Source organism: Burkholderia sp. B21-005, assembly GCF_020843965.1.
Taxonomy (GTDB): Bacteria; Pseudomonadota; Gammaproteobacteria; order Burkholderiales; family Burkholderiaceae; genus Burkholderia; species Burkholderia ambifaria.
In genome coordinates this window covers 2,405,319-2,866,691 of record NZ_CP086302.1, presented here as the reverse complement: position 1 = coordinate 2,866,691, position 461,373 = coordinate 2,405,319, and the positions used below count along the sequence as shown (strand labels likewise).

Annotated in this window: 390 protein-coding genes, 2 tRNA genes, 3 rRNA genes, 10 pseudogenes and 1 riboswitch (2 of these 406 running past the window's edge); of the genes and pseudogenes, 208 read left to right on the top strand and 197 right to left on the bottom strand. The window is 66.7% G+C overall.

Annotated features, from left to right (window positions below):
• Positions 1–1,269: the 3' portion of a DUF1254 domain-containing protein gene (locus LMA02_RS29355; RefSeq protein WP_228908570.1), read on the top strand. The gene continues 171 nt to the left of window position 1, outside the view; only the last 1,269 of its 1,440 coding nucleotides appear in the window; its start codon lies off the left edge, out of view; it ends in the stop codon at positions 1,267–1,269.
• 152 nt (positions 1,270–1,421) lie between these two features.
• Positions 1,422–5,216, top strand: a complete 3,795-nt coding sequence (locus LMA02_RS29350; protein WP_228908569.1) for a DUF748 domain-containing protein — start codon at positions 1,422–1,424, stop codon at positions 5,214–5,216.
• A 68-nt stretch (positions 5,217–5,284) separates the two neighbouring features.
• Here the strand turns inward: LMA02_RS29350 and LMA02_RS29345 are convergent, their stop codons facing one another.
• On the bottom strand, positions 5,285–5,506 hold the full coding sequence (locus LMA02_RS29345) for a hypothetical protein (protein WP_175708443.1): 222 nt from the start codon (positions 5,504–5,506) through the stop codon (positions 5,285–5,287).
• A 250-nt stretch (positions 5,507–5,756) separates the two neighbouring features.
• Here LMA02_RS29345 and LMA02_RS29340 point away from each other — a divergent pair, with 250 nt between their 5' ends.
• Complete coding sequence (locus LMA02_RS29340) at positions 5,757–7,433, top strand: alkaline phosphatase family protein (RefSeq protein ID WP_228908568.1); 1,677 nt, start codon at positions 5,757–5,759, stop codon at positions 7,431–7,433.
• Between the two features lie 108 nt (positions 7,434–7,541).
• On the opposite strand, the gene LMA02_RS29335 is transcribed toward LMA02_RS29340, so the two are convergent.
• Positions 7,542–8,438, bottom strand: coding sequence for a LysR substrate-binding domain-containing protein (locus LMA02_RS29335; protein ID WP_228908567.1), 897 nt, complete (start codon positions 8,436–8,438; stop codon positions 7,542–7,544).
• A 162-nt stretch (positions 8,439–8,600) separates the two neighbouring features.
• Here LMA02_RS29335 and LMA02_RS29330 point away from each other — a divergent pair, with 162 nt between their 5' ends.
• The 6 genes from LMA02_RS29330 to LMA02_RS29305 all read left to right on the top strand — a co-directional run bounded on the left by LMA02_RS29330 (position 8,601) and on the right by LMA02_RS29305 (position 13,309).
• Positions 8,601–9,452, top strand: a complete 852-nt coding sequence (locus tag LMA02_RS29330) for an ABC transporter permease (protein ID WP_228908566.1) — start codon at positions 8,601–8,603, stop codon at positions 9,450–9,452.
• 7 nt (positions 9,453–9,459) lie between these two features.
• Positions 9,460–10,503 (top strand): ABC transporter ATP-binding protein, encoded by a 1,044-nt coding sequence (locus tag LMA02_RS29325; protein WP_228908565.1) that lies wholly within the window; start codon positions 9,460–9,462, stop codon positions 10,501–10,503.
• 26 nt (positions 10,504–10,529) lie between these two features.
• The gene (locus LMA02_RS29320; RefSeq protein ID WP_228908564.1) at positions 10,530–11,618 is read left to right on the top strand and encodes an extracellular solute-binding protein; all 1,089 of its coding nucleotides are present in this window, start codon (positions 10,530–10,532) and stop codon (positions 11,616–11,618) included.
• A gap of 10 nt (positions 11,619–11,628) precedes the next feature.
• On the top strand, positions 11,629–12,459 hold the full coding sequence (locus LMA02_RS29315) for an ABC transporter permease (protein ID WP_228908563.1): 831 nt from the start codon (positions 11,629–11,631) through the stop codon (positions 12,457–12,459).
• Positions 12,460–12,529: 70 nt separating this feature from the next.
• Positions 12,530–12,985 carry a TIGR00725 family protein gene (locus LMA02_RS29310; protein ID WP_416378692.1) on the top strand — a complete coding sequence of 152 codons (456 nt, stop codon included), beginning with the start codon at positions 12,530–12,532 and terminating at the stop codon, positions 12,983–12,985.
• 129 nt (positions 12,986–13,114) lie between these two features.
• Positions 13,115–13,309 (top strand): YqaE/Pmp3 family membrane protein, encoded by a 195-nt coding sequence (locus LMA02_RS29305; protein ID WP_175708444.1) that lies wholly within the window; start codon positions 13,115–13,117, stop codon positions 13,307–13,309.
• Positions 13,310–13,441: 132 nt separating this feature from the next.
• On the opposite strand, the gene LMA02_RS29300 is transcribed toward LMA02_RS29305, so the two are convergent.
• The 3 genes from LMA02_RS29300 to LMA02_RS29290 are packed head-to-tail and all read right to left on the bottom strand — an operon-like array spanning position 13,442 to position 16,051.
• Positions 13,442–13,621: a hypothetical protein gene (locus LMA02_RS29300; RefSeq protein WP_175762225.1), complete on the bottom strand. Its 180-nt coding sequence runs from the start codon at positions 13,619–13,621 to the stop codon at positions 13,442–13,444.
• Entirely contained in the window at positions 13,593–14,600 is a 1,008-nt protein-coding gene (cydB, locus tag LMA02_RS29295; protein ID WP_006750654.1) for a cytochrome d ubiquinol oxidase subunit II, read from the bottom strand. Before cydB ends, LMA02_RS29300 begins: the two co-directional genes overlap by 29 nt.
• A 29-nt stretch (positions 14,601–14,629) precedes the next feature.
• The gene (locus LMA02_RS29290; protein WP_228908562.1) at positions 14,630–16,051 is read right to left on the bottom strand and encodes a cytochrome ubiquinol oxidase subunit I; all 1,422 of its coding nucleotides are present in this window, start codon (positions 16,049–16,051) and stop codon (positions 14,630–14,632) included.
• A 384-nt stretch (positions 16,052–16,435) separates the two neighbouring features.
• On the opposite strand from LMA02_RS29290, the gene ltaE reads away from it, so the two are divergent.
• Entirely contained in the window at positions 16,436–17,449 is a 1,014-nt protein-coding gene (gene ltaE, locus LMA02_RS29285) for a low-specificity L-threonine aldolase (protein ID WP_228908561.1), read from the top strand.
• Between the two features lie 101 nt (positions 17,450–17,550).
• Here the strand turns inward: ltaE and LMA02_RS29280 are convergent, their stop codons facing one another.
• The 3 genes from LMA02_RS29280 to LMA02_RS29270 form a co-directional block, all read right to left on the bottom strand.
• Positions 17,551–17,763 (bottom strand): DUF1059 domain-containing protein, encoded by a 213-nt coding sequence (locus tag LMA02_RS29280; protein ID WP_228908560.1) that lies wholly within the window; start codon positions 17,761–17,763, stop codon positions 17,551–17,553.
• A gap of 159 nt (positions 17,764–17,922) precedes the next feature.
• Positions 17,923–18,828: an HTH-type transcriptional regulator ArgP gene (locus LMA02_RS29275; protein WP_228908559.1), complete on the bottom strand. Its 906-nt coding sequence runs from the start codon at positions 18,826–18,828 to the stop codon at positions 17,923–17,925.
• Positions 18,829–19,033: 205 nt separating this feature from the next.
• Positions 19,034–20,002 carry a YopT-type cysteine protease domain-containing protein gene (locus tag LMA02_RS29270; RefSeq protein ID WP_228908558.1) on the bottom strand — a complete coding sequence of 323 codons (969 nt, stop codon included), beginning with the start codon at positions 20,000–20,002 and terminating at the stop codon, positions 19,034–19,036.
• Between the two features lie 220 nt (positions 20,003–20,222).
• On the opposite strand from LMA02_RS29270, the gene LMA02_RS29265 reads away from it, so the two are divergent.
• The 4 genes from LMA02_RS29265 to LMA02_RS29250 all read left to right on the top strand — a co-directional run bounded on the left by LMA02_RS29265 (position 20,223) and on the right by LMA02_RS29250 (position 23,417).
• Entirely contained in the window at positions 20,223–20,426 is a 204-nt protein-coding gene (locus LMA02_RS29265) for a transposase (protein ID WP_416378674.1), read from the top strand.
• Between the two features lie 370 nt (positions 20,427–20,796).
• Positions 20,797–21,450 (top strand): peroxiredoxin, encoded by a 654-nt coding sequence (locus tag LMA02_RS29260; RefSeq protein ID WP_228908557.1) that lies wholly within the window; start codon positions 20,797–20,799, stop codon positions 21,448–21,450.
• 108 nt (positions 21,451–21,558) lie between these two features.
• On the top strand, positions 21,559–22,629 hold the full coding sequence (locus LMA02_RS29255; RefSeq protein WP_228910026.1) for a rhodanese-like domain-containing protein: 1,071 nt from the start codon (positions 21,559–21,561) through the stop codon (positions 22,627–22,629).
• Positions 22,630–22,757: 128 nt separating this feature from the next.
• Positions 22,758–23,417, top strand: coding sequence for a glutathione S-transferase family protein (locus LMA02_RS29250; protein WP_228908556.1), 660 nt, complete (start codon positions 22,758–22,760; stop codon positions 23,415–23,417).
• A gap of 136 nt (positions 23,418–23,553) precedes the next feature.
• Here the strand turns inward: LMA02_RS29250 and LMA02_RS29245 are convergent, their stop codons facing one another.
• From LMA02_RS29245 to LMA02_RS29235, 3 genes are all read right to left on the bottom strand, one after another.
• Complete coding sequence (locus LMA02_RS29245) at positions 23,554–24,249, bottom strand: phosphatase PAP2 family protein (protein ID WP_228908555.1); 696 nt, start codon at positions 24,247–24,249, stop codon at positions 23,554–23,556.
• A 93-nt stretch (positions 24,250–24,342) separates the two neighbouring features.
• Positions 24,343–24,660 (bottom strand): hypothetical protein, encoded by a 318-nt coding sequence (locus tag LMA02_RS29240; RefSeq protein WP_228908554.1) that lies wholly within the window; start codon positions 24,658–24,660, stop codon positions 24,343–24,345.
• 14 nt (positions 24,661–24,674) lie between these two features.
• On the bottom strand, positions 24,675–25,907 hold the full coding sequence (locus LMA02_RS29235) for an MFS transporter (protein ID WP_228908553.1): 1,233 nt from the start codon (positions 25,905–25,907) through the stop codon (positions 24,675–24,677).
• Positions 25,908–26,007: 100 nt separating this feature from the next.
• Here LMA02_RS29235 and LMA02_RS29230 point away from each other — a divergent pair, with 100 nt between their 5' ends.
• The gene (locus tag LMA02_RS29230; protein ID WP_228908552.1) at positions 26,008–26,991 is read left to right on the top strand and encodes a LysR family transcriptional regulator; all 984 of its coding nucleotides are present in this window, start codon (positions 26,008–26,010) and stop codon (positions 26,989–26,991) included.
• Between the two features lie 18 nt (positions 26,992–27,009).
• Here the strand turns inward: LMA02_RS29230 and LMA02_RS29225 are convergent, their stop codons facing one another.
• Together LMA02_RS29225 and LMA02_RS29220 are read right to left on the bottom strand one after the other, a co-directional pair.
• Positions 27,010–27,648 (bottom strand): 2-hydroxychromene-2-carboxylate isomerase, encoded by a 639-nt coding sequence (locus LMA02_RS29225; RefSeq protein ID WP_165753954.1) that lies wholly within the window; start codon positions 27,646–27,648, stop codon positions 27,010–27,012.
• A gap of 152 nt (positions 27,649–27,800) precedes the next feature.
• Positions 27,801–28,625, bottom strand: a complete 825-nt coding sequence (locus LMA02_RS29220) for an IclR family transcriptional regulator (RefSeq protein ID WP_228908551.1) — start codon at positions 28,623–28,625, stop codon at positions 27,801–27,803.
• Between the two features lie 174 nt (positions 28,626–28,799).
• Here LMA02_RS29220 and LMA02_RS29215 point away from each other — a divergent pair, with 174 nt between their 5' ends.
• The 4 genes from LMA02_RS29215 (at position 28,800) to LMA02_RS29200 (ending at position 33,607) form a co-directional block, all read left to right on the top strand.
• Positions 28,800–29,786, top strand: a complete 987-nt coding sequence (locus tag LMA02_RS29215; protein WP_228908550.1) for a hydroxymethylglutaryl-CoA lyase — start codon at positions 28,800–28,802, stop codon at positions 29,784–29,786.
• Entirely contained in the window at positions 29,783–31,087 is a 1,305-nt protein-coding gene (locus LMA02_RS29210) for a CaiB/BaiF CoA transferase family protein (protein ID WP_228908549.1), read from the top strand. The genes LMA02_RS29215 and LMA02_RS29210 overlap by 4 nt, the downstream gene beginning before the upstream one ends.
• A gap of 86 nt (positions 31,088–31,173) precedes the next feature.
• Positions 31,174–32,481: an MFS transporter gene (locus LMA02_RS29205; RefSeq protein ID WP_228908548.1), complete on the top strand. Its 1,308-nt coding sequence runs from the start codon at positions 31,174–31,176 to the stop codon at positions 32,479–32,481.
• A gap of 1 nt (position 32,482) precedes the next feature.
• Entirely contained in the window at positions 32,483–33,607 is a 1,125-nt protein-coding gene (locus LMA02_RS29200; protein ID WP_228908547.1) for an amidohydrolase family protein, read from the top strand.
• Between the two features lie 27 nt (positions 33,608–33,634).
• On the opposite strand, the gene LMA02_RS29195 is transcribed toward LMA02_RS29200, so the two are convergent.
• From LMA02_RS29195 to LMA02_RS29185, 3 genes are all read right to left on the bottom strand, one after another.
• Positions 33,635–34,111 (bottom strand): SRPBCC family protein, encoded by a 477-nt coding sequence (locus tag LMA02_RS29195; protein WP_011659750.1) that lies wholly within the window; start codon positions 34,109–34,111, stop codon positions 33,635–33,637.
• 121 nt (positions 34,112–34,232) lie between these two features.
• Positions 34,233–34,718, bottom strand: coding sequence for an SRPBCC family protein (locus tag LMA02_RS29190; RefSeq protein ID WP_228908546.1), 486 nt, complete (start codon positions 34,716–34,718; stop codon positions 34,233–34,235).
• The gene (locus tag LMA02_RS29185) at positions 34,681–35,058 is read right to left on the bottom strand and encodes an ArsR/SmtB family transcription factor (RefSeq protein ID WP_228910025.1); all 378 of its coding nucleotides are present in this window, start codon (positions 35,056–35,058) and stop codon (positions 34,681–34,683) included. The genes LMA02_RS29190 and LMA02_RS29185 overlap by 38 nt, the downstream gene beginning before the upstream one ends.
• A gap of 189 nt (positions 35,059–35,247) precedes the next feature.
• Here LMA02_RS29185 and LMA02_RS29180 point away from each other — a divergent pair, with 189 nt between their 5' ends.
• A complete protein-coding gene (locus tag LMA02_RS29180) occupies positions 35,248–35,778 on the top strand; it encodes a GNAT family N-acetyltransferase (protein WP_228908545.1) in 531 nt (176 codons plus the stop codon).
• A gap of 164 nt (positions 35,779–35,942) precedes the next feature.
• Positions 35,943–36,521, top strand: coding sequence for a hypothetical protein (locus LMA02_RS29175; protein WP_228908544.1), 579 nt, complete (start codon positions 35,943–35,945; stop codon positions 36,519–36,521).
• Positions 36,522–36,551: 30 nt separating this feature from the next.
• Here LMA02_RS29175 and LMA02_RS29170 read toward each other — a convergent pair whose 3' ends face one another.
• A complete protein-coding gene (locus tag LMA02_RS29170; RefSeq protein ID WP_228908543.1) occupies positions 36,552–37,136 on the bottom strand; it encodes a TetR/AcrR family transcriptional regulator in 585 nt (194 codons plus the stop codon).
• A gap of 299 nt (positions 37,137–37,435) precedes the next feature.
• On the opposite strand from LMA02_RS29170, the gene LMA02_RS29165 reads away from it, so the two are divergent.
• Complete coding sequence (locus LMA02_RS29165; protein ID WP_175656731.1) at positions 37,436–38,140, top strand: SDR family oxidoreductase; 705 nt, start codon at positions 37,436–37,438, stop codon at positions 38,138–38,140.
• Positions 38,141–38,195: 55 nt separating this feature from the next.
• On the opposite strand, the gene fabV is transcribed toward LMA02_RS29165, so the two are convergent.
• Complete coding sequence (gene fabV, locus LMA02_RS29160) at positions 38,196–39,398, bottom strand: enoyl-ACP reductase FabV (protein ID WP_228908542.1); 1,203 nt, start codon at positions 39,396–39,398, stop codon at positions 38,196–38,198.
• A gap of 205 nt (positions 39,399–39,603) precedes the next feature.
• Between fabV and LMA02_RS29155 the strand changes: the two genes are divergently transcribed.
• The 4 genes from LMA02_RS29155 (at position 39,604) to LMA02_RS29140 (ending at position 42,764) form a co-directional block, all read left to right on the top strand.
• Complete coding sequence (locus LMA02_RS29155) at positions 39,604–40,137, top strand: GbsR/MarR family transcriptional regulator (protein WP_006760784.1); 534 nt, start codon at positions 39,604–39,606, stop codon at positions 40,135–40,137.
• A 141-nt stretch (positions 40,138–40,278) separates the two neighbouring features.
• Complete coding sequence (locus tag LMA02_RS29150; RefSeq protein WP_228908541.1) at positions 40,279–41,532, top strand: SDR family oxidoreductase; 1,254 nt, start codon at positions 40,279–40,281, stop codon at positions 41,530–41,532.
• Positions 41,529–41,999 carry a DUF2269 family protein gene (locus tag LMA02_RS29145; RefSeq protein ID WP_006750625.1) on the top strand — a complete coding sequence of 157 codons (471 nt, stop codon included), beginning with the start codon at positions 41,529–41,531 and terminating at the stop codon, positions 41,997–41,999. Before LMA02_RS29150 ends, LMA02_RS29145 begins: the two co-directional genes overlap by 4 nt.
• Before the next feature lie 141 nt (positions 42,000–42,140).
• Entirely contained in the window at positions 42,141–42,764 is a 624-nt protein-coding gene (locus tag LMA02_RS29140; protein WP_006760787.1) for a glutathione S-transferase family protein, read from the top strand.
• 60 nt (positions 42,765–42,824) lie between these two features.
• Here the strand turns inward: LMA02_RS29140 and LMA02_RS29135 are convergent, their stop codons facing one another.
• Positions 42,825–44,228: a serine hydrolase domain-containing protein gene (locus tag LMA02_RS29135; RefSeq protein ID WP_228908540.1), complete on the bottom strand. Its 1,404-nt coding sequence runs from the start codon at positions 44,226–44,228 to the stop codon at positions 42,825–42,827.
• A 194-nt stretch (positions 44,229–44,422) separates the two neighbouring features.
• The gene (locus tag LMA02_RS29130) at positions 44,423–45,601 is read right to left on the bottom strand and encodes a hypothetical protein (RefSeq protein ID WP_228908539.1); all 1,179 of its coding nucleotides are present in this window, start codon (positions 45,599–45,601) and stop codon (positions 44,423–44,425) included.
• Positions 45,602–45,890: 289 nt separating this feature from the next.
• Between LMA02_RS29130 and LMA02_RS29125 the strand changes: the two genes are divergently transcribed.
• The 5 genes from LMA02_RS29125 (at position 45,891) to LMA02_RS29105 (ending at position 49,880) form a co-directional block, all read left to right on the top strand.
• Complete coding sequence (locus tag LMA02_RS29125; protein ID WP_166726493.1) at positions 45,891–46,310, top strand: HIT family protein; 420 nt, start codon at positions 45,891–45,893, stop codon at positions 46,308–46,310.
• 232 nt (positions 46,311–46,542) lie between these two features.
• Positions 46,543–46,707: a hypothetical protein gene (locus tag LMA02_RS29120; RefSeq protein ID WP_006760791.1), complete on the top strand. Its 165-nt coding sequence runs from the start codon at positions 46,543–46,545 to the stop codon at positions 46,705–46,707.
• Positions 46,708–46,881: 174 nt separating this feature from the next.
• Positions 46,882–47,541: a methyltransferase family protein gene (locus LMA02_RS29115; protein ID WP_228908538.1), complete on the top strand. Its 660-nt coding sequence runs from the start codon at positions 46,882–46,884 to the stop codon at positions 47,539–47,541.
• Positions 47,542–47,909: 368 nt separating this feature from the next.
• The gene (locus LMA02_RS29110; protein ID WP_011659738.1) at positions 47,910–48,347 is read left to right on the top strand and encodes a hypothetical protein; all 438 of its coding nucleotides are present in this window, start codon (positions 47,910–47,912) and stop codon (positions 48,345–48,347) included.
• A gap of 696 nt (positions 48,348–49,043) precedes the next feature.
• Positions 49,044–49,880: a bifunctional allantoicase/(S)-ureidoglycine aminohydrolase gene (locus LMA02_RS29105; protein ID WP_175660039.1), complete on the top strand. Its 837-nt coding sequence runs from the start codon at positions 49,044–49,046 to the stop codon at positions 49,878–49,880.
• Positions 49,881–50,048: 168 nt separating this feature from the next.
• Here LMA02_RS29105 and LMA02_RS29100 read toward each other — a convergent pair whose 3' ends face one another.
• On the bottom strand, positions 50,049–51,104 hold the full coding sequence (locus LMA02_RS29100) for a hypothetical protein (RefSeq protein WP_228908537.1): 1,056 nt from the start codon (positions 51,102–51,104) through the stop codon (positions 50,049–50,051).
• Between the two features lie 292 nt (positions 51,105–51,396).
• Here LMA02_RS29100 and LMA02_RS29095 point away from each other — a divergent pair, with 292 nt between their 5' ends.
• On the top strand, positions 51,397–51,705 hold the full coding sequence (locus tag LMA02_RS29095) for a hypothetical protein (protein ID WP_228908536.1): 309 nt from the start codon (positions 51,397–51,399) through the stop codon (positions 51,703–51,705).
• Positions 51,706–51,761: 56 nt separating this feature from the next.
• Here the strand turns inward: LMA02_RS29095 and LMA02_RS29090 are convergent.
• The 3 genes and pseudogenes from LMA02_RS29090 to LMA02_RS29080 form a co-directional block, all read right to left on the bottom strand.
• Positions 51,762–51,969 (bottom strand): annotated as a pseudogene (locus LMA02_RS29090) (GGDEF domain-containing protein); the annotation flags it as partial.
• 624 nt (positions 51,970–52,593) lie between these two features.
• The gene (locus tag LMA02_RS29085) at positions 52,594–53,202 is read right to left on the bottom strand and encodes a hypothetical protein (RefSeq protein WP_228908535.1); all 609 of its coding nucleotides are present in this window, start codon (positions 53,200–53,202) and stop codon (positions 52,594–52,596) included.
• A gap of 579 nt (positions 53,203–53,781) precedes the next feature.
• A complete protein-coding gene (locus LMA02_RS29080; protein ID WP_228908534.1) occupies positions 53,782–54,576 on the bottom strand; it encodes an aminoglycoside phosphotransferase family protein in 795 nt (264 codons plus the stop codon).
• Positions 54,577–54,791: 215 nt separating this feature from the next.
• On the opposite strand from LMA02_RS29080, the gene LMA02_RS29075 reads away from it, so the two are divergent.
• Together LMA02_RS29075 and LMA02_RS29070 are read left to right on the top strand one after the other, a co-directional pair.
• On the top strand, positions 54,792–56,900 hold the full coding sequence (locus LMA02_RS29075; protein WP_228908533.1) for a penicillin-binding protein 1A: 2,109 nt from the start codon (positions 54,792–54,794) through the stop codon (positions 56,898–56,900).
• A gap of 8 nt (positions 56,901–56,908) precedes the next feature.
• Positions 56,909–57,520 carry a trimeric intracellular cation channel family protein gene (locus tag LMA02_RS29070; protein ID WP_228908532.1) on the top strand — a complete coding sequence of 204 codons (612 nt, stop codon included), beginning with the start codon at positions 56,909–56,911 and terminating at the stop codon, positions 57,518–57,520.
• A 40-nt stretch (positions 57,521–57,560) separates the two neighbouring features.
• On the opposite strand, the gene LMA02_RS29065 is transcribed toward LMA02_RS29070, so the two are convergent.
• The 9 genes from LMA02_RS29065 to LMA02_RS29025 all read right to left on the bottom strand — a co-directional run bounded on the left by LMA02_RS29065 (position 57,561) and on the right by LMA02_RS29025 (position 66,510).
• The gene (locus LMA02_RS29065; RefSeq protein WP_228908531.1) at positions 57,561–58,382 is read right to left on the bottom strand and encodes a heme ABC transporter ATP-binding protein; all 822 of its coding nucleotides are present in this window, start codon (positions 58,380–58,382) and stop codon (positions 57,561–57,563) included.
• A 19-nt stretch (positions 58,383–58,401) separates the two neighbouring features.
• Positions 58,402–59,499 carry a FecCD family ABC transporter permease gene (locus LMA02_RS29060; protein ID WP_228908530.1) on the bottom strand — a complete coding sequence of 366 codons (1,098 nt, stop codon included), beginning with the start codon at positions 59,497–59,499 and terminating at the stop codon, positions 58,402–58,404.
• Between the two features lie 15 nt (positions 59,500–59,514).
• A complete protein-coding gene (locus tag LMA02_RS29055; RefSeq protein WP_228908529.1) occupies positions 59,515–60,423 on the bottom strand; it encodes a heme/hemin ABC transporter substrate-binding protein in 909 nt (302 codons plus the stop codon).
• Positions 60,420–61,511 (bottom strand): hemin-degrading factor, encoded by a 1,092-nt coding sequence (locus tag LMA02_RS29050; protein WP_228908528.1) that lies wholly within the window; start codon positions 61,509–61,511, stop codon positions 60,420–60,422. The genes LMA02_RS29055 and LMA02_RS29050 overlap by 4 nt, the downstream gene beginning before the upstream one ends.
• 49 nt (positions 61,512–61,560) lie before the next feature.
• Positions 61,561–63,843 (bottom strand): TonB-dependent hemoglobin/transferrin/lactoferrin family receptor, encoded by a 2,283-nt coding sequence (locus LMA02_RS29045; protein WP_228908527.1) that lies wholly within the window; start codon positions 63,841–63,843, stop codon positions 61,561–61,563.
• Positions 63,844–64,079: 236 nt separating this feature from the next.
• The gene (locus tag LMA02_RS29040) at positions 64,080–64,307 is read right to left on the bottom strand and encodes a hypothetical protein (RefSeq protein ID WP_006754285.1); all 228 of its coding nucleotides are present in this window, start codon (positions 64,305–64,307) and stop codon (positions 64,080–64,082) included.
• Between the two features lie 71 nt (positions 64,308–64,378).
• Complete coding sequence (locus LMA02_RS29035; RefSeq protein WP_228908526.1) at positions 64,379–64,762, bottom strand: DUF6232 family protein; 384 nt, start codon at positions 64,760–64,762, stop codon at positions 64,379–64,381.
• Positions 64,763–64,886: 124 nt separating this feature from the next.
• Positions 64,887–65,147, bottom strand: a complete 261-nt coding sequence (locus LMA02_RS29030) for a DUF2866 domain-containing protein (protein ID WP_228908525.1) — start codon at positions 65,145–65,147, stop codon at positions 64,887–64,889.
• 208 nt (positions 65,148–65,355) lie between these two features.
• Entirely contained in the window at positions 65,356–66,510 is a 1,155-nt protein-coding gene (locus tag LMA02_RS29025) for a porin (protein WP_228908524.1), read from the bottom strand.
• Between the two features lie 307 nt (positions 66,511–66,817).
• Here LMA02_RS29025 and LMA02_RS29020 point away from each other — a divergent pair, with 307 nt between their 5' ends.
• Entirely contained in the window at positions 66,818–67,624 is an 807-nt protein-coding gene (locus tag LMA02_RS29020; RefSeq protein ID WP_228908523.1) for a MetQ/NlpA family ABC transporter substrate-binding protein, read from the top strand.
• Between the two features lie 136 nt (positions 67,625–67,760).
• Here the strand turns inward: LMA02_RS29020 and LMA02_RS29015 are convergent, their stop codons facing one another.
• From LMA02_RS29015 to LMA02_RS29000, 4 genes are all read right to left on the bottom strand, one after another.
• Complete coding sequence (locus LMA02_RS29015) at positions 67,761–68,876, bottom strand: succinylglutamate desuccinylase/aspartoacylase family protein (protein WP_006754280.1); 1,116 nt, start codon at positions 68,874–68,876, stop codon at positions 67,761–67,763.
• Positions 68,877–69,135: 259 nt separating this feature from the next.
• Positions 69,136–69,918: an ABC transporter substrate-binding protein gene (locus tag LMA02_RS29010; protein WP_228908522.1), complete on the bottom strand. Its 783-nt coding sequence runs from the start codon at positions 69,916–69,918 to the stop codon at positions 69,136–69,138.
• 226 nt (positions 69,919–70,144) lie between these two features.
• A complete protein-coding gene (locus tag LMA02_RS29005; protein ID WP_228908521.1) occupies positions 70,145–71,065 on the bottom strand; it encodes a LysR family transcriptional regulator in 921 nt (306 codons plus the stop codon).
• Between the two features lie 57 nt (positions 71,066–71,122).
• Entirely contained in the window at positions 71,123–72,070 is a 948-nt protein-coding gene (locus LMA02_RS29000) for a GlxA family transcriptional regulator (RefSeq protein WP_228908520.1), read from the bottom strand.
• A 108-nt stretch (positions 72,071–72,178) separates the two neighbouring features.
• On the opposite strand from LMA02_RS29000, the gene LMA02_RS28995 reads away from it, so the two are divergent.
• Both LMA02_RS28995 and LMA02_RS28990 read left to right on the top strand, forming a co-directional pair.
• Complete coding sequence (locus LMA02_RS28995) at positions 72,179–72,487, top strand: DUF3817 domain-containing protein (protein ID WP_228908519.1); 309 nt, start codon at positions 72,179–72,181, stop codon at positions 72,485–72,487.
• On the top strand, positions 72,484–72,885 hold the full coding sequence (locus tag LMA02_RS28990) for a CopD family protein (RefSeq protein WP_228908518.1): 402 nt from the start codon (positions 72,484–72,486) through the stop codon (positions 72,883–72,885). The genes LMA02_RS28995 and LMA02_RS28990 overlap by 4 nt, the downstream gene beginning before the upstream one ends.
• A gap of 10 nt (positions 72,886–72,895) precedes the next feature.
• Here the strand turns inward: LMA02_RS28990 and LMA02_RS28985 are convergent.
• Positions 72,896–73,186, bottom strand: a pseudogene (locus LMA02_RS28985) (hypothetical protein); the annotation flags it as partial.
• Between LMA02_RS28985 and LMA02_RS28980 the strand changes: the two are divergent.
• Positions 73,183–73,395: pseudogene (locus tag LMA02_RS28980) on the top strand (zinc ribbon domain-containing protein); the annotation flags it as partial. The pseudogenes LMA02_RS28985 and LMA02_RS28980 sit on opposite strands and share 4 nt — an antisense overlap.
• Before the next feature lie 255 nt (positions 73,396–73,650).
• On the opposite strand, the gene LMA02_RS28975 reads toward LMA02_RS28980, so the two are convergent.
• Positions 73,651–75,039, bottom strand: coding sequence for an NCS2 family permease (locus LMA02_RS28975; protein WP_228908517.1), 1,389 nt, complete (start codon positions 75,037–75,039; stop codon positions 73,651–73,653).
• Between the two features lie 498 nt (positions 75,040–75,537).
• Positions 75,538–76,215 (bottom strand): TetR family transcriptional regulator, encoded by a 678-nt coding sequence (locus tag LMA02_RS28970; protein ID WP_228908516.1) that lies wholly within the window; start codon positions 76,213–76,215, stop codon positions 75,538–75,540.
• Positions 76,216–76,263: 48 nt separating this feature from the next.
• On the opposite strand from LMA02_RS28970, the gene LMA02_RS28965 reads away from it, so the two are divergent.
• The gene (locus tag LMA02_RS28965; protein WP_166721311.1) at positions 76,264–76,929 is read left to right on the top strand and encodes an O-methyltransferase; all 666 of its coding nucleotides are present in this window, start codon (positions 76,264–76,266) and stop codon (positions 76,927–76,929) included.
• A gap of 106 nt (positions 76,930–77,035) precedes the next feature.
• Here the strand turns inward: LMA02_RS28965 and LMA02_RS28960 are convergent, their stop codons facing one another.
• From LMA02_RS28960 to LMA02_RS28930, 7 genes are all read right to left on the bottom strand, one after another.
• Positions 77,036–77,572: a DUF3455 domain-containing protein gene (locus tag LMA02_RS28960; RefSeq protein ID WP_228908515.1), complete on the bottom strand. Its 537-nt coding sequence runs from the start codon at positions 77,570–77,572 to the stop codon at positions 77,036–77,038.
• Between the two features lie 169 nt (positions 77,573–77,741).
• Positions 77,742–78,746, bottom strand: a complete 1,005-nt coding sequence (locus LMA02_RS28955) for an aldo/keto reductase (protein WP_228908514.1) — start codon at positions 78,744–78,746, stop codon at positions 77,742–77,744.
• Positions 78,747–78,777: 31 nt separating this feature from the next.
• Positions 78,778–79,893, bottom strand: coding sequence for an alkene reductase (locus LMA02_RS28950; RefSeq protein ID WP_228908513.1), 1,116 nt, complete (start codon positions 79,891–79,893; stop codon positions 78,778–78,780).
• A gap of 64 nt (positions 79,894–79,957) precedes the next feature.
• Positions 79,958–80,764 carry a 2,5-didehydrogluconate reductase DkgB gene (gene dkgB, locus LMA02_RS28945; protein WP_166721307.1) on the bottom strand — a complete coding sequence of 269 codons (807 nt, stop codon included), beginning with the start codon at positions 80,762–80,764 and terminating at the stop codon, positions 79,958–79,960.
• A 151-nt stretch (positions 80,765–80,915) separates the two neighbouring features.
• A complete protein-coding gene (locus tag LMA02_RS28940; RefSeq protein ID WP_175709577.1) occupies positions 80,916–81,866 on the bottom strand; it encodes an LLM class oxidoreductase in 951 nt (316 codons plus the stop codon).
• Positions 81,867–81,882: 16 nt separating this feature from the next.
• Positions 81,883–82,206, bottom strand: a complete 324-nt coding sequence (locus LMA02_RS28935) for a MoaF-related domain-containing protein (RefSeq protein WP_228908512.1) — start codon at positions 82,204–82,206, stop codon at positions 81,883–81,885.
• Between the two features lie 29 nt (positions 82,207–82,235).
• A complete protein-coding gene (locus tag LMA02_RS28930) occupies positions 82,236–83,438 on the bottom strand; it encodes an MFS transporter (RefSeq protein WP_228908511.1) in 1,203 nt (400 codons plus the stop codon).
• Between the two features lie 110 nt (positions 83,439–83,548).
• Here LMA02_RS28930 and LMA02_RS28925 point away from each other — a divergent pair, with 110 nt between their 5' ends.
• The gene (locus LMA02_RS28925; protein WP_228908510.1) at positions 83,549–84,493 is read left to right on the top strand and encodes a LysR family transcriptional regulator; all 945 of its coding nucleotides are present in this window, start codon (positions 83,549–83,551) and stop codon (positions 84,491–84,493) included.
• Positions 84,494–84,614: 121 nt separating this feature from the next.
• Here LMA02_RS28925 and zwf read toward each other — a convergent pair whose 3' ends face one another.
• Positions 84,615–86,090 (bottom strand): glucose-6-phosphate dehydrogenase, encoded by a 1,476-nt coding sequence (gene zwf, locus LMA02_RS28920; protein ID WP_126226152.1) that lies wholly within the window; start codon positions 86,088–86,090, stop codon positions 84,615–84,617.
• A gap of 204 nt (positions 86,091–86,294) precedes the next feature.
• On the opposite strand from zwf, the gene LMA02_RS28915 reads away from it, so the two are divergent.
• A complete protein-coding gene (locus LMA02_RS28915) occupies positions 86,295–86,873 on the top strand; it encodes a TetR/AcrR family transcriptional regulator (RefSeq protein WP_228908509.1) in 579 nt (192 codons plus the stop codon).
• A gap of 173 nt (positions 86,874–87,046) precedes the next feature.
• Positions 87,047–87,928 carry an SDR family NAD(P)-dependent oxidoreductase gene (locus LMA02_RS28910; protein ID WP_228908508.1) on the top strand — a complete coding sequence of 294 codons (882 nt, stop codon included), beginning with the start codon at positions 87,047–87,049 and terminating at the stop codon, positions 87,926–87,928.
• 113 nt (positions 87,929–88,041) lie between these two features.
• Here the strand turns inward: LMA02_RS28910 and LMA02_RS28905 are convergent, their stop codons facing one another.
• The 9 genes from LMA02_RS28905 to LMA02_RS28865 all read right to left on the bottom strand — a co-directional run bounded on the left by LMA02_RS28905 (position 88,042) and on the right by LMA02_RS28865 (position 99,260).
• Positions 88,042–88,620, bottom strand: a complete 579-nt coding sequence (locus LMA02_RS28905; protein WP_228908507.1) for a peroxidase-related enzyme — start codon at positions 88,618–88,620, stop codon at positions 88,042–88,044.
• Positions 88,621–88,699: 79 nt separating this feature from the next.
• On the bottom strand, positions 88,700–89,683 hold the full coding sequence (locus LMA02_RS28900) for an MDR family oxidoreductase (RefSeq protein WP_228908506.1): 984 nt from the start codon (positions 89,681–89,683) through the stop codon (positions 88,700–88,702).
• A 45-nt stretch (positions 89,684–89,728) separates the two neighbouring features.
• Complete coding sequence (locus LMA02_RS28895; protein WP_228908505.1) at positions 89,729–90,367, bottom strand: TetR/AcrR family transcriptional regulator; 639 nt, start codon at positions 90,365–90,367, stop codon at positions 89,729–89,731.
• Between the two features lie 74 nt (positions 90,368–90,441).
• Entirely contained in the window at positions 90,442–91,308 is an 867-nt protein-coding gene (locus LMA02_RS28890; protein WP_228908504.1) for a 4Fe-4S dicluster domain-containing protein, read from the bottom strand.
• Between the two features lie 10 nt (positions 91,309–91,318).
• The gene (locus LMA02_RS28885; protein ID WP_228908503.1) at positions 91,319–94,297 is read right to left on the bottom strand and encodes a molybdopterin-dependent oxidoreductase; all 2,979 of its coding nucleotides are present in this window, start codon (positions 94,295–94,297) and stop codon (positions 91,319–91,321) included.
• Between the two features lie 54 nt (positions 94,298–94,351).
• A complete protein-coding gene (locus tag LMA02_RS28880; RefSeq protein WP_228908502.1) occupies positions 94,352–95,089 on the bottom strand; it encodes an OmpW/AlkL family protein in 738 nt (245 codons plus the stop codon).
• A 140-nt stretch (positions 95,090–95,229) separates the two neighbouring features.
• The gene (locus LMA02_RS28875; RefSeq protein ID WP_228908501.1) at positions 95,230–97,200 is read right to left on the bottom strand and encodes an acyl-CoA synthetase; all 1,971 of its coding nucleotides are present in this window, start codon (positions 97,198–97,200) and stop codon (positions 95,230–95,232) included.
• Positions 97,197–98,153 carry a fumarylacetoacetate hydrolase family protein gene (locus tag LMA02_RS28870; protein ID WP_228908500.1) on the bottom strand — a complete coding sequence of 319 codons (957 nt, stop codon included), beginning with the start codon at positions 98,151–98,153 and terminating at the stop codon, positions 97,197–97,199. The genes LMA02_RS28875 and LMA02_RS28870 overlap by 4 nt, the downstream gene beginning before the upstream one ends.
• Before the next feature lie 36 nt (positions 98,154–98,189).
• On the bottom strand, positions 98,190–99,260 hold the full coding sequence (locus LMA02_RS28865) for a 2,4,5-trihydroxytoluene oxygenase (protein ID WP_228908499.1): 1,071 nt from the start codon (positions 99,258–99,260) through the stop codon (positions 98,190–98,192).
• Positions 99,261–99,730: 470 nt separating this feature from the next.
• Here LMA02_RS28865 and LMA02_RS28860 point away from each other — a divergent pair, with 470 nt between their 5' ends.
• Complete coding sequence (locus LMA02_RS28860; protein ID WP_228908498.1) at positions 99,731–100,504, top strand: TetR/AcrR family transcriptional regulator; 774 nt, start codon at positions 99,731–99,733, stop codon at positions 100,502–100,504.
• A gap of 123 nt (positions 100,505–100,627) precedes the next feature.
• On the opposite strand, the gene LMA02_RS28855 is transcribed toward LMA02_RS28860, so the two are convergent.
• The 7 genes from LMA02_RS28855 to LMA02_RS28825 all read right to left on the bottom strand — a co-directional run bounded on the left by LMA02_RS28855 (position 100,628) and on the right by LMA02_RS28825 (position 110,941).
• Positions 100,628–101,155, bottom strand: coding sequence for a TetR/AcrR family transcriptional regulator (locus LMA02_RS28855; RefSeq protein ID WP_228908497.1), 528 nt, complete (start codon positions 101,153–101,155; stop codon positions 100,628–100,630).
• A gap of 204 nt (positions 101,156–101,359) precedes the next feature.
• The gene (locus LMA02_RS28850; RefSeq protein ID WP_228908496.1) at positions 101,360–102,061 is read right to left on the bottom strand and encodes a PqiC family protein; all 702 of its coding nucleotides are present in this window, start codon (positions 102,059–102,061) and stop codon (positions 101,360–101,362) included.
• Positions 102,058–103,653: an intermembrane transport protein PqiB gene (locus tag LMA02_RS28845; protein ID WP_228908495.1), complete on the bottom strand. Its 1,596-nt coding sequence runs from the start codon at positions 103,651–103,653 to the stop codon at positions 102,058–102,060. Before LMA02_RS28845 ends, LMA02_RS28850 begins: the two co-directional genes overlap by 4 nt.
• A gap of 40 nt (positions 103,654–103,693) precedes the next feature.
• A complete protein-coding gene (locus LMA02_RS28840) occupies positions 103,694–105,064 on the bottom strand; it encodes a paraquat-inducible protein A (protein WP_228908494.1) in 1,371 nt (456 codons plus the stop codon).
• Positions 105,065–105,186: 122 nt separating this feature from the next.
• Positions 105,187–106,653: an efflux transporter outer membrane subunit gene (locus tag LMA02_RS28835; protein ID WP_228908493.1), complete on the bottom strand. Its 1,467-nt coding sequence runs from the start codon at positions 106,651–106,653 to the stop codon at positions 105,187–105,189.
• Positions 106,650–109,811: an efflux RND transporter permease subunit gene (locus LMA02_RS28830; protein WP_228908492.1), complete on the bottom strand. Its 3,162-nt coding sequence runs from the start codon at positions 109,809–109,811 to the stop codon at positions 106,650–106,652. The genes LMA02_RS28835 and LMA02_RS28830 overlap by 4 nt, the downstream gene beginning before the upstream one ends.
• Positions 109,808–110,941, bottom strand: a complete 1,134-nt coding sequence (locus LMA02_RS28825; RefSeq protein ID WP_228910024.1) for an efflux RND transporter periplasmic adaptor subunit — start codon at positions 110,939–110,941, stop codon at positions 109,808–109,810. The genes LMA02_RS28830 and LMA02_RS28825 overlap by 4 nt, the downstream gene beginning before the upstream one ends.
• A gap of 415 nt (positions 110,942–111,356) precedes the next feature.
• Between LMA02_RS28825 and LMA02_RS28820 the strand changes: the two genes are divergently transcribed.
• Entirely contained in the window at positions 111,357–112,082 is a 726-nt protein-coding gene (locus LMA02_RS28820) for a TetR/AcrR family transcriptional regulator (RefSeq protein WP_228908491.1), read from the top strand.
• A gap of 52 nt (positions 112,083–112,134) precedes the next feature.
• Here LMA02_RS28820 and LMA02_RS28815 read toward each other — a convergent pair whose 3' ends face one another.
• Positions 112,135–112,764, bottom strand: a complete 630-nt coding sequence (locus LMA02_RS28815; protein ID WP_228908490.1) for a TetR/AcrR family transcriptional regulator — start codon at positions 112,762–112,764, stop codon at positions 112,135–112,137.
• Positions 112,765–112,896: 132 nt separating this feature from the next.
• Between LMA02_RS28815 and LMA02_RS28810 the strand changes: the two genes are divergently transcribed.
• The 7 genes from LMA02_RS28810 (at position 112,897) to LMA02_RS28780 (ending at position 119,603) form a co-directional block, all read left to right on the top strand.
• A complete protein-coding gene (locus tag LMA02_RS28810; RefSeq protein WP_228908489.1) occupies positions 112,897–113,979 on the top strand; it encodes an alkene reductase in 1,083 nt (360 codons plus the stop codon).
• A 57-nt stretch (positions 113,980–114,036) separates the two neighbouring features.
• Complete coding sequence (locus LMA02_RS28805; protein WP_228908488.1) at positions 114,037–114,825, top strand: SDR family NAD(P)-dependent oxidoreductase; 789 nt, start codon at positions 114,037–114,039, stop codon at positions 114,823–114,825.
• A 40-nt stretch (positions 114,826–114,865) separates the two neighbouring features.
• The gene (locus LMA02_RS28800; RefSeq protein WP_228908487.1) at positions 114,866–115,711 is read left to right on the top strand and encodes an alpha/beta fold hydrolase; all 846 of its coding nucleotides are present in this window, start codon (positions 114,866–114,868) and stop codon (positions 115,709–115,711) included.
• 55 nt (positions 115,712–115,766) lie between these two features.
• A complete protein-coding gene (locus LMA02_RS28795) occupies positions 115,767–116,165 on the top strand; it encodes a helicase (RefSeq protein ID WP_175746531.1) in 399 nt (132 codons plus the stop codon).
• Positions 116,166–116,171: 6 nt separating this feature from the next.
• Entirely contained in the window at positions 116,172–117,422 is a 1,251-nt protein-coding gene (locus LMA02_RS28790) for an NADH:flavin oxidoreductase/NADH oxidase family protein (protein WP_228908486.1), read from the top strand.
• A 249-nt stretch (positions 117,423–117,671) separates the two neighbouring features.
• Positions 117,672–118,535, top strand: coding sequence for an alpha/beta fold hydrolase (locus LMA02_RS28785; protein ID WP_228908485.1), 864 nt, complete (start codon positions 117,672–117,674; stop codon positions 118,533–118,535).
• A 66-nt stretch (positions 118,536–118,601) separates the two neighbouring features.
• The gene (locus tag LMA02_RS28780; protein WP_228908484.1) at positions 118,602–119,603 is read left to right on the top strand and encodes an NADP-dependent oxidoreductase; all 1,002 of its coding nucleotides are present in this window, start codon (positions 118,602–118,604) and stop codon (positions 119,601–119,603) included.
• A 103-nt stretch (positions 119,604–119,706) separates the two neighbouring features.
• Here the strand turns inward: LMA02_RS28780 and LMA02_RS28775 are convergent, their stop codons facing one another.
• The 4 genes from LMA02_RS28775 to LMA02_RS28760 are packed head-to-tail and all read right to left on the bottom strand — an operon-like array spanning position 119,707 to position 125,290.
• A complete protein-coding gene (locus LMA02_RS28775) occupies positions 119,707–120,819 on the bottom strand; it encodes a Rieske 2Fe-2S domain-containing protein (protein ID WP_228908483.1) in 1,113 nt (370 codons plus the stop codon).
• Positions 120,820–120,843: 24 nt separating this feature from the next.
• Positions 120,844–122,544 (bottom strand): NAD(P)/FAD-dependent oxidoreductase, encoded by a 1,701-nt coding sequence (locus tag LMA02_RS28770; protein ID WP_228908482.1) that lies wholly within the window; start codon positions 122,542–122,544, stop codon positions 120,844–120,846.
• A gap of 44 nt (positions 122,545–122,588) precedes the next feature.
• On the bottom strand, positions 122,589–123,674 hold the full coding sequence (locus tag LMA02_RS28765) for a monodechloroaminopyrrolnitrin synthase PrnB family protein (RefSeq protein WP_228908481.1): 1,086 nt from the start codon (positions 123,672–123,674) through the stop codon (positions 122,589–122,591).
• The gene (locus LMA02_RS28760; protein WP_228908480.1) at positions 123,674–125,290 is read right to left on the bottom strand and encodes a tryptophan halogenase family protein; all 1,617 of its coding nucleotides are present in this window, start codon (positions 125,288–125,290) and stop codon (positions 123,674–123,676) included. The genes LMA02_RS28765 and LMA02_RS28760 overlap by 1 nt, the downstream gene beginning before the upstream one ends.
• Positions 125,291–126,820: 1,530 nt before the next feature.
• Between LMA02_RS28760 and LMA02_RS28755 the strand changes: the two genes are divergently transcribed.
• The 5 genes from LMA02_RS28755 to LMA02_RS28735 all read left to right on the top strand — a co-directional run bounded on the left by LMA02_RS28755 (position 126,821) and on the right by LMA02_RS28735 (position 135,927).
• Positions 126,821–129,094, top strand: coding sequence for a LamG-like jellyroll fold domain-containing protein (locus tag LMA02_RS28755; RefSeq protein ID WP_228908479.1), 2,274 nt, complete (start codon positions 126,821–126,823; stop codon positions 129,092–129,094).
• A gap of 58 nt (positions 129,095–129,152) precedes the next feature.
• On the top strand, positions 129,153–131,489 hold the full coding sequence (locus tag LMA02_RS28750; RefSeq protein WP_228908478.1) for a WD40/YVTN/BNR-like repeat-containing protein: 2,337 nt from the start codon (positions 129,153–129,155) through the stop codon (positions 131,487–131,489).
• Between the two features lie 557 nt (positions 131,490–132,046).
• The gene (locus LMA02_RS28745; RefSeq protein WP_228908477.1) at positions 132,047–133,237 is read left to right on the top strand and encodes a M20 aminoacylase family protein; all 1,191 of its coding nucleotides are present in this window, start codon (positions 132,047–132,049) and stop codon (positions 133,235–133,237) included.
• 56 nt (positions 133,238–133,293) lie between these two features.
• Positions 133,294–134,625 (top strand): MFS transporter, encoded by a 1,332-nt coding sequence (locus LMA02_RS28740; RefSeq protein WP_228908476.1) that lies wholly within the window; start codon positions 133,294–133,296, stop codon positions 134,623–134,625.
• A 186-nt stretch (positions 134,626–134,811) separates the two neighbouring features.
• Positions 134,812–135,927 carry a succinylglutamate desuccinylase/aspartoacylase family protein gene (locus tag LMA02_RS28735; protein ID WP_228908475.1) on the top strand — a complete coding sequence of 372 codons (1,116 nt, stop codon included), beginning with the start codon at positions 134,812–134,814 and terminating at the stop codon, positions 135,925–135,927.
• Positions 135,928–136,206: 279 nt separating this feature from the next.
• Here the strand turns inward: LMA02_RS28735 and LMA02_RS28730 are convergent, their stop codons facing one another.
• Entirely contained in the window at positions 136,207–136,995 is a 789-nt protein-coding gene (locus tag LMA02_RS28730) for an IclR family transcriptional regulator (RefSeq protein WP_165753879.1), read from the bottom strand.
• A gap of 249 nt (positions 136,996–137,244) precedes the next feature.
• On the opposite strand from LMA02_RS28730, the pseudogene pcaF reads away from it, so the two are divergent.
• Positions 137,245–138,459, top strand: a pseudogene (pcaF, locus tag LMA02_RS28725) (3-oxoadipyl-CoA thiolase).
• Between the two features lie 99 nt (positions 138,460–138,558).
• Here the strand turns inward: pcaF and LMA02_RS28720 are convergent.
• The gene (locus tag LMA02_RS28720) at positions 138,559–139,038 is read right to left on the bottom strand and encodes a DUF523 domain-containing protein (RefSeq protein WP_416378693.1); all 480 of its coding nucleotides are present in this window, start codon (positions 139,036–139,038) and stop codon (positions 138,559–138,561) included.
• Positions 139,039–139,466: 428 nt separating this feature from the next.
• Here LMA02_RS28720 and LMA02_RS28715 point away from each other — a divergent pair, with 428 nt between their 5' ends.
• Positions 139,467–141,011: a PAS domain-containing methyl-accepting chemotaxis protein gene (locus LMA02_RS28715; RefSeq protein ID WP_228908473.1), complete on the top strand. Its 1,545-nt coding sequence runs from the start codon at positions 139,467–139,469 to the stop codon at positions 141,009–141,011.
• A gap of 273 nt (positions 141,012–141,284) precedes the next feature.
• Positions 141,285–142,829: a PAS domain-containing methyl-accepting chemotaxis protein gene (locus LMA02_RS28710; protein WP_228908472.1), complete on the top strand. Its 1,545-nt coding sequence runs from the start codon at positions 141,285–141,287 to the stop codon at positions 142,827–142,829.
• Positions 142,830–142,889: 60 nt separating this feature from the next.
• On the opposite strand, the gene LMA02_RS28705 is transcribed toward LMA02_RS28710, so the two are convergent.
• From LMA02_RS28705 to LMA02_RS28695, 3 genes are all read right to left on the bottom strand, one after another.
• Positions 142,890–143,822, bottom strand: coding sequence for a hypothetical protein (locus tag LMA02_RS28705; protein ID WP_228908471.1), 933 nt, complete (start codon positions 143,820–143,822; stop codon positions 142,890–142,892).
• 353 nt (positions 143,823–144,175) lie between these two features.
• Positions 144,176–145,645 carry an NADP-dependent succinate-semialdehyde dehydrogenase gene (gene gabD / locus LMA02_RS28700; RefSeq protein WP_228908470.1) on the bottom strand — a complete coding sequence of 490 codons (1,470 nt, stop codon included), beginning with the start codon at positions 145,643–145,645 and terminating at the stop codon, positions 144,176–144,178.
• A gap of 90 nt (positions 145,646–145,735) precedes the next feature.
• Positions 145,736–147,025 (bottom strand): 4-aminobutyrate--2-oxoglutarate transaminase, encoded by a 1,290-nt coding sequence (locus LMA02_RS28695; protein WP_228908469.1) that lies wholly within the window; start codon positions 147,023–147,025, stop codon positions 145,736–145,738.
• A gap of 119 nt (positions 147,026–147,144) precedes the next feature.
• Between LMA02_RS28695 and LMA02_RS28690 the strand changes: the two genes are divergently transcribed.
• Complete coding sequence (locus LMA02_RS28690) at positions 147,145–148,653, top strand: PLP-dependent aminotransferase family protein (RefSeq protein WP_228908468.1); 1,509 nt, start codon at positions 147,145–147,147, stop codon at positions 148,651–148,653.
• An 88-nt stretch (positions 148,654–148,741) separates the two neighbouring features.
• Here the strand turns inward: LMA02_RS28690 and LMA02_RS28685 are convergent, their stop codons facing one another.
• Entirely contained in the window at positions 148,742–149,578 is an 837-nt protein-coding gene (locus LMA02_RS28685) for a DMT family transporter (RefSeq protein ID WP_228908467.1), read from the bottom strand.
• Between the two features lie 108 nt (positions 149,579–149,686).
• Between LMA02_RS28685 and selD the strand changes: the two genes are divergently transcribed.
• The gene (gene selD, locus LMA02_RS28680) at positions 149,687–150,751 is read left to right on the top strand and encodes a selenide, water dikinase SelD (RefSeq protein ID WP_012366916.1); all 1,065 of its coding nucleotides are present in this window, start codon (positions 149,687–149,689) and stop codon (positions 150,749–150,751) included.
• Positions 150,752–151,147: 396 nt separating this feature from the next.
• Positions 151,148–152,227 (top strand): purine-nucleoside phosphorylase, encoded by a 1,080-nt coding sequence (locus tag LMA02_RS28675; protein WP_228908466.1) that lies wholly within the window; start codon positions 151,148–151,150, stop codon positions 152,225–152,227.
• A 243-nt stretch (positions 152,228–152,470) separates the two neighbouring features.
• On the opposite strand, the gene LMA02_RS28670 is transcribed toward LMA02_RS28675, so the two are convergent.
• Together LMA02_RS28670 and LMA02_RS28665 are read right to left on the bottom strand one after the other, a co-directional pair.
• Positions 152,471–152,767 carry a DUF4148 domain-containing protein gene (locus LMA02_RS28670; RefSeq protein WP_166721244.1) on the bottom strand — a complete coding sequence of 99 codons (297 nt, stop codon included), beginning with the start codon at positions 152,765–152,767 and terminating at the stop codon, positions 152,471–152,473.
• Positions 152,768–153,088: 321 nt separating this feature from the next.
• Positions 153,089–153,946 carry a response regulator transcription factor gene (locus LMA02_RS28665; protein WP_228908465.1) on the bottom strand — a complete coding sequence of 286 codons (858 nt, stop codon included), beginning with the start codon at positions 153,944–153,946 and terminating at the stop codon, positions 153,089–153,091.
• Positions 153,947–154,027: 81 nt separating this feature from the next.
• Here LMA02_RS28665 and LMA02_RS28660 point away from each other — a divergent pair, with 81 nt between their 5' ends.
• Together LMA02_RS28660 and LMA02_RS28655 are read left to right on the top strand one after the other, a co-directional pair.
• Entirely contained in the window at positions 154,028–154,345 is a 318-nt protein-coding gene (locus tag LMA02_RS28660) for an H-NS family nucleoid-associated regulatory protein (RefSeq protein WP_228908464.1), read from the top strand.
• Positions 154,317–155,273 (top strand): hypothetical protein, encoded by a 957-nt coding sequence (locus tag LMA02_RS28655; RefSeq protein ID WP_228908463.1) that lies wholly within the window; start codon positions 154,317–154,319, stop codon positions 155,271–155,273. Before LMA02_RS28660 ends, LMA02_RS28655 begins: the two co-directional genes overlap by 29 nt.
• A gap of 41 nt (positions 155,274–155,314) precedes the next feature.
• Here the strand turns inward: LMA02_RS28655 and ceoR are convergent, their stop codons facing one another.
• On the bottom strand, positions 155,315–156,319 hold the full coding sequence (gene ceoR / locus LMA02_RS28650) for a putative multidrug efflux transcriptional regulator CeoR (protein WP_228908462.1): 1,005 nt from the start codon (positions 156,317–156,319) through the stop codon (positions 155,315–155,317).
• A 174-nt stretch (positions 156,320–156,493) separates the two neighbouring features.
• On the opposite strand from ceoR, the gene LMA02_RS28645 reads away from it, so the two are divergent.
• Genes LMA02_RS28645 through opcM form a run of 4 tightly spaced genes read left to right on the top strand, consistent with a single transcriptional unit; the run spans position 156,494 to position 163,431 of the window.
• The gene (locus LMA02_RS28645) at positions 156,494–157,354 is read left to right on the top strand and encodes an alpha/beta hydrolase (RefSeq protein WP_166721242.1); all 861 of its coding nucleotides are present in this window, start codon (positions 156,494–156,496) and stop codon (positions 157,352–157,354) included.
• A 31-nt stretch (positions 157,355–157,385) separates the two neighbouring features.
• The gene (gene ceoA, locus LMA02_RS28640) at positions 157,386–158,603 is read left to right on the top strand and encodes a multidrug efflux RND transporter periplasmic adaptor subunit CeoA (protein WP_006750354.1); all 1,218 of its coding nucleotides are present in this window, start codon (positions 157,386–157,388) and stop codon (positions 158,601–158,603) included.
• 45 nt (positions 158,604–158,648) lie between these two features.
• Positions 158,649–161,879 carry a multidrug efflux RND transporter permease subunit CeoB gene (ceoB, locus tag LMA02_RS28635; protein ID WP_228908461.1) on the top strand — a complete coding sequence of 1,077 codons (3,231 nt, stop codon included), beginning with the start codon at positions 158,649–158,651 and terminating at the stop codon, positions 161,877–161,879.
• A gap of 10 nt (positions 161,880–161,889) precedes the next feature.
• Positions 161,890–163,431, top strand: coding sequence for a multidrug efflux transporter outer membrane subunit OpcM (gene opcM, locus LMA02_RS28630; protein WP_228908460.1), 1,542 nt, complete (start codon positions 161,890–161,892; stop codon positions 163,429–163,431).
• 180 nt (positions 163,432–163,611) lie between these two features.
• On the opposite strand, the gene LMA02_RS28625 is transcribed toward opcM, so the two are convergent.
• A complete protein-coding gene (locus LMA02_RS28625) occupies positions 163,612–164,502 on the bottom strand; it encodes a LysR family transcriptional regulator (protein ID WP_228908459.1) in 891 nt (296 codons plus the stop codon).
• A 98-nt stretch (positions 164,503–164,600) separates the two neighbouring features.
• On the opposite strand from LMA02_RS28625, the gene LMA02_RS28620 reads away from it, so the two are divergent.
• Positions 164,601–165,041 (top strand): PACE efflux transporter, encoded by a 441-nt coding sequence (locus tag LMA02_RS28620; protein ID WP_228908458.1) that lies wholly within the window; start codon positions 164,601–164,603, stop codon positions 165,039–165,041.
• Positions 165,042–165,135: 94 nt separating this feature from the next.
• Here the strand turns inward: LMA02_RS28620 and LMA02_RS28615 are convergent, their stop codons facing one another.
• The 5 genes from LMA02_RS28615 to LMA02_RS28595 all read right to left on the bottom strand — a co-directional run bounded on the left by LMA02_RS28615 (position 165,136) and on the right by LMA02_RS28595 (position 171,367).
• Positions 165,136–165,987 carry an alpha/beta fold hydrolase gene (locus tag LMA02_RS28615; protein ID WP_228908457.1) on the bottom strand — a complete coding sequence of 284 codons (852 nt, stop codon included), beginning with the start codon at positions 165,985–165,987 and terminating at the stop codon, positions 165,136–165,138.
• A gap of 261 nt (positions 165,988–166,248) precedes the next feature.
• A complete protein-coding gene (locus tag LMA02_RS28610) occupies positions 166,249–166,590 on the bottom strand; it encodes a DUF3579 domain-containing protein (protein WP_228908456.1) in 342 nt (113 codons plus the stop codon).
• A 25-nt stretch (positions 166,591–166,615) separates the two neighbouring features.
• Entirely contained in the window at positions 166,616–167,977 is a 1,362-nt protein-coding gene (locus LMA02_RS28605) for a sigma-54-dependent transcriptional regulator (RefSeq protein ID WP_228908455.1), read from the bottom strand.
• Positions 167,967–169,871: a sensor histidine kinase gene (locus LMA02_RS28600; protein WP_228908454.1), complete on the bottom strand. Its 1,905-nt coding sequence runs from the start codon at positions 169,869–169,871 to the stop codon at positions 167,967–167,969. Before LMA02_RS28600 ends, LMA02_RS28605 begins: the two co-directional genes overlap by 11 nt.
• 131 nt (positions 169,872–170,002) lie before the next feature.
• On the bottom strand, positions 170,003–171,367 hold the full coding sequence (locus LMA02_RS28595) for a 2-hydroxycarboxylate transporter family protein (protein ID WP_228908453.1): 1,365 nt from the start codon (positions 171,365–171,367) through the stop codon (positions 170,003–170,005).
• Positions 171,368–171,786: 419 nt separating this feature from the next.
• On the opposite strand from LMA02_RS28595, the gene LMA02_RS28590 reads away from it, so the two are divergent.
• The 6 genes from LMA02_RS28590 to LMA02_RS28565 are packed head-to-tail and all read left to right on the top strand — an operon-like array spanning position 171,787 to position 178,041.
• Positions 171,787–172,647, top strand: coding sequence for a MetQ/NlpA family ABC transporter substrate-binding protein (locus tag LMA02_RS28590; RefSeq protein WP_228908452.1), 861 nt, complete (start codon positions 171,787–171,789; stop codon positions 172,645–172,647).
• Positions 172,648–172,657: 10 nt separating this feature from the next.
• Complete coding sequence (locus LMA02_RS28585) at positions 172,658–174,076, top strand: LLM class flavin-dependent oxidoreductase (protein WP_228908451.1); 1,419 nt, start codon at positions 172,658–172,660, stop codon at positions 174,074–174,076.
• 18 nt (positions 174,077–174,094) lie between these two features.
• The gene (locus LMA02_RS28580; protein ID WP_228908450.1) at positions 174,095–175,270 is read left to right on the top strand and encodes a methionine ABC transporter ATP-binding protein; all 1,176 of its coding nucleotides are present in this window, start codon (positions 174,095–174,097) and stop codon (positions 175,268–175,270) included.
• Positions 175,263–175,919 carry a methionine ABC transporter permease gene (locus tag LMA02_RS28575; RefSeq protein WP_006752338.1) on the top strand — a complete coding sequence of 219 codons (657 nt, stop codon included), beginning with the start codon at positions 175,263–175,265 and terminating at the stop codon, positions 175,917–175,919. Before LMA02_RS28580 ends, LMA02_RS28575 begins: the two co-directional genes overlap by 8 nt.
• A 56-nt stretch (positions 175,920–175,975) precedes the next feature.
• Positions 175,976–176,833 carry a hypothetical protein gene (locus LMA02_RS28570; protein ID WP_228908449.1) on the top strand — a complete coding sequence of 286 codons (858 nt, stop codon included), beginning with the start codon at positions 175,976–175,978 and terminating at the stop codon, positions 176,831–176,833.
• Positions 176,830–178,041 (top strand): acyl-CoA dehydrogenase family protein, encoded by a 1,212-nt coding sequence (locus tag LMA02_RS28565; RefSeq protein WP_228908448.1) that lies wholly within the window; start codon positions 176,830–176,832, stop codon positions 178,039–178,041. Before LMA02_RS28570 ends, LMA02_RS28565 begins: the two co-directional genes overlap by 4 nt.
• A gap of 18 nt (positions 178,042–178,059) precedes the next feature.
• Here the strand turns inward: LMA02_RS28565 and LMA02_RS28560 are convergent, their stop codons facing one another.
• Entirely contained in the window at positions 178,060–178,908 is an 849-nt protein-coding gene (locus LMA02_RS28560) for a helix-turn-helix domain-containing protein (protein ID WP_228908447.1), read from the bottom strand.
• Positions 178,909–179,162: 254 nt separating this feature from the next.
• On the opposite strand from LMA02_RS28560, the gene LMA02_RS28555 reads away from it, so the two are divergent.
• Entirely contained in the window at positions 179,163–180,116 is a 954-nt protein-coding gene (locus LMA02_RS28555; RefSeq protein WP_228908446.1) for a DUF2167 domain-containing protein, read from the top strand.
• Positions 180,113–180,838, top strand: coding sequence for a site-2 protease family protein (locus LMA02_RS28550; RefSeq protein WP_228908445.1), 726 nt, complete (start codon positions 180,113–180,115; stop codon positions 180,836–180,838). Before LMA02_RS28555 ends, LMA02_RS28550 begins: the two co-directional genes overlap by 4 nt.
• Positions 180,839–180,899: 61 nt before the next feature.
• On the opposite strand, the gene LMA02_RS28545 is transcribed toward LMA02_RS28550, so the two are convergent.
• On the bottom strand, positions 180,900–182,303 hold the full coding sequence (locus LMA02_RS28545) for an MFS transporter (RefSeq protein WP_324251304.1): 1,404 nt from the start codon (positions 182,301–182,303) through the stop codon (positions 180,900–180,902).
• A gap of 248 nt (positions 182,304–182,551) precedes the next feature.
• Between LMA02_RS28545 and LMA02_RS28540 the strand changes: the two genes are divergently transcribed.
• Positions 182,552–184,129: an aldehyde dehydrogenase (NADP(+)) gene (locus tag LMA02_RS28540; protein ID WP_228908444.1), complete on the top strand. Its 1,578-nt coding sequence runs from the start codon at positions 182,552–182,554 to the stop codon at positions 184,127–184,129.
• Between the two features lie 159 nt (positions 184,130–184,288).
• Here LMA02_RS28540 and LMA02_RS28535 read toward each other — a convergent pair whose 3' ends face one another.
• Positions 184,289–184,486, bottom strand: a complete 198-nt coding sequence (locus LMA02_RS28535; protein ID WP_175708530.1) for a type II toxin-antitoxin system VapB family antitoxin — start codon at positions 184,484–184,486, stop codon at positions 184,289–184,291.
• 175 nt (positions 184,487–184,661) lie between these two features.
• Here LMA02_RS28535 and LMA02_RS28530 point away from each other — a divergent pair, with 175 nt between their 5' ends.
• A complete protein-coding gene (locus tag LMA02_RS28530) occupies positions 184,662–185,213 on the top strand; it encodes a hypothetical protein (protein WP_228908443.1) in 552 nt (183 codons plus the stop codon).
• A gap of 135 nt (positions 185,214–185,348) precedes the next feature.
• Here the strand turns inward: LMA02_RS28530 and kdgD are convergent, their stop codons facing one another.
• The gene (gene kdgD, locus LMA02_RS28525; protein WP_006752326.1) at positions 185,349–186,263 is read right to left on the bottom strand and encodes a 5-dehydro-4-deoxyglucarate dehydratase; all 915 of its coding nucleotides are present in this window, start codon (positions 186,261–186,263) and stop codon (positions 185,349–185,351) included.
• 227 nt (positions 186,264–186,490) lie between these two features.
• Between kdgD and garD the strand changes: the two genes are divergently transcribed.
• On the top strand, positions 186,491–188,044 hold the full coding sequence (garD, locus tag LMA02_RS28520; protein WP_228908442.1) for a galactarate dehydratase: 1,554 nt from the start codon (positions 186,491–186,493) through the stop codon (positions 188,042–188,044).
• A gap of 68 nt (positions 188,045–188,112) precedes the next feature.
• Here garD and LMA02_RS28515 read toward each other — a convergent pair whose 3' ends face one another.
• The gene (locus tag LMA02_RS28515) at positions 188,113–188,598 is read right to left on the bottom strand and encodes a cysteine hydrolase family protein (RefSeq protein ID WP_228908441.1); all 486 of its coding nucleotides are present in this window, start codon (positions 188,596–188,598) and stop codon (positions 188,113–188,115) included.
• 172 nt (positions 188,599–188,770) lie between these two features.
• Here LMA02_RS28515 and LMA02_RS28510 point away from each other — a divergent pair, with 172 nt between their 5' ends.
• The 3 genes from LMA02_RS28510 to LMA02_RS28500 all read left to right on the top strand — a co-directional run bounded on the left by LMA02_RS28510 (position 188,771) and on the right by LMA02_RS28500 (position 190,361).
• Positions 188,771–189,163, top strand: a complete 393-nt coding sequence (locus LMA02_RS28510; RefSeq protein WP_175671801.1) for a nuclear transport factor 2 family protein — start codon at positions 188,771–188,773, stop codon at positions 189,161–189,163.
• 79 nt (positions 189,164–189,242) lie between these two features.
• Positions 189,243–189,698 carry an RbsD/FucU family protein gene (locus LMA02_RS28505; RefSeq protein WP_006752322.1) on the top strand — a complete coding sequence of 152 codons (456 nt, stop codon included), beginning with the start codon at positions 189,243–189,245 and terminating at the stop codon, positions 189,696–189,698.
• A gap of 225 nt (positions 189,699–189,923) precedes the next feature.
• Positions 189,924–190,361 (top strand): DoxX family protein, encoded by a 438-nt coding sequence (locus LMA02_RS28500; protein WP_105830465.1) that lies wholly within the window; start codon positions 189,924–189,926, stop codon positions 190,359–190,361.
• Between the two features lie 120 nt (positions 190,362–190,481).
• Here the strand turns inward: LMA02_RS28500 and LMA02_RS28495 are convergent, their stop codons facing one another.
• Together LMA02_RS28495 and LMA02_RS28490 are read right to left on the bottom strand one after the other, a co-directional pair.
• The gene (locus tag LMA02_RS28495; RefSeq protein WP_228908440.1) at positions 190,482–191,792 is read right to left on the bottom strand and encodes an MFS transporter; all 1,311 of its coding nucleotides are present in this window, start codon (positions 191,790–191,792) and stop codon (positions 190,482–190,484) included.
• A gap of 320 nt (positions 191,793–192,112) precedes the next feature.
• On the bottom strand, positions 192,113–193,249 hold the full coding sequence (locus LMA02_RS28490) for a branched-chain amino acid ABC transporter substrate-binding protein (protein WP_166721216.1): 1,137 nt from the start codon (positions 193,247–193,249) through the stop codon (positions 192,113–192,115).
• A gap of 645 nt (positions 193,250–193,894) precedes the next feature.
• Here LMA02_RS28490 and LMA02_RS28485 point away from each other — a divergent pair.
• Positions 193,895–194,689 (top strand): AraC family transcriptional regulator, encoded by a 795-nt coding sequence (locus LMA02_RS28485; protein ID WP_006756355.1) that lies wholly within the window; start codon positions 193,895–193,897, stop codon positions 194,687–194,689.
• A gap of 75 nt (positions 194,690–194,764) precedes the next feature.
• Here LMA02_RS28485 and LMA02_RS28480 read toward each other — a convergent pair whose 3' ends face one another.
• On the bottom strand, positions 194,765–195,028 hold the full coding sequence (locus tag LMA02_RS28480; RefSeq protein WP_175694035.1) for a hypothetical protein: 264 nt from the start codon (positions 195,026–195,028) through the stop codon (positions 194,765–194,767).
• A gap of 285 nt (positions 195,029–195,313) precedes the next feature.
• Entirely contained in the window at positions 195,314–197,206 is a 1,893-nt protein-coding gene (locus LMA02_RS28475) for a bifunctional sugar phosphate isomerase/epimerase/4-hydroxyphenylpyruvate dioxygenase family protein (RefSeq protein WP_228908439.1), read from the bottom strand.
• A 257-nt stretch (positions 197,207–197,463) separates the two neighbouring features.
• Between LMA02_RS28475 and aroQ the strand changes: the two genes are divergently transcribed.
• From aroQ to LMA02_RS28460, 3 genes are read left to right on the top strand one after another with little or no spacing between them, the layout of a single operon-like run.
• Positions 197,464–197,919, top strand: coding sequence for a type II 3-dehydroquinate dehydratase (aroQ, locus tag LMA02_RS28470; protein WP_138849552.1), 456 nt, complete (start codon positions 197,464–197,466; stop codon positions 197,917–197,919).
• On the top strand, positions 197,916–198,770 hold the full coding sequence (locus tag LMA02_RS28465) for a shikimate dehydrogenase (protein WP_228908438.1): 855 nt from the start codon (positions 197,916–197,918) through the stop codon (positions 198,768–198,770). Before aroQ ends, LMA02_RS28465 begins: the two co-directional genes overlap by 4 nt.
• 34 nt (positions 198,771–198,804) lie before the next feature.
• The gene (locus LMA02_RS28460; protein ID WP_228908437.1) at positions 198,805–200,145 is read left to right on the top strand and encodes an MFS transporter; all 1,341 of its coding nucleotides are present in this window, start codon (positions 198,805–198,807) and stop codon (positions 200,143–200,145) included.
• 102 nt (positions 200,146–200,247) lie between these two features.
• Here LMA02_RS28460 and LMA02_RS28455 read toward each other — a convergent pair whose 3' ends face one another.
• On the bottom strand, positions 200,248–201,357 hold the full coding sequence (locus LMA02_RS28455) for a 2-aminoethylphosphonate--pyruvate transaminase (RefSeq protein WP_228908436.1): 1,110 nt from the start codon (positions 201,355–201,357) through the stop codon (positions 200,248–200,250).
• A gap of 254 nt (positions 201,358–201,611) precedes the next feature.
• Here LMA02_RS28455 and phnS point away from each other — a divergent pair, with 254 nt between their 5' ends.
• The 12 genes from phnS to rrf all read left to right on the top strand — a co-directional run bounded on the left by phnS (position 201,612) and on the right by rrf (position 214,652).
• Positions 201,612–202,700, top strand: a complete 1,089-nt coding sequence (phnS, locus tag LMA02_RS28450; protein WP_228908435.1) for a 2-aminoethylphosphonate ABC transporter substrate-binding protein — start codon at positions 201,612–201,614, stop codon at positions 202,698–202,700.
• Positions 202,701–202,734: 34 nt separating this feature from the next.
• Entirely contained in the window at positions 202,735–203,838 is a 1,104-nt protein-coding gene (gene phnT, locus LMA02_RS28445) for a 2-aminoethylphosphonate ABC transport system ATP-binding subunit PhnT (RefSeq protein WP_175660131.1), read from the top strand.
• The gene (locus LMA02_RS28440) at positions 203,816–204,736 is read left to right on the top strand and encodes a 2-aminoethylphosphonate ABC transporter permease subunit (protein WP_228908434.1); all 921 of its coding nucleotides are present in this window, start codon (positions 203,816–203,818) and stop codon (positions 204,734–204,736) included. The genes phnT and LMA02_RS28440 overlap by 23 nt, the downstream gene beginning before the upstream one ends.
• Positions 204,726–205,586 carry a 2-aminoethylphosphonate ABC transport system, membrane component PhnV gene (gene phnV, locus LMA02_RS28435; RefSeq protein WP_006754424.1) on the top strand — a complete coding sequence of 287 codons (861 nt, stop codon included), beginning with the start codon at positions 204,726–204,728 and terminating at the stop codon, positions 205,584–205,586. The genes LMA02_RS28440 and phnV overlap by 11 nt, the downstream gene beginning before the upstream one ends.
• Positions 205,583–206,893 carry a phosphonoacetate hydrolase gene (gene phnA, locus LMA02_RS28430; RefSeq protein ID WP_228908433.1) on the top strand — a complete coding sequence of 437 codons (1,311 nt, stop codon included), beginning with the start codon at positions 205,583–205,585 and terminating at the stop codon, positions 206,891–206,893. Before phnV ends, phnA begins: the two co-directional genes overlap by 4 nt.
• The gene (phnY, locus tag LMA02_RS28425; protein ID WP_228908432.1) at positions 206,890–208,344 is read left to right on the top strand and encodes a phosphonoacetaldehyde dehydrogenase; all 1,455 of its coding nucleotides are present in this window, start codon (positions 206,890–206,892) and stop codon (positions 208,342–208,344) included. The genes phnA and phnY overlap by 4 nt, the downstream gene beginning before the upstream one ends.
• A gap of 4 nt (positions 208,345–208,348) precedes the next feature.
• Complete coding sequence (locus LMA02_RS28420) at positions 208,349–208,900, top strand: phosphonate degradation HD-domain oxygenase (RefSeq protein ID WP_228908431.1); 552 nt, start codon at positions 208,349–208,351, stop codon at positions 208,898–208,900.
• Between the two features lie 510 nt (positions 208,901–209,410).
• Positions 209,411–210,943: ribosomal RNA gene (locus tag LMA02_RS28415) — 16S ribosomal RNA — on the top strand.
• A 62-nt stretch (positions 210,944–211,005) separates the two neighbouring features.
• Positions 211,006–211,082, top strand: a tRNA-Ile gene (locus LMA02_RS28410).
• Between the two features lie 86 nt (positions 211,083–211,168).
• A tRNA-Ala gene (locus LMA02_RS28405) sits at positions 211,169–211,244 on the top strand.
• 284 nt (positions 211,245–211,528) lie between these two features.
• Positions 211,529–214,410: ribosomal RNA gene (locus LMA02_RS28400) — 23S ribosomal RNA — on the top strand.
• A 129-nt stretch (positions 214,411–214,539) separates the two neighbouring features.
• Positions 214,540–214,652, top strand: a 5S ribosomal RNA gene (gene rrf / locus LMA02_RS28395).
• Together the 16S, 23S and 5S rRNA genes with 2 tRNA genes alongside form the textbook arrangement of a ribosomal RNA operon.
• A 96-nt stretch (positions 214,653–214,748) precedes the next feature.
• Here rrf and LMA02_RS28390 read toward each other — a convergent pair.
• Positions 214,749–215,096 carry a hypothetical protein gene (locus LMA02_RS28390; RefSeq protein WP_228908430.1) on the bottom strand — a complete coding sequence of 116 codons (348 nt, stop codon included), beginning with the start codon at positions 215,094–215,096 and terminating at the stop codon, positions 214,749–214,751.
• A gap of 215 nt (positions 215,097–215,311) precedes the next feature.
• Here LMA02_RS28390 and LMA02_RS28385 point away from each other — a divergent pair, with 215 nt between their 5' ends.
• The gene (locus LMA02_RS28385; RefSeq protein WP_228908429.1) at positions 215,312–216,736 is read left to right on the top strand and encodes a DHA2 family efflux MFS transporter permease subunit; all 1,425 of its coding nucleotides are present in this window, start codon (positions 215,312–215,314) and stop codon (positions 216,734–216,736) included.
• Positions 216,737–216,959: 223 nt separating this feature from the next.
• Here the strand turns inward: LMA02_RS28385 and LMA02_RS28380 are convergent, their stop codons facing one another.
• From LMA02_RS28380 to LMA02_RS28370, 3 genes are all read right to left on the bottom strand, one after another.
• Entirely contained in the window at positions 216,960–217,703 is a 744-nt protein-coding gene (locus LMA02_RS28380) for a 2OG-Fe(II) oxygenase (protein WP_228908428.1), read from the bottom strand.
• Between the two features lie 563 nt (positions 217,704–218,266).
• A complete protein-coding gene (locus tag LMA02_RS28375; protein ID WP_228908427.1) occupies positions 218,267–219,859 on the bottom strand; it encodes an inorganic phosphate transporter in 1,593 nt (530 codons plus the stop codon).
• A 140-nt stretch (positions 219,860–219,999) separates the two neighbouring features.
• A complete protein-coding gene (locus LMA02_RS28370) occupies positions 220,000–220,599 on the bottom strand; it encodes a histidine phosphatase family protein (RefSeq protein ID WP_228908426.1) in 600 nt (199 codons plus the stop codon).
• 43 nt (positions 220,600–220,642) lie between these two features.
• A riboswitch (cobalamin riboswitch) is annotated at positions 220,643–220,785 on the top strand.
• Positions 220,786–220,818: 33 nt separating this feature from the next.
• On the opposite strand from LMA02_RS28370, the gene LMA02_RS28365 reads away from it, so the two are divergent.
• Entirely contained in the window at positions 220,819–221,028 is a 210-nt protein-coding gene (locus tag LMA02_RS28365) for a CbtB domain-containing protein (RefSeq protein ID WP_006752367.1), read from the top strand.
• Positions 221,029–221,041: 13 nt separating this feature from the next.
• Positions 221,042–221,764: a CbtA family protein gene (locus tag LMA02_RS28360; RefSeq protein ID WP_228908425.1), complete on the top strand. Its 723-nt coding sequence runs from the start codon at positions 221,042–221,044 to the stop codon at positions 221,762–221,764.
• A 22-nt stretch (positions 221,765–221,786) separates the two neighbouring features.
• Here the strand turns inward: LMA02_RS28360 and LMA02_RS28355 are convergent, their stop codons facing one another.
• On the bottom strand, positions 221,787–222,695 hold the full coding sequence (locus LMA02_RS28355; RefSeq protein ID WP_228908424.1) for a LysR family transcriptional regulator: 909 nt from the start codon (positions 222,693–222,695) through the stop codon (positions 221,787–221,789).
• 128 nt (positions 222,696–222,823) lie between these two features.
• Here LMA02_RS28355 and metE point away from each other — a divergent pair, with 128 nt between their 5' ends.
• Positions 222,824–225,118: a 5-methyltetrahydropteroyltriglutamate--homocysteine S-methyltransferase gene (gene metE, locus LMA02_RS28350; RefSeq protein ID WP_228908423.1), complete on the top strand. Its 2,295-nt coding sequence runs from the start codon at positions 222,824–222,826 to the stop codon at positions 225,116–225,118.
• Positions 225,119–225,194: 76 nt separating this feature from the next.
• On the opposite strand, the gene LMA02_RS28345 is transcribed toward metE, so the two are convergent.
• The 4 genes from LMA02_RS28345 to speB form a co-directional block, all read right to left on the bottom strand.
• Entirely contained in the window at positions 225,195–225,992 is a 798-nt protein-coding gene (locus LMA02_RS28345) for a carbon-nitrogen hydrolase family protein (protein WP_228908422.1), read from the bottom strand.
• Positions 225,989–227,488, bottom strand: coding sequence for a purine-cytosine permease family protein (locus tag LMA02_RS28340; protein WP_228908421.1), 1,500 nt, complete (start codon positions 227,486–227,488; stop codon positions 225,989–225,991). The genes LMA02_RS28345 and LMA02_RS28340 overlap by 4 nt, the downstream gene beginning before the upstream one ends.
• A gap of 131 nt (positions 227,489–227,619) precedes the next feature.
• Complete coding sequence (locus LMA02_RS28335) at positions 227,620–228,936, bottom strand: MFS transporter (RefSeq protein ID WP_228908420.1); 1,317 nt, start codon at positions 228,934–228,936, stop codon at positions 227,620–227,622.
• Between the two features lie 54 nt (positions 228,937–228,990).
• Positions 228,991–229,947, bottom strand: coding sequence for an agmatinase (gene speB / locus LMA02_RS28330; RefSeq protein WP_228908419.1), 957 nt, complete (start codon positions 229,945–229,947; stop codon positions 228,991–228,993).
• 136 nt (positions 229,948–230,083) lie between these two features.
• Between speB and LMA02_RS28325 the strand changes: the two genes are divergently transcribed.
• Positions 230,084–230,995, top strand: coding sequence for a LysR family transcriptional regulator (locus tag LMA02_RS28325; protein ID WP_228908418.1), 912 nt, complete (start codon positions 230,084–230,086; stop codon positions 230,993–230,995).
• A gap of 125 nt (positions 230,996–231,120) precedes the next feature.
• On the opposite strand, the gene LMA02_RS28320 is transcribed toward LMA02_RS28325, so the two are convergent.
• Positions 231,121–231,585 (bottom strand): Lrp/AsnC family transcriptional regulator, encoded by a 465-nt coding sequence (locus LMA02_RS28320; protein WP_175732528.1) that lies wholly within the window; start codon positions 231,583–231,585, stop codon positions 231,121–231,123.
• 134 nt (positions 231,586–231,719) lie between these two features.
• On the opposite strand from LMA02_RS28320, the gene LMA02_RS28315 reads away from it, so the two are divergent.
• The 3 genes from LMA02_RS28315 to LMA02_RS28305 all read left to right on the top strand — a co-directional run bounded on the left by LMA02_RS28315 (position 231,720) and on the right by LMA02_RS28305 (position 235,940).
• Positions 231,720–232,343, top strand: a complete 624-nt coding sequence (locus tag LMA02_RS28315) for a LysE family translocator (protein ID WP_006758659.1) — start codon at positions 231,720–231,722, stop codon at positions 232,341–232,343.
• Positions 232,344–232,600: 257 nt separating this feature from the next.
• Positions 232,601–234,190 carry a S53 family peptidase gene (locus LMA02_RS28310; protein WP_228908417.1) on the top strand — a complete coding sequence of 530 codons (1,590 nt, stop codon included), beginning with the start codon at positions 232,601–232,603 and terminating at the stop codon, positions 234,188–234,190.
• 73 nt (positions 234,191–234,263) lie between these two features.
• Positions 234,264–235,940 carry a S10 family peptidase gene (locus LMA02_RS28305; protein WP_228908416.1) on the top strand — a complete coding sequence of 559 codons (1,677 nt, stop codon included), beginning with the start codon at positions 234,264–234,266 and terminating at the stop codon, positions 235,938–235,940.
• A gap of 72 nt (positions 235,941–236,012) precedes the next feature.
• On the opposite strand, the gene nadE is transcribed toward LMA02_RS28305, so the two are convergent.
• From nadE to LMA02_RS28290, 3 genes are all read right to left on the bottom strand, one after another.
• Positions 236,013–236,861 (bottom strand): ammonia-dependent NAD(+) synthetase, encoded by an 849-nt coding sequence (gene nadE / locus LMA02_RS28300; RefSeq protein ID WP_175658704.1) that lies wholly within the window; start codon positions 236,859–236,861, stop codon positions 236,013–236,015.
• Between the two features lie 243 nt (positions 236,862–237,104).
• Positions 237,105–237,974: a DMT family transporter gene (locus LMA02_RS28295; RefSeq protein WP_012366856.1), complete on the bottom strand. Its 870-nt coding sequence runs from the start codon at positions 237,972–237,974 to the stop codon at positions 237,105–237,107.
• A 362-nt stretch (positions 237,975–238,336) separates the two neighbouring features.
• The gene (locus tag LMA02_RS28290) at positions 238,337–238,522 is read right to left on the bottom strand and encodes a hypothetical protein (protein ID WP_006752380.1); all 186 of its coding nucleotides are present in this window, start codon (positions 238,520–238,522) and stop codon (positions 238,337–238,339) included.
• A gap of 205 nt (positions 238,523–238,727) precedes the next feature.
• Here LMA02_RS28290 and LMA02_RS28285 point away from each other — a divergent pair, with 205 nt between their 5' ends.
• The 4 genes and pseudogenes from LMA02_RS28285 to LMA02_RS28270 all read left to right on the top strand — a co-directional run.
• Complete coding sequence (locus tag LMA02_RS28285; protein ID WP_166725027.1) at positions 238,728–239,486, top strand: DeoR/GlpR family DNA-binding transcription regulator; 759 nt, start codon at positions 238,728–238,730, stop codon at positions 239,484–239,486.
• A gap of 103 nt (positions 239,487–239,589) precedes the next feature.
• Positions 239,590–239,835: pseudogene (locus LMA02_RS28280) on the top strand (phospholipase); the annotation flags it as partial.
• 113 nt (positions 239,836–239,948) lie between these two features.
• A complete protein-coding gene (locus tag LMA02_RS28275) occupies positions 239,949–241,001 on the top strand; it encodes an RNA-guided endonuclease InsQ/TnpB family protein (RefSeq protein WP_228908415.1) in 1,053 nt (350 codons plus the stop codon).
• A 76-nt stretch (positions 241,002–241,077) separates the two neighbouring features.
• Positions 241,078–241,431, top strand: a pseudogene (locus LMA02_RS28270) (phospholipase D-like domain-containing protein); the annotation flags it as partial.
• 128 nt (positions 241,432–241,559) lie between these two features.
• Here the strand turns inward: LMA02_RS28270 and LMA02_RS28265 are convergent.
• The 3 genes from LMA02_RS28265 to LMA02_RS28255 all read right to left on the bottom strand — a co-directional run bounded on the left by LMA02_RS28265 (position 241,560) and on the right by LMA02_RS28255 (position 245,355).
• Positions 241,560–242,234 (bottom strand): TetR family transcriptional regulator, encoded by a 675-nt coding sequence (locus tag LMA02_RS28265; RefSeq protein ID WP_228908414.1) that lies wholly within the window; start codon positions 242,232–242,234, stop codon positions 241,560–241,562.
• A 118-nt stretch (positions 242,235–242,352) separates the two neighbouring features.
• A complete protein-coding gene (locus tag LMA02_RS28260) occupies positions 242,353–243,621 on the bottom strand; it encodes an NAD(P)/FAD-dependent oxidoreductase (RefSeq protein ID WP_228908413.1) in 1,269 nt (422 codons plus the stop codon).
• A gap of 153 nt (positions 243,622–243,774) precedes the next feature.
• On the bottom strand, positions 243,775–245,355 hold the full coding sequence (locus LMA02_RS28255; protein ID WP_228908412.1) for an amino acid permease: 1,581 nt from the start codon (positions 245,353–245,355) through the stop codon (positions 243,775–243,777).
• A 635-nt stretch (positions 245,356–245,990) separates the two neighbouring features.
• Between LMA02_RS28255 and LMA02_RS28250 the strand changes: the two genes are divergently transcribed.
• A complete protein-coding gene (locus LMA02_RS28250; RefSeq protein ID WP_126226063.1) occupies positions 245,991–247,502 on the top strand; it encodes an aldehyde dehydrogenase family protein in 1,512 nt (503 codons plus the stop codon).
• 97 nt (positions 247,503–247,599) lie between these two features.
• On the opposite strand, the gene LMA02_RS28245 is transcribed toward LMA02_RS28250, so the two are convergent.
• The gene (locus tag LMA02_RS28245; RefSeq protein WP_228908411.1) at positions 247,600–250,104 is read right to left on the bottom strand and encodes a DUF3772 domain-containing protein; all 2,505 of its coding nucleotides are present in this window, start codon (positions 250,102–250,104) and stop codon (positions 247,600–247,602) included.
• Between the two features lie 484 nt (positions 250,105–250,588).
• Between LMA02_RS28245 and LMA02_RS28240 the strand changes: the two genes are divergently transcribed.
• The 4 genes from LMA02_RS28240 (at position 250,589) to LMA02_RS28225 (ending at position 256,198) form a co-directional block, all read left to right on the top strand.
• Complete coding sequence (locus LMA02_RS28240) at positions 250,589–252,016, top strand: MFS transporter (protein WP_228908410.1); 1,428 nt, start codon at positions 250,589–250,591, stop codon at positions 252,014–252,016.
• Positions 252,017–252,310: 294 nt separating this feature from the next.
• Entirely contained in the window at positions 252,311–253,858 is a 1,548-nt protein-coding gene (locus LMA02_RS28235) for a hypothetical protein (RefSeq protein ID WP_228908409.1), read from the top strand.
• A gap of 164 nt (positions 253,859–254,022) precedes the next feature.
• The gene (locus LMA02_RS28230; RefSeq protein WP_228908408.1) at positions 254,023–255,135 is read left to right on the top strand and encodes a porin; all 1,113 of its coding nucleotides are present in this window, start codon (positions 254,023–254,025) and stop codon (positions 255,133–255,135) included.
• Between the two features lie 10 nt (positions 255,136–255,145).
• Complete coding sequence (locus LMA02_RS28225; protein ID WP_228908407.1) at positions 255,146–256,198, top strand: nucleoside hydrolase; 1,053 nt, start codon at positions 255,146–255,148, stop codon at positions 256,196–256,198.
• Positions 256,199–256,240: 42 nt separating this feature from the next.
• On the opposite strand, the gene LMA02_RS28220 is transcribed toward LMA02_RS28225, so the two are convergent.
• Entirely contained in the window at positions 256,241–257,152 is a 912-nt protein-coding gene (locus LMA02_RS28220) for a LysR family transcriptional regulator (RefSeq protein WP_175666582.1), read from the bottom strand.
• 93 nt (positions 257,153–257,245) lie between these two features.
• On the opposite strand from LMA02_RS28220, the gene LMA02_RS28215 reads away from it, so the two are divergent.
• Positions 257,246–258,595: an NCS2 family permease gene (locus LMA02_RS28215; RefSeq protein ID WP_228908406.1), complete on the top strand. Its 1,350-nt coding sequence runs from the start codon at positions 257,246–257,248 to the stop codon at positions 258,593–258,595.
• Positions 258,596–258,641: 46 nt separating this feature from the next.
• Positions 258,642–259,742: an adenosine deaminase gene (add, locus tag LMA02_RS28210; protein ID WP_228908405.1), complete on the top strand. Its 1,101-nt coding sequence runs from the start codon at positions 258,642–258,644 to the stop codon at positions 259,740–259,742.
• Between the two features lie 98 nt (positions 259,743–259,840).
• Here add and LMA02_RS28205 read toward each other — a convergent pair whose 3' ends face one another.
• Positions 259,841–262,039 carry a penicillin-binding protein 1A gene (locus tag LMA02_RS28205; RefSeq protein WP_228908404.1) on the bottom strand — a complete coding sequence of 733 codons (2,199 nt, stop codon included), beginning with the start codon at positions 262,037–262,039 and terminating at the stop codon, positions 259,841–259,843.
• Between the two features lie 135 nt (positions 262,040–262,174).
• Positions 262,175–263,686, bottom strand: a complete 1,512-nt coding sequence (locus LMA02_RS28200) for a PLP-dependent aminotransferase family protein (protein WP_228908403.1) — start codon at positions 263,684–263,686, stop codon at positions 262,175–262,177.
• Positions 263,687–263,814: 128 nt separating this feature from the next.
• Here LMA02_RS28200 and LMA02_RS28195 point away from each other — a divergent pair, with 128 nt between their 5' ends.
• Complete coding sequence (locus tag LMA02_RS28195) at positions 263,815–264,453, top strand: FMN-binding negative transcriptional regulator (RefSeq protein WP_228908402.1); 639 nt, start codon at positions 263,815–263,817, stop codon at positions 264,451–264,453.
• Between the two features lie 49 nt (positions 264,454–264,502).
• Here the strand turns inward: LMA02_RS28195 and LMA02_RS28190 are convergent, their stop codons facing one another.
• Complete coding sequence (locus LMA02_RS28190) at positions 264,503–265,090, bottom strand: thioredoxin family protein (protein WP_006750895.1); 588 nt, start codon at positions 265,088–265,090, stop codon at positions 264,503–264,505.
• A gap of 228 nt (positions 265,091–265,318) precedes the next feature.
• On the opposite strand from LMA02_RS28190, the gene LMA02_RS28185 reads away from it, so the two are divergent.
• Complete coding sequence (locus LMA02_RS28185; protein ID WP_006750896.1) at positions 265,319–266,059, top strand: response regulator; 741 nt, start codon at positions 265,319–265,321, stop codon at positions 266,057–266,059.
• A complete protein-coding gene (locus LMA02_RS28180) occupies positions 266,056–267,378 on the top strand; it encodes an ATP-binding protein (RefSeq protein WP_228908401.1) in 1,323 nt (440 codons plus the stop codon). The genes LMA02_RS28185 and LMA02_RS28180 overlap by 4 nt, the downstream gene beginning before the upstream one ends.
• Before the next feature lie 34 nt (positions 267,379–267,412).
• Here the strand turns inward: LMA02_RS28180 and LMA02_RS28175 are convergent, their stop codons facing one another.
• Together LMA02_RS28175 and LMA02_RS28170 are read right to left on the bottom strand one after the other, a co-directional pair.
• Positions 267,413–268,147, bottom strand: coding sequence for a metallophosphoesterase family protein (locus LMA02_RS28175; protein ID WP_228908400.1), 735 nt, complete (start codon positions 268,145–268,147; stop codon positions 267,413–267,415).
• A 116-nt stretch (positions 268,148–268,263) separates the two neighbouring features.
• Positions 268,264–268,800: a GNAT family N-acetyltransferase gene (locus LMA02_RS28170; RefSeq protein WP_228908399.1), complete on the bottom strand. Its 537-nt coding sequence runs from the start codon at positions 268,798–268,800 to the stop codon at positions 268,264–268,266.
• Positions 268,801–269,237: 437 nt separating this feature from the next.
• On the opposite strand from LMA02_RS28170, the gene LMA02_RS28165 reads away from it, so the two are divergent.
• Entirely contained in the window at positions 269,238–270,431 is a 1,194-nt protein-coding gene (locus tag LMA02_RS28165; protein ID WP_228908398.1) for a porin, read from the top strand.
• Between the two features lie 560 nt (positions 270,432–270,991).
• A complete protein-coding gene (locus tag LMA02_RS28160; protein WP_228908397.1) occupies positions 270,992–272,914 on the top strand; it encodes an SMP-30/gluconolactonase/LRE family protein in 1,923 nt (640 codons plus the stop codon).
• A gap of 25 nt (positions 272,915–272,939) precedes the next feature.
• Here the strand turns inward: LMA02_RS28160 and LMA02_RS28155 are convergent, their stop codons facing one another.
• The 6 genes from LMA02_RS28155 to LMA02_RS28130 form a co-directional block, all read right to left on the bottom strand.
• Positions 272,940–273,875: a c-type cytochrome gene (locus tag LMA02_RS28155; RefSeq protein WP_228908396.1), complete on the bottom strand. Its 936-nt coding sequence runs from the start codon at positions 273,873–273,875 to the stop codon at positions 272,940–272,942.
• The gene (locus LMA02_RS28150; protein ID WP_228908395.1) at positions 273,872–274,558 is read right to left on the bottom strand and encodes a c-type cytochrome; all 687 of its coding nucleotides are present in this window, start codon (positions 274,556–274,558) and stop codon (positions 273,872–273,874) included. Before LMA02_RS28150 ends, LMA02_RS28155 begins: the two co-directional genes overlap by 4 nt.
• Before the next feature lie 46 nt (positions 274,559–274,604).
• A complete protein-coding gene (locus LMA02_RS28145; RefSeq protein ID WP_228908394.1) occupies positions 274,605–275,678 on the bottom strand; it encodes a molybdate ABC transporter substrate-binding protein in 1,074 nt (357 codons plus the stop codon).
• Between the two features lie 8 nt (positions 275,679–275,686).
• Positions 275,687–276,478: a transcriptional initiation protein Tat gene (locus LMA02_RS28140; RefSeq protein WP_228908393.1), complete on the bottom strand. Its 792-nt coding sequence runs from the start codon at positions 276,476–276,478 to the stop codon at positions 275,687–275,689.
• Positions 276,479–276,693: 215 nt separating this feature from the next.
• Positions 276,694–277,986: an MFS transporter gene (locus LMA02_RS28135; protein ID WP_228908392.1), complete on the bottom strand. Its 1,293-nt coding sequence runs from the start codon at positions 277,984–277,986 to the stop codon at positions 276,694–276,696.
• 131 nt (positions 277,987–278,117) lie between these two features.
• A complete protein-coding gene (locus LMA02_RS28130) occupies positions 278,118–279,581 on the bottom strand; it encodes a mannitol dehydrogenase family protein (RefSeq protein ID WP_228908391.1) in 1,464 nt (487 codons plus the stop codon).
• 157 nt (positions 279,582–279,738) lie between these two features.
• On the opposite strand from LMA02_RS28130, the gene LMA02_RS28125 reads away from it, so the two are divergent.
• From LMA02_RS28125 to LMA02_RS28105, 5 genes are all read left to right on the top strand, one after another.
• Positions 279,739–280,470 (top strand): GntR family transcriptional regulator, encoded by a 732-nt coding sequence (locus LMA02_RS28125; protein WP_228908390.1) that lies wholly within the window; start codon positions 279,739–279,741, stop codon positions 280,468–280,470.
• 28 nt (positions 280,471–280,498) lie between these two features.
• Positions 280,499–281,707, top strand: a complete 1,209-nt coding sequence (manD, locus tag LMA02_RS28120) for a D-mannonate dehydratase ManD (protein WP_228908389.1) — start codon at positions 280,499–280,501, stop codon at positions 281,705–281,707.
• A 29-nt stretch (positions 281,708–281,736) separates the two neighbouring features.
• On the top strand, positions 281,737–282,768 hold the full coding sequence (locus LMA02_RS28115; RefSeq protein ID WP_228908388.1) for a Zn-dependent oxidoreductase: 1,032 nt from the start codon (positions 281,737–281,739) through the stop codon (positions 282,766–282,768).
• A 178-nt stretch (positions 282,769–282,946) separates the two neighbouring features.
• Complete coding sequence (gene yiaK, locus LMA02_RS28110) at positions 282,947–283,981, top strand: 3-dehydro-L-gulonate 2-dehydrogenase (RefSeq protein WP_228908387.1); 1,035 nt, start codon at positions 282,947–282,949, stop codon at positions 283,979–283,981.
• Positions 283,982–284,063: 82 nt separating this feature from the next.
• Entirely contained in the window at positions 284,064–285,353 is a 1,290-nt protein-coding gene (locus LMA02_RS28105) for an MFS transporter (protein WP_228908386.1), read from the top strand.
• A gap of 36 nt (positions 285,354–285,389) precedes the next feature.
• On the opposite strand, the gene LMA02_RS28100 is transcribed toward LMA02_RS28105, so the two are convergent.
• Positions 285,390–287,573 (bottom strand): TonB-dependent siderophore receptor, encoded by a 2,184-nt coding sequence (locus tag LMA02_RS28100; RefSeq protein ID WP_228908385.1) that lies wholly within the window; start codon positions 287,571–287,573, stop codon positions 285,390–285,392.
• Between the two features lie 408 nt (positions 287,574–287,981).
• Between LMA02_RS28100 and LMA02_RS28095 the strand changes: the two genes are divergently transcribed.
• Entirely contained in the window at positions 287,982–288,428 is a 447-nt protein-coding gene (locus LMA02_RS28095) for a hypothetical protein (protein WP_228908384.1), read from the top strand.
• Positions 288,429–288,489: 61 nt separating this feature from the next.
• Here LMA02_RS28095 and LMA02_RS28090 read toward each other — a convergent pair whose 3' ends face one another.
• The 5 genes from LMA02_RS28090 to LMA02_RS28070 form a co-directional block, all read right to left on the bottom strand.
• A complete protein-coding gene (locus tag LMA02_RS28090; RefSeq protein WP_228908383.1) occupies positions 288,490–289,584 on the bottom strand; it encodes a porin in 1,095 nt (364 codons plus the stop codon).
• Between the two features lie 103 nt (positions 289,585–289,687).
• Complete coding sequence (locus LMA02_RS28085; protein ID WP_228908382.1) at positions 289,688–291,031, bottom strand: MFS transporter; 1,344 nt, start codon at positions 291,029–291,031, stop codon at positions 289,688–289,690.
• Positions 291,032–291,161: 130 nt separating this feature from the next.
• Positions 291,162–292,223: an aromatic ring-hydroxylating dioxygenase subunit alpha gene (locus LMA02_RS28080; protein ID WP_228908381.1), complete on the bottom strand. Its 1,062-nt coding sequence runs from the start codon at positions 292,221–292,223 to the stop codon at positions 291,162–291,164.
• Between the two features lie 48 nt (positions 292,224–292,271).
• The gene (locus LMA02_RS28075; RefSeq protein ID WP_228908380.1) at positions 292,272–293,237 is read right to left on the bottom strand and encodes a PDR/VanB family oxidoreductase; all 966 of its coding nucleotides are present in this window, start codon (positions 293,235–293,237) and stop codon (positions 292,272–292,274) included.
• Positions 293,234–294,313, bottom strand: coding sequence for an aromatic ring-hydroxylating oxygenase subunit alpha (locus LMA02_RS28070; protein WP_228910022.1), 1,080 nt, complete (start codon positions 294,311–294,313; stop codon positions 293,234–293,236). The genes LMA02_RS28075 and LMA02_RS28070 overlap by 4 nt, the downstream gene beginning before the upstream one ends.
• Positions 294,314–294,511: 198 nt before the next feature.
• Here LMA02_RS28070 and LMA02_RS28065 point away from each other — a divergent pair, with 198 nt between their 5' ends.
• Positions 294,512–295,000: a MarR family winged helix-turn-helix transcriptional regulator gene (locus tag LMA02_RS28065; protein WP_166723434.1), complete on the top strand. Its 489-nt coding sequence runs from the start codon at positions 294,512–294,514 to the stop codon at positions 294,998–295,000.
• Between the two features lie 69 nt (positions 295,001–295,069).
• Here the strand turns inward: LMA02_RS28065 and LMA02_RS28060 are convergent, their stop codons facing one another.
• The gene (locus tag LMA02_RS28060; protein ID WP_228908379.1) at positions 295,070–295,816 is read right to left on the bottom strand and encodes a TetR/AcrR family transcriptional regulator; all 747 of its coding nucleotides are present in this window, start codon (positions 295,814–295,816) and stop codon (positions 295,070–295,072) included.
• A gap of 171 nt (positions 295,817–295,987) precedes the next feature.
• Between LMA02_RS28060 and LMA02_RS28055 the strand changes: the two genes are divergently transcribed.
• The 7 genes from LMA02_RS28055 to LMA02_RS28025 all read left to right on the top strand — a co-directional run bounded on the left by LMA02_RS28055 (position 295,988) and on the right by LMA02_RS28025 (position 305,067).
• A complete protein-coding gene (locus LMA02_RS28055; protein WP_059532493.1) occupies positions 295,988–297,169 on the top strand; it encodes an isovaleryl-CoA dehydrogenase in 1,182 nt (393 codons plus the stop codon).
• Between the two features lie 31 nt (positions 297,170–297,200).
• On the top strand, positions 297,201–298,808 hold the full coding sequence (locus tag LMA02_RS28050) for a carboxyl transferase domain-containing protein (RefSeq protein ID WP_228908378.1): 1,608 nt from the start codon (positions 297,201–297,203) through the stop codon (positions 298,806–298,808).
• A gap of 19 nt (positions 298,809–298,827) precedes the next feature.
• Entirely contained in the window at positions 298,828–299,613 is a 786-nt protein-coding gene (locus LMA02_RS28045) for an enoyl-CoA hydratase/isomerase family protein (RefSeq protein WP_228908377.1), read from the top strand.
• A 36-nt stretch (positions 299,614–299,649) separates the two neighbouring features.
• Positions 299,650–301,650 (top strand): acetyl/propionyl/methylcrotonyl-CoA carboxylase subunit alpha, encoded by a 2,001-nt coding sequence (locus LMA02_RS28040; RefSeq protein ID WP_228908376.1) that lies wholly within the window; start codon positions 299,650–299,652, stop codon positions 301,648–301,650.
• 239 nt (positions 301,651–301,889) lie between these two features.
• Positions 301,890–303,032, top strand: a complete 1,143-nt coding sequence (locus LMA02_RS28035; RefSeq protein WP_228908375.1) for a DUF2827 domain-containing protein — start codon at positions 301,890–301,892, stop codon at positions 303,030–303,032.
• 725 nt (positions 303,033–303,757) lie between these two features.
• The gene (locus LMA02_RS28030; protein ID WP_228908374.1) at positions 303,758–304,561 is read left to right on the top strand and encodes an EAL domain-containing protein; all 804 of its coding nucleotides are present in this window, start codon (positions 303,758–303,760) and stop codon (positions 304,559–304,561) included.
• A gap of 62 nt (positions 304,562–304,623) precedes the next feature.
• Complete coding sequence (locus LMA02_RS28025) at positions 304,624–305,067, top strand: hypothetical protein (protein ID WP_228910021.1); 444 nt, start codon at positions 304,624–304,626, stop codon at positions 305,065–305,067.
• 202 nt (positions 305,068–305,269) lie between these two features.
• Here LMA02_RS28025 and LMA02_RS28020 read toward each other — a convergent pair whose 3' ends face one another.
• From LMA02_RS28020 to LMA02_RS28005, 4 genes are all read right to left on the bottom strand, one after another.
• Positions 305,270–305,737 carry a DUF4019 domain-containing protein gene (locus LMA02_RS28020; protein WP_228908373.1) on the bottom strand — a complete coding sequence of 156 codons (468 nt, stop codon included), beginning with the start codon at positions 305,735–305,737 and terminating at the stop codon, positions 305,270–305,272.
• Between the two features lie 25 nt (positions 305,738–305,762).
• On the bottom strand, positions 305,763–306,917 hold the full coding sequence (locus tag LMA02_RS28015) for a DUF2827 domain-containing protein (RefSeq protein ID WP_006754840.1): 1,155 nt from the start codon (positions 306,915–306,917) through the stop codon (positions 305,763–305,765).
• 14 nt (positions 306,918–306,931) lie between these two features.
• Positions 306,932–308,077: a DUF2827 domain-containing protein gene (locus tag LMA02_RS28010; protein ID WP_228908372.1), complete on the bottom strand. Its 1,146-nt coding sequence runs from the start codon at positions 308,075–308,077 to the stop codon at positions 306,932–306,934.
• Positions 308,078–308,451: 374 nt separating this feature from the next.
• Positions 308,452–309,120 carry an OmpA family protein gene (locus tag LMA02_RS28005; protein ID WP_228908371.1) on the bottom strand — a complete coding sequence of 223 codons (669 nt, stop codon included), beginning with the start codon at positions 309,118–309,120 and terminating at the stop codon, positions 308,452–308,454.
• Positions 309,121–309,142: 22 nt separating this feature from the next.
• Between LMA02_RS28005 and LMA02_RS28000 the strand changes: the two genes are divergently transcribed.
• Positions 309,143–309,286 carry a hypothetical protein gene (locus tag LMA02_RS28000; protein ID WP_228908370.1) on the top strand — a complete coding sequence of 48 codons (144 nt, stop codon included), beginning with the start codon at positions 309,143–309,145 and terminating at the stop codon, positions 309,284–309,286.
• Here LMA02_RS28000 and LMA02_RS27995 read toward each other — a convergent pair.
• On the bottom strand, positions 309,244–317,511 hold the full coding sequence (locus tag LMA02_RS27995; RefSeq protein ID WP_228910020.1) for a YadA-like family protein: 8,268 nt from the start codon (positions 317,509–317,511) through the stop codon (positions 309,244–309,246). The genes LMA02_RS28000 and LMA02_RS27995 overlap by 43 nt on opposite strands.
• A 1,092-nt stretch (positions 317,512–318,603) precedes the next feature.
• Complete coding sequence (locus tag LMA02_RS27990; RefSeq protein ID WP_228908369.1) at positions 318,604–319,506, bottom strand: ferritin-like domain-containing protein; 903 nt, start codon at positions 319,504–319,506, stop codon at positions 318,604–318,606.
• A gap of 555 nt (positions 319,507–320,061) precedes the next feature.
• Between LMA02_RS27990 and LMA02_RS27985 the strand changes: the two genes are divergently transcribed.
• The 4 genes from LMA02_RS27985 (at position 320,062) to LMA02_RS27970 (ending at position 323,290) form a co-directional block, all read left to right on the top strand.
• Positions 320,062–320,547: a helix-turn-helix domain-containing protein gene (locus LMA02_RS27985; protein ID WP_228908368.1), complete on the top strand. Its 486-nt coding sequence runs from the start codon at positions 320,062–320,064 to the stop codon at positions 320,545–320,547.
• A gap of 479 nt (positions 320,548–321,026) precedes the next feature.
• A complete protein-coding gene (locus LMA02_RS27980) occupies positions 321,027–321,437 on the top strand; it encodes a zinc-binding dehydrogenase (protein WP_228908367.1) in 411 nt (136 codons plus the stop codon).
• Positions 321,438–321,557: 120 nt separating this feature from the next.
• Complete coding sequence (locus tag LMA02_RS27975; RefSeq protein ID WP_071336339.1) at positions 321,558–321,977, top strand: GFA family protein; 420 nt, start codon at positions 321,558–321,560, stop codon at positions 321,975–321,977.
• A 29-nt stretch (positions 321,978–322,006) separates the two neighbouring features.
• Positions 322,007–323,290 (top strand): acyl-CoA dehydrogenase family protein, encoded by a 1,284-nt coding sequence (locus LMA02_RS27970; RefSeq protein WP_085042831.1) that lies wholly within the window; start codon positions 322,007–322,009, stop codon positions 323,288–323,290.
• 639 nt (positions 323,291–323,929) lie between these two features.
• Here LMA02_RS27970 and LMA02_RS27965 read toward each other — a convergent pair.
• Positions 323,930–324,883: a carbohydrate porin gene (locus tag LMA02_RS27965; protein ID WP_267478984.1), complete on the bottom strand. Its 954-nt coding sequence runs from the start codon at positions 324,881–324,883 to the stop codon at positions 323,930–323,932.
• 32 nt (positions 324,884–324,915) lie between these two features.
• On the opposite strand from LMA02_RS27965, the pseudogene LMA02_RS27960 reads away from it, so the two are divergent.
• From LMA02_RS27960 to cynR, 3 genes and pseudogenes are all read left to right on the top strand, one after another.
• Positions 324,916–325,023 (top strand): annotated as a pseudogene (locus tag LMA02_RS27960) (DUF1348 domain-containing protein); the annotation flags it as partial.
• Positions 325,024–325,464: 441 nt separating this feature from the next.
• Positions 325,465–326,166, top strand: a complete 702-nt coding sequence (locus tag LMA02_RS27955; protein ID WP_228908365.1) for a hypothetical protein — start codon at positions 325,465–325,467, stop codon at positions 326,164–326,166.
• Positions 326,167–326,589: 423 nt separating this feature from the next.
• Positions 326,590–327,477: a transcriptional regulator CynR gene (gene cynR / locus LMA02_RS27950; protein ID WP_228908364.1), complete on the top strand. Its 888-nt coding sequence runs from the start codon at positions 326,590–326,592 to the stop codon at positions 327,475–327,477.
• An 86-nt stretch (positions 327,478–327,563) separates the two neighbouring features.
• Here the strand turns inward: cynR and LMA02_RS35630 are convergent.
• The 5 genes and pseudogenes from LMA02_RS35630 to LMA02_RS27930 all read right to left on the bottom strand — a co-directional run.
• Positions 327,564–327,854, bottom strand: a pseudogene (locus tag LMA02_RS35630) (SDR family oxidoreductase); the annotation flags it as partial.
• Between the two features lie 72 nt (positions 327,855–327,926).
• The gene (locus LMA02_RS27945; protein WP_228908363.1) at positions 327,927–328,184 is read right to left on the bottom strand and encodes a DUF4148 domain-containing protein; all 258 of its coding nucleotides are present in this window, start codon (positions 328,182–328,184) and stop codon (positions 327,927–327,929) included.
• Positions 328,185–328,404: 220 nt separating this feature from the next.
• A complete protein-coding gene (locus tag LMA02_RS27940) occupies positions 328,405–328,884 on the bottom strand; it encodes a DUF1348 family protein (protein WP_028362915.1) in 480 nt (159 codons plus the stop codon).
• A gap of 145 nt (positions 328,885–329,029) precedes the next feature.
• Complete coding sequence (gene cynS / locus LMA02_RS27935; protein WP_085042838.1) at positions 329,030–329,500, bottom strand: cyanase; 471 nt, start codon at positions 329,498–329,500, stop codon at positions 329,030–329,032.
• A 61-nt stretch (positions 329,501–329,561) separates the two neighbouring features.
• A complete protein-coding gene (locus LMA02_RS27930; protein WP_012372075.1) occupies positions 329,562–330,221 on the bottom strand; it encodes a carbonic anhydrase in 660 nt (219 codons plus the stop codon).
• Between the two features lie 152 nt (positions 330,222–330,373).
• Between LMA02_RS27930 and LMA02_RS27925 the strand changes: the two are divergent.
• Positions 330,374–330,460: pseudogene (locus LMA02_RS27925) on the top strand (LysR family transcriptional regulator); the annotation flags it as partial.
• 611 nt (positions 330,461–331,071) lie between these two features.
• Here the strand turns inward: LMA02_RS27925 and LMA02_RS27920 are convergent.
• From LMA02_RS27920 to LMA02_RS27910, 3 genes are all read right to left on the bottom strand, one after another.
• A complete protein-coding gene (locus tag LMA02_RS27920; RefSeq protein WP_006749916.1) occupies positions 331,072–331,290 on the bottom strand; it encodes a hypothetical protein in 219 nt (72 codons plus the stop codon).
• A 223-nt stretch (positions 331,291–331,513) separates the two neighbouring features.
• Positions 331,514–332,164: an NADPH-dependent FMN reductase gene (locus LMA02_RS27915; RefSeq protein WP_006749915.1), complete on the bottom strand. Its 651-nt coding sequence runs from the start codon at positions 332,162–332,164 to the stop codon at positions 331,514–331,516.
• Between the two features lie 300 nt (positions 332,165–332,464).
• Positions 332,465–332,770 carry an NIPSNAP family protein gene (locus LMA02_RS27910; RefSeq protein WP_228908362.1) on the bottom strand — a complete coding sequence of 102 codons (306 nt, stop codon included), beginning with the start codon at positions 332,768–332,770 and terminating at the stop codon, positions 332,465–332,467.
• 257 nt (positions 332,771–333,027) lie between these two features.
• Between LMA02_RS27910 and LMA02_RS27905 the strand changes: the two genes are divergently transcribed.
• Positions 333,028–333,825 (top strand): GNAT family N-acetyltransferase, encoded by a 798-nt coding sequence (locus tag LMA02_RS27905; protein ID WP_228908361.1) that lies wholly within the window; start codon positions 333,028–333,030, stop codon positions 333,823–333,825.
• A gap of 141 nt (positions 333,826–333,966) precedes the next feature.
• Here the strand turns inward: LMA02_RS27905 and LMA02_RS27900 are convergent, their stop codons facing one another.
• Both LMA02_RS27900 and LMA02_RS27895 read right to left on the bottom strand, forming a co-directional pair.
• Complete coding sequence (locus tag LMA02_RS27900) at positions 333,967–335,304, bottom strand: DUF3999 domain-containing protein (RefSeq protein ID WP_228908360.1); 1,338 nt, start codon at positions 335,302–335,304, stop codon at positions 333,967–333,969.
• Positions 335,301–338,705 (bottom strand): DUF2339 domain-containing protein, encoded by a 3,405-nt coding sequence (locus tag LMA02_RS27895; RefSeq protein WP_228908359.1) that lies wholly within the window; start codon positions 338,703–338,705, stop codon positions 335,301–335,303. Before LMA02_RS27895 ends, LMA02_RS27900 begins: the two co-directional genes overlap by 4 nt.
• Positions 338,706–339,034: 329 nt before the next feature.
• Here LMA02_RS27895 and LMA02_RS27890 point away from each other — a divergent pair.
• The 4 genes and pseudogenes from LMA02_RS27890 to LMA02_RS27875 form a co-directional block, all read left to right on the top strand.
• Positions 339,035–340,488, top strand: a pseudogene (locus tag LMA02_RS27890) (quaternary amine ABC transporter ATP-binding protein); the annotation flags it as partial.
• The gene (gene choW, locus LMA02_RS27885; protein ID WP_006749909.1) at positions 340,481–341,377 is read left to right on the top strand and encodes a choline ABC transporter permease subunit; all 897 of its coding nucleotides are present in this window, start codon (positions 340,481–340,483) and stop codon (positions 341,375–341,377) included. The pseudogene LMA02_RS27890 and the gene choW, both read left to right, overlap by 8 nt.
• Positions 341,378–341,494: 117 nt before the next feature.
• On the top strand, positions 341,495–342,493 hold the full coding sequence (locus tag LMA02_RS27880; protein WP_228908358.1) for a GlxA family transcriptional regulator: 999 nt from the start codon (positions 341,495–341,497) through the stop codon (positions 342,491–342,493).
• Positions 342,494–342,603: 110 nt separating this feature from the next.
• Positions 342,604–343,551: a choline ABC transporter substrate-binding protein gene (locus LMA02_RS27875; RefSeq protein ID WP_006757406.1), complete on the top strand. Its 948-nt coding sequence runs from the start codon at positions 342,604–342,606 to the stop codon at positions 343,549–343,551.
• 101 nt (positions 343,552–343,652) lie between these two features.
• On the opposite strand, the gene LMA02_RS27870 is transcribed toward LMA02_RS27875, so the two are convergent.
• From LMA02_RS27870 to LMA02_RS27860, 3 genes are all read right to left on the bottom strand, one after another.
• On the bottom strand, positions 343,653–344,801 hold the full coding sequence (locus tag LMA02_RS27870) for a WD40/YVTN/BNR-like repeat-containing protein (protein ID WP_228908357.1): 1,149 nt from the start codon (positions 344,799–344,801) through the stop codon (positions 343,653–343,655).
• Positions 344,802–344,857: 56 nt separating this feature from the next.
• On the bottom strand, positions 344,858–345,127 hold the full coding sequence (locus LMA02_RS27865; protein ID WP_006749905.1) for a MoaD/ThiS family protein: 270 nt from the start codon (positions 345,125–345,127) through the stop codon (positions 344,858–344,860).
• Between the two features lie 141 nt (positions 345,128–345,268).
• Positions 345,269–345,667 (bottom strand): nuclear transport factor 2 family protein, encoded by a 399-nt coding sequence (locus LMA02_RS27860; RefSeq protein WP_011659528.1) that lies wholly within the window; start codon positions 345,665–345,667, stop codon positions 345,269–345,271.
• A gap of 78 nt (positions 345,668–345,745) precedes the next feature.
• Between LMA02_RS27860 and LMA02_RS27855 the strand changes: the two genes are divergently transcribed.
• Positions 345,746–346,687 carry a LysR substrate-binding domain-containing protein gene (locus tag LMA02_RS27855; RefSeq protein ID WP_228908356.1) on the top strand — a complete coding sequence of 314 codons (942 nt, stop codon included), beginning with the start codon at positions 345,746–345,748 and terminating at the stop codon, positions 346,685–346,687.
• A gap of 28 nt (positions 346,688–346,715) precedes the next feature.
• Here the strand turns inward: LMA02_RS27855 and LMA02_RS27850 are convergent, their stop codons facing one another.
• On the bottom strand, positions 346,716–347,405 hold the full coding sequence (locus tag LMA02_RS27850; protein ID WP_228908355.1) for an aspartyl/asparaginyl beta-hydroxylase domain-containing protein: 690 nt from the start codon (positions 347,403–347,405) through the stop codon (positions 346,716–346,718).
• Between the two features lie 205 nt (positions 347,406–347,610).
• On the opposite strand from LMA02_RS27850, the gene LMA02_RS27845 reads away from it, so the two are divergent.
• Both LMA02_RS27845 and LMA02_RS27840 read left to right on the top strand, forming a co-directional pair.
• The gene (locus LMA02_RS27845; RefSeq protein WP_228908354.1) at positions 347,611–347,955 is read left to right on the top strand and encodes a DUF4148 domain-containing protein; all 345 of its coding nucleotides are present in this window, start codon (positions 347,611–347,613) and stop codon (positions 347,953–347,955) included.
• A gap of 71 nt (positions 347,956–348,026) precedes the next feature.
• Positions 348,027–348,305: a DUF4148 domain-containing protein gene (locus LMA02_RS27840; protein WP_228908353.1), complete on the top strand. Its 279-nt coding sequence runs from the start codon at positions 348,027–348,029 to the stop codon at positions 348,303–348,305.
• A 209-nt stretch (positions 348,306–348,514) separates the two neighbouring features.
• On the opposite strand, the gene LMA02_RS27835 is transcribed toward LMA02_RS27840, so the two are convergent.
• On the bottom strand, positions 348,515–349,042 hold the full coding sequence (locus LMA02_RS27835; RefSeq protein ID WP_228908352.1) for a cytochrome b: 528 nt from the start codon (positions 349,040–349,042) through the stop codon (positions 348,515–348,517).
• Positions 349,043–349,451: 409 nt separating this feature from the next.
• Between LMA02_RS27835 and hpnI the strand changes: the two genes are divergently transcribed.
• Both hpnI and LMA02_RS27825 read left to right on the top strand, forming a co-directional pair.
• A complete protein-coding gene (gene hpnI / locus LMA02_RS27830; protein WP_228908351.1) occupies positions 349,452–350,621 on the top strand; it encodes a bacteriohopanetetrol glucosamine biosynthesis glycosyltransferase HpnI in 1,170 nt (389 codons plus the stop codon).
• Positions 350,618–351,706 (top strand): lysylphosphatidylglycerol synthase domain-containing protein, encoded by a 1,089-nt coding sequence (locus tag LMA02_RS27825; protein ID WP_228908350.1) that lies wholly within the window; start codon positions 350,618–350,620, stop codon positions 351,704–351,706. The genes hpnI and LMA02_RS27825 overlap by 4 nt, the downstream gene beginning before the upstream one ends.
• Positions 351,707–351,781: 75 nt before the next feature.
• Here the strand turns inward: LMA02_RS27825 and denD are convergent, their stop codons facing one another.
• The 8 genes from denD to LMA02_RS27785 form a co-directional block, all read right to left on the bottom strand.
• Positions 351,782–352,753 (bottom strand): D-erythronate dehydrogenase, encoded by a 972-nt coding sequence (gene denD / locus LMA02_RS27820; RefSeq protein ID WP_228908349.1) that lies wholly within the window; start codon positions 352,751–352,753, stop codon positions 351,782–351,784.
• Positions 352,754–352,781: 28 nt separating this feature from the next.
• Positions 352,782–353,558, bottom strand: a complete 777-nt coding sequence (otnI, locus tag LMA02_RS27815) for a 2-oxo-tetronate isomerase (protein ID WP_228908348.1) — start codon at positions 353,556–353,558, stop codon at positions 352,782–352,784.
• Positions 353,559–353,622: 64 nt separating this feature from the next.
• Positions 353,623–354,948, bottom strand: a complete 1,326-nt coding sequence (locus tag LMA02_RS27810) for an MFS transporter (protein ID WP_228908347.1) — start codon at positions 354,946–354,948, stop codon at positions 353,623–353,625.
• A 137-nt stretch (positions 354,949–355,085) separates the two neighbouring features.
• Positions 355,086–355,724: an aldolase gene (locus LMA02_RS27805; protein WP_175726642.1), complete on the bottom strand. Its 639-nt coding sequence runs from the start codon at positions 355,722–355,724 to the stop codon at positions 355,086–355,088.
• The gene (gene otnK, locus LMA02_RS27800) at positions 355,724–357,022 is read right to left on the bottom strand and encodes a 3-oxo-tetronate kinase (protein ID WP_228908346.1); all 1,299 of its coding nucleotides are present in this window, start codon (positions 357,020–357,022) and stop codon (positions 355,724–355,726) included. The genes LMA02_RS27805 and otnK overlap by 1 nt, the downstream gene beginning before the upstream one ends.
• Before the next feature lie 19 nt (positions 357,023–357,041).
• On the bottom strand, positions 357,042–357,932 hold the full coding sequence (gene ltnD, locus LMA02_RS27795) for an L-threonate dehydrogenase (RefSeq protein ID WP_228908345.1): 891 nt from the start codon (positions 357,930–357,932) through the stop codon (positions 357,042–357,044).
• A 70-nt stretch (positions 357,933–358,002) separates the two neighbouring features.
• A complete protein-coding gene (locus LMA02_RS27790; RefSeq protein WP_228908344.1) occupies positions 358,003–358,707 on the bottom strand; it encodes a FadR/GntR family transcriptional regulator in 705 nt (234 codons plus the stop codon).
• A 204-nt stretch (positions 358,708–358,911) separates the two neighbouring features.
• Complete coding sequence (locus LMA02_RS27785) at positions 358,912–359,979, bottom strand: GlxA family transcriptional regulator (protein WP_228908343.1); 1,068 nt, start codon at positions 359,977–359,979, stop codon at positions 358,912–358,914.
• 262 nt (positions 359,980–360,241) lie between these two features.
• On the opposite strand from LMA02_RS27785, the gene LMA02_RS27780 reads away from it, so the two are divergent.
• From LMA02_RS27780 to LMA02_RS27755, 6 genes are read left to right on the top strand one after another with little or no spacing between them, the layout of a single operon-like run.
• Complete coding sequence (locus LMA02_RS27780) at positions 360,242–361,627, top strand: L-serine ammonia-lyase (RefSeq protein WP_228908342.1); 1,386 nt, start codon at positions 360,242–360,244, stop codon at positions 361,625–361,627.
• Positions 361,628–361,642: 15 nt separating this feature from the next.
• On the top strand, positions 361,643–362,887 hold the full coding sequence (locus LMA02_RS27775) for a sarcosine oxidase subunit beta family protein (protein ID WP_006480591.1): 1,245 nt from the start codon (positions 361,643–361,645) through the stop codon (positions 362,885–362,887).
• Positions 362,888–362,912: 25 nt separating this feature from the next.
• Positions 362,913–363,227: a sarcosine oxidase subunit delta gene (locus tag LMA02_RS27770; RefSeq protein WP_166722563.1), complete on the top strand. Its 315-nt coding sequence runs from the start codon at positions 362,913–362,915 to the stop codon at positions 363,225–363,227.
• Positions 363,224–366,235, top strand: a complete 3,012-nt coding sequence (locus LMA02_RS27765; protein WP_228908341.1) for a sarcosine oxidase subunit alpha family protein — start codon at positions 363,224–363,226, stop codon at positions 366,233–366,235. The genes LMA02_RS27770 and LMA02_RS27765 overlap by 4 nt, the downstream gene beginning before the upstream one ends.
• Positions 366,225–366,854 carry a sarcosine oxidase subunit gamma gene (locus LMA02_RS27760; protein ID WP_228908340.1) on the top strand — a complete coding sequence of 210 codons (630 nt, stop codon included), beginning with the start codon at positions 366,225–366,227 and terminating at the stop codon, positions 366,852–366,854. The genes LMA02_RS27765 and LMA02_RS27760 overlap by 11 nt, the downstream gene beginning before the upstream one ends.
• Positions 366,851–367,291, top strand: coding sequence for a dihydroneopterin aldolase (locus tag LMA02_RS27755; RefSeq protein ID WP_006749884.1), 441 nt, complete (start codon positions 366,851–366,853; stop codon positions 367,289–367,291). The genes LMA02_RS27760 and LMA02_RS27755 overlap by 4 nt, the downstream gene beginning before the upstream one ends.
• 295 nt (positions 367,292–367,586) lie before the next feature.
• Here LMA02_RS27755 and LMA02_RS27750 read toward each other — a convergent pair whose 3' ends face one another.
• Positions 367,587–368,699 (bottom strand): alkene reductase, encoded by a 1,113-nt coding sequence (locus tag LMA02_RS27750; RefSeq protein WP_228908339.1) that lies wholly within the window; start codon positions 368,697–368,699, stop codon positions 367,587–367,589.
• A gap of 169 nt (positions 368,700–368,868) precedes the next feature.
• On the opposite strand from LMA02_RS27750, the gene LMA02_RS27745 reads away from it, so the two are divergent.
• On the top strand, positions 368,869–369,744 hold the full coding sequence (locus LMA02_RS27745; protein ID WP_228908338.1) for a LysR family transcriptional regulator: 876 nt from the start codon (positions 368,869–368,871) through the stop codon (positions 369,742–369,744).
• A gap of 31 nt (positions 369,745–369,775) precedes the next feature.
• Here the strand turns inward: LMA02_RS27745 and LMA02_RS27740 are convergent, their stop codons facing one another.
• The 6 genes from LMA02_RS27740 to LMA02_RS27715 form a co-directional block, all read right to left on the bottom strand.
• Positions 369,776–370,174, bottom strand: coding sequence for a lysozyme inhibitor LprI family protein (locus LMA02_RS27740; RefSeq protein WP_228908337.1), 399 nt, complete (start codon positions 370,172–370,174; stop codon positions 369,776–369,778).
• A gap of 33 nt (positions 370,175–370,207) precedes the next feature.
• Positions 370,208–370,888, bottom strand: a complete 681-nt coding sequence (locus tag LMA02_RS27735; protein ID WP_228908336.1) for a lytic transglycosylase domain-containing protein — start codon at positions 370,886–370,888, stop codon at positions 370,208–370,210.
• 219 nt (positions 370,889–371,107) lie between these two features.
• Positions 371,108–371,875, bottom strand: a complete 768-nt coding sequence (locus tag LMA02_RS27730) for an ABC transporter permease (RefSeq protein WP_228908335.1) — start codon at positions 371,873–371,875, stop codon at positions 371,108–371,110.
• On the bottom strand, positions 371,872–372,810 hold the full coding sequence (locus tag LMA02_RS27725) for an ABC transporter ATP-binding protein (RefSeq protein ID WP_228908334.1): 939 nt from the start codon (positions 372,808–372,810) through the stop codon (positions 371,872–371,874). The genes LMA02_RS27730 and LMA02_RS27725 overlap by 4 nt, the downstream gene beginning before the upstream one ends.
• Positions 372,807–373,985, bottom strand: a complete 1,179-nt coding sequence (locus tag LMA02_RS27720) for an ABC transporter permease (protein WP_228908333.1) — start codon at positions 373,983–373,985, stop codon at positions 372,807–372,809. The genes LMA02_RS27725 and LMA02_RS27720 overlap by 4 nt, the downstream gene beginning before the upstream one ends.
• Positions 373,982–374,905 carry an ABC transporter substrate-binding protein gene (locus LMA02_RS27715; protein ID WP_228908332.1) on the bottom strand — a complete coding sequence of 308 codons (924 nt, stop codon included), beginning with the start codon at positions 374,903–374,905 and terminating at the stop codon, positions 373,982–373,984. Before LMA02_RS27715 ends, LMA02_RS27720 begins: the two co-directional genes overlap by 4 nt.
• 166 nt (positions 374,906–375,071) lie before the next feature.
• Between LMA02_RS27715 and LMA02_RS27710 the strand changes: the two genes are divergently transcribed.
• Positions 375,072–376,004, top strand: a complete 933-nt coding sequence (locus LMA02_RS27710) for a 2-hydroxyacid dehydrogenase (protein WP_228908331.1) — start codon at positions 375,072–375,074, stop codon at positions 376,002–376,004.
• A 16-nt stretch (positions 376,005–376,020) separates the two neighbouring features.
• Here the strand turns inward: LMA02_RS27710 and LMA02_RS27705 are convergent, their stop codons facing one another.
• The 3 genes from LMA02_RS27705 to LMA02_RS27695 all read right to left on the bottom strand — a co-directional run bounded on the left by LMA02_RS27705 (position 376,021) and on the right by LMA02_RS27695 (position 379,301).
• Complete coding sequence (locus tag LMA02_RS27705) at positions 376,021–376,320, bottom strand: hypothetical protein (protein ID WP_228908330.1); 300 nt, start codon at positions 376,318–376,320, stop codon at positions 376,021–376,023.
• Between the two features lie 83 nt (positions 376,321–376,403).
• Positions 376,404–378,359 carry a Xaa-Pro dipeptidyl-peptidase gene (locus LMA02_RS27700; protein ID WP_228908329.1) on the bottom strand — a complete coding sequence of 652 codons (1,956 nt, stop codon included), beginning with the start codon at positions 378,357–378,359 and terminating at the stop codon, positions 376,404–376,406.
• A gap of 603 nt (positions 378,360–378,962) precedes the next feature.
• Positions 378,963–379,301: a helix-turn-helix domain-containing protein gene (locus LMA02_RS27695; RefSeq protein WP_034176340.1), complete on the bottom strand. Its 339-nt coding sequence runs from the start codon at positions 379,299–379,301 to the stop codon at positions 378,963–378,965.
• A 78-nt stretch (positions 379,302–379,379) separates the two neighbouring features.
• On the opposite strand from LMA02_RS27695, the gene LMA02_RS27690 reads away from it, so the two are divergent.
• A complete protein-coding gene (locus LMA02_RS27690; RefSeq protein ID WP_166722550.1) occupies positions 379,380–380,285 on the top strand; it encodes a hypothetical protein in 906 nt (301 codons plus the stop codon).
• A gap of 278 nt (positions 380,286–380,563) precedes the next feature.
• Positions 380,564–380,794 carry a hypothetical protein gene (locus LMA02_RS27685; protein ID WP_006749871.1) on the top strand — a complete coding sequence of 77 codons (231 nt, stop codon included), beginning with the start codon at positions 380,564–380,566 and terminating at the stop codon, positions 380,792–380,794.
• 113 nt (positions 380,795–380,907) lie between these two features.
• Here LMA02_RS27685 and LMA02_RS27680 read toward each other — a convergent pair whose 3' ends face one another.
• The 4 genes from LMA02_RS27680 to LMA02_RS27665 form a co-directional block, all read right to left on the bottom strand.
• The gene (locus tag LMA02_RS27680) at positions 380,908–381,915 is read right to left on the bottom strand and encodes an aldo/keto reductase (RefSeq protein ID WP_228908328.1); all 1,008 of its coding nucleotides are present in this window, start codon (positions 381,913–381,915) and stop codon (positions 380,908–380,910) included.
• A 62-nt stretch (positions 381,916–381,977) separates the two neighbouring features.
• A complete protein-coding gene (locus tag LMA02_RS27675; protein ID WP_228908327.1) occupies positions 381,978–382,310 on the bottom strand; it encodes a carboxymuconolactone decarboxylase family protein in 333 nt (110 codons plus the stop codon).
• Between the two features lie 95 nt (positions 382,311–382,405).
• Positions 382,406–383,305, bottom strand: a complete 900-nt coding sequence (locus LMA02_RS27670; protein WP_228908326.1) for a LysR family transcriptional regulator — start codon at positions 383,303–383,305, stop codon at positions 382,406–382,408.
• Between the two features lie 69 nt (positions 383,306–383,374).
• On the bottom strand, positions 383,375–384,277 hold the full coding sequence (locus LMA02_RS27665; protein WP_166722546.1) for an alpha/beta hydrolase: 903 nt from the start codon (positions 384,275–384,277) through the stop codon (positions 383,375–383,377).
• A gap of 119 nt (positions 384,278–384,396) precedes the next feature.
• Here LMA02_RS27665 and LMA02_RS27660 point away from each other — a divergent pair, with 119 nt between their 5' ends.
• On the top strand, positions 384,397–385,449 hold the full coding sequence (locus tag LMA02_RS27660; protein WP_228908325.1) for an RNA-guided endonuclease InsQ/TnpB family protein: 1,053 nt from the start codon (positions 384,397–384,399) through the stop codon (positions 385,447–385,449).
• A gap of 143 nt (positions 385,450–385,592) precedes the next feature.
• On the opposite strand, the gene LMA02_RS27655 is transcribed toward LMA02_RS27660, so the two are convergent.
• From LMA02_RS27655 to LMA02_RS27640, 4 genes are all read right to left on the bottom strand, one after another.
• On the bottom strand, positions 385,593–386,324 hold the full coding sequence (locus LMA02_RS27655) for an alpha/beta fold hydrolase (protein ID WP_228908324.1): 732 nt from the start codon (positions 386,322–386,324) through the stop codon (positions 385,593–385,595).
• Positions 386,321–387,127 carry a DinB family protein gene (locus LMA02_RS27650; protein WP_228908323.1) on the bottom strand — a complete coding sequence of 269 codons (807 nt, stop codon included), beginning with the start codon at positions 387,125–387,127 and terminating at the stop codon, positions 386,321–386,323. Before LMA02_RS27650 ends, LMA02_RS27655 begins: the two co-directional genes overlap by 4 nt.
• Before the next feature lie 135 nt (positions 387,128–387,262).
• Positions 387,263–387,694, bottom strand: coding sequence for a YciI family protein (locus tag LMA02_RS27645; RefSeq protein ID WP_228908322.1), 432 nt, complete (start codon positions 387,692–387,694; stop codon positions 387,263–387,265).
• Positions 387,695–387,972: 278 nt separating this feature from the next.
• On the bottom strand, positions 387,973–389,742 hold the full coding sequence (locus LMA02_RS27640; protein WP_228908321.1) for an ATP-binding protein: 1,770 nt from the start codon (positions 389,740–389,742) through the stop codon (positions 387,973–387,975).
• Positions 389,743–389,896: 154 nt separating this feature from the next.
• Between LMA02_RS27640 and LMA02_RS27635 the strand changes: the two genes are divergently transcribed.
• The gene (locus tag LMA02_RS27635) at positions 389,897–390,127 is read left to right on the top strand and encodes a hypothetical protein (protein WP_228908320.1); all 231 of its coding nucleotides are present in this window, start codon (positions 389,897–389,899) and stop codon (positions 390,125–390,127) included.
• A gap of 37 nt (positions 390,128–390,164) precedes the next feature.
• On the opposite strand, the gene LMA02_RS27630 is transcribed toward LMA02_RS27635, so the two are convergent.
• The 3 genes from LMA02_RS27630 to LMA02_RS27620 form a co-directional block, all read right to left on the bottom strand.
• The gene (locus LMA02_RS27630) at positions 390,165–390,869 is read right to left on the bottom strand and encodes an MBL fold metallo-hydrolase (protein ID WP_228908319.1); all 705 of its coding nucleotides are present in this window, start codon (positions 390,867–390,869) and stop codon (positions 390,165–390,167) included.
• 169 nt (positions 390,870–391,038) lie between these two features.
• Positions 391,039–391,809: an ABC transporter permease gene (locus LMA02_RS27625; protein ID WP_166722539.1), complete on the bottom strand. Its 771-nt coding sequence runs from the start codon at positions 391,807–391,809 to the stop codon at positions 391,039–391,041.
• Positions 391,810–391,814: 5 nt separating this feature from the next.
• On the bottom strand, positions 391,815–392,759 hold the full coding sequence (locus tag LMA02_RS27620) for an ABC transporter ATP-binding protein (protein ID WP_228908318.1): 945 nt from the start codon (positions 392,757–392,759) through the stop codon (positions 391,815–391,817).
• Between the two features lie 862 nt (positions 392,760–393,621).
• Here LMA02_RS27620 and LMA02_RS27615 point away from each other — a divergent pair.
• The 5 genes from LMA02_RS27615 to LMA02_RS27595 all read left to right on the top strand — a co-directional run bounded on the left by LMA02_RS27615 (position 393,622) and on the right by LMA02_RS27595 (position 399,402).
• Positions 393,622–395,220: a DUF2957 domain-containing protein gene (locus LMA02_RS27615; protein WP_228908317.1), complete on the top strand. Its 1,599-nt coding sequence runs from the start codon at positions 393,622–393,624 to the stop codon at positions 395,218–395,220.
• 71 nt (positions 395,221–395,291) lie between these two features.
• Complete coding sequence (locus LMA02_RS27610; protein WP_228908316.1) at positions 395,292–396,545, top strand: DUF2957 domain-containing protein; 1,254 nt, start codon at positions 395,292–395,294, stop codon at positions 396,543–396,545.
• Between the two features lie 74 nt (positions 396,546–396,619).
• The gene (locus tag LMA02_RS27605; protein ID WP_228908315.1) at positions 396,620–397,444 is read left to right on the top strand and encodes an OmpW/AlkL family protein; all 825 of its coding nucleotides are present in this window, start codon (positions 396,620–396,622) and stop codon (positions 397,442–397,444) included.
• Between the two features lie 123 nt (positions 397,445–397,567).
• Positions 397,568–398,071: an activator protein gene (locus tag LMA02_RS27600; protein WP_228908314.1), complete on the top strand. Its 504-nt coding sequence runs from the start codon at positions 397,568–397,570 to the stop codon at positions 398,069–398,071.
• Positions 398,072–398,301: 230 nt separating this feature from the next.
• On the top strand, positions 398,302–399,402 hold the full coding sequence (locus tag LMA02_RS27595) for a hypothetical protein (RefSeq protein WP_228908313.1): 1,101 nt from the start codon (positions 398,302–398,304) through the stop codon (positions 399,400–399,402).
• Positions 399,403–399,478: 76 nt separating this feature from the next.
• Here the strand turns inward: LMA02_RS27595 and betA are convergent, their stop codons facing one another.
• From betA to betI, 3 genes are read right to left on the bottom strand one after another with little or no spacing between them, the layout of a single operon-like run.
• Entirely contained in the window at positions 399,479–401,179 is a 1,701-nt protein-coding gene (gene betA, locus LMA02_RS27590; RefSeq protein ID WP_228908312.1) for a choline dehydrogenase, read from the bottom strand.
• Between the two features lie 22 nt (positions 401,180–401,201).
• Entirely contained in the window at positions 401,202–402,671 is a 1,470-nt protein-coding gene (betB, locus tag LMA02_RS27585; protein WP_006752712.1) for a betaine-aldehyde dehydrogenase, read from the bottom strand.
• A gap of 31 nt (positions 402,672–402,702) precedes the next feature.
• Positions 402,703–403,287, bottom strand: a complete 585-nt coding sequence (betI, locus tag LMA02_RS27580; protein ID WP_166722530.1) for a transcriptional regulator BetI — start codon at positions 403,285–403,287, stop codon at positions 402,703–402,705.
• Positions 403,288–404,010: 723 nt separating this feature from the next.
• Here betI and LMA02_RS27575 point away from each other — a divergent pair.
• From LMA02_RS27575 to fdhA, 8 genes are all read left to right on the top strand, one after another.
• Positions 404,011–404,913: an alpha/beta fold hydrolase gene (locus LMA02_RS27575; protein ID WP_166722529.1), complete on the top strand. Its 903-nt coding sequence runs from the start codon at positions 404,011–404,013 to the stop codon at positions 404,911–404,913.
• Positions 404,914–404,980: 67 nt separating this feature from the next.
• The gene (locus LMA02_RS27570; RefSeq protein ID WP_212084828.1) at positions 404,981–405,550 is read left to right on the top strand and encodes a methyltransferase family protein; all 570 of its coding nucleotides are present in this window, start codon (positions 404,981–404,983) and stop codon (positions 405,548–405,550) included.
• Between the two features lie 19 nt (positions 405,551–405,569).
• Entirely contained in the window at positions 405,570–406,853 is a 1,284-nt protein-coding gene (locus LMA02_RS27565; protein WP_228908311.1) for a glycosyltransferase, read from the top strand.
• A complete protein-coding gene (locus LMA02_RS27560; RefSeq protein ID WP_228908310.1) occupies positions 406,850–408,442 on the top strand; it encodes a DHA2 family efflux MFS transporter permease subunit in 1,593 nt (530 codons plus the stop codon). The genes LMA02_RS27565 and LMA02_RS27560 overlap by 4 nt, the downstream gene beginning before the upstream one ends.
• Positions 408,443–408,452: 10 nt before the next feature.
• A complete protein-coding gene (locus LMA02_RS27555; protein WP_228908309.1) occupies positions 408,453–409,391 on the top strand; it encodes a glycosyltransferase family 2 protein in 939 nt (312 codons plus the stop codon).
• 8 nt (positions 409,392–409,399) lie between these two features.
• Positions 409,400–411,205, top strand: a complete 1,806-nt coding sequence (locus LMA02_RS27550) for an efflux transporter outer membrane subunit (protein ID WP_228908308.1) — start codon at positions 409,400–409,402, stop codon at positions 411,203–411,205.
• Entirely contained in the window at positions 411,205–412,395 is a 1,191-nt protein-coding gene (locus LMA02_RS27545; protein ID WP_228908307.1) for an HlyD family efflux transporter periplasmic adaptor subunit, read from the top strand. The genes LMA02_RS27550 and LMA02_RS27545 overlap by 1 nt, the downstream gene beginning before the upstream one ends.
• Before the next feature lie 274 nt (positions 412,396–412,669).
• Positions 412,670–413,866, top strand: a complete 1,197-nt coding sequence (gene fdhA / locus LMA02_RS27540; RefSeq protein WP_006755768.1) for a formaldehyde dehydrogenase, glutathione-independent — start codon at positions 412,670–412,672, stop codon at positions 413,864–413,866.
• Between the two features lie 78 nt (positions 413,867–413,944).
• On the opposite strand, the gene LMA02_RS27535 is transcribed toward fdhA, so the two are convergent.
• Positions 413,945–414,772, bottom strand: coding sequence for an ATP-dependent serine protease (locus tag LMA02_RS27535; protein WP_228908306.1), 828 nt, complete (start codon positions 414,770–414,772; stop codon positions 413,945–413,947).
• A gap of 7 nt (positions 414,773–414,779) precedes the next feature.
• Positions 414,780–416,198, bottom strand: a complete 1,419-nt coding sequence (locus LMA02_RS27530) for a PLP-dependent aminotransferase family protein (RefSeq protein ID WP_228908305.1) — start codon at positions 416,196–416,198, stop codon at positions 414,780–414,782.
• Positions 416,199–416,484: 286 nt separating this feature from the next.
• On the opposite strand from LMA02_RS27530, the gene LMA02_RS27525 reads away from it, so the two are divergent.
• Complete coding sequence (locus tag LMA02_RS27525) at positions 416,485–417,897, top strand: discoidin domain-containing protein (RefSeq protein WP_228908304.1); 1,413 nt, start codon at positions 416,485–416,487, stop codon at positions 417,895–417,897.
• A gap of 57 nt (positions 417,898–417,954) precedes the next feature.
• Here the strand turns inward: LMA02_RS27525 and LMA02_RS27520 are convergent, their stop codons facing one another.
• Entirely contained in the window at positions 417,955–418,980 is a 1,026-nt protein-coding gene (locus LMA02_RS27520; RefSeq protein WP_228908303.1) for a GlxA family transcriptional regulator, read from the bottom strand.
• A gap of 448 nt (positions 418,981–419,428) precedes the next feature.
• Here LMA02_RS27520 and LMA02_RS27515 point away from each other — a divergent pair, with 448 nt between their 5' ends.
• The 11 genes from LMA02_RS27515 (at position 419,429) to LMA02_RS27465 (ending at position 433,794) form a co-directional block, all read left to right on the top strand.
• Entirely contained in the window at positions 419,429–420,703 is a 1,275-nt protein-coding gene (locus LMA02_RS27515) for a serine hydroxymethyltransferase (protein WP_228908302.1), read from the top strand.
• A 43-nt stretch (positions 420,704–420,746) separates the two neighbouring features.
• Positions 420,747–421,718: a dipeptidase gene (locus LMA02_RS27510; protein ID WP_006756079.1), complete on the top strand. Its 972-nt coding sequence runs from the start codon at positions 420,747–420,749 to the stop codon at positions 421,716–421,718.
• 133 nt (positions 421,719–421,851) lie between these two features.
• On the top strand, positions 421,852–422,385 hold the full coding sequence (locus LMA02_RS27505) for a DUF5943 domain-containing protein (RefSeq protein ID WP_175726595.1): 534 nt from the start codon (positions 421,852–421,854) through the stop codon (positions 422,383–422,385).
• A gap of 74 nt (positions 422,386–422,459) precedes the next feature.
• Positions 422,460–424,523 (top strand): NADH:flavin oxidoreductase, encoded by a 2,064-nt coding sequence (locus tag LMA02_RS27500; RefSeq protein WP_228908301.1) that lies wholly within the window; start codon positions 422,460–422,462, stop codon positions 424,521–424,523.
• Between the two features lie 2 nt (positions 424,524–424,525).
• Positions 424,526–426,451, top strand: coding sequence for a (Fe-S)-binding protein (locus LMA02_RS27495; RefSeq protein WP_228908300.1), 1,926 nt, complete (start codon positions 424,526–424,528; stop codon positions 426,449–426,451).
• A gap of 4 nt (positions 426,452–426,455) precedes the next feature.
• Positions 426,456–427,625 (top strand): electron transfer flavoprotein subunit alpha/FixB family protein, encoded by a 1,170-nt coding sequence (locus tag LMA02_RS27490; protein WP_228908299.1) that lies wholly within the window; start codon positions 426,456–426,458, stop codon positions 427,623–427,625.
• Positions 427,622–428,407, top strand: coding sequence for an electron transfer flavoprotein subunit beta/FixA family protein (locus tag LMA02_RS27485; protein WP_228908298.1), 786 nt, complete (start codon positions 427,622–427,624; stop codon positions 428,405–428,407). The genes LMA02_RS27490 and LMA02_RS27485 overlap by 4 nt, the downstream gene beginning before the upstream one ends.
• 53 nt (positions 428,408–428,460) lie before the next feature.
• Complete coding sequence (locus LMA02_RS27480; RefSeq protein ID WP_228908297.1) at positions 428,461–429,702, top strand: aromatic ring-hydroxylating oxygenase subunit alpha; 1,242 nt, start codon at positions 428,461–428,463, stop codon at positions 429,700–429,702.
• 112 nt (positions 429,703–429,814) lie between these two features.
• Positions 429,815–430,963, top strand: a complete 1,149-nt coding sequence (locus LMA02_RS27475; RefSeq protein WP_228908296.1) for a hybrid-cluster NAD(P)-dependent oxidoreductase — start codon at positions 429,815–429,817, stop codon at positions 430,961–430,963.
• A 133-nt stretch (positions 430,964–431,096) separates the two neighbouring features.
• On the top strand, positions 431,097–431,960 hold the full coding sequence (locus tag LMA02_RS27470; protein ID WP_228908295.1) for a glycine betaine ABC transporter substrate-binding protein: 864 nt from the start codon (positions 431,097–431,099) through the stop codon (positions 431,958–431,960).
• A 178-nt stretch (positions 431,961–432,138) separates the two neighbouring features.
• Positions 432,139–433,794: an APC family permease gene (locus LMA02_RS27465; RefSeq protein WP_228908294.1), complete on the top strand. Its 1,656-nt coding sequence runs from the start codon at positions 432,139–432,141 to the stop codon at positions 433,792–433,794.
• A gap of 160 nt (positions 433,795–433,954) precedes the next feature.
• Here the strand turns inward: LMA02_RS27465 and purU are convergent, their stop codons facing one another.
• Positions 433,955–434,839 (bottom strand): formyltetrahydrofolate deformylase, encoded by an 885-nt coding sequence (purU, locus tag LMA02_RS27460; RefSeq protein ID WP_165753627.1) that lies wholly within the window; start codon positions 434,837–434,839, stop codon positions 433,955–433,957.
• 214 nt (positions 434,840–435,053) lie between these two features.
• Positions 435,054–435,980 carry a choline sulfate utilization transcriptional regulator gene (locus tag LMA02_RS27455; RefSeq protein WP_166721842.1) on the bottom strand — a complete coding sequence of 309 codons (927 nt, stop codon included), beginning with the start codon at positions 435,978–435,980 and terminating at the stop codon, positions 435,054–435,056.
• A 212-nt stretch (positions 435,981–436,192) separates the two neighbouring features.
• Here LMA02_RS27455 and betC point away from each other — a divergent pair, with 212 nt between their 5' ends.
• The 7 genes from betC (at position 436,193) to LMA02_RS27420 (ending at position 445,788) form a co-directional block, all read left to right on the top strand.
• Positions 436,193–437,743 (top strand): choline-sulfatase, encoded by a 1,551-nt coding sequence (betC, locus tag LMA02_RS27450; protein ID WP_228908293.1) that lies wholly within the window; start codon positions 436,193–436,195, stop codon positions 437,741–437,743.
• A 44-nt stretch (positions 437,744–437,787) separates the two neighbouring features.
• On the top strand, positions 437,788–438,756 hold the full coding sequence (choX, locus tag LMA02_RS27445; RefSeq protein ID WP_011659458.1) for a choline ABC transporter substrate-binding protein: 969 nt from the start codon (positions 437,788–437,790) through the stop codon (positions 438,754–438,756).
• Positions 438,757–439,012: 256 nt separating this feature from the next.
• Positions 439,013–440,152, top strand: coding sequence for a porin (locus LMA02_RS27440; protein WP_228908292.1), 1,140 nt, complete (start codon positions 439,013–439,015; stop codon positions 440,150–440,152).
• A 227-nt stretch (positions 440,153–440,379) separates the two neighbouring features.
• Positions 440,380–441,630 carry an MFS transporter gene (locus LMA02_RS27435; RefSeq protein WP_228908291.1) on the top strand — a complete coding sequence of 417 codons (1,251 nt, stop codon included), beginning with the start codon at positions 440,380–440,382 and terminating at the stop codon, positions 441,628–441,630.
• Positions 441,631–442,148: 518 nt separating this feature from the next.
• Positions 442,149–444,353 carry a TonB-dependent receptor gene (locus LMA02_RS27430; protein ID WP_228908290.1) on the top strand — a complete coding sequence of 735 codons (2,205 nt, stop codon included), beginning with the start codon at positions 442,149–442,151 and terminating at the stop codon, positions 444,351–444,353.
• A 44-nt stretch (positions 444,354–444,397) separates the two neighbouring features.
• Positions 444,398–445,081 carry a Fe2+-dependent dioxygenase gene (locus LMA02_RS27425; RefSeq protein ID WP_166721837.1) on the top strand — a complete coding sequence of 228 codons (684 nt, stop codon included), beginning with the start codon at positions 444,398–444,400 and terminating at the stop codon, positions 445,079–445,081.
• A complete protein-coding gene (locus LMA02_RS27420; protein ID WP_228908289.1) occupies positions 445,078–445,788 on the top strand; it encodes a PepSY-associated TM helix domain-containing protein in 711 nt (236 codons plus the stop codon). Before LMA02_RS27425 ends, LMA02_RS27420 begins: the two co-directional genes overlap by 4 nt.
• Before the next feature lie 32 nt (positions 445,789–445,820).
• On the opposite strand, the gene LMA02_RS27415 is transcribed toward LMA02_RS27420, so the two are convergent.
• From LMA02_RS27415 to LMA02_RS27395, 5 genes are all read right to left on the bottom strand, one after another.
• Positions 445,821–446,189, bottom strand: a complete 369-nt coding sequence (locus tag LMA02_RS27415; RefSeq protein WP_228908288.1) for a YbjQ family protein — start codon at positions 446,187–446,189, stop codon at positions 445,821–445,823.
• Positions 446,190–446,306: 117 nt separating this feature from the next.
• The gene (locus LMA02_RS27410) at positions 446,307–447,560 is read right to left on the bottom strand and encodes a M20/M25/M40 family metallo-hydrolase (RefSeq protein WP_228908287.1); all 1,254 of its coding nucleotides are present in this window, start codon (positions 447,558–447,560) and stop codon (positions 446,307–446,309) included.
• A gap of 77 nt (positions 447,561–447,637) precedes the next feature.
• Entirely contained in the window at positions 447,638–449,356 is a 1,719-nt protein-coding gene (locus LMA02_RS27405; protein WP_228908286.1) for a M36 family metallopeptidase, read from the bottom strand.
• Between the two features lie 478 nt (positions 449,357–449,834).
• On the bottom strand, positions 449,835–450,779 hold the full coding sequence (locus LMA02_RS27400) for a GlxA family transcriptional regulator (protein WP_011659450.1): 945 nt from the start codon (positions 450,777–450,779) through the stop codon (positions 449,835–449,837).
• Positions 450,780–450,915: 136 nt separating this feature from the next.
• Positions 450,916–451,878, bottom strand: a complete 963-nt coding sequence (locus LMA02_RS27395; protein ID WP_228908285.1) for a helix-turn-helix domain-containing protein — start codon at positions 451,876–451,878, stop codon at positions 450,916–450,918.
• Positions 451,879–452,119: 241 nt separating this feature from the next.
• On the opposite strand from LMA02_RS27395, the gene LMA02_RS27390 reads away from it, so the two are divergent.
• The 6 genes from LMA02_RS27390 to LMA02_RS27365 are packed head-to-tail and all read left to right on the top strand — an operon-like array spanning position 452,120 to position 456,098.
• Positions 452,120–453,277 carry an amine dehydrogenase large subunit gene (locus tag LMA02_RS27390; protein ID WP_228908284.1) on the top strand — a complete coding sequence of 386 codons (1,158 nt, stop codon included), beginning with the start codon at positions 452,120–452,122 and terminating at the stop codon, positions 453,275–453,277.
• Positions 453,278–453,284: 7 nt separating this feature from the next.
• On the top strand, positions 453,285–453,839 hold the full coding sequence (locus tag LMA02_RS27385; RefSeq protein WP_228908283.1) for a MauE/DoxX family redox-associated membrane protein: 555 nt from the start codon (positions 453,285–453,287) through the stop codon (positions 453,837–453,839).
• Entirely contained in the window at positions 453,836–454,471 is a 636-nt protein-coding gene (gene mauD, locus LMA02_RS27380) for a methylamine dehydrogenase accessory protein MauD (protein ID WP_165753618.1), read from the top strand. The genes LMA02_RS27385 and mauD overlap by 4 nt, the downstream gene beginning before the upstream one ends.
• 39 nt (positions 454,472–454,510) lie before the next feature.
• Positions 454,511–455,056, top strand: coding sequence for a methylamine dehydrogenase light chain (locus LMA02_RS27375; protein WP_006749522.1), 546 nt, complete (start codon positions 454,511–454,513; stop codon positions 455,054–455,056).
• Positions 455,053–455,553: a c-type cytochrome gene (locus tag LMA02_RS27370; protein ID WP_228908282.1), complete on the top strand. Its 501-nt coding sequence runs from the start codon at positions 455,053–455,055 to the stop codon at positions 455,551–455,553. Before LMA02_RS27375 ends, LMA02_RS27370 begins: the two co-directional genes overlap by 4 nt.
• Entirely contained in the window at positions 455,550–456,098 is a 549-nt protein-coding gene (locus LMA02_RS27365) for a c-type cytochrome (RefSeq protein ID WP_416378676.1), read from the top strand. The genes LMA02_RS27370 and LMA02_RS27365 overlap by 4 nt, the downstream gene beginning before the upstream one ends.
• Positions 456,099–456,126: 28 nt before the next feature.
• Here LMA02_RS27365 and LMA02_RS27360 read toward each other — a convergent pair whose 3' ends face one another.
• Positions 456,127–457,653, bottom strand: a complete 1,527-nt coding sequence (locus tag LMA02_RS27360; protein WP_228908280.1) for a CYTH and CHAD domain-containing protein — start codon at positions 457,651–457,653, stop codon at positions 456,127–456,129.
• 220 nt (positions 457,654–457,873) lie between these two features.
• A complete protein-coding gene (locus LMA02_RS27355) occupies positions 457,874–459,652 on the bottom strand; it encodes a SulP family inorganic anion transporter (protein WP_228908279.1) in 1,779 nt (592 codons plus the stop codon).
• Between LMA02_RS27355 and LMA02_RS27350 the strand changes: the two genes are divergently transcribed.
• Both LMA02_RS27350 and LMA02_RS27345 read left to right on the top strand, forming a co-directional pair.
• A complete protein-coding gene (locus LMA02_RS27350; protein WP_228908278.1) occupies positions 459,645–459,833 on the top strand; it encodes a hypothetical protein in 189 nt (62 codons plus the stop codon). The two genes, LMA02_RS27355 and LMA02_RS27350, sit on opposite strands and share 8 nt — an antisense overlap.
• A 155-nt stretch (positions 459,834–459,988) precedes the next feature.
• Positions 459,989–461,116, top strand: coding sequence for an aminotransferase class V-fold PLP-dependent enzyme (locus LMA02_RS27345; protein ID WP_228908277.1), 1,128 nt, complete (start codon positions 459,989–459,991; stop codon positions 461,114–461,116).
• A gap of 112 nt (positions 461,117–461,228) precedes the next feature.
• Here LMA02_RS27345 and LMA02_RS27340 read toward each other — a convergent pair whose 3' ends face one another.
• Positions 461,229–461,373, bottom strand: the 3' portion of a protein-coding gene (locus LMA02_RS27340; RefSeq protein ID WP_228908276.1) for an NADP-dependent malic enzyme. The gene runs 2,156 nt beyond the window's last position; the window shows 145 of its 2,301 coding nt (coding positions 2,157–2,301); the start codon falls outside the window, past its right edge — the gene reads right to left on this strand; its stop codon occupies positions 461,229–461,231.

Sequence of the window (461,373 nt, the reverse complement as noted above, 5' to 3'; positions counted from 1 at the left end):
CTGATGGACGTCGCGAAGGAAGCCGCGACGGGCGGCGACGGCGCGCAGCCGGGCCAGGCGCCGCTCAACACGCTGCGTCACGCGCAGGCGCTGCCGCCCGTCGGCGCGCTCAACCCGCCGCTGCCGGGCGTCGACACGCTCGACTCGACCGGCTGGCTCGACGTCGGCGCCGAGCCGGTGATCGTCACGCTGCCCGACACCCGCGGCCGCTACTGGGATGCCCGCGCGCTCGACATGTGGACGAACGTGCTGTGGTCGTCGTCGAGTGTCGCGGCGCGTGGCGCACGCGGCGCCGCGCGATCGCAAACGATTGCCTTTGCCGCGAAGGACTGGCAAGGCACGCTGCCGAAGGGCGCATTGCGTATCGACGTGCCGTCGGCCAACGCCTGGCTCGAAGTGCGCCTGCAGACGAGCGGCGGGCGCGACCTCACGAACGTGAAGAAACTGCAGCGGGCGATCCGCGTGGTGCCGCTGTCCGTCTATACGGGCAGCGCGCGCGGCGCGTCGGTCGCGGTCCATGCGGGCAGCGCGCCGTCGGAAGCGGCGAGCGGCGGCACGCCGGCCGAGCAGGTCGCGGCGCTCGACCCGAAGGCGTTCTTCACGCGTTTCGCGCAGGCGCTGCAGGACAACCCGGCACCCGCCGACGATGCGCACGCGCAGGAACTCCTGAACGACATCGGCGTGTCGGCCGGCTACCCGGTGCCGTGGACGGGCGATCGCCTGAGCGCCGCGACGGCCGGCGTCGCCGAAGCGCGCGCGCGGCTCGCGGCGCCGCCGCCGAACCTGCTGAACGCGAACGGCTGGAGCTGGATCGGCGACGCGGCCGGCAAGTACGGCCAGGACTACGCGCTGCGCGCGTACGCGGCCTACACGCAGTTCGGCACCGCGACGCGCGACGACGAGACGCTCGCGCTCGTGCGCGTCGACAGCGACGGCCATCCGCTGAACGGCGCGAACCGCTACGTGCTGCACTTCGCGCCGGGCGCGCTGCCGCCGGTGCGCGGATTCTGGACGCTGACACCGTACGCGACCAACGGCGCGCTGCCCGACGTCGGCTCGGCGCGCCGCTCGCTCGGCGACCGCGACCGGCTGCGCCGCAATCACGACGGCTCGATCGACGTGGTCGTGTCGGCGTCGTCGGGCGGCGCGCATGCGGCCAACTGGCTGCCGGCGCCGCGTACCGATTTCGCGCTCGCGTTGCGCCTCTACGCACCGAAGCCGCAAGCGAGCGATGGCTCGTGGATGCCGCCCGTCGTCGTCCGGAAATGAACGGATAGGCGCCGCCGCTGTCCGATCCGCGGGCGCGGCGCTCGCGCCCGAACGCCGTTCCGTCACCTCCTGAGCCTATACTTTCGGGATAGCGTGCACGGCCGCGCCGGTTTTCCGGCGCGGCCCGGCATCCCATTCCGAGGCATTCAAGCATGGCAAGCGCAGAGAAACAAACCCTATCCTCCACCCTCCATACCCTCGGCGGCGTTGCACGCTCGCGCCGGGCCCGCCGTATCGGCCTCGGCGTGCTGATCTTCATCGTTTTGTTCGGACTGCTCGGGTTCTTCGCGGCGCCGCCGCTGATCCGCCACATCGCCGAACAGCAACTGAGCCAGCAGCTCGACCGGCCGTCCACGATCCAGCGCATCGCGCTGAACCCGTACACGCTGAATCTCGAAGCCGACGGCGTGCACGTCGGCGAGCGCGGCGGCCAGGGCGACTTCATCGATATCGACAAGCTCGTCGTGCGGCCGTCGTGGTCGTCGCTGTTTCGCGGCGCGCCGATCGTCAACGAAGTGCGCGTCGACTCGCCGCGCTTCCATATCGTCCGCTACGACGCGCAGCGCTTCAACTTCACCGACCTGATCGAGAAGTTCTCGAAGCCGTCGCCCAAGCCCGAAAGCAAGCCGACGCAGTTCTCGGTGTCGAACATCCAGGTCAACGGCGGCCGGATCGACTTCGACGACCGCCTGCTGAACGAAAAGCACGTGGTCGACAACTGGACGCTCGGCATTCCGTTCATCGCGACGCTGGCGTCGAAGACCGACATCTTCGTGCAGCCGAAGCTGCGCGCGCGGTTCGACGGCAGCCCGATCGCGATCGACGGCAAGACGAAGCCGTTCGCGCAGTCGCGTGAGTCGGAAGTCGCGCTGAAGTTCGACCGGCTCGACGTGCCGAAGCTGATTTCGTACGCGCCGGCGAAGCTGCCGGTGATCGTCACGAGCGGCCTGTTGAGCAGCGACCTCACGCTGAACTTCGTGATGAGCGGCGACACGCCCACGCTGCGCGTGTCGGGTAGCGTCGACCTGAACGACGCGAAGGTCACCGGCCGCGCGTCCGAGCCGCTGTTCGCCGCGCGCGGCGTGCATGTGGCGGCCGCCGGCCTCGAGCCGCTGCGCAACGTGCTGCATTTCGACGAGATCCGGCTCGACCAGCCGGTCGTCGACCTGGCGCGCGACAAGCAGGGCGTGCTGAACGTCGAGAAGCTCGCCGGCCAGCCGGCCGCCGCGCCGAAGGCTGCCGCGGGCAAGCCGGCCGCGTCGGGCGCCGCCGCATCGACGGCCACCGCCACCGCCGCCACCGCCGCGAGCGGTGCAAAGGCCGAAGCCGCCGCGAAGGAAGCACCGCCGCTCGACCTGACGATCCGTCATTTCGCGATCGACGGCGGCACGATCAACGTCGACGACCGCGTGCCGGCGACGCCGACCGCGATGTCGCTGACGAAGCTCGCCGCGACGCTCGACGGCTTCACGCTGCAGGGCAAGACGCCGGCAAAGTACACGCTGTCGACGTCGCTGTCGCGCGGCGGCGACGTGAAGGCCGAGGGCGCGTTCAGCGTCGCGGCGAAGCAGGCCGACACGAAGCTGACGGTCGACGCACTCGCGCTGCCGGCGCTGCAGCCGTATCTCGGCGAGGCGACCCGTGCGCGCGTGCTCGACGGCACGCTCGGCGCGACCGTCAACGCGAAGGCCGACTGGGGCAAGACGCCGCTCGATGCGCAGATCGCCGACAGCACGGTGAGCCTGAAGTCGCTGAAGCTCGCGACGCCGGACGCGAAGGCGCCCGCGATCGTGTTGCCCGACGCAAGCGCGAAGATCGCGAAGGTCGATGTCGCCGCGCGCACCGCGGAAATCGCGAGCGTCGACGCGACCGGGCTCGCGCTCGACGTGACACGCCTGAAGGACGGCAAGATCGATCTCGCGGCGCTGGCCGAACCCGCGCAGGCGGCGGTGCCCAAGCGCACGGTCGCGCGCAAGGCCGAGGCGGCCGCGCCGTCGTGGCATTACCGGATCGACGCGCTGAACGTGAAGGACTCTGCCGCCAACTTCACGGACCTGTCGACGCCGCGTCCGGTGAAGCTCGCGATCAAGCCGCTCGACCTGTCGGTGCAGAAGATCAGCGACGACATGACGAAGCCGCTGCCGGTGCAGCTGAAGGCGACGCTGAACCGCAAGGGCGCGCTGAGCGTGTCGGGCGACGTGACCGCGCAGCCGCTGAAGCTCGGCCTGAAGATCAACGGCAACCGCCTCGACGCGGCCGCGTTCGAGCCGTACTTCGGCAGCGCGCTGAACGCGACCATCGCGAGCGCGCTGCTCAACGCGCAAGGCAACCTGACGTTCGCGCAGGTGAAGGACGCGCCGCGCGCGACCTATCGCGGCGATGCCGCGCTGGTCGACGTGCGGATGCTCGACAAGGCGACGTCCGATCCGTTCGCGGGCTGGCGCTCGCTCGCGTTGTCGAACCTGAAGGTGAACTACGACGAGAAGGGCACCGACGTCGACGCCGCGCGCGTGACGTTCTCGAACTTCTACGGTCGCGTGCTGCTCGATGCGCAGGGGCGGCTGAACCTGAAGGACGTCGTCGCGAAGGAGACGGGCCCCGCGCAGTCGCTCACGCGCGATGCGAGCAAGGGCGAGCCCGTGCCGCTGTCGCCGGGCGCCGCACCGGCCGCATCGGCCGCGGTCGCGCAGCAGGCGTCCGCGCCGGCCGCTGCATCGGCGACGGTCGTCGTGAAGGCCGCGCCGCCGCCGCAGAACCCGGTGCGGATGCATTTCGGCGAGCTGCTGCTGCAGAACGGCCGCGTCACGTACACGGACAACTTCATCAAGCCGAACTACACGGCGCACCTCGTCGCGATCAAGGGCACGGTCGGCGCGTTCGGCACGGATTCGACGACGTCCGCACCGGTCGACGTCGCCGCGAACCTCGAGGGCAACGGGCCGATCTCGATCAAGGGTTCGGTGAATCCGCTGATCGAGAAGCCGGCGCTGGACCTGACGGCGACCGCGCATGACATCGAGCTGACCAACCTGACGCCGTATTCGGCGAAGTACGCGGGCTATCCGATCACGAAGGGCAAGCTCAACGTCGATCTGCACTACCAGCTCGCGAACGACCAGTTGCAGGCGAACAACCACATCTTCATCGACCAGCTCACGTTCGGCGACCACGTCGACAACGACACGGCGACGAAGCTGCCGGTGAAGCTCGCGATCTCGCTCCTGAAGAACACGCGCGGCCAGATCGACGTGAACCTGCCGGTGTCGGGTTCGCTGTCGAATCCGGAATTCAGCGTCGGCGGGCTGATCTGGCGCGCGGTGCTGAACCTGATCGCGAAGGCCGTCACGTCGCCGTTCTCGCTGCTGGCGAATGCGTTCGGCGGCAGCGGCGAGGATCTCGGCTACGTCGAGTTCGCGCCGGGCTCGTACCAGCTGACCGACGCGCAGCAGAAGAAGCTCGACACCGTCGTGAAGATGCTGACCGAGAAGCCGTCGATCCGCCTCGACCTGATCGGCCGCGTCGATCCGGCGAAGGACACGCCGGGGCTGCGCGACGCGTACGTCGACCGGCTGGTGCGCCAGCAGAAGCTGAAGGACGTGATCGGCCAGGGCGAGAGCGTCGATCCGATGTCGGTGAAGGTCGACCCGGCCGAGTACGAGAAGTACCTGACGCGTGCGTACAAGGCCGCCGACTTCAAGAAGCCGCGCAACCTGGTCGGCCTGCAGAAGACGCTGCCCGAGGCGGACATGAAGCAGGCGCTGGCCGATCATGCGCCGGCCGACGACAACGCGCTGCGTGCGCTCGCGCAGCAGCGCGCGCAGGCCGTGCGCCAGTATCTCGACGGCAAGATCGATTCGAGCCGGATGTTCGTCGTGGCGTCGAAGCTCGATGCGAAGGGCATCGAGGACAAGGGCGCGACGACGCGCGTCGACTTCGGCCTGCAGTAACGCGCGTTATTCCCTCATCCGCCGCCGCCGCGTCCGACCGGCAATCGGGCGCGGCGGCGCGCTTCCCGTCAGCGCACGGCGATCGCCGGTTCGCGCTTGTCCAGTTCCTTCTTCGCGGCCAGCGGCAGGCGGGCATCGTCCCATTGCGTGAGCCATTCGATTTCCTTCGCGGTAAACACCTGTCCGTAGTTGCGCAGCGCGTACTGCAGCGCGTCAACGACGTGGTGGCGAATGATTTCGGGGGTACGTGCATCGTCCAGCACGAACCGGAGAGCTTCCAGGGTCGACATACGCGTGCTCCGGGCTAGGGGAAAACCCTTTATCGCACGCCAATAGTCCTGCGCCAACCGGGAAAAAAATACGGTCCATGCGGCCGCGCCGGGCACGCACCGCATTGCGACTGCGCGATGTCAATTGCGATTGGTTACGTTTGATAGAAAACAGAAAGCCCCGCTTCATGCGACCGCCGCACGACGCGCCGATATTTGGCGCGCCTGTTGGCAAGTCATGCGGTTCAACGTCAATCGATGAGGTGGGGTGATGATTTCCAGGTTCGCTAAGCAACGAAACATGGCGGTGATGGTGGCGGGCGCGCTGGCGCTCGCAAGCGCGGGCGCCTACGCGGCGCAGCAGGACGGCAACGGCCAGGGCGAGAACGGCGGCAACGCGCGCCGTGTCGTGAAGCACGTGCTGCTGATCAGCGTCGACGGCCTGCACGAGCAGGATCTCGCGCGCTGCGTCGGCGCGAATACGTGCCCGAACATCGCGGTGCTCGCGCAAAGCGGCGTCACGTACACGAACGCATATACGCCGGGCCTGTCGGACTCGTTCCCGGGCCTCGCGGCGCTCGTGACGGGCGGCTCGCCGAAGACGGCCGGCCTGTTCTACGACGTGTCGTACGACCGCAACCTGTACGCGCCGAGCGACACGACCTGCTCGGGCAAGCAGGGCTGGAACGTCGTGTTCGACGAGACGACCGGCATCGATGCATTCAACGGCGGCGCGCTCGTGCACCTCGACGGCGGCGGCGCGTTCAACCCGCAGGCGATCCCGAATGCGAAGGTCAACGGCAAGTGCGTGCCGGTGTACCCGCACGACTACGTGAAGACCAACACGGTGTTCGAAGCCGTGAAGGCTGGCGTGCCGAACGCGTACACCGCGTGGGCCGACAAGCATGCGTGGGGCTACGACTGGGTGAACGGCCCGTCGGGCAAGGGCGTCGACGATCTGATGCGCACCGAGATCAACTCGATCGATCCGGCGACGCAAACGGCCTATACGGACGTCTATTCGCATACCGCGCAATTCGACAACCTGCACGTGCAGGCGCTGATCAACCAGATCAACGGCCGTGACTCGACGGGCACCAAGAGCACGCCGGTGCCGACGCTGTTCGGCGCCGACTTCCAGACGCTGAGCGTCGCGCAGAAGGCGGCGGTGACGAAGGGCGGTGGCTACCTCGATGCGAACTTCACGCCGAACGGGCAGGTCGCGAACGCCATCACGTACGTCGACAACTCGATCGGCCATATCGTCGCGGCGCTGAAGCAGGCGAACCTGTATTCGTCGACGGCCGTGATCGTCACGGCGAAGCACGGCCAGTCGCCGAGCGATCACACCAAGCTCGTGAAGAACGGTGACACGCTGACGAAGCTGCTCGAAGCGAACAACTACATCGACCCGAACGGCAACTTCGGCCAGAACAACACGGCGACGGGTAACCTGAACGACGGTTCGGGCCTGGTCGGCACGGGCCTGGTGCAGACCGACGACGTCGGCCTGATCTGGCTGCGCGACCGCAGCCAGCGCACGGCCGTGGTGCAGACGCTGAAGGCGAACCTCGGCTGCAACGCGCCGGGGATCTGCGCGGACGGCTCGCAGGCCTACATCCTGTACGGCGCGGCGCTGGCCGAGCGCTTCGGCGATCCGGCCAACGGCCGCACGCCGGACATCATCGTCCAGCCGAATCCGGGCGTGATCTACACGTCGAGCACGAAGAAGGACGAGGAGCACGGCGGCAACGCGCCGGACGACAGCCACCTCGGCCTGCTCGTGTCGTATCCGGGCCTCCATCGCGCGCGCACCGTGAGCGATCTCGTCGGCACGAAGCAGGTCGCGCCGACGATCCTCGGGCTGCTCGGCGCCGAACCGCGTCTGCTGAACGCAGTCGTGGCCGAGAACACGCACGTGCTGCCGGGGCTGGGCATCGGGCGTTGATGCTGGATGCCGGATGCCGCCCGAAGGCGGCGTCCGGCGCGGAGCGCGCCTGCCGTGCGGTGGCGCGCGGCGTCTTCCCCATGGCGATCCGCGTAGTCGCGGCCCGCGTCACCCGCGCGCGGATTCGTCCAGCATCCATTCCCTGAAGCGCCGCAACGCATCGCTCGTTTCGAGGCGCTCCGGCGCGTAGCACAGGTAGTGGCCCTGCACGTGCACGTCGACCGGTGCGTCGAACGGCTCGATCAGCGTGCCGGCCGCGAGATTGTCGAGAATCAGGAAACGCGGCACGAGGGCGATCCCGAGCCCGGCCTGCGCCGCCTGAATCAGCACCGAATACTGTTCGAAGCGCGGTCCGGCCAGCGCGTTCATCTGCGTCGCGCGATACCGCTCGGCCCATTCGGACCACGCAATCTCGGCCTGCTCGTGCACGAGACGCGGCGCCGCCACCGCGTCGGCGGGCACGTGCAGCGCATGCCGATCGGCGAATTCGCGCGAGCAGACCGGCACGAAGGTCCGCCCGCCCAGATAGTCGCTTCGTACGCCTTCCCATGCGCCGTCGCCGTAGCGGATCGCCGCGTCGAGTCCGAACGGAAACACGTCGCCGGGCGCGAGATGGCGGCGAAAGCTCAGCGTGACGCTCGGCGCGGTGGCGAGAAAGCGCGTGAGCCGCGGCAAGAGCCACTTGGTCGTGAACGTCGGCACGCTCGCGATCGTCAGCAGGTCGCTGTTCTCGCGCGCGCTCAGCAGTTCGATCGACGCGTTGCCGATTTCGCGCAGCGGCCCGACGACGCGGGCGTGGTAGACCTGGCCCGCGCGGGTGAGCGCGAGGCCGCGCCCCTCGCGCACGAACAGCTTCACGCCGAACAGTGCCTCGAGGTTCGCGATCTGCCGGCTGACCGCGCTCGGCGTCAGGCCCAGTTCCCGGGCCGCGTAGGAGAAATTCAGGTACTTCGCGGAAGTGGCGAATGCGTGCAGCTCCGCCACGTTCGGATACAGGTGTTTCATCGGCGGCTGTTCCGTCCTTGCACAGATCGATGCGCGCTTTGTACGTTTTTTTCATGACGATGCCATGTCGGCGCCGCACACTGCAGCCGTTCGGAAAACGCGTGACAGCCCCGCCTGGCGGGCGTCGTGCGGTGTCCTTGTCTCTTGCTCGCGAGTCTTTCCATGCCTGCGTCTCCTGCCCCGGCACTGGCCGATGGTGTTCCGGTTCCGCGTAACCGGCCCGTGCGTCCGAGCGCCGGACGCCTGCTGCTGCACGCGCTCGTCGCCGTGTTCGGACTCTATCTGCTGTTGCCGATCGCCCTGCTGCTGATCGGTTCGGTGGGCCAGTCGTGGACGAACACGCTGCTGCCCACCGGCTTCACCGGGCACTGGTTCGCCGACCTGGCCGAGAACCGCAGCTTCACCCGCGCATTCGGCGTGAGCCTGACGGTCGCGCTGGCGTGCTGCGCGCTCAACGCGGTGGTCGGCCTGCCGCTCGCCTATGCGCTGCATCACCGCGCACAGGCCGGGCGCGGGATGGCGACGCGCATCGTGATGCTGATGCCGGTCGGCGTGCCCGCGCTGACGCTCGGCTTCGGCTACATCGCGATCTTCAGCGGCGACACGCTGCCGTGGCTCGGCACGCTGCCGCTGATGATCGCGGCGCACGCGGTGCTGACGCTGCCCTACCTGCTGCAGACGCTGCTCAGCGATCTGCGCCACCTCGGCCTCGCGCGTCTCGAGGCCTGCGCGGCGACGCTCGGCGCGACGCCGCTGCGCCAGTTCTTCACGATCGTGCTGCCGAACCTGCGGCACAGCCTGTTTTCCGGGCTCGTGATGGTGGCCGCGCTGTCGATCGGCGAATTCCAGATTTCGAACCTGATCGCCGGCTTTCGCTACCGCAACTATCCGATCGTGCTGCTGCAGGCGTTCTATGGCGCGTCGGGGATGGCGTGCGCGGCCACCGTCGTGCTGCTCGTCCTCGCCGTGATCGCGACGCTCGTGTCGGTCGGCACCGTACAACGCATGAAATGAGTCCGTCATGAGCCTCGAGTTCGAACACGTCAGTTTCCAGTATCCCGGCGCGCGGCATGGCGTCGACGACGTCACGCTGGCCGCCGCGCAGGGCGAACTGCTCGCGGTGATGGGCCGCAGCGGGTCCGGCAAGTCCACGCTGCTGCGGCTCGCGGCCGGCCTGCTCGAAGGCGGCAGCGGCCGTATCGCGATCGGCGGCGACGACATGGCGGGCGTGCCCGTGTGGCGGCGCGAGGTGGGCATGGTGTTCCAGCACTACGCGCTGTTTCCGAACCTGTCGGTAGCCGACAACGTCGGGTACGGGCTGCGGATGCGCGGCGTCGCGGCGGGCGACAGGCGTCGGCGCGCGCACGCGATGCTCGAGCGCGTCGGGCTGGCGGCGCATGCGGAGCGTGGCATCGCGATGCTGTCCGGCGGGCAGCAGCAGCGTGTCGCGCTGGCGCGCGCGCTCGTGATCGAGCCCAGGCTGCTGCTGCTCGACGAGCCGCTGGCGGCGCTCGATGCCGGCATCCGCCATCAGCTGCGCGACGAGATCCGTGCGCTGCAGCGCGCATGCGGTGCGACGACGCTGCTCGTCACGCACGACCAGGACGAGGCGCTGAGCATGGCCGATCGCGTCGCGATCGTCGACGCGGGGCGCGTGCTGCAGGTGGGCACGCCGCGCGAGCTGTACGAGCGTCCGGCCAGCGCGCAGGTCGCGCGCTTCGTCGGGCACTCGACGCTGCTGCGCGGGCGCGTGCTCGCGCACGGCACGGTCGACGTGCGTTTCGCGACGCTGAACGTCGCGACCGACGGGCACCGGCCGGGCAGCGAGATCGACGTGCTGGTACGGCCCGAGCATGTGCAGGCCGACCCGCCGGCGCACAGCATGAATCGCATCGAAGGCCGTCGCGGGGAAGTGCGTTACTTCGGCGCGACGCAGCGCTACGACTTCATTCCGGACGGCTCGGCCGACGCGCTGCTGTGCGAGGGGCGCGAGCCCGCCGCACGCAGTATCGCCGTCGAGCCGCGCCATCTGCTCGTGCTGCCGGCGTCGCCGGACGCGCGATGACCCCTTTCGTTCAACGGAGATTCACGATGCTTGCAGGCTCCCCTGTCATGAAAGCCATGCGCAACCGCGTGCTGGCGCTGTGTGCGCTCGTGGCGCTTTCCTGCGCCGCGGCGCATGCCGCGCCGCTGTATCCGGGCGAAGACGCGCTGTACGCAAAGGCCGCCGACGAAGGGCTCGTCGTGTCGTTCGATACCGGCCCCGAATGGGCGAACTGGAAGGCGCTGTTCGCCGAATTCCGCAAGCGCTATCCGAAGGTCGAGATCACCTACAACGACATCGGCTCGGCGGCGACCGTCGTCGCGCTCGACAAGTCGCGCCGCCGTCCGCAGGCCGATACCGCGTACTACTTCGCCGCGTCGGCGCTCGATGCGGAGAGCAAGGACGTCGTCGCGCCGTTCAAGCCGGTCAACTTCGACAAGCTGCCGAACGTGTTCCGCTCGGCGGACGGCCGCTGGTTCGCGGTGCACTCGCTGAACATCGCGTTCCTCGTCAACCGGAAGCTCGTGAAGAACGTGCCGCAGCGGTGGTCCGACCTGCTGAAGCCGGAATATCGCAATGCGGTCGTCTACCTCGACCCGCGTTCGACCGGACAGGGGCAGGTCGCCGTGTTCGCGGCCGCGTATGCGAACGGCGGGAGCGTCGAGAATCCGAAGCCCGGCGCGGACTTCTTCGGCAAGCTGAAGAGTGCGGGCAACGTGCTGCGCGTCGAGGGCACGACGCCGTATGCGAAGTTCGTGAAGGGCGAGATTCCGATCCTGATCGGCTACGAGAACGACGGCCTGAAGGCGAAGTACGTCGACGGCATGGGGGACGCGGCCGACGTCGTGATTCCGCAGGACGGCAGCGTGTCGGCGCCGTATGCGATGAGCCTCGTGAAGAACGGCCCGAACCCGGCCGCCGCGCAGCTCTGGCTGAACCTGGTGATGAGCGACGTCGGGCAGGCGCTGTTCGCGCAGGGCTTCGTGCGGCCGGCCGTGCCCGGCACGCCGGTCGCGCCGGACGTCGCGGCGAAGCTGCCGAAGGCGCCGCAGGTGCGCCCGCTGGACGTGGCGAAGGCGGCGACGCGCAAGGCCGAGGTCGACCAGCTCTGGTCGCAGGCGACGCTCGGCCAGTAAGGAGCGCGCGATGCAGACCTCCCTGGCCGAACGCGGCGCGCTGCGCCGCTTCGGCGCGGTTCCGGCGGCGCTCCTGCTGGCCGTGTGCTTCGTGTTGCCGCTCGCCGCGCTCGTCGGCTCGGCATTCACGGACGGCGGCCGCGCGTTCGCCGCGGTGCTGCGCGATCCGCTCGTCGCCGATGCCATCGCGCGGTCGCTGGCGCTGTCGGTCGGCGCCGGCACGCTGTCGGTCGGCGTGGGCGTGCCCGTCGCGTTCGCGCTGGCCGGGCAGTCGCCCACCCGCCGCCACTGGACGCTGGCGCTGCTCGGCGTGCCGCTCGCGTTCTCCGGGCTGGTGATCGCGTACGGCTTCATCCTCGCGTTCGGCCGCGCCGGCTTCGTCACCACGCTGGCGGCGTCGCTGGGCGCCGACCCCAACGTGCTCGGCGGCGCGATCTACACGATGCCGGGGCTGGCGGTCGCGTATGCGTATTACCTGATCCCGCGGGTCGCGCTGATGATCTATCCGGCGCTCGCGAACCTCGACCGGCGACCGCTCGAGGCGGCGCTGACGCTCGGCGCACGGCCCTGGCGCGCGTGGCTCGACGTCGCATGGCGCGAACTGTGGCCGTCGGTCGCGTCCGCGTGGTGCCTCGTGACCGCGATCGCGCTCGGTACGTACGGCACCGCGCTCGCGCTGGCCGGTACGCAGATCAACATCCTGCCGCTGCTGATGTATCTGAAGCTGTCGGACGGGCAAACCGATTTCTCGCAGGCGGCCGTGCTGTCGATCGTGCTGACGGCGATCTGCACCTGCGTTCTTGCATTGGGGGAAGGCCTTGTTCGGCAACGACGTCATTGAGTGGTCGGAAGCGGCGCGCGACGCGCTCGCGCAACTCGCGCAACGGCAACGCGGCGCGCGCCGGCACCGGATGCCGGTCGGCGTGATCGGCCCGCGCGACGCGACGGATGAACAGATGCGGGCTGCCGAGCGGATCGCGCATGCCCTGGCGGCGGCGGGCATCGCCATCGTCGGCGGCGGCAAGCAGGGCGTGATGGAGGCGGCCGCGCGCGGCGCGCACGCGGCCGGCGGATGCGCGATCGGGCTGTTGCCCGAGGACGATGCGCGTGAAGCGAACGCGTATCTGACGGTCGCGCTGCCGACCGGGCTCGGCATCACGCGCAACGCGTTGATCGCGCGTGCGTCGCTGTGCCTGGTCGCGGTGGGCGGCGGGCTCGGCACGCTGTCCGAGATCGCGCTCGGGCTGCAGTGGGGCAAACCGGTGTTCACGATGTGCGGCGCGCCGCCGGTGGCGGGCGTCGAGTGCTTCGATGAAACGGACCGGCTCGTCGCGCGGGTTGCGGGGTGGCTGGCCGACGCGGCGTAGGTCGCATGGCGCGCGCACCGATCGCCGGCTGCGTCGGCAGGCGAGTGCCGGTTCGGACTTGAAATGGGGCGCGCGGCCCGTCATATTGTCTGCGCCTGAACTTTCAACGACGCCCCCGGAGGATTCCCGATGCGCCTTTTGCTTGCCCTGCTGTTGCCGTGGTTCCAGTTCTTCACGATCGGCCGCCCGATCGCCGGAATCATCTGTCTCCTTCTGCAGATCACGATCATCGGCTGGCTGCCCGCCGCGATCTGGTCGGTGTATGCGTTGAGCCAGTACAAGACCGACCGCAAGATCGAAGCGGCGTTGGGCGAGCGGCGGTAGGCCGGGGGGAGGGCCGCGGCGCCGCATGCCGGGCGGATGCGGCGAAATCGGACGGGTCGGCAAATCGGCAAATCGGCCGACGAAATGAAAACGGCCGCCTCGATCATCGTTCGATCGAAGCGGCCGGCCGGCCTACTTCACCGCAAACAGCGTCAGGTTCATGAAGATCTTGAACGCATAGCCGAGCGTGACGGCGCCGATCACGCCGCCCGCCCACAGAACGACGAACCACATCCAGCCGCGCATCCGCGGACGCGGCGCGTCGGGCTGGTGAGCGGCGGAATCAGTGGTGGTAGTAATGCTGGTCTTCATGGCGCACCTTGCCTCGGAATACCCAATAACCCATCGTCGTGTAGGCGATGATGATCGGGAGGATAACCGCTGCGCCGACCAGCGTGAAGGTCTGGCTCGAACGCGGCGCGGCCGCTTCCCAGATCGTCATCGTCTGAGGAATCGCATACGGGAACATCGTGACGAGCAGGCCGACATAGCCGAGCAGCACGAGCGCCAGCGCGAGCATGAACGGCGTCATGTCGTGCCGCGCGCGCACCGCGCGACGCATCCACACCGCGCACCCGGCGACCAGGAACGGCACCGGCAGCAGGCGCCAGAACAGCCCCGAATCGAACCAGCGCTGCGCGATGGCCGGATCCTGCAGCGGCGTCCACAGGCTGACAACGGCGATGAAGCCGAGCAGCACGACGGTCAGCGGCCACACCACGCGATGCAGGCGCCGTTGCAGATCGCCCTCCGTTTTCGCGACGAGCCAGCAGCAGCCGAGCAGCGCGTACGTCACGATCAGGCCGAGGCCCGTCAGCAGGCTGAACGGCGTGAGCCAGTCGAATGCGTCGCCCGCGAACACGCCGTCTTTCACGTTGATGCCCTGCAGGAACGCGCCGAGCGCGATCCCCTGGAACAGCGTCGCGCCGGCCGAGCCGCCGATGAACGCGAGATCCCATAGCTGCTTCGTGCGCCGCGCCTTCGCGCGGATCTCGAACGACACGCCGCGGAAGATCAGGCACACCAGCATGAAGATCAGCGGCAGGTACAGCGCCGACAGCACCGTCGAATAGACGATCGGAAACACCGCGAACAGGCCGGCGCCGCCGAGCACGAGCCACGTCTCGTTGCCGTCCCACACGGGCGCGACGGTGTTCATCATCAGGTCGCGTTCCTTCTCGTCCGGGAAGAACGGGAAGACGATGCCGATGCCGAGGTCGAAGCCGTCGAGCACGACGTACATGAAGAGTCCCAACGCGATGATCGCGGCCCAGATTACGGTGACGTCCATAGGTTTTCTCGTTTGCGAAAGGGGTGGGCTCAGACGGTCTCGATCAGCTCGTCGACAGCCGACATCGGGCGGCGCGCGGTGTGATCGAGGCGCGTGTCGGGCCTGTCGTGATCCGCGTCATGCGGGGCGTCGGGCAGCGCGGGGCCGGTCTTCATCAGCTTCAGCATGTAGTACACGCCGGTGCCGAACACGAGGAAGTACACGATCACGAACGTCATCATCGACAGGCTGACCTGCTGCACCGACAGCGGCGACACGGCCTTCGCGGTGCGCATCACGCCATACACGACCCACGGCTGGCGGCCGGCTTCGGTCGTCACCCAGCCCGCGAGCAGCGACACGAAACCGGTCGGGCCCATCACGAGCGCGAAGCGCTGGAACCACTTCGATTCATACAGGTTGCCGCGGCGGCGCAGCAGCCACGCGAGCGCGGCGAGGCCGATCATCGCGAAGCCGAGGCCGACCATGATCCGGAAGCTCCAGAACACGACCGTCGAATTCGGGCGGTCTTCAGGCGGGAAGTCCTTCAGCCCGCGGATCTCGCCGTCCCAGCTGTGCGTGAGGATCAGGCTGCCGAGGTGCGGCACCTTCACCGCGTAGCGGGTCGTTTCGGCCTTCATGTCCGGAATGCCGAACAGGTTGAGCGCGGTACCGCCCTTTTCGGTATCCCACAGCCCTTCGATCGCGGCGATCTTCGCGGGCTGGTGCTTCAGCGTGTTGATGCCGTGCTGGTCGCCGATCACGGCCTGCAGCGGCGCGAGCACCAGCAGCAGCCACAGCGCCATCGAGAACATCTTCTTCACGCCCTTGTCGCGGCGACCCTTCAGCAGGTGCCATGCACCCGTCGCGGCGACGACCAGCGCGGCGACGATGAACGCGGCGATCGCCATGTGGAACAGGCGGTACGGGAACGACGGGTTGAAGATGATCGCGAACCAGTCGGTCGGCACGACGCGGCCGTCGACGATCTCGAAGCCCTGCGGCGTCTGCATCCAGCTGTTCGACGCGAGGATCCAGAACGTCGAGATCAGCGTGCCGATCGCGACCATCAGCGTCGCGCCGAAGTGCGCGCGCGGGCTCACGCGATTCCAGCCGAACAGCATGATGCCGAGGAAGCCGGCTTCGAGGAAGAACGCGGTCATCACCTCGTACATCAGCAGCGGGCCGGTGACGGCGCCGGCGAAGCTCGAGAAGCCCGACCAGTTGGTGCCGAACTGATAGCTCATGACGACGCCGGAGACGACGCCCATCCCGAACGCGACCGCGAAGATCTTCGACCAGAACAGGCAGAGTGTCTTGTAGTACTGCTTGCCGGTCCTGAGCCAGCGATATTCGAGCACGGCGATGAAGCTGGCGAGGCCGATGCTCAGCGCCGGGAAGACGATGTGAAAGGAGACGGTGAACGCGAATTGCAGGCGGGCCAGATCGAGGGCCGAAAGAGCGGTGTCCATACCAGTTGACCGAGGCTGACGATACCCGCCGGCGGGTGCCGGCGGACCCCGGCCGAACCGGCGTCGGGGTTGGCTGGAGTATGGATCGCGATGTTGCGCCGCGAAATGTGCCAACTCGTCGCAGATGTCCAGCCCGCCGCGCGCGAATTCGGCATAAATCGTTGATTCGTATCAAGAACGTCGTTCGCACCGCGGGCGGTCGCGGCGTGGCGGTCTGCCGCACGTGCGTCAATATGGCGCGTCGCATCATTGGAACGACTGTGTGCATGAGGGATCGCGATGTCGCGGGGTGTCGGCGGGCGCTGCGTGAATTGCGTACACTCTGAGTCTCGTTTCGGCAGGCCGGACGCATCGGTTCCGGTCCGCGTTCACTAGGGCACGAAGATGATCGATTTACGCAGCGATACCGTGACACGTCCGAGCCAGGCGATGCTGGCCGCGATGACTGCCGCCGAAGTGGGCGATGACGTATGGGGCGACGACCCGACCGTGCTGCGCCTGCAGGCGGTCACGGCCGAGCGGGCCGGCAAGGAAGCCGGCCTGTTCTTCCCGAGCGGCACGCAGAGCAACCTTGCCGCGCTGATGGCCCATTGCGAACGCGGCGACGAATACATCGTCGGCCAGCTCGCGCACACCTACAAGTACGAAGGCGGCGGCGCGGCCGTGCTCGGCAGCATCCAGCCGCAGCCGATCGAGAACGCACCGGACGGCACGCTGCCGCTCGCGAAGATCGCCGCGGCGATCAAGCCGCTCGACAATCACTTCGCCCGCACGCGCTTGCTCGCGCTCGAAAACACGATCGGCGGCCTCGTGTTGCCGGAAGGCTATGTCCAGGAAGCCGTCGCGTTCGCGCGCAGCCGCGGGCTGGCCGCGCACCTCGACGGTGCGCGAGTGTGCAATGCCGCCGTCGCATCGGGTCGTCCGATCGCGGAACTGTGCGCGCCGTTCGATACCGTGTCGATCTGCTTCTCGAAAGGGCTCGGCGCGCCGGTCGGTTCGGTGCTGGTCGGCAATCGCGCGCTGATCGAGCGCGCGCAGCGCTGGCGCAAGGTGCTCGGTGGCGGGATGCGGCAGTCGGGCATCCTCGCGGCGGCCTGCCTGTATGCGCTCGAGCACAACGTCGAACGGCTGGCCGACGATCACGCGAACGCCGCGCATCTCGCGGCAGGGCTCGCGCGCATCGAGCAAGTGAAGGTGCTGTCGCACGCGACGAACATGGTGTTCGCGCAATTTCCCGAAGCCGATTGCGCGCCGCTCGAGGCGTGGCTCAAGGCGCGCGGGATCCTCACGCAGATGCTGTACGCGTCACGCTTCGTCACGCACCGCGACGTGTCGCGCGCGGATATCGACACCTTCATCGACACGGTTGGCGCGTATTTCGCGCAGCGTCGCGCGTAAAGCGGAATGCGCCGGCCGGCGGGGAGCGCCGGCGCGATGTGGCGCGAAGCAGGGGGAGGGTGACGCTGCAACCCGTCTGTCGAATGTGTCGTGCCGCCGGATTACGCGTGCCGGGGCGCATCGACGGGCGGCGTGCCGTCGCGGAACAGCGCTTTCAACTGCGTGCGCAGTTCGGCGCTGTCGGTGTGCTGGTGCACCGAGACCGCATGTTGGACGGCGGCCTCCAGCAGTTCGTTGTCGGAGTCGGCGGAAATCGCGACCGAGCAGTTCATCGCGCTGGGAAAGTCGCGGCAATCGATATAGCGGCGGGACATGATGTTCTCCTCACGGGAAAGGGAGCGGCCGGAGTGGCCTGATCGGCCGCGCGGCGCGTTCGCGAGGCCGATGGAAAAAGTATAGGCGGCGCGGCGGGGTTCCTCGCCGCCGTGTGTCCCGCACCACGTGCCGCGCCGACGCTGTCGATTACCCGCTCGTCACGGCAGCGGCGCGAGCAACCGGCGCGCCGCTTCGACCACCCGTGCGGACAGCGACGCCATCGTCGGCGACTGCACCGTCCATGCGTGCCAGTACAGCGTGACGTCGGTCGGATGCACGGGCGCGAGATCGACGAGCCCCTGTGCATCGAGCGGTGCGCCGCCGATCAGCGGCTCCGGCACCATCGCGTAGCCGAGCCCGTGCCGCACCGCCGCGAAATGCGCGTGCGTGCCCGGCACGTAGTGGCACGGATACGCGCCTTCGGGCAACCCGAACTTCTCCTTCAGGAACGTGGACTGCAGCGTGTCGCGCCGCGAATACGCGACGACCGGCGCATCGCGCGCGCTCGTGCGGTTCAGGCCGCGCGGAAACCAGCGCCCCGCGAACGCGGCGGCCGCGAGCAGCCGGTAGCGCATCGTGCCCAGCGGCGTCGCGACGCAGCCGCGCATCGGCTTCGGCTCGGTCGTCACGCAGCCGACAGCCATCCCGCTTTCGAGCAGCGCGAACGTGTGGTCCTGGTCCTCGACGATCAGCTCGAACAGGATGCGCTCGCCCGCGAGCACCGAAGTCAGCGCGGGGAGGAACCAGGTGCCGAGGCTGTCGGAGTTCAGCGCGATCGTGACGGAGATCGGCGATTCGCGCTCGGCCGCGAGCGTGCTTTGCAGGTCGGCCTGCAGCAGCGCGACGCGGCGCAGGTGCTGCAGCACGCGCTGCCCGGCCACCGTCGGCCGGCACGGCCGCGTGCGCAGCACGAGCGGCGTGCCGAGGCTCGCCTCCAGCGCGCGGACCCGCTGCGTGACGGCGGACGCGGTCACGTGCAGGCGCACGGCGGCCTGCTCGAAGCTGCCGGTGTCGGCGACGGCCAGCAGCGCGGCGGCTTGCTTCGGATCGATCGTCAGAGACATGTATCGGATGGATCGAGCCAAGTTGTAATGTAGTAGTTTGCCTCAGCATCAGCGGGTGGGATATAGCAGCGGTTCCCTCAGAACAACAACAGCAAAATTTTTGTCTTCGACTTCGACGCCGTATGACCTGCCATCCCGCGCGGCAGGAATGGCAGCCCGAGTTGATGCGTGTGTCCTGCGTGACTCTTTAGCGCCCGCCCGTTGATTATTTCCTGGCGAACATCTTGATATCATCGGGATAAGTTCCATCAGTTAAAATTTCCAGCCTCCATCCTCTCCCGTTGGCGGTGGCGTTTTCCCATGATTCAAAAAACGATTTCGGATCTTTGACTTTATATTCTCCTATGTTGGGGTCAAAGAAATGAATATTTGAGTCGCTGTCGCGATAAATCGAGATGCTATGTCGTCCTGCCAAGTCGAAATTTTTATTAATATCAAGAATGCTGAAATTGATGTTGAAACCCGTTCCGGGAGGAAGCTGGGCGCATGCTAGTTCCAATGCGGTATGCGCCTGAATCTGTTTCTCGTCGGGCCCGCCGTGCTTTACTTCTATAATCCCGATTTCCGGCTTCAGGAAATCGGCCCCTGCAAGTCCCGTGAGTTTGATGCTGTCAAAATACTCATGCGTGGAAGTGTCGTTTCGGCTACTTTCGATCTCCGCGCGAGCCATTTCCAATTGAATTCCCCCGTTTATAACGTGGATGTTGGCGTCAGAATTCGGTGGAGATGCATTCCCGGTTTGGCTCGGTACACCGTGATGATGCGGCGCCCATGATTGCAATTTATCGCTAAGGCCATGACCGGCCTGCAGCTTGCTCGCAAGCCAGCCCAACGCGAGTGACTCACACGTACCCTCTTTAAGGGATTCCAACTCTTTTTCATCAATTGACAAGCCAATTTTCGAAAAATTGGAACGTGACAATGCGGAGATGGATTTTCTTTGCTGAAACTTAAACGTTTTGTCTCCAAATTCTTTAAGCGAGGAAAACATTTTTCGAGGGCGCGTGCCAGTCCGGTCGGTCTCGCGGCCCTGTGTGATGTTCTCCAATTCAGACAGCATCCCTGACGAACCGACCCTTTTGGAGTGAACGTTTGGTTTCTGGGCTTCCGGCCTCGGCTGAGAAAATTCTGCTATGGGTGCCGATGCTTCGCCGTTGCTAATGACCTTCGACATGGATGTCCCTTAGACGGTTTTGGCCGCCGCCTCGGTTGCCCTTGGTGGCGGTATTTTGCTGTCGATTGCGCGAGGGTTGGATGATATGGATTTCACGGCAGATGCTGATTGGGAGAATGAATTCGAAATTAGCGAACTGCCACCGACCGTGAACGGCGAAATACGAAAAAACGCGATGAGGCGCGAAGCGGGACTTCCCATTTGAAGTGGAAGACATGGGATGAAGGCAAGCGAGTTCACCGAAGCGCAGACAGCGTTCGCGCTCAAGCAAGCGGAGCTGGGCGCAAAGGTCGAAGTGGTGTGCCGCACGCTTGGCATCAGCAAAGCGACGTTCCACAACCGGAAGACGGCTCTTCGGACCTGCGTCGGATGCGGCAACTCGAGGAAGAGAACGCGAAGCTCGGCGACTGATGGTGGGCCTTAGCCTCGACAAGACCATATGCGGGACGTGCCGTCAAAAAAGCTCCGAAGCCTTCCCGCGAGCGCATGCTGGTTGACGAGTTACGTGACCGCCATTGCGCGAGCCCGACCAAGGCTTGCGCGCTGTTTCCCACGTCGATATATCGATGGCATTCCTGTGAACGTAAGACGAGAGGTCGTAGTGTGAGGCAGCATGCGCCGCCGGCCCGGCCAATCATCCTGCCGTCCACCGGTGCCGCGCGCATTTTGACCTACCCTATAGAAACGCGGCGCCCGTCTGGTGCCGGGCCGGCTTGCCGCGTGCTGACGATCGTGCGCCGCGCGGATGCCGCGGCGCGGGCGTTGTGACGATTCCCATTTGACGGAGGACGAACATGTCGATTCGACTAGGCGAGGACGCGCCCGATTTCACCGCGGAGACCACCGAGGGCACGATCCGTTTTCATGAGTGGATCGGCGATCACTGGGCGATCCTGTTTTCCCATCCTAAGGATTTCACGCCGGTATGCACGACCGAACTCGGCTACATGGCCAGGCTCAAGCCGGAATTCGACAAGCGCGACACGAAGATCATCGGGCTGTCGATCGATCCTGTCAGCGACCACCGGAAGTGGGTGGCGGACATCGCGGAAACGCAGGGCCATGCGGTCAACTATCCGCTGATCGGCGACGACGAACTGAAGGTCGCGAAGCTGTACGACATGATCCATCCGAGCGCGAGCGGTGGCCCGCGCACCGCGGTCGACAATGCGACCGTGCGCTCGGTGTTCGTCATCGGGCCGGACAAGAAGGTCAAGGCAATGCTCGTCTATCCGATGAGCGCCGGCCGCAACTTCGACGAGGTCCTGCGCCTGCTCGACGCGCTGCAGCTCAACGCGCGACATACGGTGGCGACGCCGGTCAACTGGAAGCCGGGCGACGATGTCATCATTCCGACCTCGGTGTCGGACGATGCGGCGAAGCAAAAATATCCGCAGGGCTTTCGGACGCTGAAGCCGTACCTGCGGTTCGTGCCGCAGCCGCACTGACGGCTCGGCACGCATGCAACGGGGCGACCCGCACGCCCGCGCGCCGGCGATGCGCGGTGCGCGGGCCGAACAACAATAGGCATGACTACGCGACGGAGCGACTTCGCAATGATCTTCCGGCAACTTTTCGACCCGCAATCGTCGACCTACACCTATCTGCTCGCCGATCTCGCGTCGCGCGAAGCGCTGCTGATCGATCCCGTGTTCGAGCAGGTGCGCCGCGATGCCGCGCTGCTCGACGAGCTCGGGCTGCGGCTCGTCGCGACCGTCGACACCCACGTGCACGCCGATCACGTGACGGGCGCATGGCTGCTGAAGCAGCGTACAGGCAGCACGATCGCGATTTCGGCCGCGAGCGGCGCGCAGGGCGCCGACCGCTACTTGAACGACGGTGACCGCTGCGCATTCGGCACGCGCTACCTGACCGTGCGCGCGACGCCGGGCCATACGAGCGGCTGCATCAGCCTCGTGCTCGACGACGAAACGATGGCGTTCACCGGCGACTGCCTGCTGATTCGCGGCACCGGCCGCACCGACTTCCAGCAAGGCGACCCGCGCGCGTTGTATCGCGCGGTGCACGGCCGGCTCTTCACGCTGCCGGCCGCATGCCTGCTGTATCCCGCGCACGACTATCGCGGGCTGACGGTGACGAGCGTCGGCGAGGAGCGGCGCTTCAATCCACGCCTCGGCGGCGATCTCAGCGAAGACGATTTCGCCGGCTACATGCGCAACCTCGGGCTCGCCCACCCGCGCCAGATCGACGTCGCGGTGCCCGCGAACCTGCAGTGCGGCGTCGCCGCAAATGCGCCCGACGCGCTGGCGGCGGCCGACTGGGCGCCGCTCGTCTACACGTTCGCCGGTTTCTGGGAAATCGATCCGCAGTGGCTCGAGGATCACCTGCCGGCGGTGCAGGTCGTCGACGTGCGCGAGCCCGACGAATTCACCGGTCCGCTCGGCCACCTGCCCGGCGCGACCCCGATCCCGCTCGGCGAACTGGCCGCGCGCACCGGCGAACTCACGCGCGACCGGCCGATCGTGACCGTGTGCCGCGCCGGCGGCCGCTCCGCGCAGGCGACGGTGATTCTGCTGAAGGCCGGGTTCGACGCCGTCGCGAACCTCGGCGGCGGGATGCTGCGCTGGCGGGGCGAAGGCCGCGTCGTGATGGACGGCCGGTCGTAGCGGCGCGAAGCCGCGCAACGAAAAAAATGTTCGGGTCGATGTCGAATCGGCGTGGCGCCGTTCGTCGTCCAGTTATCCGATCCCGTGGCGCCGCACGACGCGGCGCCGACATCCTGAGAGACCCCGCGATGACACCGACGCTTTACGCCCATCCCTTTTCGTCCTACTGCCAGAAGGTGCTGACCGCGCTGTACGAGAACGGCACGCCGTTCGACTATCGCGTGCTCGCGCACGACGATCCGAAGCCGATGCAGGAACTGGCTGCGCTGTGGCCGCTGAAGCGGTTCCCTGTGCTCGTGGACGCGGGCCGCACCGTGATCGAGGCAACGATCATCATCGAGTACCTCGACCTCTACCATCCGGGCCCCGTGCGGCTGGTGCCCGACGATCGGCGCGCGGCGCTGGAAGTGCGGACGATGGATCGTTTCTTCGACAACTATGTATCGACGCCGCAGCAGAAGGTCGTGTACGACGCGCTGCGGCCGGAGCACGAGCGCGATGCACGGGGTGTCGCGGATGCGCGTGCGATGCTCGAAACGTCGTACGCGTGGCTGGATCGCACGATGGCCGATCGCGAATGGGCGGCCGGCGACCGCTTCAGCCTCGCCGACTGCGGCGCGGCGCCGTTCCTGTTCTACGCGGACTGGACGCACCGGATCGATCCGTCGTTCGCGAACGTGATCGCGTATCGCAAGCGGCTGCTGGCACGGCCGTCGTTCGCGCGTGCGGTCGACGAAGCCCGGCCGTACCGCCCGTTCTTCCCGCTCGGCGCGCCCGATCGCGACTGACGTTCGCGGCGGCGATCGCTGCGGCGGAGGTGACGCGGGCGGCGGCATGCGCACGACGCGATGCCGCCGCGCAGGGCCGGCAGCGCGTGCCCGGACGTCGTGACGACAGCAGCGGATGCATCGCGGCGCCGTCCCGTTACATCGTCGTATGCTTGACCGACTGCGCGAGCGTCAGCAGTTCGTCGAACTGCGTGATCAGCTCGAAGCACAGCAGGAACGCGAGCGTATAGGCCGGCGCGGGGAAGCGCCGGATCGCCTCCAGCACCTGCGGCGCGAAGCGCGCTCGAATCGCGTCGCGCGTCAGCAGCCACGCGATCGCGATGCCGATCGCCGCGCCGGCGATCAGGTCGGTCGGGTAGTGAAAGCCGAGATACGCACGCGGCACGCAGATGAACACGACCGCATACAGCAGCGCGAGCACGCCGACGCGGCGCGCGATGATGAAGATCCCGGTCGCGATCGCCATCCACAGCATCGCGTGGTCGCTCGGAAACGAGCTCCATGCCTGCAGCGTGGCCGCGCGCAGTTCCTCTGACGGGAAGTGCAGGTGCAGGTCGGGGTTGTAGATCGGTCGCACGCGGAACGGCAGGGTTTTCGCGAGCAATCGGCCGAACGCGAGCGCGACGAGCCCGCTCGTGACGGTCGCGATGACCAGCTCGCGTTGCCGTTCGCGTTGGGGGCCCGGCTGGAACCATAGCCAGCACAGCACGGGGATGAGCACGAAGCCCTTGAACGTATAGAGGCCGGCGATCACGCGGATCGCGTGGTTCATCAGCGGTCCGAACGTAATGTGGGTGAGGAAGGTCTGGATCGTGGTGTCGAAATTGTTCATGTTCTGCGGCCCCGGCGGACGCACGACACATGACGGGCGGCCGGCAGGATCAGGAAGCGCGCTCGCACCGGAGCGCAACGGGGGGCAAGTATGTCATCGGTAATTTCGAAGAAAATGGGAAAAAATACCGGGAATCCCCTGAGAAAACGCGAATTCCGGGTGGGGCCGGATTGGAGCGGGCCGTGCGGCGCGGTGATGCAGAATCATCTGACGGTTGCGCGCGGATCCCTGGGCGCAGGCGAAAAATAATCGGTTGAACTGGATAATTTGATGAGCCGTCGCAGAACTTGCACCGGATGACCGAAAGCGTTCCGCGTCCGGCACGGATCTGCCGCGCTGCGCCCGGCCGCGCAGCACCGAAAGAAAATAAAAGAAAAGACGGGCAAGCCCTGCGGCGTGCCCGTCCCCCATTCACGACACCGGGATTACCGGCGCCACATGCGCACGGCCAGCGCAGCCAGCGACGTCGCCACGGCCAGCACGATCACCGCATTCCAGCCCAGTTGCGCGAGCAACGAACTGCCGAGCGCGGCACCGGTCGCCATCCCGATGAACATGCCGACGAACAGCACCGCGTTGAGACGGCTGCGCGACGCCGGGTCGATTCGGTAGACGATTGACTGGTGCGCGATCAGCGTGGCCTGCACGCCGAGATCGAAGCCGATCGTCGCGGCGGCGAGCAGCGCCAGTTGCGCATGCGGCGTCAGCAGCGGCGCGGCGGCCATCGCGGCGAACGACACGGTCGCGATCCCGATGCCGAGCCGCGTGACACGCTCGGGACCGTGGTGATCGGCCAGGCGTCCGGCCACGGGCGCAGCCAGCGCGCCGGCGGCGCCCGCGAGGCCGAATGCGCCGGCGGCTGCGCTGCCGAGATGGAACGGCGCGCCGTGCAGCATCACCGCGAGCGTCGACCAGAACGCGCTGAACCCGACGGCCAGCAGCCCTTGCGCGAGCGCGGCGCGACGCAGCGCGGGATGACGGCGCCACAGTTCGCCGAGCGACCCGATCAGCGCGCGGTACGACAGCTGCGTGGTGGGTTCGAAGCGCGGCAGCCCGCGTGCGGCCACGATGCCGATGGCGGCGACGCTGGCGGCCGCGAGCGCGAACATCGCGCGCCAGCCGGCCGTTTCCGCCACGAATCCGGCGACGACGCGCGACAGCAGGATGCCGAGCAGCAGCCCCGTCATCACCGTGCCGACGATGCGGCCGCGATGCGCGTCGTGCGCGAGCGTCGCGGCGGCCGGCACGACGTCCTGCGCCATCGTCGCGGTCAGGCCGATCGCGAAGCTCGCGGCCAGCAGCAGCCCGAGCGACGGCGCGACCGCCGCGAGCAGCAGTGCGACGACCAGCGCGGCGGCTTTCGTGACGATCACGCGGCGCCGATCGAAGCGGTCGCCGAGCGGCGCGAGCAGCAGGATGCCGAGCGCATAGCCGAGCTGCGTGAGCGTCGGCACGAAGCCGATCGCGCGTGCCGACGCGCCGAGATCGGGCCCCAGCGCGGCGAGCATCGGCTGCGCATAGTAGAGCGGCGCGACGCCGAGGCCGGCGGCCGCGGCCAGCAGCAGCACGAGCCGGCGATCGAGCGTCGAGGAGGCGGCCGCGGGGGCCGATGCATGCGCCGCGCGGGGCACGGCGTCGAGACGGGTCGGAGTGGACATCGCGTACATCCTTGTTCGGGTATCGGATGGACGCGAGTGTGCCGGCCGGAGGCCGGCCACGGTAGTGCCGTCCGGCGCAGATTTGTTATACGCTTGACGAATGACCGACAAAATCCCCGATTTGCCCGCCACAGGTGGGTCTGCGCGCATTCAGGTCGTGCCCGTCGACGGTGCCGGCTATCGTTTCGAGCTGATGGAAACCTTCGTGCGCATAGTCGAGGCCGGCAGCCTGTCGGCCGCCGCCGCGCAACTCCACACGACGCAGCCGACCATCAGCCGGCGGCTGCAGGCGCTCGAACGCTCGCTCGGGATGCGGCTGCTGCAGCGGACCACCCATGCGATGCGGCTGACCGTCGACGGCGAGCGCTGCTTCACGCGCGCGAAGGAGCTGCTGACGAACTGGGCGGCGTTCGAGGCCGACCTGCGCGGCGCGCAGGAGGAGCCCGACGGCCTGCTGCGGGTCGCGGTCCCGCATGCGTTCGGGCAGGAGCGCTTCGTCGAGCCGCTCGCGCGGTTCCTGCGTGACTACCCGCGTGTCTCGGTGGAATGGCTGCTGCAGGACGAGGTGCGCGATTTTGTCGGCAGCGGGATCGACTGCGCGATCCAGGTCGGCGAGCCGACCGATCCGTCCGTCGTCGCGATCCGGCTGAGCAAGGTGCCGCGCTTCGTGGTGGCCGCGCCGTCCGTGCTGAACGGCGCCGACGTGCCCGCCGATCCCGACGCGCTCGCCGCATTGCCGTGGCTCGCGCTGCGCACGTATTACCGGACCGAGCTGACGCTGACGCACACCGTCACGGGCGACACGCGCCGCATCGCGATGCGCCCGCGCATCACGACCGCGAACCTCTACGCGCTGCGCAGCGCGGCGCTGCTCGGTGTCGGCGCGTGCGTCGGTTCCTCCTGGATGCTCGCGGACCATCTCGCGCGCGGCGAGCTCGTGCATCTCGCGCCCGACTGGTACGCCGCGCCGTTGCCGGTCTACATGACCTACCCGCACGCGCAGTTCTATCCGTCGCGGCTCGTGCGCTTCGTCGCGATGATGCGCGAGGCCGTGCCGCTGCTCGTCGAAGGGCGCGACGGGTAGACGCCGTCGCGCGTGCCGTCAGCCGCGCCGGATGCCTTCGGGCAGCGCGCTGATGCGGCGCACTTCGGGCGAGTCGAGCCACGCACGGGACGTCGCGCAGTCGACGAACATGTCGGTCGCATCCTCGCCCCAGAACAGGTCGCCGTCGAGTTCGAAGGTCGGCACGCCGAACACGCCGTGCGCGATCGCTTGATCGGTGTTCGCGCGCAGGGCGTCCTTCACCGGTTGCGCGTCGACGGCCGTCACGCCTTCGGGAAAGCCGACCGCCTCGCACAGCGCAGCGAAGCCCTCGGGCGTCGACACGTCCTGGCCGTCGCGCCAGATGTGCCGGAAGATCCGCCGGATCGCATCGGGCGAGTTGCCCATCGCGATCGCGAGCCGCAGCGGCCGGATCGGGTTGAACGGATGCGCGGGCGGCATCCGGAACGGAATGCCGAGCTTGTCCGCGCGGTATTGCGCGTGGCGATAGGTGAAGATGCGCTTCGCCGCGATCTCGGCCGGCGCTTTCTGGCCCCAGTGCGCGAGCAGCGCGCCGAGCACGATCGGCTTCGGCTCGTATGCGGCGGCAGGCGGCAGTTGGTCGAACCGTTCCTGCTGCAGGTACGCGAACGGCGAAACGAAATCGAAATACCAGGTGGCGGTGCGCGCGGCGTTCATGGTTGGGGCCCTTGTACGTGTCCGGACGGCAGTTGCGTGCACCGCGCCGACGGGCGACGCGGTGCATGGGTGGGCGGCCAGTGTCGCATGCGGCCGCCGTTTGCGCAGTCGCGGCGCCGCACGCGCGTGGCCCGCTACAGCTGCGGCTACGGCTACGGCTGCGCGGTGTCGTGCGCCGCCGCCGCCGCGAACCGCGCGAGACTGTCGCGCACGGTTTGCGCGTCGTAGCGCGCGCCTGCGCCGCCGAGCGCGACGGTCGCCTTCTGCGCGAGCGGCAACAACATCGCGAGCGCCCCGGCCATGGCCGGCGCGGCGGCAAGCCGCGATTTCGGACCGGACACCGTCAGCGCGCCGACGCAATCGCCGGCCGCGCCGAATACCGGCACGGACGCCGACGCCGTCTCCGGGTCGCGCTCGCCGTACGACGCGGCCCACAACTGTTCGCGCACGTCGTTCCACTGTGCATCGTTCGGGTCGGTGAACGCGAGCAGCACTTTCCCGGACGCCCCCTGGCGAACCGGAAACTCCTCGCCGACCCGGATCGACACACGCACCGTGCGCGCGGGTTCGACGCGGTAGAGCACCGAGCGCATGTCGCCATGTCGCACGTAGAACGATGCCGTTTCACCGAGTTCGCGGCTCAGCGTCTCGAGCAAGGGTTCGACGACCGGACCGACCCGGAACGAGCGTTGATACAGCGCGGCCAGCCGCAACGGCTCGTGTCCGACCGCGTACTGGCCGTCGTCGAGCTTGCGCACGAAGCCGCCGTGCTCGAGCGCGGCGAGCAGGCGCAGGATCGTGCTCTTGTACAGCCCGGTGCGGCGCGACAGTTTCGCGAGCGACAGCCGGTCGTCGGTGGGTCCGAACGCGTGGAGGATCGCGAACGCGCGATCGAGGACGGCGACGCCGCTGGAGGCTTCGGCCGACGCATCAGGCGCGTCGCCGGTGGGGTCTGCGGGAGTCGAGGTCGGGGGCACGGCTTGCTGTTCCTTTGGGTGACGGTCGATCGACTATAGCGTTCTGTCTGGCAGAACTCAAGTTCCAAAAAATTGCGTTTTCACGGGTATACCCCGCTTACAGCCGATTCGGTGCGCCTCTAAAGTTCCGTCAAACAGAACGATGTTCTTTCAGATAGAACTTTGAGGTGTCGAATGAGTGTTTCCGAAGATCCGCAGGTGCTGGTCAGCGAGGTCGGGCCGCGTGACGGCCTGCAGAGCATCAAGGCCGTGATGGCGACGGCCGACAAGTTGCGCTGGATCACCGCGCTCGCCGCGGCCGGCCTGCGCGAAATCGAGGTCGGATCGTTCGTGCCCGTGCGGCTGTTGCCGCAGATGGCCGACGTCCGGGAAGTCGTCGCGCATGCGCTGGCGATTCCGGGGCTGCGCGTCGCCGCGCTTGCGCCGAACCTGCGCGGCGCCGAAAGCGCGTTCGAGGCGGGCGTCCACAAGCTGACGTTGCCGGTATCGGTGACCGAAGCGCACTCGCTGGCGAACATCCGCAAGACGCCGGCGCAGATGATCGACGAGGTGCGCGCGATCGTCGCGCTGCGCGATGCGCGGTTTCCGTCGGTGCAGATCGAGGCGGGCGTCTCGGTGGCGTTCGGTTGCACGCTCGCCGGCGCGGTCTCCGACGACGAGACGATCGCGATGGCGGCCGCGATGGCCGAATGCGGCGTCGACGAGATCGGGCTCTCCGATACGAGCGGCTACGCGAACCCGGCGCAGGTGCGCCGGCTGTTCATGCGCCTGCGGCGCGAAGTCGGCGACAAAGCCGGCGGCGCGCACTTCCACAACACGCGCGGGCAGGGGCTCGCCAACGTCGTCGCGGCGCTCGATGCCGGCGTGACGACGCTCGACGCGAGCCAGGGCGGCCTGGGCGGCTGCCCGTACGCGCCGGGTGCGACCGGCAACATCGTCACCGAGGATCTCGTCTTCCTGCTGGAGGCGATGGGGTACGACACGGGCGTCGACGTGGACGCGCTGCTCGCCGCGCGCGCGATCCTGCACGCGGCACTGCCTGCCGAGGCGCTGTACGGCCACGTGCCGGACGCGGGGCTGCCGAAGGGGTTTCGGTACGCGGACGGCCGCGCGCCGAGCGCGACCCAGCCGGAAGGATGCCTGACGGGAGTCGCGCAATGAACGATCGCCAACCAGCTTCGGCGCTGCCGTACGAAGGCGTGCGCGTGATCGAGATGACGCACATGGTCATGGGCCCGACCTGCGGGATGCTGCTCGCGGATCTCGGTGCGGAAGTCATCAAGATCGAACCGATCGCGGGGGACAGCACGCGTGCGCTGCGCGGTTCCGGCGCGGGCTTCTTCGGGATGTTCAACCGCAACAAGAAGAGCCTGGCGGTCGACGTGAAGGATCCGCGCGGGCTCGAGATCGTGCGGCGGCTCGTCGCGACGGCGGATGTGTTCAGCGAGAACTTCAAGAGCGGCACGATGGACCGGCTCGGCCTCGGTCATGCCGCGCTGTCCTCGCTGAATCCCCGCCTGGTGTACGTGTCGCACAAGGGCTTCCTGCCGGGGCCGTACGAACATCGCACCGCGCTCGACGAAGTCGTGCAGATGATGGGCGGCCTCGCGTACATGACGGGCCCCGAAGGCCGGCCGTTGCGTGCGGGCTCGAGCGTCAACGACATCATGGGCGGGATGTTCGGCGCGATCGGCGCAATGGCCGCGCTCGCGCAGCGCGAACGCACCGGGTGCGGCCAGCAGGTGCAGAGCTCGCTGTTCGAGAACAACGTGTTCCTGGTCGCGCAGCACATGATGCAGTTCGCGGTGACGGGGCAGGCCGCGTCGCCGATGCCGAGTCGCATTTCCGCATGGGCGGTCTACGACGTGTTTTCGGTGAGGGACGGCGAGCAGATCTTTCTCGCGGTCGTGTCGGACACGCAGTGGGCGCTGTTCTGCGACGCGTTCGGCCTGGCCGCGCTGAAGGACGATGCGCGCCTGGCGACGAACAACCTCCGCGTGCAGGCCCGCGAGTGGCTGCTGCCCGAGCTGCGCGCGCGGCTCGCCGCGCATTCGGCCGCGGAGATCGGCGCGATCTTCGAATCGATCGGCCTGCCGTATGCGCCGATCACGAAGCCGCAGGACCTGTTCGACGATCCGCATCTGCTCGCGACCGGAGGCCTCGAAGCCGTGACGCTGCCGGCCGACGCGAGCAGCGCCGGCCGGCCGGTCGACACGCGCACCGCGCTGCTGCCGCTCACGCTCGCGGGCGAGCGCCTGCGGCTGCGCTCGGCGCCGCCCGCGCTCGGCCAGGACACGTGCGTGCTGCTCGGCGAGCTGGGTTATACGCCGGACGAGGCGCGCGCGCTGATCGACGCGGGTGTCGTCGCGGGGCGGCACGGACACGGTGCGAACGGGCTGCCGCCGGACGTAGCGGGCGTACCGAGCGATATGCGTTCGCCGAACGAAGCGGCGAGCGCGTAGCGCCGCTGCAATCCATCGAACCAACAAAAGGGCATCCCGGCCGCGCGCTCGCGCGGGCGCGGACCGCCGCATCCACGGAGACAACCATGACATCCGCTTCCCCGGCGCTGGCCGCCGATCGCGAGACCGACGCGTCGATCGAGCAACGGGCCGTGCGCAAGGCAGCATGGCGCTTCATTCCGCTGCTCGCGCTCGCGTACTTCTTCAACTATCTCGACCGCACGAGCGTCGGGTTCGCGGCGCTGACGATGAACCGCGATCTCGGCCTGACCGCGACGCAGTTCGGCTGGGGCGCGGGGATCATGTTCGCGGGCTATTGCGTGTTCGAAGTGCCGAGCAATCTCGCGCTGTACCGCTTCGGTGCGCGGCGCTGGCTCGCGCGCATCATGATCACGTGGGGGCTCATGGCGGCGGCGACCGCCCTCGCGACGGGGCCGACCAGCTTCTATGCGATCCGGCTGCTGCTCGGCATCGGCGAGGCCGGCTTTTTCCCCGGCGTGATCTTCTTCCTCGCCGTGTGGTTTCCCGCGAGCTACCGCACGCGCGTGCTCGCCTGGTTCACCGTGTCGACACCGCTGTCGTCGCTGATCGGCGGTCCGCTGTCGACGTGGCTGCTGCAGCTCGACGGCGCGCTCGGCCTGGCCGGCTGGAAGTGGATGTTCATCGTCGAAGGGCTGCCCGCGTGCGCGCTCGGCTTTCTCGTCCTGAAGCGCCTGTCCGACTCCCCGGCCACGGCGGCGTGGCTGTCGGACGACGAGCGTACCGCGCTGCAGCGCGCGTTCGAGCGCGAAGGCGCCGCCGCCGGCCGCAAGAAGGGCTTCGGCGTCGCGCTGCGCGACGTGCGCGTGTACCTGCTCGCGCTGATCTCGTTCGGCTTCACGATGGGCTCGTACGGAATCGGCATCTGGCTGCCGCAAATGCTGAAGGCGCACGGGATGTCGACGATGCAGACCGGCTGGCTGTCCGCGCTGCCGTACTTCTTCGCGACGATCGCACTGCTGTGGTGGGCGAAGCGGGTGGACCGGCGCGGCGCACCGATCGCGAACCTCGCGATCGGGCTGTTCATCGGCGCGGTGGCGCTTGGCGTGTCGACCCATTTCCTGACGCTCGGGCCCGCGCTCGTCGGCATCACGCTTGCGCTGATCGGCACGATTGCCGGACGCACGATCTTCTATACGCTGCCTTCGCGCTTCCTGTCGGGTCAGGCGGCGGCCGGCGGCCTGGCGCTGATCAATTCGATCGGCGCGCTCGGCGGATTCGCGGGCCCGTATCTCGTCGGCTACCTGAAGGACAGCTTCGGCACCTTCACGGCCGGGATGCTCGGCCTCGCGATCGTCCTGGCGATCACGACGCTGCTGACGCTGTCGCTGTACGCGTTCGACCGGAGCGAATGACATGACCATTTCGATCAAACGACGCCGGCTGCTCGGCGCGGCTGCTGCCTCGCTCGCCCTCCCTGCATGGGCCGATACGCGCACGCCGGCTGAAAACGGAGTTCCCCGCATGACGACGCAAGGCAACTATCTCGCGGTACGAAACGACTGGCTCGCATCCGCGCTCGAACCCGCACTCGAACCGGATCTGCCGATCGTCGATGCGCATCACCACTTCTACGAGCGGCCGGGCTGGATCTATATGCTCGACGACTATCTGCAGGATGCGCGCTCCGGCCACAACATCCAGGCATCCGTCTACATGCAGGCACTGACGCGCTATCGCGATGCGGGGCCGGCCGAACTGAAGCCTGTGGGCGAGACGGCTTACATCGCCGGCGTGACCGAGCCGCTTCAGCACAGCGGCCCGGCCGTCGCGAAAGGCATCGTCGGACATGCGGACCTGCGGCTCGGCGAGCGCGTGCGCGACGTGCTCGACGCGCATCTCGACGCGGGGCGCGGACGCTTTCGCGGCGTTCGACACCTGAGCACCTGGGATGCCGATCCATCGCTCGCGAACCCGTTGTCGGCGGTGCCGCGCGGGTTGCTGCTCGATCCCGCGTACCGGGCCGGCGTCGCGCAGCTCGCGCCGCTCGGGCTGTCGTACGACGCGTGGCTGTTCTTTCCTCAATTGCCGGAACTGTTCGATCTGGCGAAGGCGAATCCCGACACGCGCATCATCGTCAATCACTGCGGCGGCGTCGTGCGGATCGCGAGCTATGCGGACAAGCGGCCGGAAGTCTTCCAGCGCTGGTCGGCATCGATGCGCGAACTCGCGCGGTTGCCGAACGTATTCGTGAAGGTGGGCGGCCTCGGGATGCGGATCAACGGTTTCGATTTCGAAAAGGGTGCGCGGCCGCCGTCGTCCGAACAGCTCGCGGATGCCTGGAAGCCGTGGATGCTCACCTGCATCGAAGCGTTCGGCGCCGAGCGCTGCATGTTCGAGAGCAATTTCCCGGTCGACAAGGGCTCGTATTCCTACGTGAACGGCTGGAATGCGTTCAAGCGGCTGACCGCGCACGCGAGCCCGAACGAGCGCGACGCGCTGTTCCGCGGGACCGTTTCGCACGTCTACCGGCTCGGCTGACGCGTTTCGCGCGCGCCGCCTTGGCGCTCAGCCCGTCTCGACCAGCGCCGCGAGCCGCGCGAGCGCCATGCGCCAGCCGGCTTCGTTGTCGGTGACCGGCACACCGGGCGGCACACCGTCGTGCACCGCCTCGACGCGCGTGCCGCCTGCTTCGTCGGACAGCGTGATCGTGATCGTCATGGCGCCGCGCAGCATCGGATCGTCGGTTTCGAACACGTCGATTTCGACGATCCGCTCGTCGGGCACGAGCGTCACGAAGCGGCCGTGATAGGTGTCGGTGTGCGCGGTGGTCTTGCCGGGGCTGTCCGACGGTTCGTCGTAGCTCAGCGACACGCGCAGCGCGCCGCCTTCGCGTGCGTCATAGGCGTGGACGCGGCATGTCATGCCGTCGGGCACCTTCCATTGTTCGACCGCGTGCGGGTCGAGCAGCGCGCGGTAGACGCGCCCGCGCGGTGCGTTCAGGTGCCGGCTGACCCGGGTCGAATGCGTGTGCATGTGCAGCATGTCGCCTCCCGCGGAATGCGCGCGACGGTGCACGCCGGATGCCGGCGTGTCGTCATGCTTCCTTCAGGAATCCTAGGCGCGCGCGCGACGGCATGCAATCGGACCGTACGCTCACCCGCATTCAGCGCAACGCGGCCGCGAATTCGTCGAGCTGCGTGATGCAGATGTTCCAGCCTTCGAAGAACCCGAGCGCCTCGTGGCGCTCGCGCGTCGCGGCGTCGGGATGCATCACGCGCGCCTCGTAGCGGCAGCCGGCGTCGTCGTCGGCCATCGTGATGATGGCCGTGAAGCCCAGCCACGGCACCTGCGGCCGCCAGCCGCCGGCGAGCATCGACGTGAACGCGATCCGCGCTTCCGGCACGATTTCGAGGAAGCAGCCGGGGTTGTCGCTCGTGCCGCCGTCGGGGCCGCGCATGAACGTGTGGAAGGCGCCGCCCGGGCGCAGGTCGAACGCGCGCACTTCGGTGGTCCACGGTTTCGGGCACCACCACTCCTTCAGCAGTTCGGGGTCGGTCCAGGCGCGCCAGAGCGCCTGGCGCGGCGCGCGCAGCGTGCGGGTGATGACGAGGTCAAGGGTTTCGGCGGGGTCGACGGGGCTGGTTGACATGCGCTTGCTCCTCCTGGTGGCGGCGTTCGACGAATTCCACGAGACGATCGGAGCGCGCTTCCCACAGCGCGCGCTGCGCGGCGAGCCACTGCTCGGCTTCCGCCAGCCGGCTGCCGACCAGCTCGCAGGTGCGTGAGCGGCCGGCTTTCCGGGTCTGGACGAGGCCGCTACGCTCGAGCACCGCGACATGCTTCATGAACGACGGCAGCGCCATGTCGAACGGCGCGGCCAGTTCCGAAACGGTTCGCCCGCCGTCCCCGAGCGCGCTGACGATCGCGCAGCGCGTCGGATCGGCGAGTGCGTGGAATACGTCGCTGATACCGGGTTGAAAGTTAGCCATGTGGCTAAGCATAAGCGATGCAACGGGAATTTGCATCGCTTAGCATGATGGGGCGGTAACACGCGCCCCCCGCGCCGTGTTGCCGGGCACCGGCCGCCGTTGCACACGCATCGGGCGTATGCCGGCGTTCCTTTGGATCCGGGCGCATGCCGCCGAATGCGTGTCGCGTGCCCGATTGCCGGAGAGGGTATGACCGAATCCGTTACCGTTCGCCGCGTCGACGCGAGCGAAGCGCGTGCCTGCGTCGACGCGCTCGCCGACGTGCTGATCGATTGCGTCGAAGGCGGCGCGTCCGTCAGCTTCAAGTTGCCGATCGAGCGCTCGACGGCCGTCGCGTTCTGGACCCGCGTCGCCGATGGCGTCGCGAACGGCGAGCGCATCCTGCTCGTCGCCGAGGACGCCGCCGACCGGATCGTGGGCACCGTGCAACTGGTGACCGCGCAGCCGGAGAACCAGCCGCATCGCGCGGACGTCGCGAAGATGCTGGTGTCTCGGCATGCACGCCGGCAGGGTGTCGCCGCGCGGCTGATGGCGGCCGCCGACGAAGCCGCGCGCGACGCCGGCAAGACCGTGCTCGTGCTCGACACCGTGACGGGCGGCGACGCCGAGCGCTTGTACGAGCGGGCCGGCTGGCAGCGCGTCGGCGTCGTGCCGAACTATGCGCTGATGCCCGACGGCGCGTTGTGCGCGACGACGTATTTTCACAAGCAGCTCGTGTAACGGGGCGGGATGCAATCGCGGCGAGGTTCGCGATCGACGTGCGTGCGACGGCACGCGGCCGTGGGCCGGACGCCGGGCGGAACGGAAAAGCCGGCCGGCGGCGTCGCGGCTCCGATATATTCGTGCAGGAAAACCCACCAGCACATCCACGGAATCGTCGCTCGATGAAACGCTCCCACGTCGCCTTCACCCTCACGGGCCTGCTCGTCGCGCTGCCGATCGCCGCCTACGCGCTCGTCAAGCCGCTGCGCGTCGTCGCGCCCGCGCTGCTTCCCGGCGTGTCATGCCCGAGCGCGGAGATCTGCACGGACGATGCCGCGCAGCTCGGCGCCGCGCAGCAGCTCTATCGCGACGGCTACGCGCGCGCGGCGGCGGCCGTGGGGCCGTTTCGCGACGCACCGCGCGTCGTGTTCTGCTCGACGCGCGAATGTGCGGACAAGTTCGGCCTCGGCGAACGCGCGGCCCTGACGCTCGGGGATTTCGGCGTGGTCGTCGCGCCGCGCGGCTGGCAGACCTACTTTCTCGCGCATGAACTGATCCACCACCGGCAGGCCGAAGTGCTCGGCAACCTCGCGGTCGTGACCAAGCCGCGCTGGCTGATCGAAGGGATGGCGTATGCACTCAGTGACGATCCGCGTCATCCGCTGAAGGAGCCGTTCGAGTCGTGGCGCACGCGATTCGCTGCGTGGCATGCTGCGCTGGGCGGGCAGCCGCTGTGGGACGCCGCACGGGCCGTGGAATAGCGCTTTGCGCGGCTTGCGCCCGCCGTGCCGCTACGCCGGCACGGCCGGATCGTCGGGCTGGCCGGCGAGCGTGCGTCGCCCCGCGTCGAGGATCTCATCGGCCAGCGCCGGATCGGTGCCGGCGATCGCGCGCGACAGCACGAGCGCGCCGACCATCTGGCTGAACACCGCGATCGCGTCGCGGCGCGTGTCCGCCGCGGCCGCGCCTTCCATAGCCACCAACCGTTCCAGCCGGTCGAGATAGCCGGCGACGCCGTGCGCGTAGCAGGCGCGTGCCGCGTCGGTCAGGCGTGGCGCGTCGCCCGCGAAGCCGGACAGCGGGCAACCGGCTTCGACGTTGTCGCGATGCGCGGTCGACAGGTACGACGTCACCTGTTGCGCGATGCTGCCGGCGCGCGGCGACTCCGCGCGGTCCTGCATGGCCTTTTCCATCACCGCGGCGACCAGCGCATCCTTCGATTTGAAGTGGTTGTAGAAGCCGCCCTGCGTGAAACCGGCTTCCTTCATCAGTTCCGTCAAACCGACCGCGTCGACACCGCGCACCCGGAACAGCCGCTCGGCGGCCGCGACGATCGCGTTGCGGTTGTCGGCAGCCTGTTGTCTCGAGACGCCCATCGATCCCTCCCTCATTCCGGCAATTGCGTCGATTGAAAAACACAATGGTGATCACCATTGACGTGGCCAAGGCGTGCTGGCAGACTGCATCGCAAAGACAATGGTGATCGACATTGACATCCAGTGTAGCCGACTTCGCTCACGAAACGAAGCGACTCGCGCGGCACGGATGGAGGTCGGTCCGGGTCTGGGTGCAGCGGGCGCGGGTAGCGGGACGAGCCTGCGATCCAGTACCGGCCGTGCAACGGCTCGGTACGCGATGGCGGCATGGTTTCATTCACACGATGAAAGGAAGGGTCATGAAGATCGAAGGTGCAGTCGTTTTCGTCACGGGCGCGAACCGTGGGCTTGGGCTCGAATTCGCGAAGCAGGCGCTCGAACGCGGGGCGCGGAAGGTCTATGCGGGCGCGCGCGATCCGGCCAGCGTGACGCTGCCGGGCGTGGTGCCTGTGAAGCTCGACGTGACCGATCCGGCGGCGGTCGCCGCGGCCGCCGACGCCGCGCGCGACGTCACGCTGCTGATCAACAATGCGGGCATCGCGCGGCTCGGCAGCCTGACCGACGACGGCGCGGTCGACGCGCTGCGCGATCACCTCGAAACCAACGTGTTCGGGATGCTGGCGATGTCGCGCGCATTCGCGGCCACGCTCGCCGGCCACGGCGGCGGCGCGATCCTGAACGTGCTGTCCGTCGCGAGCTGGGTGAACCGGCCGATCCTGTCGGGCTACGGCGTGTCGAAGTCGGCCGCGTGGGCGGTGACCAACGGGCTGCGGCATTCGCTGCGCGAGCAGCGCACGCAGGTGGTCGGGCTGCATGCCGGCTTCATCGATACGGACCTGACACGCGGCCTGGACGTGCCGAAGGCAACGCCGGCCGACGTCGTGCGCCAGGCATACGACGCGATCGAATCCGGAGCGGAGGAGGTGGCCACCGACGACTTCACGCGGCAGGTGAAGGCCACGCTATCGGCCGGTGTTTATCTGGACGAGGCGACGCCGGTCTGACGTCGCCTGCAAAAGACAGCCCGCCGTGCGCCCATGCGCGCGGCGGGCGCGGTCGTCAGACCGTGGTGTCGATGATGCCGGGGATCTTCACGTCCGGGTTCACGTCCGCGTCGTAGTCGACGCCGGCGATCTCGAAGCCGAACAGACGCAGGAATTCGGTCTTGTAGCCGGCGAAGTCGGTCATCTCGTACAGGTTCTCGTTCGTAACCTTGTCCCACATCGCGACGACCTTGCCCTGCACTTGCGGATCGAGCTCCTTGTAGTCCGCGCGCAGACGGCCTTCTTCGTCGACGTGCGGCGTCGCGCCGTACAGGCTGTCTTTCAGGAGCCCGTACACCTGCTCGATGCAGCCTTCGTGCGTGCCCTGTTCCTTCATCACCTTGAACAGCAGCGACAGGTAGAGCGGCATCATCGGAATCGCCGAGCTCGCCTGCGTGACGACGGCCTTCAGCACCGACACGCGCGCGTCGCCGCCGTGCGCGGCCAGCTTGTCGCGGATCGACAGCACCTTCTTGTCGAGATCCTTCTTCGCTTCGCCGATCGAGCCGTTCCAGTAGATGTCGTGCGTGATCTGTTCGCCGAGATACGTGAACGCGGTCGTTTTCGCGCCGTCGGCCAGCACGCCGGCCTCATCGAGCGCGTCGATCCACATCTGCCAGTCCTCGCCGCCCATCACGGCGACGGTGCCGTCGATCTCTTCCTGCGTCGCCGGCTCGAGCGAGACTTCGCGGATCACTTCCTTGTCGGTGTCGAGGCCGCGGAACGTGACCGCTTTGCCGACCGGCTTCAGCGTCGAGCTGATCGTCTCGCCCGTCTTCGGATGCGTGCGGCGCGGCGCGGCGAGGCTGTAGACGACCAGGTCGACCTTGCCGAGATCCTGCTTGATGGTGTCGATCGTGACCTGCTTCACCTTGTCGGAGAAGGCGTCGCCGTTGATGCTGCGGGCATAAAGCCCCTTTTCTGCGGCGAATTTCTCGAACGCGGCGCTGTTGTACCAGCCGGCGGTGCCCGGCTTCGTTTCGCTGCCGGCGCGCTCGAAGAACACGCCCAGCGTGTCCGCGCCCGAGCCGAGTGCGGCCGAGATCCGGGCGGCGAGGCCGTAGCCGGTCGACGCGCCGATCACGAGCACCTTCTTCGGGCCGTTGGCGATCGGGCCATGCGAAGTCACGTAGTCGATCTGTTCCTTGACGTTGGCTTCGCAGCCGACCGGATGAGTCGTCACGCAGATGAAGCCACGCACGCGCGGTTTGATGATCATGGGAACCTCTAGTCAGAAAGGCGCGGACGGCCTGAAATCGGAAAAATCCCGCGCATTGTAATGGAAGCGGGCGGGCACGGCGGGAAAGGCGGGCGGTGACGGCAGTCGCGATCGTCCGGCGGGCGAGCCGCCGGCACGGCGATTCGCGTCGCCGTCCGTTATTTCTCTCTTGACAGAAATAACTGAAAAAACTAAATTTCCCGACATGGAACTCACACCGATTGCCGAACGATTCATTCTCCACTGGGGCGAAATGGGCTCGCGATGGGGCGTCAACCGCACTGTCTCGCAGATTCACGCGCTGCTGTACCTGGCCGGGCGGCCGGTCGCCGCCGACGAGATCGCCGAGACGCTCAACGTCGCGCGCTCCAACGTCAGCACGAGCCTGAAGGAGCTGCAGGCGTGGCGGCTCGCGAAGGTCGTGCATGTGCTGGGCGATCGCCGCGACCATTTCGAGACGTCGACCGACATCTGGGAACTGTTCAAGCTGATCGTCGAAGGGCGGCGGCAGCGCGAGATCGAACCGACGCTCACGGTGCTGCGCGATTGCCTGACGAGTCCCGAGATCGCCGACGAAAGCCGCGAGACCGAACAGCGCATCCGCGACACGCTGCAGTTCGTCGAGACGCTCACGACCTGGTCGGACGAGATGCTGCGGCTCAAGCCCGACACGCTGATGAAGGCGCTCGGGATCGGCGCGAAGATCAGCCAGACGGTCAGGCGCAAGTCGTCGAAGTAAGCGGTATCGGAAGTGCGGGCGCGCAGCCCGCTTTTTTCGAAGTCAATATTTCTGTCATTACAGAAATAACTGTAAATAGAGGATGAAAATGAACGAGGCCCTGCTGTCGATCCGCCCGCATGCCGCACCGCGGAGTGCGACATGAACATCCTCGTCTGCGGCGCGAACGGGTTCATCGGGCAGGCGTTGTGCGCGCGGCTGGAAGCCGGCGGCCATCGCGTGCTGCACGGCGTGCGGCATGCGGTCGGCCCGCACGATGTCGCGATCGATTTCGCGACGGACATCGATCCCGACGCGTGGCGGGCCCGGCTGGCGGGCGTCGACGTCGTGATCAACGCGGTCGGGATCCTCACCGACCGGCGCGATGCGACGCTCGACACCGTGCATTGCGCGGCGCCCTGCGCGCTCTTCACCGCATGCTGCCGCGCCCGCGTGCGGCGCGTGATCCAGATCTCGGCGTTGGGCGTCGAGCGCGGCGACACGCCGTATTTCGCCAGCAAGTACGCAGCCGACACCTTCCTGCAGACGCTGCCGCTCGATTACCGGATCGTGCGGCCCGCGCTCGTCTACGGCGCGGCCGGCACGTCGGCACGGTTCTTCCGGATGCTCGCGAGCCTGCCCGTGCACGCGTTGCCGGCGGGCGGCCATCAACGGCTGCGCCCCGTGCACGTCGACGATCTCGCCGAACTCGTCGCGCGGCTCGTCGTTTCGCCGGCGGCCGGCAATTCGGTCATCGACGCGGTCGGCGGTGATGAAGTCGAATACCGCGAGATGCTGAGCGGCTATCGCGCCGCGCTGGGCTTCCCGCCGGCAGCCCGCATTGCGCTGCCGGGCCCGCTGGTCGGTGCGGCGGCCGCGCTGTTCGGCACGTTGCCGGGCGCGATGCTGACCCGCGATACGTGGACGATGCTGCGCGGCGGCAATACCGGCGATCCCGCGGCGTTGGCGGCCGTGCTCGGCCGGCCGCCGCGCGGGCTGCGCAGTTTCATCGGCGCCGACGCGCTCGCGCTGCGCCGCGACGCGCTCGCGATGTGGCGGCGGCCGCTGCTGCTCGGCGCGCTTGCGATCGTCTGGCTCTGGACGGCCATCGTGAGCGCTTTCGTCCACCCGCAGAGCGACAGCCTTGCGATGCTCGCCCGCGCACACCTGACCGGGCTGCCCGCGCTGATCGCCCTCTACGCCGCCTGCGCGCTGGACTTCGCGCTAGGGGTGGCGACCGTCGCCGCGCCGTCCCGCCGTCTGTGGGCTGCGCAAGCCGTGCTGATCGTCGCGTATTCGGCCGTCATCGCGGTCACGATGCCTGGCCTGCTGGCCGAACCGTTCGGCCCCGTGCTCAAGAACGTACCGATTCTCGCGATCCTGTTGATCCTGTTTTCAGAAGAAGAACAACCATGAATACCTATCTCGTCATCAAGGCGCTTCACATCCTGTCCTCGGTGCTGATGGTCGGCACGGGCTTCGGCACCGCGTTTTACCTGTTCTTCGCGAACCGCACGCGGTCGGTGCCCGCGATCGCGGCCGTGTCGCGGCTCGTGGTGCGCGCGGACTGGTGGTTCACGACACCGGCCGTGATCTTCCAGCCGGCGTCCGGGCTGTGGCTCGCGCATACGGCCGGCTGGCCGTGGCATACGCCGTGGCTCGTCGCGTCGATCGTGCTGTATGCGATCGCGGGCGCGTGCTGGCTGCCGGTCGTGTGGCTGCAGATCGAGCTGGCCGCGTTGGCGAACCTCGCGCATGCGAACGGCGAGGCTACGCTGCCGGCGCGCTACTGGCGCTATGCGAAGCGCTGGGAGCTGCTCGGCTACCCGGCGTTCTTCGCGATGCTGACGGTCTATTTCCTGATGGTGCTCAAGCCGATGTAAGCGGGGCGGCGGGCCGCAACCGCCGATTTCGCGTGCGGGCCCTGTCGATTTCCACGCGCTCGTGTATAAATTCGACGGGAGCGCGTTCGAGCCGTTTCGGGCATCCCGAACGCTTCGCATCCGACCTCACAAGGAGCCTGCATGCTGCACATCCTCGGCAAGATTCCGTCCATCAACGTGCGCAAGGTGCTGTGGCTGTGCACCGAACTCAACCTGCCGTTCGAGCAGGAAGACTGGGGCGCGGGCTTTCGCACGACCAACGACCCGACCTATCTCGCGCTGAATCCGAACGGCCTCGTGCCCGTCATCAAGGACGACGGCTTCGTGCTGTGGGAGTCGAACACGATCATCCGCTATCTCGCGAACCGCTACGGCGGCGACGCGCTCTATCCGGCCGAGCCGCAGGCGCGCGCGCGGGTCGATCAGTGGATCGACTGGCAGGGCTCGGACCTGAACCGTTCGTGGGTCGGCGCGTTCCTCGGCCTCGTGCGCAAGTCGCCCGATCACCAGGACCCGGCGGCGATCGCGCAGTCGATCGCGGGCTGGACGAAGCATATGCAGGTGCTGAACGCGCAGCTCGAAGCGACCGGCGCGTTCGTGGCCGGCGACCACTTCACGCTCGCCGACATTCCGATCGGCCTGTCGGTGAACCGCTGGTTCGGCACGCCGTTCGAGCATCCGGACTTCCCGGCGGCGAAGCGCTACATCGAGCGTCTGGCGACGCGCGACGGCTTCAAGCAGTACGCGGGCAGCGCGAACCCCTAACGCATCGCAAGTCGCGCGCGGGGCGGTGCGACTGCGGCCGCCGCGCCGCGGCACGTCACCTCACGTGCCGGATGCCGGTACGGCGTCGAGCACGCGCGCGAGAAACGCCTCGTGGTTCCACGCCGATTCCGGCCGCGACAACCCGAGCCGCACGACCACCAGCTCGCGGCTCGGCACCACGCTCACGAACTGGCCTTCATGACCGACCGCATGAAACGCGTCGGCGGGCATCGCGCTCGCATGCGGATCGCGATCGTTGAACGGCTCCGGCACCTTGACCCACAGATGCGCGCCGAATTCCTGGTGCGTCGATTGCGGCGTCGCTCGCGTCAGGTAGCGCACCCAGCCTTCCGGCAGCAGCCGCTGCCCGTTCCACACCCCGTCCTGCAGCAGAAGCTGCCCGAAGCGCGCCCAGTCGTGCGCACTCGCATACAGGTAAGACGGGCTGCCGAGCGTGCCGGCCGCATCGGGCTCGAACACGGCGCTGCGCATCCCGAGCGGCTCGAACAGCGCACGGCGCGGAAACGCGAGGTAGTCGGCCTCGGTGCCGCCCAGCGCTTCGCGCATCACGCGCGCGACGATCGCGCTCGTGCCGCTCGAGTAGGACCACTGCGTGCCGGGCTGCGCGGCGAGCGGCTTGGTCGACGCGAAGCGCGCGGTGTCGGGTTGCGTGAACAGCATCACGGCGACGTCGGACAGCGGGTCGTCGTAGTCTTCGTTGAATTGCAGGCCGCTCGTCATCCGCAGCAGTTCGTCGAGCGTGATCGCCGCGCGTGAATCGCCGCTGGCGCGCCATTCGGGCAGCAGCGCCGACGCATCCGGCGACAGCTTGTGCTGCGCGACCAGCACGCCGGCCAGCGCGGCCGTCACGGTCTTCGTCATCGACCAGCCGGGCAGCGGCGTGTCGGCCGTGAAGCCGGGCGCATAGCGTTCGGCGATCACGTGGCCGCGCCACATCACGACGACCGCACGGGTGCGCCGCGGCCGCGCCGGATCGGGTTCGTCGAACGAGCGGTCGAGCGCGATGTGCAGCTTGCGTGAGTCGATGCCGGCGGGCGGTGCGGGCGCCGCCGCATCGTTCGCGGGCGGTGGATCGGCGACGGGCGGCAGCGCGGCCGGCAGCATGCCGGGCGACGGCCCGAGCGCGAGCGTGCAGCCGAGCCCGGGCCGGAAATCCGCTTCGCGTCGCGCGAAACCGGCGAACGTCGCGACCGCGCGATGATGCTCGGGATCGAGCGACGGGCGCACCAGTTTCAGCAGCGGATGCACGCCGGCCATGATGTCGACGTCGATCACCGACGCGGCCGGACGGCCTGACACGAACACGCCGGAACACAGCGCCTTCGCGGCATAGCCCGTCGCGATCGGGGCGAGCCGCGACAGCATGTAGCCGGTGTAGCCGAGCGCGGCGACGAGCGCGATTGCGACGCCGCGCAGGATCAGCGATTTGAAGGGGATCGTCATGCGCGAGCGTCCTCGGTGGCGTGCCGGCCGGCAACGATCCGGCAGTGTCGCAGGTTCGGGCAAGCGGTGGCAATCGCGGGAAGTGACGACGCCGGGCGGCGTCGCTCAGGCGACATGCTGCCCGGCGTGTGCGAATCGCATGTGTCGATCGCGCGGGTTCGAACGGGCCGGATGCGGCCCGTTCACGCGGTGCGTCATTGTGCGTTGTCGTTGTCCGAGCGCAGTGTCCAGATCGTCGCGGTATTCGTGTTGTCGTCGACGGCCGCGAATTGCGGCTGGCCCTTGCTGCCTCGCCCGAACGCGAGGCCGAAGGCCGCACCCGGCACGGTATCGACCTGCATCTGCGCGACGAAGCGCCCGTGCACCGTGAATTCGACGATTTCGCTCGGTTGCTGCGGATCGGGATTGACCGCGTCGCCGTTCGCGGTCACGAGATGGCCGTTCGGCGCGAGCGCCAGGGCGAGCGGGCCGTGCAGGTGCGCCGCGTCGAAGTAGATCATCCGTCCGACACCGCCGTTGCGGTTCGTCGACGCGGCGTTCTGGATCGCGAACACCGCGTTGTCGCCGGTGGAGGCGACATACAGGACGTCGACGTCAGGATCGTACGCCAGGCCGGTCGGGCCAACGACGAGCGCATTGGGATCGGTCCGGTTCACGTAGCCCGACGCGATGATGCGCGAGCTCGGCAGCATCGCGACGCCGTCGGCGCCGATCGTCAGGTCGATCCGTGCGACCGTCCCGTTCAGCACGTTCGACACGAACGCGGTCACGCGCGCGCCGCGATCGATCACGGTCATGTCCCACGGCCCGTCGAGCAGCGTGGCGCTGACCAGTTGTTTGACGAGATTGCCTTGCGGGCCGATGACGAGCAGCGAGCCCGGTGCGACCACGTTCTTGCCGTCCGGCGCGGGGACGTTGCCGACCAGCACGAAGCCGCTGCGCAGTACCGTGAGCGCGGTCGTCAGGCCGAGATTGCTGCCCTGGAAGAATGTCGCCGGCGTTTTGCCGGGTGACAGCTTCACGATCGTCGTGCCGGTGCCTTGCGTGTTCGACGCCGCGTTGAAGTTGGACACGACGACGTCGCCCGGTTTCAGCGTGCTCCAGCTCGGCACGCCGCGCGGCACGAACGCGATGCCGTACGGATTGAGGTCGCCGTTGGCGGGCACGGTCGACGCGGTGACCGACGAGACGACCGGCAGGATGATGTCGTTGCCGCCGGCCCACGCGAACGCCGACGACAAGGCGACCAGCCCGGCGCCGCAAGCCACCTGGCATAGCCTGCGCGCCAACGTGCGACGGGCGTGGGCAAGGCGGGGCGGGTGAAGGGCAAGGACGGGCGGGGCGGGCGAACGACAGGAGGGGAGAGGGTCCATGGCATGCTCCGGTTGATGAGCGCGAGCAGTCATCCCGGCTGCCGGCCTGCGCAGCCTGCGGATGTCCGGCGCAAGTTCGCGGTGTTTGCAACCCGAACCCGCGCGCGGAGTAAACGAATCGCGCCGGGCGGATATTCCATTCGTCGACGGACATCGCATGCGCGCCGGCGTGCATTGTTCACCGCCATGGCGACACGTGCCGACAAGTTGAAATCCGACCGCCCGTCGGCCGATAATCGTCCGGCATCGTTCCCAGTCAAACCGCCCATCGGAAAAATCGGAAAACGCCATGTCCTACGACAACAACAACCCGTTCGCCAGGATCCTGCGCGGCGAACTGCCGTGCGTGAAGGTCGCCGAAGACGACGCAACCCTCGCGATCATGGATCTCATGCCGCAGGCCGACGGTCACGTGCTCGTGATCCCGAAGGAGCCGGCCGCGCAGATCTTCGAGCTGTCCGGCGATGCGGCCGCGGCCGGTATCCGCATGACGCAGCGCGTCGCGGCGGCCGTGCGCGCGGCGCTCGGGCCGGACGGCGTGTTCATCGGCCAGTTCAACGGCGCGGCGGCGGGCCAGACGGTCCCGCACGTGCATTTCCACGTGATCCCGCGCTGGGAAGGCGTCGAGTTGCGGCTGCACGCGCGCGACATCGCTGACGCGGCTGCGCTCGAATCGGTCGCGCAGCGCATCCGCGCACGTTTCGTGTAACGCGTGCCCGGCTCGTCATGCGGGGCGGCGCCAGCGCCGGTGCGCTGTCGCGCCGCACGCACCTGTTTCAGCGGTCACGCGACGTAACACGTGTAACCGCTCGCGAAACTCGTCCCGCCGGCTCCGGCGCTAGACTCCGCGCATTGCCGCATCGAGCGACAGCAAGGTCGGATCGCGCCGTCGTGCCGGCCGTCGCGAGATGCAATGTGTCCTCTTCGCCGGGAATCGAGCCATGTACAAAGTTCTCATCACGTTTGCGCTGATCGGCGGCCTGTCCGGCTGCTACGTCGCGCCGCCTTACGGCTACGCACCCGCGCCGGCCTATTACGGCTACGCGCCGGCGTATTACGCACCGCCGGTCAGTGTCGGGATCGGCGGCAACTTCCGCATTCGCTGACCAAGCGGCGGGCGCGGGGCTGCCGCGCACGTCGGCCGCGTCGATCGACTGCGTCGGTCGACGCTGCGCCGCCGCTTCTCGCAACAACGCTCCGCGCGCCGCATGACGGCGCGCGTGCGCATCGGCCGCCCGGGTTCCTATACTTCACAGGAAACCCACTCCGGCGAGGCAGCCATGGCCGTTACGCGCAAGGTCGCAATCGTGTCGAGCGTCTCCACGCTCGTCTACCTTGGGCTCGCCGTGCTCGGCAGCGGCGGGTTCGCCGCCTTCTTTTCGCATCCGCAACTGACCGTCATCGCCGTCGCGACGCTCGCGCTGGCCGTCGCGGCGTTGTTGACCGAAGGCAACCTGAGCACCGGCGAACGCGAGGACCGCGACAACCGCTGGGTGCTTCCGGCCTTCGCGGCCAGCGGGTTCCTGCTTGCCTATCTGCCCGCGCTGACCGACCGGCTCGACGTGTGGACCTTCGGCGGCGATACGGTGCGCTGGATCGGCGTCGTGCTGTATGTCGCGGGCGGCGTGCTGCGCATCTGGCCCGTGTTCGTGCTCGGCAAGCGCTTCAGCGGGCTCGTCGCGATCCAGCCGGGCCATACGCTGGTCACGGACGGCATCTATCGCAGGATCCGCAACCCAAGCTATCTCGGCCTGCTCGTCAATGCGCTCGGCTGGGCATTCGCGTTCCGCTCGGGCGTCGGGCTGCTGCTCGTCGCGCTCACGATGGTGCCGCTCGTCGCGCGCATCCGTTCCGAGGAAGCGCTGCTGCACGCGCAGTTCGGCGCCGAATACGACGCGTACTGCGCGCATACCTGGCGGCTGCTTCCGGGTGTGTATTGACCCTCGTTCGCCCTCGGAAAGCCGGTCCGCGACCGCCGGCGCTCGCCGATGTGTTGCCACCTGTGTCCGAACCCGCGACGCCGACGCTTCCCGCACCGTCACCCCGGCCGGCCGAGCCTCGTCGGAGCCTTTGCCGGCGGGCCTTGCCGGGGATTTCGGCAAGCCTTTCCGAGTCCTGTTTCGGTAAACAACTTGTTACCAGAATGTCGACTGCAACGGGGCACGAGCGGTGCTATTCTTCGCCGCAAGCTCATTGAAATGAATTGGTCCGAGATTCGGCACAATGCCGGTCTCGACGTCGATCGATTCAGATCGTCGTATCGAGCGGACCTTCAATAACCAGATTGCGAACAAGGAAGAATACGGGAATGTGGAAGAAAATTGCCCCCACTCTCGTCGTCGCCGTGCTGACCGGCGCGACCGCATTGCCGGCAATGGCCGGTGACCTGAACAATGCGCTTGGCGGCGCGCTCGGCGGGGTTGCCGGCGCAGCGGTCGGCGGCGCGGTCGGTGGCAGCACCGGCTCCGTCATCGGCGGCGCGATCGGCGGCGGCGCAGGCGGCGCAGTGACGTCGAACCGTCGCGAGCGCACCGGCGCAATCATCGGCGGCGCCCTCGGCGGCGGCGCGGGTACCGCAGCTGGCAACGCAATGGGCGGCCGCACGGGCGGCCTGCTGGGCGCGGCCGTCGGCGGTGGCGCGGGCGCGGCGCTGGGCGGCAACATGTCGCGCAGCTCGTACGAGCGCGATCACGGCGATCGCGGCTATCGTCACCGCAAGCATCGCCATCACCGCGACTGGGACTGATCGCCGCGGGCGCGGCACGGTGCGCGACTTGCGCACCGGCACGCCCGATGCGTCGGCACCCGATCCGACAGCCGGCCCGGCGGCCTCAGCCGGGCCGTCGTCGCCGGCAAGACCGGCCCTTCACCCCCTCCGCAGTTCATGCCCAGCCCCGCTCGACGGGTTGGCACATTCCCTCCCGCTGTACCTTTCCCGCTGATAGACGACATCGCCAATTGCATTGACATGCAACCGGCCAGGTTCGGCCAACGTCATTCGATAGCGCTGATCGACGCGTTGCCGTCCGTCGTCAGGATTTCCCTGACGCACCGAACGTGCGCGACACGCGCGCACCGGCCCTTGCGGGCGCTGGCGGGTAGTGCGAAATCGAATGGATGTCATCGCAACATTTAATTGGTCGATCGGAATCGACTTCGCTATCGTCAACGCTGCCCGCGTACGGAATCGAACCGTGCCGTCCCCCGTGCCCCGCCGCGTGACCCCGAGTGTCCGCGGCCCGGCCGCCGGACCCACAAGCATGGGTCGCCCCGCCCGCTGAACCGGACGGACCCGTCGCGAAGCGTGGCCGACCGAACGAAGGCGCCCGCGCTTTCAAGCCACCCCGGCAACGATGTCCCGCCGCCGCATGCGTGCCCCACGCGCGTGCCGCGCTTGGCCGTTGCGACCCGGGGCCGGACCAACCCATTGCCTGGATGCTTTATGTCTAAGACAACGTATTACGCGCCGCATGGCGGCCATCCGCCGCAGACCGATCTGCTGACCGATCGCGCGATGTTCACCGAGGCGTACGCGGTCATTCCGAAGGGAGTGATGCGCGACATCGTCACGAGCTGGCTGCCGTTCTGGACGAACACGCGCCTGTGGGTGATCGCGCGTCCGCTGTCGGGTTTCGCCGAAACCTTCTCGCAGTACATCGTCGAAGTGAACCCGGGCGGCGGCAGCGACAAGCCCGAGCAGGACAAGAATGCCGAAGCCGTGCTGTTCGTCGTCGAAGGCGAGGCGGAGCTGACGCTGCAGGGCACTAAGCACACGCTGAAGCCGGGCGGCTACGCGTTCATTCCGCCGGGCGCCGACTGGACGCTGCACAACGTCAGCGATGCCGCCGTGCGTTTCCACTGGGTGCGCAAGCACTACCAGGCCGTCGACGGCATTGCGCTGCCCGACGCGTTCGTGACCAACGAGCAGGACGTCGAGCCGATCCCGATGCCGGGCACCAACGGCGCATGGGTGACGACGCGCTTCGTCGACATGAGCGACATGCGTCACGACATGCACGTGAACATCGTGACGTTCGAGCCGGGCGGCGTGATTCCGTTCGCCGAGACGCACGTGATGGAGCACGGCCTGTACGTGCTCGAAGGCAAGGCCGTCTATCGCCTGAACCAGGACTGGGTCGAGGTGGAAGCGGGCGACTTCATGTGGCTGCGCGCGTTCTGCCCGCAGGCGTGCTATTCGGGCGGCCCTGGGCGCTTCCGATATCTGCTGTACAAGGATGTGAACCGTCACATGAACCTGACGCTGAATCCGGCGCGCTGAGCGTCGCGTAAAGTCGGATAGGAAAGCCCGCCGGTGGAAGCCGGCGGGTTTTTTTCGTTTCGGGTGTTTGTGGATTTCCGGGGAGGTTGTTTGTCGAGCCATAGTCGCCGTTCAGTTCTCTCGCTTAGCGGTCATTCGTCGAGCGGAAGTACGCCCAGAACTATTGCGCTATCCGAGTTTCTCAGGCCTTCGAGGCATGAAGACTGGAACAACATTCGCGTTCAATAGTGGTTCTTTAAAAATAAATTTGAGAGTGCTGCTGACGACCCCTTGCCGCTCTTTTCGAATGATGACTGTATGGCGTTTCAGCCCGATTCCTTGGACGGCGAGCCATGTCAAGACCCTATTGCAATGCTCGGTGATCGTGAATCGTTCGCCGAAAATCTTTCTACGTGACATGTAGTGTTCGACAGAACCCGCCACAATATCCGGCGCACTCAGCAAATCCAACCACATCGGCAGCCGCTCTACAAATGGCAGTGCTCCACCAATCATCGAAAATCCATGTTTGCTGTAGTGAGCGAGATGACTATTGAATACGGACAACGTCTGCATGTGTCGTTCGCTATTCGGCGCGATGCTGTCATGGTCTGTCATCCAGAAGATTTTCTGGCCATCCCTTGAGAGCAACGCCACGAGATAAGCGGAGAAATGCACAATCCGCATCATCTTCTCCGCAACTGCTGGCTTCAATTCACCAAAACCATGGTCGGATAATGTCCTTACAATGGATTGCTGGGAATTCTTTTTATCGGTGCCGTATACCGATCCAACGTCTTTGTCGACCACGACAGTTAGAAGAAGCCCATTTACCAAGTTACTCAGATGGTTTAGATAACCGTTTAATGCTCGTTGAACTGGCCCGTAGTGCAGGTCCTTGTAAGCGATCTCCTTCAACGGATTGTCTAGGCCAGTTTGCTTTCTCAGTTGACTCATTGCCGTGAGAAAGGGGCCCAACTGATCCCACGCACAGATCAGGAAGCTGTACGTATGATATTTTGCGTCTTTGCTTTCTCCGTCGTAATCCGAAAATATGGCGATTGATTCGTTGTCGTTTTGTAAATTCGGAAGAAGAAGCTCACTTCTTGAATCGAGCGCTTTCAATTGCCTCTGCAACTCAACGACGAACCACGGATAGTCCTCACTGTCAGGTATAAGTTCCAAATTGGGATTTTTCAAAACCCACCTGTTCGCGAGGTGAGCCAGCGTGTGGGATATTTCCATGTGTTTTTTTCAGTGTATTTTAAAAGACCGTGTTGGTTTTCTGCGAATCGAATTTTCTGTCAGCGTTTTAGCTTATTTTAATCGTCCGCGATGTCTTCGGCGCTAGTCCCCGGGCACTCATTGTCAACGATTTAGGCCGCTTGGCAGAGTGTCTGTTTGTGGCATCCGCCGGTCGCGATCTCCGGCAACTGGCCGAACGGCGAACTTCGAGCGGTCCCGTGCGGCCCGCTGGTAAACTCGGGCAGCGACTCATGCCCGACACAGCTTCGAAGCCTTCAAAAGGAATTGAAACGTGGAGAAATTGGCGACCGATCGAACCAAGGTCCTAGCTGGCCTACTCATTCTCCACGTCATCTTTGCGCTTGGGAGTCTGCTGGCGATCATCTCCTTCAGGCTGGTGCCCATATTAATCGCCAGCCTACTGACATTGGGCTACACCGTATTCCTTGGCCGCATCATGCGCAATAGCGATGCCGCACGTAAGATATCCAAGAGTTTCGGAGGCAAGGTGTATGTCGTCTGCATGCGAACCATCGTGGCATGCGGAATATTCGCGATCGTTGCGGTAAATTACCTTGCCATTTTCAGGCATCCCCATTGAACAAGAGCCCTGCCAGTGGCCGACTGAGGCGCGGCTCGCGCGACTCGCACACCCTTCAGGCGCGAGGTCGGCCCGGACAGTAGGAACAACCCAGATATTGTGATGCGCCATGCCAGTGAAGGCGCCGTCCAGCACATATATGACGGAAAAGCCGAGCGTGAGCCGGCACAGTAGCGGCTCGCCCGACAGGTGATAGCACCGCCAGCAGACGTAGGTGACGAACACACCTTCGAGCGTGGCGGCCGCGATCGCCAGCTCGTGAAAATCCGCCGTCGAAATTACAACTCAACCCCACACAGTGAGGAGAGGACGCTACTGCCCGCATAAGCGGGCAATCCGGCGCCGGGATGCGGCAATGAAGTCTGCGGGCAATGGGCGACCCTGTGCAGCTGCCATACGCGTATTCTCCTGCAGGTGCCATTTCGCATCGTCACACGTCTGCGATGGCTGAACTATTTGGTATGTCTGCCCAGTTTGCGGGTTCAGTGCCAGCGCGCCACGCTTGGTTTGGACGATAGGGTATGCCTGACCTGTCTGGGGGTCGATTGCGTACTGCTGCGCGTATACCAGACTTGCAACGAATGCAAGCGCCGCAACAACTCCGATTGACTTCATCACTGGCCTCCGAGGTTCATAGCACTTTTGAGCTGCTATTGCAATTGCTCGATTAACCACACCCGTCGACTGCCAAAATCGGCAACATCTCGTCACTACAATAATATTCATCGACCGAGTCCTGTTTTTGCACTCAAAATGCAGGGCAGTGCGCCGACGCACGATTTCACGCAATCGTCGGCAGCACATTATTGACATTCTTCCTGAATGCATCTGATGGCCGCGCGTACACCATTAACTGATGAAAAGCGTCTCGCCTTTCAATTTAATTCATCATTGATTGGTGTGCGTGCATATTGTGCCGCCGAAGCCTTGCACGCAATGCATTCCCCCGGCATTTGGATCGCCCGTCGCTGAACCTGTTTGAACCGCCTTTTTCAGTTCGGTGTTGCGTTTAATGCGGTAAGAAATTTCGCTAAATACTCGTTTTTCGAAATTGCCATTCGAAAATGCTTCTTCCGTTTGATATCTGTAGGGAAAAAGATTGGATCCATTTCCCATGCGCACTCGCATTGCGAATCTAGTGTTTACTTTGACGGTCGTCTTTCCGCCTTCCTGTGACGTCGCGAAAATATTAAATCTTGCGGCGCGGGCAGTTACCTGATCGGGAATCCCCATTACCGCACCGCGATACCCCTCGTCTGCGTCATTTGGAGAATAAGAAACACCGCTTATGGCTATTAGGCCGCTTACCTTTTCCAGTGTGGTGATCGGTAAATTTTGCTCTGCGATGCTATCGATTATGGCTGGCCATACCACGTCGAAAGGGGCGTCGAATGTTCGACTCTTTTCCACACGCATAGCAGTGGGAGCCTGGCCCTGCGTGACACAACCAAATAATCCGACTAGAGCGAGTGCTGCCAGAGCGGTCTTGATATTCATAGTTCACCCCGATTGCGTCATATATTGATTTTCCGTTCCTGCGCGTGGTGGAGACCTCGCGGGAGACCGGATTACTTGCTTCGGATACGCACCGAATAATTCGGCTTAGGGATGCCAAGCACGGATTGCGCCAACCCTGAAGATCTGAGGAACTGCTCAACGCATACGCGCGGATTCTTGTGCTCTCCGCATTTATTCGGTATGAATTGTTTCAGGCACGCAACGTCACCGCACGGAAAGCTTCGGGCGCATTGCAGAGCAAGTGATTGATTCGCCTAAATTTTTGTGATCTATGAAGCTTGCTCAGCCCAAGACAATGCCGTTCGACGATGTTGCATTTCCGTAACATTCCGCTTGGACATTTCCCGGAGAGCGTTCCAAAACGAGTCGCGAATGGAATTTGATGGCTGATTCAAGCTGCGCCATCTTCGCCAACCAACCGGCGGTTTTACTGGGCCGAGCCGACGTCCGACTGCCGAGATGACAGCATAGATGTCGCCTCCTGGCCGAGCGCCGCCAGTCTTCGCCGCGTTCGCCAGAAATCCACGATGAACCTGTTCTCATGGGCGATACGTATCGCTATCGGTCGAGCACGGCCGCCGCAAGCCTCGCGACCTGCAGCCGCGTATCCGCCGGCAGCGCATCTTCCATCATCCAGACAGCCGACAAGCCGGCCCATGCGAGGATCCACTGCAGCAGCCGGCGCCGGTCGATCCGCGCCACTTCGGCGACGAGCATGACGCGCCGCGCGAAGCGCGCGGGATCGACCGCGATGTTGTGCGTGGGATTGCAGAACAGGTTCGCGTAGTCGAACGCGCGATCGCCGCGCAAACCCTTCGGGTCGATCGCGAGCCAGCCGCGATCGCCGAAGTGCAGCACGTTGCCGTGATGGATGTCGCCGTGCAGCACCACTTCGTCGACAGATTGCACGGCCAGCAGCCGATGCGCCGTCGCGGCTGAACGGCGCAGCACGTCGTCGTCCGTATCGTGCGACAGCAGCGCGTAGAACCAGTCGTGCAGCGGCACGACCGCGGGCGGCGCCGGGGCGCGATGCGCATGCAGCCGCGCGACGGCAGCGCACGCGATCCGGATCGCATCGTCGTCGTGGCCCGCGGCGGACAGGCCGGCGAGCGTCGGCGCCGGCTGCGCGCGCTCGAGCAGCACCGCGTCGCTGTCGTGCAGCCACACGCGTGCGGCGCCGTCCCCGTTCCACCAGGTCATCAGCGCATTGCCGCGGCGCTCTTCGTCGCAAGTGGCGACTTTCAGCATCGCGGGCCGCGCGTGCCAGATGACGGGCAGCACGCCGCTACTCGCGGTCAGGATCGGGCCGCCGTCGGGAACGAGGTCCCACGGGCGCAGGTACGTGTCGAACATGCGGACGATGGTACAGGCGAACCGGCTCATCCGCAGCGGGGTTCGACCGGCACCGCCGCCGGCCTTGCGCATCCTTTCCTAAATAAAATTTAGCCAGCCAAACTTTGGCTAAAGAATGTTCCGGTATTCCGGCATCCCTTCGACAATGCGCGCCTTCCGTGACCGACGGGCGCCACACGAGCGCCTGCGGTCGCCGCATCGAAGAAGGAGCCCGCATGACCGACCACACCGCCAACACACCGCCGCCTCCGCCTCCTGCATCGCCGCGCCGCCGTGCATGGCGCATCCTCGCAGGCGCGCTGCTCGGCCTGACGCTCGCGTGCGCGGGCATCGGCGCATGGACGATCGACCGCATCTGGACGCAATTGCCGTCCGTCGAACATCTGGCCGCCTACCGTCCCGCGTTGCCGCTGCGGATTTTCTCGCGTGACGGCGAGCTGCTGGCCGAGTACGGCGTCGAGCGCCGCGAGTTCGTGCCGCTCGAGCGCATTCCGCCGCTGATGCGGCACGCGCTGCTCGCGGCTGAGGACGCGAAGTTCTATCAGCACGGCGCGATCGATGTCGGCGGCCTCGCGCGCGCGACGTTCGCGAACCTCGTGACGGGGCAGCCGGGGCAGGGCGGCAGCACGATCACGATGCAGGTCGCGCGCAACTTCTACCTGACGCGCGACAAGGTGCTGAGCCGCAAGCTCGCCGAGATCCTGATGGCGATCAAGCTCGAGCGCGAATACGGCAAGGACAAGCTGCTCGAGCTGTACATGAACCAGATCTATCTCGGCGAGCGCGCGTACGGTTTCGCGGCGGCCGCGAACGTCTATTTCGGCAAGCCGCTCGACGCGCTGAGCGCGGGCGAGGCGGCCGTGCTCGCCGGGCTGCCGAAGGCGCCGTCTGCGTTCAATCCGGTCGTCAATCCGGCACGCGCGACCGCGCGGCGCAACTACGTGCTCGGCCGCATGCATGCGCTCGGCGAGCTCGACGATGCGACCTATCGCGAGGCGGTCGCCGCGCCGATCGCGCTCGCGACCACGCCGCCGCCCGGCATCATCGCGGCGCCGTACGTCGCGGAGCGCGCGCGCCGGATGATGGTCGAGCGCTTTCACGACGATGCTTACACGCTCGGCCTCGACGTGACCACGACGATCTCGATGGGCGATCAGCGCGCGGCCGAAGCCGCACTCGCGCGCACGCTGCGCCGCCAGCCCGGCAAGCGCGAGGCGCGCAACGGGCTCGAGGGCGCGCTCGTATCGCTGGATACGGCGACGGGCGACATGCTGGCGCTCGTCGGCGGCGCGGATTTCAACGGCAACGTGTTCGACCACGCATTGCAGGCGTATCGCCAACCGGGTTCGAGCTTCAAGCCGTTCGTCTATTCGGCGGCGCTGGAGAAGGGCTATTTTCCCGGCGTGCTGGTCGACGATACGCAGCGCACGCTCACGCATGCGGAAACCGGTGCGCGGCCGTGGCGTCCGCGCAATTTCGGCAACCGCTACGAGGGCTTCATTCCGGTGCGGCGCGGGCTCGTGCGCTCGAAGAACCTCGTCGCGGTCAACCTGATGCAGGCCGCCGACGCGCGCTACGTGCAGCAGCACGCGGTGGGCTTCGGTTTCGACGCGCAGCGCAATCCGGCGTCGCTGCCGCTCGCGCTCGGCGCGGGCGCCGTGACGCCGCTCGAACTCGCGAGCGCGTACGGCGTGTTCGCGAACGGCGGGATGCGGATGGTGCCGCGGCTGATCCTGTCGGTGAAGCAGCGTCATGGCGGCGCGCTGTACGACGCGCCGGCGCCGGACGGCACGCGCGTCGTGTCTGCGCGCAATGCGTTCGTGATGGACAGCATGCTGCGCGACGTCGTGCGGGCCGGCACCGCGCGCGGCGCGCTCGCGCTGCGCCGCGACGACGCGGCCGGCAAGACCGGCACGTCGAACGGCTCGAAGGACGTGTGGTTCGCGGGCTATTCGTCGGGCATCGTCGCGGTCGCGTGGCTCGGCTACGACACCCCGCGGCCGATGGGGCGCGCGACCGGCGCGACGCTCGCGCTGCCGGTCTGGCTCGACTACATGAAGACGGCGGTTGCCGGGCGTACGCCGGTCGACGCCACGCCGCCGCAGGACCTCGCGCTCGTCGACGGCGATTTCGTGTACGCCGAATACACGCGCGGCACCTGCACCGCCGACGTGCCGCCGTACATCCGCAGCCGCTTCGCGTGCGGCGGCGCGCCGGCATCCGATGCGCCGGACGCGCCCGGCAAGCGCGACGAGCCGATGCCCGCGGCCGTCGATGCGGCCGAGCGCGAACGCGTGCTCGACCTGTTCCGTACCGAGGACTGAGGCGCGCGATGCATACGCTTTATCTGATTGCGATCGTCGCGGAAGCGATGTCGGGCGCGCTGATGGGGATGCGCCGCGGGATGGACCGCTTCGGGCTCGCGCTCGTCGGCGCGGTGACCGCGCTCGGCGGCGGCACCGTGCGCGACGTGCTGCTCGGCCACTATCCGCTCGGCTGGATTGCTCATCCCGAGTACCTCGTGATCACGCTCGCCGCGGCGACCGTCGCGTCGTGGGCCGCGCGGCACGTCGCGCGCATGAAGGCGCTGTTCGTCACCGTCGACGCGATCGGCCTCGCGGCGTTCACGATCATCGGCTGCGACATCGGCGCATCGACGGGCACCGCGCCGATCATCGTCGTGCTGGCCGGTGCAATTACCGGCGTGTGCGGCGGGATGCTGCGCGACCTGCTGTGCAACGAGATGCCGCTGATTTTGCGCGAGGAGCTGTATGCGAGCGTCGCGTTCTTCACGGGCACGCTGTATGTCGGGATGCAGCATTTCGGCATCGATGCGGGCTTCGCGACGGTGGTCGCGCTGGCGGCCGGATTCTCGATGCGGATGCTTGCCGTGCGGCTCGGATGGAAGATGCGGACCTTCGGCGCGGCGGACGTCGGGCATTGAGCGACAGGGCGGCCAGCGACCGCACGGCACGCAGCGTGCTTTACGCCGGCACCATGACGGGCGGCGACCCGTCTCCGGTTTCCACCATCTTCACCGCGAATCCGTAGCACTGCGCGATATGGGCGGGTGTCATCACGTCACGCGGTGCGCCATGCGCGACGATCGTCCCGTCGGCGAGCAGTGCGATCGTATCCGCGTGCCGCGCGGCGAGATTTGGATCGTGCACGATCGCGAGCACGCCGAGTTGCCATTCGCGCGCGACCGCGCGCACGGTATCGAGCAGCCGGTGCTGATGCGCGAGGTCGAGCGCGGCGGTCGGCTCGTCGAGCAGCAGGTAGCGCGGGCCGCTGTCCGTCGCATCGTCGTCCGGCCACAGCTGCGCGAGCACGCGCGCGAACTGCACGCGGGCAAGTTCGCCTCCGGACAAGGTCGTGACGTCGCGACCGACGAGCGCATCGGCGCCCGCGCGTTCGAGCGCCTGCCACGCGATGTCGCGATCGCGGTGTGATGTAGCGCCGCCGCGCCGCGCATGCGGATAGCGGCCGAGCAACACGATTTCGTCGACGCTGAACGGAAACGCCGGCTGCGCGGCCTGCGGCAGCACCGCGCGCAGGCACGCGAGACGCGGCGCGTCGATGCGCGCAAGTGGTTCGCCGTTCAGCGTGATGTCGCCGGTCACACGCACGCCGTTCGGCGCGATACTGCCGGTCAGTTCGCCGGCGAAGGTTTTCAGCAGCGTGCTCTTGCCCGCGCCGTTGCGGCCGAGCAGCGCGGTCACGCGGCCGGGTTCGATCGACAGCGACAGGTCGCGCAGAATGACGTTGTGTCGGCGGGCGACGTCGAGGCGGTGGGCAGTCAGCATGATCGTCGTGAAGAAAGGATTACCCGCCGAGCGCACCGCGGTTCTTCCACAGCAGCACGAGGAAGAGCGGCGCGCCGAGCAGCGCAGTCAGCACGCCGAGCGGAATTTCTGCGGGCGCGGCAATCGTGCGCGCGGCAAGATCGGCGGCGAGCGTCAGCAATGCGCCGAGCAATGCGGCGCCGGGCAGCACGACGCGCTGGTCGGGGCCGCACGCGAGGCGCACGCAATGCGGCGCGACGAGCCCGATGAAGCCGATGATGCCCGCGCACGATACGAGTGCACCGACCGCGAGCGCGACCGCTACGAGCACGCGCCGCTTGAGCCGTTGCACGGGTACCCCGAGATGCAGCGCTTCGGTTTCGCCGAGCTGCAGCGCATTCAGCGCATCGCGTTCGCGCGCGAGCAGCACGCAGCCGATTGCGACGCACGGCGTGACAGCCGCCAGCGCGGACCATTGCGCGCCGCCGAGGCTGCCGAGGCTCCAGAACGTCAGCGAGCGCAACTGCGCATCGTCGGCGACGAACGTGAGCAGCCCGATCGCCGCGCCGACCAGCGCGTTGATCGCGATGCCGGCGAGCAGCAGCAGCGGCAGCGCGAGCCGGCCGCGCGACGCGGCGAGCCGGTAGACGAGCGCCGCGACGGCAAGCGCGCCCGCGAACGCGGCGACGGGCAGCACGGCGGCGCTCGCGTGCGCGGCGAACAGCGCGGGGCCGAGGACGATCGTCGTCGTCGCGCCGAGCGCCGCGCCGCTCGACACGCCGACGAGGCCCGGATCGGCGAGCGGATTGCGGAACAGCGCCTGCATAGCGGCGCCGGCTGCACCGAAGCCGCCGCCGACCAGCAGCGCGAGCACGACGCGCGGCGCGCGGATGTCGAACAGCACCGCGCGCGCCTGCTGCGCGGCTGCATCGCCGGTCAGCGCGGCCCATGCTTCCGCGAGCGGAATGCGATAGGCGCCGACGCACAGCGCGACGACGGACATCGCGCACACGAGACAAGCGAGCGCGGCCAGCGCGAACGGCGCGAAGCGGCGCGACGTGCCGACGCGCGCGGCGCCGGAGCGCGAGGTGGGCGAGGTGGGTGACCGCGCGGGGAAAGGCGAAGCATGAACGGGCATCGGGACGATCCGGAATCAGGCGAGCGCATCCGACAGGCGTCGGTGCAGGGTCGTGACGGCGAGCGGCAGGCGCGGGCCGAAGCCGAGCAGGAACAGCGCATCGAGCGACACGACGCGCTGTGCGCGGCCGGCCGGCGTCGCGCCGAAGCCGGGCGCGGCAAGCAGCGCGGCGCGGCCGCCGACCGCCGCGAGCCCTTCGTCGGAGATCAGCACGATGTCGGGTGCGGCGGCGGCGAGCGCTTCGCTCGTCAGCGGCTTGTAGCGATCGAAGCCCTGCATGGCATTGCGCGCGCCCGCGTAGCGGATCATCGCGTCGGCGGCCGTGCGCTGGCCGGCGGCGAGCGCCTGGGTGCCGGTATGGTTCAGCACGAACAGCACGCGCGGCGGCTGCGCGCCGCCGGGCACGCGCGCAGAGACTGCATCGCGCGCGGCCTGCCAGTCGCGATCGAAGCGTTGCAGCAGCGCGCTGCCCGCATCGCGCACGTCAAGCGCCTGCGCGACGCCGGTGATCTTCGCGCGCACCGAGTCGACGTCGTGGCGCTCGTCGAACGTCGTCACCGCGACGCCCGCGCTTTTCACCTGCGCGATCGCGGTGGGCGGGCCGGCTTCCGCCGACGCGAGCACGAGATCGGGGCGCAGCGACAGCAGCCCCTCGGCCGACAGCGCGCGCTGATAGCCGACCTTCGGCAGGTGCTTCGCGGCGTCCGGGTACGTGCAGGTCGTGTCGGCGCCGACGAGCCGGTAGCCGCGCGCGTCGGCGCCGCCGAGCGCGAATGCGGTTTCCGCGAGCGCGCCGCCGATCACGACGACGCGCTTCTGCGCGGCCTGCGGCAGCGCGCGGCCGGGCAGCGCGCCCGCGAGCGCGCCGGCAACCGCGCTCGCGAGCACGACGCGACGTCGCGGCAAGAAGGCTCGCGCGCTCACCGCGCGTCCCCGCGTGCCGCCGACGGCAGCGTCGCGACGAGCGTGCGCCAGTCGTCGCGTTCGACCTTGCCCGGCTTGCGCTCGCCGAACAGCAGCGCGACGTGATCGCCCTGCCGGTCGAACAGCTCGAGCGACGTGACGATGCCGTCGCTCGTCGGCTTCTTCACGACCCAGGCGGCGGCGATCAGGCGCTCGCGCACGTGCAGGTTGAAGCCCGGGTCGAGCACGTTGATCCACGAGCCGACCTCGCGCACGTTCGCGACGGGGCCCGTGTGGATCTGGATCATTCCCGCGTTGCCGACGAACACCATGATCGGCTGACCGCTCAGCGTGGCCCGTTCGAGCACGTGACGCAGCGCGCGCGCCGTTTCGACCGGATACGCGTAGTGCGGATCGGCGAGGCGCAGCGCCTGCATGCGGCTCACGCCGAAACGCTGCGTGATGCCGAAGAACTGGTGCGTGTCGGTCATCGCGTCCCACGCGGCGCGAAAACCTGCGACGTCGATCTCGGTGTCGGCGCGCTCGGGCGTTTTCGGCACGGCGGGTACGACGTCGAGCCCCGGCTCCTGCGTCGCCGCGCGCCAACGTTCGACGAACGCGTCGTACGCCGCGTGATCGCTGTGCGCGCGCAGGTAGACCTTGTGAATCGCGTGACCTTGCGCGTCGAAGAACTGCAGGCTCTTCAGCGGACCGTGCGCGGTCTGGTCGCGCACCGCGAACGCCGACGCCCAGTGACGGTAGAAGATGCGCAGGTCGATGTCGCCGAGCGCGAGTCCGACCGGGCCGTCGTGGCTCATCTGCGCATATTCGCCGTCCTTCTCGTGGACGGCCGTGTCGTTGCGCGTGAGCGCCATCACGCGGCCGAGGCGCGGCATTTCCTCGAACATCGCCGGAAAACGCGCGTCGAGCCGCACCACGTGCTCGCCGACGAACGCGGCGAGCGCCTCGCCTTCGCTGACGCCGAGCGCCTGTGCGACGTCGCGGTTGCGCAGCTGGCGCTCGGTCTTGAGCTTGACGAACGCATCGCGCAATGCGGCGACCGCGCGGGCCGGCGTGGCCGGCTGACCGGGAAGGGTGGAATGCATCATGTCGGACTCCTTCAAGTAACGGTTGGGTAGGAACGCGCGGTGGCGCGCTTCAGAAATCCACCTTCATGCTGACGGCGACGGTGCGTCCGGACGACGTGTACGCGTCGAGCACCTGCGCATCGGACGCGAGGCCGCGCACGTCCGACCAGTTCCAGTACTTGCGGTCGAACAGGTTGCGAATGCCGATGGTGGCGCTCACGTGCTTGTTGAAGCGGTAGCCGCCGCGCAGGTCGACGACGAATGACGACGGCGGCGCGAAGCACGACGTTCTGGCCCCCGGGCACGCGCCTGCCGGGATGTCCTTGTCGCGCTTCGCGGCCTGGAACAGCAGGTCGGTCTGCACGAACCAGCGCTCGCCCGGTTCGTAGCGCACACCGAACACGGCTGAGAACGGAGTGACCGTATCGAGCGGCTGACTGGCCGCGCCGTTGTTCTGCGTCGAGCCCTTCGTGAACGCCATCGCCGTCTTCAGCGTGATGCCGTTCGGCATCGCCCATTCGGCGCGGCCTTCGAGGCCGTGGATGCGCGCGTCGGCGAAGTTCACGTACTGGAACACGAACGGGTCGGCCGGCCGGCCGCTGCCCGCGATCGTCGTGCGCGAGATGAAGTTGCGGTAGCGGCCGGTGAACGCGGCCGCGCTGTAGCGCACGACGCCGTAGCCGGTGCCGGCCTTGCCGCGCAGGCCCGCTTCGAACGTGTCGCTGGTCTCCGGCTTCAGGTTCGGGTTGCCGATCGATGTGTAGCCGTACACCGGGTTCGAGAAGCTGCTGTTCACCTGGTCGGGCGTCGGCGCGCGGAAGCCGTGCGCGTACTGCACGTACGGAATGGCCGCGGGTGTGATTTCGTAGAGCACGGTGACGCGCGGCGACAGTTCGTTCGCGCTCGTCGACACGGCCTTGCCGGTGAACAGCGGATCGTTTTCGGTCGGGCTCAGCCGGTACGTATCGAAGCGCAGGCCCGGCGTGACGAGCAGGCGGCCGTAGCCGATCCGGTCCTGCACGAACGCGCCGAACAGCGTGTAGTCGGTGTCGGGAAATGCCTTGTTCGGGAATGCTTCGCCGACACCGGGCACCGTGCCGTCGCGCAGGTTCGTCACGCGCGACAGGCTGCCGTCGACGCCATACAGCAGCTTGTGCGCGAACGGGCCGGTCGCGAAGCCGCTTTCGGCGAACGCGGAGCCGCCGAACGTGCGCTCCTTGTACTGGTTGTCCCGCGAACGCGAAGGCGTCCTGCCACGCGTCTCGAACGCGTACTGGTCCTGCTTCGCGTCCTGGTAGTAGAACTGCACGTGCGCGGTCTGGAACCAGCGGAACGCATCGTCGCGGAAGTCGTAGTCGACGCTGAAGCGGTTGCGCTCGAGCCGGTCGTTCGTCGTGAGGCCGAGCGTGGTCGGCGGGTTGATCGCGGACAGCACGTCGGTGCTCACGCGCCGCTGCACCGTCTCGGCGGTGAACTTGATCGTGTCGCGCGTGGTGGGCGTCAGCGTCAGCTTGCCGAGCAGCGATTCCGAATAGACGTCCTGCGGGTTCGACGTCGTGCGCAGCGTGCTCGCCGAATTGTTGTTGCCGCGCGTGTCGACTTCGTGGCCGCGCCGGCCGTCGGCGATGATCATCCCCTGCACGCGGTCGTTGCCGCCCGCGGCCGACACCGTCGCGCCGATGCTGCGATCGGCCGAGTCGTAGCTCGGCCGGAACGAGAAGTAGGTGGGCTTGCCGTAGATCGACAGCAGGTCGCGCGGATCCTTCGTGATGAAGTTCACCGCGCCGGTCAGCCCGTCGCTGCCGTACAGCGCCGATGCCGGCCCGCGCAGGATCTCGATGCGCTTGAGCGTGTCGAGATCCGCGTAGTCGCCGCGCCCGGCTTCGAGCGGCCCGAACGAGAACGCGTTCGGCAGGCGGATGCCGTCTTCCATCAGCAGCACGCGATTGCCTTCGAGGCCGCGGATGTTGATGCTCGAATCGCCGTCGCGGCCGCCGCCGAGCGCGGCGCTGCCGGGGCGATACGCGGTGCGACGCACCGTGACGCCCGGCTCGTAGCGCAGCGCGTCCTTGATGTTGGTGGCCTGCTGTTCCTCGAGATCGTCGTCGGTGATTACCGACACGGACGCGGCCGTGCGGCTTTCGGCGGTGGCGGTACGGGTGGCCGTGACGGTGACGGGGTCGAGCAGCGCCGCATCGCCGCGCGTGGATGCGGCGACGCGGGCGACAGGTGGCGGGTTGGCGCCTTGCGGCGACGAATCGGCGGAATCGGCGTAAGCGGGGGCGGCGGACAGGCCGAACACGCCGAACAGCGCGGCACAAATCGGCCGCCGCGCCAGCGGATAGCAATGCACAGGTGGTCTCCCATTGACGATAACGAGCCCGAAGGCTGGCTGGGTGACGCGTTCACCTGGCTGGCCCGTTCGCGCGCGACAGGCGGCGAACGGCGAATTGAAAGGAACGAATGATTCTGTCAGTGTAAATGAGAATCATTATCAATACAAGAACGGAAAACGGCGAGTGCGGACACGCGCCGTCGGCGCGGGTCGGGCGAGCCGCGCGGGGATAAATTCGGGAAAGACGGCCGGCTCTAGGCCAGCGCTTCGATGCGAATCAGCAGGTTGCGCGCATGCGCAATGAACGCATCGTGCGTCGCGCGATCGCCGTGGCCTTCGAAGCCGGTTTGTTCGGCGAACGCGAGCTGTTCGGCGTAGAGGTCGACGAGTGCGCGGCGTGTGTCGGGCGGCAGCGTGCGAATCATCGAGACGAGCAGCAACTCCTGCGCGCGCAGCATGCCGGACAGCGATTGGGGGTTCATGCCCACCTCCTCGAACGATGCGGCGGCGTGCCGCTCATTTCATAGTAGGTGGTGGGCGCGCGCAGCGGAAATCAGCCGGCGGCCGTCGCAGCGCGTGCATCGCGCACGATCTGCGCAACGCGCTCGACGAACTCGGGGTCGACGCTCGACAGCGCTTCGCGCTTGCCGTCGGGCATCTCGACCATCAGCCGGTACGTGATGTCCTGCGTGGTCCAGGCGAGATAGCCGACGACGGCGAGCATCACGCCGACGACCAGCGCGCCGCTCGATCCGCCGATGCCGCCGGCAATGGCGGCGGCCACGCCGATCAGCGAGATCAGCCACGGCACGAGGCGATTCTTCGGGATCTTGACGACGTCGACGTTGCGGATGTCACGCAGCGGAAAGACTTGCCCGGCGGCCGACAGGCCGTTGCGCGTGATCGTCACGCCGCGTTCGTTGAATGCGTTTTCCATCGTGTGTTGCGTGGACGAAAACGCGCAGCGTAGCAGACTTCGTTGCCGCGTCAAACGAGACCGAGTGCCGCACGATGCGTGCGGGCCGGTTGCGACGCGGGCAGCGACGCGCGTAGAGAGGGAATCAGAACTGCAGGCGGCCGTCGCCGTACAGGCGGCCCGGCACGTGCGACGCGACGACCTCGGCGATCTCTTCGTCGGTCGATTCGGCCGGCACGATCTGGCGCCGCGCGGGCGCGTCGAGATGCATCGTCCATTCGACGAGCCGGTACGGGCGGCCCCACGGGCGCTGCATTTCCACCGACACGCGGCAACTCTGGACCGGTAGCGAATGCTGGCGCGTCAGAATCGCGTGCAGATGGCAGTAAACGGTATCTTCGATCATCTTGGCCTCCGATCCTGTCTTGTGGGCAGTTGATGGCGGTGCCGTAGCGGGTCTCAAAAAAAAAGCCGCCGATGCTCAGGCGGCCAACAGGGGGGGTGGAAGCATCCTCTCAGCCCAGAATTAAGCGAAACTTAAAAGCCCATAAAAAAGCGCCCCGCTTGGAGCGGGGCGCTTCTTGCCGTCGTGATCCGCGAGTTAAGCGGATGCTTTAGAACTTGTGACGGATACCGACGCGAGCGGCCAGCTGGTTCGACGCACCCGTGCCCGACGTGTTGAAGTAGCTCGTGCTCGAGCCGATCTGCGCTTGCACGTTGTTGCCCGACGCCTTCTGGTAGACCACCAGGCCGTACACGTCCGTACGCTTGCTGAGCGCGTAGTCCAGCCCCAGGTTGCCCTGGTTCCAGTGTGCCGAGCCGCCGTTTTGCGTGGCGTTCGTGTACGTATAGCCCGCTGCTGCCGACAGGGCCGGCGTGAACGCGTACTTCAGGCCAGCTTCGTATGCGTTGTAGAACGTGCCCGATGCGCCGGCCGCGACCGGGGTGAACTGCGTGCGCGTCCACAGGGCCCATGCCGTTGCCGGGCCGAAGATGTAGCGGCCGCCGACGCCGTACGTGCGCAGGTCGCGGATGTTACCCGTGCTGATGTTCGCGATCGTCGTCGAGAATGCCGGCGACGACTGGCTCGGGAAGCGGATGTCCGTGTAAGCCGCGCCGAGTGCGAACGGGCCGTTCGCGTAGTTCACGCCGAAGCTGTATGCACGCGACGAGCCGCCCGTGTTCGTGGTGCCCGTGCCCGCGGTGCCAGCGAAGTCGGTCGAGTTCGAGAAGCCGTACAACGCGCCGAACGTGAAGCCGGCGTAGTTCGCGCTCTGGAACTTCACTGCGTTGTTGATGCGGCTCGACGTGAGCTGGTCGACGTCGTTCACGTGGTACGCGTAGTTGCCCGCGACCGTGTTGCCGCCCGTCGAGTAGTTCGAACCGAGGATGTCGGTCGAGAACGAGTACTGACGACCCAGCGTCACCGTGCCGAATTGCGACTGGCTCAGGCCGACGTAAGCCTGGCGGCCGAAGATCGCGCCACCCTGGCCGATCGAGCCGTTGCCGCTGTTGAAGCCGTTTTCGAGCACGAAGATCGCCTTCAGGCCGCCACCGAGATCTTCGGTGCCACGCAGGCCCCAACGGCTGCCCTGGGCCACGCCGTCGTCGTACTTGAACAGCTTGCCGCTGCCGCCGTTTGCGGTCTTGCTGTGGTTCACATAGCTGATACCGGCGTCGATCACGCCGTACAGGGTCACGCTGCTTTGCGCGTGTGCCGTGCCGGCCGTTGCTGCGAGGATGGCGATGGTCAACAGTTTCTTGTTCAAAGGATTCTCCGAGCGAATGAATGGCGTGTCCAGTTGCGGTTCCGGCGCTCTCTGCGGGCGCTTTCACGGACCGGCGGCAACTTTATCGGCGGGCCACGTAATGAATATGACAGCGACTGTCATATGACCAATGTGTGGTGCCGATGCGACACTGGATTCTGCCCGGTTGTACAGCAGGGAGTTATACCGATTCCGCCTGAGATTCCATCGGGATCCGGAATATGCACATGAAATAAGCTTGGTTGGTGCTGTTCCGGCCCCGTGCCACGATGCGCGCTTCAACAACCACACGGGACAAGAGGACACCATGCGACGTTCGATCCTGACCGGCCTCGGCGCGCTTGCCGCCGCGCTGGCCTTTGCCGCGCCCGGCGCGCACGCCGACCCGCAGACGCTGAAGATCGGCACGATGAGCGGCCCCGACGCGCAGATCTGGACCGAGGTGACGAAAGTCGCCGCACGCGAAGGCCTCGCGATCAAGGTCATCGAATTCAACGATTACGTGCAGCCGAACGCGGCGCTCGACGCGGGCGACCTCGATGCGAACGGCTTTCAGCACCAGCCGTTTCTCGACAGCCAGATCAAGCAGCGCGGCTACCGGATCGTCAATGTCGGGCTGACCTACACGGCGCCGATGGGCTTCTATTCGAAGAAGCTCAAGTCGCTGAAGGACTTGCCGGCCGGCGCGAAGGTCGGGATCCAGAACGATCCGTCGAACGGCAACCGCGCGCTGCTGTTGCTGCAGAAATACGGGGTGATCAAGCTGAAGGCGGGCGCCGGCACGAACGGCGTGAACGCGACGCCGCTCGACGTCGCGGAGAATCCGAAGAAGATCAGGATCGTCGAGCTCGACGCCGCGCAACTGCCGCGCGCGCTGCCCGACCTCGATGTCGCGTCGATCAACACCGACTACGCGGTGAAGGCCGGGCTCACGCCGGCGAAGGATGCGATCGCGATCGAGGATCTGCGCGGGCCGTACGCGAACCTGATCGCGGTGCGCGCGCAGGACAAGGACAAGCCGTGGGTGAAGAAGCTCGTCGCGGCCTATGAGTCGGACGACGTGCGCAAGTTCATCGACCAGAAGTTCGGCGGCGCGATCGTGCCGGCGTTCTGAACGCCGACGCGAGCAAGCCGCGGCCCGGCTGCTGCGCCGGGCCTCCCGCCAGGCCGAAAAGCACATCGCCCGCGCAAGCGGGCGATGTCGTTGGCGCGCGCCGCGAGGCGGCGCGCGGGCTCGCGGCCCAGGCCGCTCAGGCCGACAGCAGCGACCCGGTGCGGATCGGCGTCGCGCCGGCGATGCGCGCGACTTCCATCCCGGCCGTCGCGAAGCGCACGATCTGGCGCGCGTACAGCACGCCCGACACGCTGCTCTTCAGCGTGATCACGCGATCGGTCAGCGGATCGACGATGTCGGCCACTTCCTGGCCGGCCTCGATCCACGCGCCGACCGGCGTGCGGAACACGATCACGCCCGACACCGGCGCGACGAGCGGATCGGTGCCCGCGAGCGGCGTGGCCGGATGCGAGAGCGGCGGCAGCGGCGCGGGCGTGCCGTCGATGACGCCGCGTTCCGTCAGGTATTCGACGATCCCCTGCGCGTCCTTCTCGGCGAATTCGTACGACACGTCGCGCTCGCTGCGCAGTTCGACCGTGACGGAAATCGCGCCGTTCGGGATCGGGAAGCGATCGCCGAAGCGGTTGCGCAGATCCGACCAGCAGAAGCTGTGGATCTCGTCGAACGGATTGCCGACCGAATTCAGTGCGAGCAGCGACGCCTGCGCATCCAGATAGCGCGCCAGCGGCTCGACGTCTTCCCACAGATCGGGGTTCGTGTAGAGGTGCAGCACCGCGTCGCTGTCGCAATGCAGGTCGAGCACGATGTCGGCGTCGAACGACAGCTTCTGCAGCGCGAGGCGCTGCGAGTCCAGCTCGGTGCGCGGCTTCTGCTCGTCGAGCGCCTCGCGCATCGCGGCGCGTACCGCGGCGAGGTTGCGCTGCGCGTCGTTCGTCAGGCGGCCTTCGATGCGCGGCAGCACGAGCGCCGCGAGATCGTAGAAATTGCGGTTGAAGTTCTGCATCGAGCCGAGCTCGAAGCGGCCGAGGTGATCGCCGAACACGTGCTGCGACAGGCCGATCGGGTTCGGCACCGGGACGATGACCACTTCGCCGCGCAGCTTGCCGGCCGTCTCGAGCGCGGCGATCTTGCGGCGCAGCAACGCGGCGACCAGCATGCCGGGCAGTTCGTCCGCGTGCAGCGACGACTGGATGTAGACCTTCTTGCCGCCGCGCGGGCCGTAGTGGAAGCTCGTGATCTGGCGCTCGGTGCCGACGGCGGGGGAAATCAGCGGATGGGTCTGCGTTTGCATGATGAGGGGAGGGCGGCGCAGCCGCGAGTGATCCGTATGCGTGGAAGATCGATTGTACGTTGCCTTCCGCGAACCTATCAAACCACGCGCCCGGCGCGTCGTTTCCCTTTGCGAATCAGCGGGTTGGCGCGTAAAAAAATAACGGTCCGGCGGCCCTGCGCGCCCGCGTTGTCCGCAGCGTTTGATCGCACGCGCGCAAAAAAAACGGGCCCCTTGCGGAGCCCGTCTGCGCGGATGAGAAGCGCGCTTTTACGCGGTATTACTTGCCGTACACGTCGAAATCGAAGTACTTCTTCGCGATCTTCTGGTACGTGCCGTCCTTGCGCATGCCGGTGATCGCGCCGTCGATCTTCGCCTTCAGGTCGGTGTCTTCCTTGCGCAGGCCGATACCCGCGCCGTTGCCGAGCGTCTTCGGATCGTCGATGTCCTTGCCGGCGAAATCGAAGTTCGCGCCGCGCGGCGTCTTCAGGAAGCCGATCTCGGCCTGCACCGCGTCCTGCAGCGCGCCGTCCAGACGGCCCGCGATCAGGTCGGCGTAGACCTGGTCCTGGTTCTGGTAAGGCACGACGTTCACGCCCTTCGCGGCCCAGTACGTCTTCGCATAGGTTTCCTGGATCGTGCCCTGCTCGACGCCGACCGACTTGCCCTTCAGCGATTCGGCGGTCGGCATCAGGCCCGAGCCCTTCTTCGTGACGAGGCGCGTCGGCGTGTTGAACAGCTTCTCGGAGAACGCGATCTGTTCCTGGCGCGCCGGCGTCATCGACATCGACGACAGGACGCCGTCGAACTTGCGTGCCTTCAGTGCCGGGATCATCCCGTCGAAGTCGTTTTCGATCCACACGCACTTCGCGTTCATGCGGCGGCAGATCTCGTTGCCGAGATCGACGTCGAAACCGACCACCTTGCCGCTCGCGTCTTTCGATTCGAAAGGCGGGTAGCTTGCGTCGACGCCGAAGCGCACGGTCGTCCAGTCCTTCGCGTATGCAGTGCCGGCCGAAACGGCGAGCACGGCCACGGTCACAGCCGCAAGAATCTTTTTCACTCGGTCACTCCTCGTTTTGTTCGATGGGTGCGCGGTTGTGCCGCGCCGTAAGCCTTCGGTCCGGCGCGGTTTCGCATCGGACTGTCCGTTTCGCCTGCCCGATGCGGGCGCGCGACGTGCGCAAGATTATCAAGACAAAATACCCGGAGGGCGCCTAGGACAAGCCCCGATACCGGACCCGACGCCCGCGCATGCGGCGCGCGACCGTTTCAGACCAAGGAACGGTTCAACCGAGCGTTTCGTTGACCGCGCGCTGCAGGCAACTGACGAATTCCGAGACGGCGGGCGTCGGCAGCAGGTCGCGGCGCGCGATGATCGACAGGTCGAAGCGCGGCATGCTTTCGTCGAGCTCGGCCGTGCGGATGCCGAGCGGCGCCACCATTGCGGCCAGCGGGCGCGTGAAACAGCCGATCACGTCGGAGCGCGCGACCAGCCCGAGCGTCACCGCGAACGACATCGGCGAGCGCAGCAGGCGCTTCGGCAGCGGCAGCCCGCGCGCGTCGAACATCGCGCTCATCACGCTGTGCGGGAACTGCTCGGCGCCGACCGTGACGATCCACTCGGCGTCGAGCAATTCCTCTAACCGGCGCGCGTGCGCGAGCGGGTGGCCTTCGCGCATCACGACGGTGAATTCGGTCGACAGCAGCGGCACCTGCGTGAAATCGCGGTCGAGCGCGGGCACATGGTGCATCGCAGCGATGTCGAGCGTGCCGTTGCGCAGCTGCGCGAGCGCGTCGGGCACCGTCACTTCCTCGAGATGCAGGCTGACGTTCGGCATCGACTGGCGGAATGCGGTGACCGCGTGCGGCAGCGCGGTCAGTGCGATCGACGGCATCGTGCCGACCGCGACGCGCCCGGACATTTCCCCTTTCACCTGCTCGACGGCCTCGACGGTGCGGCGCATGTCGCCGAGCAACTGCTCGGCACGCGGCAGCAGCGCTTGGCCGCACGCGGTCAGCTCGACGCCGCGCACGCTGCGCACGAGCAGTTCCGCGTTCAGCGCCGTTTCGAGTTCGCGGATCGTATGCGTGATCGCGGGCTGCGTGACGCCGAGCTCGCGCGCGGCGGCGCGCAGGCTCTTGTGATGCGCGGCGGAGACGAACGCGTGGAGCTGCGCGGTGTTCAGGTGGTTGCGGATGCGGGTCATCGAGCGGGTCCGGTTGGCGCGAAAGGGGGCGGCGTCAGGTCGCGTTCCTGATGAACGTCACGCGCCGGCGCGCGCGCGGAACGCCTGCCGATAGCGCTGCGGCGACGTGCCGACGATGCGGGCGAAGCGCTCGCGAAACGCGGTGACCGAACCGAACCCGGCTTCCGTCGCCACGTGCTCGATCGACAGCTCCGTCATCTCCAGCAACTGCTGCGCATGCCTGACGCGTGCGGTCTGCAGCCATTGCCGCGGCGACGTGCCCGTGTGCGCCTGAAAGCGCCGCGTCAGCGTGCGCACGCTCGTCGATGCCTGGCGGGCCATCGCGTCGAGCGTCAGCGGCTTGCGCAGGTTCGCCTGCAGCCAGTCCATCAGGCCCTGCAGCCCGTCGCTGCCGGCCGGCCATTCGGGCGCGATGAACTGCGCCTGCCCGCCTTCGCGCACGCGCGGCGCCACCGCGCAGCGCGCGGCATCGACGGCGACCGCCGCGCCGTAGTCGGCCTGGATCATGTGCAGGCACAGATCGAGGCCGGCCGCGGCGCCTGCCGACGTCAGGATCTGCCCGTTGTCGACGAACAGCACGTTCGGGTCGACCTCGACGTTCGGGTAGCGGCGCGCGAGTTCGGCGGCCGCGAGCCAGTGCGTCGTCGCGCGCAGGCCGTCGAGCAGCCCGGCTTCCGCGAGCACGAACGCGCCGCTGCAGATCGACGCGATCCGGCAACCGCGCGCGGCGGCCGCGCGCAGTGCCGCGATCGCGCGGCGCGACGTGGGCGCGAGCGGCACGGACGTGCCGGGGACGACGATCGTGTCGGCATCGGCAAGCGCGTCGAGACGAAACGGCGGGCGCAGTTCGAACAGATCGCCCGCGACGCGCGGATGCTCGCTGCACACGCGCACGCGGTATGCCTGCGCGACGTCGGGCGAGCGCACGCGCGCGAACGTGTCGCATGCCACGCCCAGATCGAACGGGACGACATCGGGCAAAGCGAGCACGGCGAGCGTATGCATGGCGTTCGCGGCCCGTGGCCAGAATCCGTTGAAAGATGTCATTCTAGCCAATGGCTCGAACCCGCGCCACGCGCGACAATCGCGGCGGACCAACCTGGAGGCCTGTCGATGAAACAAGACGATCGCAACGCGTTGCGCAACCTGCAATACCTGTCGTTGCTGGAAGCGACCACGCTCGTCGTGCTGGTATGCGTGGCCGTGCCGCTCAAGCATCTGGCCGGGTATCCGGTCGCGGTATCGGTCATGGGCCCGGTTCACGGCATCGCGTTCGCGATGTACGTGTGGGCGGTCGTCGGCACCGCGTCGACCGGGCTGTGGAGCAAGGGCGAGGTCGCGCGGCTCGTGCTGTCGGCCGTCGTGCCGTTTGCGGGGCTGGCGAGCGCCGGATGGATCGCGCGCAGGAGGCATGCGCAATGATCTACCTGGTGCTGAAGGCCGTGCATGTCGCCGCCGTCGTCACGTTCGTCGGCGGGCTGCTGATGCTGTCCGTCGGCGTTCGTATCGCCAACCTGGCCGTGCATCGTGCGGTGCGGCGCTGGGATCGTACGGTGACGGCACCCGCGCTCGCGCTCGTCTGGATCACGGGGATCGCGATCGCGCTGAACGGTCACTGGTTCGGCGCCGCGTGGCTGTCGGTGAAACTGGTCGTCGTCACCGCGCTGTCGGCGCTGCACGGGATTCTGGCCGGCACGCTGCGGCGCATGGAGCGCGACGATCTCGTCGTCGCGCCCGCGCGATGGCTCGGGCAGGCGGCGGGCGCGGTCGTGGTCGCCGCGGGGATCGTCGTCGGGCTGGTCGTGATCAAGCCGTTCTGACGCGTCGGGTCTACGCCAGCGCCATCTCGACCGCCGCCAGCGTGCGCCGCCGGATCCAGCCGCTCCCCAGCCGGATCGCGAGCCAGTAGGGCAGGAACAGCAGCCGCGTGCGCGCGCTCGGACAATGCACGAAGGTTTCGGTGCGCAGCAGGCGCATGCCGGAGCGCAGTCCGATCACCTCGAAGCGCAGCACCAGCTTGGCGTCGTGCGGATCGTCGTGCCGCACGAAGGCCGCGGCGTCGGCGATCGTTCGCACGTCGGGCGTCGGGTGCCAGAAGCGCCCGACGAGGCCGAGCGACAGCGGAAGTCGACGAAAGCGGTTCTACCCAGTCCTGTTCGTCGTGCGGATCGAAAGACAGCACGACGCGGCCGAAAGGTATCGCGGGACTGCGAATGAGAGAGTGGGCCTGTAGTGAATGTGGTGTCGAGCATGATCGAGATATCAACGCTGCGCTGAACATTCTCCGATGCGGACGTGCATCGCCAGGTGTGGGAATCACCTGCCTTTAGGCGGGTGAGGACGTCAAGACGGTTCCGGAGGACAAAGCGCGATCGTAGCACCGCGTGCGGATTCGTGAACGGACGCGACGCATGCCGCCCCGTGCCGGCCGAGCGGGGCGCCGGAGCCCCGTGGCTCACCCGCAAAAAAAACCTGGAAACATGTGTTTCCAGGCCGGGAGACCATCAACGACGATGGTGGGAGGAGACGGTGTCGTCCCGCTGCGCGCCGCCCTTTTCGCAAGCGACGTCGCGCATGAGCCGCGCTCAGATCGCCCAGCCGCCGAGATAGAACGTGACGAGCACGGCCGCGATGAGCACGGTGCCGACGTTGAGCTTGCGGAATTCGCCGCTGGCGATGCGGCCGATCACGAGCGTCGAGAAGCCGAGCATGATGCCCGTCACGATGTTCGCGGTCAGCACGATGAACACCGCGCACACGAGGCCCGACATCGCGTCGACCATGTCGTCCATGTGCAGCTTGCTCACGCTCCCGAGCATCAGCAGGCCGACGTACATCAGCGCGGGTGCGGTGGCGTACGACGGCACGAGGCCCGCGAGCGGCGAGAAGAACATCACGACCAGGAACAGCAGGCCGACCACGGCGGCCGCGAGGCCCGTCTTCGCGCCGGCGGCCACGCCCACGCTCGACTCGATGTAGGCCGCGGCCGGCGCACCGCCGAGGAAGCCGGAGAAGATCGAGCTGAGCGAATCGGCGGTCAGCGCGCGGCCGCCGTTGATGATGCGGCCGTTCTCGTCGAGCTGGCCCGCCTGGCCGGCGACCGCGCGGATCGTGCCGGTCGCGTCGAACACGGCGGTCATCACGAGTGCCAGCACGCTCGGCAGCACGGCCATCGACAACGCGCCCTTGATGTCCATCGCGCCGATCAGCGAGGCGTGGCCCGGCGCGCTCAGCGACGGCAGCGCAAAGACGCCGCGGTATTTCACGGTCGGGTCGAACACGAGGCCGATCAGCGAGATCGCGACCACGACGAGCAGGATGCCGCCCGGCACGCGGCGCTTCTCGAGCCCGAAGATCGCGGCGAGGCCGACGACCGACATGATCACCGGAAACGCGGTGATCTGGCCGAGCGAGACCGGCAGGCCGGCGCCCGGGTTCTTGATCACGAGGCCGACGTCGTTCGACGCGATCAGCAGCAGGAACAGGCCGATGCCGATCCCGGTGCCGTGCGCGACGCCCGCGGGCAGGTTGCGCAGGATCCACGAGCGCACGCCGGTGACCGAGATGCCCGTGAACACGAGGCCCATCAGGAACACGGCGCCGAGCGCGACGGTCGGGGGCAGGCCCTTGCCGAGCACGAGACCGAACGCGGTGAACGCCGTCAGCGAAATCGCGCAGCCGATCGCGATCGGCAGCTTCGCCCACAGGCCCATCAGCAGCGAACCGAAGGCGGTGGTGAGACAGACCGCGACGAATACCGCGCTGGTGTCGAAGCCGGCCTTGCCGAACATCCCGGGCACGACGAACACGGAATAGACCATCGCGAGGAAGGTGGTCACGCCCGCGACGATTTCGCGACGCTGCGTGCTGCCGCGCGACGAAATGTCGAAGTACCGGTCGATGACTCCCTTGGTGCCGAAGTTCGTTTCTTCCGCACCGACGCCGACCGTCGGCTGCACCGGGGTATCACTCATGAGCTTGCTCCTTTATCAGCATGCTGAAACGGCCTGTAGCGGACCGTCGTCAGGGTGTCTCGTATCTGGTTGAAATTGTCGGCAACGTCGTGGGGACGCATGACGCGTGAGCCGTGTCGTCGTACGCGCTTCGAAGCGAGCGCGAGTGTGTCGCGTCGTACGACGCGTGGTGTGGTCGACCCCGTCACGTGTGCTTTGCCGTAGCGAAGGTTAGGCGAACGGCCCATCACGTCCCATTGGGGGAAGAGCATGCAGCGCATGTCGCAGCGCTTATATCGGCGTGCAACGGGGCTTCGTCGTCGCGGAACGCGTGTATACGCCTAGTTCGAATCCGTTAAGGCGATTATTTGAATGCGGGGGCGGGTGATGCATCGAGGCTTACGGATGTCTTTCGTTGAGGCCGGGAAGGCGCGTCAAAGCGGCCGCGCGCAACCTGCATCCGGATGATACCGGCGCCGCGCGCATGCCGCGCTGGCGCGGGTCCTCGCCCGTTGTCCGTCAATCCTGCGCGAGATGCGCGAGGTACACACAGAACATGTCGGCCATCGCGTTCGAATAGGCATCGATTTCCGCGGGCGTGCGCTTGGTTTCGGAGAACGCCTTGCCGCCCGTCGTGAGCGTCGTCTTGATCAGCTCGCAGGCGAGCGCATGCGTGGCGTCGGGCACGTTGGGCAGCACTTCGCGCATGAACGCGCTGAAGGCCCGGTTGCCTTCGGCCTTCACTTCCCGCGCCTCGGGGGCGTCGCGATAGAGGGGCGCGGCGTCGTCGAGTGCGATGCGCATGGATGCCTCGTCGCACTCCGAACGGATGAACGCATGGACGGCAGTGCGCAGCCGCTCGGGCGGTGTCTTGCGCGTGTCCTGCAGCATCCCGCACAGCATCTCGGAGGTCTGCCGCCATTCGTCGTGCTGGAGCCGGAACAGCACGGCCGCCTTGTTCGGGAAGTACTGGTACAGCGAGCCGACACTCACGCCGGCGCGCTCGGCCACGCGCGCCATCGTGAAGCGCTGCGCGCCTTCGGTCGCCAAAACCTGAATAGCGGCCTGCAGCACGTCGTCGACGAGACGGGCCGAGCGGGCCTGCTTAGGCTGTTTGCGCGAGGCGATCGGGGCGTTGCGGCGGTCGGTCATGACGGGTCTGCCAATGCGAATAGTAAAACCTGAATGATTCGTCATATTCTAGTCGGGCGTACTGACGCACTCAACCTGACACCGGAGATTCGCATGACCACCCTGATTCACGACCCGTTGGCGTCGCTGCTCGCGCGCCTGTTCGACGAAGCCGACGCCTCGTCGCCCGCATCGAACCCGGACTTCGCCGACGTGTCGCACGACGAGCAAATGCGGCTGATGCGCAGCAAGACCGATTACGCCGATTTCTATGCACGCCTGAAGGACTATCCGCTCGCGGTGTCGCGCGAGACGGGCACGCTGCTGTACATGCTCGCGCGCGGCTGCGGTGCACGTTCGATCGTCGAGTTCGGCACCTCGTTCGGCATCTCGACGCTGCACCTGGCGGCCGCGCTGCGCGACAACGGCGGCGGCCGGGTGATCACGAGCGAGTTCGAAGCGTCGAAGGTCGTGCGGGCGCGTGCCAATCTGGCGGCGGCCGGGCTGGCCGATCTGGTGGAGATTCGGGAAGGCGATGCGTTGCGCACGCTGGCCAGCGATCTGCCGGATACGGTCGACCTGCTGCTGCTCGACGGTGCGAAGGCGTTGTATCCGGAGATTCTCGAACGGGTCGAGCCGCGGCTGCGGGCCGGCGCGTTCGTCGTCGCGGACAATGCCGAATACAGCCCCGACTACCTCGCCTACGTGCGTGCGCCGCGGAACGGCTATCTGTCGGTGCCGTTCGGCGGCGATGTCGAACTGTCGATGCGGATTCGCTGAGACCGAGTCATCGCGCAGCAGCCGGAGCGATATCGTAAAAATGCAGGATAACTGATCAAGTGGATGTGGCGGCGGGGCCCTGGGTTCGGGCGGCCGCCGTCGTGCGTTACTTCAGGAACACGTAGCGCGCGAAATACGGAAAGCGGCCGACCGCATGCTCGGTCGAACACGCGGGCTCCGGCGGCGTGCCGCCCGCGGTGTCGAGCCGCTGCACGAAGCGCACGCCGGCGAGCGTGCCGGTCGTGGCCTTCGTGCTCGTTGCGGCCGGCGTCGCGGCGAGCAGCAATTGCGCAACGCTTCCGGCGCGCGCGCTCGGCGCTTCCGCGAGCTTCTTGCCGGTAATGCGGCTGCCGTCGAGCGCTTCCCACGACGGCCCCGTGCCGTGCCGGACGACGAGCGTGCCGCCGGCATCGAACAGCATCGCTTCCGGGCGCTGGAATGCCCACGCGAGCCGGTGGTCGGCATCGTATTCGCATGCGTAGATCTGCACGCCGGTCGCGGTCGTCGACAGCACGGGTGTCGCGGGGGCGGGCGGCGCGAGGCCGGCTGCATCGTCGGCGTAGGCCGGCGCGGCGCAGGCCGCGAATGAAAGACCGGCCGCGAAGGCCAGCAACATGTCGCGTGTCAGGGAGGGGCTTGGCATGGCGGCGCGTCCTTTCAGGTCGGGTGACGATCGTGCGGAGTCGAACCCGTAAACGCTAGACGCCGATTGCGCAGGCTGCAAATCGGAAATGGCAATCGCGACGATAACCGCCGCGATTGCCGGCGCGCGATCGCCACGGCCGCGCGCCGCAGCGGCCGCGTCTGCCGCTTCAAACCGCGCCGGCCGGCGTCGGTGCGTGCTCGGCGATCAGGCGCTCGGCCTTCAGCGCCGCCCACAGTGCCGCCGGGATCGGCGCCGCCGCGAGACGCAGGTTCTCGTCGATGCGCTCGGGCCGGCTCGCGCCCGGGATCGCGGCCGCGACGGCCGGATGGGCGAGCGAGAACTGCAAGGCCACCGCGCGAACGTCGACACCGAACCGTTCGCAGAGCCCGCGGATCCGCGCGACGCGCTCGAGCATCGCCTGCGTGGCCGGCTGGTACTCGAAATGCGTGCCGCCCGCCAGCACGCCCGAGTTGTACGGGCCGCCGACGATGATCCCGAGCCCGCGCGCGGCGCTTTCCGGCATCAGCCGTTCGAGCGCGCCCGCGTGATCGAGCAGCGTATAGCGCCCGGCGAGCAGGAAGCCGTCGGGATCCGAACGCTCGAGTGCGAGTTCGCACGGCTCGACGCGGTTCACGCCGAGCCCCCAGCCCTTGATGACCTTCTCGTCGCGCAGCCGCGTGAGCGCCTTCGCCGCGCCCGACATCGCGACGTCGAACACGTCGCGCCATGCGTCGCCGTGAAAATCGACGGCCGGATCATGAATCCACACGGTGTCGAGCCGGTCGGTGCGCAGCCGTGCGAGGCTGGCCTCGATCGATCGCAGCGTGCCGTCCGCGGTGTAGTCGTAGACGATCCGGTTCGGCAGGCCGTGACGGAACAGCCCGCCTTTTTCGCCGAGATCGCGTTGCGACGCGTCCTCGTGTTCGTCGAGGACGAGCCGGCCGACCTTCGTGCCGAGCGAATATTCGTCGCGCGGCCGTCCGGCGAGCGCTTCACCGAGACGCAGCTCGGCGAGGCCGGCGCCATACAGCGGCGCGGCGTCGAAGTAGCGGATGCCGCCACGCCACGCCGCATCGACGGTGGCCAGCGCTTCGTCGTGCGGGATGTCCCGGTACATGTTGCCCAGCGGCGCGGTGCCGAAACCCAGGCGGGAAGGAAGCGTGATTCTCATGAGCAGTCTCGGAGTCGTTGCGGCCGCCCGCTCAGGCCGCGGCCTGCGTGAGCGTCGGATAGTCGGTCAGGCCTTTCGCACCGCCGCCGAACAGCGTGTTGCGATCGTGCGGCGCGAGCACGGCGCCGGTGCGCAGACGCTCGGGCAGGTCGGGGTTCGCGACGAACGGGCGGCCGAATGCGATCAGGTCGGCCCAGCCGGCGGCGATCGCTTCGCGGGCGCGTTCGGCCGTGTACGCGCCGGCGTAGATCAGCACGCCCGGGAACGCGGCGCGCAATTGCCGCTTGAATTCGACGGGCATCAGCGGCGCGTCGTCCCAGTCGGCTTCCGCGATGTGCAGGTAGCCGATGCCGAGTTCGCCGAGCAGCTTCGCGGCGGCGAGGTAGGTCGTTTCCGGATCGTCGTCGACGCAGCCGTTCAGCGTGGTCAGCGGTGCGAGGCGGATGCCGACGCGCGACGCGTCGCCGGTGCCTTCGATCAGCGCCTGCGCGACTTCGCGCAGGAAGCGCAGCCGGTTTTCCAGCGAGCCGCCGTAGGCGTCGGTGCGGGTGTTCGCGTTCGAGTCGATGAACTGGTTCACGAGATAGCCGTTCGCGCCGTGCAGCTCGACGCCGTCGAAGCCGGCCTCGATCGCGTTGCGGGCGGCGGCGCGGTATTGATCGACGATCTCGCGGATCTCGTCGACGGACAGCGCGCGCGGCTCGGACGCCTGCACGAAGCCCGGCGTGCTGCCGTCCTCGCCGGCGATGAACACGTTCACGCCTTTCGCCTGGATCGGCGACGACGACACCGGTTGCTCGCCGCCGAGCAGGCTCGTATGGCTCAGCCGGCCGACGTGCCACAGCTGCGCGAAGATGCGGCCTTGCGCGGCGTGCACGGCGTCCGTCACCCGGCGCCAGCCGGCGACCTGCGACGGCGTGTGGATGCCGGGCGTCCACGCGTAGCCCTTGCCGAGCGGCGCGATGTAGGTGCCTTCGCTGACGATCAGGCCGGCGCTCGCGCGCTGCGCGTAATACGCGGCCATCAGTTCGTTGGCTTCGTCGCCGGGCTGGCTGGCGCGCGAACGCGTCATCGGCGGCATCACGATACGGTTCGGCAGCGTCAGCGCGCCGAATCGCAGCGGTTGAAAAAGCGGGTCGTGGGTCATGGTGAGGTCCTGTCGGTGCCGCGGCCGGCTGGCCGCGGACGAATCGATTACGGGTGCGGCGCGCTTAGTCCCACTTCGGCGCGAGGCCGGCCGGGTCGACTTCGCGGCCGTTGCGCTCGAGCGCGGCGATCTGCGCCATGTCTTCGTCGGTCAGGCGCAGCGTCTGCGCGAGCAGGTTGCTCGCGAGGTTCTCGCGCTTCGTCGACGACGGGATCACCGAGTAGCCGAGCTGCAGCGCCCACGCGAGCGCGACTTGCGCCGGCGTCGCGTCGTGACGTTGCGCGATCGCGCCGATCACCGGGTCGCCGAGCACCTTGCCGTAGGCGAGCGTCATGTACGACGTCACGTGGATGCCTTCGCCGTTCAGGAACTCGACCAGCTTGCGGTTCTGCAGGTACGGGCTCAGTTCGATCTGGTTGGTCGCGATCGCATCCTTGCCGACGGCCGCGATCGCTTCCTTCGTCAGTTCGATGTTGAAGTTCGAGATGCCGATCTGGCGCGTGAGGCCCTTCGCCTTCGCGTCGGCGAGCGCGGTCATGAACGCCTGGATCGACACGCCGTTGTCCGGCGCCGGCCAGTGGATCAGCGTCAGGTCGACGGTGTCGGTGCGCAGCTTGCGCAGGCTTTCCTCGAGGCTGGCTGCCAGTTTTTCCGGCGCGTAGTTGTCGACCCAGATCTTGGTCGTGAGGAACAGGTCTTCGCGGCGCACGCCCGATGCGGCGATCGCTTCGCCGACTTCGGCTTCGTTGCCGTAGATCTGCGCGGTGTCGATCGCGCGGTAGCCGACGTCGAGGCCATTGCGGACCGAGTCGATGACGACCTGGCCCTGCAGGCGGAAGGTGCCGAGGCCGAATGCGGGAACGTTGCTCATCGTGGGCTCCTGGGAAAGTGGAACGGGTTCGGTATGGAAGTCATTCTGGCGTTCTGGACTGATGAGATAAACGCCTTCAGAGGTCAAAAATATTTGATTCAAATTCAAGGATCGGTTGCCCGCCGTGGCGCGCGACGGGCCGTGGCCGGCCTCATGCGACGCACGTGTGCGGGTTGCTAGCCGGATGGAACGCCGGCAGCACGTCCGCGGCAATCTCGGCCATCGTCTCGTCGAGCGGCCGGCGATTGCGGCGCAAATGCAGGCCGATGTGCCGCACGCCCGCGTCGCGCATCGCCGCGAGCTCTTCCGTCAGCGCGACGCGCCCGGCGCGCGCGCCGAAGCGGTGCCGTTGAAGCGGTTCGTGCGGATCTTCCGCGAGGTCGAGGTGGATGAAGCTCACGTACGGCTTGTCGCCGGCCACCGCGCGCCAGTTCGCGGCGCGCTGCAGGTGATCGGCCGGCGTGCCCGGATAGGCGAGGCAGCCGTCCATGTGTTCGCCGATCCATGCGGGCGTCTGCTGCGCGAGACCCGCGACGAGCAGCGGCACCGGCGAACGCGCGGCCGGCAGCACGTCCAGGCCCGGCGGCAGGTGCCCACGTGCGCCGTCGCGCAGCAGCGCGATCTGGTCGCGGAAATTCGCGCCGCGTGACGCGAAGTCGCGGCCGAACAGCGGATATTCGACCGGCCGGTCGCCGCTCGCGACGCCGAGCAGCAGGCGTCCGTCGCTCAGCTCCTGGATCGTCGCGGCCGATTTCAGCGTCAGCAGCGGTTCGCGCAGCGGCAGCACGACGGCCGCCGTGCCGAGCAGGATGTCGCGCGTGATGCCGGCGAGGTAGCCGAGATACGAGAAGGTCTCGAACACTTGCGCGGCATCGCCGAACGACGGGTCGTACACCGGCACGTCGCGCACCCAGAGCGCGCGGAAGCCGAGCGTGTCGGCCAGTCGCGCGAGCGTCGCATGAAGTTCGAGGTCGGGCACGCCGGGGCGGCGGCCGTCATGCTGGCGCTTCGCGGCGCCGGCCAGCGACCAGTCGTTGTCGAGCGGCAGTTCGATGCCGATGCTGAAGCCGCCGCTGGCGAGCTTGTCGAGTGAAGTGGGCATGGTCGGGTTGCTCCGTTCAGCGCGCGCGCAGGCTGCCTTCGAGCCGGTGGAAGTCGAGCGAAGCCGCGGTGAAGAACGCGCGCGACGTGCCGGCGGCGAAATCGTCGATGTGCACGACCGTCGCGCGGTCGGCTTCCTGCCACGAGATCGCGTAGGTCTCGCCGGCGACGTGCCGCCACGTGTACGCGACTTCGCCCTTCGCGCCGGCGTATGCGCCTTCGGTGATCTCGTAGCGCATGTGGAGACCGTCCTCGTCATACGCGTTCAGGGCGGTGAGGCCGTCGTAACGGACTTCGAAAGTCCTGCCGGCGAACGGCGGACGTTGGGTCGATGCGTTCATGCTGATGCGCTCCTGCGGGAAAGTGACGTTCAATGGGCGAGTTCGACGGGTTCGGCCGTGCGTTCGGGCAGGCCCTGGCCGCGGTCGAGGCGGCCGCTCAATGCGGTCAGCGCGAAGGCGCCGAGCGTGACGGCGGCGCCGATCCACGGCGTATGGCCGAGGCCGACGTTCGCGACGATCAGGCCGCCGAGCGACGAGCCGCCCGCGACGCCGAGGTTGAACGCGGCGATGTTGAAGCCCGACGCGACGTCGGTGGCGTCCGGCGCGAAGTGGCGCGCCTGCTTGACGACGTACACCTGCAGGCCCGGCACGTTGCCGAACGCGACGGCGCCCCATGCGAGCATCGTCAGCACCGCAAGCCACTTCACGTGCACCGTGAAGGTCAGCGCGAGCAGCACGATCGCGAGCAACAGGAAGATCCGCTTGAGCGCCTTGACCGGGCCGACGGCATCCGCGAGCTTGCCGCCCCACACGTTGCCGAACGCGACCGACACGCCGTAGCCGACCAGCACGAGACTGACCTGCGACGGCGTGAAGCCGGCGATCTGTTCGAGCAGCGGCGCCATGTAGGTGAACGCGATCAGCGAGCCGCCGTAGCCGACCGCCGTCATCGCATAGACGAGCAGCAGGCGCGGCTGGGCGAGCACGCGGAACTGGCGGGCGAGCGGCGCCGGCGGCGTCCGCGGGAGGCCGCGCGGCACGAACGCGACCGCGCCGACGAATGCGACGAGGCCGAACAGCGCGACGACCAGGAACGTCGCGCGCCAGCCGAAGTGCTGGCCGATGAAGGTGCCGAGCGGAATGCCGGCGACGAACGCGACGGTCATCCCGCTGAACATCGTGGCGATCGCGCTGGCAGCCTTGTCCTTCGGCACGAGCGTGGTTGCGATGATCGAGCCGACCGAGAAGAACACGCCGTGGGCGAGGCCGGTGAGCACGCGCGCGACGATCAGCGATTCGTAGCCCGGCGCCTGCCAGGCCACGAGGTTGCCGACGGTGAACAGCGCCATCAGCGCGGCGAGCAGCGTCTTGCGCGGCACGCGGCCGGTGAGCGCGGTGAGGAGCGGCGCGCCGATCGCGACGCTCAGTGCATAGAGGCTGACGAGCAGGCCGGCCGACGGCAGGCTGACGCCGAGGTCGGCGCCGATCGTCGGGATCAGCCCGACGATCACGAATTCGGTGGTGCCGATGGCAAATGCGCTGATGGTCAGCGCAAGCAGGGCGAGTGGCATGACGGGGCTCCAGGGTCCGGTGACGATGGAGCGCAGTGTGCCGTCTTTACTTTTGCGGAAAAATGGGTCTATAAACCAAATTGTTTTGATTTTGGATCAATAATCCAGCAATGAAGATCACGCTCGACGAACTCCAGGCCTTTGCCGCCGTGGTCGACTCCGGTTCGATCACCGCTGCCGCGCAGCAGCTCGACCTCACCGTGTCGGCCACGAGCCGCACGCTCGCGCGACTCGAGGAGAAGCTGAAGACCACGCTGCTGCGCCGGACCACGCGCCGGCTCGAATTGACCGAAGAAGGACGTGCGTTCCTGCAGGATGCGCGCGCCATCATCGAATCGGTCGAGAACGCCGAGGAGCAGATGCTCGCGCGGCGCGAGATGCCGTCGGGGCGCTTGCGCGTCGATGCCGCGACGCCGTTCATGCTGCACGTGATCGTGCCGCTCGTGCACGGCTACCGCGAACGGTTCCCGAAGGTCGAACTGGAGCTGAACAGCAACGAGGGGATCATCGACCTGCTGGAGCGGCGCACCGACGTCGCGATCCGCATCGGCCGGCTCAAGGATTCGACGCTGCACAGCCGGCGCATCGGCAACAGCCGCCTGCGCATCCTCGCGAGCCCTGCATACATCGAAGCGCACGGCCAGCCGCGCAAGGTCGAGGATCTCGCCAAGCACACACTGCTCGGCTTCACGCAACCCGAATCGCTGAACGTCTGGCCGATCCTCGGCGCGGACGGCGAGCCGTGCCGCATCGAGCCCGGCATCTGGTCGTCGAGCGGCGAGACGCTGCGGCAGCTCGCGCTGGAGGGCGCGGGCGTCGTGTGCCTGTCGGATTTCATGACCGCGCAGGATCGCGAGGCCGGGCGGCTCGTGCAGGTGCTCGCGCGGCAGACGCTCGACGTCGAACAGCCGATCAATGCGGTCTATTACCGGAACACCGCGATTTCGTCGCGGATCGCGTCGTTCGTCGATTACGTGGTCGAGGTGCTGGGCGGCGGCAGCGGCGGCAGCGGGGCGCCGGCGCGGCGCAAGGCTGCGTGGCTGGAGCCGCTGTAACGGCGGAGCGCTGGAAGGGTGATCGGCGGCGGGGGGCTGGGGGCGGGCACCCGATCGGGCGCCCGGTGTGATCCGGCGTGCCGCGCGGCGCGTGCGCCGCGGGCCTGCCGTCATGCCGTGGTCAGGCTTCCTCGGACCACGACATGTTGTCGCGTGCCAGCAGCGCCGACGATGCCGCCGGCCCGAACGTGCCGGCCGTGTAGAGACGCGGACGGTCGCCCAGCTGCTTCCAGCCGTTGAGGATCGGCTCGACCCACGACCACGCGGCTTCGAGCTCGTCGCGGCGCATGAAGTGCGTGAGACGCCCGCGGATCACGTCGATCAGCAGCCGCTCGTAGGCTTCCGCGCGCCGTTCCGGAATCGCCTGCTGCAGGTCGAGGTTCAGGCTCACGGGCACCATCTTCATCCCGCTGCCCGGCTCCTTCGCGAGCATCTGCAGCTGGATCGATTCTTCCGGCTGCAACTGGATCACGAGGCGGTTGCTGTAGTGGCGCGGGCCGGTCGGGATGATCGAGAACGGCATGTCCGCGAACTCGATCACGATTTCCGACTGGCGGCGCTGCAGCCGCTTGCCGGTGCGCAGGAAGAACGGCACGTTCGCCCAGCGCCAGTTGTTGATGTGCGCGCGCAGCGCGACGAAGGTTTCCGCGTGGCTGTCCGCCGGCACGTTGTCTTCCTCGAGATAGCCCTTGACCGGCTGGCCGTCGACCGCGCCGGCCGTGTACTGGCCGCGCACGGTATCGCGCGCGACGTCCGACAGCGCCATCGGCCGCAGCGAGCGCAGCACCTTCAGCTTCTCGTCGCGCACCGCGTCCGGGTCGAGCGACACCGGCGGCTCCATCGCGACGATGCACAGCAGTTGCAGCAGGTGATTCTGCACCATGTCGCGCAGCGCGCCGGTATGGTCGTAGAAGCCCGCGCGGCTGCCGACGCCGACCGTCTCCGCCACCGTGATCTGCACGCTGCGGATGCTCGGCGCCTGCCACAGCGGCCCGAAGATCGGGTTGCCGAAGCGCAGCACCATCAGGTTCTGCACGGTTTCCTTGCCGAGGTAATGGTCGATCCGGTAGATCTGCGATTCCGCGAAATGCCGGCCGACCGCATTGTTGATCGCCTGCGCCGACGCGAGATCGTGGCCGAGCGGCTTTTCGAGCACGACGCGCGAGCGCGCATCGACGAGGTGCGCGGCCGACAGGTTGTCGCAGATCGTCGTGAACAGCTCCGGCGACGTCGACAGGTAGAACACGTGGATCGCGTCGGGGCGCGCCGCTTCGGCGAGCCGCGCATAGTCTTCCGGCGCGTTCACGTCGATCAGCACGTACTTGAACAGGTCGAGGAAACGGGCCCACGCGTCGGCGTCGAACGCCTTCTCGTCGATGAACGGGCGCGACTGCTCGTCCATGAACTTGCGGTAGCCGTCGATGCCCCAGTCGCGCCGGCCGACCGCGATGATGCGCGTCTGCGGCGGCAGGTTGCAGTGCAGGTGCGCCATGTACAGCGCGGGCAACAGCTTGCGGGCGGCCAGGTCGCCGCCGCCGCCGAAGATGATCATGTCGACGGGCTGGTCGGCTTCGGTCTGGTTGGGCTGATTCGTCATGAGTGGTTCGCGGTCTGAAACGGGTGAGCGTGGAACGAACTTCAAAGCGCCGGCCGCCGGTGTGTTGGCGTGCCAGTACGTGGAAACGCTAATAGTGCACGCTTTTGACCGATTGCGGATCGGTTCCCCCCATCTGTAACAGGGCTTGCCGTCCAGCCATCGGCGCGATTATGATTGAGCGCTCACTCATTAAAGGAATCGAACGTGGCCCGACCGCGCAGTCCCGACAAGCACGACGCCATCCTCGCCGCGGCCGCCCGGGCGCTCGCGGAGGACGGCGCGAGTGCGACCACCGCGCGCATCGCGCGGCTCGCCGGTGTCGCGGAAGGCACGGTGTTCACCTATTTCGAGACCAAGGATGCGCTGCTGAACGCGCTGTACCTGAGCCTGAAGGCCGACCTGCGCGACGCGATGATCACCGGGTTTCCGGAGCACGCGCCGGCCGAGCAGGCCATGCGGCATGTGTGGAACAGCTATGTGTCGTGGGGTATCGCGGATCCGCACGGGCAGCGCGCGCTGCGGCAGCTCGACGTGAGCGGCCGCATCGACGACGCGCATCGCGCGGCCGGCACCGAAGGCTTCGGCGCGATCACCGCGCTGCTGCGCGCGCAAAGTGCCGCCGCGGGCGGGCTCGACGCCGACGACGCGCATGCGTTCTGCACGGCGCTGTTCACGTCGATCGCGGAAACGGCGATGGAGTCGATCGCACGTGATCCGGCGCGGGCCGATGCGTACCGGGAAGCCGGGTTTCGCGCGCTGTGGGCCGTGCTGCACGCGGTGTGATAGCGGCAAGTTGTAGAGAGATGAGCGGCGGCGCGTTCGGTTCGGGCGTCGCCGCGACGATGGAAGGCGGTTTCAGGCAGGGCGATGCACGGTGAAAACGATCGTGTCAGCGCCCACGTTAATGAGTGAGTAATCATTCATTTTAGTGGTTTCAACTTTGTCGAGGAATGGAAATGTCGAAAGTCTGGCTGGTGACAGGGGCCGCACGCGGCCTGGGGCGTGCAATCTCGGAAGCGGTGCTGGCGGCGGGTGACCGGCTGGTGGCCGGTGCGCGCGATCCGGCGCGGCTCGCGGATCTGGAAGCGCGGTACGGCGACCGGCTGCTGCCGATGGAGCTCGACGTGACCGACGCAGCGGCGGCCGCGCATGCCGTGGCCGCCGCCCGCGACGCGTTCGGACGCATCGACGTGCTGGTGAACAACGCGGGCTACGGTCATACGGCGCCGTTCGAGCAGATGGGCGCCGACGACTTCCGCGACCAGATCGAAACGAACCTGTTCGGCGTGGTCAACCTGACGCGCGCGGTGCTGCCGACGATGCGAGCGCAGCGCGCGGGCCACATCTTCCAGGTGTCGTCGGTCGGCGGGCGCACGGCGACGGCCGGCCTGTCCGCGTATCAGGCCGCGAAGTGGGCGGTCGGCGGGTTCAGCGACGTGCTGTCGAAGGAAGTCGCGCCGTTCGGCGTGCGCGTGTGCACGCTCGAGCCGGGCGGGATGCGCACCGAATGGGCCGCGCAGGCGAAGCGCCACGTCGACGGCCTGCTGCCCGACTACCAGCCGTCGGTCGGGAAGATTCTCGAACTGCTCGGTGCGTATGGCGGCCACGAGGTCGGCGATCCCGCACGGATCGCGGCGCTGATCGTCGAGCTGTCGCGTCGCGACGACGTGCCGATGCGCCTGCTGCTCGGCAGCGATGCGCTGTTCGTGTGCGAGCAGGCGGAAACGCAGCGCGCGGAGGAGGCGGCACGGTGGCGGGACGCGACGCTGTCGACGATGTTCCCGGACGCGACGCTGCCGGACGGGTTGGACGCGTTGAAGGAGTGGACCGAGCGCTGACCGGCTCCTGCTTGCCGTGAGCCGGCCCGTCGGAACCGCGACATCCAGTTCGGTGTCGCGCTGTTCCAGCGTCCGGCTCGGCGGAGCGCGCCGACCGAGGCCGGCGCGCGTGCTCAGCGCCCCAGCGCGTAGAACTCCGCATTGGGTCGCATGTTCGTCACGTTCGCGATGCGATTGGACATGCCGAAGAATGCCGAGATCGCCGCGATGTCCCAGACGTCCTCTTCGGTGAAGCCATGCGACTTCAGCGTGTCGAAGTCCGCTTCGCCCACCAGGTGTGCGCTTTGCGACACCTTCATCGCGAAGTCGAGCATCGCCTTCTGCCGGACGGTGAGGTCGGCCTTGCGGTAGTTGGTCGCGACCTGGTCGGCGATCAGCGGATCCTTCGCGCGAATGCGCAGGATCGCGCCGTGCGCGATGACGCAGTACTGGCACTGGTTCACGGCGCTGGTGGCCACGACGATCATTTCCCGTTCGGCCTTGGTGAGGTTGCCCGGCTTGTCCATCAGCGCGTCGTGGTACGCCATGAACGCGCGAAACTCGTCCGGGCGATGCGCGAGCGTGAGGAATACGTTCGGGATGAAGCCCGACTTTTCCTGGACGGCAGCGATCCGTGCGCGAATGTCGTCGGGCAGGTCGTCGAGCGCCGGCACCGGAAAGCGGCTGACGGGCGCGTGGTTGGCAGCGGTCATGAGGTCTCCTGGATAAATTGGCACGGGCGAACGCGACGCGCGAGCCGCGGGCCGGACATGAAACGACGGGTTGCCGGCGTCATGCGTTGACGTCCACGACGATGCGGCCGCGTATCTTGCCGGCGATCAGTTGCTCGGCAAGCGGTATGGCGTTGCCGAGGCCGACCTGATGACTGATCGCGCCCAGCTTCTCGACATCGAGATCGGACGCGAGCCGGCGCCATGCCTCCAGCCGCTCGGCGCGCGGGCACATCACGCTGTCGATGCCGACGAGCGTCACGCCACGCAGGATGAACGGCGCGACGGTGGCGGGAAAGTCCATGCCGGCGGCGAGGCCGCAGGCCGTCACCACGCCACGATAGCGCGTGGTCGCGCACACGTTGGCGAGCACGTGACTGCCCGCGACGTCGACCGCGCCGGCCCAGCGTTCCTTGCCGAGCGGTTTGCCCGGTGCGCCGAATTGCGACCGGTCGAGGATCTCCGACGCGCCGAGCTGCCGCAGGTAGTCGGCATCGGCCGGGCGGCCGGTCACGGCGACGACGCGATAGCCGAGCCGCGCGAGCAGGGCGATGGCGACGCTGCCGACGCCACCTGCCGCGCCGGTCACGACGATCTCGCCATCGTCCGGGCGCACGCCATGCCGCTCCAGCGCCATCACGCACAGCATCGCGGTGTAGCCCGCCGTGCCGATGGCCATCGCCTGTTGCGGCGAAAACGCGGACGGCAGCGGCACCAGCCAGTCGCCGTCGACGCGTGCCTTCTGGGCCAGGCCGCCCCAGTGCGTTTCGCCGACGCCCCAGCCGTTGAGCACGACGCGATCGCCCGCGCGGTAATCCGGATGCGTGCTGTGCTCGACTTCGCCGACCAGATCGATGCCCGGCACCATCGGGAATTTGCGGACCACCGGGCTCTTGCCGGTGATCGCCAGCCCGTCCTTGTAGTTCAACGTCGAATAGCCGACCCGGATCGTCACGTTGCCCGCGGGCAACTGCGCGTCGTCCAGCGTCTGCAGCCGCGCGTGCTGGCCGGTGTCGTCCTTGTCGATCACGATGCCCTGGAACATGCGTCCTCCTTTTTAGACCGATCGTCTAGTTAATGGCAAAAAAATTCAGCGGCGAGGTAATGCATTGAAGAAAAACTGCGCGAACAGCGCAAGCGGCACGTCGCTGCGTTCGAGCTTCGCGCGCAGCACGGCGCCTTCCCAGCCGATCCAGAAGCACGCGGCCAGCTCGGCGGGGTTTGCCGAATCGGCGAGCTCGCCGGCTTGCTGGGCCGCGGCCAGGCAGGCGGCCAGCCGGCGTTGCCAGTCCTCGAACGTCGCGCGCAGACGCGCACGGAAACTCTCCGGCAGTGCGCCCATTTCCTGGCCGAGGTTGCCGATCAGGCAGCCGCGGCTGTATTCATGGCGCGCCATGCCGTCGCGTGCATCGTCGACGAACGCGCGCACGCGTGCCAGCGGCGACGGCTCGGGCTGGCTGAAATGACGGTCCAGCTTGCGGGCGAAGAAGTCCGCGTAGCGATCGATCAGTTCGAGGCCGAACGCCTCCTTGCTGTCGAAGTAGTGATAGAACGAGCCCTTGGGCACACCGGCGCGCCCGAGGATCTCGTCGAGCCCGGTGGCCGAAAAGCCCTTCTCGGTGAGCACTTCCAGCCCGGTGCGCAACAGCATGTCGCGCGTCGCGACAAGGTCTTCGTGCTGCTTCGGTGGCCTGCCGCGGCGGCGAGGCGGATCAGTTCGAACGTCCATGGGCGAATAATAGACCGTTCGTCTCAAAAATCAATCGGTGCGAGCGAGTACCGCGTTCAGCCTTCCCCGGATCATCAGCACTCGATCGCCACGGCGCTTTTCGACCGACTGAGCCTGATTTCTCCGAGGTACACGCTCTCGCCCAATTCGCACTCGCGCCACGCGGTGCCGAGCGCATGCCGGATTTTGACTTTGTAGGGGCCGCTGCCTTTGGCGAGGCCATCGAAGCGGAAATCACCGAAACCGTCCGACACGGTTTCGGCGACCTGCAGATTAGCGTAGTACAACGCGACGACCGCATCCGTGACGCACTCGACCACGTCTCCTGCCTGGACACTGACACTTCCGCCGACGAAGCATGTTTCCCAGCGCTCGAGGCCGCTGTACCACACGCGGGGCTTCGTGCTCAGGTCGGGTCGCAATACCTTGAGTCCCTCCCGTCGAGCCTTCTCGGCCATCGCCGTATCGTCGAGCTTGACCGTCTCGAAGACATCGGTGGGGCACGACTGCTGACAACGCGGGCGCGGCCAACCCTGGTCGAGCAAATGCGCATCGAAGATCCAGATCTGGGGCAGTTGCAGCGCTTCGTTCCAGACGATTGCCTTGTAAGGGCAGGCTTTGACGATGTCCTTGCGGCCTCGTGCCTTGTCCGGATCGATGATGACGATGCCGTCGGCACGCTTGCGAATGGCGCCGCCGCCGACACGCATGCAGGGCGCGTCGTCACAGTGATTGCACATCACCGGCAAATAAGTGGTCTGGACCATATGCGAGGCACCCTGTACGCGACGCAGGATGCGGATGGGGCTCTCGGCGTTGGCCGAGGCGGGCGCGGCGTAGCCGGGAAAGTCGTTGCCGACGTGTTCGTCCCGCGTGGCGATCACGCAGTTCTGGCAGTTCTCGCAACGCCCGACCTTGATAATCAGGTTCCACTTGCTCATTTGACATTCCTCACGCTGCGCGACCGAGCATGAACGCTTCGGCACCGCGCCATTTCTCGACCTGCACCAGGCAGGAATTCGGGCTCATGCTGCTGGTGCCGGCGGTCTGCGGCCGGTCAGGGGTGAGCATGTTCATGCAACCGCCAATCTCGACTTGCTCGCCGTCGATTTCGATCAACTGAAATTCGGCGCTCGCCTCGTAGGACTTCACCACGCCGGCGTTCACGAGCGGCGAGACATCGGCCGCACAGATCACGGCGCCGCGGTCGTTGTGTACCTTGACGAGATCGCGATGGGCAATGCGTCGAGCGGCGGCGTCGGCCGGATTGAGCCTCAGCAGCCAGAAGCGGTGCCCCGCGATCAGCGCGCGATGATCGTCGATGCCGTTCACCGCGGAGTTCTTGCCGTCACAATGGGTATGAAAGCTGTAGCGGCTGTGGGTGGCGATCAATTGCAGCGGATAGCGCCGAGCCAGATCCGAGCGCAGACCCTCCCAGGAGGGGATATATCGGTTGAGCGGCGGCCGCTCGGGGTTGTCCGCCGTGTGCCGCTTCAGCAACTCGGGCACGAACTCCAGCTTGCCGCTTGGCGTCTGCAGGCCCTTGCCGAACTTTTCCGAGAACTGTGACGGAAGCGGATGAGGCTCCGGCAGGTCCTTCTTCCGGTCTTCCGCATACCAACGCATGTCCACGGGATGGCGAAGCTCGGGCTTTTCGGGCGGCACGACGAAGTAGCCCTTGCGGCAGAATTCGCGCCACGAAATGTGATCGGGCAGATCCGACGAGTCGAAGACGCGCTTGACCCAGTCGAGATCGCTGCAGCCTTCGGTGAAGATGCCACCCAGGCCCAACCGGATCAGGATGGCGGTGAAGATGTCGTAGTCGGAGCGGGACTCGCCCAAAGGCTCGATGCACTTGTGCTGCATCGTCAGCACGCGATGGTTGACCGTGCCATACCCGTGGTGCGCGTAGCCGCCCGAATTCGCCCATTCCCCGATGTCCCAGCGCTCCAGCGACGTGCACGCGGGCAGGATGATGTCGGCGAACTGCGCCTCGCCTTCCATCCAGATCGACTGATTGACCACGAACTCGATGCTCGAGTGCCGGTAGGCCTCGGTCCACCGTCCGGAATTCGTCACGGTACTGAACGACGATCCGCCATAGCGATAGATCATGTGGATCGGCGAATAGCCGGGCATCGGGTAGGTGAACGGCGCGAACTGCGCTTCCTGGGACATGCCGTCCCACAGATAACCGGTGGCGTGACCGTTGAGAATCGCATCGGGCAGCTGCTGGCGCGGCACCATCTGTTTGACCGGATTCATGGTGAGGATGTGCGGCATGCGCTGGTAGTTGTCCACCGCATTGGCGGTCCACGCCAGGTCGCCTGAAATGCCGCCGTCCGCGTAGCCGGGGAAGTAGAACTGGAGATCGTGCGGGACGCCGATTTCGAGGCAGCCGAAATTCACCCCAGGCTTGCCCCAGCCCTGCATCGCCATCATCATGATCATGCAGCGCGCCCATTGCGCGCCGGTCGCCCCGCGGCCCGCGCCACCGAATCCCGCGCCGGTCATCCCGACGGCGAGATGAACCTTCTTGTTTCCCCACAGGCGCGCCAGCGCGCGGACGTCCTTGGCCGGCACGCCGGTCTCGCTCTCCTGCCACTCGGGCGTCTTGGGCGTACCGTCGGTTTCGCCCAGCAAGTAGGCCTTCCAATCGTCGAAACCGGTCGTGCGCGCCGCGACGTAGTCCTTGTCGTACAGGCCCTCCACGGCCCATACGTACATGATCGCGGTAGCCAGCGCGGCATCGGTTTGCGGCCGAACCGGGATCCAGCGGCCGCCCAGCAGCTGTGCGGTCGGATTGCAGTGCGGGTCGATATGAACGAACTCGATGCCGAGCTCCTTGGCCCACAGACGGCGCGGCGTTCCCTCGAATCCCGCGTAGGCGCCGTTGGTACTTTCGGGGTCGCAGGACCAGAAGACGATCATTTCGGCATCCTTAAGAGCGTCCTCTAGGCCGCCATAGCCGGAGGGCACGCCGACGCGCATCGAGTTGCCGAAATGGTGCATGGCGCCCCAGTACCAGCCCTCCCAGCTGTCCGGATTCGCGGCGACTCGCGTGAAGCCGATCAGGTTGGCGAAGCGCGTCAGCGCGCTGAGGTAGTAGCCCACGTTGCCCCACTGATGGTGGGACGACATCGGGAACGTGATGGAACCGGGGCCGTGAACGCGCTTCTGCCGGTTGATCTCCTTGGCGACGATGTCCAGGGCCTCGTCCCAGCTGATACGCACATAGCCGGACTTGCCGCGGTTCTGCGGATTGCGCTCGCCGTCGGGGTCGAAGTCGACCCGTTTCATCGGGTGAAGGATGCGCTTGTCGGAGTAGACCAGCGACTTGAGGGTCAGCGCGTGCGGCGCGACCAAGCCACGCCGTGGCGGGCTGAAGCGGCGTCCACGTGCGTCGATTACCCAGCTCGACGCATCCGTATCGTCCAGCTCGATGGGGGTCACGCGGACGATGCGGTCATCCTTGACGTAGACGAACAGCGGCCCGCCATTGGTACAGGTGGTGTAGCGTCGGGTGCCATCGCGCATGGGCGTGCCCATCGGCAGGCCGACGGTGCGCATCATGCTCAGCGTTTGCATGAGCCAGACCAGCAGTTCGTCCTCGCCCTCCGTGACGACCTTGAAGTTCTTGGCGGCGTGGATGATTTCGCCCTGGTCCGGGCTGGGGGAAAGAAACTTCAGTGCGGTGGCGACATCCTTGAAGGCCATGCGCACGTCGGGCCGCGGGTGCTTGCCGGCGCGCGACCGAATGCGGCCATTCCTGAACTCGATGACGCGACCCATGCTTTGATCCATGAGCCCGATCCACGCGACGAGATTGCGCTCCTTGAGACGTTCCCGGTAGGCGGGGAAGCGGCGCGCCGTCAGGTCCAGAACCTTGGGCAATGCAAACAGAATGGTCTTGAGAACCTGTCGTTTCATCGTTCGATCCTATGTGTTGCTTTGATGCGGGGGGCTGGCATCCGGGCGTGCTCGTCAGAACGTATAGGCGACGTTCAGGAAAACGCTGACGGGATTGAGCCGGAGCGTCGATTTGGAAACGATCTGCGTCCCGGTCGCGGTCTGTCCGTATAACGTGAGGTGGGTCTTCACCGGCATGTAGCCGACGGAGGTTCCGACAGACCAGTGTCTGGTCACCGCGTAATTCGCCCCGATCTCGAACACGGGGTTCCACGAAGCGCTGAGCGTCGCGCGCGCCGAGCCGCCCGGCCCGAAGCTGTCGGAGACGAACCGGCTGTTGGTGGCTCGAACCTGGGTGAACCACGTATAGTTCGCGCCAATGCCCAGGAACGGCCGGAATTTCGATGTGGCAGAAAACAGGTGGTATCGAAGTTCGATCGCGGGCGGCATCGGCCTTGTCGTGCCGAGCGTGCCGTACTTCTGCAACGTCCCATCGCCAATCAGATTGACTTTCAGCGGCATTCCAAAAAGCATCGCGACGCCGAAGTGGTCGGTGACGTAGTACTCGTTGGTAATGCCGAGCGTATCCGTCGAACTGGCATGTGCGCTGCTACCGGTCAGTTCGTGATTCACCGTTACGCCGCCGACACTTTGCACGGTCAGGGGCGTTGCGCTGCCCTGAGGGGCGATGTGTAGCCATCCTACCGATGTCGTGATGCTTCCGGCCGTCTGTGCCTGCACATTGTCGGCAAGCAAAGCCGAGCCGATACAAACCGCCACGCCTGCGAAACGCGTCGTCTGCCTGAAATTCATCTTGTGTCTCCTCTGTCTCGATCCATATCTATGAATAACAACTAATTTGGATACCTTATTGAGTGCGGCGATCTGCTTCCGATGTTGGTGCTATCCAGGCTAGCCGCGCGCCTCCATCGCCGCAGATTTGTTGCTGTCGGTCACGATGACCGTGTCGGCTGCGCGGCGATCGAGATCGAGAACGCAAACGGAAAACGCCCCAGCACCACGCGCGCCGCAGGCTCGAGCGCGGGGTCGCTCAGCTCGACCGACACGGACATTCCGCCCGATTGATCGGTCGTGACGTCGATCGATGCACCGGGGGCGCCGCCCTGGGCCAATGCCGCGCGCAGCGCGTCACGCGTCTCGCGGCGCTTGAGTTCCGGTTTGAAGATCTTGCCGACGCCCGTGAGCGGGATCGCTTCCACGATTCGGACGTGCTTGGGCAGCGCGGCGCGCTCAGCGATCTCCTGTTGCATGAACGCCGTCAGATCGTGCTCGGTCGCGCTCATCCCCGGCTTGAGCTGCACATACGCGACCGGCAGCTCACCGGCGTGCGCATCGGGACGCCCGATAGCCGCGGCGAGCTGGACCGCCGGATGTCGATGAAGCGGTTCCTCGATCGCAGCAGGGTCGATGTTGTGCCCGCCCCGAATGATCAGTTCCTTCTTGCGGCCGGTCAGCCAAAAGTAACCGTCGACGTCGCAGCGGCCGAGGTCGCCGGTGTTGAGCCAGTGCTTGCGGTCGCCGAGATCGAGCCACAGCGCCCTGTTCTGATCGGCACGCAGGTAGCCGGTGAAGACGTTCGGCCCGGAGATGACGAGCAGCCCCTCTTCGTTCACCGCGCAATCGCGCAGATACCGTCCCGCGTCGTCCACGACGACAGCTTTCATCGCCTGGAAGGGGATGCGAAGCCCGATCGATCCCAGCCGGCGCTCGCCGGTCGGCGGGTTGACGCTGCTCACGCAGGTTCCCTCGGTCAGACCGTAGCCTTCGAGAATCCGGATGCCGGTTTTTTCCTGGAAGGCCCTGAAAACGCCGACCGGCATCGGCGCCGCACCGCACAGGCCGTATTCGAGCGAGTCGATAGCATGACCGTCGACAGGAATGTCGAGCAGCGACGCGTAGAGTGTCGGGACGCCACTGAAGAAATTGATGTGATGATGTTCGACGATTTCCCAGAAACGTTTGACGACACCGTCACCTCGGTAGCCTTGCGGTGTGCCGAGCACGACATGGGCGCCGCGGGAAAAAGGCAGCAGGCCGGTCACCATCGCGGCATTGACGTGAAAGAGCGGCAATCCGCAGAAAGTCGTTTTGCCGGGGCCGATGCTGTCGCCGAAGAACCGGCCGGCGCTCCATGCATTTGCCACTTCGTTGCCGTGGCTGCGCATCGCGATTTTCGGCAACCCGGTGGTTCCCCCGGTACAGAAGAACGACGACATGTCGCCCGGTTGAATGCGGCGCACGTTGTCGAGCGCCGTACCGGATTCCCGCGCCATTTCCGTCCCGAAGTCGTGGATCTGGATAGGCGCGGGCACCGCGCCGCGCAAACCACCCTCGCCGTGCAGCTTATGGCACGCGTGACGCTGGAGCATGCGGGCCGCTGCTTGCGCGGTGCCCCGCACACGATCGGCCGGATCGACCAGCACGAGATGCTGCAGCGACTCGACCTGGTGAAGGATCGCCGCGACTTTCTGCCAGAGATCGGTCCCGGGAAATGGCGCGAGCGTCACGAGTACGCTGGCGCCGGCCGATTTGAGCAGATTGCCGATCGCTTCGCCTTCGAGCAACGGATTGATCGCACAGACGATGCCGGCCGCCTGCCCGCCCCAGATCACGAAATGGGTTTCGGGAAGATTGGGCAGCACATAAGCGATCACCGAACGCGAGCTCACGCCGAGGCGCGTGAACAGGTTGGCCGTGCGCGTGATGTCACGAACCAGCTCGCGATAGGTCCAGCGCTCGGCGTCGCGGTGCGCGTCGGCGGTCAGAAAAAAGGACAGCGCGGGGGCGGACGGGTCGATGGCCGCGCCGGCGCAAATCATCTCGTAGGTGCTGGCAGGGAGGTCCGGCGGAAGGCCCTGCGCTTCGATCGCCAGCACGTCGTACCGGGTCGCGATGCCGTTCATGCTGCTTCGTCCACGATCTTGTTACGCTGCACGCCCAGATCGATCGTTCCGTCGCGGCTCGCGATCCGGGCTTCGACGATATCTCCGGCCTTCAGGTACTGCGCGCGTCCCGCCTGCACCTTCATGAACATCTTCCATTTGACGGATTCGGGAAATAGCGCCACGGCCCGCTGCTTGAGCGGCGACGGGATGCTGAGTGCGCAGCCGGCCGGCGTGCCGGTCGCGAGCAGGTCGCCGGCGCGAAGGTCGTGCACGCCCGACAACTCGGTCAGTGTTTCGGCCGGACCATAGACGAGGTTCGAGGTCGAGTCCCGCTGACGCACCGCGCCGTTGACGGTCAACGTCAGGTCGAGCGCCTTCAGCTTCGGGAAGTCACGCCGCTCGAGCAGGCACAGATACGGGCCGACCGGGCCAAACGTCCGGAAACTCTTGCCCTTGTAGAACTGCATCTGCGGGATCTGGACATCGCGCGCGGAATAGTCGTTGACGATCACGGTGCCGGCGACGTAGTCGTGCAGGTTCTCGTCCGTGATCTGCCGGTGGGACGTGATGTCGCGTTTGAGGATGAGGCCGAGCTCGATTTCGTAGTCGAGAAACCGGACGTGTCGCGGTTTCACCACCGGTGAGTCGGCGGCGACGATGCAACTCGTCGCCTTCGTGAAGATCATGTTGAACTTTTTCGCGTCCGGATCCATGCCGGATTCGATCATGTGCTGACGATAATTCGCGCCCTGGCAAACGAATTGCTGGTTGGCTGTCACCGGGGGCAGCCACTCCACCTCTGTCTCCGGAATCGTCGATCCGTCGAGCGCGGCGAGTCGTTCGACCGGATTCGCCGCGAGAAAGCTCGCGGTGGTTTCGAAGTCGCCGGGAATCGGCGTGACGGCGCCGTTGGCGGCCACCCCCCATTGGGCGCGGCCGTTGTGCCGGAAATGCAGGACAAGCAGTGACATGGATGGATCTCTCGTGAATCGAATAGGCGGTTGGGGTCAGGCGAACAGCTTCGCCAAGGTCAGCAGCTTGCTCAGCGTCAGATCGGGGCTGCGGCGCAGGTTGCGAAACAACGCCGCGAGACTCGACGGCGTGAACCGTGGCTTCGTGAAGCTGCGCGGCATCGTCGGGCCCCACTGCGCCATCGCTTCGCGGCTGACCGGGTGCACGCCTGTCGGCTCGTTAGCCGTGAACAAGTCGCCGTCGCAATAGTGTTCGTGCTTGTCGCCCCAAGGGTCCTGCCAGTAGTCGAAGATCTGGCTGCCGAGAATGTGTCGGCCGATACCCCACGCATGCGTCCATCCGCTGTCGCGGAGCATGCGCTGGCCCATGCCGACGGCATCGGCGTCGACCAGTTCGTACGCGCTATGGCTATACGTCGGCAGGAACCCCTGGGCGAGCGCGAGCGTATGGTGATCGGCCGGCTTGTCGCCCAGATCGAGCCGCATGAATGCCACCGCCGGGGAGCCGTCCGGCAGCACCTGGACATCGCTGGGGATGAACCCGAAATGCTGCGTGTACCACGCGCAGGTTTCCTGGAAGTCGGCAAGCTCGAGCACGACGTGCCCGAGCCGAATGACTTCAGGGGTGCTCGCCGGTGGCCGCTGCGTCCCGTTGATTCGCACGGGCGCGTCGACCGAGTTGAACGGGAGCGCAGCGCGATGCGGCAGCGTGTCGGCGCGTGTCTGGCCCGCAATCGCGTCGACCCGAAAACCTGACGGATCGGTGAGGCGCACCCGCTGGCCGCCACCGGGCCAATCCGATGCCTCGACCTTCGACGCGCCGGGGACGCCGGCGAGCGCCTCCAGATCGGCCCGACTGTCGACCCGCAAGCCGAAGCCGACGAAGCGAGCCTTCGGCGCGTGGCGAACGACATAACAGAAGTGTGCGGTGCCCGTTCCGCGCAGCAGCAATTGCGTGTCGTCCCGCCGCACCGTTTGAAGACCGAAGTCGTTGAGAAAGTGCTCGGCCTCGTCGAGGTCCGGGCGATCGAAGATCAGATAGGCGAGCGCCGATGCCTTCGTCGTGGGGTGGGGGTGTCGGGCCGGCTGGGTGGTGGTCAGTTTCATGGCGGATGGCAGTCAGGCAGGTCGAACGGCAATCGCGAAGGCAGGCGCCGTCGCATCGAGGGGCTGTCCGCGCCACGGCAGGCACGCAATCGCACCGTCGCGCGACACGTCTGGCCGGCACGTGAATGTCGCGAGGTCGATCGTCGATTGCGCAGGGGGGCGAGGCGCGTCGTCGCGGCTACCGTGACTGGCCGGCACATGGCCCGTTGCGGCGCCGACTGGCCCGAATTCTTCGATCAGTCCATCGTGCGTCGCCGGCAACCCGCCCACCGGCGAGGAGCGCGAATTGATGTGGATGGACGCGCTGGCGCCCGTGTGCAGATGTGTCTCCACCGTTTCTCCATTCGTTTGTCGATCGGTTCCCGAGGCCTCGTTCAGCCGCCTTTTGTGACATTAAAGTCATGAATGATAACTTTGTCAATGTAGACATTTGAATCTATACTTGGGCACGAACAAGGATCGGAAACGTCATGCCGAATACACCGAATCGCCGGACACCGAAGCGCTCCGCTCCGGAAGCCGCCAACGCGCCGGAACCAGCCAATCCCGCGGTCGCGGTCGCCGAAGAGCGCGAGCCGCGCGGCGCGCGCCGCAAGCGCGAGACCCGTGCCCGCCTGCTGGACGCCGCGCTCAGGCTGATGGCGGAAAAGGGCATGGAAGGCGTCGCCATCAACGAGATCACCGAGGCCGCCGACGTCGGCTTCGGCTCGTTCTACAACCACTTCGAATCGAAGGAGGCGATCTACGCGACCCTCGTGGAATCAGTATTCGAGGAGTTCGCGGATTCGCTCGATCGCCTGGCCAGCGGCTTGTCCGACCCGGCGGAAATCATTTCCGTGTCGGTGCGGCATACGCTGATGCGCGCGCGGCGCGAGCCGGTGTGGGGACACTTCCTGATACGCGAGGGTTTTTCGGCGCGGGTCCTGACGCTTGGCCTGGGCCAGCGCCTGCTGCGGGACATCGAGCGCGGCATCGCCGAAAAACGCTTCGTGGTCGCCGACCCGTTCATCGGCTTCCTTTCGGTAGGCGGTACGGTGCTGACCTCAATTGCGGCCGAGCTCAACTTCGTCGCGCCGGGCGCGCCGGCGGCCGGTGTGCTGCAGGAACTCGGTTTCAGCGGAGAGCATTTCCCGGAACGCACGGCGGCAACGCTGCTGCATACGCTGGGGCTCAAGCGCGCGGAAGCCGAGAAGATCGCAAGCCGGCCGCTGCCGGTGGTGGAAGCGGCCGAGACGGCGCAGTGATGTAGCGCCGTCGCTCGCTGCCAGGCCTCGGGTGGGTCAATTGGGGATGAGCGGCGACACGGCAGCTTGGGCCGAGATGTGGAGGATGTTTGGCGAATCCCGGCCGGGTGGCCCTTTCTTGCGCTACGCGGGATCGTCGCGCCGCGCATCCCGCGCGCTGACACTCAGCAGTGCGACGCCGAGCGCGGCCGCCCAGCCGGTCGCGGACGGCATCCGATCGGCGGCGCCCGCCGCGCCGCTGGCCGTCTCCGCTAGCGCAGCCGATTCGGTGTGCAGGCCGTCGACGATGTGCCGAAACGCGGTATCGCGCAGCGCGTACAGATGAACCTCGACCCACAGCGGGAAACATTCCCAGCCGGCGGCAATCTCCGCGTAGTCGGCTGCGCTGCAGGCGCCGCCGCTCTCCGGCGCCGCCAGCCGAACCTTCGTGATCATTCGATCATGGTCGCGACGAAGGATCTCGATCAACAGCTCGCGCTTGTGTTCGAAGTGCGCATAGAACGCGCCGCGCGTGTACCCGGCGCCCTCGGCGATATGTTCGACGCTCGTATCGGCAAAGCCTTTCGCGATGAATAGCGCGCGAGCGGTGGCGATGAGCCGTTCGCGGGTGTCGAGCCTGCGTTGCTCGCGCGTGAGTCGGGCGGGTTTCATCCTGGGTTGTCCATGCAGGTGGAAATGATCGAAGTGGTACAACACCGCGCCGCGCGAAACGCCGGATCGACGCGGGAACGGTGCAGCGCCGATTCGTTTTTCGTCGGGATGATTTCGCCTGACGATGTCGCTTGATCGTGCAAGGCACCGGCGCGATGCCGATCGCCCAACCCGACCCGACCGGGCGCTTGTTCGCGGCCCGATTCAATCGTCGAGCGGATCCGGCGCGCCGCGCTCGGCGACGGGTGGCGCGATCCGTCGGTCGAGTGTTCCCGCGCGGCATCCGGCCGGCGGCGGCGCGTGCGTGGCCGCCGCGCGAATGCCCGCGGCGATGCCGAGCGCGAGCGTGTCGAGCGCATGGCGATGCGCTTCGACGAGCGCGTCGTAGCCCGCCGACGCGCCGGCCCGAACGATGCTGCGGCACGTTAGTGCCGGCTGTCCGGAGCCGGCGTCCACGGTCCATGTCGCATCGAGCAGCACGTGCGACGCCGGCCACGATTCGACCCGCTGGACGTCCACGGCGACCCGATAGACCGGCGTGCCATCCGGATGGGCGACGCGGTGAACGTCGATCGTGTTCAGCCGGGACGAGACGCGCGTCGACAGCCCGCCGCGCATCTCGTCGCCGAGCGGCGAAACCCAGCGCTCCTGTTCCAGAATGTCGACCCGTTCGGGGCCGCGCTGCACCGCGAGCCGGTTGCCGTCCGCCGGCGCCGCGACGTGCACGCGCTGCATGTCGATCAGCCATGCGGGACGTGACGCGCCGGTGTCGCCGCCCGCGCCATCCGCCATCCCGAGCGTATGGAATCGTACGGGCGGCGACGCACAGGCGCTGAGCACGGCCAGCGCGGCGCACGTTGCGATGCGGATCGGCATCCTGATCGTGCGAAACGAATGCGGCGTCATTTCGGTTCTCCTTTCTTGCCGAAGAGCAGCGCTTCCGGATGCCGCTCGAGATAGTCGGCCAGCGTATTGAGCGACTGGAGCGTATGCGTGAGCGATTGCATCGCGTCATGAACGTCCGATTGCATCGGCGAATCCTGCCGCAGCGTCGCCTGCGCGGCGTCGAACGTGCGTTGCGCCGCCGCCAGCGTGTCGCGCGCCTGCGGCACGACCTGCTCGTCGAGGTGTCCGAACAGCTGGTTCGCATGCTCGAGCGCACCGTTCAGACTGTTGCCGATCTGGTCGAATGGAACCTTGTCGAGCTTCCGTGCGATGTCGGCGAGCTGAACCTGCAGTTCGTCGAGCGTGTTCGGAACGGTCGGCAGCTCGACCGGCGTGCGGCGCACGTCCACGCTCGCGCGCGGTGCCTTCGGGAACATGTCGAGCGCCACGTACAACTGGCCCGTGAGCAGGCTGCCGGTGCGCAGCTGCCCGCGCAGCCCCTGCAGCACCAGGTGCTCGAGGAGGTCGTGGCCGCCGGCCGTATCGGGGGCTGGCAGCGCGGTGTCGCTGTGCCGGCTCAGTCTCGATGGATACAGCGCCATCGTGACCTTCATGCTGAACGTGCGCGAGTGCTCGTTGTATTCGATTCCGATGTTCGTGACCTGACCGAGCGCGATGCCGCGCAAATCGACCGGCGCGCCGACGGACAGTCCGCGCAGCGACTGGTCGAAGCGCATGACGACCATCAGCGGCGTGCCGTCGGGGTCGCGCATCGCCTCGGCTTCGTCCGGCGTGAGCCGGAACGACGCGTTGTCGGCCGCCGGCGGGGCATCGGCTTGCTCGGGCGGCGACTGAAACGCGAGACCGCCGACGACCACCGTCGCGAGCGACTGCGTGTTCAGCTTCAGGCCGTTCGAATCGAGCCGCAGATCCACGCCGCTTGCGTGCCACCAGCGCGTGTTGGTGCCGACGTATTTGTCGTATGGCGCCTTCACGAACGCCTGCACGTCGACGCCCGTGCCATCCTTGTCGAGCGAGAAGCCGACCACCTGGCCGACCTGCAGGTGCCGGTAGAACACCGGCGAGCCGATGTCGATCGAGCCGAGCGAATCGCCGTGCAGCAGGTAGCGGCGGCCTTGTTGGTCCGCGGTGACGGCGGGCGGCGTCTCGAGGCCGGCGAAGTCGGTCTGCTCGTGCGGCGAGCGGCCGAGGTCCGCGCCGATGTACGCGCCGGAGAGCAGCGTGCCGAGCCCGGAGATTCCGGTGGCGCCGACACGCGGCCGAACGACCCAGAATCGCGTATCGCGGTTCGCGAACCGCGCAGCTTCCTTGGTGAGCTGGATGCGCACGACCACGCGCTTGAAGTCGGGCGTGAGCGTGATGGCCTGCACCGAGCCGATATCGACGTCCTTGTAACGGACCTTGGTCTTTCCGGCTTCGAGGCCTTCTGCGTTCGCGAACGTGACGGTGATCGTCGGGCCGGTCGCGGCAATGCTGCGGTACACGAGCGACAGCCCGATCAACGCGCACACGAGCGGAACGATCCAGACGAGGGACGGGATCCAGCGGCTGCGCGGCCGGATCTCGGGTTCAGGCAAATCGAGGGGAAGCATCGTATGAAGAGTCGTAGAGTTGCGACGGGCTTGCGCTCGTTCAGGATCGAGGGCGGGCGGCGCAGCGCTGCACGCCGTCCCAGATGAGTCGCGGATCGAACTGCATCGACGCGCACATGGTGAGTACGACCACGGCGCCGAACGCCAGCGCGCCGGGGCCGGGCGTGATCTCGGCGAACGACCCGAAATGCACGAGCGCGATCGTCAGCGCGACGACGAACACGTCGAGCATCGACCAGCGGCCCACGCGTTCCACCAGTCGATGGAGCCGCGTGCGTTCCAGCGGGCGCCATGGCGTGCCGCGATGCGCGGCAATGGCCTGCAACGCAAGAATCGCGAGCTTGAGCATCGGCACGAGCACGCTCGCGACGAACACGACGACGGCGAGCGGCCAGTCGCCGGACGTCCAGAAGTACGCGACGCCGGCGAGAATGGTGTCGTCCTCGGTGCGGCCGAGCGAGGTCGCGTGCATGATGGGCAGCAGGTTCGCCGGAATGTAGAGAAGCGCGGCCGCGATCACGAGCGCGCCCGTGCGTGCGGCGCTGCGCGGGCGGCGTTCGTGCAGCGTCGACCCGCAGCGCGTGCAGCGCGCGCCGGCGGCCTCGGTATGCGGTTGCACGCGTCCGCAGGTATGACATGCGAGCAGCCCCGCGGCGCGGGCTGTGACGCTTGCCGGGCGGTGGTGCCCGGTCGCGTCCGTAGCGTCCATTGCGTCCGCTGTGTCGGGCGCCACCGGTGCAGCGCGTCGCGGCGTGTGCCGCCGGCGCGACACCGCGGCGGGCGTACCGCCGTCGCGCAGCGCGATGATTTCGTCGCGAGCCTCCCACAGGCCGCCCGGGTCGAACGACGCGAGAACGCCGAGCATCACGGTGAGGGCGCCGAACGCAAACAGCGCGGGGCCCGGTATCACGTGCGCGACGCTCGTCATCTTGACGATCGTGACCAGGATGCCGAGCAGGAACACCTCGACCATGCTCCACGGGCGCAGCCGCTGCATGTTGCGCAGGATCGGCGCGAAGCAGGGCGGTACGCGGCCCGCGCGCAACGGCACGAGCACGTAGAGCCACGCGGCGATTTCCAGCAGCGGGAACAACATCGTCGTGCCGAACACGATCGCCGCCACGGCCGGCTGCCCGTGCAAGCGCAACGCGGCCACCGCGTCGGCCAGCGTCGCATGCGATGCGATGCCGGCTGCGTCGAGCGCGACGATGGGAAAGGCCTGCGCGATGAACAACGTGAACAGCGCGGCGAGCGCGATCGCGCACCGCCGGTCCAGCGCCGGACGGCCGTGCGCGCTGCCGCCCACGCGGGCACGGCACCTCGGGCAGTGCGCAGCCAGCGCGCGCAGGCGCGGCGGCCGCCAAAACAGCAGGTCGCATTCGTGGCAGGCGACCAGGTTTTCGGGTTTCATCGGGAATCGATCATGCGGAGTAAAGGAGTGCTCGGCGCCGCGGTACTCGCGGTGCATCGGGCGTCGGGCGTCGATGTCCGGGCCGGCGGCACGCGCGGCCGACCCGTCGACGCAAGCAGCCGTTATTGCTGGGCCGCGACTGCCGTGCGGGCGTCGGGCGGCAACTCGCCCATTGCTTGCAGGAGTGCCGCCGTATCGGTCATTCGCCGGCTCGCGGCACGGACCGCGTCGAGCTCCGCGGTCAGATATTGCCGCTCGCTCGCCTGCTGCGCGGACACCGGAACGGCGCCCAGTGTGCGGCGCTGCACCGTTTCGTCGAAGGCCGTGCCCGCCGCCCGCGCCGCGATTTCGTTCGCGGCCAGCGTTTGCGCGTCGTTGTCCAGCGCGGCGAGCGAATCCGCGACGTCACCGAACGCGGACAGCACCGCCGACTTGTACTGAAGCACCGCCGCGTCGTACGAATCGAGCGTCGCACGCCGGTGGGCCAGCAGCGCGCCGCCATGGAAGAGCGGCTGCGACAGGCCTGCGCCGACTGCCCACAGCCCGCCCGCCCCCGACAACAGCGCCGGCCAGCTGAAGCCGCCGCGTCCCAACGTCGCCGTGAGCGACAAACTCGGGAACAGCTGCGCGGTCGCTTCGCCCGCATCCGCCGCGGCGGCTTTTACCGCGGCTTCGGCCGCGCGGATGTCGGGGCGCGCCTTCAGCAGGTCGGACGGTACGACGACGGGCACGTGCTCCGGCAGCGACAGGCTGTCGAATGTGGGGATCGGCGGCACGGCGTCGGGCGTGCGGCCGAGCAGGATCGCGAGCGCGTGAACGGTTGTCGCGCGCTGCTGACGTAGCGCCGGCAGCGTCGCGGCGAGCGATGCCGCACTCTGCGTCGACGCCAGTGCCTGCGCGTGCGAAATCGCGCCGAGCGCGTAGCGCTGCGCATCGTCGTGCGCGGACGATGCCGCGATGGTGACGAGCCGCTCGGTCAGCAGGATCTGTCGGTCGAGCGCCGCAGCGGAGAGGGCGGTGCCGACGATGTTGGCTGCCAGCGCGCGCCGCGCCGCCTCGAGCTCGCAAGCGCGCACGTCGACGCGCGCGGCGCTTGCCGCGTTCGCGTAGCGCGTGGCGCCGAACAGATCGAACGTGTAATGCGCCTGCAACTGACCGACGAACACGTTGTAGCGCAGGGTCTGCGCGCCCGTGCCGGAGATGTCCGGCGTGCGGGTGCGGGCCACCTGCGCATTTGCGTCGAGCGACGGCAGCGTCGATGCGCCGACCTGCGCACGCAGTTCCTGCTGCGCGGCGGCGAGCGTCTTTTCGGTCGCGGCAAGCGTCGGATTCGCGCTCAGCCCTTCGTCGACCAGCGCGTCGAGCGCGCCGGAGCGATAGAGCCGCCACCACTGCGGAACCGGCGCGGCGCCGACGTCGAATTGCTGCGCGACGCCCGCCGCTTCGGCGGTCCGCGGCGGCTGCGGCGTCTCGCCGTAGTGAGCCGGCGACGGCATCGCGGGCGGCGTGCTGCTCGGGGCCATCGCGCAGCCGGACAGGCCGAGCGCCGCGCTCGCGGCGAGCGCCGCGGTCATACGGGTAAGTTTCATTGACATGTCTCCGGGGACGCGACGGCCGTGGCGGTCGACTCGCGTTCGTCGCCTCGCACCTTGAAGCACGTCGCATAAAGGGCGGGCAGGAAGAAGATGGTCAGTCCCGTCGCGATCGTGATGCCGCCCATCAGCGCCGTTGCCATCGGGCCGAAGAAGCCCGAGCGCAGCAGCGGGATCAGGGCGAGCACGGCGGCGGCGGCGGTCAGCATGATCGGCCGGAAGCGCCGCACCGTCGCGCTGACGATCGCCGTGAAGCGCGGCTGTCCGGCTGCGATGTCCTGGTCGATCTGATCGACCAGGATCACGGAGTTGCGCATGATGATCCCGAACATCGCGATCACGCCGAGCAGCGCGACGAAGCCGAACGGCTTGCCGAACAGCAGCAGCGCGGCGACCACGCCGATCAGGCCGAGCGGCGCGGTCAGCACGACGATGAAGGTGCGCGAGAAGCGCTTGAGCTGAATCATCAGCAGCGTCAGCACCGCGATGATCATCAGCGGCATCTGTGCATTGATGGACGTCTGGCCCTTCATGCTTTCCTCCGCCGCGCCGCCGATGTCGATCCGGTAGCCGGTGGGGAGCGTCGCGCGCAGCGTCGCCAGCGCACCGTCGATGTCGCGCGTGACGCCGATGCTCGCTGCGTCGCCGCGCACGTCGGCCTGCACGGTGATCGTCGGCTGGCGGTCGCGTTCCCAGATCACGCCGTATTCGAGCGTGTCGCGCACGTGGCCGATCGCGCCGAGCGGCACCGGGCCGTGCGGCGTCGGAATCGCGATGCCGGCGAGCTTCGACGGGTCGACGCGCTCGCTCTTCGGCGCGCGCAGGTCGACGTTGATCAGCTTGTCGCGCTCGCGATATTGCGTGACCGTATAGCCCGACAGCGTCATCGCGAGGAAGCCCGACACGTCTTCCGACGTGACGCCCAACTGGCGCGCCTTGAGTTGATCGATTTCGAACGACACCGAGCGCTCGGCCGGCTCGTCCCAGTCGAACTGCACGTTGCGCGTGCGCGGGTCGGCGCGCACCTTGTCCGCCACCTTCTCGGCGATGGCGCGCGCGGTCGCGATGTCGTCGCCGCTCACGCGGAACTTGATCGGGAAGCCGACCGGCGGCCCGTTTTCAAGCCGCGCCACACGCGTGCGCACGGTCGGGAAACGGGTTGCGAGCGTCGACTCCAACCAGTGCGACAGCCGGTCGCGCGCTTCGACGTCCTTCGCCGCGATGACGAACTGTGCGAAGTTCGGCTGCTGAAGCTGTTGATCGAGCGGCAGATAGAAGCGCGGCGCACCGGTGCCGACGAAGTCGACGACGTGATCGATTTCGGGGCGGCCAGAGAGCGTCTTCTCGAGCCGCGTGGCCTCGCGCAGCGTCGCGTCGAACGACGCGCCTTCCGGCAAGCGCAAGTCGACCAGCAGTTCGGGGCGCTCCGAGTTCGGGAAGAACTGCTGCGGCACGCGCGTGAAGGCGGCCATCGCGATCGCGAACAGCACCGCGGTCACGCCGAGCACGACCCAGCGGCGTTCGATGCAGGCCGAGATCCAGCCGGACAGGCGCCGGTAGAAGCCCGTGTCGTACACGTCCTGCCCGTGCGCATGCCCGTCGTGATGCTTGAGCTCGGGCAGCATGTGGTAGCCGAGCAGCGGCACCAGCACGACGGCGGCAAACCACGACACGATCAGTGAAATGGCCGACACCTCGAAGATCGAGCGCGTGTATTCGCCGGTGCTCGACTTCGCGAGCGCGATCGGCAGGAAGCCCGATACCGTCACGAGCGTTCCCGTGAGCATCGGGAACGCCGTGCTCGTGTACGCGAACGCCGCCGCACGCGTTCGCGTCCAGCCTTGCTCGAGCTTCACCGCCATCATTTCGACGGCGATGATCGCGTCGTCCACCAGCAGCCCGAGCGCGAGCACCAGCGTGCCCAGCGACACCTTGTCGAGCCCGATGCCGAACACATGCATGCACAGCGCGGTCACGGCCAGCACGATCGGAATCGTGATGACGACCACCATCCCGGTGCGCAAGCCGAGCGACACGAGGCTGACCACGAGCACGATGGCGACAGCTTCACCCACCGCCTCGACGAAGTCGTCCACCGAGTGCTTGACCGCGTGCGGCATGCTCGACACCGCGCTCAGCTTCACGCCGGCCGGCAGGCCTGCCTGGAGTTCGGTGGTCCTGGCGTCGAGCGCCTTGCCGAGATCGATCACGTCGCCGCCCTTTTGCATCGTCACGCCGATGCCGAGCACGGCGTGGCCGTTCGTCCGCATCTGCGTGACGGGCGGATCGTCGTAGCCGCGCGTGATCTTTGCGACGTCGCCGAGCCGGAACGTGCGGTTGTTCACGGTGATCGGCATGTCCGCAAGCGCCTGCATGTCCTTGAACGCGCCGGTGGGACGCACGAACACGCGATCGTCCGCCGTCGTGATCGTGCCGACCGGCGCGACGGCATTCTGCGCGTCGATCGCCTGCGCGAGCTGTTGCGGCGTGATCGCGAGCCGGGTCAGTTGCGCGTTCGAGATCTCGACGAACACGTGCTGATCGGGGTCGCCGAAGTAGTCGACCTTGGCGACGCCGGGCACGCGCAGCAGCACCGCGCGCAGCTTGTCCGCGTAATCGTGCAGTTGCGCGGGCGAGTAGCCGTCGCCTTCGAGCGCATAAATGTTCGTATAGACGTCGCCGAATTCGTCGTTGAAGAACGGGCCGACCGTGCCCTTCGGCAGCGTCGCGCGGATGTCGCCGACCTTCTTGCGCACCTGATACCAGGTTTCCGGCACCTGATTGACGGGCGCCGAATCCTTCATCGCGAAGAAGATCATCGACTCGCCGGGGCGAGAGTAGCTCTTGATGTTGTCGACGTACGGCGCGGCCTGAAGCTGGCGGCCGATCCGGTCGGTGACCTGCTCCTGGACTTCGCGGGCGGTGGCGCCCGGCCAGTAGGTCTGGATCACCATCGTGCGGAACGTGAACGGCGGATCCTCGGATTGCGCGAGGCGCGTATAGCCGATCACGCCGAAGATCGTCGCAAGGCCGATCAGGAAGATCACCAGTTGCTGATGCTTGAGCGCCCATGAGGACAGATTGAAGCGACGGTCGTCGGCCGGGCCGGCGTCGGTTCGCGCGCCGTCCGGCAGATGATGTTCGGGGGCGTTCATGACGGGAAGTCCTCCGGATGCAGAGGCGGCACGACGCGCACGCGTTCGCCGGCGGTGACGGTATGGACACCTTGCATCACGACGCGCTCGTCGCTCGCGAGCCCCGACGTGATGGACACCGTGCGTTCGTCGTAGCGTCCGATCGACACCGTGCGCAGTTCCAGCGTGTCGCTGCCCTTGCGGACGACCCACACCGCCGGCGCCTCGCCGCGGTGAAAGAGGGCGGTGGCCGGCAGCGTGATCGTATGGTCCGCGGCGGCGTCGGTGCTGCCGTCGAACGCGACGTTGGCCGTCATCCCGGAGCGCACGTCCGGGCTCGGCGCGATCAGCGTCAGTTTGACCCGCCACGTGCGGCTTTGCGGATCCGCGGCGGCCGCGACCTCGCGCACGCGCGCATCGAACACTTTGCCCGGCAGCGCCGTCAGGCTGACGCGCGCGCCGCGGCCGATCGCGAGATCGCGCAGGTCGCGCTCCGAGGCGTCGCACACGATGTCGAGCTCGCCGCTCCAGTCCAGATGAAACACCGCTTGCCCGGCCTCGACGTTCTGCCCGGTATCGGCATCCTCGGACGTCACGACGCCGTCGTGATCCGCGACGAGCGTCGCGTAGCGCAGGTGATCTCCGGCGAGCCCCATCTGCGCGAGGGCGGCATCGCGCTGTGCGACTGCCGACGTATAGGCATCCTGCGTTGTCTCGAGCTGCGCGGGGGCGATCAGCGCCGCCTGTGCTTGCGCGCGATCGCGCTCCAGCTGCTGCTTCGCGTAGACGACCCGATGCTCGGCGGCGTCGAGCTGCGCGCGGGCATTGAGCAGCGTGTTGTGCAGATCGGCGGGATCCAGGGCCGCGAGCGTCTGTCCTGCCTTGACGGTGTCGCCGATGCGCACGCGCCGCTCGACGATCTTGCCGCCGACCCGGAACGACAGCGCCGTCGAATAGCGCGCCTGGACCTGCGCCGGCAGCACGCGCTGCGATGCACCGCTGTCTGCGTGAGCCGGCAGCGCGACCACCGACCGCAGTTCGGGCGCGGGGGCCTCATGCGAATGACAAGCCGTCAGAAGAATTGCACAGCATGCGAGCGCGATCGGCGCCCGCTGAACCGGCGGCGCGATGCGTGTCAGGAGCCGGCGCATCGAAGTGCGCGCATCAAGACCTGGTGATTTCACGATGTTTCCAAGACGAATGAAGGGCCAACTAAAAAAATCCGGCGACCTCGGCGGGCCGGCCGACTGGGGCGGGGCGCGATCCGGCTTCGCTGCCGACGGCGCATCCACGTGTTAAATCAGGACTCCGATGTTTGCGTGGCAGCGTCCTATGCCGGCACGCTAGATCACGCAGCCTGCGCCCGCCGCACGGAGCGGCGGGGCTGGCTACCGCACGGGCATCGGATGCCCGTGCTGGCGGTTACCGCACGTCGAGGACCCTTCCGGCAGACACGCTCGGCGCAGCGATTTCCGAGATTAGACTCATAACTGATAATATTGTCAAGTATGAGCCAATAATCTAGAATTGCGGAAATGCAGAAATTTCGAAAGGGGAGACGCTGTCATGGAACAAACCTCCGAGCCGCCGCGGCCCATCGGGGCCGCCGTCGCGACCGAGCACCGGCTGCCGCGGGGCGCGCGGCGCAAGCAGGCGACGCGCATGCGTCTGCTGCGGGCGGCGTTCATGCTGATGGCGGAAAAGGGGATGGATAACGTGGCGATCAGCGAGATCACCGAGGCGGCCGACGTCGGGTTTGGCTCGTTCTACAACCACTTCGCATCGAAGGACGGACTTTTTGCCGCGTTGATCGAGTGGGTGTTCGACGATTTCGCGGATCGGCTCGAGCGTGTGACCGGCGGTTTGTCAGATCCGGCGGAGGTCGTGGCGGTCTGCGTGCGCCATACGCTGATGCACGCGCATCGGGAGTGGATGTGGGGTCAGTTCTTGATGCGCGAAGGTGTTTCAGTGCGCGCGCTCGACCGCGGGCTCGGGCAGCGCTTGCGGCGGGACAGCGCGCGCGGCATCGCAGCGCGCCGCTTCGTCGTCGGCGATCCATTCGTCAGCGTTCTGGCGTCGACAGGGACGATTCTCGCGGCAATCGCCGCGCAGCTTCACATCGCCAGGACGGTCGAGGGCGGGGCGCGGCGACGGGTGGCCGGCGTCGGCGGTTTCCCGGAACGGACCGCCGCGACCGTGCTGCAGACGCTCGGCATCGCGCGCGCCGAGGCGCACGCCATCGCGAATCGCCCGCTACCGCCAGGCGATTTCACTGTAACGGGTGGGGGGTGAGAGGGGCGGGGATCGTCGTCGACCCCTTCCTGGCGGCCATCGGCGCCCGGTGTCAATTTGACTTGGCGGAGCTGTCGTTACCCTGATTGCGACCCGGTTCGCACGCTGTCGCCGATTGGCCCAGTGTCGCGAGAATCTTGTCGCGGCATACCGTCAGGATTTCGTCGGCCAGTGGAGAATCATCCGGGCACGCGCGCGACAACACAACGGCGCCGACCGCATGCGCCATGATGTCGAGGCAGTTGGCTCGCGCGTCCGCCGAGTCTGCACCGTCTGACGAATCACGTTCTTGGACTAACGCCGCCAGCAGTCTTTCGATGCCGTCCGCGAAGGTGGCCCGGACCGCTTCGGGTTGACGCGCGGCATCCCCACCCAGCGCGGCCATCGTGCAGCCGGTTGCGCGCGCGTCGCGGTGCTCGCGCGCGAGATACTGTCGCACGAACTCCGCTGCGTCCACCCCAGCCGACAGCGCAACGGTCTGCGCCATGCCGCAGGCCGCCGATTCCGCCATCAGATCGGCCTTTGAGCGGAAGTGCTTGTAGAAGCCGCCGTGGGTGAACCCGGCTGCGCTCATCAGATCAGCAACTCCGACCCCATCAAAACCGCGCTCCCTGAACAGCGTCGACGCTGTCTCAACAACGTGGGCCCGATTGGCCTGGGCCTGTGCCTTGGTGACTTTCACTTTTCCTCTCCGTGGGCGCGTTCCTGTCTGATGGCCTGACTATACATTGATGTTGGTCATCATCAAAGTATTGACATGTTAGATTATGATCGTCATCATTAAGCCATTCCCACCACCCGACGCTGGAACGACATGTCAGAGAAAACGCTTTTCGAGCCGTACGCCCTCGGTGGCCTGACGCTCACCAATCGCATCGTCATGGCACCGCTGACCCGCAACCGTGCCGGCGCCGGGCTGGTGCCGAGCGAGCTTGCCGCGACCTACTACGCCCAGCGCGCGTCGGCCGGCCTGATCATCACCGAGGCCACTCAGGTTTCGGCCCAGGCCCAGGGCTATCAGGACACGCCCGGCCTGTACACGCCCGAGCAGATTGCTGGCTGGCGGAAGGTCACGGACGCCGTCCACGCCAAGGGCGGACGCATCTTCGTGCAGCTCTGGCATGTGGGCCGCGTCTCGCACACCGACCTGCAACCTGGCGGTACGGCGCCGGTCGCGCCTTCCGCCATCCGCGCCGAGACGAAAACGTTCGTCAACAACGGATTTGCCGACGTGTCCGAGCCGCGCGCGCTGGAACTCGCCGAGCTGCCGGGCATCGTGAACGACTTTCGACAGGCTGCGGCCAACGCGATTGCCGCCGGTTTCGACGGCGTGGAAATTCACGGCGCGAACGGATATCTGCTGGAGCAGTTCATCAAGGACGGAGCCAACCAGCGCACCGACGACTACGGCGGCTCGATCGAGAACCGTGCGCGGCTGCTGCTCGAAGTCGTCGCCGCGGTGGTCAAGGAAATCGGCGCAGAGCGCACGGGCGTGCGCATCTCGCCGGTTTCGCCGGCAAACGGCATTTCCTGCAGCGATCCGCAAGCGCAGTACGACTACATCGCCGAACAGCTCAACGCGCAGGGCGTCGTCTATCTGCACGTGGTCGAAGGTGCGACTGGCGGCCCACGCGATGTCGCCGCGTTCGACTACGACGCGCTGCGCCGCCGTTTCAAGCAGACCTATCTGGCGAACAACGGCTACGACGTGGAATTCGCCACCACTCAACTCAATGAGGGCAGAGCCGACTTGTTCGCGTTCGGCCGTCCGTTTATCAGCAACCCGGACCTGGTCGAACGCCTGAAGCACGGCGCACCCCTGACGCAACTCAACCCGGCGACGCTCTATGGCGGCGGCGCGGTGGGCTACATCGATTACCCGACGATTTCCGGCTAAGGCTTCGTGCCCTTGACTGAGCCTCCGCCAGAAGAACCCTTGCAAAGGAAAGTACCCATGACCACGCTTCCGACCGTCCTCATCACCGGCGCCTCCAGCGGCATCGGTGCCACCTACGCCGAGCGCTTCGCTCGGCGTGGCCATGACCTCGTCCTTGTCGCCCGTGACAAGGCGCGACTCGATGCCCTGGCAGCGCGCCTGCGTGAGGAAAGCGGGGTGGCCGTGGAAGTGCTGCAGGCCGACCTGACCCAGTCCACCGATCTGTCCGCGCTCGAGGCTCGTCTGCGCGATGACAATCGAATAGGAATTCTGATCAACAATGCCGGCGTGGCTCAGTCGGGCGGCTTCCTGCAGCAAACCCCTGACAGCATCGAACGCCTGATCACGCTCAACACGACGGCGCTGACGAGGCTTGCAGCCGCGGTCGCGCCACGCTTTGTGCAGTCCGGTAACGGCTCGATCGTCAACATTGGCTCGGTGGTGGGTTTCGCGCCCGAGTTCGGCATGTCGATCTACGGCGCGACCAAGGCATTCGTCCTGTTCCTGTCGCAGGGCCTGAACCTCGAGCTGTCGCCCAAGGGTGTCTACGTGCAAGCGGTATTGCCGGCGGCGACGCGCACGGAGATCTGGGAGCGCGCCGGCGTCGACGTGAACACGCTGCCCGAGGTGATGGAAGTAGGGGAGTTGGTCGATGCGGCACTGATCGGGTTCGACCGTCGCGAACTGGTCACGATCCCGCCGCTGCACGTAGCCGGGCGGTGGGACGCGCTGGATGGCGCTCGCCAGGGACTGTTGTCGGACATTCGACAAGCACACGCGGCCGAGCGTTATCAGCTCAACGCCTGACTATTCAATTGCAGCAAACGGCGGAACGATGGATACCACGATGACCGACAACCATATCACTACACCCACGCGCTTCGTGGATGTCCACGGTACCCGATTCGCCTACCGCCGCTGGGGTAACGCAGACTCTTCGCAGCCGCCGTTACTGTTCCTGCAGCACTTCCGCGGCGGCATGGACAACTGGGATCCACTGATGACGGATGGGCTTGCCCAAAGCCGCGAAGTCATTCTCTACAACGGCCGCGGCGTCGCTTCCTCCGGCGGGCAACCACGAACTCGCATTGAGGACATGGCCGATGACGCAGCGGCCTTCGTTCGCGCACTCGGCTTGCAGCAAATCGACGTTCTGGGCTTTTCGCTGGGCGGGTTTCAGGCGCTCGACCTGACCTGGCGCCATCCCGAGCTCGTGCGCAAGCTGATGCTGCTGGGCACCGGGCCGCGCGGGGGGAGTCCGGAAATGGAGCAGCGCGTATTGACCACCGCGGTCAATCCGGTCCCGGCGTTCGAAGACTTCCTCTACCTGTTCTTCGGACGATCAGCAGAAGCCGAGCAGGCGGCAAGGGCGTTCTGGGAGCGGCGCCATATGCGAGCCGACCAGGATCCGCCATCCTCGCCGGAGGTCTCGATCGCACAGATCGAGGCCAACGTGCTGTATATGCCGAGGCTCTCGGAAGACGATCCTTTCGCGTATCTGCGCGGTATCCGGCAGCCTACGTTCATCCTCAATGGCGTGAACGACGTGATGGTCCCGACGGTTAACTCCTTCTACATGGCGCGCAACCTGCCCAATGCGCAGTTGTTCATTTACCCGGATGCCGGCCACGCCGCGCAGTTTCAGTACCCGCAACGCTTCCTGGGTCACGCAGTTCAGTTCCTGAGCGAGTGACGCGACGGTCGTCATGGTCCGAACGCACTTTTCTCAGGTCAAAAGGATGCCCGAAATGCTTAAGTTCAAGTTCCTGTTGTGGGCATTCGCCCAGTTGCTGAGACGCAAGATCCGGCGCGACGCCAACGCCGCGCGCTACGTTGCGTCCAAGAACCTGGTATGCCAGATTCGTACGGTTTCGGGTGCCGGGCGCTACTTTGTGATCAAAGATGGCACCGTCCGATCGTTTGCAGGACTGACAGCGACGCCTCGATTCACGCTCACCTTTACGAGTGCCGCCAAAGGCTTCGAGATTCTGTCGGCCAAGGATGCCCAGGCGGCTTTCCTCAGGGGGGTGGGCAGTAAAGACTTAACCATCAGTGGCGACTTCCGGGAAGTGTTGTGGTTCCAGGGCCTGACGGCGTTCCTGCAGCCTCCGAAAATCGTCTCGCCTTACGACCGCACCGTCTTCTGAGTTGCCATGAAACCCGATCTGCTGAACCAGCCACTGCACCTGCCCAATGGCAGCGCTCTGCGTAACCGGCTCGCCAAGGCCGCCATGAGCGAGACCCTGGGCACCTACGATAATCGCCCGACACCGGACCTGGTGCAGTTGTACCGACGCTGGGCCGCGTCGGGGCTCGGACTGATCATGACAGGGAACGTGATGATCGACCGCCGCGCGTTGGGCGAGCCCGGGAATGTCGTGATCGAAGACGACGCAGACTTGCCCGTGCTGCGCCAGTGGGCGGAGGCTGCAACCGCGCAAGGGGCGTCGATCTGGGTGCAGCTCAACCATCCTGGAAAGCAATCGACCAAGGGTTTGAACGCCTTCAACCTGGCGCCCTCCGCGGTTCCTTTCCGCGAGGACATGGCGGCATTCTTCGAGACACCGCGCGAAGCGACCACGTCCGAGATTCAGGACATCATCGAACGCTTCGGGCGCAGCGCGGCTATTTGCAAGAAGGCCGGGTTCAGTGGCGTCGAGATCCATGGCGCACATGGTTATCTGATCAGCCAATTTCTTTCTCCGCACCACAACCGCCGCAGCGACGAATGGGGCGGCAGTCCCGAGAAGCGGCGCCGCTTCGTACTGGCCGTCTATGCGGAAATCCGCCGGCGAGTCGGCCCGGACTTCCCGGTGGGAATCAAGCTCAATTCGGCCGACTTCCAGCGCGGCGGTTTTACGGAAGAGGAATCGATCGAGACAATCCGCGCGTTGAGCGATGCGGGGATCGACCTGATCGAGATTTCCGGCGGTACCTATGAGGCGCCTGCCATGAGCGGGGCGATGCAAGAACCGAAGAAGGCATCCACCGCGGCCCGGGAAGCTTACTTCCTTGATTTTGCACACAAGGTGCGCGCGACAGTCAAAGTGCCGCTCATGGTGACCGGTGGTTTTCGCACCGCCGCCGGCATGAACGCGGCGCTGCACTCCAGCGCGCTGGATGTGGTGGGCCTGGCGCGGCTGCTCGCGATCGATCCCGATGCCCCCGCCGCCTTGCTTCAAGGGCGCGACAGCCCGCAGCAGGTGCAACCAATCAGTACCGGCCTCAAGGCGGTCGATCGCCTCGGAATCATGGAGGTGCTGTGGTACACGCGCCAGCTCAAGCGTATTGCGAGAGGTAGAGAACCGCGCCCTGACGAGGGCGGACTTGCAGCATTCCTGAAGTCTGCTTTCAGCAGCGGCTGGGGAACGTTTCGCACGCGGCGTCTGCGGGCGCGCATTTGAGTGCCGAGGGCTTGCGATCAGAAATTCATCGCTGATGAACGTCATATGAAACGGTCCACTACCCGATCCAGGGAAGCCACGCACGAGCGTATCGTCGACGCCCGCGCGCGCAATCGACGAAGCGCCGTTGTCCGAATCGATGCTTGAGACCACACTCGAGCATCTGGTTTGCGGCGCGGATTGAAGTCCTACCTTTTTCCCGGTCAGCATGATGCTCGACATTTGAAAGCGGCACCCAAGGAGTCAATGATGCAGAGCATCAACCCGGACACCCAATCGACGACGTCGTATGCACGGGCACCGAACAAGTTCGTCAACGCGGCAGGAACCCGCTTCGCCTACCGTGAACTGGGTCCGCACGGCGGCATTCCTTTGGTTTTGCTGAACCATTGGGGCGCGGTGCTGGACAACTTCGACCCGCGCATCGTCGATGGCTTGGCGCAAAAACATCGCGTTATCGCGATCGACTATCGAGGCATTGGCTTATCCGGTGGCATCGCGCCCGTGACCGTGGACGCGATGGCGCGCGACACCATCGCGCTGATTCGCGCAATGGGTTTCGATCAAGTCGATCTGCTCGGCTTCTCGCTTGGCGGCTTCGTCGCGCAGGACGTGGCGCTCAAGGCGCCAGGCCTGGTGCGCAAGCTCATCCTCACTGGCACGGGCCCCGCCGGCGGTCACGGTATCGATCGAGTGGGTGTCGTGTCCTGGCCACTCATGCTCAAAGGCCTGCTAACGCTGCGCGATCCGAAGGCGTATCTGTTCTTCACCTCGACAACCAACGGCCAGCAGGCGGCAAGCGCCTTCTTGAAACGGTTGAAGGAACGCAAGGCTGGCCGCGACAGGGGGCCGACACCTCGCGCCTTCCTTCGTCAACTCAAGGCGATCAAGGCTTGGGGCCAGCAGGCGCCGCAGGACCTCGCGAGTCTGCCCATGCCAGTCCTGATCGCCAATGGGGATAACGACATCATGGTGCCCACCGCACTCAGCCACGATATGACCCGCCGCATCCCCCAGGCGCAACTCGTCATTTATCAGGACGCTGGCCACGGTGGAATCTTCCAGCATTACGCCAACTTCGTACCCACGGCACTGGAATTTCTATCGCAATGAATACTTTGTGGACTAGGCGTATGAAGTATTCTCGCGAATACAACGCAGCATCGGAGTAAGCGCAACATGAAAGCACTCACATTCAAACGCTATGGCAAATCACCCGAGATCGGGTTTGCCGAAGTGCCGCGCCCCACGCTCAAGCCCGACGAACTGCTGGTTGAGGTGCATGCCGCGGGGGTGAACCCGATCGACAACATGATTCCAACGGGAATGTTCAAACCCGTCTTGAAGGTCCAGCTGCCCGCGATCATGGGTAGCGATCTGGCCGGCATCGTGATCGATGTTGGCAGCCGCGTCACTCGCTTCAAGAAAGGCGACGCCATCTTTGCAAGTCTGTTCGACCTTGGAAGAGGATCTATCGCCGAATATGCCGTGGTACCGGAGAGCGCTGCAGCCCCGAAACCGGTTAATCTGGACTTCGTGCAGGCCGCCTCGGTTCCAATGGTCGGGCTCACTTCATGGCAAGCACTGAAGGAGCGTGCCAATCTTGAGCCCGGTCAGAAGGTGTTCATTCCCGCGGGGTCCGGCGGTATTGGAACATTCGCGATCCAACTGGCCCAATATTTTGGCGCCAAGGTGGGAACCAATACCAGCACGGGCAATATCCCGTTGGTGAAAAGCCTCGGCGCCGACGAAGTAATCGACTACAAGCAGCAAGCGTTCGAGAAAGTGCTGCGCGACTACGATGTGGTGCTTGGTACGATCAGGGGCGACGCGGTTGAAAAGTCGGTAGGAATCCTCAAGCGGGGAGGGAAGATCGTCTCTCTTATCGGGCCGCTGGACGCAGCGTTCGCCCGTGCTCGCGGTCTGAACTTCGTCCTGAAGTTCGTATTCAGCCTGATGAGCCGCAAGATCATGCGTCTTGCGAAAAAGCGACGCGTCACCTACTCATTTCTCTTCGTACGCCCCGACGGTGCTCAACTCGCCGAGATCGGCAAACTGCTCGAATTCGAACGTATCCATCCTGTCATTGACAAGGTATTTCCGTTTGAACAAGCAAAGGATGCACTGGAATACCTGGCCCAAGGACGCGCCAAGGGCAAGGTCGTCGTCAGGATCAAGTGAAGGATCGCGAGGAACGCCGTCCAAGACCTCGACCAGCGCATGTCTCGGCGTTCATCGGTGGTGAAGCGTGGCCAGCGCCAACGACTGACTCACGCATCGCCGCTCACTCGCGGCGGCGCGGTCGAGCGATCGGCTCCGCGACGCGGTCGACCCAGCCCCGGTAGAACGCACGGTACTTGAGCACGAGCTTGTCGTACTTGCTGTACGCGCCGCCGCCGTCCGGCTTCATCCCGTTCCAGATCTTGACGTCGTACCCCGCGGCCTGTCTGGTCTGCAGCCCGAACAGCACGAAGTCGGTCGCGCGGCGCAGGATGCCGCCCACCTTCTTGATCGAGATGAGCATGTGCATGACGTTCTTGCCGTCGCTCACCGGCGTCACACACTGGAGCAGCTTGTATTTGACGTCGCCGTCCAGCGCGACCGTCATGACGCACCCGCCGGGGTAGCCATCGAAGTGCAGGTTCATCTGCGACATGTCCATGCCGAGCGCGCGCGACAGCATGCCGAGGGGCCCGAAGTACCGGTTCACGGTGAAGTCGATCCCGGCACCGAACCACGCGCCCGCCCGGGCCAGCGACTCGACCTCCGGCCACGGGCGCCAATCGTCGAAGAGCTTGAGCTCGAAGGCCGAGATCGGGAGCGCGTGCACGGGTGTCGCGTGCTGCGCGTCGTAGAAGTTCTCGACGATCCGCAACACCGCCGTCTTCGTCTCGAACGCGAAGTGCACATGCATGAAGTCGCTGTTGTCGACGTCGGCCGCGGCGATTTCGGGCAGCGGGTGCAGCGGCTGCGGGGAGCCGTACCAGACCCACACGTAGCCGTATCGCTCGGCGGTGACCAGCGTCGGCTGGCGCGCCCCGCGCGGGACGGGCTCCAGCCGGCTCACCGCCTGGCTGTGGCCGGGGATGTGAACGCACTGGCCCTGTTCGTCGTACCGCCAGTGGTGAAACGGGCACTGGATGCACCCGTCCTTGACCTGCCCGTCGGCCAGGTTCGCGCCGAGGTGCGCGCAGTGGCGGTCCATCACCACGGCCCGCCCCGTCGTGCCGCGCCACGCCACGCACGGACGGCCGAAGAGCGTCAACTCCGTGGGCTTGTCCTTGAGGTCGTCCGAGCGCATCGCGACGTACCAGCTCGCGGCCACGCGCGTGGTCGCGTCGTACGCCGCCTGGGGTTGCGCCTTGACGCTCGCTTCATCGAATTGAATGTCGTCCATCGTTTTTGTGTCGTCGTTGGTCGATTACTTCAGCGCCAGGCCGATGCGGGTCGTGATGTACGCCCTGAGCAGCGCGAACATCGGGTTGTAGTCGAAGTACTTTTTCACCTCTGCCGGCGCGCTGGTTTGCGTCCAGTACATCAGCTTCATCGCCGGCAGCAGGCTGTACTTCGAGTTGTTGAGCTGCGGCTTTTCCCCCGTGATGCAGTACCCGAAGCCGAACATCGGCTTGGCGAACTCTCGTTCGTCGATGAGGGCGTGAATCCGCGCCGCGGCTTCCTCGGCCGGCTTGCGCCCGGCGCTCACGGCCTCGACCTCGGCTTTGGCGTCGTTGAACAACTGGTAGTACTCCTCCATGTCCGCGCACAGGTAGCCGAGGTACGGCGGGTCGTTGTCGAGGTGATCGAGGTCGCCCTCGTCGCGTGACGCGCGGAACCTCGCGTGGGCTTGCACGAGCCGGAACTGCCCCAGGATCGTGCCGACCGCCCACAGCCTGTGGAACGCGTCCCACAGGCGGAAGTCCTTGAACGCCGTGTAGCAGCAGCTGACGAAGTCGTCGTTGTGGTCCAACAGCTTCTGCTGTAGGCGCTCGATGTACTCGAAGCGCTCGGGGGAGAAGTCGTCGTCGCGCAGCGCCTTGATGAGGCGCGCCGCGAGCGCGTGGATGGTCACCGCGGTGTTCTCGAGCCCCCGCGAGAAGAGCGGGTCGATGAACCCGTTCGCGTGCAGCATCAGGCAGTAGCGGTCGCCGACGCAGGCGCTCGACGAGAATTGCAGGCGGTCGGTCTTGACCCAGTCGCGCACCGGCACGGCGTCCCGGAACTGCGCGCCGATGCTCGGGAACCGCGCGAGGAACTCGTCGAATTCCTGCTGCGCGGGGATGTCCGTTTTCGGGTAGACACGCGGGTCGAGCTGCAGGCCGACGCTCACCAGGTTGTTGGTCGACCGCGGGTGGTTGTTGAACGGAATCACCCACAGCCAGCCGCCCTCGAACATGTGGTGCAAGGTCCCTTCGTGCCAGCGCCAGCGCTGCCCCTTGACCTTGAAGATGTCGTCGAACGGCTTGACCCCGAGCATGTGCGTGTAGAGGCTGCGCGAGTGCGTCTTGAAGCGACACGGTTCTTCGCGGAGCCCGAACTTGGTCGCGAGCGGCGCGCGGGGCCCGCCGCAGTCGATCATGTACCGGCCGGTGAACCGATCGCCCTGGGCAGTAGTCACCGCGACGCCGTCTTTGTCGGCGTGGTGTTCGGTCACGCTCGTCTTCTGGCGGACCGTACAGCCGTATTTGATGGCGGCTTGCAACAGGTAGGCGTCGACGTCTTGCCGGTAATAATGGCTCTCCGGACCCCACGGCAGCTCGGGAATCACGCACTGCGTGAACTCCTTCGGGTCGTGCTCCTGGCCGGGCTTGTGGAACACGAAGCCGAAGTTGCGCTTGATGCCCGTGCTCGACGCGACGTAACGCTGCGTCGAGTAGAACGACGTGATGTGGTCGAGCTCCGGAATTCCGTAGCGATCGGCGATGATCCGGTTCATGAGAGACGTCTCGGGAATCGACGATTCGCCGATCGTGAACCGCGGGTGCGACGACTCCTCGATGATCAGCACCCGAAACTGTTGTTTGGCCAGGATGGCGCCCATCTGGGTGCCGGACATGCCCGAGCCGAGGATGATCACGTCGAAGTGGTTGCTATCGCGCCCGTTCGCGGGGCTCATCTGAGTCATGGGGGCAAACTCTCCTTGTGAGATGGAACACATCGCCGCGTGCGTCAGGATTCGTCGAGCGCGGCGCGGATGCGGGACCGCGCGGCGCGCGTGAGCGTGAGTAGATCGCCGAGCATGCTGGGCGCGTACCCCCCGCTGCCGATGCTTGGGCCGCTTCGACCGACTTCGTACGCCCGCTCGGCCAATTTGACGTGAGGCGCCCGGAAGCGCAGCAGGACCTCGAAGACCCGGTCGAGGGCCGCCAGCCCGGCCCGGACGGGCTCGCTCCGCGTGCCGATCGCATGCGCCTCGCCGAGCGCGCGGTCGACGAGCGCAGGCTCGCCGGCGAACCGCGCGTAGACCGCCCTGAATGCGGGAAGCACGTAGGGCAGGTACGTCTCCTTGAATTCTCGATAGGCCTGGTGGTCCGATTGCGAGCCCCACAGCACGTGCTCCAGCACGAAGAGGGGCATTTCCACGGCACCGGGGCCGAGGTAGCTCTGGCCTCCGATTCGAATCGGTTCGTAGAAGGGGCGCAGCTCGTCGTAGAAGACCTGCAGCGAGATGAAGCGGTAGGCGTACACGATCGATTCGACCATTTTCTGCAGATAGGCGGCCAGCTCGTCGCACCCTTGCGCGAACGCGGGTGAGCGCAGGGACACGTCGGACAGCTCGACGGTCACCGCGATGGCCGCCTCGAGCGCCGCCATCGAGATGCGCACGCTCTCGAGCAGGTGCGCTTCGTCGGGGAGCCCGGTGTAGCTGCGCTGCGCGTCGGCGGCCGCGGGGTTCCAGACCGTCACATGCAGGAGCGTCTCGCGCGGCGGCAGGTCGGTCGCGCGCGCCAGGTCGAGCAGCACCGGCTCGAGCCCGGGCACCGCGTCCGCGGGCTCGTGTCCGTGCCGCTTGAGCGACCCCAGGAAGAAGCCGATGTCCCGCATCGCGGCGGCGGCTTCGACGAAGTCCCAGCCGGCGGGCACGCCGCGCGCCGGGAGGAACGCGCGCAACAGGCCGACGATGCCGGGCACGTCCTTTTTACGGTTCAGGCCCGGCAACTGCAGAACGAGCGCGCGCGCCTGCAGCGGATCGCAGGCCGCCACGGCGGCGTGCGTGGCCGCGAATGCGCCTACCCGGTCCAGGGTGCGCTCCACTACAGGATTTCCTGCGCCGCCAGCGTCGACCCGCGCTGGCTGCGAGACACCCCCGCGTCGCCGTCACGCAGCGACCGCAGGTAGTCGTAGTTCGTCGGCAGGCTCGTGCGCAGACGCTCGGCCTCGCGCCGGATGCTGGCGAACATCGCCTCGGCCTTCTCGATCGACTCCGGTCGGTGCTGCAAGAGCGGCAGCGACCGGTCGGGCAGCAGCCCCAAGCCGGCAAAGATGCAGTAGTAGTTGCCGTTCAACCAGAAGTTCTTGAATTCGTAGTCGAAGGTTTCGTAGTACGTCGAATCGTCGAACGACGTGGTGGTCAGCGGCAGCCCCGCCTTGTAGCGCTGAACCTTCTCTTTGATCGCGTCCGAGAGCCGCAGGTCGTGCCGGTTCGCGAGCCAGAACGGCGTGTCTTCGCGCGACGTGGTGAAGTAGTGCGCCTGGACGAAATCCCGGCAGTCGTCGAACATGTAGACGATCTCGGCGTTGAATGCGTCGCTCAGCCGCGGGTCGAACGCGGTGTCGGGGAAGTGCTTCACGAGCTGGTAAAGCGCCGCGTAGATGAAGTAGATTCCCGTCGATTCCAGCGGCTCCAGAAAGCACGACGACAGCCCGATCGACACGCAGTTGTTGACCCACGCCCGCTTGTTGCGCCCGACCCGGAACTTGATCTGGTTGAGCGGCTGATTGTCCGAGAGGCTCCAGAGGTTGAGGAAGTCGGCGGTGGCCTGGTCGCGCGAGGTGAACTTGCTCGAGAAGACGTAGCCGCTGCCGAACCGGCCCAGCATCGGAATCTTCCAGGTCCATCCCGAGTTCATGGCGATCGCGGAGGTGTACGGCTCGATCCCTTCGCGCGCGTCGTCGTGGGGCACGGCGCTGGCGACCGCGCTGTCGCACAGCAGGTAGTCGGACATGTCAATGAAGGGTTCCTTCAGGGCCTGGTTGATCAGGAGCCCCCGCATGCCGGAGCAATCGATGAACAGGTCCGCCTCCAGCGTCCGTCCCTCCTTGGTGGACAGGCTGGAGATGTAGCCGCGGTCGTTCAGGTGAACGTCCACGACCTCGTCGACCACGCGCTTCACCCCGCGTTCGACGGCCCAGCGCTTCAGGAAGTCGGCCACCAGGTGCGCGTCGAAGTGCCACGCGTGGGACATCTGGCGCGTGCCGTCGGCCAGGCACGGTGCCAGCTTGCTGTCGAGCGCCCCGGGCTGCGGGTAGCAGGCGTACGCCATCGGCTGCTGGAAGCCCTGTTCGCGCTTGCGCAGCCAGTAGTGGGTAAGCGGCACGCCGTCGCAGTTCGGCACGTTGCCGAACAAATGGTAGAAGTAGTCTTCGCGCGAGGGGTCGGGAGACTTCCTCCAGTTCACGAACTTGATGGCGGACTTGAACGCGCCGTTCACCTGGGGCATCCACTCCCGCTCGGGTATCCCGAGGAAGTCGAAGAACACCTTCTGCAAACTCGGGATGGTTGCCTCGCCCACGCCGATCCGGGGGATCGCCGCAGACTCGATCAGCGTAATGGTCGCCTGCTGCTGGAGCGCCCGGACGAGGTACGAGGCGGTCATCCACCCCGCGGTGCCGCCGCCCACGATAACGATATTCTTGATCGGATTGCTCATGCCACCTTTCCCATAGGATTTAAAACCTCAATGGATAGTGACGCCTTATCGAGTTGAACGCGCAACTCGTCCGGTAACGCGTCATAACGTGTGTGGCTCATTACCGATAAATGACACCGGGAAGGCGTAGTGAATCGCAGCAAAGGACGTCCCTCCGCGCAATATCCGGACATCCTTGGCCGCAGCCCCAGCGTTTGATCTGAGGCTGTTCCGCTCTCAATTCAAATAGAGAAGCACAATCGAATAATGCTAGGCGCCCATTGCAGCGGCGGCACACCGCGCAAGGGCTTGTCGAGGCTCGCCGGATCATGCGCGTAGCCGCACCGACGCACCATAGCAGTGTTCACGATGGCACGTCTCGCAAAATTTCGTATCAATCTCGGTTAATCCAGAGAAATACTCAATATCGGCGAAGCATCCGATAACAAACGATTTAATTTTTTAAAAAGTAGAAATTTACTTTTTCGTTGATGGTGTGTGCGCCAGCGGATTTATTGTATAAAAATGCGAAATTAAAGTCTTAATTGACGAGGGGAAATAACGGCGTCGCCATTTGCGAAACAAAGGTGTCAATTGGCCCTGGCCCAAGAAATAGTCCGGTTTAAAAATGGAGAAATTCGGAGGGCTGGCGAGCCCTTGTTCCCGTGCCATCCCGCAGCATTGAATCGAATAAATTGAAGGGGAACACAGTAAGGGCTTTGTTCCCATTCATTTCGGGACACAAGCGAAGCCCCCGTGTGTGCGGCACCCTGCAGAGGGGAATTGAGCGCTCCCGCCCCGCGCCAAGCGAGAAGCGGGACCGTCACCGTTTCGGCACCCCTGCATTTCTAGCGCTGGCGACGCCGGCGGGCGGGTTAATTGGGCATTGCGTCACAGACGGGCCTGGAGGTTCTTCGATCCGCCGGCACTGCGGATCGAGCCAACTTCGTCTCAGGGGTGCGGAAGCTCAGTTGCGAGCGCCCACACTTTCCACGGGGAGAGGCGAGCGGAAGGCTGAATTCTCTCCGCGGTGCGGGGAAAATTGGGTGGTCGCCGTGGTTTCACCGTTGCCGAGATTCCGGTAACGTGGCCCGTGCGGGCACGCAGCGCTGCCGATTTCTGCTATCCGGACCAGATGACCGAACTTGTCCCGTATCCGATTGGCCGACATCTGCCGGATGATTGATCCGGCGCGTGCACCGGCGGCCGCAGCCGTCAACGCCGAACTTCTATTGGCAGGTTGGTCGTCGGATTCGAGATGGCGTGCTCCGCAGTGAGCGCGCTACGGACAACAGATCATGCCCAAGCTCAACTCTGTTTTGTTCTACGGCGGTGCCCAGCCGCTTCGCGCATTCCTCAATCCCTGCATCATCGATGTGACAAGTGCGTGTCATTGGTGAATTTGTTTTTTTTCGCTTGATTGAATCCCTGTCGCACTGGATAGAATGCTACGCGTTCCTGATGAATACGGAACGGTTCGTACATTTTTGTCGCTTCGACTATAGCTAAAAAACTGGGGATCCAGACATGCGAGACAACGGAGCACCGACGATGCTACCCGAGGAAATCGTCCCACTCGGCGACATCGAAAATATTGCACGACGCCATTTCGTGATGGGGCTCGGTGCAACGCTTCTGGCCGGATGCGGCGGCGACGGAAGCAACGCGGTTACAGGCGGTGAGCGTACATCGGCAAACGGCACCGGCCAGGCGTCCGGAGTTGCTCCAGCTTCGGACGGTATCGACGCAGGGGCGATGTCGGCAGGCACTGCCCAAACCCGCGCCTTCACGCATCCCGGTTTGCTGCATACCGAGGCGGATTTCGAACGCATGCGCGCCAAAGTCGGCGCGCACGCTTCCCCGTGGATCGATAGCTGGAACGTGCTGGTCGCCAACGGTCACACGCGCCTGACGAACAAGCCGAACCCGCAGGTCGGCATCTATCGCGGCAACGATCCCACGCATGGTCAGAACTACGGCGCTCTCTACAACGACATCGCCGCCGCCTATGGCGACGCGCTGCGCTGGAAGGTGTCGGACGACAAACGCTATGCCGACAAAGCCGTGGAGTATCTGGACCAATGGGCCTCGACGCTGACGACGCTTGGCGGCAGCGATGTGGCGCTCGCCGCTGGCATCTACGGCTACGAGTTCGCCAACGCAGCCGAAATCATGCGCGGCTACAGCGGCTGGAGTCCGGCCGGACTCGCCGCATTCCAGGCGATGATGCGCAATGTCTTCTACCCGGTCAGTCACGCTTTCCTGACCCGTATCGACACCGCGATGGACACGCACTACTGGGCCAACTGGGGCCTGGCCAACATCGCGTGCGTCCTGGCCATTGGCGTGTTGTGCGACGATGCCGAGCTCGTCAACGAGGCCATCACCCATTTCAGGACCGGTGGCAGTAACGGTTGTATCCGGCAAGCCGTGTACTACCTGCACCCCGGCAACCTCGGGCAATGGCAGGAAGCCGGCCGGGACCAGGGCCACAGCACGCTCGGCATTGCATTGACGGGCGCCATTTGCGAGATGGCGTGGAATCAGGGCATCGACCTGTACGGCTATGACAACAATCGCTTTCTGGCGGGCGCGGAATACGTGGCCAAGGCCAACCTGAAGCAGGCAGGCGGCGCGTTCTACACGGTGCCTTTCGTCACGTACCAGAACAGCGCCGGCGTCATCCAGACGCAGTTCGCCGCCGGCGGGCAAGGCGACGCCCTGGGGCGGCCCTGCTGGGCGCTGGTGGCCAACCATTACATCAACCGCAAAGGTCTGGCGGCGCCTTACACCCAGCGCGCTGCCGAGCTTGTGGCACCGGAAGGCGGCGGCGGCAACTACGGCCCCAACAGTGGCGGCTTCGACCAGCTTGGCTACGGCACGCTCACCTGCACGCTCGACCCCGGCACCCCTGCCGCAACGCCGACCGGCCTGTCCGGCTACGCCAACGCGGGCAAGGTGGTGCTGTCGTGGTGGGGCAGCAGCAACGCCGTCAGCTACAACGTCAAGCGCGCCACCATTGCCGGCGGACCGTACAGCACCATCCGGAGCGGTATCACCGATCTGCTGACCTATACCGATATGCCAGCCGCTGCCGGCACGTATTTTTATGTCGTAACAGCGCAAACGATTGCGGGCGAATCGGCGCCCTCCAACGAAGTGAAAGTGATCACGGCGCAGCAGCTGCTTGCGCACCTCACCTTCGATGAAGGCAGCGGCATCACGGCCGCCGATAGCTCGGGCAACGGGCGCAATGGCACGCTCAACGGCGCAACGTGGGCAGCGGGGCACAGCGGTAACGCGGTCTCGCTCAACGGCTCGGGCGCGTATGTGGCGTTGCCCGACGATCTGCTGGCCGATGTGTCGGACTTCACCATCGCCTCCTGGGTGTTCTGGAACGGCGCGCAAACGTGGGCACGCCTGTTCGACTTCGGCACGGGCTTCCACCGCTACATGATGTTCACGCCGCGCGGGCAGTTGCGCAACGGCTGGGCCGGCATGCGCTTCGCCATGACGGCCAACGGCCCCGGCGACGGCCCTCCGGAACAGATCATCGACGCCCCCACCGAGCTGCCGAGCAAGCGATGGGTGCATGTGGCCGTCACGCTATCGGGTTCGACCGGCACGATGTACGTGGACGGCATGCCCGTCAGCACCAACACGGCGATGTTCCAGGCGCCGTTCCGCTTGGGCAGCACCACGCAGAACTGGCTGGGCAAATCGCAATACAGTGCCGACGCCACGTTCAACGGCCTGATCGACGATTTCCGCATCTATCGCGGTGCGCTCAGCGCTGCGCAGATCGCATCGCTCCTGGCGAATTGATTGCGCTGGGCCCGATGGCGGGCCCAGCGATGGACCTCTTCCTTTAAGGATTTCTTCGATGACCGCGTTTTCTCAACGATGGATTGCCGCTGCGGCGATGGCGTGTGCGTTATGGGGCTGTGGCGGCGGATCCGATAGCGCGACAGGTGTGACCAATGCGGGTGCCAATGTAGCCGCTAATCGTAGTCAGATCGGCGGAAATGGCAGCGGCAGCAACCTGCCGGCGGCCAGTTGGACCAGTGTCAAGTGGGGCGGGGGCGGCTATGTCACCGGCCTCATCTACCATCCAGCCAACCCGAGCCTGCTGTACGCACGCACCGACGTTGGCGGCGCGTACCGCTGGAACGCGACCAACTCGACGTGGACGCCTATCACCGACGGCATCGGTTTCGGTGCAGGCGAGGGCGATTTCCACGGCGTCGAAAGCTTCGCGCTCGACCCGAACAACGATCAGCTCGTCTACATGATGACCGGCATTACCGTGACGCAGGGTCACAACGGCCGCATCTACATCTCGAGTGACCGTGGCAACACCTGGACGCACTACGACCTGCCGTTCCCGGTGGGCGGCAACGACAACGGCCGGGCCACGGGCGAGCGCCTGCAGGTCGACCCCAACAATCCCTCGACGCTGTTCTACGGATCGCGCACGGCCGGCCTGTGGAAGAGTGCCGATTCCGGCCGTACCTGGACGCAGGTCACGGGTCTGTCCTCCACTACGATCAGCGGCGGCGGCTCCCCGCTGGGCGTCGAGCAGGTCATCTTCGACACGTCGGGCACGGGCGGCGGCCAGCCGACCTGGATCATGTGGGCCACCGTCGCCCCGGATTACGCCAACGCGGCGGGCCTGACGTCGACCCTGTACAAGTCCACCAACGGCGGCTTCTCGTGGACGCCGGTGCCCGTCCCGCCGACGGTGTCCGGCTACTACATCCCGCACGTCGTGCGCACGTCCGACGGCAACTTCTACGTGGTGTTCAACGCGGGCGTCGGCCAGGGCATCGGCGGACCGAGCTATCTCTACAAGTTCGGCGGAAGTAACAACAGCAACTGGACGCTGCTCAACAGCTCCAACAGCAACGGCTTTGGCGGCCTGTCCGTCTCAGGTCTGGGCTCGTCCGCCCGCATCGCACTGGGCATGACCGGCTGGAGCGACACCAGCAAGACCATCCAGCTATCCGACGACGGCGGCAGTACGTGGCGCGAAATCGAGGCCGGCATGCCGCATACCGGCACTGCCTCGGGTGGCTGCGCCGGCTGGGTCGAGGGCGTCACCATCGACCCAGCCAATCGCGATCACGTCATGCACGTCCACGGCGGCGGCATCTGCGAAACCATGAACGCCTCGTCGCCCACGCCAACCTGGAGCCCCAAGGTCGACAACCTCGAGGAAACCGTGACGCTGGCGCTCGTTACGGCGCCGCCCGGCGCGTCGTACAACTTCATCAACAGCGCCGGCGACATCGGTACATGGGTCAATACGGACCTCTCGACGAGGCCGACGAAAGGCCCGTTGAACACGTGGAGCAGCGGCAATTCGGCCGATATGTCGTGGTTCGATCCGACGTACATCGCCGCCGCGGGCGTCGACAACGCCAACGGCCATGCCACCAAGGGCTTCTGGTCGGGCGACAGCGGCAATACCTGGGCGACGTTCGCGTCGCTGCCCAACGGCGCCGCGGCAAGCCAGAGCAACGTGGGCAACCTGGTCGTCCCATCCCGCAACAACGTGACGTGGGCACCGCCGGACTCGGTGCCGTCGTATACGACAAACAATGGCGCCAGCTGGACGGCGACCAACCTGCCGGCGTTCAGTGCCAAATGGAACGGCTTCCCGCGCGCCTACCGCCTGGCCGCGGACCGCAAGAACCCTAACAAGGTCTATGCCTACGACTCCGGCGGCGCACCGTGGAGCTGGCAGCGCGGCAAGATCTACGTCTCGAACGACGGCGGCCACACGTTCGCGCTGAGCCAGGGCTCCGTGAACGCGAACCTGGCCTGGAATTCGTGGCGGGATACGTCGATGGCGGTCAATCCGAACGCCGAGGGTGACCTCTGGCTGGCCGACGGCACGGCCGTGTACCACTCGGTGGACTCGGGGGCAACCTGGACGAAGCTCAGCGTCTTTGCGTCGACCAACGACACACCGGGCGCCACCGTGATCGCGTTGGGCAGGGCACCGACCGGTTCGTCGTACTCGGCCGCGGTCTACGTGGAAGGCACATTGAACGGCGTCTGGGGCATTTACCATTCCGACGACGGTGGTGCAACGTGGGCGCGCTTCAACGATGACGCGCACCAATTCGGCGACTCCGGCGTGATGGCCGGCGACTGGAACACGTATGGCAGGATTTACGTCAACGGCGCCGCTCGCGGTCTGATCTATAGCAATTGAGGTTGATCGACCGTAAGGGGTCCATTCTCGACGTCTACGTCACGGCGCTCTGACCGAGGAGCATAGGTGTCCACCGATTGGGAAGGTGGGCACCTATGGCCGACAAAGACTCTGAGTCGATCTTTTACCACTACGGTACGATCGCCTGCTCAAACTCTTGTTTCGTACAACGCGCGACAGGGGCTGCCGGCGCTGCTCGGGAGTTGACGCTGGTCTTCGCAAGGCTATGGTCAGTGCCAGCTTTGATTCGCGACGTGTACCTTCTGAGTCGCCGCGACGAGCGACGTCATTCGACACGGGGCGGTTCGAATAATTCGAACTGCCGCACATGGATTTCGCCAGGTGAACGCATGACCGGATCTGGCGCTATCTGCAAGCGGGCAGCCCAGCGATTCTCCCAGCGCCCGTGTCCACATCTAATCGAAGGCTACAAGTAGCGCCCCGCATCCGCATTAACCCTGATTAAAAAATCTTATCGCGGTGAAAAATTCCGCATCTTATTGAGCGGATATCGGCTCGCTATAGTGGCTCGCTTTCCCATCAGCAGGAGCCGCTTGATGACCACCGACGTCCGATTCACCGAAATCGACGATCTCATGCCCGCCGCCGGCGGCCTGCGCGAGATCCGCCATCACATTCACCATCACCCGGAACTCGCCTACGAGGAGCACGAGACGGCCGCGCTCGTCGCGGACAAGCTCGAGCAATGGGGCTGGCAGGTGACGCGCGGGGTCGGGCAGACGGGTGTGGTCGGCACGCTGCGGGTCGGCGACGGCACGCGCAGCATCGGCATCCGCGCGGACATGGATGCGCTGCCGATCCTCGAGGCAACCGGCCTGCCGTATGCGAGCGGCACGCACGGCAAGATGCACGCATGCGGCCACGACGGCCACACGACGATGCTGCTCGGCGCCGCGCAGCACCTCGCGAAGACGCGCAACTTCTCCGGCACCGTGCACCTGTATTTCCAGCCGGCCGAAGAGCACGGCGTCGACAGCGGCGCGAAGAAGATGATCGACGACGGCCTGTTCGAGCGCTTTCCGTGCGATGCGGTGTTCGGCATGCACAACCATCCGGGCGCGGCGCCCGGCGTGTTCCTCACGCGGCGCGGCCCGTTCATGTCGGCCGGCGACAAGGCGATCATCTCGATCGAGGGTGTCGGCGGCCACGCGGCGCGGCCGCACCTGACGGTCGACCCGGTGGTCGTCGCGGCGAGCATCGTGATGGCGCTGCAGACGATCGTCGCGCGCAACGTCGACCCGTCGCAGCCGGCGGTCGTCACGGTCGGCTCGATGCACGCGGGCACCGCGAACAACGTGATCCCGAACGGCGCGCGTCTCGAACTCAGCGTGCGTTCGTTCAGCCCCGCAGTACGCGCGCTGCTGAAGCGCCGCATCGTCGAACTCGCCGAATCGCAGGCCGCGAGCTACGGCGCGACCGCGCACGTCGAGTACATCGAAGGCTATCCGGTCGTCGTCAATACGGATGCCGAAACGGATTTCGCCGCGCAGGTCGCGCGCGAGCTGGTCGGCGACGCGCACGTCGTCGAGCAGGCCGACCTGCTGATGGGCAGCGAGGATTTCGCGTTCATGCTGCAGCAGCGGCCCGGCTCGTTCGTGCGGCTCGGCAACGGCGAAGGGGAAGACGGCTGCATGGTGCACAACCCGAAGTACGACTTCAACGATCGCAATCTGCCGATCGGCGCGGCGTTCTGGACACGCCTCGTGGAGCGTTACCTCGGGCAGTAATCCCGGCGGCGGCGCGTGGCCGGCGCTTCCGGCCGCATTGAGAGGAGAGACGAACGATGCAGAAAGACCATCTCGCGCTGCACCCCGCGTCGACGGGCGCCGCCGCAACCGATACGCGCGACGCACCGGCCGTCACGAAGCGCGGCGCGATCGCGGCGGCCGTGATCGGCAACTGGCTGGAGTTCTTCGATTTCACCGTGTACGGCTTTTTCGCAGTCCTGATCGGCAAGCTGTTCTTCCCGTCGAGCGACCCGACCACGTCGCTGCTGCTGTCGGTCGCGACGTTTGCCGCCGGCTTCTTCACGCGGCCGCTCGGCAGCGTCGTGCTCGGCGTCTATGCGGACCGCAAGGGCCGCAAGGCCGCGCTGAACCTGACGATCATGCTGATGGCGCTCGGCACCGGCCTGATCGCGATCGCGCCGACCTACGCACAGGCCGGCGTGGCCGCGCCGCTGCTGGTCGTCTGCGCGCGGCTGATGCAGGGCTTCTCGCAGGGCGGCGAGTTCGGCGCCGCGACGTCCACGCTGATCGAGCAGGGCGGCACGTCGCACCGGGCGTTCCGCGCGAGCTGGCAGCTCGCGACGCAGGGCGGTGCCGCGCTGATGGGTTCGGGTTTCGCGGCGCTGCTGTCGAACACGCTGACGAAGGATGCGCTCGAGGGCTGGGGCTGGCGCCTGCCGTTCTTCGTGGGCGTGCTGATCGCACCGGTCGGCATGTATCTGCGCCGCCGGCTCGCGGACGATGCGCCCGGCGACAGCCACCACGGAATCGAACGCGGCGTGCTGCGCGAGCTGTTCTCGCAGCACACGCGCACGGTGCTGCTGTTGATGCTGACGGTGATGGGCGGCACGGTGTCGACCTACATCCTGACCTTTTACATGCCGACCTACGCGATCCATACGCTCGGGCTGCCGATGAAGCTGTCGATGTTCGTCGGCGTTGCGTCGGGCTGCGTGATGCTGGTGACGTGTCCGCTGTTCGGCTGGCTGTCGGACCGTCTCGGCAGCCGGCGCATGCCGATCTTCGTCGGGCGCGGCGTGCTCGTCCTGCTGCTGTTCCCGGCGTTCTGGCTGATGAACCATCATCCGACGCTGTCCGTGATCCTGCCGCTGACCGCGCTGATGCTGTTGTTCTATTCGCTCGGGTCGGCATCCGAAATGGCGCTGATGTGCGAATCGCTGCCGCGCCATGTGCGCGCGACGGGGATCTCGATCGCGTATGCGCTCGCGGTGACGATTTTCGGCGGCACCGCGCAGCTGATCGCGACCTGGCTCGTGAAGACGACCGGCAGCACGCTCGCGCCGGCCGGCTATGTGGCCGCATGCGTGGTGCTGTCGCTGATCGCGGTCGCGATGCTGCGCGAGACCGCGCGCGAGTCGATGGACTGACGTGCCGCGCCGCGGGCGGTGAGCGGGGCCAGCCGAAGGGCCGAGAGTTTCGCGTTCGCCGGCGCGGTCGCCGAGGCTTTAGGACGGCACGTGCGACCGGATTGGGAAGATGTACTTCGATTTCTACCGGTACGGCGACTGACCCGCGCGCGCCGTTTTCCCCGCATTTTTCATTCGAGACCCTCGATGCAGATTCGCAACACGCCGCTCCTGTCGCCTTCGATCGGCACGCAGCGCACGCTGACGAGCTTTCATTTCGGGCCGGCCGACGCCGGCCGCAAGATCTACCTGCAGGCCGCGCTGCACGCGGACGAAACGCCCGCGATGCTCGCGGCGGTCGCGCTCAAGCAGCGTCTCGCGCAGCTCGACGCCGACAGCCGGCTCGCGGCCGAGATCGTGCTGGTGCCGGTCGCGAACCCGGTCGGGCTCAATCAGCATCTGCTCGGGCAATTCATCGGCCGGTTCGATCTCGCGAGCGGGCGCAACTTCAATCGCGGTTTCCTGCCGCTCGCGGACATCGCCGCACGCGCGCGCGACCGGCTCGGCGCGGATCCCGAACGCAATCGCGCGATCGTGCGCGAATGCGTCGGCGCGGCGCTCGACGAGATCGTGCCGCGCACCGAATTCGACGCGTTGCAGCTGGCGCTGCTGAAGCTGTCGCATGACGCCGATGTCGTGATCGACCTGCATTGCTCGCTCGAAGCCGTGATGCACGTGTACACGAGCGACACCGCGTGGCCGCAGGTCGAGCCGCTCGCGCGCTATCTCGGCGCGGCGGTGTCGCTGCTGGCCGAGGACTCGGGCGGCCACGCGTTCGACGATGCGCATCACCTGCTGTGGTCGCAGTTGCGGCAGCACCTGCCGGCGCGCACGCCGATGGCGGCGGGCGCGGTGGCCGTGACCGTCGAATGCCGCGGCCAGCGCGACGTGACGTATGAATACGCGGCGCGCGACGCCGACGCGCTCGTCGACTATCTGGTGTGGTGCGGCGCCGTGCGCGGCGAGCGCACGCCGTTGCCACCGCTTGTCGCGCCGGCCACGCCGCTCGCGGGCAGCGAGCAGTTCTACGCGCCGGTGAGCGGAATTCTCGTGCACCGCGCGGCGATCGGCACGACGATTCGCGCGGGCGATCCGCTGTTCGACATCGTCGATCCGCTGACCGACGCGATCACGACGGTATCGAGCAGCACCGACGGCGTGTTCTACATGCGGCGCGCGATCCGCTTCGTGACGGCCGGTGCGCCGCTCGGCCGCGTGACGGGGGTGGTGCCGATGCGCACGGGGATGTTGCTTGGCGCGTGACTGGCCGGGCGGCACGGTGACCGAGAGGCGCCACGCAATTTCGTTCTCGTCAAATTGACCCGGCTTTGCCGCGTCACTAAATTGGCGGTGCGGAGTTCGCTCCGCCCTCCGTGAGAAGGATGTTGCAATAGAGTCAGAGAGTTGAGCGGGCGGCGCATGCCGCCCGTCTTTTTATGTGCGAATTGTCGTATCGCCGACACGACAATCGAGGCAGCACACCGCGGCGCCCCGGCTGCGGGGGAAACGTCCCGCACGCGCCTGCCGGTCCGCCAGGCCCACTCACCCGCGCCGTGCCACCAGCTCCGACACCGTCTGCGCGGCCTGCTGCAGCGGCCCGAGAAACTCCTTCACCATCTGCTTCGCGGTATGCCGCTGCGCGTTACCGCTGATGTTCATCGCGGCGATCACCTGCCCGCGCCGGTTACGGATCGGCGCGGAAATCGACATCAGGCCCACTTCCAGTTCCTGGTCGACCACGGCCCAGCCTTGCTGGCGCGCCTGCGCGATCGTCGCCTTCAACTCGCCGATGTCGGTGATCGTGCGGGGTGTGTGCGCACGGATGTTGCTCTGCGCGAGCGTTTCGTCGAGCGCCGCGTCGTCGAGCGCGGACAGCAGCACGCGGCCCATCGACGTGCAGTACGCGGGCAGGCGGCTGCCGATCGACAGGTTGATCGTCATGATCTTGCGGGTCGGCACGCGCAGCACGTAGACGATCTCGGTGCGGTCGAGCACGGCGGCCGAGCAGCTTTCGTGGATCTGCGCGGACAATTGCTCCATCACCGGATCGGCGAGATTCCAGAACGGCATCGACGTGAGATACGCGAAGCCGAGCTCGAGGATCTTCGGCGTGAGCCGGAACAGCCGGCCGTCGGCCTCGACGTAGCCGAGCGTCTGCAGCGTCAGCAGGATCCGGCGCGCGCCCGCGCGGGTGAGCCCGGTGGCCGAGGCGACCTCGGTGAGCGTCTGCTCCGGGCGCTGGGCGTCGAACGCGCGGATCACCGCGAGGCCCCGCGCGAACGACTGCACATAGGAGTCGCCGGGTTTCGTCTGGATGTCTTCGGTTGTCATGAACGGTCGGATTGTCGTGCAGCCGAGAAGATAGCGCATGGGGCCTGACACGCCAACCGCCCCGCTGACCGGGCGCTTGACAGGTCGTCCCCGCACTCCCTATGATGCGTTGAACGTTCGATACACGATCTTATGTTCGTATATAGAAACATTTTAAGCGCATCCCGGCGGGCAATGCAAGGGGGCGCGTTTTTCTTTCACTTCCCCAGCCTTGCATGAGACCGGAGACACTGATGACCGAAGCTTTTTCTGTGTGATGCGATTTCGTACCCCGATCGGCCGTTACGGCGGTTGCGCTGTCCGGCGTGGCGCGCCGACGACCTCGGCGCGGTGCCGCTCAAGGCGCTCGTCGAGCGCAAACCGCGACGTCGACTGGGACGGCGATCGACGACGTGATCTATGGCTGCGCGAACCAGGCCGGCGAGGACAACCGCAAACGTCGCGCGCATGTCCGCGCTGCTCGCGGGGCCTGCCGGAGGGGCGTGGCCGGGTTTCGACGATCAACCGCCTGTGCGGTTTCCGGGATGGACGCGGTCGGCGTGGCAGCACGCGCGATCAAGTCGGGCGAGGGCCGCGCTGATGGTGGCCGGCGGCGTCCGAAAAGCATGACGCGCGCGCGCCGTTTCGTGATGGGCAAGGCCGCCAGCGCGTTTCGCGCGCCAGGCCGACATCTACGACACGACGATCGGCTGGCGTTTCGTCAATCCGCTGATGAAACAGCTGCATGGCGTGGATTCGATGCCGGAGACGGGCGAGAACGTCGCGGTCGACTACAACATCAGCCGCGCCGATCAGGATCTGTTTCGCGCTGCGCAGCCAGCAGAAGGCCCGCGCGTGCGCAGCAGGACGGCACGCTCGCCGAGGAAATCGTGTCGGTCCACGATTCCGCAGAAGAAGGGCGATCCGGTTGTCTTTTCGCGTGACGAGCATCCGCGCGAAAACGTCGCTCGAGACGCTCGCGAAGCTGAAGGGCGTCGTGCGTCCGGACGGCTCGGTGACGGCCGGCAAACGCGTCGGGTGTCAACGACGGCGCCGCTGCGCTGCTCCTCGCGAACGAGGCTACCGCGAAGCGCTTCGGCCTGACGCCCGCGCGCCCCGCGTGCTCGGCATCGCGACGGCCGGCGTCCGCGCCGCGCGTGATGGGCATCGGCCCCCGCGCCGGCCACGCAGAAGCTGCTCGCGCGGCTCGGGATGACGATCGACCAGTTCGACGTGATCGAGCTGAACGAAGCGTTCGCATCGCAGGGTCTTGCGGTGCTGCGCATGCTCGGCGTCGCCGACGATGATCCTCGCGTGAACCCCAACGGCGGCGCGATCGCGCTCGGCCATCCGCTCGGCGCGTCGGGCGCGCGTCTGGTCACGACCGCGATGTACCAGCTGCATCGCACCAACGGCCGCTTCGCGCTGTGCACGATGTGCATCGGCGTCGGCCAGGGCATCGCGATCGCGATCGAACGCGTGTGATCGCGTGATGCGGTGAAGCGCGCGCGGCATGCGCGCCGCTTCACCGTGTTCCCTTTTCGGACGATGTGGCCGCGCGCGATCTTCGTGCCGGCCACATCGTCATTCAGCGGGCGATTGTCGCGCGAGGCGCGCGGCGAGCGCGTCGATCTCGGTGTCCGCGAATACCTCGACGCCATGCTGGCGCAGCAGCGCCGCCGTCACACCGGCGCCGGCATGCCGCCGACCCGCAAAACTCCCGTCGTAAATGAAACGGCTTCCGCACGAAGGACTCCCGTCCGCCAGGATCGCGAAGCGGCAATCGTGCGCGCGTGCCAGCGCGAGCGCGGTCTGCGCACCGTCGACGAACTGCGCTGTCACGTCGGTACCGTGCACGTCGACGATGCGCGCGGCACCTGCCAGAACGCGTTGCCCCGATTCGCCGTTCGCGATTTCGGCGGGCGGACGCGGCACGCTCATGCCCCCTGCGAGTTCCGGACACACGGGCACCAGACGCCCTTCGCGCTGCCACCGTGCGAGCGTTTCGTGCGCGGCGGTCTTCGCCGAGCCGTTGTATCGGACGGGGTGTCCGAGCACGCACATGCTGACGAGGATCTTCGGCGTGGCCGGCGGCTGCGGCGCGTTCTGCAATGTCGTTCTCCGTGTTGGCGGTGTTGAGCGAATGGAAATACGTTCGAATGCCGGTTGAATGAAGCCGATCAGGCTGAATCGTTTTGCCGCGTGCAACGGCTGCCTGGATTGGTGCGTCGTTTGACGTTATCGCGTAACGCAGTCGGACTGCATCCGCCAAGCGCCGGACGCGATTAGCGCGGGATTTCGCGGGATTATTTGATCGAAATCATCCTGAAGACCGAATTCGATATTTTACGCGCATCCAGATTAAGGTTTTTCCGGAAATTGCCGACAGTTAGATCGAGACCGTCGTGAAGCGATAAACCGTTTTTCGGCTACTGAGCGTGATTTTCGCGCCGCGCGGGTCCTGCGTCCGGATCCGCTTTTCGGAGCCCTGCATGCGCAACAACCAGCCTGTCACCCAACAAGAATTCGAATTCCCCGACGACGTCACGCTGATGTCGACCACCGATGCCGACAGCATCATCACGTACGCGAACACCACGTTCGCGCATGTGAGCGGCTTCTCGACCGACGAACTCGTCGGCCAGCCGCACAACGTCGTGCGGCACCCGGACATGCCGAAGGAGGCGTTCGCCGACATGTGGGCGACGCTGAAGAACGGTGAACCGTGGACCGCGCTCGTGAAGAACCGCCGCAAGAACGGCGACCATTACTGGGTGCGCGCGAACGCGGTGCCCGTGATGCGCAACGGCGCGCCGCATGGCTATATGTCGGTGCGCACCCGGGCGCCGCGCGACGAGATCGCGGCAGCCGACGCGCTGTATCGCGCGTTCCGCGAAGGCAAGGCGGGCCAGCGCCGCTTCCACAAGGGCTTGATCGTCCGGACCGGGCTGCTGCGCATCGCGTCGCTGCCGCAGACGATGTCGGTGCGCGCGCGCGTTCATGCGGCGCTGTGCGTGCTGGCGCCGGCCGTCGTCGGCGCGGGCTGGGCCTGCGGGCTGACCGGTGGCGGGCTCGCGGCGTTTGCGGCCGCGACGGCCGGTGTGTCGGTGGCGGCCGGGCTGTGGCTCGATGCGCAGATCGTGCGTCCGCTGAAGCAGCTGCATGACCAGGCGCTGAACGTCGCGACCGGCGAAAGCCGGCGCGGCGTGCGGATGAACCGGGTCGATGAGATCGGCATGACGCTGCGCACGATCAATCAGCTCGGGCTGATGTTCCGCTGGCTCGTCGACGACGTCAGCGAGCAGGTGCACAACGTGCAGCGCGCGAGCAACGAGATCGCCCAGGGCAACAACGACCTGAGCGCGCGCACCGAACAGGCCGCGTCGAGCGTGCAGCAGACGGCCGCATCGATGGCCGAGATGACCGCCACCGTCGACAGCAATGCGGAGACCGCGCTGCAGGCGAACCGCTTTGCGGTGTCCGCGAGCGACGCGGCCGAGCGCGGCGGGCAGGCGGTGAGCGAGGTCGTCACGACGATGCGCGACATCACCGACAGCTCGCGCAAGATCGCCGACATCATCGGCGTGATCGACGGGATCGCGTTCCAGACCAACATCCTTGCGCTGAACGCGGCCGTCGAAGCGGCACGCGCGGGCGAACAGGGGCGCGGTTTCGCGGTGGTTGCCGGCGAGGTGAGGGCGCTCGCGCAGCGCAGCGCGAACGCGGCGAAGGAAATCAAGACGTTGATCGGCGCGAGCGTCGACCGGGTCGAGTCGGGTGCCCGGCGGGTCGACGATGCGGGCAGGACGATGGAGGACATCGTCACGCAGGTGAAGCGGGTGTCGGATCTGATCGCGGAAATCAGTTCGTCGACGGCCGAGCAGAGCACCGGCGTCGCGCAGGTCGACCAGGCGGTCGTGCATCTGGACAACATCACGCAGCAGAACGCGGCACTCGTCGAACAAAGCGCGGCGGCGTCGGAAAACCTCAAGCAGCAGGCGACGCGGCTGGTGGATGCGGTGAACGTGTTTCGGTAATCGTCGGCGGCGAATCTCCGGGTTTCCGATTTGACGAGATTCGAATGGGTATCGGATAAAAACGGATTTTTTGATTCACGTATAAACAAAGTGTTCGGCTGAATCAAGATGATGCAAATCTAATGCATATTTACCCGTGCCCGGCATAATGTTTTCGTCAGATTTGCCGAAAGCGCAGGAGTGTGATCGAACGCATGCGGGCCGACCGCGCTGCGTACGGTCTCGATCCCATCCACAAGCGGACGCAAGATCCGCAACCCGGAACTCCACACCATGCGCAATAACCAGCCTGTCACGCAACGCGAATTCGAATTTCCCGACGACGCGACACTGATGTCGACCACCGACGCGGACAGTTACATCAAGTACGCGAACGCCGCGTTCATCCAGGTCAGCGGATTTTCCCCGGAGGAGATCGAAGGTCAGCCGCACAACGTCGTGCGGCACCCGGACATGCCGAAGGAGGCGTTCGCCGACATGTGGGCGACGCTGCAGAACGGTGAACCGTGGACCGCACTCGTGAAGAACCGCCGCAAGAACGGCGATCACTACTGGGTGCGCTCGAATACGGTGCCGGTGATGCGCAACGGGCAGCCGACGGGTTACATGTCGGTGCGCACGAAGGCGTCGCGCGACGAGATCGCGGCGGCCGACGCGCTGTATCGCGCGTTCCGCGAAGGCAAGGCCGGCAACCGCCGTTTCCACAAGGGGCTGATCGTCCGGACCGGGCTGATGCGCGTCGCGTCGCTGTTCCAGACGATGTCGGTACGGGCGCGGCTGCATTCGACGCTGTGCATGCTGGCGCCGGCCGTCGTCGGCGCAGGCTGGGCCTGCGGGCTGACTGGCGGCGGGCTGGCCGTGTTTGCGGCGGCGACGGCCGGCGTATCGGTTGCGGCCGGGCTGTGGCTCGACGCGCAGATCGCGCGACCGCTGATGCAGTTGCGCGATCAGGCGTTGCGCGTCGCGACCGGCGAGAGCCGCACCGGCGTCGCGATGAACCGCGTCGACGAGATCGGCATGACGCTGCGCACGATCAACCAGCTCGGGCTGATGTTCCGCTGGCTCGTCGACGACGTCAGCGAGCAGGTGCACAACGTGCAGCGCGCGAGCAACGAGATCGCGCAAGGCAACAACGACCTGAGCGCGCGTACCGAACAGGCGTCGACCAGCGTGCAGCAGACGGCCGCGTCGATGGCCGAGATGACGGCCACGGTGTCGAGCAATGCGGAGACGGCGCTGCAGGCGAACCAGTTGTCGGTGTCCGCGAGCGATGCAGCCGAGCGCGGCGGGCAGGCGGTGAGCGAAGTCGTCGCGACGATGAACGACATCACGGCGAGCTCGCGCAAGATTTCCGACATCATCGGCGTGATCGACGGGATCGCGTTCCAGACCAACATTCTCGCGCTGAACGCGGCGGTCGAAGCGGCGCGCGCGGGCGATCAGGGGCGCGGTTTCGCGGTGGTCGCGGGCGAGGTACGGGCGCTCGCGCAGCGCAGCGCGAACGCGGCGAAGGAAATCAAGACGTTGATCGGCGCGAGCGTCGACCGGGTCGAATCCGGCGCACGCATCGTTGATGGCGCCGGCAAGACGATGGAGGACATCGTCACGCAGGTGAAGCGGGTGTCGGACCTGATCGCGGAAATCAGCTCGTCGACGGCCGAGCAGAGCACCGGCGTCGCGCAGGTCGATCAGGCGGTCGTGCATCTGGACAACATCACGCAGCAGAACGCGGCGCTGGTCGAGCAAAGCACGGCGGCGTCGGAAAGCCTCAAGCAGCAGGCGACGCGGCTGGTGGATGCGGTGAACGTGTTTCGTTGAAAGCGGGGCGCGGGCTCGTCGCAGGAGCTGCCCGCGCATCGCCTCCTACCACGGCAAGGATCAAATCAGCGCCGGTTGCAGCGGCGCCCGGTGCTCGCGAACCTTGACGATCCGGTATTCGTTGCGAAGCCCCTCGTCGGTGATGATCTGCGTTTGACGCAGATCGACGATCAGCACGTCGCCCTTTCCGAAGCGCTCGCCGGCATCGACCTTCGCGATGAACTGCTCGTCGTCCAGTGCGGCAAAGAACGCCGACGTGCCGTCGTGCACGCGCCATTTGTTGCCGTCCTTGAACACGACGGATTCGAGCTTCAGCATCTTGAGCGCGACGGTGTCGGTGACCACTTCGCCGGGATCGTCGCTGCTCGTGAACGTATCGAGTTCGTCGCACTCGATCGAGAGTTCGACGGTGTCGTCGCGCACGATGCCGAAGCGGTCGATGCCGTCGCGTTCGAGCGGCGACAGCACTTTCTGCAGGTTCACGCGAATGGCCCGGTTCCGGTACAGCCGGACGATGGGTTCATCGACGACGAAGCATTCGTGCTCCGAGATCCAGATCCGGACGTTCGTTCCCTCCGGCTCGGTGCGATGCGGTTTGCGTCCGCGCAGCGTGCGGATGAGGCCGATCAGGCCGCCGCCTCCGACGATCCCCAGTGCGGCGAGGATCGCCAGCGCGTTGCTGAACGCATTGGCGTTCGGCCCCGCGAACAGATCGCGGATCTGGCTCGCGAGCGACTGCACGAAGATCAGTTCGGCGTGGAACGAGCCGGCCTTGAAGCTGCCCCTGACCTCGAGACGCACCTCGGAGTGCTCGCCATTGAGTTCCTTGTTCGCGCACGAGAACAGGTCGGCGATCGCGAGCAGCACCGGCGCGAGGTCGCGCACGTCCATCCGGTGCTCGCCGAGCGCGGGCCCGTCGTAGACGATGTTGAACGGCTGGTGATTGCTCGTGCCGCCGGGCTTTCCCGCCGAACCCGATGTTCTCGCGATCATGCGCGGGCTCCATGCATGCAAGGAGCGACGCCCGGGCGAGCGGGAGGACGCAGTGCGGTGAGGACGCGGGGCGGGCGGACGGGAGAAGGGTTCATGCGCGGGCAAACCGGAGCGGGGTAGAACGCTCAATCTAGCGGGTGGCAGCGCAACGAGAAATCAGACTGGGACGAAATTGCCGAACGGTATGACGTTCGGCCGACGCGGGATCGACATCGCGCACATGAAGCATGCCGACATCGCACGCGGGAAGGAGGCGACGCGGACACGGCGGAGAGGGGCACCGGCCCGCGTCGTGACCGCCCGGTTCCGGCCGGGCGGTCAGGCCTGTCACGAACGCGACAGGCCTCGAACCATCAGACGGCCAGGCAGAGGTACTTGATCACGACGTAGTCGTCGATGCCGTAGTGCGAGCCTTCGCGGCCGAGGCCCGACTGCTTGACGCCGCCGAACGGCGCGACTTCGTTCGAGATCAGGCCCGTGTTCACGCCGACCATCCCGTATTCGAGCGCTTCGGCGACCTTCCACACGCGGCCGATGTCGCGACTGAAGAAGTAGGCGGCCAGGCCGAACTCGGTGTCGTTCGCGAGGCGGATCACCTGGTCGTCGCTGCTGAACTTGAACAGCGGCGCGAGCGGCCCGAACGTCTCTTCCTTCGCGACCTTCATCGCCGGCGTGACGCCCGTCAGCACGGTCGGCTCGAAGAAGCCGTGGCCGAGCGCATGGCGCTTGCCGCCCGTCACGACGGTCGCGCCCTTCGCGAGCGCGTCCTCGATGTGCGCCTCGACCTTCAGCACGGCCGCTTCGTTGATCAGCGGACCCTGCGTGACGCCCGGCTCCGTGCCGCGCCCGACCTTCAACTGGCCGACCGCCGCCGCGAGCTTCTGCGCGAACTGGTCGTACACGGCTTCGTGCACGTAGAAGCGGTTCGTGCACACGCACGTCTGGCCGCTGTTGCGGTACTTCGATGCGATCGCGCCCTGCACGGCCGCATCGAGATCGGCATCGTCGAACACGATGAACGGCGCGTTGCCGCCGAGCTCCAGCGACACCTTCTTGACCGTCGCCGCGCATTGCGCCATCAGCAGGCGGCCGACCGGCGTCGAGCCGGTGAACGACAGCTTGCGCACGATCGGGTTCGACGTCAGCTCGCCGCCGATCGCCTTCGGGTCGCCCGTGACGACGCTGAACACGCCGGCCGGCACGCCCGCGCGCTCGGCCAGCACGGCCATCGCGAGCGCGGAGAACGGCGTCGCTTCGGCCGGCTTCACGACGATCGGGCAGCCTGCCGCGAGCGCGGGGCCGACCTTGCGGGTGATCATCGCCGCCGGGAAGTTCCACGGCGTGATCGCCGCGCACACGCCGATCGCTTCCTTCGTCACGACGATGCGCTTGTCGCTCGCCGGCGTCGGGATCGTGTCGCCGTACACGCGCTTGCCTTCTTCCGCGAACCACTCGAGGAACGATGCCGCGTAGCCGATCTCGCCCTTCGCCTCGGCCAGCGACTTGCCCTGCTCGGTGGTCAGGATCAGCGCGAGGTCGTCGGCGTTTTCCATCATCAGGTCATGCCACTTGCGCAGGATCGCCGCGCGCTCCTTCGCGGTCTTCTTGCGCCACGCCGGCCATGCGGCGTTCGCGGCTTCGATCGCATGACGCGTCTCGGCCGTGCCCATCGCCGGCACGGTGCCGAGCAGGCCGCCGGTCGCCGGGTTGCGGACTTCGAACGACTCGCCGTTCGCCGCGCCTTGCCATTCGCCGTTGACGTACGCCTGCTGGCGGAACAGCGACGGGTCTTTCAGTGCCAGGGTTTCCTGAACCGTGCTCATATGAATAGCCTGCTTTGAAAAAGGACGGATGAAACGGCCGCCGCCGTCGTGAAGACGGCGGCGGCGCAATCAGTTGAAGTCGGCGGGAACTCAGGCCGGCACGCCGACCGTCTCCTTCAGCACTTCCTCGAGGATCACGAGCGCTTCGTCGAACACGGCCTGCGGAATCGTCAGCGGGAACAGGAAGCGCACGACGTTCGAGTACACGCCGCACACGAGCAGCAGCAGCCCGCGCTCGAGCGCACGCGCCTGCACGCGCTTCGTGAAGTCGGCGTCCGGCTCGCCCGAACCCGGCTTCAGGAACTCGACCGCGATCATCGCGCCCGGGCCGCGCACGTCGGCGATCTGCGGCACGTCGGCCTGCAGCGAATTCAGCTTCGCCTTCAGCACGTCGCCGAGTTGCGTCGCACGCTCGCACAGCTGCTCTTCGTCGATGATTTCGAGCACCGCGTGCGCCGATGCGACCGCCAGCGGGTTGCCCGCGTAGGTGCCGCCGAGGCCGCCGGGAGCCGCCGCATCCATCACGTCGGCACGGCCGACGACGCCCGACAGCGGCATGCCGCCCGCGAGGCTCTTCGCCATCGTGATCAGGTCGGCCAGCACGTCGTAGTGCTGCATCGCGAACAGCTTGCCGGTGCGGGCGAAGCCCGTTTGCACTTCGTCGGCGATCAGCAGGATGCCGTGTTCGTTACAGATCTTGCGCAGCGCGCGCACGAACTCGACCGGCGCCGCGTAGAAGCCGCCTTCGCCCTGGACCGGTTCGAAGATGATCGCGGCGACGCGCTTCGGATCGATGTCGGCCTTGAACAGCATCTCGATCGCCTTGATCGAGTCGGCCGTCGTCACGCCGTGCAGCGCGTTCGGGTACGGGGCGTGGAACACGTCGCCCGGGAACGGGCCGAAGTTCAGCTTGTACGGGGCGACCTTGCCGGTCAGCGCCATGCCCATCATCGTGCGGCCGTGGAAGCCGCCCGAGAACGCGATGACACCCGGACGGCCGGTCGCGGCGCGTGCGATCTTGATCGCGTTCTCGACGGCTTCGGCGCCGGTCGTGAAGAAGGCAGTCTTTTTCGGGAAGTCGCCCGGCGCGCGTTCGTTGATCTTCTCGGCCAGCTCAACGTACGACGCGTACGGGACGATCTGGTAAGCGGTGTGCGTGAAGCTGTTCAGTTGCTCCGCGATCGCCTTGACGATCTTCGGGTGGCGATGGCCCGTGTTCAGCACCGCGATGCCGGCGGCGAAATCGATGAAGCGGCGGCCTTCGACATCCCACAGCTCCGCATTCTCGGCGCGGGCTGCGTAGAAATCACACATCACGCCGACGCCGCGCGGGGTGGCGGCGTTCTTGCGGGCCTGCAGGTCGGCATTCTTCACGGTCATCTCCTTGATGTCTGTCCGGTGGGATAAAAATCGGCCGCGTTGGCAGCCCATGGAGGCGACTATAATCACATTTGGCTCTGACAATCAGAGCCATTTCAATAAATAATCAGGAGCCAATCATGCGCGCAAGCGTGTTGTCGGACTGGCTGGCGCAGCGCCTCGTGCGCGGCGGCGAACAGCCGATCTACCGACAGCTGCATCGGCTGCTGCAGCAGGCGATCCTGTCGCGCGAACTGCCGGCCGGCACGCGCGTGCCGTCGTCGCGGCTGCTCGCGGCCGAGCTCGGGATCGCCCGCAACACGGTCACGCAGGTTTACGAACAGCTTGCGCTCGAAGGCTATGTGAACTCGGCCACGGGGCGCGGCACCTTCGTCGCCGACAGCGCGCCGGACGAGATCGTCGGCGCACCGCCCGATCCGGCCGCCGGCCCGGCGGTGGTGCCATCGTCCGCGCGGCGGCTGTCCGTGCGCGGCACGCGGCTCGTCGAAGGCGCGGGTGTGTCGAAGCGCCAGGGCGGCGCGTTCATGCCGGGCGTGCCCGATGTGTCGCGCTTTCCGGCGCGCGTGTGGACGCGGCTGCACAACAAGTACTGGCGGCGCCTGCGCCCGGACCTGCTGACCTACGCGCCGGGCGGCGGACTCGCGCTGTTGCGCGAGGCGCTGGCCGACTACCTGCGCACGTCGCGCTCGGTGCGCTGCACGCCCGAGCAGATCGTGATCACGACCGGCATCCACCAGTCGATCGACCTCGCGGTGCGGCTCCTGACCGATCCGGGCGACGCCATCTGGACCGAGGATCCGTGCTACTGGGGCGTGCGCAGCGTGCTGAACGTGTCGGGGCTGACCACGCGGCCGATTCCGGTCGACGACGAGGGGATCGCGCCATCGGCCGTCGATCTTGCCGAGCCGCCGAAGCTGATGCTCGTCACGCCGTCGCACCAGTATCCGCTCGGGATGGTGATGAGCCTCGCGCGGCGGCGGATGCTGCTCGAATACGCGCGCCAGCACGGCTGCTGGATCATCGAGGACGACTACGACAGCGAATTCCGCTACGGCAGCCGGCCGCTCGCGTCGCTGCAGGGGCTCGATACGGCCGGGCAGGTGATCTACGTCGGCAGTTTCGGCAAGACGCTGTTCCCGGGGCTGCGGGTCGGCTATCTGGTCGCGCCGGAGCCGCTCGCGGAAAGCTTCGCGACCGCGAGCGCCGAGTTGTACCGCGAGGGTCAGCTGCTGCAGCAGGCCGTGCTCGCCGAGTTCATCGCGGAAGGGCACTTCGTGTCGCATATCCGCAAGATGCGCACGCTGTACGGGCAGCGCCGCGAAGTGCTGCTCGATGCGGTCGCGCGCCGCTACGGCGATACGCTGCACGCACTCGGCAGCGACGCCGGGCTGCATCTCGTCACGCGGCTGCCGGACGGGGTCGACGATCGCGCGGTCGCGCAGGCCGCGCTCGAACGCAATATCGTCGTGCGGCCGCTGTCCGGCTACTACGCGGAGCGCGAACGCGCGGCGTCGGGGTTGCTGCTCGGCTATGCGTGCGTGCCGGAAGACGAAATCGCGACGGCGTTCGCGACGCTCGCCGAGGCGATCGACGAGCGGGCGTTCGGCGAGATCGTTGCGCCAGCTTGACGGGGGCGTTGCGACGGCACTGTCGCGGCGTGGTGCGGGTTGTCGAGGCGAGGCCGGCGCTTGCGCCGCGCGGCGCGCCTCCGCTGGCTCAAAGCCGGATCAGCGCCGCGCCTGCGACCACCAGCGCGCATGCGGCGAGCCGCTGCGCGCCGGGCCGCTCGCGCATCACGAACCAGCCGATCGCGACCGCGAAGATCGAGCTCGTCTCGCGCAGCGCCGAAACCGTCGCGACCGGCAGGTGCCGGTACGCGAGGATCACGATTCCGTACGCGGCGAGCGAGATCGTGCCGGCGATCGCACCCTGCGTGAGCGCGGTGCGCGAACCGAGCACCGCGCGCGGGCCGCCGCGCAGCGCGCAGACCAGCACGAGCTGCGGCACGCTCCACAGCAGGTACACCCACGCGATGTAGCCGAGCGCGCTGCCGGACACGCGCGAACCGATCCCGTCGCAGATCGAATACGCGGCAATGAACACGCCGGTGAGCAGCGCATACGGCACGCCTTCCCCGGAGAACCTGAAGCCGCGCCGCAGCGCGAGCGACATGATGCCGAACGACACCAGCGCGATACCCGCGAAGCCGAACGGGGTTGGTTGCTCGTGCAGCGCCGCCAGCGCGAGCATCGACACGAGCAGCGGCGAGATCCCGCGCGCGATCGGATAGATCTGGCCGAACTCGCCGTGGCGGTACGCACGCGCGAGCGTGAAACAGTAGGCGACCTCGAGCGCGGCTGACGCGGCGATGTACGGCCACGCGGCCGGCGCCGGCGCGGGCAGCAGCGCGGCGCCGGCCGCGCCGAATGCGAGATACGGCAACGACATCGTGCCGAGCTGCACGAGCCGGTCCTCGCTGACATGGAGGAAGGCATTCCAGATGGCGTGCAGCAGCGCGGAGCACAGCACGAAGCCGATGAAGAGGTGATCCATGAGCGAAGATAGGGGCGGGAGCGGTGGGCGCCGTCAATTATGTGGGTATCGGGCGCGCTCGCGCGGAATTGTCGATAATGGAACGTTGTTATTCACCGGATGCCGACGATGACCGAAGCCACCCTTACCCCGCCCGCCGTTCCGCGCCTCACGAGCCTGTCGCACGGGGGCGGCTGCGGCTGCAAGATCGCACCGGGCGTGCTGTCCGAGCTGCTGAAGCGGGCGACGCCGCCGGCGTTGTTCCCGGATTTGCTGGTCGGCACCGAGACCTCCGACGACGCGGCCGTCTACCGGCTGAACGACGAGCAGGCGATCGTCGCGACGACCGACTTCTTCATGCCGATCGTCGACGATCCGTTCGACTTCGGCCGCATCGCGGCGACCAACGCGCTGTCGGACGTCTACGCGATGGGCGGCAAGCCGATTCTCGCGCTCGCGCTGGTCGGGATGCCGATCAACGTGCTGCCGCACGAGACGATCGCGGCGATCCTGCGCGGCGGTGAATCGGTGTGCGCGGAGGCCGGCATTCCGGTCGCGGGCGGCCATTCGATCGATTCGGTCGAGCCGATCTACGGACTCGCGGCGATCGGCGTCGTGCATCCGTCGCGCGTGAAGCGCAACGCGGCCGCGCGCGCGGGCGACGTGCTCGTGCTCGGCAAGCCGCTCGGCGTCGGCGTGCTGTCGGCCGCGCTGAAGAAGAACCAGCTCGATGCCGCGGGCTACGCGCAGATGGTCGCGACGACCACCAAGCTGAACCGGCCGGGCGCCGAGCTCGCCGCGCTGCCCGGCGTGCATGCGCTGACCGACGTCACGGGCTTCGGGCTGCTCGGCCACACGCTGGAGCTCGCGCGCGGCGCGAACCTCACCGCCCGCGTGCATTACGCGTCGCTGCCGTGGCTCGCGGGCGTCGAGGCGTTCGTCGCCGACGGCGTGTTTACCGGTGCGTCGGGCCGCAACTGGGCCGCGTACGGCACCGACGTCCGGCTCGCCGACGGGCTGCCGCCCGTCGCGCAGGCGCTGCTGACCGATCCGCAGACGTCGGGCGGGCTGCTGGTCGCGTGTGCGCCGGAAGCGGTCGACGACGTGCTCGCCTGCTTCCGCGCCGACGGTTTCGACCGCGCGGCCGTGATCGGCGAGATGGTGGACGGGCCTTCGCGCGTCGACGTTGCCTGACGCCGCATTCATACCGCGGATCATTTTGACGTGGTTAGAATCGATGCCTTCCGTCGAAGGCATCGAGGACCGGTGAACGACTTCCTGTTCGGGCTGACGATCGCGTTGTCGGTCGGGCCCGTTGCGCTGCTTGGCGTGGCGGTTGTGCGAGCACGGCCGGCGTGTCGATAGATCGCATAGTATTCCTGATGTTCTTTCGTGCAGCGGACGCCGACGCAGCGCAATTGCGCGCGAATTCCGACGATGCCGTCATGCGTTGCACGCGCATCGCACCGACACCACAGCACCGCCCGCCGTTTCGTAGTCGGGTTCCGCATCGCGCAGGCGCGTTCTATACTCCCTCGCGCAGTCTCCGAGAGCCGTTCTCACCCAACATCCCCGAAACAAGGAACGCCGATGCTGACTCGCTCCATCCTTTCCGCCGCCGCATTCTCGCTCGCGGCCTGTGCGACCGCGCCGTCGATCGCGCAGGACAACCAGGGCAACAACGCGGGCAACGCCGCATTCGCCGAGACCGGTGCACAGGGCCGCCCGGTCAAGGTCATGATCATCACGATGTTCGGTCCGGAGGGCCAGGCGTGGCTCGACCGTATCGGCCCATGGCGCGACATCGCCGTGCCGGGCCTGTCGCCCGACTACCCGAACGTCCACTGCAACAAGCAGGACGTGTGCGTGGTCACGACCGGCATGGGCTATGCGAACGCGTCGGCGACGATCATGGCGCTCACGTTCTCGCAGCGCTTCGACCTGCGCCACACGTATTTCCTGATCTCGGGCATCGCGGGCGTCGACCCCGCGCAAGGCACGGTCGGCTCCGCCGCATGGTCGAAGTACCTGGTGGATTTCAGCTTGCAGTGGGAGCTCGATGCGCGTGAGATTCCGGCCGGCTGGAACACGGGCTTTCTCGGCATCAACACGAAGAGTCCGAACGACAAGCCGCCGCTCGACTACCGCACCGAAGTGTTCCAGCTCAACCCGCAGCTGACCGATGCCGCGTATGCGCTGTCGCGCAACGTCGTGCTCGCCGACAGCGCGCAGGCCCAGGCCGCGCGCGCGAAGTTCACGTATGCGCCGGCGAACCGGCCGCCGACGGTGATCCAGTGCGACACGTCATCGGGCAACACGTGGTTCTCGGGCACGCTGATCGGCGAGCGCGCGCGCCAGTGGACGAAGATTCTGACCGACGGCAAGGGCACCTACTGCATGACGGCGCAGGAAGACAACGCGACGTATGAAGCGCTCAAGCGCGCGGCGAGCGTGAAGCGGGTCGACCTGTCGCGCGTCGCGGTGCTGCGCACGGGGTCCGACTTCGACCGGCCGTATGCGGGGCAGACGAGCGCGGACAACCTGCTGAACTACGCGGACCAGGGCGGCTTCGCCCCGGCGACCGAGAACCTGTACCGCGCGGGCAATCCGCTCGTCCAGGATATCGTCACGCACTGGGGCGAATGGCGTGACGGCGTGCCGCGCCGTTGAAGGCAGTACGACGGCATCAGCGGGACGTCGACGTGGCGGTCAGTGCGACGACTGCGGCGCCGAACGGAACGGTGTCCAGACCGGCGTGGTGTCGTCCCAATGATCGAGCGGCGAAGGAAGTTGATCGTTCATCACAGGCTCCTGCACTAACTAACTGACTAACTGACTGACTGACTCATCGCGTGTTCGACAGCGATGTCATGACGCCGCGCACCGGATCATCCGCTGCGCGGCGTTGCACGTTTACCGGCCCCCGCCTGCGAGCTGGTTGCTTTCCGGCATGGAGCGATACGGGCCTTGCGCGAGTTCGAGCCCTTGCGGATACGAATTCGCCTTGCGCAGCCAGGCCAGCGTGCCGTCGCGGCGGGCCTGCGCGACTTCCGCGCTGACTTCGGCGCGGGTGCGCGGACCGTTGTTGTGTTGCGTGTACCACGACGCGTTGCCGTAGTCGCCGGCTTGCGGGGTGTTCGTATCGGCGAAGGCCGGTGCGGACACGGCGAGTGCGAGGGCGACGGCGGAGAGAAGGTGGCGGCGGTTCATGACGTAACTCCTGTGTTGGTCGGAGTTGGCGCGTGAGCGCTGGCTCCGGTCCCGTCAAACGGGGCTGTTCGATGCGCAACGAGGTGCGCGACAGGGTTTACTCTAGGTGCCCGCCCGGCTGCGATAAATGGCACTGCCGCGAATTGAATTGTCGTCAGCGCGGAACAATCGCATTCCACACGACCGTCAGGGTGGCGAACCGCGCCGCGCCCCCATGCCGCAAGGGCGACAGCGGCGCGACGCGTATCGCGCGTTGGCTGATGCGATTGTCTTCGCCGGCGCAAAGGTCTCTTCTGCGCCGCGCATCGAATGGCTCGCCCGTCAGACCGCTTCGATCCGGTAGCCGAGCGTGTAGACGGCACTGAGACGCACGCCGTTCGACGGCTGAAGCGTGAGTTTCGTGCGCAGTCGGTAGATGTGCGTGTCGAGGCTGCGGGACGCGCCGGCCATGTCGCGTCCCCATAGCGAACGGATCAGCGCTTCGCGCGGCATGATGCGGCCGAAATGGCGAAACAGCAGGACGGCGAGTTCGAATTCGCGCGGCGTCAGCTTGACCGGGGTGCCGTGCACCCATATCTCACGCGCCTTCGTATCGATCCGGTAGATGCCGATGTCCAGCACGTCCTGCTGGATATCGCGGCCCTGATAGGCCCGGCGCAGCAATGCGTTGATGCGCGCCAGCAATTCGAAATGATTGATCGGCTTGATCATGTAGTCGTCGGCGCCCGCATTGATTGCGGAAAAAATCTCGTTTTCGTGCGCGCGGATCGTCAGGAACAGGATCGGCAGCGTGCCGCCGATCCGTTCGCGTGCCCATTTGAGCACTTCGAAGCCGGACAGGCCCGGTACCTCCCAGTCCAGGATCAGCAGATCGACGACCGTGCGCTCGAGATGGCGGATCGCCTCATGACCGTTGCCGACGGAATGCACGCTGTGTCCCGCCTCTCCCAGTATCGAATTGATGAGTTCGACATACGTCGTGTCGTCCTCGAGATATAGAACGTGCATGGTGGGTGCACCTATTTGTCGCGTGTGGTGATATCGAGCCGGACGCAACGCGGATAAGGCGGATTCGCGCCCAGCTTGGAGCCGGATGTCGGCCGGCGATCCGCGGCGCATGTTCGCATGGGTCCCATTCGGGAAATTGTCAACAATTCTGAACGCGGCAGCCATGAACATGGAAGCTGCGGATTGAGTGTCGTAGCATTTTAGTAATCCAAATCAATGGGATTTTGGGGGAAGCGATCGGGGAGGAAGGTCATGCTGGTGTACAAGTCGTTCATGGAAAAGAAGGCGCTGCTCGAGGAGCAACTGGTTCGGGAGCGACTCGCGATTGCGACCATGGTGTTGCTCGAAATCCGGCAGTGCATCGAGGAATTCGGATTCGGCGTCAAGGACGTGTTTCCCGCGCATGGCGGTGCGTCGGGGAAGCGGCGACGGGTGAAATACTTCAACCCGGAAACGGGGCAGGCCTGGTCGGGAGTGGGGCGGGAACCGGTATGGTTGCGGGGTCAGGATCGAGACCGGTTTCTGATCGACGCGGAATCGCATGAACAACCTGAAGATGAGGAATCCTGATCGTGAAGTCGATAAAAAATCGTCGAATTGCCATCGAGGGTGCCCCCGCCGCGTGCCGTTTCGATGCGGCCGCAAATCGTTGGCAATTCAACGCCCGGGGGCGGAGATCGGCCGCACGATCGACGGAACCCGGCCGAAAATGGAACCGGTTCCATTCGAGATTACAATTTCATTATATCAGTTCTCGCAACGGTTCCCCGATCTGCCGCTCGTGGCGTTCAGGAAGGGGGCGTCCATGATCGGGGACGTGAACCAGCCGGACGGCGGGGACCTCGTGCCCGAGCGCATTTGCGTCGGCGTCGGCGTGACGCGCGAGATCATCGAAGTGTGTGCTTCGTCGATGCGACTCGTCTTCGGCTACCGGAACGAGACGTTCGGCATCGAATCGTTGACCGATGCGATTGCCGAGTGGTCACCGGCGCTCGTGGTGGTGGAATCGGCCGGTGGCTACGAGTGTGCAGCGGCGTGCGCGCTGCTGGCGGCACGCTTGCCCGTGGCGGTCGTCCATCTGCATCAGGCCCGCGCGTTCATCGCGCGATCGCTCGACTTGCCGCTCGAGGGGAAAGGGGCCCATGCGCGAATGATGACGGAACTGGCGTGCATACTCGATGACGCGCCGTCAAGCGCCCGGTTTGCCGAGCCGCTTGCCGATCCGCAACTGCAGCATGTCCAGGCGCTGGTGCAGCGCCGGCGGCAACTCGCGCGCACGCTGATGGCGGAATACCAGCTTCTGGCTCGATGCCACCCGAGCGTACGCGGCGGGATCGAGCAGACCATTGCGTTCCTCAGCAACCAGATCGGCGTGGTCGAACGTCACTGTGGACGGCAGGTGCGCGGGCAACGCGTCGGCGCGGCGAGGGCGCTCGCGCGGGTGGTGAGGCGCTCCGGCCGCGCCGCGCGCTCGTCAGGCCGGGGAGCGTGCGGATGAAGCGCCACGGGCGAGCGGAGCGCTTGCCCCGCCGTTGCCCTTTACGCGACCCACTCGTTGATGACCGGCGTGTCGAGCACCGGCGCGCGCTCGGCTTCCTCGAACGTGCGCTTGCTGCACGTCGCGTCGAGGCTGCCCTTGCCGCTCAGCAGCGGGCAGCGGTCGAACACTTCGGCGATCCAGTCGACGAACACGCGCACCTTCGGCGACAGGTGCCGGCTGTGCGGATACACGACCGAGATCGGCATCGGCAGCGGCTTCAGGCCGGGCAGCACTTCCTTGAGCCGGCCGTCGCGCAGGTGCGGCAGCACCATGAACAGCGGCGGCTGGACCAGCCCGAAGCCTTCGAGCCCGCACGTCACGTACGCGTCGGCGTCGTTGACCGACACGATCGCGTTCATCTTGACCTCGACTTCCTTGCCGTCGGTCAGGAACGCCCAGTCGATCGTGCGGCCGGTGCGGCTCGAGAAGTAATTGACGGCCTTGTGATCGCTCAGGTCCTCGATCGTCTGCGGTTCGCCGTACTTCTCCAGATACGCGGGTGCCGCGACCGAAACGCATTCGAACAGGCCGACGCGGCGCGCGACGAGCGACGAGTCCTGCAGCGCACCGACGCGGATCACGCAGTCGACGCCTTCCTGCAGCAGGTCGACCGGCCGGTCGGACAGGCCGAGCTGCAGATCGATGTCCGGGTAGCGCGTATGGAATTCGCACAGTGACGGGATCACGAGCAGCCGCCCGATCGAGCCCGGCATGTCGATACGCAACTTTCCGTGCGGCTTGCGGTTGTTCGCCTGGAAGCTTGCTTCGGTTTCCTCGACATCGGCGAGGATCCGCACGCACCTTTCGTAGTACGCGGCGCCGTCCGGCGTGAGCGACAGCCGGCGTGTGGTCCGGTGCATCAGGCGCACGCCGAGGAAAGCTTCGAGATTCTGGATGATCGTCGTGACGGACGCCCGCGGCAGGCTGAGCGTTTCTGCTGCCTTGGTGAAGCTGCTTGTATCGACGACGCGAGTAAACACCTGCATGGCCTGAAGCCGGTCCATCACAACCTCCGCAATCTAATGAGCCACCGGAACAACAAGGCTGCGCTACCTCGTGGGTAAACGCAGCCTGGGATTGTTCGGGGGTGTTGAATTGTGTTGCCGGATTATAGGCATTTATCCCAATGTCTGCCGGACCCAGAATTCGTTCCATCTCGAAATGGATCCTGCATCGTCATGGACGCTTCTGAATTCAGCAAATTCCTGAAAGCCGCATTGCCCGCCGAAGCCAGAGCCGGCGCGGCACTGACGGTCGCGGAGGTGGAAATCCCCGGCTACGCGCAGGACATCGTGCTGCGCCTCTATCGGCGCGCGGACAAGACCGGACTGCCGGTAGTGCTTTACTTCCACGGCGGCGGTTTCGTGCGCGGCTCGCTCGACGACGCCGACTTCGCCGCGCGCTTTTTAGCAGAACGCTTACCAGCTCTCGTAGTGTCGGTCGATTATTCGCTCGCGCCGGCCTTTCCTTTTCCGGCCGCGCCGGAGGATGCGTATCGCGCCGCCGTGTGGGCCGCGACGCGCGCCCGCGCGTTCGGCGGCAATCCGAAGAAGATCGGCGTCGCGGGGCACGACGCGGGCGGCCAGCTCGCGAACTGTCTCGCGTTCATCGCGCGCGATCGCGGCGAAGTGTCGATCGCCGCGCAGGCGCTGTTCGGGCCGATGCTCGACCCGAGCATGACGCGCATCGGCGACGCCGAACGCCTGTCATCCGACATCACCGCGCGCGAATGCGCGGCCTGTTATCGCGCCTATCTGCCGCAGGCGGCGCAGCGCATGCACCCGTATGCGGCGCCGCTCGAATCGGTGCGCCTCGCGGGCCTGCCGCCGACGCTCGTCGTCACCGCGCAGAACGACGTGCTGCACGTCGAAGCGGAGAAATATGCGGGCTGCCTGATTTCATCGGGCGTGCTCACGCAGGTGATCCGCTACCCGGACGTCACGCACGCGGCGCTCGCGACGCACGAAGCCGCGCTCGAGGAAGCCGTGCGCTTCTTCCAGTGCCGCTTCCAGGCGCGCCAGCCGAACCGTTCCGAATAACCAGACCAATCCACGCTTACTGGAGATCCACATGGCCATCCTACGCACCTCCCGTTCCCGAATCGCCACCGCGGCGATCGTGACGCTCGCTGTCGTCGGCCTCGGCACGTTCGGCGCGATGCGCGTGAGCGCGAACGCGCCCGAAAAAGCGGCGGCGCCGCTGCCCGAAGTCGACGTCGCGACCGTCGTGCCGCAGACCGTCACCGACTGGCAAAGCTATTCGGGCCGCCTCGAGGCGGTCGAGAAAGTCGACGTGCGCCCGCAGGTGTCGGGCACGATCGTCGCGGTGAACTTCAAGGACGGCGCGCTCGTGAAGAAAGGCGACGTGCTGTTCGTGATCGATCCGCGTCCGTACCAGGCGGAAGTCGACCGTGCCGCGGCACAGCTCGCCGGCGCGCAGGCACGCAACGGCTACGCGCAGAGCGACTGGCAGCGCGCGCAGCGGCTGATCGGCGACAACGCGATCGCCAAGCGCGACTACGACGAGAAGCAGAACGCCGCGCGCGAGGCGAGCGCGAACCTGAAGGCCGCTGAAGCCGCGCTGGAAACGGCACGCATCAACCTCGGCTATACGCGGATCACGGCGCCGGTCTCGGGCCGCGTGTCGCGCGCGGAAATCACGCTCGGCAACGTCGTGTCGGCCGGCGCGTCGGCCGCCCCGCTGACGACGCTGGTGTCGGTGTCGCCGATCTACGCATCATTCGACGCGGACGAGCAGACCTACCTGCAATACATCAACGGCGCGCGTAACGGCCGCAAGGTGCCGGTCGAGCTCGGTCTCGCGAACGAAACCGGCTACTCGCGCAGCGGCGAGATCGATTCGGTCGACAACCGGCTCGACACGTCGTCCGGGACGATCCGCGTGCGCGCACGCTTCGACAATGCGGACGGCGCACTCGTGCCAGGCCTTTACGCGCGCGTGAAGGTGGGCGGCAGCGCGCCGCACCAGGCACTGCTCGTGGACGACGCGGCGATCAACACGGACCAGGACAAGAAGTTCGTGTTCGTCGTCGACCAGCAGGGCCGCGTGTCGTATCGCGAAGTGCAGCAGGGGATGCAGCACGGCAATCGTCGCGTCATCGTGAGCGGACTTTCCGCCGGCGACCGCGTGGTCGTGAACGGCACGCAGCGTGTCCGACCCGGCGAGCAGGTGAAGCCGCACATGGTCCCGATGACGGGCGGCGATGCGCCGTCCGCGCCGCTCGCGAGCACCGCGAAGCCGGCCGCACCGGCGAAGGCGGATTCGTAAGCGGCCCGCCGCTTCGTTTCCGCGTTCAACCAGACAGAGCAACCCATGAACATTTCCAAATTCTTTATCGACCGGCCGATCTTTGCAGGAGTCCTATCGGTGATCATCCTGCTCGGCGGGGTGATCGCGATGTTCCTGCTGCCGATTTCGGAATATCCGGAAGTCGTGCCGCCTTCCGTGATCGTGAAGGCGCAATACCCGGGCGCGAACCCGAAAGTGATCGCCGAGACGGTCGCGTCGCCGCTGGAAGAGCAGATCAACGGCGTCGAGGACATGCTCTACATGCAGTCGCAGGCGAACAGCGACGGCAACATGACGATCACCGTCACGTTCAAGCTCGGCACCGATCCGGACAAGGCCACGCAGCTCGTGCAGAACCGCGTGAACCAGGCGCTGCCGCGCCTGCCGGAAGACGTGCAGCGGCTCGGCATCACCACGGTGAAGAGCTCGCCGACGTTGACCATGGTGGTCCACCTGATCTCGCCGGACAACCGCTATGACATGACCTACCTGCGCAACTACGCGCTGATCAACGTGAAGGATCGCCTGTCGCGGATCCAGGGCGTCGGCCAGGTGCAGCTGTGGGGTTCGGGCGACTACGCGATGCGCGTGTGGCTCGATCCGCAGAAGGTCGCGCAGCGCGGGCTGTCCGCCGAGGACGTCGTGCAGTCGATCCGCGAGCAGAACGTGCAGGTCGCGGCCGGCGTGATCGGCGCGTCGCCGTCGTTGCCGGGCACGCCGCTGCAGCTGTCGGTGAACGCGCGCGGCCGTCTGCAGACGGAAGACGAGTTCGGCGACATCGTCGTGAAGACGACGCCGGACGGCGGCGTCACGCACCTGCGCGACATCGCGCGCATCGAACTCGACGCGTCCGAGTACGGGCTGCGCTCGCTGCTCGACAACAAGCCGGCCGTCGCGATGGCGATCAATCAGTCGCCGGGCGCGAACTCGCTGCAGATCTCCGACGAAGTGCGCAAGACGATGGCCGAGCTGAAGCAGGACATGCCGGCCGGCATCGACTACAAGATCGTCTATGACCCGACGCAGTTCGTGCGTTCGTCGATCAAGGCCGTCGTGCATACGCTGCTCGAAGCGATCGCGCTGGTCGTGATCGTCGTGATCGTGTTCCTGCAGACCTGGCGCGCGTCGCTGATTCCGCTGATCGCGGTGCCGGTGTCGATCATCGGCACGTTCTCGCTGCTGCTCGGCTTCGGCTATTCGATCAACGCGTTGTCGCTGTTCGGGATGGTGCTCGCGATCGGTATCGTGGTCGACGATGCGATCGTGGTGGTCGAGAACGTCGAGCGCAACATCGAAAGCGGGATGAACGCGCGGCAGGCGACCTACAAGGCGATGCAGGAAGTGAGCGGGCCGATCATCGCGATCGCGCTGACGCTCGTCGCCGTGTTCGTGCCGCTCGCGTTCATGTCGGGCCTGACCGGCCAGTTCTACAAGCAGTTCGCGATGACGATCGCGATCTCGACGGTGATCTCGGCGTTCAACTCGCTGACGCTGTCGCCGGCGCTGTCCGCGATCCTGCTGAAGGGGCATGGCGACAAGGAGGACTGGCTCACGCGCGTGATGAACCGCGTGCTCGGCGGTTTCTTCAAGCGCTTCAACAAGGTGTTCCATCGCGGCGCGGAGAACTACGGCCGCGGCGTGCGCGGCGTGCTGTCGCGCAAGACGCTGATGCTCGGCGTGTACCTCGTGCTGGTGGGCGCGACCGTGCTGGTGTCGAAGATCGTGCCGGGCGGTTTCGTGCCCGCGCAGGACAAGGAATACCTGATCGCGTTCGCGCAGCTGCCGAACGGCGCGTCGCTCGACCGCACCGAGAAGGTGATCCGCGACATGGGTTCGATCGCGCTGAAGCAGCCGGGCGTCGAGAGCGCGGTCGCGTTCCCGGGGCTGTCGGTGAACGGCTTCACGAACAGCTCGAGCGCGGGCATCGTGTTCGTCACGCTCAAGCCGTTCTCGGAACGGCACGGCAAGGCGCTGTCGGCCGGCGCGATCGCGGGTGCGCTGAACCAGCAATACAGCGCGATGAAAGACTCGTTCGTCGCGGTGTTCCCGCCGCCGCCGGTGCTCGGCCTCGGTACGCTCGGCGGGTTCAAGATGCAGATCGAGGATCGTGGCGCGGTCGGCTACGCGAAGCTGTCGGACGCAACCAACGACTTCATCAAGCGCGCGCAGCAGGCGCCGGAACTGGGCCCGTTGTTTACGAGCTACCAGATCAACGTGCCGCAGCTCAACGTCGATCTCGACCGCGTGAAGGCGAAGCAGCTCGGCGTGCCGGTCACCGACGTGTTCAACACGATGCAGGTGTATCTCGGCTCGCTGTACGTGAACGACTTCAACCGCTTCGGGCGCGTGTACCAGGTGCGCGTGCAGGCCGATGCGCCGTTCCGTCAGCGCGCGGACGACATCCTGCAGCTGAAGACGCGCAACGACAAGGGCGAGATGGTGCCGCTGTCGTCGCTCGTCACGGTGACGCCGACGTTCGGCCCGGAAATGGTCGTGCGCTACAACGGCTACACGGCAGCCGACATCAACGGCGGCCCGGCGCCGGGCTTCTCGTCGGGTCAGGCGCAGGCCGCGGTCGAGCGCATCGCGCATGAAACGCTGCCGCGCGGCGTGCGGTTCGAGTGGACCGACCTCACGTACCAGCAGATTCTTGCGGGCGATTCGGCGATGTGGGTGTTCCCGATCAGCGTGCTGCTCGTGTTCCTGGTGCTCGCCGCGCTGTATGAAAGCCTGACGCTGCCGCTCGCGGTGATCCTGATCGTGCCGATGAGCATTCTGTCGGCACTCACGGGCGTGTGGCTCACGCAGGGCGACAACAACATCTTCACGCAGATCGGCTTGATGGTGCTGGTGGGGCTGTCGGCGAAGAACGCGATCCTGATCGTCGAATTCGCACGCGAACTGGAGCATGACGGCAGGACGCCGCTCGAGGCCGCGATCGAGGCGAGCCGGCTGCGGCTGCGCCCGATCCTGATGACGTCGATCGCATTCATCATGGGCGTCGTGCCGCTCGTCACGTCGACGGGTGCGGGCTCGGAGATGCGGCATGCGATGGGTATCGCGGTGTTCTTCGGGATGCTCGGCGTGACGCTGTTCGGCCTGATGCTGACGCCGGTGTTCTACGTGGTGCTGCGCACGCTCGCGGGCGGCAAGATCCACGTCGCCGGCAAGGACTCGGCCGGCTATGGCGTGTCGCCGTCGGGCGCGTCGGGTTCGGGCGTGCCGGCTACGGGCGTGCCGGCTACGGATGCTTGAGGACAACAAGATGGATAACATGTACAACTCGAATGGCCTGATGCGCTTCGCGAAGGTGGCGGCCGCGAGCACCCTGCTCGCGACGCTGCTCGCCGCGTGCGCGGTGGGCCCGGACTACAAGCGCCCGGACGTGTCGACGCCCGCGGCGTTCAAGGAAGCGCCGACGCTCGCGGCCGGCGAACAGGCCGGCACGTGGAAGACCGCCGAACCGGCGGACGGCGAGCATCGCGGCGAATGGTGGAAGGTGTTCGGCGATCCGGTGCTCGACTCGCTCGAGTCGCAGGCGCTCGCTGCGAACCAGAACCTGAAGGCCGCGGCGGCGCGCGTCGAGGAAGCGCGTGCGGCGACCCGCACCGCGCGCTCGCAGTGGTTCCCGCAGGTCGGCGCCGGGTTCGGGCCGACGCGCGAGGGGCTGTCGTCGGCATCGCAGCTTCAGCCGCAGGGCACGGGCCCGACCAACGCGACGCTGTGGCGCGCACAGGGCACGGTGTCCTACGAGGCCGACCTGTTCGGCCGAGTGAGCCGCAACGTCGAGGCGTCGCGTGCCGACCAGGCACAGAGCGAAGCGCTGTTCCGCTCGGTGCAGCTCGCGCTGCAGGCGGACGTCGCGCAGAACTACTTCGAACTGCGCCAGCTCGACTCGGATCAGGACCTGTACCGCCGCACGGTCGAGTTGCGCGACCAGGCGCTGAAGCTCGTGCAGCGTCGCTTCAACGAAGGCGACATCAGCGAGCTCGACGTGTCGCGCGCGAAGAACGAACTGGCGACCGCGCAGGCCGATGCGGTCGGCGTCGCGCGCCGGCGTGCGGCGTCCGAGCATGCGCTCGCGATCCTGCTCGGCAAGGCGCCCGCGGACTTCGCGTTCAAGGAAACGCCGATCGTGCCGGTCGCGGTGAAGGTCCCGGCGGGACTGCCGTCCGCGCTGCTCGAACGGCGCCCGGACGTGTCGGCGGCCGAGCGCGCGATGGCGGCGGCGAACGCGCGGATCGGCCTGGCGAAGTCGGCGTATTTCCCGAAGCTCGATATCACGGGCGCGTTCGGGTATGAGGCGTCGACGCTCGGCAACCTGTTCCTGTGGTCGAGCCGCACGTTCCTGCTCGGCCCCTTCGCCGGTACCGCGCTGACGCTGCCGCTGTTCGACGGCGGGCGGCGTGCGGCCGGCGTGCAGCAGGCGCGCGCGCAATACGATGAGCAGGTCGCGAACTACCGGCAGCAGGTGCTCGTCGCGTTCCGCGAGGTCGAGGACAATCTCGCCGATCTGCGTCTGCTCGACGACCAGATTCGCGCGCAGGATGCGGCCGTCAACGCGTCGCGCCGTGCGGCGACGCTGTCGCGGACGCAGTATCAGGAAGGCGAAGTCGCCTATCTCGACGTGATCGACAGCGAGCGGTCGGTGCTGCAGTCGCAATTGCAGGCGAACCAGCTGACCGGTGCGCAGGCCGTGTCGACCGTGAACCTGATTCGCGCGCTGGGCGGCGGGTGGGGTGCGGCGCCGGCACCGGCCGCCGTTGGCGATGCGGCGACGGGCAAGGCGAAGGTGGCGGCGCGCTGAGCGTGAACGGCGGGCGATTCGTCGCTCGTCGGCCGCGAATCGAAAAACCCCGGCATGCAGGCTCAGGCCTGCGTGACCGGGGTTTTTTCATGGTGCGCCGGCTTATACCGCAACTAACGGTCGAGCCCATCCAGCACCTCCGAACGGGGGCGCCCGGCGGCGTCCCGCCGTACGCCCCGGTCAGGCTGCGTGGCCTTCAGCCCGCAACGCCCGCACCAGCTCGCTCGCCGCCTTGCCAAGCCCCGTGTGCTTCGGCCGACGCAGATACACCGGCAGCAGTAGCCCGTTGCGGATATTCGCGAACACGAGCGGCGCAAGCTCGCCGTCGTCGACGTATCGGCCGATCGTCGATTCGGGCAGGTTGGCCCAGCCGTGGCCGGCCTTGACCAACGCGATCGCGGTCGCCATGTCGGTCACTTTCCACGTGCGATTGCCGATCACCGGCCGCACGTCGGTGAGCGGCCGTTCCGGATCGGCGATCACGATCTGCCGGAAACCGGACAACCGCTCGATCGCCTCCGGCTGCGCGGCTTCTGCGATCGCCGGATGTCCCGGCGCCGCGACGGCGATCAGCGTCTCGGTCCACAGCGCGTGGATCTGTTCCTGCGGATGAAGATCGAGCCCGCCGTACGCGACGCACAGATCGACGGCGCCGCGATGCAGCGCGTCGACGATCGCGTCCTGCGGCGCGGTGACGATGCTGATCGCGAGCGCCGGATACTTCGCGGCGACGGCGGTCAGCGCGCGCGCAACGGGTGCGCCGTCGAGTTCCGCCGCGAGCCCGAGCCGCAGCGTGTCCTCGACGCCTTCCGACAGATGCTGCGCATGCGCGCGCAGCGCCTGCAGCCGTTCGGCGATCGACCGCGCATCGGGCAGCAGCGCGGCCATCGCGGCGGTCGGCGTCGGCTCGCGCGTGCCGCGATCGAACAGCACGAGGTCCAGCTCGGCCTCGAGATTCGCGATCGCCATGCTGACGGCCGACGGCGTGCGACCGAGCGCACGCGCGGCTGCCGAGAACGAGCCCTTGTCGATGACGGTCAGCAGCATGTCGATGTGGTCGCTGGTCAGCACGTGCGGCCTCCTGTCAGAAAAATTGAAAGGACCTGACTTTTGCGGGCGAAGTGCCCGCTGTAGTCTCGCCACCTGGTTCGATACGAAGGTGATGGGTCATGCAAGGATGGAAGAGACGCATAGTCTACGTCGTGATGTTCGAGGTGCTCGGCATCCTCGTCGCGTCGTCGGTGCTCGGCATGCTGAGCGGCGCGAGCGCGACGACGAGCGGCCTGCTCGGCGTGATGATCTCGACGACGGGCGTCACCGTCAATTTCCTCTACAACTTCGGGTTCGAGGCGTGGGAGCGGCGGCGTGCGGAAACCACGCGCAGCGTCGGGCGGCGCGTCGTGCATGCGATCGGATTCCAGATCGCGCTCGTGACGTTCCTGATTCCGCTGATCGCGTGGTGGCTCGACGTGTCGCTGCTGCAGGCGTTCCTGTACGACGCGGTGCTGATCGTGTTCTTCCCGATCTTCACGTTCGCGTACAACTGGTCGTTCGACAGCGTGTTCGGATTGCCGGATGCGGTGACGCGCAAACCTGAAGCGGTCGCGTGACGCACGGGATGACGTAGCGACGCGGGGCGGCCCGCGTCGTTTCGCGTCGAAAGAGAAGGGGAGCAGTGGGCGGAACGAATGCCGCCCGAGCGCGTTACGCGGCGACGAACTCGTGCACGAAACGGTTGAACACCGCGGGGCTTGCCGCGTTCATCCCGTGCGACGCACCGGCGACGGTCTGCCGTTGCGCATCGCCGATCCACTGCGACAGCGTGTCGACGTTGTTGCGGAACATCTTCGGGCTGCGCTGGCCATCGATCAGCAGCGTGCGGCACGCGATATCCGACGCCGCATGCTGCGAATACGCAGGCAGCGGATCGCGCAGCTGCTTCGGCAGCGTGCTTGCGTTGTCGATCGCCATCGTGCGAAAGCGCGACGTGCTCTTCTTCCATGCGCCCGGCAGGCTCACCGAGTCGACGAACATCTCGAGGCCGGCTTCCACTTCACCTTGACCGATCAGGTTCACGGCCTTCGTGCGCAGCGCGATCGCGGTGGCCGGCAGCGCGGCTTCGCGCACGCCCGGCTGTTGCAGCGGACCGCCCGGATCGGCGAGCGTGAGCGACTCGACGAGGTGCGGATGCTGGCGCGCGACGTTGAACGCGACGCTGCCGCCACGCGAATGGCCGACGAGATGCACGGGGCCGAGATCGAGTGCGTCGATGAATTCGGCGAGCTCGTCGACGTGGTTCTGCCAGCTGAACTCGTCCTGGATGCCCGCTTCGACGGCCGGCCAGTAGTGGCTCAGGCTCGGCGCGATGCAGCGGTAGTGTGCCGACAGCGATGCGAGTTGCGGATCCCAGTAGCGGTAGTCGCACAACGATCCGTGCACGAACACCATCGGCGCGCCGCTGCCCCGCTCGACATACGGCAGGCTGATGCCCGACGAAAGCGTCGCAAATTGCAGGTCGGGGTTCGCGAGCACCGAAGGCTCGATTCGCATGTTCATGGCTGAAAGACTCAAAGGTGCGTCAACACGACGCAACTATGCATCACGGCGACCTGCAAGGAAAACGCATAATTTTCATCGTGACGATCAATTTTATTGATGGCTGCGCTGGAAACCCTTGTCGCAGCGTGGGGAGGTGTCGAGGCTTTCAATCATCTGACGATTCGTTTCGCCGCCGAACTCGCGTGCGAACGTCTGCGCACACGTGCATCGGCGGGGGAGAAGGAAAAAGGGGAAAGGCCGCCGAACGCGGCCCCCACATCACCGCACCGCCAGCGCGGGCGCGGTCTGAAGCTCGACGGGCAGATCGTTGTCGGCGGCGAACTGCATCGCGAAGTCGAATGCATCGGCACAGACGGTGCGCAATTCGTCGGACACGAACAGGCATTTGGCGCCGCCGTCGACGACCGGCATCGCGAGCCGCGACAACGCGCACGGATAGCCGGGTCGCCGCTCGCCGACGAACAGCGTGATGACGCCCGCGAGCCGTTCGGGCCAGTCGCTCGGGCGGAAGGTTTTCTGCGCGCGGGTGATGCCGCGGATCAGGTGGCCGCGGGTTTGGCCAATGATGCGGCCGCGTTCGGTGATGTCGATGCAATCCATGCCGTTGTGCGTTTCCTCGTTCGCGTCATTCGCCGCCGTCGGCCGCCGCGTCGCCGCGCGCGGGAATCCGCAGGTTGCGCAGCTTGTGATAAAGCGTCTTCTTCGGCATGCCGAGTGCAACGCTGGCGTCCGCGACGTTGCCGTTGTGACGCCGCAGCATGTCCTCGATCAGCATCCGCTCGAAATACGCGAGCTGCTCCGCGAGCGTGCCGCCCGCCGTGGGCGCGCTGCCGGACGACAGCAGGCTGTCGCCGGTCAGGCCGAGCACGAAGCGGTCGGCCACGTTCTGCAGTTCGCGCACGTTGCCGGGCCACGCATGCGTCATCAGTTCGGACACCTGCGCACCCGTGACGACGGGTGCCGGCTGCCCGAAGCGACGCGCGGCCGCGAGCACGAAATGCTCGAACAGCAGCGGCACGTCCTCGCGCCGTTCGCGCAGCGGCGGCAGCTCGATCTGCGCGACGTTGAGCCGATACAGCAAGTCCGCGCGAAAGCGTCCGTCGGCCGCGAGCTCGGCGAGATCGGCCTTCGACGCGGCGACGACGCGGCAGTCGACCGGAATCAGCTCGTTCGCGCCGAGCCGTTCCACCACGCGCTCCTGCAGCACGCGCAGCATCTTGATCTGCAGCGGAATCGGCATCGTCTCGATCTCGTCGAGGAACAGCGTGCCGCCGTGCGCCCATTCGATCTTGCCGATGCGCTTCTTGATCGCGCCGGTGAATGCGCCGGCCTCATGGCCGAACAGCTCGCTCTCGAAGATCTGCTCGGGCAGCCCGCCGCAGTTCAGCGCGACGAAATGCGCGTCGCGCCGACCGCCGAAGTCGTGCAGGCTGCGCGCGATCAGTTCCTTGCCGGTGCCCGTCTCGCCGGTGATCAGCACCGACACCGACGTATCGGCGAGGCGCAGGATCTTCTTGCGCACGTCGGCCATCGCGGGCGACTTGCCGAGCACGAATGCCTCGATGCCTTGCCAGTTGTTGAGCGCCGCGCGCAGCCCCTGCACCTCCAGCGTGAGCCGGCGCTTCTCGACCGCGCGCGCGACGCGGCCGGCGATCACGTCCGACGAGAACGGCTTCTCGATGAAGTCGTACGCGCCGTCGTGCATCGCGCCGACGGCCGTCGAAATGTCGGCGTGGCCGCTGATCAGCACGACCGGGATCTGCGCATCGACGGCCATCACGCGTTCGAGCAGCTGCAGCCCGTCGATGCCCGGCATCCGCACGTCCGACACGATCACGAGGGGCGCGCCGGGCGCGACGTGCGCGAGCGCGTCGGCGGCCGACGCGAAGGCGTCGACCGGGAACCCGGCGAGCGCGACGGCCTGCTCGACGCCGATCCGGACGTTTTCATCGTCCTCGACGACCAGCACGCGAATCTCATCTTCCATGCTCTGTCCTTTGTTGCGGCGTCGCCGCCGCGAATTCGATGGTGAACTGCGCGCCGCCTGCGTCGCGGTTCGTCGCGGCGATCTTCGCGCCGAACGCCTCGACGATGCGCGACGTGATCGCGAGGCCGAGCCCGAGGCCCTGGCCGCGCGGCTTGGTGGTGACGAACGGCTCGAACAGGTGCGGCAGCACGTCGGGCGCGATGCCGGCACCGCTGTCGGCGACGGTGAAGCGCACGCGGCCGGCTTCGTCCTCATCGTTCGCATCGTCCACTTTGGCGGCTTCGATGACGATCCGCCGCACGGGCGCGTCGTGCACCGCATCGAGTGCGTTGCCGAGCAGGTTCACGATCACCTGCTGCAACTGGCTCGATTCGGCGGACACCGTCGTGCCGGGCGCGATGTTCACGTCGAGCTGCACGCCTTCGTCGCGGATCCGCGCATCGTAGATGAACCGCGCATGCGCGACGGCCTCGGTCAGCGACACGGCGACGCGCTCGACGTCGGGCTTGCGCGCGAAGGTCTTAAGCTCGCCGGTGAGCACCGCCATGCTGTCGACCAGCTTGCCGATCCGTTCGAGATTGGCATATGCCGGCGCCGGCTGGCCGCGCTCGAAGAACGTGCGCGCGTTGTCGCACAGCGTGCGGATTGCCACGAGCGGCTGGTTCAGCTCGTGCGTGAGGCCGGCGGCCATCTGCCCGAGCACCGCGAGCTTGCCCGCGTGCACGACTTCCTGCTGCGAATCGCGCAGCCGCTGCTCGGTGCGTTCGCGTTCGACGATCTCGCGCTGCATCCGCTCGTTCGCGGCCGTCAGCGCGGCGGTGCGTTGCGCGACGGTCAGCTCGAGCCGGTCGTTCGCGCGGCGCAGCGCGTCCTGCGCGTTCAGCCGCGCGACGATCGCCCGGCGGCGCTGGATCGCGTAGCCGACCAGCAGCGCGGCGATCAGGAACACGCCGGTGACGAACACGAACGCGGTCTGCTGCTGGCGCCGCGCGCTGGCGATGTCCAGCAGCACCATCAGCGAATCGCCGGCCTGCGGGGCGGGGCGCGACATCACGAGATAGCGCGTGTTGCGGCCGGCGTGACGCGGATCGGGAAACGTGCCGAACCACGCGGCGGCGCTGCGGTCGCCGATGTGGCGGTACGGCAGCACGTCGACCGTGCGGCCCGCGTATTGCCGCGACGCCTGGATGTCGCGCTGCTGCTGCGCGGTGATCGGGCGCAGCGCGGTGAATTTCCACGCCGGCTCGGTCGAGATCACGACCACGCCGTTGCCGTCGACCACCAGCGCCGCGACGCCCGGCGCGCGCCATGCGGATTCGAGCGTGTCGACGCTGATCTTCACGGCCGCCGCGCCGATCGGCACGCCGTCGTCGCGCACCGCGCTCGCGAAGTAGACGCCCGGCACGCCGGTGTTGGTGCCGATCCCGAAGAAGCGGCCGCTGCCGTGCGCGAGGGCGTCCTTGAAGTACGGCCGGTACGACACGTTCGTGCCGACGAAGCTGATCGTCTCGTTCCAGTTGCTGGCGGCGATCACTTCGCCGCGCAGGTCGATCACGTCGACGGCGCCGCTGCCCGCGTCGCGGTTCACGGCTTCGAGGTACGTGTTCACCGTGTGGGCGAGCGCGGGCCGGTCTTGCGGCGCGGCCTTCAGCAGCGCGCGCACGCCGTCCTGGCGGGCAACCAGGCCGGGCAGGATCTCGAAGCGGCCGAGTTCGCTCTTCAGGCTCGACGCATACAGGTCGAGCCGGTGCGCGCCGGTTTCCTCCAGCGCGTCGATCGCGCGTTCCCACGCGAAATCGACGGCCGCGCCCGCCACGCCGACATACAGTACGGCGGCCGACGCCCACCCCCACCACGGGATTCCCTTGAAGCTCTTCTGCACGTTCGCCCTCATCGAAGCCTGCAACCGGTCACGCGCAACCGGCCCTCCGCGACCGGCCCTTCGCAATGACGCGCGCCGCGCGCCGGCAGAGCCGGCGGCGGCGCGTGCGAAGCAGCCTGCGCGACGGTGCGCGCGGCCGTGCATTATCCGAAGTGCGCGACCAGGATCAGCGTCACCGTGACGACGATTGCGCCGCCGATGCGCGTCGCGATCTGCGCGAACGGCATCAGCTGCATCCGGTTCGCGGCGGTCAGGATCGCGACGTCGCCGGTGCCGCCTTGTCCGCTGTGGCAGGCGTTCACGATTGCGGTGTCGATAGGGTACATCTTCAGCAGGCGGCCGACCACGAAACCGGTGCCCATCAGCGTCGCGACGGTCGACACGATCGTGACGACGTTGACGATCGTGAAGGCGGCGGTCAGCTTGTCCCACGGCGTCATCGCGACGCCGATCGCGAACAGCAGCGGATACGTGACGGCGGTCGAGAAGAATTTGTAGACGACGAACGCGCCTTCCTGCAGCGGCGGCGACACCGCGCGCGCGAGCTTCACCAGCACCGCGAGGAACAGCATCGCGACCGGCGCGGGCAGGCCGAACAGCTTGTGCGCCATCAGGCCCACGAGATACAGCGTGATCGCCGTGATGCCGGCGCCGGCGATGTGCGTGACGTCGACGTGACCGCGGATCTCTTCGTTTTCCGGCGCCATGTCGCCGCTTTCGCCGACCTGCAGACGACCGTTGCCGGTCAGGTGCGGCAGGCGCTTGCCGAGCATGTCGAGCGCGCCCGACAGGATGATCGCGGTCAGGCTGCCGAGCATCACCGGCGGCAGCACCATCGCGAACATCTCGCCCTGCGGCAGGTGCATCAGTTCCGAATAGCCGATCGACAGCGGAATCGCGCCTTCGCCGACACCGCCCGCCATGATCGGCACGACGATGTACAGCAGCGTGTGGCGCGCGCCGAGGCCGAGCGCGGTACCGACCGCCGTGCCGACGATCGCGGCCGCGACCGAACCGGCGGCGAGCGGGATGAAGATCTTCACGAAGCCCTGGATCAGCACGCGCCGGTCCATGCTCAGGATGCTGCCGACGATGATCGACGCGATGAACAGGTACAGGAAGTTCGTCGACTTCGTGAACTCGACCGTCAGGTTCAGCACCGGCTTGGGCAGCACGTGATAGTAGGTGAGCGCCGACGGCACGAAGGTCGCGAAGATCGCGGCCGCGCCGATGTTGCGCAAGAGCGGCAGGCGCTTGCCGAGTTCCGCGCACGTGAAGCCGAAGAACGCGAGCACGGCGATCGCCATCGAGATCTCGCCCGGCACCTTGCCCGTGACCGAGAAACCGACGATCAGCGCGAACAGGATCACGTAGACCGGCAGCGGGATGATGCCGATGCGGATTTCCATCAGCTTCCACCAGCCTTCCGGCCAGAAGCGTGCGCGCGTGGCGGCGCCGGCTTCGGCAATCGGTTCCGGGTGGGACGGGGTATGGATAGAGGTCTGCAAGACGTGTCTCCTGATTGTTGGATGCCTGCATTGCTTCGCGGCATCGTGTGCCGTCTATTACGCAACCCCCGTGCCAGAAATTCGGCCTGCCTGAATATTTTTAATGCATTGATTCATAAGGGATTTGTTTCGTCTGTGGAAAGGGTTTCCGCCCCAGGCCGGCCGAGATTTCGGAATTCGTCCGGCGGGGAGGCCGAGATTTCGGCCAGTCGGCCGGCCGGGCGCGAGGTCGACCCCGATTGCGCGCCATATCGCCGCGCGCGATTTTCTTCGCACAATCGCTTCGTAGACCGCCTTCCTGCCGCTCTCTATCATCGGCTGATCCTTTTCCGATGCGACGACTGTCCGGAGAACGCCCGCGCGTTCGCCGCGGCGTCGCTCATCCGTCGATACCGTCTTTGGACAGGAGAGTGGTTCCCATGCCGCATGCCGTTTTTTCCGCCCGCTCGTGCGCCGTCCGCGTCGCACGGCTCATCCTGCCGGCCCGCCTGACGGCGGCCGCGCTGCTCGCGGCGTGGCTCGCCGTCGCGCTGCCGGGCGGCGCGCGCGCCGACACGGCGCCGCTGAAGGTCGGCATCTCGACGAGCCCGCAGATCGAAGCGCTGAAGATCGCCGCGAAGGAGGCGAAGGAGCAGGGCCTCGACGTGCGGATCGTCGAGTTCACCGATTGGAATACGCCGAACGCGGCGCTCGCGAACAAGGACATCGACGTCAACTACTTCCAGCACATCCCGTTTCTCGAGAACGCGAAGAAGCAGGGTGGCTACAACTTCGTGTCGATCGCGCCGGGCACGATCATGAAGATCGGCCTCTATTCGAAGAAGGTGAAAAGCTTTGCCGAGCTGAAGGACGGCGCGCGCGTCGCGATCGCGAACGATCCGGTCAACGGCGGGCGCGGGCTGTTGCTGCTGCAGCGCGCGGGCCTCATCACGCTGAAGCCGGGCAGCGACTACCGGGCGACGACGCACGACATCGTGTCCAACCCGAAGCACCTGAAGATCATCGCGCTCGAGGCGTCGCAGCTCGCGCGCTCGCTCGACGACGTCGACCTCGCGCAGGGCTACCCGAGCTTCATCAAGCTCGCCGGCACGACCGACCCGAACAGCGCGCTGCTGTTCGACGGCACCGAGAACAAGAGCTTCGCGATCCAGTGGGTCGTGCGGCCCGACAGCGTGAACGATCCGCGCATCCGCAAGTTCATCGCGATCTACCAGCACTCACCGGCGGTGCGCCGTGCGCTCGACAACGCGTTCGGCTCGCTTTACGCGATCGCGTGGTGACGGAGGGAAAATGACGACGCCGAACCGCAAGAAGATCCTGCTCAACGCGTTCAACATGAATTGCGTCGGGCACATCAACCACGGGCTGTGGACGCATCCGCGCGACCGCTCCGCGCACTACACCGATCTCGACTACTGGGCCGATCTCGCGAGGACGCTCGAGCGCGGCAAGTTCGACGGGATCTTTCTGGCGGACATCGTCGGCGTGTACGACGTGTTCGGCGGCGGGCCGGACGCCGCGCTGCGCGAGTCGGTGCAGGTGCCCGTCAACGATCCGCTGCTGCTCGTGCCGGCGATGGCGCAGGTCACGCGGCATCTCGGCTTCGGCGTGACCGCGAACCTGACCTACGAGCCGCCGTACCTGTTCGCGCGCCGGATGTCGACGCTCGACCATCTGACGAAGGGGCGCATCGGCTGGAACATCGTGACCGGCTATCTCGACAGCGCCGCGCGCGGAATGGGCCTCGCGCAGCAGATCGGCCACGACGACCGCTACGAACGCGCGGACGACTACATGGACGTCGTCTACAAGCTGTGGGAACAAAGCTGGGACGACGATGCGGTGATCCGCGACGCGCAGGCGCGCGTGTTCGCGCAGCCGGGCAAGGTGCGGCGCGTCAAGCACGACGGGCCGTTCTATTCGGTCGACGCGATCCACCTGAGCGAGCCGTCGCTGCAGCGCACGCCGGTGCTGTACCAGGCCGGCTCGTCCGCGCGCGGCGTCGAGTTCGCGGGGCGGCACGCGGAGTGCGTGTTCGTGAACGGGCAGAGCAAGGCCGCCGCGCGCGCGGCGGCGCTCGATATCCGCGCGGCCGCCGCACGGCAGGGCCGCGATCCGGCATCGATCAGGATTTTCGCCGGCGTGAGCGTCGTGACCGCCGAGACCGAACTTCTCGCACGCGAGAAGTTCGACGAATACCGGCGCTTCGCGAGCCCCGAAGCCGGCCTCGCGCATTTCGCGAGTTCGACCGGCATCGACTTCGCGAAGTACGGGCTCGACGAGCCGATCTCGTACGTGAAGACCGATTCGATCCAGTCGGCCGTCGACGCGATCTCGCGCAAGAGCACGACCGGCACGTGGACCGTGCGCCGGATGCTCGAACAGATGTCGCTCGGCGGCCGCTACGCGCCGATCGTCGGTTCGCCGTCGCAGGTCGCGGACGAACTGCAGTCGTGGATCCACGAGACGGGCATCGACGGTTTCAACCTGACGCGCACCGTGATGCCCGAGTCGTTCGAGGATTTCGTCGACTGGGTCGTGCCTGAACTGCAGAACCGCGGCATCTACAAGGAAGACTACGATCCCGCGCCGACGCTGCGCGAGAAGCTGTTCGGCGCCGGCCCGCGGCTGCCGGCGTGGCATACGGGCGCGCAGCACCGGCCGGCCGCCGTGCCGGCAACGGAACCCGCGCATCCCGCGCATGCATGAACGTGATGGAGCGAAGCGATGACGCAACTGTTCGATACGCTGGGTTTCATCGAGACATCGGCCGTGCGGGCCGGCGCAGCGGCACGCGACGCGCATGGCGCGCATCGGGAAGCGGCCATGCGGGCTGACGTCGCCGCCGTGTCGCTCGTCCACGTCGGCAAGGTGTTCGCGACGCCGCGCGGCCACGCCGCTGCGCTGCGCGACGTGACGCTCGACGTGCGGCGCGGCGAAGTGTTCGGGATCATCGGCCGCAGCGGCGCCGGCAAGTCGACGCTGCTGCGGCTCGTGAACGGCCTCGAACGTCCGAGTTCGGGCAGCGTGCGCGTGCAGGGCGTCGACGTCGGCGCGCTCGACGAGGACGGCCTCGTTGCGCTGCGCCGCCGCACCGGGATGGTGTTCCAGCATTTCAACCTGCTGTCGGCGAAGACGGTGTTCGAGAACGTCGCGCTGCCGCTGAAGATCGCCGGCGTGCCGAAAGCGGAGCGCACGCGCAAGGTCGATGCATTGCTCGATCTCGTCGGGCTCGGCGCGAAGCGCGACGCGTATCCGGCGAGCCTGTCGGGCGGCCAGAAGCAGCGTGTCGGCATCGCGCGGGCGCTGGTGCACGATCCGGAGGTGCTGCTGTGCGACGAGGCGACGTCGGCGCTCGATCCCGAGACGACGCAGTCGATCCTCGCGCTGCTCGCCGACATCAATCGCCGCCTCGGGCTGACGATCGTGCTGATCACGCACGAGATGGAAGTGATCCGCGCGGTGTGCGACACGGTCGCGGTGATCGAGCAAGGCGAGCTCGTCGAAACGGGCCCGGTATGGCGCGTGTTCGGCGATCCGCGCCACGGCGCGACGCGCGCGCTGCTCAGCACGCTCGTGCATGACCTGCCGGCCGAACTGGCCGCGCGCGTGCAGCCGTTGCCCGAGCAGGCTGCGCTGCCGGACGGCGCGCAGGTCGTGCTCGACGTCCGCTATACGGGCGAAAGTGGCGGCGAGCCGGACGTCGGCGCGCTCGCGGCGGCGCTCGGTGGCTCGGTGCGTTTCCTGCATGGCGGGATCGAGCGGATCCAGGGGCATGCGCAGGGGCGCCTCGTGATCGCCGCGTCGCCCGGGCAGTCGCTGGCACACGGCGGCGCGGTCGCCGCGTTGCTGGAGCGCGCGCGCCGTCATGCGAATCACGCGGAGGTGCTCGGTTATGTTTGAACTCTGGTGGCCCGAACTGCTCGACGCGATCCGCGACACGCTGTCGATGGTCGCCGCGTCGGCCGCCGTCGCCGCGCTGATCGGCATTCCGCTCGCGGTGATCCTCGTGACGACCGCGCCCGGCGGCATCTACGAGCGGCGCGGCGTGAACGCCGTGCTCGGCGCGCTCGTCAACGTGTTCCGCTCGACGCCGTTCATCATCCTGCTCGTCGCGCTGCTGCCGTTCACGCGCGTGCTGATCGGCACGACGATCGGTGTCTGGGCGGCCGTCGTGCCCTTGTCGATCGCCGCGATTCCGTTTTTCGCGCGCATTGCCGAGGTGAGTCTGCGCGAAGTCGATCGCGGGCTGATCGAGGCCGCGCTCGCGATGGGCGCGAAACGCCGCCACATCGTGTGGCACGTGCTGCTGCCCGAGGCGCTGCCCGGCATGCTCGGCGGCTTCACGATCACCGTCGTCGCGCTGATCGGCTCGACCGCGATGGCGGGCGCGGTCGGCGCGGGCGGGCTCGGCGATCTCGCGATCCGCTACGGTTACCAGCGTTTCGACACCACCGTGATGGCGACCGTGATCGTGATCCTGATCGCACTCGTATCGGCCGTGCAGATCACGGGCGACCGCCTGGTCCGACACGTGACCCGGCGTACCTGAGCGGCGCCACGAGCGCGGCTCATTTCATTTTTCCAGACCCTGAGAGAACGATACCCATGACCTTGCCCATCGGCGCACCGCGCGAATGGAACGGACAATTCGAGGAAGCGCTGTTCCTGGACGTCGCGCGACGCCATCGTCCCGGCTTTCCCGACAAGCTCGCGACGCCGCCGCGCGAGCCGCGCAGCGAAGACGAGCTGGCCGCCGTCGCCGACTACTACACGAAGATGGCGTCGCACGACCTGTTCATCGTGCAGGTCGTCGCGAAGGCGATCGACACGCTGTTCCGCGACAACCCGCATTTCCAGCTGATCCTGTCGCGCCAGCTCGGCGACGACGGCGCGCATGCGGTGATCGGCCGCGAGCGCGTGACCGAACTGACGGGCCGCGATCCGCTGCCGGAAGTCGAGCGGCTCGTCGCCGCGCACTGGGCGCGCATCGGCGATATCGCGGTGCGCGACGTCGCGGGTTTCCTCGCGTTCGAATGGCATTACGAGCTGCACATCCTCGCGAAGCTGTGGATCCAGCGCAAGACCGGCCGCATCGCGGATGGCGCGATGCGCGAGCACGGCGAAAACCGGATTCGCCCGGACGAGGAGTGGCATCGCGTGCAGATCGTCCAGTGGTGGTTCGACACGTTGAAGGCGCTGCCGACCGCCGAGCGCGATGCGCTGATCGACCGCGTGATCGCGGCCGACGAGGAAACGCAGGCGCGGCTCGACGGGTATCTGCATGACGAGTACGCGCATACCGCGCATGTGTTCGGTGCGGATATCGCCGAGTACCGCGCGATCTACGACGACTGGCGGCGCGAGATCCTGTCGCGGCTGACCGGCCGCCCGCTCGGCGCGCTGGTGCCGCTGTCCGGCAAAGTCGTGGCGCATGAACCCCTTGCACGGGAAGCCGTCGCATGAACGATCCCCGCAGCCCGGCGACGTTTGCGCCGGATCCCGATGCACGTGCGATCGACGCCGATGCGCTGGCGCGCGCGATCGACTCGCTGCATGCGACGGCGGCTGCGCGCGACCGCGCGGGCGGTCATGCGGCCGACGAGAAGCAGTGGCTCGCCGACGCCGGCCTGCTGACGCTCGCGGTGCCGCGCGAATTCGGCGGACAGGAATCCGCTTGGCCGGCGATCTACGACACGATCCGGCAGATCGCGCGCGTCGACAGTGCGCTCGCGCATCTGGTCGGGTTCCAGATCCTGCAGATCGTGAGCGTCGACGTGTGGGGCAGCGCGGCCCAGCGGGAGCGCTATCTGCGCGGCACGGTCGAGCATCGCTGGTGGTGGGGCAATGCGGTCAACCCGCTCGACACGCGGCTGGTGGCGACCGCGACGCCGGACGGCGGCTACCGGCTCGACGGCGTGAAGGGTTTCTGCTCGGGCACGCGCGGCTCGCAGCGGATGACCGTGTCCGCGCACGATCCGGAAACGGGCCGCACTGTGTTCGGCGTGGTGCCGACCGATCGTGACGGGATCACGGTCAACGACGACTGGGATCCGATCGGCCAGCGTCAGACCGACAGCGGCAGCGTGCGCTTCGACGGCGTGACGCTCGCGCCGGACGACGTGCTGCACCGGTCCGAAACGCCGCCGACGCCGCGCGCGACGCTGCGCACGCTGGTGTCACAGCTGGTGCTGACGAACCTGTTCGTCGGGCTTGCCGAAGGCGCGCTCGCCGAGGCGCGCGATTACGTGCTCAAGCATGGCCGGCCGTGGATCCATTCGGGCGTCGCGCAGGCGAGCGACGATCCTTATACGCTGCAGCGTTTCGGCGACATGCGCGTGCGGGCGGTGGCGGCGGGATCGCTGGCCGACCGCGCGGCGGTCGAGTTGCAGCGCGCATGGGCGCGGCGCGACGCGCTGACGGCCGACGAACGTGCCGAAGTGGCGCTCGCCGTGTCGGAGGCGAAGATCGTCGCGCAGCGCGCGGCGCTCGACAACGGCGAGGCGCTGTTCGATGCGTGCGGCGCACGCGCGACGGCCGCGTCGCTCGGCCTCGATCGCTTCTGGCGCAACGCGCGCACGCATACGCTGCACGATCCGCTCGACTATCGGCTGCGCGACGTCGGCCGGTTTGCGCTGACGGGAGAGTTGCCGCAGGCGTCGCTCTATACGTGACGGCGGTCAGCCATCGCGTCACTGCGCCGGTAACGTCTCCGCCAGTGCCCGCATCGCATCCACCGTCTCCGGATTCGCCGGAAAAAATGCCTCGATCGCGAGCTCCGACAGCGTGACGTCGACCGGCGTGCCGAACACCGTCGTCGTGCTGAAGAACGTCAACTCGCCGGCCGCCGTGCGCAGCCGCAGCGGCACCGCGATGTCCGCGTAGTCGGTGCGTGCATGCGTGTCGTCGGGCTGGCCGGCTGGTGCCGGATAGGCGGCCAGTTCGTCGCGCAGCGCATGCAGTGCGCGGTCGCCGCTCGCGTCGATCTGCCGTTGCAGCCGGTGCAGGATATGCGCGCGCCATTCGTGCCAGTTGACGATCTGCGACGCGAGGCCGTCCGGATGCAGGCTCAGGCGCAGCACGTTGACGGGCGGCTGCAGCAGCGCCGGATCGGCCTGTGCGACCAGCGCGCCGAGCATCCGGTTCGCGGCGAGCAGCGTCCAGTGGCGATCCACCGCGAGCGCCGGGTAGGGCTCGTGACCGCGCAGCACAGCCTCGACCGCGTGGCGCGCAGCATCGAGCTGCGGATCGGAGAACGGCCGCTCGCGAAACAGCGGCGCATAGCCGGCCGCGACGAGCAGCGCATTGCGCTCGCGCAGCGGCACGTCGAGGCGCTCCGCGAGATGCAGCACCATGTCGCGGCTCGGCTGCGCGCGGCCCGATTCGACGAAGCTCAGGTGTCGCGCGGACACCTCCGCCTCGAGCGCGAGCGCCATCTGGCTCAGGCGCCGGCGTTGACGCCAGGTGCGCAGCAGCGGGCCGATGCCGGACGCGCGGCCGGCGGACGGGGGGAGCGAATGGAGGGCGGCGGTCGAGTTCATGGTGAAGATGATAGGCAATCCCGTACGCGCCGGGCATTACCCGACAGGTAAGCATTCCCGACCGGCGTGCGCCGCCGCTTCCGCCGGCTGCCGCCCGGGCTCTCTTCCGCCCCCGCATTTCGTCCCCTGACGCGCCGCGACGCTGCGTTACCATAGCCTCCGTGCCACTGAGAGGCGGCGCCGGACCCGCGACCACAACGCTCGGGCCGGACGCCGTGCACATTCACAACAAGGCAGTCCAGGGGAATCCAACAATGAAAAAACTCGCCGTCCGCGTCGCCTGCGTGGCGATGCTCGCATTCGCCGCGACCCGCGGCCACGCGCAAACCGAAGCCGCGCAGGTCGAAATGAGGGCCGCCGCCGCGGCCGCCAACAAGGCCGTCGTCAGCGGGCCGGCCGATATCGACATCAAGCACGAAGCCGTGCTGAAGCTGAAAGCGGGCGAATCGTTCGTGCCGGCTGCCGAAGCCGGCCGCTACCTGCGCTCGATGGGCAACTCGATCGACGAATCGAAGCTGGTCGGGCTCGTGCTGCCGGAGGATCCGGACGCCGACTGGATCTCGGTCGTGTCGTTCGAGCCGAGCGGCTATATCCGCGACGACGACGCGAAGGACTGGAAACCCGACGAATTGCTGAAGAGCCTGCAGGCCGGCACCGAGGAAGGCAACCCCGCGCGCAAGGAGCGCGGCCTGCCGGAAACCGAGGTGGTCGGCTGGGCGAAGGCGCCGGCATACGACGCGGCCACGCACCGGCTCGTGTGGTCCGCGATCATCCGCCACAAGGGCGCGGCCGCGAACGCGGAGAACGACGGTGTGAACTACCGCACGCTCGTGCTCGGCCGCGACGGCTACCTGTCGCTGACGATGGCGTCGACGCTCGCCGATCTGCCGAAGTACAAGCCCTCGGCCGACGACCTGCTCGCGAACATCCGCTTCGACGACGGCAAGCGCTATGCCGATTTCAACAAGTCGACCGACCACGTCGCCGAGTACGGTCTCGCGGCGCTGATCGTCGGCGTCGGCGCGAAGAAGCTCGGCCTGCTCGCGCTGATCGGCGCGTTCGCGCTGAAGTTCTTCAAGATCGGCGCGATCGCGCTGCTGGCGGGCGGGGCGGCACTGAAACGCTTCTTCGGCCGCAAACCGAAGGCAGCCGCGGTACCCGTCATCGCCGATGCGTCCGGCGCGCCGGAGACGGAGCGCAAGGAATGACGAAGCTGCTGCTGCTGATCTTCGGCGGCCTGAAGCTCGGCAAGGTGCTCGTGTCGGCGGGCACCATGCTCGCGTCGATCGCGGTCTACGCGCTGTTCTACGGCTGGCGCTTCGCGGCAGGCTTCGTCGCGCTGCTGTTCGTGCACGAGGCCGGCCACTACCTGGCCGCGCAGCGGCGCGGGCTCGACGTCGGGCTGCCGACGTTCATTCCGTTCGTCGGCGCGTGGATCCAGTTGAAGGAGATGCCGCACGATGCCGAAACCGAGGCGTACGTCGGGCTGGCCGGGCCGTTCGTCGGCACGCTCGGCGCGCTGGCCTGCTACGCGGCCGCGCGCCACTACGACAGCAACCTGCTGCTCGCGCTGTCGTACACGGGCTTCTTCCTGAACCTGTTCAACATGATTCCGCTGTCGCCGTTCGACGGCGGGCGCATCACCGCGGTGCTGTCGCCGCGTATCTGGTTCGCGGGCGTGCCCGTGCTGATCGCGCTGTTCGTGTATCGGCCGAGCCCGCTCCTGATCGTGATGGCGATCCTCGCGCTGCCGCAGCTGAAGCGCGCGTGGCGCTACGATCCCGCCGCGCCGGAGAACCGCGCGTACTACGCGACGTCGATCGAGACGAAGGCGACCTACGCGCTCTGCTACATCGGCCTGCTCGCGTTTCTCGCGCTGATGACGTCCGGCGTGCACGACATGCTGCGCGTCGCGCATTCGGCGGCCTGACGCAAAAACGGCGGCCGTTTGCACGCGGCCGCCGTCATCTTCCTTTCATTCCCGCCGAAGCTCACGCGTCGCGATGACGCAGTTCGACGCGCTTGATGTCCTTCACGATCACCAGATAGCTGAACACCGTGACGAGCGCGTTCAGCCCGACGAACACGAGCGCGCCGTTGAACGAGCCGCTCGCGCCGACCAGGTAGCCGATCGCGATCGGCGCGACGATGCCGGCCGTGTTGCCGAACATGTTGAACAGGCTGCCCGACAGGCCGATCGCTTCCTTCGGCGCGGTATCCGCGACGACGGCCCAGCCGAGCGAGCCGATTCCCTTGCCGAAGAACGACGCGGCCATCAGCACGATCACCAGCACTTCGCTGTCGACGTAGTTGCAGCCGATGATCACCATCGACAGCAGCATCCCGCTGACGATCGGGATCTTGCGCGCGAGCGTCAGCGACACGCCGCGACGGATCAGCAGGTCCGACAGCATCCCGCCGAGCACACCGCCGAGGAACCCGCAGATCGCCGGCAGCGACGTCATGAAGCCGGCCTTCAGCAGCGAAATCCCGCGCGCCTGCACGAGGTAGATCGGGAACCACGTCAGGAAGAAGTACGTGAGCACGTTCACGCAGTACTGGCCGAGATAGACGCCGAGCAGCATCCGGTTCGACAGCAGCTGGCGCACGTAGTACCAGCCCGCGACGCGGCTGCCTTCAGACGCCGCGGACGCCGCGCCGCTACCGCGCGCCGCGCTCGGCTGTGCCGTCGCGCGCACGAGGCCGCCGCCTTGCTCGATATGCTCGAGTTCCGCGCGGTTCACCGCCGGATGGTCGACCGGGTCCTTCATCACGCGCAGCCACAGGAACGCGAGCGCGATGCCGGCGAGGCCGAGCCACAGGTACACGTGGTGCCAGCCGTACGCATGCGTGAGCCACGCCATCAGCGGCGAGAACACCACCGCCGCGAAATACTGCGCGGCGTTGAAGATGGCCGACGCCGTGCCGCGCTCGGCGGTCGGGAACCAGCTCGCGACGACCTTCGCGTTCGCGGGAAACGCGGGCGCCTCGGCGATGCCGACCGCGAAGCGCATCACGAACAGCGCGGTCACCGCGAACGCGGCGCTGCCGCCGAGGCCGATCGTGCTTTGCAGCAGCGTGAACGCCGACCACAGGAAGATGCTCGCCGCATACACGCGGCGCGCGCCGAAGCGGTCGAGCAGCCAGCCGCTCGGCAACTGCGCGAGCACGTACGCCCAGCTGAACGCCGAGAAGATGTAGCCCATCGTCACCGGATCGATGCCGAAGGCCTTGCGGATCGGCGTGCCGGTGATCGACAGCGTCGCGCGGTCCGCATAGTTGAGCGTCGTGACGACGAACAGCATCGCCAGGATCCAGTAGCGCACGGCGGTCCGGCGCGCGCTGCCGGCGAGTTCGATCGGAAGATCGCGAGAGGTGGTCTGATTGTTGGGCACGTTAAGGTACGTCGTCGTATAACATGACCGCGAGTTTATGAGCAACGCCGCCACGCAGAAACCTCGGGTTTTCCCTTTGCCGGGTGACGCGAAAGGGTCAGAAAATCGTGCTTAGGCCGAACGGATAAGGATTTGAGGTACGCGGCCGCGCTGCCGACGCACGACGCAAATATCGAAATGTCGTCGGCAGACATCATATCTGTTGAGCTACAATGAGCGAATCATTCCCGAACCACGGAGCACACCCCATGCAACTGACTGGAGAGATGCTGATCGGCGCCGAAGCGGTGGCCGGCTCGGCCGGTACCTTGCACGCGTTCGACCCGTCGAAGGGCGCGCCGATCGACGCGCCGGCCTTCGGCGTCGCGACGCAGGCCGACGTCGAGCGCGCGTGCGAACTCGCGCGCGACGCCTTCGACGCGTACCGCGCACAGCCGCTCGCGGCCCGCGCGGCGTTTCTCGAAGCGATCGCCGACGAAATCGTCGCGCTCGGCGACGCGCTGATCGAACGCGCGCACGCCGAAACGGGCCTGCCCGTCGCACGGCTGCAGGGCGAGCGCGGCCGCACCGTCGGCCAGCTCCGCTTGTTCGCGCGGGTCGTGCGCGACGGGCGCTTCCTCGCCGCGTCGATCGATCCCGCGCAGCCTGAGCGCACGCCGCTGCCGCGTTCGGACCTGCGGCTGCAGAAGGTCGGGCTCGGGCCCGTCGTCGTGTTCGGCGCGAGCAACTTCCCGCTCGCGTTCTCCGTGGCCGGCGGCGATACCGCGTCGGCACTGGCGGCCGGCTGCCCGGTGATCGTGAAGGCCCATGAGGCGCACCTCGGCACGTCCGAGCTGGTCGGTCGCGCGATCCGCGCGGCGGTGGCGAAATGCGGGATGCCGGCCGGCGTGTTCTCGCTGCTGGTCGGCCCGGGCCGCGTGACCGGCGCGGCGCTCGTCAGTCATCCGGCGATCCAGGCCGTCGGCTTCACCGGGTCGCGGCAGGGCGGCATGGCGCTCGTGCAGCTCGCGAACGCGCGTCCGCAGCCGATTCCCGTCTATGCGGAAATGAGCAGCATCAACCCGGTCGTGCTGTTCCCGGCCGCGCTGGCCGCGCGCGGCGACGCGATCGCGACCGGCTTCGTCGATTCGCTGACGCTCGGCGTTGGCCAGTTCTGTACGAACCCGGGCCTCGTGCTGGCGATCGACGGTCCCGATCTCGACCGCTTCGAGTCGGTCGCCGCGCAGGCGCTCGCGAAGAAGCCGGCCGGCGTGATGCTGACGCGCGGCATCGCGGACGCGTATCGCAACGGTCGCGGCAAGCTGGCCGAATTGCCGGGCGTGCGTGAAATCGGCGCGGGCGAGACGGCGCAGACCGAATGTCAGGCAGGCGGCGCGCTGTACGACGTCGCCGCGCAGGCGTTCCTGGCGGAGCCGGCATTCAGCCACGAGGTGTTCGGGCCGGCATCGCTGATCGTGCGCTGCCGCGATCTCGACGAAGTCGCGCACGTGCTCGACGCGCTGGAGGGCCAGCTGACCGCCACGCTGCAGATGGACGCCGACGACAAGCCGCTCGCGCGCCGGCTGCTGCCGATCCTCGAACGCAAGGCCGGGCGTCTGCTCGTCAACGGCTATCCGACCGGCGTCGAGGTGTGCGACGCGATGGTGCACGGCGGCCCGTTCCCGGCGACGTCGAATCCGGCCGTCACGTCGGTCGGCGCGACGGCGATCGAGCGTTTCCTGCGGCCCGTGTGCTACCAGGACTTCCCGGACGATCTGCTGCCCGAAGGGCTGCGGGAAAGCAATCCGCTCGCGATTCCGCGGCTGCGGGACGGCAAGGCGGAGTGAGGGGGCTGAACGTGACCGACTGAAGGCCGCGTCCCGGGAGGGGCGCGATCCGGTACGTTGATGGATGGCGGCGGACGGTGCCCACGGGCGCGTCCGCCGTTTTCATTTATGGCGGGGTTTCGTGCCGCGGGGTTGCGCGATCTGAAGTGTCGACAAGAATCATGCGGGCTCTGACGGCCGGCGTGGAACGGATTCAAGATCCGGCTCGGTGCCGACGAGGCGGGCAAGTCGTCGTGCGCTTTCGCGCGCGATCAAAGCGCGCAGCGCTTCTCTCACCAGCGCCGATTTTTCGGTGACGCCGGTTAATTGCTGCGCTTTGGCGAGCAGTGCGTCGTCGAGGGACAAGGTGGTGCGCATGAACGGCTCGCGAGTAAGTCGACGCGTCAATTGTCGCATCAGATGATGTGTTGCCGTGACGTGCCGGCCCCACCTTCCGCGCCGCCTGAATTTCTCCTACAGTAGCGAGGCCTCGGGCCGTCCGGCCCGCTGGCGAGCCTGAGAGACCGACACAAGACCAACAAGGAACCATCCGATGAACATCAGCAAGCGTGGCGACCACCTGTTCGCCGCCGGACTGTGGAAGGCGATCGGCGACGTCGCGCATTCCGTGCGCAGCCGCATCGGCCAGTACAGCGAAGGGCGCGTGCTCGCGAATGCGCTGCTGGAATTCCAGCGCGACCTGGGCGGCAGCGAATTCGACGTGACCATCAACCAGGGGCGGCCCGTGACCGGCTCCGATGCGCATTCGCTCATGTTCGGCCTCGCCGTGCGCCGTTTCAGGCAGGACATGGAAGCGCTGGTGTTCGCGCTCGAGCAGCGCCGTGGCATCGACGAACGCGACCAGAACCTGCGTACCGACGCGCTGATGCAGGCCAACAGCGCGCTCCTGACCGCGAAGCAGTCGGCGACGATCACGGTCGGCCGGTTCTTCGATGCGGTCGTCGACCGCGACGTGCTGGGGCAGATTCTCGGCGGCGAGTCGAACGCACGCGTGCGTTCGGGCGCACAGGGACAGATCGAGACGACCCGGATCAAGCTCGGCAACGTGCGTCACCGGATCATCGGCGTCATCGCGCAGATGTGACGGCACGCGTCGCGGCGGGATGCAGCGCGTTGCCGCCGCCGCAAACGACCGCGGCCGGCAAGGGCCGGCCGCGACGCAACACTGGCGACAAGCCGGCCGCGGTGCCGCTGAGCGCACCGCGCCGGCCGTCCCCGCTTACTGCGGGCCCATCTTCTTGATCAGCACGTCCAGTTCGGCGACTTCGGCGTCGTTGAGGTCGACGAGCGGCGCGCGCACCGGGCCCGCGTCGTGGCCGACGAGCTTCGCGCCCGCCTTCACGATGCTGACCGCGTAGCCCGCGCGACGGTTGCGGATCTGCAGGTACGGCAGGAAGAACTCGTCGATCAGGCGGCCGACCGTTGCGTGGTCGTCCTTCGCGATCGCTTCGTAGAATTCCATCGCCGTCTTCGGGATGAAGTTGAACACGGCCGACGAGTACACCGGCACGCCGAGCGCCTTGTACGCGGCTGCGTAGACTTCGGCCGTCGGCAGGCCGCCGAGGTACGCGAAGCGGTCGCCGAGGCGGCGGCGGATCGTGACCATGCTCTCGATTTCGCCGACGCCGTCCTTGAAGCCGATCAGGTTCGGGCAACGATCGGCGAGGCGCTCGAGCATGTCGGCGTTCAGCTTCGAATTCGCGCGGTTGTACACCACGACGCCGATCTTCAGCGCGCGGCACACCTGCTCGACGTGTTCGGCGATGCCTTCCTGGCTGGCTTCGGTCAGGTAGTGCGGCATCAGCAGCACGCCGCTCGCGCCGAGGCGCTCGGCTTCCTGCGCATATTCGATCGCGACGCGCGTCGCGCCGCCGGCGCCGGCCAGAATCGGCACCTTGCCCTTGCAGGTTTCAGTCGCGACGCGGATCACGTCCGAATACTCGCGCTGCGTGAGCGAGAAGAATTCACCGGTGCCGCCGGCCGCAAACAGCGCGGTCGCGCCATACGGCGCCAGCCATTCCAGGCGCTCCGCATAGGTGGTCGGGCGGAAGCTGCCGTCTGCGTCGAAGTCCGTCAGCGGAAACGACAGCAGGCCGTGGGAGATGATCTGTTTGAGTTCTTGCGGTGAAGTCATGGTTGGGTCGTCCGTCTAGCGCGAGTGCTGGTTTGTCGGGCACGGCATCCGAGCCGTATTGGCGATGTCGTTGTATGTCATCGTACAACGAGGGAAGAGGTGACGCAAGCGGTTTGCTGGCGGGCGGGGGTTAGGGTCTTTCCGGATAAGGGTTTACTCAGCATCCCGGTTAGTGTTGAATGTCGTATGATGACTAACGATTTGACCGGTAGCCTCCAGGAATTCCGATGACTGCTTCCCCTCTCTACATCCGCGTGCACCCGGACGACAACGTCGCGATCGTCGTCAACGACGGCGGCCTGCCCGAGGGCGCGACGTTCGCCGATGGCCTGACGCTGCGCGAAGGCGTTCCGCAAGGGCACAAGGTCGCGCTGGCCGACCTCGCGGCCGGCGACCCGATCGTCCGCTACAACGTCGTGATCGGCTACGCGCTCACGGAACTGCGCCGTGGCAGCTGGGTCAACGAGCGCACCATGCGCATGCCCGAGCCGCCGGGGCTCGACAACCTGCCGCTCGCCACGCGTGCCGCGCCGCCGCTGGCGCCGCTCGAAGGCTATACGTTCGAGGGCTTCCGCAATGCCGACGGCTCCGTCGGCACGCGCAACATCCTCGCGATCACGACGACCGTGCAGTGCGTGTCCGGCGTCGTCGAGCATGCGGTGAAGCGGATCAAGGAAGAACTGCTGCCGCGTTACCCGAACGTCGACGACGTGGTCGGGCTCGAGCACACGTACGGCTGCGGCGTCGCGATCGATGCGCCCGACGCCGACATTCCGATCCGCACGCTGCGCAACATCAGTCTGAACCCGAACTTCGGCGGGGAGGTGATGACGGTGAGCCTCGGCTGCGAGAAGCTGCAGCCCGAGCGCCTGTTGCCGCCCGGCGCGATTCCGGTGACGGCCGACGGCGCAACCGACAACGGCGGCGTGGTGTGCCTGCAGGACGCCGCGCACGTCGGCTTCAACTCGATGATCGATTCGATCATGAAGATGGCCGAATCGCACCTCGAGCGGCTGAACCGCCGTCGCCGCGAAACCTGTCCGGCGTCGGATCTCGTCGTCGGCGTGCAGTGCGGCGGCAGCGACGCGTTCTCGGGGCTGACCGCGAACCCGGCGGTCGGTTTCGCGGCCGACCTGCTGGTGCGTGCCGGCGCGACGATCATGTTCTCGGAAGTGACCGAAGTGCGCGACGGCGTCGCGCAACTCACGTCGCGCGCCGCGAACGAGGACGTCGCCCGCGAGATCATCCGCGAGATGGACTGGTACGACCATTACCTGGAGCGCGGCCGCGTCGACCGCAGCGCGAACACGACACCCGGCAACAAGGAGGGCGGCCTGTCGAACATCGTCGAGAAGGCGATGGGCTCGATCGTGAAGTCGGGCAGCGCGCCGATCGCCGGCGTCGTGCGTCCCGGCGATCGTGCTCGGCAAAAGGGGCTGCTGTACGCGGCGACGCCCGCGAGCGACTTCATCTGCGGCACGCTGCAGCTCGCGGCGGGGATGAACCTGCACATTTTCACGACCGGCCGCGGCACGCCGTACGGCCTGGCGCAGGTACCGGTGATCAAGGTCGCGACGCGCAGCGATCTCGCGCGCCGCTGGCACGACCTGATGGATCTCGACGCGGGGCAGATCGCGACCGGCGCGGCGTCGATCGAGGACGTGGGCTGGGAGCTGTTCCGGCTGATGCTCGACGTCGCGAGCGGCAAGCGCCGCACGTGGGCCGAGCAGTGGAAGCTCGCGAATGCGCTGACGCTGTTCAATCCGGCGCCGGTGACCTGAAGCACGGTTGCGACGGCCGACGATGCGGGCGCCTTCGGGCGCCCGTTTTCGTTGCGGCGGCGGGCGCGCTACGCGTCGTCGTTCGGCAGGTCGAACATGGTATGCGCGTACTCGACGCGGCCGAAATGATGTTGCCACAGCCGCACGCCGAGTTCGCCGCTGCGATCGAGTGACGAACCGGCCGTGAGATCCGCGAGCAGCGTCGGATGCAGGCCCGCGTCGAACAGCGCGAAGCCGGCCGCGAGCACGCACGTGTCGGTCTGGATGCCGCAGACGAGCACGCGTTCCGGCGCGAGCGCGCGCAAGTGCTCGACGACTTCGACGGGCAGCCCGTAGCCGTGCTTGACGAACACGCGATCGGCGGCGATCAGGCTGTCGTCGTCGCGGGACGGGCGCCAGCCGAGCTGCCGCTCGAACGGCACGCGCGCTTCGTCGTGACGCTCGACCGTCGCGACGGTCGGCAGGCGCCCGACGAGCGCGCGCACGCGGGTGACGAGCCATTCGGGCGGCGCGAACGTCGGCTGGATGTCGACGATCAGGAGGGCTTGCTGCATGGCGGATGACGTCCGGAGTACCAGGCAGGCCGATTCTAGCGCGTGCGCCGGCGGCGCGATTTCCTTACCTCGAACGTAATCGACCGCCCGCGCGGGGCCGGCGACGATAGCGGCACGCGAACCCGACAGGTTCGCGGCGCTGTCCTCCCTTCATCCACACCAGGAGCCTCGCATGAACACCGCCCAAACCGCCCAGTCCGCTCACGCCGACCTGATCGACCGCTATTTCGATGCATGGAACGAACCCGACGCCGCGCGCCGGCGCGCGCTGATCGATGCGACCTACGCGAGCGACGCGGCCTATCGCGATCCGCTGATGGCCGGCGACGGCCACGCGGGCATCGACACGATGATCGCGGCGGTGCAGGAACGCTTCCCCGCGTTCCGTTTCCGCCGCACGACCGACGTCGACGGGTTCGGCCAGCACCTGCGCTTCTCGTGGGCGCTCGTGTCGCCCGACGGCGCGGCGATCGTGAAGGGTTCGGATTTTGGCACCGTCGACGCATCGGGCCGCCTGAAGTCGGTCACGGGTTTCATCGACGAAATGCCGGCCGCAGCGTCGTGACGCGAACCGCGCATGCCCGGCGGCGTCCGGGATCGGGTAACGTTATGCGGTTCGTTCCTGATCCCGGAGACTTGCCGACATGCTGAAGAATCTCGATCCGCTGCTGCACGCCGACATCCTGCACGCACTGCGCGCGATGGGCCACGGAGATGAAGTGGCGATCTGCGATGCGAATTTCCCGGCGGAATCCGTCGCCGAGCACACGGTGGTCGGCCGCGCGCTGCGCATCGACGGCGCCGATTCGGCGCGCGTCGCGCGCGCGGTGCTGTCGGTGCTGCCGCTCGACACGTTCGTCGACACGCCCGCGTGGCGGATGGAAGTCGTCGGCGATCCGGCCGCGGTGCCGCCCGTGCAGCGCGAGGTGCAGGCCGAGATCGATCGTGCGGAAGGGCGCGCGGTGCCGCTCGCGGGCATCGACCGTTTCGCGTTCTACGAGCGCGCGCAGCAGGCCTACGCGGTGATCGTCACCGGCGAGCTGCGCGGCTACGGCTGCTTTCTGTTCAAGAAAGGCGTGCTGCTGAGCGACGCGGCTTAGGGCCGCATCCCTTTATTTGCGGCACAGGCCGAACGCCGTTTTTTGCGGCGCCGCCGGGCCTGCGCCGCCGCCGCAATGTAAAGATTTGCTACAACCTTTTCCTTGGACACCGCGGAAAGACCCTCTATGCTGGCCCATTTGCCGCGGGCCCCGCAGGGCCGCGCGGCCCCGAACCGCATGGGTGTGCCCCGTGCGGACGGCCGAATTGCATACGAGGAGAGAGGCATGACGCGTTCCGTCGATTCCGGCGTCATTTTTTTCGCGCGCCTGGCGCTGGCGGCGTTGTTCTTGTGGGGCGGAGTGATGAAGCTGCTCGGCTACAGTGATTTCATCGGCTATCTGCACGCGCTGAACGTGCCCTATCCGCAGGTGATGGGCCCGATCGTCGTCACGATCGAAGCGCTCGGCGGCCTGCTGCTGATCGTCGGCTACAAGGTGAGGCCGCTCGCGTTGCTGCTGGCGTTCTATACGATCGCGACCGCGATGGTCGGGCACAATTTCTGGGACGCGACGGACGCCGCGGTCCAGCACGACATGGTGATCCACTTCTGGAAGAACGTCGCGATCGCCGGCGGCTTCCTGCTGCTGTTCGTGACCGGCGCCGGCGGCGCGAGCATCGACGCGCTGCGCCGGCCGAGTTCGTCGTATGGCGCGCTGCGCTGAGTCGAGCTGAAGCGGGCAACGCGCGCACGTCGTCGCACTGAAGCAAAACAGAAGGGCCGAATCCCGCACGCCGCGGGATTCGGCCCTTCGTTCATGGAGCCGGCGCGTGCGCGCCGACGTTCAGCGTGCGTCCTTCGGATCCGGCGCATCCTTCGAGAACTGCACGGCGATCGCGCCGAGCACGCAGATCGCCGCGACGTATACGACCGGCGCGAGCGGATTCGACTTCATCATCAGCGACACGATCACCGGCGTGAGGCCGCCGAAGATCGCATACGCGACGTTGTACGAGAACGAGATGCCCGAGAAGCGCACGACGGCCGGGAAGCTGCGGACCATCACGAACGGCACCGCGCCGATCGTGCCGACCGCGAAGCCGGCGATCCCGTAGTACAGCGGCAGCGTCGACGCGTCGGCCGCGACCTGCACGAACAGCAGGTAGTAGCACGCGGCCAGCACCAAGCCGCCGATGCCGAGCACGCGCTTCGCGCCGATCCAGCCCGCGAGCGAGCCGGCGGTGACGCAGCCTGCCGTCAGGCACAGCGTCGCGACGCTGTTCGCGAACAGCGTGGTCGCGGGCGTCAGGTGAAACTGCTTCTGCAGCAGCGCGGGCGTCATCAGGATCACGACGACGATCGCCGCCGACAGCATCCACGTGAGCAGCATCGACACGATCACCGCGCGGCCGTGGTCGCGCAGCACGGCCTTCAGCGGAATCTCGGCCGCGAGCGCCTTCTTCGCCTTCATCTCGGCGAACACCGGCGTCTCGTGCAGCCAGCGGCGCAGGTACACGGAGAACAGGCCGAACACGCCGCCGAGCAGGAACGGAATGCGCCACGCGAACGCGGTGACTTCGGCGCCCGAGTAACGGCTGTTGATGCCGGCGGCGACCAGCGAGCCGAGCAGGATGCCGGCCGTGAGGCCCGCGGTCAGCGTGCCGCACGCATAGCCGATGTGGCGCGACGGCACGTGCTCTGACACGAACACCCATGCGCCCGGCACTTCGCCGCCGACCGCCGCGCCTTGCAGCACGCGGAACAGCAGCAGCAACACCGGCGCGAGGATGCCGACCGAGTCGAAGGTCGGCAGCAGGCCCATCAGCAGCGTCGGCACCGACATCATCAGCACGCTCAGCGTAAACATCCGCTTGCGGCCGAACAGGTCGCCGAAGTGCGCCATGATCACGCCGCCGAGCGGGCGCGCGAGATAGCCGGCCGCGAAGATGCCGAACGTCTGCAACTGGCGCAGCCAGTCGGGAATGTCGTGCGGGAAGAACAGCTGCCCGATCGCCGGCGCGAAGAACACGAAGATGATGAAGTCGTAGAACTCGAGGGCGCCGCCGAGTGCGGCAAGGCCAAGGGTTTTGTAGTCGCTGCGCGTGAGCGCGCGTTCGGCGGCGCGAGGCACGCCGCTCAATTCGGAAGCTTGCATGGTCAGGACGATCGGTTTTCGAATGTAGTTGTCGGTGCTGCGTCTCCAGGGCCCGCTATCGGCATGGACTGACAAGGCGCGGCTTGCATCGTCGAAGCGTGCCGGGTGCCGGATGGGGCACGAAACACGCGGCGTCGCACCGGGATGGGGCGCGACGCAGACGAAGCGTCAAAGCGGGTGGGGGGATTCTACAGGAGCGCGAAATGCGCGAGCGCGGGGGCGCGCCGAGGGATGTTTCGGACTTCGTCGAGCCGAAACGCATGCGGCGCGGCAGGCGGGGTGAACCGCTTGCCGCGCCGCGCGGGGCAGGCGCCCCGCGATCAGTTGCCGGCGATCGTGTCGACCGGCTTGAACGCGCCGTGCTCGACCTTGTAGATCGTCACCGGCGCATCCTTCAGGTCGCCCTTCGCGTCGTACGCGATGCTCGGCGCCGACACGCCCTTGACCGACACCTTGCCGAGATACGGCGTGTAGACCTTCGGGTCGGTCGAGTTCGCGTCCTTCATCGCGGTGAGCAGCGCGATCGTGCCGTCGTACGCGTAGGGCGAGTAGGTGATCACGTCTTCATTGAAGCGTGCCTTGTAGCGCGATGCGTAGCCGGCGAAGCCCGGCATCTTTTCCTTCGGCAGCCCGCCCATGTAGACGATCGCGCCTTCGGCCGCTTCGCCGCCGACCTTCAGGAACGTCGGCGAGCGCGACATCTCGCCGGTCACGAATGCCGACTTCATGCCGAGCTGGCGCATCTTGCGGATCATCGGCGAAGACTGCGCATCGCCGCCGCCGTAGAAGATCGCGTCGGGGTTGATGCCCTTCAGATTGGTCAGGATCGCGGAGAAGTCGAGCGCCTTGTCGTTCGTGAAGTCGCGTTTGACGATCGTGCCGCCCGCGGCCTGCACGGCCTTCGCGAATTCGTCGGCGATGCCCTGGCCGTAGGCCGTGCGGTCGTCGATGATCGCGATGCGCTTGAAGTGCATCGACTTCACCGCATAGGTGCCGACGATGCGGCCGGCCTGCGCGTCGCTCGTCAGCAGCCGGTAGGTCGTCTTGTAGCCGCGCGCCGTGTATTGCGGCGACGTCGCCATCGAGATCTGCGGCAGCCCCGCGCGATCGTACAGGTCGGACGCCGGAATGCTCGTGCCCGAGTTGAAGTGGCCGATGACCCCGCGGACATTGTCATCGATCAGCCGCTGCGCGACGGTCGTGCCGGTGCGCGGGTCGGCCTGATCGTCCTGCGAGTCGAGCTGGAACGTGACGGGCTTGCCGCCGATCGTCGGATGCGTTGCGTTGAAATCGGCGATCGCGAGTTGCACGCCCTTCTGCATGTCCGCGCCGTAGTTCGACTGCGGCCCCGTCAGCGGTGCGGCGAAACCGATCTTGACGACGTCGGCGGCGATGGCGTGTGCGCCCGACAGTGCGCAGGCAGCAGCCAGCGCGACGTGCGATACCTTCAGCTTCACTTTCACTTCCCCTTGATGGCGTGGTTGGGCCGCCGCCGGCCAGCGGGCCGGTGCGGTAAACCGGGCGAGACGTATCGGTTTGCACGCCGATGCGACGGCGGTGCGGTGCGCCGGGCGCCGCGCGGATTGTGCCGGAATCGGCGTGCACGGTGGCGGCGGGATGTCGTCTCGTAACCGTTGAGCGAAGTCTAGGTAGCGAAAATGCGCGCGTCTTGCGCGTTCGGTGCGCGGCCGGCGACGATTTCGGCATATCGTCGATAACCCTGATATATGCCGAAATCGTCATTCAGAATGCGCAAACGCGCCAAGACGCGACACGCCGGCATTTCTAGGATGGCGGGTCGGGCGTGCGTTGTCGCGGCGCCGGCGGAGTGCGCTGCATGTCGCCGCCCGCGCCGATCGACGCGCGGCGACATGCAGCGGGCCGACGCGAAATCGTCGCCGCCGGACACGCGAGCGGCGCGGTGGTTGTGCACACAACCGCACGGCGCACTACGGGCCAACGTATGCGATCCGATCGGCGGCGCATTGCGCGTCCCACCGTTCGCCGAGCCGCCCCGCTCGCCTGCCCGCGATCGCCATGACGCGTTCGAGAGGGCACTCCTATAATCGACGCCATCAGCCACTCCCTTCGCAGATGCCGGGATGACGACCTTCCTTGCCGCACCACCCATGAGCCTGTCCGATACGTTGCGCTACCAGCCCGACAACGCCGATCTCGGCGCGATGCTCGCGCACTTCCGCCTGCTCGAGCCGGTGTTCGACGCGCTGCCCGACGTCGCGTTCTTCGTGAAGGACGCGAACGGCCGCTACGCGCTCGTCAACCGCACGCTGGCCATGCGCTGCGGCTACAAGGACAAGCGCGACCTGCTCGGCAAGACGACCGACGAAGTGTTTCCGCGCCGCTTCGGCCGCACCTATTTCGAGCAGGACATGGCGACGATCAACGCCGGCCAGCAACTGATGGACCAGCTCGAGCTGCATCTGTATCCGGGCCGTCAGCCGGGCTGGTGCCTGACCTGCAAGGAGCCGCTGCGCGACGCGGCCGGCAAGGTGGTCGGCCTCGCCGGCATCTCGCGCGACCTGAAGGCGCAAGAGGGCTCGCATCCGGCCTACAGCAAGCTCGCCGACGTGGTCCAGCACATCCAGGATCACTATGTGCAGCCGCTGAACCTCAAGCAGCTCGCGCAGATGGCCGGGATGTCGGTCGCGCAGCTCGAACGCTACTTCCACAAGGTGTTTCACCTGACGCCGCGCCAGGTGCTGCTGAAGACGCGGCTCGACGCGGCCACCGCGCTGCTCGTCACGCACGACAAGGTGACCGACGTGGCGGCGCTATGCGGTTATACGGATCACAGCGCGTTCACGCGCCAGTTCAAGGCGACCGTCGGCGTGACGCCGACGGAATACCGGCTGATGCTGCAGGACCGGGCAGGGTGAAGTGACGCGCCGGCCGGGCCGGCGGTTCGGGATGATCGGGGTGAGGCGGGAACGGGGAGCGGGGAAAGCGTCGGCTCAGCGGTAGCCGAGCCCTTTCAGGACGGCCGTGCCGTCTTCGGTCAGCCGGAAGCGCGGTGACGTGTCGGCGTCGAGCTTGATCATCTCGACGAGACCGGCTTCTTGCAGCGCGGGCAATTCGGGTTTGGCATTCGCGCCGATCGGCGCGTGCAGCAGCACGAGCAGCGTCGCGATTTCGTGATGGCTGAGCAAACGGCGCAGCATCGTCTTTTTCGCAGGGGGGGCGGCCGGGCGGCCCGCGGGTGCATCTACGGCGCTCATCGCTGTCCTCCTTTTCGGGATATCCATCGGGTACTGGTTGCGGATGGTGCCGAGAAAGACTTAAGCGATTCTTAAAATTGCGGCGACCGAGCGGATGTTGCGGCGCGGCAAGCATTACCGGATGTAACGCGCGCCGGCCGGCCGTGCCGGATGCGCAAGCGTCAGCCTTGCCGGGCGGGGCGCCGCCGCGACATTCACCACGATGGTGCGTGCGCACGGCTGGCGCCGTGGGAGCCCGCGGTTTTCCCACGTGCTCCGACCCGGAACGAACTTCCCGTTGCTTCCTTATTTCCTGCGCTGGGCCTGCGCGGCGAGCCGCACGGCCGCGTTTGTCGCCCCGTAGCCGTCGTAGCCGCCGCGCCGCTCGACGATCTCCAGCGAGAAGCGGTTGTCGACCAGTTCCGTATACGCATGCAGGAATTCGCCGCCGTTTTCGTCGCGGTCGTACAGCAGATGGTGGGCGCTCAGCGTGTCGATCAGGTCGTCCGGCAGCGCGTAGCGCGCGGCGAGATCGTCGTAGTAGTTCGGTGGGATCCGCAGGAACGGCACGCCGTCGGCTGCAAACGCGGCGACCGTCTTCACGATGTCGTCGGTCCGGAACGCGACGTGATTCAGCCCGGTGCCGTGATAGCGGTCCAGCGATTCGGCGACGGCCGTATGGCGGTCGACCGACGCATTCAGCGCGATCCGCACCGAGCCGTCCGCGCTGCGCACCGCCCGGCTGCGCATCAGGCCGTACGGATCGGGCACGAGCCAGCTGCGCTCGGCCTCGAAGCCGAATGCGGTCTTGAAGAACAGGATCCACGTATCGAGCGCGTCGGCCGGCAGCGCGAGGCAGACATGGTCGATGCCCGTCAGCGGGCCGACCTCGCTGGGCCCGTCGATGTCGGTCAGCACGAAATCCGATTCATACAGCGTTGGCGCGTTCGGCGTCTCGTCGACGAAGTATTCGAGGCTGCCGTCCGGCGCCTGCACGCTCGGCAGCACGCGCTCGTTCGGGCCGACGCGCCCGGAAAACGGCGCGTAGCCGAAGCCGGCCGCGCGTTCGAACGCCACCTTCGCATCGTCGACGCGAAACGCCGACGCACAGAGCGACAACCCGTGCTGCTGGAAGAACGCATCGGCGAACGAGTCGCGTTCGGCGTTCAGCACGATCGAGGCGGCGCCGTGCTGGAACAGTGTCACGTCCTTCGACCGATGGCGGCCCGCGAGCCGGAACCGCATCCGGCCGAGCCATGCGCCGACGGTGGCCGCCGCCTGCGCGTCGACCGCGAATTCGATGAACTGGAACCCGACGTGCGCGGGCGGCGCCGGCGGCGCGAACAGCGGCTGGTCGGCGGCCGGCGCGCGGCCGTCCTGCGCGAGCCGCGCGCGCGTCAGTTCTTCCAGATAGAGCAGCGAGCGATGGCCGTCGGCGGCCGTGATCGCGGTCGGCGCGGCGCGGAAGCCGTCGTTGAAGATCTCGAGCGACAGCGGCCCCGTATAGCCGGACTCGATCACGCGAGCCGTGAAGCGCGCGAGGTCGAAGTCGCCCTGGCCGGGGAACGAGCGGAAGTGGCGGCTCCATTCGAGCACGTCCATCGCGAGCTTCGGCGCATCGGCGATCTGCACGAACGCGATCCGGTCACCGGGGATGTCGGCGATCGCGTCCGGCGAATCGTCGAGCGACAGCGTATGGAAGCTGTCGAGTGCGAGGCCGAGGTGCGGGCTGTTCACCGCGTTCACGAGCTGCCACGCATGGCCGTACCGCTTCACGACGCGGCCCCACGCGAGCGCCTCGTACGCGGCGACCACGCCGGCCTGCCGCGCGGCTTCGGCGAGCGCGCCGAGCTGGTCGACCAGCAGCGCGTCGTCCGCGATCGTGTCGGGCGACACGTTGCTGCACACCAGGATGCGGTCGGTGCCGAGCGCGTGCATCACGTCGAACTTGCGCCGGATGCGGTCGAGATTGCGGGCGAGCTGGGCCGGGCTCACGCCCTCGAAGTCGCGAAACGGCTGGAACAGCACGATGTCGAGGCCGAGATCGGCGGCCATGCGGCGCACGTCGGCGGGCGATCCGTCGAAGTAGACGAGGTCGTTCTCGAAGATTTCGACACCGTCGAAGCCGGCGGCCTGGACGGCGGCGAGCTTCTCGGCGAGTGTGCCGGACAGTGACACGGTGGCGATCGAGCGCTGCATGGGCGAATCCTGCGGATGAGCGGGGTGGGGCGTCGGCCGATCGGACCCGAATGAACCAGTCGTTGAATTCACGGCGAACGCCATATCCCGAATTTACTAGGGAAGTGAGACGAATTATACAAACTAACTAGGTGGTACAAATAAGCGAAAACCCGAAAAGACAGCGCGTGCATGCCGGCGCACACTAGCGCCAACTTCCTGATACCCGGGCGCATCCGGCAGGGTTCCGCCCCCTTTTTTTTAGAGCAGAAATCGTCATGAGCAAGCACAAGGTACTGGTACTGAACGGCCCGAACCTGAATCTGCTGGGGACCCGCGAGCCCCATATCTACGGCGCGGAAACCCTCGCCGACCTCGAGCAGCGTTGCCGCACGGCGGCCGAGGGGCTCGGGCTGGAGATCGACTTCCGCCAGTCGAACGCCGAGCACCAGCTGATCGACTGGCTGCATGCCGCGCGTCACGACACGCACGGCATCGTGATCAACCCGGCTGCCTATACGCACACGTCGGTCGCGCTGGCCGACGCGCTTTCCGCGATCGCGAAGCCGGTGATCGAGGTGCATATCTCCAACGTGCATCGCCGCGAGGCGTTCCGTCACCACTCGTATGTGTCGGCGGTGGCCGAAGCCGTGATCTGCGGCTGCGGCACCGAAGGCTACGTATTCGCGCTGCAGCGCCTGTCGACCCTTTTTGCCCAGGGAGCCGCACGATGAGCCGCCCGTCTTTTCTGATCGGCCTGATCGGCCAGGGCATCGCCGGTTCGCTGTCGCCCGCGATGCATGAGGAAGAAGGATTCCGCCAGGGATTCGGCTACGTGTACCGGCGCATCGATCTCGACGCGCTCGGCCTGACCGTCGACGCGCTGCCGCAACTGCTCGAGGCCGCGCAGCGGATGGGCTTCAACGGGCTGAACATCACGCACCCGTGCAAGCAGCGCGTGATCGAGCACCTCGACGCGCTGTCGGACGACGCGCGCGCGCTCGGCGCGGTGAACACCGTGCTGTTCAAGGACGGCAAGCGGATCGGCCACAACACCGACTGGTCGGGTTTCGCGAAGTCGTTCCGCCGCGGGCTTCCCGACGCGTCGCTCGAGCGCGTCGTCCAGCTCGGTGCGGGTGGCGCAGGCGCGGCCGTCGCGCATGCGGCGCTGCAGATGGGCGCCGCCGAATTGACGATTTTCGACGTCGACAGCACGCGTGCCACCACGCTCGCGGGCGAACTGCAGCAGCGCTTCCCGGCCGCCCGGGTCACGCCGGGCAGCGATCTCGCGGCCGCGATGCGCGCCGCGACGGGCCTGATCCATGCAACGCCGACCGGCATGACCAAGCATCCGGGCCTGCCGCTGCCGGCCGAACTGCTCCACGCGGGAATGTGGGTGGCCGACATCGTGTATTTCCCGCTCGAAACCGAACTGATCCGAGCGGCGCGCGCGGCCGGCTGCGCGACGCTGCCGGGCGGCGGGATGGCCGTGTACCAGGCCGTCGATGCGTTCGAGATCTTCACCGGACGTACGCCGGACGACGAGCGGATGTTCGAACACTTTCAGTCGCTCGTCGCGCGCTGATCCTTCGATCCAAAAGAGAAACCAGGAGACAACCATGCAGCACACCACCCACACGAACGCCGCGCCAGCGCAGGCGGCCGGCACGGTCCGGCGGACATCGGCGCGCTACAAGATTCTCGCGCTGCTCGCGATCGGCACGATGATCAACTATCTCGACCGTACCGTGCTGGGGGTGGCTGCGCCGCAGCTCACCAAGGAGCTCGGCATCAACGCGGCGGTGATGGGCATCATGTTCTCCGCGTTCTCGTGGACGTACGTCGCGATGCAGGTGCCCGGCGGTCTGTTCCTCGACCGCTTCGGCAGTAAGGTCACTTATTACTGGTCGATGACGCTGTGGTCGCTGTGCACGCTCCTCCAAGGCTTCGTGCCGGGTATCGCGACGCTGCTCGCATGCCGGCTCGGCCTCGGCGTGACGGAGGCGCCGTGCTTCCCGACCAACAGCCGCGTCGTCGCGACGTGGTTCCCGCAGAACGAGCGCGCGATGGCGACCGGTACCTATACCGTCGGCGAATACATCGGCCTCGCGTTCTTCAGCCCGGTGCTGTTCGCGCTGATGGGTGCGTTCGGCTGGCGCTCGCTGTTCTGGGTCGTCGGCGCGGTCGGTATCGCGTTCGGCCTGATCTGGTGGAAGTTCTATCACGAGCCGCGTGATCATCCGGGCGCGAACTCGGAGGAACTCGCCTACATCGAGGCGGGCGGCGGCCTCGTGCACGCTGTGCGCAAGGGCGACAACGGCGGCAAGGGCGAGCAGAAGAAGTTCAGCTGGTCGATGGCCGGCCAGCTGCTGAAGAAGCGCCAGCTCGCGGGTATCTGCCTCGGCCAGTTCGCCGGCAACTCGACGCTCGTGTTCTTCCTGACCTGGTTCCCGACCTATCTCGCGACCGAGCGCCACATGGGCTGGCTGAAGATCGGCTTCTTCGCGGTGATGCCGTTCATCGCCGCATCGGTCGGCGTGATGTTCGGCGGGATCTTCTCCGACTGGCTGCTGCGTCGCGGCAAGTCGGCGAACCTCGCGCGCAAGCTGCCGATCATCGCGGGCCTGCTGCTCGCGTCGACGATCATTCTCGCGAACTACGTGAAGAGCAACGAAGCCGTGATCGCGATCATGTCGGTCGCCTTCTTCGCGCAGGGGATGGCCGCGCTCGGCTGGACGCTCGTGTCCGACATCGCGCCGGACGGCCTGCTCGGCGTGACGGGCGGCATCTTCAACTTCGCGGCGAACCTCGCGGGGATCGTCACGCCGCTCGTCGTCGGCTTCATCGTGGCGTCGACCGGTTCGTTCGTCGGTGCGCTGGTGTTCATCGGCGTGATCGCGCTGATCGGTGCGCTGTCCTATATCTTCGTCGTCGGCGACATCAAGCGGATCGAATTGTAAGTACCGGCTCCACGCACGCTCGGTGCATTCGCCCGGCGACCTTGGGTCGCCGGGCGTTTTTATTTCTGCCGCCGGATTGCGGGCCGGCTCACGCATCCGCGCTCACGCGCGCTGCATGGCAATCCCGAGCGACTCGAGCGCCTGCGCGATCGCCGCGACCGCGCGCCGGATGTCACCGGCATCGATCGCGCCGATGCAGCCGACACGGAACGTCTCGAGTTGCGTCAGCTTGCCCGGATACAGGATGAAGCCCGCGTCGCGCACCGCGTCGTAAAAGCGGCGGAAATCGTAGGCCGGATGGTCGGGCGCATGGAACGTGACGATCACGGGCGCCTGCACGCTGGCGTCGAGGAACGGCGCGAAGCCGAGCGCGCGCATCGATTCGACCAGCGTCCGGCAGTTCTCCGCATAGCGCGCGCCACGCGCGGGCTGGCCGCCTTCGGCGAGATACTGGTCGAGCGCGGCGCGCAGCGCGGCGATCACGTGGGTCGGCGGCGTGAAGCGCCACTGGCCCGTCTTGCGCAGGTACGCGTGCTGATCCTGAAGGTCGAGCGCGAGCGACGGCGAGTTGCCTTCGCTTGCATCGAGCGCGTCGCGCCGCACGATCGCGAACCCCATCCCCGGCACGCCTTCCAGGCATTTGCCGCTCGCCGACACCAATGCGTCGATCCCGCTGTCCGCCAGCGCGATCGGCAGCGCGCCGAACGAACTCATCGCGTCGACGATCAGCCGCCTGCCGTGCCGCCGGCACACGGCCGCGATCGCGTCGAGCGGATTCAGGATGCCGGCGCTCGTTTCCAGGTGCACCAGCGCGACATGCGTGATGCGCGGCTCGCGCGCGAACGCGGCTTCCACCACTGCCGGGTCGACCGCTGCGTCCTCGCCGAACGGCAACGCGATCGCTTCGATGCCGAGCCGGCCGAGGATCTTCAGGATGCGCGCGCAATAGGCGCCGTTGTCGGGCACCAGCACGACGCCGTCGCGCGGCACCAGCGTGCCGAGCGCGGCCTCGACCGAAAAGGTGCCGCTGCCCTGCATCGGCACGCACACGTATTCGCCGCCGCCGCGCGCGATCGCGACGAGGTCCGCGCAGACGCTGGCCGTCAACTGATTGAAAGCGGCGTCCCACGAGCCCCAGTCATGTTGCATTGCGTGGCGTGTTGTGGCGGACGTGGTGAGCGGGCCGGGCGTGAGCAGAATGGGATTGGGCATGGTTTTCTCCAGCAAAGGTTGGATGAAACGCGAGGGCGGCATTTCTGAATGACTTGCATGATATTGGCGAAATGTGTCATTTTGTGGAAATTGTGGCGCGCGTCACGGCTTTGTCATCGAACGCTGTGATCCTTCGGTTGCCGCGCGAAACCACCTGCAGCGCGGCAGCGAGGCCGGCCGGTTGTCGGTCTGCCCGACTGAAACGAGCCGGATCGTGCCCCGGCCGCCTGGTGTTCCGCCTACGGAGAAGTGAGATGACACTGCAGAATTCCTCGCGCGCCGCTGCCGGCGCGTTCCGCAAGCTCGCGCTGGCTGCCGGCATCGCCGGCCTGATGGGCGTCGCATTGCCCGCGCATGCGGCGAACGCGGTCGTGCTGTATACGGCGGACGGTCTCGAGAACCTCTATCGCGATGTGCTGCCGGCCTTCGAGAAGAAGGAAGGTGTCAAGGTCAATATCGTGACGGCGGGCAGCGGCGAGGTCGTCAACCGCGCGAACATCGAGAAGAACTCGCCGAAGGCGGACGTGATCGTCACGCTGCCGCCGTTCATCCAGCAAGCCGGCCAGATGGGCCTGCTGCAGCCGTACCAGAGCGTGAACTACAAGAACGTGCCGTCGATCGCGAAGGCGGAAGACGGTACGTGGGCGACGTTCGTGAACAACTACTTCTCGTTCGCGATCAACCCGGACGTCGTGAAGAACCAGCCGAAGACGTTCGCCGACCTGCTGTCGCCGAGCTATGCCGGCAAGGTTGCGTACTCGAACCCGGCAACCGCCGGCGACGGGATGGCCGTGCTGATCCTGACGACCTCGCTGATGGGCGAGGACAAGGCGTTCGACTACCTCGCGAAGCTGTCGCAGAGCGTGAAGTTCCATACCAAGGGCACCGGCTACCTGAACGTGCTGCTGTCGCGCAACGAGATCAGCGTCGCGAACGGCGACCTGCAGATGGACCTCGACGACGCCGAACACGGCGCGCTGTCCGTCAAGCCGATCTTCCTGGCCGCGAAGGACGGCGACCAGCCGACCACGTTCCAGCTGCCGTACGGCATCGGTCTGATCAAGAGCGGCCCGAACCAGGACGTCGGCAAGAAGCTGATCGACTACCTGATGTCGACGGAAGTGCAGTCGAAGGTGCCGGACATGTACGGCATCCCGGGCCGCACCGACGTTCCGCTGGCCGGCAAGAACGGCGAAGCGGTCAAGAAGGCGATCGCGGGCGTGAAGCTGATCTCGGTCGACTGGACCCAGGTGATGGCGAAGAAGCCGGTGTGGATCGAGCGCTGGAAGAAGGACGTGATCGGCAGCTCGGGCAAGCAGCTCGACGTCGTCAAGCCGAAGTGATCGGCGCACGCCGCCTGTATTAGTGAGCAAGAGGATGAACCCGGTGGAAACCACCCTGACCCATCCCGGCGCATTCGGCGCCGCCGAACCGCAAGCGACGCTGCGGTCCGGCGCGCCGGGTGGCGTGCGGATCGAGCACCTGAGCGTGCGCTACGGCGCACGCACGGTGCTGGAAGATCTGTCGCTGTCGATCGGCGCCGGTGAATTTCTGACCGTGCTCGGCAAGAGCGGCTGCGGCAAGACCACGCTGCTGCGCTTCATCGCCGGGTTCGTGAAGGCCGACGGCCTGACCGGCACGCTGACCGTGGCCGGACGCGACCTGACCTATGCGCCGCCGCACAAGCGCAATCTCGGTCTGCTGTTCCAGAATTACGCGCTGTTCCCGCACCTGTCGGTGTTCGAGAACGTCGCATTCGGGCTGCGCGCCCGCGGCATGGCCTCGTCGGACGTGACGCGCCGCGTCGCCGACGCGCTGAAGCTCGTGCAACTCGGCGATGCGGGCCATCATCTGCCCGCGCAACTGTCGGGCGGGATGCAGCAGCGCGTCGCACTGGCGCGTGCGCTCGTGATCGAACCGGACGTGCTGCTGCTCGACGAGCCGCTGTCGGCGCTCGACGCCAACCTGCGCGCATCGGTGCGCAGCGAACTGAAGGCGCTGCACGAGCGCCTGCCGAACCTGACCGTCGTCTGCGTGACGCACGACCGCGACGACGCGCTGGTGCTGTCCGACCGCGCCCTGCTGATGCGCGACGGCCACATCGCGCAGCTTGGCACGCCGCAGCAGCTGTACGACACGCCGCGGGACGGCTACGTCGCGCGCTATCTCGGCCCCGCCAACCTGCTGCCCCCGCACGTGATCTTCCCGCTCGGCGATCCGCGTCACGACGTGCGTGACAAGGTCGCCTGCGTGCGCCCCGAGCGCCTGACCGTGATGCCGCTCGCGGCGGGCGGCCTGCACGGCACGGTGTCGTCCGTCGAATGGCAGGGCGCGGACCTGTCGATCGCGGTCGTGATCGACGCGGCGCCCGACGAGCCCGTGCGCGTCACGATGCAACGCGGCCGCGGCGCGGCTCCCGAGCGCGGTGCGCGCGTTTCCCTGCATTGCGAGGCAGACGATGTCGTCCTTATCGAGCCCTGAAGCCGGCCTGCCGCCGCAGGCGCTCGCGTCGGCCGCCGCGCATGCCGCCGCCGCGCGGCGCTGCAAGCGCATGGGCGACCTGCATCTCGCCGCGCTCGCGCTCGTCGTGCTGGGCCCGCTCGTCATCTATCCGCTGGTGCGGCTCGTGCTGCTGAGCGTGTCCGGCGATCACGGGCTGAGCTTCGCCGCGTACCGGACGTTCTTCGGCAACCCCGACACGCGCAGCGTGCTGCTGACGAGCGTCGGCGTGCTGTTCGCGAGCGCCGGCACCGCGTCGGTGCTCGGCGTGCTGCTGGCCGCGCTGCTGTTCTTCAGGCCGTTCCCCGGCGCATCGCTCGTCACGCGCTTCCTGGAGCTGTACGTCGCGTTCCCGTCGTTCCTCGTCGCGTTCACGCTGATCTTCCTGTACGGCTCGCAAGGCTCGATCAGCATCGCGCTGCAGCAGCTGTTCCATCTCGAGAACCCGCCGCTCGACTTCCTGTTCGGCATCGGCGGCGTGATTCTCGCGCAGACTGTCTTCTATACGCCGTTCGTCGTGCGGCCGACGCTCGCGTCGTTCGCGACGCTCGACCTGCGCCTGATCGAAGCGGCGCGCAGTCTCGGCGCGTCTGGCTGGATGCTCGCGCGCCGCGTCGTGCTGCCGATCGCGTGGCCGGGCATCGCCGCCGGCACCGTGCTGTGTTTCCTGCTGACGCTGAACGAGTTCGGGATTCTGCTCGTGCTCGGCAGCGCGCGGCTCGTGACGCTGCCGGTCGCGATCTACAGCAGCGCGACCGTCGACCTCGACCTGCCGACCGCATCGGCCGGCGCGGTCGTGATGCTCGCGCTGTCGCTGGCGCTCTATGCGGTTTATCGTCGGGTGAACCGGCGTGCGACGGGAGGAAACGATGTCCGCTGAATTCCGTATCGGGCCAGCCGTGCCGCGCCACCAGATCGGCTGGGGCGACACGCTGCTCAAGCATGCGTCGCGCGCCGCGCTCGCGCTGGCCGCGTTCGCCTGCTTCTGGCTGTTCGTGCTGCCGGTCGTGGTCGTCGCGCTGTCGAGCGTGTCGACGCAGTGGTCGGGCACGATTTTGCCGGCCGGCTACAGCCTGCGCTGGTTCGAACGGCTCGGGTCGCCGGAATACGACGCGCTGCTGACGAGCCTCGAAATCGGCTTCGGTGTGTCGGCGCTCGGCACGATCCTCGGGCTGTGGCTCGCGCTCGCACTCGAAGGGCGCGACCGGCGCGGCCTCGGCGCGCTCGTCGACGCGCTCGTGATGGTGCCGAATGGCGTGCCGAGCGTCGTGCTCGGGCTCGCGGTGCTGATCGCGTATCACCAGAAGCCGCTCGACCTGTCGAGCTCCGCGGCGATCGTCGTGCTCGTGCAGCTCGCGCTGATTCTGCCGTTCTGCTATCGCTGCGCGGCCGCCGCGCTGCGGCCGGAACTGACCGTGCTGCGCGAAGCGGCGGCGAGCCTCGGTGCGCCGCCCGCGATGGTGCTGCGCCGCGTGCTGCTGCCGCAGCTCGTGCCGGCGCTGCGTGCGAGCCTCGCGCTCGGCTTCGCGCTGTCGCTCGGCGAACTCGGCGCGACGCTGACCGTCTACCCGCCGGGTTTCGCGACCGTGCCGATCGTCGTGATCGGCCAGGTGGAGCGTGGTTATTACCTTCCGGCATCGGCGCTGTCGTTGTTGATGCTCGGGGCGTCGCTCGCGGCGCTGCTGCTGATCGCCGCGCGCGTGCCGCGCGGCACGCGGGCGGCATCATGAACGCCGCGTTCGCGTTGCGGCTGCCCGGCGAGCAAGCGGCCGCGGGCAAGGTATCGACGGGTCTCGCGGGACGTTCCGTCGACGTGAACGGCCGGCGCTACCGGCTGCCGGTCGAACCGACTGTCGTGGTCTGCGTCGACGGCTGCGAGTACGACTATCTCGAGCGTGCGGTGGAGGCGGGCGTCGCGCCGTTCATCGGCCGGATGATCGCGGCAGGCACCGCGTGGCGCGCCGACTGCGTCGTGCCGACCTTCACCAACCCGAACAACCTGTCGATCGTTTGCGGCGTGCCGCCGTCGGTCCACGGGATCTGCGGCAACTACTTCTGGGATCCGGCCGCCGACGGCGGTCGCGGCGCCGAAGTAATGATGAACGACCCGGCCTACCTGCGGGCCGGCACGTTGCTCGCGGCGGCGTCCGACGCCGGCGCGCGGGTGGCCGTCGTCACGGCGAAGGACAAGCTGCGCCGGCTGCTCGGCTGGCAGATGAACGGCATCTGTTTTTCCGCGGAGAAGGCCGCGCAGGCGAATCTCGCGGAAAACGGGATCGTCGACGTGCTCGACTGGGTCGGCCTGCCGTCGCCCGACGTATACAGCGCGGCGCTGTCCGAATTCGTGTTCGCGGCCGGCGTGCGGCTCGCGCAGACGCGCCAGGTCGACCTGATGTACCTGTCGACCACCGACTACGTGCAGCACAAGTGCGAGCCGGGTAGCGCCGGCGCGAACGCGTTCTACGCAATGATGGACGGCTATCTCGCGCAGCTCGACGCGCTCGGCTGGGCGATCGGACTCACGGCCGACCACGGGATGAACGCGAAGCACGATCCGGCAACCGGCCGCCCGAACGTGATCTATCTGCAGGACGCGTTCGACGGCTGGTTCGGTGCGCGGGCCGCGCGCGTGATCCTGCCGATCACCGATCCGTACGTCGTGCACCACGGCGCGCTCGGCTCGTTCGCGACCGTGTACCTGGCGCCGGGTGTCGACCGGACCGATGCGATGTGGCGCGTCGGCGGGCTCGACGGCGTCGAACTCGTGCTCGACAACGCGGAAGCCGCCGCGCGCTTCGAGCTGCCGGCCGACCGGATCGGCGATCTCGTCGTGATCGCGCGGCGCGACATGACGCTCGGCACGCGCGAGCGCGAACACGACCTGTCCGGCCTGACCGTGCCGCTGCGTTCGCACGGCGGCGTGTCCGAGCAGGAGGTGCCGTTGCTGTTCAACCGTCGGATCGAGCGGGACGACCCGGAACGTCGGCCGCGCAACTTCGACGTTTTCGATTTCGTGCTGAACCGGGTCGCGTCATGATGGCTCATCCCCGACAGGATCACCCCGCGTTTCGCGCCGAGACCCTGCGCTGGTGCGGCACGCGTGCGACGCGCGACCGTGTTTTCGACGTCACCGATCCGTACACCGGCACGCGTGTCGGTACGGCGCCGCTGGCGAGCGTCGACGACGTGCGTGCCGCATTCGAATACGCGATGGCGTACCGGCCCGCGCTCACGCGTTACGAGCGTTCGCAGATCCTCGAGCGTGCGGCCGCGCTGCTGCGCGAGCGTACCGAGGCGGCATCCGACCTGATCACGCTCGAAGCGGGATTGTCGAAACAGGATTCCCGCTACGAGATCGGTCGCGTCGCCGACGTGCTGAAGTTCGCGTCGGTCGAGGCGTTGCGCGACGACGCGCAGACCTTCTCGTGTGACCTGACACCCCACGGCAAGGCGCGACGCGTGTTCTCGCAGCGGCAGCCGCTCGACGGCGTGATCGTCGCGATCACGCCGTTCAATCACCCGATGAATCAGGTCGCGCACAAGATCGCGCCGGCGATCGCGACCAACAACCGCGTGATCGTGAAGCCGTCGGAGAAGGTGCCGCTGTCGGCGTTCTATCTGGCGGACCTGCTCTACGAGGCCGGCTTGCCCGAGCCGATGCTGCAGGTGCTGACCGGCGACCCGCGCGAGATCGCGGACGAACTCGTCACGCATCCGCATGCATCGCTGATTACCTTCACGGGCGGCGTGTCGATCGGCAAGGCGATCGCCGCGCGGGCCGGCTACCGGCGCATCGTGCTGGAGCTGGGCGGCAACGATCCGCTGATCGTGCTCGACGATGCCGATCTGGAACGTGCGGCGTCGCTGGCCGTGCTCGGTTCGTACCGCAATTCGGGGCAGCGCTGCACGGCCGTCAAGCGAATCCTGGTGCAGCGCTCGATCGCGCCGGCGTTCACCGAGCTGCTCGTCGAGAAGACGCGCGCATGGAATTACGGCGATCCGTTCGATCCCGCGAACGAAATGGGCACGGTGATCGACGACGCGGCGGCGCGGCTGTTCGAGGCGCGGGTCGGCGAGGCGCTTGCGCAGGGTGCGCGCCTGCTGACCGGCAACGTGCGGCGCGGTGCGCTGTATTCGCCGACGGTGCTCGACAACGTCGATCCGTCGATGACGATCGTGCGCGAGGAGACTTTCGGCCCCGTATCGCCCGTCATTACGTTCGACACGATCGACGATGCGATCCGGATCAGCAACGGCACGGCATTCGGGTTGTCGTCGGGGGTCTGCACGGACAGTACGGCCGCGGTCGTGCGGTTCGTGAACGAGCTGAACGTCGGGACGGTGAATGTCTGGGAAGTGCCCGGATACCGGATCGAGCTGTCGCCGTTCGGCGGCGTCAAGGATTCGGGGCTTGGCTATAAGGAAGGCGTTCAGGAAGCGATGAAGAGCTTCACGAACCTGAAGACGTTTTCGCTGCCTTGGGAGTAAGCGGATGGCACTGACGGTGGAAGAGATCCACGGGCTGTATCGCGAGCATGGCCATGTCGCCTATAGCGGCGAACCGGTCACGCAGCTGGAGCATGCGTTGCAAAGCGGCTTGCTGGCGGAGGAGGCGGGCGCCGACGACGCGCTGGTCGCGGCGGCATTCCTGCACGACCTCGGGCATCTGCTGAATCGCCAGGGCGAAACGCCGAGCGCACGCGGAATCGACGATCTTCATCAGTATTACGTGCTGCCGTTCCTGCGGCCGCTGTTCAACGACGCGGTGCTGGAGCCGATCCGGCTGCACGTCGACGCGAAGCGTTGCCTGTGCCGGACGGACGCCGGCTACTTCGAGAGCCTGTCGCCGGATTCGGTGCGCAGTCTCGCACTGCAGGGCGGCGTCTTCAGCGAAGAGGAGACGGCGACGTTCCTGCGACGCCCGTTCGCGGAGGATGCGCTGCGTCTGCGCCGCTGGGACGATACGGCGAAGGAAGCGGGCAAGGTGACGCCGAATCTCGATCACTATATGGAGATAGTGGCGCGCCAGGTGCGTATGGCCTGACGGCCCGGTTGCGTCCATATAAGGCCCCGCACGCGGCAGCGTGCGGGGCCTTATATTTTTTTCGAGAAACCCCTTGCGCAGTTCGAGGACGCTGCCTACAATCACGCCTCTTTCGCGCTAACGGAAACGCGGCGCGGGAGGGAAGGGAAGCGGTGCTGTCGAGGGTAGGTTGTAGGAACCCCGGCGCACACGAAGTTGAACCCCCGCCGTCGCAACGAAGCAGTTCAGAAAGTTGTTGACGAGCGAAGAAAGACGGTTCATAATCTCGCTTCTCTGCTGCTGAAAACGCAGCGCTGCTGGGAAACAGAAGGTTTCTCGCAGAAATGCTCTTTAAAAATTAACAGCCGATAAGTGTGGGCGCTTGATGGAAGCGAGCTGATCCTCGGATCAGATAGCGAAAGTATCAAGAGTCTCACACTAAAGTAAGTCAGGTTTATGAAGCAATTCATATTCCTGTCAGCTTTGAGTGAGCGACCGGTTCTTAACCGAACCGAAAACAGTAACAGGTTTAAACTGAAGAGTTTGATCCTGGCTCAGATTGAACGCTGGCGGCATGCCTTACACATGCAAGTCGAACGGCAGCACGGGTGCTTGCACCTGGTGGCGAGTGGCGAACGGGTGAGTAATACATCGGAACATGTCCTGTAGTGGGGGATAGCCCGGCGAAAGCCGGATTAATACCGCATACGATCTACGGATGAAAGCGGGGGACCTTCGGGCCTCGCGCTATAGGGTTGGCCGATGGCTGATTAGCTAGTTGGTGGGGTAAAGGCCTACCAAGGCGACGATCAGTAGCTGGTCTGAGAGGACGACCAGCCACACTGGGACTGAGACACGGCCCAGACTCCTACGGGAGGCAGCAGTGGGGAATTTTGGACAATGGGCGAAAGCCTGATCCAGCAATGCCGCGTGTGTGAAGAAGGCCTTCGGGTTGTAAAGCACTTTTGTCCGGAAAGAAATCCTTGGTTCTAATATAACCGGGGGATGACGGTACCGGAAGAATAAGCACCGGCTAACTACGTGCCAGCAGCCGCGGTAATACGTAGGGTGCGAGCGTTAATCGGAATTACTGGGCGTAAAGCGTGCGCAGGCGGTTTGTTAAGACCGATGTGAAATCCCCGGGCTCAACCTGGGAACTGCATTGGTGACTGGCAAGCTAGAGTATGGCAGAGGGGGGTAGAATTCCACGTGTAGCAGTGAAATGCGTAGAGATGTGGAGGAATACCGATGGCGAAGGCAGCCCCCTGGGCCAATACTGACGCTCATGCACGAAAGCGTGGGGAGCAAACAGGATTAGATACCCTGGTAGTCCACGCCCTAAACGATGTCAACTAGTTGTTGGGGATTCATTTCCTTAGTAACGTAGCTAACGCGTGAAGTTGACCGCCTGGGGAGTACGGTCGCAAGATTAAAACTCAAAGGAATTGACGGGGACCCGCACAAGCGGTGGATGATGTGGATTAATTCGATGCAACGCGAAAAACCTTACCTACCCTTGACATGGTCGGAATCCTGCTGAGAGGTGGGAGTGCTCGAAAGAGAACCGGCGCACAGGTGCTGCATGGCTGTCGTCAGCTCGTGTCGTGAGATGTTGGGTTAAGTCCCGCAACGAGCGCAACCCTTGTCCTTAGTTGCTACGCAAGAGCACTCTAAGGAGACTGCCGGTGACAAACCGGAGGAAGGTGGGGATGACGTCAAGTCCTCATGGCCCTTATGGGTAGGGCTTCACACGTCATACAATGGTCGGAACAGAGGGTTGCCAACCCGCGAGGGGGAGCTAATCCCAGAAAACCGATCGTAGTCCGGATTGCACTCTGCAACTCGAGTGCATGAAGCTGGAATCGCTAGTAATCGCGGATCAGCATGCCGCGGTGAATACGTTCCCGGGTCTTGTACACACCGCCCGTCACACCATGGGAGTGGGTTTTACCAGAAGTGGCTAGTCTAACCGCAAGGAGGACGGTCACCACGGTAGGATTCATGACTGGGGTGAAGTCGTAACAAGGTAGCCGTATCGGAAGGTGCGGCTGGATCACCTCCTTTCCAGAGCTTCTCGCAAAGTTGAGCGCTCACGCTTATCGGCTGTAAATTAAAGACAGACTCAGGGGTCTGTAGCTCAGTCGGTTAGAGCACCGTCTTGATAAGGCGGGGGTCGTTGGTTCGAATCCAACCAGACCCACCATTGTCTGACGTGTCGGTGGTCGTTAGCGCTTCAGCGCTGACGAATACCTCTACCGCTAGGCTGAAACCTGAGATCTCTGTACACATGGGGGCATAGCTCAGCTGGGAGAGCACCTGCTTTGCAAGCAGGGGGTCGTCGGTTCGATCCCGTCTGCCTCCACCAATCACCAACGCTAAGGGCTTGGTTCAGACACTGAACCGAGAATTTTGCATTGGCGATTGAGCCAGTCAGAGTGATATGAGTAACACCATATCGGCTGTCGTTCTTTAACAATCTGGAAGAAGTAAGTAATTTGGATAGCGGAAGCGTCTATGAGATGGACGTGAAAGTTATCCGGGTTGTGATTGTATCGATGTATCTCAAGATGATTCGAACTCTATGTTTGACTCAATTGGAATACGGCACAACGCGAGAACTCAACCTGTAACGAGACAGACTCGTTATAGGGTCAAGCGAACAAGTGCATGTGGTGGATGCCTTGGCGATCACAGGCGATGAAGGACGCGGTAGCCTGCGAAAAGCTACGGGGAGCTGGCAAACGAGCTTTGATCCGTAGATGTCCGAATGGGGAAACCCACTCCTTTTGGAGTATCCATGGCTGAATACATAGGCCATGCGAAGCGAACGCGGTGAACTGAAACATCTAAGTAACCGCAGGAAAAGAAATCAACCGAGATTCCCAAAGTAGTGGCGAGCGAAATGGGATGAGCCTTGTACTCTTTATTTGTATTGTTAGCCGAACGCTCTGGAAAGTGCGGCCATAGCAGGTGATAGCCCTGTAGGCGAAAACAGTATGAAAGAACTAAGTGTACGACAAGTAGGGCGGGACACGTGAAATCCTGTCTGAAGATGGGGGGACCATCCTCCAAGGCTAAATACTCGTGATCGACCGATAGTGAACCAGTACCGTGAGGGAAAGGCGAAAAGAACCCCGGGAGGGGAGTGAAATAGATCCTGAAACCGCATGCATACAAACAGTCGGAGCCTCGTAAGGGGTGACGGCGTACCTTTTGTATAATGGGTCAGCGACTTACGTTCAGTAGCAAGCTTAACCGTATAGGGCAGGCGTAGCGAAAGCGAGTCCGAATAGGGCGTTCAGTTGCTGGGCGTAGACCCGAAACCAAGTGATCTATCCATGGCCAGGATGAAGGTGCGGTAACACGTACTGGAGGTCCGAACCCACTAACGTTGAAAAGTTAGGGGATGAGCTGTGGATAGGGGTGAAAGGCTAAACAAACTTGGAAATAGCTGGTTCTCTCCGAAAACTATTTAGGTAGTGCCTCGTGTCTCACCTTCGGGGGTAGAGCACTGTCATGGTTGGGGGGTCTATTGCAGATTACCCCGCCATAGCAAACTCCGAATACCGAAGAGTGCAATCACGGGAGACAGACATCGGGTGCTAACGTCCGGTGTCAAGAGGGAAACAACCCAGACCGCCAGCTAAGGTCCCCAAATATAGCTAAGTGGGAAACGAAGTGGGAAGGCTAAAACAGTCAGGAGGTTGGCTTAGAAGCAGCCACCCTTTAAAGAAAGCGTAATAGCTCACTGATCGAGTCGTCCTGCGCGGAAGATGTAACGGGGCTAAGCTATATACCGAAGCTGCGGATGCGTGCTTTGCACGCATGGTAGGAGAGCGTTCCGTAAGCCTGCGAAGGTGCGTTGAAAAGCGTGCTGGAGGTATCGGAAGTGCGAATGCTGACATGAGTAGCGATAAAGGGGGTGAAAGGCCCCCTCGCCGTAAGCCCAAGGTTTCCTACGCAACGTTCATCGGCGTAGGGTGAGTCGGCCCCTAAGGCGAGGCAGAAATGCGTAGCTGATGGGAAGCAGGTCAATATTCCTGCACCATTGTTAGATGCGATGGGGGGACGGATCGCGGAAGGTTGTCCGGGTGTTGGAAGTCCCGGTCGCTGCATTGGAGAAGGCACTTAGGCAAATCCGGGTGCGTAATTCAAGGGTGTGGCGCGAGCTCCTTAGGGAGCGAAGCAATTGGAAGTGGTTCCAAGAAAAGCCTCTAAGCTTCAGTCTAACGATGACCGTACCGCAAACCGACACAGGTGGGCGAGATGAGTATTCTAAGGCGCTTGAGAGAACTCGGGAGAAGGAACTCGGCAAATTGGTACCGTAACTTCGGGATAAGGTACGCCCTTGTAGCTTGATGCGCCTGCGCGCAGAGGGTGAAGGGGTTGCAATAAACTGGTGGCTGCGACTGTTTAATAAAAACACAGCACTCTGCAAACACGAAAGTGGACGTATAGGGTGTGACGCCTGCCCGGTGCCGGAAGATTAAATGATGGGGTGCAAGCTCTTGATTGAAGTCCCGGTAAACGGCGGCCGTAACTATAACGGTCCTAAGGTAGCGAAATTCCTTGTCGGGTAAGTTCCGACCTGCACGAATGGCGTAACGATGGCCACACTGTCTCCTCCCGAGACTCAGCGAAGTTGAAGTGTTTGTGATGATGCAATCTACCCGCGGCTAGACGGAAAGACCCCATGAACCTTTACTGTAGCTTTGCATTGGACTTTGAACCGATCTGTGTAGGATAGGTGGGAGGCTATGAAACCGGAACGCTAGTTTCGGTGGAGCCGTCCTTGAAATACCACCCTGGTTTGTTTGAGGTTCTAACCTTGGCCCGTGATCCGGGTCGGGGACAGTGCATGGTAGGCAGTTTGACTGGGGCGGTCTCCTCCCAAAGCGTAACGGAGGAGTACGAAGGTACGCTAGGTACGGTCGGAAATCGTGCTGATAGTGCAATGGCATAAGCGTGCTTAACTGCGAGACCGACAAGTCGAGCAGGTGCGAAAGCAGGTCATAGTGATCCGGTGGTTCTGTATGGAAGGGCCATCGCTCAACGGATAAAAGGTACTCTGGGGATAACAGGCTGATACCGCCCAAGAGTTCATATCGACGGCGGTGTTTGGCACCTCGATGTCGGCTCATCTCATCCTGGGGCTGTAGCCGGTCCCAAGGGTATGGCTGTTCGCCATTTAAAGAGGTACGTGAGCTGGGTTTAAAACGTCGTGAGACAGTTTGGTCCCTATCTGCCGTGGGCGTTGGATATTTGAAGGGGGCTGCTCCTAGTACGAGAGGACCGGAGTGGACGAACCTCTGGTGTACCGGTTGTCACGCCAGTGGCATCGCCGGGTAGCTATGTTCGGAAGAGATAACCGCTGAAAGCATCTAAGCGGGAAACTCGCCTTAAGATGAGATATCCCTGGGGACTAGATCCCCTTGAAGGGTCGTTCGAGACCAGGACGTTGATAGGTCAGGTGTGTAAGCGCAGTAATGCGTTCAGCTAACTGATACTAATTGCCCGTAAGGCTTGATCCTATAACAAGTCTGTTTCGCGCTAGAGAGCGCGTCGGACAAGTTGGATTCTCGTGTGTGATACACACAACTCAAAATTACTGCTTCTTCCCAGATTGGTCGCGTTGCGAAGCAACGCGACAACCCTCTTTGCCTGATGACCATAGCGAGTCGGTCCCACCCCTTCCCATCCCGAACAGGACCGTGAAACGACTCTACGCCGATGATAGTGCGGATTCCCGTGTGAAAGTAGGTAATCGTCAGGCTCCCTAAGCCAAGAACCCCCGCCCGAAAGGCGGGGGTTTTTGCATTTGCGCGGCGGAAAGCGCGATGGCAGCGAGGGGCGCTGGCGGGCCGGTGGGTCAGCTAGGTTGGCCGGCATCACACTTCCTTGATTCACCGTCACAGACGAACCTCTCTGGGCAATCCCAATGAAAAAGCTCGTCCCGCTTCTGTTTTGCTTCGCCCTGCTGGGATGCGCTGCGCAGTCTCACGCTGACTGCGTCCATGCGCCATTTCACGCAAAATTCCAGGATGCAGACGGCGATGTAGGCCCGTTCGCCAATATGAAGTTTTCCCTGATCCGGGTGTCGGATGGCGCCGTGGTCTATCAAGGGACAACCGATGACCAGGGGCGAGCTGACTGGAATGATGCGTGTCGAGGTGAGCACTACAGAATTCGCCAGGATGGCCTGATGGGCGAGTAACATCGCCGATTTTCTCCGATATTGGCTCAAATACGCGCTTGTTGACCTCAGTGGCATGTGTGGCCGATCGCCGAGCCAAGTCGAATCTATGCGCATAAAGTGGTTTCAGCGCCACGTGTCGGCAGCGCGGGGTTCGGACGCTTCAGGGTAATATCGCCACTCGTCCGGCTTCCGCGCGTGGTTGCCGGTGTGCTCCGCCTTCCGCAACTGCATCGTTCATGACTTCCAGCTCTGCTCAGCGTGGTCGGACGACCGACTTCTTGCCGTATCTCGTCGCCGCGACCTTCTTCATGGAGTATCTCGACACGACCGTGATCGCGACCGCGCTGCCGCAGATGGCGCATTCCTTCGGCGTCGGGCCGAATGCGCTGAGTCTCGGGATGACGGCCTACATGCTCGCGCTCGCGGTATTCATCCCGATCAGCGGCTGGATCGCGGACCGATACGGTTCACGCACGGTGTTCGGCAGTGCGATCGTGATTTTTACCGGGGCATCGATTCTGTGCGGGCTGTCCAACGGCGTGGTGACGTTTACGGCCGCTCGCCTGCTGCAGGGCGTCGGCGGGGCGATGATGGTGCCGGTCGGGCGGATGATCGTCGTGCGCAGCACCGAGAAAGCACGGCTGATGCGCGCGATCGCGACGATCACGTGGCCGGGTATCGTTGCGCCGGTCGTGGGGCCGCCGATCGGCGGCTTCATCACGACCTATGCGTCCTGGCGATGGATCTTCCTGTTGAACGTGCCGCTTGGCCTCGCCGCGCTGGTCTGTACGTGCTTGATCGTCCGGAACACGCGCGCGGACGACCAGCGGCCGCTCGATTGGGTCGGCTTCGTGCTGGCGGGCGGTGCGCTGACCTGTCTGCTGCTGGGCACCGAAACGGCTGGTCAGCAGGATGCGCAGTTCATGCGTGCGGCCGTGCTGGTCGGGGCCAGCGTATTGTTCGGCATTGCCGCGTGGCTGCACGCGCGGCGTTGCGCGCACCCGCTGCTCGACTTCACGACGCTGAAGGTGCCGACCTTCTCGGTCACGGTGCTCACCGGATCGGTCACGCGGATTGCGGTCAATGCGGTGCCTTATCTGCTGCCACTGCTGTTCCAGATTGGTTTCGGGTTGTCGCCGTTCCAGTCCGGCTTGCTGTTGCTCGCGAGCGCGCTCGGCAATCTGGGCATGAAGGCCGGCACGTCGTGGATCCTCGATCGTTTCGGGTTCCGCCGCGTCGCGCTCGTCGACGTGACGATCGTCGGCTTTTTCACGATCGCATGCGGCTGGCTGACCGCGTCGACGCCGCTCGCGATCACGCTGCTGGTCGTATTCGTCTACGGGCTGACGCGCTCGATGCAGTTCACGACGCTGGCGACGCTCGCCTATGCCGATGTTCCGTCGCACCAGACGAGCGCCGCGAGCACGCTGTGGAGCGCCGCGCAGCAGATGACGATCGGGATGGGGATCGCATTCGGCGCGCTGGCATTGCGGCTCGCCGCGCTGATGCGCGGCGATGCGGCCGGGATTCACTACGTGCTCGACGATTTTCGCTGGGCGTTCGTTGCGGCGGGCGTGCTCGCGCTGCTGACGTTGCCGGGCTACGCGCGGCTCGCGTCCGATGCGGGCGACCGACTTCGGGCGAGTGCCGCGCGAGGGTAGGTTGAACGGCCGGTCGGGCGTGAATCGCGATGGTTGCGGATGGTCGCGCTCGGTCGCTCCGCTCACGGACGGTTCGGTGCGTCACGGGCGCGATGAATCTTCGCGCATGCATTTCATGAGCTGGCACGGCCGTGTTGCTGGCGAAGTCCAGCCGCCATGCCGCGCACGCACGAGTTCGTGCATGACGCGGCGCACGACGCCGCCGTGCTCGCGTCGGTTGCCGCTACTGAGCATCATGAAAGATGATGCCGACCGTATGGCGGTGCCCGGTCCGGATACGGCTCACGCCGTGACGCAGGTTGACGCGATAGACGCCGCGCGTTCCCTGCACGGGCCGGCCGTGCACGGCGAAGATCACGGCGTCGCCTTGTGTCAGCGGCACCACTTCCGTACGCGATTGCATCCGCGGCCGCTGTTCCGTCAGCACGAACTCCCCACCCGTGAAATCCCGGCCCGGCGCCGACAGCAGGATCGCGACCTGCAGCGGAAAGACGTGCTCGCCATACAGGTCCTGATGGAGGCAGTTGTAGTCGTCCGGACCGTACTGCAGGATCAGCGGCGTCGGTCGCGTCTGACCCGCCGCGTGGCAGCGCTCGAGGAATGCAGCGTGGTCGGCCGGGTAGCGGACGTCGATCCCGAGCGCCTGGTTCCAGCGATTCGCGATCGGCGCGAGATGCGGGTAGATCGCGGTTCGCAACGTGTCGACGACCGCCGGCAGCGGATAAGCGAAATACCGGTATTCGCCGCGGCCGAAGCCATGCCGCGCCATGACGACGCGCGAACGGTAAAGCGCATCGCGCGGATAGAGCGACGCCAGCGCCGTGCATTCGTCGGCGCAGAGAAGGCCCGGTACGCGAGCGCACCCATAGCGATCGAGTTCGGTACCGACGGCGGTCCAGTCGAGTGCGCTCACGCGTTGCGCGAGGTCGGCAGCTTCGATGGCGGGTTGCAGATCGGCGATGTTCACGGGTGTACCTCGTTCGTTAGCGATGGGGATAGGGTGTCGTGCGGGCATGTCGCGCGCGCCGGAATAGGCGCGGGCGGTCGCAGCGGGACGGTCGGCGAGGCGATGTCGGGAAGCGTTGCGAGCACGACCGTGTCCACGAAAAATCGATGAACCCAGTCTAATGTCGTCGGTGCGACGGCGCGCTCCAGATCTTGCGCTTCAATTCGGGAGAGAGGGGGGCAGATCGCGGCCGCGAGCAGGCGGACGCAACGGCGATTCATTGCGCCGCCGTTACGCGACTGACCGGAATAAGCTCAGCGTAGTTTGCACGACACGGACGGCGAGAGGGCGAGAGGGCGAGAGGGCGAGACGAAGAAACGAAGAGACGAAGAGACGAAGAGACGAAGAGACGAAGAGACGAAGAGACGAAGAGACGAAGAGACGAAGAGACGAAGAGACGAAGAGACGAAGAGACGAAGAGACGAAGAGGCGAAGAGAGACGAGGCGAGGTGAGGAGACGTAGCAACCGAGCCAAATCCTCGACGGTGAGCGGCCGGTTCCCCGGCCGCTCACCGCCCGTCCGCTCAGGCGATCGACCGGAACAGCCAGTAAAGTCCAGCCGCCAGTGCGATCGACGCCGGCAGCGTCAGCACCCACGCGAGCACGAGGCTGCGCACCGTGCTCCACTGCAACCCGGATCCGTTCGCCGCCATCGTGCCCGCGACGCCCGACGACAGCACATGCGTCGTCGACACGGGCAGCCCGTACACGTCGGCCGCGCCGATCGTCAGCATCGCGACGAGTTCGGCCGACGCGCCCTGTCCGTACGTCAGATGCTGCTTGCCGATTTTCTCGCCGACGGTCACGACGATCCGCTTCCAGCCGACCATCGTGCCGAGACCCAGCGCGATCGCAACGGCCACTTTCACCCAGGTCGGAATGAACTTGGTCGCGTGATCGAGCTGCTTGCGGTAGTTGTCGATCGCGAGCTTGTCGTCGGCGGCGAAGGCGGGTTGACCCGCCTTCTCGATCAGGCGAATCGCTTCGGATACCAGATACATCGTGTTGCGCACGTTGTCGACGTCGCCCTGAGGCACGGCCGCCATCGAGCCCGACGAGCCGACCGCGGTCGCGAGCGACGTGGACAGTTGCTGCACGGCCGGCAGCACGGCAGGCGTCATCTCGCGGCGCTGCACGAAGTGCTCGACGTCGGCGCGCGGATTCGCGGACGGCGCGACACCGTTCGAGTATTTCGCGAAGGTCGCGGCAGCCTGGTTCGCGACGGCGACGAAGGTCTGCGATTCGGCCGTCGTGACCGCCTTGTTCAGCGCATACGCAGTCGGCATCGTGCCGATCAGGATCAGCATGATGAGGCCCATCCCTTTCTGCCCGTCGTTCGACCCGTGCGCGAACGACACGCCGGTACACGTGAGAATCAGCAGGCAGCGGATCCAGAACGGCGGCGGCTGATCCTTCGGCGGCTCCTTGTACAGTTCCGGAATCCGCACGACGGCCTTCAGCACGAGCAGCAGCAGCGACGCGCACAGGAAGCCGACGATCGGCGACAACAGCAACGACTTGCCGACCCCGAGCGCCTGGCCCCAGTCGACGCCGCTCGTGCCCGACGGCCCATGCATCAGCTGGTTCATCAGCCCGACGCCGATGATCGATCCGATCAGCGTATGCGAGCTCGACGACGGCAACCCGAAGTACCAAGTCGCCAGGTTCCAGACGATCGCGGCGATCAGCAGCGCGAACACCATCGCGAAACCCGACCCGCTGCCGACCTGCAGGATCAGCTCGACCGGCAGCAGCTGCAGGATGCCGAAGGCGACGGCCCCGCTGGAAACCATCACGCCGAGGAAGTTCCACATGCCGGACCAGATCACCGCGACGTTCGGCGTCAGCGAGTGGGTGTAGATCACGGTCGCGACCGCATTCGCGGTGTCGTGGAAGCCGTTGACGAATTCGAAGCCGAGCGCGATCACCAGCGCGGCGCCGAGCATCAGGTACGGGAACAGTGACCCCTCGCGCACGGGCGACAGATCGGCTATCAGATGGGTGGCGATATAGACGGCACCGATCGCGAGCACCAGCAGAAAGACGGCATAGCCGACCTGTCGGGTACGTTCGGTTGAGCCGGAATGGTTCGCGGCGGACGAAGCAGGCTGATTCATGGCGGCATCTCGTAAGGTAACCGCAGCCGATCCTAGCTTTCGCTACCAGTCAGTTTGATGACAGTCGGGAGGACGAACCATTGTCTTACAGACATGTAAGAAAATGGCGCCGTCATTCTCCATATAGTGAGCAGGCGGGCTTACGCATCGGCATCGGCATCGGCATCGCGTCGAACGTCGTCCGTGATCGACGTCCAGCCCTCTCCCGACGCGGCGAATACCGTGCACGACAGCGGCGCGACGTCGATGCGGGTCGCCGCCTTCGCGTCCATCCGGCGCACGTGCGCGATGGCCGCACGAACGATCGCCGCATGCGTGATCGCGACGATATCGCGACGACGTGGCAGTGCGTTCAACCATGCGCCGACGCGGCGCGCGACGTCTTCGAACGATTCACCGCCGTGCGGCGACGCGGCCGGATCGTCAATCCAGGCGCCAAGTTCGTCCGGCAGGTCGCGCGCGAGGTCGTGCAGCCGTTTGCCGTGCCAGTGGCCGTAGTCGACATCGCGCAGCGAATCGTCGATGCCCGCGCGCAGTCCGAGCGCGTCGGCGGTCTGCTGCGCACAACGTGCGGGGCTGCACAGCACGATCGCGCCGGGTGCATCGGCGAGCCGCCCGCGCAGCGCGGCAGCCTCGGCGAGCCCGGGTGCATCGAGCGGATCGTCGGCGGGAAACGCGCCGGTGCGCATCGCGCGGGTCGGCGCATGCGCGATCAGGCGCAGCAAGGCAGGTTGGGTCATGTCGATGGCCGGAGGGTTCGGAACGGCCGCGCCCGGGGTGCGCGGGCCTTCAACACGCGAACGTTCGCGCGTACAATTCGCCCGATACGAAGGGCGGAAGCCGGTGCAAGCCCGGCGCGGTCGCGCCACTGTAACCGCGGATCTTCAATCCCGGAAGCCAGACCTGCCTTCGTATTCCATCCAACATTTGTCGGGGCGCGATTCCCCTGAGGTGCATCCATGAGCGAAGCAGTGCTGAAGCCGGTCGTCGTGCCGGCGCCCATTCCCGTCCGCGAACTGTTGCCGTGGGCCATCTTCGTCGGCCTGATCCTGTTACTCGCGCTCTATTTCGTCGGTGCGGAACAGGGGGCGACGTCGCTCGTGCCGGGCATGTACGTGCATGAGTTCGTCCACGACGGCCGCCATCTGCTCGGCTTTCCCTGCCACTGACGCGGAGTACACGATGGTCGGAAAGCTGCTCATGCGCGGGATGCTCGCAGGCATCGCCGCAGGCCTCCTCACGTTCGGTTTCGCCAGAATCGTCGGCGAACCGCAAGTCGATCAGGCAATCTCCTTCGAAGAAAAAACCGAAGCGGCCAACGGCGAAGCGCCGGAGCCCGAACTGGTGAGCCGCCACACGCAGGCCGGCGTCGGCCTGCTGACGGGCGTCGTGACCTACGGCGCGGCATTCGGCGGGCTGTTCTCGCTGGTCTTCGCGTTTGCATACGGGCGAGGCAGCCGCCTCCCGGCACGGCCGCTCGCGGCATGGCTCGCAGCAGCGGCGTTCGTCGCGCTCGTGATCGTGCCGAATATCAAGTACCCGGCGAATCCGCCGGCGGTCGGCGACCATGACACGATCGGCTATCGCACGGGCCTGTTCTTCCTGATGATCGCGATCTCGATCGCGACGATGGTGTTCTCGGTCAGCGTGCGTCGTCATCTGCTGGCGAAGCTCGGCCCGTGGAACGCATCGATCGTCGGGGGCCTCACGTTCGTCGCGATCATCGCGGCCGTGCAGATCGGGCTGCCGTCGATCGATGAAGTGCCGGCCGAATTCCCGGCCGCCGTGCTGTGGAAGTTCCGCGTCGCCGCGATCGGCATGCAGGCGATCATGTGGACGACGATCGGCCTGCTGTTCGGCGCATGGGTCGAACGCGGCGAACGCACCGGCATGCGCGCCGCCTGACGCGCATGGCATCGGGGGGCGCCTAGCGCAGCATGCGCGGCGCGCTCCACGTCGATTCGCGCGCCAGCGCGACGAATGCGGCCAGATAGTCGATCGACGCATCCGCCTCGCGGATGCCGAGGAAGATCTGTTTCGCGATGCCCTTTTTCCCGAGCTTGACCGGCACGACCGGCATCCGGTCCGCGTATTCGTCGGCAAGCCATCTCGGCAGCGCGGCCACGCCGCGCCCGCTCGCCACCATCTGCAGCATGATGTCGGTCGTCTCGATCGACTTGTGGCGCCGCGGCACGATGCCGGCCGGCGTCAGGAACTGGTTGTAGATGTCGAGCCGGTCAGTCTCGACCGGGTAGGTGATCAGGACCTCGTCGGTCAGCTGCTCGGGCGTCACGTAGTCGGCGTTCGCGAACCGGTGCGCATCCGCGACCACCAGCACCTGCTCGTAATCGAACACGGGATCGAAGCGCAGCCCCGGCTTGTTCAGCGGGTCGGGCGTCACGAGTACGTCGATGTCATGGCCGAACAGCGCGCCGATGCCGCCGAACTGGAAGCGCTGCTTCACGTCCACGTCGACGTCCGACCAGCGCGACAGGTAAGGCGATACGACCTTCAGCAGCCACTGGTAGCACGGATGGCATTCCATCCCGATGCGCAGCGTGCCGCGCTCGCCCTTTGCATACTGCTTCATCCGCTCCTCGGCGAGCTCGAACTGCGGCAGCAGCCGGTTCGCCAGCTTCAGCAGATATTGCCCGCCCTGCGTCAGCCGCAGGCCGCGGCCCTCCCGATCCCAGATCGGCGTGCCGAGCTGCTGCTCGATCTTCCGGACGGTATGGCTGAGCGCCGATTGCGTGAGGTGTAGCGCATTGGCGGCCGCAGTCAACGAGCCCTGGCGCTCGACTTCACGGATCACGACGAGATGGAATCGTTCCAGCATGGATATCGCTCACTCCGCAAATGCATGAATAAATTTAATGGATGAATGAAATAATGCCATTTTATTTCATGAGATGAAATCCCTATGATGGCTGCCGGATCTTCAATTTCTCTCTGGACGGCAGCTTCATGGTTACGACACACAATCTCGGTTTTCCGCGCGTCGGCGCGAAGCGCGAACTCAAGTTCGGTCTCGAACGCTACTGGAAGGGCGAATCGTCGCGCGACGAGCTGAAGGCACTCGGCGCCGAGCTGCGCGAGCGGCACTGGAACGACCAGCGCGACCTCGATCTCGCGCCGATCGGCGATTTCTCGTTCTACGACCAGGTGCTCGACATGAGCTTTACGCTCGGCAACCTGCCGAAGCGCGTGCAGGGCTTCCACGGCGACGTGCTCGACAACTATTTCCGCGTCGCGCGCGGCCGTTCGGCGCAAGCGGTGGACGAGCATGCAGCGTGCTGCGGCGGCGTTTCCGCCGGCGAAATGACGAAGTGGTTCGACACGAATTACCATTACATCGTCCCCGAATTTCACGCGGACACGAACTTCTCGCTCGATCCGTCGTGCCTGCTTCAGCAACTGACCGAAGCTCGGGCGCTGGGCGTCGCCACGAAGCCGGTGATCCTCGGCCCCGTCACGTACCTGTGGCTCGGCAAGGCGAAGGACGACTCGGATCGCCTCGCGCTGCTGCCGAAGCTGCTGCCGGTGTACGGCGCGCTGCTCGACACGCTGACCGCGCAGGGCGTCGAATGGGTGCAGATCGACGAGCCGATCCTCGTCACCGAGCTCGACGCCGAATGGCGTCAGGCGTTCCGCACCGCGTATGCGGCGCTGGAAACGCGCCGTATCAAGCTGCTGCTCGCCACGTACTTTGGCCCGCTTCGGGACAACCTGACGCTCGCGGCGTCGCTGCCGGTCGATGGCCTGCATGTCGACGCGATCAACGCCCGCGACGAAGTCGACGCGCTCGTGCGCGAACTGCCGGCCGACCGCGTGCTGTCGGTGGGCGCGATCAACGGCCGCAATATCTGGAAGACGGACCTGAGCGCGACGCTCGATTGGCTCGAGCCGCTCGCGAAGCAACTGGGCGATCGCCTGTGGGTCGCGCCGTCGTGCTCGCTGCTGCACGTGCCGGTCGATCTCGCGAGCGAAGAGAAGCTCGACACGGAGATCCGTTCGTGGCTCGCGTTCGCGCTGCAGAAGCTCGACGAACTGAAAGTGCTCGCGACGGCGCTGAATGAAGGCCGCGACAAGGTGGCCGACGCGCTTGCCGCCAACGCCGCCGCGATCGACTCGCGCCGCCGTTCGCCGCGCGTGAACAATCCGGCGGTGAAGGCCGCGATCGCGCGCATCGACGCGCAGCTCGGCAACCGCGCGAGCCCCTATACGCAGCGCGCGCCGAAGCAGTCGGCACGCCTGAACCTGCCGGCCTTCCCGACGACGACGATCGGCTCGTTCCCGCAGACCGCCGACATCCGCCAGGCGCGCAGCCAGTTCAAGTCCGGCGCGCTGGATGAAGCCGGCTACCGCGCGGCGATGCAGGCCGAGATCGAGCGCAGCGTGCGCGAACAGGAATCGCTCGAACTCGACGTGCTCGTGCATGGCGAAGCCGAGCGCAACGACATGGTCGAATACTTCGGCGAGCAGCTCGACGGCTACGCATTCAGCCAGTTCGGCTGGGTGCAGTCGTACGGTTCGCGCTGCGTGAAGCCGCCGATCCTGTTCGGCGACATCAGCCGTCCGAAGGCGATGACGGTCGAATGGATCACCTACGCGCAGTCGCTGACGAACAAGCCGATGAAGGGCATGCTGACCGGCCCGGTGACGATCCTGAACTGGTCGTTCGTGCGCGACGACCAGCCGCGCTCGGTGTCGTGCTATCAGCTCGCGCTCGCGATCCGCGACGAAGTGCTCGATCTCGAGAAGGCCGGCGTGCGCGTGATCCAGATCGACGAGGCCGCGCTGCGGGAGGGGCTGCCGCTGCGCCGCGCGCAATGGGGCGAGTACCTGAAGTGGGCGGTCGAATCGTTCCGCATCACCGCGAACGGCGTGCAGGACGACACGCAGATCCACACGCACATGTGCTATTCGGAGTTCAACGACATCATCGCGTCGATCGCCGACATGGACGCGGACGTGATCACGATCGAGACGTCGCGCTCGGACATGGAACTGCTCGACGCATTCGACAACTTCAGGTATCCGAACGAGATCGGGCTGGGCGTGTACGACATCCATTCACCGAACATCCCGACGCAGGATCACATCGTCGGCCTGATGAAGAAGGCGGCCGAGCGGATTCCGGCGGGACGCCTGTGGGTGAACCCGGACTGCGGGCTGAAGACGCGCCAGTGGGCGGAAGTGATTCCGGCGCTGACGAACATGGTCGCCGCCGCGAAGACGCTGCGCAATCGCGCGCCGTGACGCGGGAGCGCGGCCCGCGCCGTCGCCACGATGCCGGATCGTCGCGGGCCATCCCCCAGCCGCCGGGCCGTTCGCGTCAATTGCGCCGCGTCGCCGCGCCGAGCGGCACCGTGGCGAGGTCGACGTAGCGGAACGCCGCGCGTGCATCGCGAATCGCCGCGGGATCGAGCGTGACGTCGACGATCGCTTCCCGATCGCCGGGCGCGACCGCGATGCACGTGCCGTCGGGGGCTGCGACGAGACTCGTGCCGCTGAACGTGTAGCGGTCGCCGGCGCCGACCCGGTTCGCCATCGCGACGTAGAGCTGGTTTTCCAGCGCGCGCACCGGGATCATCCGGCGATGCACGTCGCCGTACGGGTTCATCATGCCGTCGAGTATCACGATCAGTTCGGCCCCGGCATGCGCGAGCGCGCGCGCCGTTTCCGGAAACTCGAGATCGAAGCAGATCAGCAGGCCGACCTGCATCCCATGCCACGTGCAGACCGGAAACGCGTCGCCGGCCTCGAACACGCCGAGGTCGGATTCGTACAGATGGGTCTTCCGGTAGCGCAACAGCACGTCACCGTTCGCATCGATCAGCAGCGCTGTGTTGAAGAAGCGCGAGCCGTCGCGTTCCGGGAAGCCGAACGCGACGGCGACCGCCGCATCGCGTGCGGCATCGCGTACCGCGGTGACGGACGGCCCGTCGAGCGGCTCGGCCAGCCGAGCGACGTCGTCGGGCGTCGGAAAGCCGCTGGAGTAAGTTTCGGAGAACACGACGAGGTCGGTTGCGCCGCGCGCGGCGGCGATGATCGCGAGCGCTTTTGCGAGATTGCCGGCCACGTCGCCGTCGCGCAGTGCCGACTGGACGATGCGAATGTGCGGACCGTTCATCGTGCGTCTCCCTGCGCCGCGGTGGCGGCCGGCGCGTCGGGCGCGGGTGTTTGGGCGATCACGCGCCGCTCGTGGTCGAGGTCGAGCGAGCGCGACAGCAGCCCGTAGACGCCGCCGGCGACGACCAGCCCGACGAGCCACGCGAGATCGACGCCGCCGAGCATCCGCGCGACCGGGCCGACGAACACCTCGCGGTTCGCTTCGGCGTCGAACACATAGAAGAACGGCACCATCGCCGCGAAGCCGATCAGGTACGACAGGATGCCGCGCAGTTGCCACGCACCGTACAGGCCGCGCGGCGTGAAGAAGTGCGCGATCGCGTAGCGGCCGCGGCGCACGAAGAAATAGTCGACGAGGTTCACCGCGGTCCACGGCACGAGGAAGTAGAGCATCAGCGTGAGGAACGTCTGCAGCAGCGCGATGCCGTTGCCACGGATCGCGAACACGCAGCCGAGCACAAATGCGCTGATCGCAACGATCGACACGATGCGCGCGCGTCGGGTCGGCCTGATCGGCACGAGCGAATCGACGCCGGTGAGCACGGTCAGCATCGCGCTGTACGCATTGAGCGCGATGATCGGCAGGAAGCCGGCGAGCGACACGATCGCGATCAGCTTGCCGAGGCCGGGTGCGAGTGACGTGCCGACGTCGTTCATCGCGACCAGCGCATCGGCCGCGTGCAGCGTCTGCGCGAGCCATGCGCCGAGCCCGATCATCCACGCGCCCGACAGCGACGCGCCGGCGAAGATCACCGCGATCAACTTCGCGCGGCTCGTGTGTTTCGGCACGTAGCGCGAATAATCGGACACGTAGGGCGCATACGAGATGTTGTAGCTCGCGGCGATCGCGAACTGCGTCGCGAACGCGATCCAGTTGAAGCCCGGCGCGGCGGCGGTGCCCGCCTGCGCGGGCGCCGCGTGGCCGAACGCGACCGCGAGCGTGACGAGTGCATAGAGCGGCAGCGTCGCGACCAGCGCCCACTTGAAGGTGCGGTGCATCAGGTCGTGGCCGTAGATCGCGAGCAGCGCGCCGATCGACACGGCCGCGACGGCGACGAATCCGCCGTCGATCCCGAACACGTTATGCACGCCGTCGACAATCAGCGACACGTTCACGACGTTGAAGCCGACGAACACGAACAACGTCGCGAGCAGCGCGACGATCACGCCGCGATAGCCGAACTGCGCGCGCGACTGGATCATCTGCGGCAGGCCCATCTCCGGGCCCTGCGAACCGTGGAACGCCATGAAGAGCGTGCCGAACATGATGCCGAGCGCGCCGGCGAGCGTGGTCCAGCCGGCCGACAGCCCCATGCCGGGCCCGACGAAGCCGATCGAGATCGTGAAGAAATGGAAGTTGCCGAGGAACCAGAACGGGCCCTGGCTCGCGAGTTTCGCGTGGCGTTCGGTTTCGGGGATGTAGTCGATCGAGCGATGCTCGATCTCGAGACCGGCCGGTTCGGCGCGGTCGAGCGCGAGGGTGTCGGGGCGGTTCATGACGGCAGTGTCTCCTGGCGCACGGCCGCGAGGCCGGGGCGTGCGCAAGCCTGCCGCGACAGCGTCGCAGCAGGCCCTGAATGATTGTGTAGGGGGAGGACGGCCCGGGAGGCCGCCCGTCGGGTGGTGCGTCAGGCGGTGCGAGCGCCGCGCGGCAGCGCTTCACGCGGCGCGCCCGCATCGTCGATGCTGACGCGGCGCGAGATCAGCCACACGCACAGCGACGACAGCACGGCGGCACTCGTGTACTGGATCGCGAGCGGCCACCATTGCGGCGCGACGTTCTGCGCGATCAGCGTGGCGACGAGCGGCGTCAGGCCGCCGGCGATCGCGCCGCACACCTGGTACGCGATCGAGATCGCCGTGTAGCGGATGCGCGCGATGAAGATGCCGCTGACGAAACCGGCGACCACCGAGTAGTAGCCCGATTCCGCGAGCGTCGCGAGGCCGACGCCGACCGTAATCGACAGCGGCGTGCCCATGTGCACGAGCGGCAGCATCACGAACGGCACGATCGCGGCCCAGGCGCCGGTGATCAGCAGCACGCACGTCGTGCCGAAGCGCTGCGCGAGGAACGCGGCGGCGAGCTGCACGACGAACTGCAGCACGGCGACGAGGGTCATGCAATGCAGCACCATCGACCGGTCGAGCGACAGGAACTGCGTCGCGTAGCTGATCATGAAGATGTTGCTGAAATACACGCCGGCGATCCCGTACACGTTCGCGCCGATCGCGAGCAGCAGTAGCGGCCAGTACTTGAGCGCTTCGCGCACCGGGTTTTGCGCGGTGTTGCCGCTCTTCCTGACTTCCTCGAACTCGGGCGACTCCGACACGCTCGCGCGGATCACGAAGCCGACCACCAGCAGCACGGAACTCGCGAGGAACGGCACGCGCCAGCCCCAGCTCATCATGTCGTCTTTCGACAGCGTGCTGATCGCGCCGAACGCGAGCATCGACAGGATCAGGCCGCTCGCGCTGCCGAGCTGCGCGAACGACGCGAAGAACGTGCGCTTGCCCTCGGGCGCATGCTCGCCGGCGAGCAGCACCGCGCCGCCCCATTCGCCGCCGACCGCGATGCCTTGCAGCACGCGCATCAGCACGAGCAGGATCGGTGCGATCACGCCGGCCTGCGCGTGGGTCGGCAGCAGGCCGATCGCGACCGTCGACACGGCCATCAGCATCAGCGTCGCGAGCAGCGAACGCTTGCGGCCGAAGCGGTCGCCGAGATAACCGAACATCACGCCGCCGAGCGGCCGCGCGAAGAAGCCGACCGCGAACGAGCCGAACGACGCGAGCAGGCTGACGAAGCGGTTTTCACCGGGAAAGAACAGCGGCCCGAACACGATGGCGGCGGCGGTCGCGTAGCTGTAGAAGTCGTACCACTCGATCGTGGTGCCGACGAACGACGCGAGCGCCGCCCGCTTCGGTTGTTTGACGGAAGTCCCCATCTGTTTTTGTGCTCCTCTGGAATCCTCTGATTTGGAGTCGGTCGCGCGGCCGGATCAGTCGCGGTATGCGACGCCGGGCAGCACGCACAGCAGCTCGTAGGCGAGGTTCGCGCCGAGCAGCGCCGTGGTGCCGAACGGGTCGTACGGCGGCGCGACTTCGACGAGATCGCAGCCGACGATGTTCAGCCCCTTCGCGCCGCGGATGATCTCGAGCGCCTGCGGTACCGTGAGGCCGGCGATTTCCGGCGTGCCGGTGCCGGGCGCGTAGGCCGGATCGATGCCGTCGATGTCGAAGCTGATGTAGACAGGCGTGTCGCCGACGCGCGCGCGCACTTCGTCCATCAGCGGCGCGAGCGACTTGTTCCAGCATTCCTCGGCCTGGACGACGCGGAAGCCCTGCTCGCGGCACCAGTCGAAATCCTCCGCGGCGTAGCCGGTGCCGCGCAGGCCGATCTGAGTGACCTTGTCGCCATGCAGCAGGCCTTCCTCGACCGCGCGGCGGAACGGCGTGCCGTGCGCGATCTTTTCGCCCATCATCGTATCGTTCACGTCGGCGTGCGCATCGACGTGGATCAATGCAACCTTGCCGTGCTTGCGGTGGATCGCGCGCAGGATCGGCAGCGCGATCGTATGGTCGCCGCCGAGCGTGATCGGCTTGCAGTCGTGCTCGAGGATCGCGTCGTATGCGGCCTCGATGCGCGCGATGGAGTCGTGCAGGTTGTACGGGTTGATCGCGACGTCGCCGATGTCGGCGATCTGCAGCGAATCGAACGGCGCGGCGCGCGTGGCCATGTTGTACGGGCGCAGCAGCACGGATTCGGTGCGGATCTGGCGCGGGCCGAAGCGTGCGCCGGTGCGGTTGGAGGTGCCGAGATCGAACGGGACGCCGACGAAGCATGCGTCGAGGCCCGCGGCGCTCGCCACGTGCGGCAGGCGCATCATCGTCGCGATGCCGCCGCAGCGCGGCATTTCATTGCCGCCGAGCGGCTGGAAATGGGTGTGGTCGTTCATGGTGTCTCTTCCGATGTGGGGTTGCCGTATCATGCGACGCGGTCTGGCGCATAGTCTTACGCGTCCGACCGCAAAGAAGAATGCGAAGATATCGACGTAAACATCGATTTTCATCGATGTATGGAAGGGGAATAGCGTGCTGGGGAATCTGTCGACCCTCGATCTGCGGTTGATCCGCGTGTTTCTCGCGGTCACGGACGCGGGCGGCGTGTCGGCCGCGCAGGTGATGCTGAACGTCGGCCAGTCGACGATCAGCGCGCAGCTGTCGTCGCTCGAGACACGGCTCGGCTACCGGCTCTGCGAGCGCGGCCGCAGCGGCTTCCGGCTCACGCCGAAGGGCGAGCGGTTCCATGCGATGAGCCGCAAGCTGCTCGCGGCGCTCGACGAATTCGGGATGGCGGCGCGGCACATGGACCGCCAACTGGTCGGCACGCTGAACATCGGCCTGATCGGCCATACGCCGATCAGCCAGAACGCGCGGATTGCCGAGGCGATCGCCGCGTTCCGCGCGCGCGACCAGGCCGTGCGCTTCTCGATTTCGGTGCGCGCGCCGGGCGATCTCGAGGAGAAACTGCTGAGCGACGAGATCCAGATTGCCGTCGGCTATTTCTGGCATCGCGTGCCGTCGCTGCATTACACGCCGCTGTTCATCGAGCGGCAGATCGCGTATTGCGGGCGCGGCCATCCGCTGTTCGACGTCGCTGGCGCGCTGACGCCGGCCGACGTCGCGGGATTCGAGTGGGCGTGGCGCTCGTATCCGTTGCCGGAGGCGCAGATGTCGACGACGCCCGACCGCGTGACCGCGACCGCCGACAACATGGAGGCCGTCGCGCTGCTGATCCTGTCGGGCCATCACCTCGGCTACCTGCCGCAGCACTTCGCGGCGCCGTACGTCGCGCAGGGGCTGCTCGCGCCGCTCAATCCGGAGGAGTTGCGCTACGACGTCACGTTCCACATGGTCGTCGCGCGCGACGGGCGCGGCAATCCGCTCGTGGAGGCGTTTCTCGAGGATCTCGAACACGCGCACCAGGCGCCCGACGCCGTGTGAGGGCCAGCGGCGTCAAACAGGTGAACAAGTGTTACGCAGCGGGCGGCCAACCGCCCACATCGATGCGCGTCGAAGTGACGGGGCGCGTGCGGTAACGTGCCGCTGTCCACCGTTGGCCCGCCGCGTCACGGCACCGGCAACCCCGCGTCGTGCTTCACCTCCCGCAGCGACAGCGCGGATTCGATCGACGTCACGCCGGGCAGCATCCGCAGCGAATCACGAATGAACGTGCCGTAGTCGTCGAGATCGCGCGCGACCACCTGCAGCAGGTAGTCGGCCGTGCCCGCGACGTTGTGGCACGCGAGGATCCGCTCGATGGCGAGCACTTCCCGTTCGAACCGGTCGGCGACCTTGCGGTCGTGCGTCGCGAACCGCACGAGCACGAACGCGACGACGCCGTAGCCGAGCGCCTGGCGCGACAGCTGCGCGCGGTAGCGCTCGATGTAGCCGTCGTTTTCGAGACGTTTCAGCCGCCGTGCGCACGGCGTCTCGGACAGGCCGACGGAATCGGCGAGGCGCGCGATCGGCAGGCGGCCGTCGCGCTGCACCGCGGCGAGAATCGCGCGATCGGTTTTGTCGAGTTCGATCATGTTGGCGGAATCCGTGTTGTATTTTCAGGATTGTGGCGGATTCCGCTATGGATCGCCAATTCTCGGACACAGAAGGCCAATAATCCCTCCACCTTCAGCGGCAACATATCGTCATTGAAGGACGGGGGCAGACCATGATTTCCACGCATTTGCTGTTGATTTATCTCGCCGCGCTGGCGGCCATCTACGCGGTGCCGGGCCCCGACATGGCGCTCGTGCTGCAGACCAGCATCGGTCGCGGCGTGCGGCCGGGCATGGCGGCGGCGGCCGGCCTGTCGTTGTCGCGCACCGCGCACGTGACGCTGTCCGCCTGCGGCGTCGCGGCGTTGATCCGCAGCGCGCCGTGGCTGTATGAAGCGATCCGCTACGGCGGCGCGCTGTATCTCGCGTATGTCGCGATCCAGGTGTTCCGCTCGCCGGTGTTCGCGCTCGGTGACGGCGACGCGGCCGCCGCGGGCGAACTGCGGCAGTCGTTCTTCAAGGGGCTGCTGACGAACCTGCTGAACCCGAAGGCGCTGCTGTTCTGCTCGGTGCTGCTGCCGCAATTCGTGCGGCCCGAGGCCGGGCCCGTCGTGTGGCAGATGTTCGAACTTGGCGCGATGCTCGTCGCGGCCGGCGTGTGTTTCGACCTCGCATGCGTGTTCGGCGCGTCGCGCATCGCGGCGTGGATGCGCGCGCATCCGCTCGCGCAGACGGTGCAGCGCTGGACCTTCTCGGCGGCGCTGATCGGCTTTGCGCTGCGCCTATCGATGGACTGAGCCGCACCATCGCACTGCACCGCATCGAGCGGTGCAGTGCAGCAACGAACGCGGGGCCGCGCGCAATGCCGGCCTTCGCGCGCCGGCCCCGACAACGACAGGGCACGCGCGCAAATCATCTGACTGTTCTAAACTTCCTTTGACTTCGCGCTGCCGCGAACCGACGACCGGACGGAACCGTCTGCCGCCGGCCCTGTCCGATTTCCTGGCTGTTCCGTGCAACGCCCGTGCAACGCGATACCAAGGAGGGTCAGAACATGGCAAGGCATCTTCAAGCCGACCGTGAACCCCGCATCGTCGCCGAGTCCAAGTGTCTCGGTCAGTGCGATCCGGCAGAACGCATCCACGTCACGATCATGTTGCGGCGGCAGGAAGAAGGGCAACTCGACGCATTGGTCAATCAGCTCGCCGCTGGCGACACCGACGCAAAACCGCTGTCGCGCGACGCCTTCGCGCAGCGTTTCTCCGCCAATCCCGACGACATTCGCAAGACCGAGGACTTCGCGCACCGTCACCAGCTGACGGTCGATCGCGTCGATCCGGTGGAAAGCGTCGTCGTGCTGTCCGGCACGATCCAGCAGTTCGAGGCGGCATTCAGCGTGAAGCTCGAGCGTTTCGAGCATCGCTCGATCGGCCAGTACCGCGGCCGCTCGGGCCCGATCGCGCTGCCGGACGAGCTCGGCGATGTCGTCACTGCCGTGCTCGGCCTCGACAGCCGGCCGCAGGCGCGGCCGCACTTCCGGCTGCGTCCGCCGTTCAAGCCCGCGCGCGGCGCCACCGCTGTCACGTTCACGCCGCCCCAGCTCGCGTCGCTGTATGGCTTTCCGACCGGGGATGGCGCCGGGCAATGCATCGCGATCGTCGAACTCGGCGGCGGCTATCGCGCGACCGATATCCAGCAGTATTTCCGCGGGCTCGGGATCGACAAGCCGCCGACGCTCGTCGACGTGAACGTCGGCACCGGCCGCAACACGCCGACCGGCGACGCGAACGGCCCGGACGGCGAAGTCGCGCTCGACATCGAGATCGCCGGTGCGATCGCGCCGGCCGCGAAGATCGCGGTCTACTTCGCGCCGAACAGCGACGCGGGCTTCATTCAGGCAGTCAACGCGGCGGTCACCGACAAGACCAACCGGCCGTCCGTGATCTCGATCAGCTGGGGCGGCCCGGAAGCGATCTGGCAGGCGCAGTCGGCCCATGCGTTCAACCGCGTGCTGCAGGCCGCCGCCGCGCAGGGGATCACGGTGTGCGCGGCGTCGGGCGACAGCGGCTCGGGCGACGGGCTGCAGGACGGCGCCGATCACGTCGACTTCCCGGCGTCGAGCCCGTACGTGCTCGGCTGCGGCGGCACGCAGCTCGATGCGCTGCCGGGGCAGGGCATTCGCAGCGAGATCACGTGGAACGACGAGACGGCCGGTGGCGGCGCGGGTGGCGGCGGCGTCAGCACGATGTTCGACGTGCCGGCCTGGCAGAAGGGGCTGACCGTCACGCTCGCCGACGGCAGCAGCAGGCCGCTCGCGAAGCGCGGCGTGCCGGACGTCGCCGGCGATGCGTCGCCGCAAACGGGCTACGAAGTGTCGATCGCGGGAACGCCCGCGGTGATGGGCGGCACGAGCGCAGTCGCGCCGTTGTGGGCCGCGCTGATCGCCCGGATCAACGCGGCGGCCGGCGCATCGGCCGGCTGGATCAATCCCGCGCTGTACAAGAATCCGGGCGCGCTGCGCGACATCACGAAGGGCTCGAACGGCACGTATGCGGCCGCGTCCGGCTGGGACGCGTGCACGGGCCTCGGCAGCCCCGACGGCGCGAAACTCGCGGTGATCCTCGCGCGCAAGCCCTCGCGCTGACACGCCGGCACAGGCCTTTCCATGTGACGCGGGTTCCCTGCCCGCGTCTTTTTTCACCTCCAGGAGCAGCACGATGGGCATCGATTCCGCATCTTCCGGCGGCGTGTATCCGCTGCATCACGGCGACCACAATTCGCATAGCGTGCCGCCGACCATCAATCCCGTCGCGCTGAGCCACGGCCGCGACCAGCCGTTCTTCGATCCGGTCGCGTACGGCAACGGTCCCGACGACTCGGTGACCGACACGACCGAAGCGGCCGCGATCACGCACCACACGATCCTGATCGGCGGCAAGCGGATCGCGTACACGGCGACGGTCGGCCATCTCGTGACGGTCGACCCGAGCAGTTCGCAGCCGGCCGCGAAGATCTTCTACGTCGCATTCACGGCCGACGGCGCGAAGGAAGAAACGCGGCCCGTCACGTTCTTCTACAACGGCGGGCCCGGTTCGTCGTCGGTGTTCGTGCTGCTCGGCTCGTTCGCGCCGAAGCGCATCAAGACGTCGATGCCGGGGTTCACGCCGCCTGCGCCGTACCAGATGGAAGACAACCCGGACAGCATGATCGACCACAGCGACCTGGTGTTCATCAATCCGGTCGGCACCGGCTATTCGGCGGCCGTCGCGCCGAACAAGAACCGCAATTTCTGGGGCGTCGACCAGGATGCGGATTCGCTGAAGCAGTTCATCAAGCGCTATCTGACGAAGAACAACCGCTGGAATTCGCCGAAATACCTGTTCGGCGAGTCGTATGGCACCGCGCGCAGCTGCGTGCTCGCGTACAAGCTGCACGAGGACGGCGTCGATCTGAACGGCGTCACGCTGCAGTCGTCGATCCTCGACTATCGGCAGGCCGGCAACCCGGTCGGCGCGCTGCCGACCGCGGCGGCCGACGCGTGGTATCACAAGAAACTCGGCGTCAAGCCGGCGCCGGCCGATCTCGGCACGTTCATCGAGGAAGTCGCGCAGTTCGCGCGCACCGATTACCTGAAGGCGCTGCGCAACGTGCCGCATGCCGACCCGGCCGCCGTGCGGAAGCTGTCGGACTACACGGGCATCGACACGGCGACGCTGCAGACATGGGGGCTCGACATCGCGGGTTACAACGCGCGCGGCAATTCGCTGTTCCTGACGACGCTGCTGCAGGCGCAGGGGCTGGCGCTCGGTTCGTACGACGGCCGCGTGACGGCGATCTCGACCGGTATCGCCGGCAAGATCGATCCGAACTCGGGCGGCAACGATCCGACGATGACGGCCGTGACGGGTGTCTACACGGCGATGTGGAACAGCTACCTGAACGAGCAGCTGAAGTTCACGTCGAACTCCGCGTTCACGGACCTGAACGACCAGGCGTTCCAGAACTGGGACTTCAGCCATATCGACCCGACCGGCGCGCAGCAGGGCATCGATGCGAAGGGGAACGTGATTCTCTATACGGCGGGCGACCTCGCCGCGGTGATGGCGCTGAACGTCGACCTGAAGGTGCTGTCGGCGAACGGCTTGTACGATTTCGTCACGCCGTTCTACCAAACCGTGATCGACCTGCAGCAGATGCCGCTCGAGGATCAGAAGGTGCGGCAGAACTTGTCCGCGCGCTTTTATCCGTCGGGGCACATGGTGTATCTCGACGGCGGTTCGCGCACCGCGCTCAAGCGCGATCTCGCGACGATGTACGACGCGACGGTCAGCGATACGGGCGCGCGGCTGCGGATTCGCGCGCTGCAAGCGAAGAAGACGGGCGGGCACGCGTAGCGTAGCCCGTCGTGCACGTGCCGCGCGTGACCGCTAGGGTTCGCGCGGCGCGGTTTGACTTACGCGGTCGACTTACGCGGTCGGCCAGTCGAACGGCGTATACGGCAGCGCGCGCTTGTGGCGCGAACCGTCGTAGAAGCGCAGCACCGTTTCGTACACCGTGTCGGCGACGGTCTTGCCTTCGAGGAAATCGTCGATCTCGTCGTAGGTGACGCCGTATGCATGCTCGTCGGGGCGCAGCGGACGCAGTTCCTCGAGGTCGGCCGTGGGCACCTTCATCACGATCAGCTCGTCGCCGCCGAGCGCGCGGGCGACCGCACGCACGCGGCGCTTGCTCAGGCCGGCAAGCGGAAGCACGTCCGCGCCGCCGTCGCCGAATTTCGTGAAGAAGCCCATCAGCGATTCGGCCGCGTGGTCGGTGCCGATCACGATGCCGCGCCGCGCGCCGGCTACCGCGTACTGCGCGATCATGCGCTCGCGCGCCTTGATGTTGCCGTGCACGAAGTCCTGCTGCGCCGGGGTTTCGAACGCGTGGCCCGACGCGACCAGCGACGCGAGCATCGCATCGGCCGCGGGCTTCACGTCGACCGTGAACGTCTCGTCCGCGCGCACGAACGCGAGCGCGCGCTGCGCATCGGCTTCGTCGTTCTGCACGCCGTTCGGCAAGCGCATCGCGATGAAGCGGGCATCGTAGCCGCCGGCGCGCAACTGTTCGACCGCCAGCTGCGCGAGCCGCCCGGCCGTCGACGAATCGACGCCGCCGCTGATGCCGAGCACGTAGGTCCGCAGGCCGCTCGAACGAAGGTACTGCGCAAGGAAATCGACGCGCCGGGCGATCTCGGCGTCGACGTCAAAGTGCGGGGCGACGTTCAGTTCGGCAATGATCGCGCGTTGGCGGCTGGCGTAATCGGCGGATGTCATGGGGGTGGTTCCGGAACGAAATGCGAGGCGCTCATCATAAGCGCAATCGTGGCGCGGCGCCGCGCCGGGCATGCGATCCGGCGGCTTCGCGTTGCATCGGCGAGACGCGGTGCATCGTCATGGTGCAGCGTGTGCGGCGGCGCACCCTCGCGTGCGCGCGGATGCTTCGTTTCGATGCAGGGTGGGGGCGGCGGCGACGGGCGCTTCCGATCGCCTGACCGCCTGACCGCCTGACCGCGTGCGTCAGCGTCGCGCGAGCACGACACCCACCAGCGCAAGTGCGAAGCCGGCGAGTTGGACGGTCGCGAGCGTTTCGCCGAACAGCAGATATCCCTGCAGCGCGGCGAGCGGCGGCGCGAGGAACAGCAGCGACGTCGCGCGCGCCGCGTTGCCCCGACGCAGCATCCACATCAGCATCGTGACCGCGCCGCCGGACAGGAACACGACGCCCCACACGAGCGAGATCCACAGCGCCGGCGCGCCGATCCAGCGCGTTTCATGCAGCAGCACGACAAAGACGGCCGCGACGATCGCCGCGCCGAGGTTCTGCACGGCGACGGCCGTGCGCAGGTCGTTCTGCGCGAGCTTGCCCTTCTGGTACAGCGAGCCGGCGGTGATCGAGCCGACCGCCAGGATCGATACGGTCACGACGAACCACGCGGGCGCGGCGCCCGGCGGCGGCGCGACGCCGCCCGCGACCTTCGGTGCGAGCACGAGCGCCACGCCGGCAAGCCCGAGCGCCATCCCGAGCCAGCCGCGCGCGGGCAGTCGCTCGTTGAACAGCGGCACGGCGAGCACGGCGGTGGCAAGCGGCTGCAGCGCGCCGAGCAGCGCCATCACGCCCGCGTTCAGCCCTTGCGCGACGGCCCAGTAGCTGGCGCCGAGATAGACGCCCTGCAGCAGCGCGCCGGCGATCAGGTGGCGCGGCCATTCGCGGCGGGCCGGCCACGGCGCGCGCGCGACGAGTGCGACGGCGCCGAACAGCGCGGCCGTGCCTGCGAAACGCGCGAGCAGGAACAGGTTCGGATCGGCGTAGGGCTTGATTGCCCGGGCGACGATGAAGCCGGTGGACCACAGCGCGACGAAAGCCGCGGCGACGAGCGAGGTAAACATGCGTGGCGGGCCGCGATACGGCCGGACGAATCGTGAAGTCGGTCAGTATCGGGTCAAGCGGTGCCGCCGTCTTGTCGGATTCTGCACTCGCTTGTCGCGCGTGCGGGACGCATGCGGCGGCCATGCGCCGCGCGCTGCTGCGGCTGCAAGCGGCGACCGCGGATGCGATGCGTCGCCAGCGCGCGCTAGCGTACCGGCCGTTCGATCAGCGGCAGGCCGGCTGGAAGGGCCGCGCCATGAAGGCGCGCCGTGGCGCGGGCAAAGGAGCGGGGATCAGTCGAGCCAGCCGTTCGGTTATCACCCGGCCGGGCGAAAGCGCCGCGCCATGAAGGCGCGCCGTGGCGTGGGCAAAGGAACGGAGATCAGTCGAGCGAGAACGTGTCGAGCGGCTGGTTGGCGCGCGCGTCGGTCGCGAAGCGAGCGGCGAGTTGTTCATACAGCCGGCGCGCTTCGTCGAGCGTCAGGTCGATCCAGTACGGATCGCCGGCCCCGTCGTTGAGTCGTTCCGGCGAAAACTGGATTTCGAGCACACTGCCTTTGCGATACATTGCGCAAGCCCCTTGATGGTCTGTCGTTAGGCGAAGCGCAAAGTGTAGCAATCGCTTGCCGCGCCGATTCGCGCGCATCCGGCAATACAGAATTTCGCTGGCGTGAAACGCGGCCGCTGCCGGACGCACCGCCGTCAAACGGCAGTCAAACGGCCGTAATACAATGGCTGGCTTACCCATTACCAGTCGCCTCGGGCGCATTGCGATGCTGGCGGAACAACGTCATCAATACATTCTGTCGGAGCTCGGACGATCGGGCGCGCTGTCGGTTGCCGAACTCGTGCGCTCGCTCGACGTGTCGCGCGAGACCGTGCGGCGCGACCTGAACGCGCTCGCGGCGCGCGGCCTGCTCGTGATGACGCACGGCGGCGCGCTGGCGGCGGACCGCCGCGAGCCGAGCCTGTCCGAGCGTGAAGCGGCGAACGCCGAAGCGAAGCGCACGATCGGGCGACGTGCGGCCGAATTCGTGCCCGACGATGCATCGGTGCTGATCGACTCGGGCAGCACGCCGCATGCGGTGGCGCTCGCGCTGGCCGACCGGCACCGGCTGTCGATCTACACGAACGACTGGCGCACCGCGTTCGTGCTCGCGCGCCGCAACGGCAATCGCGTGACGCTGCTCGGCGGCGAGCTGTCCGACGACGAGGACGCGACATTCGGGCTCGATACGATCCAGCAGCTCGCGCAATACCACGTCGATTTCGCGTTCGTCGGCGCGGGCGGCATCACGGTCGACGGCGACTGCACCGACTACTCGCGGCTCGCCGCCGAAGTGCGCAGCCGGATGATCGCGGCGGCCGGCACCGCGGTCATCGTCGCCGACCATTCGAAGTTCGGCCGCGTGACGCCGGTGCGGATCAACGGCACGTCGGCCGCGCGCTACCTCGTCACCGAGCGCACGCCGGACAAGGCCGTGCGCCGCGCGCTGGCCGCACGCGGCATCGAGCTGCTCGTGTGCGACTGACGCGGCTCCGACATACAAGGTTCATCGAACAGTCATCGCCCGGGAAGAACCGCCGTCAACACTGACCCATTCATCTCTTTCGGCCGAAACGCCAGGAGCACGAATGACCGTCAGCGTACGCAGCTATCTTTCCCCCACCCTGGTTCTGCTGGCCTTCGACTGGCCCGAGGCGGCGCCGCGCGCCGATTTCCTCGGCTTCGCGATCCGGCGCACGCCGGGCTTCTGGGCGGCCGACGGCAAGACGCGGGCGCCGAACAGCTGGCTGCCGAACCGGCTGACGTTCGACGGCCCGGCCGCCGACACGCAGGGCGACGCGCCAACCGACCAGGCGCCGATCCAGAAATTCATCGGAATTTGCTCCGAGAAACCCCCCCATTTCCCCCAAGGGGACTTCCTTCGGGGCGGATGGCGGAAAGGAGGGCTGTTGACAGGCAGCTTCTTCCACGGGTTAGGATCACCGGCATGATCCTTGTCTACCGCTACCGGGTGAAGTCGCTCAACGGACTGCTCAACAAGCAGAGCCGTGCGGTGAACTACGTCTGGAACTTCTGCAACGATACGCAGAAGCACGCACTCAAGTGGAACAAGAAGTGGCCGACTGGTTTTGATCTCAACGTGCTGACCACCGGCAGCGGCAAGGAACTCGGTATCCATTCCGGTACCGTCAACGCAACGTGCGAGCAGTACGCGAAGTCGCGCAGCCAGAACCGACGCCCCTACCTGCGCTATCGTGGCAGGAAGGCGCTGGGCTGGGTTCCGCTGAAGGGCCGCGACCTGAAGCGCGAGGGCGATGCGTTCCGCTTTGCCGGCAGCACCTTCCGTGTGTTCAACAGTCGACCGCTTCCCGAAGGCAAGATCAAGGACGGCACCAATTTCGCGCAGGATGCGCGCGGCAACTGGTTTCTCAACATCGTGATCGAGGTGCCCGATGTTCAGGCCCGACCGATCCGGTCTGGTGTCGGCATCGATCTAGGCCTGAAAGACTTCGCCACCCTTTCGACAGGCGAGAAGCTGCGCAATGACCGATTCGGCCGACGCGCGGCGGAGAAACTGGCGAAAGCGCAACGGGCGCGCAAGCACAAGCGACATATCGCGAAGCTGCACGCCAAAGTGGCGAATGCCCGTGCCGATTTCCAGCACAAGCTCGCGCTCGATCTGGTGCGGCGTTTCGATTACCTCGCGGTCGGCAACGTGTCGGCCGCGAAGCTCGCCAGAACCAGGATGGCGAAGAGCGTCTACGACGCATCCTGGTCGTCCTTCCGAAACAAGCTCCGTTACAAGGCGATGGCGCACGGGGCCACGTTCGAGGAAGTCGACGAAAGCGGTTCTACCCAGTCCTGTTCGTCGTGCGGGTCGAAAGACAGCACGACGCGGCCGAAAGGTATCGCGGGATTGCGAATAAGAGAGTGGGCCTGCAGTGACTGTGGTGTCGAGCATGATCGAGATACCAATGCTGCTGTGAACATTCTCCGATGCGGACGTGCATCGCCAGGTGTGGGAATCCTCCGCCTTTAGCGCGGACGAGGACGTCAAGTGGTGGGATGCGCGCATCGATCCGCAGGCTCGCGATGCGTCGTTTCGCTATGACGTCTTTCCGGTCGTCGCCACGCCGGAGCACTTGCAGGTACTCGATGCGGAAGGCGCGAACCCGATCGTCTATACCGGCTCGGCGAACATGAGCCGCAATTCCGAGCAGTACAACGACGAAAACCTGCTCGAGATTCGCGACACGCGGATCGCGGCGATCTATCTCGCGGAATTCCTGCGGCTCTACGAGCACTATCGCGCGCGGGCGCTGGCGATCGAGACGAAACAGCACGGCGCCGGTTCGCATCGGCAACTCGCGCTCGCGCCGGATTCGAGCTGGGCGAGGAAGTATTACGTGGCGGGAAGCCCGGAAGAGAAGGCGCGGATCGCGCTGGCGTCGACCGCGCCGACCGACTGACGGGTGGCGCATGACGCGTGACGCATGCGCTCGGCCGGAAGCGCGACGTGCTTCCGGCTCATGCCGGTTGCACGCGTCGCGATGTCGTTCGGCCTTCGGGTGGAATCGGGCGGAATCGCGCGGTGTGGCTACGCGGCGACGTAGCGCAGCACGGAGTCGGCGATCGTCTCGCGATGCCGCGAGCGCAGCCGCGGCGCCGACGGATCGCGGCCGAACGCGGCGCCGAACGTGTAGCGGTTCGACACGCGGTGGAAGCAGAACGAGCTGATCAGCAGATGCAGGTCGAACGCGTCGATGTCCTTGCGGAACGCGCCGCTCGCCGCGCCGCGCTCGAGCAGTTCCTCGAGCGTCTTGATGATGCTGACGTTGCGGTTCTTGAACGACTTCAGCTGTTCGAGATACTTCGCGCCGTGGATGTTCTCGATCGACACGAGGCGGACGAAGTCGCGATGCTTGTCGTGATAGTCGAACGTGAATTCGACGAGCCGGCGCATGCCTTCGCGCGGCTCCATGTCGCCGACGTGCAGTTCCTGCTCGAGCGCGCGGATGTCGCCGTACACCTTCTCCAGCACGGCCTCGTACAGGCCTTCCTTGCTTTCGAAGTAGTAGTAGAGCATCCGCTTCGTCGTGTTCGTACGCTCGGCGATCGCGTCGACGCGCGCACCGGCGAGGCCCATCGCGGAGAACTCCTGCGTGGCGACGTCGAGGATGTTGCGCTTGGTTTGCTCGGGATCGTATTTGCGCCGCGCATCGGTCGCAAGCGCGCGGCTTTCGGACGAGGCGGCCTTGCTTGCAGCTTTCATGTGACTTTGTTGTGCGTTCGCGGCGGCATGAAAAAATCATTCTAGCATGCAGGAAATCGCCATCCTGCCGACTCGCCGCTCTAATCGGCGGCGCGGTTTCGGCTTCCGCCGCGACGGTTCAGCGCCGGCACGACGCGAGTGCGTCGCGGGCCTGATACGCGGTGTAGGTGAGCTGCGCGGCGGCGAGGCCAGCAAGCCCGAACGTGCGCGTGAGCCCGAACGCGGCAAAGCCTTCCGGCACCGGCCGCTCGCCGGCCAGCGCGGCGGCGAGCGCTTCGCCGGCGACGGTGGTGGGCGCCATTCCGTGGCCGCCGAACGCGATTGCGTGCCACACGCCGTCCGCGTCGCGCCCGATCTGCGGCATCTTGTGCCGCGCGTAGCTCATCAGCCCGCCCCACGCGTATTCGACCTTCACGCCGTCGAGCTGCGGATACACGCGCAGCAGGTCGCGCCGCAGCAGCCGCGCGATCGCGTCGGGGCCGCGGTCGAGCACCGAGATCCGGCCGCCCCACAGAATCCGCGTGTCCTTCAGCGGACGGTAGTAGTCGAACGCGAAACGCGTGTCGTAGATCGCGTACGGTGCATCGATGGCGTCCGGCAGCCGCGTGCCGAGCGGTTCGGTCGCGATCACGTAGGTCGCGATCGGCAGTACCGCGCGCTCGATGCGCGGCGACACGCCGCGTGCATAACCGCCGCCGGCGAACACGACGTCCTTCGCGCGCACCATGCCCTGCGCCGTGCGCACGACGTAGCCGGCGCCTTCGCGCGCGATGCCGAGCGCGGCCGAGCGTTCGTACACGCGTGCGCCGCCGCGCGACGCGGCCGCCGCGACGCCGAGCACGTACTTGAGCGGATGGAAGTGGAACGCGTTCGGCTCGAACAGGCCGCCGTGATAGCGCTGCGTCTTCAGCCGCGCGCGCAGCGCGTCCGTCGCGACGGGTGCCCAGTCGACGTTGAATTCCTGCTTCATCAGCGTGCGCACGCTGTCGAGCCGCGACGGATCGTCGAACCAGTTCGCGAGCATCACGCCCTCGTCGACGATGTCGCAGTCGATTCCGTAGCGGGCAATCCGCGCGCGGATCAGCTCGACCGCATCGACGGTGAGCCGGTACAGGCGACGGCCTTCGTCGCGGCCGAGCGTGCGCAGCAGGTCCGCGTTGTCGAGGCTGTAGCCGCCGAACACGAAACCGCCGTTGCGGCCCGACGCGCCGAAGCCGACCCGTTCGCCGTCGAGCACGACGACATCCTGCACGCCGCGCTCGACCAGACCGAGCGCGGTGCACAGGCCGGCGAGGCCGCCGCCGACGATGCAGACCTGCGTATCGATCGGGCCGGTCAGTTGCGGGTAGGGCTGGCGGGTAACGGTGGCTTCGTAGAAGTTCTGCATGCGGTTTCGGTGACTCGTAACGGCGGAAAAACAGGCGTCGCGCGTCGATCTTGCCTGAACGCGCGCGCCGCGTCGAATGGGGTTTTCAGCGCAACGGCCGTCGCATTCGGGCGGCGGCCGTTGCTTTACCGGAATGACCGGGCTTACCGGACGTCAGGCGCCCGGCGTCGGGTTGGCCGGGCTGGCGACGAAGGCCGGATAGCCGGCGTCGGCTTTCTCCGTCGCGTCGGGCGTCGCGTTGCGCTCGATCCACGGCGCGATCTCCATGTCCTCGTAGCGCACGAGGCGGCATTTGCGCACCAGCGCGTAGCCGAGCCAGATCGCGAGGAAGAACGGCACGCCGATATAGGTCGCGGCCACGCCCGCCCAGTCGATCTTGCTGCCCATGAACGCCTGGTAGTCCTGGCCCAGCGCGACGACCGCGCACAGCACGAACGCGAAGATCGGGCCGAACGGGAACCACTTCGAGCGGTACGGCAGCTGGTCGACGCGATAGCCCTGCTTCAGCAGGCCCTTGCGGAACCGGTAGTGGCTGATCGCGATGCCGAGCCACGTGATGAAGCCGGCCATGCCCGACGTGTTCAGCAACCACAGGTAGACCGTCTTGTCGCCATACAGCGACGTGAGGAAGCAGAGCGCGCCGACGGCGGTCGTCGCGTACAGCGCATTGCGCGGCACGCCGCCCGGGGACAGCTTCGCGAACAGCTTCGGCGCGCGGCCTTCGACCGCGAGGTTGTAGAGCATTCGCGTCGACGCGTACATGCCCGAATTGCCGGCCGACAGCACGGCCGTCAGGATCACCGCGTTCATCACGCCGGCCGCGACCGCGAGGCCTGCATGGCGGAACACCAGCGTGAACGGGCTCACCCCGATGTCGGTCACGTCGCTCTTCAGCAGGCTCGGGTCGGTGTACGGAATCAGCACGCCGATCACGATGATCGCGAGCACGTAGAACAGCAGGATGCGCCAGAAGATCTGGCTCACCGCGCGCGGGATCGTCGTGCGCGGGTTCTCCGATTCGCCGGCCGCGACGCCGATCATTTCGGTGCCCTGGAACGAGAAGCCCGCGATCATCGCGACGCCCATCAATGCCGGCAGGCCGCCGGCGAACGGCGCGTCGCCGATCGTCAAGTTGGCCCAGCCCGCGCTCGGGCCGCCCTGCAGAATGCCGAAGATCATCATCACGCCGACGCCGAGGAACGCGACGACCGTCAGCACCTTGATCAGCGCGAACCAGTATTCGGCTTCGCCGAAGCCGCGCACCGACAGCGCGTTGAGCGCGAAGATCAGCGTGAGAAACAGCGCGCTCCACCAGACGCCCGGAACGTGCGGAAACCAGTAGTGCATCACGAGCTGCGCGGCGACGAGTTCGACCGCGAGCGTGACGGCCCAGCTATACCAGTAGTTCCAGCCGATCGCGAAGCCGAAGCCTTCGTCGACGAACTTCGAGCCGTAGGTCGCGAACGAGCCCGACACCGGCATGAACGCGGCCATTTCGCCGAGGCTCGTCATCAGGAAGTAGACCATCAGGCCGATCAGCATGTACGCGACGATCGCGCCGCCGGGGCCGGCCTGGGAAATCGATGCGCCGGACGCGACGAACAGGCCCGTGCCGATCGAGCCGCCGATCGCGATCATCCGCAGATGGCGCGCCTGCAGGCTGCGGTGGAGGGCCGGTTTCGCGGGGCGCGAGCCGGACGGGGAGGGGGAATCGGGGCGGGCATCTGAATGCATGGGCGGGGCTGGGCGCTGTCTCCGGAATTGTTTTTTGGCCGCGAAGCGCCACCCGTCGCCGGCCGCCGGCCGGACGGCGGCGGTTCCGCGCGGCCCGGCTCGGGCGAACCGGGGGCGCGCTGCGCGTCGCGTTCGTCTGTCGTCCGGCCGCGTGTCGGGCGGCCGTCGTCGCGCCGGGTGCGGAGCACTTCGACGCGACCCGATTGTGTGCGGCCGGCGGCACGTGCGGCAAACGATATTTCCGCACAGGGTAATGCGGGTTAGTCATCAAGTCGGGGCGGGCAGGAACGCGGCGGCCGGCCCGGTCACGGGCCTCGGACAAGTCTCATGCCGATACGGAAAGTGGGGGATTCGTCCAGCCAGGGTGTTGCGCTTTCGGAATGAAGTCGTGAGTTAATATCAATAGCGGGCCGACTTGTGGCCGCCGACAATGTGTCTCATGGATCGTGCCTCGCGAGGCGAGGGCGTGCCGGTCGGCCGGGGTTTCGGCGGCGGCGCGCGGGCGATGCGCCGTGCGGCGCGTCGGGCCGGCCGAGGCGCGCATCCGCTTGCACAAGGCGCGCGAACGCGCTCCAATCGAATCACGCGGGCGGCGTCGCCGCCGCACCGATCAATCTGTCCCTGAAGAGGAAGTGATGCAATTCAACGACATTCTTGCTGCGCTCGACATCGATCTCGCCCGGTGGAAAGGCACCGCGCTGACCGCGCGTTCGCCGCTCGACGGCGCGACGCTCGCGACGCTGGCGGTCGACTCGCCCGCCGACGCCGAGCGCAAGATCGACGCCGCGCACGACGCATTCCTCAAGTGGCGCACGGTGCCGGCGCCGGTGCGCGGTGAGTTCGTGCGCGTGTTCGGCAACGTGCTGCGCGAGCACAAGGCCGAGCTGGGCCGCCTCGTCACGCTCGAAGCCGGCAAGATCACGTCGGAAGGCCTCGGCGAAGTGCAGGAAATGATCGACATCTGCGATTTCGCGGTCGGCCTGTCGCGCCAGCTCTACGGCCTGACGATCGCGTCGGAGCGCCCGGGCCACCGGATGATGGAAACGTGGCACCCGATCGGCGTGTGCGGCGTGATCTCGGCGTTCAACTTCCCGGTCGCGGTGTGGGCGTGGAATGCGGCGCTCGCGTTCGTGTGCGGCGATTCGGTCGTGTGGAAGCCGTCGGAGAAGACGCCGCTCACCGCGATTGCATGCCACGTGCTGCTCGAGAAGGCGATCCGCGAATTCGAGAAGACCCACCCGGGCGTCGCGCCGCAGGGCCTGAGCCAGCTGGTGCTCGGCATGCGCGATGTCGGCGAGGTGCTGACGTCGTCGAAGAAGGTGCCGGTCGTCAGCGCGACGGGCAGCGTGCGGATGGGCCAGGAAGTCGCGAAGGTGCTGAGCCAGCGTCTCGCGCGCGGCATCCTCGAGCTCGGCGGCAACAACGGGATGATCGTCGCGCCGAGCGCCGATCTCGACCTCGTGGTGCGCGCGGTCACGTTCGCGGCGGTCGGCACGGCCGGCCAGCGCTGCACGACGCTGCGCCGCCTGATCGTGCATCGCAGCCTGGTCGAGCAACTGCTGCCGCGCATCGAGAAGGCCTATGCGTCGGTGAAGGTCGGCAACCCGCTCGAGGAAGGCACGCTCGTCGGCCCGCTGGTCGACCGCGCGTCGTTCGACGCGATGCAGAAAGCGCTGGCCGATGCACGCGAGCAGGGCGGCGAAGTGAAGGGCGGCGAGCGCGTCGACATCGGTCACGCGGATGCGTACTACGTGCGTCCGGCCATCGTGCGGATGCCGAAGCAATCGGCGGTGGTCGAGCGCGAAACGTTCGCGCCGATCCTGTACGTGATGATCTACGACAACTTCGACGATGCGATCGAACTGCACAACGCGGTGCCGCAAGGCCTGTCGTCGGCGATCTTCACGAACGACATGCGCGAGGCCGAGCAGTTCATGTCGGCAGCGGGCAGCGATTGCGGGATCGTCAACGTGAACATCGGCACGAGCGGCGCGGAGATCGGCGGCGCGTTCGGTGGCGAGAAGGAAACGGGCGGCGGCCGCGAGTCGGGTTCGGATGCATGGAAGGCGTATATGCGCCGTGCGACGAACACGATCAACTACAGCCGTCAGCTGCCGCTCGCGCAGGGCGTGAAGTTCGACGTGTGATGCGCGGCGCCCGGCAGGGCGCCTCGACGGTCGAATGAACAGGGCCGGTTACCGCGGGAGCGGTAACCGGCCCTTGTCGTTTCCGGTGAGGCGTGCGCTACGCGGATCGACCGGTGTGTGCGCGGATGTTCGCTTCCGGCTCTGGCTCTTGCCGCGTGGCACCCTCGAGCGCCGGCATGTTCTGCACGACCAGCATCTGCGGCGTCGACAGCGTGATCTGCGCCGCGCGCAACTGCTTCAGGATCTCGAACAGCAGGTCGCTTTTGGTCGAGGCCGCGATCCGCGGGCTCGCCACGTAGCCCGTCACGCTCAGCGTGATCCCGTCCGGCGCCAGCTGGCTGAACGTGACCGACGGCGCCGGCTTGTCGAGAATGGCCGGGTGTTCGCGATACGCATCGAGCAGCAGGTCGCGCACCTGCACGGGATCGGTGTTCAGCGGGAACGTCAGCGTCAGCGTCGCGACGCCTTGCGTGCTGTTGCCCATCGTCACGTTGCGCACGTTCTGCGAGATCAACTGCGAGTTCGGCACGATCACGGTCGAACGATCGCTGAGCTGGATCTCGGTCGCGCGCACGTTGATGCGGCGGATGTCGCCTTCGACGCCCGCGATGCTGACCATGTCGCCGACCTTCACCGGCCGCTCGGTCAGCAGGATCAACCCCGACACGAAGTTCTTCACGATCTCCTGCAGGCCGAAACCGATACCGACCGACAGCGCGCTGACGATCCACGCGAGGTTGCTCCACCTGACACCGAGCAGCCCCAGCGTCATCAGTACGAGCAGCACGTAGCCGACGTTGGTGAACAGCGTGACCAGCGACACGCGCATCCCCGCGTCCATGCCGAGCGCCGGCATGAATTCGTTGTCGAGCCAGCGGCGCACCGAGCGCAGCAGGTAGAAGCCGATCGCGAACCCGATGACGGCGTTCAGGATCCGGTCCGGCATGATGTTCAGGCTCTGCAGCCGCTGGCCGCCGATCATCGCGATCGCGCTGTCGAGCAGGTCGCTCGGCGTCGTGCCGAAGCCGCCCGTCACCAGCGCGATGGCCGCGACCAGCATCAGCAGGCTCGTGCCGAGCCCGGACACGACGGTGTGCGCCTGGTCGAGATGCCGGTCGTCGAGCGCGAACAGATGCTTGATCTGCTTGCCGCTCGACAGGTTCGCGGAGAACAGGCTTTCGCTGGCGTCGCGCGTCAGCTGCGTCAGGATGTAGACGCTGCACAGCACGATCTCGAACCACACGAGCTCGTACGTGATGAAGCGCGCGACCGTGATGTAGCCGATCAGCAGCGCAACGAGCGACACGACGATCGCCAGCGTGACGCCCGCATGGATCAGCCCCGCGAGCGTCGAACGCTCCTCGGGCGCCTCGCCGGAGGCCGCGAGCGCGGTGCGTACGCGGTTCGCGCGCAGGATCGACGCGCCGACGGTCAGCGCGACGACGAGCGATACGATGCCACGGCCGAACAGCGTGACGGACAGGCTGGTATCGACGATCCGGTTGATCGATTCGAGCGTGCCGGACATCAGCAGCAGCGCGGCCAGCACGCCGGGGAACGGCCGCATCGCGAGCGCGACGGGATCGGCGAGTGCCGGCAGCCGCCACGACGGATGCTTCGTGCAGAGCAGCGCGCGGCCGAGGCCGGCGATCAGCGCGCAGGTCACGGCGAGCTTCGCGAACTGGTCCCACAGATCGCTCATCGACGGCGTGAGCTCGTAGTGGCGGGCGAGCGCGAGATAGAGCACCTGCACGGCGACCGCGGTCGCCAGCAGCGTCGAGAATGCCGTCGCCAGCGCCAGTGCGCTGCGGCGCAGCCGGGTGGGCGGCAGACGGTTCAGGCAGAACCACGCGAGCCCGCGCTCGAGGAGGCGGCGGCCGCCGAGCCAGACCGCGAGCGTGGCGATCAACAGCAGCGTGGTGATGGCGCGCTGGCCGGGTGTCCACGACGAGCGCAGCATGTCGCGCAGCTCGTCGTTGAAGTCCGCGAGGCGCTGGACATCGTCCGGCGACAGATGGAACAGCGGCAACCAGAATTGCGCGCCGAAGATGCTGCCCGAACGGAACGCGAGCTGATTGCGCAGCAGGCTGCGGTGCAGTTTCGCGAACTGGTCGTTCAGGTTCGCCAGGTTGGCCTTCTGGTCGGCCGCCTGCTTCAGCGCCGCCTCGATTTGCGTCTTGCGCGCGTTCAGCGTCGCCCGCTGCTGCGCGACCGCGGGCGTTTCGGGCGATGCGCCCGGCGCCGGCGGCGGGCCGAGCACGTCGAGCTGAGCCTGGATCTGCGTGCGCTGCGGCGCGAGCTCGCTCTGCAGCTTCTCGACATCGGCGCTCAGTTCCTGCGTCGCTTCGCCAAGCCCGTCGAGCTCCTTGCTGTTGGTCGCGTTCGACGTCTGCTGCTTGATGCGGTCCTGTTGCACCTGCATCTGCTTGAGCTGCGCAACCGCGTCGCTCAGCGAGATGGTCGGCACGGGGACGCCGACGCCGCTCGCGCTCGGCGCGGATGCGGCGCCCGGAAACGCCGACGCGGTCGCGAGCGCTGCGAACTGCAGCAACGCGAACAGCGCGATCCGGCGTGCGTACGTGGATAGTCGTTGTATGGACATGGAATGCTTACGTTTTGCCGACAATGCCGGACGCCGAACGGCGCCCGGAAGCCGGGAGTTTGGCCCGGTAGCATGTTACCGGGGTGTGGGTCGAACGAAATTCGAACAGATATGCGCGAATTCGGCCGACGGGGCGCGGGCGGCAGCGCCGGAAATGGCCGCTCGCGCCCGTGCCAACAGGGCGAACGTCGATTTTGCCGAACCCGGGAAGCGGTGTTTCGACGATTCGGCGCGCTCGATCAGCCGGATCGATAGTTACGAAATTTACATACTGCTGGCGCGTATCACGTATATAAATGGGGATCGAGTGCGCAGGGCGGTCGTCGACGCAGCGGTGGATCACCGCGGGTCCAGCGCATTGTCGCCTGCGACCGTGCTTCAACGATTGATGTGTTCAGTCTCTCGCCTCGCTAAAATGCGCAAAGCCGCTTGCCAACGCCCTCTGGTAGCGCCAAGACAATCAATAATCCGGAGACTCGCCACCATGGCATCGACCGCGCCTGATCCCGCTTCCGTAGCGGACACCATTCGAACTGCCCCCATCGACGCCGGCTCGATTTCAGCCCGCCTCGACCGCCTGCCGCCGACCCGCAGCGTCTGGAAGCTCGTCGTGCTGCTGAGCCTCGGCTTCTTCTTCGAACTCTACGACCTGCTGTACAGCGGCTACATCGCGCCGGGCCTCGTGAAAAGCGGGATCCTGTCCGCGACGACGCACGGCCTGTTCGGCACCACGGGCGTCGCGAGCTTCATCGCCGCGCTGTTCTCCGGCCTCTTCATCGGCACGATCGCATGCGGCTTCCTCGCGGACCGCTTCGGCCGCCGGGCGATCTTCACGTGGTCGCTGTTGTGGTACACGGCCGCCAACGTCGTGATGGCGTTCCAGGACACCGCAGGCGGATTGAACTTCTGGCGCTTCGTCGTCGGTCTTGGCCTCGGCGTCGAGATGGTCACGATCGGCACGTATATCTCCGAACTCGTGCCGAAGCAGATCCGCGGCCGCGCATTCGCATGCGAGCAGGCAGTCGGGTTCGTCGCGGTGCCGGTGGTCGCGTTCCTCGCATACCTGCTCGTGCCGCATGCGCCGTTCGGTCTCGACGGCTGGCGCTGGGTCGTGCTGATCGGCGCGCACGGCGCGCTGTTCGTGTGGTGGATTCGCCGCGCGTTGCCGGAAAGCCCGCGCTGGCTCGCACAGCAGGGTCGCGTCGACGAAGCCGACCGCATCATGCGCGCGCTCGAGGCGAAGGTCGAAGCCGAATACGGTCGGCCGCTGCCGCCGCCCGCGCCGGCCGAGCCGGTGCCGCCGCGCGGCAGCTTCCGCGACATGTGGGTGCCGCCGTATCGCAGCCGCACGATCATGATGACGATCTTCAACGTGTTCCAGACGGTCGGTTTCTACGGCTTCGCGAACTGGGTGCCGACGCTGCTGATCAAGCAGGGCATCACGATCACGTCGAGCCTCATGTATTCGAGTGTGATCGCGCTCGCGGCGCCGCTCGGTCCGCTGATCGGCCTCGTGATCGCCGACCGTTTCGAGCGCAAGTCGGTGATCGTCGCGATGGCGGCGGCGATCGTCGTCTGCGGGCTGCTGTTCAGCCAGACGACGGTGGGCGCGTTCCTGATCGTGCTCGGCATCGGCCTCACGCTCGCGAGCAACATCATGTCGTACAGCTTCCACGCGTACCAGGCCGAGTTGTTCCCGACGTCGATCCGCGCACGCGCGGTGGGCTTCGTCTACTCGTGGAGCCGCTTCTCGGCGATCTTCTCGTCGTTCGTGATCGCGGCCGTGCTGAAAGGCTTCGGCACGTTCGGCGTGTTCGCGTTCATCGCCGGCGCGATGGTGATCGTGATGGCCGCGATCGGGCTCATGGGGCCGCGCACCAAAGGCATCGCGCTCGAAGCGATTTCGAAATAGAGACGGCGGTGCGCTCGTGTGTTGGGTACGGCATGCGAGCGCGCGTTGCCGCGGTTTCATGTTGCCGAAACGCACAACGTAACAGCCTGCCATGCGGCGGCGAAGCAATCGGCAACCAGTTGAAACAAAGCGTGACGAAGCGCAAAACCGCCGCAAAACCGGGGGTTCGGCCCTGCCGATTGTCGTCCGCGCGGGTAGAATGAAAGACCTGACGACTCATTAGCCGCCATCGTGCCGAACGTGTTGCACTGCGAACGGCTCCACCGCGAAGAGGCGTCGGCGCCGAGGCATGCGATGCCTGCGGCGTGTCGATGGCTCGTGCGGAAGACGCGCCGTTCGCCATGTGCGGCGGCCGGATCGGCCGATGGCCTCGATCGTATGATGCTTTCCGACCTGACGCGACGGTTGCCCAAGCCGCGTTGCCGTACCCTCGCCGTCGCCGCGTCCGTGTGGCTCGCGGCCGCGCTCCCGATCTCCGTGCTTGTCGAGCGGTCAGCCTTTGCCGCGTCCGACGTGCCGTCGTCCGCTGCTACGTCATCCTCATCAACTGCATCGCCCGCGCATCCTGCTTCGGCGGCGCCTGCGTCGTCGGGGGCAATGCCGTCATCGGCGGCATCGGGCGTGCATCGTGCTGCGCCGACCAACGGGGCATCGGCGGCGTCCGCCGTGCATCATGCTGCGCTTGCCAGCGGGGCATCTGCTGCATCCGCCGTGCATCATGCTGCGTCGGCCAACGGGGCGTCCGCGGCATCCGCCGTGAATCATGCTGCGCCGGCCAACGGGGTGTCCGCGGCATCCGCCGTGAATCATGCTGCGCCGGCCAGCGGGGCGTCCGCGGCATCGGCCGTGCATCATGCTGCGCCGGCCAGCGTCGCATCAGCGGCATCCACTGTGAATCATACTGCACCGGCCAGCGCGGCATCAGCAGCATCCTCCGCGTCCACCGCATCGCCGGCATCCGCGGCATCGCCTGCATCGGCCGCTTCCGGCACGCCGGCGAGCGAAGCCGAGGCTCCCGCGCCGACGCCGCCGCGCCGACACCCGCCGCTGTCGGCCGACGAAGCGAAGAATGCAACCGCGCGCGCGATCGACATGCGCAAGGACTTCACGCAGGAAGTCACGCGGCGCCTGAACGTGCCCGCGAGCGAGCAGCGCGCATACGGCGTGCGCCTCCAGAAGGCCCTCGCCGATGCGAACCTCGGCGACCTGGCCGGCGAGTACGTCGCGATGGTCGACCGCACGCCGAACGTGCAGGCGCTGTTCATCTACTTCCGCGCGACGCCGACCAATCCGTGGCTGATGATCGGCGCGTCGCCGGTCGGCACCGGCTGGCCCGGCAAGTACGATCACTTCCTGACGCCGCTCGGTGTGTTCCATCATTCGCCCGACAACATGGACTTCCGCGCGGAAGGCACGACGAACGACAACGGCATTCGCGGCTACGGCCAGCGCGACATGCGCATCTACGACTTCGGCTGGGTGGACGGCGAGCGCGGTTGGGGCAAGGGCGGCAAGTCGCCGATGCGTTTCCAGATGCACGCAACCGACCCCGACCGTCTCGAGGCGCTGCTGGGCATTCGCCACTCGAAAGGCTGTGTGCGGATTCCCGCGTCGCTGAACACGTTCCTCGACCGGCACGGCATTCTCGACGACGACTATCAGGCGCGCGTCGAAGCCGGCAAGTCGCTGTGGGTGCTGCGCCACGATCGCGAGATCACGCCGATCGCCGGCCGCTACCTGGTCGTGATCGACAGCGCGCGCAAGACGCGTCCGGCATGGTCGCCGGCGCCGGGGCGCAACGCGTGGTCGAAGTTGCCGAAGAACGGCGACACGGCGGACTGACGGCAGCCGGTCCGCCGCTGCGGGAGGTGGTCGGATAAGAATAAATCCGTTTTATCGAGACATAAGAAAAGCAAACTTTTATTATCCGATCGGGGTTCGTATAGTCGAGTCCGGTTTCGCGGAAACCCTGCCGCGCCCGGACCCTCACCGACCCTACGACCCGCATGAAAACTCTCTACAAGCTCGCTCCGCTCGCGATGCTCGGCGCCTTCGCGACCCATGCCGGTGCGCAAAGCAGCGTCACGCTGTACGGTCTCATCTCGGCCGGCGTCGGGTACGCAACCAACCAGGGCGGCAAGAACGCCTGGCAGGCGCTGTCCGGCACGAACCAGAACCCGCGCTGGGGGCTGAAGGGCAAGGAGGATCTCGGGCAGGGGCTGTCGGCGATCTTCCAGCTCGAGAACGGCTTCAACGTGATGACGGGCACCGCCGCGCAGAACGGCCGCGAGTTCGGGCGCATGGCCTACGTGGGCCTCGCCGACCGCACCTACGGGTCGCTGACGTTCGGCCGCCAGTACGACGCGATCCACGACTACATCGGGCCCGTGATCATCGCGAGCAACGGCGTGAACATCGGCGACAACGACAACGGCTACAACGACATCCGCGTGCAGAACTCGGTGAAGTACGTGAGCCCCGTCTACTACGGCCTGAAGTTCACCGCGCTGTACGGCTTCAGTAACGCGACGGGCTTCGCGAACAACAGCGCGTACAGCTTCGGTCTCGGCTACGAGCGCGGCCCGCTGCGCTGGAGCGTGGTCTACGCGCAGTACAACCATCCATACAGCAGCACGAATCAGGACGGCGCGATCGCGAACGACTATGGTTCGCCGCTCCTGATCTTCGCGAAGAGCGCGATGTCGCCGGCGGTGTTCGCGAGCCGGCAGCGCATCGCGGGCACGGGCGGCTTCTACACGATCGGCCGCGCGCAGTTCGCGGCGCTGTTTACCGACGTGCGCTACGATTACCTCGACAATTCGCATCTGCACCTGCAGAACGTCGGCGTGAACGTCGTCTATACGATGACGCCGCAGCTCTTTCTCGGTGCCGCGTATGCGTTCACGAACGGCAAGTACGACGTGATCGACAAGCGGCCGAAATGGCACCAGGTGAACCTGCAGGCCGACTACTTCCTGTCGAAACGCACCGACGTCGCGCTGACGGTGATCGCGCAGCAGGCGGCCGGCGATGCGGAGCACGCGCAGATCTTCGCGTACGCACGCTCGACCGGCACGCGCCAGATGATGGCGACGCTCGGCGTCCGGCACGTATTCTGAGAGCCCGACCATGACCCATCCGATCGCATCCCGCCGCACCTTCCTGAAACTGTCCGCCGCGCTGGCCGGCACCGCGCTGCTGCCCGAAACGGGCGCGTTCGCGGCCGGCGGCGACGCCGCGCGCCGCACGGTGATCATCGATACCGACCCAGGGCAGGACGACGCCATCGCGATCCTGTTCGCGCTGGGCGCGCAGGACCGCCTCGACGTGCGCGCGCTGACTGCCGTGGCCGGCAACGTGCCGCTCGACCTGACCGAACGCAATGCGCGGATCATCCGCGACTGGGCCGGCCGCACGCAGACACTGCCGGTCTTCGCGGGTTGCCCGCGCCCGCTCGTGCGCGAGCTCGTGACGGCCGCGAACGTGCACGGCAAGACCGGCCTCGAAGGTGTCGCGCTGCACGAACCGCGCGCGCCGCTCGCGGCCGGGCATGCGGTGTCGTACCTCGTCGATACGCTGAGCCGCGCGGCGCCGAACAGCGTGACGCTGTGCGCGCTCGGCCCGCTGACGAACATCGCGACCGCGCTGGTCGAAGCGCCGCAGATCCGCGGCGCGTTGCGCGAGATCGTGCTGATGGGCGGCGCGTTTTTCGAGCGCGGCAACATCACGCCGGCCGCGGAGTTCAACATCTACGTCGATCCGCAGGCGGCCGAAGTCGTGTTCGGCAGCGGTGTGCCGATCGTCGTGCTGCCGCGCGACGTCGCGGTGAAGGCGCCGATCACGCCGGCGCGCGTCGCGCCGTTCCGTGCGCTCGGCAACCGCTGCGGCGCGATCGTCGCGGACATCATGGACGCCGAGCTCGCGTACAACAAGAAGCGGCGCGGCGTCGACGACGGGCCGATGTACGACCCGACGGCGGTCGGCTATCTCGTCGATCCGACGCTGTTCAACGGGCGCAAGGTGAACGTGGTCGTCGAGACGGCCGGGCAGTGGACGCTCGGCGAGACGGTGGTCGACTGGAACGGGCGCAGCGGCCGCGCGCCGAACGCGACGTGGATCAACGAGGTCGACGCGGACCGCTTCTACGCGACGCTCGCCGAGCGCATCGCGAAGCTTCCCTGAAGGCAATGTGACGCAACGTGACGTGTCGCGCGCCGAACCGGATCAGATGTGCTTCGCAATCCACTCGCGGCAGGTGCGCACGTGCGGGCCGCGATCGTCGGCGGCGAGCGAGATCAGCGAGATCGCGCGCGTGACGCGCGGTTTCTCCACGCGCAGCGCGACGAGTTCGGGATCGTGCAGATGCATCGTGTAGAGGCTCGGCAGCACCGCGGTCGCGAGGCCGTTGCGCGCGAGTGCGTACAGCGGTTCGGTGTATTCCATCCGGTACGCGACGTTCAGGCGCAGCTTCGCGGCGCCGCCGGTGCGATGCAGCGACTCGCTGACGCTGCCGCGCACGAACACGGCCAGCTCGCGGTCGACGAGCTTCGCCCACGTGACGCTCTTCGCGCCCGCGAGCGGATCGTCGTGCCGCACGACGATCACGATCTCGTCCTCGAAGAGCTGCTGATAGTGCAGCGTGCCGTCGTCGCTGTCGGGTTCGCGCACGCCGATGCCGAGATCCGCGACGCCGTCGCGCACGGCTTCGACGAGGGCGCTGTTCGGCAGATCGGTGAGCGTGAAGCGCAGCGCCGGATGCGTGCCGCGCAGTGCGTTGAGCGCGGGCAGCAGGCGGCCGGCGACCGACGGGATGAACGCGATCCGCACCGTCTGGATGCGTTCGCCGATGAGCCGCGTCATGTCGTCGAAGGTGCCGCGTGCCTGGTTCAGCAGCCGCTCGGCGAGCGGCAGCACGGCCTCGCCGGCGGAGGTCAGCGTGAGCCGGTGGGCGGTGCGCGCGAACAGGCGCCCGCCGAGCAGGAACTCGATCTGGCGGATCGACGCGGTGAGCGCGGGCTGCGTGAGCGACAGCGCCTGCGCGGCCTGCGTGAAGCTGCGCGCATGCGCAAGGACGACGAAGTGCTGGACCTGCCGCAGCGTGAGTGCGGGTAACAGCGACGAGCGGTCGGACGACATCGGGCAATAACGGTCGGGTGCGGTACGCGGCAGTATAGGGCCGCGCCGCGCGAACCGACACAGGACAATAATCGGAATCACAGGAGAACCACCATGTCAGCGACTGACACGATGCCGGCGCGTACGCCGGCCAGCTGGCTCGAACGGCGCTTCGCGCTCGCGGCGCGCGGCACGAGCGTGCGCACCGAGACGATCGCCGGCATCACGTCGTTTCTCGCGGCCGCTTACCTGCTCGTCGTGATCCCGTCGCTGCTCGCGACGGGCGGGATGGAGCGCGGCGCGGCGACGACCGCGACGATCATCGTGTTCGTGCTGTTCACGACGCTGATGGGCCTCTACGCGAACCTGCCGTTCCTCGTCGGCCCCGGCATCGGCGGCTCGGTGATCATCGGCGTGACGCTCGCGACGACGGAACATGTCGGCTGGCAGACGGGCCTCGGCATCGCCTGCGTGTCGGGCGTGCTGTTCTTCCTGCTGACGATCTTCGGCGCGCGCGGCGTCGTGATGCGGCTGATTCCGGTGCAGATCAAGCTCGGGCTCGGCGCATCGATCGGCCTGTTCGTGACGATGCTCGGGCTGCGCAATGCAGGGATGGTCGTCGCGAACGCGAAGACCAACGCGTTCGCACTCGGCGATTTCTCGCGGCCGGGTGTGCTCGTCGCGCTGATCGGTCTCGCGATCGCGATCGTGCTGCAGGCGCGCAAGGTGCCCGGCGCGATCCTGATCGCGATTCTCGCCGCGGCCGCCGCCGGCGTGCCGCTCGGCGTCACGCATCTGCCCGCGTCGTTCGTGTCGCTGCCGCACAGCATCGCGCCGATCGCGTTCAAGCTCGACCTCCGCGGCGCGTTGACGCTGGCTGCCGCGCCGTACCTGTTCGCGTTCTTCGCGGCGGAATTCTTCTCGACGCTCGGCACGGCGCTCGCGGTCGGCGCGAAGGCGAACCTGCTCGACGGGCAGGGGAACCTGCCGAACATCAACCGGCCGTTCCTGGTCGACTCGCTCGCCGCGACGTTCGGCCCCGTGTTCGGCATTCCCGCGCTGACCGCGCTGATCGAATCGGCGGCGGGCGTCGAGGCCGGCGGCCGCAGCGGGCTGTCGTCGCTGGCGGCGGCCGTGCTGTTCGCCGCGATGCTGCTGTTCGTGCCGGTCGCGCTCGCGATCCCGAAGGAGGCGACCGCGCCGGCGCTGATCCTGATCGGGCTGTCGATGTTCGCGACGATCCGCCATACCCACTTCGACGACTTCACCGATGCATTGCCCGTGATGTCGATGGTGCTGCTCACGCTGATGTCGAACAGCTTCGGCACCGGCATCGCGGGCGGGCTGCTGTGCTACGTGCTCGTCAAGCTGCTGGCCGGCCGCTGGCGCGACGTGTCGTGGGGGCTCGTCGTGCTCGCGTTGCCGCTCGGCTACTACTTCTGGACCGTCGTGAAGCCGCACTGAGAGACGGTGTTCACGACGCATCGGCACTACCGAAAAAGAGACAGACATGAAGGAAACACCAGGCAACGTCCCGGTCGCGCGCACGGGCATCGAGATCACGGCCGCTCATCGGGCCTTCTTCCACGCGCTGCCGAAGGTCGAGCTGCATTGCCACCTGCTCGGCGCGGTGCGGCACGACACGTTCGTCGCGCTCGCGCAGCGCAGCGGCGCACCGATCGAGCGCGCGGAGATCGACGCGTTCTATGCGCGCGGCGAGAAGCCGGTCGGCGTGCTGCACGTGCTGCGCGCGCTCGACCAATACCTGCTCACGCGGCCCGACGACTTGCGGCGAATCGCATACGAGTATCTCGAGGATGCAGCCGCGCACAATGTTCGGCATGCGGAATTCTTCTGGAATCCGACGGGTACGGTGCGCGTGTCGGGCATTCCATATGCGGACGCGCAGGCCGCGATCGTGACGGCGATTCGCGATGCCGCGCGCGATTTCGGGATCGGCGCCCGCCTGATTCCGAGCATCGATCGCGAGCAGGATCCGGACGAAGCGGTCGCGATCGTCGACTGGATGAAGGCGAATCGCGCGGACGAAGTCGCGGGGATCGGGATCGACTACCGCGAGAACGACCGGCCGCCGGAATTATTCTGGAAGGCGTATCGCGACGCGCGTGCGGCCGGCTTCCGCACCACTGCGCATGCGGGCGAGTTCGGGATGCCGTGGCGCAACGTCGAGACGGCCGTCGATCTGTTGCACGTCGACCGCGTCGATCACGGCTATACGATCGTCGACAACCCCGAGCTCTGCGCGCGCTATGCGGAGCGCGGGATCGTCTTCACGGTCGTGCCGACCAATTCGTACTACCTGCGCACGCTGCCGCCGGACCAATGGGCGGAGCGGCATCCGATGCGCAAGATGCCGGGCCTCGGGCTGAAGATCCATCCGAATACCGACGATCCGACGCTGCACAAGGTGAATCCGTCCGAGGCGTGGGAGCTGATGTTCAGCCATTTCGGCTTCGCGACCGCCGACCTGAAGCAGTTCATGCTGAACGGGATCGACGGCGCGTGGGTCGACGATGACACGAAGGCCGCATGGCGCGCGGCGTGGGCGCCGGAATTCGACGCACTGGCCGCGACGCTCGCGGCGGACTGAGCGCGCTTTCTGCCGTAACGGCCGGCCGGCGAATCGCTCACGCGGTCACGCCGGCCGTCTGCCGCCTGCCGCCCGCGTCGAGCGACTTCGCGCCGCGGTCAGCGGAAAATTCTCAACCAGTCGAACAGGCCGGGATGCGGACGCCGCTTCGGTGCCGGCGCCGGTGCGCTGCGCGGCCGGAAGTCGGGCGAGAACTGCTCATGCGGGTCGATTGCCCGCGCTCGCAGCGCCGCATCGTAGAACGAACCGACGATCGGCAATGCGCTGTGTGCGCCCGCACCCCAGTAGTCGCTGCGCAGCGTCACGCTGCCGTCGTCGAAGCCGACCCACGCGCCGGCCACCAGTTGCGGATGCATCAGGATGAACCAGCCGTCCGTGTTGTCCTGCGTCGTGCCGGTCTTGCCCGCGACGTCGATGCGAATTCCGTAGCGCGAGCGAATGTCGGCACCGGTTCCGTAGTCGACGACGCCGCGCATCACGTCGACCAGCGTCTGCGCCGCGGCCACCGGCAGCGCGCGTTCGGGCGGCGCGCTGCCGAATGCGGCGAGCACCTTGCCGTCGCGATCCTCGATGCGCGTGATCATCTGCGGCGCGACGTACACGCCGCGGTTCGCGATCGTCCCGTACGCGGACACCATCTCCTTGAGCGTGACGGGGCTCGTACCGAGCGCGAGCGACGGCACCGCGTCGAGCGGGCTGTCGCGCACGCCCATCGCGCGCGCGAGCTGCGCGACCCTGGCCGCGCCTTCGCGCTGCATCACCTGCGCGGTGATGCGATTGCGCGACAGGGCGAGCGCGTCGCGCAGCGTCATCGGCGCGTCGGTCGGCGGCTCCGCATCGGTCGGACGCCACACCGCGTGCGCGCCGATCGGGATCGCGACGGGGCGGTCGACGAACGTATCGCCCGGCCGCATCCCGTCCGCGAACGCGGCGCCATAGACGAACGGCTTGAATGTCGAGCCCGGCTGGCGCCGCGCCTGCATGACGTGATCGAACGGCTCGCTGCCGAAATCGGGGCTGCCGACCCACGCGCGGATTGCGCCGTTGCGCGGATCGATCGCGACGAAGCCGGCCTGCACCTGCGTCTTGCGCTCGCACAACGTCTGCATGAACGCGCGATTCGCGCCGAGCTGCTTCAGTGCCGCTGCATCGGCGAGCCCTGCATCGCGCGCGTCGCGGTAGTCGGATGTCTGCCGGATGAAGCCGCGGAACAGGTCGTTGCGCAGCCCGCAGCCGGACGGGCCGCGCCACGCGCCGTCGGCGACCGCCTGCAGCCGTTCGGTCTGCCGGGTCAGCGCTTGCGTCGCCATGTCCTGCAGCCGTGCATCGAGCGTCGTGCGCACGACGAGGCCGTCCGAATAGAGGTCGTAGTTGTTCCGGTCGGCCCATGCGATCAGCCACTTGCGCAGCTGCACCGCGAAGTGCGGGGCCGGGCCGGGCTGTGCCGTCTGCGGCTCGAAGTCGACGCGCAGCGGCCGGCGCTGCAGTCGCGCGAGCTGCTGCGGCGACAGCATGCCCATCGCCGCCATCCGGGCGAGCACGGTGTTGCGGCGCTGGACCGCACGCTCCGGATTCAGCACCGGGTTGTAGTAGCTATTGCCCTTCAGCATCCCGACGAGCGTCGCGCTTTCGACGATGTCGAGCTGGTCCGCCGATTTGCCGAAATAGGTGCGCGCGGCCATTTCGACGCCGAACGCGTTGTATAGGAACGGCACGGTGTTCAGGTACGTCTCGAGAATCTCGTTCTTGCTGTACACGGTCTCGATCTTGAACGCGGTGATCAGCTCCTTCATCTTGCGCGTGAGCGTCGGCGCGCGGCCGACTTCATCCGGATACAGATTGCGCGCGAGCTGCTGCGTGATCGTCGAGCCGCCCTGGCGGCTGCCCGAGAACGTGTGCAGGCCGGCTGCGAGCGTGCGGCGCCAGTCGATGCCGTGATGCGCGTAGAAGCGGTGGTCCTCGGTCGCGATCAGCGCGTCGACCATGTGCGGCGAGATCTGCTTGAGCGGCACCCATTCGCGGTTGACGGGCCGGAATTCGGCGATCAGCTGGCCGTCGGCCGACAGCACGCGCGCGGGACGGTCGATGCGCGCCTTGCGGATGTCGCCGATGCTCGGCGTGAACGGCACGAACGCGAGCAGGACCAGCAGGCCGAGCACAGGTATCGCGGCGAGCGTCAGCGCGACGCCGCGGCGCGTCGGATGGCGCAGGCGTCGCCACGTGCCGACGCCCAGCGCGCGGGCGCCGTCACGGCAGCGAAGCCAAAGGTTGCGGAGAAACGGCACGAAGCGATTCACGGCGGCAGGAGCGCGGTCGGAAAAGGCGCGATCCTAGCAAACCGCGCAACGTTGGCTGTGGTCAAAATGCCGGTTTTCTTGCAGGATTTACAGACGATTACGTTTGTTGCCCGCGGACAACCTTTGGTCGTCGCGTCATCGCGATTCGTCCGATGAGTCGGCGCCGGCCGCGTCGCCCACCACATCCGCGAGCCGCTGGGCGGCCGCTTCCATCCGCGCGCGATCGAACCCGCCGAAACCGAGCACGAGGCCCGGACGCTCGGTGCCCGGCGCGAACATCGGCGACACCGCACGCACCGCGACGCCCGCCTGCGCGGCGCGCGCCACCACGTCGAGATCGTCGATCCCTTGCGCAAGCCACAGCACGACGTGCATGCCCTGATCGCCCGGCTGCACCCATGCGCGCTCGCGCGGCAGCCGCGCGCCGAGCGTGTCGATCAGCAGCGCGCGCTGTTCCGCGTAGACGCCGCGCACGCGGCGAATGTGGCGGTCGAGATGGCCTTCCGCGATGAACGTGGCGAGCACGTGCTGATCGGCGGTCGGCGCATGGCGATCCATCAGCACGCGCGCGCCGCAGAAGGCGGGCACGAGATCGTCGGGCGCGATCACGTAGCCGAGCCGCAGCGACGGAAACAGGATCTTGCTGAAGGTGCCGAGATAGACCACGCGATCGGGGTCGAGCCCCTGCAGCGACGGAAACGGATAGCCTTCGTAGCGCAGCTCGCTGTCGTAATCGTCTTCGACCACCCAGGCGCGATGCGTGCGCGCCCAGCCGAGCAGCGCGTTGCGCCGCGCCATGCTCATCGGCATCCCGAGCGGGTACTGGTGCGACGGCGTGACGAATGCCGCGCGTGCGTCCGGTGCGACGCGGATGCCGGCCTCGACGTCGATGCCGTCCGCGTCGACCGGCACGCGGACCATCGCGTCGCGGCGCCCGGTGCTCTCGAGCAGCGCGGTGATGCCGCGATAGGCGGGATTCTCGACCCACGCGCGATCGTGCGCGCCGAGCAGCACCTGGCTCGCGAGGTGCAGCCCCTGTTGCGTGCCGCTCGTGATCACGACCTGATCGGCGCTGCAGCGCACCGAGCGCGAGCGGCGCACGTAATCGGCGATCGCTTCACGCAGCGGTAACGCGCCTTGTGGATCCGCATAGCCGGACGGCGCACCGGCACCGCGTGCGCGCAGCCGGTTGCCGAGCCGGCGCCAGATGTCGTCGGGCGCGGTGAGCCCGACCGGCACCGAGATCGCGAACGGCGCGGCCGGCAGCGGACGGAATTCGCGGGCGATCCGCGCGAACGTCGCGGCCGGCTCGGGCAGGCCGGCGTGCGCGGCGCGCGGTCGCGCGGCCGGTGGTTCGCCGGCCGCCGGCGGCTCGGCCAGCGCGTTCGCGACCCGCGTGCCGGCGCCGCCGCGCGACTCCAGGAAGCCTTCGGCGACGAGCTGCGCATACGCGTCGACGACGGTGCCGCGTGCGACCTCGAGCGATGCCGCGAGCAGCCGCGTGGACGGCAACGTGTCGCCGGGCCGCACGTCGCCGCGGCGCACCGCGTCCCGCAACGCCTGCGCGAGCTGGCGGCTCAGGTCGCCGGCCGCGCGGTCGAGCGCGCCGAGCGACGGGATTTCGACGATCCGGGCGGTTCTGGCCATGATTCTGGTCTGCTGAAATTGTTCGAAACCGGCTCTACAGCATAAACCAGTTAGCGCTCACAATCGGGGCATGACGCGCCTGTTTCAGGCCCGTTCGTTCCTGAACCCTGTCCGACCGTGGAGCCGCCATGTATGTCCCCGCCGATTTCGCCGAATCCCGTCCCGACGCGCTGCGCGAACTGATCGTCCAGCATCCGTTCGGCAGCCTGATCACGCATGGCAGGAGCGGGCTCGACGCGAACCACATTCCGTTCGAACTGCTGCCGGGCGACGGCGGCCTCGGCGAGCTGCATGCGCACGTCGCGCGCGCGAATCCGGTCTGGCAGGAGGTTGTGAACGGCGACGAGGTGCTCGTGATCTTCCGTGCCGGCGATGCGTACATCTCGCCGAACTGGTACCCGAGCAAGCATGTCGCGCACCGGCAGGTGCCGACGTGGAACTACGTGGTCGTGCACGCGCACGGCCGCATCACGGTGCGCGACGACGAGAAGTTCGTGCGCGGCGTGGTCGCGCGGCTGACCCGCACGCACGAGGCGTCGCAGCCGGCGCCGTGGAAGATGGCCGACGCGCCGAAGGACTATCTCGACACGATGCTGCAGTCGATCGTCGGGCTGCAGATCGAGATCACGCGGCTCGTCGGCAAGCGCAAGCTCGGGCAGAACAAGGCGGTCGACGATATCCGCGGCGCGGGCGACGCGCTGATCGCGGACGGGCATCTCGCGATCGGGGAGGCGATGCTGGCGGAGGCGGACGCGAAGCTCAAGTGAGCGGCGGCGAATCGCGCGGGGCGCATGCCGCGCCCTCGGGCGGCGCTCGCTACTGCGTACGCGTCGCGCCCTTCGTGCCTTCGCCAGCATGCGCCTGCGCCAGCGCCTCGCGAATCGCTGCCTCCGTCTTGTCGTACCCGCCCTCGCCATAGCGCGTATAGACGATCTTCCCGTTCGCGTCGATCAGATACAGCGCGGGCCAGTACTGGTTGCCGTACGCGCGCCACGTGTCGTAGCGGTTGTCCTGCGCGACCGGATACTGGATGTCGAAGCGCTTGAGCGCATCGGCGACGTTCTTCGGATCGCGTTCGAACGGGTACTCGGGCGTATGCACGCCGACCACGACCAGCCCCTGGTCGCGATACTTCCGGTACCAGTCGTTCACGTACGGAATCGTATGAATGCAGTTGATGCACGAGTAGGTCCAGAAATCGACCAGCACGACCTTGCCGCGCAGCTGCGCGAGCTTGAGCGGCGCGCTGTTCTGCCAGCGCTCGATGCCGGTGAAGTCGGGCGCCGGCGTGCCGGCGAGCGAGGCCGTCATGCCCGCGTCGTCGCGGGTGCCGGCGAACGCGGCGAGCCCGGCCGTGGCGGCGAGCGCGATCACTAGGGCGGCAGTCTTGAGTCTGGGCAGCATGGCGGTTCTCCGGTTCGGCCGGCCGCCGCGCGATCGCGTCGGCCGGACTGGTTTCGACAGCCCTCATTGGGCCGCGCCGACGTATCTGCGATGTGTCCGGCGAGCCGCGTGCGTGCAATGTTGTGTGTCGTCGCGGCGGCGCGATACATTGGGATACAAATGCGTGCCCGCGGTGCGGTATAAAGGCGGACATCGCCAGCCGCAACCTCACGACCCCGACCCCCACTCATGGACAAGATCGACCACGTACTGATCGTCGACGACGATCGCGCGATCCGCGAACTCATCGCGGACTACCTGGAGAAGAACGGCATGCGCGTGTCGCTCGCCGCGAACGGCCGCGAGATGCGCAACGTGCTCGAGGACGGCGCGCCCGACCTGATCGTGCTCGATCTGATGCTGCCCGGCGAGGACGGCCTCACGCTGTGCCGCGATCTGCGCGCCGGCAAGTTCCGGACGGTGCCGGTGCTGATGCTGACCGCGCGCGGCGAGGAAACCGACCGCATCATCGGCCTCGAGATGGGCGCCGACGACTATCTCGCGAAGCCGTTCGCGGTGCGCGAGCTGCTGGCGCGGATCCGCTCGGTGCTGCGCCGCGCGCGCATGCTGCCGCCCGGCATGCAGGTGACGGAGACGGCCGAGATGCTCGCGTTCGGCGAATGGCGGCTCGACACGACGGGACGTCACCTGCTCGACGCCGAAGGCACGCTGGTCGCGCTGAGCGGCGCCGAATACCGGCTGCTGCGCGTGTTCCTCGACAATCCGCAGCGCGTGCTGACGCGCGACCAGTTGCTCAACCTCACGCAGGGCCGCCAGTCCGATCCGTTCGACCGGTCGATCGACCTGCTCGTGAGCCGGCTGCGCCAGCGGCTGCGCGACGGCGCGCGCGAGCCGCGCTACATCAAGACGCTGCGCAACGAGGGCTACGTGTTCTCGTCGGCGGTGACCACGGTCGAAGGCGACGCATGAGCGCGCGCACCCTGTGGCACTGGCCGCGCTCGCTGTTCGCGCGGCTCGCGCTGATCCTGTGCGTGGGCCTCGCGCTCGCGCAGACGCTGTCGTTCTGGCTCACGGTGATGGAGCGCGACCAAGCGACCACCAACCTGATGATGGGCTACATCGAGCGCGAGGTCGCGAGTTCGGTCGCGCTGCTCGACCACCTGCCGCCCGGCGAGCGCGCCGCATGGCTGCCGCGTCTCGCGCGGCGCAGCTACGTGTTCATCCTCGGGCCCGGCGAGACGGGCACGCCGTCCGAGGCGCGGCTGTCGGCGCGCGTCGAGCGGTCGATCTCGGACGGCATCGGCGGCGACTACCCGCTGACCGCGAACGCGATCCCGGGCGATCGCGAGCATCTGCAGGTGCATCTGCGCCTGACCGACGGCTCGCCGCTGACGATCGACATCCACCCGATGTCGACGGTGCCGCTGTCGGGCTGGCTGCCGGTGGTGCTCGCGCTGCAGCTCGCGGTGCTGGCCGCGTGCTGCTGGCTCGCGGTGCGGCTCGCGACGCGGCCGCTGAACCAGCTCGCGCGGGCGGCCGACGCGCTCGGCCCCGACCTGAAGGGCGAACGCCTGAACGAGGGCGGGCCGTCCGAAGTCGCGCGTGCCGCGCGGGCGTTCAACGCGATGCAGGACCGCATCGCGCAGTACATGGCCGAACGCATGCAGATCCTCGCGTCGATCTCGCACGACCTGCAGACGCCGATCACGCGCATGCGATTGCGCGTCGACGTGATGGACGACGACGCGCAGGGCGCGAAGCTGCGCCAGGACCTGATCGAGATGGAGCATCTGGTGAAGGAGGGCGTCGCCTATGCGCGCACGCTGCACGGCACGGACGAGGCCGCGCGCCGCATCGATCTCGATGCGCTGCTCGACAGCATCGTGTGCGATTACACGGATGCGGGGCAGGACGTCGCGCTGCACAGCGGCGGCCCGCTCGCGCTCGTCACGCGGCCGAAGGCGCTGCGCCGGATCGTCGGCAACCTCGTCGACAACGCGCTGAAGTTTGCGGGCGCGGCCGAGATCGACGTGCAGGCGGCGTCGGGCGGCGGCGCGGTCATTGCGGTGCGCGATCGCGGGCCCGGTATTCCGGACGATCAGCTCGACGCGGTGTTCGAACCGTTCCGGCGCGTGGAGACGTCGCGCAATCGCGAGACGGGCGGCACGGGGCTCGGTCTCGCGATCGCGCGGCAGCTTGCGCTCGCGATGGGCGGCACGCTCACGTTGCGCAACCGGACGGATGGCGGCGGGCTCGAAGCGCGGCTGACGCTGGCGAATGCTGCGTGATGCGTGATGCGACGGCAGGATCGCGCGGGATCCGTCAGCACCGGCCGGTGCGCAGCGCGACGGTCCAGTCGTCGCGGCCGCGCGCTGCCGCGGTGTCGGCGGCCGTGTGCCAGTCGTATTCGACTGCGTGGAATTCGGCGTGCCAGCCGGCCGGCGTGCGCGACACCATCGCGTAGCGCGCATGCGGCGAGCCCGTTTCGATCCGGTGCGGATGCGGTTGATCGTCCGTGTACGCCTGCAGCCCGACGCTGCCCGGATTGACGATCAGCCGGCCGTCGTCGAGCTTCGCGATGCGGGGGACATGCGTGTGGCCGCACAGGATCAGCGACGCCGGCGCGTTACCCGCACGCTGCGCGATTTCATCGGGCGTCGCCGCGCGGCAGCCGTCGGGCGTCACCGTTTCGAGGAAATAGACGAGGTCGCTGGCGGGCGTGCCGTGCACCATCAGCACGTCGTCGTCGAGCGTCAGGCGTTCGGGCAAGGCGGCGATCCACGCGCGATGGTCGTCGCGCAACGTGTCGTGCGCCCAGCGATCGGAGAGCCGCATCGTTTCGCGATCGCCGCTCAGCAGTTGCCGTTCGTGATTGCCCTTGATGGTCGGCAGGTCGAGCGCGATCAGGCGATCGGCCGTCTCGGCCGGATGGAGCGCGCCCGACACGATGTCGCCGAGGTTGACGATCAGGTCGGCGCCGCGGCGGCGCACGTCGTCGAGCACCGCGTCGAGCGCGGCGAGGTTGCCGTGGATGTCGGACAGCGCGGCGATTTTCATGGCGAGGAAGTCGAGGCGGGGAGCGGCGATTGTCGCCAATTCGGCGTGGCGCGTCCAATCGCGCCGACGGCGAGTGGACCCGCGCGTCGAGCGTCGGCCATCGGTCGGCCGGCGCTTCAGTCGGTCGCGATGCGCGCGTACATCGCGAAATCGCCCGGCACGCCGCGCACCATCCGGTAGGCGCGCAGCAATCCCTCGTACCGGTAGCCGCATTTCTGCAGCACACGCTTGGAGCCGGCGTTGCTGGTCAGCACGACGGCCTGAATGCGCATGAAGCCGCCTTCGGTGAATGCCCACGCGGTGACGCTCGCGCACACCGCGCTCGCGATGCCGCGCCCCCAGTGCGACGGCGCGAGGTCGTACGCGATCTCGGCCGAGCGGTTCGCGGTGGACACCGTATGCAGCCCGATCGTCCCGGCGAGCGCAGCCGCTGCATCATCGACGATCGCGAGCCGGCGGATCGAATCCGGTTGGGCCGAATCGATGCCGTCGAACAGCGGCAGCAGGTCGTCGCGCGAATGCAGGTTCCAGCTGGTGTGGCGGACGACGTCGGGGTTCGACAGGTACGCGTACCACGCGTCGAGATCCGTGCGGTCGAGTTGCCGGAGCGACAGGCCGGGGACGCCGGCGCGGGGCGGCGCGGCGATTCTCATCGCGCGCTCGTCGCGAACGATGCGATGCGCGTGCCGACGCCCCTACGCAGCATGACGCCGATACAGCGCGAGCAGCACGGGCTGCGGCGGCGGCGAAGATCAGCGGGGGTGGTTTCAGGCATGACGGAGACTCCCGATGGCAGATGCGCGCTCGATTATCGGGCGCGCGGCTCCACGCCGTACAGCGACGTTCATCGCGCGACAAATTATCTCGAAATCGGCAAGAAGCTGTTTTCATTATTGCGCTATCGAACGGAACCGGTTCCATCTACCATGGCGGCCTCGGCGGGCATGCTCGCCGCGACGTGCCGCGCGCGTATCGCACGCGCGCGTTCCCGCGTGCGACCGCCGTCGGCCTCGCATGCAGGCGTATCTCGCCGGCCGCACGCGTTACTCGCATAGAACAACGGGCTGACCGCCCGGAGACGCTAAAAACCATGAACAAGCAACTGATCGCAGCACCGCTGCTGCTCTCGCTCGCGGGCATCGCATCCGCGCAAAGCTCCGTCACGCTGTACGGCATCGTCGACGCGGGCGTGACCTATCGCAGCAACGAACGGGTCGGCTCGCCGGGCGCCTACACCGGGCATTCGGAGGTCGGCCTGACCACCGGCAACCTGTCGGGCAGCCGCTGGGGCATCAAGGGTTCCGAGGATCTCGGCGGCGGGATGCGCGCGCTGTTCGTGCTCGAGAGCGGCTTCGACATCACCAACGGCACGTCGGGCCAGGGTGGCCGCCAGTTCGGCCGGCAGGCGTTCGTCGGCGTTGGCAGCAACCGCTACGGCACGGTCACGCTCGGCCGCCAGTACACGTCGCTCAACGACTTCGTGAGCCCGGTCGGCCCGTCGTCGTTCATCGGCGGGTTCGGCGCGCACCCGGGCGACATCGACGACCTCGACCAGACCGCACGCGTCGACAGCTCGATCAAGTACACGAGCGCGAACTACGCGGGCTTCACGTTCGGCGCGCTGTACGGCTTCGGCAGCCAGCCGGGCAGCATGAAGCAGCGCAACACGTGGAGCGTCGGCGCGGCATACGCGGCGGGGCCGCTGCGCGTGGGCGTCGGCTACGAGCGCTCGGACAACAGCAAGACGGGCGCGACCGATCCGACGGCCGGCAAATGGCAGAGCACCGACGACGGGCTGTTCAACTCGTCGATCAACGAAGGCTATGCGAGCGCGCAGTCGCAGCAGGTCATCGCGACCGGCGCGACGTACGACTTCGGCCCGGCCGTCGTCGGCGTGAACTACAGCAACGTGCAGTACCGCAGCGGCGCGCAGTCGCTGTTCAACGGTCATGCGACGTTCAACGTCGCGGGCGTGTTCACGCGCTGGAACGTGCAGCCGCAGACCCAGCTGTTCGCCGGCTACAGCTACACGCGCGGCAGCGACGTCGACGGCATCGACAACCGCGCGCAGTATCACAACGTCACGCTCGGCGCGGTCTACGACCTGTCGAAGCGCACCAGCGTGTACCTGCTCGGCGCCTACCAGCGTGCGTCCGGCACGACGCTCGACGCACTCGGTCGGCCGGTGGCCGCGACCGCGTCGGTGTCGGACAAGGCGAACGGCCACTCGTCCGATTCGCGGTCGCAGGCGATCGTCAGCCTCGGCCTGCGCCAGAAGTTCTGACGCCACGCGCGCGACCGGCGGCCCGCGCGCGCTGCGGGCCGCCGGTCGCACGCCGGGCCGGCGTACGGCCTTCTCCATTCTCCATTCAACACGGCCCGCATCACGCTTCGCCGCACGTGCGGCGCACCTTCGTTTATCCCTCCGTCTTCATCGGCAACCGCATTCCGCCGCGCCCCGCCTTATTTCACTTCTTCACGATTTTCCCGGCAATGCAACATGCTGCGGATAATATTTTTTCTCTTTCATTTTAATTTCGATTTGTAATCATCGAGTCGATTTGCCGGCAATGGAAATTCAATGTGCGTGTATCAGAAAAAATGACGCATTTGCATTAGGAAATTCGGAACAAAGTGCCGGTAACGATGAATCGCCACAGCGCTGTCCGGCGGGAGCCCAGGCGCTGGTCCCGGGATGCTCCGGCGTCGGCCAACCACTGTCACGCGGTAAAAGAACGTAATGAGTCATTCGTGGTGGAAATGAACGGGTTTTTGCAGAAATCACCAATATTTCATACGCGTCGAACTAGAGTATCGACAGGCGATCGTCCGGGAGCATCATTCATGTTATCGAAACAAATTCGCGCGGCATTGCTTGGATTGTGCATGGCAATGCTGGCGCCGGTCAGTCACGCACAAGCGCAATACACGACGGACTGGCTCGCGAACACGTTCGGCACGCTGGCCGCGCACGTCGGCAACGGCGCGCGCTCGCTGTGGGTCGCGCCCGAAGGCGTGATCTATACGGCGTCGCGCTGGGACGAGAATGCCGGCGGCGTCGCGATCTACCAGAACGGGCAGACGCTCGGCACGATCGGCATCCACGACGAATTCCAGGGCGGCGCGATCACCGGCAACGCGAACTCGCTGTTCGTCGCGCTCGGCTACAACCGCACCTTCGGCAGCGGCTCGGTCGGCCGCTACAACCGCAGCACGAACCAGCGCGACCTGCGCATCCCGGTCAGCACGTGGACGGGCATCCAGTACGCGGACGTGATCACCGGCCTCGCGACGACCGGCAACCTGCTGTACGTGAGCGACTTCTACGGCAACCGCGTGCGTGTGTATACGACGGACGGCGTGTGGCAGCGCGACATCGGCGTCTCGGGGCCCGGCGCGCTGGCGCTCGACGCCGGCGGCAACCTGTGGGTCGCACGCAAGAGCGCGGGCATCGTCGCGCAGTTCAGCCCGACCGGCACGGCGATGAACACGATCCAGATAGCGGCCCGCGCGCGGCCGGCGTCGCTGTATTTCGACGCGCCGAGCGGGCAGATGCTGGTGGGCGACGAAGGCCCCGACATGAACATCAAGATCTACACGCTCGCCGGCCAGCCCGTGCAGGTCGGCACGTTCGGCGTGCAGGGCGGCTATCTCGACACGACGTCGGGCATCAAGGGGCAAGTCGGCGACAAGCGCTTCACGCGCGTCGCGGGCATCGGCAAGGACGCGGCCGGCAACCTGTACGTGCTGAACAACGCGTGGGGCGGCGGCTGGGATCTCGGGCGCAACGGCAGCACCGACCTCCATTCGTACGGCCCGACGGGCGTGCTGCAATGGAAGCTGCAGGCGCTGAACTTCGAGGGCGCTGCCGCGCCCGACCCGGCGACCGACGGCGCGTTCTTCTACAGCGGCAACAACGTCTATACCGGTACGGCGGGCGGCACGTTCGTCGCGAACACGATCGATCCGTTCACCTATCCGAAGGACCCGCGCCTCGACATGAAGGACTACCAGCGCGGCCAGCATTTCGGGCAGCTCGCGCTGGTGAACGGCACGCGGATGCTCGTCGCGACCGGGCAGAACCCGGGCAACTACAACCTCTATCACTTCAACAACGCGAGCGGCTATATCGCGATTCCGGACGGCTCGATCCCCGGCAAGCCGTTCAACACGACCCTGCAGGTGACGGCCGGTTTCGCGCTCGACGACAACGGCGACGTATGGGCCGGGCTCGATCGCACCAACAACATCTCGCACTATCCGATGAAGGGCTTCGATGCGACCGGCAAGCCGACATGGGGCACGCCGGAGCAGATCCAGATTCCGCGCACGGTGCTGCCGCTCACGCGGATCATCTACCAGGCCGACAGCGACACGATGATCCTCGCGCAGGGCATCTCGGGCAGCTGGGACTGGACCGCGATGAACGGGCACATCGAGGTCTATCGCGGCTGGAAGGCCGGCAACACGAGCACGCCGAACGTGGCGATCGACCTGACGAGCGCGAACCCGAAATCGATGGCGGCGGCCGGCCACTACCTGTTCGTCGGCTACGTGCACACGGTGCCGAACGTCGACGTGTTCGACCTGAACACCGGCAGCCTCGTCACCACGCTGACGAACTCGAACACGTCCGCGATGGACGTCGGCAACGACGTCGACTCGATGTACGGCATCCGCGCGTACCGGCGCTCGACCGGCGAATACGTGATCACGAAGGACAACTACAACGGGTCGAGCCTCGTCGTGTATCGCTGGCATCCGTGATCGCGCAGGCCGCGGCGGGCGGACCTCACGGCGCACCGAGCACGTGGCCGTTCACCTCGCGCCCGTACATCGAGTCGGGCGTGTCGTGGAATTTCGCGCGCGTGTCCTGCACCGAGCCGGTGAAGCGCGGGTCCTGCGGACGCTCGTGGCTGTCCATGAAGGTCGCGACGTCCCACGCTTGCTGATCGGTCAGCGTGCCGCCGAGCCCGAGCGGCATATTGGCCTTCACGAAGCCGGCCGCGTTGCGGATGTCGCCCATCCCCGCCCCCCAGTTGAACGAGCGTGCGCCCCACAGCGCCGGAAAGACCGGCTTGTCGCCGCTCGACCGTCCTTGGCCGTCCGCGCCGTGACACAGCGCGCAGTGCTGCGTGTAGACGGCGGCGCCGCGCGCGTAGTCGGCCTTTTGCGCGGGCGGCGGCAGTTTCGGAAAACCCTGGCCGGGCAGCCGGGTGCCGACCGGCGCGCCCTTCGCGAGCCAGTACGAATAGGTTTCGAGCGCAACGAGGATCGGGTCGCCAGCCGGCGGCGCCTTGCCGTTCATGCTGTAGCGAAAGCATCCCTGCAGGCGTTCGGCGAACGTGTTCACGTGGCCGTTCTTGCTGCGGTAGGCCGGGTACAGCAGGTACGCGGCCCACATCGGGCCCGCATCGGGCCGGCGGCCCGCGTCGAGGTGGCAGCTCGCGCAGGTCAGCTTGTTGCCGACGTACTTGCCCGCGTACTCGGGCGTGTGCAGGAAGATCTGCTCGCCGAGTTTCACGGTCTTGCCGAAGTCGTCGGCAGGGATCGCGGATTCGGGCGGTGGCGTGAACGGCTTCGCCGCGGCGGGAAGCGGCGCCACCGCGGTGGCGGAAGCGGCGGCCGGTGCGTCCTGCGGCGCGGCCGCGCAGGCTAGCGCGGGCAGCCAGGCCGCGCCGAGCAGCGCGGCGCGCGCGCCGCGGATCAACTTCGTGCGCTTGATCATTGTTTTTCTCCGTTCGCGGCGCCGCCGCGCGCATAGTAGGCGGCCACCGCGTCGATGTCGGCGTCGGACAGCTTGCCGGCGATCATCGGCATCAGCGCCATCGGGCCGGGTGCGCGCGTGCCGTGCTTCCAGCCGTTCAGCTGGCCCGCGATATACGCGGCCGGCTGGCCGGCGAGCGGCGGAAACGCGGCGCCCACGCCGAGGCCGCCCGCGCCGTGGCATTGCGCGCACGCGGGCAGGCCCTGCGACCAGCGTCCGCGCGTCGCGAGCCATGCGCCGGTGTTGGCCGGATCGATCGACGTGGCGTCGGACGTCGTGATCGCCGGCGGCGCGGGCAGGCTCTCGAAATACGCGGACACCGCATCGCGATCGTGCGGCGACAGCTGTTTCGCGAGCGGCTGCATGACCGGGTTCTGACGGCTGCCGTCCGCGAACGCGGCGAGTTGCACGGACAGGTAACCAGCGTTCGTGCCGGCAAGACGCGGGAAGCCGGCGGCCGCGTTGCCTTCACCCTGTGCACCGTGGCAGCCGACGCAGGCGGCCACGCCCGTCGTCGTGCCCTGGGTGGCGATCGTCTTGCCGAGCGCGATGTCGTCCGCGCGGGCGTGGCCGGCCAGCAGCGCGGCCGCGGCGAGCAGCAGCGGCGCGAACCGGCGTCGCGGTAGGTCGACCGAATCGTTCACGTGTCCCCTCCTTGTTGTCTGTCTTGTTGCGCGTGCGCTCGCGCGCTCAGCCCGCGTCGGGCCGGTCTTGCCGTGGCGCGAGAGGCGGCGCGAGATGCGGCGTCGGCGCCGTCGCGTCGTATTGCCCGAAGCCGTAGCGCGTGAAAATCCGGAATGCGTCCGGCGACCGGATGAACGCCAGCCATGCACGCGCGGCTTCCGGATGCGGCGCGTGCTTCACCATCGCGCCCGCATAGATCGCCGTCGTATTGTGCGCGGCCGGGATGTCGATGTGCATCAGCGGATGCCCGACCTGTTCCTGGAACGCCGCTTCCGACTGCCACAGCACGCCGGCGTCCGCGCGGCCCTGCATCAGGAACAGCGCGGTTTCCCGATGATGGATGTGCGTGAGTTCGGTCGTGCCGGCCCGCACCTTGTCGTCGTAGACGGTGCGCGCGAGCGCATCGCCGCCGGCCTTCACGAGCGACGCGCGAATCTGCCGCGCGACGCCTTCGAATGCCGGGTTCGGCATCGCGAGCTGCACGTCGGGCCGCGCGAGATCGTTCAGCGACGCGATGTGCTTCGGGTTGCCGGCGCGCACCATGATCGTCAGCTGGTTCGTCACGTACGGCACGGCCGGCCCTTCGAGCGTGCCGTCCGCGATCAGATCGTCGATCTTGCCGAGCCCCGCGAAATACGCGTCGGGCTTGACCGTCCACGTCATGTTGCCCACGGTGATCGTGCCGCCCGCGTGAATCTGCTGCACGAGCAGGCCGGGCGGGATCGTTTCCCAGTAGATGCGGCCGCGGTATTCGGGATGATCGGCCTCGAACTTCGCGACGAGCGGCGCCATCGCGAAGAAGTAATTGCCGCCGACGTACAGGACGAGCTTCGGTGCGGTGAGGTCGCCATGGAAATCGGCGAGCACGTCGACCTGCGGCACCGTGAATTCGAGGCCGCGGTTCGTCGCGTCGTTGTTGCGGCCGTCCTGCCACGGCGGAAAGACGCTGGTGGAAGGGGCGGCCGGTGCCGCGAGCGATAGCGCCGACGTGCAGCAGAGCGCAGCCAGCGCAGCCAGCGCCGCCTGCAGCGCCGTGCGCCACCCGCGTTGCAACGGAGCGCGCGTACGGATCGATGTCATGGCGCGCCTCACTTCGCGTAGGTGAAACCGGCGTGCTGCAGTTCGGGCAGCGTGCCGACCGCGCCCGGCGTGACGATCGCCGACGGAATCACATGGTTGGTCAGGTCGGCGGCGAGGGCGTCGAGCGGCAGCTTGTCCGGATTCGCGCTCGCGCGCTCGAGCCGTTCGGCGAGTTCCCAGATCGCGTTGTGGCACGACAGGAACACGACGCCGCGCTGCTCGAGCGCGGCGATGCTGTTGTCGTGCGACGAGAATGCGCCGTCGGCCAGTTCGTGGTCGTGCGCGTCTTTCGACTGCGCGGGTTTCGCGGCGAGCAGCGTGTTGGTCGCAAACGCGGCGCCCGCGAATTTCGCGAGGCCGTATTTGTCCCACGCGAGCTGGTCGAACAGCGCGAGATGCGCGGCGCCGTGCGTGGCCGACACGACGAGGAAGTCCGGATGACCGAACCCCCAGATCTGCGCGTTCAGCGCATTGCGCATCAGGTTCAGCCACGGGCCGCCGATCTCCGTGTTGTCCCACACCTGCTTCGGGCCGCCGCGATAGCCGATGACTTCCACGAGCGCCGCGTGATCCCATTGATCGGGGCGCTCGACGATCATCGGCACCGTCTTGAAGTCGCGCCGTCTCGGCGCGGCTGCGAGGCGGCGGGTGAGCTCGGCGAGATGCGTCGCACCGCTGGCCAGCAGCGCGCCGGTTTCGGGTGTGGCCGCCTGGGCGACGCGCGCTGCGCCGAGCAGCGCGGTGCCGGCCGCGAGGCCGAGTGTCTTGAGCGCGCCGCGGCGCGCATGCCGGTCGGACATCGATCTCTCCCATGTCGTTGTTGTGGGGGGCGTGATGCATCGCCGTGCTGCCGGCGATGCGGCGCCATCGCGTAGCCAGTCTAGAGGCGCGCGATCGATACCGGAAATCGCGATATCGGATGGGAGATATTCGAGGGGGCGATGATTGGCGCAAACGCCAAGGCCGCGCGGTGCCGTTCATGCGGCGCCGCGCGGCCTTCGTCAGCCGTGGAAAGTCAGTGCACGGTGCGTTCGCGCAGCACGTTCGACGGCCGCACGTTGCGCACGAACACGCCGGCCAGCACTGCGCCCGCGAGGGCGATTGCGCCGGCCAGCACGAACGCGGACGCGAACGAGCCGCTGCGCTCGACGATGAAGCCGGTCACGGCCGGCCCGATCACGCCCGACAGGCTGCCCATGCAATGCAGGAAGCCGCTGACGCCGCCGACGCGGGTCGGATGCACGACGTCCTGCACGATCGCCCAGTAGATCGCGCCCGTCACGTACAGGAAGAACAGCGACACCGACATCAGTGCGACCGCGCCCTGCGTCGACTGCACGGCGCCCGCGACGGCCACGCAAGCACCCGCGCCGAGCAGGCAGGTGACGAGCACGATCCGGCGCGACAGCAGCAGGTTGCCGGTGAGCCGGTACAGCGCATCCGAGATCGCGCCGCCGCACGCGAGGCCGACCGTGCCGACGAGCCAGGGCACGACAGTGGCGACGCTCATCTCCTTGATGTTCAGATGGTGCGCACGCACGAGGTAGCTCGGGAACCAGCTCAGGAAGAAGAACAGCACGTAGTTGTAGCTGAAGAATGCGGCGGCCGTCGCGATGATGCGCGGCTGGCGCACGTAGTGCGACAGCGTGTGCGCCGGCGTTGCGGCGGCGGCCGCAGGCGCGTGGGCGGGCGATGCCGCACGCGTTGCTGCACGCGCATCCGGCGCATCGCCGGCCGGCGCGGCCGGACGGTCCGACGTCGACGTCATCCACACGACGACCCACGCGAGACCGATCGCGCACACGATCCAGAACGCCGGCCGCCAGCCGAACTGCGCGGCCAGCAGGCCGACGATCGGCCCGGCGATCGCGCCGCCGAGCGGCGAGCCGGCGCTGAGCAGGCCCATCGCGGTCGCGGCGCCGTCGCGCGGCAGCCAGTTGTTGACCATCTTGTTCGCGGCCGAGCACAGCGGCCCTTCGGCCATGCCGAACAGCAGCCGCACGATCAGCAGGCTCACGAAGCCGACGGTGAGCGCGGTCATCCCGCAGAACACCGACCACAATCCGACCGACAGCACGTACACGAGCTTCGGCCCGAGCCGGTCGGACGCGAGCCCGCCGATGAAATTGAACAGCGCGTAGCCGATGAAGAACGTGCTGAACACGAGGCCCATCTGCGCGGCATCGATGCCGAGATCGGTCTGCACGATCGGCGCGACGATCGACAGCGCGACGCGGTCGAGATAGTTGATCCCGTATACCAGGAACAGCAGGAACACCGTGAACCACGCCTGCGACTTCTGCTTCATTGTCTGTCTCCTTCGTGCCGGTGGGCCGGCCGTCATGTCGTGTCGATCGATCGCCGCGTCGGTATCGCCATCGGCGGGCAGGGGCATTGCGCGGTTCGCTGCGGTTGCGGCGAACCGTGATGAGCGTTCGTTCAGCGCGTGTGCAACGGCGCGAGCAGCGCGTCGGTGCCGTGCGTGCGCAGCGTCGACAGATGCGCGCCGACGCGCGCGATCAATGCATCGGGCCATACGGTCGAACCGGCGAGCGCGCCGCTGCCGAGTGCGCCGCGAACCGCGCCGGTTGCATCGCCGGCCGCCGACAGCGTCGCGCCGAGCGCGGCCGCCCCCGGATCGCTGATCGCGAGCGGCCGGCCCGACTCGTCGCGCGCGGTGGCGACGTAGTGCAGCCAGAGCGCCAGCGCGCGTTCCAGGCAGGGACGCTCGACCCCGGTCGCCGCGCTTTCGCCGAGCGCCGGCAACCAGCGCAGCGGCACCTTCTGCGTGCCGTCCATCGCGATCTGTTCGGTGCGATGCGCGAGCGTCGGATTGCGGAAGCGCTGCACGAGCGTCGCGCAATAGCCGTGCGCGTCGTAACCGGACGGCACGTCGACGGTCGCGAGCAGGTCGCGCGTCATCACGCCGTCGACGAGCGCCGCGATCGCCGGATCGGCCATCGCGTCGGACACGGTCGCGCGGCCGCGCAGCTGCCCCGCATACGCGATCGCCGAATGCGAGCCGTTGAGCAACCGCAGCTTCATCGTTTCGTAGGGCCGCACGTCGCCGACGAGGTGCGCGCCGGCGTCTTCCCAGCGCGGGCGCGGGCCGGCGAAGCGATCCTCGATCACCCATTGCGAGAACGGCTCGCAGACGATCGCGGCCGCGTCGCGCGCGCCGAGATGCGCGTGCGCCCAGTCGAGCGATTCGGGCGTCGCGGCCGGCACGATCCGGTCGACCATGCTGTTCGGGAACGCGACGTCGTCGCGGATGCGCCGCGCGAGCGCGCCGTCGATGCGTTCCGCATAGTCGATCAGCAGCGCGCGCAGCGTGTCGCCGTTCGACGTCATGTTGTCGCAGCACACGACGGTCAGCGGCGCATGGGCCGGCCGCCGGCGCAGGCCGGCCGCGATCACGCCGAGCGCGGTGCGCGGCGCGTCGGGCGTCGCGAGATCCTGGCGAATCGCGGGATCGTCGGCATCGAGACCGCCGCCGGGGCGGCGGCAATAGCCCTTCTCGGTCACGGTCAGGCTGACGATCGCCACCGCCGGATCGGCGATCAGCGCCAGCAGCGCGGGCAGCGATTCGGGCGCGAACAGCGCGCCGTGCACCGCGCCGACGATGCGCGTGCGTGCCCCGTGGCCGTCGCGTTCGGTCACCGTGTACAGGTGATCCTGCGCGGCGAGCAGGTCGACGGTATGGCGCCGGCGCAGCTCGACGCCGACGATCCCCCAGCGGAGATCGCCCTGTTCGAGCACCGTTTCCGTATGAAGCGCCTGGTGCGCGCGATGGAACGCGCCGAGGCCGAGATGGACGATGCCGGTGTGGACCGCCCGCCGGTCATAACGGGGGCGGCGCGTGCCGGGCGGCGCGGTGCGCAGGAAATCGGGGGCGGATGGCATGGCGATCAGGGGTGGTGTGTACCATGGTAGATGGTCGAATGCGTGCAGGTTATTTCGAGTTTCCTCGCGAAGTTATTGGTGTAAACGCCAGATCGCCTGAATTCGACCGGTTATGTACCATGGTAGTTATCGATATCGAGTCGGATCAATCGCAACCATGAGCGAAGCGGCAGTAGTGGAAGAAGCGGACGTCGTCGTCACGGCGTTGCAGGGGTTCTCGCTGGACGAGAGCCGGTCATATACGGAGCAGGTGCACGCGCTGCTGCGCCACGCGATCGTGCGCGGCGCGTTGCCGCCGCGCACCGCGCTGTCGGAGGCGGTGATCTCCACGACGATCAAGGTCAGCCGCACGCCGGTGCGCGAAGCGTTCGCGCAGCTCGCCGACGAGCGGCTCGTGCAGATCATCCGCAAGGTCGGCACGCTGGTCGCGCCGATTCCGGTGTCGATCCTCGAGGAAGGGCGCTTCGCGCGCAGCACGCTCGAATGCGCGAACCACGTCGAGCTCGCGCAGAAGATCACGCCGGCGCAACTGGCGGAGCTGTCGCGGATCATCGACGCCCAGCGTGACGCGGTGGCCGCCGGCGATGTCGAAGCGTTCTTCGATCTCGACGAGGCAATGCACGGACGGATGTTCGCGTTCGCGGGCCGGCCGCACGTGTGGGAAATGCTGCAGCCGATGAAGCGCCAGTTCGACCGGGTGCGCTGGCTGCTGCTCGATCGCGTCGAGGATCACGCGCGCCGCGCGCTGCAGGAACACGAACAGATCCTCGCGCACATCGCGTCGCGCAACATGGCGCTGCTCGGCGCATCGGTCGCGGCGCACGTCGACCGGATCGGCTCGCACCTGCCGGAAGTGCGCAGCCGCGCGCCCCATTACTTTGTCGACTGACATCTGAATCGCCCGCTGGAGGAGCGCTGTGAAAATCGAACGCTTGCAGACCATCGTCACGTGTCCGGGCCGGAACTTCGTGACGGTGAAGATCGTGACCGACGAGGGTGTCCACGGCCTGGGCGACGCGACGCTCAACGGGCGCGAGCTCGCGGTGCGTGCGTACCTGGAAGACCACGTGTTCCCGTGCCTCGTCGGCCGCGACCCGCGCAACATCGAGGACATCTGGCAATACCTGTATCGCGGCGCGTACTGGCGGCGCGGGCCCGTGACGATGACGGCGATCGCCGCGATCGACATGGCGCTGTGGGACATCCTGGGCAAGCTCGCGGGCATGCCCGTCTACCAGTTGCTCGGCGGCAAGAGCCGCGACGGCCTGATGGTGTACGGCCACGCGAACGGGCGCGATCACGAGGAAGCGGTCGACGCGGTGCGTGCGCACATCGAGGCCGGCTATCGCGCGATCCGCGTGCAGTCGGGCGTGCCGGGGCTCGACAAGGTGTACGGCGTCGGCAAGACGGCCGGCGCGTACGAGCCGGCCGAGAAGGGTCTGCCGCCCGAGGAGCCGTGGGACACCGCGCTCTACCTGCGTCACACGCCGGAACTGTTCCGCAAGGTGCGCGACGCGGTCGGCGATGCGCCGCACCTGCTGCACGACGCGCATCACCGGCTCACGCCGATCGAGGCCGCGCGGCTCGGTCGCGACCTCGAGCCGCATCGGCTGTTCTGGCTGGAGGACGCGACGCCCGCGGAGAACCAGGACGCATTCCGCCTGATCCGCCGGCACACGACGACGCCGCTCGCGGTCGGCGAGGTGTTCAACTCGATCTGGGATTGCAAGGACCTGATCCGCGACCAACTGATCGATTACATCCGCGCGACGATCGTGCACGCGGGCGGCATCACGCACGTGCGGCGCATCGCCGATTACGCGGCGATGTACCAGGTGCGCACCGGCTTCCATGGCGCGACGGACCTGTCGCCCGTCTGCATGGCGGCGGCCGTGAACTTCGGGCTGTGGGCGCCGAACTTCGGCATCCAGGAACTGATGCCGCACAGCACGCTGACCGATGAAGTGTTTCCCCACAACTACCGCTTCGAGGACGGCTATCTCGTGATGGACGACGTGCCGGGCCTCGGCGTCGACATCGACGAGACGCTGGCCGCGAAATATCCGTACGAGCGCGCGTACCTGCCGGTCGCGCGGCTGCGCGACGGCTCGATGTGGAACTGGTGAGCGGCGAAGATCCGAAGGAGAGAACCGAAATGTTGAGCGTCGTTGTCGATCGTCCGAACAGCATGGGCGTGCGTGAAGTGCCGCTGCCCGTGCCCGCCGCCGGCGAGGTGCGCGTGAAGGTGCGCTATGCGGGCATCTGCGGATCGGACCTGCACATCTTTCACGGCAAGAATCCGTTCGTGTCGTACCCGCGCATCATCGGCCATGAATTCGTCGGCACGATCGAGTCGGTCGGCGCGGGCGTCGATGCCGCGCGGCTCGGCGAGACCGTCGCGGTCGATCCGGTGATCAGTTGCGGGCATTGCCACGCATGCATGATCGGCCGGCGCAACGTGTGCCGGCACCTGACCGTGCTCGGCGTGCATCGTGACGGCGGCTTCAGCCAGTACACGTGCGTGCCGGCCGGCAATGCGTACTGGATTCCGGACGCGATCGCCGATACCTGCGCGGCGATCGTCGAGCCGTTCGCGGTGGCCGCGAACGCGACGTCGCGCACCGGCGTGCTGCCGGGCGATGTCGCGCTGATCTACGGCGCCGGCACCGTCGGGCTGACGATCCTGCAGGTGCTCAAGCGCGTGTACGGCATTCGCGCGTTCATCACCGACCGGCTCGACGCGCGGCTGCAGCTCGCGCGCAAGTGCGGCGCGGCGGAGGACGAGATCATCAACACGAGCGTCGAGTCGCTGCCCGACGCGCTGGACAAGCGCGGCGTCGACGGCGGCCCGACGCTGATCTTCGATGCGGTCGGCCATCCGTCGATTCTCGAGGAGGCCGTGACGATCGCCGCGCCGGCTGGCCGGATCGGCGTGCTCGGATTTTCGTCGGAGCCGTCGGCGATCGTGCAGGCCGAGCTGACGAAGAAGGAGCTCACGCTCGCCGCGTCGCGGCTCAACTGCGCGATGTTCCCGCAGGTGATCGACTGGATTGCTCGCGGGTTGATCGAGCCTGAGCACATCGTCACGCACAAGGTCGGCTTTCGCGACGTCGCGCAGGCGTTCGAGATGGCCGAGCGCAATCCCGCGGAAAGCTGCAAGATCCTGCTCGATTTCGCGGGCGGCTGATAGCGCGCCTTACCGGTTCGTGTCGCCGGCCGGAGCGTGTTGCGCGTGTCGCGCCGCCCCGGCCGCCCGGTGCGATCGCTCGCCGCAGGCGAGTCGCGGCGGCGCGAATCCCGCGCGCCGTAGCGAGGGCAGCTTCGGGATCGGACACAACGATATCCAATATCAGGAGACATGCATCGTGACCCGGATTGCCTTCGAGGAAATGCAACGCGTGATCCATGCGGCGCTCGTGAATGCCGGCATGCGCGAACGCGACGCCGAAATCTGTGCGCGGGTGCATACCGAATCGACCTGTGACGGCGTCAATTCGCATGGCATCAATCGCGTCGCGCGATTCGTCGACTATGTCGACAAGGGGTGGGTGAACCTGGACGGAGCGTGCACGCCCGTCAAGCGATTCGGCGCGATCGAGGTCTGCGACGGCCAGCGTGGCCCCGGCATTCTCAATGCGCTATCCGCGACCGACCGGGCCATCGAGATGGCCGACGAGCAGGGCGTCGGCATCGTGGCGATGCGCAATGCGACCCACTGGATGCGAGGCGGCACGTATGGCTGGCACGCGGCCGAGCGTGGCTATATTGCGATCTGCTGGACCAACACCGAATCCTGCATGCCCGGCTGGGGCGGCAAGAACACGCGCGTCGGCAACAATCCGTTCGTGATGGCGGCGCCGCGCGAGCGCGGCCATATCGTGCTCGACATGGCGATGTCCCAGTACTCGTACGGCAAGCTGCAGGCCACCCGCCTCAAGGGGAAGAACATGCCGTTTCCCGCCGGCTTCGACAGCGACGGGAAGCTGACCGTCGAGCCCGGCCCGATCGAGGCGTCGATGCGCATTTTGCCGATGGGCTACTGGAAAGGCTCGGGGCTCGCGATCATGCTCGACGTGCTGGCGGCGGTGCTGTCCGAAGGGCTCGCGACGAACGGGATCGATGCGATCGAGCAGGGAAGCTGCACCGGCTGCTCGCAGGTCTTCATCGTGATCGACCCGCGCAAGCTCGGCGGCGAAGCATTCACGAACCACGTGGCCGACAGCGTGGCGGACTACGTGAACACGTCCGAGCTCGCGGAAGACAGCACGGAAGTGCTCTATCCGGGGCAGAGCGCGCTGCGCACGCGGATGGAGCAGCGGCGCAACGGCATCGCCGTAGACGACGGAATCTGGGCCGACGTGCTCACGCTCGCGCAGCGGCGGGCGTCGCCGCAGCGCTGACGCGCCGGCCGTCGCGCCGGACCGCACTGACGGAATGGCCCCATTGCTGCAAGGACGCTGGTTTTCATCGGGAGAACCGACCATGAAGGCGGATGTCGCGCTTGCGCTGGACGCAGGCATCGAGGCACGGAACGAAGACGCGTTGTACCGGAAAGTGATACTGAGGATCGTCCCGCTGTTCTTCCTCGGTTTCATCATGTCCTACCTGGACCGCGTCAACATCGGTTTCGCGAAATTGCAGATGGCGGCCGATTTCGGCCTGACGAATGCGTCGTTCGCGTTGGGAGCGAGCGTGTTCTTTTGGGGCTACATGCTGTTCGAGATTCCGAGCAACCTGATCCTGCGGCGTGTCGGCGCACGCGCGTGGATCGCGCGGATCATGATCACGTGGGGAATCGTGTCGATCCTGATGGTCTTCTCGCGGAACGCGGTTGCGTTCTATTCGCTGCGGTTCCTGCTGGGCGTCTGCGAGGCGGGCTTCGTACCGGGCGTGATGTACTACACGAACACGTGGTTGCCGGCGCGGCGTCAAAGCGGCATGTATTCGCTGTTCCTGATGGCGTTGCCGATCGCCGTCGTGTTCGGCGCGCCGCTCTCCGGCGCGATCATGGAAACGCTGAACGGCGTGGCCGGCATCCATGGGTGGCAGTGGCTGTTCCTGCTCGAAGGGCTGCCGTCGGTGTTGCTCGGCGTCGTCATCCTGGTGCTGCTGCGAAACAAGCCGTCCGACGTGGATTGGCTGACGCCGCGCGAGAAGCGGATCATCGAGGCGAACGTCGCGACGGAGGCGGCCCTCAAGTCGCATCGCGTGGCTGATGCCTTCCGGTCGCCGAAGATCTATGCGCTGATCGTCGTGATGATCCTGTTCAACACCGGGTTCTACGGGCTGACGTTCTGGATGCCGACGCTGTTCCATGATGCAGGGGTGAAGAACAGTTTGACCGTCGGGCTGCTGACGGCCATTCCGTTCGGCGCTGCCGCCATCTGCATGTACGTGAACGCGAAGCATGCGGAGCAATCGGGGCGGCTGCGGCGGCACGGCGTGATACCCGTCGCGCTGGCGGCGGCCGGCCTGTTCGTCGCGACGGTGGCGCACGACAACTTCTGGCTCGCACTGGCGATGCTGACCGTCGCGACGTCGGGCATCCTGTCGTTGATGCCGATCTTCTGGACGCTGCCGGGGCGTGTGCTGTCCGGCCCGGCGGCCGCGGCCGGTTTCGCGCTGATCAACGCGTGCGGGAGCCTGTCCGGCGTCCTGGGCGCGACGATCATCGGCTATGCGGGCCTGCGGATCGGCATGACTGTCCTGGCATGCTTTCTGGCGGTGTGCAGCGTCGTGTTCTACCTGGTCTGCCCGGCCACGACGGACTAGCCGCAGGCCAGGCCGCCGCTGGCCGCGCGATGATCGTCAGAACGACACCGTCGTCGTCAGCGTGACGAGCCGCGGCTCGCCGACCGCGACGATCAGGTTGCTGTTGCTCGACGGATAGTAGGTCTTGTCGAGCAGGTTCTTCACGTTGAGCTGGATGCGCGTCGGGAACTTGCCGATCGTCGTCTCGTAGGCCGCGAATGCGTCGACGGTCACGTAGCCGGGCAGCGTGAAGCTGTTCGCGGTGTCGCCGGGCCGTGCGCCGACGAGCCGCGCGCCGCCGCCGAAGCGCCAGCGGCCGGGCAGGTTCCCGAGCGCCGTGTCATACACCGCGAACAGGCTGCCGGTGTGGCGCGCGACGTTGACGAGCGACGTGTTGCTGTCGCGATCGTTCGCGTTCGTGTACGCGTAGCTGCCGATCAGGCTCAGGTGCCGCGTGATCTGCCCCGCGACGTCGAGTTCGATCCCGCGCGAGCGCGCGGTGCCGATCGTCGACGTGATGTCGTCTACTGTTACCGCGACGTTGCGCTTGTCGATCTGGTAGGCCGCGAGCGTGCCGGTGATGCCGGGCTTCAGGTTGAACTTCAGGCCGGCTTCCAGCACGCGGCCGAATTCCGGCGCGAGCGGCGACGTGACATTCGACGCGACGTTCGGCTTGAACGAGCGGCTCACGTTCGCATACGCGGTCAGCGACGGCGTGAGCGCATACGCGAGCCCGAACTGCGGCAGCCACACGTTGCCGTGCGAGCGGTCGGCGAACGCGAACGGCCGCCCCATGCCCGATTCCTGCTGCCAGTCCTCCCAGCGCAGCCCGCCGACCGCGGTGAGCCGGTCGGTGATCTTCACCGAGTCCTGCACGATCATCGAATACGTGTGGACCAACGACCGCGAATCGCTCGACTTCGCGTTCGGCGTGCCGCCCGGCGCAAGCAGACCGTAGACGGGATCGTAGAGATCGAAGCCCTTGATCGCCTTGCCGCGGATGGTGTCGCCGCGGAAGCTGCGCTGCCGCTCGTATTCGCCACCGATGTAGAGCGCGTGATTCATCCCCGCGAGCGTCAGGTTGCCGAGCAGGCCGAGCGTCGCGATCTGGTCGGAGTCGTTGCGCCCGAGGTTCGCATCGGCCGTGCGCGTCATCGCGCCGGTCGCGCTGTTGAAGGTGGTGCCGCGGGCGATGTACTGATCGTAGCGGTCGCGGCCCCAGCCGTACGTCGCGCGCACGCGCCACGCGTCGGAGAAGCGGTGCTCGACGCGCGCACGCAGCGTTTCCTGGATCCCGCTGCTTTGCGCCCAGGCTTCCTCGTAGCGGCGATAGCGCAGCGAGTCGTCAGGGCGGCCGTTCACGAGCACGGTGCCCCGATCGAACGGCATCGTGTAGTCGACGTACTGGTAGCTGACGTCGATCGAAGTGTTCGCGTCGTGCCACGACAGCGCGGGCGCGATCAGCGCGTTGCGTTCGCGGCCGAAGCTGCGCCAGTAGCGGCTCGTGTCGTATTCGCCGGTGAGCCGGAACGCGAGCGTGCCGCCCGCGACCTGTCCCGGCTTGCCGAGCGGGCCCGTCAGGTCGAACTGCGCGCTGCTGCCGCCGTGGCTCGTGCGCGATGCGGAGATCGAGCCGCCGAACGTGTCCTCCGGCTTGCGCGTGACGAGGTTGATCACGCCGCCCGGGTCCTGCATCCCGTACAGCAGCGAAGCCGGGCCCTTCAGCACTTCGACGCGGTCGATCGTCGCGAGATAGCTGTGCAGCACCGGCGTGCGGACACCGTCGACCAGCACGGAGCCGTCGTTGTTCGAACCGAAACCGCGCTTGATGAATGCGTCGCGCGTGCCGCCGAGCGTGTTGGTCTGCGTGACGCCGCTGATGTTGCCGAGCACGTCGTCGAGCGAGCGCGCCTGCTGATCCTGCATCACGCTGCTGCTGACCACGGCGACCGATTGCGGGATCTCCTTGAGCGGGCGCTCGTCGCCGCCGGCGATGCTGCTGGTGCGCGGCTGGTAGCCGACGGTCGGATCGGCGACCGCCGATGCGTTGACGCTGATCGTCGGCAGTTCGCGTTCGGGCGGCGAAATGGACTCGGGTGCGGACGCGGGCGCGGATGCCGCCGCGGCAGGTTCGGTATCCGCATGCGCGCCGCTGGCGACGCAAAGGGTGATCAGGGCAGGCAGGCTCGCGCGCCACGGGCGCAAGGTCCGCGCGCGGCGGGGCGTTCGACGGGATGGCATGAATCGATGAATGACGGAGTGCTAAGGACGAGGGCACAGGCCGCAGCGCTTCACTGCGCCGCTGCGGCAGGATGCGCATGATATACGTAATGAGAATCGTTTGCAATTGTAATGAGACCGATACGGACCGTGCCCCGCGATTGCCGGGCCGTCGGCCGTCTGCTACCGTAGCGGCCAAAATCAGACGCAGTGAAATTCATTGAGAGCCGGGGGCCGCACCATGTCATCTTCCCGTCACGTCGCGTGCAGCGCGAGCGCGAACTCGTGCGCTGCGGTCGACCACGCGGGTGGTGAAGTGATCGCAGCCGTGTTCCGCCATTCGAACGAATAAAGCAACGGAAGCGAATTCATCCGGCGTAGCGCCGGGCTTCAATCACTTCAATCACCACGCTAGAGGGGAGACCACCCATGAACAAGATTTCCGCGCCGTTCGCGGCGGTGACGCTTGCGTCCTGCACGCTGCTGGCGGGCATTCAGCAGACCGCTTGCGCGGCTTCGGCCGCCGAGCCCACGATCGACGCGCATTACGGCGCAGTGATCGAGGCCTACACGCGGGACATGGCCGCCGCGAAGACGAAGTACGACGGCAAGCGCCTCGTGTTCGTCGGCGCCGTGATCCGGATGGGCAGCGACCCGGGCGGCACGTACTTCGGCGCGCTGACGACCGACGGCGAACAGTTCGATACGCACTTCGACGTGGCCGATCAGGCTGCGCTGAAACCGAAATTCCCCGGCGGCGAGATCAAGCCGTTCACGGCGTCCGCGAATTTCCGCTTCAGCTGCGTGAACGAAGGCTATATCGATGCGCCTGTGTTGCCGGGGCTGAAGCTCGCGCATTGCCGGCTGGAGGGCTGACGTCCGGCACGCGCGGTTCGCGGGCGGCGGCGAGCCGCCCGCAACGGCGCTGCCCGGGGCGTCAGAATTTCTGCTGAATCCCGGCCATGACGCCGAGCTGGTTGCTGCCTGTCGCGACGGTTCCGCCCGCGGCCACCGCATTGGCGGCGGTGGCGCTGTTGAACATGTAGCCCACCGACGTATAGACGGTCGTCCGCTTGGACAGGAAATAGTTCGCGCGGCCGACGAGCAGCGTGGCGTTCGTGCCGCCTTGGCTGTTTTCGCGACGCTGCAGGTAGCGCACGCCCTGCAGGTCGAGTGCGAGGTAGGGCGTCGCGTAGTACGTGCCGCCCGCGAACACGATGTCGGCCTGCAGGTGTTCGGCCGCCGCGAGGTTGCGGCGGATCCACCCGGCGCCGAGTTTCGCGGGGCCGATCTTCACGTAGCCGGCGACGATGTCGCGCGTGTCGGTGTACGCCGGATTGTTCAGCGGCGCGAGCGCGCCGCCGCCGCCGCGCATCACGTCGTGCGAGGCGGCCAGCCCGAAATTGCTCGCGTCATAGGCGAGCATCGCCGTGTACTGCCGGCAGGCGACGATGTCGCCGGGCACCTGGCCGGCGCAGCCCGTCGCCGACGGTCCTGCCGGCCCGGCCGCGTCGCGGCCGAAGCTGTAGGTGGCGCCGAGCGTCACGCCGTGGAACGTGCCTTTGTAGCCGATTGCATTGTCGCTGCGCGCGTTCGGCAGGTAGGAGTCGAAATCCGCCATCGAATGAATCGACGGGCCGATCACGTCGGCATTGGTCAGCACGATCATCGACATGTTCATCTGGCGGCCGAGGGTCAGCGCGCCGAACGGACTGTTCACGCCCACGTTCGCCTGTCGCCCGAACAGGCGCCCGCCATAGTTCAATGCGCCGGTGCCGGGCTGGAAGCCGTTTTCGAGCACGAAGAAGGCCTGGTAGCCGCCGCCGAGATCCTCCGTGCCTCTGAGGCCCCAGCGTGACGGCACCTCGCCGGTCAGCGTCGGCATCCCGGTGAACGACCCGCCGTGCGCGGCGTTGTTGTAGTAGGACACACCGGTATCGATGATCCCGTACAGCGTGACGCTGCTTTGCGCGCCGGCCGGTCCGGCCAGCGCCATTGCCGTCGCGAGCGCGACGCCCAGTTTCGTTTTCATGGCTGTCTCCAAACAGTATGTAGATCTACTTATCGTTTTTTTCATTGCCCCGGACCTGCCCGGGGTACCGATGGGTATCGGTCAAGCCTGCGGGTGTCGTGCGTTACGACATCGCCGGATCGCGTTGCCGGTGCGGTGCCGCGGCGCGCGCGCCCGCCACGGCGACGGCGATTGCCGCACCAGCCAGCGGCACGAGGAACGCGAGATAGAGATGGGACACGGACCAGCCGTCGTCCAGCAGCGCGCCGACCGTCATCGGCGACAGGATCGCGCCGAGACGGCCGATGCCGACCGCGAGACCGATGCCGGTCGTGCGGATCTCGGCCGGATACGGCGTCGGCGACAGCGCATACATGCCGGCCACGCACGCGTTGATCACGGCACCGAGGAACACCGCGACCGTCATGCCGATGCCGAGCGAGCCGGTGTTCGCGCCGAACACGACCATCAGCACGCCGCCCAGCAGCAGCGTCGCGCCCAGCAGGTTGCGCAGGCCGAACCGCGTCGACAGCAGGCTGAAGAGCGACGCGCCCGCGATGCCGCCGAGATTGAGCAGCACGCCGCCGGTCACGCCCTGCGATGCCGACATTCCGGCCTGGACCAGCAGTTTCGGCGTCCAGCTCACGACGAAGTAGAAGCTGCCCATCACGAGAAAGAACGCGATCCACAGCGCGATCGTGCGGCGCGTGAGCGGTGCGCGCAGCACGGCCGTCCAGCTCGACGCGGGGTTCGCCGTGTCGATGGAAGCGGTCGCGGCCGGCAGCGTGTCGATCGGCGCGCGCTTCATTCTCGCGAGGATGCGGTTGATTTTCGGCAGCGCGTTGTCCGGACGCCGTGCCAGCAGGAAGTCGAGCGATTCCGGCAGCAGCGCGAGCACCATCGGGATCGACATCAAGGTCAGGATGCCGCCGAACGCGAACACGCTGCGCCATCCCCACGTCGACAGCAGGTAACCGGCGATGACGCCGCCGGCGGTGGCGCCGATCGCGTAGCCGGTCGACTGCATGCCGATCGCGGCGCTGCGCCATTTGTTCGATGCGTACTCGCCGCTGATGACGGTCAGGCTCGCCAGCATGCCGCCGATGCCGAGCCCCGTGTAGGCACGCGCGGCCGCCAGTTGCAGCGTGCTGTGGGTGGCCGCGCAGGCCAGCATTCCGGTCGAGATCACGGCGAGGCACAGCAGGATGATGCGGCGGCGGCCGACGCGGTCGGCCAGCGGCGCGATCAGCACCGAGCCGATGCCCATGCCGGCCAGCCCGGCGCTCAGCAGCAGGCCGATTTCCTTGCCGCTCAGTTTCCACTCGGCTGCCAGATGCGGCGCGGCAAACGCGATGGCCAGCACGTCGAAGCCGTCGAGCATGTTCAGCACGACGCAGGCCGTGACCGCCATCGTCTGAAACGCGCTCATCGGGGATTCGTCGATCGTATTGCGGATATTTGCGCTCACGTCAAAGATCCTTCATAAGAATAGTATGACTAATTGAATGGGATGAAATCGACGCACTGCCGTAGCGAATGGGACGAAAGCGAATGCGTGGGCTGACGGGCAACCCGGGTTACGCGCGCCGGCGCGATGGCTACGCGGGTTCGGGTTGCAGCAGCAGCCGCTCGATCACGCGCCGCGCGCGATTGGGGCCCGCGTCGACATGAATGTCGATCTGGCGGCGGTCCGGGAACCGCAGCTGATTCCGGTATTGCGCTTCGATCACGGTCTTGTCCTCGTCGAACGTCGCGGCGGATTGCTCGATGACCGTTCGCGCGACGCGTTCGATGTCGTGCTGCGGATTGGTCGCGACGGTCCAGAAGTAGTGCGTGGTCGTTTCCGTCTCGGGCGTGATGCCGTGGAAGCCGCGCATGTGAAAGCCGCCGCGCGCCGGATCGTGCAGGTCGCCGGTGCCGGCATCCATCGCGCCGGTCCAGATCCGGATGTGTGACACGTGGAATTCGATTTCCTGCCAGCGATCGACGCGGCCCGTGAACGGCCATGCCGCCGTGTAGGTCGGCGGCGGCTCCGAATCGGGCATGCGGCGGACCAGCGTCACCGTGTCGCCCTCGGTGCTGACGCGGGTTTCCGCGCCCATGTGCAGCGACGCGTTGCCGCCGATGGTTTTCAGATGAACATAGCCGAGGTGGCTCAGGTCCATCAGGTTGTCGTGAATCAGCTGATACGGCGCGTCGTAATGGTAGTTGCCGCCGCCGAACCGGTATTGCGGATCCGCATGGAACGGATAGCGCGGCGGCGCGCCGGTCGGTTCAGCGTGCGCGTCGGCGCCGATCCAGATCCATACGATGGCGTCCTGTTCCCGCACCGGATACGACGCCACGCACGCCTTCGCCGGAATCCGGTCCTGGCCGGGAATCTCCACGCAGGTGCCGCCGCGGTCGAACAGCAGGCCGTGATAGCCGCAGCGCAGGCCGCGCACCTCGAGCGAGCCGCACGACAGCGGCAGCGACTTGTGGCAGCAGCGATCCTCCAGCGCACCGACTTCCCCGGACGGCAAGCGGAACAGCACGACCGGGCGGCCGAGCAGCGTGCGCGCGACGGGTTTGTTCGTCAGTTCCGATGACAGCGCGGCGACCCACCATCGGTCGATCGGAAACTTAGTAGTATTGATTGGTGGTGCGGCATGATGCGCCATTGATCGTCTCCAGTATTGTGGTTTTCCGCCGCGCGCCGCGCGGTCCGTCTACAGATCGAGTACCAGCAGGTCGGTTCGCGATCGCGAACAGCACGGCATGAACTGGTCGCCGGCCGCTTGTTCCGCTTCCGTCAGATACGAATCGCGATGATCGGGCTGGCCTTCCAGCACGCGCGTCACGCAGGTGCCGCATACGCCTTGCTCGCACGACGTAAGAACCTCGACGCCGTTGGCCGCCAGCGCCGCGATCACCGTGCATGCGGCCGGCACGTCGATCACCTTGCCGCTGCTCGCGATCCGGACCTGGAACGCGCGATCCGCGGCGGACGACGCAACCGCGCCGCCGAAGAACTCGTAATGCAGCCGCTCGTCCGCCCAGTCGCGCTCGCGCGCGGCGCTTAGCACCGCATCCATGAAGCCGCGCGGGCCGCAGACGTACAGGTGCGTGCCGTCGGGTGCCGCGGCGAGCACCGAGGCCAGGTCGAAGCGTTGCGCGGGGTCGCCGTCGTCGACGTGGAAGCGGGCGCGGTCATGGAACCCGGCCGCGTTGATCCGCTCGACGAAGGCCATGCGGTCGGTCGAGCGCGCGCAGTAGTGCATGTCGAACGGGATGCCGGACGAGAACAGCCGCTCCGCCATGCAGAGAATCGGCGTGACGCCGATTCCGCCCGCGAGCAACAGGTGGTGCGGCGCGTCGGGCGCGAGCGGGAATTGATTGCGCGGGAGGCCGATCCGCACGGTATCGCCTTGCCGCACTTCGTCGTGAATGGCGCGCGACCCGCCGCGGCCGTCGGCATCGCGCAGCACCGCGATCTGATAGCGATCGCCGTGCTCCGGGTGATTGCACAGCGAGTACTGGCGCACGAGGCCGCCCGGCAAATGCACGTCGATATGGGCGCCGGCGTCGAAGCGCGGCAACGGCGAACCGTCGTCGCTGACGAATTCGAAGCCGCAGATGTCGCGCGCTTCCTGCCACTTGCGGGCCACCCGGACCGTCAGCGTCGCGGCGCTCATGACGCCTCCTTGATCTGCGCGACCGGAATCACGGGGCGCTGCGGGCTCGACGCATGTTCGTCGGCGAGCAGCCGCTCGATCACCTTGCGCGACAGCACGCCGCCGGCGTCGATGTTCAGCTTGAGCAGCTTGCGGTCCGGCCACTGCTCGAGGTTGAGCTGCTGGCGCTCGAGCATCTCGAGATCCTCGGCGAAGATCTTGCCCTGGCCTTCGCGGATCTCGGCGGTCAGCGCGTGATCGTCGGGCCGGAAGTTGCGCGCCATCCCCCAGAAGTACCAGATCGAGCTGTCCGTCTCGGGCGTGATGAAGTCGACCACGATCGACGAGGCCTTCAGCTCGGCCGGCGCGTCGTAGCCGCCGTGGCCCGCATGCGCGACACCCACTTCGATCATCACGTGGCTCGGCGGCGTGAAGCGGCAGATCTGCCAGCGGTCGACCGGCACGTCGTCGGCCAGCCCGTTGCCGCGCAGCGCCATCTGCCAGAACGGCGGAGGCATCACGTTCTGCATGAAGCGGCTCGTGACGACTTCGTCGCCGTTGGCGGTCGTCTTCGGCGGCGCTTCGTCGATTTCCTTCTGGCCGATGCTCGTCGCATGCACGTACGTTTCGTGCGTGAGGTCCATCAGGTTGTCGATCATCAGCCGGTAGTCGCAGCGGATGTGATACAGGCCGCCGCCGTGCGCCCAGGCCGGATCCTCGGCCCACGACAGCGCGGGCAGCCGGGCGGGATCGGCTTCGGACGCATCGCCCGGCCACACCCAGACGAAGCCGTACCGTTCGACGACGGGGAAGCTGCGAATCGGCGGGAAGCCGCCGACCCGCTGGCCCGGCATGCCGGCCGCCTTGCCGTTGCAGCCCATTTCCAGCCCGTGATAGCCGCACACGAGCACGCCGTCGCGCACGAATCCCAGCGACAGCGGCGCGCCGCGGTGCGGGCAGAAGTCCTCGAGCGCGGCGACCTGGCCGTCCGCCGCGCGGTAAAACACCATCGGCTCGTTGCAGATCTTGCGGCCCAGCGGCTTGCCGTCGATTTCATCGGGCGTGCAGGCCACATACCAAGCGTTCTTGAGAAACACGTTCATCGTCTCCTTCAGGGCAGTGCCGCCGTTACGCGGCACGTCGTCATTCCGTGTACTGAATGAGATTCAGTGTACGCATTGAGATTGGCGGGAGCAAGGCAGGCGGTATACTGGTTTTCCCGGGAAATGGCGCGAGGCAGCGCCATGCCGTCGGTGCACGCAACGGCGTGCGCCGCCTATGTCATCGACTCATCCATGGAAAAAACGAATCCCGCCGACGCGCCGGCATTCCCGCTCGATCTGTACGACGAACCCGGGCACCTGATCCGGCGCGCCCACCAGATCGCGGTTGCGATGTTCTACGAAAAGCTGGGCCGGGACGTGACGCCGGTGCAGTACGCGGTCCTGCGGATGCTCTACGAATGCCCGGGGCTCGACCAGGTGACGCTCGCGCAGCGGGTGGCGCTCGACACGTCGACGACCGCGGATCTCGCGGTCCGGCTCGAAGCGAAAGGATTGATCGTCCGCGAAGTGCTGCCGCGGCGTCAGCGGCGCCTGCTGCTGACGCCGGCGGGCGTGGAACTGCTCACGCACCTGATTCCGTCGGTGAAGGAACTGCGTGCCGGCCTGTTCGACGGGATGGGGGAGGACGATTCGGAGGAACTGATGCGGCTGTTGCGCAAGTTCGTCCATCTGAACAACGAGCAGAGCCGCGCGCCGCTGCGGGTGGGCGAGGATTCGTAGCGGCGGGGGCCGCGACACAGCGCAGAAGAGGCGGCGGGGCGGCGGGGCGGCGGGCGAAACCCGCCGGCGTCACGCGCGTGACGCTTGCCCTTCCAGCCGCCGCACCGCTTCCGCGACCTCGTTCCTGAAGCGCACCAACGCCGCCTGCTCCGGCGCGGGCGGCTGCACGGCCGCCCACAGCATGTCGACCAGCTGCGTGGCCGTCGTTTCCGTATCGAGCTTGCGGTGCCCGAGGATCGCATCCCACAGCACGTGCTCGATCGGCCCGAACACCATCGAGCGCAGCAGGCTCAGCGGCATGTCGCAGCGCACCTGCCCGGCTGCCTGGCCGCGCGCGAGCACGTCCATCAACGGCGCCGTGTAGCGGCGCTGCAGCGCGGTGAGCTCGTCGCTCAGCGCATGCTGCTTCGCACGACCCTCCGACAGCACCAGCGCGCACAGCCCCGTGCCGTTCACCAGCATCAGCCGCAGGTGGGTGCGCACGATGAACGCGAACTGCTGCTGCACCGATGCCTCCACCGGCATCCCGTGTTCGAACGCGGCAATGATTTCGTCGTACCAATCGGCGATCACGCGTGCGCACAGCTCGCGCTTGCCGCGGAAATAGCTGAACACCGTCGCCTCCGACACGCCGACGCGCTGCGCGATCTCGGCGGCCGTCGCATGCTCGTAACCCTTTTCGGCAAACACTTCACGACCGGCGCGCAGGATGTCCTGCACGCGCTGCTGGGATTTGCGCCCGGCGGGTGCGCGCGACGGGTCGGCGCGGTCGGCTCTGGCAGTGGCGGTCATGGTGTCGGCGGGAGCGGCTGTCATGCTGCGATGATATCTGAGTATCACTCAAAAAACTATTGACGCCAAGCTGGACGAGGCGCGAAACTGTGCAAAATTTCCGCTGTATTGGCTTAATGAATCGACGCATTGATCCGATTTGAGCGAAACTCAGAAATCGGCGCGTGCGACCCACTTTCTGGAGACGGAGGAGACATGATCAACCTGCCCGGCGTGCAATTCATGCTCGGTGAAGACATCGAGATGCTGCGCGACGCCGTCGCGACGTTTGCGGCGAAGGAAATCACGCCGCGCGCGGCGGAGGTCGACCGCACCGACCAGTTTCCGATGGATCTGTGGAAGAAGTTCGGCGATCTCGGCGTGCTCGGCATGACGGTGGCCGAGGAATACGGCGGCGCGAACATGGGCTACACCGCGCACATGGTCGCGATGGAGGAGATCTCGCGCGCCTCGGCGTCGATCGGCCTGTCGTACGGCGCGCACTCGAACCTGTGCGTGAACCAGATCCACCGCAACGGCACCGACGCGCAAAAGCAGAAGTACCTGCCCAAGCTCGTGTCGGGCGAACACATCGGTGCGCTCGCGATGAGCGAGCCGAACGCGGGCTCCGACGTCGTCAGCATGAAGCTGCGCGCGGACAAGCGCGGCGACCGCTACGTGCTCAACGGCACCAAGATGTGGATCACCAACGGCCCCGATTGCGACACGCTCGTCGTCTACGCGAAGACGGACATCGACGCCGGCCCGCGCGGCATCACCGCCTTCATCGTCGAGAAGGGGATGAAGGGCTTCTCGGTCGCGCAGAAACTCGACAAGCTCGGCATGCGCGGGTCGCACACGGGCGAGCTCGTGTTCCAGGACGTCGAGGTGCCGGAGGAGAACATCCTCGGCCAGCTCAACGGCGGCGTGAAGGTGCTGATGAGCGGCCTCGACTACGAGCGCGCGGTGCTCTCGGGCGGCCCGACGGGCATCATGGCCGCGTGTCTCGACGCGGTGGTCCCGTATATCCACGACCGCAAGCAGTTCGGCCAGTCGATCGGCGAGTTCCAGCTGATCCAGGGCAAGGTCGCCGACATGTACACGACGTTCCAGGCATGCCGCGCCTACCTGTACGCGGTCGGCCGCCATCTCGACTCGGCGGGCAGCGACCATATTCGCCAGGTGCGCAAGGACTGCGCGGGCGTGATCCTCTATACGGCCGAGAAGGCCACGTGGATGGCCGGCGAGGCGATCCAGATCCTCGGCGGCAACGGCTACATCAACGAATACCCGGTCGGTCGTCTGTGGCGCGACGCGAAGCTGTACGAGATCGGCGCCGGCACGAGCGAGATCCGCCGGATGCTGATCGGCCGCGAACTGTTCGCGGAAACGATGTAACGCCCCACGTCACGCGAACGGAGCCCCGTCGATGCCGATCATCGAATCGAAACTGAACCCGCGTTCGGAAGAATTCCGCACGAACGCCGCGGCGCTGGAGGCGGTCGTCGCCGACCTGCGCGCGAAGATCGAACAGCTCGCGCAAGGCGGCGGCCAGGCCGCGCGCGACAAGCACCTGTCACGCGGCAAGCTGCTGCCGCGCGACCGGATCGCGCAACTGCTCGATCCCGGCGCGCCGTTCCTCGAGTTCTCGCAGCTCGCGGCGAACGGCATGTACAACGACGACGCGCCCGGCGCGGGCGTGATCACCGGCATCGGCCGGATCGCGGGCCGCGAGTGCGTGATCGTGTGCAACGACGCGACGGTCAAGGGCGGCACCTACTACCCGATAACCGTGAAGAAGCACGTGCGCGCACAGGAAATCGCCGCGGAAAACCGGCTGCCGTGCGTGTACCTCGTCGACTCGGGCGGCGCGAACCTGCCGAACCAGGACGACGTGTTTCCCGATCGCGACCACTTCGGCCGCATCTTCTTCAACCAGGCGACGATGTCCGCCGCGGGGATCGCGCAGATCGCGGTCGTGATGGGCTCGTGCACGGCGGGCGGCGCGTACGTGCCGGCGATGAGCGACGAGTCGATCATCGTGAAGAACCAGGGCACGATTTTCCTCGGTGGCCCGCCGCTCGTGAAGGCCGCGACCGGCGAGGAAGTGAGCGCCGAGGATCTCGGCGGCGGTGACGTGCACACGCGCCTGTCGGGCGTGGTCGACCATCTCGCGCAGAACGACGCGCACGCGCTGTCGATCGCGCGCAACATCGTCGATCATCTCGCGCCGAAGATCGCGACGCCGGTCGCGCTGCGCGAACCGAAGCCGCCGCGCTACGACGCGAAGAGCCTGTACGGCGTGATTCCGGTCGACACGCGCAAGCCGTTCGACGTGCGCGAGGTGATCGCGCGCATCGTCGATGATTCGGAGTTCGACGAATTCAAGGCGCGCTTCGGCACGACGCTCGTCACGGGCTTCGCGCACATCTGGGGCCATCCGGTCGGGATCATCGCGAACAACGGCATCCTGTTTTCCGAATCGGCCGTGAAGGGCGCGCATTTCATCGAGCTGTGCTGCCAGCGCAAGATCCCGCTCGTGTTTCTGCAGAACATCACGGGCTTCATGGTCGGCCGCAAGTACGAGAACGAAGGCATCGCGCGCCACGGCGCGAAGATGGTGACGGCCGTGTCGAATGCGAAGGTGCCGAAGTTCACGGTGATCATCGGCGGCTCGTTCGGCGCGGGCAACTACGGGATGTGCGGCCGCGCGTTCGGTCCGCGCTTCCTGTGGATGTGGCCGAACGCGCGGATTTCGGTGATGGGCGGCGAGCAGGCCGCGTCGGTGCTCGCGACCGTGCGTCGCGACGGCATCGAGGCGAAGGGCGGCTCGTGGTCGGCCGAGGAGGAGGATGCGTTCAAGCAGCCGATCCGCGATCAGTACGAGCGCCAGGGGCATCCGTACTACGCGAGCGCGCGGTTGTGGGACGACGGCGTGATCGACCCCGCGCAGACGCGCGACGTGCTCGGGCTCGGCCTCGCCGCGTCGATGAACGCGCCGATCGACGACACGCGCTTCGGCGTGTTCCGCATGTAACGGCCGGGAGGGCTGACCGATGCGATACGAAACGATCAAGGTACACGAGGCCGACCGCGTGGCGACCGTCACGCTCGCGCGCCCCGCCGTGCGCAACGCGTTCGACGAGACGACGATCGCCGAGCTGACCACCGCGTTCGAGTGGCTCGACGCGCACGCGGGCGTGCGCGCGATCGTGCTCGCGGCGGAAGGCGCCGCGTTCTGCGCGGGCGCGGACCTGAACTGGATGAAGAAGATGGCCGGTTACTCGGACGACGAGAACCGTGCCGATGCGCGCAAGCTCGCGCGGATGCTCGAGGCGATCCATCGCTGCGGCAAGCCGGTGATCGCGCGCGTGCACGGCGACGCCTATGCGGGCGGCGTGGGCCTCGTCGCGGCGGCCGACATCGCGATCGCCGCCGACGGCGCGAAGTTCTGCCTGTCCGAGGCGCGGCTCGGGCTGATTCCCGCGACGATCGCGCCGTACGTCGTGCGCGCGATGGGCGAGCGCGCGGCGCGCCGCTACTTCACGACGGCCGAAGTGTTCGACAGCGCGCGCGCCGCGTCGCTCGGCTTCATTCACGACGCGGTGCCGGCCGAGGCGCTCGACGAAACGGTCGCGAAGCTGGCCGCGGCGCTCGTCGCGAACGGCCCCGACGCGGTGCGGGCGTGCAAGCGGCTCGTCGCCGACGTGGCCGGGCGGCCGCTCGACGCGACGCTGATCGAGCAGACCGCCGACTGGATCGCGCGTACCCGCGCCGGCGCGGAAGCGCGCGAAGGGATCGCGTCGTTCCTCGAGAAGCGCACGCCTTCGTGGCGTGAATGACGGCGTGCCAATAACTTTCCGGACGACACCGAAGCCATGTTCGACAAGATTCTGATCGCCAACCGCGGCGAAATCGCCTGCCGCGTCGCCGCGACGTGCAAACGTCTCGGGATCGCGAGCGTCGCCGTCTATTCCGACGCGGACGCGAACGCGAAGCACGTCGCCGCATGCGACGAAGCCGTGCATATCGGCGGCGCGGCGGCCGCGGACAGCTACCTGCGCGGCTTGCGCATCATCGAGGCCGCGCGCGCGACCGGCGCGCAGGCCATCCACCCCGGCTACGGCTTCCTGTCGGAGAACGAGGATTTCGCGCACGCATGCGAAGCGGCCGGCATCGTGTTCATCGGCCCGCCGGTCGACGCGATCGCGGCGATGGGCTCGAAGGCGGCCGCGAAGGCGCTGATGCACGCGGCCGCGGTGCCGCTCGTGCCCGGCTATCACGGCGACGACCAGGACACGGCCAACCTGCATCGCGAAGCCGACGAGATCGGCTACCCGGTGCTGCTGAAAGCGAGCGCGGGCGGTGGCGGCAAGGGGATGCGCGTGGTCGAGCGCTCGGAGGACTTCCGGGCGGCGCTCGCGTCGTGCCAGCGCGAGGCCGCGAGCAGCTTCGGCAACGCCCGCGTGCTGATCGAGAAATACCTGACGCGCCCGCGTCACGTCGAAGTGCAGGTGTTCGGTGACACGCACGGCAACACCGTCTACCTGTTCGATCGCGACTGCTCGGTGCAGCGCCGTCACCAGAAGGTGCTCGAGGAAGCGCCGGCGCCGGGCCTGCCTGACGACCTGCGTCGCGCGATGGGCGAGGCGGCCGTCGCGGCCGCGCGCGCGGTGCATTACGTCGGGGCGGGCACCGTCGAATTCATCATGACGGCCGACGCGTTCTACTTCATGGAAATGAACACGCGCCTGCAGGTCGAGCATCCGGTCACCGAGATGGTTACCGGGCTCGATCTCGTCGAGTGGCAACTGCGCGTTGCATCGGGCGAGCCGCTGCCGCTGGCGCAGGACCAACTGCGCGTGCAGGGCCACGCGATCGAGGCACGTCTCTACGCGGAGAATCCGGCGCGCGGCTTCCTGCCGTCCACCGGCACACTGAAGCACCTGCGGCTGCCGGAAGGCGTCGAGTTCGCGATCGGCGCGCCGGTGCGCGTCGACAGCGGCGTGCGCGAAGGCGACGCGATCACGCCGTTCTACGATCCGATGATCGCGAAGCTGATCGTGCACGGCGCGGACCGCGCGGAAGCGCTCGGCACGATGTTGCGCGCGCTGCGGGCTTGCGAAGTGGTCGGCCTGCACACGAACGCCGCGTTTCTGCAGCGGATCGTCGCGTGCGAGCCGTTCGCGACCGCCAATCTCGACACGGGCCTGATCGAGCGCAACCACGATGCGCTGTTCGCGCCGCAACCGTCGCCGCGTGCGACGCTGGCGCTGGCCTGCGCGGCGCTGCTCGCGCGCGAGCGCGGGGCGGCCGCGCAGCAGGGCGTGTCGCCGTGGCGTGCGCTGCCGGACTGGCGGCTGAACGGCGGCTATCGCCGCACGCTCGAATGGCATGCCCCCGATCGTGAAGCGGACGTGACGGTCACCTACGAGGACAATGGCAGCCGCGCGAGCCTCGCCACCGGCGATGCGGCCGCGCAGCCGTTCGCGTGGACGCGCGGCGCGACGCCGCTCGACTTCGACGTGACGCTCGACGGCGTGCGCAGCAGCGGCCGCGTGTATGCGGACGGCGACAGTTTCCACGTGTTCACGCAGGGTGTCGCCGAGACGTTCGAATGGCGCAACGTGCTCGCGCACGCGGGCGATGCCGAGCATGGCGGCGGCCGCCTGACCGCGCCGATGCCCGGCAAGGTGATCGCGGTGCTGGTCGAGCCGGGCCAGAAGGTCGAGGCCGGCACGCCGCTGATCGTGATGGAAGCGATGAAGATGGAGCACACGATCGGCGCGCCGGGTACGGGCGTCGTCGCGGAAGTGCTGTACGGCGTCGGCGACCAGGTCGCGGATGGCGCGCAGTTGCTGGTGATGGCGGAAGACTGACCGGAGCGTGTGCCGCACACGGGCCGGCGTGGCGTCTCGCGACGCGACGCCGGCCTTGTCGCATCTGGCCGCTGGCGGCGCGCGTGGCGAATCCCGTGTCGCGCAGCCGGCGCCGTCCGCACCGCGTATGACCATGCATGACAGTCTGGCGGCCCGCGCTTCGCTAGACTGACGGATTGCTCGCGCGGCCGCGTGCTGCGCGCTACACTGCGTCCATTCAATTTCCCGTCCCGCCGACGATGACGTCTCCTGTCCTGAACGGCCTGCGCATCGGTATCACGATCGGTCTGCGCGCCCCCGACGAAAGCCTGTGGATCAATGGCATCAAGCAGAACGCGCTGTTTCTCGCGAAGCTGCTGATGGCGTCGCCGCATGGCTATCGCGTGACGCTGGTCAACACGACCGACGTACCGCTCACCGACGCGCTGCCGTGGGATCGCACCGTATTCGACACGCGCGCATTCGCCGACATGAAGGATGCGCTCGACGTGGTGATCGAACTCGGTGGCCAGATCGACGCCGCGCAGACGGACTACCTGAAGGCGCGCGGCGCGAAGATCGTCAGCTATTGCTGCGGCGTCGAGTACATCAACGCGATGGAGTCGATGCTGTTCGGCCGCCGGCTGTGGGATTCACTGTTCATCAACCGCGGCTACGACGAGGTGTGGGCGATTCCGCAGATCGCGCCGTCATCGCTGCCGTTCCTGCAGTCGCTGCGTCGCTGCCCGGGGCGCGTCGTGCCGTTCGTATGGGATCCGATGTTCCTGAGTGCGCGTGCGGCATCGCTGCCCGAGCACGGCGAATACCGGCCGCGCAGCGAGCCCGGCAAGCGGCTCACGGTGATGGAGCCGAACCACAACGTCGTGAAGTTCTGCGTGTACCCGATGCTGATCATCGACGAGGCGTATCGCCGCGACCCCGATGCGATCTGCTTCACGCACGTGACGAACGCCGACCGTCTCGCGCACGACAGCCCGGAGTTCGTGATGCTGATGAACTATCTGGACATCGTGCGCGCGGGCAAGGCGAGCTTCGTCGGACGCTTCGACACGCCGCTGTTCCTGGCCGACCTGACCGACATCGTCGTGTCGCATCAATGGTCGAACCCGCTCAACTACTTCTATTTCGACGTGTGCTGGCAGGGCTATCCGCTCGTGCACAACGCGAGCCTCGCGCCTGATCTCGGCTACTACTATCCGGACAACGACGTGCAGAAGGGCGCGCAGGCGCTGCTGCACGCGCTGCACACGCACGACGACGACTGGCAGGGGTACACGCGGCGCCAGCGCGAGATCCTCGGCCGCTATACGTCGGCAAACCCCGCGCTCGTCGCCGAATACGACGCGCTGCTCGCGAACCTGATCGGCGCGACGGCTGCTTGAGCTTGCGTGACGCCTGCCGCGGCCGGTGGCCTCGCGTTAATGTCTGATGAAAATCATGCCGTAAAAAAGAAACCGCCGAACCGGGGAAGATTCGACGGTTTTTGAAGGCACGAAATTGACGGCTCCGAGGGAAGTCCGTCAGAAATCATTTTATAGGTTAACAAATCGAAAAGATTGTTAAAAATCTTTCAATCGACAAATGCCGTATGGTTCGGGCCGATATTGTCATTTTATTTTGGCGAATTATCGTTTGGCTATTTTCAATATCGTTTGAAACGGCGAAATTGAATTCTCCGGGGACCGAATGCCCGATGGGAATCCACCGGTGACGTGGCCCGCAGGGCCTCGCGGCGAATCCGGGTGACATGTCCGGATACCGTTTCGCTGCCGGACATTAATCATACGAAATAACGGGTGTCTGATTTTGAAACGAGGCCCTCGATAAATCGATTTTTGCCAAAGGCGTTTGGGCGGGCAATATCGCCGATGGTTTTATGTAACCTGTCGCACTGTCGGCGACATGCATGCGTGGTGTATTTCTCGTATTTGAATATCGTTGACAATATCGGATTTGACGGCACGCCGAAATGAAAAGTACGCTCCCTGAAAAGATCGAAACAAGAGGATGGGCCGGGTAGGCGGTGGCGCGTGTCGTGGTCGGCTCGCGCCACATGTATCGAGAGCGCGGGCCGTCATCGGCGGCCCGACAATTGCCGGAGCGCCGGATGAATGCGGTCGAACCTCGCCTGGAGGCGAACAGCGTAGCGAATCGGGACGAAATCGATCTCGTGTTCGGCGCGCCTGACGATCACCCCGACCTTGCGTCGGTACGCAGTTTCGTCGAAAGCCGGCTCGGGTTTGCGCGCGAGCCGGTCTGCCGCGCCGACCTGTCGGGCGGCGTGCTGTATCACGAATGCCTCGCGCGGTTGCGCTGGGGGTCGCGCGACGCGTTGCCGCCGCTCGCGTTCCTGCCGCGCCTCGAGTCGCTCGGGCTGATGCGCTGGTTCGACCGGCTCGTGGTGGGCCGGACGATCGACGCGCTGCGTGCCGATCCGCAGGCCGTATATGGCTGCAACATCGCGGCGGCGAGCGCGGTGGTGGACGACGCGTGGCTGGCCATCTTCAGGCGGCTCGAGCGCGAGCCGTCCGTCGCGGCGCGGCTGGTCGTCGAGATTACCGAGACGGGGCCGCTGAACCCCGTCGCGGGCCGGTCGTTCGTGAATCGGTTCCGCCAGGCCGGATGCCGCGTCGCGATCGACGACTTCGGCGTCGGCTTCAGCGCGCTGAACAACCTGGTGGTCGGCAACCCCGATATCGTGAAGCTCGACAGGTCGGTCCTGTCGCTCATCAAGCGCAACGCGATCGGGCGCTACCAGTTTCGCCGGCTGATCGCGTTTGCGCACGAAAGCGCGCGGCACGTCGTCGTCGAAGGCGTGGAGAATGAGACCGACCGGCAGATCATCCTGGATTCCGGCGTCGCGTGGGCGCAGGGCATTCGCTTCTCTTGGCGGTCGCCGGCCGCCGCATGACGCAGCGGCGCGGGCGCGGGGCGCTGGCATCGGGCAACGATGGATCGCAAAGGGGCGTGGGCATGGTGGCGACGAAGAGGGCCGGGCACAAAACGGGCACGCAGGCGGCCGATGCGCGCGAACTCGTCGCGATCGCCGAACTGGCCGACATGTTGTGGCAGCTCGGTGCCGAATCGACCGATACGCCGATCGACGTCGCACCGTATCTCGACGGCCTGCAGGCCGTCGCGCACCGTATTCACCGGATGAAGCCGCTCGACGCCGACGGCCGCGACCTCGCGGCGCGGCACTATTACGCCGGCGTGTTTGCGGGGGCCTGCGGCGAAGATTCGGCGATCGCCTGCGGTGTATCCGGCAGCCTCGCGAGGCGGGCCGGCCAGGTCAGCGGCGCCGCACTCCGCTGTTTCACGAGGCTGGCGCGGATCGGACGCCGGCATGGCCGCGCGTTTGCCGCACGGCGCGCCGACGGCGTGCAAGCGTCGCGCCCGCTTGCGCGCCGCGCTTGACGCTCACCGATCGCGGGCATGCGCTTGCCCGGCAAGCGCACCGTCAGTTGTTACCGAAACCTTCGGATTTCCGGCGCGCATCGGCTTTCGTGTGCGACGGGGCGATGAACGCGTCCATCATCCGCGACTGCGTGGCGTCGCGCTGCACGTTGATCGTAATCGCGAGGTTGATTTACAGCGCCGGCTTCGGGCGCTGTGCGGCTTACGGCGTGAAATCCTGCCCCTGGCGCGGCACATAGCCGGTCAGGTGCCAGCGGCCGTCGTCGTCGAGTCGAAAGCTCAGCTTTTCGTACACGGTCGTGCCGGTCGTGAGCGTCGTCGCGTAGTCGACGTTCGCGTAAAGCCCGTCGGGCGTTGCCGGTGCGTTCGTGTAGCGAATGCGCGTGACCTGCGCCCAGCCGCGATGGCGGACCGTGCCGACCGACTGGCGCGCGCGCTGCATGTCCGCCGCGAACTGATCCTGCTTGATGCGTGCCTTCACGAACGCGGCGGAATCGGTCCATACCGCGCCGTACTGGCCGGCGTCGAGCTGCTTGAAGACCGCGTCGGCGTCGCGCAGCAGTGCGTCGGCCGATTCGCCGCCGGATTGCGCGTGCGCGCCGATCGCGAGCGACGCGACGGCGCAGCCGATCAGCCATTTCGCGCGGGAGAGGGGCCGGTATGGGTTCATGTCGGAGTCCGAAGAGGGCGGCGCGTCAGGCGTCGCGATAGAGTGACGCGATCGCGTCGGAATACGCGGCGACGTTGTCGGGGTTGTAGATGCTGACCGAGTCGAGCACGTGCTTCGACTGCTCGCGATACGCTTCCAGGTTCGCGTCGTGTTCGTCGAACGCCTGCAGCAGCGCACGGCCGCCGGCCTGGCAATCGAAGTCCGGATAGAAATACCCGGCCTTGCCGAGGAACGGCGAATTGTGGATCAGCGGATAGTCGCCGTACAGCAGTTCGTAGTACAGGTAGTTCTGCGCGTTTTCCCACGTGTGCGACACCACTGCGTCGCCGTAGGCCGCCATGAACTCGTACACCGCGTAGCGGCTTTCGAACGTCGTGATCCCGTGGTTCACGATGTCGAGGCTCTTCGCGAAGTGCACGAACGTCGCATGTTCCTTCAGGTGCAGCGTGTTGCACACGCGCACGAACTCGAGGAATTCGGGCTTCGCGCGATACGCCTCCTCGGTCACCAGCATCGGGATGATGCTCGTCTTCACCATGCAGATGTTCGGCTCGAACATCGTCACGCGCCAGCGGGGTTTGCCGGGCTGATAACCGAACGACAGGCCGGCGCCGAGCGTCGCGCGCGCCTTGTCGAACAGCATCGGATGCCAGATGTGCGGGACGATCGTCACCGGCGCGCGCAGGCCCGTCTGGTAATAGTGCAGGCACGAGCGCTCGAATTCCGGAATCGTCCACACCGCGTCGTACGGCGCGCCCGAGAACAGGAAGCCCGACGGCTTGTCGAACATCGCGCGCTCGATGTCAATCACGTAGTCGTTGCCGACCCGCATCGTGATGACCTTGCCGCCGCGGTCGCGGAACGCGCGCAGGTAATCGGCGCTGAACTGCGCGCTCATTTCGATCAACACGTCGCAGCGCTGCAGCGCTTCGTCCATCGACAGCAGCGGCACGTCCCATTCGCCGAGCATCAACTGCGGATCGGCGAGCTGTTCGCCGCCGTTCACCATCACGGCCTGAGCGACGTGCGGCGACTGACGCAGCAGCAGGATCAGCAGCAGGCAGTTCTGAAAGATGCCGTTTTCCCACAGCGACTGGCCGGCGCCGCGCACGAACAGCGACACGCCGACGACGAGACGCTTGCCCTCGCCGGGCGCTTGACGGGCATTGGAGTCCGACATGCGTATGCTCCGGTTCAGGCGACCAGGCGCGTGACGAACGCGTCCAGGTTCGCGGGGTTGTCGATCGAGACCGACTGCAGCAGCCGGTCGGCTTTCGCGCGATAGTCGTCGAGCCGCTCGTCGTGATGCAGCCATGCATCGCGCAGCGCGTGGCTGCCCGCGACGGAATCGAAGTCCGGGTAGTAATAGCCGGCGTCGCCGAGCATCGTCGAGTTGTGGATCAGCGGATAGCCGCCGTACAGCACGTCGTAGTACAGGTAGTTCTGCGGATTTTCCCAGTGGTGCGACACGACGGCATCCGCATGGCGCGCCATGAAGCCCGGCAGGTCGATGCGGGGCTCGAACGTCGCCTTGTGCTGGCGCACGAGGTCGAGGCTGTTCGCGAAGTGCACGAAGGTCCGATGCGCCTTCATGTGCATCGCGTTGACGACGAACAGATGCTGGACCGCGTCCGGATGCGCGCGGTAGAACTCGTCGCACACGAGCATCGGGTAATGGCAGGTCTTCACGACCGAGATGTTCGGCTCGAGCGTGGCGAGATGCCACGGGCGCCGGCCGGGCCGATAGCCGAACGTGACGCCTTCGCTCGCCAGTGCGGCGATGCGGCGATCGAGGAAGTACGGCGACCACAGATGCGGAATCGTATGAACCGGCGCGCGCGTGAGCGTGCGCAAGAGCGGCACGTCGATCTTCTGCGACTTCTCGAGCACCCACACTTCGTCGAACTGCGTGCCGTTGAAGATGTGCCCCGACGGCTTTTCGAAGATCGGCGTTTCGGCGAGACCGCTGTAGGTGTGGCCGACGTAGCACGCGACGAGCTTCGTGCCGAGCGCCTTCACGTGCCTGAGCCATTCGGGCGGCAGTTGCGCGCCCATCTCGATCACGACGTCGAGCTCGTGCGTGACGTCGGCGGGCTTCACGAGCGGCACGTCGAGGCCGTCGAGTTCGAGGCCGAGCGGCAGTGCGTTCGCGTCGCCGCCGTTCAGGAAATAGACGGGGCCGACGCGGTCCGAGCGCTTGAGCATCATCGCGAGGTACGCGATGTTCTGGTGAATGCCGTTTTCCCAGATCGCTTGGCCGTCCCGCGCAAACAGCGAGATGCCGACGGCCGGCCGTTGCTTGCGGGTGCCGCCCGAGGCGGCTTGATTGATGTCCGTCACCGGTTGGTTTCCTCTGCGGCGTCGTGCGTTCGGCCATGGCGTCGAGCGCCTGGCCGCGTAACGGCGCGCCGTGGATTGTCGTGGTTGCGTTCGCGCCGGCGCGCGCTCGACAACGAGTCGAGCGACGCGGATCGCGGGGCGGCCGGCGGATTCCGGTGTGTCGTCGGGCGGGACTGGCACGGCGCGCGACGCGGGCGGAACGCCCCGGCAGCTGTCTGCGGCGATTGTGGCACGGAAGTCAGCGGTTTGTGGAGGGGGGCTGACGAACTTTGACATAGCCGCCGGCGCCCTGGCGAAGCGGTGTCGGCGGGGTCCGGCGGGGCGGTGGGCGGTGGCGGTCAGGGCCGTCGCTTGCGGGTGCGACGGCCGGCGGCTCAGCGTTGCAGCGAGATGTCGACGCGGCGGTTGCTCGCGCGGCCTTCGGCCGTCGCGTTGGACGCGACCGGATCCGCGCTGCCGCGGCCCGTGACCGACACGGTTTGCGCCTTCAGCCCGTGTGACTTCAAGTAGCCCGCGACGGTTTCCGCGCGGCGCTTCGACAGCGCGAGATTGGCGGCGTCGTTGCCGACCGAATCCGTATGGCCGGTGACCGTGACCTGTGTATACGTACGGTCTTCGCGCTCGCTCAACAACTTGTCGAGCGATGCGCGCGCGGTCGGCGTGAGCGTGGCCAGGCCCGTCGCGAACAGCGCGTCGCCCGCGAGGTTCACATGTTCGACCGCGGCGGGCGCGGGTGCCGGCTCGGCGGCCGATGCCGCTTCGGCCGGCGCGGCGCCGCACTGGAACACCAGCGTCGCGGGATCCGAGCCGTCGCGCAGCGCGCGGGCCGAGTCGACGGTGCGCACCGGCTGGTCGCCGCAGATCTTGCGGGCGGCCTTCATGCAGGTCTGCGGGCCCGACAGCAGGCCGTGGCAGTCCACCTGGAAGGTGCGCACGCCGTCGCGCGGCTGCAGTTCGGATGCGCTGAAGGTCGGGCCGGATGCGGTCGAGCATGCGGCGAGGGCCGTTGCGGAAAGTGCGAGCGCAAGAGCGAGTTTGTTCACGGTTACGTCCTCAAAGCTTGGGTTGACCGAGGCCCGCCGCGGGTTGCGCGGCGGGCTCGTCGTGCCGTCGGGGCCGCCGCGCGCCGTCCGGCTCGTGAGCCGGCGGCGTGGCGGCGCGACGCGTTACTTCCACTGGTACAGCATGCCGGCGCCGATCACCTTCTGACCGCCGCTGAAGCCGCCGTTGATCGACGCCTTCAGGTTTTCGGTGATCCGGGCCTGCATGTTGACCGCCATCGCCTTCTGGCCGAGGAAGGTCGACGTGCCCACACCCATCCCGAAGTTGGCGTCGCGATCGAGCTGCGGGATCGACGCCATCGCGCCGACGGCCGCGATACCCTGCTTCGCCATCTGGTCGGTCTGCTGCAGTTGCGAACCCAGCGAGTTGATCTGCGTCTGCTGGCCCGACAGTGCCGTCGACAGCGTCGTCTGCACCTGCGTCAGCTGGTTCACGTTCACCGCGTCGGTGCCTTGCGTGCCCGGCGCGACGTTCGTGATCTGGCGCTGCTGCGTGTCGCTGCCGACCGACACCACGTTCGAACGACCGCCGTCATTCGAATTCGCGCCGATCGCCACCGAGTTCGAGCCGGCGGTGACGGTCGGCCGATCGTTGCCGGTGCCGTTCATGTCGACCGCGACACCGTTGTTGCTCAACGAGCGCGTCGTGTTGTTGTTGATCGTCGTCGACAGTTGCGACACCTGATCGCCCAGGTTCGTCACGCCCGTCGACAGCGAGGCCACCGTGCTGTTCGTCGTGCTCAGGCCGGTCGACAGCGAGCCGATGCCGGTCGAGGTCGACGTGGACAGCGATGTCAGGTTGCTGTTCGTCGAGCTGAGGCCCGTCGACAGCGAGTTGATCGCCGTCGAGGTCGACGTGGACAGCGACGTCACCGAGCTGTTGGTCGAGCTGAGACCCGTGGACAGCGAACCGATGCCGGTCGACAGCGACGAGATGTTCGACGCGGTCGACGTGGACAGGCTGTTGACTGCCTGGTTCGTCGCGTGGAGCTGGCTGCCGTTGATCGCGTCCGTGCTGGTGGCCGAGACCTGGCCTGCCGCGACGTTCGTGATCTGGCGTTCCTGCCCCGGCTGGCCGACGCTCACCACGCCCACCGGCGAGCTGCCCGCGAAGAGGTACGAGACGCCGCCGATCGTGGCGCTCGAGGTGCCGACTGCCGCACCCGTGACCGAGTTCGCGCCGAGGGCGATCGAGTTCGCGACGTTCGCCGTGGCGTTCGTGCCGAAGGCGAGCGCATCCGCTGCCGTGGCCGATGCACCCGAGCCGTAGGCCTGGGCGCCGGTGGCGCTTGCGACTGCCTTGTTGCCGAGCGCGATCGTGTTGTCCGCGGTGGCCTGGTTCGAGCTGCCGAGGGCGAGCGCGCTGTTGCCGGTTGCGGTGTTTGCGTTGCCGAGCGCCACTGCGCCGCTGCCGGTCGCCGTGTCGTTCGCGCCCATCGCCACTGCGCCGGTGCCCGTTGCGACGCTCGGGTCGCCGATCGCGACCGCGCCGTCGCCGCTCGCGGTGTTGCCGGAGCCGATCGACACCGCCTTGCCGCCGGTGGCCGACGCGTTCTGGCCGATCGCGACTGCACCCGCCGACTGTGCGTTCGAGCCATCGCCGACCGCGACGCTGCTGGCGCCTGCGGCGCTGGCGTTCACGCCGGCGGCGAGCGAGTTGACACCCGTTGCGCCGTCGTTGGCGTAGTTGCCTTGCTGCGTGCCGTTGTCGTTGACGCTGTAGTAGTGCGTCTTCGCGGCGTCGATCGCGGTCGACGTCGACGTGGAGAGCGACGTGATCGAGCTGGTGGCCGTCGACAGACCCGTCGACGTGGAGGTCGAGAGCGACGTTACCGTGCTGTCGGTCGAGCTCAGGCCAGTGGACAGCGAACCGATCGAGCTGGTTGCGGATGACAGGCCCGTCGAAGTCGACGTGGACAGCGAGCTGATCGAGCTGGTCGCCGACGAGAGGCCGGTCGACGTCGAGGTCGACAGCGACGCGACCGAGCTGTTCGTGGAGCTCAGGCCCGTCGACAGTGAGTTGATGCCGGTGGAGGTCGACGTGGACAACGACGTGAGCGAGCTGTTGGTCGAGCTGAGGCCGGTGGACAGCGAGCCGATCGAGCTGGTCGCGGACGACAGGCCCGTCGAGGTCGAGGTCGACAGCGAGCTGATCGAGCTGGTGGCCGACGAGAGGCCCGTCGACGTGGAGGTCGAGAGCGACGTTACCGTGCTGTCGGTCGTGCTCAGGCCCGTGGACAGTGAGTTGATGCCCGTCGAGGTCGACGTGGACAGCGAGCCGATCGAGCTGGTGGCCGACGACAGGCCGGTCGACGTGGAGGTCGAGAGCGACGTTACCGTGCTGTCGGTCGAGCTGAGGCCCGTGGACAGCGAGTTGATGCCGGTCGAGGTCGACGTGGACAGCGAGCCGATCGAGCTGGTTGCGGACGACAGGCCGGTCGAGGTCGATGTCGACAGCGAGCTGATCGAGCTGGTGGCCGACGAGAGGCCCGTTGACGTCGAAGTCGAGAGCGACGTTACCGTGCTGTCGGTGGAGCTCAGGCCCGTGGACAGCGAGTTGATGCCCGTCGAGGTCGAGGTGGACAGCGAGTTGATCGAGCTGGTAGCCGAGGACAGGCCGGTCGACGTGGAGGTCGAGAGCGAAGCAACCGTGCTGTCGGTTGAGCTCAGGCCGGTCGACAACGAGTTGATACCCGTCGAGGTCGAGGTGGACAACGAGCTGATCGAGCTGGTCGCCGAGGACAGGCCGGTCGACGTGGAGGTCGAGAGCGAAGCAACCGAGCTGTCGGTCGAGCTAAGACCCGTGGACAGAGAGTTGATGCCCGTCGAAGTCGACGTGGACAGCGAACCGATCGAGCTGGTTGCCGACGAGAGGCCGGTCGACGTGGAGGTCGACAGCGAAGCCACCGAGCTATCGGTCGAGCTGAGGCCGGTGGACAGCGAGTTGATGCCTGTCGAAGTCGACGTGGACAGCGAACCAATCGAGCTGGTTGCCGACGACAAGCCCGTCGACGTCGAAGTCGAGAGCGAAGCCACCGAGCTATCGGTCGAGCTCAGACCGGTCGACAGCGAGTTGATGCCGGTCGAGGTCGAGGTGGAGAGCGACGTGATCGAGCTATTCGCCGACGACAAGCCAGTCGACGTCGAAGTCGACAGCGACGTTACCGTGCTGTCGGTCGAGCTCAGGCCAGTCGATAACGAGTTGATACCGGTCGAGGTCGAGGTGGAGAGCGACGTGATCGAGCTATTCGCCGACGACAAGCCGGTCGACGTCGAAGTCGAGAGCGACGTTACCGAGCTGTCGGTCGAGCTCAGACCGGTGGACAGCGAGTTGATGCCGGTCGAGGTCGAGGTTGAGAGCGACGTGATCGAGCTATTCGCCGACGAGAGGCCGGTCGACGCGGAGGTCGACAGCGAAGCCACCGAGCTATCGGTCGAGCTGAGGCCGGTGGACAGCGAGTTGATACCAGTCGAGGTCGACGTGGAGAGCGACGTGATCGAGCTGGTCGCCGAGGACAGGCCGGTCGACGTGGAGGTCGAGAGCGACGTTACCGTGCTGTCGGTCGAGCTGAGGCCCGTCGACAACGAGTTGATACCCGTCGAGGTCGAGGTGGACAGCGAGCTGATCGAGCTGGTTGCCGACGACAAGCCCGTCGACGTCGAAGTCGAGAGCGAAGCCACCGAGCTATCGGTCGAGCTGAGGCCGGTGGACAGCGAGTTGATACCTGTCGAGGTCGACGTGGAGAGCGACGTGATCGAGCTGGTCGCCGAGGACAGGCCGGTCGACGTCGAAGTCGAGAGCGACGTTACCGTGCTGTCGGTCGAGCTCAGGCCAGTCGACAGCGAGTTAATGCCCGTCGAGGTCGACGTGGACAACGAGCTGATACCGGTAGAAGTCGAGGTGGACAACGAGCTGATTGAGCTGGTTGCCGACGACAGACCAGTCGACGTGGAAGTCGACAGCGAGGTCACTGAGCTATCGGTCGAGCTGAGGCCAGTCGACAGCGAGTTGATACCGGTCGAGGTCGACGTGGAAAGCGAGCCGATCGAGCTGGTTGCCGACGACAGGCCCGTCGACGTGGAGGTCGACAGCGACGTTACTGTACTGTCGGTCGAGCTCAGGCCAGTAGACAGCGAGTTGATGCCCGTCGAGGTTGAGGTGGACAACGAGCTGATCGAGCTGGTTGCCGACGACAGGCCCGTCGACGTCGAGGTCGAGAGCGAAGCCACCGAGCTATCGGTCGAGCTGAGGCCGGTGGACAGCGAGTTGATGCCGGTCGAGGTCGAGGTTGAGAGCGACGTGATCGAGCTATTCGCCGACGAGAGGCCGGTCGACGTCGAAGTCGAGAGCGACGTTACCGTGCTGTCGGTCGAGCTGAGGCCAGTAGACAGCGAGTTGATGCCCGTCGAGGTTGAGGTGGACAACGAGCTGATCGAGCTGGTTGCCGACGACAGGCCCGTCGACGTGGAGGTCGACAGCGAAGCCACCGAGCTGTCGGTCGAGCTGAGGCCCGTGGACAACGAGTTGATACCGGTCGAAGTCGACGTGGAGAGCGACGTGATCGAGCTATTCGCCGACGAGAGGCCAGTCGACGTCGAAGTCGACAGCGACGTCACTGAGCTGTCGGTCGAGCTGAGGCCAGTCGACAGCGAGTTGATACCCGTCGAGGTCGAGGTGGAGAGCGATGTGATCGAGCTATTCGCCGACGACAGACCGGTCGACGTCGAAGTCGACAGCGACGTTACCGAGCTGTCGGTCGAGCTGAGGCCCGTGGACAACGAGTTGATACCGGTCGAAGTCGACGTGGAGAGCGACGTGATCGAGCTATTTGCCGACGACAAGCCTGTCGACGTCGAGGTCGACAACGAAGTGACCGAGCTATCGGTGGAGCTCAGACCCGTCGACAACGAGTTAATACCGGTCGAGGTCGACGTGGACAGCGAGCTGATCGAGCTGTTAGCCGACGAGAGACCGGTCGACGTGGACGACGAGAGCGACGTAACCGAGCTGTTAGTCGAGCTGAGGCCTGTCGACAACGAAGTGATGCCGGTCGACAGCGACGAGATTGCGTTGCTGGACGACGACACCGTCGTCGACAGCGAATTCACGGCCGAATTGGTCGCGAAGAGCTGCGAGCCGTTGATCGCGTCGGTGCTGGTCGCCGTGATTTGACCTGCCGCGACATTGGTGATCTGACGCGTGGTGCCCGTGCTCGCGTTGCCGACGCTCACCACGCTGCTCGGATTGCCGCCCGCGAACGTGCTCGTCACGCCGCCGACGGTACCGGTCGGCGTTGCGTTCGGGGTGCTGGTGACGGAGCCGCTGCCGAGCGCGACGTCGCCGGTATTGTTGGCGATGGCGTTCGGACCGATAGCGACCGAGTCGGTGCCGAGCGCCTGGCTGTCCGTGCCTGTCGAATTCGCGTGGAAGTACTTGATGCCCTGGTTGTTGATGCTGTCGATCGCCGAGCCGACGCTGTTGGCGGTCGACGTCGTACCGTTCGTGTTGTACGTGGTGTACGACGGAGCGGAAACCGTGCCGGTTGCCGGGTTGTAGCCCGCGCCGCCGCCGAGGGCTGCGGCGGTACTGTTGCCGAGATTGTCGGTTTTGGTCGTGACCGTGCTGAGGCCGGTGGACAGCGAGCCGATCGAGCTGTTTGCCGACGAGAGGCCGGTCGACGTGGATGTCGACAGCGATGCCACCGAGCTATTGGTCGAGCTGAGGCCAGTCGACAGGGACCCGATCGAGCTGTTAGCAGACGACAGGCCGGTCGAGGTCGACGTGGAAAGCGAGCCGATCGAGCTGTTGGCCGACGAGAGGCCGGTGGACGTTGACGACGAGAGCGACGTAACCGAGCTATTGGTCGAGCTGAGGCCAGTCGACAGGGACCCGATCGAGCTGTTAGCGGACGACAGCCCGGTCGAGGTCGACGTGGAAAGCGAGCCGATCGAGCTGTTGGCCGACGAGAGGCCGGTGGACGTTGACGACGAGAGCGACGTAACCGAGCTGTTGGTGGAGCTGAGGCCGGTCGAGAGCGAACCGATCGAGCTGTTAGCAGACGACAGGCCGGTCGAGGTCGACGTGGAGAGCGAGCCGATCGAGCTATTGGCCGACGAGAGACCGGTCGACGTGGACGAGGAAAGCGACGTAACAGAGCTGTTGGTCGAGCTGAGGCCGGTCGACAGCGAACCGATCGAGCTGTTAGCGGACGACAGGCCGGTCGAGGTCGAGGTGGAAAGCGAGCCGATCGAGCTGTTAGCCGACGAGAGACCCGTCGAGGTCGACGACGAAAGCGAAGTAACAGAGCTGTTGGTCGAGCTCAGACCGGTCGAGGTCGACGTGGAGAGCGAGCCGATCGAGCTGTTGGCCGACGAGAGGCCGGTGGACGTGGACGACGAGAGCGACGTAACAGAGCTGTTGGTCGAGCTGAGGCCGGTCGACAGCGAACCGATCGAGCTGTTAGCGGACGACAGGCCGGTCGAGGTCGAGGTGGAAAGCGAGCCGATTGAGCTGTTGGCCGACGAAAGACCCGTCGAAGTTGACGACGAAAGCGACGTAACGGAGCTGTTCGTGGAGCTCAGACCCGTCGAAGTGGACGTCGACAGTGACGAGATCGAGCTGTTAGCCGAAGACAAGCCAGTCGACGTGGAAGTCGACAGCGAGTTGATCCCGGTGGAAGTCGACGTGGACAGCGACGAGATCGAGCTGTTTGCTGACGAAAGACCCGTCGAGGTCGACGACGAGAGCGAAGTAACGGAGCTGTTCGTGGAGCTGAGACCCGTCGACGTGGAGGTCGACAGTGAAGAGATCGAGCTGTTAGCCGACGAAAGACCCGTCGAGGTCGACGACGAAAGCGAAGTAACAGAGCTGTTGGTCGAGCTCAGACCGGTCGAGGTCGACGTGGACAGCGAGCCGATCGAGCTGTTAGCCGACGAGAGACCGGTCGACGTGGACGACGAAAGCGACGTAACGGAGCTATTCGTTGAGCTCAGACCGGTCGAGAGCGAACCGATGGAGCTGTTAGCGGACGACAGCCCGGTCGAGGTCGACGTGGACAGCGAGCCGATTGAGCTATTAGCCGACGAGAGGCCGGTGGACGTGGACGACGAGAGCGACGTAACTGAGCTGTTGGTCGAGCTCAGGCCAGTCGAGGTCGACGTGGAGAGCGACGTGATCGAGCTGTTTGCCGACGAGAGGCCGGTGGACGTCGACGACGAAAGCGACGTAACCGAGCTGTTGGTGGAGCTGAGGCCGGTCGAGAGCGAACCGATGGAGCTGTTAGCGGACGACAGCCCGGTCGAGGTCGAAGTGGACAGCGAGCCGATTGAGCTATTAGCCGACGAGAGGCCGGTGGACGTGGACGACGAGAGCGACGTAACTGAGCTATTGGTCGAGCTGAGCCCGGTCGACAGCGAACCGATTGAGCTATTAGCCGACGAGATGCCGGTGGATGTGGACGACGAAAGCGACGTAACCGAGCTATTGGTCGAGCTCAGCCCGGTCGACAGCGACCCGATAGAACTATTAGCCGACGACAGCCCCGTCGACGTGGACGACGAAAGGCTGCTGATCGCGCTCGTCGTCGTACTCATCCCGGTGCTGAGCTGGGCCACCGTGACGGCGTCCTGCGGTGCCGAACCGTCGGCGACGTTGGTAATACGACGAAGATTCGTCGCGCTGCCGATCGACATTTCCGAAGCCGGCGCGGCGCTGCCGGTCAGGTAGCCGGTCCCGGTGGGCGCTGCGGTGCCGGTGACGCTGCCCTGTCCGATCGCCACGCTGTTTGCATATTGCGCGGTGGAGTTGAGGCCGATCGCGGTAGCGCCCGTCGCGGTCGCGCCCACCACCGCGAAGCGGCCGATTGCGACCGAGTTGGTCGCGCCGGCGGTCGCACCGCCCGAACCCGACCCGTTGCCGCCGCCGATGGCGATCGAGCTCGTGCCCTGTGCCTTCGCGTCGTTGCCGACCGCGGTCGCGCCGGTTGCCGTCGCCTGCGATCCCGAGCCGATACCGATCGAGCTGTTGCCCGTGGCCTTCGAGTTCTGGCCGAACGCTTGCGAGTAGTCGCCGGATGCGGTCGCGTTCGCGCCGATCGCGATGGACGTCGAGCCGCTGGCCGTCGTCGTGCTGCCCGAATTGCCGCCGATTGCGATTGACTGCGCACCCGACGCAACCACCGACCCACCGAGGCCGCCGGCAGAGTACTGCGCGTGCGCCACGTTGCCGACGCTCGCCCCCGCTACAAGAACGGCGGTTGCAACGGCCTTCACGACGGCCGACTTGTTCGGCTTGCCCCGTGCCGAGTCGTGTTCGGATGCCGCGACCCAGGCGCCAAGGGCTTCGTTCCAGATCGAGCGGTATGTGCGGTTCATTTCCTACCTACCTCCAAATAATCACGCCACACACCGGTCTCTTTCGTTAGATGAATATGCCGTGCGATCGCGCGAATCTTAAAATTGATGGCCGGAGTTTATTTGAGGTGGTATTTGGAGATTGACAAACAGTGAAAAATGGAAGGTTCTAGAAGTTAAAAGATGGTTAATGCCTCGCGTTTTGATGTATTCGGAAGTAATGATTCAGAAAGAAACTGGAATGCTTTGTGTATGATTGTTGAGTGATCGATGTCAGCTTAAATATCTTATAAAAATCAATGAGATAAGAGAGTTTTGTGGGGCGAGCAACACTTCCTCCATCGCGGCATGTAACAGAAATGAAACGGCAAACGTTTGCGCATCGGGAATTTCTTACTGGTTTGTAATGTTCTGATGGATGCTAATTAACATGGACTGGAAAGGCTTGTTAATTTATTAATTAGAGACTTTTGTGGGGGTTTGGATTGTATTTTGTCATTCTCTTGAAAATCGAAAAAACATAAAAAGCGGAGCCTCGGGATATGCTGGTTTGCGCATCGCACCGGCCGCGCGCGCCCGTGGGACGGGCCTTCCCCGGCGGCTGATGTCATAAAGTTGTAAAAAAGTGCTACGGACATATCGCGCCCCGCAATTGGAACGTCGTTTCGAATTTGTCCTATTGATGGCCCGATTGGACGGGTGTCAGATCGCCCGGCCGGGCCATGCTTGCAACCGCAGCGTTGGGGGGAACGGATACGGCGAGCGGGAAATGTCGGATCGTCGCCACAACGACTGGATCCTGCTTCCCAGGAAGACATCCCGCAGGAGGGGAGGCGACGTGCAAATGCGTCCGATGCGCGCCGTCGGGCTGACGGTGGCGAGTGGGCCGACGTCACGTCGTGCGTGGCGCAACGGATTCGGGCAGCGGTGTGTTCGTTTTCGTCCGCAGGGGGAGAGCAGGCGCGCGGATGGCAACCGCGATCCGTCGACCGGGCGAGTCGGATTGCATCACACCGTCCGGCCGACGCAGCACACCGTTCCGGAGAAGGTGCCGGCGGGCTGCCGCGTGCGCCGGTCCGCGCCGCCTGCAACCCGCCGCCGGGCGCCGCAGCGTTACTTCCGCAGAAACCGCAGCGCGAGGCGCGCCATGCGCGGGACGAACATCGGGCGCAGCAGCCGTTTGTCGTACCCGGCCATCCGTCGGTCGTTCTCGGTCAGGCACAGCGCGATCAGCTCGCGCGGGTTCAGCGTTTCGCCGATGTCGGCGGTGCTCGTCGCCGGGAAGTTCGCGTCGCGTGCGACGCCGTCGGCGTCGATCCCGCGGGCGATGCCGATGCGGTCGCGGACCAGGTGCACCCACACGGCCGTGACGCGCGCGAAGAACCACGGCCGGCGCCACCACGGCAAATTGCGCCAGTACCACGCGTACCAGTTCGCGAAGAACAGGATGTGGCGGCCTTCTTCCTGGATCACGGGCTCGAAGGTGTCGACGAGTTCGGGCGGAAAATAGCCGGAGCGCTGCGCGGAGCGTAACAGGCCGAACGCGAAGAAGCTGTCGATGCATTCGCTGAAGCCCGTCATCATCCAGGACCACTCGGGATCCTTGGGCGCCGGGTAGGGCGGCTCCGGCGCGAGCCGGATGCCGTATGCCTCGACGAGCTTCGACAGCACGACCTTGTGGCGGGCTTCCTCGCCGCCGTCCATCTCGAGTGCGCGGCGCAGCAGCGGATCGTCGACGGTCGCGACGTAGGTCGCCACGCGGATCGATGCGCGGCCTTCGGTTTGCACCGCGATGTCCCAGATCGGCAGCGACGTGAGCCGCTTGAGTTCGTCGGGCTTGAGCGGCGGCCAGTCGATGACGGCCGGCTTGTACGGGTTGTGTGTGTCGAGCAGCATGCGGCAGAACATCTGCTTGTGCGCATCGGAACCGATCCGGACCGGACCTTGCCTCTCGAAGGTCCAGTTGCGCATAGCGTGATCTGCGGCTGCTTGTTCTTCCTGCAGCGTGTCACTCATGGCTGTTGTTATGCGATTGCGGATCGAAAGATTCTTGCATAGCTTCCGTAATCGCGTATTTTCAAGCGGCCATGCGCATGCCGGTGTCGTTGGTCGTTAAAACCGAGCGGATTGACATCTAAGACGAGCGAGGGGGCCCTGCGCGGTACTGAATGTCGTGCCCTGACGTTCGGTACGCAGGCTGGGCATACTCACATGACCCCCTAGGTTTCCGGTGATGTTGCGAAATGGTCACGGAGTCAACAAGGCGAACCCATGTAATCGGATAGGGGGAGGCTTCGTGTTCTTGCGGGGGCGTTTTGGAGAGCTGTACCGGGCGGCCTTTAGGTCGGCCCCAGGGGCGAACTGGAGACCTCCCAAAACACGAACTGGAGACCTCCCAAAACACATACCTGGATCATGAGATGAACCCAATTAGATGCAGGGGCCTAATACACAGCAAACTACGCGCAGGGGGAGACGCGCAGGGCGTCCCATATGCGCTCTTCTGATCTTGCAAGGCCGATGCGTCGTCGCGATACTTAACTCAACGCAATGAACACGGGGGAGCACGAAATGAGTGTCGCGACAAAACCGCAGGCAACCAATGCAGTAGACAAGAGTGTTGCAGCCAAGTGGTCGGCGCCGTTGGCGAAGGCGGGCTGGACTTCTTTTCCGAACATCATTTTCGAGCGTCAGCAGGCGTTGGGCCTTACTCCGCTCGATATCAATATTTTGATTCACCTCGCTGGTTACTGGTGGAGGCCCGGAGAATATGCACGCCCGTCCAAGGGCACCTTGGCGAAGGCAATCGGTGTGGCTCCACGCACAATACAAAAGCGAATTGCGGCGATGGAGGCAGCCGGGTTCATCAAACGTATTTACCGCACGACGAGCGTAGGTGACAACGACACGAACGAGTATGACTTGAGCGGTTTGATCAAGGCGGCTAAGCCATTTGCCGAAGAAAAGATCGCGGAGCGTGAGCGGAGGCAGAAGGAACAAGGCGACCGTCTGACGCGTAAGAAGCCCCTGGCAATCGTCAAAGGTGGCAAGGCATAGCAATACGCGGCATAGCTCAAGAGGATAGAGCGCTGATTCAAAGCCACTCGCGAACAGTGGTCGTAGACGGTTGGCTGGTGCCTCCATCGTACGCATTAGAGATCTGGGTTCAAATCCCGGTGCTGCCCCCGCTTTCACAACGGCGCGGTCCGCAGGGGATCTGTCGCCGTCTATCCGTGACGCGTGAACCCGATCGGTTGTCGCTTAGCTGAGGGTGGTAGCGCCAGCGTCGCAATACGCTTTCCCGTTGCTAGCGCGATCGCGAACGCATCGGTCACGGTGCGATGAAGTTGGCGCAGATCCAGGTCAGTGCGTTCCGCAATCAACCAAGTAGGACCAGCTTCTAGCGTCAACTAACATGGTTTCCAGTCTCGAAATCAAGAACCCTGAGTCAGGAACTCGGCTTCCTGCCGGTGCTGCCCCGACCTGTACACAGCACAGGATCCGCTGATCAATGCTCGTCTGGCGCGCGGACGAGCATGGTCAACTATACGGAGCCGGGCTGGGAAGAGGCGGCGCGTGCCCTCACGAACAACGAAGGCTTCGATCTCATCCTCCATGTCCAGGGCGGCGAGGCACTCGCTCGCGAGCTGGCTCTTCTCAGGCCTTCCGGGCGCATCGTCGCGTACGGCGCGGCTTCCAACGAGCCGATGCTCGTGGATGCGGCCCACCTGCTTGGGGGCAACCTCGGTGTCTGCGGCTTCTATCTTGGGGTGCACCTCGCTGACGCCGAGCGAATGAAACGACAGTTCTCCCGCCTGATGGGATGGGTCGAGTCCGGGCAGATCACGGTGCCGATCGGCGGGTGTTTCCCTCTTTCCGAGGCGGCTCACGCACATGCGTTACTTGAATCTCGCCGATCAACGGGCAAGCTGATCTTGAAACCGTGATGCCCGGTGTGGCAGCAAACTTGAGCTAAGTCGAGCAAACGCCCACGCACATTGCGCTGAACAAACTGCATCGGAGGTTCGTGAAGCGTCCTCCGCTCAACAACCGAAGAGGAGATGTACATGAGTCATTCATACAGTGGAGGGTGCGCCTGCAAGGCGATTCGCTACGAGTGCTCGGCCGAGCCGATTTTCTCATTGAACTGCCATTGCCGTGACTGTCAACGTGCAACCGGCAGTGCTTACGCCTCGGTGCGGATCGTGCCGGCTCCCGCGTTTCGGATCGTATCGGGCGAGCCACGATATCACGGGGTGAAGAGTGATCTCGGCCACGACGTGGAGCGTGGCTTTTGCCCCGATTGCGGATCGCCCATCCTTGGAAAGATCGCGGAGAAGCCCGAGATTGTGCTGATTTTCTGCGGCAGTCTCGATGATCCTAGCCAGTACTCGCCCTCGATGGACTTCTACACCACCAGTGCTCAGCCGTGGGACTTCATGGATCCGGCGCTGGCGAAATATGCCAAAGGCCTGCCCAACGCATGACGCGTTGCTTAAATCCAAAGGAGACGAACGTGCTGCGACTGAAAACTGAACTGAACTTGCCGGACGTTTGCCTGACCGGTTTCGAAACGCCGCTGTCCGAGGAGGAGCGCGCCGTTCAGGAAACGCTTCATCGGTTTGCTAAGGAAGTCCTCCGCCCAACGGGCACGGAGCTGGACAAGATGACCGCGGAGCAGGCCATTGCGCCAGGATCGCCCTTTTACTCGGTCTTTACAGAGTTCGCGAAGCTCGGCGTAGATCCCGCGCTGTTCGCTTCGCTGCCCGCCGAGACGGCGTTGCGCATGGAATCGATGATCGCCGAGGAGCTCGGATGGGGCGACAGCGGGCTTGCCCTGTCGCTGGGGATCGCCAACTTCCCCATGCAACTGGCTGTTACGGCCGGCAAGCAGGAACTGGTCGAGCTGTGTGCCGGCCGCATCGGGTGCTGGATTGGAACGCAGCCCGACCGGGGCAGTGACTTCCAGGTGTTCGACATCGAACGCGATTGGCCGCAAGGCACGCCGGGTAATCAAGGCAACCTGTGGGCGAAGGTGGGCGACGACGAGATCGTGATCAACGGACAAAGCTCGGCCTGGGTATCCAACGGCGCCGTTGCGCAAGTGGCGATCGCCTATATGGGCGCGGACTATGGCGATGGACGGCTTGACAAGAACGGCCTGCCGTACGGTGTCGGGGTGATCATCCCTCTCGACCTTCCCGGGGTCTCGCGCGGCAAGCCGCTTGAAAAAATCGGCCTGCGCGCGCTTCCTCAAGGGGAAATCTATTTTGACAACGTTCGTGTTCCGAAACGTTTCGCCGTCGCGTTGAAAGACGAGTACTACGGCAATTTTGCTTCCGTGTGGTCTTACGCTGGAGCACACACGTCGCCGATATTCGTGGGCGTCGCCCGCGCGGCGTTCGAGTTGGCGCTGCAGTACTGCCATGAACGTAAGCAGGGCGGAAGGCTGCTGATCGATCATCAACTGACCCGTTATCGTCTCGGCGACATGCTGCGCCGGATTGAACTGGCTCGCGCGACGGCTCGGCGCTCACTCGCGTTTGCACGCCTTTCGGAGCGGGTCCACCCCTATGTCACCGCAGCGAACAAGGTGACAGTAACCGAAGAGGCGATGAAAGTGGTCCACGAGGCGCTTCAGCTTTTCGGCGCGGTGGGCACGACACGCGAATATCCCATCGAGAAGCTGTTCCGCGACACCCGTCCCTCCCTTATCGGGGATGGCGAGAGCTACACGGTGACCATGCGCCTTGGGCTTCTTTGTCAGCAGCTCTATGCAGAGGGTTGGAGCAATCCCTGATCCGTCGAAATGCCGCGTACAACTTCGCGAATTCCCCGATTCGCGGGGATGAAAACGAACGCGCCTATTTCTTACTGCGCGCTTTGGGGAAGTGTGGATCACGTTAGATCGTGCCCACGATCTCTGATCGTGGGCACGATCTATCCAGATTTACCTGGCAATCAGATGTAAAAGGCTGGTCTAGGCCAAACAGACGGCGTCAGATTGTCTGACTCAGTTCGGCCAGGAACAGTCAAACACCCGTCAGTACCGAATGGCGGGCCCCTGGCCTATAAGCGCCGGTCAACATGACTTCTGTCCCAACGGCCGAAAGTCTGGCTGATCAAGCGCGGCCCTCTTTCCAATGCGCAATGCCTTCGATCGCGGCATAGTAGACGATCACGAGACCCGCGAGCGGGTCCGCGCACCACAATCCCGCAATCGCGTTGGGTGCGATTCCAACAAGCACGGCCGCCGCCAAATAGCCGTCTATGACGGTTACCCGCGATTCCGCGATAAGCACGGCGCGCGGCCGGTGACAAGCTTGCCGCGCGTGAGGGCAGGCCTCGCGCTGGGCGTGCGTTGAACTCGGAATTCCCGGGGACGGGCGCCACCATGCCGAAAGGTAGCGTCGTCGCCGTCACCCCTTCGAGGTAGCGGTCAGTTCCCGGACAGACCCAGCATTTTGTCGAAGAGGATCGTGGCGAGGATTCCATATGCAATCCCGTTTCGCGGCTTCGTGGTCGTGTACGGCATCAGCCAACTATTCGTGTTGAACGTACGGACGATGTACGGACTCACGATAACGGTGGGCGTGCCAATGATGTTGGCGTCGACCTGTACCGCGTACTCGTTTCTACCCACGTTGTAGCCGGTGCCTCCGAGTGCAAGATTGGTCTGTTCGAGAAAGTTTTGCTCTGATGCTGTATTTCGTGTATAGCTGACGCGCGCGGAGACAGTGTCATACGGCCGGCTTTTCAGAAGGCCTTTCACGGTCAGGCCCAAAGTCCCCGTGCTCTCAAGTCCAGCCGCGTTGTGCTGGCTGAAGGAGCTGGCGAAATTGCCAAATACGCTCAGTGAGAAAGGCCCGGGTGTGCCGGCAATATTGCCATCCGGATGCCACACCACCTGCTTACCACCGACATAGATACCCGAGCTTCCCTTGTACGGGCCGGGCAGTATCGGACCCGGGCTATTGAAATCCTTGTGGCTGGCAGTGTTGTAGAAGAAGAGCAGCTCGTAATTCTTCGCGTAGCGGTCCTGCCGCGGATCGGTCCTATAGGTCACGTTGGCGAGGTAAGTATTGCTTTGTGGGCCTTGTTCCGACGCAGTCCAGCCGGTGCTATAGGGGTAGTTAGCATCCGATCTCCACACGCCAACCTGCGCGGTGATCTCGCTCGTGAACTTATAGGCAGCCCGCGCTCCCCAGTTAGCGATCACGGGGTTGATCTGTCCTGCGTACTGCAGGATCGGAGAGAAACAGCCGAAGGGTAGTTCGCACACTGGGACGCCGAAGAAATCTCGCGGGTTGCTCTTCCCGAATTCAACCGTGCCCCGCCCTTCAAGGAACTTCTGTTCCCACGTAAAAAGCGTCAAGTACGCCTTTCGCTGCACATACGGCGAGGGCTGGCCGGCAATACTGTCACTATGCGTGCATCAACGACATGCCGATCAAGGAATCCGAGCGCAAGTATCACTGGCCCCTGGGCCGTCGGCCGGATGATCATCCCGGCTTGTCGGAGCTCGGCCTCTAATAGCTGGGCTGATCGTATCGCTTCGATTGGAAGTACGCGGGGAAACGAAGGCAACGGTGAGGCAGTCTCTGCGACGACGGCCTCCCGAAGTTTGGTATGACGGAGCATCCCCACCCAGCTTGGGAACTCCAGGGTGTCTCGCCGTCCTTCTCACCTAGTCTGCCCTCTAGCGATTACTGCCCACTCCATGTGGGCAGTAAGCCTTGCAGCCCTTGCTTCTGGAATCCACTGCGTCTTCTCTGGTGGATAACATACGGACTGAATGGCATCCTGTTTGCATTCGGAACGGAGAACCTTGGTGGGAAGGAGTTTCCGCAAACACTAGGCTTCGGCAGCGGGATGGCTCGTGGTGCAGGCCGTGCGAGTGGCAAGGCACCGGATGCGGGATACAGGTGAATGCACGCCCATAGACCCCACTCGCTCTCTCACTCGAATCCAAGGGTGGACCAAAAAGGGCCAACGGGGCTTTTCGCACGTCTCCACAACAGCCGCTCAATGTCGCGCGTAGCTTTTGCAGACATCGCAAAAAAGCAGGATAACGAAATAACGCCGCACAGCGACATTATGGTTGGTGCGCCCAAACTCGTGCAATACGGGTCGCGCCTTGCTTGCGCGGCGCGCTCCACTTCCGAGTCGGTAGAGTTGGTGCCGATCGACTCAATTATGTCAAACGAAAATATTGAATCACCGCTCGACCACTTCCTTGGCTGGTACTCCTCACTGCCGACGGAACAGCAAGAAGTCATCGCCTTGAGTGCGCATTTCATTCCAGGTTTCAACATTGACGTCGCAGAAGCGATCGAAAAGAACAACGCAGCAGTTCTCTTTGCTGATCGTGTTGTGTCATATAGAGACCGTTCATCGAGCGAACGCTGTGCGGCAACGGTCCTTCATATGTGCCTCGAACATATCGCGTTTGCTAACCAAGGTACCGGCAATTGGCGTGAGCGACAGGCAGCCCTTCGCGAGTATGCCGACGACTTTGGATATCCGGCGCTTCACGATGCAGCAAACGCTGCACAATTTAAGCACGCGCAGTGGGTGCAAACTCGCAAGAAGTGGAATCAGCTGAAAGCTGGTCCGTTCTCCATTGATGCCATCTCCAACTTTCGGGTCTTCGGTCCAAGTGGAGCAGCCTCCTGAAACGCCGGACACGGTCACCCACCTACGATAACGGGCAGGCATACGACTGTGGTTTTGACCAACACTGTTGTAAGACTCGGGCAACACATCGCCCGGCGTTTCGCCGCCGAGCAAACGAACGGTCGAAAGTGCGCGCGACCGCACGACACAGAGCGGGAGGTCGATGGCAAGCAGAAAAGGCGGACACGATGATCGCTCGAACGAAGATCATTAGGAAAGTCTACGAACCAAAATAATTTCCCTCAGCGCGAGCGTACTAACGGCCCGGTTCAGCGTATCCGCAACCCATCGACGACCTCCCTCACGATCGGCTTGGATGCGTGCGTTGATTCGATGGATGAAGGATGGATGCGAATTCCAATAGCGTCCAAGACTGGTTTGCGATAGATTCGATAGGGATAGCCAATAGGTGAGGGAATTCCCGTGCTGCTACGTCATATCCGTTACTTCCTTGCAGTAGCAGAACAGAAGAACTTCACGCGCGCTGCCGAGGCGCTTCATGTATCGCAGCCCACCTTGTCGCAGCAGATCCGGCAGCTCGAGGACACCCTGGGAACACAGCTGTTCGACCGTTCAGGCAGAACCGTTCAACTGACCGACGCGGGAGAGGCGTGGATGCGTTACGCCAAGCTCGCGCTACAGGACCTTGATGCAGGTGTGAGGGCGATACACGACGTGGCGGAACTGAGCCGGGGCAGCCTGCGTTTCGCAGTAACGCCGACCTATACGGCTTCCTTGGTCGGGCCGGTCGTAGATGGCTTTCACCAGCTGCATCCTGGCATCAGGATCGATATCCGCGAACTCACACAGGATCAGATGGAGGCGCAGCTTGCGGACGACAGGCTTGATATCGGTGTCGCATTCCATCCGGCCTTTTCGGTCGACATCGAAAGCCAACCCCTCTTCGCGGAAACGCTGAGCCTGGTGGTAGGCCGCAACCACCCGCGTGCCGCACGCCGCAAGGCACTCGCGGGGCCTGACTTTGGCAAGGAGCCGCTGGTCTTGCTGAACGACACATTCGCGACGCGCCGGTTCATCGATGAGCATTTTGCGCGTCACGCTATTCGACCGCTTGTCGCAATCGAAGTGGATACGATCGGTGCAATCGTCGAGATCGTGCGTCGCGGGCAGCTGGCGACGGTTCTCCCTGATCACATCGCACGCGTGCAAGAGGGCCTACATCCCGTGCCGATCGATCCCCCTCTGCCAACGCGTACGGCTGCCATCTTGGAGCGCAAGGGTGCGTATCGCACTGCGGCAAGCAGGGCGTTCTTACAACTGCTGACTGAGCGGTTTGGAAAGCCGACGTGACCACCACCGACATCGACGGCGTTGCGTAGTTGAGTGACTTGCTTCGAAGCTGATGCAGCGCGAGCGGATTGGCCCGCAACAGCGCGTTTTGCCGAGATCATCGACAGGAAGCCCGCTTTTGCTGACTCGTCGCCGCCTCGGCAACGATCCGACATTTGGGTGGCGACCGGCCTTGGCGCAGTTGCGTTAGCATGCGCGCCGACCGCGACACCTTCCACTGCTGGGCGCTTAGTCAAACCGTCAGCCGAGTGTTTGCTGGCCGTAGATTCGGCGGTATCGGCAATGCCGATGTGGGCTGCGATCGAGGCAGCGTTCACGATCGAATTCGGTGTGATCCTTGCCGCATTGGATGCTGCAACTGACGATCCGCCGGACATAAACACATCGAGGTGACTCCCTCTTTGTGAGGCGGCGTACGACTCGCTTCGTCGTAGCCGCTTGGTCTGGCGTCACGAGCCGTGGAAAACCGTATCGTTCAGGCGTTGCAGCGTACCGTCCTGCTCGGCCTGGATCAGCTCGTTGACCACGTCGCGGCGGGTCAGTGCGCGCTGGGCTTCCGGCGCCGCGTTCCGCTGGATCAACGGTGCAGCGGAGTGGTAACCCGGTGAAGCCGCTTCTGCGGAAGAGGCAGCAAACGCGGTCGTGGTGGAAGCAGCCAGCATGAGTGCCGACAGGACGTAAGAAATGTGGCGGATGCTCTTGTTCATGATGTTTCCCTTTCCTTGTTTCGATATAGATTAAGCAGTGCTAACGGTAATGGTGTTGCGGTTCGAAGTTTCTGCTAGCCGAATCACCGGACGAGATTTGCGCACCACCCGACAAAACTAGCAGTACCAGTGAACGTCAATACACGCTCAACAATCCGTCGTTCTTCGCAACCGGATTGTTGGGCGCGAACCACTCATCGCGGCTGTAACGATCCGGGCTTCAAAGCCCCAATTCGCTCAGTCCCGGATGATCATCTGGCCGACGGCCCAAGGGCCAGTGATACTTGCGCTCGGATTCCTTGATCGGCATGTCGTTGATGCACGCATAGCGGCGCTGCATGAGGCCATCCTCGCCGAACTCCCAGTTCTCGTTGCCGTAGGAGCGGAACCAGTTGCCCGAGTCGTCGTGCCATTCGTAGGCGTAGCGCACGGCAATGCGATTGCCGCCGAATGCCCACAGTTCCTTGATCAGACGATACTCGTGCTCCTTCTTCCATTTGCGCTCGAGGAACGCCTGCGCTTCCGCTCGATTGTTCGCGAACTCGGCGCGATTGCGCCATTTCGTGTCGAGCGAATAGGCGAGCGCGACCTTGGCGGCGTCGCGCGAATTCCAGCCGTCTTCCGCGAGACGGACTTTCTCGATGGCAGTTTCCAGCGTGAACGGCGGAAGCGGCGGGCGAACTGCTGCGGGTGAAGTCATTTCGGATCTCCTTGTGGGGGACAGCGCATTGTTGGTGCTCGACGTGGAGCGCGGCCCCGTCATCGTGCAACCCGAGAGCGCAAGGCCGCCCGAAGCAAGCGCGGCACCGGTGCTCAGTAAGAATTTTCGTCTTTGCATCATGGGTTCAGAACGGCTTGGTCGGCAGATACTTGCCGTTGAGCGTGATGACGGCACGCTCGCCACCTTCCGGGTCCGGAACCTTCTGGATATCGAGTTTGAAGTTGATCGCGCTGATGATGCCGTCGCCGAATTTCTCGTGAACCAGCGCCTTCAACGTCGAGCCGTACACCTGCACCATTTCGTAGAAGCGGTAGACGGTCGGATCGGTCGGCACGCCACCCGGAATGCTGCCCCGCACGGGAATGGTTTGCAGCAGGCGCACGGCGTCGTCGTCGAGCCCGAGGCGTTCGGCGACGAGCTTCGCCGCATTCTCCGGCAGCGCATGCTGACCGAGCAGCGCGGCTGTCGTGTATGCGAGGCTCAGGCCAGTGCCTTCGTTGATGGCTTCGAACGTGAGGTTCTTGCGCACCTTCGCGTCGACGATCTTTTCCGTCAGAGCTTCGCGTGCGTTCGGTGTGACTTGCGATTGGGTCATGATGTTGCTCCTTGAGTAAATCAACCTAGTGAGATCGGCAGTCGGTGTGACGAGCCGGGAATCAGAGCGCAGCCACGCACTCGGCGGGCGTCGCGGTGACATCGGGATGCGCGGCGAGCGGCACGAACTGGCGAGTCGCGGCGTCGAGCGCGTCGATCGAGCCGGATTCGATGTCGTAGACCCATCCGTGCAAATTGAGGCGGCCTTGCGCAAGTCCCAGTGCAACGGAGGGATGGGTCTTGAGATTGTCGAGCTGTGCGATGACGTTCTCGCGCACCATCGAGTCGACGCGCTCGCGCTCGCCTGCATGTTCACGCGCCTCGTTGACGAGCTTCGCCGAGTCGGCGTAGCGCAGCCAGTTCGCGACGGCGGGCATATGGTCGAGGCACTTGCACGTTGCGACGGCCGTCATCGCGCCGCAGTCCGAGTGGCCGCAGATCACCACATCCGTCACGCCGAGCGCGGCCACTGCATATTCGACGGTAGCCGACACACCGCCCGGCTCGGGACCGAACGAAGGCACGATGTTGCCGGCGTTGCGGATCACAAACAGATCGCCCGGTTCGCGCTGCGTGACCAGTTCGGGAACCATGCGGCTATCGGAACAGGAAATGAACAGGGTGCGCGGCGTCTGGCTGGTGGCCAGCTTGCGGAACAACTCCCTGCGTGCGGGCATGATGTCCCGTTGAAACTTCAGAAAACCGTCGATGATCTCTTGCATGGTCAGCTCCATTCAGTCTGGCGTTCGTCGCCGCGTCGGTCAGTGCGATGCGTTGAATGGAGAATGGACCTGTTCCGTCATAGCGTCCAAGACGGGTTTATGATGATAACCATAGGAAATACCAATTGTTATCGCGGACGAGGAAATTCGCCGTGCTGTTGTGTGATGTCCGTTACTTCGTGGCCGTCCCGGAACACCGCAATTTCACGTGCGCCGCCGAGGCACTGCACGTTTCGCAGGGGGCCCCTGCGCGGTACGGAGTGGCGTGCCCTGACGTTCAGTAAGCCCGCGGCGCATACGCACAAGACCCCCCCTAGATTTCCGGTGACGTGGCGAAATGGTCACGGAGTCAACAAGGCGAACCTATGTGATCGAATAGGGGGAGGCTCCGTGTGTTCTCGCGGGGGCGTTTCGGAGAGCTGTACCGGGCGGCCTTTAGGTCGGTCCCAGGGGGGAACTGGAGACCTCCCAAAACACATACCTGGATCATGAGATGAACCCATTACGAGTGCCGGGAAGCCGGACAAGTGGCGGAAGCCCTGACGCATTTGATGATGGCTCCGGTCAATGCTAGTCCCGCCGAGTAGAGTGGTGAGCGGAGGTGGCGTGGGAGGCCACTGCCGCTATAGTGCTCGGCCAATCTTGACGAAAATCGATCGATAGACCGCCACATCTTGGGAAGAACCAAGCCTATTAGCGAGTGCTCGTATTTCTTGTCAATTCAGCGGCTTTTGCTCAACTTGTATGGAAAAATGAAGCGAGAAATCATGGCGGAATGATTTGCAAGCTATTGATTTTATTCATGTATGCCGCTCAACTTAATTGACAAACGATATGTCGAGCGCTGTGCTCAGGCCTGCGTGTCGACCCAGAGGCGTCCCCAGCGGGACGCATACGCGAGCGCGTGTTCCTCTTCGAAGAAGAAATCGATCGCGTCGAACGACACGGCGCGCGGCGACGGGCCGCCGCTTGCCTTCTCGATCGTCAGGTTGGCGGCGAACAGCCCGTTCGGCAGCCGGGCGGCGGCGGGGGCGACTTCGTAGCCCTTGTAGCGGATCGTGCGGTTCATGGCGTACGCATGGAGGATTCGGGCTTTCAGCGTACGAAAACCCGCCGCCCGCGTGAACCAATCTTTCGGCCAATGCAAATCACATGGCAGGCCTGATCGTTATCGGGACGGGGAGCCGGCATGAAGCAGGGGCGTCGGCGCGGTGCGTGCCGGCGCTTCGGACACGCGCCGCCCGCGCGCGGCGAACGTCGTCGGCCGGGCGCGGGCGGCGGGAAGACTGCGGTCAGTGGTTGGCGATCTTCAGCACGGGGGCGAGCACGTCGACCGATGCGGCATGCGAGGCCGCGCGATGCGACGCGAACGCGAGCGCGAATTCCGCTGCTTGCGAGCCGACGGTCTCGAGTTGTGCGACGACCTTCGGATCCGAGCAGCTGTCGGCGCTGTCGAAGCGCGTTTCGAGCGTGTTCACGGTGGCGCCGAACGGGGTCGGCCAGCCGCGCAGCGCGTGGACGATCGAACGCAGCGACGTCAGCACGGTGCCGGCGGCCTGCCAGCCGTAGGCGGTGACGATCAGGCCGACCGCGCGGCCGTCGAGATACGGGCGCTCGTCGGCGCGCAGTTCCTCGAGCGTGTCGAGCGCGTTCTTGACGAGGCCGGACACGCCGCCGTGATAGCCGGGCGTCGCGATGACGATCGCATCGGCTTCGCGCACGGTGTCGATCAGCTCTCGCTGCGCGTCGGTCAGCGTCTTGTGTTCGGGGGCGTAGTGCGGCAGCGTATGCAGGAACGGGCCGTCGAACAGGCGCGTGCGTGCGCCGGCGGCTTGCGCGCCGCGCAGCGCGAACGACAGCGCGCGCTCGGTCGACGACGCGGCCCGGGTGGTGCCGCCGATGCCGACCACGAACGGGCGGCGGTGTTGATCGAATGCAGTCAAGGGGCGCTCCTTGGGATGGCTTGCCCGGCTAAGCACAGGCTTAAAACCAGATGGTAACGACCCCGCCGCCACTCTGAAAACGACTTTTCGTTCTATCGATATGCCGTACACACAGGGCGAGCGTGCGCGCGGCGACGCAGATGGATAGCAGAAATGCTTGGTTGGGACGGCGTGCGGCCCTCGATAAGATGGGCCCGTCTCCTCCATGATGTCTCTACTGACATGGGTTGGCCCCGCCGCGCGGATGCTGGCGGGGCTTTTTTTCGTCCGCCGCCGGAAACGGGGCGCGATGCACGGCGATTACTCGAACACCGGCCGGAAGAAGCTGCGCTCGTAGCTGACGATGCAGCGTGTTTCCTCCGCGTAGCGGAACGCGGCCTGGCAGGCGGGATCGTCCTTCGAGCGTTCGCGGTAGCGCTCGTACTCGGCGAGGCTCGGGAACGAGAACATCGCGAGCGCGATGTTGTTGGCGCCTTCGGATGGCAGGAAGTAGCCGTGATGCGTGCCGCCGAATTGCTCGACGAGCGGAATCCACATCTTGCCGTAGGTTTCGAACTGGTCGAGCTTGTACGGATCGATGACGTAGCGAAGGAAGCAGGTGACCATGAGCGCGCTCGGTACGGTGGGGGAGCAGCGAGTCTGGATGGAGTCGTCGCACGTGTCAACGACGCACGCGACATTGCTTGCACGAACAACGATCGGCGCTCTTTCATGCGTACTCGACGACGCACGCGAAAGCCGCGGCACGCATCGTCGCAACCGTCTCGCCCGCGCGCATTTCCCCAAACTTTTACGACATTTTTTCTTGCGACGGCGGCCGGCGCGCTCATAGACTTCGGGCATCCCAACCACGGAGTATTGCAATGTCGATACCCTGGAACGCGATCGCCGAACGGTCCTCTACCGCGCTGCCTTCCGTGTGCGCCGATCGGGTGATCGTCCGGCGTTTCGATCCGGCAGTAGACAGCTATGCGCAACTCACGCCGATGCTGCATCGCGCATTCGCGCGGCTCGGCGCGATGGGGCTCAACTGCACGTGCGTCGACCAGGACGAAGACGTCACACGCCGCCGCGCGCAAGCAGGCGAGTGCTACGTCGCCGTGTGCGGCGGACGTGTGATCGGCACGGCCACGTTGTATGCGACCGATCCGTCGTCGGCCTGTTCGCTGTACCGGTGCGAAGGCGTCGCGAGTGTGCGGCAGGTGGCCGTCGATCCCGACTGCCAGAGCCGCGGGATCGGCGCGTTGCTGCTGTCGTTCGCCGAGCAATGGGCCGCGTTGCGCGGCTATACGCTGCTCGCGCTCGATACGCCGCATCCCGCTTCGCACCTGCTGGCGTTCTACGGCGCGCAGGGTTTCGAGGTCGTCGACACGATGCGCTTCGCCGGCAAGCACTACGACAGCGCGATCCTCTGCAAGCGGCCTGTCGTGCATTTCGCGCACGTCGCGCGCCGCGTGTCGCCGGCGTCGCGGCTGGCTGCGCGCGTGGCGGCCGTGCGGCGTCTCGCGTATGCGTTGCCGTCGCGCGTGGCCGCGGCGGCCCGGCGCGACCCGCACGTGCGCCGTGTCACCGGATGGGCGGCACGACGTGCGGCCGGCGCTGCGAGCTGCCGCTCGTCGCCGTGGCGGCCGCGTCAGCATGGTCGCATCGTGGCCCGGTAACGGCGTGCCTGATTGCGTGGCGCGCATGCCGATACCGAGAGGGACCCGGTCGACGAATTCGCGCGACGATCGTACGCGATCGCGCGTTGCGATTGTCGAAAAAATCAGGCACGCGCGGTAAACGGTGCATCAAGAAGGACACTACGCGTCGCCGCCGCCTTTCGCGAGGCGCCACGCGATCGTGCCGAGCACGCCGACCGCAACGACCAGCGCGCTCCACAGCACGTAGCGGCGCATCGCGTCCGTATCGGCCGCCGCCGCCGGCGCGACCGCCGAGACCGGCAACGCCGCGCCGACGCGCGCGGGCCGCACTTCGGGCGCCATGCCGACCAGCAGCGCGTCGCGGCTCACGGCCGACGACACGAGCGCCGCGTCGCCGACGCCAAGCGTGAACGGTGGCGCGCCGCGCGCGACGAAAGTCAGCGCGGCGGGATGCCAGCCGATCGCGACGGCCGGCTGGCCGCCGCCGAGCCCGCCGTTGCGCATGTCGACGACGATCCGCCACGCGCGATCCGGATTCGGCGCGAACGCCAGCGGCGGGTTGCGCTGTTCGGCGCCTTTGCCCTGCAGCCGGAACAGCACGGCGCCAGCGACGTCGCGCCACGGCGCCTGCGCGTCCGGGCGACTCTGCAGTGTTGCGCGCGCAACCGTATTCGGCTGCGGCAGGTCGATGCGCACGCGGTCGACCGGATACGCGCCGTCAGTGTCGAACAGATACTCGCCGGGCGCACTGCCGCCCCGCACGTGCACGGCGTCACGCCATTGGCGCGGCACGGCCGCGGTATCCGCCGTGCGCGCATCGTGCGGTTGCGTTTCGATCTCGATCGACGCGATCGCGGGTGCGCCGTCGAGCCAGTCCAGCCGCAGGTAGCGCGGGGCCGCGCCTTCGAGCGCGATGCGTTCCTGCACCAGCATGTCGTCACCGTGGCCGACCTTCAGCAACTGCGTGCTGCCGAGCGGCCGCCAGTTGCGCAGGTCGTCGCTCTCGTCGACGGCGACACGCCCCTGGTAGCTGTCGTCGCCCACGTGCACGAGCAACGCGTCGATGTCGCCGTTCGCATGCGACAGGTCGACGAGATCCGCGCCGCGCTTCGCACGCGACGGCGCGGCGACGGCTGCGCGTAGCGCCCCGTCCGGGCCGACCGTCACGCCGAGCGATGCGTTGCCGTTGTCGGCGCGCGCAGGCGGCAGCGGGAACCAGTGCACCGGCGTGCGCGACGGCGGTACAGCGGGCGCGGCGGGCGCGTCGAGCGAATACGGCACCGGCTCGCCGGCGCCGTTGAAGATGCGCACGTCGCCGAGATCGTCGCGCCGGCTCGCCGCATACACGGGCTGCGGCACGGTGAGCTGGTAATACGCGGCGCTGCCGTCGAGGTCGAGCGAGAAGCGTTGCGCAACGCGTCCGGCGCCCGGCGTGCCGTCGGCCGCCGCGAACGACGCGAGCAGGCTCAGTCCGAGCAGGGCTGCGAGTCGCTTCATCGTGCGTCGTCCGGTTGGGCCGCGGCCTTCGGCGGCAGCGGCGAGAAATAGCCGATCAACAGCAGCAGCACGCCGATGCCGATGAACGACACGATGCGCTCGATGCCGGTCACGTGCGACAGGTCGAACAGGAACAGCTTGACGACCGTGAGCGCGAGCAGCGCGGCGCCGACGAACCACAGCGGACGCAGCCCGCGGCGCGTGGCCCAGATCGTGATCGCGAGCGCGCAGAGCGTCCAGTACACGGACACCGAAGCCTGCACGAGCGTCGATTCGGCCATTGCGCCGAATTCGTACGGGACGCCGGCCCAGTGATGCAAGGAGCGCAGCAGGATCGCGTTCAGCCACAGGAATGCGGTTGCGCCCGCCGCGCTCAGCAGTTCGACGCGATAGTTGCCGAACGACCAGCCGAGCTTGCGCGTGCGCACGAACCACGACGCGGCGAGCGCATAGACCACCGCGAGCACGAGATCGAGCGGATTGAGCAGCGGGATGCGCGCCCAGCTTCCGCCGTCCTGCGTGAAGTTCGCGTAGAAGGTCCACACCCACATCACGACGATCAGCGGCAGCGACGCGAGCGCGCACACGCGGGCGATGCCGTCGCGGCGCGTCAGCCACATTCCGGCGAACGCGAACAGGCTCCAGCCGACCATGAACACCTGCTGGATGCCGAACGACGACAGCACGGTGTCGATGTCGTAGGCCTGGTGGAAGCGGTGATGCAGCGTGCGCAGCATCAGCGCGTTGAACCACAGGAACATGGTCGCGATCGCCGCATAGTCGACGACGCGCGGGTGCCATTCGATGCCGAGTGCCTTCAGGCGGCGCAGCCATGCGACGAACGCGACGAAGACCAGGCACTGCGCGATGTCGAGCGGATTGAGCAGCGGCAGCCAGAAGAGCGGCGCTGCGTTGCCGTCGCTCGTCACGCTGGCGATGCTCCACAGCCACAGCAGCGCGGCGAGCGGCGCCGCGCCCCACACCTGGTAGGCGCGCGGGAACGCCGCGACGGGCCAGCGCAGGCGCGAGCCGGGGCCCGACACCAGCAGGAGCAGCGCGCCGAAGCCGTAGGCCCACGCGCTCCAGCTCCATGCGCCTTCGGGCACGAACGCGCGCAGGCGCCAGAAGCCTTCGAGCGACAGCAGTCCGCACACAGTCCAGAACGTCAGCGTATGCAGCGGCGCGATGATGCCTGCCGCGATGGCTTGCCCGTTGCCGGGCGCCGCGCCCTTCGCGGCTTCGGCGCCTGCCGCGCCGCGCGACTGGCGCCACAGCAGCGCGAGGCATGCGCCGATGGCGACGGGCCACGCAAACGCGCCCATGCCCGACAGCGGCGCTTCGTGCGCGTCGAACGCGCGCAGCGCGAGCAGCGCCAGCACCGGCGTCAGCGCGAGCGCGGGCCATTCGGCAAGCGGCCAGGCAAGCCGGCGGCGCGCGACGTGCGCGAGCCATGCGGTGCCGGCCGCGAACAGCGCGGTCGCGTCGACGACGAAGCGGTCCGCATGCAGATCGACGTGACGGCTCGCATAGACGAGGATTTCGTGCAACCCGCCGCTGACCCACCACAGCAGCCCCCACGCCGCGGCCGCGGCGCCGATCTCGGGCATCCACGCGTGCCACGCGCGCGCTTCGTCGCGTCCGTGCAGCCACCAGCCGGTGAACAGCCCGGCGAGCGCGATCAACAGCATCGCGATGGTCGGGCCGTTGAGCACGGGCAGCGCGGTGGTGTCGGCCGGCCCGAACAGGCTCGTGAAGAATGCGCCGGCCGCGGCCACCTGCATCAGCAGCCCGAAGCCGAACCGCAGCAGGCGTTTCTCGCGCACGCCGAGCCAGACGACGGCCGCGCCCTCGATCGCCCACGCGGCACTGGTCGTCGGGCCGGAGAACGCGAGCGGCACCGCGAGCGTCGCGAAGATCACCGCGAGCGCGAGCGTGGCTTCGAACAGCAGCGCGAGGCGGTCGCGGCGCCGCGCGAGCCAGGCGGCGAGCGCGACGTAGAACGCCGACAGCGCGACGGCGCTCCACGCGAGCCCGAACGGCATGTCCTTCACGAGCGCGGCCTGCAGCGCGGTCGCGACGATCGGCGTGCCGAACACGAGCGTGCCGTCCACGTAGTGCCGCAACGCCAGTTCGCGTTTCACCGCATACAGCAGCGCGATGCCGACATACATCAGGAAGAACAGGATGAGGAACGGCTCGGTGCTCGCGAACAGCGCGGGGCGGTAGGCCGTCACGCCCCACGCCGAGCCGATCGTGAACGTGAACACGAAGCCGAGCAGGTTCAGCGGACGCCAGGCCTTGAACCACGCGATCGCGAAGATGCCCGCGTTCAGCAGTGCGTAGTAGCTGAACAGCGCGACATGGTTGCCCTGGCCGGTCGACAGCAGCACCGGCGCGAGAAAGCCGCCCGCGCTGCCCATGAACGCGAGCGGCAGCGCGTTCTGCCGCACCGCGAGGAACGCGCTCAGCGCGCACACCGCGACCATCAGCGGGAACGCGGCGCCGACGGGCAGCAGTGCGTAGAGCTTCGTCGCGGCGAAGATGGTCAGGTACAGGATGCCGATGCCGCCCCCCTGCAGCACGAGGCCGTACGCGGCGCGGCGCGCACGCACGCGCCAGCCGATCGCGAGCAGCGCGGCCGCGGCGAGCGCCGTGCCCGCGAGGCGGAATTCGATCGGCAGCATGCTGTTGTCGGCCGCGTACTTGAGCAGGAACGCGACGCCGAAGAACAGCACGATGATCCCGACGCGCACGACCGTGTTGCCGCCGAGCAGCCAGTCGCGCGCGGCGCGGAATGCGCGCTCGGCAATGCCGGGTTCGCTGGGCGCGGGCGGGGCGGGGCGAGCGGGAGTTGCGGGCGTTGCGGGAGCGTTTGACGTGGGATTGCCGGCGGCGGGCGCTGCGGTTGCCGGTGCGGGCACCGCGGCAGGAACCGGCACCGAGGTGGATGCCGGCGTGGCAGCCCGGGCGGCCGCGGGTTGCGCGGGCGGTGTCGGTGTCGGTGTCAGTGCCGGTGTCAGTGCCGGTGGCGTTGCCGAGGCCGTAGGCAGCGGTGCGGCACTGGCCGCGCTGGACGAAGGCGTTTGCGTCGCGCTACCGGCCGAGCCCGCACCGGCTTTCGCGCCGGCGAGCTGGCCGCGCAGCGACGCGACTTCGCGCGTCAGCGTCTCGACCGTCGCTTCGAGGCGCGCGACGCGATCGGCGAGCAAGGGCGTGGGGGGCGGCGTCGCGGGCATCGCGAACGCGTCGGGCTTGTTCCCGAGCTTCTGTTGCCGCAGCGCGTGCCCGATGCAGAACCCGACGGCGGCCCCGAGCAGCGCGCCGTTCGCGGCTGAGAAATCCCCGATCAAGGCGGCGATGCCGCCCACGACGAAACCGATTACGGCGAATGCCCAGTTCAACGCCTTGCTCCCTCTCTCTATCGTTATCGTCCTTCGATCCGGAATGCACCGGATCGAGGCGGTTTCGGCACGCCCGGCAGGCGAACCGGCATGCGCGCGCCATCGGCGTACCATCGAGTGAAAGGCCCGCGGCAACGTCGCGATCAGCGTGTTTGCGGGCAATGTATCACAGCGGTCGTCGCGGATTTTTCGGGTTGGCGCGGTATCGCGGCGTGCGCCGTTCGGTGTCGCCGCGCGGCCTTTTGCACGGTCATGCTTTTTACGGGTGAATGCGGTGTTTTCTTTTGTCTGAGCAGAGCGGCGCCGGAACGGACGTGAAATTGTCGTAAAGCGACGCGCACCGGAGGCGAATTGGCGCAAAAAGCCATGCGATGCGCGCCGCGCTGCTGCGCACAAGTCCGGCGTGTGATGCCCGCCGTTGCTGGCTGTGCGCGTATTGCGTTGCCGCAAACGGGTGCCGCCGCCCGCCGCGGCCCGCCAGGCGGGGCTGGAGGCCGTGTCGTATTTGCGCAAGCGTTTGTCGTAATTCGTCGGCAGGTCGGGGTTTTTTCTGGCAACTATGTAGGCACGCTATGCGACGCGTGAGTCCCCGCTACACGAGGAGAAGGTTTCAATGGATGCCCCCAAGGTCGTGGTCGAAGGTCTGTGCAAGGTATTTGGAAGTAACCCGCAGCAGGCGCTCGACATGCTCGCCGCCGGTGCGACGAAAGACGATGTGCTCAAGCGTACCGGTCAGGTCGTCGGCGTGCACAACGTATCGTTCGACGTGCAGGAAGGCGAAATATTCGTGCTGATGGGCCTGTCCGGCTCCGGCAAATCCACCCTGATCCGCCTCGTGAACCGGCTGGTCGATCCAAGCGCCGGCAAGGTGTTGATCGACGGGCTCGACGTTGCGTCGGCACGCCGCTCGGCGCTGACCGCGCTGCGCCGCAAGGACATGAGCATGGTGTTCCAGTCGTTCGCGCTGATGCCGCATCGCTCCGTGGTGTCGAATGCCGCGTTCGGCCTCGAGGTCGGGGGCGTCGGCAAGAAGGAGCGCGAACGCCGGGCAATGGAAGTGCTCGAGCAGGTCGGTCTCGCACCGTTCGCGCACAAGCTGCCGTCCGAGCTGTCGGGCGGGATGCAGCAGCGCGTCGGCCTGGCCCGCGCGCTCGCCGTGAACCCGTCGCTGATGATCATGGACGAGGCGTTCTCCGCGCTCGATCCGCTCAAGCGCCGCGAAATGCAGGACGTGCTGCTGCAACTGCAGAAGGAACAGCGCCGCACGATCATGTTCGTGTCGCACGATCTGGAGGAGGCACTGCGCATCGGCAACCGCATCGCGATCATGGAAGGCGGCCGGCTCGTGCAGGTCGGCACGCCGCAGGACATCATCGCGAACCCGGCCGACGACTACGTGCGCGCATTCTTCGACGGCATCGACACCAGCCGCTACCTCACTGCCGGCGACCTGATGCAGACGGGCGCCGTGCCGACCATGTCGAAGTTCGATGCCGCGAACGTCGCGGCGACGCTGAATGGCAGTGCCGAATACGCGTTCGTGCTCGACGCCGCACGCAAGATTCGCGGCTTCGTCACGCGCGATGCGCTGGGTCAGGCCACGCCGTCCGTGCGGCCGATCGAAAGCATCCGGCGCGACGCGACGCTCGATCATGTCGTCGCGCGCGTGGTCGCCAGCCCGAATGCACTGCCCGTCGTCGACGACGACGGCTGCTACTGCGGTTCGGTCGACCGCGCACTCATCCTGAAAGCCATCACGCGTTCGCGAGGTTCCCATGTCTGAAATGATTCCGCTCGGTACCTGGGTCGACCGGTCCGTTCACTACCTGCTCGACCATGACGCGGCAACGTTCGATGCGATCGGCCGCGCGATCGAGGGCCTCGCCGCGTTCGTCGAGCACGGACTGCAGGCGATCCCGATGTGGCTGATGATGGCGATCTTCATCGGCGTTGGACTGTGGCGCGTGGGCTGGCGCTTCGCGCTGTTCACCACCTTATCGCTGCTGCTGATCTTCGCGACGGGCTTCTGGGACCAGACGGTCATCACGCTCGGTCTCACGCTGTCGTCGACGATCATCAGCCTCGTGCTCGGCATTCCGCTCGGCATCTGGGCCGCGAAGAGCAAGCTGGTCGCCGCGATCGTGCGTCCGATCCTCGACCTGATGCAGACGATGCCCGCATTCGTCTACCTGATTCCGGCCGCGATGCTGTTCGGTCTGGGCCGCGTGCCGGGGATCCTGTCGACGGTGATCTTCGCGATGCCGCCGGCCGTGCGCCTGACGAGCCTCGGCATCCGTCACGTGAACCGCGAGATCGTCGAAGCCGGCCAGGCATTCGGCTGTACGCCGTGGCAGCTGCTGTACAAGGTGCAGTTCCCGAATGCGCTGCCGTCGATCATGCAGGGCGTGAACCAGACGATCATGATGGCGCTGTCGATGGTGATCATCGCATCGATGGTCGGCGCGGGCGGCCTCGGCAACGACGTGCTCGCGAGTATCCAGCGCCTCGACATCGGCCTCGGTTTCGAAAGCGGTCTGTCGGTCGTGCTGCTCGCGATCATTCTCGACCGCATCACCGAAAGCTTCGGCCGCGCGCCGGGCACCGTGAAAGCACCGCTGTTCTCGGGCCTGAAGCAGGTGTTCCGCGCGAAGGGCGCGCCCGCTCAAGCCTGAGCCACCGGCGGCCGGTTCGTCCTCCGGCCGCCTTCTCCGATCCGATACCGGTTTCCGCGGCGTGCGCCGCGGGACTGGCGTCCTGCAACCTGCTCAACCGTTCGCCAGGAGCCCGATGTGACGTCCGCCGCTGCCGCCGTGCCCGCCGCTCGCGTTTCACCGGTTTCGTCCCTCGCCCATTTCGGCTTCCTTACGCTGCCGAATTTTTCGATGATCGCGTTCTCGAGCGCGGTTGAAGTGCTTCGGATGGCGAACTACGTCGGGCGCGCCGACCATTACCAGTGGTCGATCTATTCGCTCGACGGCGCCCCCGTGCATGCCAGCAACGGCATCGCGGTGCGGCCGACCCAGGCGCTCGACTACACGAACCTGCCCGATGTGATGATCGTGTGTGGCGGGATTCGTATCCGCGACGTGGTCGACGACGGCGCGCGCGACACGCTCGCGGCGCTCGCCGAACGCGGGCTGCCGCTGGGCGGCATCTGCACCGGCGCGTATGCATTGATGTCCGGCGGGCTGCTCGACGGCTATCGCTGCACCGTGCACTGGGAGAACCTGTCCGCGCTGCATGCGGAGTTTCCGCAGGTGGGGTTCGCCGACGAGCTGTTCGTCGTCGATCGCGACCGGCTCACCTGTACCGGCGGCACCGCGCCGCTCGACCTGATGCTGAACCTCGTCGGCATGCGCTTCGGCCAGCAGCTCGCCGCGCAGGTGTCCGAGCAGTTCATCCTCGAGCGCATTCGCAGCTCGACCGACACGCAGCCGATTCCGGTCGACGCGCGCGTCGGCTTCTCGCGCGCGGAGCTGATCGAGGTCGTGCGCCTGATGGAGGCGAACATCGAGGAGCCGCTGTCGCTCGAGGAACTCGCGCGGCTCGTGCGGCTGTCGCAGCGGCACCTGCAGCGGATGTTCAAGGTGTACCTGAACGTATCGCCGACCCACTATTACCTGACGCTGCGGCTCAAACGCGCGCGCGACCTGCTGCGCACGACCGACGCGTCGATCGCGCGCGTGACGACGACGTGCGGATTCCATTCGCCGTGTCACTTCAGCAAGGCGTATCGCGCGCAATTCGGTCATGCGCCGAGCTACGAACGGCGGCTGCCGGGGCGCTGACACGGCCCGCGCGAACCGTTCGGTCCGCGACGCCGCCGGGATCGCGGCGCGCGGCTTCAACAATCGATCCCGCAACCATGAAAAACGACGTCACCTTGAGGAGAAGACAGATGAAGCGCCTATTGATCGCAACGGTATGCGGGATCGGGATCGCCGCGCCGATGTCGGCCGTTTATGCGGCCGACCCGCCCGTGTGCAAGAACGTGCGCTTCGCGGACGTCGGCTGGTCCGACATCGCGGCCACCACCGGCCTCGCGTCGACGATGCTGCAGGGGCTCGGCTACGCGCCGACCAAGACGATCGCGTCGGTGCCGATCACGTTCGCCGGCATCAAGAGCAAGCAGATCGACGTGTTCCTCGGCTACTGGTCGCCGACGATGGATCCGATCATCCAGCCGTTCACGAAGGCCGGCACGATCAAGGTGCTCGCCACGCCGAACCTGACCGGTGCGAAATACACGCTCGCGGTGCCTGACTACGTGTACCAGGGCGGCCTGAAGTCGTTCGCCGACATCCAGAAGTACGCGGACAAGCTCAACGGCAAGATCTACGGGATCGAGCCGGGCAACGACGGCAATGCGCTCATCAAGAAGATGATCGACACCAATCAGTTCGGCCTCGGCAAGTTCAAGCTGGTCGAGTCGAGCGAGGCCGGGATGCTGATCGAGGTGAACCGCGCGGCCCGCGACAAACAGTGGATCGTGTTTCTCGGCTGGGAACCGCATCCGATGAACGTGCAGATGAAGATCGATTATCTGACCGGCGGCGACGACGTGTTCGGCCCGAACTACGGCGAAGCGAAGGTGCTGACGGCCACGCCGCCCGACTACGCGCAGCGCTGCCCGAACGTCGCGAAGTTCGTGTCGAACCTGCAGTTCACGACGGCGATCGAGAACCACGTGATGGTGCCGATCATGAACAAGGAAGACCCGAACAAGGCCGCCGCCGCGTGGCTGAAGGCGAACCCGCAATCGCTCGAGAAGTGGCTGGCCGGCGTGACGACGCTCGACGGCAAGCCGGGCCTGCCCGCGGTCAAGGCGTATCTCGGCGTGCATTGAGCGGCAGGGCATCGACCTCCCGCACCGGCATCGAGGCAGTGTCGTCTCGATGCCGGCCGCGAGATGAGCGATTCCGCGGCTCGGCCGGTTCAGCCGCGTCGCTATCCGAAGCGCACGCAATACACCGGCGGCAAATGCGCGGATATCTGCCGCCAGTTCTCGCCGCCGTCACCGGAGGTCCATAACCCGCCCGTCGTCGACGCCATCGCGAGGCGCGTGCCGGAATCGTCCACCGCGAGCCCGTGCCGATACACGAGGTCGTAGGCCGGTGCAGGCGGCAACCCGTTCGACAAGCTCTCGAAACTGCGGCCGCCGTCGCGCGTGCGCGTGACGACGAACCGGCCGTTCACCGGAATCCGGCACGCATCCTTCACGGCCGGGACGAACCACGCGGTGTCAGGATCCGCCGGATGCACGGCGACCGCGAAGCCGAAGCTCGACGGCTGCGCTTCGATGCGCTGCCAGTGCGCGGCGCCGTCGGTCGAGCGGAAGATCGCGCAATGATGCTGGGTCCACAGCACATCGGGACTGGCCGCGCACTGGACGACGCGATGCGGGTCCTGCACGTTGGGCTCGCCGCGCCGCTCGGGCGGCATGTAATCGGCTTCCATGCCGTCGGCGCTGACGCGCCAGCTCGCGCCGCCGTCGAAGGTCTGCCACACGCCGCCGCACGAGATGCCGATCGTCACGTGCCGGCTGTCGCGCGGATCGACCATCACCGAATGGATACCCGGCGCGTCATAGCCGCCGCCGAACCATTCGGGGCGCTCCGGGCAGTCCCACAGTGCGCGGTTGAGCACCCACGAATCGCCGCCGTCGCCGGAGCGGAACAGTCCGCCCGGTATCGTGCCGGCCCACAGTACGCCCGGCTCGTCGGCGCCGCCGGCTTCGAGCGACCAGATCTGCTGAAGCGTCCACGGCGGCCGGGGCGGGGCGGGCGTTTCGTCGTCCGCATCGCCGGCGCCGGTTTGTGCGCCGACGTTGGCGCGCGGCGCGTCGGCGGGCTGCGGCGGATACACGGGAACCGCGCATTCTTCCCATTCGGCCGCACCGGCGCGGCGGCGATGCAGCTTGACGCCGAAATGGCCGAGGTTGAGCGCCGCATACAGCGTGCCGCCGCGCGGATCGGCCAGCGCCATGCTGACCGGCTCGCCGATGAAGTGCGGCTCGCCGAGCGACCAGCCGCCGTTGCCGTCGGCTTGCAGCACGAACAGGCCCTTGCGGGTCGCGACGAGCAGTCGATCGTTCATGTCGGATGTCTCCTGTGGGCGCGATCGGGCGCTTGCTTGGATGACGATGCGTCCCTTTACCCGCCGGACAACGCCTGCACGACATAGACGCGGCTCGCGTCGCCGAGCGCGTCGGACAGGTGTTGCCGGTCGCGCACCGGCTGGCCGTCGATGAATACCGACAGATGCTTTCTCAGCGCACCCTGGTCGTCGACGATGTAGCCGCGCAGCCGCGGCTGTTCGCCGAAGACGGTTTCAAGCGCTTCGCCGAGCGTCCGTGCGTCGATGTCGCGCTCGGGCGTGTCGATATGCCGCTGGATCGACGCCGCGAAGAAGAGGTGGGCCATGGCAGGGGCTGGCAGGAGCCGCGCAGGGGGGACGGTCTGTAGTTTAGGCGATCGATCGGGCCGGCAGTGACCTCGCGGTGCGGCCGGCGGCGATGTCGCCGTTGCTGCGCCGCGCCATGGTCGGTGCGCGCGCTTGCCCGGTTACGCGTACTTGTCGCCGACCGTGCTTCGGATCGGATGCGTGTCGTAGACGATGATCATGCGCTCGATGCGCGCATCGTCGTCGAATTCGAATACGTCGACGCACTCGAATTGCACCGCGGAGCCGTCTTTCAGTCCCCAGTCGTAGGTGAAATAGCCGGTGGCCCGACGCGCGCCCGTCGCGCTGACGCAGATGTCGATCGGCGTGATCCGGCTTTGACCAGATGCCGCCGCGACTTTTTCGAAGAAGGGCTGCGGCGCCATCCAGCCGAGAAACGGCGAGAATATTCGCGCGTCCGGCGTGAACAATGCACAGATCGCGGCGACGTCGCCGCGCTCGAGTGTCTTCAGGTAGGTATCGACCTGTCGCGTGTAAAGTGCGTCGGACGACGAAACCATGATATTTCTCCGCTGATTGTTGACGAGCCTTCCGCGACAGCCGTCGCGATCCGGTGCAACCACGATAGCGATGCCGCGATGACCGAACAAACGAAAAATCCGCAACCCGGGCATGCCGCCCGCGCATACCCGCTGGCGGATCTGACGCGCGCGCTGCCGCCGCTGACGGCGTTCCAGGCGTTTGTCGCCGCCGCCGAACTGGGCAGCTTCAACCGGGCCGCCGAGCATCTGTGCCGGACCCAGGGCGCGGTGAGCCGGCAGGTGCAGCAACTGGAAGCGCACTACCGATGTGCGTTGTTCGTCCGTCATCCGTCGGGATTGACGTTGACCACGGAAGGCGGCGCGTTGCTGGTGGTGGCCGTCGACGTCCTCGCGCAACTGGCGCGACACGCTCACGCCCATGCGCATGCCGCGTCGACCCTGACGTTGCGGCTGCCTTCCACGTTTGCGATTCGCTGGCTGCTGCCGCGGTTGTCGGCGCTCAATCACGCGTTGCCGCGGACCGAATTGCGCATTCACACGTCGGCGGACGACACACCGGATTTCACCGACGCCGATTTCGATGCGATCGTCGTGCGCGGCACCGGCAGCTGGGCGGGCATGGTGGCGGTCCCGCTATTCGACGAATACCTGACGCCGATGTGTACGCGCGAGGTCGGCGCGTCGTTGCAGTCGGTCGCCGATCTCGCGCAGGCGACGCTGCTGCATCCCGCGCGCAATCGCGACGAATGGCGATGCTGGCTCGACGCCGTGGGCGCCACGCAGATCGACCCGGGCAGCGGGCTGGTATTCGATACGCTCGAACTGACACTGACGGCCGCGGCCCAGGCGCACGGCGTCGCGATCGGCGATCCGCGCATGGCGGCGGATCGGCTGGCGGCCGGAACGCTGGTCGCACCGTTTTCGGAGGTGGTGCGCAACGGTCTGGGCTACTACCTTGTCTACCCGGTGCAACGCGCCGCGCAACCCGCGATTCAGGCGCTCACGGAGGTCCTGACGCGTCTTGCGCGCGAGGATTGATCGCAACGGGCGTGCGCCGGGTGTCTTGCTAAACCGGAATCGACTGCCCGCGTATCCGGATCCCGAGCCGCACGATGCCGATCACCGCATTCGACAGCCACGTCAGCAAGCGCGGCATGCCGCGCCGGCGGATATCGAGCAGCAGCACGATCCGGACTTCGTCGCTGTCGTTCCACACTTCATGCACGAACGTGTCGTCCCACAGCAGGAAGCGGCCTTCGTCGAGCCGGTATTCATGGCCGTCGACCTTCAGCACGGCGGCCGGCGTGCCGTCCGCGCGCTTCGGCATCGACAGCACCAGATAGCCGCGCAGGATGCCGCGGAACGGCCCGCGGTGCGGCGGGATGTGCTTGGCCGGCGCGAGGAACGACAGCGACGCGGACAGCACGTCCGGCGACGCCGCGAGGATCGATTCGACGGTCGGGCAGCGCGACAGGTTGCGCGGGAATGGCTGGCCGTAAGCCTGCATGATGAACATCCGCCAGTCGCGTGCATCGTTGGCCGAGATGTCGTGCTGCTCGCGCATGATCTCGTGAAAGCGCGGGATGCGCGGCAGGTCGCGCGCGACGTCGAGCGCTTCCGCGCGGATGGCCGGCCACGCGCGGATGAATCGCTCGGCATCGGGGAACGCGGCCGTGTCGAGCACCGCGCCACTATCGATATGGCGGTCGTACAGCGTGCGAAGCAGGCCGGCTGCATAGTCGTAAGCAACGGACATGATCGAGGACCGATCCACAAGGTGTCGACAGTCTGCCCCACGTTGCGGTGGGGCTGCATTACGTCAGGTTACGCCGGCTGACGAAAGAATGACAGTTCGGTGAACGTCCGGCGCTAGCGGTTCGGGATTCCGGGAATAAACGCGCACCGGGCGTCGTCATACGGGATGTAGCACGTCGTCTCGTTGACTTCCGAAGGAGTGGAGCATGAACACGCATTGGCTGGTGGCCGCCACGGTGGCGGCGATTTCCGTCGCGAGTGTCGCGACGCCCGCGTCGGCCGAGGAACTGACGCGCGCGCAGGTCAGGCAGGAGCTGATCGACGCCGAAAACAACGGGTTGCGATTCGTGACCGACACGTCGTATCCGGCGGTGAGCCCGCTGTTCCAGCAGCAGGCCGAACAGATGCCGCAACATCGGGCCGAGACCGCGGTCGGTAGCGATCCGGCGGCGGCTTCCGATGCGGGAAGGCCGGCGGCCCTGCCGTCCCGTCCGCGTCCGGCCGCGTGCGTGGGGCCCGAGAGCTTCTGCACGCCGTATTTCGGCAGCTGACCTGAAGGCCCGCTGCGCCGGGTTCGACTTTCACCACGCTTGATCGGCACGAAACATTGAAGGAGTTCATGATGAAAACTTGTATCGCACTACTGATGATGATCGGCGCACTTTCCGGTCAGTCCGCATTCGCGCAATCGAATGCGCCACTCACGCGTGCACAGGTTCGCGAAGAGCTGATGCGTCTGGAAGCGGCGGGTTACGACCCGTCGAAGGGCGACGACGGCGAATATCCCGCGGACATTCAGGCCGCGCAGGCGAAGCTCGCCGAGCAGGATCACGCGAGGATGGCGGCTTCGGCCGCCGCGGATGCGCCAGCCTCCGTCATGCCGGCGCAGATCGACAACTAGGGGTCGACATGTACATGTGTATCTCCAGGCCGTCGTGTTCGCGTGATGGCAATACGCATGCCGTTCGCGGCACGCGACCTGATCGAACCGCACGCACGGCCATGCCGTCGATTGCGCGCCGCTTCGCGCGGCGCCGCGATCATCTCGTCACCCGATTCCGATGGGCGCGCGGGTCGATCGCGGAATGAGCCGGGACGTGAGTGACGAGATTACCAGGGCATCATCCGTTGCATGACCTGGTCGCGCAGGATGAAACGATGCGCGATCGCGGCTGCGACGTGAAGGCAAACGCCACCGAACAGCACCCACGCGAGGATCCCGTGCACGTCGCCCATCGCGTGCCCGAATCCCGACCCGGCTGCCGACAGTGCCGGCAACGGCACGATGCCGAACAGCGTCACGGCCCACGCGCGCGATGACGCATTGATCCAGCCGAGCAACGGCACCGCGATCAGCAGCGCATAGAGCGCGACATGCGTTGCGCCGGACAACGCACGCATCGTGGGCGACAGTTCGTCGGCGGGCGGACGATGCGTCGCGCGCCAGAGCACGCGACAAGCCATCGCGGCGAGCAGCGCGGTGCCCACGATCAGGTGCGCGGCGATCAGCCCGACCGGGCGTGTGTCGCGATGCACGTCGGGCATCGTCCAGCCGATCGCGTACTGCGCGACGAGAAGCACGACGATGAGCCAGTGAAGAACGCGGGCGACTGCGTCATATCGGGCGGGCGTGGGCATGAAGGCTCCTGGCAAGTGGGGTGGCGGTATCTTCCGGCGGATTCTACGGCCGAATCCTTAACGAAACTTTAAGCACGCGGCCGCACATCGAATATGTCCGGTCGATCGAGCGATGGCGCGCCCGTTTGCCGATCGCCGCGCGGGCACCGATGTTGTACCCGAAGCATTTTTCACCACGATGACGTTTTACACGTAGGGTGTCGCCGCGACTGCGATCCTGTCGGATCGTAAGGTTGCCGCCGCTGTATTTGCAGAATGGTAGTCGTGTCATCTGATTGCGCGTACCTTCTGTTGGTCATCCTTCACATCCGGCTCGATCGCAGTCGATCCGGCTGCGTGCATGGATGAAACCGCGCGCGCGGAGCCAATACCGGCATTGCGGTCGCACGGAAAACCTCGGGAGAGAGGCATGGAGTGGTTGCAGGTGGTGCACGCGCTGGCCCGGGCGATATCGCTCGTTTGCGGGTTGGGCGTGCTGCTGGGCATTGCCTATACGATCGCGGCCAGCGTGCTGGTCGGCCGGTTCTTTTCCCGCGCGGCGGCGGTGCCGCGCGATTTTCCGGGTGTCACCGTCGCGAAGCCGTTGCACGGCGACGAATGGCATCTCGGTCAGCATCTCGAAAGCTTCTTCGTCCAGAATTATCCGGGGCCGGTTCAGCACCTGTTCGGCGTGCATGACGCGGGCGACGCCGCGCTCGAAGCCGTCGAGGCGCTGCGCGCGCGCTATCCGGATGCCAACATCACGGTCGTCGCCGATGCACGGCTGTACGGGCCCAACCGCAAGGTCGCCAATCTCGTGAACATGCTCGAACACGCGGAGCATTCGGTGCTCTGCCTTGCCGACAGCGACGTGGTGGTCGAGCGCGACTATTTGCGCGCCATCGTCGGCGCGCTACAGGAGCCGGACGTCGGCATCGTGACGAGCGTGTATCGCGGCGTCGCGTCGCCGGGTTTCTGGCCCGGTGTTGCCGTCGCGATGACGAACTACCATTTCCTGCCAGGGGTGATCACCGGGCTCTTCATCGGTCGCGCGCGTCCGTGCTTCGGCCAGACGATCGCGATCACGCGCGCGACGCTCGAACGCATCGGCGGCCTCACGCGTTTCGCGCATCACCTCGCCGAGGATCACGCGCTGGGCGAAGCGGTGCGGCAGATCGGGGCGCGAGTCGTGGTTCCGCCGTTCGTCGTCGGGCATGCGTGTGTCGACGACACGTTCGCCAACCTGTACGCGCACGAATTGCGTTGGAGTTGCACGATCCGCGCGGCGGACCGGATCGGTCATGCCGGTTCGGTGCTGATGCATCCGGTACCGCTCGCACTGCTGGCGCTGCTGCTGTCCGGCGGCACGGCGGTCGCCTGCGCGCTGACGGTGGCCGCGCTGGCCGCGCGGGCGTTGCTGATGGTGAGAACGGCGCGCGCGATCGGCGCGAGCCTGCGCGGCGCGCTCTGGTTGCCGTTCGTCGATCTGGTGCAGTTCCTGATCTTCGTGTCGAGCTTCTTCTCGTCGCATGTCATCTGGCGTGGCACGCGCTTTCGCGTCGACCGCGAGGGTTTGCTGTCGCCGGCGGGGAAACCATGACGCACGACACGCATTCCGACGATGAAGGCGCGGGGCGGCTGCCCACCTATCGCGACGCGCGGCTTCGGCATGCGGGACGCCTCGCTGCACTGGCCGGGCTGGCCATTGCCGTATGGCTGATCTGGCGCGAGCATCCAATGACGGTCCTGCACCGGCTGCAGGCCGCCGGCGCCGGGTTGCTGCTTGCCGCCCTGGTTCACGTGCTGCCGATGCTCGCGAATGCATGGGATTGGCGGATGCTGATCCGCGGCCGGCGCCGACCCTCCTTCGCGACGATGCTGAAGCTCGTCTGGATTCGCGAATCGATCAACGGGCTGTTGCCGGTCGCACGGATCGGCGGCGAACTCGTGTCGTTCAGCTTGCTGCGGCAGGCGGGTGTGCGGCCGGCGACCATCGTGGCGAGCCTCGTCGCCGACATGCAGTTGACGCTGATCAGCCAGCTGGTGTTCGCGCTGGTCGCGATCGGCTACGTGCTCGACCAGGGCTCGTCCGATGCCGCGCGGGTGGCCGCGCAACTCGCCATCGGGATGGCGGCGATGGTGCCGGTGCTGCTGCTGTTCGCACTGGTGCAGCATGCGCGGCCGTTCGAGCGGGCGATGCGCGCGCTCAACCGCATCACGAGCGGGAAGGTGGTGGCGCTGGTCGGCGAATCGGCGCGCACCGATCAGTCCATCCGGATGATCTGGCGCAGGACCGGCATCGTCGTGCGCTATCTCACGATCTGGCAGACGCTGCAGTTTGCGGGGCATGCGCTGGAAATCTGGGTCGCGCTGCGCTTCCTCGGCGCCGATCCGACGTTCGCGCAAGCGCTCGCGATCGAGGCGCTGATTCAGCTGCTGAGCAGCATCGCGTTCATGATGCCGGCCGGGCTGGGCGTGCAGGAAGGCGGGTTCGTGCTGATCGGCGGGCTGCTCGGCTTCGACGCGCCGACCTGTCTGGCGCTGGCCGGCGCGCGGCGCGTGCGCGATCTGCTGTTCTATCTGCCGGGTTTGCTGGCGTGGCAGCACGCGGCCGGCGCGGCGCGCCCGCCGGAGGGGGCGAAGCGCGCATCGATGCGCGTCGGGGAATCCGCCAGGCCGCGCTGATGCGGCCCCACGGTGCCTGCCGCGCGGGCGTCGGCGGCGCTTGTGTGGCCGCTTGCCCGCTCGGCGGCGTGGCCGTCAACGCCGTTCGTCGGCGATATGGCTGCGGATCACGTCCGCGAACGACGTGTCACCCTTCAGCCCGAGCGCTTCCGCGCGCGTCGTGTCCCAGCGGCCCGGCCAGCTGCCGACGATCTTCTCGACGCGTTCGTCCGGCGCATGGCGGATCAGCTTCACGACGTCGTCGCCCGCGACTTCGCGCAGCGCCGCGATCATCTCGTCGACCGACACCGACAGGCCGGGCAGGTTGATCACGCGCTTGTTGCCGAGCTTCTCGCTGTCGATTTCACAACCGGCGACGAGCGCTTCGATCGCGCCGCGCGGCGACAGCAGCCACAAGCGCGTCGAACCCGGCACCGGGCACACGCTTTCCTCGCCGTTCAGCGGCTCGCGGATGATGCCGCTCGCGAACGACGACGCGGCCGCGTTCGGGCGGCCCGGCCGCACGCTGATGGTCGGCAGCCGCAGCACGCGGCCGTCGACGAAGCCGCGCCGCGCGTAGTCGCACAGCAGCAGCTCGGCGATCGCCTTCTCCGCACCGTATGACGATTGCGGATTCAGCGCGGTGTCGTCCTGCACGATGTCGGGCAGCACACCGCCGTAGACGGCCACCGAGCTCGTGAAAACGACGCGCGGACGATGGCCGCGCGCGCGGCACACCTCGAGCAGCGTGCGCGACGCGTCGAGGTTGATCCGCATGCCGAGATCGAAATCGGCTTCGGCCTGCCCGCTGACGATCGCCGCGAGGTGGAAGATCGTGCCCGTGCGCGTGTCGATCGCGCTTTCGAGCACCGTGCGATCGGCGATGTCGCCGACGATCGATGTCACGCGCGCGTCGCCGAAATCGCTGCCTTCGACGACGTCGAGCAGCACCAGCTCGTCGATCTTGCTGGTCCGGCCGTCGGGGCCGGTCAGCTCGCCGCGCTCGAGCAGCTTGCGCGCGAGACGCTGGCCGAGAAAGCCGGCGCCGCCGGTGATCAGTACTTTCATGTTCATTACCCTCTTAGGAATGCTTGAATCACAGGTACGGCTTGAGCCAGCTGAGGCCTTCGGACGTGCCGGCCTTCGGGCGATACTCGCAGCCGATCCAGCCGTCGTAGCCGAGCGCGTCGATCAGCGCGAACAGATACGGGTAGTTGAGCTCGCCGATATCCGGCTCGTGGCGCTCGGGCACGCCGGCGATCTGGATGTGGCCGATGCCCGCGAAATCGCGCTTGAGCTTCATCGCGAGGTCGCCCTCGACGATCTGGCAGTGATAGCAGTCGAACTGCACCTTCAGGTTCGGCGCGCCGACTTCCGCGCAGATCTCGTGCGCATCGTCCTGGCGGCTCAGGAAATAGCCGGGCATGTCGCGCTGGTTGATCGGCTCGATCAGGATCGTGATGCCGCGCGCGAAGGCGGCCTGCGCCGCATGCCGCAGGTTCGCCAGGTAGGTGTCGCGATGGCGCGCGCGGTCGGCGCCCGGCGCGACCATCCCGGCCATCACGTGCAGCTTCTTGTTGCCGAGCACGCGCGCATAGTCGAGCGCCTGGTCGATGCCGCGCCGGAACTCGTCCTCGCGGCCCGGCAGCGACGCGATCCCGCGCTCGCCGGCGGCCCAGTCGCCGGGCGGCGCGTTGAACAGCGCCTGCTCGAGGTTGTGCGCGTCGAGCCGCGCGCGGATGTCCTCGGCGGCGAAGTCGTACGGGAACAGGTACTCGACGGCCTTGAAGCCGTCGTACGAGGCAGCGGCGAAGCGTTCGAGGAACGCGTGCTCGGTATACATCATCGAGAGGTTGGCGGCGAAGCGTGGCATGGCAGCGGTTCCTGTGAATGAATGGGGCGGGGCGCACGGCGCCCCGCATCGAATGGCGGCAGGCTCAGCGGTTCACGAGTTTCGCGGGCGTGAGCCACACGGCGATCGCACCGATCACGAGCATCGACGCGAGCACGTACATGCCGGACGACGTGCTGTGCGTGGCGTCCTTCAGGTAGCCGATCACGTATGGGCTCGCGAACCCGGCGAGGTTGCCGACCGAGTTGATGATCGCGATCCCGGCGGCAGCGGCGGAGCCGGCGAGGAACGCGGTCGGCAGCGACCAGAACAGCGGTGCGCAGGTCAGCACGCCGCCCGCCGCGAGCGACAGGAACACGATCGACACCGCCGTATTGTGCGAGTACGACGCGGCGACCGCAAACCCGACGGCGCCCATCAGCGCCGGCACGATCAGGTGCCAGCGGCGTTCGCGGTGCTTGTCCGCGCTGTGGCCGAACAGGTTCATCACGACGATCGCGACGACGAACGGAATCGCCGACAGCAGGCCGATCTGCAACGTATCGGTGATGCCGGTCGACTTGACGAGCGTCGGCATCCAGAACGTAAGGCCGTACTGGCCGGTGACGAACGCGAAGTAGATCAGCGACATCCACCACATGCGCGGGTCGGAGAACACGGCCTTCAGCGAATGGCCGTGCTGCTGCTGTTCCTGCGGCTGCGCGGCGATTTCATCCTCGAGCAACTGCTTCTCGCGCTCGTCGAGCCACTTCGCGCTGCGGATGCTGTTGTCGAGATACAGGATCGTCGCGATGCCGACGAGCACGGCCGGCACGGCCTCGATCATGAACATCCACTGCCAGCCGTGAAAGCCGGAGCCGCCGTGAAAGCGTTCCATGATCCAGCCCGACAGCGGGTTGCCGAAGATGCCCGATACCGGAATCGCCGACATGAACACCGCGATGATCTTCGCGCGGCGATGCGACGGGAACCAGTACGTGAGGTACAGGATCACGCCCGGATAGAAGCCGGCTTCCGCCAGACCGAGGAGAAAGCGCAGCACGTAGAACTGCGTCGGCGTCTTCACGAACGCGAACACGGCCGACAGCAGGCCCCACGTGATCATGATCCGCGCGATCCAGATGCGCGCGCCGATGCGGTGCATCAGCAGGTTGCTCGGCAGCTCGAACAGGAAGTAGCCGAGGAAGAAGATGCCGGCGCCGAGGCCGAACACGGTTTCGCTGAACGCGAGGTCCTGCGACATCTGCAGCTTCGCGAAGCCGACGTTCACGCGGTCGAGATACGCGACCACGTAGCAGAGCATCAGGAACGGCACGATGCGCCAGAACACTTTCTTGTAGGTGCGGTCGAGCTCGGCCGATTGGGCGGGCGCGGCGGGCGAGCGGCTTGCGGCCGCGTCGAGAGCAGTCATCGTCGTCTCCATCGATGTTGTGTGCCGGCGGCGCGTACGCCGCCGGATTGTGTGTGTGCTGAGGCAAGGGCCCGCGCACACGGCGGGCAGGGGAATCGGTACGTGGTTCGCGCGTGGTCCGTGCGCGACGCGTCGCGCTACCAGCGCGCGCCGAAGGCCTGGCGCAGTTCGTCGAGTGCGGCGTCGGACAGCGGCTCGGGCTTCGGATGTGTCATCAGCCACAGCCGCGCGGTTTCCTCGAGTTCCTCGAGCGCATACGACGCGTGCGACACCGACTGCCCCCACATCACCGGGCCGAGGCGCTCGAGCAGCACGCCGCGCACCTGGTCAGCGAGCGCCGCGACTTCGGCCGCGACGGCCGGGTCGCCGGGGCGGCGATAGCGGATCAGCGGAATGTGGCCGACCTTCATCACGTAGTACGGCGTGATCGGCGGCAGCACGTCGGTGTCGCGCCACACGCCCGCGAGCGTCAGCGCGACGAGGTGCGTCGAATGCGTGTGGACGATGCCGTTGGCTTCCGTGTTGCGCGCGTAGATCCCGCGATGCAGCGTGAGCGTCTTCGACGGCTTGCCGCCCGATAGCGGCTGGCCGTCGAGGCCGACCTTCGCGATGTCGTTCGGGTCGAGCCGGCCGAGGCACGCATCGGTCGGCGTGATCAGCCAGCCGTCGGCAAGCCGCGCGCTGATGTTGCCGGCGCTGCCGACCGCATGGCCGCGCGCATACAGGCTCGCGCCGACGACGCAGATCTCTTCCCGCAGTTTCGCTTCGTCGCGCATCATGCGGCTCCGTCGAGGGCGCGCAGCGCCTTGTCGAAAAAGTCCACCGTGCCGAAGTTGCCGGACTTCAGTGCGAGGCCGAGCGGCTGCGCGTCGATGGTGGCGGTGGCCGGCACGCCGGGGTCGATCTGTGCGCCGATCTGCAGCGACTTCACGTCGAGCGCCTGCACGACCGCGCCGGACGTCTCGCCGCCGGCGACGACGAACTTGCGCACGCCGAGCTCGCGCAGGCCGCGGGCGATCGCCGCAAGCGTGCTTTCGACGAGATGGCCGGCCGCTTCGACGCCGAGTGCCTGCTGGACGGCCTTCACTTCGTCGGGCGTCGTGGTCGCATAAATCAGCACGGGGTGCGGCAGGTGCGAGCGTGCGAATGCGAGTGCGTCGTCGACGACGGGTTCGCCGCGCGATGCCGCGAGCGGATCGATCCGGAAGCTCGGACGGCTTTCGCGCCACGCGGCGACCTGCGCGTTGGTCGCCTTCGACGCGCTGCCGGCGAGCACGGCCGACAACCCGTCGATGCGCGGCAGCGAGGCCGCATTGTCGCGCTCGGGCAGCAGCCCCGCGCGGCGGAAATTCTCCGGCAGACCGAGTGCGACGCCCGAGCCGCCCGTGACGAGCGGCAGGTTCGCACACGCTTCGCCGAGCACGTGGAGGTCGTGGTCCGATAGTGCGTCGGCGATCGCGAAGCGCGTGCCGTCCGCGCGCAGCGCGTCGATGCGCGCACGCACGGCGGCCGCGCCCTGCGCGATCGTGTCGTAGCGGATCAGGCCGACCTTCGATGTCGTCTGCCGCTGCAGCACGCGCACGAGGTTCGCGTCCTTCATCGGCGTGAGCGGGTGGTGCTCCATGCCCGATTCGTTCAGCGGCACGTCGCCGACGAACAGGTGGCCGCGGAAGATCGTGCGGCCATTCTCGGGGAACGCGGGGCACGCGATCGCGAAGCCGCCGCCGGCCGCATCGAGCAGCGCGTCGGCGACGGGCCCGATGTTGCCCGTGTCGGTCGAGTCGAACGTCGAGCAGTACTTGAAGAAGAATTGTCGGCAGCCCTGCGCGCGCAGCCATTCGTAAGCAGCGAGCGATTGCGCGACGGCGTCGGCGGCGGGAATCGTGCGCGACTTCAGCGCGACGACGATCGCATCGGCGTCGACCATGGTGTCGACTGCGGCGCCGTCGGCGGGCACGCCGATCGTCTGCACGGTACGCATGCTGCTCTTGACGAGCATGTTCGCGAGATCGGTCGCGCCGGTGAAATCGTCGGCGATGCAGCCGAGCAGGGGACGGGAAGCGGAAGCGGTCATGGCAGGAGCGTCGTTCGAATCAGCGGGCGGGCGGCAGCGTGATGCCGGGGAAAGTCTTGATCACGGCGGAATCGTCCTCGCCGCCGTGGCCGGCACTCGACGCGCTCATGAACATCTGGTGCGCGGTGGCCGACAGCGGCAGCGGGAACTTGCTGCGGCGCGCGGTATCGAGCACGAGGCCGAGATCCTTCACGAAGATGTCGACGGCCGACAGCGGCGTGTAGTCGCCGTTCAGGATGTGCGGCACGCGGTTCTCGAACATCCACGAATTGCCGGCGCTGTGCGTGATCACGTCGTACAGCGCGTCGGCGTCGACGCCTTCGCGCAGGCCGAGCGCCATCGCCTCGGCGGCCGCCGCGATATGCACGCCGGCCAGCAGCTGGTTGATGATCTTCACCTTCGAGCCGATGCCGTGCGCGTCGCCGAGGCGATACACCTTGCCGGCCATCGCGGCGAGCACGTCGTCGCAGCCCGCATACGCGGCGGCGGGGCCCGACGTCATCATCGTCATCTCGCCCGACGCCGCGCGCGCGGCGCCGCCGGACACCGGGGCGTCGAGCATCTGCAGGCCCGCGGCCTCGATGCGCGCGCCGAGCGCCACCGCGAAGTCGGGCGCGACGGTCGCGCTCGCGATCACGACGCCGCCCGGCTTCATCGCCGCGACCGCGCCGTGCTCGCCGAACAGCACCGTTTCAGTCTGCGCGGCATTGACGACGAGCGTGACGACGACGTCGCACTGCGCGCCGAGTTCGGCCGGGTTCGCGCAGGCCACGCCGCCTTCGGCTGCGAACGCCTGCAGCACGGTGTCGCGCACGTCGCATGCGTGCACGCGGAACCCCGCGCGCAGCAGCGAGCGGGCGACGCCCAGGCCCATCGCGCCGAGGCCGATGACTCCAATATTTCGTGACATGGTCAACCTTGATCGATTCGGGAAGAGGTTCGGGACGGTGGCGGCGCCGGGTCGGGCACCGCCGCCGGCTTCAGCAGATGCCGGCTTCCGCGAGACGGCGGGCGGCGTTGTACATGTGCGTGCGCGCCGCATTGCGCGCCGCCATCGGGTCGCGCGCGCGGATCGCGTCGGTGATCGCCGCGTGTTCCTCGCGCACCTGCCGCGAGAAATCCTCGCGCGTCGCTTCGTTGCGCCGCGTGACCTTCACGCCGGCCTCGAGGTACTGGTTCAGGAACTGCAGCGTCTTCAGGAAATACGGGTTGCCGGTGACGGCCGCGATCGTGCGGTGGAACGCGACGTCTTCCGCGACGCCGTCGCGCCCTTCGGCCGCCGCATCGTCGATCTTGCGCAGCGCGTCGTCGATGTCGGCCATGTCGTCGGCGGTGTGGTGCAGCGCGGCTTCGGCCGCGACTTCAGCCTCGATCGCGCGGCGCACCGCGAGCAGGTGCGGCAGCGAGCTGGCCTCGACGGCTTCCGCGTAGTCGATCCGCAGCGGCCGGATCGCGCCGTGCTGGTTCACGTACACGCCGCTGCCCTGGCGCGGCTCGACCACGCCTTCGTTCTTCAGCCGCGAAATCGCCTCGCGGATCACGGTGCGGCTCACGCCGAATTCCTGCGCAAGCACGGCTTCCGTCGGCAACTTGCCGGTGGCCGAGAAACTGCCGGCTTCGATCTGCTTGAGCAGCTGCTGCGCGACGTGGTCGCTCATCGCACGGGCGGGAATTTTCTCGAACATGGCGCTCTGGTTTGTAAGGTGATGTGGTCATCATACAAATTTGGACGAGCGTCAGCATCCGGAATAACCCTCAATCAACGCGGTAGAACGTCGGTTAAGTTGATTGGAACCGGTTCCAATTTGGCGGGAACGTGCGGCGATCGTGCGTGGTTCGACGCGCGGTCGGAGGAGGAAAGGGAGCGCGCCGGGGACGGCACGCGATCGTCAGTCGGCGATGTCTTCGACAGGATCGGCCGCGGCCGGCACGGCGACTTCCGCGACCTCTCCGCCGCGCTCGCGATAGGTTGCCGGCGGCACGCCGAACTGCTTGCGGAACTCACGCCCGAGGTGCGACGCGTCGGCGAACCCGCAGCTCGACGCGATATCGGCGACGGTGCGGTCGGAGCTGGTCAGCAGCCACGCGGCCGTGCGCAGCCGCACCTGCTTCGCGAACGCCTGCGGGCTCCTGCCCGTCTCGGCCTTGAACAGCCGCTCGAGCTGGCGCGTCGACATGTCGAGCTTGCACGCGAGTTCCTCGAGCGGCAGCGAGCGCCCGACATGCTGTTCCATCAGAAGAATCGCGCGCTTGACCTTCGGGTGCGTGGCCGGCTCGAGGCCCGGCGGATGCGGCTGTGGCGCATTGCCTTTCTGCATCTCGCCGACGAGCAGGATGCGCAGTGCCTTCTGCACGGTCGCGTGGTCGAAATGGCGCAGCAGGATCGCGGCGGCGACGTCGATCGACGCGCGGCCGCCCGAGCAGGTGATGCGGCGCTGGTCGATCACGAACAGGCGGTCGGCGATCAGCAGATCGGGATCGGCGCTCGGGAAGCGCTCGATGAAATCCCAGTAGTGGAACCAGCTCACGCAGGTGCGATAGCCGTCGAGCACCTTCGCGCGCATCAGCGTAAACACGCCCGTGCAGATCCCGACGACCGTCGCGCCGCCCGCTGCCGAGCGGCGGATGAACTCGAGCGTTTCGGGGCCGGCTTGCGGCCCCGAGTGCAGCAGCCCGCCGACCACGACCACGTAGTCGAATGGTTCGGCCCCATCGAAGGTTTCCCACGGCGTGATCTGGATCCCGCAGCTCGCGCGCACCGGCGCCAGCGTTTCGCCGATCACGCTCCACGCGCAGCGCACGGGCTTGCTGTAGTCGCCGTCGTCGGCCGACAGCCGCAGCATGTCGACGAAACCCGAGAAGGCCGTGAGCGTGAAGTTCGGCAGCAGCACGATGCCGAAGCGGATGCGCTGCGGCGCCGGTTCGGCGAGGGGGGAAGCGGGTACGTCGGGTGTCATCGCGGTCAATCTCGTCACGCCGGAAAGGCAGGTCTCACTCGTTTCACTCGGTTTGCGGGGTACGTCTGCCGGGCGGGGCAGGTGCCGGCCGACTTGTGCTTTTGCGTCGCGAACCATCGCCAAAACGCACTTTCCGGCCGTCCTGCGCGGGGCTTGGCGGCGCTATCCCACGCCGATGCCGTTTTTGTTCTATCGGCCAATTTTACGCTTTGATGTACTGATGCCAACGACATTTCACGTACGCCTACCCAGAGGAAGCCAGATGAACGTCAGCGCGTTCGACCTGTTCAAGATCGGCATCGGCCCGTCCAGTTCGCATACGGTCGGCCCGATGATCGCCGCGTGCCGCTTCGCATCGCATATCGAGGACGCGAACCTGCTCGGCTTCGTGCGCCGCGTGCGGGTCGAACTATACGGCTCGCTCGGTGCAACGGGCAAGGGCCACGGCACCGACAAGGCGGTGCTGCTCGGTCTCGAGGGCCATCTGCCTGACACGATCGATCCGGACCTGATCGAGCCGCGGCTCGCCGGGATCCGCGCGGAGAAGTCGCTGACGCTGCTCGGCAAGCAGACGATCCGCTTCGACGAGAAGGAGAACATCGGCTTCTATCGCAAGCTGATGAGCGGCACGAGCATCGTGCACCCGAACGGGATGCGCTTCCAGGCGTTCGACGAGCACGGCCAGTTGCTCGTCGAGAAAGAGTATTACTCGGTCGGCGGCGGCTTCGTCGTCAATCGCGACGGCGATCGCGTGAACGGCGTGCGCGCGGCGGTCGAAGTGCCGTATCCGTTCCGTACCGGCGACGACCTGATGCGCCAGTGCCGCGAACACGGGCTGTCGATCGCCGAGGTGATGCTGCGCAACGAATGCGCGCTGCGCCCCGAGGACGAAGTGCGCGCCGGGCTGCTCGCGATCTGGCGCACGATGGCTGCATGCGTCGAGCGTGGCTGCAAGGTCGAGGGCGAACTGCCGGGCCCGATGCGCGTGAAGCGCCGTGCGGCCGAACTGAACGGGAACCTGCGGGCGCGTTCGGAGGAGTCGCTGCGCGACCCGCTGTCGATGCTCGACTGGGTCAACCTGTATGCGATGGCCGTCAACGAGGAGAACGCGGCGGGCGGCCGGGTCGTCACCGCGCCCACCAACGGCGCGGCCGGTGTGATTCCCGCGGTGCTGCACTACTACGTGAAATTCGTGCCGGGCTCGAACGAAGCCGGCATCGTCGAATTCCTGCTGACGGCCGCGGCGATCGGGATCATCTACAAGGAAACGGCGTCGATTTCCGGCGCGGAAGTCGGTTGCCAGGGCGAAGTGGGCGTCGCGTGCTCGATGGCCGCGGCCGCGCTTGCCGCGGTGATGGGCGGCACGCCCGACCAGGTCGAGAACGCGGCCGAGATCGGCATGGAGCACAACCTCGGCATGACCTGCGACCCGGTCGGCGGGCTCGTGCAGATCCCGTGCATCGAACGCAACGCGATGGGCGCGATCAAGGCGCTGAACGCATCGCGGATGGCGCTCAAGGGTAACGGCCAGCACTACGTCTCGCTTGATTCGGTGATCAAGACGATGCGCGAGACGGGTGCCGACATGAAGACGAAATACAAGGAAACGTCGCGCGGCGGTCTTGCCGTGAACGTCATCGAATGCTAACGAAGGATCACTAACATGAGCCGCTACTCGATATTCAGCCTGTTCCGCAACGGCCTCTCGTATCACGAGAACTGGGAAAAGCAGTGGAAGAGCCCGGAACCGAAGAAGGAATACGACGTCGTGATCGTCGGCGGCGGCGGCCACGGCCTCGCGACCGCCTACTACCTCGCGAAGGAGCACGGCATCACGAACGTCGCGATCCTCGAGAAGGGCTGGATCGGCGGCGGCAACACCGCGCGCAACACGACGATCGTGCGCTCGAACTACCTGTGGGACGAATCGGCCGCGCTGTACGAGAAGGCGATGAAGCTGTGGGAAGGGCTGTCGCAGGACCTGAACTACAACGTGATGTTCAGCCAGCGCGGCGTGATGAACCTCGCGCACACGCTGCAGGACGTACGTGACACCGAGCGCCGCGTGAATGCGAACCGGCTGAACGGCGTCGACGCCGAATTCCTGACGCCCGCGCAGATCAAGGAAATCGAGCCGACGATCAACCTGAACAGCCGCTACCCGGTGCTCGGCGCATCGATCCAGCGCCGTGCGGGCGTCGCGCGCCACGACGCGGTGGCCTGGGGCTTCGCGCGCGGCGCGGACCGCGCCGGTGTCGACATCATCCAGAACTGCCAGGTGACGGGCATTCGCCGCGAAGGCGGCGCGGTGGTCGGCGTCGATACGGTGAAGGGCTTCATCAAGGCGAAGAAGGTCGCGGTGGTGGCGGCCGGCAACACGACGACGCTCGCCGACATGGCCGGCGTGCGCCTGCCGATCGAAAGCCACCCGCTGCAGGCGCTGGTGTCCGAACCGATCAAGCCGGTGGTCAACTCGGTGATCATGTCGAACGCGGTGCACGCGTACATCAGCCAGTCCGACAAGGGCGACCTCGTGATCGGCGCGGGTATCGACCAGTACACGGGCTTCGGCCAGCGCGGCAGCTTCCACATCATCGAAAGCACGCTGCAGGCGATCGTCGAGATGTTCCCGGTGTTCTCGCGCGTGCGGATGAACCGCCAGTGGGGCGGCATCGTCGACGTGTCGCCGGACGCGTGCCCGATCATCACCAAGACCGACGTGAAGGGCCTGTATTTCAACTGCGGCTGGGGTACCGGCGGCTTCAAGGCGACGCCGGGCTCGGGCTGGGTGTTCGCGCACACGATCGCCCGCGACGAACCGCATCCGCTGAACGCACCGTTCGCGCTCGACCGCTTCTACACCGGCCACCTGATCGACGAGCACGGCGCTGCCGCCGTCGCGCACTAATCCCCGCACTGAAGGAGAAAGAAACATGTTGCTGATCGAATGTCCGTGGTGCGGGCCGCGCGCCGAATCCGAGTTCACGTGCGGCGGTGAAGCCGACATCGTGCGCCCGGTTGCGAACGAGAACATGACCGACCGCGAATGGGGCGAATACGTGTTCATGCGCGAGAACAAGCGCGGGCTGCACCGCGAGCAGTGGCTGCACACGCAGGGCTGCCGCCGCTGGTTCAAGGTCACGCGCGACACGGTGACCTACGATATCAAGGGCTACGAAAAGTTCGGCGGGGCTGCCAATAGTGGCGCGGCTGCCGGCAACGCACACGAAGAGGGCACGAGCAAATGAGCCAGAAAGACCGCCTCGGCACCGGGGGCCGCATCAATCGCGCGATTCCGCTGACGTTCACGTTCAACGGCCGCACGTATCAGGGCTTCCAGGGCGACACGCTCGCGTCCGCGCTGCTCGCGAACGGCGTGCACTTCGTCGCGCGCAGTTTCAAGTACCACCGTCCGCGCGGGATCGTGACGGCGGACGTCGCGGAACCGAATGCCGTCGTGCAGCTCGAGTCCGGCCCGTACACGGTGCCGAACGCGCGCGCGACCGAGATCGAGCTGTACCAGGGCCTCGTCGCGACGAGCGTGAACGCCGAGCCGTCGCTCGAGAACGACAAGTACGCGATCAACCAGAAGTTCTCGCGCTTCATGCCGGCCGGGTTCTACTACAAGACCTTCATGTGGCCGCGCAACATGTGGCCGAAGTACGAAGAGAAGATCCGCGAGGCCGCCGGCCTCGGCAAGGCGCCCGAGGTGCTCGACGCCGATCGCTACGACAAATGCTACGCGCACTGCGACGTGCTCGTGGTCGGCGGTGGCCCGTCGGGCCTCGCCGCCGCGCATGCGGCCGCGACGGCCGGCGCGCGCGTGATCCTCGTCGACGACCAGCGCGAGCTCGGCGGCAGCCTGCTGTCGTGCCGCGCCGAAATCGACGCGAAGCCGGCGCAGCAATGGGTCGAGAAGATCGAAGCCGAGCTGCGCAAGCTGCCCGACGTGACGATCCTGTCGCGCAGCACCGCGTTCGGCTACCAGGACCACAACCTCGTCACGATCACGCAGCGCCTGACCGATCACCAGCCGGTGTCGATGCGCAAGGGCACCCGCGAGCTGCTGTGGAAGGTCCGCGCGAAGCGCGTGATCCTCGCGACCGGCGCGCACGAGCGTCCGATCGTGTTCGGCAACAACGATCTGCCGGGCGTGATGCTCGCCGGCGCGGTGTCCACCTACGTGCATCGCTACGGCGTGATGCCGGGCCGCAACGTGGTCGTGTTCACGAACAACGACCGTGCGTACCAGGCCGCGCTCGACCTGAAGGCGTGCGGTGCGAAGGTGACGGTCGTCGATTCGCGTGCGTCGTCGAACGGCGCGCTGCCTGCCGCCGCGAAGCGGCAGGGCGTGACGGTAATGAGCGGTGCCGTGGTGACGGCCGCTTCGGGCAAGTGGCGCGTATCGTCGGTCGACGTCGCGTCCTACACGAACGGCCAGACCGGCAGCAAGCTGCAGTCGCTGCCCTGCGACCTCGTCGCGATGTCGGGCGGCTTCAGCCCGGTGCTGCACCTGTTCGCGCAGTCCGGCGGCAAGGCGTGCTGGAACGACGAGAAGGCGTGCTTCCTGCCGGGCAAGCCCGTGCAGGCCGAGGCGAGCGTCGGTGCGGCGGCGGGCGAGTTCGGTCTCGCACGTGCGCTGCGGCTCGCACTCGACGCGGGCGTCGAAGCGGCGAAGGCCGCGGGCTTCGCGGCCCCGCAGCGCGTGGTCGCGCCGCAGGTCGCCGAAACCGTCGAAGGCGCGCTGCAGCCGTTGTGGCTCGTCGGCAGCCGCGAGGACGCCGCACGCGGGCCGAAGCAGTTCGTCGACTTCCAGAACGACGTGGCGGCCGCCGACATCCTGCTGGCCGCACGCGAAGGCTTCGAGTCGGTCGAGCACGTGAAGCGCTACACCGCGATGGGCTTCGGCACCGACCAGGGCAAGCTCGGCAACATCAACGGGATGGCGATCCTTGCGCAGGCGCTCGGCAAGACGATTCCCGAAACGGGTACGACGACGTTCCGCCCGAACTACACGCCCGTGTCGTTTGGTACGTTCGCGGGCCGCGAGACCGGCGATTTCCTCGACCCGATCCGCAAGACGGCCGTGCATGAATGGCACGTCGAGCACGGCGCGCTGTTCGAGGACGTCGGCAACTGGAAGCGGCCGTGGTATTTCCCGAAGAACGGCGAGGATTTGCATGCGGCCGTGAAGCGCGAATGCCTCGCGGTGCGCAACAGTGTCGGCATCCTCGACGCGTCGACGCTCGGCAAGATCGACATCCAGGGCCCGGACGCGGTGAAGCTGCTGAACTGGATGTACACGAACCCGTGGAACAAGCTCGAAATCGGCAAGTGCCGCTACGGGCTGATGCTCGACGAAAACGGGATGGTGTTCGACGACGGCGTGACGGTGCGCCTCGCCGACCAGCATTTCATGATGACGACGACCACCGGCGGCGCGGCGCGCGTGCTCACGTGGCTCGAGCGCTGGCTGCAGACCGAATGGCCCGACATGAAGGTGCGGCTCGCGTCCGTCACCGATCACTGGGCGACGTTCGCGGTGGTCGGCCCGAAGAGCCGCAAGGTCGTGCAGAAGGTGTGCCAGGACATCGACTTCGGCAACGAGGCGTTCCCGTTCATGAGCTACCGGAACGGCACCGTCGCGGGCGCGAAGGCGCGCGTGATGCGGATCAGCTTCTCCGGCGAACTCGCGTATGAAGTGAACGTGCCGGCCAATGCAGGCCGCGCGGTGTGGGAAGCGCTGATGGCGGCCGGTGCCGAGTTCGACATCACGCCGTACGGCACCGAGACGATGCACGTGCTGCGCGCGGAGAAGGGCTACATCATCGTCGGCCAGGATACCGACGGCTCGGTCACGCCGTACGACCTCGGGATGGGCGGGCTCGTCGCGAAGTCGAAGGACTTCCTCGGCAAGCGTTCGCTGACGCGCTCGGATACGTCGAAGGAAGGCCGCAAGCAGTTCGTCGGCCTGCTGACCGAGGACGAACAGTTCGTGCTGCCGGAAGGCGCGCAGATCGTCGCGAAGGACACGCAGGTGTCGGCGGTCGATCCGACGCCGATGATCGGCCACGTGACGTCCAGTTATTACAGCCCGATCCTGAAGCGCTCGATTGCGCTGGCGGTGGTGAAGGGCGGCCTGAACAAGATGGGCGAGAGCGTCGTGATTCCGCTGGCCAACGGCAAGCGCGTCACCGCGAAGATCTCGAGCCCGGTTTTCTACGATACCGAAGGGGTGCGCCAGCATGTGGAATGAAACGAGAAACCAGACGCCGGTGGCGGGCGCGGGCGTGACGCTTGAATCGCCGCTCGTCGGCTCGGCCGATGTGCTGAAGCCGCATCAGGCGCGCGCATCGAAGAAGTTCACGCTGCGCGAGCGGCCGTTCCTCGATCTCGTGAACGTGCGCGGCGAGCTGAGCGACCCGGCATTTGTCAGCGCGTTCGAGCGTGTGGTCGGCTGCCGGCCGCCGTCGGCGCCGAACACGGTGGCGCGCGCCGCCGAGTACGACGTGCTGTGGCTCGGTCCCGACGAGTGGCTCGTGCGCTCGAACGGGCCCGTCCAGGCGGGCGTGCTGGAGGCGCAGCTCGCGGAGGCCGTGCAGGGTTCGCATGCGGCGGCCGTCGACGTCGGCAGCGGCTACACGGTCGTCGAGGTCAGCGGCGAACGCGTGCGCGACGTGATCGCGCGCGGCTGCCCGCTCGATCTGCATCCGCGCGTGCTCAAGCCGGGCCAGTGCGCGCAGTCGCACTACTTCAAGTCGCCGATCACGCTGATCCCGACCGGCGACGATACGTTCGAGATCGTCCTGCGTCGCAGCTTCGCCGACTATTTCGTGCGCATCATGCTCGACGCCGCGGCGCCGCTCGCATCATGAAGCCGTTCGACGAACCGTTCGTGGCGATCGACGCGCCGCGCCTGCGCGGGCGTGGCTGGAGCGTGTTCGTCGACGAACTGAAGGTGCCCGCGCGAATCGGCATCCACGCGCACGAGCACGAGGCGCCGCAGCCGATCGTGATCGACGCGCGGCTCGGGTATCGCTGCGAGCCGAGCGAGCAGGGCGAGTGGATCGACTACGACGGCTACTGCGCGCGTGTTGCGTCGTTCCTGTCGCACAAGCCGCATACGCGGCTGCTCGAAACACTCGTCGCCGATCTCGCTGTGCTGTCGTTTCGCGAATGGCCCGCGCTGGAGTCGCTGACGCTGTCGATGTACAAGCCGAAGATCCGGCCGGGGACGAAGCGCGTCGGCGTGTCGCTCGACTGGACGCGCGGGGATTACCTGCGGTGGACGGGGGCGGCGGGGCAGCTGTGAGCGGATGGTGCCGGGTCGCGGGCGATCCGGTCAACTCGGGCGGCGGCGCGCAAGCGTCGCCGCGCTTGCTTTAATTCCTGAAATATCGGAACAAAGGGCGATGAGCCGCTGCGCTTAACATTGTTCCTGAAATAACGGAATAATTGGTCTGCCGTCTGGGACGATCAGGTGCGCCTGTCGATCGCCGGTCATCAGGACAAGGTCAACGTCGAACTGCTCTGATCTCGCGCGGTTCGCCTGCAATCGCCGCGACACCGATCCTGCGTGTCGCGGCGGTCGCGCAAAAACGACTTCGTTACGCCGCGGCCGCGCCGCTCAACGCAGGATAGTCGACATACCCGCGCGCATCGCCGCCGAAGTACGTCTCGCGCTGCGCGTCGTTCAGCGGCGCGCCGGTCTTCACCCGCGTCACGAAATCCGGATTGGCGAGCACCATCTGGCCGTACGCCTCGAGATCGGCGAGCCCCGATGCCACATCGACACCGATCGCGTCGCGCGTGCGGCCCGGGCGGTTCAGGATCAGCGTGCCGCGCCAGCGCGCACGCAGCTCCGCGAGCAGCGATTCGTCGCCTTGATGCATGACGTGCAGGTACGCGAGGCCGAGCGCGTCGAGCTGCGTCGCGAGGTAGCGATACAGGTCGACACCTTCAGGGCCTTCGTCGATTCCCCACAGCGTGGTGCCGGGCGACAGGCGGATCGCCGTGCGATCCGCGCCGATCTCGTCGGCGATTGCCGCAGCGACTTCGATCGCGAAACGTGCGCGATTCTCGATCGACCCGCCGTATTCGTCGGTGCGCGTATTGGCGTTCGGCGCAAAGAACTGCTGGACCAGATACCCGTTCGCGCCGTGGATCTCGACGCCGTCGGCGCCGGCCTCGATCGCGCGTCGTGCGGCGAAGCGGAAGTCGTTCACGGTGTCGCGCACCTCGGCCGTCGTCAGCGCGCGCGGCGCCGGAATCTCCTGCATGCCCGTCGCGGTGAACATCGGCACGCCCGGCGCGATCGCCGACGGCGCGACGCTCTGCCGGTGATGCGGCGTGTTGTCGGGGTGCGACATGCGGCCCACGTGCATCAACTGGATGAACAGCCGGCCGCCGTGCGCGTGCACGTCGTCGCTGATCGTTTTCCAGCCGGCGACGTGCGCGTCGGTATAGATGCCCGGCGTCGTCAGGTAGCCCTGGCCGTCGTCCGACGGCTGCGTGCCCTCGGTGACGATCAGCCCGACGCCCGCGCGTTGCGCGTAGTACTCGGCGGCCCATGCGCCGGGCGTGCCGTCGAACGCGGCGCGGCTGCGCGTCATCGGCGCCATCACGAGGCGGTTGGCGAGCGTGTACCGGCCAACGCGGACCGGGGCGAACAGTTGCGGCGTGTCTTCGTCGACACCGGCCGGAACGAACAGTTGTTTCATCGGGTTTTCCTCATCGAAGTTCGGGATGCGCCATCGGGGCGATGCCGCATCGGGCGGCAGCCGCGCGCGTCGCGCCGGCCTCGCCTCCACCCCTGCATCATCCATTGCTTCTTTTTCGAGATAAACCGGGTATTCTGGAGAACATTGATCCATTGATGGAGCAGTCGGCATGGAACTGCTGAACGACATGGCGCTGTTCGTGGAGGTCGTGAAGGCGCGCGGCTTTCGCAGTGCCGCCCAGACGCTGGGCATGCCGAATTCGACGCTGTCGCGGCGGATCAGTGCGCTGGAAAAGGCGATCGGCCTGCGGTTGCTGCATCGCACGACGCGCCGGATCGAGCTCACGGAGGCCGGGCAGCTGTACTTCGAGCGCTGCAAGCGCATCGTCGACGAGGCGCGGCTCGCGCACGAGCAACTCGGCGGGCTGCTGGCCGAGCCGGTGGGCGTGCTGCGCGCGTCGTTTCCGGTCGATTTCGCGGTGACGCATCTCGCGCCGCTGATCGTCGAATTCGCGAACCGCTACCCGAAGCTGACCTTCGATTTCGAACTGACATCCCGGCGCGTCGATCTGGTGAGTGAACCGTTCGACGTGGCGATCCGTATCGGGCCGTCCGAGGATTCGCAACTGGTCGCGCGGCGGCTCGCCACGCTCCGGAACTACCTGTATGCGTCGCCCGGCTATCTGGCGCGCGCCGGCGAGCCGCGCGAGCCGGAAGATCTCGCGCGGCACGCGTGCCTCGGCCTCCAGAAGAGCGGGTCATGGACATTGCATGACGGCACGCGCTCCGTTGCGGTGGCGGTGAGCAGCCGTTTTGCGGTGAACAGCGTCGGCATGCTGCGGCGCCTGGCCACGCTCGACGCGGGAATCATCGTGCTGTCGGAAGAGATTCTCGCGGACGACGTGGCCGCCGGGCGGTTGCGTCGCGTGATGCCCGAATGGGAAGGTGAGCCGATTCCCGTCTATGCGATGACGGAAACACGCCTGCTGCCCGCGAAGACGCAGCATTTCATCGAGTTTCTGCGCGCGCATTTAGCGCAGGCATGACGGGCGGCATGCACGGGCGTCCGACTGTCGATCACTTCTGCGCCGGTTGCGGCGGGTTCTCCAGCGCTTCCCATTTCTTCAGGATGCGCACGCGTGCCTGGCTGAAGTCGACCCAGCAGTTCATCCACGCGTCGTTCGGGATCATCTGCTGCGGATTGGCGGCTTTCACATAGTTGCAGGTGTCGCCGGCGAAGCGGGTCCAGCTGGCCTGTGACTTCGCGAGTTCGCCGGCGGCGTCGGGGTTGCGCCGTTTGAGCGTGTGCTCGAGCGACCGGTACGCGCTGTCGACTTCCTGCTGGTTGCGCTCGACCACGCAGGCCCGCACGTTGTCCATTGTCGGGCCTTGATGCTCGCAATCGACAGCGGCGAAGGCGCAGGCGGGGCCGATCGCCAGCGCGGCGATGGCAAGGAAGCGGATGGCGTGGCGCATGGCAGGCCCGTCGGGCGAAGGGGCGCGGTGAGCTTATTGGCGGTTGCGGGCCGACGCCGGGTTCGACGTCTCGCTGACCGGCACCATGCGGCCCTTCGTATCGTTCGGGGCTGTCGGGTTTTTGTCGGCTTTCGCATCGTCTTCAGGTTCGAGCACGAAGCGGAACGCGTCGACCCGCTGCATCACCTTCGCCGCATACGCATTCGATCCGCCGTAGCTCTTGAGCCCGGCCTGCACATTGCCGCCGGCTGCCCGCACATAGCCCGACAGGATCTTGGAGCCGGCCTCGACGTTCGCATTCGGCTCGGTCAGATCCTTCACGTTGCGCAGCATGCCGCGGTGGGCGGCCGGCACGACCTGCATCAGCCCGGTCGCGCCATGCTGGCCGCGCGCCTTTTCCTGGAAGCGCGATTCGATCGAGATAATCGCGTAAACGAGTGCGGGAGGCAGCGAATATTTCGTCGCAGTTACGCTCACGATATCGGCGAGCCTCGCGGCGCGCTCCTTCGCGAGACCGAACTTCTTCGTCAGGTACGACGTGATGCGACGGTTTGCTTCGTTCGGCTGATCGTTCGCGAGCGGGCCGGAGGCCTCGGTGGGCGCGGATGCGGCCGCTTCGGACGCGGAGGCAGGCAGCGCGGGCGCTTGCTGCGCCGAAGCCTGTTGCGCAATGCCGAGCGAAAGCACGATCAGCCAGAAAAACCGTCGTCGCATGGTCGAGTGCGGGGAAATGGGAGGCGCATAGTATATCGGCCAATCGTCTTGTGCGTTCGAGCATGGGCTCGAATGAAAGCACGATGTAGGCTTGTATCGACGCGCGCCGTGCGCAACCGGGATCGTTGCACGAACACGCATCGGAGTCCGGATCAAGCACGGCCCGATTTTTTGTCGCGCCGTCTTTCTCGCAGGTAAAGCCGCGACGCCAGGTGCGTGTTACGGCCGCCGCGCACTCGCCACCCGTGCCAGCGCGCCTATCGCATCGCTGACCAGCACGGCGAGCAGCCCGACGATCACGCCGCCCTGCAGCACGAACGCCGTGTTCGAGGTCTGCAGGCCCGCGATGATGACATCGCCGAGCCCGCGCGCGGCAACCGTCGACCCGATCGTCGCGGTACCGAGATTGATCACGACCGCGAGTCGGATGCCGTTCACGATCACCGGAAACGCGAGCGGCAGCTCGACCGACACCAGTTGTTGCCAGCCGCTCATTCCCATCCCGCGCGCGGCGTCGACGACGTCGCGCGGCACGTCCTCGAGCCCCGCGATCGTGCTCTCGAAAATCGGCAGGAGCCCGTACAGAACGAGCGCGATCAGCACGGGTTTCAACCCGAAGCCGACGGCCGGCACCGCGAGCGCGAGCACGGCGACCGGCGGAAAGGTCTGGCCGATGTCGACGACGCTGCGCGCGACCGGCAGGAAATCCGCGCCGGCGGGCCGCGTGACCGCGATGCCGGCCGCGATCGCGACCAGCATGCCGATCAGGCTCGACAGCGCGACGGTGCCGAGGTGAGCGAGCGTGAGGTCGAGCAGGCTCGCGCGATCGTAGATGACCGGCGCGCCGTTGTCCGCGAACGGCGCGAACACGCCCTGCAGCCACGCGGGGCGCAACAGCAGCACGAGCAACAGCACGAGCGCGGCCGCGCGCGCGACGTACGCGGGCACCCGCCGCGGCACGGGTGAACGCGCGGGCCGCGTCGTCATGCGGGCTTCCTCGCGTGCGCGCGGATCGCGCCGAGCGTGATGCGACGCGCATCGTGCCCGTTACCGTCGTCGACCGGCAATGCGTCGACGCCGCGCCACAGCAGCTCGGACACCGCGTCGCGCAGCGTGCGCGTCGCGGCGATCGGTTCGCCGTCGGCGTGACCGGATTCGGCCACCGCATCGATCGGCGTCAGCGCGAGCAGGCGCAGCGGCCGGTCGACGCCGGCGACGAGCTGTTCGACCACGCCTGCCGCCGGCTTGCCGAGAATCTCGGCCGGCGACGCGACCTGCAGCAGCCGGCCACCGTCCATCACCGCGATCGTGTCGCCGAGCTTCAGCGCTTCCTCGATATCGTGCGTGACGATCACGACCGTGATGCCGAGGCGGCGCTGCAGCGCGTACAGGTCGTCCTGCGCCTTGTTGCGGATGATCGGATCGAGCGCGCCGAACGGCTCGTCCATCAGCAGCATCGCCGGCTCGGCCGCGAGCGCGCGCGCGACGCCGACACGCTGCTGCTGGCCGCCCGACAGTTCGTGCGGCAGCTTGTCCGCGAATTCGGACGGCGCGAGGTGAAACAGTTCGAGCAGTTCGCGCACGCGTGCGTCGATGCGCGCGGCCGGCCAGCCGAGCAGGCGCGGCACGGTCGCGATATTGCGCGCGACGCTCCAGTGCGGGAACAGGCCGTGCCCCTGGATCACGTAGCCGATGCGCCGCCGCAGTTGCTCGGGCGGAACGCCCGCGGTGTCGACGCCGTCGATGCGGATCGTGCCGCTGGTCGGCGCGATCAGCCGGTTGATCATCCGCAGCAGCGTCGACTTGCCGCTGCCCGATGCGCCGACGAGCGCGGTGATCGTGCCTTGCTTCATCGTCAGCGACACGTCGTCGACGGCGGCGACGTCGCCGAAGCGTTTGCCGATGCGTTCGATCTCGATCATGCAGTACGCCCCTTCGCGAGCGTGGTCGCGGCTTCGAACACGACGGCGGCTGCCAGCGCGAGTGCAATCGTCGGGATCGCGCCGAGCAGCACGAGATCGGCGGCCGATTGCCCGATCCCCTGGAAGATGAAGGTGCCGAATCCGCCGCCGCCGATCAGCGCGGCGACCGCGGTCAGGCCGATGTTCTGCACGAGCACGATGCGCACGCCGCTCAGGATCACCGGCAGCGCGAGCACGAGGTCGACGCCCAGCAGCCGCTGCGCGCGCGTCATGCCCATCGCGCGTGCCGCTTCGGTCACATGCGGCGGCACCTGCTCGAGTCCGACCGCGACGCTCGACGCGATCGGCAGCAGCGAGTAGAGAAACAGCGCGAGCACGGCCGGCGCGACGCCGATCCCGCGGATGCCGAGCGCGGCCGCGAGCGGCACGTGCGCGGCGAGCAGGCCGAGCGGCGCCATCATCAGCCCGTACATCGCGATGCTCGGGACCGTCTGCACGATATTGAGCACCGGCATCACGACGGTGCGTACCGGCGCGATCCGCGCGCACGCGATGCCGAGCGGCAGGCCGGCGACGAGCGCGGCCGCGACCGAGCCGCCCGCGAGCGAGACGTGCCGGATGGCCTCGCGCCAGAAGTCGTCGTTGCGCACCGCGTATTCGCGCATCACGGAAAGGCCGTCCCACCAGCCGCTCGCGAGCGGCACCGATATCGCCGCGATCGCGACGGCGAGCGCGACGAGGCGCCGCCACGGGCCGAAAGCGAGCCGCGCGAGCGCGTCCGCGACGAGCACGGCCCACGCGAACAGCAGCAGCCAGACACCTGCCGCGGGCGACACGCGCGCGAGCATGTCGTCGGGCGCGACGACGTGCGCCGCGGCCGCGCCGACCGCATAAGCGAGCGTCGCGAGCCACGTGCAGCCGGCCGCGAGCCGCCAGGCGGGACGGCTCGCCGTCATCGCCCACAGCGCGCCGACGATCCACAGCGCGGCGAGCGCGGCACCTTGCGCGGCCGGCAGTGCGGCGAATACCGACAGCCCCGTGCCGGCCGCGATGCGGTTCGGCCGCAGTACCATGAACGGCATGCCGACCACCGCGACGATCGTCAGGATACCGATCAGGATGCCGACCTTGTCGAGCGTGATGCGCCGCGCGGACGCCACGGCGCGACCCGTCACTTGACGAAGCCCTTCGACTTCAAGTAGCTCTTGGCCACGCCGGCCGCCGGTTCGCCATTGATCTGGATGCGCGCGTTCAGCGTCTGCAGCGTCTTCAGGTCGAGGCTCGCGAACACGGGCTTCAGGTAGTCGGCGATCTGCGGATGAGCCTTCAGCACGGCTTCGCGAATCACCGGCGTCGGCGCATAGACGGGCTGCACGTGCTTGTCGTCGTCGAGCACGGCGAGGCCGCTCGATGCGATGCCGCCGTCGGTGCCGTACACCATTGCAGCGTTCACGCCGTCGGTCTGGTTCGCGGCTGCCTTGATCGTCGCGGCGGTATCGCCGCCGGACAGCACGACGAGCTGGTCGGGTTTCAGCTTGAAGCCGTATGCCTTCTCGAACGACGGCAGCGCGGATGCGCTGTTCACGAATTCGGCCGACGCGGCAAGTTTCACCTTGCCGCCGCCCGCGATCCATTTGCCGAAATCGGAGAAGGTCTTCAGGTGCTGCGATTGCGCGACGGGCGCGAGCACGGCGACGCCCCACGTATTGTTCGCGGGCGCCGGTGTGAGCCAGACGAGATGGTTGGCCGCGTAGTCGAGCTTCTTCGCGGTGTCGTAACCCTGGCTTGCGTTCTTCCACGCGGGATCGTCGGCCTTGTTGAAGAAGAATGCGGCGTTGCCCGTGTATTCGGGGTAGATGTCGATCTCGCCGCTCGTCAGCGCCTTGCGCACGATCGGCGTCGTGCCGAGTGCGATCTTTTCGGTGACGGGGATGCCGTGGGCCTTCAGCACCTGCGCGATGACGTTGCCGAGCAGGTTGCCTTCGGTATCGATCTTCGACGACACCACGACGGGCGTGTCGGCATGCGCACCGGGCGCGACGACGGCGGCGGCGAGCGTGAGGCCCAGGATCCGGGCGGGCAGGGCGAGTTTCATCGAGGCCAATCTCCAGGACGGGGGCGTACGCCGAAAGTTACTTGACTGAGCCGGCTTTGGCAAACCGCGTGCGGCGGCGTGCCCACAGCCCGTGTGGGGATTACCCGCATCCGTCATGCGGGCTTGTTACACTGAAATCCGTTCCCGCCTGCGGACACTTGCTGACATGAAGCCAGAACTGCTGGTCCTCATCGCATTGTGCGGCGATGCGCATCGCGAGATCGCCGCGTCGTTCGACGTGCGCTATGCCCCGACCGCCGAAGAACGCGAACGCGCGATCGCCGAATACGGCGGCACGATTCGCGCGGTGCTGACCAACGGCAGCACGGGTCTCGCCGCTGCCGAGATCGACCGGCTTCCGCAGCTCACGTTCGTCAGCGCGCTAGGCGCGGGTTACGAGCATATCGACGTCGCGCATGCGAAGGCGCGCGGCATCACGGTCGTCACGGGCGCCGGCACCAACGACGATTGCGTCGCCGACCACGCGTTCGCGCTGTTGCTCGCGGCGGTGCGCGATGTCGTGAGGCTCGATGCGAAAACGCGCGCGGGCGTGTGGCGTGACGGGCTGCCGATGCCGCCGAACGTATCGGGCAAGAAGCTTGGCATCGTCGGGCTCGGCAAGATCGGCGAGAAGTGCGCGCGCCGTGCGGCCGGCTTCGACATCGAGGTCGGCTATCACAGCCGTTCGCCGAAGGACGCTGCGCCATACCGCTATTTCGACCGGCTCGACGCACTCGCGCAGTGGGCCGATTTCCTGATCGTCGCGACACCGGGCGGTGCGGGCACCCGGCACCTGGTCGATCGCGCGGTGCTCGACGCGCTCGGCCCGGGCGGTTTTCTCGTCAACGTGTCGCGTGGCAGTGTTGTCGATACCGCTGCTTTGGCGGAGGCGCTGCGCGAAAAACGCATCGCGGGCGCGGGGCTCGACGTGTACGAAGGTGAGCCGGAGCCGCCGCGCGCGTTGACCGATCTCGACAACATCGTGCTGACGCCGCATATGGGCGGCTGGTCGCCCGAGGCGCTCGACCGGTCGGTCCAGCAGTTTCTCGACAACGCCGCGCGACATTTTGCCGGGCAGGCGGTGCTGACACCGTTGTGAGCGTGCCGTGCTCCGGTCAGGCCGCGGTCGATCGGAGCTGTGCAGAACGGCGGCAAGCGGCCATGTGAATCTGCTGTCGACGCGCATCGGCGTCGCGTATTCGTACATGCACAACCGGCTCGGGCGCGAGTTTGCGGATCTCGACCACCACGGCAGCATGTTCGTCGCGCAGCCGCTCGTGCGCGGCCGGTATCTCGACCTCACCGCGCGGGTTCAGTACGAAAACAGGAATCTGCACGAAAAATGAGGATCCCGGAATGAGCAGATCATGTTCGCCGGTCTGGAACGGCACGCCGTCGCGGCGGCGGAGCAACAACGCGTTGCTCGGCTGAACCAATGAACCGCGCACCGCCGGGCAACGCGCAAGCGAAGCACGGGGTGTGCGGCCACATTCCAGCGTCAGGACGACACCAGCGGCACCGTGACCGACGTACCTGCCGGATCGAGCGCCAGACCCGTGCCCGGTGTCGGCCGCAGCGTCGCCTCGTTGTCGCTCGACAGCACGACGAGGCCGAGCTTGTGACCCGCTTCGAGCTTGTAGTCGCGCGGCATGAACGTCAGCTTCAGGTCATACGGCATCCCTGGCAGCACGGGCTCCGAGAACCAGTCCGACAAGCGATTGCGCGGATCGGTCCACGCCCGCGTGACGATCGTCGCCGTGCCGTCCGGCGCGCGGTCGACCAGCAGCGCCGTCACGTTCGCGACGCCGGTGAAGGTCAGCCGCACGCGGGCGGTCGCGGTGCCGGACACGCGCGTCGCGGCCGTGAACGGCGCCGTCTCGAAGCGGCCGCGATGCTCGCCGGTCGTGGCGTTCGCCAGCGTGAGCGCGGGGATCGACGCATCGTCGGTGAAGCGCGCGAGCGGGCCGCCGCTCGGCATCCGCAGCAGCGTGCCGGTGCCGGTGCCGTCGCCGCCCGCGAAATACGCGACCGGCGTGGCGTGCCGCGCGGCCCAGTCCGCTTCTTTCAGCAGCGTGCCGTCGGCCTGCTCGACCACCGCGCGCGGATCGCGGTCGACCCCGTTGTCGACGCCGATCAGGTAGCGCGTGAACCAGCGGTTCACCTCCGCGGTCCACGCATCGGCCATCGCCGGCACGCGGGTCGGGTCGGTATGCTTCAGCCGATGCAGCCAGAGCTGCGTCGGCACGCCCTGACGCCGCATCGCGAGATACCACGACGTCGACTGGTCGGTACGCACGTTGTCGTCGGTCAGCCCTTGCGCGACGAGTGCCGGTGCGACCGCGTGCGCGGTCGGGATGTCGCGCGCGGCCCAGAACGGCGAGTAGTTGCCGGTCTTGCGGTCCTCCTGCTGCAGCGCCTCGTCGATCAGGTGCGTGCAGCGCTCCGGATGCGCATTCGTCAGCAGCGCCTTGATATAGACGTCGACGTCCTCGCCTTGATAGCCCTCCGGCGCGCGCACGAGGCCGCCCGAACGGTAGTAGCCGTACATGTTCGACAGCCCGGCGACCGGCACGATCGCGTCGAGCCCGCGCGTGCGCAGGCTCGCGACCATCTTCGGTAGCGTGCCGTCGTACGACACGCCGTACATGCCGACGTGGCCTGTCGACCAGTTCGCGACGACCGGCTTGCCGTTCGCATCCTTCGCGGTCGCATCGCGGCCGAGCCAGCGGATCACCGACGCCATCGCGACGGATTCGTCGCGCGTGAGGATGGTGGGGCAGCCGTCGGACCCGGCGGTGCCGAGCGAATCCGCATAGACGATCGTGAAGCCGCGCTGCACGAAATACCCTTCGATCCATGAACGGCCGGCCGCGGCCGCTTCGAGCTGCTGCAGCATCCGGACTTGCGGCGCGGCGGCCATGATCCGCGCGGACGCGCCGCCGGGGGCGGCTGCCGCCGCGGCGGGATGCGGCGTGCCGTCGAGTTCGACGTCGACGTCGTGGTTGGGGCTGTCGGCGAGCCCGGCGTAGTACGGGCTCGCGAGCACGATCACCGGCGTGCGCGCGCCGTTGGCGGTTTCGGACGGACGCACGATGCGCACGTGAATGCGGTCGCGCGTACCGTCGCCGTCGGAATCGACCGGCGTGTCGACCCACGCGTTCTCCTCGATCGTGCCGCCGGACAGCGACGGTTGTACCTGCCCGTTGCTGATCACCGGCCGGTAGCGTCCGCCGCTGGCCGGATTCGCATACGGGACGCCGGACGGCGACACGCGCCCCGATGCGTTGTCCGCCGATGCGGCGCTGTCGCCCTGTTGATCCTGACCTTGACCCTGCGCGAGTGCGGACGCGCCCGCCACGCTGCCGCCGTCGTCACCGCCGCACGCGGCGAGCGTCGCCGCTGCGACGAGCGCGGGGAGCCATGCGCGACGCGATCCTCTGAAATGAAATTGCATTGCCGACCTCGTTCTTGTGATTGTGTGTGGACGACCAGTCCGCGATACACCCCCTGCGGGCCGGGCCGATTACTGCCTGCAACGAAGAGGAAACTGCACCATCGGAAGAGCGGCAGCGCCACGCATGCGCGTCACGCAGGACTGCGAATCAAATGCACGGTGCATGCCGCGCGTCCTTCCAGCTGAAACGGAACGACATCATTCGATGAAACGGGGATGTTGCGAGCTGCGGTGCTGCGCTGCGGAAACACGACGCGACGCGCGTGCGGCGACGGAATGAAACGGATCGGCGGTTTCGGCCGCGCCGCGCATCGTGATGGCTTGCCGGTTCGCGTTTGCTTTCCGGAAGCTTGCGCAAAACTTATCTCAGTGAAATCGTCGTGTCAAACTTTTTTAACCGCGGGTAAATAAAGTTTCGGCGCGTTGCCGATGCGGGGCGTGTGGTGCGATGGCGAGGCGCATGTTCGGCGACGTGCTTGCAGTTGCTCCGTGTCGCATCGCTCGATGCAAAACGGGCGATGCCGAATCGTATTCGCCATCGCCCGCCCGTTATGTGCCGTCAGCCTTCCTTCCAGTCACGCAGTCATGAACGCATGCGCGCCGTCACCTGTCGTCGGCTTTCGCCTGCAGATCCTTCAATCCCTGAATCACGACCAGCAGTGCGCGCCCGTGCTCGTCGGAGCCGTCCCAGGCGTCGACGATCGCGTCGCGCAGCAGATCGTTGTAACGGCGGCGCGCCGGGCCGGTATCGACGCCGTAGAAACTGCATAGCTTGTTGAATGGCGCACTGCGCCGCAGCCGATGTCCGTTCGACAGCCGCAGGCGCGAGACGGTCGGCTGACTGACCCCGGAAAGTCGCGCGATTTCGCTGGACGAGCGCGTGTCCGCCATCAGACGGCGTAACAGGTCTTGTACAGGAAAATCGTGGTCCGGGGCTTCCATGCGATGCATTATACCTATACAGTTACGGTTGTTGAATGGGCTTGCTGTCACCAGCGAGGCTGTATCCCGAGAAAGTCGATGACACTGAAACATCTCCCTCCCACGTTCTGCTGGACGAAGATCGGTACCGAGTCCGGCGAGGAACTGCCGACCGTCGTGCTCCGCAAGGAATGGGAGCGCCGGCTCGGGGGCGGGCGTTTTCTGTGGGGCATCAACCAGCCGCTCGGCAGCAGCGCGCAAGTCGCCGCGCATCGCACGGGCTCGCTGCTCGCGCTGTTTTCGCCGGTCGCGTCGCGCCCGCGTTCGGGCGAGCGCAGGCGCGAGGACGCGCTGCTGTGGAATGCATGGGTCGATGCCAGCGGCCAGGTGCGGCCGCTGCCGCCGCACACGTTCATCGCGAGCCGCTCGACGCTGCCGTCGGGTCGCCGCCGCGAACAGCACTACGCGCTCGTCTGCGTATCGTCCACCGCGCTGACGGTCGGCACGCAATTGCGTGTGTTCCCCGACCACCTGCGCAGCGTGAGCACCGGCAAGCCGCTCGGCGTCGCGCAGGGCGCGGCCGTGGTCGACTGCATCGGGCGTGCGAAGGAGCAAACCGGCAAGAGCTATCCGCTCGCGCTGTCGGTCGAACTCGAAGCACCGTATTTCGTGCGGCTCGCGCAGCCGTGCGTGCTGAAGGCGCGCGATCTCGCCGACGTGAACAAGGCGACGCGAGCCGGCGATTTCGATCGCTTCGTCGAACTGGTCGCGCGCTTGCGCGGCCGGTCGCCGACGGATGCCGTGCGCGGCGTCACGCGCGACCTGTTCGATGTGCCGCCGATCGAAACGGCGGCCGCCTATGTCGCGCCCACGCATGCCACGCGGCTGCGCAGCCGGCCGGCGGTCGAGCATCCGCGCGAGCTCACCGGTGATCTGTTCGATCTGTCGTCCGGTGAAGCGGCCGCGTTCGGCGGTCTCGCGCATCCGCGCATCGGGCGCGCGTGACGTTCGCGCCGCTCATGGGCGGCGCGTGATGCGGGCAGGAAAACTGATGCACGCGCAACGACACGTGCCGGTGTGGCCGCCATCTCGGCGCGCGCAAGAATTTGTTGCAATCTCGCCGTAGCGGATCGGCGAGCGTCGCGCGACAATCGCCAGGGAAGCACGCCGCACGGTGGCCGTGCGTCGACAGGCTGCCTGCCGTCGTTCACGCCGCCGACATGCGCAACACACACACTGAGCGTCGGCTTGCTTCACACAGCAACCCTGAGGGAGAAGTGTCGATGTCGACCCACATCTGTTCGCGGGAAGCACGGGCTGCACAACGCTTCGTCGAAGCGACGCGCAACGTCGATCAGGCGTTTCGCGCGGTGCGCGGCGAAAGCGACGACGACATCTCGTCCGGCGAATATGCACGCGCGATGTCGCGTCTCGATCGCGCGCTGGACGAGCTGGCGCGTGCGCAGGAATTCTTCGATCGCGTGGTGAACGCCGACGCGGCGCACGGCAACTGAATTCGCGGCTTCCGCTTTCGCCGCCGTCGTTTTCCGTTTTTCGTTTTCGTTTTTTTTTGCCGCGTCGCGCTACGCCCGGCGTGCCGACGTGCCACCGCGTCGGCAGACGAACCTCACATCTTTCGCCCTTCGACCGGATAGCCGGGATCCGTATAACCGTGCGTCGACGCATGTCCCGGCGGCACCAGCGAATCGACGAAGCGTTCGTCGTCGGGGCCGAGCTCGAGCGTCAGCGCATCGATGTAGCTGTCCCAGTGCGCCTCGGTGCGCGGCCCGGCGATCGTCGAGCTGACGATCCGGTTCTTCATTACCCACGCGAGCGCGAACGCGACGGACGTCGTGCCGCGCGCCGCCGCATGCGCGGCCACCTGCTGCGCGATGTGCAGCGACTCGGGCCGCCATTCCGTCTGCTGGATGCGCCGGTCGCCGCGGCCCACACGCGAATCGGCGGGCGGTTGCGTGTCCGGCGCGTATTTGCCGGTCAGCACGCCGCGCGCGAGCGGGCTGTACGGAACGACGCCGATGCCGTAATGCGCGGCCGCCGGCAACTGTTCGACTTCGGCCGTGCGATCGACCAGGTTGTACAGCGGTTCGCTCGCCACCGGACGATCGATGCCGAGCTGGTCGGCGACGCGCACGATTTCGGCGATGCGCCAGCCCTTGAAGTTCGACAGCCCGACGTAGCGCACCTTGCCTTGGCGGATCAGGTCGGCCACCGCGCGCATCCCTTCCTCGAGCGGCGCATCGGTCAGCGTGCGATGGAAATACAGGATGTCGATGTAATCGGTGCCGAGCCGCTTCAGGCTCGCGTCGACCGATTCGTAGATCCATTTGCGCGACTGGCCCTGACGGTTCGGCCCGGCATCCGGTCCGGCCGGATAGCCGAACTTCGTCGCGACGACCCAGCTGTCGCGATGCCGTGCGATCGCACGGCCGACGATTTCTTCCGAGCGTCCGGCGTGATAGACGTCGGCCGTGTCGATGAAGTTGACGCCCTGGTCGAACGCCTTGTCGATGATGCGCGCCGACGTCGCTTCATCGGTTTCGCCGCCGAACATCATCGCGCCGAGACACAGCGGCGACACCTTCAGCGCGCTGCGCCCGAGATAGCGGTAATCCATGCAAGAGGCTCCATGCGGGCGAGCGCCCGCGTTGGTTCAGGTTGGTTGAATCAGTGCGCGCGTCACGCCGGCACGCCCGCTTCGTCGAACACGCGCTTCGCGATCGGCAACGCCGAGCTGGCGGTCGGCCAGCCCGAATAGAACGCGAGGTGCGTGATCGCTTCGATCAGCTCGTCGCGCGTGATGCCGTTGTCGAGCGCTTTCTTCAGATGGAACGGCAGCTCGTTCACGCGATACAGCGCGACGAGGCTCGCGACCGTGATCAGGCTGCGATCGCGGGGCGACAGGCCGGGGCGTTGCCACACGTCGCCGAACAGCACGTTGTCGGTGTAGTCGGCGAGCGCCGGTGCGATTGCGCCGAAGGCCTGGCGCGCGGCGGAAGTCGGTTCGGACATCAATGGCTCCGGGGACGTTGAAGACATCGACGATGGTAGCCACCGAAGTGCTTATCGATAATCCCCAGGAATGTGCATGCACTTATCGAACCGGTTCATGAATGGCCGGGATGGCGCAGCGCGTCGACGATCAGCGCGAATGCGCGAGACGATTGCCGCCGGCTCGCGTAGTACAGGTGATGGCCTGGAAACGTCGGACACCAGTCGTCGAGCACACTGACGAGCCGGCCGGCCGCGACGTGCGGCGCGGCGAGTTCGGCCGGCACGTAGGCGAGGCCGTAACCGGCGAGCGCCGCGTCGAGCATTTCATAGGTGCCGTTGAACGTGACCTGGCCGTCGACGCGCACCTGCAGCGTGTCGTCGCCGCGCGCGAGTTCCCACGCGTACAGCGCGCCGTGCGTCGGCAGGCGCAGGTTGATGCAGTCGTGCGCGACGAGATCCTGCGGCGTCGCCGGCGGCTCGCGTTCCGCGAAATACGCGGGCGCGCCGACGATCGCCATTTTGAGGTCGGGCGAGATGCGTACCGCGATCATGTCCTTTGCGACCTGGTCGCCGAGCCGCACGCCGATGTCGAAGCGTTGCGCGACGATGTCGGACAGCCCGTAGTCGGTCACGAACTCGACCTTCAGCTCGCGGTAGTCGCGCAGGATCGGCGACAGCCTCGGCCACAGCAGCGTGCGGATCACGTAGTCGGTCGCGTTGATGCGCACGGTGCCGGCCGGCTTGTCGCGCAGCTCGGCGAGCGCCGACAGTTCGGCCTCGATTTCGTCGAAGCGCGGCGCGAGATTCTGCAGCAGACGCTCGCCGGCTTCGGTCGGCGCCACGCTGCGTGTCGTGCGCGTGAGCAGCCGCACGCCGAGACGCGTCTCGAGCGAACGGATCGTATGGCTGAGTGCGGATTGCGACACGCCGAGCCCGGCGGCCGCGCGCGTGAAGCTGCGCTCGCGCGCGACGGCGATGAAGGCAAGCAGGTCCGCAAAGTTGTCGCGCGGCATGGAGGAAGTCGGGTGGTCGATGCTTGCGCATCCTACCATCGAGCCTGCCGAGCGATGCGCCGGCGCGCGTCAGCCGGCCTGCGTCATGCGCGCCGGATGGCCCGCGAAGCGGGTGTGCGGATCGTACGCATAGCCGCCGTGCTGGAACGACGTCGCGAAGAACCGCATCTGGTAGCCGATCGCGTGCGCCCAGTAGTCCCACGTATGGCCGCCCGGACGCTCCGCATAATCGTGCGGCACGCCGAGCGCGACGAGCCGTTCGTGCAGCGTGCGGTTCGAGCTGACGAACGCGTCGTCGCGGCCGCAGTCGATCGTCAGGTCCAGATGCGCGCGGACGAACGCGCGCGCGCTTTCGACGATCGCGTTGCGGTTCCAGAACGACGCGTGGCGGCCGGGGTCGCCGAATACGTGGTCGATGCCGGGTTCGTCCTCGCAGCAGCGCGGATCGACCGCGCCGCTGATGCTGCCGACCGCGCCGAACGTGTCGGGCCGGTCGAGCGCGATGCGCAGCGCGCCGAAGCCGCCCATGCTGAGCCCGGTGATCGCGCGCGCGCCCTTGGTCGCGATCGTTCGGAAGTGCATGTCGACATAGGACACGACTTCGTCGCCGACGAAGGTTTCGTAACGGCTGCCCGAGTCGAACGGGCTGTCGATGTACCAGCTTTCGTGGCCGCCGTCGGGCATCACGAGGATCACGCGGTAGCGATCGGCCAGCGCGGCGATGCGGGTATTCGCGGTCCAGTCGGTGTGGTCGCCGCCGGAGCCGTGCAGCAGGTAGACGACCGGAAAGCGTTCGACGCCGCGTTCCGGGCCGTGGCGCAGGCGCGCGTAGTCGTCGGGCAGCACGACGGTCGCCTTGAGCGTCTCGTTCATCGCGGCACTCGGAATCGCGACGACCCGCGCCTGAAAGGCGATGGCCGGGCCCGCGACGGCGAGCAGCAGCACTAGCCACAACGCGCGTATCAGGTTCATCAGAATTTGCTCCGAGAAACCCCGCCATTTCCCCCAAGGGGACTTCCTTCGGGGCGGATGGCGGGAAGGAAAGGCGTGCGGTTGACAGGCAGCTTCTTCCACGGGTTAGGATCACCGGCATGATTCTTGTCTACCGCTACCGCGTGAAGTCGCTCAACGGACTGCTCAACAAGCAGAGCCGTGCGGTGAACTACGTCTGGAACTTCTGCAATGACACGCAGAAGCATGCGCTCAAGTGGAGCAAGAAGTGGCCGACGGGATTCGATCTGAACGTGCTGACGACGGGGAGCAGCAAGGCGCTCGGCATCCACTCCGGCACGATCAACGCGACGTGCGAGCAATACGCGAAGTCGCGCAGCCAGCACCGTCGGCCCTACCTGCGCTATCGCGGCAGGAAATCGCTGGGCTGGGTGCCGCTGAAGGGGCGTGACCTGAAGCGCGAGGGTGACGCGTTCCGTTTCGCCGGCAACACGTTTCGCGTGTTCAACAGCCGACCGCTTCCCGAAGGCAAGATCAAGGACGGGACCAACTTTGCGCAGGATGCACGCGGCAACTGGTTTCTCAACATCGCGATTGAGATGCCGGATGTTCAGGCCCGCCCGATCCATTCCGGTGTCGGCATCGATCTCGGCTTGAAAGACTTCGCCACACTTTCGACCGGCGAGAAGCTGCGCAATGACCGATTCGGCCGACGCGCGGCGGAGAAACTGGCGAAAGCTCAACGGGCGCGCAAGCACAAGCGACATATCGCGAAGCTGCACGCCAAAGTGGCGAATGCCCGTGCCGATTTCCAGCACAAGCTCGCGCTCGATCTGGTGCGGCGTTTCGATTACCTCGCGGTCGGCAACGTGTCGGCCGCGAAGCTCGCCAGAACCAGGATGGCGAAGAGCGTCTACGACGCATCCTGGTCGTCCTTCCGAAACAAGCTCCGTTACAAGGCGATGGCGCACGGGGCCACGTTCGAGGAAGTCGACGAAAGCGGTTCTACCCAGTCCTGTTCGTCGTGCGGGTCGAAAGACAGCACGACGCGGCCGAAAGGTATCGCGGGACTGCGAATAAGAGAGTGGGCCTGCGATGGCTGTGGTGTCGTGCATGATCGAGATACCAACGCTGCGCTGAACATTCTCCGATGCGGACGTGCATCGCCAAGTGTGGGAATCACCTGCCTTTAGGCGGGTGAGGACGTCAATGAGCCTCGCATCGGGAAAACCCTGTACGGCGACTCTAGCAACCGTGCCTTTCAACCATATTTCGGCGAAACCTACGGGTTGTCAGGTGGTTGGGGCGCAGCCAAACGGCGGGGCAGCCGCGCGCGTCAGCCGAGACAGCGCGCGAGCGTCTCCCGCAACGCGGCGGGCCGTTCGGCTGGTATCAGGTGCCCGCAGCCATCGATCGTTTCGAAGCCGGCACAGCGTGCGAGCGCCCAGTCCGGCACATGCCAGCCCGCACGCGAGCGTTCGCCGGCGACTAGCCACACCGGATGGCGCTCGAATACTTCAGCGAGCGCCTGCAGATAACCGGATTCGCCGGTCGTCGCGACGACCGAGCGGCCCATCGCGCGCAGCGTCGATGCCGGCTGATGTGCAAGCCAGCGGCGCGCGTCGTCGAGCTGGCACGGCGACGGATCGTCGATCGCGCCGCGCAGCCAGCCGAGCGGGTCGCCGCGCAGTTCGTCGAGCATCGCGTCGGCTTGCGCGGGCGACATGCGGCCGACCGACGCCGACCAGAACGCATCGTCGAGCGTGAAGTTGCCTTCGACGTTGGCGATCCGGCGCACGCGTGCCGGATGCGCATGCGCGAACAGCATCGCGATCGCGCCGCCCACCGAGTGACCGACGAGGTCGACCGGCTGCGCGCCGTAGTGCGAGTCGACGGCCTGCCGCACGTGCTCGACCTGCGCGGCGAGCGTGATCGCGTCGAACGGCGCGGCGCGGTGGATACCGTAGCCAAGCAGGTCGGGGGCGAGATGCGGGCCGGGCCATTCGGGCACGTCGAACGTACCGATGAAACCGTGGACGAAGACGACGGGCGGGGTGGGGGCGCTCATTCCGCGGCCGGGGAAGCAAGGGGCGGCAATTCGAGTTCGGCGAGCAGTTCGTCGAGTTCGAGCACGTGCGTGAGGTCGTGGTCGAGCAGTTCGCGCACGAGTTCGTCGAGCGACATCCGGCGCATGCCGTCGCGCAGCCCGCAGCGTGCGAGTTCAGACGGTTGCAGCGCGGCCGCCGTCGCGCACAGCGCGGCGCGTCCGGTGCGGAATGCGGCGAGCGTGTCGTCGAGCGGCTGGGCGAGGTAGTCGTGCTGCGCGGCGAGAGCGGTGCCGTCGACGGACGCGATCACCGGCAGCTCGTGCGTGCGCACGGCATCGATGCGTTCGGCGAACACCGCGTCGAGGTCGCGCAGGTGGCACGCATGTTCGACGAGCGAGAAGCCCGTGCCGGCCGGGCGGCGCGTGACGAGCGCGGCGGGAACGTGCGCGGCATACGCGGCGATCCGGGCGGGCATCGCGGCCAGCGCGGCGACGACGTCGGCGAACGGGCGCACCTGCGGATACGCGCTGAATACCGCGCCGTAGCTGAACAGCGCGCCTCCGAGCCGGCCGCGCGGCTGTACGACGTCGTGCCCGTGACGGCGCATCACGTCGGCGACCATCGCGCCGCAAAATTGCCGGGCCGTCGTGTCGGCTTCGATTTCGGGGAATTTGCGCGCGATCTCGTGCTGGATCGCACCGATCGCGGCGACGCCGACACGCGACAGCGCCGCGAATTCGACATAGCGCTCGGGCTGCGCGATCAGCGCTTCGAGCTGCGCGCCGAGCGGCGTCGCGCGAAAACGGTCGAAACGGGAATGCATGACGATAGGGCCTCGCCAAGTAACGTGACAAAACGATACGTTACTTGGCGAGGTGCCGTCAATCTCCGTCGACCCATTTGTTCGGAGAATCCGACAGGGACGCCCGCACCCCTACCGCACCGGCACCCGGCCCGCTCACGCGTCGTGCTTGCCGTCCATCTCCGCGCGCAGCCGCGCTTCCTGTTCCTGAAGCTCCGGCGTGAATGCTTCGCCGAAGTCCTCAGGCGAGAAAATCTGGCGGATCTCGATGTCCGACTCGGTCGGCATCGGATTCGGGCAGCGCTTGACCCATTCGACGGCTTCTTCCATCGAATTCACCTGCCACAGCCAGTAGCCGGCGATCAGTTCCTTGGTCTCGGCGAACGGGCCGTCGACGACGGTCCGGTCCTTGCCGGAGAAGTGCACGCGCTTGCCGCGCGAACTTGGATGGAGGCCTTCGCCGGCAAGCATCACGCCGGCTTTCACGAGTTCCTCGTTGTACCGGCCCATCGCGGCCAGCAGTTCGGTATCGGGCATCGCGCCCGATTCGGAAGAAGCCGTTGCCTTGACGATCACCATGACGCGCATTGTTGTTGCTCCTTGAACGGGAAAGGGGGAAATCCGCTATCGGCCGGCCGTGAGGCCGGCAAATCGATCGGCTACGACACTACGACGCGCGACGATCGCGCGAATCGACATCGCGCACAAAAAAATTCCGGTGTGACTGGTGACCGATGACCTGTGACGCGCTGCGGCGTATTCGACGTCGTCCATGCGGCAGGTGGTGCCGGAAAGATCCCGGCTGGACGACCGGCTCCGTGGCCGGCACCGGCGCGCGCATGCCGGCATGCCGGCATGTCGGCCGCTCACGCCGCCTTTGTGTGCGCGTCGAGCATGTCGCGGATCCGGGTCGCGAGTTCGTCGCGGCGGTACGGCTTGCTGAGCAGCATGACGCCGGGGTCGAGCCGCCCGGAGTGGAAAATCTCGTCGCGCGTGTAGCCGGACGTGAACAGCACGGGCAACGGCGGCGTGCGCTGCGCGGCGCGGCGCGCGAGTTCGCCGCCCTTGATGCGGCCCGGCATGATCACGTCGGTAAACAGCAGGTCGATCGCCGTGTCGCAGTCGAGTATCTGCAGCGCGGCTTCGCCGTCGGACGCGGTGAGCACCTTGTAGCCGAGCTGCGTGAGCATGTCGACCACGGTCAGCCGGACCTCCGCGTCGTCCTCGACGACCAGGATGGTTTCGCGGCCGCGCGCGGCGTCGTGCTGCGGCGCGCGGACAGGCTCTTCGGTGCAGTCATCGTGACAGCGCGGAAACGTGAGCCGCACGGTGGTGCCCTGGCCCGGCGTGCTTTCGATCGACGTATGGCCGCCGCTTTGCTTGACGAAACCGAACACCATGCTGAGCCCGAGCCCGGTGCCTTCACCGTCCGGCTTGGTCGTGAAGAACGGTTCGAACACGCGCTCGAGCACGTCCGCCGTCATGCCGGTCCCCGTATCGCTGATCTCGAACGTCACGTATTCGCCGGCCGGCAATGGCGAGCGCCGTGCGCCGCCGGCCGGCGCGGGGTGCGCGTCGTTGTACGCGGCAATCGTCAGCGTGCCGTCGCCGCCCATCGCATCGCGCGCATTGATCGCAAGATTGAGCAGCGCGTTTTCGAGCTGGTGCCGGTCGGCGAGCACGTTGCCGACGTCGGGCGCCAGCGCGGGGACGATCCGCACGGTTTCGCCGAGCGCGCGGCGCAGCATCTCGCTCATCCCGTCGATCAGCTGGTGCGGATTGAGCACCGTCGCCGACAACGGCTGGCGGCGCGCGAAGGCCAGCAGGTGCGACGCCAGTTGCGCGCCGCGCCGCACCGCGTTGTTCGCGCTTTCGATTCGCGGCTGCGCACTCGCGCGTTCGCCGAGTTCGACGGCCAGAATCTGAAGGTTGCCGCTGATCACCTGCAGCACGTTGTTGAAGTCGTGCGCGATGCCGCCGGTCAGGCTGCCGATCGCTTCCATCTTCTGCGAGTGGCGCAACTGCTCCTCGACCGCCGCGCGTTCGGCGATCGCATCGGCCACGCGTTGCTCGAGCGTTTCGGTCAGGCGGCGCAGCGCATCGTTGGATGACTGCAGCGCCGCTTCCGCCTGTTCGCGATGACGCGTGGCGAGCACGCGTTCGGTCGTCTCGATCACGACGGCGAGCACGCCGCCCGGTGCGCCATCGTCGTCGGGCAGCGGGCTGTAATGCAGATCCATCCACACGTCTTCGGGGCGTCCGCTGCGCAGCAGCACGAGTTCCTTGTCGCGATACGACAGCGTGCCGCCCGCGAGGCAGGTGTTCATCACGTTGCGGTTGAACTCGGCGACCTCGGGCCAGCCGAGCTCGACCGGCTGGCCGAGCAGATAGGGGTGGCGTCCGCCGGCGAACCCGGCATACGCGTCGTTGTAGATCATGTAGCCGGGCCGGCCCCACAGCATCACCAGCGGCAGCGGCGACGCGAGCACGGTGCGCACGGCCGCGACGAGGCTCGCCGACCACCTGTCGAGCGGGCCGAGGCCGGTCGACGACCAGTCGAAGGCGGCGACGCGCCGCGCCATTTCACCTTCCCAGCCCGGGCAATCATGATGCTGCGCGAACAATTCGGCATGCATGGAAGTGCTCCGTTAATGACATGGCGGCCGCGGCCTGGCGCGGCGAGTCGCGTAAGCCGATTCATTCTAGTGCAGATCGATCGCGCGGCGGGGCTCCGGAATCGCCTGTCAAAACTGGTATGCTGACCAGCATTACGTTCACGTGGAGGGCGCCATGGCAACGAAGGAAGTCTCGAAGAAAAAGTACCTCAAGATCCTGAACAAACGCCTGCGGGCCGAGCCCGATGCGCCGGCCGGCGCGTCGTTCGTGTTCTTTCCGCTCGGCGCGAAGGCCCGGCATGCGACGGGCGTCGTGTCCGGCGAGCCGCACAGCAAACGTGAACTCGCGGTGATGGCCGCGATCCAGAGCAAGGCGGCCGCCGAATTCGTCGTGACCGGCACCTGACCGGCCACGGCCGGCCGCACGCCGCAGCGCGTGCGCGCTACGCCGCCGCGGCCGCCTCGCAGTGGGCGATGACACCGGCGATCACGCGCGGAATGTCGTGCGTGATCGCCGGGCCGTGCATCGGCAGGATGATGTCGAGATCGAGCGCCTGGATGCGGCGCAGCGCGCTCGCCAGGTGCGCGAGCGACGGCAGGTAGTCGGAGCGCGTGATCGCATCGAGGATCGCGGGCAACGGATCGTCGGTGTCCTCCCGGCCGAAGCGCATCAGGATGTCCGACGACAGCAGCGCCTTGTACGCCGGCAGATACACGACGAGCGCGTCCCACTGATGCACGTGCTTCGTGAAGACCGGCACGACGCCGGTGCCCGACAGTGTCGTCGGCTCGCCATCCTTCAGCGGAATCGCGCGTACGCCGAACACGTCGGCGAGCCCCCATGTACACATCGGATGTCCGTACGCGACGAGCGCCGGGTTGGCCGCGAGGAAATCGGGCAGCGCGCCCATTTCGTCGGCCTCGAAGTGCGGGACGATCACGCTGCTGACCAGCGACGGCGCGATGCCGACGGTGTCGAGCGCCGCGCTCAGCTGCGTGAAATTGGACCGGGTGCCCGTTTCGACGCACAGCACGTCGCCGTGCGACGATCGTACGAAGAACTGGCTGAAACACAGGTTCAGCGTGTCGACGTAGGTCGTGGCGCGAAACAGGCCGTCGCGGACGGCGTCGATTCGGCAGGCGCTCATCGGTGATCCTCGCGCAGGGAATGGGGCGGGCGCTGCGCCGCCCGTGCCCCGCAGGTTGCGGTGCGGCAGGCGGCAGCAGTCGATCTTCCGATTCAGTCTAGCAGCGTCGCTCCCGATGCGCGAACCGGGCGATCGCCGCGGCCGTGCCGGGTACACGGCACGGGCTGCGTCAGTTCTTCAACTTGTAGCCGGTGCGGAACATCCACGCGACGATCGCGAGCAGGATCGCGAGGAACAGCGTGGTCGCCGCGAGGCTGATCCACACGTGCACGTCGGCCAGCCCGTAGAACGACCAGCGGAAGCCGCTGATCAGGTAGACGATCGGGTTGAACAGCGTGACGATGCGCCACGCGGGCGGCAGCATGTCGACCGAATAGAAGCTGCCGCCGAGGAACGTGAGCGGCGTGATGATCAGCAGCGGCACGAGCTGCAGCTTCTCGAAGCTGTCGGCCCAGATGCCGATCACGAAGCCGAACAGGCTGAAGGTGATCGACGTCAGCACGAGGAACAGCACCATCCAGAATGGATGCAGGATGTGCAGCGGCACGAACAGGCCGGCCGTCGCGAGGATGATCAGCCCGAGCAGCAGCGACTTCGACGCGGCCGCGCCCACATACGCGATCACGATCTCCCAGTACGACACGGGCGCGGACAATATCTCGTAGATCGTGCCCGTGAAGCGCGGGAAGTAGATGCCGAACGACGCGTTCGAGATGCTCTGCGACAGCAGCGACAGCATCACGAGGCCCGGCACGATGAACGACCCGTAGCCGATCCCGTTCACGTCGCTGATGCGCGAGCCGATCGCCGAACCGAACACGACGAAGTACAGAGACGTCGAGATCACCGGCGCGATGATGCTCTGCATCAGAGTACGGCGCGTGCGGGCCATTTCGGCGCGATAGATCGCGCGGATGCCGTGGAAATTCCAGTTCGCCATGTGCGTTACGCCCCTTGTGCGCCGTTGCGGCGGTTGTCGATCAGGCTGACGAAAATATCCTCGAGCGAGCTCTGCGTCGTATGCAGGTCGCGAAAGCCGATGCCGGCCGAGCCGAGCGCGTTGATCAGCTTCGCGATGCTCGCGTCGTCGCGTTGCGAGTCGTACGTATAGACGAGCGCGGCGCCGTCGTCCGCGCGTTCGAGGCCGAACGTGGCGAGTTCGGCCGGCACGGCCGCGAGCGGGTGTTCGAGCTGTACGGTCAGTTGCTTCTTCCCGAGCTTGCGCATCAGCTCGCGTTTCTCTTCGACGAGCACGAGTTCGCCGCCGAGGATGATGCCGATCCGGTCGGCCATTTCCTCGGCTTCCTCGATGTAGTGCGTGGTCAGCAGGATCGTCACGCCGCTTTCGCGCAGCGAATCGACGAGCTTCCACATGTCGCGGCGCAGCTCGACGTCGACGCCGGCCGTCGGCTCGTCGAGGAACAGGATGCGCGGCTCGTGCGCGAGCGCCTTCGCGATCATCACGCGGCGCTTCATGCCGCCCGACAGCGTCATCAGCTTGTTGTCGCGCTTGTCCCACAGCGACAGCGCCTTCAGCGTCTTCTCGATGTGCGCGGGATCGGGTGCCTTGCTGAACAGGCCGCGGCTGAATGACACGGTTGCCCACACGGATTCGAACGCGTCGGTCGTCAGCTCCTGCGGCACGAGGCCGATCATTTCGCGCGCCGCGCGATACGCGTCGCGGATGTCGTGGCCGCCGACCGTCACGCGGCCCTGGGTGGGCGTGACGATGCCGCAGATCGAGCCGATCAGCGTGGTCTTGCCCGCGCCGTTCGGCCCGAGCAGCGCGAAGATCTCGCCCGGGCGGATGTCGAGGGTCACGTGCTTCAACGCCTGGAAGCCGGACGCGTAGGTCTTGGAAAGATCGGAGACGGAAAGGATCGGTTGCATGCTCACGGATGGCACGGCCGGTCGGTCCGACGCCGCGCGCCGCGCGTGCCCGGCGCCGCCGCCGCGAAGCGGGCGGTGGCGGGGGCGGCATGGCGAACGGGCGTCATGTCGAACGGCGTTGTGGTGCGGGATCGCAGGACCGCCATATTAGCAATCGGAAGATGGAAATGCATTTCCACGGAAACGACATGCGATGCCGGTGCGGGATTTGCGGGAAATGCACGTGGATCATTCAATAAAACGATGCTTTATTTGAATCGAGCGAACAATGCGCGTCGTTTTCGCTCGACCGGTGCGGGTCGACCACCGTCGTTCCCATGCGCGTTGCACCGAGCGGGTATTTGTCTGAGCAAATAAATTGAAGGCTGTTTGAAAAACTGTCAAGCACCCCGCACACACTGGGATCGCGCGGTTCGGGCACGTTTGGAACTCTGCATCCATTTACTTGTGCGGATCGTCCGCTCATAGTCTCGACCAACGACGCATCACGATAACGAATCAAGCGTACGTACGGAGACCAATACATGAGACGCCTATCCGAGGGCCCGGCCGGACTGCCATGTCCGCGCTTTTCGCTGGATGCGGACACGACGCGAGTCGCGTGCCCGCGTCATCGCATCGCGTTGCCGCGGTAGCGACGCACCCCATTCCGTATCGATTGTCCCGCTGGCGCCGTGCCGCATGACGGCGCCGCCGGATAGCGCTTGCCTGCCGCGGCGGTCCTGATCGCATCTGCCGATCCGGCCGCGCGGCGCGCATTGCGCGCATCGTCATGCGCCGCGCACGCTCGCGGCGCAATACCAACCGGCGGGCCACGCAGCCCGTCCGCACGAGACCTGTCGTATCTGAAAAGGAGGGGTTGATGCTTTGCATTCCTGAATGGCGGAAGGCGATCCTGTCATGCGCCGTGCTGGCGCTGCCGTTCGTCGCCGGTTGCGGCGGCGGAGACGATCCGGGCCCGATCAACGTGCCGCAATGCTCGGGCAGCGCATGCGGGCCGAGCGGCGCCGAAACGACGCCGCCCGTCGTGACGAAGCTGTGTCCGGATTCGCTCGACTACACGACGACCTACACGGGCGGCGCCGGCAGCGGCGAATACGTGAAGGTGAAGTTCGACACGACCAAGCTCACCTATCAGATGCAGTTCCTCGAATCGTCGGTGCCGACGTCGGCGGGGCAGGTCAACGACACGCGCGCGGGCCTGACGATCAACGGCGCCTTCCATCATCCGACCAACCTGCCGACGGCCGAGCAGAACCGCTGCGCGTTCGTGCTCGACAGCGGCGCGACGAGCGACGGCGCGTATTCGGTGACGATCAAGCGCACCGATCCGCCGATGCTGTTCGTCGGGAACGGGGTGGTCGGCGGCGGGATTCCGGGCGCGACGATTCAATTCGACGGCATTCCGCTCGCGCCGGGTCTCTATATCGGCACCGTGCCGTCGCGCACGTTCGATTTCTATCCGTTCATCGGCTTTACCGACACCGAGACGGATTTCACCAAGGTGGCCGGCGTATACAACGAAGTCGGCATTCATCTGTCGCCGACCGGCAGCAGCTATCAGACCGCCACCCCGCAGGGCTGGCAGCCGGATGTCGTGAACTGGAGCCAGACGCTCGGCGCGGACGGCACGTGCACGATCACGCCGGGAAGCGACTACTCGTGCCAGACGACCGGTACGCCGTGGACGCTGCGCAAGAACGCGGACGGCAGTGCCGACAACGTGTTCGTCAGCAGCGCGAAACCGGGCTTGCCATATCCGTCGGCCGGCCAGGAGCAGCCGCTCGTGCTGCTGTCGCCGACCCAGGCGCATGGCGTGATGATCGTCGGCAAGCTGAATGGCGCGCTGATACCGATCGTGATTCGCGTCGGCTACTCGCACGCCGATGCGAGCAACCTGCTGGCGTCGGTCGCCGACGCGGAAGTCGGCATCTCGATGCTGTCGCCCGCGCAGGCCGTCGCGACGAATGTGCTGAAGGGCGGTTTCATCGGGGCGACGAGCGCGTCCGCGTGCGGCGTCGTGACGTCCAATGGCGTGTATGGCGCACCGGGGATTTCGGGGCCGAGCTTCGACAGCCTCGTGCCGCATCCGGACCTGCCCGGCACGTTCAACGGCACGTTCTTCATGCCCGAGGCCGGAAACTGCACGGACGGCACCGCCGTGTCGACGATCGCCGCCAACTACACGTCCACGCTGTTCCAGGGCAATACCGCGGCATTCGTCGACCCGCAGACGTCGTCCGTGAGCTCGCAGTTCGCGCTCGACTACACGCAGGCCACGCCCGGCAAGATCAAGGTCACGGCCTCGCAGGACTTCAACGCGAAGGGTGCGAACGGCAACGTGGCGATCTTCAGCAAGGGCGACACGGGCTGGCTGGTGACGGCCGGGAACGTCTACGCGATGGTCGTGAACAACAACAAGATCAACCCGTTCTTCACGGTCGGCGCGTTCGTCCAGTAACGGCGTAACGAACACGGAACACCGGCGGCGCATGCGTCGCCGCCGGCGAATCGAAATTCAAGAGGATTCCTATGAATGTGAAGCATTGGATGGCCGCGGCGTCGCTCGCGCCCGTGCTGGCCGCCTGCGGCGGCGACGGCGACCCGCCGCCCGCGCCGGTGGTGCGGCTGTGCCCGCAATCCATCGACTACAACACGGTGTTCATCGGCGGGTCCGGTTCGGGCGAACTCGTGAAGGTGCAGCTCGACACCACGAAGATGACGTACCGGATGACCTACCTCGCGTCGCCCGTGCCGACCACCACCGGCACCGTGCAGCCGACGCGCGACACGGCGCCGGCCAACGTCGTCGACGGCACGCTGGCCGACGAGACCGGCCTGCCGACCGTGAAGCTGAACCAGTGCACGTTCCGGATGCAGAACGCGAGCCTCGACCCGAGCCGGCCGGCCCGCCTGTTCCTCGGCGAGGGCGTGCTGGGCGGCGCGATTCCCGGCGCGACGATCCAGTTCGACGGCGTGATCGGCGTCGGCAAGATTCCGAAAACGACGTTCCCGTACTACCCGTTCATCAGCTTCTCGTCGCTCGAAACCGATCTGTCGAAGATCGCCGGTACGTACAACCAGCTCGGCTATCACCAGGTGCCGTCGCAGAACTTCCAGCCGGTGGCGCTCGACCAGCAGGTGACGATCAACGCGGACGGCAGCTACGTCGAAACGGACAACTTCGGCAAGAAGAACGGCGGGCAGCCGCTCGCGTCGAGCGCGACCGTGAACCAGCCGTTCACGCGGCGCCCCGATGCGCCGGCATTCCAGTCGCTGAACTACCAGCCGCAGGTTCCGGCGACGCTCGCCGCGCTCGATCCGGCGAAGGCCGGCAAGGGGATCCTGATCGTCGGCAAGCTGCGCAACCAGCTCGTGCCGGTCTTCATCCGTACCGGCGCCGCGAACGCGGACCTCACGCAGGGCCCGCCGAGCGCGGACGACGAATCGGGCATCTCGTTCCTGAGCCCGCAGGCGGCGGTCGCGCCGGGCTCGCAGAACGGCGAGTACACGGGCGTCGACAGTGCGTTCAACTACCGCGCGACCGCGCTCGTCGGCGCGCAGGCGACGCTGCTCGATCCGTTCAACGCGTCGCAGGCGGCGCTCACGCGCGCGCTGAACCTCGACTACACGCAGAAGGTGCCGGGCGTCGTGACGACCGTGCATGCGGACGCGGCGTCGGGGCCGGCGACCGGCAAGTTCGTGTTCACCGGCGGCGTGTTCGGGTTCCTCGACATGGCCGATACGAACAACCCGTACTTCACGGTCGGCGCGTTCGTCCAGTGACCAAGCGCGGATGGAGACACGGCGGCGCCGCGCGCGGATGCGCGGCGCCCGGACAGAACGAGGGGAGAGGTTTCATGAAGAAGCTGATTGTCGCGGGTGTCGTCGCAGGCGTGTCGACGCTCGCATCGGCCCAGCAGGCGGGCGACAACGTCGCGACGCTGGGCTGGCTGCACATCATGCCGCAGGATTCGACCAACGGGCTGACGACGAATCTCGCGAACATGCCGATCAACGGGCCGCTGCGGCTGCCCGGTTCGTTCACGTCGCCGGGCACGAGCCTGACGGTCAACAACGCCGATACGGTCGGCCTCACGCTCACGCACTTCTTCACCGACCACATCGCGGTGACATCGGTGCTCGGCGTGCCGCCCGAGTTCACGCTGACCGGGCACGGCGTGATCCGGCCGCCGGGCCCGGCCGGCTCGCTCGGCACCGTCGACATGGACAAGACCGCGAACCAGCCGGCCGTGAAGAATGCGCGGCAGTGGAGCCCGACGATCATTCTGCAGTACTACTTCAATGCACCGACCGCGAAGTTCCGTCCGTTCGTCGGGATCGGCGTGGCCTACAGCTGGTTCAGCAACATCGAACTGAACGGCAACTTCGCGAAGGACATCAACGAGAACCTTGGCAGCGTGCTCGCGGCCGGCGCCGGCAAGCCGGGGCCGACGTCGGTGGAGGGCAAGGCGTCGTCGTCGTTCACGCCGGTCTACAACGTCGGCGCGAGCTATGCGATCGACAAGCACTGGGGGCTCACGGCGACGCTGACCTACATGCCGCTGAAGACCTACTCGTCGCTCGTGATCAAGGCGGCCGACGGATCGACGCTCGCGACCACGCGCACGCGGCTGAAGGCCGATCCGCTGATCACGTTCGTCGGCATTTCCTACAAGTTCTGAGCCGTGCGGCACGCGTCACGCGTGCCGGCGGCTTCCTGCGACCGAGCGGCCGGAGCGATCCGGCCGGGACGTCGCGTTCCTGGCGGCATGCCGCCATTTGTGAAGAGAGAGGGGGCAGTTCAAATGAGCATTCGCAAAATCGTATCGCTTGTTGCTGCAGTGGCATTCACCGCGGTTTCGGCCGCGCCTGCTTTCGCCGTGACCGTTTCGCGCGCCGACGGGCAGGCCATGAACCCCAATGGAGAGCCGTTCTCCGCGACGGGCCTCACGGCCCTGGCCAAGGGGGCGATCAACGCGACTTGCAACGCGACGTTCAACGGCACGATCTCGTCGACGGGCATCGTCAACATCACGTCGACGACGTTCACGGGCGGCGCGACCTGCGGCCTGATCAGCGGCAGCGCGACCAGCGCGTCGCCGTGGACCGGGCAGGCCGACAGTACGACGCAGCTGTCGATCAACAACGTGAAGGTGAACGTCACGCTGCTCGGCACGTGCGGGCCGAGCAAGGTCGTGACGACGTGGAACGATCCGAACTCGTCACTCACGTTCAACAATGCCGTGCTGACACCGGACTGTACGGTCGGCGGCACGGTCGTCACGTCGCCGAAGTTCCACGTGCAGTAAGCGTCGCGTGATCGAGGCCGGGCGCCCGCCATCGACGAGGGCCGTGCAAGGATGCGCGGCGGGTGTTCCGGTTTCGAGCTGCGTTCGCGTCCTCGCGCGTATCGGCGCGGCGACCGGCTGGCCGCCTGCCTCGCGATCCGAGGTGGGTGGCCATACCAGGGGCCGGTGCGACGCACCGTGCCGCCTGCTTCGACCGAACCCGAAACGAGACAACCATTCCGATTCGCCACATGCTCACCGACCCAGCGAAGTATGGCGCTGCCCGCGGTGCGACGCCTGACCGGCTGCGCACGGCCGCGTGGCTGCAGTACCTGATCGAACATCTGTACGACGCGGCTTGCGTGGCGGCGGCCGACGACGGCGACGACGCAACGGACGTTCCGCCATCGTCGCGCGCGGCACGCGTGCGAGCGGGCTTGAACCTGTCGCACGAAGCGATCGCCGTCCTGCATGAACTCGCGCCGTGGATTGCAACGGACGGCGGCGGTTGCGCATGCGAGGCGAGCGATCCGCCCGGCGCATGCACGCACGTGCCCGACGCGCGGCAGCTTGCGCACGCGGAGCGATGCTGCCCGGGATCGCGCGCGGTATTCGAAGCCGCGCATGGCTTCGTCGATGCGTGGACCTTCGACGATCCCGACGACGGCTGGGCCGCGCTCGAGCGGATTGCCCGTGGCGTCGAGCGAGGCAGCGACGATGCCGACGAGCATGACGCACCGCTCGCGAAGAACCTGAGAGAACGACGCGCGGCCATCGCGGCGGCGTGCGTGGAGCCGTCGGCACGGCCGGGGGACGTCATCGATGCGATCGTGCTGCGCGTCTGCGGGCCGCGCGACGATGCCGCCCGCATCGACGAGATGGCTGCGCTCGCGATGTTCTGCGCGGAGCTGGCCGCCGGCAAAGGGATTTCCTTTGCCGCGTACGGCGGTCAGCATAATCTCGTCGCGCGCGCGATTCGCGAACGCCGCACCGATCTTGCGTCGGTGGACGGTCTGCTCGCGGCGGTGTCCGCGTGCCGGTTCGACCGGCTCGTCGGCGCGGGCAGCTTCTGGGCGTATTACCTGTTGGCGGGCATCGTGATCGCGGCGCCGGACACGGTGCGCGAATTCGCGCGCCGCTTCCACGGCGACGCGTGGCAGGCGTGGCTCGATGAAACGCTGGCGTGGCCGGCGCTCGGCCGCTTCGGGCGGAAGGAGGAGGTCGCGTTCGAGCATTTGCGCGGCGCGATGAGCCTGACGTCGCGCGCGAATCCGATCGTGCGCGCGAAACGCGTGCGGCCGAGGCGGGCGGCCATCACGCGGTTCAGTACGGGCGCCGGGCGCGCCCAATGAAAAACGGCTCGCGGCGAAAACGCCGCGAGCCGTGCATGTTGCCGCCGCCACCGCTGTGCGCGGGGCGGGGGTGCGATTACACCGTCTCCGGCTGCCGCACCGCCTTCGCGACATTGCGCGCCATCGCCCCGTTCGCGACGAAGTAAGGCACGTCGACACGCGCGAGCGGCTGGCGGCCGCGGATCTTGTCGGCGATCTTCTCCGCGATCATGATCGTCGGCGCGTTCAGGTTGCCGGTTGTGATGATCGGCATGATCGACGCATCGACGACGCGCAGCCCTTCCAGCCCGTGCACGCGACCTTCTTCGTCGACCACGGCCATGTCGTCGTAGCCCATCGTGCACGAGCACGACGGATGGAACGCGGTTTCCGCGCGGGACCGCACGAACGTGTCGAGCTCCTTGTCGGACTTGCAGTCGGCGCCCGGGTTCAGCTCGCGGCCGCGATAGCGGTCGAGCGCGGGCTGCCGCATGATCTCGCGCGTCGCGCGGATCGCATCGCGGAACTCGCGCCAGTCGAGCGCTTCGGCCATGTAGTTGAACAGGATGCTCGGGTGCGCGTTCGGATCGCGCGAGCGCAGCTTCACGCGGCCGCGGCTCGGCGAACGCATCGATCCGACGTGCGCCTGGAAGCCGTGCATCTCGATCGCGTTCGAGCCGTTGTAGTTGATCGCAACGGGCAGGAAGTGATACTGGATGTTCGGCCACGGATCGTCGTCGCGCGTGCGGATGAAGCCGCCCGCCTCGAAGTGGTTGCTCGCGCCGAGGCCCGTGCCGTTGAGCATCCATTCGAGGCCGATCTTCGGCTGGTTCCACCACTTGAGCGCCGGATACAGCGACACCGGCTCCTTGCACTCGTACTGGATGTACATCTCCAGGTGATCCTGCAGGTTCTGGCCGACGCCGGGCAGGTCGAGCACGATCGGGATGTCGAGTTCCTTCAGCCACGCGCCGGGGCCGACGCCCGAGCGCTGCAGCAGCTGCGGCGAGGCGATCGCGCCGCTGCACACGAGTACCTCCCGGCGCGCGTGCGCACTCGCGCGCTCGCTGCCGCGCAGGTACGTGACGCCCGACGCGCGCTTGCCGTCGAACAGGATGCGGTCGGCGAGCGCGTGCGTGACGATCTCGAGGTTCGGCCGCCCCTTGGCCTGGTCGAGGTAGCCGCGCGCGGTGCTGGCGCGGCGGCCCTTCGGCGTGACGGTGCGGTCCATCGGACCGAAGCCTTCCTGCTGATAGCCGTTCAGGTCGTCGGTGCGCGGATAGCCGGCCTGCACGCCCGCATCGACCATCGCCTCGAACAGCGGGTTCACGCCCGGCTTGCTGGTGGTGACCGACACGGGGCCGTCGCCGCCGTGATAGTCGTTCGGGCCGACGTCGCGCGTCTCGGCCTTCTTGAAGTACGGCAGGCAGTCGAGATACGTCCAGTTCTCGAGCCCCTTGTGCGTCGACCAGTTGTCGTAGTCGAGCGCGTTGCCGCGGATGTAGCACATCCCGTTGATCAGCGACGAGCCGCCGAGCCCCTTGCCGCGGCCGCATTCCATCCGGCGGTTGTCCATGTGCGGCTCGGGGTCGGTCTCGTAGGCCCAGTTGTAGCGACGGCCCTGCAGCGGATAGGCGAGCGCCGCCGGCATCTGCGTGCGGAAGTCGAAGCGGTAGTCGGGGCCGCCCGCTTCGAGCAGCAGCACCGTGACGTTCGGATCTTCCGTCAGGCGCGTCGCGAGCACGTTGCCCGCGGAACCGGCGCCGCAGATGATGTAGTCGTATTCGCGTGTCGTCATGACGGGGTATCTCCTATCGTTCTCAAAACACCGGGTTGTAGCGGCCGAGCTCGACCTGTACGGACTTGATTCGAGTGTAGTGTTCGAGCGTCGTGATGCCGTTCTCGCGTCCGACACCGGATTGCTTGTATCCGCCAACCGGCATCTCGGCCGGCGATTCGCCCCACGTGTTGATCCAGCAGATGCCGGCTTCGAGGCGATGGATCGTGCGGTGCGCGCGCGACAGGTTCTCGGTCACGACGCCGGCCGCGAGGCCGTAGTGCGTGTCGTTCGCGCGGGCGATCACTTCGTCCTCCGATTCGAAATCGAGGATGCTCATCACCGGCCCGAAAATCTCTTCACGGACGATCTTCATGTCGTCGCGGCAGTCGCCGAACACGGTCGGCGCGACGTACTGGCCGCTGCCGAAGTGGCCGTCAGTCAGGCGCGTGCCGCCCGCGAGCAGCTTCGCGCCTTCGGCCTTGCCGCTGTCGATGAAGCCGAGCACCTTGTCGAGCTGGGCGGCCGACACGAGCGGGCCGAAGTTGGTATCTGCATCGGTCGGCTTGCCGACGCGAATCCGCTTCACGCGTTCGAGCACGCGCTGCGTGAACGCGTCCTTGACCGAGCGGTGCACGAACACGCGCGTGCCGTTGGTGCAGACCTGGCCCGAGCTGAAGAAGTTGGCGGTCACCGCGATGTCGGCCGCGCGGTCGAGATCGGCATCCTCGAACACGATCAGCGGCGACTTGCCGCCGAGCTCCATCGTCACTTCCTTCAGCGACGACGCGCCGGCCAGCGACATCACCTTCTTGCCGGTCTCGACGCCGCCGGTGAACGACACCTTCGCGATGTCCGGGTGACCGGTGAGCAGCGCGCCGACCGAGCCGTCGCCCTGCACGACGTTGAACACGCCGGCCGGCACGCCGGCTTCCGTATAGATTTCCGCGAGCTTCAGCGCGGTGAGCGGCGTGACCTCGCTCGGCTTGAACACCATCGCGTTGCCGGCCGCGAGCGCGGGCGCCGTCTTCCAGCATGCGATCTGGATCGGGTAGTTCCATGCGCCGATGCCCGCGCACACGCCGAGCGGCTCGCGGCGCGTATAGACGAACGACTCGGCGCGCAGCGGCACCTGCAGCCCTTCGATCGCGGTCGCGAGGCCCGCGTAGTACTCGATCACGTCCGCGCCGGTGACGATGTCGACCGCGAGCGTCTCGCCGATCGGCTTGCCGGTGTCGCGCGTCTCGATGGCTGCGAGCTCGTCATTGCGTTCGCGCAGCAGATCGACCGCGCGGCGCAGGATCCGCGAGCGCTGCATCGCGGTCATCGCGGCCCATTCGCGCTGGCCTTCCCGGGCCGACGCGACCGCGCGGTCGACGTCGGCGGCGCTCGCCTGCTGCACCTGCGCGAGCAGTTCGCCGGTGGCGGGATCGAAGGTATCGAAAGTCTTGCCGCTGGTGGCGTCGACGTAACCGCCGCCGATGTAGAGGCGCTGCAAACCGTATACGGACATGAGGATCTCCTTGAGGGCGACTGCCTGCGCGTCAGTCGGACGCGAGCAGCAGGTCGATGTAATCGTGGGCGAGCTTCAATGCAGCCCGGGTGTCGATCGGGCCGCCGGCGAGGGCGCCGCGCAGCCACAGGCCGTCGATCAGCGCGGCGAGGCCGCTGGCGGCTTCCCGTGCTTTCGCGCGCGGCAGCGCCTTCGCGAATTCCGCGCACAGGTTCGAATGGAGGCGCCGCGTGTTGACGTGCTGCAGGCGCTTGAGCATCGCGTCGTGCATGCTCTGCGACCAGAACGCGAGCCAGGTCTTCATCACGGGCGCGCTGACCTGCGTGTCGTCGAAGTTCGCGGCGACGATCGCGCGCAGCCGCGAACGCGGATCCTTGCGTGCGGCGACGCGACGTTGCGTGGTGGCCGCCCACAGATCGCGCAGCACATGCCGCATCGTGGCTTCGAGCAGGCCGTCCTTGTCGCCGAAGTAGTGGCTGACGATGCCCGTCGAGATGTTCGCGCGCTGCGCGACCGATGCGAGCGTCGTGCCGGGCAGGCCGGCTTCGTCGATCGAGCGCAGCGTGGCGTCGATCAACTGTGCGCGGCGAATCTCCCGCATTCCGACTTTCGGCATCGCGCACTCCTTTCGCCCGGACGGGCCCGTTCCTGGAAGTCGAGAGCTTAGCGGTTTTTTATTGATCGTTCAATCAATAAAAAACCGGGGTCTGACGGTGGATCGGGATGTCGGCGGACGGAAACCGATGGCGCCGTCGCGATTGTGCGGATGCGGAAAAACGAATTGAAAGGAGGTTAAATAATTTTAAGTTTGTTTAAAACGGATCGGGAAAAGCCGATGCAATAGTTGCGACAGTTTCCGGATTCGATTTATTACATGTCGAAAGAATGTCGAGCTATGTGAGAAATGCTTGAATTCGGAAATCCGAATTGCTGATGATGAGACTTATAATTTCTGGAAATTCGTTTCAATCAGGCGATTGAATCGAATTATGTGATTGAATTTAAAGGGTATTGTGAGCAATGCGGCCCATTTCATGACGCGTGCGCAAACGATTGCGATCTCCTTTCGTCAGATTCCTCCTACCATAAAAAATGCTGAAAAAATTTGAATCGCATGTATTCCCGGGTGGAGTAGAGGGAATCGTTGAAGTGACTTGAGTAAGTAATATTGCCCGTATTAGTATGGCGCCGCACCACAAGGAATGAATCGGCGCCGCGGGTATTTTCCGCGGTGCGTCGGCAATGGGCGCGGTCAACGACCGGAACACGGTCGGCGCCCGCCATTGCGCACCTGCAGCATGCCGCGACGCCGAGACGCCGCATCCACCGGAGAACGACGATGCCGACCGAAAAACACGTGGTCCCGCTACCGAATGGTCTGAAGGTCTACGTCGAACGGAACGTGTTCGACCCGTCATTCGACACGGCGATGCTCGTCAACGGCGCGCTCGCGACGACCGCGTCGTTCGGCCAGACCGTCCAGTATCTCGGCGAGCGGATGAACACGATCTGCTTCGACCTGCCGTATGCCGGGCAGTCGCGCCAGCACAACCCCGGCTGCTTCATCCTGACGAAGGACGACGAGGCCGCGATCCTCCAGCATCTGGTCGAGCGCTTCGCGCCCGCGTTCCTCGTGTCGGTGTCGTGGGGCGGCGTCGCGTCGCTGTTCGCGCTCGCGCGCGGCTGCCCGAGCGTGCGGCGCGCGGCGATCTGTTCGTTCTCGCCGTTCCTGAACGACGCGATGGTCGACTACGTGACGCGCGCCCGCGACCACATCGCGGCCGGCGAGAACCTGAAGGCCGCGCAGTTGCTGAACGACACGGTCGGCCGCTACCTGCCGCGCATCATGAAGCTGTACAACTACCGCTACCTGACGCGCCTGCCGCGCGACGAGCAGGATCAGGTCGCGTTCCACGTCGACCAGATCCTGTCGCTGCAGCCGGAGCGCTACCTGAGCGAGTTCTCGAACATCGGCGCCGAGCTGCTGTTCGTGAACGGCGAGCGCGATGAATACACGACGCCGGCCGACGTCCGCCAGCTCGCCGCGCACGTGCCGCGTGCGCGCTTCGGGACGATTCCCGACGCCGGCCATTTTCTCGACATCGAAGGCCGCGCGCAGCGCGAGGCCACGCGTGCCGCGCTGCTCGGCTTCTTCTGCGACGCGCCGCCCGTTGCCGCGGGCATCGGGCTCGGCGCCGCACACGCGTGCGTGTCCGCGCCGATGCCGGCCATGTCGTCGTGACGCGGCACGTCGCGCACCGCGCACGCCGCGCGCATCCGAATTCTCATCCACACGAGGCAGGCCAGCCGTGAATATCGTTCAGACCATCGCCATCGTCGTTCCGTGGGCCGCGTGGCTCGCCTACTGGATCATGACGTCGCAGGCCGTGAAGACGACCGTGCGCAAGGAGGCGTCGCGCTCGCGCACGCTGCAGTCGATTCCGCTGATCGTCGGCGGCGCGCTGATCATCCTGCCCGACCTGACCCTGCGCGCGTGGGTGCCGGACTGGCAGCGCTTCGGCCTGCAGGCCCAGTGCGGGCTCGCGGTGCTGGTCGCGGGCCTGTTGTTCTCGGTGTGGGCGCGGCTGCATCTCGGCACGAACTGGAGCGTGTCCGTCACGCTGAAGGAGAACCACGAACTCGTCCGCACCGGCCCGTATGGCCTCGTGCGTCATCCGATCTACACCGGCTGCCTGATCGCGCTGGTGGGCGCCGCGCTGATCGGCGGCGAGTGGCGCGGCGCGTTCGGCGTCGCGCTCGTGTTCGCGTCGCTCGCGTACAAGGTGCGCGTCGAGGAGAGCTGGCTGACCGGCCATTTCGGGCCGGCATACGCGCAGTACCGTCGCGAAGTCGCGGCGCTGATCCCCGGTTTCTACTGATCTTTCCGCGAGGCGCGCGATGGCGAAGATGATCGTGACCGCGATCGGCTCGGCGGGCGACGTGCATCCGCTGCTCGGCGTCGCGCGCGCGCTCGCGATGCGCGGCCACGAGGTCGTGTTCTGCACGCATCCGCCGTTCGAGGCGACCGTGCGCCGCTGCGGTTTCGCGTTCGTGCCGGTCGGCACCGCGGCCGAGTACGAGGCCGCGATGGCGAACCCGGCGCTGTGGGATCCGCGCACGTCGTTTCGCACGCTGTGGCAGGTGATCGCCCCCGTGCTGCGCCCGCATTACGACGCGCTGTGCGCACTGACCGATCGCGACACCGTGCTGGTCGGCACGCTGTGGGCGTTTTCCGCGCGCTTCATGCAGGAGCGGCACGGCACGCCGTACGTGTCGGTGCAGGTGTCGCCGTCGACGCTGCTGTCCGCGCACGTGCCGCCGACGCATCCGCGCCTGACGATTCCCGCACGCTGGCCGCTGCCGGTGAAGGCGACGCTGATGACGCTGATCGAGCGGCAGGTGCTCGACCGCGTGTGCGGGCCGGCGCTCAATGCGGTGCGCCGCGACCTCGGGCTCGCGCCCGCGCGGCGCGTGCTGGGCCGCTGGCTGCATTCGACCGATGGCGTGCTGTGCCTGTTTCCCGACTGGTTCGCGCCGGCGCAGCGCGACTGGCCGGCCCGTCTTCTGCAAAGCGGCTTTCCGTTGTTCAACGATGTCGCGACACCTGACGACGATCCCGCGCTCGACGCGTTTCTCGCGGCCGGCGAGCCGCCCGTGGTGTTCACGGCCGGCTCGACCCTCGTCGATCACGCCGCGTATGCGCGTGCGGTTGCCGATGCGATGCGCGCGACCGGCGCGCGCGGCATCCTGCTGAGCCCGCACGATGCGGCACCGGACGGCGACCGGCTGCTGGTGCGCCGCTTCGTGCCGATGCGCACGTTGCTGCCGCGCTGCCGCGCACTCGTGCATCACGGCGGGATCGGCACCGCGGCGCTCGCGTTCGAAGCCGGCATCCCGCAGGTCGTGACACCGTTCGCGCACGACCAGTTCGACAATGCGCAGCGTGTCGCGACGAGCGGTGCCGGCGTACGCCTCGACGCGCCGGTCGACGGCGCGCGGCTCGGTGCGGCGCTCATGCGCGTACTGAACGAGCCCGAATTCGCCGTGTATGCGGAGCGCGCGCGGGCGCTGATCAACGCCGCGCCGGACGGCTGCGCGACGGCCGCCGATTTCATCGAGCGCCTTGCACCGAAACGCGGCCGCGCGATCTCGCCGGCCGCGGTCGCGATGGCGGGCGCATGAGCACGGCATCGCCGCTTCAGGACGCAGCCGCGCCCGCCGCTTTCGACGCGGTCGACGCGGCGCCTGCCGCGGCACCGGTGCGCGGCGCCCGGCTCGCGCTCCTGACGTTCGCGCTGTCGCTCGCGACCTTCATCGAAGTGCTCGACTCGACCGTGACGAACGTCGCGGTGCCGGCGATCTCCGGCAGTCTCGGCGTGTCGAACAGCCAGGGCACCTGGGTGATCAGCTCGTATTCGGTCGCGGCCGCGATCGCGGTGCCGCTGACCGGCTGGCTCGCGCGCCGCGTCGGCGAGCGGCGGCTGTTCGTCGGCGCGGTGCTGCTGTTCACGCTGACGTCGCTGCTGTGCGGGCTCGCACGCGACCTGCACGTGCTGGTGGTCTGCCGCGCATTGCAGGGGCTGTGCTCGGGGCCGATGGTGCCGCTGTCGCAGACGATCCTGCTGCGCACGTTCCCGCCGGACAAGCGCACCGTCGCGCTCGCGCTGTGGGCGATGACGGTGCTGCTCGCGCCGATCTTCGGGCCGGTGGTCGGCGGCTGGATCGTCGACAGCTTCTCGTGGCCGTGGATCTTCCTGATCAATCTGCCGATCGGGCTGTTCGCGTTCGCCGTGTGCACCGCGATGCTGCGCCCCGATACGCAGCGCGGCGCGGCCGGACCGATCGACGTGCCGGGCATCGTGCTGCTCGTGATCGGCGTCGGCTCGCTGCAGGCGATGCTCGATCTCGGTCACGACAAGGGCTGGTTCGATTCGCCGCTGATCGTCACGCTCGCGGTGGTCGCCGGGCTCGCGATCGTGTCGCTGCTGATCTGGGAGGCGGGCGAAGCGCATCCGGTCGTCGACCTGAGCCTGTTTCGCGACCGCACGTTTTCGTTCTGCGTGCTGATCATCTCGCTCGGGATGATGAGCTTCTCGGTGGTGGGCGTCGTGTTTCCGCTGTGGATGCAGGCGGTGATGGGCTACAACGCGTTTCATGCGGGCCTCGCTACCGCCTCGCTCGGCGTGCTCGCGCTCGTGTTCTCGATTCTCGTCGGCCTGCATGCGCACCGCTTCGATGCACGCGTGCTCGCGACGTTCGGCTTCCTCGTGTTCGCGGCCGTGCTCGCCTGGGACGCGCATTTCACGCTGAAGATGACGTTCGCACAGATCGCCGCGCCCGGGCTGATCCAGGGGATCGGACTGCCGTGCTTCTTCATTCCGCTGACGGCCGCGACGCTGTCGCGCATTCCGGACGACCGGCTCGCGGCCGCGTCGAGCCTGTCGAACTTCCTGCGCACGCTGTCCGCCGCGTTCGGCACCGCGATGAGCGTGACGCTGTGGGACAACCGCGCGACCTATCACTACGACGTCGTGTCGCAATCGGTCACGCACGCATCGACGAACACGCAGCGCTTCGTGCACACGCTGAACGCGATGGGCGTGGATGGCGTGCGCGAGCTATCCACGCTGCACCAGGTCGTGATGCAGCAGGCCTACATGATGGCGACCGGCGACATGTTCTGGATGGCGAGCGTGACCTGCGTCGTGCTCGCCGCGATGATGTGGCTGACGCGGCCGAAGCGCGGCGCCGCGGTTTCGCTCGGACATTGAGGAGAGGGGCATGACGACACTCGGCGCACTCGTGATCCTGTATCACCCGACCGACGCGCAGCTCGCGGCGCTCGGCGCGTGGCGGCACGCGTGCGACGCGCTGCTCGTCGTCGACAACACGCCGCAGCCCGATGCGCGCGCCCGCGCGCTGTGCGCGCGCGACGGCATCGCGCTGCTGCATCACGGCAACCACGGCGGGATCGCCGGCGCGTACAACGCCGGGCTCGCGGCGCTGTTTCAGCGGAACATCGATGCCGTTGCGTTGTTCGATCAGGATTCGTCGGTGCCGGCCGGTTACTTCGCGACGATGCGCGACGCGTGCGCGCGGCTCGCGGGGCGTGCATTCCTCGCCGGCCCGCGCATCTTCGACGAGAACGCGCGCAGCTTCCTGCCCGAACTCGCGACGAACGGGATCTCGCTGCGCCGGCTGCGCCTCGCGCCCGACGCGCCGCTGCAGCGCTGCGCGTTCCTGATCTCGTCGGGCTGCGTCGTGTCGCGCGCCGCGTTCGACCTGCTCGGCCGCTTCGACGAGACGCTGTTCATCGATCACGTCGACACCGAGTACAGCTTCCGCGCGCTCGCGCGCAACGTGCCGCTCTATGTCGTGCCGTCGCTGGTGCTGCCGCACCGGATCGGCGCGAAGCAGCGGCATGCATTCGGCCCTTTTGAAATGACGTCGATGAATCACTCGTGGCAACGGCGCTACTACAGCGCGCGCAATGCGGTGCAGCTCGGGATGCAGTACGGGCTGCGCTTTCCGGTGGCGATCGTGCCGAACCTGCTGACCGTGTGGCAGGTCGTGCAGATCGCGCTCGTCGAGCGCGACAAGCGCGACAAGCTCGCCGGCATCCTGTTCGGCATCGCGGACGGCCTGCTCGGCCGGCTTGGTCCGCTCGAGCGCACGCGGCCGCGTCTGGCCGCCCGCGCGCAGCGCGTCCAGCAGGGTTGAGGGAAGCGATGGAACGCATCACGAAAGCGGCGCGACCGGCGCGCGGCGGGCAGGGCGGCTGGACGATGCTCGCGGCGGCCGCGCTGCTGGCGCTGGGCGGTTGCGTGCCGTCGGGGTTCCTGCCGTCGCTGTCGCTGCGGGCACCGGCCGGCGACGCGCTGGCGCACACCGCGGGCCCCGGCGTGGACGGCGCGTGGCCCGCACCCGACTGGGTGAAGCAACTGCAGGATCCGCAGCTCGACGAACTGGTGACGGAGGCGTCGCGGAACAATCCCGACCTGCAGGTCGCGCAGGCGCGGCTGCGGATCGCGCAGGCGCAGCTTCGGCAATTCGATTCGCTGACCGGGCTGACCGGCACGGCCGGCGCGACGGTCAGCCGCGCGCGGATGCCGAAGCCGGGCGACGTCGCCGACGTGTCCGTCGGCGGCTATCGCGTGCCGGTCGAGATCTTCGGCGATCCGGTCGTGTCGCCGTCGTCGGTATTCGTCGGGCTGAACTACCAGCTCGACCTGTGGGGCAAGAACCGCGCGGCGACGAAGAGCCTGATGTCGCTGCGCGACGCGACCGGCGTCGAGGCCGAGCAGGTTCGGCTCACGCTCGCGGTCGCGATCGTCACCGTGTATTGCCAGCTCGACCAGGCGTACGCGGTGCGCGACCTGCTGCAGCAGAAGCTGAAGATCAGCCAGCGCGTGACGGCCGTGCTGCGCGAGCGCACCGCGCGCGGCCTCGACAACGCGTACGACGCGAGCGACGCGTCGATCAAGCGCAGCCGCCTGCTCGAACAGATGGCGCTGAACGACGAGCAGATCAAGCTCGCGCAATTGCAGCTCGGCGTGCTGTCCGGTCGCGGGCCCGAGCGTGGGCTCTCGCTGCAGCGGCCGCGCGTCGGCGCCTTCCCCGGCGGCGCGCTGCCCGCGCGGCTGCCGGCCGACCTGCTCGGCCGCCGGCCCGACATCGTCGCCGCGCGCCTGAGGGTCGAAGCCGCGTTCGCGAATGCCGATTCCACGCGCGCGCAGTTCTATCCGGACGTGAACCTCGTCGCGCTCGGCGGCGTGTTCGCGCTGACGCCCGCGTCGCTGTTCTCGCGCGACGCGATCGCCGGCTCCGTCGGCCCGGCGATCTCGCTGCCGGTGTTCGATCGCGGCCGGCTGAAGGCGAAGCTCGGCGCGGACGTCGCGCAGGCGGACGTCGCGATCGGGCTGTACAACAAGACCGTCGACGACGCGCTCGGGCAGGTCGCGCAGATCGTCACGTCGCTGCAGACCGCACAGATGCTCGTCGCACAGCAGCAGGACGCCGTCGCCGCCGCGCAGAAGATCGTGCAGATCGCGGCCGACCGCCATCGCCGCGGCGTGCTGATGCAGAAGGACGTCGATGTCGCGGACCTCACGCTGATCGACGAGCGCGCGCAGCTGATCGCGCTGCTCGGGCGGCAGCGGACGCTGCGCGTCGGGCTGGTCGGCGCGCTCGGCGGTGGGTTCGATGCGAGCGCGGCGATGGCGTCGGCATCGACGTCGCCGGTCGCGACACGTACCGCGCAAGGCGCGCGGCCGAAGCGCGGCGCGATGGCGAACGCGGCGGCGCGCAACGCGACGAACGCCGGCACGGAAGCACGTCGCGCGGCCACGTTCGTCAATGGCGCCGCGCCAATCGACCCGCCGGCGGCGATCGTGACGCCGCGCAGTGCGACGGCCGATAGCGCCAGCGTGAGCACTGGCACGCGCAGCGCGGTACCCATCGTCTCGGCCGACCCGCGCGTAAGCGCGATCCCGCTGTTCCAGCATGACCGCCTGATCGTTACGCAAAGCGACTGATGCACCACGACAACCTACATACCGCCGCACAGCCGGCCGCACTGAACGATCCGGCACTCGACGCGCGCCGGGCGACCCGCCGCAAGCGCTTCACGCTGTTCTTCGCGGTCGTGCTGCTGGCCGCGATCGTGTGGATCGCGTTCTGGCTGCTGCACGACCGCTATGACGAGGACACCGACGACGCGTACGTCGCGGGCAGCATCGTGCAGGTCGCCGCGCAGATCCCGGGCGCCGTGACCGACGTGCTGGTCGCCGATACGCAGGCCGTGCGCGCCGGGCAGACGCTCGTGCGGCTCGACGACACCGAAGCGTCCGTCGCATTCGCGCAGGCGAAGGCGCAGCTCGTGCAGGCCGTGCGGCAGGTCGCGAACGCGAAGATCTCGAACACGATGTATGTGGAAGCCGTGAACGCGCGCCAGGCCGACCTGTCGCTCGCGCAGCGCGCGCTCGCCGCGCGTTCGGGCGCATCGGTCGAGATCGTCGCGGCGGAGGAACTGGCGCGCGCCCGCGCGGCGGTCGCCGGCGCCCAGGCGAACCTCGCGGCCGCGCAGGCGCAGCTCGAAGCGGCGCGGGCGCTCGGCAGCAAGCTGCCGGTCGACGAAAGCCCGGCCGTCGTGCAGGCGGCCGCGCAGTTCAGGCTCGCGTACCGGAACCTGAAGCGCACGACGATCGTCGCGCCGGTCGACGGCACGGTCGGCCAGCGTTCGGTGCAGGTCGGCCAGCAGGTCGGGCCCGGCGTGCCGCTGATGTCGATCGTGCAGCTGAACCGGCTGTGGATCGAAGCGAACTTCAAGGAAGGGCAGATTCGCCACATGCGCATCGGCCAGCCGGTCGACGTGGTGTCGGACCTGTACGGCTCGCGGGTCGTCTATCGCGGCCGCGTGCAGGGCTTCTCGGCCGGCACCGGCAGTGCGTTCTCGATGCTGCCGTCGCAGAACGCGGCCGGCAACTGGATCAAGGTCGTGCAGCGGGTGCCGGTCGTGATCGCGATCGATCCCCGCGACCTGGCCGCGCATCCGCTCAGGGTCGGGTTGTCGATGCGCGCCACCGTCGATACGCGCAACCGCGACGGCCATGCGCTCGACAGCGAGCCGCCGACGCCGGCCGTCAGCACGCGCATGCACGACGGCGTCGCGAGCGACGCGCAAGCGGCTGCCGCCGCGATCATCCGCGAGAACCAGGGCGGATAACGCGCGCCCGGCCGGCGGGGCGGGCCGCCCCGATCACTTGAACCGGCCGGCCTTTGCGGCCCGCGCGTGCCACGTCTTCCACGGTACTGCCTTCCGGCCGCTTTCCGGCCCGACTTTCGCGTTTGCGCCATCGATGTCGGCACCGATCAAACGCATGTCGGGTTTGAGACATCGGCGCCCCCGCCTCCGGGACTACTCTCGAACAGCACGTTGCGTAAGCGCCGCACCCGCCGGCGCACCGCGGCGCCATCCAACGAGACATGGAGACAATACGATGAGCAGCAATCGAGGTGTCGTCTATCTTGGGCCGGGCAAGGTCGAAGTACAGAAGATCGATTATCCGAAAATGGTCGATCCGACCGGCCGCGCGATCGGCCACGGTGTGATCCTGAAAGTGGTGAGCACGAACATCTGCGGTTCCGACCAGCACATGGTGCGCGGCCGCACGACCGCCCCGGTCGGCCTCGTGCTCGGTCACGAGATCACCGGCGAAGTGGTCGAGGTGGGCCGCGACGTCGAGACGCTGAAGCTCGGCGATCTCGTGTCGGTGCCGTTCAACGTCGCGTGCGGACGCTGCGCGATGTGCAAGGACACGCATACGGGCGTGTGCCTGAACGTGAACCCGTCGCGTGCCGGCGGCGCATACGGCTACGTCGACATGGGCGGCTGGATCGGCGGCCAGGCCGAGTACGTGCTCGTGCCGTACGCGGACTTCAACCTGCTGAAATTCCCGGACCGCGATCAGGCGATGGCGAAGATTCGCGACCTGACCTGCCTGTCCGACATTCTGCCGACCGGTTATCACGGCGCGGTGAGCGCGGGCGTGAAGCCGGGCTCGACGGTCTATATCGCGGGCGCGGGCCCGGTCGGGATGGCGGCGGCCGCGTCGGCGCGCCTGCTGGGCGCGGCAGTGACCATCGTCGGCGACATGAACGAGGAACGCCTCGCGCACGCGCGGGCGATGGGCTTCGAGACGGTCGACCTGTCGAAGGACGCGTCGCTCGGCGAGCAGATCGAGCAGATCCTCGGCGTGCCGGAAATCGACTGCGCGGTCGACTGCGTCGGCTTCGAGGCGCACGGCCACGGTTCGTCGGGCCATTCCGAGGAAGCGCCCGCGACGGTGCTGAACTCGCTGATGGAAATCACGCGTCCGGCCGGCGCGATCGGTATCCCCGGCCTGTACGTGACGGACGATCCGGGTGCGAAGGACAAGGCCGCGCAGCACGGCAGCCTGAGCATCCGCTTCGGCCTCGGCTGGGCGAAGTCGCACTCGTTCTTCACGGGCCAGACGCCGGTGCTGAAGTACAACCGCAACCTGATGCAGGCGATCCTGTTCGACCGTCTGCCGATCGCGAAGATCGTCAACGTCGAGGTGATCTCGCTCGACCAGGCGCCGGAAGGCTACAAGAAGTTCGACGGCGGCGCGCCGCGCAAATTCGTGATCGATCCGCACGGTTTGCTGGCGGCCTGACGCACGAACCAGGAAGAGCATGAAGCGGGCGGCACCGGAGACGGTGCCGCCCGTTGTCGCTGTGGGCGTGCGGCGCGCTCAGTGTCCGCGATAGACCCCGGCCAATTGGATTTCGGTCGCCGCGGCGCGGCGCCCGTGGCGTGTATGCACACTCACGCGATGGATCGCATGCGTGCGTCGGGCCGCGACGCCTTTCCAGTCGGCGACGCGGACGCCGTTGCGCGCGTGTTGTGGCTCGCGAACCGGTGGCGTGTGCCGCGCGAGTGTCGTGGTCGCGCGTGCGGTGGAGCGCGCGGCCGCGCGCGGCGGGTCGGCCGCGATCTGCGTGTCGTCGGCCGCGACCAGCGTCTCGTTGGCCGCAACCCGCGTCTCGGCCGCAGCCGGCGTATCGTCTGGCCGATGAAACGCATAGACGGGCGCGGGCACGACCGGCAACGTCGGGGCATCGGCCCCATGCGCGCTCGCGTCGATCGTCGTCGCACCCGGCGCAGCAGCCGGGCTGCGACAGACGGGATCCGCCCGGCATGTCCGGTCGAACGTCACATAGCCGCCGACCATCAGCACGACGGTCAGGATGCTCATCAGCGGCGCGCTCGACGCGCGCGGCCGCCGGATCGCGGCGCTGCGCACCGCGGCCGCGACGCGCGACGACCACGCGGGGACCGGCGGCGGCGTGTCGTGCGGGGGCGGGGCCTGCCCGGCCTGCGCATCGCCGCGCCGGTCGCGCAGCGGCGTGAACGGCCAGTCCCCTACACCGCAGACGGGGCACTGCTCGCTGGCGCGAAACGCCAGGAAGCCGCATTCCCGGCAGCGCTGGCTGACGGCACCGTGCGGCTCGGCACGCAGGTTCAGTGCGCCGCGCAGCGTGTCGCGGGTCCGCACTTTCCGGTTGGGCAGGACTTGCATGGTGTTGCTACCTCGTCTGTCGTTGCCGTCCGGCGAGCGTCCCGATGGTTCGCATCGCGTCCTCGACGGCAGGGGTCCAGGGCCGGCCATAGTTCAGCCGGACATAACGGTGAAATGCGCCCGTCACGGAAAAGATCGGCCCGGGCGCGAGGCTGACGCCGTTCTCCATCGCTTCGTCGAACAACTGCATCGCGTCCACGTGAGGCGGCAATTCGATCCACAGGAAATACCCGCCGCGCGGTGCGTACACCTCCGTGTCGGGCGGAAAGTACGCGCGAACGGCGGCCAGCATCTGCGCCTGGTGCGCGGCCAGGTTGCGCCGGAGCCGGCGCAGGAAGCGGTCGTACGCGCCGTTGCGCAGGTAGCTCGATACGGCCATCTGCGCGGGCACGTCGGCGGCCGGCGCGCTCGCGTTCTTCACGTGCCTGATCTGTTCCACATAGCGTCCGGCCGCGACCCAGCCGACCCGGAACCCGGGGGCGAGGCACTTCGAGAACGACCCGCAATGCAGCACCAGCCCGCTATCGTCGTACAGCTTCGCCGGGCGCGTGGGCGCCGGGCCGAAATGCAGTTCGCCGAACACGTCGTCCTCGATCAGCGGCACCTGGTGCGACGCGAGCAGGTCGATCAGTGCGCGCTTGCGCTCGTCCGACAGCGTCGCGCCGGTCGGGTTGTGGAACGAGGTCATGAACCAGCACGCGCGCACCGGATGCGTGTCCAGCGCATCGGCGAGTGCGTCGAGATCGAGGCCGGTGCGCGGGTCGACCGGGATTTCGATGGCCTTCAGATGCAGCCGCTGCACGGCCTGCAGCGCCGCGGGGAAGGCCGGGCGTTCGATCGCGACGAGGTCGCCGGGGCGCGTGAGCGCCTGCAGGCTCAACGTCAGCGCTTCGGCCGCGCCGGTCGTGATGACGATCTCTTCCATCGGCAATGACGCGCCCGCGTTCAGGTAGCGCAGCGCGATCTGGCGGCGCAGCGCTTCGTGGCCGGGCGGCAGTCCCGCCAGCAGTTTCGCGCGGTCCATGTTGCGGGCTGCCGTCGCCGCGTAGCGCCACAGGCTGCTCATCGGAAACAGCGAATAGCTGGCGAATGCCGAGCCCAGCGGCACGATGTCGTCGCGCTTGAGCGAGTCCATCAAGCGGAACAGCGTGTCGCCGCCGGTCGGCGACGCGCCCGGCTTGCGTGGCGTGTCCTGGCCGGTGCGCACCCGCTTGTCGTCGAGATTCGCCACGAAATACCCGGAACGCGCGCGCGCGACGATCAGGCCCTCGCTTTCGAGCGTGTAGTACGCGCGAAACACGGTGGAAGGACTTACACGATAGGCGCGGCACGCCGAGCGCACGGTCGGGATACGGGCGCCGGCCGCGAGGTCGCCACGCCTGATCGAGTCCGCAATCGTCTGCGCGAGCGCCGCATATCGCTTCATGCCCGGCCTCCGGCCGACCGCGGCCGTCGATGAAAAAAGAGTAGCACGCCATCCGCCGCGTTCAATCCCGCCCCAATCGCTGATCCGCATATTGCTGATCCGCATGTTTTCGGCCGACTCTGATCCTTTTCTTCAGACCAGTGAACAGGCATTCTCCGCAAGCTTTATTCCCGAAGCCTGGTCAATACGGAGTTCAAGCTGCCCGAAGGGCGGATCCGTGACCCCCCGCGCACCGCGTGCGGGACCTTGTCTACGGCGTCCTCACCCTTATCCGGAAGCATTCAGCGTGAAATCCAAGTTCCTCGTCGCGGGCCTCGTGGCCGGCATCGCCCTCGACCTGTTCAGCGGCGCCGCCGTGGCGGCCTGCGTCAACAATCCGCCGGCTCAGTCCACCGCGTCGTTTCCCGGCGCACTGACCGGCAAGCTCGTCTATCACAGCTACGTCAAGTACGGTGACGGCACGAGCCAACTGTTTTTGTACGACTTTTCCGCCCGCACGCTCACGCAACTGAGCAAGAGCAGCTGGGGCATCACCGATCCGATGAACGGCGTGTTCAGCCCCGACGGCAAGTGGCTCGCGTTCATGGGACTCAGCAACGGCGCGTGGAACGTGTTCATGCTGCAGCTCGGCGCCGGCACGCCGCCCGTCAACCTGACGAACAGCACCGGCGCGACGCGCAACGAGGATCCGAAGTTCGCCACCGACGGCAAGACGCTCGTGTTCAAGCAGAACGGCGACGTGAAGCAGGGCACGCTGTCGTACACGAGCGCGGGCCCGGTGTTCACGTCGGTCGTGAGCCTGACGAACGCGCCGGCCGGCGCCGAATACTCGATGCCGTTCCTCGCGCCGGACGCGAGCGCCGTGTACTACGCGACGGGCACCGGCTCGAACATGGGGCTGATGAAGCGCACGCTCGCGACCGGCGCCACGGCGGTATTCGATCATCCGGCCGGGCTGCAGACCTACTACCCGATCGTGCGCGGCGACGGCATGGTGTTCTATGCACGCTGGAAGGACACCGGCGGCGCCGACCAGATCTATGTGAAGACCGCGGACCCGGCGTCGACGCCGAGCGCGCTGCCGATCAACGACTGCATGAGCAACAACTCGGACCCGGCACCGGTGAGCGGCACGAACTACGTGTTCTTCTCGTCGACGACGGCGGGCGGCTACCAGATCTACGTGGGTGACGTGACGACCGGCCAGCGCTGGAGCCTGTCGCAATTCGGCGTGAACGCGGATACGACCAAGGCGAAGCTCGGCGCGAGCTACTACGGCGGCCCGGGGGCCGCGCAGCCGACGCTGCTGTCGCAAGGACGTCCGGCCGCCGCGTCGGCGAGCTACAACGCGTCGCTGACGCCGGACAAGGCATTCGACGGCAACACGACGAGCACGCGCTGGGATTCGCCGGAAGGCGCAGGCGTCGGTACGGAATGGATCTCCGTCGATCTCGGTGCGGTGAAGAAGGTCAGCAGCGTCGATCTCTACTGGGACGCGGGTGCGCTCGTCTACCAGATCCAGACGTCGAACGACAACGCGAACTGGACGACGGTCTACTCGACGAACAACGGCGTGTCGTACGGTCACGTTACGCTGCCGAACCTCAACGCGCAGGGCCGCTACGTGCGGATGCTCGGTACGAAGCGCGCGACGCAGTGGGGTTACTCGCTCGATGAAATGCAGGTGTGGGGATCGTAAGCGCAAATGAAAAGCGGCCTTGAAGGCCGCTTTTTTTTTATTCGCGCCATGCCCACTTCACATATGAACCAAATGAGCCGGAAAAGCCGCCCCGCCGCCCGTCACACCCTGCGCGAGCGGTGCGACCTGCTTGCGACGCTCGCGCGTCGGCGCGACGCCGAACGCGTCGCGATAGCTCTTGCTGAAGTGGCATGCCGACTGGAAGCCGCACGCCATCGTGATGTGCATGATCGACATGTCGGTCTGCAGCAGCAGCTCGCGCGCGCGGCGTAGCCGCAGCGTCAGGTAATAGTGCGTGGGCGTCATCCCGAGGTGCTCGCGGAACAGGCGCTGCAGCTGACGCTGCGACATGTTCGCCAGCCGCGCGAGCTCCTCGCGCGACAGCGGCTCCTCGATGTTGTTCTCCATCAGCGAGATCACTTCGAACAGCGACTTGTTTGCCGAGCCGAGCCGCGCGACGAGCGGCATCCGCTGTTGCGCGCTCGTGTCGCGCACGTGTTCGACGATGAACTGTTCGGCGATCTGCGTGACGCGCGCGGTGCCCACGCGCGCGGCGATCAGATTCAGCATCATGTCGAGCGGCGCGACGCCGCCCGTGCACGTGATGCGGTCGCGGTCGACCACGAACAGTTCCTTCAGGAAGCGCGTGTCCGGAAACTCTTCCTTCAGCGCCGACATGTTTTCCCAATGGATCGCGCACGCGTAGCCCGCGAGCAGCCCCGACTTCGCGAGTGCATAGGTGCCCGTGCACAGGCTGCCGAGCGGCAGCCCCATGCGCGCGAAGCGGCGCAGCGTCGACAGATGGGCGGGCGTCGTCGCGCGCTGCACGTCCACGCCGCCGCACACGAAGACGATGTCCGGCTGCCCCACGCATTCGGCCGGCCCCGTGTCGACCGTGAGTCCGTTGCTCGCCGTGACCGGGCCGCCTTCCGGGCTGATCACCGACCAGCGGTAGAGCGGTTGTCCGCTCAGGTAGTTCGCCATCCGAAGCACCTCGATCGCATTGGTGAACGCGATCATCGTGAAATTCGGCAAAGGCATGAACGCGAAGTGGGACAGCGACGCTGTGCGGTCGGGCGACATGGGGAGCGTTCCTTGAATCTCTAATAGCTTTTCGCCCGAAGGGCACGGATCGGGCTGCCGTATTGTGTGAGCGAGCGCAACAAGCGTGCCATACGGCTAAACCCTAGCTCCATACGTTGTATGGGCGTGCGGTCGATGCTGCACTGCACCGTAACCGGGCCGCGCTGCACCCGGATGCACGGCGCAGGCACCGGCGAAGTGCCTGTTCATAGGCGAACGGCCAACGGCGGTGCGATGGCTTATCCCGAAAAGCACGACCGGTCACTTGTACAAAACGGACGCGCATGGCGGAAAAGGCAAAGAACGCGTCTAAATTCATCAATCCGCCGAAAATCCGAACGACAAGAATAGAGCCGTCGGCAGCCTTGCACTGGATGCGCTGGAAACCCAGGTTTGGCGGGCCTCGAGCTTCGGTTTCACGCCCTTTATTCTTCGTCACGGACGCACTATGTCGAACACCCAGCCTTTCTTCTCGCAGCCCCTTGCCGAGCGCGACGCGCCGGTGCGCAGCGCCATCCTGAAGGAGCTCGAGCGCCAGCAGTCGCAGGTCGAGCTCATCGCGTCGGAAAACATCGTGTCGCGTGCGGTGCTGGAGGCGCAGGGTTCGGTGTTGACCAACAAGTATGCAGAAGGCTATCCGGGCAAGCGTTACTACGGCGGCTGCGAATTCGCGGACGAAGTCGAGGCGCTGGCGATCGAGCGTGTGAAGCAGATCTTCAACGCCGGCTACGCGAACGTGCAGCCGCACTCCGGCGCGCAGGCGAACGGCTCGGTGATGCTCGCGCTGGCGAAGCCGGGCGACACGGTACTCGGCATGTCGCTGGACGCCGGCGGCCACCTGACGCACGGCGCGAAGCCGGCGCTGTCGGGCAAGTGGTTCAACGCGGTGCAGTACGGCGTGAACCACGACACGATGCGGATCGACTACGACCAGGTTGAAGAACTCGCGCACCAGCACAAGCCGAACCTGATCATCGCCGGCTTCTCGGCGTATCCGCGCGCACTGGACTTCGCACGCTTTCGCGCGATCGCCGACAGCGTCGGCGCGAAGCTGATGGTCGACATGGCGCACATCGCGGGCGTGATCGCCGCCGGCCGCCATGCGAACCCGGTCGAGCACGCGCACGTCGTCACGTCGACCACGCACAAGACGCTGCGCGGCCCGCGCGGCGGCTTCGTGCTGACCAACGACGAAGACATCGCCAAGAAGATCAACTCGGCCGTGTTCCCCGGCCTGCAGGGCGGCCCGCTGATGCACGTGATCGCCGGCAAGGCCGTCGCGTTCGGCGAAGTGCTGCATACGGACTTCAAGACCTACATCGACAACGTGCTCGCGAACGCGCAGGCGCTCGGCGAAGTGCTGAAGGCGGGCGGCGTGGATCTCGTCACCGGCGGCACCGACAACCACCTGCTGCTGGTCGACCTGCGCCCGAAGGGCCTGAAGGGCGCGCCGGTCGAGCAGGCGCTGGAGCGCGCGGGCATCACCTGCAACAAGAACGGCATTCCGTTCGACACCGAGAAGCCGACCGTCACGTCGGGCATCCGCCTGGGCACGCCGGCCGGCACGACGCGCGGCTTCGGCGTCGCGGAGTTCCGCGAGGTCGGCCGCCTGATTCTGGAAGTGTTCGACGCGCTGCGCGCGAACCCGGAAGGCGACCATGCGACCGAACAGCGCGTGCGCCGCGAGATTTTCGCGCTCTGCGAGCGCTTCCCGATTTACTGATCGACGACCCCCACAAAAGCAGAGACTGGAGCGAGAGGCAGATATGAGCACGCTGCATCAGGACAGCATCATCATCGACGGACTGAACATCTCGAAGTTCGAGAAGCCGGTGTTCGAAGACATGCGCCGTGGCGGCATCACGGCCGCGAACTGCACGGTATCGGTGTGGGAGAACTTCACCAAGACCGTCGACAACATCGGCGTGATGAAGCAGAAGATCCGCGAGAACGGCGAGCTGCTGACGCTCGTGCGCACCACGGACGACATCTTCCGCGCGAAGAAGGAAGGCAAGACCGGGATCATTCTCGGCTTCCAGAACGCGCACGCGTTCGAGGACAACCTCGGCTACATCGAGGCGTTCGCCGACATGGGCGTGCGCGTCGTGCAGCTTTGCTACAACACGCAGAACCTGGTCGGCACCGGCTGCTACGAGCGCGACGGCGGCCTGTCGGACTTCGGCCGCGAAGTGATCACCGAGATGAACCGCGTCGGCATCATGGTCGACCTGTCGCATGTGGGCGGCAACACGTCGTCGGAAGCGATCGCGTTCTCGAAGAAGCCGGTGTGCTACTCGCACTGCCTGCCGTCGGGCCTGAAGGAACATCCGCGCAACAAGAGCGATGCGCAGCTGAAGGAAATCGCCGACGCCGGCGGCTTCGTCGGCGTGACGATGTTCGCGCCGTTCCTGAAGCGCGGGATCGAGGCGAACATCGACGACTACATCGAGGCGATCGACTATGTCGTGAACCTGATCGGCGAAGACGCGGTCGGCATCGGCACGGACTTCACGCAGGATTTCGCGAAGGAATTCTTCGACATGCTGACGCATGACAAGGGCCGCTATCGCCAGCTGACGAACTTCGGCAAGGTGATCAACCCGGACGGCATCCGCACGATCGGCGAATTCCCGAACCTGACCGCGGCGATGGAACGCCACGGCTGGAAGGAGTCGCGCATCCGCAAGATCATGGGCGAGAACTGGGTACGCGTGTTCAAGGACGTGTGGGGCGCGTAAGCGTCCGCCCGCCCGAACCGCCACCCGCGATTCAACACTAGAAAAATCGGGACGTGCCCGTGCAAGCCGCGCGGGCACGCGGACGATGTCGCGCCCGAGCCGCGCGGCCAATTTTCCTCACGGAGTCACCACGATGCAACCGCAACTGCCGATCAACGTCGATCCCGATACCGGCGTCTGGACCACCGACGCGCTGCCGATGCTGTACGTGCCGCGCCACTTCTTCACGAACAATCACGTCGCCGTCGAGGAAGCGCTCGGCGTCGAAGCGTATGCCGAGATCCTCTACAAGGCCGGCTACAAGTCCGCATACCACTGGTGCGACAAGGAAGCGAAGCTGCACGGGCTGACCGGCATGGCCGTGTTCGAGCACTACCTGAAGCGCCTGTCGCAACGCGGCTGGGGCTTGTTCTCGATCATCGAGGCGGATCCGGCCAGCGCGCGCGCGAAGATCGAGCTGCGCCACTCGTCGTTCGTGCTCCAGCAGCCGGGCAAGGAAGGCAAGCTCTGCTACATGTTCGCGGGCTGGTTCGCCGGCGCGATGGACTGGGTCAACGACACGACGCCGGAAGGCAAGGGCGCGCCGCGTGCGCAGTCGAAGGAAGTGCAGTGTGCGGCCGAGCATCACGACCACTGCGTCTTCGAAGTGTCGCCGCTCGCGCACTGATGCGCTGACGATCCGACACAGCAACACAACAACACCCGCAACACGAGACATTCGAACGCCAGAGGTCGCCTGCGATGCGTTATCCCCACCTGTTCAAACCCATGCAGCTGAACCAGTTGACGCTGCGCAACCGGATCGTCAGCACCGCCCACGCGGAGGTGTATGCCGAGCCGGGCGGCCTGCCGGGCGACCGCTACATCCGTTACTACGAAGAGAAGGCGAAGGGTGGCGTCGGCCTCGCGATCTGCGGCGGCTCGAGCCCCGTGTCGATCGACAGCCCGCAGGGCTGGTGGAAGTCGGTGAACCTGTCGAACGACAAGATCATCGACCCGCTCACGCGCCTGGCCGACACCATGCACAAGCATGGCGCGAAGATCATGATCCAGGCGACGCACATGGGCCGCCGCTCGTCGTTCCACGGCGAACACTGGCCGCACCTGATGTCGCCGTCGGGCGTGCGCGAGCCGGTACACCGCGGCAACGCGAAGATCATCGAGATCGAGGAAATCCGCCGCATCATCGGCGACTTCGCGGCGGCGGCAAAGCGCGTGAAGGCGGCCGGCATGGACGGCATCGAAATCTCCGCCGCGCACCAGCACCTGATCGACCAGTTCTGGAGCAAGCGTTCGAACCACCGCACCGATGAATGGGGCGGCAGCCTCGAGAACCGCCTGCGCTTCGGCATCGAAGTGCTGACGGCCGTGCGCGAGGCGGTGGGCAAGGACTTCTGCGTCGGCCTGCGGATGTGCGGCGACGAATTCCATGAGGACGGCCTCGATCACGAAGCGCTGAAGGAAATCGCGCAGGCGATGTCGGAGACGGGCCTGATCGACTACCTGAGCGTGGTTGGCTCGGGCGGCGATACGCACAACACGATCGCCAACTGCATGCCGCCGATGGCGCTGCCGCCGGAGCCGTTCGTGCACCTCGCCGCCGGCATCAAGTCGGTGGTGAAGATCCCCGTGATGCACGCGCAGAGCATCCGCGACGCGGGCCAGGCCGAACGCCTGCTCGCGAACGGCATGATCGACCTGGTCGGCATGACGCGCGCGCAGATCGCGGATCCGCACATGGTGATCAAGATCCGCGATGGCCGCGAAGACGAAATCAAGCAGTGCGTCGGCGCGAACTACTGCATCGACCGCCAGTACAACGGCCTCGACGTGCTCTGCATCCAGAACGCCGCGACGTCGCGCGAAGAGACGATGCCGCACATCATCGAGAAGTCGCGCGGCCCGAAGCGCAAGGTGGTGGTGGTCGGCGCGGGCCCCGCGGGGCTCGAGGCCGCACGCGTCGCGAAGCTGCGCGGCCACGACGTGGTGCTGTTCGAGAAGAACGCCGAAGTGGGCGGCCAGGTGATGATCGCCGCGAAGGCGCCGCAGCGCGAACAGATGTCGGGGATCATCCGCTGGTTCGACATGGAAACCAAGCGCCTGGGCGTCGATCGCCGCCTTGGCGTCGCCGCCGACGAGAAGATGATCATGGCCGAGAAGCCGGACATCGTCGTGCTCGCCACGGGCGGTTCGAGCTTCACGTGGCAGGTGCCGGGCTGGGGCGTGGCCGAGGGCCTGGCCGTCAGCTCGTGGGACATCCTGAACGGCAAGGTCGAGCCGAAGCAGAACGTGCTGCTGTTCGACGGCGTGAGCACCCATGCGGGCGCGGGCGTCGCCGACTTCATGGCGAGCCGCGGCTCGAAGGTCGAGGTCGTCACGCCCGACGTGAAGGTGGCCGACGATTGCGGCGGCACGACGTTCCCGATCTTCTATCGCCGCCTGTATGCGCTCGGCGTGATCCCGACGCCGAACACCATGCTCGATCGCGTGTACGAAGAGGACGGCAAGACGATCGCCGTGCTGCGCAACGAGTACACCGAAGAACTGGAAGAGCGCGCGGTCGACCAGGTGGTGATCGAGAACGGTTCGTCGCCGAACGACGAGCTGTACTGGAAGCTCAAGCCGGAGTCGGTGAACCGCGGCCAGATCGATCCGCACACGCTGTTCGCGGCCGAGCCGCAGCCGTGCCTGTCGGAAGAGCTCGGCAACGGCCGCTTCCTGCTGTTCCGTGTCGGCGACTGCATCTCGATGCACAACGTCCACGGCGCGATCTATGACTCGCTGCGTCTCGTGAAGGATTTCTGAAAATGAATCCGTCCTTCCTCATTACCGCACTGTTGTGGCTGTCGGTGGCGGGGCTCGCGTTCGCGGTCGCGAAGCGCTCGTCCTACTGGCGTCTCGGCCGGGCCACGGCGCCCGGCTCGTTCGGCGTCGCGAACCTGTTCGCGATCCCGAAGCGCTACTTCGTCGACCTGCACCACGTGGTCGCCCGCGACCCGTACATCGCGAAGACCCACGTCGCGACCGCCGGCGGCGCGATCGGTGCGCTCGCGCTCGTGTTCGTCAACTACGGCCTCGCGATCTACTCGCCGTGGCTCGACAAGCTGATCTTCCTCGCGGCCCTCGCGATGCTCGTCGGCGTGGTGTTCGTCTGGCGCCGCCGCGCGGCCAAGAACGTGCCGGCCCGCCTGTCGCGCGGCCCGTGGAACGCGCTGCCCTGGCTGCTCGGCTCGTTCGCGCTCGGCCTCGTGCTGTTCATGGTCGTGCCGACCGGTGCGATGTCGGGGGCGTTCGCGGTGCTCTGCGCGCTGCTGATCGGCGCCGGCGCATTCACGATGACGATCGGCGCCGCGAAGGGCGGCCCGATGAAGCATGCGATCGCCGGCCTGCTGCACCTCGCGTTCCACCCGCGCCAGGAGCGTTTCGCGGCCACTCGTGACTCGTTCACGGGCAACGGCACGGCAACGCCGCCGACCGCACTGAAGCTGCCGGATATCGAGCACGAGGAATACGGCGTCGCGAAGCCGGTCGAATTCCGCTGGAACCAGCTGCTGAGCTTCGACGCGTGCGTGCAGTGCGGCAAGTGCGAGGCCGCGTGCCCCGCGTTCGCCGCGGGCCAGCCGCTGAACCCGAAGAAACTGATCCAGGATCTCGTCGTCGGGATGGCGGGCGGCACCGATGCGGCTTACGCGGGCAGCCCGACCCCGGGCCTCGCGGTCGGCCAGCATCGCGGCGAGCCGAACGGCCCGATCGTGTCCGGCCTGATCGAGGAACAGACGCTGTGGTCGTGCACGACCTGCCGCGCATGCGTGCAGGAATGCCCGATGCTGATCGAGCACGTCGACGCGATCGTCGACATGCGCCGCAACCGCACGCTGGTGCACGGCACGGTGCCGGGCAAGGGCCAGGAAGTGCTCGCGAACCTGCGCGAGACCGGCACGATGGGCGGTTACGACGCGGCCGCGCGTTACGACTGGTCGGTCGACCTGAACGCACCCGTCGCGCAACCGGGCAAGCCGGTCGACGTGCTGTTCGTCGCGGGCGAAGGCGCGTTCGACATGCGTTACCAGCGCACGCTGCGCGCGTTCGTGAAGGTGCTGAACAAGGCAGGCGTCGACTACGCGGTGCTCGGCGGGACCGAGACCGATACCGGCGACGTAGCACGGCGCCTCGGCGACGAAGCGACGTTCCAGCGGATGGCCAAGCGCCTGATCGGCACGCTCGGCACGCTGTCGTACAAGCAGATCGTGACGGCCGACCCGCACGTGATGCACAGCCTGCGCAACGAATACCGCGCGCTCGGGCTGCGCGTGACGGTCAAGCATCACACGACCTACCTCGCGGAGCTGGCCGACAGCGGCAAGATCGTGCCGAAGGCCGTCGAAGCGCTGCGCGAGAAGCGCACCACGTATCACGATCCGTGCTACCTCGGCCGCTACAACGGCGAGACGGAATCGCCGCGCAAGCTGCTCAAGACGATCGGCATCCAGGTCGTCGAAATGGAGCGCAACGGCATGCGCGGCCGCTGCTGCGGCGGTGGCGGCGGTGCGCCGCTGACCGACATCCCCGGCAAGCAGCGTATTCCCGACATCCGCATCGCCGACGCGCGCGCCATCGGCGCGGACGTGGTCGCGGTCGGTTGCCCGAACTGCACGGCGATGCTCGAAGGCGTCGTGGGCCCGCGCCCCGACGTGCTCGACGTGGCCGAACTCGTTGCCGCCTCGCTGGAGTGAATCGATGAACACGATCAAACGAATCGATCCGCGCCGGCCGTTCATCATCACGGCCGCGGGCCTGAAGCGCATCACGCTCGGCCAGGAAGGCAGCGCCGATGCGAGCGCCGCGCAGTGGTCCGCTCACGGTCATGGCGCCGCGGCCGCGAAGCCGCGCCGCGCGGTGCAGGACCCGAAGCACGTGATGCTGGTGGTGGCGCACACCGAGCGCGGCGCGCTCGACGAACATTCGCGCCAGGCGATCGCCGCCGCCGCGGTGCTGGCCGACGCCCAGACGGAAGTCGCGCTGCTGGCGTTCGGCGAACTGAAGGATGACGCCGCGGAACTCGGTGTCGACAAGCTGATCGAGCTGGCCGACTTCGACCGCCGCGCATTCGCGCCCGAAAGCGAATTGCAAGCGTTGCAGGCCTGTGCCGCGGCGCTCGCGCCGAAGCACGTGTTCGTGCCCGACAACGCGACCGGCGACGGCGATCTCGGCCGGCGTTACGCGGCGGCCGCCGGCGCGAGCGTCGCGACCCACGTGGTCGAGATCGACGCGAAGCATGTCGGCGCGTATGCGCAGGCCGGCCGTGCGTTCGCGACGCGCGGCTTGCCCGACGTGATCCTGCTCGCGCAGAACGCGGTCGACGCGAAGCTGCCGTTCGTCGGCGCCGGCGATCGCCTGGCCGCCGACTTCATCCGCCCGGCCGGCGACACGGCGCAGCCGTACCGCGATCTCGGCCTCGAGGAAATCGACGCCGCGCAGGTCGCGCTGGAGGAAGCCGACTTCATCGTGTCGGCCGGTAACGGCGTGTCCGACATCGGCGCGTTCGAGCGGCTCGCCGGCGCGTTCGGCGCGGCGATCGGCGCGAGCCGCGTCGCGGTCGACAACGGTCACTTCACGCGCGACAAGCAGGTGGGCGCGACCGGCAAGACGGTCGAGGCCAGCGTGTACATCGCGTTCGGCATCTCGGGCGCGGTGCAGCATCTGCAGGGGATCAAGGACTGCCGTCACGTGATCGCGGTCAACCTCGACGGCAGTGCGCCGATCGCCAAGCGCGCGAACCTGACGGTGGTGGGCGACGCGCAGGCGACCATCGCCGCGCTGATCGACGAGGTGCAGGCCGCGCGTGCGTCGCGCGGACAATCGCCGACCGCGGTCGGCGCCCGTGAATCCGAAGGAGTCGCAGCATGAACGCCCCTCGCCAGTTGCAACGCATCGCGGTGCTCGTGTCCGTGGGCCGGCACCCGGTCAGCGGCACCGCGCGCTACAGCCGCAACGACGCGGCCGCGCTCGAGGTCGGCCGCCAGCTCGCGGAGAAACATCGGGCCCAGCTCGACGTGATCCATGCGGGCGATCCCGCCAATGAAGCACTTGCTGAATACCTTGCGCTCGGCGCGCGGCAGGTCGAGGTGCTGGCCTGCCGTGACGGCGACGATGCCGCGCAGGCGCTGGCCGCCCGCGTCGAAGGTTACGACCTCGTGCTGACCGGCACCCGTGCCGAGGGCGCGTACGACACCGGCATGCTGCCGTATCGCGTCGCCGCGACGCTCGGCTATCCGCTCGTCGGCTCGGCCGTCGACGTGACGGTCGACGGCGGCCGCGCGGCGGTCCGGCAATTCTTGCCGAAAGGGCTGCGGCGGCGCGTCGACGCGGCGCTGCCGGCCGTCGTCGCGGTGCATCCGCTCGCCAACGTGGAGCCGCGCTACGCGTATGCGCGGCTGCGGGCCGGCGCGATCCGCCCGGCACTCACGGCGACCGGCGCGGACGCCGAAGCGGCCGCGTGGAAGGTCGGCGCGATCGAGCGTAAACCCGTAAAACTGGTCGCCGCCGAGAAGCGCTCCGGGCATGCGCGGATGCTGTCCGCGACGACGACCGAAAGCCGCGGCGGCAACGTCGTAAATGAAGGGAGTTCAGTCGAAAAAGCACAAGTGATACTCGCGTATTTGCGCGAGCATCAGCTCATCGACTACTGATTTTGATGCCTGTCGGCAAGAACCCCAGGGATGCAAGGAATCCGGAGCAAACGATGAAAGTATCGGCAGACATTCGTGCACTGATCGAGCGACGCAAGGAAGGCCACAGCCTCGACGCGCCGTTCTATACGAGCGAGGAAATCTTCGCCCTCGACATGGAGGCGATTTTCCGCCAGCACTGGATCCAGGTAGCGGTCGAACCGGATATTCCCGAGCCGGGCGACTACGTGACCGTGGAACTGGGCAGCGACTCGATCCTGATCGTGCGCGACGACGACATGGAAATTCGCGCGTTCCACAACGTGTGCCGTCACCGCGGCGCGCGTCTGTGCAACGAGGACAAAGGCTCGGTCGGCAACATCGTGTGCCCGTACCACAGCTGGACCTACAACCTGACCGGCCAGCTGATGTTCGCCGAGCACATGGGCGAGAAGTTCGACCGCTGCAAGCACAGCCTGAAGTCGGTGCACGTGCAGAACCTCGCGGGGCTGATCTTCGTCTGCCTCGCCGAGGAGCCGCCGGTCGATTTCGCGCAGCTGCGCGCCGAGATGGAGCCGTACCTGCTGCCGCACGATCTGCCGAACACGAAGATCGCCGCTCAGGTCGACATCATCGAGGAAGGCAACTGGAAGCTCACGATGGAGAACAACCGCGAGTGCTATCACTGCGTCGCGAACCATCCGGAGCTGACGATTTCGCTGTACGAATACGGCTTCGGCTACCAGCGCTCCGACGCGAACGCCGAAGGCATGGACGCATTCGCTGAAACCTGCGTGCGCCGCGGCAAGGAGTGGGCAGAGATGGGCCTGCCGTCCGCCGAAATCGAAAAGCTGGACGACGTGACGGGCTTCCGCACGCAGCGCCTGCCGCTCGACCGCCACGGCGAATCGCAGACGCTCGACGCGAAGGTCGCGTCGAAGAAGCTGCTCGGCAAGTTCGAGCAGGCAGACCTCGGCGGCCTGTCGTTCTGGACGCAGCCGAACTCGTGGCACCACTTCATGAGCGATCACATCGTGACGTTCTCGGTGATTCCGCTGTCGGCCGGCAAGACGCTCGTGCGCACCAAGTGGCTCGTGCACAAGGATGCGAAGGAAGGCATCGACTACGACGTGAAGAACCTGACGGCCGTGTGGAACGCGACCAACGACCAGGATCGCGCGCTCGTCGAATTCTCGCAGCGTGGCGCGACCAGCAGTGCGTACGAACCGGGCCCGTATTCGCCGTTCACGGAAGGTCTCGTCGAAAAATTCTCGGCCTGGTACATCGGCCGGCTCGCCGAAAAAACCGGCGCGTAGTAGTCAGCGGACAGCAAGCGGAGTCAATGATGAAACAACCCCAACGCTCACTTTGCTCGCTGCCCCCCGAGGGGGCGGTCAACCTCCTTGGGGCGGCCCGGCGGAGGTTGGCATGATGCGAGATGCGGCCAATTTCGAGCCGGCGGAAAGCCGGGTGACGCACCCGGCGTTCTGGACCGCGCTTCCGGAGCGCTGGACGAGCGACGTCGAGGAAACGCTGGTGTGCTGCCAGGTTCGGCAGGAAACCCATGACGTGAAGAGCTTCTTCTTCCGTTCGCCGCAAGGCCGTGCGTTTTCGTTCGAGCCGGGGCAGTTCATCACGCTCGAGCTCGACATCGAGGGCGAGACGATCAACCGGTGCTACACGATCTCGTCGTCGCCGGCGCGTCCGCACACGATCTCGATCACGGTCAAGCGCGTGCCGGGCGGCAAGGTGTCGAACTGGCTGCACGACAACCTGCGCCCGGGCGCGTCGGTTCGCGTGCTCGGTCCGGCCGGCGAATTCACGTGCGCACGGCATCCGGCGCGCAAGTACCTGTTCCTGTCGGCCGGCTCAGGGGTCACGCCGCTGATGTCGATGAGCCGCGCGCACCATGATCTCGCCGAGGATCGCGACATCCTGTTCGTGCACAGCGCACGCACGCCGGACGACATCATCTTCGCGCGCGAGCTCGACCTGATCGCGTCGAACCATACGAACTTCCGCACGTCGTTCGTCGTCGAGCGCGTCGGCGCACGCACCAACTGGCCGGGCGTCACGGGCTTCCTGACGTTGCCGCTGCTGAAGCTGATCGCACCGGACTTCATGGAGCGCGAGATCTTCACGTGCGGCCCCGCGCCGTACATGAAGGCCGTGCGCGACCTGCTCGACGAAGCCGGCTTCGACCACAAGCAGTATCACGAGGAAAGCTTCTCGTTCGAAACGCTCGCGCAGACCGCGAGCGACGAGGTGCTCGCCGAACTCGTGCCGTTGGCCGACGGCGCCGACGTCGCGACGAAGCAGTACACGGTCAGCTTTGCGAAGAGCAACCGCGAAATCTCGTGCGGCTCCGAGCAGCACGTGCTCGATGCGGCACGCCAGTCGGGCGTGCGGCTTCCGGCGTCGTGCACGCAGGGCATGTGCGGCACCTGCAAGGTGAAGCTCGTGTCGGGGCAGGTCGAGATGAAGCATAACGGCGGCATCCGCCAGCGCGAGATCGACCAGGGGATGGTGCTGCTGTGCTGCAGCAAGCCGCTGTCGGATCTCGTGATCGACAAATAAGCAAACAAGCCATCGGCTGTCCGGGCGCGTCGCGTCCGGACAAGCATCCGTCGGAAAAGAACGATACCGCGGATTTGTGGTTGAAGAACCTAGAGAGGCAACGCGCGGTGAGCGCATATCAAGGAGATCGACCATGAAGCTGTTCGGAAAACTGTTGTGGACGGGCGCGGTGTCGGCCATGGTGGCGCTGAGCGCGTCAGCACTTGCGGATACGAAGCCGACGCTGAAAATCGGCTATGTCGAAGGCTGGGACGACAGTGTGGCGACGTCGAACGTCGCGGCACGCGTGATCGAGAAGAAGCTCGGCTACGAGGTGAAGCTCGTGCCGGTCGCGGCCGGGATCATGTGGCAGGGCGTCGCGCGCGGCGATCTCGATGCGACGCTGTCCGCGTGGCTGCCGGTCACGCACGGCTCGTACTGGAGCGAATACAAGAGCAAGGTCGTCGACGTCGGCGCGAACTTTCCCGACGCGAAGATCGGCCTGATTGTCCCGGATTTCGTGAAGGCGAAGAGCATCGAGGATCTGAACGCCGAGAAGAGCAGCTTCGGCGGCCGCATCGTCGGCATCGATGCCGGTGCGGGCGTGATGCGCAAGACCGACGAAGCGATCAAGAACTACGGGCTGAGCTACACGCTGATGCCGAGCTCGGGCAGTGCGATGACGGCCGAGCTGTCGCGCTCCGTCAGTGCGAACAAGCCGGTGATCGTGACCGGCTGGGCGCCGCACTGGATGTTCGCGAAGTGGAAGCTGCGCTTCCTCGAGGATCCGAAGAAGGTGTTCGGCGGCGCGGAGCACGTCGACAGCGTCGTGAATCCGCAGCTCGAAACGAAGGCCAAGCCGGTCGTCGCGTTCCTGAAGAAATTCCAGTGGAAACCGGGCGAGATCGACAGCGTGATGCTCGCGATCCAGAACGGCTCGAAGCCGGAAGCGGCCGCCGATGCGTGGATCGCAGCCCATGCGGACCGCGTGAATTCGTGGACTGAAGGCACCCAGTAACACGCGACGCTTCATTGCGCGCGTCACTATAAAAAATACGCCGGGAATGGCATGCAGGAATCCGAAACAATCGTGATTCAATGCGGCCATATCCCGGAATTCTTTTACTGATTCTGCAAGAAACGGCGTAAGTTGTTACACTACGGCCCTTGTGCGGAGTCATCTCAGGAGGCAATGGATGAGTCAGGCAGGACTGCGTGCTAATCGCACCAGTGACGTTGAGGCAACCATCTCACATGATTCGACGGGCCACACGCTGCATCGTGGCCTGACTTGGAAAGACGCATTTTGGGTAACGAGCGGCGTGCCGGCAGGCGTGCTGTTCACGATCGGCGGCGTATGCGCGACGATCGGTCAGCCCGCGTGGGCGATCTGGATCGCCGCGATCACGATGGGGCTGATTCAAAGCGCGACTTATGCGGAAATATCCGGGCTATTTCCCCATAAATCGGGCGGCGCGTCCGTGTATGGCGCGATCGGCTGGGTCCGTTACAGCAAGCTGATTGCCCCGGTGTCCGTGTGGTGCAACTGGCTCGCGTGGTCGCCGATGCTCGCGCTCGGCTGCGGCCTCGCGGCGAGCTATGCGCTCACGAGTCTCTTTCCCGCCGATGCGGCGGTGCTGCACTGGCAGCTCAAGATCGCGGATCTCGGTTTCATCAAGCCGGGTCTTTCCCTGCGAATCAACGCGACGTTCATCATCGCGACGATTCTGCTTCTCATCACGTTCAAGCTTCAGCATAGCGGCGCGTCGAAGGCTGCGCGCACGCAGCGCATTCTCGGCATTGCATCGCTCACGCCGCTGCTGATCGTCGGCATCGTACCGTTCGTTACCGGCGACGTGCCGATGTCGAACCTGCTCCCGCTGCTGCCGCTCGGTCACGACGCGCACGGCAATCTCACGACCGCGACGTTCGGCTCGTGGAACGGGCAGGGCGTCACGATGGCGCTCGGCGCGATGTTCATGGCCGGCTGGGCGTCGTACGGCTTCGAGACGGCCGTCTGCTACACGCGCGAATTCCGCGATCCGCGTCGCGACACCGCGAAGGCGATCTTCTGGTCGGGCGCGCTGTGTCTCGTCGTGATGACGCTCGTGCCGATGGCGTTCCAGGGCGCGCTCGGCACGCAGGCGATGCTCGATCCGTCGATCGGCGACGGCACCGGCGTCGCGGCCGCGATGGCGCGGATCGTCGGCGGCGGCGCGTGGGTCGCGAATGCAGTTGTCGTGATGCTGATGCTGTCGATCCTGCTGATCGTGATGACGTCGATGATGGGCTCGTCGCGCACGCTGTACCAGGCATCGGTCGACGGCTGGCTGCCGAAGTACCTGTCGCACGTGAACGAGCACGGCTCGCCCACGCGCGCGATGTGGACCGATCTCGGCTTCAACCTCGTGTTGCTGATGATGTCGGACTACATGACGGTGCTGTCGATCTCGAACGTCTGCTACATGCTGTTCGTATTCCTGAATCTTCAGTCGGGCTGGATCCACCGGATGGATCGCGGCAACTGGGATCGGCCGTTCCGCTGCCCGACCTGGCTGCTCGTCGCCGGTTCGATTTGCGGCTACGCGAACCTCGTCTATGTCGGCGCGGGCGCGAACCTGCAGGGCGATGGCACGCTGCGCAACGGGCTGATCGCGATGCTGCTGATCGTGCCGGTGTTCCTGTTCCGCCACTACTGGCAGGATCGCGGCCGCTTCCCCGCGCAGATGCAGCAGGACATGGAACTCGAAGTGCCGAAGCGCGCGATGTGGCTGAACCTGATGCCTTATGCGGCGCTGCTCGGCGCGGCGCTCACGATCTGGCTGTCGTACTACTTCGCGTGGGTGAAGTAAGCGCCTGACGGGCACGCGCCCGCGCGACGAATCCGGCTACCATACCGGGCCGTCGCGCGAAGCGTCGAACGCCAGGCGATAAAAAACCGACCGGCTGGTGCCGGTCGGTTTTTTTGTTTGCTCGCCGCCCGACGAGCGCGGCGCCAAGCGTGCGACGCGCTTACGGAAACACCACCGTGCGATCGCCGTTCAGGAACACGCGGCGCTCGATGAACGCCTTCACCGCGCGCGCGAGCGTGATGGATTCGACGTCGCGACCGACCGCCAGCAGTTGCTCGGGGCGCAGCGCGTGATCGACACGTTCGACCACCTGCTCGATGATCGGGCCTTCGTCGAGATCGTCGGTCACGAAGTGCGCGGTCGCGCCGATCAGCTTCACGCCGCGCGCATGCGCCTGGTGATACGGCTTCGCGCCCTTGAAGCCGGGCAGGAACGAGTGGTGGATGTTGATCGCGCGGTTCGCGAGCTTCGCGCTCGTTTCCTGCGACAGCACCTGCATGTAGCGCGCGAGGATCACGAGTTCGGCGCCGCTCGACTCGAGGAAGTCGAGCCACTGCGCTTCCTGCTGCGCCTTGGTGTCGGGCGTGATCGGAAAGTGGCGGAACGGCAGGCCGTGCTGCACGGCGAGCGGCTCGAAGTCGGGATGGTTCGACACGATGCCGACGATGTCCATCTTCAGCTCGCCCATCCGCCAGCGGAACAGCAGGTCCGCGAGGCAGTGCTCGAGCTTCGACACCATGATCAGCACCTTCGGGCGCGCGTTCACGTCGTGGATCGCCCACTGCGTGTCGCCGTCGCGGCCGCCGAGCTCGGCCGCGATCGGCCCGAACTCCTGGCGCAGCGCGTCGATCTGCAGCGTCTCATCCGTCGGATGAAACACGCAGCGCACGAAGAAGTGGTTGCTGAGATCGTCGTCGAACACGTTCAACGCATCGACATAGCAGCGATGGCGCTCGAGAAAGCCGACGACGGCGGCGACCTGGCCGGCCGCGCTCGGGCACGACAGCGTCAGGACGAATTGATCGGGGCGTGAGTCGGCGGTCATGAGGTTCCTCGGATGTCAGGGGGCGCGAACCCGCGCGGCGGCGCACCGGGCGCCAGGCTACGCGGGTAGCGGGAGGCTCAAGTAAATCAGGACGATTTGGGCGCGGATAGAACCAACCCGCCGTGTGGCTGGTATCGGCACGCCAGCGCGGCCGGCCGGGGCGGACGGTCGGGCGGGGCGGTTGACGGGTGGTGGACGGGCGCTTGGCAGCCCGTCACGCGCACGCGCACGCGTCGAGCAGCCAGCGCCGGAACACGTGGGTCGCGTCCGGCTCGGGCCGCTGCGGCGGCCGCACGAGGAAATAGCCGCGCGACGTCACGACGGGGGCGTCGACGAGCTTCACGAGCTGCCCGGACGCGACGAGCTCGTCGACGAGCGGCGACCAGCCGAGCGCGACGCCCTCGCCGAGGAGTGCCGCATGGATCACCAGCGCGTAGCTGTTGAAGGTCACGCCGCGCGCGGCGGCCGGCGCGTCGAGGCCGTGCGCGTCGAACCAGCCGGCCCACGACAGCCAGCGCTCGGGGCGCGTCGGCTGCACGTGCAGCAGCGGCAGCGCGTGCAGGTGGTCGGGCCGCGCGACGTCCGGGTGCGCGGCGCGGAACGCGGGCGAGCAGACGGGCGTGACGGATTCCGGAAAGAGCCGGGCGGCCGTGCACGACGGCCAGTGGCCGTCGCCGAACAGGATCGCGATGTCGGCGTGGTCGCGCTGCGCGTCGTAATCCTGTGACGTGACGACCCGCACGTCGACGTCCGGCATCACGCGCTTCAGCCCGGCGAGGCGCGGCATCAGCCAGTAGGTCGCGAAGCCGAAATCCGTGACGATCGTGAGCGCGCCGTGCTCGCGGCGCGCGCGCAGCGTCGCGGTGGCGCCGCGCAGCGTGTCGAGGCTCACCCGCACGGCTTCGTACAGGCACTGGCCGTCGCTCGTCAGCGTGACGCCGCGCGGGCTGCGCTCGAACAGCGGCACGCCGAGCTCGGCCTCGAGCTGGAACACCTGCTGGCTCACGGCCGGCTGCGTCGAGCCGAGCTCGCGCGCGGCGGCCGTGAAGCTCTGGAGACGGGCGGCCGATTCGAACGCGCGCAGCGCCTGCATCGACGGTAACGCTTCGGATTTCGACATAAGTCTCTCTAATGGCCCCATAAGGGCCGGACACCTTCCCGTCCGAATTCGGGCGGGGGATAGTGCTTTGGACGGCACGGCACGGCACGGCGCCGCGCCGGTCCTTCCGCGATTCTAGCCAGTCGCGGCCGGTGCGCGCGGGACTTTCTGCAAGGCCGCGTCCGTCATGCCGGCTGCGTCGCCGCACGAGCGTCGCGCCGTTCCGTTCGAACACCGATTTCCCCACGACCGCGATGACGAACCCGACTCCCAACATCCTGATTCTGATGGCCGACCAGCTGACGCCGTTCGCGCTGCCGGCCTACGGCAACCGCGTCGCGCGCACGCCGACGCTCGACCGTCTCGCCGCGCAAGGCGTGGTGTTCGACGCCGCGTATTGCGCGAGCCCGCTGTGCGCGCCGTCGCGCTTCTCGCTGCTGACCGGCAAGCTGCCGTCGGGTATCGGCGCCTACGATAACGCCGCCGAATTGCCGGCGCAAACGCTGACGTTCGCGCACTACCTGCGCGCGGGCGGCTACCGCACGATGCTGTCCGGCAAGATGCATTTCTGCGGACCCGACCAGCTGCACGGTTTCGAGGAGCGGCTCACGACCGACATCTATCCGGCCGACTTCGGCTGGGTGCCCGACTGGGACCACCCGACCGAGCGGCCGAGCTGGTATCACAACATGAGCTCGGTGCTCGAGGCCGGCCCGTGCGTGCGCACCAACCAGCTCGACTTCGACGACGAGGTCACGTTCGCGGCCAAGCAGAAGCTGTACGACGTCGCGCGCGAACGGGCGGCCGGGCACGACGCGCGGCCGTTCTGCATGGTCGTGTCGCTGACCCATCCGCACGATCCGTATGCGATCACGCGCGAATACTGGGATCTGTACAGCGACGACGAGATCGACATGCCGGCCGTGCGGCTCGATGCGGAGCAGAGCGATCCGCATTCGCAGCGGCTGCGCTTCGTCTGCGAAAACGATCGCACGCCGCCGACCGACGCGCAGATCCGCGCCGCGCGCCGCGCATACTACGGCGCGACGTCGTACGTCGACGCGCAGTTCGGCAGCGTGCTGGCCGCGCTCGAGCAATGCGGGTTCGCCGACGACACGATCGTGATCGTCACGTCCGACCACGGCGACATGCTCGGCGAGCGCGGGCTCTGGTACAAGATGACGTTCTTCGAAGGCGGCTGCCGCGTGCCGCTGATCGTCCACGCGCCGGGCCGCTTCGACGCCGCGCGCGTGCGCGGGCCCGTGTCGCACCTCGACCTGCTGCCGACGCTCGTCGACCTGACCGGTGCGGCGCCCGCCGGCGGCTGGCCCGACCCCGGATGGCCGGACCCGGTCGACGGCGCGAGCCTCGTGCCGCATCTGCAAGGCGCACCCGCGCACGACGTCGCGCTGGGCGAATACCTCGCGGAAGGGGCGGTCGCGCCGGTCGTGATGATCCGCCGAGGCGACTGGAAGTACGTGCATTGCCCGGCCGACCCCGACCAGCTCTACCACCTCGCCGACGATCCGCGCGAGCGCACGAACCTGGCCGGCCTGCCCGAAGCCGCCGACGTGCTCGCCGCGTTCCGCGCGGAGGCCGCGCGGCGCTGGAACCTGCCGGAACTCGACGCGCAGGTGCGCGCGAGCCAGCGGCGGCGCCGCTTCCATTACGCGGCGACGACGCAGGGCCGCATCCAGGCGTGGGACTGGCAGCCGTTCACCGATGCGAGCCAGCGCTACATGCGCAATCACATCGAACTCGATACGCTCGAAGCGATGGCGCGCTTTCCGCGCGTCGGGCGCTGAACGATCCGCACACGATCATTGACGAACGACGAAGGAGACGCACCATGAAACGGCAATCCCATGCAGCAATCCGCAGGCTCGGCACGGCACTCGCCGCGGCCGCATGCGTGCTGGCGACGCAGCCCGCGCACGCCGCCGATCCGCAGACGTGTCGCGACGTGAAGATGGCGGCGCCCGGCTGGACGGACATCGACGCGACGAACGCGATGGCCGGCGTCGTGCTGAAGGCGCTCGGCTACCGGCAGGACGTCGCGAACCTGTCGGTGCCGATCACGTACCAGGGCTTGAAGAAAGGGCAGGTCGACGTGTTCCTCGGCAACTGGATGCCCGCGCAGGCGCCGCTCGTGAAGCCGTTCGTCGACGAGAAGTCGATCGACGTGCTGCACGCGAACCTGAGCGGCGCGAAGTTCACGCTGGCCGTGCCCGACTACGTCGCGGCCGCGGGCGTGCACACGTTCGCCGATCTCGCGCGCTATGCCGACCGCTTCGGCGACAAGATCTACGGGATCGAGCCCGGCGCGCCCGCGAACCAGAACATCAAGCGGATGCTGTCCGACCATGCGCTCGGCCCGGCGAACTGGTCGCTCGTCGAATCGAGCGAGACGGGGATGCTCACGCAGGTCGAGCGTGCGGTGCGCGACAAGCGCTGGATCGTCTTTCTGGCGTGGGAGCCGCACCTGATGAACACCAAGTTCCACCTGACCTACCTGTCGGGCGGCGACGCGTATTTCGGTCCAAACTACGGCGGCGCGACGGTCAACACGGTGACGCGTCCGGGCTTTGCCGGCCAGTGCGCGAACCTCGCGCGCCTGTTCCGGCAGATGACGTTCTCCGTCGACGTCGAGAACCGGATCATCGCCGACATGCTCGACCACAAGACCTCGCCCGCGCTCGCGGCGCAGCACGTGCTGAAGGCCGACCCGGCGCTCGTCGAGGGCTGGCTGGACGGCGTGACGACCGCGTCCGGCACACCGGCGCTGCCGGCCGTGCGCGCGGCGCTCGACGCCCGCTGACCTGCCTCCGGGCGGCCGGTTTTTGCCGCGCCGCCCGTCTCCGTGTTTTCCCGAACAGTCGCATCGAGACCATTTGGTGTCGCCTTCAGACGGGTGACCCGAAATATGGGTTTGTATTTTTCGCCAATGGCTACGTTATTGCGGAAAACGAAATACCGAAGCTAGCAGACGTACCGAATTCGAATCAGCCGGCGTATTGCGGCGCGCGCCAGGTCACGGTTCGTTCCATCGAACGGTTCAGGGAGGGTGGTCGACAATGAAGCAAAAGAAAGTTGCCGTAGCCGCTGCGCTTGCATGCGCGGCCTGTATTCCCGCCATCGGCCACGCGCAGAGCAGCGTGACGCTGTACGGGATTCTCGACGCGGGCATCACCTACGTGAACAACACGGGCGGGTCGCATGTGGTCAAGTTCGACGACGGCGTCGCATACGGGAACCGTTTCGGCCTGAAAGGCACGGAAGATCTCGGCGGCGGCCTGAAGGCCGTGTTCGCGCTCGAGAGCGGTTTCCACCTCGGCAACGGGCAGCTCGGCTTCGGCGGGTCGGAGTTCGGTCGGCAGGCTTATGTCGGTCTGCAGAACGACTGGGGCACGCTGTCGTTCGGCAACCAGCTCGACATCACCAACGAGCTCGTGTCGATCTACAACATCTCCGCGTGGGGCAGCGGCTATGCGATCCACCAGGGCGACTTCGACCGCTTCAACGGCGACCGCCTGCCGAATTCGGTCAAATTCCTGTCGAACGACCTGAGCGGCTTCAAGTTCGGCGCGATGTACTCGTTCGGCAACGTCGCCGGCAACTTCCACCGCAACAGCGCATGGAGCGCGGGCGCGAGCTACACGAAGGGCGACTTCTCGATCGGCGCCGCGTACACGCGCCTGAACAACCCGAACGGCATCTACGCGTTCGACCCGTACGCGATGATCGGCACGCATACGTTCCTCGGCCAGCAGACCGTCACCGTCGATCCGGCGACCGGCGCGCGCACCGACCTGTTCGCGAATACCGCGATGGACGTCGACAGCCAGGGCACGTTCGGCGTCGGCACGAGCTACACGATCGGCAAGCTGACGCTCGACGCGAACTACTCGTACACGACGATCAAGGGCTTCGGCCAGTCGTCGCACATGCAGGTGTACGAAGGTGGCGGCCTGTATCAGTTCACGCCGGCGCTGAGCTTCATCGCGGGCTACCAGCACACGCGCTTCGAAGGCCACCACTGGAACCAGGGCACGGCCGGCCTGCACTACCTGCTGTCGAAGCGCACCGACGTGTACATCTCCGGCGATTACCTGCGCGCGTCGCACGGTGTCGATGCGGTGGTCGGCTACAGCTTCACGCCGTCGACCACGCAGACGCAGGCCGACGTGCGGATCGGGATGCGGCATTCTTTCTGAGTGGGATGAGGTAGATCTTTCGACGTCTTCAGCGAGGTCTCTCTTTGGCGCGAACCGCGGTTCGCGCTTTTTTTTTGTGGGGCGGCGGCGTCGTGCAGCGTGCGCCGGTGTCGCCGGCGCGGGGCGGGCGTGCGGCTGGGATGGGGTGGGGCGGTTGGCGATATCATCGCGGTTTGGCCGCATCGCGCATCGCCGATCGCCCGCTCCCCTCCGATGACGCCTCCTCGATGACCACCCCGTTACCCGAATCCAGCACCGCATCCGCGTTACCCGCCAACCTGTTCCGCCACGCACCGTTCCAGCGCTTCTGGGGCACGCGCGTGATGTCGTCGCTGGCGTTCCAGATCCTGTCGGTCGCGATCGGCTGGTATGTCTATTCGCTCACGCACAGCGCGTTCGCGCTCGGTCTCGTCGGCCTCGCGCAGTTCGCGCCGATGTTTGCGCTGACGCTTGTCGTCGGGCAGGTGGCCGACCGCTACGACCGCCGGCGCATCGCGACGATCTGCCAGAGCGTCGAGGCGCTGGCCGCCGGCGTGTTCCTGCTCGGCGCGGCGAAAGGCGGGCTCACCGAATCGGCCGTGTATGCGCTCGCGGCGATCGTCGGCACCGCGCGCGCGTTCGAATCGCCGTCGGTGTCGTCGTTGCTGCCGGCCGTCGTGCCGCGTAGCGACCTGCCGCGCGCGACCGCGCTGTCGACGTCCGCGAACCAGGCAGCGCAGATTCTCGGGCCCGCGTTCGGCGGGCTGCTGTATGGCATCGGTGCGCCCGCCGCGTTCGGCACGAGCGTGGTCGCGTTCGCGATCGCGGCGGTGCTGAGCGGCACGATTCCGCTGCGCAGCGCGCCGCCGGCCCGCGAGCCGGTCACGCTGCGTTCGGTGTTCTCGGGCATCGCGTTCATCCGGCGCGAACCGGCGATCCTCGGCGCGCTGTCGCTCGACCTGTTCGCTGTGTTGTTCGGCGGCGCCACCGCGCTGCTGCCGATCTATGCACGCGACATCCTGCAGGTCGGACCGTGGGGGCTCGGCGCGTTGCGCGCGGCGCCGGCGATCGGTGCGCTCGCGGGTACGCTGTGGCTCACGCGTTTTCCGCTGAAGGGGCGGCCGGGCCGCGCGATGTTCGGCGGCGTGATCGCGTTCGGCATCGCGACGATCGTGTTCGGGCTGTCGAGGCATTTCGCGGTGTCGCTCATCGCGCTGGCGGCGTTGGGCGCGTCGGACGTGGTGAGCGTCGTCGTGCGCCTGTCGCTCGTGCAGCTGCGTACGCCCGACGACATGCTCGGACGCGTGAGCGCGGTCAACTCGTTGTTCATCGGCACGTCGAACCAGCTCGGCGAATTCGAATCGGGCGTGACGGCTGCATGGTGGGGCGCGCCTACGGCGATCGTGGTTGGCGGCGCGGCGACGATCGCCGTGGCGCTCACGTGGATGCGCCTGTTTCCGACCTTGCGGAACATGACGTCGCTGGAACGCGATCATTGAGCAGCCGCGTTCACTGCAATTCATTTCAAAATACTTTCCTGTTTCAATCAAATGCCAGACGGAATTCGGCTCGGATAATCGTCTGATTAAACAATTGGCCCACTGTCGTTTTCGGTTGGGTCGAAGCGTCAGCTAGTTCGACGAGGCCCGAAAACGAAAAGGGGCCATTCCGTCAATGCTTTGCCGCACAAGGCCTGGGGCGGCATTCGGCCAATGAGACAGTGGATTTTAATTACGAAAACCATTCTGAAAATTACATATAACTTTCCGTAATTTTCTGAAACATAGTGCTTTCGTATGACGAAGCGGTTATCAATTGAAACAAGAAGAAATACATGGAATGATACCGATTCTCATTTCCGTGACCGGTGCGGCGACTGCCGCCCGTTACTCGTCAACCCTAGCCAGCTAGTGCCGTCGGCCTGATCGCCGGTGGCCCGCAAGCCATCGCATCCGTACCTCGTGCGCGCGCATCGGCGCGTGTCCACGCGGGGCGGTTTCATTCCGACTGGATTTCCATGCCGAACAGGACCCCGTTCGCGAGCGCGCTCGCGCTGGCCTTTGCTTTGCCTATCGCTTCGCCCGCACTCGCTCAGAGCACGAGCGCCGAATCGTCGCCGGCCGTCACCGCGAAACCGGGCGATGCGCCGCCGGCCGCCGCCGCTGCGCGCGAGACGCTGCCGACGATCAGCGTCTCGGGTCAGGCCGTGCAACAGGACTTCCAGGCCGAGCGCTCGAGCGTCGGCGCGAAAACCCCGACCGCGTTGCGCGACATTCCGCAGTCGGTCACGGTGATCAACAAGGCGCTGATGGAGTCGCAAGGGCTCACGTCGTTCCAGGACGCGCTGCGTAATGCGCCGGGCATCACGATCGGCGGCGCGGAAGGCGGGCAGATCGGCAACAACATCAACCTGCGCGGTTTCACCGCGCAGAACGACATCTATCTCGACGGCTTTCGCGATCGAAACCAGTACTACCGCGACACGTTCGACCTCGATTCGGTCGAGGTGCTGTACGGCCCGTCGTCGATGCTGTTCGGGCGCGGTTCGACGGGCGGCGTGATCAACCAGGTGTCGAAGAAGGCGAACCTGAAGCCGTCCGCCGAGGTGTCGACGACGATCGGCACCAACGACCACTACCGCACGAGCGTTGACCTGAACCGGCCGCTGGGTGCGACGTCGGCGTTCCGCATCAATGCGTTCGGCCAGTCGCTCGGCTCGACGCGCGACGTGATGAAGAACAAGGACTACGGGATCGCACCGGAGCTGCGCTTCGGTATCGGCACGCCGACCGAGGTGACGCTGTCCGCGCTGATCCAGCACAACTACGACATGCCGGACTACGGCGTGCTCGCGGTCAACGGCCATCCGGCGCCGGTGCCGAAGAACACCTTCTACGGCCTCACCGACGACCGCACGATCCAGGACGTGCAGACCGTGTCCGCACGCATCGATCATCGCGTCAACGATGCGCTGACGATCAGCAATCGCACGTCGTTCTCGCACTCGATGACCGATGCGCGCGAGACGGCCGCGAACGCGGTGCTGACGGGCCCGCTGTCGTCGAGCACCGCGCTGACGAACGGCAACTACACGTCGTTGCCGATGTCCGCGCTGTACGTGAGGCTCGCGAGCCACGACCGCGTGATCGAAAACCATTCGGTCGACAACGACACGATGGCGCATTTCAAGTTCGACACGGGCTTCGTGAAGCACGACCTGATCGCCGGTGTCGAGGTCGGCCACGACAGCTATACGAACCAGGCGTACACGCGCAGCGGTCTGCCGATCCTGTCGCTGATCAACCCGGCCTACCTGTCGTCGACGGCGACCAACGCGACGCAGACGCCGGCCAACCACGCCGAATCGGGCGCGACCACGCTCGCGGCGTACATGAACGACACGGTGTCGATCGGCCGCGACTGGAAATTCGTCGGCGGGCTGCGCTGGGATCGCTTCCAGGCGCATCTCGCGAACACGGTGAGCGCGCCCGGCTACACGTCGCAGACGAACTATTTCACGAGCGTGCGGGCCGGCGTGATCTACCAGCCGACCGAATCGCAGTCGTACTACTTCTCGTACGGCACGTCGTTCAACCCGTCGCTCGAGACGCTGACGGTCACCAACAACACGCAGAACCTGTCGCCCGAACACACGAAGTCGTACGAGGTCGGCGGCAAGTGGGATCTGCTGAACGACAACCTGTCTGTCACGTCGGCGCTGTTCCAGCAGGAGAAGAGCAACGCGCGCACGCAGACGTCGACGGGTGAATACCTGCTCGAAGGCGACATTCGCGTGCGCGGCTTCCAGGCGAGCGTGACGGGCCACATCACGCCGAAGTGGCAGGTGTTCGGCAGCTACACGTACATGAACGGCGTGATCCTGAGCGCGCGCGACGGCACGCAGGGCAAGACGCTCGCGAATACGCCGCGCAACACGTTCACGCTGTGGACCACGTATGCGTTCACGCCGCACTGGGAGATCGGCGGCGGCCCGACGTACATGTCGGGACGCTACGCGGCGAACACGGACTACGTGCAGGTGGGCGGCTACACGCGCTGGGATGCGACGGCCGCGTATCACGCGAAGCAGTGGGACCTGCGCCTGAACCTGCTGAACCTGACCAACAAGTTCTATTACGATGCGCTGATCCAGTCGGACGGCGGCCGTGCGGTGCCGGGCGTCGGGCGCACGTTCCTCGCGACGCTCGACTACCGGTTCTGAGCGACACGCGCGCCGCCGCGCCATTCGATGAAAGAGGGGAAACGATGCTTGTACACATCCCGAACGTGCTGACGCCCGAGCAAGTGAGCATGGTGCGCGACCGGCTCGACCGCGCGGGCGACGCGTGGGTCGACGGCCGTGCGACGGCCGGCTATACGGGCGCGCCGGTCAAGCGCAACCAGCAGATCGCCGAGCATTCGCCGGTCGCGCGCGAACTCGGCGACGTGATCCTCGCCGCGCTCGAGCGCAATCCGCTGTTCATCAGCGCGGCGCTGCCGAACCAGGTCTATCCGCCGCTGTTCAACCGCTACGAAGGCGGGATGACGTTCGGCAGTCACGTCGACGGCGCGGTGCGCGTGCTGCCGAACGGCGTGAAGCTGCGCACCGACGTGTCCGTCACGCTGTTCCTGTCCGCGCCCGACGAATACGACGGCGGCGAGCTCGTGATCGAGGACGCATACGGCGTGCAGCAGGTCAAGCTGCCGGCGGGCGACATGATCGTCTATCCGGCGACGAGCCTGCACCAGGTCACGCCGGTCACGCGCGGCGTGCGCGTCGCGAGCTTCTTCTGGGTGCAGAGCCTCGTGCGCAGCGATGCGCAGCGCGCGCTGCTGTTCGACATGGACACCGCGATCCAGCGGCTCAACGCGAGCGGTGCCGATGCACAGGCGTGCCGCAGCCTGGTCGGCTGTTATCACAATCTTTTGAGAATCTGGAGCGAAACGTGAGCGTTGCCGATCCCATCGAAATCGATGCGGCGCCCGTGTCACGCGTTGCGCCGGGCGCGCGTCCGGCCGGCGCGGGCGGCACGCGATCGCGCCGCGGGACGTTCATCAAGTGGCTGCGCAAGGTGCACGGCTGGATCGGCCTGTGGGGCGCCGCGCTCGGCCTGCTGTTCGGCGCGACGGGGTTCCTGCTGAATCACCGCGCGCCACCGCTGCGGATCCAGACCGGTGCGCCGCATGTGGAGACGTTGCGGCTCGACGTGCCCGACCCGGAACCCGCTTCGCCGCTCGCGCTCGCGCAATGGTTGCGCGGGCAACCGGATCTGCATTTGCCGGAACGGATGGGCCGCGTGCAGAAGGAACCCGAGCATCCGGTCGCATGGGGCGACCGCGAGACCGTGCAGCCCGAGCACTGGCAACTCGTGTTCGCGTCGCCGCGTGAAAGCGTCGCCGTCGACTACTGGGTCGGCAGCGACACGATGACGCTCAAGCGCACCGACAGCACCACGCTCGCGTGGCTGACGAACCTGCACAAGGGCGTCGGGATGAGCATCGGCTGGGTGCTGCTCGTCGACACGCTCGCGGGCGCGTTGATCCTGCTGTCGCTGACGGGCGTGCTGTTGTGGACCGAACTGAACAAGCGCAAGACGATCGGCGCGGTGCTCGTGATCGGCTCGATCGTCGCGATCGTGTGGGCGGCCGGCGCGTGATGGGTGACGTGCGGGTGACCCCCGGTTGACGCTCAGGCGCCGGCGTCGCGCGTGACCTGCACGGCCGTGCCGTAGCAGATGACTTCCGTGATGCCCGATCCGATCTCGGTCGAATCGTAGCGCATCGCGACGATCGCATTCGCGCCGAGCTTGCGCGCATCGGCGAGCATCTTGTCGAATGCCTGCTGGCGCGCCTTCTCGCACAGCGAGGTATAGAGCGTGATGTTGCCGCCGAAGAGGGTCTGCAGCGCCGCGCCGAACGAGCCGACGATCGAGCGCGAACGCACGACGATGCCCTGTGCGACGCCGAGCGAGCGCGCCGTCGTATGGCCGGCCAGGTCGAACGCGGTCGTGACGCGCTCGGGCGCGAGATCGCTGATTGAGCGGGAGAAATCGGTCATGGCGGGGCACGGTGGTGCGGAAGTGATCGAACGACGATTCTATCCGGAACCGGAACGCGTTCGAACGGGCGCGCATGCCGCGCGCGCCCGGGGTGGCCCGAGCCGGCCGGGGCGCGGTCAGGGTTTGACGGTCGCGCTGCCGTCGCCGCCGAGATCGACCGCATACGCGAGCGCCAGCTTGCCGAACTTCAGCGCGTGGTTCGCCTGCCGATCCGAATTCTCCAGCGTGTCGTTCACGGTATGGATGTAGGGACTGTCGTTCTGGTCGGCCTCGAACGGGAACGACGCCGGATAGCCCTGCGCATTCCACGACGCGTGATCCGAACACGCATACCCGCACTGCGACGTGCCGATCGCGAGTTCCGGCAGGTAGGTCTTCGCCAGGTTCGTCAGGTAGGTGTTCTGCGCGGCGTTCGTGTAGTCGGTGATCAGGTAGATGTCTTTCGGATCGCCCTTGTAGTTCGTCATGTCGAGCTGCAGTACGCCAACCACGTTCGCATTCTGCGCGCGGAACTGCTTCGCGATCGCCTTCGAGCCGAGCAGGCCAGCTTCCTCGGCCGCGTATCCGACGAACTTGATCGTCCGCTTCGGCCGGTAGTCGTTTGCGAGCAGCACGCGCAGCGCTTCGGTCAGGCTTGCGATGCCGGACGCATCGTCGTCCGCGCCGGGCGAGCGCGTGTTTTCCGTCGTGCGGCCGACCGTCGAATCGAGGTGGCCGCCCAGCACGACCGTGCCCGCGGTTGGATCGCTGCCGCGGATCGTCAGGATCACCGATTTTTGCGGGAAGCCCGTATGCGCGAATTGCTCGACGGCGATGTCGGCGCGCGAGCCGGCCAGTTGCTTCCACTGCAGCGCGAGCCAGTCGGCCGCGGCGACGCCGTGCGACGTCGTGTAATAGCGGTTCGTGAAGCCGGACAGCGACGTGATCGTGCCGACGATGTTGCTGGCCTGCAGTTGCTGGATCCAGGTCCCGATCCGCGGTGCGTTCGACACCGTGTAGGCGGGCAGGGCGGCCTGCTTCGCGACCGCCGCCGATACCGGCTGCAAGGCCTGGCGCGCGTCGTCGAACGAGTCGTGCACGATGTAGCCGGGCCCGTGGCCGCGTGCATGGTGTACCGCGTGGGCCAGCTCGCCGAGCCGGGAATCGTCGATCTCGACGAGATGCACGGTTTCGCGGCGCTCGGTGCCGTCGGCCGCACGGCCGGCGTCGAGCACCGTGCTGTATTGCGCGGTTGCGCTTGCATCGATGCGTTGAAGCTGCCGGAACGCGGTGTCGCCGAGCGTGATCCATACGGGCGCGGCCTGGGCGGCGGCGGTCAGCAGCATGCCGCCCAGCGCGGCGCTCAGGCGGGTCAATGTCAGAGTAGGCATGTTCGATCTCGTGAGGGTAGCGATGTCGAGGAAAAGGGTGCGCCGCAGGTCGTGCGACGCCCCCGCCTGCTGCGGAATTACGACTTCTGCGGCACGGTCACGCCGTATGTGCAGCTCTTGTTGTACGCATTGCCGATCGCCGTGAGCTGCGCGCTGCTGTAGCCGAGCGCGGCCGCGGCCGTCAGCACGGCCTGCGCGGCGGCCTTCTGGTTCGTCGAGCTGTTGGTCATCGACAGCCCCTTCAGGAACGCCTTGTCCATCGCCTGCGCGCCGACCGCGTCGCGCGCGACGAGGTTGCACGAAGCCCAGTACTGGCCGGCCGTGTGGATCTCCGCGCCGCGCGCCTGCGCGTAGGTGCGCCCGACGTTCCAGTTCGTCACGCGGCCGCTCCAGTATTCGTTGTGGCCGTCCCAGTTGTAGACCCAGTGATACTGCGCGTCCGACGGGCTCCACTGATTGAAGTCGCGGCTGTACGCGGCGGCGAGATAATCGCCGGTGCCTTCCGACAGGCCTTCCTGTTGCGACAGGCCGCCGTTGGTCACCCAGTCGTGGATGCCGTGGCCGAGCTCGTGGATCACGACGTCCGCATCTTCCGCGTCGTCGACGCCGCCCTGACCGAAGGTCAGCCGGCCGCTGCTCGACGAGTACGACGAGTTGTCGTCGCCCGATTCGCCGTGCGGGTCGTACTGCACGCCACCCGTGTACTGGTACGGCAGCGCCTTGATGCCGAGCGTCTGGTTCACGTAGCGCAGGAACGTGTCGATGTGGTAGTACACGTTCACCGCTTCGAAATACAGGTTGCCGCGCGTGAATTCGAACGCCGGCGTCGCCTGCGACGGGCACGCGTTGTCGCGCGGCGCATCGAAATCGATGCACGACGCATACGGTCCTGACAGCGTGTAGCGCGAGCCCGACAGCGCGAGATCCTTCAGCGTCACGCGCACGCGCGCGGCCGTGAGCTGCGTGGAATCGACGTCGTTGTTGTCCTTGTAGCCCGTGCTGCCGTAGCTGCTTTTCGTCGAAGACAGCGGATCCGGCCGGAACACGAAACCGGTGCCATCGGTCGCATAGAACGCCTTGTCCTCGGCGCGCAGCACTTCGCCGCTGCCCGCGTCGATCAGCAGTTCCCAGTCGCCCTTCGGGCCGTCCTGCGGACGGCCGCGCACCTTCCACGCGGTATGCGTGCCGGCCTTGTCGACGAACGCGACGAGTTGCGCGTCGAGGTTCGTGAAGCCGCTTACGCCGAGATACGCGCGGGCACGGTCGAGCGCCTGCTGCTGGTCGACCGCCTGCGCCTTGCGCGCGGTGGCGACCACGCCGTTGATCGTGTTGCTCGCGACGTACAGGATGCGGCCGTCCTTCGCGACGGTCACCGCGATCTCGCTGCCGTACACGGGCAGCCCGGCAGCCTGCTGCTGGAAGCGCACGACGGTGAAGTCGGCGTCGTTGCGTTCCGACGTCACCGCGAGGCTCGCCAGCGCGGCCGCGTCGAGCCCGAGCTGCGTCGCCTGCGACGCGACGAAATCGCGCGCGGCGGCGGCGGGCGTGGCGGCCGCCTTCTTCGCGTGGTACGCGGGGTTGTACAGCGTGACGGCGACGCCGTCGGCGCGGAACTGCCCGGCGGCCGTATCGGTCCTGGCCGCGGCCGGCGCCGACGCGACGCCGCGTGTCAGGCTTTCGCGCAGGCTCGACGCCTGCGGGTTCGCGACCTTGGAATCGGCCGCGCTGCCGCCGACGATGCCGAAACCGAGCGCGAGCCCCAGGGCGATCGGCAATGCTTTGCGTGATGTCTGCATACGTGATCCTCATCTCAACGGTTGGACACGCCCGCGCGCTTGTGGCGAGCAGGCACGACACGGCCCGCGCGCCGGCTCGATGGAACCGGTGCGGCGAAGCGGTGCTGGGAGCGTCGACTGACTAAGGAGGACTAAGCGTCAGGTCGAAACGAATCGGGAAGGGACGGCGGCGGGGAAGCGAACGGAAGGCAGGTGCGGCGACGGCGAAGCGAGCATCGTCATGTCATACCCCTCGGATCGGCATTGAGATCGGTTTGGCAGCCTGCGTGGCGCGACGTGCGCGGCCCCGGGCTCTCATCTCCTTAGGGCTGCCTATCTAATTGCGAGGTATGTTACAGAACATTTTCAGCGACATTGCAAATTATTTTCGAAGGTCGCTTCGGTCCGTCGATCATTCTCCGGCATTGTTCAGCGAATGGCGGCAAACGCAGCCGGCGCGCGCAATAGCGCGCCGGATTGTACGCAAAAGCGGCGCCGTTCAGCGCGTCGCGCGGCGGTCGCTGCGCGGGCTCACGCCGAAACGCGAGCGGTACGTGCGCGAGAAATGCGACGGCGATTCGAAGCCGCACGCGACGCACACCGACGTGATGCTCATGTCGGTCTGCTGCAGCAGCTCGCGCGCGCGGTCGAGGCGCAGGTTCAGGTAGAAGTGCGTCGGCGTGTCGTTCAGCGTCGCGCTGAACAGCCGTTCGAGCTGACGCCGCGTGACCGATATCTCCTGCGCGAGTGCGTCGGAGCCGAGCGGGTTCTCCATGTGCCGCTGCATCGTGCCGATCACCTGGATCAGCTTGCGGTTGTGCACGCCGTAGCGCGCGGCGATCTCGAGCCGCTGGCTGTCCGAACGCTGCCGGATGCGGCTGACGACGAACTGCTCGGAGATCGCCGCCGCGAGCTCGGCGCCGTGCCGCCGGCCGATCAGGTCGAGCATCATGTCGATCGACGCGGTGCCGCCCGCGCAGGTGATGCGCCGCTCGCCGATCTCGAACAGCTCCTGCGTCACGTTCAGGCCCGGGTAGCGTTCGCGGAACGCGGCAAGCGCTTCCCAGTGCAGCGTGAGCGTTTGCGATGCGTCGAACAGCCCGGCTTCCGCGAGCACGAAGCTACCGGTGTCGATGCCGCCGAGCGTCGCGCCATGGCGATTCTGGCGGCGCAGCCAGTCGGCGAGCGCGCGGTCGTAGCACACGAGCGGATCGAAGCCCGCGACCACGAACACCGTGTCGACCTGCGCGACGTCCGCGCACGCGGCTTCGGCCGCGACCGGAATGCCGTTGCTCGCGGCGACGGGCGCGCCGTCCGCGCTGATCACGTGCCAGCGGTACAACTCGGTGCGAAACCGGTTCGCGACGCGCAACGGTTCGACCGCGGACATGAAGCCGAGCGCGGAGAAGCCGGGCAGCAACAGGAAATGGAAATCCTCTGGCATCGGGGCGTGGGGTGGAATCGGGTGGGCGTCGCGTACCGCGCGGCACGGTGCGGCGAGCGGCCAGACAGGTGCACACCGCGCCCGGCTCGCGGGAGCCGAACGTTCAACACGGGATTATCGCGGGTTTTGCGGGCGGTCAGCGCGTTTTTGCGCCGCGCACCGTCCGGCGCGCCGTCGTCGAAGGCAGTTCGCCGAACTGGGCCTTGTAGGCATTCGCAAAGTGCCCGAGGTGGATGAACCCCCAGCGCGCGGCCGCTTCGCTGATCGGCAGGTCGGACTGCCGCGTGTCGAGCAGCAGGCGCCGCACCTGCGCGAGGCGCAGCGAGCGCGTGTAGTTCAGCGGGCCAGTTTGCACCACCGACTGGAAGCTGTTCTGCATCGTGCGCCGGCTCACGCGCAGTTGCGTGCACAGGCTCAGGATGTCGACGGGCGCCTCCGGATGCTCGATCACGTAGTCGTGCACGCGGCGCACGATGTCGGCGTGGCACGCATGCGTGAGACGGTTTGGCGGCTCGGGCATCCGGTACGTGAGGAGATCGACGAGCACGTTGCCGACTTCGCCGCGCAGTTCGGACTGCGCACGCGCCGCGTCGAACGTATCGGGTGCCGACAGCACGCGCTCGAGCAGCGTCGCGAGCTGGACGCTTGCGCGTTCGCGCGCGGTGACCGGCACGTCGACGACGCCGCGCCGCAGCGCGCGCTCGTCGAGCCGGACATCGGCGGCATCCTCGATCTGCTGCATCAGCGTCGCATCGACGACCACGCCGATCAGCGACATGTCGTCCGGCGAATGGAGTTCGAAAGGCGCGCCGCCGCGTGCCATCACGATCGTGCCGCGCTCCATGCGCGCATCGCCGAATGCGAAGGTGCCCGAGCCGGTGAGCGGCATCCCGAACACCGTATGGCCGGGCGGCAGGCGCCCGCGCTGGATGATGCGCACGTTCGCCGTTTCCTGGAACAGCTGCACGCCGTCGAGCACCGCGTGCTTGACTGCACTGCGATACGAGCCGGAGCCGATCTGGTCGTAACGCTGATCCCAGCCGCGCAGCGCCTCGGCATGCTGGTCTGCGTCGTCGAACCTCTGGTGAAACACGAGCACGGCGCCTCCGGTGGTCGTTCGGACCGCGCAAGATTAAACCGACCAAACGGTCGGCGCAATACGGACGAGCGCTATTCGGGCAGGGGTTTTTGAGGGGTCGGAAGGTGTCGACCCGCGGTGCCTTTCAGGTGGTTTTCCAATGTCCCGAATCGGCACGCACGCGTTGCCGGTCCGGGTGCTGAACCGATTTATTGTCGAACTACAGTCGCCCCACATAACGTGAATCCCAACTGGAGGCGACATGAGAGCAAGGCGACGCACCGCGGTTTGCGCGGCGACGCTGGCGTTCGCGGCGGCGTGGGCCGGCAGCGCGAACGCGACGGAAAAGCCCGAGGAACTCGTCGTGCAAAAGATGCCGCCGTGGCATCCGCACGAGGTGTACGTCGTCGACGTCGCGATGCCGACGATGACCGACGGGCGCATCTACGTGTACGACGCCGACGCGAAGAAGCTGCTCGGCCAGATCGACGGCGGCTTCGCGCCCGGCCTCGCGATCTCGCCCGACCACAAGACGAGCTTCATTGCGACGACCTATTTCTCGCGCGGCTCGCACGGCACGCGCACCGACGTCGTCGAGATGACCGACAACACGACGCTCGATCACACCGGCGAGATCGTGATTCCGGCGAAGCACGGGCAGCACGTGCCGTCGCCGTACAACACCGCGTTCAGCGCGGACGGCAAGCGGCTGTACGTCGCGAACATCACGCCGGCCGCGTCGGTGACGGTGATCGATGCCGTGTCGAAGAAGGTGCTGTCGGAGATCGACACCGCGGCGTGCGTGCTCGCGTATCCGTCGGGGAACGACCGCTTCACCGCGCTGTGCGAAAGCGGCAAGGCGCTGACCGTCACACTCGACGCAAACGGCAAGGAGGTGAAGCGCACGATGTCCGACGCGTTCATCGACGTCGACAACGATCCGGCCTTCATCAACGCGTCGCGCTACAACGGCGGCTATCTGTTCACGACGTATCACGGCAACGTGCGCGGCGCCGATTTCAGCGGCGACAAGCCGGCGTTCGGCAAGCCGTGGTCGTTGCTGACCGACGCCGAACGCGCCGAAGGCTGGCGCCCCGGCGGCATGCAGCAGACGGCCGTGCAGGTGAAGCAGCACCGCTACTACGTGCTGATGCACAAGGGCGGCGACGGCACGCACAAGGATCCCGGCACGCAGGTGTGGGTCTACGACCTGAAGACGAAACAGCGCGTCGCGCGCTGGGATCTCGCGCAGGAGAAGGTCGATCCGCTCGTGTCGATCCAGGTCAGCGAGGACGACAAGCCGCTGTTCTACGGGCTGACGGGCACCTCCGACCTCGTCGTGATGGACGCGCGCACCGGCAAGCGGCAGCACGTCGAGAAGCAGATCGGCAGTACGTCGACGCTGCTCGTGAACCCGTGAGGCCGCGATGACGCTCGATCCCGTACTCGCCACCAGCGCGCAAGCCGGCGCGGCCGTCGTCGTGCTGCTCGGCGCCTTCGCGAAGATGCGCCGGCCGGCGGCGTTCCGGCAAGCGCTCGCCGGCTATCGCCTGCTGCCCGATGCGCTCACTGCGCCCGCCGCGTTCGCGATTCCGCTCGCGGAAGCCGCCTGTGCCGCGGCGCTGCTGTTTCCCGATACGCGCATGACCGGCGCGCTCGGCCTGATCGCGTTGCTGCTCGTCTTCGCGGTCGGCATGGCGATCAACATCCTGCGCGGCCACACCGACATCGACTGCGGGTGTTCCGGCTTTGCCGCCGCGCGCGCGGATGCGCCGCGCGGCATCGGCTGGCTGCATGTCGCGCGCGTGCTGCTGCTCGTCGCGCTGGCCGCGACCGCGCTCGTCGAGCCGGGCGGCCGCGCGATCGTGTGGTTCGACTACCTGACGCTGTTCTCTTCCGTGCTGCTGATCGTCTGCGCGCTGCTCACCGTCGACGTGCTGCTCGCCAACATCCCGCGCCTTTCACATCTGAGGAATTCATGATGCAAACCGCTCTCACCGTTTCCACCGCGTTGCTGTGGATCGCCGTCCTCGCGCTCGGCGCGATCTGCCTCGCGCTCGTGCGCCAGATCGGCATCCTGTACGAACGCATCATGCCGGCCGGCGCGTTGATGATCGACAAGGGCCCGGCGGTCGGCGCGATCGCGCCGACGTTCGAGCTGACCGACATTCGCGGGTCGCGGATCAAGGTCGGCGGCATCGACGCGGCGGGCAAGGCGACGCTGCTGTTCTTCCTGTCGCCGACGTGCCCGGTCTGCAAGAAGCTGCTGCCGCTGTTGCCGTCGCTGCAGGCGAGCGAATCGACGCCGGTGAACATCGTGCTCGCGAGCGACGGCGAACTCGACGAACACACGCGCTTCGCGCAGAAGCACGACCTCGCGCGCTTCCCTTACGTGCTGTCGCAGGAGCTCGGCCTCGCGTATCAGATCGGCAAGCTGCCGTACGCGGTGCTGCTCGACGACACCGGCACCGTGCGTGCGAAGGGGCTCGTCAACACGCGCGAGCATCTCGAGAGCCTGTTCGAAGCGAAGGAGCGGGGCGTCGCATCGCTGCAGCAGTTCGTTCATGGCGATCACGACCACGGCGGTCACGAAGAGCACGCGCAGCACGCGTGATCGGCCGACCCTCTTTCAACGTCAACGGAGAACAACCACATGGGCCTGTTTGATTCATGGTTCGAACGGTCGGCGCGCGGCGTCGCGCAGCACAGTTCGCGGCGCAGCGCGATGGCGAGGCTCGGCAAGGTGCTGGTGGGCTCGGCGATGCTGCCGCTGCTGCCGGTCGATCGCACCGCGTATGCGGCCGACGCGGCGTCGGGCGCGTCGGCGGCGTCCGGTGCCGCTGCGTCGGGCGCGAGCGACGATCCGATGAGCTGCGATTACTGGAAGTACTGCGCGATCGACGGCTGGCTGTGCAGCTGCTGCGGCGGCACGTCGAGCAGCTGCCCGCCGGGCACGACGCCGTCGCCGATCACGTGGATCGGCACGTGCCGCAATCCGCACGACGGTTCGGACTACATCGTGTCGTACAACGACTGTTGCGGCAAGACGTCGTGCGGCAAGTGCTTCTGCAACCGCAACGAGCGCGAGAAGCCGCTGTACAAGCTGTCGCTGAACAACGACATCAACTGGTGCATGGCGAACGGCAATTCGAATTACCACTGTTCGGTTTCGGTCCTGCTGGGGGCGGCAAAGCAATGAAAGTAATGCAAGCTGGAAAGATCGTTGTCGCGTGCGTGGCGGCTGTTGCGGGTGTTGCGTTGCCGGGTTTTGCCGGTGCGCAGCAGGCCGTCCATTACCCGGCGGGCAAGAGCCTGTTCGACGCGCAGTGCGCGGTGTGCCACCAGGCGGGCGGCAAGGGACAGGACGGCCTCGCGCCGCCGCTGACCGAGTATCCGGGCAAGTACGCGACGGCCGACGCGGGCCGCGCGCAACTCGTCGCGACGCTGTTGCACGGGATGTTCGGCGAGATCAACGTGCACGACAAGCGTTACAACTTCAAGATGCCGTCGTTCGCGAGCGCGAGCGATGACGACATCGCGAACGTGCTCAACTACGTCGTGTTCGATCTCAACGGCCAGCACGGCGACGCGAAGCCGTTCACGGCGGCCGACATTCGCGCGGCGCGCGCGAAGGAGATGGACGGCACGGCCGTTCACGCGCAACGTGCCGTCGTGACGAAGGGGCTGGGGCTGTGAATGCCGGGTGCATTCGGCGGCGTGGCGGGCTCGTGCGTGGCGGCCGGCGTGCGGCGGCGTGGCGGATCTGGGTGTTCATTGCACGCCGTCTGTTTTCGTTGCTGACGGTGGTCGCGGCCACTGCGTGTGCGATTGCCGTACCCGCCCATGCCGACGGCGCGGCCGATGCGACGCTCGCGCGACAGCACTGGGTGCTCAACTGCATGGGCTGCCACACGGCGGCGGGCGGCGGCATTCCGGGCAAGGTGCCGCCGCTTGCGAACTCGCTCGGTTATTTCACGCATCTGCCGGCGGGGCGCGAGTACGTGATGCGCGTGCCGGGTGCGTCGAATTCGGCGCTGTCGGACCAGGATCTCGCCGACGTGCTCAACTGGGTGCTCACGACGATGAACCGCGAGGCGCTGCCGCGCGATTTCAAGCCTTATACGGCAGCCGAAGTCGCTGCGCATCGACGGCCGGCGTTTTCCGACGTCGCGACGGTGCGTGCCGGGTTGGTTCGCGCGCTGCAGGAGCGCGGGATCGAGGGGGTGTCTGACCGGTACTGATTGTGCGTGGCGATAGCGTTGTGCCGATTCAGTGCGGTGGCGGCAGACGTTTGAAGCGGCTCCACAGCTTCTTCAATGTCTGATGATCGGCTGCGGCGCGCGCGGCCAGAAAGCCTCGCGCGAAGCCCGCGCCCGGCGCGGCGTCAGGCGACGTATCGGGCAGCGCCTTCAGAAGCTTGTCCGCGACAACGGCATCGTTACGCCAGCCCAGATCGTCCTGAAGCGCGGTCAGCGCGTCGACATACGATCGGACGGCCCGCTTGCGGCACAGCGACGCGAAGAATTCGGTCGCGTATCGCACCTTCTTCGCCGCGATGCGGGCACGGTGGCGACGATGATCATCCAGATCGGCCAGCCGCTTGCCACGCTTGATCAGTTTTCTGTGCCGACGACGCAGAACATCACCGGCGAATGGCTTCGCCGGCTGCATGAGCGCATCGCGCCGTTCGTCGGACATTCCCTGTCGCCAGCCCTTTCGGCTCAACCATGACGCGAGCTGCAACGCGAGCCGTGTGTAGCGGACCGACCCGACTGCCGCGGCCGCGCGCTGCCGGTTCTCGACGGCAATGTGCTCGCACGCTTCGCGCACCGGATGGATCTCATCCGGAATGCCGTTCGTACCGGCATGGTCGAGCGTCGTTCCCGCAAGTACCTCCCAGTCACGCGCGGCGCCGAGCTCGGCGGCGATCCAGCGCAGCTCGTCGTCGAGGCCGGGGTACGCGGGAATCGCTTTCGCAAACAGGTCGAGCGCCGAACGCAGACGACGCAGCCCCACACGCATCTGATGGACGCTCGACGGATCGTGGCCGGACTCGACGCCACGCTCATTGGCGTGGACCTGATCCAGACAGTTGCGCGCGATTCGGCAGAAGGCGTCTTCGATCGAATCGCGTTTCTTCAGTTGTACCGGTTGCGCCTTCACGGCAGGGCGGTGCTCGGCAACCAGCAGTCCGTAGCCGAGATCGGCCTTGCTCTCGTGATCGATGCGCAACGGCACGATTTCCAGCAATTCCAGTGCGACGCCGTAAAGGCTTTCAGGCCGGCCCCGTTTCAGCTCCAGTTCGACAGCGGCGATCGGGACCGAATTCGACTCCGTCTCCACGGTTCCCTTGTCGAGCGCAACCTCGACTTCATCGCCGGACGGCAAGCGCAGCGGTATAACCGAACGCTTGATTCGCGTGACGAATACGGGCAGGAGCTGGGCCGCCGTAGCCTCGTCGCGAGCCAGCGTGCCGCAGTCGCTGTCAGCGGGCGCTTGATCTCGCAGCCGCGTCAGATCGGGGAGGTCGCCGTCGACGGGCGTCTCGAACTCATCCCGTTCGAACAGACCAGCCTGTACCGATCCTTCCAGCTTCAACGTCTGGATTCGCTCGTTGCCGACCGCGCGTACCCGAAGAGAAGCCCCGCACCCGTGAAATGCAAGCGCGGATGTATCGAAGTACGTGCTCTTCAGCAGCTGAGGCGCCTGGGCGCCGTTGGACCGCGCGAGCAATGGCGCGCGGCGCAGCTTGTCGAGATCCTTGACGGAAACCCGTAGCTTCAACTCCCGTTCCATATCGCCTCCGATGTGGCACCTGACTATCAGACTACACCGCAGCGGCGGGACTTCCGACGCTTCCCGTCGTGCGCATTCGCGTCGAGACGCTCGCGCGCAGCGGACGGGACTTCACACGCTGAATCGTCCCTTTTGCGTTTTAAGCGCTTGCTGTCACTGGCGGAGGCCCAGATACGGCTCTCCGGCCATCACGCAATGCATTGATCTGAGCGATCCGTTTTCAGCCCGATGCTTCGTCTTCCCAGTCGTGCCACACGACCTGATGCGTTTTCAGATAGCCGCTTACCGCCTCACCAATCGTCGGAAAGAAGTTGCTTTCGCCGAACATGCCAAACAAGCCGTAATGCTTGAGGCTGTCTTTGACGGGGCCTTTCAGCTCCGCGAAGACCAGCTTCACCTGCCGCGCCGCCAGCTCGCCATGCAGCCGTTCGAGTACATCGGCGGCGGTCAGGTCGATATCGGTCACGGGCTCCGCCGCGATGACGATCCAGCGCGCGGGCCGCGGCGATTCGTCGACGGCGCGCAGCACGCGCTCACGAAAGATCTCTCCGTTGGCGAAAAAGAGCGGCGCATCCCAGCGCAGCAGCACGAGCCCGGGCACGCGCCGCGCTTCCGGATGGCGTGACACGTCGTGATAGCCTTTCATCCCGTCGACCCGCCCGAGCACGGCGTCGTAAGGCCGCCACGCACGCCATAGAAACGACAGCACGGTGAGCAGCAGCGCCAGTGCAATGCCGTTCACGACACCCAGGGCCGTAACGCCGACGAAGCACACCACCGCCAGCACGAACTCGCTCTTGCGCAGGCGATAAAGCCGCATGACGCCCCGCACCTCGATCATGTTCACGCATGCGGCAATCACGACGGCAGCCAGCGCGGATTGCGGCGTGTGCGACAGCGCACGTGGCGCGAACAGCAGCAGCGCAGCGACGACGGCGGCCGCCACCACGCCCGTCGCCTGCGTCTTCGCGCCCGCCGCCTCCGCGACCGGGGTGCGCGAGCCGCTCGCGCTCACCGCGAACCCTTGCACCAAGCCGGCGGCGATGTTCGACAGCCCGAGCGCGACGCATTCGTGATTCCGGTCCACGCTGGTGTTGTTGCGCAATTCGTAGGTACGTGACAGCACGCTGATATCCGTGAACGAAACGAGCGCGATCGCCGCTGCGCCACCCGCGAGATGCAGCCAGTCGTCGAGCGTCACGTGCGGGATGCGCGGTACGGGCAGGCCTTGCGGGACTGCGCCGACGGTCGCGACGCCCGCACGCCGGGACAGATCGAACCACATCACCACCACCGTCGCGCCTGCCACGGCGAGCAGCACGCCGGGCACTTTGGGCGAGAGCCGTTTGAAGACGAGGATCAGCACGAGCGCGGCGACGCCGAGCGCGAACGATGTCGCGTTCACCCTCGATGCCGCGATGCCTTCGATCACGTCGCGCACCTTCTCGACGAACGATTCGCCATGGCCTTGGTATCCCAGCAGCTTGGGCAGCTGTCCGATGCTGATCGTCAGCATGATGCCGTTCAGGAAACCGTGCCGGATGGGCAGCGACAGAAGCTCGGTGACGAATCCGAGCCTGAGCGCCCCGACCGCGATGCAGATCGCGCCCGTGAGTATCGCAAGCGCCCCGGCAAGGGCCAGCGCGCGCGTGGAATCGCCGTGAGCAAGCGGCACGATGCTTGCGGCGATCAATGCGACCAGCGCGGAGTCGGGGCCGAGAACGAGGATGCGGCTCGGGCCGAAGAGCGCATACGCAAGCATCGCGGCAAACGATGCATAGAGGCCGCTGACGGCGGGCAGGCCCGCTGCGTTCGCGTACGCCATGCCGGCAGGCACGAGAACGGCGCTGAGCGTGATGCCGGCAAGCAGATCGTGCGGCAGCCACGGCCATTGATAGCCGCGCACCGCGGCGAGGCCGGTGATCCACCGAAGCGGGCCGGCAGCGGGCTTGCTCGGCGATTGGACCGTAGGTGGGCGGGCACGGCTTTTCATGTTCATCGCGGCGTGTCAGGAAACCCGGGCGGAATCGTTCGCCACCTCCGCCTGTGCCATTGAAGATTACGTTCCCGTGTCATCGGAGAGCAAGCCCGGTTTCACGATGTTGCGTTTCGATGCGTGGGCTTTACGTGAGCGCCAATCGCCGGACGAGCCGGCGGTCAATCCCGTGCCGTTCTCATGACGCACCACAACACACCAAAATCCCAAGCATCAGACGGCTTTCGTTAGAATCGGTCGTCGTCGAATCAAAAACGCGGATTTGCACAGGCGTGGAGGCATCGCGTCACCAATACCGCTCGCTCTTACCCCATGGCTCATCCTTTACCGGAGGCGAACGTGCCAGGATTACTTCCCGATGTCGACCGCGACGGACTCCTCGAATATTCGGTGGTGTACACCGACCGGTCGATCAATCACATGTCGCAGCGCTTCCAGGGCGTCATGCGCGATATTTCCGCCGCACTGAAGAAAGTCTACAACGCGAAGGCGGCCGTCATCGTCCCCGGCAGCGGGACGTTCGGCATGGAAGCCGTGGCACGGCAGTTCGCGACGAACAAGAAGTGCGTGGTCATCCGCAACGGCTGGTTCAGTTACCGCTGGTCGCAGATTTTCGACATGGGCAGCATTCCGTCCGAAGAGATCGTGTTGAAAGCGCGCCCGGTCGAAGCGGGAAGGCAAGCCGCCTTTGCACCGGCTCCGATCGACGAAGTCGTCGCCACGATTCGCGAGCACAAGCCGGATCTGGTCTTCGCTGCGCACGTCGAAACCGCATCCGGGATGATGTTGCCCGATGCCTATCTGCGCGCGGTGGCCGACGCCGTGCATGCGGTCGGCGGCATGTTCGTGCTGGATTGCATTGCGTCCGGCACGATCTGGGTCGACATGGAGAAGAGCGGCGTCGATGTGCTGATCAGCGCGCCGCAAAAGGGCTGGAGCGCGTCGCCGGGTTGCGCGCTGGTCATGCTCGGCCCGCTCGCCCGCGAGCGCATCGATGCGACGACCAGCACCAGTTTTGCGTGCGATTTGCGCAAGTGGCTGCAGATCATGGAAGCCTACGAGAACGGCGGCTTCGCGTACCACGCGACGATGCCCACGGACAGCCTCGCGACGCTGCGCGACGTCATCAAGGAAACCGAAGCGTACGGCTTCGACAAGGTGAGGGCGGAGCAGCTCGAACTCGGCACGCGGATTCGTGCGCTGCTGGCCGAGAAGGGGTTCAGGAGCGTTGCCGCCGAAGGCTTCGAGGCGCCGGGCGTCGTGGTCAGTTACACGGACGATGACGACATCCGCTCCGGCAAGAAATTCGCCGATGTCGGCATGCAGATCGCGGCCGGCGTGCCGCTTCAGTGCGACGAGCCGGCGGATTTCAAGACCTTCCGTATCGGCTTGTTCGGTCTCGACAAACTGCATGATGTCGATGCCGCGGTTGCGAGGTTTGCAAGTGCGCTGGAGCGGGTTGTGTAGGGCGCTGGTTCAATCGCATTGGCTTGCCGGTCGTATCCGGTGACGATTCCCGCCCGCCGCCCGACGGGGTCGGCCGCAGCCGACCCGCGTCAAGCGATTGCATCAACAGCAATCACGCAGCCACGTTCCGATTCGCCTCGATCACCGTCAACGCCGTCATGTTCACGATCCGCCGCACCGTCGCACTCGACGTGAGAATGTTCACCGGTGCATTGACCCCGAGCAGGAACGGTCCCACGGCAACGTTGCTGCCGGCT

Bases quoted from the DNA above. Each gene is read 5' to 3' on its own strand.
- LMA02_RS28855 (WP_228908497.1), bottom strand. From the start codon at position 101,155: ATGAAACCCGCCCGACTCACGCGCGAGCAACGCAGGCTCGACACCCGC.
- LMA02_RS28895 (WP_228908505.1), bottom strand. From the start codon at position 90,367: ATGGACGTTCGAACTGATCCGCCTCGCCGCCGCGGCAGGCCACCGAAG.
- LMA02_RS28965 (WP_166721311.1), top strand. From the start codon at position 76,264: ATGACCACCCTGATTCACGACCCGTTGGCGTCGCTGCTCGCGCGCCTG.
- LMA02_RS29350 (WP_228908569.1), top strand. From the start codon at position 1,422: ATGGCAAGCGCAGAGAAACAAACCCTATCCTCCACCCTCCATACCCTC.
- LMA02_RS27625 (WP_166722539.1), bottom strand. From the start codon at position 391,809: ATGGCGAACTGGAATTTCCACGGCATCCGCGCGATCTATCGCGCCGAA.
- LMA02_RS27600 (WP_228908314.1), top strand. From the start codon at position 397,568: ATGAGCATTCGCAAAATCGTATCGCTTGTTGCTGCAGTGGCATTCACC.
- LMA02_RS27360 (WP_228908280.1), bottom strand. From the start codon at position 457,653: ATGGAACGGGAGTTGAAGCTACGGGTTTCCGTCAAGGATCTCGACAAG.
- ltaE (WP_228908561.1), top strand. From the start codon at position 16,436: ATGATCGATTTACGCAGCGATACCGTGACACGTCCGAGCCAGGCGATG.
- LMA02_RS29060 (WP_228908530.1), bottom strand. From the start codon at position 59,499: ATGCCCGTTCATGCTTCGCCTTTCCCCGCGCGGTCACCCACCTCGCCC.
- LMA02_RS27870 (WP_228908357.1), bottom strand. From the start codon at position 344,801: ATGAACGATCGACTGCTCGTCGCGACCCGCAAGGGCCTGTTCGTGCTG.
- LMA02_RS29180 (WP_228908545.1), top strand. From the start codon at position 35,248: ATGACCGAATCCGTTACCGTTCGCCGCGTCGACGCGAGCGAAGCGCGT.
- LMA02_RS28870 (WP_228908500.1), bottom strand. From the start codon at position 98,153: ATGTCACTGCTTGTCCTGCATTTCCGGCACAACGGCCGCGCCCAATGG.
- LMA02_RS27805 (WP_175726642.1), bottom strand. From the start codon at position 355,724: ATGCGCGACGAAGCGAAACTGCGGGAAGAGATCTGCGTCGTCGGCGCG.
- LMA02_RS28715 (WP_228908473.1), top strand. From the start codon at position 139,467: ATGCGCAACAACCAGCCTGTCACCCAACAAGAATTCGAATTCCCCGAC.
- LMA02_RS28265 (WP_228908414.1), bottom strand. From the start codon at position 242,234: ATGAAAGCTGCAAGCAAGGCCGCCTCGTCCGAAAGCCGCGCGCTTGCG.
- LMA02_RS28830 (WP_228908492.1), bottom strand. From the start codon at position 109,811: ATGAACGCCCCCGAACATCATCTGCCGGACGGCGCGCGAACCGACGCC.
- LMA02_RS27675 (WP_228908327.1), bottom strand. From the start codon at position 382,310: ATGTCCGAACCGACTTCCGCCGCGCGCCAGGCCTTCGGCGCAATCGCA.
- LMA02_RS28260 (WP_228908413.1), bottom strand. From the start codon at position 243,621: ATGCAGAACTTCTACGAAGCCACCGTTACCCGCCAGCCCTACCCGCAA.
- LMA02_RS28645 (WP_166721242.1), top strand. From the start codon at position 156,494: ATGGACGCTTCTGAATTCAGCAAATTCCTGAAAGCCGCATTGCCCGCC.
- LMA02_RS29130 (WP_228908539.1), bottom strand. From the start codon at position 45,601: ATGGACCCTCTCCCCTCCTGTCGTTCGCCCGCCCCGCCCGTCCTTGCC.
- LMA02_RS27505 (WP_175726595.1), top strand. From the start codon at position 421,852: ATGCAACCGCAACTGCCGATCAACGTCGATCCCGATACCGGCGTCTGG.
- LMA02_RS27865 (WP_006749905.1), bottom strand. From the start codon at position 345,127: ATGGCCCACCTCTTCTTCGCGGCGTCGATCCAGCGGCATATCGACACG.
- LMA02_RS29105 (WP_175660039.1), top strand. From the start codon at position 49,044: ATGTCTAAGACAACGTATTACGCGCCGCATGGCGGCCATCCGCCGCAG.
- LMA02_RS27650 (WP_228908323.1), bottom strand. From the start codon at position 387,127: ATGCATTCCCGTTTCGACCGTTTTCGCGCGACGCCGCTCGGCGCGCAG.
- LMA02_RS29035 (WP_228908526.1), bottom strand. From the start codon at position 64,762: ATGGAAAACGCATTCAACGAACGCGGCGTGACGATCACGCGCAACGGC.
- LMA02_RS29015 (WP_006754280.1), bottom strand. From the start codon at position 68,876: ATGCAAACGCAGACCCATCCGCTGATTTCCCCCGCCGTCGGCACCGAG.
- LMA02_RS28185 (WP_006750896.1), top strand. From the start codon at position 265,319: ATGGACAAGATCGACCACGTACTGATCGTCGACGACGATCGCGCGATC.
- LMA02_RS29280 (WP_228908560.1), bottom strand. From the start codon at position 17,763: ATGTCCCGCCGCTATATCGATTGCCGCGACTTTCCCAGCGCGATGAAC.
- LMA02_RS28065 (WP_166723434.1), top strand. From the start codon at position 294,512: ATGGAAAAAACGAATCCCGCCGACGCGCCGGCATTCCCGCTCGATCTG.
- LMA02_RS27670 (WP_228908326.1), bottom strand. From the start codon at position 383,305: ATGCCGCGCGACAACTTTGCGGACCTGCTTGCCTTCATCGCCGTCGCG.
- LMA02_RS28860 (WP_228908498.1), top strand. From the start codon at position 99,731: ATGCCGAATACACCGAATCGCCGGACACCGAAGCGCTCCGCTCCGGAA.
- choX (WP_011659458.1), top strand. From the start codon at position 437,788: ATGAAACGGCAATCCCATGCAGCAATCCGCAGGCTCGGCACGGCACTC.
- LMA02_RS27375 (WP_006749522.1), top strand. From the start codon at position 454,511: ATGGGCCTGTTTGATTCATGGTTCGAACGGTCGGCGCGCGGCGTCGCG.
- LMA02_RS29225 (WP_165753954.1), bottom strand. From the start codon at position 27,648: ATGAACGCCGCGCGCACCGCCACCTGGTATTTCGATTTCGTTTCGCCG.
- LMA02_RS27715 (WP_228908332.1), bottom strand. From the start codon at position 374,905: ATGAAACTCGCCCTGCCCGCCCGGATCCTGGGCCTCACGCTCGCCGCC.
- LMA02_RS27610 (WP_228908316.1), top strand. From the start codon at position 395,292: ATGAATGTGAAGCATTGGATGGCCGCGGCGTCGCTCGCGCCCGTGCTG.
- phnS (WP_228908435.1), top strand. From the start codon at position 201,612: ATGACACTGCAGAATTCCTCGCGCGCCGCTGCCGGCGCGTTCCGCAAG.
- LMA02_RS27775 (WP_006480591.1), top strand. From the start codon at position 361,643: ATGAGCCGCTACTCGATATTCAGCCTGTTCCGCAACGGCCTCTCGTAT.
- LMA02_RS28040 (WP_228908376.1), top strand. From the start codon at position 299,650: ATGTTCGACAAGATTCTGATCGCCAACCGCGGCGAAATCGCCTGCCGC.
- LMA02_RS28190 (WP_006750895.1), bottom strand. From the start codon at position 265,090: ATGCTGCCCAGACTCAAGACTGCCGCCCTAGTGATCGCGCTCGCCGCC.
- LMA02_RS28690 (WP_228908468.1), top strand. From the start codon at position 147,145: ATGCGCGCAAGCGTGTTGTCGGACTGGCTGGCGCAGCGCCTCGTGCGC.
- LMA02_RS28785 (WP_228908485.1), top strand. From the start codon at position 117,672: ATGCAGAGCATCAACCCGGACACCCAATCGACGACGTCGTATGCACGG.
- LMA02_RS28215 (WP_228908406.1), top strand. From the start codon at position 257,246: ATGTCAGCGACTGACACGATGCCGGCGCGTACGCCGGCCAGCTGGCTC.
- phnV (WP_006754424.1), top strand. From the start codon at position 204,726: ATGTCCGCTGAATTCCGTATCGGGCCAGCCGTGCCGCGCCACCAGATC.
- LMA02_RS28115 (WP_228908388.1), top strand. From the start codon at position 281,737: ATGTTGAGCGTCGTTGTCGATCGTCCGAACAGCATGGGCGTGCGTGAA.
- garD (WP_228908442.1), top strand. From the start codon at position 186,491: ATGACTGCTTCCCCTCTCTACATCCGCGTGCACCCGGACGACAACGTC.
- LMA02_RS28875 (WP_228908501.1), bottom strand. From the start codon at position 97,200: ATGAACGGCATCGCGACCCGGTACGACGTGCTGGCGATCGAAGCGCAG.
- LMA02_RS27905 (WP_228908361.1), top strand. From the start codon at position 333,028: ATGTCGATACCCTGGAACGCGATCGCCGAACGGTCCTCTACCGCGCTG.
- LMA02_RS28535 (WP_175708530.1), bottom strand. From the start codon at position 184,486: ATGCGCACCACCTTGTCCCTCGACGACGCACTGCTCGCCAAAGCGCAG.
- LMA02_RS28740 (WP_228908476.1), top strand. From the start codon at position 133,294: ATGCAGAAAGACCATCTCGCGCTGCACCCCGCGTCGACGGGCGCCGCC.
- LMA02_RS29000 (WP_228908520.1), bottom strand. From the start codon at position 72,070: ATGCATACGCTCGCCGTGCTCGCTTTGCCCGATGTCGTCCCGTTCGAT.
- LMA02_RS29300 (WP_175762225.1), bottom strand. From the start codon at position 13,621: ATGAAGACCAGCATTACTACCACCACTGATTCCGCCGCTCACCAGCCC.
- LMA02_RS27455 (WP_166721842.1), bottom strand. From the start codon at position 435,980: ATGGGGCCATTAGAGAGACTTATGTCGAAATCCGAAGCGTTACCGTCG.
- gabD (WP_228908470.1), bottom strand. From the start codon at position 145,645: ATGAGCACGGTTCAGGAAACCCTGGCACTGAAAGACCCGTCGCTGTTC.
- LMA02_RS28105 (WP_228908386.1), top strand. From the start codon at position 284,064: ATGAAGGCGGATGTCGCGCTTGCGCTGGACGCAGGCATCGAGGCACGG.
- LMA02_RS28095 (WP_228908384.1), top strand. From the start codon at position 287,982: ATGAACAAGATTTCCGCGCCGTTCGCGGCGGTGACGCTTGCGTCCTGC.
- LMA02_RS28230 (WP_228908408.1), top strand. From the start codon at position 254,023: ATGAAAACTCTCTACAAGCTCGCTCCGCTCGCGATGCTCGGCGCCTTC.
- kdgD (WP_006752326.1), bottom strand. From the start codon at position 186,263: ATGACTTCACCGCAAGAACTCAAACAGATCATCTCCCACGGCCTGCTG.
- LMA02_RS28235 (WP_228908409.1), top strand. From the start codon at position 252,311: ATGCCTGCGGCGTGTCGATGGCTCGTGCGGAAGACGCGCCGTTCGCCA.
- selD (WP_012366916.1), top strand. From the start codon at position 149,687: ATGACCGAAGCCACCCTTACCCCGCCCGCCGTTCCGCGCCTCACGAGC.
- LMA02_RS28575 (WP_006752338.1), top strand. From the start codon at position 175,263: ATGTTTGAACTCTGGTGGCCCGAACTGCTCGACGCGATCCGCGACACG.
- LMA02_RS28315 (WP_006758659.1), top strand. From the start codon at position 231,720: ATGATTTCCACGCATTTGCTGTTGATTTATCTCGCCGCGCTGGCGGCC.
- aroQ (WP_138849552.1), top strand. From the start codon at position 197,464: ATGAGCAAGCACAAGGTACTGGTACTGAACGGCCCGAACCTGAATCTG.
- LMA02_RS29145 (WP_006750625.1), top strand. From the start codon at position 41,529: ATGAATACCTATCTCGTCATCAAGGCGCTTCACATCCTGTCCTCGGTG.
- LMA02_RS27560 (WP_228908310.1), top strand. From the start codon at position 406,850: ATGAGCACGGCATCGCCGCTTCAGGACGCAGCCGCGCCCGCCGCTTTC.
- LMA02_RS28220 (WP_175666582.1), bottom strand. From the start codon at position 257,152: ATGTCGTCCGACCGCTCGTCGCTGTTACCCGCACTCACGCTGCGGCAG.
- LMA02_RS29140 (WP_006760787.1), top strand. From the start codon at position 42,141: ATGCTGCACATCCTCGGCAAGATTCCGTCCATCAACGTGCGCAAGGTG.
- fdhA (WP_006755768.1), top strand. From the start codon at position 412,670: ATGAGCAGCAATCGAGGTGTCGTCTATCTTGGGCCGGGCAAGGTCGAA.
- zwf (WP_126226152.1), bottom strand. From the start codon at position 86,090: ATGACGAATCAGCCCAACCAGACCGAAGCCGACCAGCCCGTCGACATG.
- LMA02_RS27765 (WP_228908341.1), top strand. From the start codon at position 363,224: ATGAGCCAGAAAGACCGCCTCGGCACCGGGGGCCGCATCAATCGCGCG.
- LMA02_RS27985 (WP_228908368.1), top strand. From the start codon at position 320,062: ATGAGTGTCGCGACAAAACCGCAGGCAACCAATGCAGTAGACAAGAGT.
- LMA02_RS27400 (WP_011659450.1), bottom strand. From the start codon at position 450,779: ATGCCAGAGGATTTCCATTTCCTGTTGCTGCCCGGCTTCTCCGCGCTC.
- dkgB (WP_166721307.1), bottom strand. From the start codon at position 80,764: ATGAGCAACGTTCCCGCATTCGGCCTCGGCACCTTCCGCCTGCAGGGC.
- LMA02_RS27700 (WP_228908329.1), bottom strand. From the start codon at position 378,359: ATGCAATTTCATTTCAGAGGATCGCGTCGCGCATGGCTCCCCGCGCTC.
- LMA02_RS27500 (WP_228908301.1), top strand. From the start codon at position 422,460: ATGCGTTATCCCCACCTGTTCAAACCCATGCAGCTGAACCAGTTGACG.
- LMA02_RS29270 (WP_228908558.1), bottom strand. From the start codon at position 20,002: ATGTCGAAGGTCATTAGCAACGGCGAAGCATCGGCACCCATAGCAGAA.
- fabV (WP_228908542.1), bottom strand. From the start codon at position 39,398: ATGATCATCAAACCGCGCGTGCGTGGCTTCATCTGCGTGACGACTCAT.
- LMA02_RS28045 (WP_228908377.1), top strand. From the start codon at position 298,828: ATGCGATACGAAACGATCAAGGTACACGAGGCCGACCGCGTGGCGACC.
- LMA02_RS27550 (WP_228908308.1), top strand. From the start codon at position 409,400: ATGGAACGCATCACGAAAGCGGCGCGACCGGCGCGCGGCGGGCAGGGC.
- LMA02_RS27635 (WP_228908320.1), top strand. From the start codon at position 389,897: ATGGCAACGAAGGAAGTCTCGAAGAAAAAGTACCTCAAGATCCTGAAC.
- LMA02_RS27605 (WP_228908315.1), top strand. From the start codon at position 396,620: ATGAAGAAGCTGATTGTCGCGGGTGTCGTCGCAGGCGTGTCGACGCTC.
- LMA02_RS27755 (WP_006749884.1), top strand. From the start codon at position 366,851: ATGAAGCCGTTCGACGAACCGTTCGTGGCGATCGACGCGCCGCGCCTG.
- LMA02_RS29205 (WP_228908548.1), top strand. From the start codon at position 31,174: ATGACATCCGCTTCCCCGGCGCTGGCCGCCGATCGCGAGACCGACGCG.
- LMA02_RS29310 (WP_416378692.1), top strand. From the start codon at position 12,530: ATGCCGGTCGGCGTGATCGGCCCGCGCGACGCGACGGATGAACAGATG.
- LMA02_RS28255 (WP_228908412.1), bottom strand. From the start codon at position 245,355: ATGCATTCAGATGCCCGCCCCGATTCCCCCTCCCCGTCCGGCTCGCGC.
- LMA02_RS29040 (WP_006754285.1), bottom strand. From the start codon at position 64,307: ATGAACCCCCAATCGCTGTCCGGCATGCTGCGCGCGCAGGAGTTGCTG.
- LMA02_RS29080 (WP_228908534.1), bottom strand. From the start codon at position 54,576: ATGTTCGACACGTACCTGCGCCCGTGGGACCTCGTTCCCGACGGCGGC.
- LMA02_RS27565 (WP_228908311.1), top strand. From the start codon at position 405,570: ATGGCGAAGATGATCGTGACCGCGATCGGCTCGGCGGGCGACGTGCAT.
- LMA02_RS29195 (WP_011659750.1), bottom strand. From the start codon at position 34,111: ATGCTGCACATGCACACGCATTCGACCCGGGTCAGCCGGCACCTGAAC.
- LMA02_RS27975 (WP_071336339.1), top strand. From the start codon at position 321,558: ATGAGTCATTCATACAGTGGAGGGTGCGCCTGCAAGGCGATTCGCTAC.
- LMA02_RS27370 (WP_228908282.1), top strand. From the start codon at position 455,053: ATGAAAGTAATGCAAGCTGGAAAGATCGTTGTCGCGTGCGTGGCGGCT.
- LMA02_RS28130 (WP_228908391.1), bottom strand. From the start codon at position 279,581: ATGCCATCCGCCCCCGATTTCCTGCGCACCGCGCCGCCCGGCACGCGC.
- LMA02_RS28090 (WP_228908383.1), bottom strand. From the start codon at position 289,584: ATGAAAACGAAACTGGGCGTCGCGCTCGCGACGGCAATGGCGCTGGCC.
- ceoR (WP_228908462.1), bottom strand. From the start codon at position 156,319: ATGGACCGGCTTCAGGCCATGCAGGTGTTTACTCGCGTCGTCGATACA.
- LMA02_RS27790 (WP_228908344.1), bottom strand. From the start codon at position 358,707: ATGTTCGAGAAAATTCCCGCCCGTGCGATGAGCGACCACGTCGCGCAG.
- mauD (WP_165753618.1), top strand. From the start codon at position 453,836: ATGATGCAAACCGCTCTCACCGTTTCCACCGCGTTGCTGTGGATCGCC.
- LMA02_RS28695 (WP_228908469.1), bottom strand. From the start codon at position 147,025: ATGACCGTGAAGAATGCCGACCTGCAGGCCCGCAAGAACGCCGCCACC.
- LMA02_RS27435 (WP_228908291.1), top strand. From the start codon at position 440,380: ATGACCACCCCGTTACCCGAATCCAGCACCGCATCCGCGTTACCCGCC.
- LMA02_RS27385 (WP_228908283.1), top strand. From the start codon at position 453,285: ATGACGCTCGATCCCGTACTCGCCACCAGCGCGCAAGCCGGCGCGGCC.
- LMA02_RS29255 (WP_228910026.1), top strand. From the start codon at position 21,559: ATGATCTTCCGGCAACTTTTCGACCCGCAATCGTCGACCTACACCTAT.
- LMA02_RS28910 (WP_228908508.1), top strand. From the start codon at position 87,047: ATGTCGAAAGTCTGGCTGGTGACAGGGGCCGCACGCGGCCTGGGGCGT.
- LMA02_RS27640 (WP_228908321.1), bottom strand. From the start codon at position 389,742: ATGCATGCCGAATTGTTCGCGCAGCATCATGATTGCCCGGGCTGGGAA.
- LMA02_RS28890 (WP_228908504.1), bottom strand. From the start codon at position 91,308: ATGAGCAAGTGGAACCTGATTATCAAGGTCGGGCGTTGCGAGAACTGC.
- LMA02_RS28355 (WP_228908424.1), bottom strand. From the start codon at position 222,695: ATGCTGGAACGATTCCATCTCGTCGTGATCCGTGAAGTCGAGCGCCAG.
- LMA02_RS28075 (WP_228908380.1), bottom strand. From the start codon at position 293,237: ATGAGCGCCGCGACGCTGACGGTCCGGGTGGCCCGCAAGTGGCAGGAA.
- LMA02_RS27660 (WP_228908325.1), top strand. From the start codon at position 384,397: ATGATTCTTGTCTACCGCTACCGCGTGAAGTCGCTCAACGGACTGCTC.
- LMA02_RS28500 (WP_105830465.1), top strand. From the start codon at position 189,924: ATGACGCGTTCCGTCGATTCCGGCGTCATTTTTTTCGCGCGCCTGGCG.
- LMA02_RS27920 (WP_006749916.1), bottom strand. From the start codon at position 331,290: ATGAACCGCACGATCCGCTACAAGGGCTACGAAGTCGCCCCCGCCGCC.
- LMA02_RS27730 (WP_228908335.1), bottom strand. From the start codon at position 371,875: ATGACGACGCGGCCCGCGCGTTCACCCGTGCCGCGGCGGGTGCCCGCG.
- LMA02_RS28165 (WP_228908398.1), top strand. From the start codon at position 269,238: ATGAACAAGCAACTGATCGCAGCACCGCTGCTGCTCTCGCTCGCGGGC.
- phnA (WP_228908433.1), top strand. From the start codon at position 205,583: ATGAACGCCGCGTTCGCGTTGCGGCTGCCCGGCGAGCAAGCGGCCGCG.
- LMA02_RS28995 (WP_228908519.1), top strand. From the start codon at position 72,179: ATGAAACAAGACGATCGCAACGCGTTGCGCAACCTGCAATACCTGTCG.
- ltnD (WP_228908345.1), bottom strand. From the start codon at position 357,932: ATGTCACGAAATATTGGAGTCATCGGCCTCGGCGCGATGGGCCTGGGC.
- cydB (WP_006750654.1), bottom strand. From the start codon at position 14,600: ATGGACGTCACCGTAATCTGGGCCGCGATCATCGCGTTGGGACTCTTC.
- LMA02_RS29150 (WP_228908541.1), top strand. From the start codon at position 40,279: ATGAACATCCTCGTCTGCGGCGCGAACGGGTTCATCGGGCAGGCGTTG.
- LMA02_RS28290 (WP_006752380.1), bottom strand. From the start codon at position 238,522: ATGTATCGCAAAGGCAGTGTGCTCGAAATCCAGTTTTCGCCGGAACGA.
- LMA02_RS27440 (WP_228908292.1), top strand. From the start codon at position 439,013: ATGAAGCAAAAGAAAGTTGCCGTAGCCGCTGCGCTTGCATGCGCGGCC.
- LMA02_RS29245 (WP_228908555.1), bottom strand. From the start codon at position 24,249: ATGAACAATTTCGACACCACGATCCAGACCTTCCTCACCCACATTACG.
- LMA02_RS27810 (WP_228908347.1), bottom strand. From the start codon at position 354,948: ATGACTGCTCTCGACGCGGCCGCAAGCCGCTCGCCCGCCGCGCCCGCC.
- LMA02_RS28360 (WP_228908425.1), top strand. From the start codon at position 221,042: ATGGTCGGAAAGCTGCTCATGCGCGGGATGCTCGCAGGCATCGCCGCA.
- LMA02_RS27850 (WP_228908355.1), bottom strand. From the start codon at position 347,405: ATGTCCGTTGCTTACGACTATGCAGCCGGCCTGCTTCGCACGCTGTAC.
- LMA02_RS28565 (WP_228908448.1), top strand. From the start codon at position 176,830: ATGAACGATCCCCGCAGCCCGGCGACGTTTGCGCCGGATCCCGATGCA.
- opcM (WP_228908460.1), top strand. From the start codon at position 161,890: ATGGATAACATGTACAACTCGAATGGCCTGATGCGCTTCGCGAAGGTG.
- LMA02_RS29230 (WP_228908552.1), top strand. From the start codon at position 26,008: ATGACCGACAAAATCCCCGATTTGCCCGCCACAGGTGGGTCTGCGCGC.
- LMA02_RS29330 (WP_228908566.1), top strand. From the start codon at position 8,601: ATGCCTGCGTCTCCTGCCCCGGCACTGGCCGATGGTGTTCCGGTTCCG.
- LMA02_RS28100 (WP_228908385.1), bottom strand. From the start codon at position 287,573: ATGCCATCCCGTCGAACGCCCCGCCGCGCGCGGACCTTGCGCCCGTGG.
- LMA02_RS27595 (WP_228908313.1), top strand. From the start codon at position 398,302: ATGCTCACCGACCCAGCGAAGTATGGCGCTGCCCGCGGTGCGACGCCT.
- LMA02_RS28780 (WP_228908484.1), top strand. From the start codon at position 118,602: ATGAAAGCACTCACATTCAAACGCTATGGCAAATCACCCGAGATCGGG.
- LMA02_RS27655 (WP_228908324.1), bottom strand. From the start codon at position 386,324: ATGAGCGCCCCCACCCCGCCCGTCGTCTTCGTCCACGGTTTCATCGGT.
- LMA02_RS28605 (WP_228908455.1), bottom strand. From the start codon at position 167,977: ATGGAAGATGAGATTCGCGTGCTGGTCGTCGAGGACGATGAAAACGTC.
- LMA02_RS27355 (WP_228908279.1), bottom strand. From the start codon at position 459,652: ATGAACATGAAAAGCCGTGCCCGCCCACCTACGGTCCAATCGCCGAGC.
- LMA02_RS28580 (WP_228908450.1), top strand. From the start codon at position 174,095: ATGACGCAACTGTTCGATACGCTGGGTTTCATCGAGACATCGGCCGTG.
- LMA02_RS28710 (WP_228908472.1), top strand. From the start codon at position 141,285: ATGCGCAATAACCAGCCTGTCACGCAACGCGAATTCGAATTTCCCGAC.
- LMA02_RS28020 (WP_228908373.1), bottom strand. From the start codon at position 305,737: ATGAACCCATACCGGCCCCTCTCCCGCGCGAAATGGCTGATCGGCTGC.
- LMA02_RS28540 (WP_228908444.1), top strand. From the start codon at position 182,552: ATGCAACTGACTGGAGAGATGCTGATCGGCGCCGAAGCGGTGGCCGGC.
- LMA02_RS28950 (WP_228908513.1), bottom strand. From the start codon at position 79,893: ATGACCCACGACCCGCTTTTTCAACCGCTGCGATTCGGCGCGCTGACG.
- LMA02_RS27745 (WP_228908338.1), top strand. From the start codon at position 368,869: ATGGAACTGCTGAACGACATGGCGCTGTTCGTGGAGGTCGTGAAGGCG.
- LMA02_RS27785 (WP_228908343.1), bottom strand. From the start codon at position 359,979: ATGACACCCGACGTACCCGCTTCCCCCCTCGCCGAACCGGCGCCGCAG.
- LMA02_RS27465 (WP_228908294.1), top strand. From the start codon at position 432,139: ATGAGTCAGGCAGGACTGCGTGCTAATCGCACCAGTGACGTTGAGGCA.
- LMA02_RS29115 (WP_228908538.1), top strand. From the start codon at position 46,882: ATGGCCGTTACGCGCAAGGTCGCAATCGTGTCGAGCGTCTCCACGCTC.
- LMA02_RS29235 (WP_228908553.1), bottom strand. From the start codon at position 25,907: ATGTCCACTCCGACCCGTCTCGACGCCGTGCCCCGCGCGGCGCATGCA.
- LMA02_RS29085 (WP_228908535.1), bottom strand. From the start codon at position 53,202: ATGAATATCAAGACCGCTCTGGCAGCACTCGCTCTAGTCGGATTATTT.
- LMA02_RS28800 (WP_228908487.1), top strand. From the start codon at position 114,866: ATGACCGACAACCATATCACTACACCCACGCGCTTCGTGGATGTCCAC.
- LMA02_RS29120 (WP_006760791.1), top strand. From the start codon at position 46,543: ATGTACAAAGTTCTCATCACGTTTGCGCTGATCGGCGGCCTGTCCGGC.
- choW (WP_006749909.1), top strand. From the start codon at position 340,481: ATGTCTGAAATGATTCCGCTCGGTACCTGGGTCGACCGGTCCGTTCAC.
- LMA02_RS28905 (WP_228908507.1), bottom strand. From the start codon at position 88,620: ATGACCGCTGCCAACCACGCGCCCGTCAGCCGCTTTCCGGTGCCGGCG.
- betI (WP_166722530.1), bottom strand. From the start codon at position 403,287: ATGCCGAAAGTCGGAATGCGGGAGATTCGCCGCGCACAGTTGATCGAC.
- LMA02_RS28335 (WP_228908420.1), bottom strand. From the start codon at position 228,936: ATGGGGACTTCCGTCAAACAACCGAAGCGGGCGGCGCTCGCGTCGTTC.
- LMA02_RS27695 (WP_034176340.1), bottom strand. From the start codon at position 379,301: ATGGAAGCCCCGGACCACGATTTTCCTGTACAAGACCTGTTACGCCGT.
- LMA02_RS28685 (WP_228908467.1), bottom strand. From the start codon at position 149,578: ATGGATCACCTCTTCATCGGCTTCGTGCTGTGCTCCGCGCTGCTGCAC.
- LMA02_RS28305 (WP_228908416.1), top strand. From the start codon at position 234,264: ATGGGCATCGATTCCGCATCTTCCGGCGGCGTGTATCCGCTGCATCAC.
- LMA02_RS29170 (WP_228908543.1), bottom strand. From the start codon at position 37,136: ATGGGCGTCTCGAGACAACAGGCTGCCGACAACCGCAACGCGATCGTC.
- LMA02_RS29345 (WP_175708443.1), bottom strand. From the start codon at position 5,506: ATGTCGACCCTGGAAGCTCTCCGGTTCGTGCTGGACGATGCACGTACC.
- LMA02_RS28285 (WP_166725027.1), top strand. From the start codon at position 238,728: ATGCTGGCGGAACAACGTCATCAATACATTCTGTCGGAGCTCGGACGA.
- LMA02_RS27770 (WP_166722563.1), top strand. From the start codon at position 362,913: ATGTTGCTGATCGAATGTCCGTGGTGCGGGCCGCGCGCCGAATCCGAG.
- LMA02_RS27535 (WP_228908306.1), bottom strand. From the start codon at position 414,772: ATGCAAGTCCTGCCCAACCGGAAAGTGCGGACCCGCGACACGCTGCGC.
- LMA02_RS28145 (WP_228908394.1), bottom strand. From the start codon at position 275,678: ATGACATCGATCCGTACGCGCGCTCCGTTGCAACGCGGGTGGCGCACG.
- LMA02_RS27725 (WP_228908334.1), bottom strand. From the start codon at position 372,810: ATGATCGAGATCGAACGCATCGGCAAACGCTTCGGCGACGTCGCCGCC.
- LMA02_RS28195 (WP_228908402.1), top strand. From the start codon at position 263,815: ATGTATGTCCCCGCCGATTTCGCCGAATCCCGTCCCGACGCGCTGCGC.
- LMA02_RS28720 (WP_416378693.1), bottom strand. From the start codon at position 139,038: ATGTGCGTGCTCGGACACCCCGTCCGATACAACGGCTCGGCGAAGACC.
- LMA02_RS29065 (WP_228908531.1), bottom strand. From the start codon at position 58,382: ATGCTGACTGCCCACCGCCTCGACGTCGCCCGCCGACACAACGTCATT.
- LMA02_RS28550 (WP_228908445.1), top strand. From the start codon at position 180,113: ATGACGAAGCTGCTGCTGCTGATCTTCGGCGGCCTGAAGCTCGGCAAG.
- LMA02_RS29290 (WP_228908562.1), bottom strand. From the start codon at position 16,051: ATGGACACCGCTCTTTCGGCCCTCGATCTGGCCCGCCTGCAATTCGCG.
- LMA02_RS28790 (WP_228908486.1), top strand. From the start codon at position 116,172: ATGAAACCCGATCTGCTGAACCAGCCACTGCACCTGCCCAATGGCAGC.
- LMA02_RS28820 (WP_228908491.1), top strand. From the start codon at position 111,357: ATGGAACAAACCTCCGAGCCGCCGCGGCCCATCGGGGCCGCCGTCGCG.
- LMA02_RS29265 (WP_416378674.1), top strand. From the start codon at position 20,223: ATGAAGGCAAGCGAGTTCACCGAAGCGCAGACAGCGTTCGCGCTCAAG.
- LMA02_RS28475 (WP_228908439.1), bottom strand. From the start codon at position 197,206: ATGCAGCGCTCGATCGCCACCGTGTCACTGTCCGGCACACTCGCCGAG.
- LMA02_RS29005 (WP_228908521.1), bottom strand. From the start codon at position 71,065: ATGACCCGCATCCGCAACCACCTGAACACCGCGCAGCTCCACGCGTTC.
- LMA02_RS28925 (WP_228908510.1), top strand. From the start codon at position 83,549: ATGAAGATCACGCTCGACGAACTCCAGGCCTTTGCCGCCGTGGTCGAC.
- LMA02_RS27980 (WP_228908367.1), top strand. From the start codon at position 321,027: ATGGTCAACTATACGGAGCCGGGCTGGGAAGAGGCGGCGCGTGCCCTC.
- LMA02_RS28555 (WP_228908446.1), top strand. From the start codon at position 179,163: ATGAAAAAACTCGCCGTCCGCGTCGCCTGCGTGGCGATGCTCGCATTC.
- add (WP_228908405.1), top strand. From the start codon at position 258,642: ATGAAGGAAACACCAGGCAACGTCCCGGTCGCGCGCACGGGCATCGAG.
- LMA02_RS27945 (WP_228908363.1), bottom strand. From the start codon at position 328,184: ATGAACAAGAGCATCCGCCACATTTCTTACGTCCTGTCGGCACTCATG.
- LMA02_RS27430 (WP_228908290.1), top strand. From the start codon at position 442,149: ATGCCGAACAGGACCCCGTTCGCGAGCGCGCTCGCGCTGGCCTTTGCT.
- LMA02_RS29210 (WP_228908549.1), top strand. From the start codon at position 29,783: ATGAACGATCGCCAACCAGCTTCGGCGCTGCCGTACGAAGGCGTGCGC.
- LMA02_RS28845 (WP_228908495.1), bottom strand. From the start codon at position 103,653: ATGCTTCCCCTCGATTTGCCTGAACCCGAGATCCGGCCGCGCAGCCGC.
- LMA02_RS28795 (WP_175746531.1), top strand. From the start codon at position 115,767: ATGCTTAAGTTCAAGTTCCTGTTGTGGGCATTCGCCCAGTTGCTGAGA.
- LMA02_RS27555 (WP_228908309.1), top strand. From the start codon at position 408,453: ATGACGACACTCGGCGCACTCGTGATCCTGTATCACCCGACCGACGCG.
- LMA02_RS28610 (WP_228908456.1), bottom strand. From the start codon at position 166,590: ATGGATTGCATCGACATCACCGAACGCGGCCGCATCATTGGCCAAACC.
- LMA02_RS27855 (WP_228908356.1), top strand. From the start codon at position 345,746: ATGACCGAACAAACGAAAAATCCGCAACCCGGGCATGCCGCCCGCGCA.
- LMA02_RS29215 (WP_228908550.1), top strand. From the start codon at position 28,800: ATGAGTGTTTCCGAAGATCCGCAGGTGCTGGTCAGCGAGGTCGGGCCG.
- LMA02_RS28135 (WP_228908392.1), bottom strand. From the start codon at position 277,986: ATGAAGCAGAAGTCGCAGGCGTGGTTCACGGTGTTCCTGCTGTTCCTG.
- LMA02_RS28675 (WP_228908466.1), top strand. From the start codon at position 151,148: ATGCTGACTCGCTCCATCCTTTCCGCCGCCGCATTCTCGCTCGCGGCC.
- LMA02_RS28900 (WP_228908506.1), bottom strand. From the start codon at position 89,683: ATGTTCCAGGGCATCGTGATCGACAAGGACGACACCGGCCAGCACGCG.
- LMA02_RS27835 (WP_228908352.1), bottom strand. From the start codon at position 349,042: ATGCCCACGCCCGCCCGATATGACGCAGTCGCCCGCGTTCTTCACTGG.
- LMA02_RS29175 (WP_228908544.1), top strand. From the start codon at position 35,943: ATGAAACGCTCCCACGTCGCCTTCACCCTCACGGGCCTGCTCGTCGCG.
- metE (WP_228908423.1), top strand. From the start codon at position 222,824: ATGGTTACGACACACAATCTCGGTTTTCCGCGCGTCGGCGCGAAGCGC.
- LMA02_RS27530 (WP_228908305.1), bottom strand. From the start codon at position 416,198: ATGAAGCGATATGCGGCGCTCGCGCAGACGATTGCGGACTCGATCAGG.
- LMA02_RS27995 (WP_228910020.1), bottom strand. From the start codon at position 317,511: ATGAACCGCACATACCGCTCGATCTGGAACGAAGCCCTTGGCGCCTGG.
- LMA02_RS28755 (WP_228908479.1), top strand. From the start codon at position 126,821: ATGCTACCCGAGGAAATCGTCCCACTCGGCGACATCGAAAATATTGCA.
- LMA02_RS28825 (WP_228910024.1), bottom strand. From the start codon at position 110,941: ATGCGCCGGCTCCTGACACGCATCGCGCCGCCGGTTCAGCGGGCGCCG.
- LMA02_RS29340 (WP_228908568.1), top strand. From the start codon at position 5,757: ATGATTTCCAGGTTCGCTAAGCAACGAAACATGGCGGTGATGGTGGCG.
- LMA02_RS28015 (WP_006754840.1), bottom strand. From the start codon at position 306,917: ATGTCGGACTCCAATGCCCGTCAAGCGCCCGGCGAGGGCAAGCGTCTC.
- LMA02_RS27845 (WP_228908354.1), top strand. From the start codon at position 347,611: ATGAACACGCATTGGCTGGTGGCCGCCACGGTGGCGGCGATTTCCGTC.
- otnI (WP_228908348.1), bottom strand. From the start codon at position 353,558: ATGCCACGCTTCGCCGCCAACCTCTCGATGATGTATACCGAGCACGCG.
- LMA02_RS28560 (WP_228908447.1), bottom strand. From the start codon at position 178,908: ATGAACTCGACCGCCGCCCTCCATTCGCTCCCCCCGTCCGCCGGCCGC.
- LMA02_RS29070 (WP_228908532.1), top strand. From the start codon at position 56,909: ATGCATACGCTTTATCTGATTGCGATCGTCGCGGAAGCGATGTCGGGC.
- LMA02_RS28375 (WP_228908427.1), bottom strand. From the start codon at position 219,859: ATGAATCAGCCTGCTTCGTCCGCCGCGAACCATTCCGGCTCAACCGAA.
- LMA02_RS27470 (WP_228908295.1), top strand. From the start codon at position 431,097: ATGAAGCTGTTCGGAAAACTGTTGTGGACGGGCGCGGTGTCGGCCATG.
- LMA02_RS28885 (WP_228908503.1), bottom strand. From the start codon at position 94,297: ATGAAACGACAGGTTCTCAAGACCATTCTGTTTGCATTGCCCAAGGTT.
- LMA02_RS29240 (WP_228908554.1), bottom strand. From the start codon at position 24,660: ATGGGGGACGGGCACGCCGCAGGGCTTGCCCGTCTTTTCTTTTATTTT.
- LMA02_RS28295 (WP_012366856.1), bottom strand. From the start codon at position 237,974: ATGTTTACCTCGCTCGTCGCCGCGGCTTTCGTCGCGCTGTGGTCCACC.
- LMA02_RS28345 (WP_228908422.1), bottom strand. From the start codon at position 225,992: ATGAACGGTCCGCACATTCGCATCGTCCAGTCGGCACTGCGCGACGGC.
- LMA02_RS28310 (WP_228908417.1), top strand. From the start codon at position 232,601: ATGGCAAGGCATCTTCAAGCCGACCGTGAACCCCGCATCGTCGCCGAG.
- LMA02_RS27710 (WP_228908331.1), top strand. From the start codon at position 375,072: ATGAAGCCAGAACTGCTGGTCCTCATCGCATTGTGCGGCGATGCGCAT.
- LMA02_RS28590 (WP_228908452.1), top strand. From the start codon at position 171,787: ATGCCGCATGCCGTTTTTTCCGCCCGCTCGTGCGCCGTCCGCGTCGCA.
- LMA02_RS27780 (WP_228908342.1), top strand. From the start codon at position 360,242: ATGAACGTCAGCGCGTTCGACCTGTTCAAGATCGGCATCGGCCCGTCC.
- LMA02_RS27545 (WP_228908307.1), top strand. From the start codon at position 411,205: ATGCACCACGACAACCTACATACCGCCGCACAGCCGGCCGCACTGAAC.
- LMA02_RS28170 (WP_228908399.1), bottom strand. From the start codon at position 268,800: ATGAGAATCGCCGCGCCGCCCCGCGCCGGCGTCCCCGGCCTGTCGCTC.
- LMA02_RS28730 (WP_165753879.1), bottom strand. From the start codon at position 136,995: ATGACAACCGAAGACATCCAGACGAAACCCGGCGACTCCTATGTGCAG.
- phnY (WP_228908432.1), top strand. From the start codon at position 206,890: ATGATGGCTCATCCCCGACAGGATCACCCCGCGTTTCGCGCCGAGACC.
- LMA02_RS28835 (WP_228908493.1), bottom strand. From the start codon at position 106,653: ATGAAACTTACCCGTATGACCGCGGCGCTCGCCGCGAGCGCGGCGCTC.
- LMA02_RS29100 (WP_228908537.1), bottom strand. From the start codon at position 51,104: ATGGAAATATCCCACACGCTGGCTCACCTCGCGAACAGGTGGGTTTTG.
- LMA02_RS29320 (WP_228908564.1), top strand. From the start codon at position 10,530: ATGCTTGCAGGCTCCCCTGTCATGAAAGCCATGCGCAACCGCGTGCTG.
- LMA02_RS27575 (WP_166722529.1), top strand. From the start codon at position 404,011: ATGCCGACCGAAAAACACGTGGTCCCGCTACCGAATGGTCTGAAGGTC.
- LMA02_RS27615 (WP_228908317.1), top strand. From the start codon at position 393,622: ATGCTTTGCATTCCTGAATGGCGGAAGGCGATCCTGTCATGCGCCGTG.
- LMA02_RS28935 (WP_228908512.1), bottom strand. From the start codon at position 82,206: ATGAACGCATCGACCCAACGTCCGCCGTTCGCCGGCAGGACTTTCGAA.
- LMA02_RS29185 (WP_228910025.1), bottom strand. From the start codon at position 35,058: ATGGCTAACTTTCAACCCGGTATCAGCGACGTATTCCACGCACTCGCC.
- LMA02_RS27350 (WP_228908278.1), top strand. From the start codon at position 459,645: ATGTTCATCGCGGCGTGTCAGGAAACCCGGGCGGAATCGTTCGCCACC.
- LMA02_RS29335 (WP_228908567.1), bottom strand. From the start codon at position 8,438: ATGAAACACCTGTATCCGAACGTGGCGGAGCTGCACGCATTCGCCACT.
- LMA02_RS28775 (WP_228908483.1), bottom strand. From the start codon at position 120,819: ATGGACGACATTCAATTCGATGAAGCGAGCGTCAAGGCGCAACCCCAG.
- LMA02_RS28660 (WP_228908464.1), top strand. From the start codon at position 154,028: ATGCTGGTGTACAAGTCGTTCATGGAAAAGAAGGCGCTGCTCGAGGAG.
- LMA02_RS28585 (WP_228908451.1), top strand. From the start codon at position 172,658: ATGACGACGCCGAACCGCAAGAAGATCCTGCTCAACGCGTTCAACATG.
- purU (WP_165753627.1), bottom strand. From the start codon at position 434,839: ATGACCGCCGACTCACGCCCCGATCAATTCGTCCTGACGCTGTCGTGC.
- LMA02_RS28455 (WP_228908436.1), bottom strand. From the start codon at position 201,357: ATGCCCAATCCCATTCTGCTCACGCCCGGCCCGCTCACCACGTCCGCC.
- LMA02_RS28025 (WP_228910021.1), top strand. From the start codon at position 304,624: ATGGTGGCGACGAAGAGGGCCGGGCACAAAACGGGCACGCAGGCGGCC.
- LMA02_RS28970 (WP_228908516.1), bottom strand. From the start codon at position 76,215: ATGACGAATCATTCAGGTTTTACTATTCGCATTGGCAGACCCGTCATG.
- LMA02_RS27415 (WP_228908288.1), bottom strand. From the start codon at position 446,189: ATGACCGATTTCTCCCGCTCAATCAGCGATCTCGCGCCCGAGCGCGTC.
- LMA02_RS28880 (WP_228908502.1), bottom strand. From the start codon at position 95,089: ATGAATTTCAGGCAGACGACGCGTTTCGCAGGCGTGGCGGTTTGTATC.
- LMA02_RS28840 (WP_228908494.1), bottom strand. From the start codon at position 105,064: ATGAAACCCGAAAACCTGGTCGCCTGCCACGAATGCGACCTGCTGTTT.
- LMA02_RS27510 (WP_006756079.1), top strand. From the start codon at position 420,747: ATGAGCACGCTGCATCAGGACAGCATCATCATCGACGGACTGAACATC.
- LMA02_RS27680 (WP_228908328.1), bottom strand. From the start codon at position 381,915: ATGGATTACCGCTATCTCGGGCGCAGCGCGCTGAAGGTGTCGCCGCTG.
- LMA02_RS27750 (WP_228908339.1), bottom strand. From the start codon at position 368,699: ATGAAACAACTGTTCGTTCCGGCCGGTGTCGACGAAGACACGCCGCAA.
- LMA02_RS28850 (WP_228908496.1), bottom strand. From the start codon at position 102,061: ATGACGCCGCATTCGTTTCGCACGATCAGGATGCCGATCCGCATCGCA.
- LMA02_RS28955 (WP_228908514.1), bottom strand. From the start codon at position 78,746: ATGAGAATCACGCTTCCTTCCCGCCTGGGTTTCGGCACCGCGCCGCTG.
- LMA02_RS29135 (WP_228908540.1), bottom strand. From the start codon at position 44,228: ATGACGATCCCCTTCAAATCGCTGATCCTGCGCGGCGTCGCAATCGCG.
- LMA02_RS28530 (WP_228908443.1), top strand. From the start codon at position 184,662: ATGAACATCAGCAAGCGTGGCGACCACCTGTTCGCCGCCGGACTGTGG.
- LMA02_RS28370 (WP_228908426.1), bottom strand. From the start codon at position 220,599: ATGACCCAACCTGCCTTGCTGCGCCTGATCGCGCATGCGCCGACCCGC.
- LMA02_RS28225 (WP_228908407.1), top strand. From the start codon at position 255,146: ATGACCCATCCGATCGCATCCCGCCGCACCTTCCTGAAACTGTCCGCC.
- LMA02_RS27520 (WP_228908303.1), bottom strand. From the start codon at position 418,980: ATGTCGCCCGACCGCACAGCGTCGCTGTCCCACTTCGCGTTCATGCCT.
- LMA02_RS28465 (WP_228908438.1), top strand. From the start codon at position 197,916: ATGAGCCGCCCGTCTTTTCTGATCGGCCTGATCGGCCAGGGCATCGCC.
- LMA02_RS27515 (WP_228908302.1), top strand. From the start codon at position 419,429: ATGTCGAACACCCAGCCTTTCTTCTCGCAGCCCCTTGCCGAGCGCGAC.
- LMA02_RS27405 (WP_228908286.1), bottom strand. From the start codon at position 449,356: ATGCAGACATCACGCAAAGCATTGCCGATCGCCCTGGGGCTCGCGCTC.
- LMA02_RS28960 (WP_228908515.1), bottom strand. From the start codon at position 77,572: ATGCCAAGCCCCTCCCTGACACGCGACATGTTGCTGGCCTTCGCGGCC.
- LMA02_RS27840 (WP_228908353.1), top strand. From the start codon at position 348,027: ATGAAAACTTGTATCGCACTACTGATGATGATCGGCGCACTTTCCGGT.
- LMA02_RS29275 (WP_228908559.1), bottom strand. From the start codon at position 18,828: ATGTCTCTGACGATCGATCCGAAGCAAGCCGCCGCGCTGCTGGCCGTC.
- LMA02_RS28200 (WP_228908403.1), bottom strand. From the start codon at position 263,686: ATGGCCAGAACCGCCCGGATCGTCGAAATCCCGTCGCTCGGCGCGCTC.
- LMA02_RS28030 (WP_228908374.1), top strand. From the start codon at position 303,758: ATGAATGCGGTCGAACCTCGCCTGGAGGCGAACAGCGTAGCGAATCGG.
- LMA02_RS28670 (WP_166721244.1), bottom strand. From the start codon at position 152,767: ATGAACCGCCGCCACCTTCTCTCCGCCGTCGCCCTCGCACTCGCCGTG.
- LMA02_RS27990 (WP_228908369.1), bottom strand. From the start codon at position 319,506: ATGAGTGACACGCTGCAGGAAGAACAAGCAGCCGCAGATCACGCTATG.
- betA (WP_228908312.1), bottom strand. From the start codon at position 401,179: ATGACGACACGCGAATACGACTACATCATCTGCGGCGCCGGTTCCGCG.
- LMA02_RS29020 (WP_228908523.1), top strand. From the start codon at position 66,818: ATGCGACGTTCGATCCTGACCGGCCTCGGCGCGCTTGCCGCCGCGCTG.
- LMA02_RS28160 (WP_228908397.1), top strand. From the start codon at position 270,992: ATGTTATCGAAACAAATTCGCGCGGCATTGCTTGGATTGTGCATGGCA.
- LMA02_RS28250 (WP_126226063.1), top strand. From the start codon at position 245,991: ATGCAATTCAACGACATTCTTGCTGCGCTCGACATCGATCTCGCCCGG.
- LMA02_RS29200 (WP_228908547.1), top strand. From the start codon at position 32,483: ATGACCATTTCGATCAAACGACGCCGGCTGCTCGGCGCGGCTGCTGCC.
- LMA02_RS28705 (WP_228908471.1), bottom strand. From the start codon at position 143,822: ATGATCGCGAGAACATCGGGTTCGGCGGGAAAGCCCGGCGGCACGAGC.
- LMA02_RS28480 (WP_175694035.1), bottom strand. From the start codon at position 195,028: ATGAGCGCCGTAGATGCACCCGCGGGCCGCCCGGCCGCCCCCCCTGCG.
- LMA02_RS27760 (WP_228908340.1), top strand. From the start codon at position 366,225: ATGTGGAATGAAACGAGAAACCAGACGCCGGTGGCGGGCGCGGGCGTG.
- LMA02_RS27390 (WP_228908284.1), top strand. From the start codon at position 452,120: ATGAGAGCAAGGCGACGCACCGCGGTTTGCGCGGCGACGCTGGCGTTC.
- LMA02_RS28760 (WP_228908480.1), bottom strand. From the start codon at position 125,290: ATGAGCAATCCGATCAAGAATATCGTTATCGTGGGCGGCGGCACCGCG.
- LMA02_RS27860 (WP_011659528.1), bottom strand. From the start codon at position 345,667: ATGGTTTCGTCGTCCGACGCACTTTACACGCGACAGGTCGATACCTAC.
- LMA02_RS28140 (WP_228908393.1), bottom strand. From the start codon at position 276,478: ATGTCCGACCGGCATGCGCGCCGCGGCGCGCTCAAGACACTCGGCCTC.
- LMA02_RS29075 (WP_228908533.1), top strand. From the start codon at position 54,792: ATGACCGACCACACCGCCAACACACCGCCGCCTCCGCCTCCTGCATCG.
- LMA02_RS28655 (WP_228908463.1), top strand. From the start codon at position 154,317: ATGAACAACCTGAAGATGAGGAATCCTGATCGTGAAGTCGATAAAAAA.
- LMA02_RS28940 (WP_175709577.1), bottom strand. From the start codon at position 81,866: ATGCCCACTTCACTCGACAAGCTCGCCAGCGGCGGCTTCAGCATCGGC.
- LMA02_RS28930 (WP_228908511.1), bottom strand. From the start codon at position 83,438: ATGCCACTCGCCCTGCTTGCGCTGACCATCAGCGCATTTGCCATCGGC.
- betB (WP_006752712.1), bottom strand. From the start codon at position 402,671: ATGTCCGTATACGGTTTGCAGCGCCTCTACATCGGCGGCGGTTACGTC.
- LMA02_RS29155 (WP_006760784.1), top strand. From the start codon at position 39,604: ATGGAACTCACACCGATTGCCGAACGATTCATTCTCCACTGGGGCGAA.
- speB (WP_228908419.1), bottom strand. From the start codon at position 229,947: ATGAACGACCACACCCATTTCCAGCCGCTCGGCGGCAATGAAATGCCG.
- LMA02_RS27485 (WP_228908298.1), top strand. From the start codon at position 427,622: ATGAACGCCCCTCGCCAGTTGCAACGCATCGCGGTGCTCGTGTCCGTG.
- cynS (WP_085042838.1), bottom strand. From the start codon at position 329,500: ATGACCCAATCGCAAGTCACACCGAACGCACGCGAAGCTCTGACGGAA.
- LMA02_RS28125 (WP_228908390.1), top strand. From the start codon at position 279,739: ATGAGCGAAGCGGCAGTAGTGGAAGAAGCGGACGTCGTCGTCACGGCG.
- LMA02_RS27685 (WP_006749871.1), top strand. From the start codon at position 380,564: ATGTCGACCCACATCTGTTCGCGGGAAGCACGGGCTGCACAACGCTTC.
- LMA02_RS28055 (WP_059532493.1), top strand. From the start codon at position 295,988: ATGATCAACCTGCCCGGCGTGCAATTCATGCTCGGTGAAGACATCGAG.
- LMA02_RS27940 (WP_028362915.1), bottom strand. From the start codon at position 328,884: ATGACTTCACCCGCAGCAGTTCGCCCGCCGCTTCCGCCGTTCACGCTG.
- LMA02_RS29050 (WP_228908528.1), bottom strand. From the start codon at position 61,511: ATGATGCATTCCACCCTTCCCGGTCAGCCGGCCACGCCGGCCCGCGCG.
- LMA02_RS27475 (WP_228908296.1), top strand. From the start codon at position 429,815: ATGATGCGAGATGCGGCCAATTTCGAGCCGGCGGAAAGCCGGGTGACG.
- LMA02_RS28175 (WP_228908400.1), bottom strand. From the start codon at position 268,147: ATGAAAATCGCCGCGCTGTCCGACATCCACGGCAACCTCGCCGCGCTC.
- LMA02_RS29305 (WP_175708444.1), top strand. From the start codon at position 13,115: ATGCGCCTTTTGCTTGCCCTGCTGTTGCCGTGGTTCCAGTTCTTCACG.
- LMA02_RS28240 (WP_228908410.1), top strand. From the start codon at position 250,589: ATGGCATCGACCGCGCCTGATCCCGCTTCCGTAGCGGACACCATTCGA.
- LMA02_RS28420 (WP_228908431.1), top strand. From the start codon at position 208,349: ATGGCACTGACGGTGGAAGAGATCCACGGGCTGTATCGCGAGCATGGC.
- LMA02_RS27480 (WP_228908297.1), top strand. From the start codon at position 428,461: ATGAAAGTATCGGCAGACATTCGTGCACTGATCGAGCGACGCAAGGAA.
- LMA02_RS27645 (WP_228908322.1), bottom strand. From the start codon at position 387,694: ATGCGCGTCATGGTGATCGTCAAGGCAACGGCTTCTTCCGAATCGGGC.
- LMA02_RS27740 (WP_228908337.1), bottom strand. From the start codon at position 370,174: ATGCGCCACGCCATCCGCTTCCTTGCCATCGCCGCGCTGGCGATCGGC.
- LMA02_RS28340 (WP_228908421.1), bottom strand. From the start codon at position 227,488: ATGAACCGCCCCGACACCCTCGCGCTCGACCGCGCCGAACCGGCCGGT.
- LMA02_RS28390 (WP_228908430.1), bottom strand. From the start codon at position 215,096: ATGTTACTCGCCCATCAGGCCATCCTGGCGAATTCTGTAGTGCTCACC.
- LMA02_RS28745 (WP_228908477.1), top strand. From the start codon at position 132,047: ATGACCACCGACGTCCGATTCACCGAAATCGACGATCTCATGCCCGCC.
- LMA02_RS28810 (WP_228908489.1), top strand. From the start codon at position 112,897: ATGTCAGAGAAAACGCTTTTCGAGCCGTACGCCCTCGGTGGCCTGACG.
- LMA02_RS27425 (WP_166721837.1), top strand. From the start codon at position 444,398: ATGCTTGTACACATCCCGAACGTGCTGACGCCCGAGCAAGTGAGCATG.
- LMA02_RS28975 (WP_228908517.1), bottom strand. From the start codon at position 75,039: ATGAGTGATACCCCGGTGCAGCCGACGGTCGGCGTCGGTGCGGAAGAA.
- hpnI (WP_228908351.1), top strand. From the start codon at position 349,452: ATGGAGTGGTTGCAGGTGGTGCACGCGCTGGCCCGGGCGATATCGCTC.
- LMA02_RS28440 (WP_228908434.1), top strand. From the start codon at position 203,816: ATGTCGTCCTTATCGAGCCCTGAAGCCGGCCTGCCGCCGCAGGCGCTC.
- LMA02_RS28770 (WP_228908482.1), bottom strand. From the start codon at position 122,544: ATGACTCAGATGAGCCCCGCGAACGGGCGCGATAGCAACCACTTCGAC.
- LMA02_RS29315 (WP_228908563.1), top strand. From the start codon at position 11,629: ATGCAGACCTCCCTGGCCGAACGCGGCGCGCTGCGCCGCTTCGGCGCG.
- LMA02_RS28365 (WP_006752367.1), top strand. From the start codon at position 220,819: ATGAGCGAAGCAGTGCTGAAGCCGGTCGTCGTGCCGGCGCCCATTCCC.
- LMA02_RS28460 (WP_228908437.1), top strand. From the start codon at position 198,805: ATGCAGCACACCACCCACACGAACGCCGCGCCAGCGCAGGCGGCCGGC.
- LMA02_RS28865 (WP_228908499.1), bottom strand. From the start codon at position 99,260: ATGAAACTGACCACCACCCAGCCGGCCCGACACCCCCACCCCACGACG.
- ceoB (WP_228908461.1), top strand. From the start codon at position 158,649: ATGAACATTTCCAAATTCTTTATCGACCGGCCGATCTTTGCAGGAGTC.
- LMA02_RS29250 (WP_228908556.1), top strand. From the start codon at position 22,758: ATGACACCGACGCTTTACGCCCATCCCTTTTCGTCCTACTGCCAGAAG.
- LMA02_RS28510 (WP_175671801.1), top strand. From the start codon at position 188,771: ATGAACACCGCCCAAACCGCCCAGTCCGCTCACGCCGACCTGATCGAC.
- LMA02_RS27825 (WP_228908350.1), top strand. From the start codon at position 350,618: ATGACGCACGACACGCATTCCGACGATGAAGGCGCGGGGCGGCTGCCC.
- LMA02_RS28275 (WP_228908415.1), top strand. From the start codon at position 239,949: ATGATCCTTGTCTACCGCTACCGGGTGAAGTCGCTCAACGGACTGCTC.
- LMA02_RS28385 (WP_228908429.1), top strand. From the start codon at position 215,312: ATGACTTCCAGCTCTGCTCAGCGTGGTCGGACGACCGACTTCTTGCCG.
- betC (WP_228908293.1), top strand. From the start codon at position 436,193: ATGACGAACCCGACTCCCAACATCCTGATTCTGATGGCCGACCAGCTG.
- LMA02_RS27490 (WP_228908299.1), top strand. From the start codon at position 426,456: ATGAACACGATCAAACGAATCGATCCGCGCCGGCCGTTCATCATCACG.
- LMA02_RS27620 (WP_228908318.1), bottom strand. From the start codon at position 392,759: ATGCAACCGATCCTTTCCGTCTCCGATCTTTCCAAGACCTACGCGTCC.
- denD (WP_228908349.1), bottom strand. From the start codon at position 352,753: ATGAAAGTACTGATCACCGGCGGCGCCGGCTTTCTCGGCCAGCGTCTC.
- LMA02_RS28750 (WP_228908478.1), top strand. From the start codon at position 129,153: ATGACCGCGTTTTCTCAACGATGGATTGCCGCTGCGGCGATGGCGTGT.
- LMA02_RS28600 (WP_228908454.1), bottom strand. From the start codon at position 169,871: ATGAGGGCGAACGTGCAGAAGAGCTTCAAGGGAATCCCGTGGTGGGGG.
- LMA02_RS28495 (WP_228908440.1), bottom strand. From the start codon at position 191,792: ATGCAAGCTTCCGAATTGAGCGGCGTGCCTCGCGCCGCCGAACGCGCG.
- LMA02_RS28245 (WP_228908411.1), bottom strand. From the start codon at position 250,104: ATGTCCATACAACGACTATCCACGTACGCACGCCGGATCGCGCTGTTC.
- LMA02_RS29260 (WP_228908557.1), top strand. From the start codon at position 20,797: ATGTCGATTCGACTAGGCGAGGACGCGCCCGATTTCACCGCGGAGACC.
- LMA02_RS27910 (WP_228908362.1), bottom strand. From the start codon at position 332,770: ATGGTCACCTGCTTCCTTCGCTACGTCATCGATCCGTACAAGCTCGAC.
- LMA02_RS27630 (WP_228908319.1), bottom strand. From the start codon at position 390,869: ATGAGCGCCTGCCGAATCGACGCCGTCCGCGACGGCCTGTTTCGCGCC.
- LMA02_RS28990 (WP_228908518.1), top strand. From the start codon at position 72,484: ATGATCTACCTGGTGCTGAAGGCCGTGCATGTCGCCGCCGTCGTCACG.
- LMA02_RS27690 (WP_166722550.1), top strand. From the start codon at position 379,380: ATGACACTGAAACATCTCCCTCCCACGTTCTGCTGGACGAAGATCGGT.
- LMA02_RS28735 (WP_228908475.1), top strand. From the start codon at position 134,812: ATGCAGATTCGCAACACGCCGCTCCTGTCGCCTTCGATCGGCACGCAG.
- LMA02_RS28155 (WP_228908396.1), bottom strand. From the start codon at position 273,875: ATGATCAAGCGCACGAAGTTGATCCGCGGCGCGCGCGCCGCGCTGCTC.
- LMA02_RS28665 (WP_228908465.1), bottom strand. From the start codon at position 153,946: ATGTTCATGGCTGCCGCGTTCAGAATTGTTGACAATTTCCCGAATGGG.
- LMA02_RS27900 (WP_228908360.1), bottom strand. From the start codon at position 335,304: ATGAAGCGACTCGCAGCCCTGCTCGGACTGAGCCTGCTCGCGTCGTTC.
- LMA02_RS27735 (WP_228908336.1), bottom strand. From the start codon at position 370,888: ATGCGACGACGGTTTTTCTGGCTGATCGTGCTTTCGCTCGGCATTGCG.
- LMA02_RS29125 (WP_166726493.1), top strand. From the start codon at position 45,891: ATGTCCTACGACAACAACAACCCGTTCGCCAGGATCCTGCGCGGCGAA.
- otnK (WP_228908346.1), bottom strand. From the start codon at position 357,022: ATGACCGCTTCCGCTTCCCGTCCCCTGCTCGGCTGCATCGCCGACGAT.
- LMA02_RS28805 (WP_228908488.1), top strand. From the start codon at position 114,037: ATGACCACGCTTCCGACCGTCCTCATCACCGGCGCCTCCAGCGGCATC.
- LMA02_RS29110 (WP_011659738.1), top strand. From the start codon at position 47,910: ATGTGGAAGAAAATTGCCCCCACTCTCGTCGTCGCCGTGCTGACCGGC.
- LMA02_RS29325 (WP_228908565.1), top strand. From the start codon at position 9,460: ATGAGCCTCGAGTTCGAACACGTCAGTTTCCAGTATCCCGGCGCGCGG.
- LMA02_RS28080 (WP_228908381.1), bottom strand. From the start codon at position 292,223: ATGGCGCATCATGCCGCACCACCAATCAATACTACTAAGTTTCCGATC.
- LMA02_RS27930 (WP_012372075.1), bottom strand. From the start codon at position 330,221: ATGCAAGAGATCATCGACGGTTTTCTGAAGTTTCAACGGGACATCATG.
- LMA02_RS28050 (WP_228908378.1), top strand. From the start codon at position 297,201: ATGCCGATCATCGAATCGAAACTGAACCCGCGTTCGGAAGAATTCCGC.
- LMA02_RS29165 (WP_175656731.1), top strand. From the start codon at position 37,436: ATGAAGATCGAAGGTGCAGTCGTTTTCGTCACGGGCGCGAACCGTGGG.
- LMA02_RS28505 (WP_006752322.1), top strand. From the start codon at position 189,243: ATGCTGAAGAATCTCGATCCGCTGCTGCACGCCGACATCCTGCACGCA.
- LMA02_RS27410 (WP_228908287.1), bottom strand. From the start codon at position 447,560: ATGCCTACTCTGACATTGACCCGCCTGAGCGCCGCGCTGGGCGGCATG.
- LMA02_RS28180 (WP_228908401.1), top strand. From the start codon at position 266,056: ATGAGCGCGCGCACCCTGTGGCACTGGCCGCGCTCGCTGTTCGCGCGG.
- LMA02_RS29030 (WP_228908525.1), bottom strand. From the start codon at position 65,147: ATGATCGAAGATACCGTTTACTGCCATCTGCACGCGATTCTGACGCGC.
- LMA02_RS28515 (WP_228908441.1), bottom strand. From the start codon at position 188,598: ATGCAGCAAGCCCTCCTGATCGTCGACATCCAGCCGACGTTCGCGCCG.
- LMA02_RS27495 (WP_228908300.1), top strand. From the start codon at position 424,526: ATGAATCCGTCCTTCCTCATTACCGCACTGTTGTGGCTGTCGGTGGCG.
- LMA02_RS28620 (WP_228908458.1), top strand. From the start codon at position 164,601: ATGCAAGGATGGAAGAGACGCATAGTCTACGTCGTGATGTTCGAGGTG.
- LMA02_RS29190 (WP_228908546.1), bottom strand. From the start codon at position 34,718: ATGTCAACCAGCCCCGTCGACCCCGCCGAAACCCTTGACCTCGTCATC.
- phnT (WP_175660131.1), top strand. From the start codon at position 202,735: ATGAACCCGGTGGAAACCACCCTGACCCATCCCGGCGCATTCGGCGCC.
- LMA02_RS28060 (WP_228908379.1), bottom strand. From the start codon at position 295,816: ATGACAGCCGCTCCCGCCGACACCATGACCGCCACTGCCAGAGCCGAC.
- ceoA (WP_006750354.1), top strand. From the start codon at position 157,386: ATGGCCATCCTACGCACCTCCCGTTCCCGAATCGCCACCGCGGCGATC.
- LMA02_RS28485 (WP_006756355.1), top strand. From the start codon at position 193,895: ATGACGACCTTCCTTGCCGCACCACCCATGAGCCTGTCCGATACGTTG.
- LMA02_RS27875 (WP_006757406.1), top strand. From the start codon at position 342,604: ATGAAGCGCCTATTGATCGCAACGGTATGCGGGATCGGGATCGCCGCG.
- LMA02_RS28615 (WP_228908457.1), bottom strand. From the start codon at position 165,987: ATGAACATGCGAATCGAGCCTTCGGTGCTCGCGAACCCCGACCTGCAA.
- LMA02_RS27665 (WP_166722546.1), bottom strand. From the start codon at position 384,277: ATGAACCTGATACGCGCGTTGTGGCTAGTGCTGCTGCTCGCCGTCGCG.
- LMA02_RS28320 (WP_175732528.1), bottom strand. From the start codon at position 231,585: ATGATCGAACTCGACAAAACCGATCGCGCGATTCTCGCCGCGGTGCAG.
- nadE (WP_175658704.1), bottom strand. From the start codon at position 236,861: ATGACATCCGCCGATTACGCCAGCCGCCAACGCGCGATCATTGCCGAA.
- LMA02_RS28570 (WP_228908449.1), top strand. From the start codon at position 175,976: ATGACCTTGCCCATCGGCGCACCGCGCGAATGGAACGGACAATTCGAG.
- LMA02_RS28035 (WP_228908375.1), top strand. From the start codon at position 301,890: ATGACGTCTCCTGTCCTGAACGGCCTGCGCATCGGTATCACGATCGGT.